A 461,373-nucleotide genomic window follows, 5' to 3' on the forward strand; every position below is an offset into this window, starting at 1 on the left:
GCCACCCTCGGACAACCCGGCCAGCGTCTGATTCCACTGGTTCTCTACGGAAAACACGCCCGGTGTTGCTTCCAGCCGATCCAGCGCCTGGCGCCAGGTGCGGGCCACGTCGGCAATGTAGGCAGGGCTGCGTTGGCGCCCTTCTATCTTCACCGCGCTGATGCCCAGCTCTTTGAGCTCAGGCAGCAGGTCCAGGGTATTGAGGCTGACCGGCTCTTCAATGGCGTGATAGACACTGCCTTCCACCTCGAAGCGGCCCTTGCACAGGGTCGGGTAACCGGCAGACTCGCCCTGGCCATAACGGTCGATCAAGACATCGTTCAGGCGGGATTCGAGACCTTGCGGGGTTTCCTGCCAGCGCACAGCTTTGGCGGGCGAGCAGGCGCCTCGTGTGTTGGGAGACTCATCGGTGAGATAGGAAGACAGATAACAACGGCCCTCCGCCATGATGCACAGACTGCCGAAAGCGAACACTTCCAGCTCCACCGGGCTGTGTTTGGCCACGCCCCTCACCTGGTCAATGGAAAGCACCCGTGGCAGAACCGCGCGGCGGATATCGAAGTTGTCTTTATAAAAAGAGAGAGCTTCGTGGCTGGTAGCCGAGCCCTGTACCGACAAATGGCGAGGGGTGTCCGGATATTTGTTGGCGGCGTATTCCAGCAGGCCCATATCGGCCAGGATGATGGCGTCCACACCCAGGTTCGCGGCGCGGTCGACTGCTCCCTTCCATTGCTCCCAGCCATCGGGCTGCGGATAGGTGTTGATGGCACAGAATACCCGGCTGCCGTTGGAGTGGGCGTATTCAATGCCCTCCCCTGCGCGCTTTTCGTTAAAGTTCAGGCCAGCAAACTGGCGGGCATTGGTGCTGTCGCGAAAGCCGAAGTACACCGCATCGGCGCCGTTATCGACGGCGGTTTTCAGTGCGGGAAGGCTACCGGCGGGGCAGACAAGTTCCATGGTTTTCTCCGCTGAAAGACGTGCCGGCACCATACCCGCCAGGCCACTAAGGCACCTTGACCTTTGTCAGCGGAGCGGGCGATAACCGCCTTCTACCCCAAAAGCAGTACTCTACGCAGTTGCCCGTACAGGACCATTTTTTCTAACCAGGCCATACAGATAGCATTACTTTACAGGCACTTACAAAGCCCAACCTACCCCATCAGCTACCCCGATTCGTGAATACCCTCGGCTGCTACACTTGCCCACAATGGACGAATTAATTCAGTGAAGGGGGCCTTCCATGTCATTCCTTAATAACCTCTCCATGCGGGGCAAGCTCATTACCCTGGTGCTTCCGGCCCTGCTGGTCATCGTTTTCTTTGCCGCTTTCAGCATCAGCCGTAACGCGGATGAGCTGGGCAACATGCGCCAGTTGCAGGCCATGGTGAACCTGGCGGAGCTGGGTGATCCTTTGATTGAGTCCTTGCAGAAGGAACGCGGCCGCTCAGCCGTTTTGCTGTCGAGCGCGACAGGTTCCAGCGGCGAGCAACAGGCAAAGCGCGACCTGGATGCCCAGCGCCAGGATACAGACCGAAGCCTGCGAACCTATCGCGACGGGCTCCGAGCCCTGGTGTCTGACACCGAATTTGATGGCGTGATCCAATCCAGCATTGACCGCCTTGAACAACAGCTGTCCGGCCTTGGCAGGCTTCGCCAGGGCATCGACAACCGCAACATCAATAGTGCCGACTCTGCCAGCCAGTACACCACGATGATTATGGAACTGCTTGACCGGGTTCCCCTGCTGGTACGCCGCTCAACGAACGCCGACCTGAGCCGCCAGATCAACGGATATTTCACTCTGGCTGAGGCTGTAGAAATGGCCGGGCGGGAGCGCGCCAATGGCGCTGCACTGATTCGATCCGGAGACTTTGACCTGCCAACACTCGGGCGGGTATCCGGCATGAGCGGTCAGCAGGATGCTTACCTGAACGCTGCCATCAGCATGCTACCGAGCGATTCAGACCTTCGCAGAGACATCACTCAGCTGGCAAACCTGCCGGTAAGCCGGGAGTTCCAGGCTCAGCGTGAAACCCTGCTCAGCAGCCCGTCTGGCATGTATGCCCTGGACCCCGGCGAGTGGTTCACCGCAGCAACCAGGCGAATTGAAGCTATCAACCGTATCCGCAGCCAGATGCTGGCCCAAGTGGAAGCCGCGGCTACCGAAGCGGTAGGTGAAGCCCGCAAGGCACTTATTGGCGCCTCTACGGTTGCAGGCGGTGCCATCATTATCGTGGTCTTGCTGATGCTGGTGATCATCCACGCCATTCATAACCAGGTCGCCGCGTTGTTGTCAGGCGTTCGCTACGCCATGGACAACAAGGATCTGACCCAGCATATCCCGGTGTCCAGCCAGGACGAAACCGGCACTATTGCCAAGGCCGTCAACGAACTTTTCGGCCGGTTCAGCGAAGCCCTGATGCAGATTGATAAGGCCAGCGTGCAACTGGCCACGGCCACCGAGGAAACCAGCTCCACCGCTGGCCAGAACTCCGGCCAGATCAAGAACCAGCAACAGCAGATTGAGCAGGTTGCTGCCGCAACCGAGGAAATGTCTGCCACCTCGGAGGAAATCTCCCAAAACACCCAACAGGTTGCGGACGCTTCCAACAGTGCCATGGAGAAGAGCCGGACCGGTGAGCAGGTACTGCACTCAAGCGTTAAGCAAATCCGCACCCTGGCGCAATCGGTTCAGGAAGTGAATCAGGTGATCGAAGAACTGGAGGAACGCAGCGGCACCATCAGTGAAGTGGTGGATGTCATACGTAAAGTGGCGGACCAGACCAACCTTCTGGCTCTGAATGCTGCCATCGAGGCGGCACGGGCTGGCGAGCACGGTCGCGGCTTTGCAGTGGTGGCCGATGAGGTACGGACCCTGGCCCAACAAACTCATGAATCGACTACCCAGATTGAAGACATCATTAACGGTTTCAAAAACATTACCGACAGCGCCAGCCGATCCATTGTTGCCAGCCACAAGCTTGCCAACCAGACCAGCGAACAGGCCTCTGAAATGGAGAAAACCTTCGCTGACATCCTGACCGATGTGAACAGCATCTCCGACATGGCCACCCAGATTGCCACTGCGTCGGAACAGCAGGTTGCTGTAACACGGGAGCTGGCCAGCAGCATGGAATCGGTCAGCGAAGCGGCCATTCTGACCCTGACCGGATCACAGGAGATCAATCAGGTGACCCAGGAGCAGGCCAGGCTTGCCCGAAAACTGCAGGATCTGGCCAACGAGTTCAAAGTGGCCAGTTAAGTCTCCAGTTAAAACCAACAAGGGCTGCCATTTGGCAGCCCTTGTTGGTTCTGTTTACAGCAACCCCGGTCAGATAATCCGGGAGAACCGCTGGCTGGCGCCTTCCTTGCGGTAAAGGTCAAAGATCTGGCAAATCGCCCGGATCAGCAAGCGGCCTGCCGGCTGCACCTGCAGCACGCCACCATCATCACCAATCAGTTCGTCCTGAATCATCGGCTTCAGGCGATTCAGTTCATCCGCGAAGTACCGATCAAAGTCTTCGCTCCATTTATCTGCAAACAGTTTGCGATCCAGGCGGAACTGGCAGATCAACTGGCCGATCACCCAGCGGCGAATCCGGTCATCCCGGCTCAGGCCAACGCCACGAACGATCGCCAACTGCCCCGCATCAATGGAGGCTTCCCAGGACGGCAAGTCATGGTTGTTCTGGAAATAGGCGTCGTCAGTCTGGCCGATGGCAGACACACCCAGCGATACCAGGTCGCAATCGGAATGGGTGGTGTAGCCCTGAAAATTCCGGTGCAGCCGGCCTTCGCGCTGGGCCACCGCCAGGCTGTCGTCCGGCTTGGCGAAGTGGTCCATGCCGATGTATTCGTAACCGGCTCCCAGCAGGCGGTTGATGGTGTTGTGCAGAATGGTCAGCTTCTGCTGCGGGCTTGGCAGGGTATCGGCCTGTATCCGGGTTTGCGGGTAGAACCGATCCGGCAGGTGCGCGTAGCTGAACACGGAGAGCCTGTCCGGGGACATTTCGATCACCGATTCCAGGGTTTGTGCAAAGCTTTCCGGGGTCTGGTACGGCAGGCCGTAGATCAGATCCAGGTTAATGGAACGGAAGCCAATGCGACGAGCCTCGTTCAATGCCGCCTCGGTCATGTCCCTGGGCTGAATACGGTTAACCGCCTTTTGCACTTCCGGGTTTACATCCTGAACGCCAAGGCTGATGCGATTGAAACCCAGCTCCCACAGGGTCGACAGGGTATCCTGGTCCACCTCCCGTGGGTCAATCTCGACACTGTAATCCCGCTCATCGCCAGACTGCAGGTTAAACAGTTCAGCGTAACCGGCCATCAGGTGCTGCATCACATCCCTGGGCAGGAACGTCGGCGTGCCGCCGCCCCAATGCAACTGTTGCACCGGGCGATCAGCCCCGAACAGTTTTGACTGGATAGCGGCTTCTTTCAGCACACGCTCCACGTAAGGCATGGCCTTATCGCGCTTTTTGGTGATCACCTTGTTGCAGGCACAGTAGTAGCAAAGGTGCGCGCAGAACGGCAGGTGCGTGTATAAAGAGATAGGGCCACCAGACGCCTTGCTGCGGCCGGCGGCCTTCACCATGTCTTCGATGCCATACTTCTGGGTAAACTCGACCGCCGTGGGATAGGACGTATAGCGGGGACCACTGAGGTCGTAGCGGCGTATCAGTGCCTCATCCCAGATGAAGGCGGGCAGGTTGTTTTCTGCAGCGTTGTTGGAAGCCATAGTTAAAACTCTGTCGTCAGAAAAGGTCGGCAAGCCGGAAAGCGCCCATTATGCCCTATCGGCCCCGAGCATCAGTTGATGCGTATCATCTGGAGTCTATCAGCATAGGCACTGAACCACCCTTGCGCCCATGGCGTATTCAGCCTACCCCTTTGGGATAATGCCAACACCGGAGCCGATGCCATGGCCAACCTGATTCTGATTCTCGGCGACCAGCTGAGCCACCAGCTTTCTGCACTCGAAGACGCAGATAAAGACAACGATCGGGTGGTGATGGCGGAAGTTCACGACGAGGCCAGCTACACCAATCACCACAAGAAAAAGCTGGTGTATATCTTCAGCGCCATGCGCCACTTCGCCGGGGAACTGAAGCAGCAAGGCTGGCAAGTGCATTACCAGCGCTACCATCCGGATAACCCGGAAAAATCCCTGGAAGCGGTCATTTCAAAGCTCGCCGCAGAGCACAAGCCCGAGAGACTGATCACCACCGAGTGCGGTGAATGGCGGCTGCACTCGCAGATCAGCCAGTGGCACGAACACCTGGGTATTCCAGTGGAGATTCGGCCAGACACCCGCTTTGCGTGCCGCAAACAGGAGTTCGCCGACTGGGCCAAGGGTCGCAAACAACTGCGCATGGAATTCTTCTACCGGGAAATGCGCAAGAAAACCGGCCTGCTGATGACGCCTGAAGGCAAACCGGAGGGCGGCCAGTGGAATTTCGATTCCGACAATCGGAAGAAATGGTCCGGCAAACCGCCCGCGCCGGCACCGTTTCGCGTGGAGCCAGATTCGGTTACCCGAGAGGTAATCCAGGTGGTAGAGGAGTACTTTCCCGACCATTTCGGCACCTCAGAGGACTTCCATTTTGCCGTCACGGCGGACCAGGCCCAGGCAGCTCTGGAACACTTTATCGACTTCGCCCTGCCCTGTTTCGGTGACTATCAGGATGCGCTGTCCGACCACGAAGACTGGTTGTTCCATTCCATCCTGTCCCCCTATCTGAACACCGGATTACTGGACCCGACGGACGTTTGCCAGGCGGTGGCACAAGCGTGGTATTCCGGGCGGGCGCCACTGAACGCGGTAGAGGGGTTTATCCGCCAGATCATCGGCTGGCGCGAGTTTGTTCGCGGCATTTACTGGCTTCTGATGCCGGGTTACGCCAAAGAGAACCGGCTGAACAACCAGCGCAGCCTGCCCTGGTTCTACTGGACCGGTGAAACCAAAATGCGCTGTATGCACAAAGCCATTGATGCCACCGCCAGAAACGCCTACGCCCATCACATCCAGCGCCTGATGGTGACCGGCAACTTCGCCCTGCTGGCCGGCATACATCCGGAGGACATCTGTGACTGGTACCTGGCAGTCTACATCGATGCCTTCGACTGGGTAGAACTGCCTAATACACTGGGCATGGTGATGCACGCCGATGGCGGCTATCTGGGCTCCAAACCCTACGCCGCCAGTGGCAAATACATCCAGCGCATGTCGGACCACTGCCAGAACTGCCATTACCGGGTGCAGGATGCCACCGGGGAGAGGGCCTGCCCGTTCAACGCCCTGTACTGGCATTTTATCGACCGCCATCGGGATGACTTTGCCAACAATCCGCGCATGGCCATGATGTATCGGAACTGGGATAAACAGCCAGATGAGCGGCGCCGTGCCATTCTCAGCCGCGGGGAGTGGCTGCTTGCCAACCTGGAGCATCTGTAATCTGACTCAGCTAAACGGCTAAGGGATAATCGGCCGATTGGCTGCTATGCTGTAACATCAGTAAATTGTCAGCAACAAGGACGCTGGAGAGCGGCATGTCTATTAGGCCCCTGACAACAGCACTTTTTCTCGCCTTGATCCCCCTGGGCGTTTTTGCTGATCATGAAACCTTCAGCCTGTATACCTTTGATTCCCCACCCTATCAGCAGGCAAGCGCGTCACCCGGGGGCCAGGAAGTTACCGGCGAAACCGTCGATACCGTCCGATGCGCTATGGTGCATGCCGGCGCCCAGGTGCATGTTCGCTTGATGCCCCAGAATCGCGCCCGCTTTGCTCTCCAACGCCATCTGGTTGACGGCTACTTCGCCGTGGACCCATCACAGGAGCTGGATGAAGCAGCCGTGATCAGTCACCCGGTGGCGCTGGAAAAATGGTACTGGTTTTACCTTGGCACACGCCCTGACCCAGCAACCGCAAAAATAGGCGTTGTCAGCGGCAGCAACGAAGAGGTCTGGCTTAAACAAAATGGCTTTGAGCCCTTTGTCACTGTGAGCTCCACAGAACAGCTGCCCGCCTTGCTTAAACGCCAACGGATTGACATAGCACTAATGGACCAGCGGGTGATGGAGATTCTACAAACCGAAACCCCGGCACTCGGCCAAACCTTGAGCCGGGAGTTCCTCCGCTACGCGCCGCTGCATTTGTATCTGAACCCCAGATTCGTCAGTCAGCATCCGGGATTTCTGGCCCGCTTCAACCAGCAGCTGCCAGAGTGCATGGACCAGCACACACTCTTATCTGACGACGAGTATCAACACATCGCTGTGCAAGCGCGCAGGTTGATCGCCTCGCTCGGTCAGCGTATTAACCTGGCCCAGGCCATTCACCAGGGACCGAGGTTTGACACCTTCACGGAAATTCTGACTCAAGACACCCTCTGGCAGGCGCTGGCACCGGAGCAGGAAACGCCCTTGGCCTCCGAGATTCAGGCTTTGCCCGCCTCACAGGCATTGAAGCAGTGGAAAGTTGAGCAAGACGGGCTGGTCACGGAACTTCTGTTAACGGACAACCGAGGCGCTCTGGTTGCCATGAGCCAGCTGTCCTCCGATTACTGGCAAGGCGACGAACCGAAGTATCAGGAAATAGCTGAAGAAACGGAACATGGCGTGAAGCGGAAATCCGATTTGTGGATATCACCCATTCGCTACGATGCGTCTACCCGCCAGTTCCAGATTACGGTCAGCGTACCCATTCCTCTGCAGGAACCGAACAATGGCCTCGAGGGCATTCTGGCCATTGGCCTCGCCATCGAGAAGGCCTTGCACAACTACGAGCGACTGGCGCGGGCACGCTGGGAGACAATCCCCTTTGAGTTACCCGCAGAGGAGTAACACCCTCAGGCCGGACCCACCTCGCACGCCAGCACCAGCGCCCAGAACTCGGAAAAGTCATTCACCACCACGTCCGGTTTGTCCGGGTGTTTGTGAGTGCCCGGAAAAATCCGGTTCAGCCAGGGCAAGTCCCACTGGGCACCGTTGAAGAACACCGACGTCATACCTGCCCGCTTCGCGGCAATCACATCGGTAGTAGAATCTCCCACGTACCACACACTCGGGTCCGGCGGGTAATCCAGTTTCTGCACCGCCAGCAGCAGCTGGTCCGGATGCGGTTTTCTGAGCGGGGTATCATCGCCGCAAACATCCACATCGAACAGGTGGGTCCAACCGGTGTCTTCCACGGCGGCCAGCTCGTGTTCAAAGAACTCCCTATCCCGGTTGGTGATCACGCCCACCTGCATACCCAGTCGTCGCAGCCCCTCCAATACTTCCCGGACTTTCGGCTCGAAGGCCTTCACCGTGCCGTAGTGATTTCGGTAGTGATGGTTAAACGCCTTGTGGGCAACCTGCTTGGCTTGCTGATCGTCCCCAAACAGCACCTCGAAAATATCGGTGCGGGAGATTTTCCGGTCTGCCTTTACTTTCGGATGCAGTTTGGCGAATTCACGAACGTAAGCCACCAGGCGGGCATCTTCCGGAGTTTTACTGTCTTCCGGCGCCACCATACGGCTCATCAGCCCCAGAGTATGGAAATCCGGCAGCATATCGTCCACCGCGTGGTACATGGCATCCAGGGTGTCCACCAGGGTGGCATGCCAGTCGAACAACACCACCGCCGGGCGAATCAGCTTCACCAACGCCGGGTGCCAGTCCGGCTCAATGCGTGGCTCTGGCCGCTCGGGTGGCGGGAAGGGCTTCGGGCGCACTTCCGCAGGGCTGGCGGCGAACGCCTCAGGCTGTTCCCGCTCCAGCAACGCCAGCAAATCCATCAGGTCTTCAAAACTGTCGAGCACCGCCGCCGGTGCATCCCGGGAGGTAAACCAGCTCGAAATCCGGTCCGGCTCCCAGCAGGCACCGTTATAGAACACGCCGGACACACCGGCACTGTGGGCGGTGAGCATATCCACGTAGCTATCGCCCACATACCAGGCCCGGGCATCGGCCCGCAGCCCCAGCTTCTCCAGGGTTTTGAGAATCACCTGCGGGTCGGGCTTGTATTCGGTCACATCATCCGCGCATACCGTTGCATCGAACAGATGATGCCATCGGCCCTCATCCACCGTTTGAAGTTCCTTGTCCAGAAACTCCCGGTTGCGGTTGGTCGATACCGCCAGCTTGATGCCCATGGCTTTCAGCGCGCACAGGTACTCATAGGCGCCGGGCTGAAAGGGTTTCACCTGGCCAAAATATTTCCGGTAAGCGTTGTTGTAGGCTTTGTGGGCAACCAGCTTGGCCGCTTTGTTATCACCGAAGATGGCGTTGAAGATGTCGGTTCTGGACACCCGCCGCTCCGCAAGAATCCTCGGATGCAGGCGCCGGAAGATACGGATGTAACGCACCAGCCGGGCATCGTCCTGCGTGCGGCATTGCTCCTCAGGCAGCAACTTTTCCACCAGCCCCAGATCTTCCAGCTGCGGCAACATGTCTTCCATGGCGCTGAACATGGCATCGTGGGTGTCTACCAAAGTGCCGTGCCAGTCAAAGATCAGAACCGAGGGGGGTTGAATGCCTTCGTTCAGTGTGGTCATAACAAAACCTTCGCCGTTTCAGTCACGTATATCTGCCCACATTCATTCAGTTAAAACCAAAAGTCGCGAATGCACAAAAAACCACACTTGCCCGAGAAAACCTGCCCGGTGTGCCAGCGCCCTTTCAACTGGCGCAAGAAATGGGCAAAAGACTGGGACCAGGTTCGCTATTGCAGCGAACGGTGCCGCCGTAACCGGAGCCCGCAGCCATGACCACCGTGGTCTGGTTCAAACGGGATTTGCGCACCCGCGATCACGCCCCATTGGTGGCTGCCGCCAATCTGGGGGAGCCGGTTATTGCACTGTACGTGATTGAAGACGACTACTGGCAGCAACCGGATACCAGCGGGCGGCAATGGTGTTTTATCCAGGATTCCCTGGATGACCTCGATAAGCAGCTGCGCAAAGCGGGCAACCAACTGGTGGTCCTGCGAGGGTCCGTCATCGCAGCCCTGAGAGAGCTCAAGGCAAGCCATGCCATTGAGCGTGTGTTTTGCCATCAGGAAACCGGCGGGCAATGGACCTTCGAGCGCGACAAAGCGGTTATCCAGTGGTGCTCCGACAACCAGATAGAGTTCAGGGAGTGGAACCAGTTCGGGGTGGTACGCCGGCTCAAAGACCGGGACATATGGGACAAAGCCTGGACAGAACTGATGCGGCAGCCCGTACTTGAGGCACCTGGCTCCGTGCCGTTTGCCGGCGCCATCCAAGGTGTAGCCTGGCGCGGTATCGAACCCGGCACCACCGCAGCAGACCGGTGCCCGGATCGACAAACCGGCGGCAGCATTCGCGGCGAAGCGTTACTGGCGTCGTTTCTGGAGCGCCGCTGCGTGGGTTACCAGTACAATATTTCCAGCCCCAATACCGCCGTGCGCGCCTGCTCCCGGCTGAGCCCTCATATCGCCTATGGCACGGTCAGCCTCCGAGAAATTTACCAACAGGCCAAGGCTGCCGGCCATCACCGTAATACCCTGCCCCGGAAACAGAAAAGCCTGACCAGCTTTCGCTCGCGGTTGCACTGGCATTGTCATTTTATCCAGAAACTCGAAGACGAACCGGAGCTGGAATTCCGCGCCATGCACCGGGAACTGGAGGGCATGAAAACCGGGCCGAACGATTCCGAACGGCTGCAGCGCTGGCAGCAAGGGCAAACCGGTTGGCCTCTGGTGGATGCCTGCATGCGCAGCCTGCAACACACCGGCTGGCTCAATTTCCGAATGCGGGCGATGCTGATGGCGGTGGCCAGCTATCAACTGTGGCTACACTGGCGTGATCCTGCCCTGCACCTCGCGCGACTGTTTACCGATTTCGAGCCGGGCATTCACTATTCCCAGACCCAGATGCAATCCGGCCTGACCGGTATCAACGCCCTGCGTATCTACAATCCGGTTTTGCAAAGCAAGAAGCTGGACCCGAACGGCGAGTTTATCCGCCGCTGGATTCCGGAGCTGGCCGGGGTTCCCGAAGAAATGATCCATACCCCTTGGTTAATGACACCCGCCCAGAAAGCGAAGTTCGGCGGCAACACTTACATTGCGCCGGTGTGCGATCACGAACAGGCGGCTCGGGCTGCGCGCAAGGCGGTGGGCGACTTCCGGAAACAACACGTCAGCCGGGAAGAGACTGGCCGCGTGCTGCACCGCCACGGCAGCCGCAAGGGGTCGCATCAAACACGGCCGAAATCGGCAAGCCAGCCGCCGCCGGACAACCAGCTATCTCTGTTTGACTGAACGCCAGGCCAGCGCCGCGATAGCCGTCGCCGCCAGAATGGGCCAGAACAGGCTCCAGGCCTCATAAACCATGGTGGCTAGCCAGGCTTTATCCGGCACGGCCCCGGGCCAGGGCAACCACCAGAACAGTACCAGGCTGCCAGCCGTGGCCAGGCCCCAGCCCAGATACATAAACGCAGGATTGCTGCCACCACTGGCAGCTGCCCGCTGCACCCACAAAAAACGCCATACCAGTAGCATGGTGGCCACAGCACCCGCGCTCATCAGCATGGGCAGGTAGGGCGCCATCGCAAACTCGAAGTTGCCCGGCTTGAGCAGGTCCTTCATGGCCAGCTTGCTGGCAGCGCCACTGGTAAACGGCAGCCCCGCAAGGGACAGCCCCGGCAATGCGATCAACAGCCACAACAGCCATTGACCAGCCCGTCCCGCCGGCAACGCCATGGCAGTAGAGAGGAACAAGCTACCTTTGGCCAGGCCATGATGCAGCACGTACAGCGCCATCACCGCAAACAGCGGGCCCGCATACTCGGTATTGGCCAGCGCTGCGCCCACCATCAGTGTCATCAGGCCCATCTGGCTAATGCTGGAATAGGCCAACACGGTTTTCGGGCGCCGCTGGCGCACACCCAGCACAGCACCACCCAGGGAACCGACAGCGCCCAGGATCACCAGCGCATTGCCCCAATCCGGCAAAGACACCTCACCAAACGGCAAAGTGACCAGCCAACCCAACAGGCCGGCTTTGATCATGGCGCCACTGAGCACCGCACTGGCTGGCGTCGGCGCGACCGGGTGCGCCAGGGGCAACCAGAAATGCAGCAGTGGCAGGCCCGCCTTCACCCCGAATCCCGCCAACAACAGGAACATGATCAACCAGCGCCGGTCGGCCTCCGCCACGGCGGCAGGCAGATCGGCCAACAAGCCACTACCGGCCTGTTGTGCGGCCATCAGAAGGCCCGACAGAATGGCCATTTCACCCACCACCGCCATGGCCAGGTAGACGCGCCCCGCGTGGTTGGCCTCTCCCGTTCCCTCGTGCACCACCAGGCCATAACCGGCAAAGGTCATCAGGGCGAAGAAGCTATAGAAGCTGGCAATATCCTGGGCCATCACCAGCCCCAGATTCCCGGCCAGGGTGAGCGCCCAGAACACACAGAAACGCCGCAGGTAATGTACCTTCAGATAGCCGACGGCGAAGACACCGGCCACCAGCCAAAGCGTTGCCGTCAGAACCAGGAATACCTGGCGCAGTTCATCCAGCCCCCACAGGCCGCCTAACAGCAACCCCGGCAGTTCAAGGGACGCACCAGGCCCCAATATCAGGCCTGCCAACAAGGCGGGCAAGGGCAACACGGGCAAACAGTAACGATAAGCCTGCTGCCAATCGGGTCGCAGCGCCAGTAACAATGAGGCCAGCGGCAGGATAATCGCCAACAACAGCAAGAGGTTTGACGCAAACATCACAGCGCCACCTCCCTTGCCACAATCAACTCAGCCCAACTCAGGGGGCTGAACGGCAGGTTGGCGATCAGCCCGGCTACCAGCATAAGAGCGGCAGTAATTAACGGCGGCCATAGCAGCCAGGCGCTGGTTTCAAGGCGTCCCCAACGGCGCTCGTGGGGCCACGGCTCGCACTGTTCGGCAAACCAGAGCCGGTGCAGTATCGGGAGAAAATACGCCGCATTGAGCAGGCTGCTGATCACCAACACCGCTACTACCCAATCCATACCGACCGCGAGTGCACCGCTGCCCATGGTCCATTTGGTAATAAACCCCGCCAACGGTGGGGCACCAATCATGCCAAAGGCGCCCAGGGTAAACGCCACCGAAGTGCCCGGCATGCGTTTGCCTGCGCCGTCCAGTTCATCGATGCGGTGCACTCCGAGAGTTTCAGCGTAATTCCCGGCGCAGAAAAACAGGGTGATTTTCATGATGCCCTGATGCACCAGATGCACCAGGCCACCGGCCACGCCCACGGGCCCGAACAGGCACAACCCCAGCACGATGTAAGACACCTGGCTGACCGTTGAAAACGCCAGCCGACGTTTCAGGTCAACCTGGTACAAGGCACGGGTGGAGCCATAGATAATGGTGAAGGCTGCCACGACCGAAAGCCCGGCCAGCAGCCCCATGTCTTTGGCCGCTTCCAACCCGTAGATCTCAAAGACCACGCGGATAATGCCAAAGGCACCAGCTTTCACCACCGCCACGGCATGCAACAGGGCACTGACCGGTGCCGGCGCTACCATTGCCTGGGGCAGCCAGCCGTGGAATGGTACCAGGGCTGCTTTTACCCCCAGTCCGACAATCATTAGCACGAAAATGATCGTCAGAGGCCCCTGCATGGATGGGTCAACCTCTGAGAAGTAGCCCCCTTCCTGGAACCTGAGATCCCCCACCAGGCCGTGCAGCCAGGCAATGGCAAACAGCAAAACCGCGCCACCGGTCAGGGTGTAGATAATGTAGTTACGCCCGGCCCTCAGCGCTTTGGTCGTGCCGCGGTGGACCACCAGCGGATAGGTGGAGAGGGTAAGCATTTCGTAGAACAGAAAGAAGGTGAACAGGTTGCCCGCCAGGGCAATACCCATGGTACTGGCGACACACAGGCTGAAGAACCCGAAAAACCGGCTCCGGTTCGGGGAATCCTCAAGATAGCCCACAGCATAGATGGTGGTCAGCAACCACAGCAGGGCAGACAACCCGGCAAACAACATCGACAGCGCATCAGCCCGCAGCACGAATTCCACACCAGGTACCATGGTGAACGCGGCCTCGTACTCGCGCCCCTGGGCCACACCCCAGATCATCAACCCAACCAGGGCAATCTTCAGAATGGCGGCTGCCAGGTTAATGATGGTTCTCAGACGATGCCCTTTCTCCGGCAGAGCGAACAGAACCACCGACGCCAGCAACGAAGTCATCAGCGCAAAAACCGGCATTAATACACTCAGGGTCATCGGCTGCCCCCCTCAAACGGCAAGGACATCACCGACAACACCGGCTCCGCCACCAGGCCAAGGCCAAGCGACAGCAACGCAAGAATCATCGGTATCACCTCCAGGCTCCTGGACGGGTGATAGAACTGGTCCGTGTCTGTCGCTTCAATGAACGACGCCCGGTAAACCCGGAAGACATAGGCGGCAGAAAGCAAACCACCCGCCAGCAGAACCCCCAGCCACCACCATTGGCCACTGGCCAGGCTGGCCTGGAGGAGCAACCACTTCGCAGCAAAGCCCCCGGTAGGCGGCAGCCCCATCAACGACACCCCGGCCAGCCCGAAAGAAAACAGCGAGAACGGCAGGAACCGGCTGACACCCGCCAAGGCATCCACCCGGTTGCTGCCTACCGACATGATCAGATTGCCGGCGGCCAGGAACATCGCGGCCTTGGCCAGGGCATGGCTGACCACCTGCAGGGTAATGCCCTGTTGCGCCTGCTGGGATATGGCGTCGGTGACGCCCCAGGTGAGTGGGAACAGCAAAAACAGATAGCCAATCTGCGCCACGGAGGAATAGGCAACCACCTGTTTCAGTTTGGCCTGCCGGAACGCCAGCCAGCTACCCCAGATAACCGCCAAACTACCCAACACGCCTATCAACTGAGCCAGGGCATAGCCACCCAGGTCGCCTCCCAGTTCCAGCCAAAGCCTGGCGGCAATGTAGAACGAGGCTTTGACCACTAACGCAGACAACAGCGCACTGACCGGCGACTTGGCGATGCCATGGGCCGGCGGCAACCAGCCATGCATCGGGAACAGCGCGGTTTTCAGGGCCAGGCCCAGCAGCATCAGAATCAGCGGGAAGGTCAGGCCCGACTGAACATCACCGCTATTCATCAGCTCGGTCACGCCTGCCAGCGACAGCGTGCCAAACTGGCCGTAAATCAGGGCCACACCAAGCAGGTACGCCAGGGAACCCAGCAAAGCCGCCATCAGGTAGCGAATGGCAGCCCTGAGTGCGTCCGCCTGGCCGCCCAACGCCACCAGCCCCACGGCGGCAAGGCTGATCAGCTCCAGCCCCACATACAGATTGAACAGATCGCCGCCCAGCCAGACCGCATTCAGCCCGGCCCACAGAAACCAGAACAGCGGCCAGAAATACCGGTGCCACGGCTTGCCAGGGTCCAGGTAGATGCTCGCGTGCCAGCCGCAAGCGGCCGCGACCAGGGCCGTCAGCAACACAAAGGTTACCGCCAGGCCATCCACCCGCAGCTCAATGCCCAGGGGCGCCTGCCAACCGCCAAGCAGGTAAAGAAACCCGCCGTCGCTGGCCACGGCGGCCCACAAGCCCAGAGACACCAACACCTGCACCAGGATTCCAAGCCAGGTCACCACCCGGCCTTTGCTGAAATCCAGCAACAGGGTCAGCACCGCCCAGGCCAGGGGTGTGAACAACAATCCCGCCATTAACCACAAGGTCATTCGGGAGCACCCTCCCGGTTCACAGCCCGAGCCTTGGGCCTGGCATTTTCCCGGGCCGGCTCAGCCAGCGTAGTCTGGCCTGACAAATGGTAGTACCGGCGGATTAACACCACAGCCAGTGCCGTCGCTGCAATAGCCACCACAATGCCCGTGAGCACCAGGGCCTGGGGCACAGGATCTGGCTGACCATTGCGCTGGGCCAGGCCCACCATGATCAGGAATACGCCGGAACCGATCAGGTTGAACGCCATCAACTTGCGCAGCAGGTGCTGCAGGCGCAAAAACCCGAACAGGCCAATACCACATAAGGCAACGCCAGCGAATGCATACAACAGGGCCGAGGTCATCCGCGCTCACCTTCTTCCGGCTCTTCAGCGCCGTTAACCGGTGCCGACACAAACAGAGCCAGCAATACCATCGCAATGGAGAACGTAAGCACGGTTTCGATGACCAGAATCAAGGGTTTGTTAAAGGCTTCCGGGTACGCCAGGAACGCATCGCCGGCCAGGGCACTGGCCACCGCCACCAGAAGGAATACGGAAAAGCCCAGGGCCAGCCCCAAACGCAACAACACGCCGGGGCGCAGAAACTCCATGGGGATCCCGCCAAGGCGCATCATCACGCCCGATGCCGCCAACACGGCTCCGGCCTGGAACGCTCCCCCGGGGCGGTCGGAACCCGCCCACAACAGGTAGCCGGCAAGTACCAGCATCAGCGGCACAAACCAGCGCTGCAGGGCATACAACAAGGGATCTGAAGTGCGCAGGAGAGGATCTTCCAGGGACGTCGTTTTCGCCATGGAGATACCCGCAATCCCGGCGATGACCAACACGCCGATCTCAAGCAGCGTGTCGTAACTGCGAAAGTTCAACAGCACAGCGGTGATCGGATGCTCTACCCCACTGGCCTCCAGGTTCTCCACCAGCAGTCCGGGCAGGTCGACCGGCGCCTGGGTACCAGAAATGTGCCAGACCGTGATCATCAAGGCACCGGCAAAGGCCAGACACACGGCGGCGAGGACGGTAACGCCAAAAAAACGCATCATCCCGACGCCCCACCCTGGTCATTGCCTTCACCACCGCAACGCCGGTTATAGCCCAAATGCCTGGCCGCATCCAGCAGCAACACGCCGGTCAGGCCGGCACCGATGGCGGCTTCTGCCAGGGCAATGTCCGGCGCCTGAAGGCGAACCCAGGCCAGCGCCATCAGCAGGCCAAAGGCGATAAACATCACCACCGCCCGAAACAGGTTTGCAGACCACAACACCCCGATCGCGGTCGACAACAGCGCCAGCACCAAGATGGAGTCCACCAGCCAGTCAATCATCAGCTGCCTCCTGAACCGCGGAATGCTTCGGGCGCACATGAACGGCGCGGGCGATCAGGTGCGCAGACGTTGCGCTGGCAGCCAGAGCTGCGGCCCAGATCAATACCATTTTTACGCCACCCGCCAGCGACGGCGCCAGTGGCAAAAGCGCCAGTATAATAAAGCCCAACCCGAGGTTGTCCACCTTGGTCAGGGCATGGATACGGGTCAGGGTGTCGGAGAATCGGAACAGGCCGAGGGTGCCCACAGCAAAAAACAGACAACCGAGAACCAACAACACCACCTGAACCGCAAACATGGCTGAATCAATCATGGCGGCCTCCGTCATCACCCAAGGGCTGTTCGATGCGCACCACCCGGGTCACAAACGCCACGATCGCGAGTACCGACAACACCGCCAGTGTCAGCGCCACATCCATCAGTGCGGGCATGGATTGGGCGTAGGACAGCACCAGTAACAGGGCCACACCGGTTGTGCCGAACAGTTGCGACGCCAACATCCGGTCCGCCGGGGCCGGCCCCCTCCAGATGCGGATCAGGGCAATCAACAGGGTCAGCAACAGGAAGGCCGCAACGGCATTGAGTATCAGGGTCACCGTACCGTCCTCCCGATGTCGTTCAGGGAGAGTCCGAAAACCCGCGCCACCTGCCGCTCAGTCTCCCGCACGTCCTGCTCTACTGGCTCTCGGGTATCCAGGCAGTGCAGGGTCAATTGATCGCCCTCAAGCAAAGCGCTCAGGGTACCGGGCATAAGGGACAGGGTGTTGGCCAGCAGCCAGCGAGGGCTGCCCTCGGGCAAGTAAAGGGTCAGGGTGATTTCACCCGGGTGAACCGGCAAGGCGGGTGACAGCAAGCGCCGCGCGACATCCAGCCCGGCCACCACCGAGCGGGTGAGAAAGTAACCGAGAAACGACAGCAGCCCAAGGGGCTGGAGGCGATAGCCGGATGGGGGAAACAGGCGTACCGACAGCCAGGCCACGAGGGCGGTCACCCCCAGGCCAAAACCCAGGGCAGACGTTTCACCGAGCGTTAGCGCCCACCAAACCACCAATAACGCAGCGCCACGAAGCAACAAACTGAGGGCGGGTAACGATGGCGCTGACTGCATAGGGTCTCCTGTCCCGGGGTTCAACAGGGTCTTGGTTCGCTAACTCCCTGTTAAAGTTCCCAAAAGCCTAACACAGTCTGCCCGCCGGCCGGAAAACAAGCCCCGCAGGCAGCGCAGTCACCTGCCCACTACTACCGGCTTACCAGCTGTAGACGCCCCGGTTCAGACCATCGCGAAAAGCACTGATCACCTTGGCTCCACGAAGCGTTGCGCCGGTGTAGCCGTCAATATCATCCACCACCTTCTCTGGCTCATACAACCGGAAAATTGCCTCCATCGGCTCGCCCTCCAGGCGCTCCGTGATCTGCTGATACTGACGCAAAACCGGGTAAAGCTCGGCGGAACTGTCCATCTTCAAATAGTCTTCATCCCGATAGAACAGGTGCCGGTAGGACATTCCCTTAATTCGCCCGCCTTCAAGCCGGAACTGCAGGCTTACCTGAATCAACCCACGGTCGATGAAGTTGCCCCGGTAGGTGCCATCCAGATAATTACCCGGCGCCAAACCCAGCAGCATTCGCCCAAGGCGGTCATCGCCAGTGGCGGGCTGTGTAGCCGAATCTGCGGTTTCAACCGGTGCTGGTGCCGGGGCGCCGCCTTCAAGCACACCTATCCGATAATCCTCCAGCCGGGCAGCGGCCCGAGGGCTGTGGGGCCGGCCGTTGCCCTTATCGAGCCAGGCCGACGTTGCCTCTTTGCCGCACCAGCGGGTGAAGACCTCTTCCTCGGTGGGGTGATTCGGCAGGTACTCGGTGAGGTCGTACACCACACCGTTAATCACCTTCCAACAGCTGCCGGCATGATTGTGTTCCGCCACATCATCGAGCCGGAAAACCGACTCACCATCGGCATTCTCAGCGGTACCACCTGCTGTGGGTTCGGGGTTGCCCTGAACCAGGTTAACCACCACCAATGTCAGAACCACGCTGACAAAGGCAACAAATCCTGTATAGGCAATTCGGTTGCTGGTCATAGGAAATCAAACGCCTCCGTGTGAATGCGATGGGCAGGCACGCCTTCGTGCCTGAGCAGGGTTTGCAGGTGATTGATCATGCCCGGCGGCCCGCACAGGTAGATGTCCCGTTCGGCGAAATCCGGGCAGCGCTCGGCCAGATAATCCCGGGTGATCACGCCGTGTTCGTTCATGTAGTGCGTGTGAACCTCAAAGCCATCACAGGCCTCGGCAATGCGGACCAGCTCGTCCAGGTAATAGGCTCGTTCCGGCCGGTTGGCCAGGTAGAACAAACAGGCATCTGGCCCCTGAGCCACAGTGTTCCCGACCCTGTCCCGGGCGCCAGCAACAAACGGCGTAATGCCGATACCGCCGGCCAACCACAGTTGCTTGCGCGGCTCACCTGGCAGGCCAGTACCCTTCTGCGCCAAAGCCGCATTCTCAAAAAAGGTCCCGTAAGGGCCTTCGATTCGCACCTCTGCCCCCGGCTTGATGTCCAGCAACGCCCGAGTGGCATCGCCGACCGCTTTAATGCCGATTTTTAGTTCATCATCCCCGGAGCCCGAGGCGATGGTGTAAGGGTGTTCTTCCCCATAACCGGCCAACAGCGAGCGGTCCATCGGTGTCAGATACACAAACTGACCAGCCCGCCAGCGAATCCCCTTGCCCTTCGGGCGCAGGCGAAGCTCCACCACATCCCGGGCAAGTTTGTCGATGCCGTCTACCACATAGGGTTTCCTGGCCAGACGGGGTGACAATAACTTACGCCAGGCGATGGCCGCCAAAGCCAGGGCCGAGAGCAACCACCAGACCCAGGCTGTAGCTGAAAGCATCAGGGTATGCACCAACGCCAACACCAGTGCCGGCGCAGACAGCAGATGCAGGCGTTTCCAGTTTTGATAGTGCAGAGTGCCAATGAATCCCAGCGTGGGCGCGATGAAAACCAACATGGTGAGGAAGGCGGCCCAGCCAACCCAGACCTCCCAATGACTCAGGGGCGGGAACAGCGTGGCAACGCTGGCGCCAACAGACGCCGGCAAGATGGCCAACGCCAACAACAACACATGAGCCATCACCAGCATAAAGGCCGAGAACCCCAGCCAGCGGTGAATGGTCCATAGCCGCACCAAGCCACCAAACCAGGGATCTGTACCGGGAATACGGGCCGACAACATACCTGCCAGCAGAAACGCTGACAGGGCAAACACCCCGGCTAGCTCCGCCAGCGAATACAGCCAGCCCTGACTGCCCCAGGGCAACGCCGAAGCAACAACAACGACAGGCAGTAAAAAGAGCCCCAGCAACAACAGATCGCCAGGGTATTTTCTAAGGGTCATAAACGCTCCATGTCAGTGAGCTATTTAACGTCCTCTCTGGCCCTGCGCCTGGTGCTCCAGCATTTGCTCCATCATCATCTGCATATGCTCCAGGCGCTGTTCCATCATTTCCATTCGCTGTTCCGGCTCCATACCCGCGCCACCCGAACGAGGCCCTTTGCCGCCGGACTGACCTTTCGGCTGGTTACCCATGCCCTGACCACCGCCCATCTGGCCCTGGTGCTGCCCCATCATGCCCTGCCCTTGGCCCTGGCCCATGCCCTGCCCCATCATGCCACCACGCATCATCTGCATGTGCTGCTGCATGGACTCCATGTGCTTCTCGCGAATACGCTGGCGCTCCGCATCCGACTTGGCGTTGCGCATTTCCTGCATCATTTCCTGCATCTTAGACATGTTCTGATGCATCTGCTGCATCTGTTCCTGGTTCATCATGCCGCCCCGGGACATTTGCCCGGAGTTGCCCTGGGCGAAAACGAAAAGGGGCGTGGAAACCAGAACGGAACATGCGATTAACCGGGTAAACCTGTTCATGACATTCTCCTTTTCATCACTGTTGTTGAGCGTCTACTACAGTTAAGACCATAAAACTGAATCGAACCTGAAATAGCGGCCAAACCTGCTATCTCTCTCGGCAAGAATTGACTCAGGTCATCTGCGCGCGAGGCCCCTTCGTTTCCAGAGATAAAACAGCACCGGAATCACCAGCAAAGCCAGTAGCATAGCGCTGACCATACCACCCACCATCGGGGCTGCGATGCGACCCATCACTTCCGAGCCCGTCCCGGTTCCGAACATGATGGGCAACAGCCCGATAATGATGGAGCTTCCGGTCATCATGATCGGCCGAACCCGTAACCCGGCACCATGCAGGACGGCATGCCGGAGAGTTTCACGCCTGGGCTCAAGACCTTTTTGCTCACAGTTTTCAAGCATCGACTGGTAGGACTGGTTCAGATAGACCAACATGATCACCCCAATCTCCACGGCAACCCCGGCCAGAGCAATGAACCCCACACCAACGGCCACGGAAAAGTTGTAACCCAACAGGTACATGAACCAGACTGCGCCCACCAGGGCAAACGGCAGCGTGCCCAGGATCATCGCCACCTCGGCAATGCGGCGGAAGCTCATAAACAACAGGATGACAATGATCGCCAGTGTCAGCGGGACCACATAGGTCAGCCTTTCCTTGGCCCGGAGCATGTATTCATATTGGCCGGACCAGGCCACGGAGTAGCCTGCCGGCAGCTGCAGTTCATCATTTACAGCCGCCATGGCCTGTCCTACGTAGCTGCCAACATCAACACCCTCGATGTCCACAAAGGTCCAGCCATTAAGCCGGGCATTCTCACTTTTTATTGCTGGAGGGCCGTCCTCAATCCGAATGTCGGCCACATCCGCCAAGGCAATGCGTTGGCCGGACGGCGTCACGATTGGCAGCTGCCGGAGCTTTTCGGGGGAGTCACGGTAATCCTGAGGATAACGCACATTGATAGGGTATCTTTCCAGCCCCTCGATGGTTTGAGACACGTTAATTCCGCCCACGGCTGAAGCGATCACTTGCTGAACATCGGCTATGTTGAGGCCATACCTCGCCGCCCGTAATCGGTCGATATCAGCCTGAACATAACGGCCACCGGCAACGCGCTCCGAATACACAGATGCCGTACCGGGAACCTCCGAAAGAATGGCTTCCAGTTGCTTGCCCACTGCCTCGATGGTTGCCAGCTCAGGCCCGGCCACCTTGATGCCAACCGGCGTTTTTATCCCGGTCGCCAGCATGTCAATCCGGGTAATGATCGGCATCACCCAGGCATTGGTAACGCCGGGAAATTGGATAAGGGCATTCAATTCCTGCTTCAGTTTTTCGGTGGTCATGCCCTCACGCCACTGGTCGCGTGGCTTGAGTTGAATAAACGTTTCAATCATCGTTAGCGGGGCGGGGTCTGTCGCGGTCTCTGCCCGGCCAACCTTGCCAAAAACCGTTTCCACTTCCGGCAGCGAGGCAATCAACCGGTCGGTCTGTTGCAGCAATTCCCGGGCCTTGCCGATGGAAATCCCTGGGTAGGTGGTTGGCATATACATCAGATCGCCCTCATCGAGAGGCGGGATGAATTCGCTGCCTATCCGAGATGCAGGCCACAACCCCAACGCCAGAATCAGAACCACCGCGACCAGGGTTGTCGACGGATACTTAAGAACGCCCTTCAGCATTGGCAGATAACCCGCCACCAAGAACCGGTTCACCGGGTTCTTGTGTTCCGACAGCACCTTGCCACGGATGAAGTAACCCATGAGCACTGGCACCAGCGTGACCGCCAGAGCGGCACTGGCCGCCATGGCATAGGTTTTGGTGTAGGCCAGCGGCGAGAACATTCGGCCTTCCTGGGCTTCCAGCACGAACACCGGGACAAAGCTGACGGTAATGATCAGTAATGAGAAAAACAGCGCCGGCCCCACTTCGGCCGATGCCTTTGCCACCACCTGCCAGCGGTTTTCACGGGTCAGCGGTGTACGCTCCATGTGTTTGTGCATGTTCTCGATCATCACGATGGCACCGTCAATCATGGTGCCTATGGCAATGGCGATACCACCCAACGACATGATGTTGGCATTGATGCCCTGCCAGTACATTACGATGAAGGCTGTCAGGATGCCGACTGGCAGGCTGACCATCACCACCAGTGACGAACGCACGTGGAACAGGAAGATCACGCACACCAGCCCCACAACGAGAAGTTCTTCCAGTAATTTGTTCCAGAGGTTGGTCACAGCGCGATCGATCAACCCGGAGCGGTCATACACCGTGACCACCTCGACGCCGTCCGGCAGGCTGCTCTGCAAAGACTCCAGTTTGGCTTTCACCCCCCTTATGGTCTCCTGGGCGTTTTCACCAAAACGCATCACAATAACGCCGCCGACCGTTTCGCCCTCGCCATTCAACTCGGCAATGCCCCTGCGCATCTGCGGCCCAACTTCTACGCTGGCCACATCCTTTAACAAAACGGGCGTGCCGTTGTCGTCGAGACCCAGCGGAATCGAGAGCAAATCTTCCCGGGACTGGATATAGCCCGAGGCCCGCACCATGTACTCGGCCTCTGCCATCTCAATCACCGAAGCCCCCACTTCCTGATTGCCGCGTTTTATGGCGGTTTCAATGTGGGACAAGGGAATCCCCAGGGTACGCAGCTTTTCCGGGCTCACCTGCACCTGGTACTGCTTGACCATGCCACCCACCGTGGCCACTTCCGAAACACCGGGTACCGTCTGTAACTCATACTTCAGGAACCAGTCCTGAAGGCTTCGGAGCTGGCTCAGGTCGTGCTGCCCGGTGCGGTCTACCAAGGCGTACAGATACACCCAGCCCACGCCGGTGGCGTCAGGCCCCAGTTGCGGCCGGGCCTGCTCCGGCAGGTTCGGCGCCACCTGCGACAGGTATTCGAGCACCCGTGAGCGGGCCCAGTACATATCGGTGTTTTCGTCAAAGATCACATAAACGTAGGAATCACCGAAGAACGAATAGCCTCGAACGGTTTGAGCACCCGGCACCGAAAGCATGGCGGTGGTCAGCGGGTAGGTAACCTGATCTTCCACCACCTGAGGCGCCTGCCCCGGGTAGCTGGTTTTAATGATGACCTGGACATCCGACAGGTCCGGCAGTGCATCCACTGGCGTGTTCTTCAGGGAGTACAGTCCCAGACCGGTCAGCAGCAGTGCTGCCATGACAACCAGAAAACGGTTACGAACCGACCAGTAAATCAGCGACGTGATCATCAGTGGCCCCCTTCATGCTGCATGCCATGGGCGCTGTGATCCATCTCCGTCGGTCGGGGCGACATACGCAGAAAGTCAGAGGTTTTGCTGGATTCTGAATCGATCAGAAACTGCGCCGAGGTGACCACCGTGTCGCCGGGGCTTACCCCCTGCAGAATTTCCACATACTCCTCACCTACGCGCCCAACATCGACGTTAACCGATTTGAACGCTCCTTTTTCCAGAGCCAGCACCAAACGGTCACTCTGGCCGGTACGGATCACGGATTCCCGGGGCACTAACATTCGCCGGTCACCACGCTCTCCCTGTATGTTCAGCCGGGCGAACATACCCGGGCGCAAGGCACCGTCGGTGTTATCAAAGCGCAGTCTGACCCGGGCCGTGCGGGTTGTTGTGTTGATCTCCGGATAGACGTAATCCACCTGCCCCCGCCACTGCCGGTCCGGCATATAATCCAATGTCATCACCGCCCGATCACCGGGCTTAACTGCGGCAATCTGGCTCTCGAACATCTCGCCCAGAACCCAGACCTCGTCCAGCGAGGCAATGGTCACCACCTGGTCGCCGGGTTTGATGAACATCCCTTCGCGCACATTGAGACTCTCGATAACCCCGGTCGCCGGTGCGTAGACCGTCAGTGTACGGCGCACTTCGCGGGTATCCTTCAGGCTCCGTACCAGGCTGGTTGGAACATTCAGCGCCAATAGACGCTGCTCTGCAGCACGGACCAGATTCTCGTTGCCCCGGTTCAACGCCAGAACCAGTTCCTCCTGAGCGTTAACCAGGGTGGGCGAATACAACGAGTACAAGGCCTTGCCCTGTTCAACCGGCTCCCCCTCCGCCTTCACATACAGCGCCTCAATCCAGCCCTCAACACGGGGATGCACATGGGCCATGGCGTCCTCGTTATACTGGACGTGCCCGACGGTGGTGATGTTTAGTGGCAGGCGCCCCTGGATAACCGTGCCGGTCCTCACACCCAGGTTGTTGGTCACGGCGGGCGATATCCGGACGGTGCCCGCTGGGTCATCCGCGGCTCCGCCGTCCGCATAAACCGGCACAAGGTCCATCCCCATGGGCGACTTGCCCGGTTTGTCCCTTCTGAAATCAGGGTCCATGGGGGCCACCCAGTAAAGCGGCTCCTGGGCCTGTGAATGTGCAGGATCAGCGGTGTGATCCATGCTTGCGCCAGCCGCCAGCCACCAGCTAATGCCGGCACCGGCAAAACCACCCAGCACGAGAAAGCCCAGAGGGCGAATGAAATTGGCCATAGTTGTCAGTCCTGATATCGAGTCGATGAAGAGGGTGAGGCGTTGTCCGCGCCGGCGGTGACGTAATCGAAACTGGCTTGCGACCTGGCGCGCTCGGCCACCATCTGAACCAGCTCGATGCGGGCATTCAGCTCGGCAATACGCGCACGCACGGCTTCGGCAAAATCACCATCGTCAGAGTTGTAAGCACTCAGGGCGGCTTCGGCCTGCTGCTCCATCTGAGGCAGCAGGGTTTCCCGGTAACGTGTAATGCGCTCATCCAGGCGCTCAATGCGCGCCAGTGCACTGCGGGCTGACGCCTGCAACTGGCGCAGCTGCAGCATACGTTCGGTTTTAACGGTCTCTGCCCGGGCCACGGAGGCTTTGAGGTTCCGGTCTTGGCGGTTACTGGTGAATAGTGGGAGATCAACACTGATACCGACGGAGAAAAGGTCGGCCCTGTCCTGGCCATTGGGGGCTCTATCGCGGTATCCGTACTGTGCAGACAGTGACCATTCCGGTTTGTAGGCCTGTCTCGCCAGGTCCACCTCCAGAGTCCGCACCTCAATCAGTTCATCCGTGGCACGAATCATCGGGTGGTCGATCGCCAGTGCGCTATCGACCTTCGGACTGCCGTTCGCAGACAGTGCTGTCAAATACGACGGTATGGCATCGTCAACAGCCAGGAGGTCGGCACGGATTCCAGCTATTTCGTCAACCCATGCTCCCACCCACTCCGCCAGCGCCTCACGGCTGGAACTGAGCTCTGCTGACAGCGCGGTTAGCCGGTCGTCCAGCCGGGTCAGCTCGACGGATGCGCGAATCACGTCCTGCTGCCGGGCGCTCATTGTGGCCGAGCGGTAGCCCGCCTGGGCAACGTCTTCCAACTGCTCGAACAGGCCACGACTGCTCTCGATCAGCTGCACACTTTGCTGGGCGCGCCAGACATCGAGCCACAGGTGGGTGACTGTTTCGGTCACCTTGAGTTCACGATTGTCTCGCTGGCGGGGTTGTATTGACGCCATCTGCAGTACCCTGGCTTTGGCAATCCGGCGGCTGTCCCCCCGGGGAAAGCGCTGGGTAATGCCAACGGTGGTCTGGGTCATTGCCTCTTGCCCGAGATCGAAAGTGTCTGTGGGCAGGTTTGCCAGCCCGAGCGTCAAGCGGGGGTCAGGCAGCGAGCCCTGTGCCACCGCTTCTTCCCTGAGGGCCTGTTCCTGATAAACACTGCCTTGCAGCCAGGGGTCATTCCGTATGGCGATTTCAATGGCCGACGTCAGGCCCAGCTCCTGCTGGGCCGCTGCGGGCAAGGCTGAGATGGCCAGCATCGTGGCCATGCCCAGTTTTGGAAGGTGTCTGAGATAACGCAAAGTGAATTCTCCGCAAAAGCCTGTAATGCGGAGAATGCTAGAGAGGCAACCTGAACTGTGACTGAAAGATTTCTCCTAAATAATGGATTTTTGATCTCGCTCAAAACAATCAGACACGTGCTCTGATCTGGCCATTGAAATTAGGGTATCCGGATTAAGTGACGTATCCGATGTTTTACGATCACCTGCACAAGCTTCGCTCTCTCCGTATTTCCTGGTTGGCAGGAAAAGTTGGGGTGGGTGCCTCAAAACCGCTGCGGCTTCACATCCCGAGAGGGGTTCACGAAAGGCTGATGAAAAATTCGATTTAGCCAGGTCGTGCGAATCCTTGAATGCCTTGGTAACGAATATCATGCCGATGACCTTGCAGCCTGAACGGCCTTTTGCTCTCAATCAGCGGCTAGATGGGCGCAGTGCAGGTCTCTGACGGATCGCGCGGAATGTATTAGGTATCGAATACACCCTCAATCACAATCTGGTTGCGCCGCAAACTAGGCCGCTATAAGATAGTAATCAATTACTATCTTATAGGCTTGTAATGACTCAGAAACGTAATTTGACGGCCGAAGAGCGCCGGGAGCTCACTATAGACGCGGTCATCGACCTGAGCGCGCAGGATGATCCGGCCAACATCACCACCGGCAGCATCGCCAAACATATGTGCGTCACGCAAGGCGCGCTGTTTCGCCATTTTCCCAGCAAGGACGCGATCTGGGAGGCCGTCATCGGCAGGGTGGCCGAACGTGTGATGAAGCGGCTCGATAAAGCCGCTGCCTCGGCGGATAGCCCGTTGGCTGCGCTCGAGGCGATGTTCCATGCCCATGTCACGTTTATCGTCGAGCATCCTGGCGTGCCTCGGCTGATGATGGGGCAGCTGCAGCATGCCCGGCCGACGCCGGCCAGACGTATGGTTCGCTCGCTGCTGTTTCTCTACCGTGAGCGGATCGAGAGATTGTTGAACGAGGCGCAGGAGGCTGGCGAGCTGCGTCGAGATCTGGATATCGAGGCGGCGGCCACCCAGTTCATCGGCACCATTCAGGGGCTGGTCATGCAGTCGCTGATGATCGGCAACATGAACCATTTGGCCGAGCAGGCCCAGGGTGCGTTCCACCTCTACTGTCATGGCATCCAGAAAGCACAAGGGGCGTATCCATGATAGGCCTGAACCAACGCTTGGGGCGTTTTTTGGCGGTAGTCATTGGCCTCGCCATCGGTGCGGCGCTTCTGGTCTTCTTCTTGGTTAATCGGCAGGCTCCCGAGCACAGCGACTCACCACCTGCCCCAAAGGTGGTGGCAGTGATCGAGGCGCAGCCACTGGCGTTTCGCCTCGAGGCACGTGGCCACGGCGTGGCGCGCCCTGCCGAAACCTGGCAAGCCGTTGCAAACGTCTCGGGCCGGGTGGTGGAGCGCCATCCGCATCTGGAGAGCGGCACCCTGCTGCGCGAAGGCACCTTGCTGCTGGCGCTGGACCCGAGTCGCTACGAGCTGGCTATCGCCGAGGCCGAGGCGGAGTTGACTCAGCTCGAGGCAGAGGAGGCCAATACCCGGCGTTTGCTGGATTTGGAACGCCAGGCACTCGATCTCGCCGAGCAGGAACTTTCACGAATCGAGCGGCTGGCGGCCACCGGTGCTGTCTCCACTTCTCAGCGTGATGCTCAACGTCACAGCACTGTGGGGCAGCGCCAGGCGGTGGCCACTCTGGAGAATACCTTGGCCTTGCTGCCAGCCCAGCGCGAGCGGGCATCGGTGCGCCTTGCCCAGGCGCGCCGTGACTTGGCGGATACCCGCTTCGAGGCGCCCTATGACCTGCGCCTCGGTGAGGTAGACGTAGAGCTTCACCAGTTCGTGGGTGCGGGCCAGCGGCTGTTCGAGGCGGATAGCCTGGCGGCTGCCGAGGTGGAGGCACGCCTTCCCTTCAGCATGGTACGACGCCTCCTGGGCCGTGTGGCGCCGGTCGAGCTCGAGCCCGGCACCCTGGATCTGAGTGAGCGCATCGATCTTGACTCGATCGATGCTGAGCTGGAGCTGGTCGGAGCACCCGGGGTTAGCTGGGAAGGTCGGGTGGTGCGCGTGGCCAGCGGCCTCGACCCGGCCACCCGCGCAGTGCGAGTCGTCGTAAGGGTTGAGGAGCCCTGGCGCGATGCGCGGCCCCCTGACCATCCACCACTACAGCGCGACATGTACACCCGAGTGCGCCTGTCGACATCCAGTCCCGTGGCACAACTCTTGGTCCCCGCGTCGGCCCTCCATCAGGGTGAGCTCTACCTTGCTGACGAGCACGATCGCCTGGTCAGGCGCCCGGTGTCCGTAGCCTTCCAACAAGGAGACCTGGCAGTGATCGAGTCGGGCCTCACCCCGGGCGAGCGGGTGATCGTCGATGACCTCCAACCAGCCATCGAGGGTATGGCGCTGGCGCCTCGCCGCGACGTGGCCCTCGAGGCACGTCTGACCGCCCGGGCTCTAGGCGAAGTAACGTCAGGAGAACGGCAATGATTCGCTGGTTTGCCGCTCATCCCACCGCCGCCAATCTGCTGCTGATATTGCTGCTGGCCGCCGGGCTGTTCGCCGCACCCCACCTCAAGCGTGAGACCTTCCCCGATTATCGCCCGATGGAAGTGTCTGTGGAGGTAGTCTATCGCGGCGCCAGCGCTGCTGACGTGGAGGACGCCGTGTGTCGGCGCCTGTACGATGCCGTTAAAGGCGTAGAATTTCTCGATGAGTTCAGCTGTGTGGCTCAGGACAATCTAGCCAGTGCCACGGCAACCATGTCTGTCGGGGGCGATGCCATTCGTTTCCTCAATGAGATCGACACCGAGGTGAACGCCATCACCGAGCTGCCGGCCCGCGCCGACTCCCCTGTAGTGAGGGAGCTTCACCGCAGTGACATGGTGGCGGCAGCGGCGGTGTCTGGCGGCATGCCGATGCACCAGCTCGAGGACTACGCCCTGCGTCTGGAGGAGCGCATCATGACGCTGCCCGGCGTGGCTGAGGTAGCGATCTACGGGAGGTCCCAGCGCCAGTGGCAGGTTGAAGTGCCCCGCGAGGTGCTAGGACAGCACGGTCTCTCGGCACAGGAGCTGGCGCGCCGAGTGGCCGGTCAAAACCTTGACCTTCCCCTGGGAACCCTGGAAACCGCCGATCGCGATATCCTGCTGCGCTTCACCGACCAGCGCCGCTCACTGGCCGAGTTGGCCGGTCTGGTAGTGGTCTCCGACGCTGGGGGCGGCGAGCTGACCTTGGGCGAGCTGGCCACCATCAACGAGACCGGTGAGCACGCTGAAGAGCGAATCCGCTTCAACGGTGAGCCGGCGCTGGTGCTGGAGGTGAGCAAGGCGCTGCGAGACGATGCCCTTACGGTTAAGGAGTCCTTGGACACGCTGCTTGAGGCGGAACGGCGGCGATTCGACGGGGGTATCTCTCTGACGCTGACCCAGGATGCGACCAGTATCGTTCGCGACCGCCTGCAGATGCTGGTGACTAACGGCTTGATGGGGCTGGTGTTGGTGGTGCTGGTGATGAGCCTCTTCTTCCGTCCGCGCCTAGCTCTGTGGGCCGTTCTGGGCCTGCCTGCGGCCTTCATGGGGGCCTTCATCGTCATGGCCCTGACCGGGCTGTCATTGAATATGATCACCTTGGTGGCATTGCTGATGGCTATCGGCATCGTCATGGATGATGCCATCGTGATCACCGACAGCATTGCCGTCCACGCCCTGAAAGGGGCCTCACCGGTGGAAGCGGTGGTAGCGGGCACCCGCCAGGTGTTGCCCGGCGTGCTTTCGTCGTTTCTTACCACGGTCGCGGTGTTCGCCCCGCTCTCCTTCCTCGCCGGTGAGCTGGGCGCGGTGCTTGAAGTGCTGCCGGTGGTGCTGATCGCCGCCCTGGCGGCGAGCCTCGTCGAGGCGTTCTGGATCCTGCCCCACCACCTCAAGGGCAGCGTGGGCCGGCTCGCCAGTGGTCACGACTCACGTTTCCGTGCCGCCTTCGAACGGTATTTCGACAGATTCCGCGAGGCGGTCGGGCGGCTCGCCGATGGGGCAATCCGCTTTCGGCATGCTGTGCTGGGGGCCATTTTTGCCATTATGCTGGGCTCCTTCGGCTTCATGGCCGGGGGGCACGTGGGCAGTGAGGCAATGCCGGATATCGACGGTGATGTGCTGGAGGCTCGTATCCTGATGTCCCAGGGCACACCGCTGGCGCGTACCGAGGCTGTGGCCGAGCGAGTCGAGGCGGCAATCCGTGAGCTCAATGCCCGCTACTCTCAGGACCAGCCGGGGGGAGCATCCCTGGTGGAGGCGATCCAGGTGCGTTTCAACCACAACCCCAGCGCGCGAGAGGCTGGCCCCCATGTGGCCACCGTCATCGTCGACCTGCTGACCGCCGAGCGTCGCCGGGTGACCCTAGACGAGCTGACCGCCGCCTGGCGTGAGGCCATCGGTGAGATCGAGGGGCTTCAGCGATTGATTATCCAGGAGCCCGGCTTCGGCCCCGCTGGGGTGCCGGTGGAGGTGCGCTTGGCGGGAGAGAACCTGGAGGCCATGAAGTCGGCAGCGCTGGAGCTAGGCGTGCATCTCGAGAACTACGCGGCCGTTTACAACGTCATCGACGATCTGCGCTTGGGCAAGCCTCAACTGACCTTCTCTATGGCTGAGGGCGCCCATGGCCTGGGCCTCTCCGCCGAAGAGGTGGCCGGACAGCTGCGCGCGGCGCTGCTGGGGGAGATCGCCGACACCCAGCGCATCGGCGACCAAGAGATCGAGATGCTGATCCGCCTGACAGAAGCTGACAGGAGCTCCCTGGACGACCTGGCCGATCTGACTATCGCCCTGCCGGATGGGCGCCGGGTGCCCCTGGAAGTGGTGGCCAACGCCGAGGAGCGGCGCGACTGGGCGCGCATCACCCGCATCGATGGGCGGCGTACCGTCACCGTGGAGGCTAACGTGGATGCGCGTCAGGCCAGTGGTCAGGCCATCGTCGAGGATCTCGTCGGCAGCGGCTGGCTGAACGAATTCCGCGAGCGTCATCCCGAGGTGGAACTCTCCTTGGAGGGCCAGGTAGCCAGCTCCGCCGAGACCGGCGGCTCCATCGGCCGCGGTCTGCTGATCGGTCTGGTGAGTATCTTCGTGATCCTCTCCTTTCAGTTCCGCAGCTACGTTGAACCCCTGATCGTCATGCTCTCTATACCACTGGCCTTCATCGGCGCCATCTGGGGACATGTGCTGATGGGCTATTACCTTTCCATGCCGTCATTGATCGGTGCGGCATCGCTGGCCGGCATTGTGGTCAACAACGCCATCCTGCTGATCCATTTCATCAAGACCCATCGCGAGAGCGGGCTGGGTGCGGTGGCGGCCGCCGGCCAGGCCAGCCGCGACCGGCTGCGCGCCATCCTGATTTCGTCCACCACCACCATCGCCGGGCTGTTGCCGCTGCTGGCCGAAACCAGCACCCAGGCGGCGGCCATCAAACCGCTGGTGATTTCGGTGGTGTTCGGACTGCTTAGCGCCACCGTACTGGTACTCCTGGTAATTCCGGCGCTCTACGTGCTGCTGGATGACTGGGGGTGGGTTCAGACGACCGGGCCATCAACAGGATAGCTGGCACGTGAAGCCTGCTAATACTTGCTCATCAAAACAGGAGATAACCATGACCTTATGCAAATACAGCACAAAAATCGTTCTGCTGCTCGTCTTGACGGCCCCGTCGGCTTGGCTTATGGCCAGTGGTGATAATGACGATCAACACTCAGCGAGAGAACAGAAAAGCTCCAGTGAGGAACTAGTGCTTCGCTCCATCATGCGCGAACTTGATGAAAACATGCGCGAGGTTGTTGGGGCTATCTCCCGGGAAAACTGGGAACGGGTAGCTGAAATCGCGCCCCTAATTGCCGATCATCCCGAGCCGCCGTTCGGGGAAAAGACACGCATATTGCGCTTTGTCGGAACCGATGCCGCACGCTTCCGGGGATATGACAGGCAGGTGCATGAAACCGCCAGGAATATGGGTGACAAGGCGCGTCAGGCGGATGGCCAAGCAGTAATCGAGGCGTTTTCTCGGGTACAGAACCACTGTCTAGCCTGCCATCAGGAATTTAAGGAAGGGTTCAGAGCCCATTTTTACGGCAAATGAATAGCAGGGTGCTGAGGAATACCTGCAGATGCAGTCTTTGCGCGACTCGATTTTTTCTAGATCTGGAGCATCTGACCGACATGCCTTGGCTAAGTAAAAATTCGTCAACTGCTGAATATAACATGCTGCGACAGGAAACTTTGCCCCGAAATATCACACTTGCCTGACAACGTATTGCACCTCCCTGAGTACCAAGTGCTAAATGCCATAGAAATGGAAGACGGGCTGCACTTTCATATGGATGCGCCAGACCCCATAGCTTGCGAAGAGTGTGGTGCAGAGGGTGAGTTCGTCAGATTCGGCAAGCGAGATGTCGCTTACCGCGACCTCCCAGTCCACGGAAAGCGGGTCATCCTAAACCACTTAATCCGAATACCCTGAAACTACATCAAACCAACGCCGAATCGTTTCATCACGAATGCCAGGGAAACAAAACAGATCATGGTCAGCACGGCACTGGCCGCCAGCGACAACCAGAATCCCAAACGGGGTAACAGGAACGGAAACAACAGAAACATCGGCAAGGTGGGCAGCACATACCAGAAGGTGTACCAGGCATGGTTGGAGATCTTGTCCGCAGGCTGATGCTCAACATACATCCAGACCATCGCCAGCACAGTCACCATGGGCAGCGCCGCAATCAGTGCGCCGAGTTTGTCGCTGCGCTTGGCAACTTCCGAAATCAGTACTACCAGGGCGGCGGTGATGGCGTATTTGGTTATAAGCCATGTCATTGTATTGCTCTCCACAAAAGCCCCGGCAGGCGCGAACCCTTCGGAACATTTTTGACATTTAATTGTTATCCGTTTGGCGAGAAAGGTATCCTCATTCGCTCAAGCAATACAACCACCAAACTTGGGTTATCCCGACGATGCCCATGACCGAGCCAGTGCACTGACGCCCATGATCGCCACCATTCGCCACAGAACACTGTTGCCACTGATGGTTATGCTCATCGCACTGGCTGGCATGACGCTCTCCACCATTGGTGAAGCATCTTCCCATGGTATTGCCGAACTCACAGGGTTGGACGTGACTGATCATGGTGATCATTCCCACAGTCATAGCCTGGAGGATCACGGCGAGAGCTCACACGGCTCTCACCAGCACCACGACTCTGGCAACCACACCCATGAAACGGCAGATCGGCTGACCATTACGCTCACAACTGCACTAGTAGTTTCACACCGGCAACCCCTGTCTTTCGCCGGAGCCTCGCCCCAGAATTTTCGTCATCGCCTTGAACGCCCTCCAAAACCCGCTCTGATTGCCTGATTCTCGCTGCACTGCAGCTGACTGAACGAACACAATTGGAGTCTTTATGTTGTCAACTTTGCTTGGCGGCGTTCGGCGTAGGCGTCATGCCACCGGCGGATACCGTCTGTTATGGATTGTTCTGACCCTCGGGCTATTCGGCATGAGCGCCGATGCACTCGCCCACGCCGTCGCCGAGGGCGATAAAGGTTATATCCAGGAGATCACCGGGGTTAACCTGATAGCCTTCATGTATCTGGGGGCCAAGCACATGGTCACCGGCTATGACCACCTGCTGTTCCTGCTGGGTGTCATCTTCTTCCTCTACCAGATGAAACACATCGCGATCTACGTGAGCCTGTTTGCGGTAGGGCACTCCACCACCATGCTGCTGGGGGTGTATTTCAACATTGGCATCAACAGCTACATCATTGATGCCATTATCGGGCTATCCATCGTGTACAAGGCGCTGGACAACATCGGTGCCTATCAACGGTGGTTTGGTTTTCAGCCGAACACCAAGGCCGCCACGCTAATCTTCGGGTTCTTCCACGGCTTTGGCCTGTCTTCAAAAATCATCGAATACGACATCTCACCGGACGGCCTGGTGCCAAACCTGCTGGCGTTTAACGTCGGGGTGGAAATTGGCCAGCTCATCGCCCTGGCCATGATCCTGATCGCCATCAGCTTCTGGCGTAAAACCGACGGCTTTTTCCGCCACGCCTACACCGCCAATGTGGCCATGATGAGCGCAGGCTTCCTGCTCTTCGGCTATCAGCTCACCGGTTATTTTGTCGCTTAATTCTGGAGATTCGTTATGTACAACACCGATAGACCAAACCGTGAAGAACTACCCTCCACCGCCAAACTGGTTCGATCAACCATCATCGCCGCTATTGTTGCACTGGTGCTGCTGGTGACGGTGGTCATGCCCGCCGAGTATGCGCTGGACCCGACCGGTGCCGGCCGGGTTCTGGGCCTGACCGAGATGGGTGAAATCAAGGAACAGCTGGCCGAAGAAGCGGCCGCCGATGCCGCCGCGCAAAGGGTGGCAGTGCAAACCCAGATAGAAGCACCGGCGCCAGCATCGGTTGAGCCCGCCGCCACTGCCGAAGCAGCTCCGGAAGCCGAACCGGCGCCGGAAGAGCCTGCTCCAGCAACCGCCGACGAATCCGAATGGCAAGATGAGGTTCGTTTTGTGCTGACGCCGGGCCAGGGTACGGAGTTCAAACTCACCATGAATGAGGGCGCCATCGCCCGGTTTTCCTGGGAATCCGAAGGTGGCCCGGTTAACTTTGACACCCATGGCGATGGTGGCGGCCGGTCCATCTCTTACGAAAAGGGCCGGGGCGTTCCGGAGGATGAAGGCGAACTTGAGGCCGCCTTTACCGGCAACCACGGCTGGTTCTTTCGGAACCGCAACAACAACAATGTGACCATGGTACTGCGCACCGGCGGTGATTACGGTGAACTGAAGAAAATGCTGTAGATGGTAAAGTACGCACCACTGCGACAGCCTCAGGGACGAGGCACAAATAAACGATATTGAATAATGTAATCAAGGAAAAGGGCTGATGAGTGAAGTTTCTTTCAGGGAAGCGCTGATAGTCTGGATTAGGATCGGTCTTCTCAGCTTCGGCGGCCCGGCAGGGCAGATCGCGTTAATGCACCGGATTATTGTAGACGAGAAGAAGTGGCTGGATGAGTCTCGATTTCTACACGCCCTGAACTATTGCATGCTGTTACCCGGGCCTGAGGCTCAACAACTTGCCACCTACATCGGTTGGCTAATGCATGGTGTGAGGGGCGGGGTTATTGCAGGCCTGCTGTTTATCATTCCTGGGGCCCTGGCAATTTTCCTTTTGTCCTGGGCGTATGTCACCATCGGTGACCTGACTCTTGTTGAAGGTGTTTTTTTCGGCCTGAAAGCGGCGGTGCTCGCGATTGTTGTTCAGGCCCTGATACGAATCGGCAAACGAGCACTCAAGGGCACTTTGAGGCCGTTCCTCGCCGTTGCCGGTTTTCTGGCTTTGTTTGTTTTCAGCGTACCGTTTCCGATCGTGGTTCTGACGGCGGGCATTGCGGGCTACCTGGTAGCCCGTAGACTTGGGCCGGACAATACGGAGGCCAATCATTCGTTGGTCAGCACAGAAACCGTTGTACGCCCCGGCACCCGGCGTGCAGCCCTAACCTGCCTGGTACTTTGGGCACTGACCGTGTTTGGGTTGCTGGCCGCCCTGGGCTACGGCCATGTGTATTCGCAGATTGCCGTGTTTTTCTCAAAGATGGCAACAGTCACCTTTGGCGGCGCCTACGCGGTGCTGTCTTACGTGGCCCAGCAAGGGGTTGAGAACTATCAGTGGCTACAGCCCGGTGAAATGCTGGAGGGCCTCGGCCTGGCGGAGACAACGCCAGGGCCCCTTATTCTGGTCACACAGTTCGTTGGATTTCTCGCAGCCTACCGCGATGCTGCCGGCGAGTCTGCGCTCCTCTTCGCCTCTATTGGCGCCCTGCTGACCACATGGGTGACGTTTCTGCCCTGCTTTCTGTGGATCTTTGCCGGTGCGCCCTACGTGGAGAAACTACGCGCAAACCAAGCCATTTCTTCCGCCCTTGGGGCCGTCACTGCCGTCGTCGTTGGAGTGATTGCCAACCTGGCACTTTGGTTTGCGATCAGCGCACTGTTCGCCGAGCAATTCCTCTTCTCGGAGTATGGTGTCAACATGCAACTGCCCCATCTTGCCAGCGTAGATGTGCCGATGCTGACACTCTCAGCCGTGGCGTTTCTCTGTGCGTTCCAGTTCAAAATGGGGGTTATCCCCCTGGTGAGCACATTGGCCAGCCTTGGGGCCGTCTGGATGCTGATGGCGGGCTAACCCAAGCTCGCTGCTGACAACGACAGCGGACGCCCCGGTGCAGCCTCCGGACGGAACCTGTTCAAAGGAATCCATAACGATGTGACTGTGCAGCGTCATCGTAAACGCATCGCCTTTATGATCACGAGGACAGAGAACAGAAATAAGCGAACACAAAGTCCCTATGTACTTCCGATAGGTCAGTTCAAGCCCCTTACTTCGTATTGTTCGGCGACACAGCCTATTTAACAATAAAATAATTATATCCGCATACCCCTCGCACAACCCAATCAATTTTCGGCCGTTGACAAATATCAAAAATATATTTTTTATATTTCAGCTTCATTTCAGAAACTAATGATTAACTGCATTCACCAACCAAACAGGAGGTGTAATTAGTCGACCCTGCAAAACGCCGTTTTCAGATCGCCAGCAATTCACCGGTCTTCGTTGATTCATCCGGCAACGCCAAAATTGACCATAAAATAGCCAGCATCAGTCGTAAATACCGCTCATTTTTATAAGGCCAAAGAAGCTCGGCGAGCTTCCTCAGAACTTTCCTCAGGTTCAGGCCCACGCCGCACAATACCGCGTGTATCTTGTCGCCCGTAAACCCTCTGAGGAAGTTCCGGAACATCAGGCCGTCACTTTTCAGGTGTCCGATGATCGGTTCGATACTGTTTCGCCGGTGTTGCTGATCGGGGTGGGCCTTGCCGCGTCCTCTCCGTTTGCCGGTGATATGAATTTTGGAGAGGAATGTGCCCTCGCTACCACGGTAGCCACAGTCAGCCAGCAGATGCTCCGGCATCTTGCTGGTGTGCAGAAGCACTCGTTTGAGCGGCGTATCGACGGTATGCCCATCGTAGGGGTTGCCAGCCAGTGCCTGGCAATCCAACACGAAGCCCTCTTTGGCGGTGGTCACCACGCTGACCTTGGAACCGAACTCATAGCGGGTGCGAGCCTTGCCTTTAGCGATACACACCACCTCCGGTTCGTGCAGGCTGTATAACCGGGGTTTGACGGTGCGGTCGCCGTACTGATTCAGCAATCGCAGTGCCTGGTGGAGCTTGTGGTTCAGACGCTCGGAACGTTGTTCTATCGTGCGCTGATCAACAATGGCCTCACAGACCTTACCCAGATTCCGGTGCATCTGGCGCAGTACCTTGTGCATCCGCTTGAACTGCCGGGCATGAGCGTAGCGGCCCACCTGCCAGACCATGCCGGGTAATCCCTTGCAGAAGGTCTGGCGGAATTTGATGCCTTCATCCTTTGCCAGAGCCACCAGTTGGCGATGGCAACGACCCGCCAGGCGGGCGTCGCTGGGATAGGCAATCGCCTTGGGCATGACGGTGGTATCGATGACGGCAACCTTGAGGCTTTCCGGGGCGATGACGCCGGTATCCTGGCCCAGGGCGATGCTCATTTTCAGAAGCTCACAAGCGCCGTTTTCGCCGATGCGATGGCGGAACCGCATCATGGTGGTTTCGTCCATGGGCAGTCGGTGCTGGAAGATCACCTCGCCGCAGAAGTGTTGCCAGTAGGGGTTCTCTACCCAGCGATCCAGCACATCACGATCGGACAGCGCGTACATGTGCTTGAGCAACTGTAAGCCCACGTGTAACCGGATGGGCAGCCCTGGACGCCCGGCTTGCACCGCATACAACTGGCCGAAGTGCTGTTCGCAGGCAGACCAGTCGATACGCTTTCCCAGCTGCACCAACTCGTGTCGGGTATTGAGGATGCCTTCGAGGTAGGTTTCCAACAGATCTCGCTGTGGTGCCTGGCGCTTATCCCGTGGAATCATGGCGTTTTCTTCCGGTTTTTGGGCGAAACGGAGAGATTTATGGTGGAAATTATACCCTGAAATCAGGCCAACTTATTGCCTTGATTCAGGTTTTTACTTTTGCAGGGCCGACTCAATAGGTTAGGAATATCGAGATTCTTTGTTTTTTATTAAAATTCAGGGTCATTTCAGAAACCGATGTTTCAATAGAGCCATCAAACAACCCGGAGGTGTAATAATGAAAACGTTATTTGTATTTGCAGCAGCCGTCACGATTTCAACATCCGTACTTGCAGGCAACATGTCAGACAATAAGAACATGAAGGCCATGCACAGCCAAATAATGAACACCGAGTCCGTTGAAAAGATTCTTCAGAATGACGATATGCGGCGTTTGCACAGGGACATGACGCTTTATGCCATTTCCGAGGTAGGTATGGAGGCTCGCCTGCAAATGATGACGAAAGAGGGTCGCGCCTATCATAAGGCATTGGAGAAAAAGCAAAAAAATACCGCAGGGTAAACCATGCGGCAAAGTCAGCTCGCGGAGACGCAGGCACCGCCTGACTCGAATGCTGAGCAGCCGGCGTTCTAACGCCAGCAAGTAAACCATACCAACCTGAACCTGACTTGAATTACCGAGTCAGCTTATAGAAAGAGAGATCAACATTATGAAAAAACTAATTATCGTTACTGCAATCATGGCTGCATTTTCAACCATGGCCACGGCCGGCGGCTTGGCCGATCGCTTCAATGAAGAACGCAGTTACCCTAACAAAACCAGTTACCCTAACAAAACAGAGCATACTAAAAGCATGCACATGCACCGTATGCATGAGAAACAAAACCATGGGATGGTAAAAAAATCTCAGGCAAACCAGGATGAATCACGCGAAGTTAATTACGGAAAAGAACAATCAGAGAGAGCGCCTATTAACCATAATCATCACTAAATCGGTGCAGCGAACATCATGTTAAAACATAGCCGGTCATCTTACGAAAAGATCATCGGCTATTTATCATATAATTCCTAACTATATGTTCAGAAAAACCATTGTAACTCCATTAGCCCGGATTTCTCATAGGTCCCCGGCAAGTCTCGCAGACTGTGCAGGTTACCGCCATTATCGCTCATTTGCGGCCGCGAATGATTAATAACTGATCAATTTCTGTTGTCCGGACACACGGCCCCCTTTCCCCCATTGAGTCGGGCCGGGGGAGCCCGGGCTTCTATCCCGGAACCAGTTGACGTACCAGGTCAGAGAGTTCGTCTTTGTAAGGATAGGCATCGCTCATCAACACCCGTATGCGCCGAGTGTTGCGAATGATGACCGCGCCCACCTTGATCAGCTTCAGCCGCAGGTTACTGGCGCTCATTCTCTCGAAGGGTGTCTTCTTCAGGTGGGCCCGTAATCGTTCGAACAACGTGTAGGCAAAGCCCGACAGAAGCAGCCGCCACTGATTGGTCCACCACCGCGTGCTGGAGGTGCGATCTGCGAACAGACACAACTGCTGATCCTTGATCCGGTTTTCCATGTCACCCCGGGCACAGTATTGCTCGTAGTAGAGTTTAACGCCGTCGTCGTAACGGGAGCTGATAATGAACCTGGGGTTGGCACCCAGTTCGCCCTCCTCCAGACGCGCGATCACCCAGCGGGGGTGTTTCCAGGTTCGGGCCTGGTACTGGAACCGGTAGGTGGCGCAGACTTTTTCACCCAGTTCGTTGTGAGCCTTGCGAACCAGCATCGAGGCTACATCTACCTCCTTGAGCAGCCGGCTGTTCTTGCTGATGCCGACCAGATAGTCCACGTTGTTCCGGTCGCACCAGCTCAGCAATCGGGGACGGTAAAAGCCGCTGTCACCCCTGAACACGATGCGGGTATCCGGCCAGTACTGCCGAATGAACTTCACCAGCAAGGCCAGAATGGCCCAGCTGTGGCGGCTGTCGCTTCGGTTGCTGGTGCGCAGGTAGCTCACCAGCAGATGACGACCGCAGAACACGTACAGTGGGAAGTAACAATGGTGATCGTAGTAGGCGTTAAAGAACTTGCCGGGCTGGTCGCCATGCACTGGAATATCAGTGCCATCGAAGTCCAGCACAATTTCCTTGGGTGGAGTCTCGTGCTGTTCAATGAAGTGATGCCACAGCAGTTCGTGGGCCTTGACCACGGCCTGCCGGTCTACGCGCTGTTCCATGCGGCACAAGGTCGATTTGCCCGCCAGAATGGCCTCTTCACCGGTCGCGGTCTGAAGTGCCTGATCAGCGCGTAGCGCCTCGTGATCGTTCAGGTCTTCGTACCCCGCGGCCACGCCAAAGACCCGTTGCCGGATCATGGTCTGAAGCTTGTGGCGAACCAGTACCGGATTACGGGCATCGTTCAGAACCGTAGCCAGGCGCTGAGTGAGCTGGTGTTGATTGTCGACTTCGCGAAGCAGGAGCAGGCCGGCATCGGAGGTGATATGGCCACCGGAGAAATCGGCTTCAATTTGACGGCGAGACAGTGGCGAGAAGGTCAGTTTTTCAGGTACCATTTTGGATAGCGGTTGTTGGTGTTGATTGATGGTGTAAGGTCCTGAAATTTTAACACTTTCAGCCGCTTTCTTTTATCCCCTCATGAGAAATTCGGGTTAGCCCGACCGGCTCTAATCTCCCATATTCGCTGTCGTTGTCGCCTCCGAACCATTGGGCTCCTGCCGTGAGATAAATTTCCCGTTTGAATGGCAGCGTCCATGTGGACCGGGGGTAAAGTACCCAACTGGCATCATCGGCATTGCGGATGACCACCACGCGATACTGCCAGAACGGATTGATATCCTGCCATGCCAGCAGCCCGATATAATGGCGCCCGGTATACAGTGGGCGGGTGGAAACCAGCCTCAAAAGGTCCAGGTTTCCGGGCCGTGCGGGCTGACCGTTGTAGAAATACTCCAATGCCAGGTTAAAGCCGTTGCGATACGCCCAGTTCAGATCTGCCACGCCCTGCCAGTAACCATCGCCAGTATCTGCTTCGCTCCAGACGAGTTCAGTACGCCAACCGGTGCCGGCCACTGAGCTACTGCCGCTGACACCCGCTTTGGTCGTGCCTGCAAAATCGCCGATCATCACACTGGCATCGACCCCGGCAACAAAACGCTTGGCCCTCGCCGCCGTGCTGCCCTCTTTATCACCGTGTTGCGGGGCATGAACAGCGCTGATTCGGCCAGTTGCCCCCCAGGGGCTGTCCCATAACACGGCGTCCACGCCAATTCGTTCATCAGGTTCCAGATTGAGGGGGCTGACAGGATTGAGAATGTCCATGGGGTTCCAGATCAGGGCGGTGGACCAGTTCACCTGTTGGCGCCCAAATCGGAAATTCCCGGCTGGCGAGCGCCACTGTATGGTGCCACGGTAGAGTTGATGACGCGCCAACACATCCCCTGACTCATAGACGTCGCCCTGAAGATCCCAGTAGCGTGGATCGGGAACCTCTCTGAGCAGGGCGAATTCCGGGCTGTCCAGAAAACTGCCTGTCACCAGCTCCAGGTCGTAGGCCGCATCCAGAACCCAGTCTTCATATCGATAGCGGGGCTCCAGACGCAGGCGGGTAAGGTTCGAGAAGTAACGATCCTCATCAACCAGCGAGCGCGACCCGGCACTGAGATTCTTGAGCGATCCGGAATGGCTGAAATCAGCCGCAGCGTTCGAAGCCAGCATCAGCCAGGCCAGGCCCACCGCCACCAGTGGAGTGCGATCAACCATGCCGAATGGCCTCAACCGGGTCCAGTCGTGAGGCCCGCCACGCCGGGTACAGCGCTACCAGCACGGAGCACAGGAACAACAGCAGGCTGGGAAGCCAGACATGATCGAAAATCAACACCGGATAGATGCGGTCGGTGATACCGGGGATGGCTTCCAGAGAGCGACTGACCGAGGACAGATCAATACCGGTCTGGCCAAGCCAGAACACAAGCAGGCCGCCAACCACCGTTCCTGCCACCATACCCAACACCGCAAGAAAGAATGCCTCAAACAGAATCGTCAGCTGTAATTGTCCGCCTCTCGTACCCAATGCCAGCATGACGCCCAGTTCCGGGGTACGCTCCATCACCGACATCACCATGGTGTTCATGACGCCAATCGCGACCACCACAAAGACCACCGACAGAATGAGATAGAAATCCACCTTGCTCATCTCAACCATCTGCACAACCACAGGCAGCAAGGTTTCCCAGTCCTGGGCCACCAGCCCGTGGTTGGTCAGAGGCGACGACTGGTTCAGGGTCTGTGCCAGGGCCACACTGTCTGAGCGATCTGACAGCCTCAGCACGATCCGTGAAACTTCGTCTTCCTGCAGTCCACCCAGGCTTCGGGCAGTATTGATATCGATGAATGCATACTCTGTGTCGAACAGGTCACTGCCGGTGCGGTAGATGCCGCGAATGGTCTGGGCGCTGGAGGCAAGATCTCCACCAGCCAGCCCAGGACCTCCACATTGCGTTCCTGCAGCTGCTTCCGCAGGCTTCCAACCACCGCTTCGAACTGGTCAGAGTCCTCTACGCGGGCCGCAATCTCGGTAAACCGACCTTCAAAGGCATACAGCGTCTGGGCGGATGCCAGGGACACCTGGGCCACGAAGCCATCAATACGTTTGATGCCGGTTTCGAAAACACCCACCACCTCGAACCGGTCTGCGCCAATGGAGCCGTCCGCTGCCTGAACCACCAGCACCAGCTCATCTCCCGGGGAGGTACTCAGGGCACTGGCGGCGTCCACGCCCATAACGATCTCATTGTCCCCCTCCAGATAGCGCCCGTGGATGATCGACCGATCAAGCCGGGTTACCTGCGGCTCTGTTGTGCTGTCGACCCCCATCACCTGCAAGGCCCGTGACTGGTCGGCATGGCTGGCCAGCGCATTGCCCGTCACCCTGGGCGTGGTCGCTGCGACACCGGTTACGGAGGACATTTCCTCAGCAAGGTTCCAATGCTCGGCAACGGCAATGTTCATTTCCCGGTCGTCGTGAAATCCGCGCTGGTGCACTTTCAGGTCGCCGGTTACATAACCGGTCATGTTGTTGATCATCTGGGCATTGATGCCATCGATAAAAGCCCAGAGAAACACCAGACCTCCGGCGCGCTCGCTCCATCACCATCGGATCGTGGGTGGAAAACACAAAGGTAATACCGTGCTCCGAGTTCAGACCCCGCATCAGGTCCAGCAGGGCCGCACCGGTCGCGGAGTCGAGATTGGCGGTTGGCTCATCGGCCAGGACAATCGCAGGCTTGCTCACGATGGCCCTGGCCACCGCAACACGTTGTTGTTGGCCGCCGGAGAGTTCATGGGGCAGACGCTGTTCCATCCCCTGCAGCCCGACCTCCGCGAGAATGCGCCGGGCCTCTGCCCGTCGTTCCCGAAACGGAACGCCGCGAAGCATCAGCACGTACTCCACATTCTCCTGAGCCGACAGCACACCGATGAGGTTGTACTCCTGGAATACAAAGCCAATTTTCCAAAGTCGCAGAATGGTGCGTTGCTTGCGACTGAGCCCGGTGATTTCCTCACCCGCCACCTGAATGCGCCCCGTATCCGGTTCGTCCAGGGCCCCGATCTGGTTCAGTAGGGTAGTCTTGCCCGAACCCGACGGCCCCACCAGCGTTGTGAACTCACCGGGCTCGATCGCCACGGATACATCGTTCAGCGCCTTGACGGCGATGGAATCCTGCTGATAAATCCGCGACACATGCTGGACATTGACGATGCTAATAGCGGAGCCTCATTCCGGGTTGCGCAGGCGACGCAATGAGAAAAGCGCCTCGTCTACAGGAATATCGAATTCAATGGATTCAATGTGGATGATCGTTCGGGACACGGGAATAGCGTCCGCGCGGATCTCGAATTCAAGCTGGCTCCAGACCACCGGCGCGTCGGGCCGTGGTGTTGAGACGACCCGGTACACCGGCACCTCGCCTGAATCATCGACCCCGGCAACCTCATGGGTGTAGTCGTCGACAAAGGAGCTATCCTTGACCAGATCATCATTGCTGAAGTTGGACCCCATCCATGGCTGCAGCATCATTGACGGCGGGATCTTGATGGTGCGATCAACTTTGGGAAGGTAATTCCACATGGCATCGCCGATTCTCAGCGAGCCAACGCCAGCCTCTTTTTTCGGTGAGTGAATCCGGATCAAGGTGTGATCGGGCCGATTCATCCAGGCTTCCAACTGCAGCTCCCGAGTCCAGTAGTCACTCTCGATACGCATGGTGGAGCGGCCGTGACTACTGTCTGACCAAAGCAACTGCTCCATGCGTTCAATTAAAGAAACCGCCGAAGGCGTGCTCGCCAGAAGAGGGGCAGAAAACAAAACAATTAGAAGAAAGCAGGAAAGCCTGTAATGAATCACAGATCGTCCATCCGTCCTATTTGCCGGGCCAGGCGCATAGACTCGTTCGTTTCCATCTCCAGTAGTCCTTCCAGCAACTCTCGAGCTTCCGGGATTTCCGCTTTACCCAAAAGATTCTTGTACAGATTCATGACTTGCTCATGGAAATCCATAACCTCGCGGTAGATTCCCTGGAAATCCAGTTTGGCGTATGGCTCGTCGCAGGTGCGGTGTGTTTCTATCGGATTGTGTCTGAGGTAGTCATAGACCCGTGTTTCCAGTGTGTTACTGGCACTCTGACCCTCAAACTCTTCGACGATCCGTGCAAGTTCCGATTCGTGAGATGCAAGATACTCCAGTAACGCTCCTGCCCTTTCCTCCTCATGCTGCGTGGCGCAGTGCCCGAGACACTGGGCCAGATGCGTGTGCAGGTCTCGGGTCCACTCGATCAACTCACCAAAGCTTTTGATATCCATGATGGCTTACTCTCCTTAAGTTGAACGCACGTCGTTGCGATGCCAATTCAGCGCCCTGGCCATGAAGCTAAATCCGTTGTCGAAAATCCCGGAAACTTGGGATAAACCGTGGTGTTTTAGCCGCATAGTCGCGCCACGCCTCCCCAAACTCTTTCTCGATATCTTTCTCCTCATGAATGGACAAACGTGAGTACATCCATAGGAGTACCGGAAACATTGCCAGGGTAAGCAGCGTCGGCCATTGCAGGAGAAAGCCAAACATGATCAGTGCAAACCCGACATATTGCGGATGACGAACCCAGGCATAAAGCCCACTGGTGGCGAGTTTGCTCTCTTTCTGAGCGGTGTACAGTGTGCGCCAACCGGCCGCGATCAGATAAAATCCACCCGCAATGAAAGCGGTACTCAGCAAATGGAATGGCCCGAAGTGGGGAGAACCCTGCCACCCAAACAACATTTCCAGTAAATGCCCGCTGTCATGGGAAAACCAGTCAACATCTGGGTAGCTGCTTTGTAACCAGCCCGCAAGGAAGTAAATAGTTAACGGGAAACCGTACATTTCAGTAAACAACGCGACCAGAAACGCACTAAAGGCACCAAACGAGCGCCAGTCGCGCTTAGTTTTAGGCTTGAAAAAGCTGAACGCAAAAAAGATAAAAACAGCAGAGTTCAGGACGACGAGACTCCAGAGCCCGTAGTCAGTTGCTTCATTGCTCATGGTGATCTTCCTTTTTCGGACCATGTTGATGTCCGGAATGGCCTCCGTGCATAAATATATGCATTAGCGGGCACAGCAGGAGAATCAACCACGGCAGTGCGCCGAGAATATGAACCTTGTGCTCGCCCCAAAGGAGAACCAGAGCAATCACACCGAAGAAAGAAAGCGTAATCCAATATCGACGGCTAAATTCCATAACGAATTCTCCTGAAGCTGTGACAAGCAATTTTTACTTACCAGCTCCTAAACCCAAGTGATAAGTCTAGGTAATCACAGAAGTCTGAATTCAAACTGAACACTTCAGCCAGCTTGGAAAAAGAGTTGATCTCAATCAATTCCTGGACGAACTTCGCGCACCCTCCCGCCTTCGCCCGGTGCTTTCATGACGATAATCAGACCAATAATTGTGATACTAATGCCGGTGATTTCCACAACAGTGAAGGTTTCCCCAAACCACAGTAGCCCGATAACAACACCTATGGCCGGCGTAAGAAAGGTAAACGAATTGAGACTGTTCAAAGGAGCGCTTGCCAGCAGGGCATACCACAACACGACCATCAGTGCCGTAGCGGGAATGGACAGCATTAAAGCAGCGGTGGCAAACGACCAGGTCCAGTTAATGTCCATGCCTTCGCCCAGGATGACAGAAGCAAAACCCAGAAAAACTGAACCAATTACAAGCTGAATGCCCATTGACCAGTAGATATCATCGCTGCCGGCCTGGTATTTAAGCAGTACGTTTCCAATGGCAGTACCAACGGCGCCACCAAGAATATAAACCGATCCTGTGAATCTGGAGTTACTTACTTCCATGTCAGGCGCTGCGAGCACCACAACACCGATAAAGCCAATGAGTAATCCGGCAAACAGACGCCCGCTCACAACTTCCCTGATGAAAAAATAGGACAACACAGCTGCAAAAAGTGGTTGTGCGTTTGCCAAAACGGTTGCAAGCCCGGGGCCCAATTCTCCGGCTCCGAGAAACATCCCGCCAAGCCCCATACCCGTGTAACTGAAGCCGATAGCCGTCAACAAAAAAAACCGTCGGGGGGAGTATCGGACGCGACCGCCCCTTGCAAGGGCGATCAGAACCAGGCAGATACCCGCCAGCAATGCCCGTAACGCCGCAAAAAGCAAGGGTGGCGCGTCTGGAAGACCCACCACGATAAAGGGAAAGCAGATTGCCCATAACACCGTGACAAGCAACATGCCGACAATTGATCGTATCGACATCAACTGACCCGACGCCAACCACGGTTCACCATGTTAGCGGCGCACTTTATCGTAACGCCGACGCAGCAACATCGAATTACCAATGACGGACAGCGAGCTGGCGGTCATTGCCACCACACCGATCATCGGGTGCAACAGCCCCGCCGCGGCGATAGGAATAGCCGCAGCGTTGTATCCACTGGCCCATAGGAGGTTCTCAACGATCTTTTTGAAGGTCGCACGTGACAGCACCATGGCGTCAACAACACCAGATAATTCGCCACGGACCAGGGTAACGTCAGCAGCTTCGATAGCCACATCCGCACCAGCGCCTATGGCAATGCCTACGTTAGCCTGTTTGAGTGCCGGGGCGTCGTTAATGCCATCACCCACCATGGCAACATGATTGCCGTACTTTTCCTGCAGTTCCCGAATGGCATCCACCTTGCCTTCCGGCAACACCCCGGCGCGAACCTCGTCAATGCCCACTTCACGGGCAACGGCGTTGGCTGCACGCTCGTTGTCACCAGTAATCATCACAACATACAGTCCTTGCTCGTGCATGGCCCGAATGGCGGCCACCGATTCGTCCTTGAGCGTGTCGGCTACCGCGACAATGCCGCAGGCCTGACCGTCGCGGGCGACAATGACGGCGGTTCTGCCCTTGCCCTCCAGGTCCTGAAGCGCCTGGTCCAGGGCGTCCAGCCCTTGCACACCGCTTTCTTCCAATAGCAGACGGTTACCGATCAGCACCGTCTGACCCGCCACGGTTCCGGACACGCCCCGGGCACCGGTGGACCGGAAGTCAGATACATCACCGGGCTTTACGCCCCGCTCCCGGGCGCCGTCGACGATCGCTCGGGCGATGGGGTGTTCAGAGGCATTCTCTACCGCAGCCGCAAGCTCCAGCAGTTCGGTTTCCGTTATCCCCGAGGCGACGACGGTTTCCGTGAGTTTTGGCTCTCCCCGGGTAATTGTTCCGGTTTTATCCAACACCATGACCTTGATGTCCTTGAAGGTCTGGATAGCCTCTCCCGAGCGAATCAGGATGCCGCGCTCGGCACCAATACCTGACCCCACCATCAGGGCCGTTGGCGTTGCCAGTCCCAGGGCGCACGGGCAGGCAATCACCAACACCGCAATAGCCGCCAGGATAGCCAGCACCGGCGTGGCCGCCGTCGGGTCCACCCACGGCAGGAAAGCGGCGCCCCATTCAAGGATTGGTCGGAGTGTATCGCCTGCAAACAGCCAGACCACAAGACTGCCCAGGGCAATAACAAGAACCAGCGGCACGAAGCGACCGGTCATGCGGTCAGCAAACTCCTGGATTGGCACCCTGGAGCCCTGAGCCTCGTCGATCAGTTTCACCACCTGGGCCAGGAAGGTATCACCACCAACACGGGTAGCCTTGACTCTCAGGCGACCTTCCTTGTTGATGGTGGCACCAATAACCGTGTCTCCCGTGCTTTTGTATACCGGGACAGACTCGCCAGTGGCAATGGATTCATCCAGATGACTCTCACCATCCACCACTTCACCATCAGTGGGCACCTTGTCACCGGGCCGGACAATCATGATGTCGCCTGGAGCCAAATCCTTCACGGGAATTTCGACCTCTTCCCCTTCCCGTTCCACGCGCGCGGTCTTAGCGCCGAGGGTGAGCAATTTCCGGATGGCCTCCGAGGCCTTGCCCTTGGCTTTTGCTTCCAGGTACCGACCAAGCACATGGAAGGTCATGATGGTGGCAGCCATCTCGATGAAGGAGGTCATCGGATAGACAAAGCCCACCAGGCCAATGATGAACGGTGGCAGGCTGCCCATGGATATCAGCACATCCATGTTGAAGGTGCCGTTCTTCAGGGAGCGCCAGGACGCCTTATGGGTAGCGGCACCGCCGAAGAGAAACACCACGGGGAATGCCAGCACGACGACAATCGCCAGATAGCCCGGGATGGGCTGCCAGAACATATGCGGCATCATCAGCAGCATGATCAGCGTGGTCGGTACCGCAGCAATCCAGAGCCTTCGCAAGGCAAGCTTGAGGTAAGCCTCCTCGACGGCTGAGTCTTCTTCCTGGTTGGTGTCTCCCTCCAGCGCAACAGCGGCAACGTCGTATCCGGCGCCCTCGATCAGCTTCTTCAGCTCCTGCTCTGCAGGACCCGCCGGGCCGACCACCACGCTTACGGTGTGGTTGGCGATATTGGTTGAAATGGTCTGCACGCCGTCGTGTCGCCCAAGTGTGCTTTTGATGATGCCTGCGCAGTGATCAGACCCCATCCCCGGAACAGTCACCTTGAACGTTCTGGTGCCAACCTCTCTGACGGAAGCCACATCGTAGCCAGCCCCCTCCACTGCCTTTCTTACAGCATCTCCGTCAGGGCCCGACGCAAGGGAGCGTACACTCACCCTGTGCCTGGCTATGTTGGTTTGAACATTACTGACTCCGTCCAGGCGACTGATCGTCTTGTTGATAATACCGGCGCAGTGGTCTGACCCCATTCCCGGCACAATCAGCTCAAGGTCCCTTTGCCTTTGCGGTGCCTGTGTTTTCATACTGTTCATCAAGATCTCCCGTCATTGTTTCTGTTGCTTGGCCAGTCACTGAACGCAATGAAATAAAGTAATACGAGATTGACGATGGGAATCAGTATCAGGATGCCCATCCAGCCCGGATATCCCGTGCGCTGGCAAATGCGCCAGGCCGGAATGACAACAACGATGGCAATCACCAGCATCCACAGCCAATGCCCTGCCCACATGGTGTGGCCAAACATATTATCTTCCATCATGGTCCTGCCCTCCTCGTTGTATCCTGGTTATTAGTGGTTATGTTCATGAGGCTTCTCATGTCCCGATTGCCGGGAATTCTCAGACTTTTTCAGGAAGATCTGCTCGACTACCGCGATTGCAATCATGGTGACAACTGCCACGCCGATAACGAACGGATCGGTATTCAGTTTGACCCAGACAAAGCCTCCAAGGACGAGCAAATCCAGCAAAATGGCGATAGCTGGCACCCACGCTTTGGCCTGCACATCTTCGCGCAAATAGCGAAGTACGCCCCAATGGATGGCTATGTCCATGATCAGATAGAACACAATGCCCAGCGCCGCGATGCGGGAGAGGTCAAAGAATGCGGTCAGAATCAGCCCCAGAGCTACAGTGTAGACCAGTGTGTGCTTCTGGATGCTACCCGGCATGCCGAAATGCCGGTGAGGAACCAGTTTCATTTCCGTCAGCATCGCGAGCATCCGGGATACCGCGAAAATGCTGGCCAGAATACCTCCGGCGGTAGCCATCATGGCAATGGCAACGGTGAACCAGACAGCGTATTCCCCCAGTGCCGGGCGCGCGGCAGCGGCAAGGGAGTAGTCTCGCGTTTCGATAATTTCAGCCAATGACAGGTTGCTGGCGACAGCAAATCCGACCAGCGTGTAAATCACCACGCAGGCCGCAATGGAAATAACAATGGCGCGCCCCACGTTTCGCTTCGGGTCTTTAACTTCCGAGCCACTGTTGGTGATGGTGGTGAAACCCTTGAAAGCCAGAATCCCGAGCGCGGTAGCTCCCAGAAAATTACCAGCAGCTCCAGCGTCGCCCGGGCTCGAGAAATCGACCGAAATGCTGTCGGCAATCCACAAACCAACCAACCCAAAAATCAATATGCCGCCGATTTTCAGGACCCCGATAAAGGAAGCCACGCCCTGAATCATCCGGTTGCCCTGAAGATTGACAAGAAATGCCACCAGAATCAGTGATACCCCCAAAATGGGAACCATTCCCCCGCTTTCATCGCCTCCGAAAAGCTGCATGGTGTAGGAGCCAAACGTGCGCGCGAGAAAGCTCTGGGCAATCACCATGGAAAAATACATCAGCAAGGCATTAAACGCGGTTGGCAGCCGATTGCCGTAGGCCTTGTGCAAGTACATGCCAATACCGCCCGCAGACGGCCAGGTATTGGAGATTTTAATATAGGAGTAGGCGCTGAAGCTGACAATCACCGCCGCTGCAAGGAACGCGAGCGGGAACAGAGCACCCGTCATTTGTGCCATTTGCCCGGTCAATGCAAAAATACCGGCGCCAATCATGACACCGGTACCCAGCATGACCGTACCCGCCAGCGTGAGGCTGCCTTTTTTGTAGCGAGTGACTCTGTCCTGTTCCTTGCTCATTTAACCTCCGGTCACTTTTTCATCGGTGGCATTTTCGAACAGCAGACAGGTACATGCTTGGCATTGGCCCGGACGTTTTCATCTGTAAAACGATATCCAGCCAGTTTCCGGCGAGTCCACCACCCGGGCTTCAGGCCGCCGCCATGAGCCCCAATCAACTCAATCAACTCGTCAGTAGAGTAATGTGTGCCATCATAGGTGACATGCAACTGGTTGCCGGATTTGCGCTCGGCAAAATCGACGCCGGGGTTATTGTTGAGCTCTTGGATGAGCTCTTCCCACTGCCGCTCGCCAAGGCCTTGTACTGTCAGTTTCCTGTGCATCAGAAACTGTTCTTGACTGGTTGCTTTGTGTGTTTTTGTCATCGGGCTGCACCTCTACACCAGGTTAATTCCTTTTATCACAGCACCCCAACCTGAACTAAAACTGAAAAGAGACGAAGGATTTCGATGGAACTGACATACATCAAATAGTAGATGGAAAACGGGCTCCAGGAATTCCCGGAGCCCGTTAAAACGGTGATCAGAAGGCCAGTCTCGCCCCAACGACTGCAAACCAGTCCTCGGTACCCCCGCCGCTGGCGCGGGCGAGATCGGCTGTGTCGCCGTATTTGCGCTCATGGACCACGCCCACATAAGGTGAGAAAGAGCGGTCGATCAGGTCGTAACTCAGCCTCAAGCCCATCTCGGTGGAGTTTATACCCTTACCCACGCCAATCTCCCGGTCTTCCGAGAACGCCAGCAAGGTTTCGAAGGTGGCAGAGACAATCCAGTAATTAGTGATCAGCAGCTCGTACTCAGCCTCAAAATCCACCGAGGCGTCGCCCTCTTCACTGACATACAGGTTGGTATCGATCTCGAACCAGTACGGTGCCAGACCGGTCAGCCCGATCACACCGTAGACCCGGTCCGGGCCTTCCGGTGTATCGATGCGAATACCTGCCTTGGCATCCCAGAACTCACTGATCGGAGTCTGGGCCAGAAACTGGTTTTCCAGGGTTTCCCACGCGTTGTGGGCTTCCTCCCACTCCCCCGTGAACTGCCACCGGAATTTCAGCTCGTCACTGCCGTACCAGGCATCGGATTCAATCACCGCCAGCTTTTCATCGGAGTCGCTGTAGCGGTACTCGAATTTTTCGGCACTGACACCCCAGAACGCGTTAACGCTGTTCGCATCAATCGCCTCGTCTGCCAACACGACGGCAGGACCCATCAGTGTCAAAGCAGAAATCCGGGCGAGCCATGGGTTACACGTTCTCATGCGTCACCTCCCTTGCCCCGTGCTTCGCCAGAGGCGATTTCTTCATCCGGGCCGCCCTCAACCACAATCTTGCGGAACATACCGGCCGCCGCGTGATAGGACAGATGGCAATGGAACGCCCACTCACCCGGTGCATCCACCTCAGTTTCCATATACACCGTGGTCGCCGGCGCCACACTGATCACGTGCTTGATCGGATTCCACTTGCCTGCCCCGACATCCAGGATCGACCACATGCCGTGCAAGTGCATCGGGTGTGTCATCATGGTTTCGTTCACAAACTTGAACCGGACCCGCTCTCCGTATTGCAGCACGACCGGGTCGGCGTCTTCGTATTTCACGCCATTGATGCTCCACTCGAAGCGCTCCATATTTCCGGTCAGGCGCATTTCAATTTCGCGGGTCGGCTCACGCTCCTCATAGAGCGGGCTTTGAGCCCGCAGATCGGAGTAAGACAGGAACTTACCGCCATTGCTGGCCGTTGGCAGCAAGCCACTGCCGCTTGCGTAGAAGGGGTCTTCCGGCATGCCAGCACCGTGGGCCGAATGATCCATGCCACCCTGACTCATGGAGTCGTGGTTCATGGACCCGTGATCCATGCTCCCGTGATTCATGTTGCCGTGGTTCATGTTGCCATGATTCATGCTGCTGTGATCCATCGCCCCATCGCTCATATTGCCATGGTCCATACCGCCATGATTCATCGAGCCGTGGTCCATATCGCCATGGTCCATGTGGCCAGGCATGTCTGCCATGGTCAGCATCGGCGCTTTGCGCAGTTCCGGCACTTCAGCCACCATGCCCTCGCGGGGTGCCAGCGTGCCACGGGCATAGCCGGAGCGGCCCATGGACTCGGCGAAGATGGTATAGGCCTGCTCATCACGGATGTGCACAATCACATCGTAGGTTTCTGCCACACCAATCCGGAACTCGTCCACATTCACCGGCTGGACGTTATTACCATCGGCCTGGACCACCGTCATCTTCAAGCCCGGAATGCGGATGTCAAAGTAGGTCATGGCAGAGGAATTGATAAACCTCAGGCGCACCCGTTCACCGGGCTTGAACAGCCCCGTCCAGTTCTGTTCCGGCCCCTTACCATTGATCAGGCCGGTGAAGCCCTGCACTTCGTCAATATCCGCTTTCATCATGCGCATCTGCCCCCACATCATTCGATCACGCAGGGTTGCCATAAAGCCTTGCTCACGGGATTCGGTAAAGAAATCCATCACCGTTTGCTGTTGGCGATTGTAGTAGTCAGGCGACGACTTCAGGTTCCGCATAATGCGATCACCGGAATGCGGGTGTTTATCGGTCAGTTGCACCACGTACTCGCGGTCATATCGGAACGGCTCCCGACCTTCGGGCTCTATGATGATGGCCCCGTAGGCGCCATTCGGTTCCTGGAAACCGGAGTGGCTGTGGTACCAGTAGGTGCCCGCCTGCACCACCGGGAATCGGTAGGTAAAGGTTTCACCCGGCTTGATGCCGGGAAAGCTGATGCCAGGCACACCGTCCTGTTCAAACGGCAGGATCAGGCCGTGCCAGTGTATCGAGGTAGTCTCTTTCAGGTTGTTGGTGACGTTGATCACCACGTCCTCGCCCTCCTTGAACCGGAGGGTCGGGCCCGGCGAGCTGCCGTTGTAGCCAATGCCTTCCTTAACGAAGTCGCCGGTATCAATTTTGACCCGGTCAACCGTCAGGTCATACTCCCCTGCCATACCGATGGCTGGCAAAACCAGCGCCAGGGCGACCGCTATCAGACGTCTCGTCATATCTCTACTCCTGTTACTGTTGGAACCTTACATCACCGTACATGCCTGCCTGGTAATGGCCGGGCACGTTGCAGGCGAACTCCAGGGTGGTGTCACCGGAAAAACGCCAGATCAGTTCACCGCTCTGGCCCGATTCCAGCAGTACGCTGTTCGGATCGTCATGCTTCATGGTGTGTCCGCCCCCCATATCCATTTCCATCATCTGGTGGTTGATGGTTCCACCCTGGATAACCCCGTGCTCCACCATCATGACCATTTCTTGCTGATGGGCTTCGTGCATATCGGCCGTTCCGATATTGAACTCGTGAACCAGCTGGCCGTGATTTTCCACCACGAAACGCACCACCTCGCCTTTCTGAATGTCGATGGTTTCCGGCTCGTAGTAGTTGTCGTACATGGCTACTGTAACGGTGCGGGTGGCTTCCGAGGCGTTCGCCGGTTCACCAATGGCAGCGCCGGAACCGTGTCCATGGCCGTGTCCATGGCCGTGGGTGCCGGCGCCGAAGGCAGTAGCAGAGAGCGACAAGGCGGCCGCCGCAGTGATGAACTTTGTTATTCTCATCTGAATGTCTCCTGTATTGTGACGGGTGTGAAATGCAGGCCGGGAGCGCGCAACATTCCAGTGCAGTGTGAACAGGCGATACCATGGCCCACCAACCTGAATTCTTTCTGAAAAAGCCGATTAATTGCTGTTCAGGCTGAATTCAGGCTACTGCGGCATAGTGCTTTGGGGTACAACAGGAACCGCTGCAAACGAGGCAAGTGAGATGAGATTATTGCTGGTAGAGGATGACCGCTTATTGGCTGATGGCCTTTCACGTCAGCTTGAAAAATCAGGCTTCAGTGTCGATATCGCAAGTACAGCGAAAGAGGCTGGCATTCTCGGCTCGCAGGAGAGCTATCGCGTGTGTGTGCTGGATCTCGGCCTGCCAGATGGCAATGGTTTGACGGTGCTCAAACAATGGCGCGCTCACCACATCGATTTTCCAGTGCTGATTCTGACCGCCAGAGGCGATTGGCAAGATAAGGTTGACGGCCTTAAAGCAGGTGCCGATGACTACCTGGCCAAACCATTCCAGACGGAAGAACTGGTCGCTCGCCTTAATGCAATCATCCGGCGCGGCGATGGGCGCGTGTCCTCTACCGTTAGAGCGGGCCGGTTTGAGCTGGATGAAAACCGTCAGAGCCTGAAAATGCAGGATGGCACCGAACACTCGCTCACGGGTACCGAGTTCCGCCTGCTCCGATGCCTGATGAACCGCCCGGGGCATGTCTTTTCCAAAGACCAGCTCATGGAACAACTCTACAGCCTTAACGACAACCCGAGTGACAACGTCATCGAAGCCTACATCCGCCGATTGAGGAAACTGGTGGGCGCTGAAACCATTGCGACCCGGCGGGGCCAGGGATATCTGTTCAATGATGCCGATCACTAAACCCCTGTCCGTCAGGACCACCCTGCTGACGCTCCTGTTGCCATCAGGCATTGTGTTGATGGCACTGGCATGGATAGTCCATGGCTTGCTGTTGGACCGCATGTCGCGGGATTTCGTGGAGGGCAGATTGCACGACGAAGTTGCCTTCCTGGAGCTACAGGTGCGACAGTCCGGCGGCCAACTGGACACCCTCCAAACCGGGGACTATTTCGAAGAGGTGTTCCACCATGCGTTCGCGCTTCATTCCCCCACCATAACCACGATTTCTCCGGAATCCTGGCGCCCTTTACTGGAGCCTCTGCTGGAGACCGAGCAGCAAGGGAGCATCCGGGTTCAGAGCTCCGGGGCGGCAGGTGCTCCATCAGACATACTTGCTTATCGCCGACAGATTACGGTTGATGGTGTGCCCTATGTCATCATCGTGTCAGAAGACATGGACGCGCTCAGGTCCAGCCAGGCGGAGTTACACGCCTGGACGGCCATCGTATCGATTCTGCTCATTCTGTTACTGGTTGCCGTCATCTGGGTTGGTATCGCGCTTGCCCTGAGGCCAGTGGCCTCGCTGCAGTCTGCGCTGACACAATTGCAGGGTGGCACCATTTCACGCATTGATGTTCGGGCGCCAGAAGAATTCCGGCCCCTGGTAAACCAACTGAACCAGCTGTTAGATTCGCTGGATCAGCGCCTGGAGCGCTCCCGGGACGCCCTGGCCAACCTCTCCCACAGTGTCAAAACCCCCATTGCTGCGGTCCGCCAAATACTTGAGGACGACAGCCGCCCCCTGGATACGGCCTTAAGGGACGAAATGGCGCGCCGGCTCAGCCACATCGACAAGCAGCTTGAGACCGAGATGCGCCGGAGTCAGTTTGCCGGGCCGCAGGTCGGAAAAAGTGCATTACCCGTCAAGCAGGCCAGGGATTTGTTGTGGATGCTGGGCCGCTTGCACCCCGAAAAATCGTTCGAGCTGACGACGGATTTAACAGACGAACACCGTTGGCCCGTTGAAGAGCATGACCTGAATGAAGTGTTCGGCAACCTGCTCGACAATGCCGGCAAATGGGCAACTCACAGCATAGAGCTGTCACTCGGTGAGTCAGCGAACACCGTGAGGATGGTTGTGACGGATGATGGCCCGGGGGTCGCTGCAGCAAACCTGGATCACCTTGGCAGCCGGGGGCTCAGGCTGGATGAGCAAACACCCGGCCATGGCCTGGGGCTGGCCATTGTCCGGGATATCGTACAGCGCTATGGTGGCCGTATAAACTTCAGCGATGGCGCAAAAGGTGGCCTGCGCGTTGAGGTTGATCTGCCGCGTAAATCCTAGGGGGCTGAAATTGAAAATAGGTGAGCTATCAAAGACAGCAGGCCTGCCGGTAGAAACCATCCGCTACTATGAAAAGATCGGCCTGATGCCAGCGCCTGAGCGCAACGCCAGCGGCTATCGCCAGTACCGGTCTGACCACCGTGACCGCCTGTTGTTCATCAAACGCTGCCGCAATCTGGACATGACCCAGGACGAAATCCGGGAACTGATCCAGCTTACTAACGAGCCCGAGGCGGACTGCGGCGAGGTAGATGCCTTGCTTGCACGACACCTGAACCATGTACGGGAGCGTCTCGCGGAACTGACCCGGTTGGAGAAGACGCTGGAGCGATTACAAAAGGCCTGCTCCCGGGGGAGAAGCGTCAGCGAATGCGGGATTCTGGATGGTCTGAACTCAGAGATCGGCCAACTTGAAGATAACCACTCTGCTAACCACGTTCCCGGCACCCATGGAAAATAATCTCCGCTGAAGCGTTGACCCTGTAGCAACTTCAGGGTTTTCAATAGAGACAACCTGATTCAAAGGAGGTCTCTGATGGCATGCAGCTGTTCCGCACCGGAACCCCAAGGCCCGGCTCCGGGCTTTCGCAAAGCGCTCTGGATTGCCCTGTGGGTGAATCTCGCCATGTTCTTCGTGGAAGGTCTGGCAAGCCTTCAGTCTGGCTCCGTGGCACTCATGGCGGATGCCATCGACTTCTTCGGCGACAGCGCCAACTATCTGCTTTCCCTGACCGTTCTCAGCATGGGCATGCTCTGGCGTGGGCGGGCAGCTTTGGTCAAAGGATTAACCATGGCCACCTTTGGGCTAGTAGTCTGGGGCCGTGCCATCTGGGTGCTCCAGAGCGGCGCGACACCAGAGCCACTGACCATGGGGCTTGTCGGGTTACTGGCCCTGGCGGCCAACGTGGGTGTGGCGGTTATGCTGTTCAAGTTCCGGGAAGGCGACTCTGATATGCGCTCAGTCTGGCTCTGCAGCCGCAACGATGCCATCGGCAACCTGGCGGTGATGGGCGCAGCGCTGGGGGTGTTTGGCACCGGCTCCGCGTGGCCGGACTTGGTCGTGGCGGGCATCATGGGCACCCTGGCCCTGACCGCCGGTATCAGCGTGGTTCGGCATGCCCGGTCTGACATCGCCAATGCCCGGGCCGCGAACCGGCTGGTCGCCCAAGAAAACTGAGTCGATCAGTAGGCCTGGAAGTCGGTCAGCCGATAGGAAAATTCATCATCAGCGATGAACGGGCTGTAGTCGACTTCCAGCGATGCCGGAAAGCCATAGTGCGGGTCATATTCCACCAACAGTTTGTCGGCACTGCCCCGGGCCTGCTCTACGAGGTCCAGCAAACCTTCGATGGTGAGCCTGCGCTCATCCAGAATGTCCGGGTGGTTGAGGGGTTGCTCCAGCCCCTCAATGTCGATCACCTTGCCCTCCCTGACCGTCACGCGCATCGGTTGCAGCAGGTCTGGCGGGCAGAAACAGGTTTGTTCGATTGTAACCTCGTAGCCCATCACTCCCCGGGACTGCCAGAGCGCTTTTGCTTCCTCAATGCTGCCTGCAGGGCTGACGTCTTTGCCCGCACCCGCACACCCCCCCAGCAGCACGGCCAGTGTCACTGCGACAACCATCGGTTTCATGCCATCCTCCCACGCGGGCGCCATTTCAGAGCGCCGGCTGCTGCGGCCAGAACCAGCCAGCCAAGCCCCACACTACCGCCACCGCTGCCGCCGCCGGAATCCACTGAGGCGTTATTACCTGTCTGGTCCGGGTCGGCGCGCACGATTGTGCCGCCGTCGCCCGTTTGCTCACCGCCGCTATCCAGCTCTGATTCGGTGGCTGGTTCCACGGTAAATCGGCTCTCCAGCCGGTTATTCTCCGGGCGCACATCCAGCACCTCGCCGTTCAGGCTGATGAGGGCGACCCGCTGGGAAATCACCAGCTCCTCACCGGTGCCGGACACGCCCTGAATAACCAAAGCCATGTCGCTGATGCCGGGAATAATGTCTTTGCATCGATACGTGCTTCCGTCCGTTTCACAGGCCGCGCCATCAATACTCACCAACTCAAACGCCGCGCCTTCGCCCGCGATCTCGCCAGAGACTTCCAGCCAGTCCGCGGATTGGGAGGCTTGCTCGTAGGCCACCTCAAAGTAGGTAACAAAGTTCTCGGAGGCGGCCAAAGCCTCAGGATTCGATTCGCTCTCCGCCATGGATGCATCGGCCGGGAAATTGAAGCACGGCTCAAGCGAAGACCTGCTATTGATGGTGGAGATGAAACTGGATTCGGAGCAGGAGGAAAAGGTGCTTGCGGATGGTCTGGCGAAGGGATTCATAATAAAGCTATCACCACAGCTGTTGCCTTCGCCATCATGACCAGAACCCAGATTATGACCAAGCTCATGGGCGACAACGACGGCGGTGGTGACATTGGAATCGGTATACCGGGAAACCCCGGTTCTCGGCCCTGGTCCGCCACAAAAAGAACCAAGGTAAGCTACACCAGCGGTGTTGCCATCAAAGCCCCTGCCCGTAATCAGGTGAAACAATGCCTGCCGGCTCTGCTGAAAAGGCAGGCTGCCCGCCCCAACCTTGGCACTGACATCGTTCAACAAATCGATGGCGTTGGTTGAGGTGGTGAATACCTCCGATTCCAGAAACGTCATACTCAGGGTATCCAGCCCAATTCCCAGTTGCTCGAAATAGAACCCCTCTACCATGTTCAGAATGCTGAGCGCGCGGTCCTGGTAATCGCCCGGGAACCGGTCCTGAAACTGCCGATCAAATGCCACTTCCAGCTCCAGCAGCAGGCAGGCGCCCGCCACCCGGTTTTCACACAGGCTTTCGTAACTGGCAGACACCGCCTGCGCCATCATCGGCGACATGATCGAGTCCGGGCGGAATCACCGCCAACCGCGTGCATTCGCCCGAAGACATAGGCCAGTCCCTCCCAGCCACCGTCGAGGCGTGAGACCCGAACCCAGCTTTGCGGGTCTTCCGCCACCTGCCCCCGGTAGTGATGCCCTTTGGTCTGCTGCGCCAGAGCCGAGGCCAGCCGTTCGTTGCTGGTCAAGGCAACGTCGTAGCTCTGGCCATCAATCCACAACTGCAGTGAATCGGTTGATTCTGCATTGGCCGGCAAGGCCATCAGCAGGAGCACCATGGTGGTCATCAAACGGAACTTACGTATCACGGGGAGGATCCCTTTCTGTTCAGGCATCAAGGTTTCGCGCAAACTAGAGACAGTAGGCCCAACTGGCCAGCCAGTTACCGTAACAGTCTGTATCTATGAGGAGTGTGTCCCGCTTGGGGTATCGAACAGTTAACAAGCCCGCACTGGCACTGATGGCCCTGCTGGCCATTCTGTTCCTTGTGCCGGCCAGCAGCCTTGAGTGGCAGCCAGACGTGGCTCATTCCCGCGAATGGTTGCGACTGGTCACCGGCCATCTGGTTCACCTGAACGGCTGGCACCGGGCACTCAACCTTGCCGGGCTTGCCGTGGTGCTGGCGCTCTACCCACGATTTCTGCCACTGGCAACCCTGGCGACCGCCCTGTTCTGGCTGACCCTTTTTATCTCCCTCGGGCTACTGGCACTGCTGCCGGAGCTGCCCGGCTATCGGGGCTTTTCCGGCTGCCTGCACGGGCTGGCTGCGATCCTTGCTATCCGTGGATTCAGGGAAGATCGGGTGTTCTCGGTCAGCATTCTTGTCTTGCTGGCCGGCAAACTGGTGATAGAGTCCGCCGGCCTGGGCCTGGCCGACACCGCCAACCTCATCGGGGGGCCGGTGGTCTGGCAGGCTCATGCCCTGGGTTTCGCTGGCGGGATAGTATTCGCTGGGCTTAGCCTGCTTACGCCCCGAACACCAAGGCAATCATCACCGGAATAAAACCGAGCGCAAACAGCGTACTGAGCAGGGTCGTACCGGCCGCCTGTCTTGGGGCTGCATCCAGTAAAGTCGCAATCACTACCGTGTTGGCGGCAATCGGAGTGATGGAAATCAGGAAAATGGCCTGATGCACCGCCAGGTCGTAAATGCCCAGCACCTGGGCATCCAGCCACCAGAAGGCCAGCGCCAGCGCCGGCCAGCTGACAAACTTGCCAAAGAAGGCAAGGCCGGTGAACACAGGATTACCGGCCAGTCCCCGAAAGCTCAGTATGCCCATGCCGATAATCATCATGCCCAGAATGCTGTAGGCACCGCGCAGATTATCGAACAACGGCACAAATGCCCCCGGAATGGACACCCCTGACAGGTTCAGCGCCACCGCCGCTGCAAACGCATACACCGATGGCAGTCTTGCCACCCTCACCAGTGCATCACGAATGCTGTATTTCCCCCGTGCGGCGAGATAGAAACCGACCGAGTTCTCGAACAGAGTGGTCCCCAGCATGCAAACGATATAGAGGGCCAGTCCCTGCTCTCCAAACAACAGCAAAGCCACAGGAATACCGAAGTAACCCGTGTTGCCGGTACCCACCGATAACGGGATAACGGATGCACTGCCGTCGGTCAGTAGTTTGCGGGCAATGGCCAGGTGAATCAGGGCAATCACGGTGCAGAAACCGAATACCAGGGCGGGCAACAGAATGACCTGAGGCGTCAGCGGTGCAGCCATGACTCCTGAGAACACTACCGAGGGCGTCACGATGTAAAGCATGATCCCGGCGATATGTTTTCCACTGGCCTCCAGGTAGCGCCCGGCAACCCAGCCCAGAGCAACGGTGACATACAGGGGAAGGAGTTTTACAAACAAAGCCAACGCGGCCGCCATGGCGCCTCCAAAAGTCGATCTTTTACCTCAAGCGCAGCAGTCTAACACCTACCCATGAAGAGGTAACTCCCCGGCGCAATGGAGAAATCGGCGATCTTCTTTGATAATCATCAATAGCATTACCAATACATCTTTATATCCTAGCAGGGCAGTCAGGTATTCCAACAAACAAGGAGTGAGACCAATGGCCGAGCGCTTTACCAAAAGCATGGCCAGGAACATCTATCTGGGAGGAAGTGCATTCTTCGTCCTGTTGTTCCTGGCCCTGACTTTTGACACACAGGTCCGGGCAATGCCCGAGCGGGATAACCGCGATCAGCTCACCGAAGAGGTGGTGCGCGGTAAACACATCTGGGAGAACAACAACTGCGTGGGTTGTCACTCCATCATGGGCGAAGGTGCCTATTTTGCTCCGGAACTGGCCAACGTGTTTGACCGCCGTGGCGCGGGAGACACCGAGGTCTTCAAGTCCTACATGCGGGCGTGGATGAACGCCATGCCTACCAACATCCCGGGCCGCCGCCAGATGCCGAACTTCAATCTGAGCGATGAAGACATCGATGCGTTGTCTGCCTTCCTGGAGTGGACATCCAAGATCGACGACAACAACTGGCCACCCAACATCGAAGGCTGAGGGAACAAGCATGAAATACGAATCGCAAAGGGTGTCCATGCCCTACTTCATCTTTGCCCTGATCCTGTTTGTCGGCCAGATTGTGTTCGGCCTGGTTCTGGGGCTTCAGTACGTCGTCGGTGATTTCCTGTTTCCGGAAATCCCCTTCAACGTGGCCAGGATGGTTCATACCAACCTGCTGATTGTCTGGCTGTTGTTCGGCTTTATGGGCGCCACCTACTACATGGTGCCGGAAGAAGCACAAACCGAGCTGCACAGCCCGTTGCTTGCCTGGATTCTGTTCTGGGTGTTTGCCGCTGCCGGCACCCTGACCATTCTCGGCTACCTATTCGTGGACTATGCCCGCCTCGCTGAGCTGACCTTCAACGAATACTTCCCGACCATGGGGAGGGAGTTTCTGGAGCAGCCAACAATCACCAAGATAGGCCTGCTGGTGGTCATCCTTGGCTTCCTTTACAACGTCATCATGACGGCTCTCAAGGGCCGCAAAACCGTGGTCAATATCATCCTGATCACGGGGCTGATTGGCCTGGCCGTACTGTGGCTGTTCGCGTTCTACAACCCCAGCAACCTGGCCACCGACAAGTACTTCTGGTGGTTTGTCATTCACCTGTGGGTAGAGGGTGTGTGGGAACTGATCATGGGCGCCATCCTGGCCTATGTACTGATCAAACTGACCGGTGTAGACCGTGAAGTGATCGAGAAGTGGCTGTACGTCATCGTTGCCATGGCGCTGATTACCGGCATCATCGGCACCGGCCACCACTTCTTCTGGATCGGGCCGCCGGAGTACTGGCTGTGGCTGGGTTCAGTGTTCTCTGCACTGGAACCACTGCCGTTCTTCATGATGGTGGTGTTCGCCTTCAACATGATCAACCGTCGGCGCCGCAATCACCCGAACAAGGCCGCCATGCTCTGGGCCATGGGCACCACCGTGATGGCATTCCTGGGCGCGGGCGTATGGGGCTTCCTGCATACCCTGGCCCCAGTGAACTACTACACCCATGGCAGCCAGATTACCGCCGCCCACGGCCACATGGCCTTCTACGGCGCCTACGTGATGATCGTACTGACCATCATCTCCTACGCGGTACCCATCATGCGCGGCCGCCCTTACGGCAACAGCAACACGGCGCAGGTGGTGGAAATGTGGGGTTTCTGGCTGATGACCATCTCCATGGTATTCATCACCCTGTTCCTGACCGCCGCAGGCGTACTGCAGGTGTGGCTGCAACGCATCCCCGATAGCGGTGCTGCGCTGTCCTTCATGGCCGGCCAGGATCAGATTGCCCTGTTCTACTGGATGCGATTCGTCGCTGGCGCCTTCTTTATGGCGGGCCTGGTCGTGTACCTCGGCAGCTTCTTCATCAAGGGCCAGGCAAGCCCGGAAGAGGAAGTACGCGGTCCTGCGACGGCTGACGCCTGACCAAGGCTGATCGCCGGGGCCTTCGGGCCCCGGCAAATCCTCCGAACCCCTGGACAACCCAAGTGCATGCGCAAACCGTCAATCCCAAAGACACTCTGCAGCAGAAGCGGCTGATCACCCGCACCGCCTTTTTCCTGCTGTTCCTGCTTGCGCCTGCCCTGAACATTTTCCGATACGACCTGACCGAAACCCGGTTTATTCTGCTGGGATTTCCCCTGTCGTTTAACCTGAATCTTGATTGGGTGGCCCAAAGCACCCCGGCCGAAGTGGCTGGCCAGATCCTGTTCTGGTTTGTGCTGCCCATACTGACCCTGGTCCCCCTGGTACTCTGGATATCCCTGAAATGGGGGCGAATTTACTGCGGCTGGCTTTGCCCGCATTTCTCGGTGGTTGAAATCATCAACAAAAGGATGACAAGAATTACCGGCCGCCCGACCCTCTGGGAAGCTCTGAAAAAAGGCAACACCGGCAAAGCCCTGCACTGGGCGGGCCTGACTCTGGTGTGCGCCGCCATCGGCTTTTCCTGGGCCTTGGCCCTGCTGTCTTACCTGTTACCGCCGATCCCTCTGTACCTGGACCTGATAACCGGCCAACTGAGCCTGTACCCGGCCATCTTCCTGGCGGTTGCCACCGCCATCTTCACTTTTGATTTTCTCTTCGCCCGGCACCTGTTCTGCAAATACGGCTGTGCTTTCGGGTTGATTCAAAGCATTGCCTGGATGGCCAACGGCAAAGGGCGGGTGGTGACTTTCGATACCGAAAGGGCCGCCGCCTGCCGGGATTGCACCAAGGCCTGCGATGAAGCCTGCCCCATGCGCCTGCCTACCCGCAGCCACAAGCGGGCCAAGTTCTCCTGCACTCAGTGCCTGCAATGTGTGAGCGCCTGCCGTGAGGTGCAAAAAGACAACCCGCAAGGTTCCCTGCTGACCTGGGAGCCCGGAACCCCTGGCAAACAAACCGTACTGATTCCGGTACGCCAGATACATTCCCCTCCGCGCCAATCCCGCGCCTGATTCAGGAGTCGATATGGAAGAGTGGGTCGGATTAAAGTGGCACGAATACGTAACTCGCCAGGCCATGGGCGAGTTCCCCGAACACATCGTGCACCTGAAAGACGAAGCACGCACCCTGGGCGTGCTGTTCCGCGCCATGGGCGGCGACCCGGCCCTGAGCCTGGTGACGGCCGAGCCCCGGCATTTCCAGATTCGCCGGCGGTTCGTGCAGAAACTGGCCGGCACCCACCGCAAGTTTGAACTGGCCTGGCGGGATGAAGAAAGCCTGCGCCTGCCGGAACAGCTGGCCCTGTTTCCATCCCGAAAGATCAATCGGGAACTGTACCTGTGGCTTGCCGCCCTGGCCTCACTCGGAGAAATCCATCACCACAGCTGGCTGCAGGGCAACCAGGCCATGGTTCAACAATTACTTGGCCAGTGGCCGGGGCTGGAACCCATGTACCAGCGGCTGGTTCGCCACACCCTGCAATGGCGGCCGCACCCGGACACCCTGCGCGGCAACGAAGCAGAGCGTGAAAATGCCATTCGCCAGGCACTGATTCATCCCGGCAGCGTGACCGACCTGCCCGATGCCCTCACCGACCCTTGGCCGGTGGTGCTCTGGTTATACCCGATACTGGGGCGCGGCAAACTGAAAGGCCAGATCATTGGTGACGACAACACCCAGTCCAAATCCGGCGGTATGGCGAAGAAACGCAAGCGCCGCCGGGCCGAACGGGTGGATGCCTTTGATAAAGACCAGGGCATCATGCTGTTCCGGCTTGAAAGTCTGTTCTCCTGGTCCGAGTTCATACCCGTAGACCGTGCCGGGGATGACAGCGAGGAAGACGATGCGGAGTCCGTGGCCGATGACATGGACATGATCTCCATTTCCATGGACCGCCGTGAGGCGTCTTCGGCCATCAAATTTGACCTGGACCTGCCCTCGGAAGAAAACGACGATCTGTTCCTTGGTCCGGGCATCCACCTGCCCGAGTGGGACTGGCGCCGTCAGGGTTTCCGGGAAAAATTCTGCTGCCTGCAGCCCATGCTAAGCAGAGAAGCGGTGCCCTCACCCCTGCCGGAGCGTCTGAAAAACCCGGCGCAAACCCTGCGTCGGCAGTTCAGCGCCCTGAAACCCCTGCGCCAATGGGAACGACGGCAACGGGAAGGCGAAGAACTCGATCTGGATGCCTGCCTGGAGCGAGTGGTCCAGCAACGGCGCGGCGCCGGCGACATGGACCAGAAGCTGTTCCGCCAGTGCAAACAGAACCAGCGCGACCTGGCTTGCCTGGTGCTGGCCGACATCTCGCTGTCGACCGACACCTACATCAACAACAATCAACGGGTGATCGACATCGCCCGGGATGGCCTGCAATTACTCAGTGAAGCCCTCACCGCCAGCCGTGATCCTTTTGCACTGTTTGCGTTCTCCTCACGGCGACGGGACCACATCCGCTTCCATCACATCAAAAGCTTTGATGAACCCTACAACGACACCAGCCGGGGCCGCATACAGGCCCTGGAGCCGGGTTATTACACCCGAATGGGTGCCGCTATCCGCCAGTCCACCAAACTGCTGCAGGCAAGACCAGAACACCAGAAGATCCTGCTGTTGCTGACCGACGGTAAACCCAACGACCTGGACCTGTACGAAGGCCGATATGGCGTGGAAGACACCCGAATGGCCGTACAGGAAGCCCATAAGGCCGGCCTGACCCCGTTCTGCGTGACCATTGACGAAGAAGCCAATGAATATCTGCCCTATGTATTCGGCAGCACCAACTACGTGGTCATCAAAGACCCGACCCAACTGCCCGCACAGCTGCCCAAGCTGTACCTGAACCTGACCCGATAACGGAGCATGTGATGGCTCGCAATCAGGCCGCCCGATCACCGCACCTACCCGGCGACCTCGCCGTGTGGTTCTTCATCTTCGCGGAACTGGCCGTGTTCGGCATTCTGTTCATCGGCTACGGCGTCGCCCGCAGCCTCGACCCGGCCACCTTCGCCGCCGGCAAAGAAGCCCTGCACCCCTGGACCGGCCTGATCAACACCATCGGCCTGATCACCGCCAGCTACCTGGTTGCCCTGGCCGTTCACCGCCTGCGAGACCGAAAACCCGGCGTAGCCGGGCTGCTGTGGGCCGGCATCGCCGCCTCCTGCATCTACACCTTCGGCAAACTCTGGGAATACGCCGACCTTTACAGCAACGGCTACAACCTGGGCACCGACACCTTCTTCATGTTCTATTTCTTCCTCACCTTCTTCCACTTCATGCACGTGGTTCTGGGCCAGATCGTCCTGGTGGTATTGGCGGTAAAAGTGAAAAAAGGCGAGTACAACGGCGATGACATGAATGGCATGGAATCCGGCGCCTCCTACTGGCATATGGTCGATTTGGTGTGGCTGGTGCTGTTCCCGATGCTCTACGTTCTGGCCTGAGGAGGCTGATATGTTAGCGATTTATATCGCCCTGATGATCTGCACCATGGCTCCGGTTGTGGCCATGCAGGCTGGCGCGGATATGTCTGTTCTGGTTTGGCTGGTGTTCGGACTGGTGATTGTGAAAGCAGTACTGCTGGTAGATCACTTCATGGAAATGAAGCATGCCCCCTGGGGCTGGAGAATGGCGGCTCAGGGCTGGGCGGTTGTCGTAGTTTCAGTTCTGGCAGGCATTCATCTAACAAGCTAGTGTCCCGTTCAGTTAATTCACTCACACATATTGATTATAATGGGCCCATCGATTAGCAAGAATGCGGTTCTTCCCACTAGTTTTTGTTTTTCCCTTTGACAGCATACCATTATTTTATTAGCTTTATTCTCCATTAATAATGAGTCGATTAAACACGGAGGTTTAATGCCCATTTCTCATAGCCAGACAGAGTTAAAACTCGCTGTCGCCCGCTTTCTTGAACTTTCCTACTCTACCGATGGCACCACAACCGCTCGCTTGATGCGAGAAGCGGGGCCAGTGAAACTCTCCGTTGATCACCATGGTAGGGCGTCACTCGATGGGCGCGCTGGAAAAGTCACATTCTCCGCGCAAGAAGGGCTCAGAGAGCTAGGGATGGAACTGCGTATGGCAGATGTGTCTATGCATGTTGACGACCAGGGGTTGATTCAGTTTACTGCTTCATTTCGCTTCTTAAGAGCGGCGAGCGCAACTACAAGCGGCAGCATTGATGTTGAAAAGTTGATCACAAGTTGTTCGGGCCTTATTTGCACGGCAGCAAAAGCATTAGTAGGTGCAAAACAGTCGAGAGATCGTCAATTATTGGAAGCTTTGCAATGAGAAGACCCCTAACAATCTCCAGCATCCTCATCACTATTCTTTTCACAAGTGGATGCGCCTCGAACCCAGCTGAACAAGAGAATGCATGGAAAGTTTATGAGCGTTTCCGGATGGCGCTGGAAGAAAATGGCATAGAGGCAGATTATTCCACTTTTTTCACTGATCATGCCTATCAGGATATTAGAGAAGCAAATGAAAAGGATCGTCCTTACGTCAAAGAAATGCTTGCGTACCCTCGTTATTTTGCATCCACTATTGAGTACTTTGAAAAAAATGCTGCCTCCGGCACGTGCCTGACCATAAATGGGATAACCCTTCACGGTGACGCTGGAAGCCTCTCAATTGAATTTCTTAAAGAAGATGGGCAGTTGAAAATGAACGATGCAAATCTGCTCTATGTTGACTCGGAGGCGAGCTTTATTGGCCAGGCAAAATGTCCGGACGAGACACGAGCCTGACTTAAATTCCATTGCCATAAAAACCCTTTTCCTCTGAACCCGAACTTACAGCAGCCGCCGCGGAAAAGTAGGCGGCTTATTGCCTATGGCCTGAGCCAGGGAAATCATGCCCCACAGCACAAACGACGTGTGCAGCACCACTGCCCAGACGATCGCGTATGTCCAGAACAAACCAGTATTGCCATAAACAAGCCAGCAAACAGCAACACCTGAACTGATCAACACGGCGCCGAGTATGGACATATAGACCCCAGCCTTGCTGTGGGCCCGCCGCAAAGCGTGGGCTTCGCCGGACTTCATGGCGATCGTCAGCAAAACGATAAAGCCGATGACCGGCAACGCCAGCAGGTTCAGCAAATACCAGATAACCGGAGCAATCGCCCCGGGCGATTCAGTCTTCGGACTGCCCGAATACGGCATACACCACCTCCATCAGTGCATTCACAGTGACCGCATCATCCGACAGCGGTTCGATCATCCCGGCCCGGCAGGCCTCGATGTGGGGCATACCGGAAGCGACCAGGTATGCGGTGTGGATCAGCAGGCGGGTAGACGCCGCTTCTTCCAGGTCATGGTCTTTCAGCTTGCGCAGCGAGGTTGCCAGCCCTACCAGCTGCTTCGCAAGGTCGGCATCGCAGCCGGACTCCTCCTGCACGATGGTCTGCTCCACATCCGGCGTCGGGTAATTGAAGCTCATAGACACAAAGCGCTGCCGGGTACTCGGTTTCATGCCTTTCAGCAAACTCTGGTAACCCGGGTTGTAGGACACCACCAGCATAAAGCCCGGAGCGGCTTTCAGCAGCTCGCCGGTGCGTTCGATGGGCAGTTCCCGGCGGTCGTCCGCCAGCGGGTGCAGTACCACGGTGGTGTCTTTTCGTGCTTCCACTACTTCATCAAGGTAGCAGATTCCGCCTTCCCGCACCGCCCGGGTCAGGGGGCCGTCTTGCCAGTAAGTGCCGTCCGGGCCGATCAGGTGGCGGCCAACCAGGTCAGAGGCGGTAAGGTCGTCGTGGCAGGCCACGGTATAGACCGGGCGGCCAAGCTTCTCCGCCATGTAACGGACAAAGCGGGTTTTACCACAGCCGGTGGGGCCTTTGATCAGTACCGGCAGGCCGTTGTCGGCAGCGGCGGTGAACAGTTCGACTTCGTTGCCGGCGGGTTGGTAGAAGGTCATGTACAGGTTCCTTTTATTGCAGGGAATCAGGTGGGGCAAAGCCGTGCACCCATTCCGGGAAAAGATTGAATATCTGGCGATCGTCGCTGCGCTTCAGTTCAAGCAATGCCCTCAGGCACGGCTGTAATCCGGGGTTCGTGGTGTCGGTACCGGCATACCAGCCAGCACCTGAAACGGGTTTTCCCTTCCAGGTAATGGCCAGGCCCTGGGGTTCCAGGAACGGCGTAACCAACCCGAGTTCCGAGACCGCCGCATGGGTGTTGTTGTGCAGCAACAAACCCAGGGCAGAGCTGAAATCACCTGCTTCATATCGCTGCCCCGGTTTCGGCGTTATACCCTCGGCAGCCAGGGCCTTGAGTGCAAGCTGCCCGGAGAGCGGATCAGTTCCTGCCACCAGCGAGACATCCCGCCCTTCCAGCTCCCCCAGTGTTCTCACACCGGCGGTTTTCCGGGTTACCCAGACCGGAACCGGATCCTGGCCATCGGCGTTGACGGCCCGGAGCCTGAGCCTGCCTTCCCAGCCATCCTGCCGGTACACCAGGTCACTCTCAACCTGAGCCTCACCCTCAACGGCTTGATTGAACACCAGCTCTGCCTTGCAGTTCTGTTTGTCGAGATAACGCTGCAGCCGGTAACTGGCCACGGTGACAGACCTGGATTCCGTTTCTACTTCAAGTCGCACCGGCCCGGAAAACTGGCCGGCGCTGACGGTACTGGTCCAGAGCATAAACAGCCAACCGCCAGCGGCCACCCTCATCTCACAAGCCCAACTGATGCGCCCGGTTGGTAAAGAAGATGCCGGACGGCTTCTGTGCCGGCAGGGTAGCCACTTCTTCCAGAGTACGGGTGTTATAGACGGTCACCCGGTCGCTGTCCCGGGAGGATACCCACACTTCCTCACCGCGCGGGGTGAATTCCATGTGCAGCACGGACTTGCCGGGCTCCAGGGTACGGATGATTTCCCGGGTCCGGGAATCAATCACCTGCACCACATCGTTCTGTGGGTGGGCAAAGCTGACCCAGATCCGGCGGTTGTCCGGGCTGGCCATCACAAATACTGGCTGGCCCTGCACCGGAATGCGTTGCACCATGCTCCAGTCATCCATTGTCGCCACCAGCACTTCATGGCGACCAACCGCCGGCACAAACGCGTGGCCATCGGCGATGGCCCAGCCTTCCAGGTGGGGCATCTTGTACACCGGCAGGCGCTGTTCGCCCTTGCCATAATCCGGCAGAATGCTTCGCACGCCCTGCTCCGGTGCCCAAAGGTCCATCATGGACAAGCCGTCTTCACCAAACAGGCCGGCAATGTAGTAACGGCCATCGGGAGTGATCAAAGCATCGTAGGGTTGTTTGCCCGCCGGGTGGCGGGAGACGACCGGCGGCTGCGAAACCATATCCACCGTCCAGATTTCGCCGGCTTCAAACAAGCTGAAAACAAACTGATTGCCCGGTGCGTCCACCAACCCTACGGTTTTGGACTGGTCCTGCTCACCGCTGGCGTTGGTATAGGTTGCCGGCAGCATCAGCACGTTTTCCAGGGTGCGGCTATCAAAAATGTTCACGCCGCCAGGTTCGTAATTAGACACCGCCACATAACGGCCATCCTGGGAAATGGCGCCGCCGATGCTGTTGCCAGACTGAATCACCCGGTTGACGATGCTCTGGGTCAGCAGGTCAACCTTGGTGAGCCCACCATCACGACCGAACACATAGCCATAGCGGGCATCACGGGAATACACCACCGAGGCATGGGACAAATCACCCAAACCCTCAACCCGGCCGAGAATTTCGTACTCGGAATGGTCAATGACCAGAACGGAGCCTGTGGCCCGTTCAATGATCAGGCCCAGGTCACCAGTGCCCCGCAGATTGTCCGCCGGTGCGGTGGCCACAGACTGGCAACCGGTCAGCACGGCCAACATCAGCAGCGGGAGCGTTAAACGAAACAATGCTTTCATGGCAGTTCCTTGGTTAGTGACGAAGGGGCGGTTTCGCGCTTCGTCAGTCACTCAGTAAAGCACCTGACTTCAGCTGCTGGCTTATCCAGTCAATCTCATCGTCCGTCAACAGGGCTTTCCAGGGCGGCATTGCCGTGCCGGGCACCCCTTCGCGGATGATGGCGGCAATCGCAGCTTCCGGCAGCTGGCTCAGATCTTCCGGCCGTAACGGAGGGCCCAGGCCTCCGCGCATGGTCAGGCCGTGGCAGGATCCGCAATCCTGAATGACAAAGTTGGTCAACTCCTCCTCGCTGGCGGGCTGCGCGACAGCAACCGGAAGCGCCAACCAGAGCAGCACGGCAACCGGCACTTTCCTCACCCCCGAGGGCCACAAGCTGTTCATCTCGACATCTCCTGTAACCAGGCCTTCATGCTGCGGATACGCCTCATTCATAACCTTGATATTGATTAAACTTTTAACTCACTGCCAGAGATCTTTGGGCATACCCACCTAGGGGTACTCTCTTGAAAAGATGCAAACCCGTGACATTAATCAATGTTCAGAAACAGCAACAAGAGAAACCTAGTAAGCACTCTTGAATACCAAGGAGAGAACCTGATGAGAGTGACCGACATGATGATCAAACCCCTGGCTCTTGCGGTGGCCATTACGTCTATGGGCGTGATGACCGTGCAGGCACAGCCACACAAGAACGTTGATGAAGCCTCCGTAGCCTACGAGGGCACCCCAAGCTCAATCGATGCCGCGTCTGCCAAAGTCGTCCGCACCCCTGGCGCGCCTGACCTGACCGACGAAGAGTTCGCCCGCGCCAAGCAGATTTACTTCGAGCGCTGCGCCGGTTGTCACGGTGTGTTGCGCAAAGGTGCCACGGGCAAGCCGCTGACCACCGACATCACCCAGGAACGGGGCATGGATTACCTGAAAGCCCTGATCAGCTATGGCTCCCCAGCCGGCATGCCGAACTGGCTCACCTCCGGTGACTTCGACGAAGAAACCGTCGAGCTGATGGCCAAGTACATCATGCACGAGCCACCCCAGCCTCCCGAGTTCGGCCTGGCCGACATGAAGGCCACCTGGGAAGTGGTGATCCCGCCCGAGAAACGCCCCACCAAGCAGATGAACAAACTGAACCTGGAAAACCTGTTCAGCGTGACCCTGCGTGATGCCGGCGAGATTGCCCTGATTGACGGCGACACCCATGAAATCGCCAAGATCATCAAGACCGGTTATGCGGTACACATTTCCCGTATGGGTGCTTCAGGCCGCTACCTGTTCGTGATCGGCCGTGACGCCCTGGTGAATATGATCGACCTGTGGATGAAAGAGCCGGAAACCGTCGCCAAGATCAAGGTGGGCATGGAAGCACGCTCGGTTGAAACCTCCAAGTTCAAGGGCTGGGAAGACAAGTACGCGATTGCAGGCACCTACTGGCCGCCACAGTTCGTGATCATGGACGGCGACACCCTTGAGCCCAAGAAGATCGTGGGCACCCGGGGCATGACCGTGGGCGATCAGGAGTACCATCCGGAACCCCGTGTTGCCGCCATCGTAGCCTCCCACGCGCACCCGGAATTCATTGTTAACGTCAAAGAAACCGGCAAGATCATGCTGGCCAACTATGAAGACCTGGACAACATGACCATCACCACCATTGATGCAGCTAAATATCTGCACGATGGCGGATGGGACGCCAGCATGCGTTACTTCATGACCGCCGCCAACAACTCCGACAAGATTGCTGTTGTCGATGCAGAAGATCGCACACTGGCTGCCATTGTCGATGTGGGCAAGATCCCCCACCCGGGCCGTGGTGCCAACTTTGTGGATCCGGATCACGGCCCTGTCTGGGCGACGTCTCACCTGGGTGACCCGACCATTCAGTTGATCGGCACTGACCCGAAAAACCATCCAGACAAAGCCTGGAAAGTGGTTCGCACGGTCAACGGCCAGGGCGGTGGTTCCCTGTTCGTAAAAACCCATCCCAAGTCCAAGAACCTCTGGGTAGATACCGCCCTGCACCCGCTGGAAAGCATCAGCCAGAGCGTGGCGGTGTTCGACATCAACAACTTTGATGCCGGCTACGAAGTGCTGCCCATTGCCGAATGGGCAAATCTGGGTGAAGGACCAAAGCGGGTGGTTCAGCCTGAGTACAACGTGAAGGGTGACGAGGTGTGGTTCTCTGTCTGGAATACCCAAGACAAGAAATCCGCCATCGTGGTGGTCGATGACAAGACCCGCAAGCTGAAGAAAGTCATAGACGACGAACGCCTGGTTACACCAACCGGCAAGTTCAACGTCTACAACACCCAGCACGACGTGTACTGATCCCGGCCCCGGCCCGGAGGAGCTATCTGATGAGACTGGATATGGTAGACAGACAACTGATCGACAGGTACCAGCGTGACCTGCCCGTCAGTGAACGCCCCTACGAGGACATGGCCCGGGAACTGGGCCTGACCGAAGAAGAGGTTATCGAAAGACTGTCTGCCCTGCAGGAACAGCAGGTGCTCAGCCGGGTTGGACCGGTGTTTGAGCACAGCCAGGCGGGCGCCAGCCTGCTGGCTGCCGTGGCGGCACCCGATGAACAGATAGATCTGGTGGCCGCCCGGATCAACCGTGCCCCGGGGGTAAACCACAACTATGCCCGGGAGCACACCTACAATCTCTGGTTCGTGATGACAGCACCCAATGACGACATTCTGGAAGAGCGTCTGGACGAACTGGAACACCATTTGAAGCTACCCATGCTAAGACTTCCAATGGTTGAGGGTTATCACATTGATCTTGGCTTCGATATCGACTGGGAGGCGCTGCCATGAACCTGCCCGCCACCCGCCAGGATCAGAACTACCTGTTTGACACCCAGTCCATCAGCGCCTGGGGTTTACTGCGGCTCCGGGAGCAACTCGAAAACGGCCTGCCACTGACCCCAAGGCCTTATCTGGCCCTGGCAGAGCGTACCGGCCTGACCGAACAACAGGTCATGCAAGCGGTCAGCCAATGGCAGCAGCAGGGGCTGATCAAACGCCTTGGCCTTGTGGTGAAACACCGCACCCTGGGGTACCGCGCCAATGCCATGGCCGTCTGGAATGTACCAGACGAACGGGTATCCGAACTGGGCAAAGCCCTGGCCGCCTCACCGATCGTTACCCTGTGCTATCAGCGCCCACGGCGCCTGCCAGACTGGCCCTACAACCTGTTCTGCATGATTCACGGCATTGACCGAAACCGTGTTCAGAGCCAGCTCGAACAGCTTGTTCTCGAGCACGGGCTGGAAGGCATCCCCCATGCCGTGCTGTTCAGCAACAAAGCCTACCTCCAGCGCGGAGGACGCTATGTCAGCGACCGCTGAGCAACGCAGCCGTATCGAAGCCCCGGATTTCACACCGGTCGAGCGGGCAATCATCAACCGCCTGCAAACAGGGCTGCCGTTAACCAGAACGCCCTATAAAGACGTGGCCGAGGAAATCGGCATGACCGAACAGGACTTGCTGGACCACCTCAAGGCTCTGCTCGCCAACGGCACCCTGACCCGCTTTGGCCCCATGTTCCACGCCGGCGAAATGGGGGGCGGCCTGACCCTCGCCGCCATGCGCATTCCCGAGCACGACTTTGAGCGAGTAGCGGAGCAGGTAAACCGCTTCGACGAAGTGGCCCACAACTACCGCCGGGAGCATCAGCTGAATATGTGGTTTGTACTGGCCACCGAAACTCCGGAAGCGATTGCCGACATCATCAGCCAGATTGAAGACCTCACCGGCTACCCGGTTTACAACATGCCCAAGGAGCAGGAATTCCATGTCCACCTCCACTTCCCGATCTGATCACCAACTCTGTGACCGGGATCGGGAACTGATCCTGGCCACCCAGGGCGGGCTGCCTCTGGTGCCCGACCCCTGGGCCGAACTCGGGCACCAGCTCGCTATGCCCGCCGACGAAGTGCTTGCCCGATTCCAGCGTATGCGGGAAACCGGAATTATTCGCCGGGTGGCAGCTGTGCCAGACCATTACAAACTCGGATACCGTTTCAACGGCATGACCGTATGGGATGTCCGCGACGAGGCCATCACTGAACTCGGTGAGAAAGTGGGCGAGTTGCCGTTTGTCAGCCACTGCTACCGGCGCCCCAGGCACCTGCCTTACTGGAGCTATAACCTGTTTGCCATGGTTCACGGCACCAGCCGGGATGAAGTGGAAAACAAGGCACAGCAGATTCGGGAACTACTCGGGGCAAGCGGTTCGAGCCACACCATTCTCTACAGCTCCGCCATCCTGAAAAAAACCGGATTGCGGCTGAGGAAATAGGGAGCAACACCATGTTTCGCATGACCCGCTACATCAAGAGTCTGATGAACCCGGCACCGGTGCGCACACTGCCCAAGCCCAGTGGCCCGGTGGTGATCTGGAACCTGATCCGCCGCTGTAACCTCACCTGCAAACACTGCTATTCGATCTCCGCAGACATCGACTTCAAGGGCGAACTCAGCACCCGGGAAGTCTACGCCGTGATGGACGACCTTAAAGCGTTTGGGGTACCCGTGCTGATTCTCTCTGGCGGTGAGCCCCTGATGCGCCCGGATATTTTCGACATCTCCCACCGCGCAAAGGACATGGGGTTCTATGTAGGCTTGTCCACCAACGGCACCCTGATTACGGAAGACAACATTGGCAAGATCAAAGACGTGGGTTTCGACTATGTGGGCATCAGCATCGATGGTCTGGAGGCCACCCACGACGAATTCCGCCAGAAAAAGGGTGCCTTCGGGGAATCCATGAACGCCGTGGCCCTGTGCAAGCAGGTTGGCATCAAGGTAGGCCTGCGCTTCACTCTGACCCAGGACAACTACCCGGAACTGCCGGCCATGCTGGAGATACTCGACGAGCACCAGATCGACAAATTCTACCTGTCGCACCTGAACTACTCCGGCCGCGGCGGCCGCAACAAGAAGCGCGACGCCTGGTACGACATGACCCGCGACGCCATGAACCTGCTGTTCAACCACTGCCACGACGAACTCAAGCGCGGCATTGAGCGGGAGTACGTCACCGGCAACAACGACGCCGACGGCCCCTTCCTGATCGAATGGGCCAAGGAACACTACCCGGACCAGGTGGCTGCCCTCACCCAGCGGCTGACCAACTGGGGTGGCAACTCCTCCGGCGTGAACATTTCCAACATCGACAACCTGGGCGTGGTACACCCGGACACCTTCTGGTGGGACCACAACCTGGGCAACGTGCGCCAGACCCCGTTCTCAAAGATCTGGTCTGAAACCACCGACCCGCTGATGCAGGGCTTCCGCCAGCACCCGCGCCCGTTGAAAGGCCGCTGCGCAGACTGCAAATACCTGAACATCTGCAACGGTAACACCCGGGTACGGGCCTATAACGTGTCCGGCGACTTCTGGGAGGAAGACCCCGGCTGCTACCTCACCAATGACGAAATTGGTGTGATTGGAGACCTGCCACGAAGAGTGGCCGCCCCGATTGTCGAAATCCCGGTTCACAACCTGTAAGGAACACGCCATGAACACACATCCACGGAAAAAATGCCTGGTGGAATTCCAGCTGGCGGAACAACCCTTGCGGGCGGGCGAAGTGGCCATTGTCGGCGCCGGCCCCGGTGATCCGGGACTGCTGACCCTGCGGGCCCTGATGCTGATCCAACAGGCAGATGCCATCGTTTACGACCGGCTGGTCTCACCCCAGATCATGGAACTGGTCAACCCCCGGGCCGAACGTATCCATGTGGGCAAGGCCAGTGGTTGCCACTACGTGCCCCAGGAAGAAACCAACGAATTGTTGGTGCAGTTGGCCATGAAGCAGCGCCGGGTAGTTCGCCTGAAAGGCGGCGACCCCTACATCTTTGGCCGCGGGGGCGAAGAGGCCGAGTTCCTGGTGGAAAACGACATAGACTTCCAGGTTGTGCCCGGCATTACCTCTGCCGCGGGTTGTGCCTCCTACTGTGGCATCCCCCTGACCCACCGGGACTATTCCCAAAGCGTGACTTTTGTCACCGGCCACCGCAAGGCCGACCAGAGCCTGGAGCTCAACTGGCAGGTACTGGCTGCGCCGGGCCAAACCCGGGTGTTCTACATGGGATTGCACAACGCCCCCACCATTGTCCGGGAACTGACCGCCCACGGACTGTCCGGGCAGTGCCCGGTGGCCCTGGTAGAACGGGGAACCACGCCGCTTCAGCACATGACCGTCACCAACCTGGACAACCTTGTGGAGACCATTGCCCGGGAAGACTTCCAACCACCCACGCTGATTATCGTAGGGGAAGTGGTACAGCTGGCGGAAAAACTGGCCCGCCCGGCACAAGCCGGCTGGAACAGCGCCCTGACCGGCCCGGCGGCAACCGCCGCCCGCCGGCCGGCCTGAACACGTCATTCTGAACAAACTGAACCGGGAGCAGTCGCTGGTGAACCTCAAGAAAACCCACACTCAACTCAGCAAGGCACTCTTGCTCGCCACTACCTTGGTGACTGGCATGGCGACGGCCAGCGATGCCGTAGACACAGACACCCTGTACCTGCAGCACTGCGCCGCCTGCCACGGCACCGACCGCCTCGGCGGCATGGGCCCGGCGCTGTTGCCGGATAATTTGTCCCGGCTCAGAAAAGCTGACGCCGAGAACGTCATTCGCAAAGGTCGGCCCGCCACCCAGATGATGGGCTATGAAACCGTCCTGAACGACCAGCAGATCACCGCTCTGACCGAGTTCATGTACCAGGCGCCGACACACCCGCTGAAATGGGGCGAAACCGAGATCCGAGCCAGCCGGGAGGTTGTCCACCCCGAAGGCGTCCTGCCCGACGACCCGGTATTCGAAGCCGACCTGATGAACCTGTTCCTGGTGGTAGAAATCGGCGACCACCACGTCACCCTGCTGGATGGCGACAGCATGGAACCGATTCACCGCTTCCCCAGCCGCTTCGCCCTGCACGGCGGCCCCAAATACAGCCCGGATGGCCGCTACGTGTACTTTGGTTCACGGGATGGTTGGATCACCAAATACGACATCTACAACCTGAAAGTGGTAGCGGAAGCCCGCGCCGGCATCAACATGCGCAACATCGCCGTCTCGGCTGACGGTAACTACCTGATGGCCGCCAACTACCTTCCTCACACCCTGGTACTGTTTGATGCCGTCAATCTGGACATGCTGGATCTCATCCCCGTCGACAACGACGCCGGTGAAACCTCCCGGGTCAGCGCCGTCTACACCGCGCCACCACGCAGCAGCTTCATCGCCGCCCTGAAAGACATTCCGGAAGCGTGGGAAATCACCGTTGAAAACCGCAAGGCCAAAGTCCGCCGGATGGCCACCGACACTCTGCTGGATGACTTCTTCTTCGACCCCGGCTACCAGCACCTCATTGGCGCCGCCCGCGACGGCAAGCACGGCGTAGTTATCGACCTGGACACTGGCAACACCACCGCCGAACTGCCACTACCGGGCATGCCCCACCTGGGCTCCGGCATCACCTGGGAACACGAAGGCCGCCGCGTAATGGCCACCCCCCACTTCCGGGCCGGCGCCATCTCCATCATCGACATGGACACCTGGGACGTGATCAAAACCCTGGACACCGAAGGCCCCGGCTTCTTCATGCGCAGCCATGAAAACTCCCGCTACGCCTGGGCCGACGTATTCTTCGGCCCCAACGCCGACAAGGTCCACATCATCGACAAACAAACCCTGGAAATCGTCAAAACCCTGCAACCGGAACCCGGCAAAGTCGCCGCCCACGTGGAATTCGACCGCCATGGTGAAAAGCTTCTGCTAAGCATCTGGGACGACGACGGCGCCATCATTGTTTACGACGCCGACACGCTGGAGGAAGAGAAGCGCATTCCCATGAAGAAGCCCTCCGGCAAGTACAACGTGTGGAACAAGATTAATTACGAGGAAGGCACCAGCCATTAATGGATAGTTTTTTGCGACAGTCTCAAAGCTCGAATGCACGCACGTAGGAAGATTGAGGGGAGGCCTCACAAAACTGTGCGGAGCCATGGATGGCGGAGCCCAAGCGTCACAAGGATGTGCCGAAGGAGCGTGTTTTGGGAGGCCTCCCCTCAATCTTCCGATGTTTGGGCCGGACTCCGGAGACGCACCACCTGTGGCTTGCTCCACATCTGACAGCTTATCGATTCAGTCAAATATCCTTAATGATTTAAGTCATTTTGGATGTTTGTTTTATGGTAGGATAATTGACCTACGCCAATGTCGCGAAGGTTAGATTATGAACAGCAGTTTCAGGCCATCCATGGCCTCAGCACCCTGCTTGCTGGGGGATGAAACCAACGAGATAATCCGCTACGACGCAGCCCCCGCGGAAGTGGCCTTGTTAAATGGCCTGAGCCATGCGTTCGGGATCTGCCTGAATGAAAAACAGGACACCCCCGAAGCCCTGTTCCTCAGCGACCTGGCCCGCCTGTTCCACCAGGAACGCATCGACGCCGAAACACCACTGGAAAAACACGACCGCCCCTGGGCCAACGTTTACCTCATCCAGTACGGCATCCTCCGACTGTTCAGGGAATCCCCGACCGGCAAGGTGGCCATCCACCACTTCTTCACCGAGGGTGACCTGATCTGGCCGGTGTTCGGGCGCAGCCGCACCGTGCGCAACACCCTGTGCCTGACCAGCGTACTGCCCGCCACCGTTTGGGTTGCCGATTTCGCGGCTTTCCGGTCAGCTATTCAGAGCCACGGCGACGGATTGTGGGCCAGATTTGCCCTGGTGCTCACTGAGGAAATGGCAGAGCTCACCAGCATGCGGGAATATCGCAAACACACTATGTCTGCCAAAGAGCGCTACGCGCTGCTGGTGGATGAGTACCCGGAGTTGATCAAGCGGGTGCCAGACAACCAGCTTGCCTCATGGCTTGGTGTTGTACCCGCCACTTTCTCCCGACTCAAAACCGCAGCGAAGTCTTGAACCGGCCAATTTGAGACATCACGCACAAAATCGCCCAATGACCGCCATGCCAAGGGCCTGAGACCCGTCAACGCGCAAATTATGCCATTCTGACGCGGCCCTTTGCTGATCAGGCCAATAAACCTCTCCGCCACATACGTAACATCCTGTTCCGTTCCGTAAACAAATACGAAAAGTCGTAACATGGGGTGTTGCACAATGAAGTTGCAGTCAAGTCGTCTGCCGGTTGCTTCGATGAAAGGAGTACTGGCAAGTTCCATTGCCATCATGCTGGCCGGGTGCCTGAGCACAGGAGGTGAAGCCACCTCTAACGATGCCACAGGCGCCGGCAACGGTTCCGAAGGTCAGGATGGGCGCGCGTTTTCCACAGTGAACGTGGCCTTCGACCCAGCCAACCAGGTTCTGCCGTTTCCCACCAACCTGCTGTTCGAGGCCGACGCTTCCGCTGCGAAAGACGGCACCATCAACGCGCCGGTATCCGACCCGGAAGCCTCCTCTGCCGCACTGGTTCAAGGACTGAACGAGCTGGATGGCTTCTCCACCATTGCTCCCTGGCGCGTCGCCTTTACCGGTGATGTGGATGCGGCCAGCTTGCAGGCAGGCAATACAGTTCGCGTGTTCCGGATGACCACGGCCGCCAACACCTACCCGGAGCGGGTTCAACCCACCGCCGTCGACCGTGAGCTGGCACCCGATACGGAGTACCGTGTGCAGTACAACGCGGAAGCCCGGGAGTTATTGATCATACCCACCCGCGCCCTGGACAAAGGCACCAGCTATACCGCCGTCATTACCAAAGGCGTGCTGGACCCTGACGGCGCGTTGGTTGGCAGCCCGTTGCAATGGTCCATCGCCAAGGGCACCAACCTGTTGGACCAGTGCGACAGCCCGGACCGTTCCGACCCAGCCCTGTTGCAGTGCACCACCAACCCGGCCATCGCACCGTTGGTGGAGGACAGCCGTTTCGGCCTGAGCCGGGATGATCTGTTGCTGGGCTGGGGTGTGACTACGCAGCAGCAGGATGACACCTTCCTTGAGCTGGCTAAGGCGATCAGGAACGACGAGTTTCCAGCCCCCATTGACGGTGACGTGAAGTGTGAAACCGCTATCTGCTTTTTGACCATCGGCTCGCTCCTCGGCCAGGATGTGGCCAAAGCGCCTGGCGACAAGGCCATTATCTACCCGGGCACCATCACGCTCCCGTCGTTTATCGAAACACCCGGGAATCCCGACATCTGGGGAGAGACTCCTTCAACAGACGAGGCCGTGCTGTCTGCAAAGTGGTCCTGTGCAGCCGGCAGCTGTAACAGCGATGAGGCCCGTGGTCTTGTGGCAGGCGGAAGCACACAATTGCCACAGGTTAAAGCCTGGCATACGGTTCCCGCGGTACTTGCCGTGCCCGACCCTGAGGCTTCCGGTGTACCGGACCGCCCCGAAAACGGCTATCCGCTGGTCATCTTCCAGCACGCAATTCAACAGGACCGGACTAACGCCCTGGCCATTGCCTCTGAGCTTGCCCAAAAGGGTTTTGCGGTGATTGCCATCGACATGCCCCTGCATGGCCTGGTGCGCAACCAGTTGCCGGCTGATGACAGCCGCCTGGCACTGCATGCGGCAAACCTGAACTCGCAGTTGGATGACTCAACACTGAGCGCCGCAAAAGACATCATTCCGCTCAAGGTGGAGCGCACCTATTACCTGGACCTGACAGGCGGAGAAGGCGACGGCCCGGATGGCATCATTGATGGCTCCGGCTCCCACTTCCTGAACCCGTCCCAGCCGCTTACCCAGCGCGACACCCTGCGTCAGGGCGCGATTGATCTGGTGACACTGACTCACTACATCCGCACCAAGAAGATGAGCCAGTGCGGCATGAGTGATGCCCTGTTCAAAGACTCCGGCTTGCTTAAGCGCTGTGTAGCCAGCAACTTTCGGCTGAACCTGTTCGAACACGTCAATTTCAACGAACTCCACTTCCTCGGCCATTCCGTAGGCAACATCGTTGCCGCACCGTTTCTGGCCCAGGACCCGGACATTCGCTCCGTTGCCATGTTGACCCCCACCGGCGGCATCATGGAAACCCTGGCTGCCTCTGACACCATCGGGCCACAGCTTGCTGCAGGCCTTGCAGAATCCGGCGTGTTTCCGGGCACAGAGGATTACTTCCGGTTCTTTGCCGTAGTGCAGGCCGCCATTGATTCGGTGGACCCGCTCAACCACGCCCAGGCCATCGCCAACCCGGCGGACGCCAACGGTAATCCCCAGGCCCGCCCGGTGTACCTGTCACAAGTGGTCGGTAACGATGGCAGTGATGCCAGCCCGTCTGATCTGGTATTACCGCCTTCCGTGGGCCAGAACGCACCGCTTGCCGGCAGCACCCCGCTGGCCAACGCCATGGGGCTTGAATTTGTCAGCCAGAGCAATCTGGACAACGGCATAGTTACCCCTTCAACCCGAGCCGACGGCACTACGCCGCAGGGCCTGCAAATTGCCGTGCCTTTCCGCTTCGGCGCCCACTCCTCGCCGCTGCGGCCAGACACCCTGGTAGACGACCCGCGCAGCGATGATCCCGACGCCACCGTGGCGCTGCCAAACGGCGAAGAGGTCCACTTTGAAATGCAGATGCAGGTGGCGGACTTCTTCAACACCCCGTCTGAACTCACCGTTATCGAAGAATTTATCGACGTTCGCCTCTGATCAGTTAACAGGACACGCATTATGTTTTCTGCAAACACTCCGCTGCGGGCCTTGTTGCCCGCAGCCATCATGGCTGCTTCATCGGCCGCACACGGCGCTGGTCTGGAACTGACCCAGCACGGCACCAAGGAAACAGGCCATGGCTTTGCCGGCACTGCGGCCCTGCTGGAAGACGCTTCGGTGGTTGCCCACAACCCGGCAGGCCTGCTGCGCTTGAGCGGCACCCAGACCAGTCTGGGCGTCAGCGCCATCTACGCTGACCTGAACTACAACGTGCGCGTGCAGCGGGAAAAAATCGAGCTGCCCTACGGCCTTGATCCAACACCGGTGAGTGGCCCGGGCAACGCCACCAGTAAGGAAGTGTCCATCGCGCCACACCTTTACCTCGCCCACAGGATCAGCGACGACGCCGCCGTCGGTGTTGGCATCTATGCTCCGTTTGCCTCGGGCAGTGACTTCCCCACAGGTTGGGCTGGCCGTTATCACTCAGAGGAAACCTCCCAGACTACAGTGAACATCAATCCGGTGTTCGCGTTCCGCGCTACCGACACGGTGACGGTTGGTTTTGGTGGTTTCATCCAGATGTACGACGCAAAACTCACCAACCAGATTGATACCGGTTATCTGGTAGCGGAAGCCCTGGTGGATCGGGTTCGGGAACAGGAAGGCGAAGCCGCGGCCCGCGCCACGGCGGAAGATGCCGTCGCCCGCATTGGCTCCCAGTTCGATATCGAGAACGACATTGAAATCGACAGCATGGCCTTCGGCCTGAGCTTCGGCCTGTTGTGGGAGATGAACGACCGGACACGCTTCGGCCTGAACTACCGCAGCCGCACGGAGCATGTCGCCACAGGGCAAGCCAAGCGCAAGGAAGTGTCTGATCCTGCGTTCCGGGAACGCCTGGTACAGACAGTTCAGGGCTTTGCCAACATCACCGAGGAAGATGCCCGGGATGCGGTAGCCTCGGCCTTTGATGAGCGCGGCGCTCTGGGTGGCGACCTGGAATCCACCATCACCCTACCCGATGTACTGACGCTGAGCGCCTTCCATCAGTGGACAGACCGCATAGCGGTGATGGGCAGCGTCACCTACACCAACTGGAGTGTGTATGACGAACTGCGTTTATCGTACGCAGACACCTCGGCCCGGGGTGGCTCAGACATTACCGAAAGCGGTGACGATGTGCGCCGGCGAGATCTGGTTCAGCCACTGGAATTTGAGGACAGTTACCGTTTCGGCGTTGGTGCCAGCTATGCATGGGATGACCGGTTAACCCTCCGGACCGGCGCCAGCTTTGACCAGAGCCCGCTGCGCAACTCGGATTTCCGCACCCCGCGGGGGCCGGATAACGACCGCTACATCGTCGGCCTGGGGGCCAGCTACCAATGGTGGGACAACCTGTCGGTTGATGTGGCCTATTCGTGGATTCAGATCAAGGAAGGTGACGTGACCGCTGTTGAGAACCCCGCTGGCAGCAACCATCGGGCTATCGGCACCAGTGAGGGCACGCTGCACAACCTGGCGGCCCAGTTGAACTACCGGTTCTGATCTCGCCGCAAAAAAACCGCCGGAAACAACAAGGGCAGAGGTCACCCCCTGCCCTTGTTCGCGTTTAACGAATCACAAATCCGTTAATCAGCCATGCAGCTTTACTGCCAGCTCCGCCACATGCTTGCCCTGATAGCGGGCAATGTTGAGTTCTTTTTCACTAGGCTGGCGTGAACCATTACCACCAGCAATGGTGGAGGCGCCATAGGGCGTGCCGCCATTGACTTCGGAGATATCGAAAAAGTCGGGAATGCCGTAACCAAGAGGCACGATCACCATGCCGTGGTGCGCCAGCGTGGTCCAGAAGGAGCTGATCGTGTGCTCCTGCCCGCCACCGGTGCCGGTTGAGGTAAACACACTCGCCACTTTTCCGTGCAACTTGCCTTCGGCCCACAAGCCGCCGGTCTGGTCCAGGAAGGTGCGCATCTGACCGGCCATATTACCGAACCGGGTCGGCGTGCCGAAAATGATGGCGTCATAATCCGCCAGCTCGGCCGGGGTGGCCACCGGGGCTGCCTGATCGGCCTTGCCGCCGGCGTTCAGGAACGCCTGGTCTGCCATGGTTTCCGGTACACGCTTGACCACTACATCGGCACCCTGAACGCCCTTGGCACCTTCGGCCACGGTGTTGGCCATGGTTTCGATATGACCGTACATGGAATAGTAAAGAACAAGAACTTTTGCCATCAGAACAATCCCCTTGGTTGTTTCAAACTTGGTGTAAGCATAACCGCCCGGCGCAAAAGACGAAAACGGAAGATTTCCGGCAGGTTATTCAGTTTTTCTGAACATGGTCACAGGATGTTCATGGCATTTGTTTGCGTACACTTGTACGCTGAGCTGCATTATACTTTCCGTTCGTACAGACAACCGCAGATGAATATCCCTATGAACCAGGCCCAGACCACGGCAGAATCCCTCCATAACCGCATTGAGGAGTGGATTAACAGCGCTACCCACAGCCTTGGCGCTGTTCTAAGCGTTATCGGCACTGTCGCCCTGATAGTGGGCGCCAGCCAGATGGGGGATGTCTGGAAGATTGTCAGCTTCAGCGTGTTCGGGGCCTCCCTGATTCTGCTGTATATGGCCTCTGCGCTTTACCACGGCACCCGCCATCCGAAGCTGAAAACCGCATTCAAAACCCTGGATCACTGCGCTATCTTTCTGTTAATCGCCGGCACCTACACACCTTTTTTGCTGGTCAATCTGCGCGGCGCCACCGGCTGGACTTTATTTGCAGTCATCTGGTCCCTGGCGCTGACCGGGGTGGTGCTGAAAGTAATCTTCAAGAACCGATTCAAGTTGGCCAGGGTGGGCATCTACGTGGCCATGGGCTGGCTGATCATCTTCGCCTCATCCGATCTGGTCGCCAACCTGAGCGAAACCGCCCTCTACCTGACCATCGCCGGGGGCATTGTCTATACCGCCGGCGTGGCGTTCTATCTGGCCGACCGCATTCCCTACATGCATGCCATCTGGCACCTGTTTGTTATCGGCGGCAGCGCCTGTCATTTCAGTGCCATCTATTTCGGTGTTCTACCTCATACAGTCTGAGTTGATCCGGCTGCGGTGGCGCCGTCTGTCAGAATGCCCAGACCAGTGCCATCAGAATTCCCCAGGCCAAAACAGATGCCGCCATGATCGTGTAAGTCGCCGACATGGTGACCACATCATTGTCGCCACGATGGCACAACGAGCGCACGCCCTGATAGACCAAGGCACAGGACAAGAACAATCCAGCCATCACCGCCACAACGCTGACCGCCAACACTGGCACCAGTAGTGCCAGTGAAGACAACCACAGAGGCAAAGGCGCTATGGCCGCCAACAGATAGGCATCCTGATACTCGATATCAAGCTTGTGGCCATGAAGAACCGACCGGATCAACCACCCCATCACGAAAAAGGTGAGCAACTCCGCCAAAAACAGAATCGTTGTAATAAAGCGCCACTCTTTATCAGCAAATCCGTTGATGAAGCTGTCGCCGTAATGGGTACCGGCGTAGTACAGCAACACCGGAGGCAAAAACGACATCGGAACAACAATTACCCACGCCAGAAAAGGCACAGACAGGTCCATTCGTTTCAAATCCTGCCAAACTCCGTTACCGGAGAATGGCAAACTCAGAAGCTGGGTTATGTTCATGGCACCCCTCATGTCCTGAACGATTTTAATAACAGTTAATACCCCAATCATCGCCGGGCATAGTCAGACTCATGACCTGGATCATCTTCCGGAAGTGCCAACCAGGGTTAAGCTACCGGCACAACCGTTCTCCAATGCCCATTAGACGCACACCGCATGAATGCTTCTCAAAGACACAAGCTGATGCATGCTTTCTGGCTTTGATTGCCGGTTATACCCTCGGCCCGCAACCCTGGAGAATACTCGCGCCGCTGTTTGGCCTCTGGCTGGCAGCCCGGTTCAGCTGGCTGCTATTGATGACATTTATGGGGGGCCGAATCATCGCGCCGGCGGTGGCTGGGCCCTGGCTTTTTCCGGTTTGGCTTATCAGTTACTGGTGCTATTCCAACGCAGTAAACACAAGGCAAACCACACCTGACAAGGCCTGGAAATGATTGGCTACCTCTACTGCACCAATTGCCCCCGGGCCTACCACCGATGAAGTACTACCACCCCAACTTTCTGTTTTTAATGAATTTATAGAAGACCCAAACATCATCAACAAAGGGGCAATTTTCGAAGCACTCGCACGGCAGATTTTCCCTGACATTTATCAAGAATGGTTCCACGCCTTCGTTTGCACAATAGGCGCATCGCCCGTAAACCACGACGACCGTGGCTCCGGCATGTTGTCACCAAGGAGCAAACACCATGGCAAAAACCAACGCAGACATTGAACACTGGGATGTCGAGAATGAGGAATTCTGGGAACGGGAAGGCAAGAAAGTTGCGTCCCGCAACCTGTGGATATCCATACCCAGCCTATTGATGGGCTTCGCCATCTGGCTGATGTGGGGCATGATTACCACCCAGATGGCCAACCTGGGCTTTTCATTCTCTACGGATCAGCTTTTCCAGTTAACGGCAGTGGCCGGCCTTGCAGGGGCTACCCTACGCATTCCCGCCTCGTTCATGATCAAGATCGCCGGCGGCCGTAACACCATCTTCCTGACCACCGCCCTGCTTATGATTCCGGCTTTCGGTACCGGTGTCGCCCTGATGAATCCGGACACTCCGTTCATCGTATTCCAGGCACTGGCACTGCTGTCCGGTATCGGTGGTGGTAACTTTGCCTGTTCCATGAGCAACATCAGCTCGTTCTACCCGAGGAGCAAGCAAGGTTATGGCCTGGGCATGAATGCCGGCCTGGGTAACTTCGGCGTAACCACCATGCAAATCCTGATTCCGCTGGTGATGACAGTTGGCGTCTTCGGTGCCCTCGCCGGCGGGCCGCTGGAACTTCAAAGCGCCAGCGGTACCCTGATCGGCCGGATTGAGGCAGGTACCGAAACCTGGATTCAGAACGCAGGCTTCATCTGGCTGGTCTTCCTGATCCCACTCGCCTTTGCCGGCTGGTTTGGCATGAACAACCTGAAAGTTGTCACTCCGAATCCAGGCTCCCCCATTTCCGCGTTCGGCAAGATTCTCGGGCTGTATGGCGTTGGTATCCTGGCGTCCATCGTTGGCGTCTGGGCGCTGTCGATCATGAGCATGTGGGTTGCCTTGCCCCTGACCATCGTTCTCACTGTGGTGCTTCTGCGCCTGATTCCGGGTGACATCAAGCCCAACATCAAAAACCAGTTCGCCATCTTCAGCAACAAGCACACCTGGTCCATGACGGTGCTGTATATCCTGACGTTCGGCTCATTCATCGGTTTCTCCGCCGCCTTGCCGCTGTCTATCAGCATTATTTTCGGCAACATGATGGAAGTGGCCGCCGACGGCACGGTTACCCGGGTAAGCAATCCCGACGGTCCGAGTGCTCTTACCTGGGCGTGGATGGGCCCCTTTGTTGGCGCCCTGATTCGCCCGGTTGGCGGCTGGATTTCTGACAAGATGGGCGGTTCCATTGTTACCCAGATCATCTCCATAATCATGGTGGTCGCGTCCGTTGCTACCGGCTATGTGATGATGCTGGCTTACAACTCAACGGATCCCAACGCTTACTTCCCACTGTTCCTGGGGCTGTTCATTCTACTGTTTGCCGCCTCCGGCATCGGTAACGGTTCGACCTTCCGCAGCATTGGCTTTATCTTCAATCAGCAGCAGAAGGGCCCGGTTCTGGGCTGGACCTCAGCAGTTGCCGCCTACGGTGCGTTCATCGCTCCGATTGTGATGGGTCAGCAAATCAAGGCCGGCACACCCGAGGTCGCCATGTACGGATTCGCCGTGTTCTATGCTGTATGCCTGGTGGTTAACTGGTGGTTCTACCTGCGCAAGAACGCCTACATCAAAAACCCGTAATTGCACCAACCAACGCGTTAGACCTCTGTTTGCCGGCCCCACAAGGGCCGGCTTTTTTGGTGCACCCGGCACGGGCGCACCAAAAAAGCCCGCCAGGATTTCTCCGTGGCGGGCTTGGATTGCTCGAGCTTTAAGGCATTACTTCGCCCCAAGCAGTGCCGCTCTCTGGCGCTCTTCCTCTTCAATCTGGAGATCCACAGAAGATACATGGTACTCATCAGAAAACGCGCTCTCAGGCTCCTTCAGCCAGAGGATACACAGCACCCAGCTGATGAACGCCCCGGCAGAGATAATGAAGAAGAACTGAGACGGTGTTACGAAGGTGAAGATGGTGAGGTAGACCACCGCCCCGACGTTACCGTAGGCCCCGGCCATACCGGAAATCTGCCCGGTCAGGCGGCGCTTGATGGACGGGATGATGCCAAAGGTGGCGCCTTCTGCACCCTGCACGAAAAACGAGGTGAATACGGTGATTCCCACGGCGATGATCAGCGGCCAGTTGGAGTTGAGCAACCCCATCAAGGCAAAGCCCAGACCAATACCAAACATATAGCTGAGCATGACAAACCGGCGGTTGCCCATACGGTCAGACACCAGACCACCCATCGGGCGCGCCAGCAGGTTAACGAAGGCAAAGGAAGCCGCGATCAGACCCGCCGCAGTGGCACTCAGGCTCCAGGTTTCCTCGAAGAACATCGGTAGCATGGAGACCACCGCCAGCTCGGCACCAAAGTTGGCGAAATAGGTGCTGTTCAGGGCAGCCACGCTGCTGAACGGGTATTTGTCGTCTTCCGGAACACCTTTCTTCAGGATCGGAATGTTCACCCGCAGAATCTGGATAATCTGATAGCAAACAATAGCGAAGATCACCGCGTAGCAGATAGCGGCACCCATGGGGCTCAAGTAGCCCAGGTTCTGGATACGCCACACCAGGATGGCCAGCACGCCGATCAGCGGAATAGTCCAGAGGATCAGTTTAACCAGGTCTCCCCAGCTACTGACTTCCATGGCAGACGCCTTGCGGGGCTTGCGGTGCACCGTGCCTTCCGGGCCATCGGTAATGGCAAACCAGTACCAGATGCCGTAACCGGCCATCACAATGGCACTCTGGGCAATTGCCCAGCGCCAGCCATCATCGCCACCGTACATGGTGATGGCGATGGTCGGCAGAGACATCGCCGCAGCCGCAGAACCGAAGTTACCCCAGCCGGCGTAGAAGCCTTCGGCAAAGCCGATGTCCTTTGGCTTGAACCACATGGCGGTCATGTGGATACCCACCACAAAGCTGGCACCGATAGAGCTCAGTACCAGACGACTGATCAGCAGCTGGGCCATGGTATTACCGAAGGCAAACACCAGGGCGGGGATGGCCATCAACACCATCAGCACCGAGAACACGCGGCGCGGCCCAAACCGGTCCAGAGCCATGCCGACGATGATTCGAGCAGGAATCGTCAACGCGACGTTACAGATGGCGAACAGGCGTAGATCGTCTTTGGTCAACCAGTCGACGCTTTTGAGCATACTGGATGCCAGGGGCGCCATGTTGAACCAGACGTAAAAGGTAATGAAGAACGCAATCCAGGTCAGGTGCAGGGCCCTGATCTCCGGATTGCGGACGCGGAAAACGTCAGCGACTTTCATTTTGAGCCTCCGGGGCTAGCAACAAGGGGGAACAGAAACCCGGCCATTTCAGCGGCTGGGAAGAATCAGGAGCGGGCACTGGACACGGCGGGCCAGAAACGAGCTGACGCTGCCGAAGGTCATGTAGTCCAGTTCGTCCACGAAATAGGTCAGGGAACGGGCGATAAAGCCGCCATCAGGCTCATGGCTGTGGCGGGCCAGTACCAGCATGTCGGGCCGTACTTTTTTCTCGGCTGCGAACAGCAGCATCTTGCGGGCATCGCCATCCAGCAGCATGGTCTCCGCTTCCACGCCCTGGCTCTGGCACACTTCCAGCGCCTCCTTGAGGTGGCCCTTGAGCTCACTCACCTCTTCCTGGAACAGGTCTTCGTTACTGGATGTGATATCCCGGGGATTTTCTGCCACCGCCACCAGAATCAGCCTGGGCGACAGTGCGCGAAACATGGTGATGGTCTGGGCCAGGGCCAGCCTGGCGTTTCTGGAACCATCGTAGGCAATCATGATGTTCATGGGGTTCTCCGAGGCATTTGCCGCCGGCGGCACCCGGCAGGACTTTGACTTTCCTCAGCATTACCCCACAGCGCGCGGGCCCCATAATTGACGTACATCAAGAGGCTCTGCGGGTACCCCACCAGAGAAACCCCGCAGCTATCCCCTTCCGCGTTATCGCCCCAGAACCCCTACCACCACTGCACCCAGCAGGAGGTACCTCCAATGCACCAGAAGCCAAACCAACATATTTGATATGGTTTACCTGAAGCCATTCACCCTGTTCGAGAGCGGCCATGACCACCACTCCGACACCCAAAGACCAGTACCGGGCGCTGGGTTTATCCACCTTTGCGTTCACCCTCTGCTTTGCGGTCTGGACCATCTTTTCCATCATTGGCATCCGTATCAGCGAAGAGCTGGGCCTGACCGACACCCAGCTTGGCCTGTTGATGGCCACCCCGATTCTGACCGGCTCTATCAGCCGCCTGTTTCTGGGCATCTGGACAGACCGTTACGGTGGACGCTGGGTATTCGGCATCTTGATGCTGACGACGGCAGCCTGTGTTTACCTGCTGACCTTTGCCACCACCTACCCCATGATGCTGCTTGGTGCCCTGGGCGTTGGCCTGGCCGGCGGCGCGTTTATCGTGGGGGTCGCCTACACCGCTGCCTGGTTCGAGCCCGCCAGACAGGGCACGGCACTGGGTATTTTTGGTGCGGGCAATGTGGGGTCGGCGGTCACCAATTTTGGTGCGCCTTTTTTACTGGTTGCCTTCGGCTGGGAAAAAACCGCCCAGATCTACGCCCTGGTACTGGCGCTGATGGGGGTGTTTTTTATTGTGTTCGCAAAAACGGACCCGCTGGCCCAGGCACGGGCCAAGGCCGAGCAAAAATCCTTTGCCGAGCAGATGGCACCACTGAGAGAGCTCAGGGTCTGGCGTTTCGCGCTCTACTACTTCTTTGTGTTTGGCGCCTTTGTCGCGCTTGCGCTCTGGCTGCCCCACTACCTGATTGGGGTTTATGGGCTAAACATCCAGACCGCCGGCATGATTGCTGCCATGTACACGGTGCCCGCCTCCCTGTTCCGCATCCTCGGCGGCTGGCTATCTGACCGCTACGGCGCCCGCAGGGTGATGTACTGGACCTTCACGGCCTCAGCGATATGCACCTTCCTGCTCAGCTACCCGCCAACGGAGTACGTTATCCACGGCATTGAGGGCGACATCCGCTTCAGTTTCGAAATCACTCTTGTGGTGTTCGTGGTGCTGACCTTCGTGCTCGGGTTCTTTATGTCCCTGGGCAAGGCGGCCGTGTATAAACACATCCCGGTGTACTACCCTATGCATGTTGGCGCGGTAGGCGGTGTGGTCGGTATGATTGGCGGGATCGGCGGCTTCCTGTTGCCACTGGCGTTCGGTGTGCTGAACGACATGACCGGCATCTGGCAAAGCAGTTTCATGCTGATGTTCATCATTGTCGCCACTGCCCTGGCCTGGATGCACTATGCGATTCGCAAGGCGGAACGGGCCGAGTGGGCGGCCCATGAAGAACGCACAGACCTTCCGGAACTGGCCTCGCCGCAACTGTTCTACCCACTCAGCCGGCAGCACCAGGAAACACCACTGGTGAAGCCGCCACAGCAGTCCTGACAACGAGAGACCTTGCCCATGGCCAAGTGGCTGGTAAAAACAGAACCTTCAGAATGCAGTATTGACGACTTTGCCGACAAGCCCGGCGGCAGCATTCCGTGGGACGGCGTGCGTAACTACCAGGCGCGCAATTTCATGGCACAGATGGCAGAAGGTGATGCGGTGTTTATCTATCACTCCAGCTGCAAGCACATTGGCATTGCCGGCATCGTCACCGTCACCCGCAGCGCCTACCCGGACCCCAGTCAGTTTGATCCGGAATCGCCCTATCACGACAGCAAAAGCACGCCGGAAAAACCCCGCTGGCAGGCGGTGGATATGGCCTTTGAGCGTAAACTACCGCGCCTGATCCCCCTTGATGAGCTGAAATCACTTCCGGGGCTGGACAACCTGCCACTGGTCAAAAAAGGCAGCAGGCTGTCGGTGATGCCGGTCAGTGATGAAGAGTGGCAGATCATTCTGAAACAGGCTGGATAGCCATTGCTGATCCAGCCTGTGCACCACCTCATTCGTCGTGGGGAATCGGGTCAGGGCTCCGGTCCCAGCCGACCAATGCCAGAGTAGCCACTACACCCAGCAACAAGCCTTGCCAGGGCTCAAAGAACGCCAGCGCCGCGCCAATCAAAACGACGGTGCCCCGTGACGCATTATCCCGGGGGATCGACATAGCGATGTAAGCACAGGCAAAGCCGGTGAGCACCAGAGTCAGGGACAACGCCACGCCCAGCAGGGGCTTGAGCCCGGTCAGCAATGGCAGCAGGAAGTAAATGAACGGCAGCCCCATCAGGTAATAGGATGCCAGCCCACTGTGCAGGCTGTTCATGGACTTGGGCCCCTGCTTCCAGCGCTGGACCACGATAACGTGCACGCCGGTCCACACCGCGCCCTGAGTCGGGAAGAACGGCGCCACAATGCCCATGATGGCGTTGCGAATCGACAGGGAAAAGTGGGTACGGTTCAGGTTAATGTCTATGTGCTCGTCCTTGCGGACTTTCAGACCTTCCCGCAGCACTTCATTACCGGTAACCAGGTCACCGAACAGGATGATATAGGCAATCAGGGCCAGCGGAATACTCTGGATAATCATCTCTCGTGACGGCCAGCCATTGACCAGTGGCGATGCCTTGGCCAACGCCTCTCCCAATGGCGGCACCACAAAGCCCCACTGGATATCAAAGCTCACCTCACCCACCAGCGGCCCGATAATCGCGGCTGCCAGAAAGCCCGGCAACAGCCCCAGTGCACCCAGGATGAAGAAGAACCGGCTTCGTGCCTTCAGTTTTTGCATCGGCACCGAGAAGGTAAAAATCAGGCAAATGGCACAAGCCAGGCCAGTCGCAATCGGCTGTTCCAGCAGGAAACGCTCGGCGTCGTCCACGAACACCCGCTTGAGGGCGGCGATGGAGGCGCCCAGAATAATGCCCGCTTTCAGGGTGTCAGGTAGCCAGATAATGAATCGCCGCCCCAAGCCGGTAATGCCCAGCATCAGAACCAGAGCGGCAAACACCAGGCTCAGGGCGGTCATGGCCTGGAACCGGCTGACAGGGTCGTCGTAGCCACCGATCACAAATGCAAGAATTAACGGCAAGGCAGGCGTAATCCAACCGCCCGCGTAGGGTTCGCCGAAAACAATGACTGCCGAAGCTATCAAGGAAGCATGAATCATGGAAAGCGCAACCGCCTCCTCAAAACTCAAACCGAAAAAGGCTGTCATCACAGGTATCAAAGCCAGGCCGGTCGCCGCAGAGACAAAGAGCCCCTGCAGAAACTCCGACCAGCATAACCGGGTATGGTAGAACGGCACGCGGAAGGTAAACGGGCCCCAGCGCCAGCCGGCTAACTCAGGTCTTTCTGCCATGGGAAGTCACTCTCTTGTATTTGTTGTGAGTCACCTGATTATGGAAACCCTTTCCTCATAGCACGAATGAATAATTCTGATCATGTGAAATAAGCACTGTTTATAAAATGCATGCATCCCTCACAGGCCAATGCTGATCAACATTCAGGCTACCCAATACCCTCTGAGCGCTTTAGAATCCGGCTCCTCGCGAACTTTCTGGAGTCTCTTTCTGCCATGTCCTCCGAACTAAGCCCTGTTTCCGGTTTTGAACAACTGCGCCGCATTGAGTCCAGCAAACTCTTTCAGGGCGCGGTGATTGCCATCATCATTCTTTCGGCACTGACTATCGGTGCCAAAACCTACGATGTCCCACCACTGGTAGAGCGAAGCCTGAGCGTTCTGGACAACGCCATCACTCTGTTCTTCCTGGTGGAGATCCTGTTCCGCTTTGGCGTCTGTCAGAACAAGAAACGCTTCCTGTTCGATGGCTGGAACCTGTTTGATACCCTGGTGGTGATCGGCAGCCTGATTCCGCTGGATAACGCCGAAGCGGTGCTGCTGGGCCGCCTGCTGCGAGTGTTCCGGGTGCTGCGACTGGTTTCAGTGGTGCCTGAGCTGCGCTTTTTGATCAATTCTTTGCTCAAAGCCATCCCCCGCATGGGCTACATCGCCCTGCTGATGTTCATCATCTTTTACATCTATGCGGCCATGGGCTCCATGTTCTTTGCCGATATTGACGAGTTCCTGTGGGGGGATGTGTCTATTGCCATGCTGACTTTGTTCCGGGTCGCCACGTTTGAAGACTGGACTGACGTGATGTACGACACCATGGAGGTCTACCCGTTAAGCTGGATTTACTACCTCACCTTTATATTCCTGACGGCGTTTGTGTTTCTGAACATGATGATCGGGGCAATACTGGAGGTGATGGGCGAAGAGCAGAACGCCAAGGAAGCCGAGAAAGCCCACGACGAGCGGGACGAGATCGCCCGCCAGCTCCAGGCCGTTCAACAACAGCTACAGGAACTGACCAGGCAGATCAGCGAGAGGAAATAAGGCGTTTTAGCCGAAGAACGGCTTGGCCATGGCCAGGTGAAGAATTGCGAGCACCTGGGCCAGGGCCAGGATAGAGGCGACAATTCGCACCGGCTTGGCCACGGTGGTTTTCAAGGCAAACACGCCGGCAATAATGTAACCGACCAGCAGCACAATCTTGGCAATCAGCCAGCCCGGCATCGCCTGAATGTAGCCGACCACGAACAACAGGGAAATGGCGGACACCAGCAAAATGGTGTCGTTGATGTGCGGAATGAAGCGCATCGGGGTTTGCCGCCAGCCCGGTCGACCCGCCGCATCAAGGACCAACCGCAGAGCAAACAGGAGAATCGTCAGGTAGGCGGTGGCCATATGCAGCATCTTCAGCAATACGTAGGCACTCATAGAACATTCCTTTCCTAATCAAAATGATGCTCGCATTGTACGCAAAATACCCCCAAGCAGGTATGGTTTCTCAATCCCATCACCTTTAACATATACTGCATATACATGTATTTGGGAGATTAGTTATGCAGTCCATTCCAGCCTCTCCTGAGCGCGCCTCAGCCAGCGTCAGCCAGCTCTTCAGTTACCCATTCCGGATTTTCTTTCTGTCTATGACCGTACTGGCTATTGTCGCCATCCCCCTTTGGGTGCTGGAGGTGTCCGGCACGGTGCGGCTGCCCCTGGCTATGCCGGGCCTGTTCTGGCATCAGCATGAGATGCTGTTCGGTTTCCTGTCTGCGGCTATCGCTGGCTTTCTGCTGACGGCAGTGTGTGTCTGGACCCAAACCGAACGCACCCATGGCTCCCTGCTGGTGGGTCTCTGGGGCGTCTGGCTGGCTGGCCGCTTGCTTCTGGCCTTTGGCGGCAACCTGCCGGAATGGCTGGTACAGGGCGTTAACCTCTCCTTTCTGCCGCTGGTGATGATCGATGCCGGCTGGCGCGTCTGGAAAGCCCGGCAGAAACGGCAGGTGATGATACTGGTGGTACTGGGGCTGCTCTGGCTGATGCAGATCGGCTTCGTAACCCGGCTGGATATGGCCTTCAGCTATGGCGCACTGATCATGGCCATGGCCCTGATCAGCATCATTGGCGGGCGCATCACACCAGCCTTTTCCGCCGGCTGGCTGCGCCAGAGAGGAGGCAACGCCGAGGCCGTCAAAATGATTCCGGCCCTGGATATGGCGGCGGTGTTCTCCATGATCCTGTTGATGGTTTCGCTGGTTACCGGGTGGCAAACGGTAACCGCCATACTGGCGGTGGTGGCTGCCGTGCTGATGCTGGTTCGCCTGGCAAACTGGAAAGGCTGGCTGGTGCGCAGTGAACCCTTGTTGTGGATACTGCACCTGTCCATTCTTTGGGTACCGGTGGCCTTGCTGTTACTCGCCGGTTCTTTGCTGGCAGGCTGGCCAAGCAATGCCTGGACCCACGCGGCAGGAACCGGCGCTGTTGGCTGCCTGATTCTGGGGGTAATCGCCCGGGTATCCCTCGGCCACACCGGCCGCCCATTGGTTCTGCCCAAGGGTATGGTGCTGGCTTTTGTGGCGGTTCAACTGGCGGCGGTTATTCGGGTTGTCACCGCCTTTGACGTCATCCCCTGGCACCCAGGCATAGGCACCAGCACAGCCCTGTGGGTGATCGCCTACCTCATTTTCCTGGTCCGCTACACCGGCGTACTGGCCAGCCCCAGAGCCGATGGCCGGGAGGGGTAAATAGATTCAAACCGGGCTCGCGCCCGGCGGAAACGGTCCGCCGGGAAATGTATGCTGATGCCTTCCAGGGCGGCCATCAGCATTTCCATATGGGCATCCCACCCGGCACAGGCAATAGGAACCAGCTCATCATCTGGCAGCAGCAGGGTCAACGTCAGCCGTGTGCCGCCCTCCTCAGGCTCAAGGCGCCACTCCAGCGGCCGCTCCGGCGCATCCCCGGCGCTCCAGGAGTATGCCAGTAAACGGTTTGGTTCACAGGCAGTAATCTTGCAGTCAATGGGCGTGCCACTGTTACCGAAATCCAGCTGCACCCGGCCACCGCGCCTTGCTTCCAACATGCCTGGCGCCAGCCACTGGGCCAGGCAGACAGAATCCGTCAGCATCCTCCACACTGCTTCCGGTGAGTGGTCAAGAGCCCGCACAAGCGTGGCAGCAATCCGGCCGTTCATCGGTGTTAACTGGCCATCAATGGTTTCCTGATCCATCCTGTCACCCCCTTTACAAGCCCGGTTTTCTGTAACCAGGCTGTCAACTGAAAGCAAAGCCCATAGGCGCGACCAAAGTAGCAAGCCGCCCGTGCGAGCACCTTGATGACTATCAAAACAGGATTTTTGCGAACTAATTGTGAACCAAGGGGAACTTCACGCCGGCTATCATCCACTAAAGGTCAATAGCTCTTCTGGCGATAGGCGCTAAAGTAGAGGAAATGATTCTGCAACAGAGACACAGGCAATATGTATCCTGATCACTTTGAGAAAGAAGACCTGATCCGCTGTGGTCATGGCGAACTGTTCCCTGGCGATATGCGCCTCCCCATCGATGAAATGCTGATGGTAGACCGCATTACCCACATTGCGGCAGACGACGGTGAATTCGGCAAAGGTAGCCTGGTTGCTGAACTGGACATCAATCCGGACCTCTGGTTTTTCAAAGTGCATTTTCAGGGTGACCCGGTGATGCCTGGCTGCCTGGGCCTGGACGCCATGTGGCAACTGGTAGGGTTCTTTCTGGCCTGGACCGGTGGCGAAGGCAAAGGCCGCGCCCTGGGTGCCGGCGAAGTGAAATTCTTTGGCCAGGTGTTGCCGACCAACAAAAAGGTTACTTACCGCCTGGACATCAAACGCCTCATCCGCCGTAAGCTGACTATGGCAATTGCGGATGCCCGTATGGAAGTCGACGGCCGGGAAATCTACACCGCCAAAGACCTTCGGGTTGGCCTGTTCACATCTACTGATGACTTTTAGGAGTTAGCACGATGCGTCGCGTTGTTGTAACCGGCATGGGGATTGTCTCCAGCCTCGGAACCAACCAGAAAGAAGTAGCCCAGTCCCTTCGGGAATCCCGCTCCGGCATCGCCTTCAGCGAGGAAGCCAGAGACAATGGTCTGCGAAGCCACGTTGCGGGCAAGATCGACCTGAACCTGTCGGAACTGATTGACCGCAAGATCTGGCGTTTCATGTCGCCGGCGGCTGGCTACTGCTACCTGTCAGCAAAAGAAGCCATCGAACAGGCAGGCCTGACCGAAGAACAGATTCGTGCCAACAGCACCGGTGCGGTATTTGGTACTGGCGGCGCCTCCACCGTGGAGCTTCTGGACGCCATCGACACCCATCGCGACAAAGGCATTCGCCGGGTAGGCCCTTATCGGGTGCCCCGCACCATGGGTAGCGCGATCAACGCATCCATTACCACCGCGTTCGGTATTACCGGCATCAACTACGGCGTCACCTCTGCCTGCGCCACCAGTGCCCACTGCATTGGCCACGCGGCAGACCAGATCGCCCTGGGCCGCCAGGAAGTGATGCTCGCTGGTGGTGGTGAGGACATTCACTGGACTCTGAGCCTGATGTTCGACGCCATGGGCGCGCTATCCACCAAGTACAACGACACACCGGAACAGGCCTCCCGCACCTACGATGCGGACCGCGACGGCTTCGTTATTTCCGGCGGTGGCGGTGCCTTGGTACTGGAATCCCTGGAGCACGCAGAAGCCCGCGGCGCGACAATTCTCGCGGAACTGGTTGGCTTTGGTGCCACCTCAGACGGCGCCGACATGGTCGCCCCGAGCGGCGAAGGTGCAGTTCGCTGCATGAAGCAGGCCATGGCGCAGGCTGGCGGTGAGATCAAATACATCAATACCCACGGCACCAGCACCCCGGCCGGTGACATCACCGAGCTGAAAGCTCTGAAGGACACCTTTGGCGACAAGATCCCGCCACTGAGTTCCACCAAGCCCCTGTGCGGCCATGCTCTGGGTGCCGCTGGCGTGCACGAAGCCATCTACACCCTGATCATGCAAAGGGAAGGTTTTATTGCCCCGTCTGCCAACATCCAGAACCTGGACGAAGGCGCCGAAGGCTACCCCATCGTTCGGGAACGCCAGGACAACCAGAACCTGGATCTGGTGATGAGCAACAGCTTCGGCTTCGGCGGCACCAACGCCACCCTGATTTTCAAGAAAGTCTGATCAGGACAGCCTGAGCGAGCGATATTCAGCCGGCGGAGTGCCCACCCAGCGCTTGAAAGCCCGGCTGAATGCGCTGAGTTCCGAAAAACCAAGCTGTTCGGCAATCTCCACCAGCGGCTTGGTTTTATCCTTCATATAGGTGATGGCCTGTTCGCGGCGCACCTGCTCCAGCAGCGACGCAAACGTCAGCCCCTCTTGCCGCAGCTTCTTGTGCAACGTGTAGCGGCTCATATTCAGCTGCCCTGCCACCGTCTCCACACCCACCTTGCCACGCGCCAACTGAAGCCGGATCAGGACACTGACCCGATTACTCAACGAACGCTTTGAAACCTCAGGCCCCAGAGGCTCCGATGCCATGCCAATTCCCCCTGCCATTCTGTTTTAATCCACTGTGAAAGTTTGTCAGCGTACACATGTTAGCCGAGATCAATCAATACGACCTTTGAGCAAGATCAATGGCGATGCACTCAGTTTAGGGCAAAATCCACATTTTTCATGATGCCCTTCCTGCAACCACTGATTACCAGAACCACCCGGAGCCCCCATGACCACCCCGGAACTGCTCGCGCCCGCCGGCACCCCCGAACACCTTGAAACCGCCTTCGCCTATGGCGCCGATGCCGTCTATGCCGGCCAACCACGGTACTCGCTGAGAGTAAGGAACAACAGTTTCAAAGACATTGCAGCCCTTGGCGCGGGCATTGAACGGGCTCACGAACTGGGCAAACAGTTCTACCTGGTCTCCAACATTGCCCCCCATAACGACAAGGTGCGCAGCTACCTGCGAGACCTGGCGCCAGTGCTGGAGCATAAGCCCGACGCCCTGATCATGTCCGACCCGGGCCTGATCATGCTGGTGCGGGAACACTGGCCGGACCAACCGATCCATCTTTCAGTCCAGGCCAACGCCGTCAACTGGGCCACCGTCGAATTCTGGCGCCGCCAGGGCATCAACCGGGTGATCCTGTCCCGGGAACTGGCCCTGAACGAAATCCGCGAGATCCGTGAAAAAGTCCCCGAAATGGAACTCGAAGTCTTCGTACACGGCGCGTTATGCATGGCCTACTCCGGCCGCTGCCTGCTGTCCGGCTACATGAACCACCGCGACGCCAACCAGGGCGCCTGCACCAACGCCTGCCGCTGGAACTACAAACCGGTACAACATAGCCACGACCAAACCGGCGACCTGATCGCCACCTCCGCCGCCGTGGAAACCTTCGAGCCGAAAGAACTCCTCCTGGAAGAACCCAACCGCCCAGGCGGCTTCATCCCCGCCTACGAGGATGAACACGGCACCTACATCATGAATTCCAAAGACCTCCGCGCCGTCCAGCACGTCGCCGAACTGGTCAACATGGGCGTCCACTCCCTGAAAATCGAAGGCCGAACCAAAAGCACCTACTACGTTGCCCGCACCACCCAGGTCTACCGCCAGGCCATCAACGACGCCCTCGCCGGCAAACCCTTCGACATGCACATGATGAACGAACTCGAAGCCCTCTCGAACCGCGGCTACACCGAAGGCTTCCTCCGCCGCCACGTACCCCAGGAATACCAGACCTACGAACAGGGCTCCTCCTACCTCGGCACCCAGCAGGTCGTAGGCACCATTACCGATGCGGATGACCGATGGCTCACCATCGACGTCAAAAACAAATTCGCGCCCGGCGACCAACTCGAACTCATCACCCCATCCGGCAACCTGCGCTTCAGCGTCAACACCATGGAAAACCGCCACGGCGAAGCCATGGACTACGCCCCGGGCAGCGGTCACATCGTTAAAATCCCCAGGCCAGATAACTTGCCGGAGAAGCTGGACTTCACTTACCTGACCAAGATTTTCCCTGATAGCCCAGCGAGTTAAAGAGGAGCTTAGTGGCGGTCCGCGCAATGTCGCCGGAGCTGGGCGGGTACGCCTTCCCAAAACCTTGCGGAGCCAGGGATGGCGGAGCAGAGCGTACACGGACGTATCCACAGCGTGTTTTGGGAAGGCGTACCCGCCCGGCGACCAAACCAATCCTGAAAGCTACAAAAGCCCAGACTCCAGGCCAGAAAACAAACCAAAGTCTATCAAGGCAATAACCGCCCCCTTAGTGCCCCGAGGGCCGATTAAGGTATAATCCCTACACAACCGATTTAATACCTGACTAAAATACTCTGGTATTGTATAATCGCTCGCCAGAAGCAACGGGAAACCGGCCCAAATGCCCTCTCCCGTCATCCAAAAACCGATTGCAGGGCGTACTCAAGGACACGAGCGACCATTGCAACGCCAGCAAACAGATGACATCCGCCGACACCACCCAGCCAAAGGTATGCTCGGCGAAACACAGGGCACCATGCCCAAGATGAGAGAATTACGGAGCGACGATCATGGCGACCACCGATAAAGAGGTGAAAGAGCTGATCAAACGGGAATACGAGCACGGATTCGTCACTGAAATTGAATCCGACACCTTCGAACCCGGCCTCAATGAAGATGTAATCCGCCGCCTGTCTGAAATCAAACAGGAACCGGAATTCATGCTCGAATGGCGCCTGAAAGCCTACCGTCGCTGGCTCGAAATGGACGAGCCCGAATGGGCCCACGTTGACTTTCCGAAGGTCGACTACAACGCCATCTCCTACTACTCGGCGCCCAAGAAGAAAGAAGACATGCCCCAGAGCCTGGACGACGTTGATCCGGAGCTACTGCGCACCTACGAAAAACTGGGTATCCCCCTGCACGAACGGGCCAAACTGGCCGGCGTTGCGGTTGATGCCGTCTTCGATTCCGTCTCGGTAGCCACCACCTTCAAAGAACCGCTGGAAAAAGCCGGCGTGATCTTCTGCCCCATTTCCGAGGCAGTACAGAAGTACCCGGAACTGGTGAAGAAATACCTGGGCAGCGTTGTCCCGGCCGGCGACAACTACTTCGCCGCCCTCAACTCCGCCGTGTTCTCCGATGGCTCCTTCGTGTACATCCCGAAGGGCGTTCGCTGCCCCATGGAACTGTCTACCTACTTCCGCATCAACGCGGCCAACACCGGCCAGTTCGAGCGCACCCTGATCATCGCCGAAGAAGGCAGCTACGTGAGCTACCTGGAAGGCTGCACCGCCCCCATGCGGGATGAGAACCAGCTGCACGCAGCGGTGGTAGAACTGGTCGCCCTGGACGACGCCCAGATTAAATACTCCACCGTACAGAACTGGTATCCGGGCGACGAGAACGGCAAAGGCGGCATCTACAACTTCGTCACCAAGCGCGGCGCCTGCATCGGCAAAAACTCCAAGATCTCCTGGACCCAGGTAGAAACCGGCTCCGCCATCACCTGGAAATACCCGAGCTGCGTACTGCGTGGTGAGAACAGCGTAGGCGAGTTCTACTCCGTCGCCCTCACCCACAACTACCAGCAGGCCGACACCGGCACCAAGATGATCCACCTGGGCAAAAACACCCGGAGCACCATCATCTCCAAAGGCATCTCCGCCGGCCGCAGCTCCAACGCCTACCGCGGCCTGGTGAAGTTTGGTCCAGGTGCAGAAGGCGCACGCAACTTTACCCAGTGTGACTCGCTGCTGATCGGCGACCGCTGCGGCGCCCACACCTTCCCGTACATCGAAAGCAAGAACAAATCGGCCATCGTGGAGCACGAAGCCACCACCTCCAAGGTCAGCGACGAGCAGATGTTCCTGTGCCGTCAGCGCGGTATCGACCCGGAGCAGGCAGTGTCCATGATCGTGAACGGCTTCTGTAAGGAAGTGTTCAAGGAGTTGCCGATGGAGTTCGCCGTGGAAGCCGGCAAGCTTCTGGAAGTCAGCCTTGAAGGCTCCGTTGGTTAACGAGACGGCATACACACAAGTATCACGGAAGCCGTCAGGGTGTCCCTTCCGGGATCGTCAAAATCAGGGATGATTTTGTCGAGCGTACAGGGACGTATTCACAGCGTATCCCGGAAGGGACACCCTGATGGCTGACTCCCCCAGAATTTGGGGCGGACAAAGAATTCAGACGGTTAAAAAGAGAGAAGCGTACAAATGCTGAGCATCAAAAACCTGCACGCCTCCGTTGAGGGCAAAGAAATCCTCAAGGGCATCAACCTGGAGATCAAAGCCGGGGAAGTTCACGCCATTATGGGCCCGAACGGTTCCGGTAAGAGTACCCTGTCACAGGTTCTGGCAGGCAACGACGCATTTGAAGTTACCAGCGGCGAAGTCACCCTCAACGGCGACAACCTTCTGGACCTGGAAACCGAAGAGCGCGCCCGCGAAGGCATCTTCCTGGCCTTCCAGTACCCGGTGGAAATCCCCGGCGTCAGCAACCTTCAGTTCCTGCGCACCGCCGTGAACGCCATGCGCAAGCACAAGGGCGAAGAAGAAATGAACGCCGCCGAGTTCATGAAATTGGCCAAGGAAGTCTCCAAACAGGTAGACCTTGACCCGGCGTTCCTGAAGCGCGGCGTGAATGAAGGCTTCTCCGGCGGCGAGAAAAAGCGTAACGAAATCATGCAGGCCCTGCTGCTGCAGCCTAAGCTGGCGATTCTGGACGAGACCGACTCCGGCCTGGACATCGACGCGCTGAAAGTGGTGTCCGATGGCGTTAACGCCCTGCGCTCCGAAGATCGCGCCATTTTGATGGTGACCCACTACCAGCGCCTGCTGAACCACATTGTGCCCGACTACGTGCACGTGCTGGCCGGCGGCAAGATCATCAAGTCCGGCGGCCGTGAGCTGGCCCTGGAACTGGAAGAGAAAGGTTACGGCTGGCTGGGCATCAAAGACGAAGACACCAGCAACTGATCAGGAGGTCGCGGAATGAAATCAGTACCCACGCTTTCCAGCGCCTTCCTGCACCCGGCCGGGCAATCTTTGCCGGAGCCGTTGCTGGCGCTGCGTAAACAACGGGCCAGCGCACTGGTGGACATGCCACTGCCGACCCGAAAAACCGAGAACTGGAAGTATTCCAGCAAGTACCTGAAGCTGGCCGACGATATGGCCATCTCGTTGCCCGCTGAAGGCAAAGGCGGCAACAGCCTGGCGGTACCGGGTTACAAGGTTGTTTTCAACAACGGTGTGATGATCCCGGAAGCCAGTGAATACCCAGACCTGAACGGCATTATCATCCAGAGCTTCAGTGACCTGGATGAAGACGATGCCAAGGCGGTGTCACTGCAACTGGGCAGCACGCTGGACCACGATCAGGCACAGTTCGCCCGCGTGAACGGCGCCCGCTTTGAGGACGGCCTGTTTATTCGCCTGGCGCCAGGTGCCGTGCTCGACCAGCCGCTGTTTGTGATCCACGAAACCACTGCCGATGCCAGTGGTTCGGCCTATCCGCGCATATACGTGGAAGCCGGTGCCAACAGCCAGATGACGCTGGTGGAGGAATACATTTCCAGTGGTGACGCAAGTGCCCTGGTTAACACCGTTACCGAATTCAACCTGGCTGATGGCGCCAACATCACCAGCATTCGCCTGAACATGGAAGGCGAAAGCGTTCAGCACATTGGCGCCACCGGTGTTCTGCAGCAGCGCAGCTCCCGTTTCGAAAGCCACTGCGTGGGCTTCGGCGGCCCGTTGCGTCGGCACGACCTGCAGGTTCGCCTGGAAGGTGAAGGGGCCGAAACCAAGCTTAACGGTGTGGTGGTTACCCAAGGCAAACAGCATTACGACAACCACACCTCCATCGACCACGTGGCCGCCCACTGCAACAGCGAAGAGACCTATCGCAACATTGCTGCGGACCAATCCCACGCTATCTTCAACGGCCGGATTCATATCCACCAGGACGCCCAGAAGTCCAACGCGGATATGAACAACAAAAACCTGCTGCTGTCTAACGGTGCAGAGATCGATACAAAGCCGGAACTGGAGATCTATGCGGACGACGTCAAGTGCGCACACGGCGCCACCATTGGCCAGCTGGATGAAACCTCGGTGTTCTATCTGGTATCCCGCGGCATTGGCCGCCGGCAGGCCAACGTGTTGTTGACCATGGCGTTTATCAATGAGCTGGTGCAGCAGATTCCGGTGGAAGCCGTGCGCGAAACTGCCCAGGCGCGGCTCAACGATTTCTTTGAGCAAACCTTTCAGGAGGCCTGAGGGCATGACTGACCTGTCCGTGGTAAAGAACACCAACTCCCCGGCGTTTGATGTAGAAGCCATCCGCCGAGACTTCCCGATCCTGGCACAGGAAATCAACGGGAAGCCGCTGGTGTATCTGGACAACGGCGCTTCGGCCCAGAAGCCGCAAGCCGTGCTCGATGCCATGGACCGCTATTACCGCAAGATGCATTCCAACGTGCATCGGGGCGCCCACACCCTGGGCGACCGGGCAACAGCTGCCTTTGAAGGCGCCCGGAAAGTGGTGCGTCATTTCCTGAACGCCCCCAGCACCAAAGAAATCATCTGGACCCGGGGCACCACGGAGGCCATCAACCTGGTGGCCAACGGCCTGGCTCCGCGCCTGAAAGCCGGCGATGAGATCCTGGTCAGTCATATGGAACACCACGCCAACATCGTGCCGTGGCAGATGATCGCCGAGCGCACCGGCGCCAAAGTGGTACCTGTGCAGGTGACCCCCGAAGGTGAGCTCGACCTGGATTCGTTCAACAGCCTGCTGAACGAGCGTACCTGCGTGCTGGCCCTTACCCACGTATCCAACGTGCTGGGCACGGTAAACCCGGTGGCGCCACTGATCGAACAGGCGAAGAAACAGGGCGTGATCACCCTGATTGACGGCGCCCAGGCCGTGCCCCACTTCAAGCCGGATGTGCAGGCGCTGGGTTGCGATTTCTACGTGTTTTCGTCCCACAAACTGTTCGGCCCCACCGGCATCGGTGTGCTGTATGGCCGTGCAGAACTGCTGGAAGAAATGCCTCCTTACCAGGGTGGAGGCGAGATGATTGAGCGGGTGTCGTTCGAGCGCACAACCTGGAACGTTCTGCCCTACAAGTTTGAAGCTGGCACCCCGGCAATTGCCGAAGCCGTCGGCCTTGCGGCCGCGATAGACTACCTGGACAGGCTGGACCGCCAGGCCATGGAAGCGGCAGAAAATGCCCTACTTATCCGTGCCAACGAACTGGTTGAGACGGTTCCGGGCATGGAGATTATCGGCACCGCGAGGCAGAAAGTACCGGTCATGTCCTTCAAGATTGCCGGCCTGCACCCAAGCGACATCGGCACCCTGCTGGACCAGCAAGGCATTGCCATCCGCACCGGCCACCATTGCGCCATGCCATTGATGGATTTCTACGGAGTACCCGGTACAGCCCGGGCTTCGTTTGCGTTCTACAATACGCTGGAAGAGGTCGAGAAACTGTTTACCGGCCTGCAAAAGATCCAGCGCCTGTTTGCCTGAGGAGGTGGAAACATGACAGCCGAAGTCTTCACCCCAAGCGATGTGAACGTGACCATGACCCCAACGGCGGTCAAACACGTTCGCAAACAACTGGATAAAAAGCCGGAAGCCAAGGGCATTCGCCTGGCCATCAAAAAGAGTGGCTGCTCCGGCTTCAAGTATGAAACCCAGTGGGTAGAAACCCCGGAATCCGATGACCGTATTTTTACCATCGACGGTGTGGATGTGTTCGTAAAGCAGGAACACCTGCCACTGGTGAATGGTATTGAAATCGATTTTGTTACTGAGGGCGTTAATTCCCTGTTCCGCTTCCGCAACCCCAACGCTACCGCGGAGTGTGGGTGTGGTGAGAGTTTTACGGTGGCATAAACAGAGGTCTTACAGAGCATGCAAGAACGGGAAGTTGTTCTAACCAAGCGCGAAGTGGAAGCCCGGCTGGTGCCTTCCGGTACGGAAATCATGATTCCGTCGGACACCTTCGTGACCATCACCCAGTCCCTTGGCGGCACCTTTACCGTCGCGGTGAACGGTAACCTCGCCCGTATTGAAGGCCACGACGCAGACGCCCTGGGCAAACAGCCCCTGGAAAGCAGCTTTGACACCCCGGAAGACGGCACCATCAACGAAAACCAGGTGTGGGAAGCCCTGCGCAACTGCTACGACCCGGAAATCCCGGTCAACGTGGTGGATCTGGGCCTGATCTATGAGTGCAAGATCGAAAACGGCACTGAACACGGCAATCACGTTTATATCCGGATGACCCTCACCGCCGCGGGCTGTGGCATGGGCCCGGTCATCACCAACGATGTGCAAACCAAGGTGGAGCATGTCCCCAACGTCGACAAGGTAACGGTTGAGCTGACCTTTGATCCGCCCTGGAACAACGATATGCTCACCGACGAAGCCAAACTCGAACTGGGAATGCTATGACCGCCAGCAAGGAACAATTTCTCGACAACCCTCTGGGGGTAAAAACCACCCTGGAAGACGTTCTGGACGCCTTTGAGTTTCTGGACGACTGGGAAGAGCGCTACGCCTACATCGTGGACCTGGGCAAACAGTTGCCGGCGTTCCCGGATGACGAGCGGACAGAAGAGAATTACGTGCATGGCTGCCAGAGTCAGGTGTGGCTGGTTCACCATCACGATGAGGACAGCGGCAAACTGTTCCTGCTGATCGACTCAGACGCCATCATCGTGCGCGGTCTGGCGGCCATTATACTGGTAGCCCTGAACGGCAAGACACCGCGAGAATTGTTGGCCACCGACATCGACGAACTGTTTGAACAACTGGACCTGTTCCGCCATATCTCCCCGACACGGGGTAACGGCCTGCGGGCTATGGTCGGGAAGATCCGGGACATCGCGGCGGCCGAAGCCGCCTGATCTCACCAGATTATCGCCATATCGTCCCTCTGGATATTCACCTGGCCACCGGTCACCGGCAGGCGACCGGTGCTGAAATCCGGGTGGACGTTATCCAGAGTAATGGACACCTTCGCATCCGTCAGCTCCGGTGTACCATCCAGTGAATCGAAATAGCGCTGACTACGGTAGATATTGAGCTCGTCGCCCGGCCGCAATCCGGCTGTCGCACCGGAAGCCAGGGTCACACGATTGCTCTCCACACGGGTCACCCGGGCCATGAACGGTTGACACGCCAGCGCATTGTTCACGGCTGTCGCCATGTCATCAATCACGCCTGACACCGCCTGCCCCCACTCCGATTTTTCAAAGCCGGCCGAAGCAAAGCCACCGGTGCCCGTGCCTTTCGGATCCCAGCGGGCAGAGGTTTCAAAGCGCTGACGAAACACTGGCGAACCGCTGAAGCCATCGAACACCATCACTTCTGCTTCAAAGCGGCGACTGGTATCCACCAGGCCAATGCCACGCTGCATGCGATTGACGATGGAACTGCCCCAGGCATTAGGGTCAGCCACACCGATATCCCTGATGACGCCAGACACCACAAACTGCGCGCCGAGCTCCCGGGCCAGTTGGACCACATTGGTCAGATGATTCGCCGCCAGATTCTGGCGCGAGGTCGGGGCGTCTGGCAAATCGCTGAAAAGTTGCAACGAGGTAGAGCCCAACACCTGCATTCTGCCCTGAGACTGCAAGCGGGCAATCAGTGCCTGCGGCAATTTCTCGCCGGCATCATCGAGCCCCGGGTTTCCTCCCTGCTGCGGCCGGACAATCGGAAATCCGGTCACTGCAACTCGCTTGCGCAGCCCGGAGGCTTCCCCGGCCTTACAGCTTTCGGTACCGGAAGCATCCGCCATCTCGGCCCGTACCACCACCCGCAAAAGGTTGCCGCTACGGTATTCATCCACGATGGTGGCGTTACGTAACTGGGCGGTGGCCGAAAGCCGGGTTCGGGACTGTGTCAGCTCACCGTTTTCAAGGGTATCCTGGGTGCTTACGCTGGCTTCGTACTGCAAAGCGAGATCACGCATGGCCGCCTGCCGGGCCTCGGCGCGGGCCTGGTCCAGATTGTTCTCCCGGATATTGGCATGGCCCACCCCCTCAAGCACAGCAGCACTGACCACGCCCGAGCAGGCCCACAGCAACAATAGAGCAATGGCTTTCATACGTCTCCCGCCTTCCGCCAGGGCATTAGCGGATTAATCCAGATAATAGAGTGACTGGGTGCGCCGGGTTTCCACATCCCCTACCCGGTCGTTCTGGCGCGGCATGGGGATCATACATTGATCCCGAACCTGATCATCCACCACCCGTGAAACGCACTCGCGAAACCTTGGTTCCAGCTTGAGCTCCATCACTGTCTCAATCACACCATCGCTATGCTCGTTCACCGCCACCATCCGTGCACCGCGTATATAACTGTCTACATAGGTGCGGAAGTTGTCATTGTTAACGACAAAATCATTCACCGTGGAGCTGCCGTAAATCACCGTACCGTATACCCGCTCAGCAAGGTTCCGATAGGCATCCAGTTGCGAAGCGCGCCGGGCCATCAACCGCTTTCGAGGATTTACGCGGTCTTCACGGACATCCTGGTAGGTGCCAAAACCACTGACCCGAACCGTGATGGGTTCAAATTCGGTACGGGTATCCTGCGACCTGTTCTGATAGCTGCCCACCGGCGCGCAGGCTGCCAATGTAAAAACCAGAACAGGCACGAGAGTCCATCGCAGTGTCATTATCTTGTCTCCGGAAAACACTTTTGCAGTACCCATGAAAAAATCACGCCAGCATCAGCAAACCAATGATGTTACGAACTTTTTACTGGATGACGATCTTTACCATACCGGCCAGCGGCAAATGTATGCCTCTGTTTACAGTTCGGGAACAAACCGTTACCGGTTGTGGGCTGAGTCTCGCGAAAAACTCATCTAACCTTTCAGGAACTTAATAGTTTGTCCCTGCAAAAAACAACTCAGGACTGTTCATGAAAACAAACCGCCTTTGCAAATTGTCCCTGGCCATCAGCCTTTCCATTGCCACCACCTCTGCCCTTGCGAGCCCGCAGGCTCCCATTTCGGCCCGCTCGTTCGCCATGGGTGGAACCGGCGTCGCCGTAGCACATCCCTCTGCTGCCCCCTTGGCAAACCCGGCCATGATGGCGGCGCCACAGCATGACTGGGCGGATGATTTCGGCCTGATGCTGCCTTCGGTCAATGCACGATTTGCGGATGAAGAAGAAGTTGTTGATCAGATTGATGATATTCAGGATGTGATTGATGAGTTCCAGGGACTGAACAGAACCTCTAACCCCGAAGAAGCACGTCGTCTCGCAGGTGATCTTCGGGAGCGTTTGAACAACTTTGATCGCGACACTGTTCGGGTCGATGCTGGCCTGGGCATTGCCTTTGCTATTCCCACGAATTCCATTTCAGTAGGCTTTGTGGCAGATGGCGCCATCAGGGCGACCGTCAGGGGCAAACTGGATCCAGATGATGATGCGTTCCTGAGGGAGCTCGAAACCGCTACTGCACTGGAGCTTGCCACTGCAGACCTGGACAGGGATCTGAAATCCAGGGGCCGCATTCTGGCGTCGGCAGTTGCTGAGGTCGGCATCAGCCTGGCCACAACCTTTGAGTTGAACAATGGCGAGCAATTCCAGTTCGGCGTCACCCCAAAATATGTCGAGCTTCGCACTTTCCAATACACCGAAACCGTCTCAGGTTTTGAAGACGATGACTTCGATAGTGACGAATTCGAAACTGAAAAAAGCGGCTTCAACCTGGACATCGGTGCCGCCTATGCCTTCGGTGAGAACCGCGAGTGGAATGCCGGTGTGGTGGTCAAAAACCTGATTCCGATGGAGCTGGACTCCGCACAGGCACGCCCGCTACTTGGCGAAGAGAAACGCACCCTCGAACTCAACCCCATGGTTACCGCCGCCATCGCCCACAAGAGCGACTACCACGTAGTCACCGCCGAACTGGACCTGACCAAGAAAAAAGCCTTCGGCTTTGAAGACGACACCCAATGGCTGGCTGTCGGTGCTGAATTCGACGCCTGGCGCTACGCCCAACTGCGCGCGGGTATCCGCCACAACCTGGCCAGCAACAGCGACAACGACGGTATTGAAGAAGATACCCAATTCACCGCAGGTCTGGGCCTGAATGTTCTCGGCGCGCGTCTGGATATTGGCGCCCTGTACAGCAGCGCTGATGTGGGTGCCGCGATCGAGCTTGGCACCGCCTTCTGATATCGCCATAGTCTCAAGTGCCCGGCCTGCCTCCGCAAGCCGGGCTTTTTTGTGACCAAAACTTTCTTTGCACCTGAAATTCACTGGCCGGGTTTGCCTACGGCAGACTGTGGCCGGATAATCTATTGATCTGCAACCAACTCACATAGCGAAGGAAACCCCAGCTCCATGCAAACCTATCTGGTAGGCGGCGCCGTTCGGGACAAACTGCTCGGCCTTGAGGTAAAGGACCGCGACTGGGTGGTGGTGGGCAGCACACCGGATGATATGCGAGCGAAAGGTTTCAAGCAGGTAGGGGCCGATTTTCCGGTATTCCTGCATCCGAAAACCGGTGAGGAATACGCCCTGGCCCGCACCGAACGCAAGCAGGGGCGGGGCTACCATGGGTTTACCGTATACAGCGCTCCGGATGTCACCCTGGAACAGGATCTGAAGCGCCGGGACCTGACCATCAATGCCATGGCAGAAACCGAAGATGGCGCGTTGGTCGATCCATTTCACGGTCACAGCGACCTTGAACAGCGAAAACTCCGCCATGTTTCTGAAGCCTTCGCCGAAGACCCCCTGCGCATTCTGAGAACCGCACGGTTTGCCGCGCGCCTGCAACCCATGGGCTTTACCGTATGCCACGAAACCAGGGCCCTGATGCAACAGATGGTCCGTGAGGGCGAGCTGGGGGATCTTGTCCCGGAGCGCGTGTGGCAGGAGGTTCAACGAGCACTGCATGAGCAAGCGCCCGGTGTCTTTTTCGATGTACTCAAAGACGTTGGCGCACTGGAGGTTCTGATTCCAGAGCTCGCCAGCCCGGACATTCTCCAGCACGGGCTTCAGGCCCTGCATTGCGTGCACAGGAAAAACGGCAACACGTCGCAGCGCTTCGCCGCATTACTGTGCGCCGTGCCGGAAGCCGCCGCTGTCGCTCGCGCAAAAGCCATGAAAAGCCCGAACGACTGCAAAGACATGGCGCACCTGGTCTGCCTTTACATGGAGCACCTGTGCGATCAGGGCCCGAAGGCCCTTGCGCCGGAGCAAGCTCTGGCGTTGTTGGAGAAAGCCGACCTCTGGCGCCGCCCGGAGCGTTTTATCCATTTGCAGGAAACCCTAGCCTGCACTGCAAACCCCGGCCAGTCAGACAGCCTTGACCGGCTCAACCTGGCCGCGCGATACGCCTCAGAGGTCAATCCGCAAGACCTGATCAAGCAGGGCCACAAAGGAAAAGCTCTGGGCGATGCAATCCGCAACGAGCGGCTGGCACGTATCAAACAGGCATTAACTACCTGAACGGAGGATTTGTGTATGGCTGCTCCCGTTGCCCTGATTACCGGCGCCGCCCACCGTCTCGGCGCCCGCACTGCAGAAGTGCTGCATGCCCGGGGCTGGAACGTAGTCATCCACTATCGTTCGAGGGCGGACCAAGCGGCCGAACTGGTGGACAAACTGAACCGGGAACGGTCTGACTCAGCCACCTCGATACAGGCAGACCTGACAGACATGGAACAGGTTGTCAGCCTGGCCAAAACCGCCTGCCAACATTGGGAGCGCCTGGATGGCCTGGTCAACAACGCCTCAGTCTTCTATCCCAGAACCACCGAAGACTCAGGTGAAGACGACTGGAACGCCATCATGGGCGCCAACCTGAAAGCGCCATTCTTTTTGCTCAAACACTGCCTGCCTGAGTTGAAGAAGAACAATGGGGCTGTGATAAATCTGATCGACATCTACAGTGAGAAACCGCTGAACGATCACCCCCTGTACTGCGCCAGCAAAGCGGGCTTGGCCGCCCTCACCCGATCCTGGGCCAAAGATCATGCCCCAGAAATCAGGGTAAACGGTGTATCGCCTGGCGCTATACTCTGGCCAGAGGGCGATGCCGCGATTGATCCAACTTATCAGCAGGCCATTCTGGACAAAACACCCCTGGCCCGTACCGGCAACCCCGACGACATTGCCGGTGCCATCGCCTACCTGCTATGCGATGCCCCCTTTGTGACCGGTCAGATTCTCTCCGTCGACGGCGGTCGCAGTCTGAATATGTAAATCACTCCCGGCAGGCTGAATCAACCCATACCTTGGTTGTTTTGGCCGAGCCAGGCTTTCCCGCTACAATGCTTGCCATCTTGTATTCACACGCCGGCAGGCATCGTCCTGATCCTGCCCTTTGCAACGGAGAATTCCCATGCGTGATGTCGTGATTGTTGCCGCAAAACGTACTGCTGTTGGCAGCTTCGGTGGCGGTTTGTCCAGCCTGCGGGCCGACCAACTCGGTTCCGCCGTGATCAAGGCGCTGATGGAAGAAACCGGCGTGGCCGGCGAGCAGATCAATGAAGTAATCCTGGGCCAGGTACTGACTGCCGGTTGCGGTCAGAACCCTGCCCGCCAGGCAGCCATCAATGCCGGCCTGCCAAACTCCACACCAGCGATCACCATCAATAAGGTATGTGGTTCCGGCCTGAAAGCGGTTCATATGGCGGTGCAAGCCATTCAGTGCGGTGATGCCGAGATGATTGTCGCTGGTGGCCAGGAAAGCATGAGCCAGGCGCCACACGTTCTGCCCAACAGCCGTAATGGCCAGCGCATGGGCAACTGGAGCATGGTCGACACCATGGTGAACGATGGCCTGTGGGATGCCTTCAACGATTATCACATGGGCATCACCGCCGAAAACATCGTGGAGAAGTACGGTATCAGCCGGGACGAGCAGGACGAATTCGCCGCAGCCTCCCAGCAAAAAGCCGTAGCGGCCCAGAACGCCGGCTATTTTGACGGCCAGATTGTTCCGATCACCATTCCCCAGCGCAAAGGCGACCCGCTGGTGATCAGTAAGGACGAATGCCCCCGCGACGGCGTGACCGGAGACAGCCTTGGCAAACTGCGCCCGGCGTTCAAGAAAGACGGTTCCGTGACCGCGGGCAACGCTTCATCCCTGAACGACGGTGCCGCCGCCGTGATGGTGTGCAGTGCCGAGAAAGCCAAAGAACTGGGGCTGACCCCGCTGGCCACCATCAAGGCCCACGCCAATGCTGGTGTTGACCCCACCATCATGGGTACCGGCCCGATTCCCGCCAGCCAGCGCTGCCTTGAGCGTGCTGGCTGGACGGCCGCAGAGCTGGACCTGATCGAAGCCAACGAAGCCTTCGCGGCCCAGGCCATCTCGGTCAACCGGGACATGGGCTGGGATACCAGCAAGGTCAACGTTAATGGCGGCGCCATTGCCATTGGCCACCCGATCGGCGCTTCCGGCTGCCGTATTCTGGTTACCCTGCTGCACGAAATGGCACGCCGCGACGCCAAGAAAGGCCTGGCGACTTTGTGCATCGGTGGCGGCATGGGCGTTGCCCTGGCAGTGGAACGCTAAGCCCGGTGCTGCACGTTGTACTCTATGAGCCGGAGATACCGCCCAATACCGGCAATATCATCCGGCTCTGCGCCAACACCGGCTGTCAGCTACACCTGATTGAACCGCTGGGGTTTTCCCTGGAGGACAAACAGATGCGCAGGGCCGGGCTGGATTACAGCGAGTACGCCACCGTGAAGATCCACCCGGATTACGCCAGCTTTCTGGAAACCGAGCAGCCTGCGCGACTGTTCGGGCTCACCACGAAAGGCAGCCGTCATTATCACGAGGCCGCTTTCCAGGATGGCGACTACCTGATGTTCGGGCCAGAAACCCGAGGGCTGCCGGCAGACGTTCGGGAAGCCTTGCCAGAACAGAATCGGCTGCGGGTACCCATGCGCCCGGAGAGCCGAAGCCTGAACCTGTCCAATACCGCCGCCCTGGTGGTTTACGAGGCCTGGCGGCAGACCGGATTCAACGGCGCAGTCTGAGCACTCCCGCTGGCAAGGGGAATGACCAGCGGATAGCCCTCAGGGAGTTGAATAACCCGAGTCCGATAGCCGTAAACCGCTTTCAATAGTGACGGCGTCAGGACCTCACTGGAGCCCCCTTCATGAAAGCAGCGGCCAGACTTCATGACCACCATTCGGTCTGCAAACTGAGCCGCAAGATTGAGGTCGTGGACGATGGCCAGCACGGCCACCCCGTGCTCCCTGGCCATTGCGCCTACCAGCTCCAACACCATCTGTTGGTGCGCGGGGTCCAGCGCCGACGTACACTCGTCCAGCAATAACAGTCGATCCTGTCGGGTATCCCATATCTGCCCCAGCACTCTTGCCAGCTGCAACCTCTGCTGTTCCCCGCCGGACAATCCCGGCACCAGTCGATGCCGCAAATGCTTGATCTCCAGGGCTTCCATCAGGATTTCTGCCACGGAATCCGCGCATCGGCGGGTTGCGGCCGGACGACCAAGGGCCACCACTTCCTCCACCGTTAGTGGGAAGTTAACCTCAACACTCTGAGGCATAATCGCCCGATGGCGTGCCAGCTCACCCGGGCACCAGCCACCAAGTTCGCGGCCTGCAAGTCGGATCCGGCCCCGGTACGGCAATTCTCCAGCCAGTGCTTTCATAAGCGTTGACTTACCCGCACCATTCGGCCCCAGCAGCATCAATACTTCACCAGCAGACACCGTCAGATTGATATCGCTGACAATCTCCGTTCCCGCTAGAGATACACTCAAGTTCTGAATTTCCAGGACCATCACATCACCTTTCTCCGCATGAGCAAACCCAGAAAAAACGGACCTCCGATCAGAGACATCATCAGCCCGATGGGCAACTCGGCGGGTGCAACAACAACTCGCGCGATGGCATCAGCCGCAACCAACAGGGTTCCCCCCATCAGCGCACTGACTGGCAACACCACTCGATGACTCGCTCCCAGCAGCTGCCTTACCAGGTGCGGCACAACCAATCCGACAAAGCCGATCAGTCCGCTTACGGCCACGGCTGCGCCAACACCTAGCCCGACAACCAGTATCGCAACCTTCTTAACGGTGGCTGTTCGATACCCCAAGTGGCCCACTACCGATTCGCCCAACAAAAACGCGTCCAGCGGTCTGGCCAGCCAGGGTGCTGCCATTAAAGCCAGGATCATGAAAGGTGCGCCCAAAACAAGATCGTCCCAGGCAGCGTGGCCAAGGCTCCCCATTGTCCAGAACGTCAGGGATCGTAATTCCTCATCGCTTGCGTAGAACGTCAGCAAACCGGTTGCTGCGCCCGCCACTGCGTTGATGGCAATACCCGCCAATAGAAGCGTTGCCACAGCGGTCTGGCCAGCACGACTGGCAATCCGCCAGGCCAGAATGACGGTGCCACTGCCGCCGGCAAACGCAGCCAGAGGTAACGCCCACTGTCCCGCCAGGGTCACCCAACCACCAAGGGCCGTCCCGCCAAGAACGATAACGGCAATGGCTGCCAGTGACGCACCAGCAGAGACACCAATCAGGCCAGGATCTGCCAGGGGGTTTCGGAAAAGCCCCTGTAGGATCGCGCCGGAAACCCCCAATACAGCTCCAACCAGAAAGCCGAGCAGAAACCGGGGTAACCGGACTTCCAACACAACCATAGCCGCTACCGGATCCGAAGCTTCCCGGCCAGCAACCACCTTGAGAATATCCATCAGTGCAAGGTCGTAGGCACCATTACCTATCGATGCCAGGGCCGCAACCGCCAGGAGAGCTCCCAGCAAAAAGAGCGCCGGCGCCAACGGCAAACGACCGGAATGGTCACGGATCATTGGCGGCTATTTCCCTTTGGCCGGGCAAGGCATCGTTAAGCGCCGCCATAGCTTCCGGCAAGCGAGGGCCGAAGCCGAGCAGGAACATACTGTCGGCCACCAGCCGATGCCCGGACTGCCATGCTTCAAGGCGCTCAACCTCTGGCCACCCCGCAATGTCGAACTGGCCCGGAGTGGATTCCGCAATCACCACCGCATCGGGGCGGGAAGCAAGAATCGCCTCCCGGTTGGCCGGTTTGTACCCTTTAATACCCTGGGCAGCATTTTCGGCCCCGATCAGTTCAACCAGCGCATTCGCTGCAGTATCCGACCCGGCCAACATAACCGAGTGGTTGCCCGCAGCGAGGATGAACAGAATTCTGGGCTGGTAATCACGGTTTCCGGTGTTCTGTTGAATCCGGCGGATATCCGCCTCTACGCCAGCCACCAGAGCCCGCGCTTCCTCGGTTGCCCCGAGCAGCTCGCCAACAGACAATATGCGCTCCAGCGCTGCCTCCGCGGTCCACCGCGACGGCAGTTGCGCAACCCGAACCCCGGCGCGCGCGAGGCGCTCAAGATTCCTGGCGGGCGCAGCCTGCTCTGAGGTAATCAGCATATCCGGCTTCAGTGCCAGAACGCCCTCGAAAGGCAAAGCGCGCAGATAACCAACCTTGGGCAACTCAGCCGTTTGCTCCGGATAACCGCTGGTGGTATCCACTCCAACCAGGCGCGACTCCTGCCCAAGGCGATAGACGATTTCGGTGATGGCTCCGTCTGCAGTCACCAGACGGCTCGGTTCGGCAAACACCGAGCCCGATGCCAGCGACAATCCAATCAGAATGAACAGGAGCCACCGCAGCCTCATGACAAAGCCTCAAGCGTTGCGACCTGTTCACGCCAGAGTTCGGATTCCGGAATGCCGGGTTTACGTTCACCAAAAACCGTCAGAACCAGTTCTCCGTCTCCATTGAAAGCTTCCACAGAGGTGATCAGGCCATCGGTGGACGGACGTCGTACCAACCACCAGCGTTTGATACCGTCGGTGTTAGCGTGCAGATTGAAGCCCGGATCCAGTACGTTCATCCAGGGGCCAGTGCGGCGAACATTTGTGACACCCCCGGTAAAGATCTGGACAATCCCGGGATTGCCGACAAAGAACATCGCCGGGCATTGGTTGTCTCTCAGCAATCCCAGCAACCGATCCAGCACATTCTGATCCCCTGACTGGAGCTCCGTGGCCCACTCACCACGCACCAGCTCGAGCGCTGTCAGGCGGTCAGCACCGGCACGCTTTAACAGGGCTCCAAAATGATGGACATCCTTGAGTTTCTCCCAGCCGGTGCGCAGCGCATCAACATCCACGGTTTCCGGGGACGAACGCTTCAATGTCTCTCGCCGGCCTACCGGTTTAAAGGCTTCCTGGCGGGCTGCTGTAAAGCGTTCAACCATTTTTTCCCAGGCATCAGCATCGGTCGTGTCCACTCGATAAATCTTGTGAATGGCCGTGCCGTACTGGTCGAAAAACTGAAGGCTCTCCCGTAGCCCAGACCGCACCTGCTCCAGTACCCGGTAGCCCCAGGCCCAGTGTTTGAAAAACACCCGTATGTCAATCTCTCCAACCGCCAGCCCCATAGCTCCAGAGCCGCCGACCGTGAAGTCTCTGAAGCAACCGGTAACTTCATGAACTACCTCGTTGTTGCGGGCAAGAATCATCACCGGTCCGACCTGCTCCAGGGCCCCAAGGATCTGACTAAACTCATTTACCAGTGGAACGACGGCATCACGCTCCCGGAGCCGTACAAGCTCCATTTCGCTGACCCCAAGCCGGTCTGCGACCTGGCGGATCCTGAGATTTGGCTCCTGTTGTCTTATGGCTTCCCATCGTGCCGGCAGGTTGTCCGGCACACCTACTGAATCGGTTATTGCCTGTTGCATGACTTACTCCTCGGCTTGCTGAAGTTCCACCGGCAACCAACGCACCGTAGGCTGTCCGCTGGTTCCGTTCTGGTCGTAGTATCCGACGATCTGCAACGCCCAGACCGTGGACTCAGGATCATCAGCCTCAGCCTTGATCAGGAAGGTTCGGAAGTTGGGCCAGATCTTGTGTTGGTTGGTCAGGTTGTAGGCGTACCAGGTGTTATCCGTGAATACCCCGCCGGTTGAGTCCGTGTTGTAGAGCTGGGGTACACCTGGATCGCTGTCATTGGCGGCAAGTTCGCTCCAGGTCATCGGGTCGGAGGCCCCGCCTTTCCCGGCGCCAGACACACCGCTGTTGGATTTCAGGTACCAGTCCCGACCAGAGAAGCCGACCTGGACATCCCAGTTGTCGCTGGTATCACAATCAACAACGGCGTCTGAGTCAAAATCGAAGCATACGTCGCCGCCGTCATAGCCTGCAGGGGGCGTGAAAGTGACTGGTGTGGCACTGAATTGCGACGCGCCAGAGGCCTGCACGTCAAACTCCAGTGTGAAATCTTCAATACCTTGTCCTTCGCGGGTCGGGAAATTGAAGTCGACAACCCGCATTCGGGCATAGCTATTTCCCTCGGCAGAACGCACCAGATAACCAACATCGTCTGCCTCGCTGATCACGCCCGTGGCGAAATCGTATTGAGACCAGGTATCTGAGGCCCCAAATGCACTGGCAAAGGCATCCTCCTGCCAGCTAGCCGGCTCTTCAAGAATGCCCAGCAAGTGCTCCTGCTCTGAGTTGGCGGTGGCGTTGATGAACACATTCGCGATGGGGTCGCCATTACCATCGTAAAAATCGTCCTGGGCAATAGCCAGAGCGCCGACAACGCTTCCGCTTCCGGAAGCACCGCTGTTCACCTTGAAGCTCAAACGGTTGGCGGCAATGTGCCAGTCGCCACCGTCTTCCACCATCGCTCCGGTTTCCAGATTGAGGTAGACGGTCTCCGTTGCCGCGGGCAGCAACTGCTCGGAAAAATTGCTGACATTATCTGTATCGTCCTCCGCGATGGAGTTGTCACTACCTCCACCGCAGGCCGTCAGAGCCAGGGTGGCCAGCACAACGGCCAGAGGCCTGTTATCGAAAATTTCCATGGATGTCTCCTTCATATGTTTTTCGGGTGTTCGGGCATCATTGGCCAAAGGAAACCGTCAGCCCGGCGTAGAGGAAACGCCCGGCAACCGGTCTGAAATCTTCACTGGTATTGGAAAAATCACGCTGTTCGCCGGTGATGTTCTCGGCACCGGCGAACAATCGAAGCTGGTCGGAGAACCGGTAGTTCAGCTTCAGGTCGGCCGTTGTATACCCCGGGGACTCGGTTCCCGAGGCCGCATTCACGAACTCTTCACTCTGGTACCGAAGCCTCGCACTCCAGGACAGTCCGGGCAGCCAAAACGGACCATCCAGCCCGAGGCGCGCCTGATGCCTTGGGCGGTGATTAAGCTCATCGCCTGTTGCCACGTCTTCGGTTCTGGTCAGGGTATAGCCGGCGGTGAGTCGCCAGTGCTCGGAGGGCTCCCAGCCAGCCGTGGTCTCGAATCCCCAGGTCCTTGCCTCGGCAAGGTTTTCATAGGAGAAAACCTGAACTCCGTCGTTCCGCGCCTCGGTAGCCTCGGCATCCGGCGAGGTCTGGATCAGTTGCTCGATATCATTAAAGAAGGCGTTCGCTTCCAGCCATGCAGACCTGTTCCAGGACAGGCCTCCTCCAAACTGGTAGCTGACGGATTGCTCCGGCTCCAGATCAGGAGTCCCCTGCACGATGTAGCCAAGCTGGCTGTGGTCAAAAGTGAAGTGTCTCTCCTTGAGATTCGGCACCCGATATCCGGCGCCAACGCCACCTCGGAGGAAGCCGGTCAGGGAATCGGTCCGGATCAGGTCGTAGCGTGCATTGATCTTCGGGGCGGTGTGGGTTCCGAAATCGGAGTCATTCTGGAAACGGACGCCGGGCACCAACTCAAGATTCGCGGTGGGCATCCAGGTGTCCTGAACCCAGACCTCCTGGCTCTCACGCTCTCGGCGAGGCTCAGCACCCAGCTCGGAAGCGCCGTCCTTGGTCTGCTTGAGGGTTTCGCGGTTAACATCGACACCAGCCTGCAAGTGATGACTGAGCCCCACCGGCTTGCCCAAATGGGCCGAAAAACGGGACAGAGTAGATTCGGCACGACGGTCATCAAAGACACTGCTGGCCGTGTATTTCAAGGTATCGTCGTTGAGGGTCTCATGGACAGCGGCCCAACCGGCACGCAGATCTGAATCGCGACCATGGTCGCCAGCCAGGGTATAGCGGGTGCGAGTGGCCGTTTCATCCTTACCCTGATTGATAACAAAAGGCGGGTTGCGTTCGGTAAACCGTGCCCCGGACTCCTCTTCGAATCGGGCGACCGCAGCGCTCAGCCGGTGGTTGCTGTTTGGAGACCAGTCGGTGCGGAAGCTGAGATCGGTTCGGTCGTATTCATCGCCCGGTCGGGCCCAGGTCTCTGGCTGCGGGTCGATGCCATCGGAATGCTGGTGTGATGCGGATAACCGAAGGGCCAGCTGTTCATTGCCACCCTGAACCGAGGCTCGGGCCGAATAGCGCGCGGGGTCGGCGTCACTCCCAGAAGGGTTCTGATCGCCATAGGTACCGGCGTCGGCGGTGAAATGACCGGAGAACCCGGACACCGGCGGACGGGTGATGATGTTAACCACCCCACCGATACCGGCACTGCCGTATTGAGCAGACACAGCTCCCTTGACTACTTCGACACGCTCGATATCAAGGACTGCCAACTGACTGACATCAACGGATGAACCCGTCGTCGCCGTCATCGGCATACCATCGATCAGCACCAGAACCCGGTCAGCCTCAACTCCCTGCAACCAAACCTCATACCCGGGTTTCCCGTGAACCTCCCGCAGCTGAACCCCGGGCACGTTCTCCAGCGCTTCTTTCATGCTCCGGGCGTGAGTTCTCTCAAGCTCCTTCGCGGTGACGACCTCGGTGCGCACAGGAGTGTCCAGCAACTGACGCTCCGTTCTTGTTCCAGTGACAACCAGCTCATCCAGGTAAAAGGCCTCGGCAACCGTGTTACCGGAACCTCCCAAAAGCAAAAGGAACAGCGACCACCGCTGGAGATCAGCTTTCGAATTCAACATATCACTCACCAATAATCGTAATGCGAACGATTATTGTTTTGTTTACATAAAAGATCAACCCTCCAATTGATGAATATCAAGCGCACACAAAAAAACCGGCCTCAGCCGGTTTTTTAAATCTCTTCAGAAAACCAAACGATTAGTGAGTCTGCTCTTCCTTGGCTTCGCCTGCCGCCTCTTCCTGCTTGCGCTTCAGCGCCTGGGCATAGATGGCGTCAAAGTTCACCGGCGCCAGCATAAGGGCCGGGAAGCTGCCCTTGTTGACGATGCCGTCGATGGCTTCGCGGGCGTAGGGGAACAGAATCGTCGGGCAGTACGCGCCCAGCATCTGACCCAGCTGCGGGCCTTCAATACCAGACACCATGAATACGCCGGCCTGCTGGATTTCAACGATGTAGGCAACTTTCTCGCCCACCTTGGCAGTAACGGTCAGCGACAGAACAACTTCATACTGATTATCACTGATCTTGTTATGGGCGGTATTCAGATCCAGGTTCACCTGCGGCTTCCACTGCTCCTGAAACACCAGGGGAGCATTCGGGGACTCAAAAGACAGGTCCTTCACATAAATGCGCTGAAGGGCAAACTGGGGTTGGTTCTGGTTTTCGGTGCCTGCGGCTTGCTGATTCTCAGCCATGATCAGTCCTTTCGTTCTGGTAAAAAGGGCAACAGCCCGTTGTTATGGTCACGTGAGCCGAAACAGTCTACTGCGTGGTCCCGGCAGGTAATGTGAAACAGTGCGACAGATCGGCAATCAGATCAAGCCCTGTTACTTTTTCACCAGCGGCAGATTGCTGGCTCTCCAATCGGTGATACCTCCATTCAGGCGCACCACATTGGCGTAGCCCTCAGCATTCAGCTGCTTGACCGCCATGGCCGAATGCTGGCCCATTTTGTCCGCCACAATAATCTGCTTGTCTTTGAACTTGCTTAACTCATTGGCGCGGCTCTTGAGGCTGTTCAACGGGATATTGATGGAGCCGGTAATGCGACCTTCGCCAAATTCCTTGCGATCCCGGATATCCACCACTACCGCCTCATCCTTGTTGATCAAAGTAACGGCACCCTGAGCCGAAATTTTGGTGCCACCCCGCCGGGATTCCAACACCAGAATGGCCACCAGGAATGCCACGAACAGTGATACCAGAATGTAATGATTGACTACGAATTCAAACAAGCGGTCCATGAAACTACCCTGAAAATTTGATTTGGCGGGATTATACACACCCGTAACGACTCAAAGAAGGCAAGCGTCTTCGCCGGCAGGCTGCAAGCCCCGAGCCTCAAACCATAGTGCCAATGCATGATACCGATGTGCGCCCTTACGTGGCCTGCGCAAATGAAAACGGTTACAATCTGACCCACTTCAAATCCGTTACTTTCGCAATCAACCGGACGAAATGATGACCGAGACGCGCAAGCCCACTGCACTGATTATTCTCGACGGCTGGGGCCACCGGGACCCGGCTGAAGACAATGCCATTTCCAACGCCCAGACTCCGTTCTGGGACAAGCTCTGGCAGAATCAGCCCAAGACCCTGATCAACACCTCAGGGATGTTTGTGGGCCTGCCCCAGGGCCAGATGGGCAACTCCGAAGTAGGCCACATGAACCTGGGTGCCGGCCGAGTGGTCTATCAAAGCCTGACGCGTATCGACAAAGACCTTGAAGACGGCAAGTTCCAGAGCAACGACGCCCTGTGCAACGCCATTGATAAAGCCGTAGCCAATGGCAAGGCCGTTCACATCATGGGCCTGTTGTCCCCCGGCGGCGTACACAGCCACGAGGACCATATGCTGGCTGCCGCAGAGGTTGCCGCGGCCCGTGGTGCCAAAGAGGTGTACATTCATGCGTTCCTGGACGGCCGCGACATGCCCCCGCGCAGTGCTCGCCCGTCCCTGGAAAAAGCCGCAACCAAAATGAAAGCCCTGGGCGTTGGCCGGGTGGCGACTATCGTGGGCCGCTACTTTGCCATGGACCGCGACAACCGCTGGGATCGGGTGGAAGCCGCTTACAACGCCATGACGTTGGGCGAGGCGGAATTCACGTTTGAAGATCCGCTCACCGCGCTGGATCAAGCCTATGAGCGGGGCGAAAACGACGAGTTCGTAAAAGCCACTCACATTCGCGCCGAAGGCCAGCCGGAAGGCACCATCAACGACGGCGATTCGGTACTGTTCATGAACTTCCGGGCCGACCGCGCACGGGAAATGACCCGCACCTTCGTGGAACAGGACTTCGACGGCTTTGACCGCCGAAAGCACCCGGCACTGGCCGACTTTGTCATGCTGACCGAGTACGCGGCAGACATCAAAACCTCCTGCGCCTACCCGCCGGAGCAGCTGAGCAACGGCCTGAGTGAATATATGGCCGCGCTTGGCAAGACCCAGTTGCGCATCGCTGAAACCGAAAAGTACGCCCACGTCACCTTCTTCTTTAACGGCGGCCTGGAAACCCCGTTTGAAGGCGAAGACCGCATTCTGGTGCCGTCCCCGAAAGTCGCCACCTACGACCTGCAGCCGGAAATGAGCGCACCGGAAGTCACCGACAAGCTGGTCGAAGCCATCAAGAGCGGCAAGTACGACCTGATCGTATGCAACTACGCCAACGGCGACATGGTTGGCCATACCGGCAAACTGGACGCCGCCATCAAAGCCGCTGAGTGCCTGGACCAGTGCGTGCAGCGGGTGGTGGAAGCTTTGGACGAGGTGGGCGGTGAAGCGCTGATTACCGCCGACCACGGCAACTGTGAGCAGATGACCGACCCGAACTCAGGCCAGCTGCACACCTCCCACACCATCGGCCCGGTGCCGCTGGTTTATACCGGCCACCGCAAGGTCACTCTCAAGGATGACGGCAGCCTGTGCGATATTGCACCGACCTTGCTCGCCCTGATGGGCGACGAAAAGCCAAAGGAAATGTCCGGGCACAGCCTGGTCGATTTCAGCTGATCCGGCTGCCGGAATACGTGTTCACGCGGCTCGCCATACTGGTAGTGGCCCTCATGCTGGGGGTCACGCCACTGCACGCCCAGCAGGAGGTCACGCCGGCCCAGGTCGAAGCGCTTAAAAAGCGTATCGCCACTATCGACAAATGGCTGGTCAGCGCCGAGAAGAACCGGTCCGACCTTGAAAAGCAGCTGGTTGCCACCGAACGCAGAATCAGCGACCTGACCCGTGAGCGACGCGAACTTCGGACCCGCGCGGATGAACAACAGCAACGGCTTGGCGAACTGCAGAAACAGGAAAACGACCTTGCCGAAACCCTCGAACAGCAAAGGGACAGCCTGAAGAAGCAAATACGTGCTGCCTGGATGGAAGGCGATGCACCAGCTCTGAAAGTGCTCCTTAACGAAATCGAGCCGGGCATGATCGCCCGCACCCTGACCTACTACGAATATCTCAGCAAAGATACCGTTGAACGGCTTGAAGCCTTCCTGGCCAGTCTTCAGGAACTCAAAGCCGCCCGCGCGGCTGTCCAGGCCAGCCGGGTGGAATTGGCGAAAACCGAAAGCAACCTTGAACAGCGCCAGAAGCAACTGGCGGACACCCGCAAGGAGCGCGAGCAAACCCTGGCGGCCCTGAATGCCGACATCCGCACCCGCCGCGGCGAGCGGGATGATCTGGAGGCAGACCGCAAACGTCTGGAGCGGCTGCTGGAAGAGGTTCAGGAAGCCATTGCCAGCATCCCCGCCCCCAACGAGTCGCGCCCCTTTAAATCGTTGCGCAACCGCCTGCCATGGCCGGTCCAGGGCCGGGTTGTGAGTAACTACGGTGCAACCTACGCCGACGGCAAGCTTCGCCGTAATGGCCTCATCATGAACACCTCGGAAGAAGCCGAGGTCAAAGCCGTGCACTACGGCCGCGTCGTTTTCGCCAACTGGCTTCGCGGTTTTGGTCTGATGACCATCATCGACCACGGCGACGGATATATGACATTGTATGGTCATAGCAGCAGCCTGTTCACCGCCCCCGGGGACTGGGTAGGTGCTGGCGAAACCATTGCCCTGGCCGGGCGCACCGGAGGCACAGAAGATCCGGCGGTGTATTTTGAAGTGCGCCAGAACGGCAAACCGGTCAACCCCCGCAGCTGGCTTGGCAAACCCTGAACCAAAGGGCTGACAAACACCGCGCCGGGCGCCATACTGTCGGGAGCCTAGCTGGTCCAACTTGCGGAAACACAACAGGATATGTGAATGAAACGGGTTAGAAGTACTCTCCAGATCTCACCACTACGCGCCATCGCACTTGCGACCTGTTGTCTGGCCGCCCCCGGACTGGCCCTGGCACAAGACCAGGAAGCCCAGACCCAGCAGATTCTGGAAGGCATCCAGAACGGCGAGCGGGTACAGATTCAGCTCCCTGACCCGGAAGAACAACTGCCCCTGGATGACCTGAGGAAGTTCACCGAAGTCTTCAGCCGCATTAAAGCCGCCTACGTGGAAGAAGTGTCAGACCGCAAACTCCTCGAAAGCGCCATCAAAGGCATGCTGTCTGATCTGGACCCCCACTCCACCTACCTTGCACCCAAGGATTACGAGGAACTGGAAGAAAGCACCTCCGGTGAGTTTGGCGGTCTGGGCATTGAAGTGGGTATGGAAAACGGCTTTGTAAAAGTCATTGCACCCATTGACGACACCCCCGCTCACAAAGCCGGCGTACTGGCAGGTGACCTGATCATCAAACTGGACGAAAAGCCGGTCAAAGGCATGTCGCTTGAGGAAGCCGTGAAACTCATGCGCGGCAAACCGGGCACGGTACTGACCCTGACCATCATGCGGGAAGGCGAGAGCGCCCCGATCGAGATCGACGTTACCCGCGATGTCATCAAGGTAACCAGCGTTAAATCCCGGATGATTGAAAACGGTTACGGCTATGTGCGGATTACCCAGTTCCAGGCCGAAACAGGACGGCAGTTCCGCCAGGCCCTGACCAAACTGGAAGAAGAATATGGCGGCGACCTGGATGGCCTGATTATCGACGTTCGCAACAATCCCGGCGGCGTATTGCAGGCAGCCGTCGAAACCGCAGACGCCTTGCTGGATGAAGGGCTGATTGTTTACACCGAGGGGCGCATCCAGAGCTCGCGGCTTCGCTTCAGCGCCAAAGCCGGCGACATTATGGAAGGCACCCCCATCGTTGTTCTGATCAACGGTGGCTCGGCCTCCGCCTCCGAGATCCTGGCCGGTGCGCTGCAGGACCACGGCCGGGCAGTAGTCATGGGCACCAAATCTTTTGGTAAAGGTAGTGTGCAAACTGTCATTCCGCTGGATGAGACCCACGCCATCAAGATGACCACCGCCCGCTACTACACACCGGAAGGCCGCTCGATCCAGGCCACCGGCATCAAGCCAGACATCGAAGTTCGCCCCGCCGAGCTGACCGAACTTGACGGACGTCCCTTCTTTACCGAGGCAGACCTGAGCGGCCACCTGCAAGGTCAGGATGAGGAACAGGAACGCCTGGAACGGCAACAGCAAGCCGAAACTCCGGCTTCTGCAGCTGAGCGCGATTACCAGCTGCGTTCCGCGCTGAACCTACTGAAAGGTATGAACATTCTCAACCGGCGGGATCAGGGCAAAAATCAGTGAGGCTATTGAAAACCGTTATTCTGCTGGCCGGCTTGATGGTCGGGCCGGCAGTCTTTGCCGCGAGCCCCGGGGGAGATCAGTATCCCCCGACGATTGCTATTATCATCGATGATATGGGCCATAACCTGTACGAAGGGCAGCGGCTGGCGCAGATGGAACAGCCGCTGACACTGGCCTTCCTGCCCTTCCGCAAACACACTACCTCTCTCGCCAAGCTCGCCTATCAGCAGAACAAGGAAATCATGCTGCATGCGCCGATGGCCAACACCCGGCACTTTGGGCTGGGGCCCGGGGGGCTGACACCGGATATGGACGAAGCGACCCTCACCAAAACTCTGAGGCGCTCGCTGCAGTCCATTCCCCATGTCAGCGGGGTGAACAACCACATGGGCAGCCTGCTTACCCAGCAATTGCAGCCTATGGACTGGGTGATGAAGGAGCTTTACCGATACCCGGTGTATTTTGTTGACAGCCGTACCATCGCCAACTCAATCGCAGGGCAAGTGGCACAGGCCTACCAGATTCCCAGCCTGACCCGGGACGTATTCCTGGACCACGAACAAACCGAAGAGTTTGTGGACCAGCAGTTCCAGCTTCTGATCAAAACCGCCAAAGAAAAAGGCACGGCCATCGGCATCGGCCACCCTCACAAAGTGACTGTGGATTATCTGGAGAAGCACTTGCCGAAACTGGATGAACAGGGCATAGCCGTCGCGACCGTGAGCGGCATCTGGGCCATGCGTAATGGCAACCGGGAGATGTTTGCGGAAGGCGAGAAGCAGGCCATTCGGCCTGCCTACGCTAAAGGGGATTAATCCCGAACTTCGATACCCTGTGCCTTCATAAAGGCCTTGGCCTCGGGAATGGTGTGCTGGCCGAAGTGGAAGATGGAGGCTGCCAGTACCGCATCGGCACCACCCTGAGTAACACCATCCGCCAGATGCTGCAGCTCACCCACACCACCTGAGGCAATCACCGGCACCGCCACGGCATCACTGATGGCTCGTGTCAGCCCCAGATCAAAACCGATCTTGGTGCCGTCGCGGTCCATGCTGGTCAGCAGCAGTTCACCCGCCCCCAGATCCACCATCTTTTTGGCCCATTCAACGGCATCCAGGCCGGTGGGCTTACGGCCACCATGGGTAAAAATTTCCCAGCGTGGCTCCTCGCCTTCTGCACTCACTCGCTTGGCGTCAATGGCAACCACAATGCACTGGCGACCGAAACGTTCGGCAGCTTCCTTCACGAATTCCGGATTGAATACCGCCGCAGTGTTGATAGACACCTTGTCGGCACCGGCATTCAGCAGCTTGCGGATGTCGTCTACAGTGCGCACACCGCCGCCCACGGTCAGCGGGATAAACACTTCTGCCGCCATGCGCTCTACGGTTTCGTAGGTGGTGTCGCGGCTTTCACTGCTGGCGGTGATGTCCAGGAAGGTGATTTCGTCCGCGCCCTGTTCGTTGTAGCGTCGGGCCACTTCAACAGGATCGCCGGCATCGCGGATATCGACAAAGTTGACGCCTTTAACCACGCGGCCTTTGTCGACGTCCAGGCAGGGGATGATGCGTTTTGCCAGTGCCATGATCTGTCCTCAGTTTTTCAGGCTGTCGCAGTAGGCTTGCGCTTCGGCCACATCCAGGGTGCCTTCGTAGATGGCACGGCCGGTGATGGCGCCGATCACGCCTTTGTCAGCCACGGTGGCCAGACGCTTGAGGTCGTCCATGTTGGTGACGCCGCCGGAGGCAATAACCGGGATACCGCCCTCTTCCGCCAGTTTGGCAGTGGCTTCCACATTCACGCCCTGCATCATGCCGTCGCGGGCGATGTCGGTATAAACAATGGAGGATACGCCGTCGTTGGCGAAGCGCTTGGCGAGGTCTACCGCCATGACTTCGGAGACTTCAGCCCAGCCGTCGGTGGCTACGCGGCCGTCTTTTGCGTCCAGGCCGACGATGATGTGGCCGGGGAATTCTTTGCACATTTCGGTGACGAATTCGGGCTCTTTAACGGCCTTGGTGCCGATGATGACCCACTGCACGCCGGCCTTGAGGTAGGCTTCGATGGTTTCGGCGGAGCGGATACCGCCGCCGATCTGGATGGGCAGGTTCGGGTACTTTACCGCAATGGCTTTGACAATTTCGCCGTTGACCGGTTCGCCGGCGAAGGCGCCATTGAGGTCGACCAGGTGCAGGCGGCGGGCGCCGGCGTTGACCCATTTGGTGGCCATGTCGACGGGGTCGTCACCGAATACGGTGGAGTCTTCCATGCGGCCCTGGCGCAGTCTTACGCATTTGCCGTCTTTTAGATCGATAGCGGGGATGATTAGCATTTTGTTCTTCCTAATTAGAAAGCTGGGCAAGGAGTTTGGCGCTCGCACTCTGGAGCAGGGAGGCCTTTCAGGGACACGCTGTGAATACATCCCTGTACGCTTGACTGCAGCATCCCTGCTGCAGACAGTCCCTGAAAGGCCTCCCTGCCCCAGAGCGCTACTATGTGCTTGCCTGCTTACTTTCCAGTCCAGTTCGTGAAGTTTTCCAGCAACTGCAGGCCTGCCCGGGCGCTTTTTTCCGGGTGGAACTGCGCTGCAAATATGTTGTCCTTTGCCACCGCTGCCGCCAGGTCAACGCCATAGCGGGTGCGGCCGGCCATGTCGGCGTTGCCTTCGGCTTCGGCATAGTAACTGTGCACAAAGTAGAAGCGGTCGCCGTCCGGGATGTTGTGCCAGAGCGGGTGGTCTACGGTGTGGTACACCTGGTTCCAGCCCATGTGGGGCACTTTCAGGCGTTCGCCGTTTTCGGTGAGGTTGTCACCGAAGTAGCGGACTTCGGACGGGAACAGGCCGATGCCTTCCACGCCGCCGTTTTCTTCGCTGCGGGCCATCAAGGCCTGCATGCCGACGCAGATGCCGAGGAACGGGCGGTCCTGGGAGACTTCTTTGACGAGTTCAACCACGCCCAAACGGTGCATTTCGGCCATGCAGTCGCGGATGGCGCCAACGCCGGGCAGGATCACCCGGTCGGCTTCGCGGATTTTGGCGGCATCGTCTGTAACCAGCACGGTGCAGTCCGGGGCCACGTGCTCTACGGCTTTGCGGGCGGAATGCAGGTTGCCCATGCCGTAGTCGATGATGGCGACGGTCTTCATGGTGTGTCTGTTCCTTTCGATGACCGGTTACAGGGCGCCTTTGGTGGACGGGGTGATGCCCGCCATGCGCTCGTCCATTTCAATCGCCATGCGCAGTGCGCGGCCGAAGGCTTTGAACACGGTTTCGATCTGGTGGTGGGTGTTCTTGCCCTTCAGGTTGTCGATGTGCAGGGTCACCATGGAGTGGTTGACGAAGCCCTGGAAGAACTCTGCAAACAGGTCGACATCAAACCCGCCCACGCTGGCGCGGGTGTAGGGTACGTCCATGAGCAAACCGGGGCGGCCGGAGAGGTCGATGACCACGCGGGACAGGGCTTCGTCCAGGGGCACGTAGGCGTGGCCGTAACGGCGGATGCCTTTTTTGTCGCCCACGGCCTGTTTGAAAGCCTGGCCCAGGGTGATGCCGATGTCTTCCACGGTGTGGTGGTCGTCGATGTGCAGGTCGCCCTTGCAGGTGATGTCCAGGTCTACCAGGCCGTGGCGGGCAATCTGGTCCATCATGTGCTCAAGGAAGGGCACGCCGGTGTCAAAGCAGGCTTTGCCGGTGCCATCGAGGTTGATCTCGACAGAGATCTGGGTTTCAAGGGTATTTCGCTCTACCCGAGCCTTGCGTTCAGCCATGGAGACTCCGTCTAGAAAACAGGCTTGCTACTGTAAACATTCGATTCGCAGATTATACCTGTTAACACAGCCGGAGTCCCGCAACCGCATCAATCGCACTGATAGCTCAGAACGCGTTCTTCAGGTTGTTCATATAGGTGTCTACAAGGCTGTTGAACTCGTGCTTGATGACCGGGCTGATGGCCAGCTTGAGCAGGCTGGGCAGGGGTACTGTCAGTTGGGCGCTGGTCTGGAAACGTACCTTGGTTGAGTTGTCGCCGTTGGCAGTGAGTGTCCAGGCACCGCTGACCACGCCGTTACCTTCGCCTTTTACCGGCTCCCAGGTGATCTTTCCGTTGTCTTTGTCTGCGTGATAAGTGCAGGCATACACAGACTGGATGGCGTGCTTGTCGACACCCACTTTTTCCATTTCCCAGCGGTAGGCGTTACCACCGAGGTCAATCAGTTTGTCTACTTTCGGGAAGTGGCTGGCAGATTTGGGGACGTCTGCCAACAGATCGAATACTTCGTTATAGCCTGCCGGAATCTCCAGGTCCCGGTTCAGCTCAATCGATACGGTAATGGCCACAGCCGACTCCTTCTTGTGCTTATTTATCTGCCGGGCGTTCGCGCCGGCCTCGGAAAAGAGGGTATTTTGAACCAAGACTAACGCATTGTCATATTCCTGCACTGTTAATTTACTAACCCTGCGTTATCCTTTGGGTTATTCATCCGTAATAGTCAGGTACCACACCCTGCCGGGAAGACAAGGAACTCGTACCATGAAAGTTATTCGCTATGCGCTTTATGCCGTGATCGCCCTGATTGTGCTGGCGGTCGCCGCTGTTGCCATTGCCGTTGCCGTGATCAATCCGAATGATTACAAACCCCAGATTGAGGCTGCGGTTGAGAAACACACCAACCTGGATCTAATTCTGGAAGGCGACATTGGCTGGTCTTTTATTCCTCTGGGCCTTGAGCTGAATGATGTCGAGGCAACTCTCGAAGGCGAGCGGCTGGTTGCGCTGGAGCGACTGGTTGCCCAGATCGATTTCTGGTCGCTGATTGCCATGGCGCCGCGGGTGAATACCTTCCTGCTGGATGGCCTGGATGCGCGGCTGGTGGTGAACGAACAGGGCGAGGGTAACTGGACGCGAATCATGCCCGAAGGTGTACCAGCCGAGGCGCCTGAAGCGGCGGCAGCTGAGCCAGCGGAAACCACAGAAGAGCCTGGCACTGGCGAAATGCTCGATTTCAACGTCGAGAACGTCGAAATCACCAACGCCCGGATTCACTACAACGACCTGGGCACCGGCCAGTCTGTGACCCTGGAAGATTTCACGGTTTCCGCCAGCAACATCACCCTGGGCTCCGAATTCCCCCTCGATATTCGCTTCAAGGTCGAAACCGCCCAACCGCAATTTGCCGTTGATGGCAGTATCAGTGCCCGTGTGAACGCCAATCAGGCCCTGAACGAATTTGCGGTATCCGGCCTCAAGGCCATCTTTGACATGAACGGCGAACCGTTCGGCGGCAAATCCGTGAAGGCGGAAGTGGCCGGCTCGCTGCAGGCTAACCTGGAGGAAGAAACCGCCTCTCTGAACGATTTCACTGCCAGCCTGGCTAACCTGAAGCTGAGCACCAACCTGAATATCAGGGGTTTCGGCGATCAGCCAGCACTGAATGGCCGCCTGGACATTGCCAGCTTCTCGCTCAAGCAACTCATGAGCAATCTGGGCCAGCCGGCAATAGAAACCGAAGATCCGGATGTGCTCAAGGCCATCGCACTGTCCACCAACCTGGGCGGCCAGCCAGGCACCGTTGCCCTGAGCGACCTGAAAATCAAGCTGGATGACACCACCTTCAACGGCGGCGGCAGCTACAACCTGAACAACGGCGGGCTTACCTTCAACCTGCAGGGCGACAAGATCAACGCCGACCGTTACCTGCCACCGGCTGCCGATGAAGATGAAGCGGCACCGCAGCAAACCGCCGAAGCGGGCCCGGAAGGCGACCTTCTGCCACTGGAAACCCTTCGTGACCTGCTGCTGGATATCGATTTTGGCCTGGGCGAGCTGATCATCAGCAACCTGACCATCAACGAGATCAAGGCCAGCACCACCGCCAAAGACGGCCTGCTGCAAGTGGATGAGTTCAGCGGCAAACTCTATGACGGCAGCTTCGGCGCCAACGTCACCATCGATGCCCGCACAGACAATCCGAAATGGCGGGTTCGTTCTGATGTGACCAATGTAAAAACCTTGCCGTTGCTTACCGACCTTGCCGAGGTAGACATGCTGTCCGGCGCGGCCAACCTGAAAGTGGCTGTCGACACCAACGGCAACCGCGTCTCTACCCTGCGCAACAACGCCAAGGGCGAGATCAGCTTTAATCTGGCCGAGGGCATGCTGCGCAACATGAACCTGACACGCATGGCCTGCCAGGGCATTGCTCTGGCCAACCAGGAAACCCTGGGCACCACCGACTGGGGCACCCACACACCCTTCAACGATATGCGCGGCACCCTGAAAATTGATGGCAACACCCTGAACAACACCGACCTGGTTGCCGCACTCGCCGGTATGCGCCTGGAAGGCGACGGCACGGTAGACATGGAGCAGAGCCAGCTGGATTACGAACTGGGACTCAGAATTGTCGGCGAGATTCACCGTGACAATGCCTGCCGGGTTACCGAATACGTTCAGAACGTGGTGATTCCGGTTGAATGTCGCGGCAATTTCGTTGAGAACCCCGCAGGCCTGTGCTCATTCGACGGATCACGTTTCCGTGACACCCTGAAAGACATCGCCGCCAATGCGGCCCGCGCAAAGGTTCGGGAAGAGACAGATCGCGCCAAACAGCGGGCCGAAGAGAAGGCTCGCGAGGAAATCGACAAGCGCCTGGGCGAAGATGGCGAGCGTGTGCGGGATGCTGTTCGGGGGCTGTTCAACCGATGAGCGACCGGTTCGCCGACCAGCTACTGGCGTGGTACGACCAACACGGCAGGCACAACCTGCCGTGGCACCATAACCGCAACGCCTACCGGGTGTGGGTCTCTGAGATCATGCTTCAACAGACCCAGGTCGCCACCGTGATTCCCTACTTCGAAGCCTTCATGGCGAGCTTTCCGGACGTGCATGCCCTGGCCGCCGCGCCGGAAGACGATGTACTCAGCCACTGGTCCGGCCTGGGCTACTATGCCCGCGCCCGCAATCTGCACAAAGCCGCCAAACAGGTGGTTGAGGAGTTCAGCGGCGAGTTCCCCTGCAACCAGGAGCAACTCGAATCCCTCACCGGCATTGGCCGCTCAACTGCCGCCGCCATCATTGCCCAGGCCTTCGGGAAACGAGCCGCAATCCTGGATGGCAATGTAAAACGGGTCCTCGCCCGCTATCACGCCGTACCCGGCTGGCCGGGACAAACTCAGGTGCTCAACGCGCTTTGGGAACACGCAGAAACACACACGCCCCAAGATCGCGCCCGGGACTACACCCAGGCCATCATGGACCTGGGCGCCATGGTGTGCACCCGCAGCAAACCCGCCTGCGACTCCTGCCCGATCAGTGATGGCTGTGCAGCCAGGACGCGCAATGAGGTAAAGCTTTACCCAGGCTCAAAGCCGAAAAAAGCCAAACCGGAAAAAACCACCTGGATGCTGATTTTGGAAGACGGCGAAGGCCGCATCCTGCTGGAGCGCCGGCCACCCAGCGGCATCTGGGGCGGTCTGTGGAGCCTGCCGGAGCTGGACCCGGCCTACGGCTCAGAAGAGCTGCAGGACGCCTGTGAGAAAGAATTGGGCATCACCTGCCAGGACCCGGACCTGATCAGCGGCTTTCGGCATACGTTCAGCCATTACCACCTGCACATCCAACCCGCGCGACTGCCAGTCATAGACGTATCCGGCATCGCCGATTCCGACAGGCACCGCTGGCTGCATCGTGATGAAGCATTGTCTCTGGGCTTGCCTGCCCCTATTCGCACCCTGCTGACAGAACCGGAGCAAGCCGCCCTGCTCTGACCCCAGCAATTGCCGATGCTCAAGTCACACCCGGAACTGATCTGTTATCATTCGCCAAACTGAACATCAACACAGGAGCCGCCATGAGCCGCACCGTATTCTGCCGCAAATACCAGAAAGAAATGGAAGGCCTGGCCATGCCCCCCATGCCCGGCCCCAAAGGCCAGGAGATCTATGACAACGTATCCAGGCAGGCCTGGGAAGAATGGCAGAACCAGCAGACCATGCTGATCAACGAAAAGCACCTGAGCATGATGGACCCGAACAACCGGAAATACCTTCAGGCACAGATGGAACGCTTCTTCAACAACGAGCCATTCGACAAGGCCGAGGGCTACGTTCCACCGGAAAAATAGCCAAACTGATCAAGGCCTGAACAACCGGAAAAGATTCTGAAAATTTTTGCCGGGCGGCCTTGACTACCCAACCCTAAACCGGTTTAATAGCGCCCCGTTGCAGCACATAGCTCAACACGCCCGGATAGCTCAGTTGGTAGAGCAGGGGATTGAAAATCCCCGTGTCGGTGGTTCGATTCCGCCTCCGGGCACCATTAAGAATTCAGACAGAACCCGCCTTGTGCGGGTTTTGTTGTTTTAGGTGTCCACCCCTTTCTAGAACTCTCCTCTCTCATGCCGTTCCGCGATATCTTTGAAGACATCCAGCAAGCCTTGCTCAAACAACCACGGATCGCCCATTTTGAACATCTGGCACCAGTTGTCATCGGGACCAAACGATGTGTGCTCGAAACGGTTCAGATTGTCCAGCGAGTACCCCGCTATCCCTTTTAGCAGGCTACCGTATTGAGCTCCTCGGGTTACACCCAGCATTTCACCGTCAACTTCTTCCTCGATAGTAATAGCACCTCGGGGAACAGCATTCGGGTGATCCGGTTCGAGAAAAAAGCGCTTAAGCGTCTCTACAAACCATCTAGCAGCGCCCATCGGGAATTCATACTGCGCGGTTGCGAATTCGCCCGGGTCATCATCACCTAGTTTAACCCACACTTTCTGGCCAAATATTAGATGACGTTCCACAGCAAAAACATGCCAGGGCGCTGTGTCGTCCTCCGGATTCATGACCTTGGCGACACGATAATAGCCTTCGGGAGGGTTTTCAGGGTCAATAATCGGCCACTCGGGCAGTTTCGGGTATGCCATTCTTAAGCTCCAAAATTAATCGGTTCAAGGTCCACCAGCTCCACCCACTGCGTGCCGCCTTCCATTCCCGTCATCTGCCGGAAGGTTTTGGGGTTCTTATGTAAACTGAATGCTTCCACAACGCCATACACCGACTGTTCCGTGGTCGAGTTGGTCGTTTTGGTCAGGCCATTACCAGTAAAGTGCTCATTAGCGCCTGTACTGTTCTGAATACTTATTCGAGTATTAAATTTCTTTATCCCGTCCTGGCCAAGCCCCGCCTTTCTCAAATACGCCTTACGTATTTGCGGGTTGGCCCAAGCGGGTGGAGGCATGTTACTGATTAACGATTCATACTCCCCCGCATAGTCAGGCGTCATAACCTCCTTCGTCAAAGCAGGATTTTCAACTTTTCCCGGCAACTTATCCTCAACAAACTTCGTGAGATTTCCGTATGTGGGAACAATCGTCTCAGCATCCGCATACCTAACCGCGTCTGCCTGATCGATGATGGCCAACTTATACCTGGCATCCGGCTTGTAGTTCACACCCATTGCTTCAGTGATCAATTTGGGGTCCGTATCCAGGTGCGCTATCTGATCAAAACTCGTTGACCAGATCTGCACACCGGCCGGACCTTCCTTACCTAATGTTCCGTTGTGGGGGCCATTTCGATGCACATGGGGCTCTTCTACCAAGCGGACAATGAACTTCTCGTCTGCAAACCCCTCTTGAGCGATGTGATGCAATTGTGCCTGCGTGTACTTGGGCGAAGGAGCCTTGCCATTGGCAATGATGGAATTCCGCGCATCTCCTAAAAGCTTCTTTGCCTCGTTGAAGGATCTGGGCCGAACTTTCCCGGGTCTAGTGCTTAGCTGGACGGGGTCGGGGGCCACGCCCTTTGGACGTGGTGATGCTTCAGCCTCAAAACGATTCTTCCTGTTCAGGTCGAAATCGCGCCATATCTTGCGCAACCCCTGAAGCTTTAGCGCCTCGGCAAATCGCCCGAATGCCGGCCCGAGCCCCGCCAGAATCCGAGCATGGCGGATACGGCTGGACGCCTGCGCTGCGTTACCCGCTCCCAATGTGGTTGCCGCCAGCAATCCGGCCAATACCAGTTCAAACGCTATCGCTCCGCCAATGTAGGCATACTCGGTATGGTGCTGAATGGCTGCATAATCAGCTGCAAAGTCTTTCAGAGCAGCGCTGAGCTGAGCATCCGTCATCACCAGGCTGGCCAACTCATAAGCTTTTGCTATGTCTTCCCGGCTGATGTCAGAGGGCGAGAACCCAATCGCTCGCACCCATCGTTCCCGGCGTTTGTCGTCATAGAGACTGTTGAAGGTTTCGTACCAGCTGCTGGCTCCGTTATCCTGGTTTGCAGACCATGCCGATTTAAGCCCGTCCATCAGTGTCTTGGTTGGATTAGCCAGATCACTGACGCCAACCACAAAATCAAACAGGCCGATCCCCGCATCATAAGCGCCCTGAAACACCGCTCCGGTGTTCACCAGAGCCTTTTCATAGTGAGGCATCTGCTGATAGACCGTTTCCCGGGCTTCGTAGTCCTTCCTTTCCTGCTCCAGCAGTCGCTGGAGGCCCGCTATGATTGTCTTGCGTTCTTGCCGGACCACATCGTCCATGGCGCTTGAGCCCAGTCTGACAGTGGCAAACCGGCCATTCAGACCCTCCACCGAAGCGGCACCCTGATGGTCCAGAACTCCGGTGACGCCTTCCAAATCCGTGCCTACCTCAAACGGCAGGTTCGCTACACCAGTGCCGTCCGGCCAGCGATACTCAATGGTCAGGCTATAGGGGCCTTTACCTGGTACGGGCTCCGCAACCGGCTCTGGTGCAAGCTGATAGTTTTGGGCGGCAGGCGCATGTAAGGAATCTGATCGAACTCCTGGCCCGGCACTACCGCCGGTGGGCCATCGGTCTCGTAAACGGCTTGCCAGAGACGCCGGCAAATCAGAGCGGAGGTGCTCAGGGCTGGCTGTGCGTTTGGTGAAGATACCAAAGGCTGCGCTATCCAGGCGGCCTAGAACCAGTTGGCCACTTTGCAAGGCATCCAGTATTGCCTGGCGCTCACTGCTGGATGATTGCTCAAGGGCGCGATAGCCCCCATCCGGAGGTGGCTCTATGTGAGCGCCCTGGTAACCGCGTGAAAAATAATCCTGTGCGATGGACACCGCGTCGGAAGGGTGTAGTAACGACGGCAAAATCCTCTCGGTGAAGCCGTAGCCACCAGCAACGTATAACTGATAGGACACTGTTCCGTTTCCTTGTCCGTTGATCTATCCCTGCGCTCTCCTGAGCGATACGGAACATACCCCTAGCGCCTCAAGAAATGCAAGCGCCATGCGTGATCAACCACACAAACCTTCTGTAACCTAACGTTATGGGCTAACCTAAAGCCACAAAACCACGCAAAACCAGATGGTTGCAATCAGGAAGTAACGGCGGCGAGCGCATGGACAAGAAAAAGCTCACAGAGCGGGACATCTGCACCAAGTACATCAACCCTGCCCTGCAGAACGCAGGCTGGGACATGCACAGCCAGGTGCGGGAAGAGGTCTCGTTTACGGCTGGCCGCATCATCGTGCGTGGCAGGCTGCACACCCGAGGCAAACGTCGCCGGGCGGATTACGTTCTCAGCTACAAGAAGAACATGCCCATTGCCATCATCGAGGCCAAGGACAACAACCACAGCCTGGGCGATGGGATGCAGCAGGCTCTGGCTTACAGCGATGCCCTGGACGCGCCCTTCGTATTCAGCAGTAACGGCGACGGCTTTCTGTTCCACGACCGCACCGGGCTCTTTGGCCAGACCGAAACCACCCTCAGGCTGGATGAGTTCCCCTCCCCGGAAACCCTCTGGGAGCTCTACTGCCGGCACAAAGGCATCCACCAGAGCGCCCGACAAACGGTCGAGCAGCCCTACTACGATGACGGCAGTGGCCGAACGCCCCGCTATTACCAAACCGTCGCCATTAACCGCACCGTAGAAGCTGTGGCCCGCGGGCAGAACCGTATTCTGCTAGTAATGGCCACCGGCACCGGCAAGACCTTCACCGCCTTCCAGATAATCTGGCGGCTCTGGAAGTCCAAACAGAAGAAACGCATCCTGTTCCTGGCCGACCGCAACATTCTGGTAGACCAGACCAAGAACAATGACTTCAAGCCCTTCGGCCAGGCCATGACCAAAGTCACCAACCGAACGGTAGACCCGTCCTACGAGATTTACCTGTCGCTGTACCAGGCCGTTACCGGCAGCGAGGACGAGCAGAACATCTACAAACAGTTCTCTCCGGATTTCTTCGACCTCGTGGTTATCGACGAGTGCCACCGGGGCAGCGCGTCTGTGGACTCCGCCTGGCGGCAGATTCTGGACTACTTCTCCGCGGCCACCCATGTTGGCCTGACTGCCACCCCCAAGGAAACCAGGGAAGTCTCCAACATCGACTACTTCGGCGAGCCGGTTTACACCTACTCCCTGAAGCAAGGCATCGAAGACGGCTTCCTGGCACCCTATAAAGTCGTGCGCATCGACCTGGACCGCGACCTGCAAGGCTGGCGCCCCAGTAAAGGCCAGACTGACAAGCACGGCGAACTCATCGACGACCGCATCTACAACCAGAAGGACTTCGACCGCACGCTGGTTTTGGAAAAACGAACGCAAGTCGTGGCACAGAAGGTCACGGAGTTTCTGGAACAAACCGACCCCTACCAGAAAACCATCGTCTTCTGCGAAGACATCGACCATGCTGAACGCATGCGCCAAGCCCTGGTAAACCTGAACCCGGCGCGGGTGAAGGAGAACCGCAAATACGTGATGCGCATTACCGGTGACGAGCAGGAAGGCAAAGCCGAGCTGGACAACTTCATCAACCCGGAAGAGCGCTACCCAGTGATTGCCACCACCAGCAAACTGATGACCACCGGCGTGGATGCGCAAACCTGCAAGCTCATCGTGCTGGACCAACGCATCCAGTCCATGACCGAGTTCAAGCAGATTATCGGCCGGGGCACCCGCATTAACGACGACTACAACAAGCACTGGTTCACCATCCTGGACTTCAAAAAGGCCACCGAGCTGTTCGCAGACCCGGCGTTCGACGGCGACCCGGTGAAAGTCTATGAGCCCAAAGCCGGCGAATCAGTCGTACCAGACGACGAACAGGAAACGCTGGAACCCGATGCCACTGAACTGCCGTTAAGTGAGGAAGCCGAAGGTTACGAAATCGAGCCCGGCGAAACTTGGCACCGCGATGACAGCAAGCCGACGTGGCCCACTGAAGATGAAGAGAAGTCCAAGCGAGTAAAGTACGTGGTGGGCGATGTGGAAGTCAGCGTGATCGCCGAGCGCGTCCAATATCTGGGCCCAGACGGAAAACTCATCACCGAAAGCCTGAAAAACTTCACCCGCAAGAAAGTGAAAGAACAGTACGCCACCCTCACCGACTTCCTCAAAGGCTGGAACCAGGCCAAGCGCAAACAGGCCATCATCGAAGAACTGGCCGAGCAAGGCGTGATCTGGGACGACCTCATCAAGGATGTCCGCAAGAAACTGGGCGCCGAGCCAGACCCGTTTGATGTTATCTGCCACATCGTCTACGACCAGCCGCCCCTGAGCCGCAAAGAGCGGGCCGAACAGGTGCGTAAGCAGAACTACTTCAGCAAGTACGAAGGTGCCAGCAAGCAGGTGCTGGACGCTCTGCTGGACAAGTACACAGACGACGGCATCGAACCCATCGAGGATGTTAAAATCCTCACCCTCGCGCCGTTCAGCCAGATTGGCTCACTGATGGAACTGGTGGATGCCTTTGGCGGCAAGCCCGGCTACACCGAAGCCGTGAGAGATCTGGAAGACGAATTGTACCGGCAAACACCCTGATCTGATTTTTGTTTATCGCCATTCCGTTTACTCAGGAACTGAACACCTATGTCTATCAGCACCACCATCAAATCCATCCAGGACATCATGCGCAAAGACGTGGGCGTAGACGGCGACGCCCAGCGTATCGGCCAGTTGGTCTGGATGCTGTTCCTGAAAATCTTCGACGACCGGGAACAGGAATGGGAACTGATATACGACGACTACAAATCGCCAATTCCGGAAAAGCTACGCTGGCGCAACTGGGCCGCCGACCCGGAGGGCATGACCGGCGACGAGCTCAAAGACTTCATCGACAATACCTTGTTCCCGGGCCTGCAGAACCTGGAGCCGGCCGGTGACGACTACCGCGGCGTGGTTATCCGCAATGTGTTCGAGGATGCTTACAACTACATGAAGTCCGGCCAGCTCATGCGCCAGGTCATCAACAAGCTGCAGGACGGCATCAACTTCAACAAATCCGCCGAGCGCCACGAGCTCGGCGACATGTACGAGCAAATCCTCAAAGACCTGCAAAGCGCCGGCAACGCCGGTGAGTTCTACACCCCACGGGCGGTGACCGAGTTCATGGTTAACCGGGTAGACCCGAAGCTGGACGAGAAAGTGATGGACCCGGCCTGCGGCACCGGCGGCTTCCTCACCTGCACCATCGAGCACAAGCGCAAGCACTACGTCAGCACCCCGCAGGACGAACAAACCCTGCAGAAGAGCATCCACGGTGTTGAGAAAAAGCCTCTGCCACACCTGCTGGCCACCACCAACCTGATACTGCACGGCATCGAAGTGCCGGACCAGATCAAGCACGACAACACCCTTGCCCGCCCGCTTATCAGCTGGGGCCCGAAAGAACGGGTAGACGTAATTGTGGCCAACCCGCCTTTTGGTGGCATGGAAGAAGACGGCATTGAAACCAACTTTCCCAGCGCCTTCCGCACCCGGGAAACCGCCGACCTGTTCATGACCCTGTTCATCCACCTGCTACGGGACGGTGGCCGCGCTGCGGTGGTACTGCCAGACGGCTTCCTGTTCGGCGAGGGCATGAAAACCCGCCTCAAGGAAAAGCTGCTGGAAGAGTGCAACCTGCACACCATCGTGCGCCTGCCCAACGGCGTGTTTAACCCCTACACCGGCATCAAGACCAACCTGCTGTTTTTCACCAAGGGTAAGCCCACCGAAACCGTGTGGTACTACGAACACCCCTATCCGGAAGGCTACAAGAGCTACAGCAAAACCAAGCCCATGAAGTTCTCCGAGTTCCAGACCGAAATCGACTGGTGGGGCACCGAGGCGGACGGCTTCGCCAGCCGAAAGAAAACCGAGCAGGCCTGGAAAGTGTCCATCGACGACATCAAGGCCCGCAACTATAACCTGGACATCAAGAACCCCCACGAAGGGGAACAGGTCAGCCACGACCCGGACGAACTGCTGGCCAAGTACGAACAGCAACAGGCCGAAATTCAGGAAATCCGCCACCAGCTGCGGGACATCTTGGCCGATGCGCTTTCTCACAATGCCAGTGAGAACGCGGACGGGGGTGCGGCGTGAGTGCACGGGAGCTGATTACCGAACATCTGGATTTGTGGACCGGGGCTGTTACGAAAAAGTCCAGCAGTGGCCGGGGGAGTAATGGCAAGGTTAAGCTGACTGGGGTTAAGAGGCTTAGAGAGTTGATTCTGGAGTTGGCTGTTAGAGGCAGGCTCGTTCATCAAGACGAAAACGAAGAACCCGCTGCATTGCTTGCTGAGAAAATTGCCACCGAAAAGGCTGCGCTAATGCAGGCAGGTGCAATTAAGAAATCACCCAAGCTACCGGAGATATCGCCCGATGAAATTCCATTCGATATTCCTAACGGATGGCACTGGATTCGTCTTGGGGAACTCGTGAAGAAAATAGGTTCAGGGGCCACGCCAAGAGGGGGTAAAAACGCCTATGTTCAATCAGGCATCCCCTTTCTGCGTTCGCAGAACATCTGGAATGACGGCCTTAACCTTCAGGATGTCGCATACATTCCGCCTGAAACCCATGAGCGCATGGCGAATACACATGTGTTTCCGAATGACATCCTCTTGAATATAACTGGAGCCTCACTTGGCCGTTGCACAGTTGTGCCGACCGAGATAGAAATGGCCAATGTCAGTCAGCATGTCACGATTATCCGCACAATCGATCCATTAAACCGGTCGTACCTGCATTACCTGATTTTGTCACCCTATGTTCAATCCCTAGTTTGGGGACGGCAGGTTGGCATGGCGAGAGAGGGGCTGAGCAAAAAAGTTCTTGAGCAGTTCGAGATACCGCTACCTCCGCTGGAAGAACAACACCGCATCGTCCAAAAAGTCGATGAGCTCATGGCCCTCTGTGACCGGCTGGAACAGCAAACCAGCGACCAGCTTGAAGCCCACGAAACCCTCGTGGACACCTTACTCGGCACCCTCACTCAATCCGAAAACGCCACCGAACTGGCCGACAACTGGGCCCGCCTCGCCGCCCACTTCGACACCCTGTTCACCACCGAACAGAGCATCGACAAGCTCAAGCAGACCATCCTGCAGCTGGCGGTGATGGGGCGATTGGTGGAGCCGGATGCGGGGGATGAGCCGGCAGCGGAAGTTGTCAAAAGGGCGCATGAGAAAAAAGCTCAATTGCTTTCCGATAAGCTCATAAAAAAGCAAAAGGAGCTTCCTGATATAACGGAGCCGGAAAAGCCATTTTCTATCCCACCTCTGTGGGCATTTGCCCGGCTTGATGATATTTGTACGGAAGTTACCTCTGGCTCTACGCCACCAAAATCAGAATTCAGCGAAACCTCTGGGATTCCCTACTTGAAGGTTTATAACATTCGTTCGCAGCGCGTGGATTTCGATTACAAACCTCAATTTGTGACTGAAAATTACCATAGGACCACCCTAAAGCGCTCCCAGCTTTTGCCAGGTGATGTGGTCATGAACATTGTAGGCCCACCGCTAGGAAAGACTGCCATCATCCCCAACGACCACCCTGAGTGGAATTGCAATCAAGCTATAGTGAGATTTCGCCCGATAGAAATCGAGCTTAACCAATTCATTCACCTATATTTAAAGGCTGGGATGTTCTTAAAAACGATAGAGCTCATCGGAACCGCGGGCCAGGATAATATCTCCGTAACCAAGAGCCGAAGCATAGTTATCCCGCTACCCCCGAAGGCGGAGCAACACCGCATCGTCCAAAAAGTCGATGAACTTATGGCCCTGTGCGACCAACTCAAGGAACGCCTGAACCAGGCCAGCGAAACCCGCAATCAGCTGGCCGAAGCCGTGGTGCAAGGAGCCCTGAACTAATGGTGTACAACAGGCCATGGAAGTCCTTTCCCGAGCAACTGGAACTGCTCAAATCCCGGGGCATGGTGGTCACCGACGAAGCCGCCGCCTTGGATTACCTGCAGCGCGTGGGTTACTACCGCCTCAGCGCTTACTGGTATCCGTTTCGCAAGTTCGAGGTGGTGCTGGACAGCAACACCGGAAAGCTGGCTACCAAGGCTGTGAACGAGTTCCAGCCGGGCACCCAGTTCGTAGACGCAGTACACCTGTACCTGTTCGACAAGCAGCTCCGGCTAAAAGCCATGGACGCGCTTGAACGCATTGAAGTTGCACTCCGTGTAGACATCGCGCACCTGCTCGGCAAGCGTTCAGTGTTTGCCCACCTGGACCCTGACCAACTCCACCCCTCTTTCATCCGCAAAAAGCTCAGGAATGGGCAGACACGCTTCGAGCAGTGGAAAGAAAAGTGCCAGAACCTGCAGCGCCGCTCAAAGGAAGACTTCGTTAAACACTACCGGGCGAAGCATGGTGAGCCTTTCCCGATATGGGTAGCGGTGGAAACCTGGGACTTTGGGGCAGTGTCCCAATTCTTTGCCATGATGCGAGTGAAAGACCAGCTGGTACTGGCCAACCGCTACGACGTTACCGACTGGCACACCTTTCAGACCTGGCTGCGCTCGCTGAACTACCTGCGTAACCTGTGCGCGCACCACAGCCGACTCTGGAACCGTAACGTAGCAGACCAACCCAGTTTGGCGGGGACAGACAACATAGACTGGTGCCGGAGTTTCGTGGGCCGAAACGACCTAGTAGCCAAGCCATTCCTGCTGTTGGCCATTTGCCGCCACATGGTCACAACCATTTGTCCGGACACCAGATGGCATGAACGACTGGCAAACCATCTGCAAACGTTCCCTGAGCAATACTCGCAAAGGACACTATCGATGATGGATATAGGGCTACCGGAGGACTGGCAAAGCTGGTGGTAACACGGGAAGGCAGAAAATAAGAACCCCCGCGTAAGTTCCTGTCGGAACCAAGAGGCAGGGGCCGTGTTGTCCAGAATAATAGGCCCGTTACAGTATATTTGCAACCCTGCCGGGTCTGTAGGCACGAAAAAAAGAAGGGTATACGGATTTAATGGTTGATGGGGCACCTTCACCCCATCAATCTGATACCACCCTCAGATGGTTGATAGATCGACTCCGTAGTTGAGTTCCTCTGCGAAGTCCGGCAGTCCGTAACCGATGGTTTTCTTGTAGAAAGGAGAGACCTTCGCAGTCGGTGCCTTCTTCTTGTGCTTCGTGGTGTAGAGCATTCGTGCCCGCATCACCTCGAAGGAGTAACCGCGCCCTTCACGGTTCTTGTCCTTGGCCAGTCGGTTGATGGACTCCGTGTAAGCGTTGGTGACGGGCATGTCCGTCTCGAAGTAGGTCATGGTCTCTTCGCGCCAGTTTCCCACTGCCCTGACCAGATCGCTCCAGACTTCCTTTTGGCCCTTCGGGATGGTGGCTATCCACTCGTCCAGGGCGGCTTCTGCCTGGAGCCGTGTGGTGGCGTCCCAGATGCCGTAGAAGCGCTCCTTGTGCTCGTAGGCGGCCAGCAGTTGCGGGAACGCGCCTGTCCAGGTCTCCATGATGAGGCGCTCCCGGTCTGAGACTTCGTGAGCGCGTTTCAGCAGGATTTTCCGGTCTCCCTTGAGAGTCCGGCTCTGGGACGGTTTCAGCTCCTTTCTGAGGCCCTTGCGAACTCTCTCTAGGGCATCGTTGGCCATGCGCACCACATGGAACTTATCGACCACGATACGGGCCTGGGGCAGCACAGCCTTGACCGCTGCCCGGTAGGGGTTCCACATGTCCATGCTGACGATCTCGACCTTCTGCCGGTCTTTCAGCTTCATCAGGTAGTTGGTCACCACGTCCTGGCGGCGGGTGGCCAGCAGGTCGAGCAGGGTTCGCTCCTCAATGTTGGTCAGAATGCAGCGGTAGCGCTTGTTCAGGTATAGCTCGTCAATGCCCTGGATGCGGGGCGTCTCGAAGCGGTGCCAGCGCCCCAGGAACTCGGCGCGGGCGTTGAAGATGTCGCGCACCGTCTTCTCGTCCAGGCCGGTCTGTGCCGCCTGATCGGCAGGACAACGGTTACCGTGTCTATACCGAGAAGCATGGTGAGGGGCTGGCCTTCATCCGTCGCTGCAGAATCCTGGGCCTGTCACTGGCTGAGATTCACGAACTACAGAGCTATCAGGACGACCCTCATCAGCCTTGTACCGCCGTCAACGCCTTGCTCGATGATCACATCTCTCATGTGCGGTCGCAGATAACCGCTCTGCAAGCGCTTGAGAAACAACTCGTTTCACTGAGAGCGAGTTGCAACGATGACCGGGAAGTTGAGGCGTGTGGGGTTCTTGCTGGAATTAGCGAAGGAAACATGCACCAGCAGTAGGTGAAGCATCAACCAGATAATCCGATGAGATGCCGGTCTGTCTCACTCTCATGCAAAGGTAAGATCAACCATTTAATCCGCTTACCCATTATTGGAAGGGGGTGATCAGTTCGCCAGACTGGCTCAAGAGCTCAATCAGGCCCAGCTGCGCCAGCTTTTCCAGTTCAATACCGGTTTTCAGGCTCTCCGCGCGCTGGCCCAGCGCCTGGAGATACTCAGAGGTGGAGAGGTCGCCGACCTGCCACTGCTTCTCAAGCAAATCGGCACTTCGCTGTACACGCCCCTGGGACAGTTCTTTCCATCGACGGAGTTGCTTGTCGTATCGCTTCCAGGAAGCGCGAGCGCCCGCCAGGTCGTATTGTTGTTTCCGGTAGAGCGCCTGAAACCGCGCTTCGGCCTCCAGAGCCCGTCGATTCGCAGCCCGGATTTCAGCGCTGTAGTTATTACGGACGTTCAGAGGGATCGAGAATGTGAGGCCAACCACGTTCTCGCCGCCGTCACGCCCTCCGCTCAGCCCTACTGTCGGCGATGCTGTCGCTTTGCGTCTGGCAACCTCTGCCTCACTTTTCAACACCTGCCACTTGGCTCGAGCGGCTGCAATTGACGGGTGTGCCAACAGATCAGCCTCACCAATCTGGGACTCCAGCGCTGGCCATATATACTCGGGGATTCCCCCATCCTGAGGCCTCCAGTCCGGCAGACGTTCTCTAACCTGAGTTTCTGCCCGATCAACTGCGGCCTTTGCCTGGGCGACTTCGCTCAACTGACGGGATAGATTTAGAAACAGAAGCTCTGCGTCGGCACGCCCCAGATCACCTGCCTGCTGGCGCTGTTCAACCTGGTCCAGCAAGGCATCCAGGCGCTGCTGTTGGGATTCAGCAATTTCCTCAAACAGCGTAGTAGCGCGCCACTCGACAAGCGCAAACAATGATTCAGACGTTTGTGTCAGAACTGCTTCGCTCAAGCCAGCTTGCGCAGACAGCCTGATCAGCTTTGCCTTCTCCTTTAATGCACCCTGCTGATCAGACCAATCGATCGTTTGTGACAGCCCTGCCTCAAAGTTGTTTTCACTGCCCGTTCTGTCTGCTCCCACAGACAGCTCCGGGTTATACAGCGGTTGTTCACTTGCCTCAGCGTCCGCATTCCGCGCTGCCGCCTGCTCTGTCGCTGCCAGTACCTCCGGGTGCTTGCTTATCTGGCCAGTGAGCCAACTCGCCCAATTAACAGTCTCCGCTTGACCTAACAGAGGAATGGACAATAGTACTGAACACAGCAACGCCCGAGGCGAGTGCTTGCTTGCCTTCATCATCGTTCTCCCGAAGCGATTAGTAGCCAAAAATTATGGGCGTAAGAAGCCCGTGGCGAGGTAGGAAGTGATCGAAATGTTAAGTGCAAACTTTGAAATGAGTTTGAATTTGCAGCTTATTTTAGAAAAATCGCCTAGGGCCTGCGCGACAGAAGCTTTTGACCTGCCATGTTTTGAACCGGTTCATCGCCCGACTGGCCAGCAGGTCAACCGGGGCGCCAGGATGGCTCACGGCATCACCCTCAGACCGAGTAATCAGGGAGAGGTTGTTTACCGTTTTCAGCCTGGCGACACCTCGCAAGAGCCAACCTGGACAACGCTAATAACCGGCTTTTCAGATCCTGATTCCTTCGTTACTGTTACAATCCATAGCGGACGAGCGAAACTTTCCCACCACGAAAAACGGCGCTTACAAATGAAAATTCTGATTGTTGAGGACAATGCGGTACTTGCCAAAAGAATATCGGACTGGCTTGCGCAGGCGCACTACACAGTCGATATCGCCAAAACCGGCAAAGAAGCGGACTCGTTGATTGAAACAAGCTCCTACCAGGCCGTTATTCTCGATATCGGACTGCCCGATGAAAATGGACTGTCTTTAATGCAAAGATGGAGAAAAAACGGGAAAAAAGAGGCCATCCTTATTCTGACCGCACGCTCCAACTGGACTGAGAGAGTAGAAGGGTTGAACGCGGGTGCCGACGATTACCTTCCCAAACCGTTTGAGTTTGATGAACTGAAAGCCCGGCTCAGTGCGATTATCCGCAGAAAGGACGGCAGAACGACAGACCAGATCAGCGTCGACGGATTTCATCTCAACGCCACCTACCGAACGCTTACCACGCCCGACCAGAAAGAGTTCAGACTGACAGCTACGGAATTCCGCCTTTTGCAGTGTTTCCTCCGTTCACCGGACCGGGTGTTTTCCCAGGACGACCTGGTTGAAACCCTCTACAACATAGAAAGATGCCCCACCAGAAATGTTGTTCAGGTCTATATAGCCAGGCTCAGAAAAATAATAGGGGGAAATAAAATCAAGACTTTGCGTGGCCAGGGCTACTTTTTCGAAAAAGATCCCACTGGCTGAACGCCCGAACGAACCAGGTCAACATATGCCAGCTCCAAAGAGTATCCGAAGAACAGCCATTCAGTATGGGGCTGTTTTCAGCCTCGTATATTTCACCTTGATATTTTTTTCACATGCCTACGTGATAAAACAACTATCGGACGAGTCCAGGAAGCAACACCTGAGTAAAGAGCTGGAAAACTTTCAGGCAATCATTGAAGCCGAGGCCCCGACAACTGACGACATCAGGAACATGATCCATCAGTTTGAAATGCTTCTGGGGCATGCCATCGTCATCGAAACGGCTAGCGGAAGCGTCCTGGCGAGCCCGAACTTTGACCAGAGCCAACTGCAGGGCGCTGCAGAGAAGCCCGAGGGTTTCATCCACATAGCGCAGGGTGCGAACACGCTTTTCGGGCTCAAACGCATTTTCTCCGCCAGTGAAAAACTGGCCTCAATCACCGTTCTTGAAACCGAGGGGGCGCTCTCTGAACGACCGCTGAAGGCTCACCTGACATTGCTCGGCGCCTCGGCCGTTCTTCTCGCGATACTGCTGGCCCTGATTGGAACCACTACACATCTGACGTTAAAGCCCATCAGTAAGATAAAAGAGGACCTGAGACGGCTCCAATCCGGGAAACAAAGTCGCCTGAACCCTCACGTACCGGAAGAGTTTCGTCCGCTGATCCGCCAGCTCAATGATTTGCTTGAGCTGTCAAACCGTCGTCTGGACCGCCACCGCCGCCTGAATTCTGATCTCTCTCACCTGGTCAAAACCTCTATCTCTGCCAATCTTGCCATTTTGTCGGACATCGACACCTTGCCTCCGTCCCGGGAGGATATTGTGTTTATGACCTCTAACTTGCGGGAGCTTGACAAATCCCTGAACTACAGGATGAGCAAGGCAGACATATCAGGCAGACAGATGGGACGAACGTGCATGCCGGTTGAAATCACGGCAAGTGTCATCACCGTCATGGAAAAAATATTCCCTGATACGGTTTTCCGCCTCCACACCACCTTACCCGAAAACTTCAATTGGCCTATGGAGCGGCAGGATCTTTCAGAGCTACTTGGCAATTTACTCGAAAATGGCGGGAAGTGGTGCCAGACAACCGTCGACGTTACAATCGCCCGCACGTCATCAGGACTCTCCATAGAAGTAGCGGACGATGGCCCCGGAATTTCTCCTGAGGCGGCAGCCACTGTCATGAACAGGGGTACCAGGCTGGATGAAACGGTCGCCGGTTTTGGGCTCGGATTGTCCATCGTGTCCGAGATTGTCGAAGACAACCTCGGACAGATGAACATGGGTACCTCAAAAAACGGAGGAGCCAGCATTGTCATTCTACTGCCACTTCCGGATTAGAAAACCTCCAGAAAGGCAACCGTCGATGACGCAGCGCGGCTTCTCCCATTTTTTACCGTTGGATATCACTCACCTTGGCTCTTGAAAAGCGACCGAACAGAACCGGCAAAACAAAGAGTGTCAGGAAAGTTGCAGTCACGAGACCACCAACAATCACGCTGGCCAGTGGCTTCTGGATTTCCGCTCCCACGCCCGTCGACAACAGCATCGGTATCAAGCCGAGCGCCGAGGTTATTGCTGTCATCAAGACAGGACGTAAACGGGAGACGGCACCTTCAAACACCGCGGTATCCACGTTCAACCCATCCTGTATTCGCTGATTGATGCTTTCGACCATAACGACCCCGTTAAGCACCGCCACACCAAACAGTGTGATAAATCCAACGGAACTGGGCACTGAAAGATACTGGCCGGAGACCCAGAGCGAAAAGACACCACCAATTACGGCAAGCGGCACGTTGACCAGAATCAACAGCGCTTGACCAACCGAACTGAAAGCGAAGTAGAGCAACAGCGCAATCAGCCCCAGAGATACAGGTACCACAATGGTCAATCGTTTCTGAGCTCGCTGCTGGTTTTCGAACTGACCACCAATATCCACCGAATAGCCGGGGGGAAGGTTCACTTCTGACGCGATGGTATCCTGAATATCGACAACCACACTGCCCATGTCACGACCCTGCACATTGGACTGAATGACCACACGGCGCTGAACGTCGTCGCGGCGCACCTGGGGCGGGCCGGACTCAATAGACACATCGGCCACATCACCGAGTCTCACCCAGGCTCCGGAAGGCGCCTGCAACCTGAGATCAGCAATGGCATCCCGGTCTTCCCGGAAACGTTTGGCCAGGCGCACATAGATATCGTACCGCTCATTTCCGTTGATGATCTGGCCCGCGGCGGCACCACCCAGTCCGTCCCGGACGACACTCATCACATCAGACACGGCGAGTCCGTACCGGGAAAGTGCCTGACGGTCTGGCTGAACCACCAACTGCGCTTCACCGGCAATCTGCTCCATGGCCACGTCCCGGGTCCCCTGAACAGTTCGGACCGCCGCTTCGATCTGTTGGCCTTTCTCGGCCAGCACCTTGAGATCCGGGCCAAAGAGTTTGATGGCCAACTGCGCGCGGACACCAGACAACAATTCGTCAACCCGAGTTGCAATAGGCTGAGAAAAGTTAAACAGTAGCCCCGGGTGCTGTTCGAGCTTCGCCTCAAACAGGGCCTGCAATTCATAGCGATTACTGGCGCTGGTCCACTCGGCTGTTGGCTTGAGGCCAATGTAGATTTCGATGTTGTTGACGGGCTCCGGATCGCCGCCTATTTCCGGTCGGCCCGCCCGGGACAGCGCGTAGGTCACCTCTGGAAACTCCATCAGCATGGCCTCCAGTTTCGGCGCCACTTCAAGCGCGGTATCAAGGCTTGATGAGGGGGCTAGCGTTACCCGGAGGTTAATGGTCCCCTCTTCCAATTCGGGGACAAACTCAGTACCGAGTCGCGGCACGACCAAGGCCGCCAGCACAACAAGGACAGCTGCTGCACCGACAACAGAGCGGGTGTGTTTCAACGACCAGTCAAGGCCCTTGCGATAAAGCTTTTCGAGGGGCTTTAAAATGAAACTTTCCCGCTCCCGAATACCCTTGCGAAACATAAACGATGCCAAGGCCGGCACAACCACCAGAGCAACGATCACAGCGGACACGATGGCCAACATTATGCTGATCGCCATTGGCTGAAAAAGCTTGGCTTCCACACCTTCAAAGCTGAATAAAGGCATGAAAACGACCAGGATAATCGCCGTCGCGAAAAAAATTGGTCGCGCCACTTCCCGGCCTGCCTCCTGCAGTCGAAGCGCAATGCCATGGTCATCGTGTGACGCGTCCAATGGGTCAGGGTCGTTTTTCACCAATTCATCCCGACGGGCGTCATGCTCAGCATCAGGATGGGTCAGATGCTTGAACATGTTCTCAACCATAACAACAGAGCCATCCACCAGCATGCCGATTGCCACAGCAATACCGCCCAGAGACATCAGGTTGGCCGAGAGACCGAACCAGGCCATGATCATCAGGGCAATCCCGATGGAAATCGGTATTGAAAGCAGCACCAGCGTTGTTGCCCGCAGATTCATCAGGAACAGGGCAAGCACGATCGCAATAAACACAAAAGCCAACAGAAGCGCATTGGTCACCGTCTCTACGGCCTTGGTCACCAGATCCGCCTGGTTGTAATAGGGCTCAAAACGAACCCCACTCGGAAGCGCCTGATTTATGCGATCAATGCGGGCCTCGATGCCGTCGATGGTGGCTTTTGTGTTGGCCCCCATTCGTTTGAGTACAATGCCAGAAACCACTTCACCCAGTTGTTCAACCTGACCGGCTTCATCCTTCCGGGTCATGGTTACCGCACCCTGGCGAATTTCAGTGCCCAGCGCTACCTCGGCGACATCGTTCACTGTCACTGTAATGCCATCACTGGTTTTAACGGGCACCTGACGGATCTGCTCGAGCCCCTGCTCGCCATTACCCAGCCAGCCCATACCGCGAATAACCAACTGCTCCTGCCCGCGGCCCATATACCAGCCCCCAACATTGGAGTTGTTGTTCTCCAGGGCTTCCATGACATCGTTCTGTGATAAGTCATAGGACAGCATTCGCGCCGGGTTCAGGTTAACCTGGTACTGGCGGACCTCTCCGCCAAACGACAGGATTTCCGTAACCCCTTCAGCCGGTATCAGCAACAGTTTGACCAGCCAGTCGTGCAAGCTGCGCAATTCCATTGCGTCGTACCCCGAATCCGGGTCCGCTATCAGCAAGTACTGGTAGACCTGGCCAAGACCGGACGTATTCGGCCCCATTTCAGGCACCCCGACCCCGTCCGGAATCAGCTCCCGCGCGGCCTGCAACCGCTCGAAAACCAGTTGGCGCGCGAAATAGATATCCGTGCCCTCTTTAAAGACCACGGTGACACCAGACAACCCGGTTTTGGAGATGGACCGAACCTCCTCAACATCCGGCAACGCATACATCACCGCTTCAATGGGATAGGTGATCAGCTGCTCGACTTCCTCAGCCGCAAGTCCGGGCGCCTCTGTATTAACAGCGACCTGGACGTTTGTAACGTCGGGGAAAGCATCAAGATTCAGTTTTGGTATCTGAAACGCGGCCGTGGCGATAAGCACTGCAAGCGCAATAAGAACCAACAGGCGGTTCTGAACCGCCCAGTCGACAACTCGGTTGAACATAATGGCTCCCGGAATCAGTGGTTGTGCGGATCAAAGCCGCCTTTGGCAATCTCAGAGGCCACAAAAAATGCGCCCCGCAAAACGACTCGTTGGCCCGCAGCCAGGCCGGAAACCTCACGGAGCCCGCCAATTGAGCGGCCCAGTTCCACTTCCACGGGTTCATACTCGCCTTCGGCCTCTTCCACATAGACCGTCCAGTCGCCGTCCGCGCCACGCATTAATGCAGTCTCCGGCACGGCAAGCACCGGCTCGCTGGTCTTAAAACGAAAATACACATCTGCGAACATTCCTGGATGAAAACGATCTTCAGGATTGTCCAGCTCCAGCCTGACAATCCGCGTGCGGGTCACAGGATCAATGGTGTGGGCTTCCTGGGACACCGTTGCCACGCCCACACGACCCGCTGCCCTGACTTCGGCTTCCGCGCCCTTCTCTAGAACAATGTCGGAGCTTGCTGGCAGATGGGCTTCTACCCAAAGCTCACTCTCATCAGCAAGAGTCACCAGCGGCTGGCCAGCCTCAACTCTTTGTCCTTGCTCAAACTCATCGGTCAGTACTGCACCATCCACGCGAGCCCTGAGCATGTATTCACCGAGACTATCCACCCCGCTGGCCTTCAACGCACCAATGTCATCATCGTTCAGCCCGTAAGCAAGCAGAGTCGCCCTTGCTGCTTCAATGTTGGCTTTCGCTGTATTGAACCGCTGATCGCCAACCACGGAACGACCCAGCCCGCTGATTCGCTTCCATTCAGGAAAAGCTTTCCTGTAATCCGCCTGCGCCTGTGCCACCGTCTCACTGAACAGGGTTACCAGCGGCTGGCCCTTGGTTACGTGCTCACCCAGTTCCACGTGACGCCGCAGCACCACTGAGGCAACCCGGGGGGACACGTGATAGCTGGTATAGCCGTTGGTCAGCAGCTCACCGGGAGCGTAGATTTCATAGTCAACGTGCTTGCTTTCGAGGGTTGCTACTTCAATGCCGGCGAGCTCTTTCTGTTTGGCATTGATGCTTGCGGTAGTTGCTTCTTCATGGCCACCGTTCTCGTCTTCGTGGCCGTGCCCCCCTTCCTCTTCATGATCACCTTCCTCCTCATGCTCACCTTCCTCCTCATGCTCACCTTCTTCACCATGATCTTCCTTATACTCGCCCTCCTCACCGGTGACTTCCTGATGATCGTCGCCACTGGCAGCATGATCATGACCGGCTTCCTGATGAGCATCTTCCTCTGCCTGTACAAAAGAAAGTGGGGCTGTAAGCAACGTCAATGCGAATACAGAAATCAGAGTTTTTTTCATAATGAATATCCAGTTTCCAGACTAGTATTGGAAGAGGGTGATCAGTTCGCCAGACTGACTCAAGAGCTCAATCAGACCCAGTTGCGCCAGCTTTTCCAGTTCAATACCGGTTTTCAGGCTCTCCGCGCGCTGGCCCAGCGCCTGGAGATACTCGGAGGTGGAGAGGTCGCCGACCTGCCACTGCTTCTCAAGCAAATCAGCACTTCGCTGTACACGCCCCTGGGAGAGTTCTGTCCATCGACGAAGTTGGGTGTCGTATCGCTTCCAGGCAGCTCGGGCGCCCGCCAGATCATACTGCTGCTTCCGATAAAGTGCCTGAAACCGAGCTTCGGCCTCTAATGATCGTCGGTTGGCAGCTTGGATTTCGGCACGGTAGTTATTACGGACATTCAGAGGGATCGAGAACGTCAGGCCAACCAGGTTCTCACCGCCATCACGCCCTCCGCTCAGCCCGACCGTGGGAGATGCCGCCGCTCTGCGACTGACCACCTCGGCTTCGCTCCGCAACACCTGCCACCTCGCGCGGGCAGCAGCAATTGACGGATGATCCAGCAAATTGTCGTTATCGACCCTGGAAGCAAGAGCCGGCCAAATGTGCCCGGGGATCCCCCCATCCTGAGGCCGCCAATCCGGCAGAAGCTCTCTGACCCGGGCTTGCGCCTGATCAACCGCAGCCTTTGCCTGGGCGAGTTCACTGAGCTGCTGAGAAAGGCTTAAAAAAAGCAGCTCTGCATCGGTACTCCCCAGGTCGCCCGCCTGCTGGCGTTGCTCAACCTGCTCCAGCAAGGCATCCAGACGGTGTTGCTGGGATTCCGCAATTTCTTCGGCACGCGTCGCCGCGCGCCACTCGACAAGCGCAAACAGCGACTCGGACGTTTGTGCCAAAACCGCCTCGTTCAAATCAGCTTCAGCGGAAAGCCTGATCAGCTTTGCCTTGTCCTTTAGCGCACCCTGTTGATCAGACCAATCGATCGTTTGTGATAGCCCTGCCTCAAAGTTGTTTTCACTGCCCGTTCTGTCTGCTCCAACAGACAGCTCCGGGTTATACAGCGGTTGTTCGCTTGCCTCAGCATCCGCATCCCGGGCTGCCGCCTGCTCTGTCGCCGCCATGACATCCGGATGCTTGCTTATCTGGCCAGTGAGCCAATTTGTCCAATTCACAGTCTCCGCTTGACCGAACAGAGGAATAGACAATAGTACTGAACACAGCAACGCCCTGGGCGAGTGCTTGCTTGCCTTCATCGACTTTCTCCCGAAGGGGTTGTTAGCCACAATTCATGGGGGCGAGACGCCCATGACAAGGTAGGTGGAGATAGTAAGTGAAAAGGTTGAAACGAACTTGAATTCGAAGCGTCATCCATTGTTATTTGTCAGAGTCCTGGGACTTAAGCGGCGAACTCTTAGCTTGACCAAGAATAGGGCCGCAACACGCAGCGCGCCAAAACCTGTCACAGGCCCGAACCGATGCCCTGTTTCGATGCATCATTTGTAAACAAACTGCAATCTTTACCAAATAGACTTTCCATTGATTCTTCAATACCCACAAGCAAACTGAAAGGAAAAAACCACTATGAGCAGGAAATATTTGGGCTTGGCTTTGGCGATTTCTGCAGCTTCCGCCGCACAGGCCGGAACTGTTACGACCAGCGGCAAAGACCTTGTGATCGATACCGACAGCGGTATCAAAGTGAAAGTGTCGGATAACTCTGCGTCTTTTCAGCTCGGCGGGCGCCTTCAATGGGATTACGACGCCACGCAGTCTGACGCCAACGGTGTTGACACTACCAATTTCGACGCGCGCCGGGCACGCCTCTACGCCAAGGGCCACTTTGGCGACTGGGCGTACAAAACCCAGTTCAACGTGGCTGAGAGTGATGATGGCAACGCCGGCGGGACCGCTGAGGACCTGTACATTCGCTACCTGGGATTTGGCTCGACGGCAACCGTGACTATTGCCTGAATCCGTGAGTTCAACCGGCTGAAACTGTATCCAAAGCCTGCAATAACAAGGCCTTGGGCGATATAATAGCACCTGACATCCATTCACCCAGTCAGTGCATTTTGCTCATGCGTACTTTCACTCTCCAGCAATCCCGAACCGAAGTCTATACACCCCACGGCGGACTGGCCCTGGTGGGCCACTGCCTGAACCGGCACACGTCGCTTATCAAAACCGCTCGCACGGTCGCCAAGCGCCACGGTATTCCGAACATTGAGCTGATCCGCACCTACCTGGGCCTGATCACGCTGGGCAAGAGCGACTTCGAGGCGGCCGAGCCGGTACGAACAGATCCGTTCTTCAAATCGGCCATGGGCATCAAGCAGTCGCCATCTTCAGCCCGTTTGCGCCAGCGATTTGATGAAGATGCCCAAGCCCTGACGCCATTGCTGGAGGATGCCAGCGTTGAATTTCTTCAGTCCGTCGAAGCGCCGGTGTCACCACTGGCGATGGGCCATGTTGCCCTGGATATGGATGTCTTTCCCATGGACAACAGCCAGACCCATAAAGAGGGTGTCAGCTACACCTACAAGGGTTACGACGGCTATGCACCCATTGCCGCGTATCTGGGCCAGGAAGGCTGGTGCCTGGGTTGCGAGCTACGCCCTGGCAGCCAGCACGCCAATAATGGTTTTCTGGATACCCTCAAACGGGTTTTGCCCCGGGCCCGGTCACTGACGGACAAGCCCATCCTGCTGCGTCTGGACAGTGCACACGATGCCCGTGACAATCGCGACTTCCTGCGCGAGCAGGACCAGATCGACTTCCTGATCAAGTGGAACCCTCGCAAGCAGGACCCCCTGGCCTGGGCGGACAAGGCTCAGGCCCAGAAGGCCTGGACACTGGAGCGCGACGGCAAGATGGAAGCGGTTCTGTCAGAAGACCTTCCGGACGAACCCGGTCTGCGCCGCATCGTGAAGGTCACTGTTCGCACCAGTGATGCCGCTGGCCAGTTGTACCTGGAGCCGGAGGTCAGCCTCGAAGGCTGGATTACTTCCTTACCAGTCGACGAGGTCAGTGACCAACAAGTCATGGCGCTGTATAGCGACCACGCCACCAGCGAACAGTTTCACAGTGAGTTCAAGACCGACCTGGACCTGGAGCGCCTGCCCTCCGGCAAGTTCGACACCAACAACCTGGTCATGGCCTTCGCAACGATGGGGTACAACGTGCTGCGCTGGATGGGCCTGAGACTGACCGCCCCAGATGCGCCAGTGCGCCATCCGGCCAAGCGCCGCCGCCTGAGAACGGTGATGCAGGAACTGATGACCATGGCCTGCCGCCTGGTGCACAGCGGCCGGCAGTGGATTCTGCGCTTTGGTCGGCACTGTCCGGGCTTTGCCGTTTACCGCGACCTCTATGGAAGCCTTGCCGCCTCCGGTTAAGCAAGTCCGACAACAGCCGCTACCTTAAAGCCACCCGGAAAACCAGCCCGGGGCAACCCGCTATTGCCTGACGACCAGAAGTTGATCAAAACGCGCCCAAATTTGGCCGCTGATCGACGTCAGACTGCACGTTCCGGCATTATCAACCTGCTTTTGACCAAGTGATGGCTCCTGTTAGCGCCGATGGCGCTTTGCGGAGTATACTGGCCTGCAAAGTCACTGATTCAGGTATTGGTAAGCAGAAAGAGCCATTCGGCCTGGAACAATTAGCGAGTTCAAAAGACATCTCGGCCCTTGAGCGATCCGCCATGACCGAGCGTTATACCCCCGGTCGCAGCGGCGGCATCCAGCTCAGTGGCAAAGGCGACAACTGGACCTACGGTATCGGCTACTTCGAGGCAGACGGCAATGGCGACGACGACTTCAATAACACGGCAGTAACCGCACGGGGCACGGTTGCACCGATTCAAACGAACAATATGGTTGTTCATCTTGGTGCGGGTTATACCACGCGTGATGCCGACACTCAGGCCGGTGAGGTCGATACGTTTAATCTGGAGCTCGCCGGCGCTTCCGGGCCCTTCCATGCCCAGGCCGAATATTTCGATTCCGAGGAAGGCCAGGTGGATGTTGATGGCTATTACGTACAGCTTGGCTGGATCATCACTGGCGAAAGCCGTCCTTACAAAGCCGGAGTATTCAAGCGGGTAAAACCGGCATCACCCAAAGGGGCCTGGGAAGTTGTTGCCCGCTTTGAGGATGGTGACGGAAAATACAGTGATGTGGGGCTGACCACGACCGACGGTAAGCAAACAACACTGGGCGTTAACTATTACGCCAACAAGAATGTTCGACTTGGAATGAGCTACATGGATGGCGAAGAAGCCAATGGCGCTAGCGGAGATGAAGTTCGCGCAAGGTTCCAGTACGCATTCTAATCCTTGATCGAGCGCATGTTTAACTTGACGCCAGTAAGTGAGAATCGTTGTAAAAAATAATCTGAAAATTCAGGCTGGATTCAGACTACCCTGCTAGACTTGTTTGCGAGTAAATGAGTTACTCAGGTTTTTAGGGCAGATTTTTCTGTCCTTTTTTTATGGTTTTCTCACCAAGGTGCGCACCAGCCTGGCACCACGGAACTGCTGCCCTAACACGGAGCTGCTGCCCGGAGTGGGTGCCATTGACACCGACCTAGACCCGGAAATCAACGTGAACTACGAACTGGGTGCCCGTTTGCGCTATGGCGCGCTCAACGTCGAAGCCATCGGTTTCTACAGCCACTACAGCGATACTGGCTGCTCAGGTAACCGCAGATATCTGTATCACAACGAAAAGAACTCATAGACCTTCGTCTAAATAAAATGCAAATTCATTTGAATTGTTACCGATTGCTAACTAACCTCATCGTCGGGTCCAATAATAATAGAACTCGGAGACAACAAATGAAAAGATCAACACTGAGAACTTCCATCCAGGCAGCAACCTCCCTGCTGGTTTTGGGCATGGCGAGTCCAGCTAGTGCCATGAAGATTATGGGCGATGCCGACCATATGAGCGATCTGAAGGGCTACGAAATAGAATTGTACGGTTACGCCCGTCTTAACGCCAGCTACGACATTGACGAGGACATTGCGGAACCAACTCGGGCGGGCGACTTCAGCAAGATTAATACTGGAGCAGACGAAATCAACGAGGCCACTGGCTATTTCGGCGCTGACGCGACGCAAAGCAGGCTCGGCGTGAAAGCGACGCTTCCCCAGGGAGTCAAGATAGTCGTTGAGGGCGGCTTTCGGTACGGCAACCTCCGGCTTCGTCACGCGTATGGCGAGTACGAGGGTGTGATGGCGGGCCAAAACTGGTCAAACTATAACAGCTTTGTCGGCTTCATCCCGACACTCGAGTTTGACGGCATGCCAGGCAACGCAGGTAGCCAGTTCCGGACAGCTCAGTTGCGTTATACCAGCGGTCCATTGTCCGTCTCCCTCGAACAGCCCTTTAATTTCGCAAGCCTCATCGCTACCGATCCAGACATTGAGCAGAAAACGAGTCTGCCAATTGTAACCGCACGCCTGGAGGATAGCGCTGGTGCCGTTTCTTACTCAACTGCCGCATTTTTGCGCCAAATTGATTACGATACTGGCACACAGGACGATAGTGAAATCGCTTACGGCGCTTTTGGCGCGCTCACCTTCGCAGCCACGGACACAGTGACACTGTATGGCGTTTTCAACTACGTAAACGGTGGCGACATCTACCTGTACCGGTCCGGTGAAAATTATGCCGTAGAGTACGGCTATGTCGATAGCTCAGGCAGCATTGAGTTGATCAGCGGGTACAGTGCCTCAGCTGGCGCGTCCTTTGACCTTGGCGGTGGCCGCTCAATAAACACGGGCGTCGGCATGGTGGAGGTAGATTGGGATGACGCGCTGCGCGATCTTCCCGGTTCAGCCGGTATTGGTAACAAACAGGAAACCAACACCATGGCGATGATTAACTACCAGTGGTCTCCTGTGAAAGCAGTGACCATGGGTATTGAATACAGCTACTTCGCGGTTGACGAGGTTGATGGTGACGATGGGGATGCGAGCCGGTTGCTGTTTGCCGCTCAGTACAACTTTTAAACTGTCGTAACGACAGCCGAAAGACTAGTCTTCGGCGCTTTGACTCTGAACATTTTAGGGTTGGGGCGCCGAAGGTTTTCACGGTAAAGATTTTTTCGGTATTGACTATTTGGTCATAGATTCAGACCTTTCCGCCAAAGAGAGTGCTTAAACAACTCTCGTTCAAGCGAAAAGTCCAGTTTGGCAATCATGAGGCCACACAGCCTGACACGTTGACGGCTCTGTGCACGTGAATTATCGGGGGAATAAAAGTGTCCAACTTCAGCAAAGCAAGGCTGTGCTCGGCGATTCTTATCGCGAACGCCGCAATGGGTTATAGCGTATCAGTCCAGGCAGCAAAATTTGTTTTCACGGTGACATGAATAACCGGTTCCAGGCCTACAGCAATCAGCGCGACTGGTTTAATGGGTCCGGCCTGACGGGTAAAGAAAACACACTGAAAGACGACGGTGAAACCGAAAATTTCGGCGAACTTAAGTATCGTTTCTGGTTTGAAGCGGCAACGGATAACGATGAAGTCAAGGGTGTTTACGCCACGGAAATTGGTGGCATTCGCTACGGCGAGGGCTCAGGTGGCGACTTCTCAGGCGACGGCGTCAACGTAGAGACCCGCTGGGCATACGTTGACTTCGCTGTACCTTCCAACAGCGACCACCGAATCAAGATGGGCTTGCAACCGGTATCCGTTGACAAGCACTTGTGGAATGAAACGGCAACGGGTGTGATGGCCCAGGGCCCACTGTCCCACATGTGGAATTATCAGCTTTTGTGGGGACGGGGTGATTCGTCTAACGAAAACACCGCGGAATCTGCTGATGACGGCTTTGACGGTGCGGACAACTTCGCCATCAATATTGACGGCGCAATGAGTCCTAACCTTAAGCTCGGTGGCTTCTTGCTGTACCAGACTAATGATCAGATCTCAGAAGGTCAGGGAAACATCAACAGCATTGGCTACGAGCTCAAAGCGATTGCTGACAATTCCAGGTACGACGTGTCAAACGTTGGCGGAACCTTTGACTACAGAAGCCTGTCCTCTGGCGGCAACCTGTTTGTTAAAGGCACGGCCATTTACCAGACGGGCACGATAGAGGGCGTAACCTTCACCCCTCTTTCAGGCGTGAATTCAGATAATAACTGCAGCACTTTGGTGTAACCAGGTAGAGATGGGAGGGCCGTTGCCGGTACCCTCACGGACTTTACCGACCAAAGTGAAGCAGTGATGAAGTACCGACAACTGACCCAGACACAACGATATCAGATTTCGGCCTTGCGTGTGGCCGGCAAAAGCCAACGACAGATCGCCGGAATAATCGGTTGCCACAGCAGCACCGTTAGCCGTGAGTTAAGGCGAAACAGCACCTCGGGCTATGACCCCGAGCACGCGCAGCAACAGTCGAACGCCAGGCGCAGCCGAGCCTTTAAATGGCACAAAAGATTGCAGTGGCTGACAGAGTGGGTCAGCACACGATTAAAGCAACACTGGAGCCCTGAACAGATCGCCGGCTTCATGAATCGCATGAAGACGCCGGTTCGTGTCAGTCACCAGTGGATCTATGATCTGATCCATCGTGACCGGCTCAGCGGCGGCAATCTCTGGCGCTATTGCCGGCACAGAAACAGCCGCGGTCGTAGGCGCAATGCCAAGGATGCAGGCTTAGGCAAAATACCCAATCGCACGGGCATTGAACATCGCCCGGAAGAAGTTGAAAGCCGCGGCGCGCTGGGGCACTGGGAAGGCGACACAGTTCTTCAGGGCCACAAGCAATCTGGTGTAGTAACTCTGGTTGAGCGTCGGAGCGGCTACTTGCTTGCAGGTCGTCTACCCGAGTTCACGGCCAAACAGACAGCGCGAACCGTGATTCGTCTTCTGCAGCCGATTCGGGGCGCGGCTCAAACTTTGACCTTGGATAACGGCAGTGAGTTTTCAGAGCATGAACACATGGCCAAAGCGCTGAACTTGGACGCCTATTTTTGGGTTCATCGCGCTTTACCGGGAAATGCTGCTTTTATCTTCAGAAAGAAGTAGTCGTTATCCCGGTAGCCGTAGGCCACCCGCTTGATCACCTTGATCTTGTTGTTCATTCCCTCCAACACACTGGTGTTCAACCGGTAGACCGCGCTGGCGATAATGCCGTCGACGTAGCCCTTGAGGCGCCTGGCAAACTGCTGCACGGGGGCCAGCCCACTACTCATAGCCAGATTTAGCCAGTCTTGCCAGCGTTGTCTGGCATCGGCCTCTGAGGGAGCGTACCAGAGCTCTTTGAGCTGGTCTTTCAGGACGTAGACAGTCATCAGGGGCTGGTTGGCTTGCAGCAGTTCTTCGAGCTTCAGAGCCTGCTCGTCCTTGAGGTTGCCTCGGTTTCTGAGCAACAGCCAGCGACTTCGTTTCACTACTTTGCGAGCCGGCTTGTCGTGTCGAAGCTGATTGGCCTGATCGACCCGGACACGGTCAATCACTTCCCGTCCGAACTTTGCTACAACGTGGAACAGGTCATAGACCACCCGTGCTTGTGGGCAGTGGTGCTGAACTTCCAGGTCCATGGCGGTATTCATATCCATCGCCACGGCTTCGATCTGGCCACAGGTTTCCGGCCCCAGCCATTCAAAGAAGGGGCGTACCGCTGCTCGACTGCGGCCTTCTCCAACCCAGAGGACTTGTTGAGTATCCGCATCAATCGCCACGGTGGCGTAGCGGTGTCCCTTGAACAAGGCGAACTCATCCATGATCAGTCGACGAATCCGGCGTTTATCTGGCTCAGTCACTTCTCGTTTGAGGCGCCGATGGTCGATGGCCTTGACCGTATGCCAATGCAACCCTAGCAGCGTTGCCACATGTTGGATCGGCATCAGTCGTACCAGGGATTCAATCCAACTGACCATGCCTGCCGTCAGACGCTGTCGCCCTGGTAACCAGCGAATCTGTTCAAGCTTGGGGCCACAGGTCGTACAACGAACTCGGCGAACTGGCACGTCCAGCCAGACGCGGTATTGGAACAGGTCGCGTTCTCGGACTCGTCGGGTGCTGATGTCATGGATGGCAAGCGTGTGCTGATTACAACCACTGCAGCATGGCAAGTAATCGTCGGCAGGTTGCAGTCGGATGAGCAGAGATTGAGCGTCAATCTGGGCATACGATTCTATCGTGAATCCTTCCCAGAACAGGGCAAGAGGATTAGCATTCATAGGGACGGCGGTGAGTCGGTCAGGTTTGTTGTTTTGGCGAACTCAAAACTAACCGGTTTGACCGCCGTCTCCTACTTTTTCACGCTAACCCGCGATGAACCTATTTTTGTGATCCGTATTGCTCGGGTCAGCGAGGCACCAATGAGAACACGAATGGTTTGCTACGCCAGTACTACCCGAAAGGGACGAACTTCGCCAAGCTGTCCCAAACTCATATCAATCGAGTGGTTGAGCAGCTGAATAACCGACCCAGGAAACGGCTGGGTTACCGGACACCGGCAGAGGTGTTCTGGGGTGAATATTCCGGGGCACTATAAATGAGCGGTGCTGCGGGAGCCTGTAAATAAATCTGTGTAACTGCCCATCCCATTACAGGTGACCGTCCAGACGGTCACCGAATTCGATAATAAAGCGATTCAATGCCGGCTTCCAATCACGGATCGGCATCGTCCATTTCTTTGAGGCCTGCTGGATCGCCAGGAAGGCCACTTTCAGTGCCGAGTCATCGCTGGGGAACAGCTTACGGCGCTTGGTGGCTTTGCGGATGACGCTGTTCAGCGACTCAATGGCATTGGTGGTGTAGATCACTTTTCGGATGGCCGGAGGATACTCGAAGATGGTGATCAGGTTGTCCCAATGGCTGTGCCAGGATCGGGAGATCTGTGGGTACTGACCGTCCCAGCGTTCTCCGAAGGCCTCCAACGCCTGCCGGGCTTCGTGTTCCGAGGCAGACTGGTAGATCTGCTTCAGATCGGCCGTCACGGCCTTATAGTCCTTCCAGGACACGTAGCGCAGCGAGTTGCGAACCATGTGCACGATGCACAGCTGCACCTTGGTCTGAGGGTACTCAGCAGCAATAGCATCCGGGAAGCCCTTGAGGCCGTCCACGCAGGCGATCAGGATGTCCTCCAGACCACGGTTCTTCAGTTCCGTCAGTACCGACAACCAGAACTTCGCGCCTTCGGTCTCGGCCAGCCAGAGGCCTAGCAGCTCCTTCTGGCCTTCCATGTTGATGCCCAGGGCCAGGTATAGGGACTTGTTGATCACCCTCTTGTCCTGACGAATTTTCAGCACGATGCAGTCCAGATAGACGATGGGATAGATCGGATCCAGCGGACGGTTCTGCCACTCCTGAACCTGCTCGATCACCCGCTCCGTCACCTTGGACACCAGAGTGGCCGAGATGTCGGCGTCATACATCTCCTTGAAGGCGTCCACGATATCCCGGGTGCTCAGGCCCTTGGCGTATAGCGCCAGGATCTGGTCATCCATCTGGGTCAGGCGGGACTGGCCCTTGCGGACGAACTGAGGTTCGAAAGAGCCATCACGGTCACGGGGAGCCTCTATCGGCACATCTCCGTGCTGGCCCTTCAGGCGCTTGGCGGTATAGCCATTTCGACTGTTGCCGGTGCCACGGCCTTCAGGCGCATGCTTCTCGTATCCGAGATGCTCGTCCAGTTCGGCATTGAGGGCGGTCTCGACCGTCAGTTTGACCAGTTGCTGAGTGAGGGCTCCGAGATCTTTTTCAGACTTGATGTCCTTGGCCAGCTCGGCGGCCATAGCTTTGAGTTTTTCTTGGTCCACTTGTGTACCCACGATGGTATCCTTTTGAAAAGATTACTCAGTCGTGAGCAGTTACACAATTTGGTTTACAGCCTCCCGCCATGCGTTCAAAGCGTTTTCAGCCAAGCAGTTACTGGCCCAGATAGCTCCGGTACATCCACACCGTTTTTTCCTGCTGAGAAATATAATCGCTCATCAGGGCTGCGGTGCCCTCGTCGTCGGCATCGCCGGCCAGGCTCAGCAGTTCACGCTGCTTGGCGATCAACTTGCCGAAGCTTTCTACGATATTGCCTACCGCTTCTTTACCGTCGGCAACGTCTTTGCGCTCTGGCACGTCAGATGTCTCAATGTAGGTGCTGTAGGCGTGTGAAGGCCGGTGACCCAAGGTCAGTACCCGCTCTGCGATCTCATCGATTTTCAGCAGCAGGTCGTCATACAACTCCTCAAACTTGGCGTGCAGTTCGAAGAAATTGTCACCCTTGATGTTCCAGTGGTAACCGCGCACGTTCATGTAGAAAATCTGGTAGTTGGCCAACAGCCCGTTCAGGGAATCTGCAAGCTTCTGAGTCTTGTCTGTATCAAGACCGATGAAATTCTTACCCATATTGAACCTCCTGATTCGCGTTAGGGTTTTTACTTCCTATGACACCCAGCTTAGGCCCGAGCGCCTGATGACTGAAGTTTAGTTGTTTAATCCCGGTGATAGCATGAGATTATATTGAAAAATCAAAAATAATAGTTCTCAGCTATCAAAGAGGATCGCACAATCTATTTGGAAATAGTTCTCGTTTATCCTTAAATGGATATAACGACCCGAATGATGCGGAGCTGATCATGAGCGCACTGAAAGACTTTGTTCACAATCACGGTGCAAAAGGTGACCAGTCACTACTGAAAACAATCACCTTTGCCATCACCCACTTTATCGTGGCGTTCTCCGTTGCTTACCTGCTGACCGGCGATATCTTGATCGGTAGCTTGATAGCGATGGTCGAACCTGCCATCAACACTGTAGCCTACTTCTTCCACGAGAAGATATGGGCCCGGCACCAGCGAAATGCAACCGTCGAAGGCCCCAGCTTACGGCACAATACCGCACCGGGTTGCTGATTCAGGTCAAGTCAGCTGCGCCCTGATTGCAGTCCGGGTCCGTAGGCCGGGTCAAACCCCTGGCCCACAATCCATGCAGCCTTCGGCTGGCGCGGGGCCAATCTTGAGATTGCGGTTCAGGTCTTTCAGCGCCGTGCGCAGGCCCTCTTCAATCACCGGGTGGTAAAAGGGCATTTCCAGCATCTCACTGACTGTCAGTCGCTGCTGCGCCGACCAGGCCAGCAGGTGAGCAATGTGCTCTGCCGCCGGCCCGAACATTTCCGCACCCATGAACAAGCCGCTGCCATGCTCCCCGTATACTCTCAACAGGCCACGGTCTTTGCCAATCACCTTGCTGCGGCCCTGATCTTCAAAACACACCTCACCCACGGCAAAACAGCCCTGGCACTTCTCATCAACCTGATGGATAGTCAGCCCGACCGAGGCAATTTGCGGGTCGGCAAACACCACCGCCAGCGGCGTTTTGCGTAATCCGGCCTGCACATCCGGCCAGGCGGCTGCGTTGTCTCCCGCTATGCGACCCTCATCGGCGGCCTCATGCAGCAAGGGCCGATGGTTGTTCACATCACCGGCAATGAAAATGTGACTGTCGCCGCAGCGCAGAGTGTGGTCGTCAAAATCCGGCATGCCCCGGTCATCCAGCTCAATCCCGGCATTCTGGATATCCAGGTTATCGACGTTCGGGCGCCGACCGGTGGCGGCCAGCAGGTAATCAAAGCATTCCTTATGTTCTATGCCATCCTCCACCCAGGTAACCTCAACCCCTTGTTCTGTGCGCTCCACCTTTTTGGTGTCGGCTTTCGGGCTGAGGGCAAATTCCTCGCGGAACGTGTTCAGGGCATAGTCACGAATCTTTTCATCCCGCAGGCCACCAATGCCGCCGCTGACGCCGAACAACCGGACACGCACACCCAAACGGCTCAACGCCTGGCCCAGCTCAAGACCAATGATGCCAGGACCAAAGACAGCAACCGAACCGGGCAGATCCTGCCAGTCGAACACATCGTCATTCACGATAAGGCGGTCTTTAGCCTCTTTTAAAGCGCCTGGAATATTGGCCCTCGACCCGGTGGCAATGATGATGCGCCCCGCCGTAACTTCGGTGTGATCCCCCACCGCCAGTCGATGGCTATCCACAAAGCGGGCATGCCCCATCAGGCGGTGTTCAGCAGGCAGAGACTCCATGGAACGAACAACCGGCGCGACAAACCGGTCCCGCTCGGCACGAACCCGTTCCATCACTCGTCGGCCGTCGACTCTGACCTCCCCGGCCAGCACCCCAAAGCGATCCGCCGTGGCAACATCGTGGGCCCGCTCGGCGGCCGCAATCAGCAACTTGCTGGGCATGCAACCAACCCTTGCACAGGTGGTGCCGTATTGCTCACCCTCGATCAGCACCACGCTGTCGGTCACTTTGCGCACTCGCTGATAGGCGACCATGCCGGCGGTACCCGCGCCGATAATCGCTACATCCACTTCTCGCTTGTCCATCATGCCTCCCGGCGATCAAAAAACCCGATATTTCGGCCAGTTAAACTGCAAGTATAGAAACCTTACCGGTACCTGACAGGTGAAACCGGGAAAAAATCCGCTTATGCTTGCGAGTCACGAGCAAGCTGCTTAGTAACCTACACACGCTTTCCGGAGATCTCAGGTGCACAATTACTGGCTGGAATTCCTAACCGTCGCACTGGTCCACCTGCTGGCAGTGGCCAGTCCGGGCCCGGACTTTGCCATCATGCTAAGGCAGGCGCTGACCCAGTCACGCCGTAATGCCTTGCTCAGTGCCGGCGGCATAGGCCTGGGTATCTTGCTGCATGTGGGGTATTCGTTGCTGGGCATCGGGCTGATCATTCAGCAGTCGATTATGCTGTTCACCGTACTGAAAGTGGTCGGGGCACTGTATCTGCTCTGGATTGCCTGGCATTGCCTGCGGGCAAAACCGGGAGGTGTTCACGTCGAGGCAAAGGGCAGCAAAGTCCAGACCGGCTGGGGTGCATTTCGGTTGGGGTTTCTGACCAACGCCCTGAATCCCAAGGCCACACTGTTTTTTGTGTCTCTGTTTTCAGTGGTGATCAACCCCGGCACTCCCCTGTTGCTGCAGGCCGGCTACGGCCTCTACATGGCGCTCGCAACCGGGCTCTGGTTTGCCATGGTAGCCGTGTTCTTCACTCAGCCCCGCGTCCGCCGGGGATTCAGCCGGTTCGGACACTGGCTGGACAGGCTGATGGGGGGCATTCTGGTGCTGCTGGCCGGGCAACTACTGCTGTCTACAGTGACCGGATCAGAGCCTCTGTCTGTTCCCACGACAGGCACGGATCGGTGATCGAGCAGCCATAGATCAGATCGTCACCGTCATCCTGGCGGCCGAAGGTCAGGAAGCTTTCCAGCATCAAGCCCTTGATGTGCGTATTGCCCGCGCGCTTCTGGGCCATGACCTCACGGGCAATGTCCAGTTGCCGCTCCGCCTGCTTGCAGGCGTTATCGTGACTGCAATCCACCATCACCGCGGTCGACACACCAGCCTTCTGCAATTCCGCCACGGCCCTGGCAATACTCCCGGCGTCGTAATTGGTCACGCCCCGGCCACCACGCAGCACCAGGTGAGTATCCGGATTGCCCGCCGTCGTGACCATCACCGGCGCCCCGGCGTGGGAAATACCCAAGTGATGATGCGGGTAAGAGGCAGACTGCATGGCGTGGGTGGCCACCGCTACCCCGCCATCGGTGCCGTTTTTGAACCCGGTTGGCATGGGCAAACCGCTGACCATTTCCCGATGAATCTGGGATTCGGTGGTGCGGGCACCGATGGCGGTCCAGCTCACCAGGTCACCCAGGTAATCCATCATGAACGGGCTCAGGGCTTCCGTCGCCAGCGGCAAACCCAGCTCAGAGAGCGCCAGCAACAGCTTGCGGGAACGTTCCAGGCCCTGCTTCAGGTCGCCCTGGCCGGTGCGCTCGGGATCGTATAAAAGGCCTTTCCAACCCACCGTGGTGCGTGGTTTTTCCAGGTAGGCGCGCATTACTATCAGGAAGCGATCACTCACCTCGTCCGTCAGGGTTTTCAGACGGGTAGCGTAATCCAGGGCGGCCTGTTCATCGTGAATCGAACACGGACCCATCACAATCAGGGTTCGGTCGTCCTGACCGTGCAGTACGGCGCGGATCTGCTCACGGTAACTGGCGATGGCCCGAACCAGGTGCTCACCGGCAGGAAACTGCTGGCGCAACTCGCCCGCGGTGGGCAGTGTGGCTTCCTGTCGGTGCTGGCAGGCACTTGCGATTTGCTCGCCCAGCGTTTCGGATTTCAGCGGCATGTTCATGTCTGTGTTCCCGTTTCCCTGTGTCAGAATCAAAAAAGCCCCGGCTGGGCTACCAGTCGGGGCTTTTTTGAGTCCGGTGGCAGCCTGGGTTGCTTGCCGGGCTGCCTTCCTCGTTAAATTCGGTCGATGAAGATCTTACGGGCGGCCCGGGCTCTGGCTAAAATAAAAGCCATAACCAAACCACCAAAAATACACAGCAGAACCTGCGGCCTTCAGTTTCTCACCGAAAGCTTTCAAAACATTCAATTGACAGGCTGCGTGTGTGGTCTTCATGCTTTTCACTATAACCCCGCGGTTTTCAGATTGGCAACCCGCAATCCGGAATATTTTTGGCGGGTATGTGTAACGGCTCCGGAGGCCCCGATGACTGAACGCACGACCCACTCCATCACAACCAGCCTGTTGGCACTGGTGTTTGCCCTGTTTTCAACCCTTGCCCTCGCCCAGGAGTCTCGCGTTTACCAGCTCAACAACCGCACCCCAGATCAGCGATCTTGGGAGAAGAGTACTGGATGATGTTGTTGGCGCGCTCAGAACCACCCACAATCTCGTTGATGTCACCGCGCAGGTCACCAAACTGGTCAATCTTGCCCTGAGAAACCTTGAAAGGGGTATCGAATTTACCCGCTTTCAGCATACCCAGCTGGCTGTGCTTGAAACCACCGAAGATATTGCGCTGGCTGAAGGGACCGCTACCCTCATCAACACTGATCTGATATTCAGCTTGGTAAATAGCGACCACATCGTTAATGTCCAGATCCAGCTCGCCCTTCACACCAAGGCGTGATGCGTTGCTTTCCAGTTCCCACTGATCCTCAGCGCCATTGTCCTGATGCTCATAAGAAACGTTCACTTTACCGTAAACAGTCGGGCCCTTGTCAGCCATCGCCACAGACGGCGCGACAACCATGGAACCGATAGCCAGTGCCAGCAATTGCTTTTTATTTCCTCTCATCTGTTGCCAATCGAGACATCGCCTTAACCAATAAAAATGGCAGAAGGCGAAGTTTGCTTCCGATATAAGCCTACAACTATAAGTAGCCCAAAAGTAAAAAGGTGCCAATACCGATATCTAAATGTACTCATAAGTTATTCCTGAATCCGTGAGACTGGCCCCCTGAAGCGCTTCTAACCCACTGACCTGCATGGCAATATAGCGGATATCGCCATTCACCCAGACAGTGCCATGCCCAACGTCAAGTTCCGCGCCAGTCGCCGCACCCTCACCAGCCATTCCGGGTTGTCGATCATCGGGCAGTGCCTCGAGATCGCCGGCGTCGACAGCATCGACGGCCGCTTCCCCACCACGCTGGGCATGCGCACCAGCGACGTGGTCAAGAGCTACCTGGGCCTGCTGTGTCTGGGCATGAGCGACTATGACGCCATCGAAAACTTCCGCCGCGACAAGCCCTTCCAACAACTGCTGACCCTGCAGAAGGTGCCGAGCACGGCGACGCTGCGACAGCGGCTTGAGAAACTCGCCGCCAACAACCTGCAGGCGCGCACCGCCATCTGGTCCACGACCCTGCTGTCACTGGTCGAGGCACCGATCACCGCCGAGACGACGCACGTCTGCCTGGACATCGACACCTTCGTCATGGACAACAGCAACTCGAAGAAGGAAGGCGTCTCGCGGACCTACCAGAAGGTCGACGGCTACACCCCGATCGCCGCGTATCTGGGCAACGAAGGGTGGTGCTTGGGCCTGGAACTGCGTCCCGGCAAGCAGCACACCATGAAGGAGAGCAACGCCTTCCTGGAGCGGGTGCTGCCCCGCGCCCAAGGCCTGACCGAGCGACCGATCCTGCTGCGTGAGGACAGCGGCTTCGACAGCCAGGCGCACCTGGCGCTTCTCGAACAGCAGCGGCAGGCCTTTGCCGAGGAGGGCCGCCGGCTGGACTACCTCGTCAAATGGAACCCGCGTGGCTCGGCCACGGCCGATCAGGACACCTGGCTGGCCGTGGCGGCGGACTACTGGGAAGAGCTGCGCCCTGGCAAACGCCAGGCGCTGTGGACGCAGACGGTCTCGATCCACGACGACAACAAGATCGAATACGTCGTCAAGCGCGTGATGCGCCTGGTGGAGCGCACCGCCGATCACGATGGCCAGTTGCTGCTCGAACCAGAGGTTGAGTTGGAAGGCTGGTGGACCAGCCTGGACGAGGCGCCGGAGGCGGTGATCAAGCGCTATCAGGCGCATGCCACCCACGAGCAGTTCCATAGCGAGATCAAGACCGATCTTGACCTGGAGCGGCTACCGTCGGGCAAGTTCGCCACCAACGATCTGATCCTGCATCTCGCCCAACTGGCCTACAACATCCTGCGATTGATGGGGCAACTGGGCATGACCGGCGAGCTAAGCCCGGTCCGCCATCCCGCCAAGCGGCGCCGGCTGCGGACGGTGTTGCAGGAATTGGTGCATCGTGCGGCTCTCGTGATTCACAAGGCGCGGCAGATCATCCTCGACTTCGGGCAGGACATCGGGCGCATGACGGTGTTGAACACCCTGCGGAGCCGGCTGCGTTACCCACGAGGGTCGCCATGCTGACTGTCTGCCAGAGAGCATCCCCAGACAGTGCGCGACGGGCGATCGCCGGTCGCCAGGTTGGCCGTGCGCGGCAGGGGCGTAAGCGGAGAAAACCGGGTGATCAGGACCGATCGACGTGGGCATTTCCGACGACATCGGGCTCGCACCTCCACGATATTCGAGTCAAATTCTCAAAAATCTCACGCAGACGATGATAGGGGGAATGTCGGCTGCGGCATCACGGATTCAGGTTATTTTTTCCGACATTTTCAGCCCTGCTTCAGGTTGGCACGCTATAACACCTACTCATGTCTTTGAAGATTCATACGACGCCATGCGCCTTGTTCGCCAAACAGGGAAAATGAACGATGTAAGAAGGCTCAACCGAATCAGTTTTAGCGCCTCCGCGATGAAGTAACAATATCCATTCAACCCTGAAAAACATAAGGATACGGTATGCAAAAGAAGAAGAGTTCGCTCCCTATCATTCACGCTTCCTTAGCAACGCTGTTGATGTCGCTAGCAATCCCGGCACTGGCCCATGAAGGCCTCGCAAACACTTTACCGAGGGATGGCGTCACCATTCAGGATTCCCCAGCAGAGATTGGCATCGAGTTTGGTGGCTTGATGCGCATCACCCAGTTTGAAGTGAAAGGCCCGGACGGCCCCGTTCCTCTTGATGGTCTGCCAGGCAGTGAACAGGTCGATCGCTACTTCGTAAAGCCCAGTGACACTCTTTCGGCTGGGGATTACCAGGTGCGCTGGCGTGGCCTATCGGATGACGGGCACATGATGTCTGACGGTTTTAACTTCTCGGTCGAGCCCTGACCCGTGGCCTGGTGGTTCTCCGTAAATAGCCTCGATGTCTGGACCGTCGCGATGATTCTCGTGGCGGCTGGGGTTTACCTTAGTGCCCTAGTCGCGACGGGGGCCGTGTTGTTTCGTCTAGCGTTTCCCCGACTCCCTGATCACGACCGGAGGCGCGTCGCCCGCATGGGCGTCTTTGCTGCCTGGGCGGGGGTCATTCTGATTCTGTTCCAGTGGCCTTTAGAAGCTGGTTACCTTGGGGGCGGCAATATATCTGCTGCAACCAACCCAATGCTGCTCGGAATCGTGTTTGAGGGTGCGTCCGGGGGCCGGCTAATGCTGGCGGTAGCTGGCTTGCTGCTGGTTCAGGCGATTCAGCTTAATAACTTAGCGCTCTCGAAAACAGCCAACAGCGTGAGCCTAGTAGGCGTTTTATTGGTGATGCTGGCATTCGTGCAGGTGGGGCATACAGTAAACACCCCACGCCTCGTTCTGGCTGGTTTGCTGAGCGTTCACCTGATGGCGGCAGCATTTTGGGTGGCCTCGCTTTGGCCGCTGTTCCATTTAGTAGGACGGGGTCACAACCAGGACAATACCGCCCACATTCTGACCCGTTTCGGGAAAATCGCCATGGGCGGAGTTGGCGTGTTGGTACTGGCGGGTGTTACTTTGGCCACGCTGCTAACGGGCGGTCTCAAGCCACTACTCACCACGGCATACGGACAGTTCTTGATCGGCAAGGTATTGATTGTCGCGGTGCTGCTGTTATTTGCTGCCGCGAACAAGTGGCGGCTTGTGCCGGCCTTTGAGAGCGGCGACGCAACAGCCCCACGACGGTTACAGCGAAGTATTGCGCTGGAGATGGTGCTGGTCGCGGTTATCCTGCTGATCACGGCGGTGCTGACAAGGGTGACATCGCCGAATGGGTGATCGACAGGACAACTGCCTTGGGAAGTTAAGAACCCAGCTTACTAGCTTTAAACGGGTATACGGATTTAATGGTTGATGGGGCACCTTCACCCCATCAATCTGATACCACCCTCAGATGGTTGATAGATCGACTCCGTAGTTGAGTTCCTCTGCGAAGTCCGGCAGTCCGTAACCGATGGTTTTCTTGTAGAAAGGAGAGACCTTCGCAGTCGGTGCCTTCTTCTTGTGCTTCGTGGTGTAGAGCATTCGTGCCCGCATCACCTCGAAGGAGTAACCGCGCCCTTCACGGTTCTTGTCCTTGGCCAGTCGGTTGATGGACTCCGTGTAAGCGTTGGTGACGGGCATGTCCGTCTCGAAGTAGGTCATGGTCTCTTCGCGCCAGTTTCCCACTGCCCGGTAGGGGTTCCACATGTCCATGCTGACGATCTCGACCTTCTGCCGGTCTTTCAGCTTCATCAGGTAGTTGGTCACCACGTCCTGGCGGCGGGTGGCCAGCAGGTCGAGCAGGGTTCGCTCCTCAATGTTGGTCAGAATGCAGCGGTAGCGCTTGTTCAGGCCGGTCTGTGCCGCCACAAAGGTGTAGGGGTGGTTGAAGGATTCCTTCTCCACGTACTCATGCAGCCGCAGTGTCATACGGAATCCGTCTACCATCTCCGGTAGCTGGGGCCTGAATGTTGTCTTGCAGGCCCGGCAGGTGTATCGGCGGCGGACCACCCAGAGAGTGACCCGCTTGCCGTGGATGGGCAGATCACGATAGGGAACGTCACGCTTGCCGAACCGTACGAACTCACCCTGCACGCCGCATTCCTCGCAGGCGATGGGATCGGGCACGTCCACCTGGAAGTGCATTTCGTCGTCGGTTGATTTGCAGCCCAGTACTTGGTATTGCGGAGGTGAAGGATGTTGTCGGGAAGTTCGGTCATGGTGTTGTATAGGCGTAGGTGTCAGTCAGATCCATCCGGCTCGGCATTGGTGTTTGCTTTTTTACCCAACAAGCTGCTGGAAACGAAAAGTAAGGCACCGAGGACAATTGCAATATCAGCCAGGTTGAAGGCCGGCCAATGCCAGTCTCGCCAATAGAAATCAAAGGAATCCACAACATAGCCGCGAAAGACCCGGTCAATCAGGTTGCCCATGGCGCCACCGAGGATAAGACTGTAAGCGATGGCTTCTCCTTTATGACGATTTTCAAGGATCAGCTTGATCAGAAAAATCGAGACCACTACCGCGATTCCGATAAAAAAGTAGCGCTGCCAGCAGGCCCGATATGGACAATAGGGCATACGGCGAGAGCTTTTTGCCAATAATGAGCATTATTTAACCCTTCAACGCCAGAATGCGTCTGGCACCGTTAAGTACAATGACCCCCGCGATGGTGCCGATAATCAGATCCGGATAATTGGACCCGGTCCACGCGACCAGGGCGCCGGCGGTGATGACCCCCAGGTTGATCACCACGTCGTTGGCCGAAAATATCCAGCTAGCCTTCATATGAGCTCCGCCCCCTCGATGTTTGGATACCATCAGCAGACAGGCGGTATTGGCAATCAATGCGACGAATGCGATGGCTATCATCACCAGCGATTCAGGCTCACTACCGAATACAAAGCGCCTCACCACCTCTACGAGTACGCCAACAGCCAAAACCAGTTGGACCACACCAGCAACGTGCGCAACACGGACCTGCCTTTTCACGCTATGCCCAACCGCATAAAGAGCGAGTCCGTACACTGCCGCATCAGCAAAATTGTCCAGGGACTCTGCAATGAGGCCAGTTGACTGAGCCATCAGACCGGCAGTCATTTCCACCACGAACAGAAGTGCATTGATGCCGAGCAACCAGCGCAGGGTCCCGGATTCTTGCTTAGCAGAAGCTGCCGAAAACTCGGCGGCCTTGATGGTCTCCGGATTTGCAGCGACGGTTTCCTGAAGCGAGGCGCCTAGCCCCAAGGTCTTCAGTTTCGAGGTGACGGGCTCGACCTCGCCGTCATGCACGACCTTCAGCCGGCGGTTCGACAAGTCGAAGGACAGCGCCCGAATCTCCTCAAAGCCGTTCAGGGCTAGGCGAATCATTCGTTCTTCTGATGGACAGTCCATCTTCGGCACGGCATAAACACTGACCCATCTCCCTGGCGCCTCGGAGGAGGCCTGTATATCGGTATCCGCTGCGGACGTTGCATCACCGCCACAGGCGCCACCACAGGATTTGCTCATGATACGACTCCACTTGAACAATGTTGTGGTACCATTTAAAACTATAAAGCTACTATAAGGTCAATAGAGTAAAGAATCCGTTGGGGAGGAGGCTGATGCGCATTGGTCAGTTGGCGCAGTTGGTAGGGGTCGAAACACAGACGATCCGCTTCTATGAACAGCAGGGCTTGTTGCCGCCGCCTGGTCGGCAGGACAACGGTTACCGTGTCTATACCGAGAAGCATGGTGAGGGGCTGGCCTTCATCCGTCGCTGCAGAATCCTGGGCCTGTCACTGGCTGAGATTCACGAACTACAGAGCTATCAGGACGACCCTCATCAGCCTTGTACCGCCGTCAACGCCTTGCTCGATGATCACATCTCTCATGTGCGGTCGCAGATAACCGCTCTGCAAGCGCTTGAGAAACAACTCGTTTCACTGAGAGCGAGTTGCAACGATGACCGGGAAGTTGAGGCGTGTGGGGTTCTTGCTGGAATTAGCGAAGGAAACATGCACCAGCAGTAGGTGAAGCATCAACCAGATAATCCGATGAGATGCCGGTCTGTCTCACTCTCATGCAAAGGTAAGATCAACCATTTAATCCGCTTACCCAAAAATTCTCTGACTAAAAATGCCCGTGCAGTCATCACTGGCGCCGGCAGCGGCATCGGCAAAGCGCTGGCATTGGAACTCGCCCGGCGCGGGAGCCTTGTGGTGTGCTCTGACATCAATCTGGACGCCGCGGAACAAACCGCCAGCGAAGTCCGCCGACAAGGTTGCTCGCATGGCGCTGGATGGCCTGGATAACAAACAGCTTTACGTTATGCCACAGGTCGATGCCCGCATGATCTGGCGAATCAAACGTCTGCTGCCGAATTCCTATGCGGCGATTACTGGGCTTATTAATCGCCGGATGACGTCCAAATTCGTCTGATGACAGGCCTTAACACTCCCCACAAGCCAGGAGACTGACATGGCAAAGATTGATCTCGATAACATGCTGGAAAAGATCAAAAACACTCAGTGGAGCCTGTCATCACCTATCACCCGACCGCCTGACCACCGCTTACGAGATTGCCTGATGAAGAACAACCAACCGCTTGCTCAACAGCAGCCGCCCGCCGACGCATTGATTATCGGCGCCGGCTTTGCCGGCCTGGACGAGTTTGAGGGCAAGAAGATACACAGCGCCGCCTGGGATCATGATTACGACCTCAAGGGCAAACGCATCGCGGTGATCGGCACGGGTGCCAGCGCCGTACAGATCGTACCGGAGCTGGCCAAATGCGCCGGCAAGCTGACGGTATTCCAGCGCACTCCGCCGTGGATCATGCCACGGCCGGACTTCACCACACCGGACTGGAACAAGACGCTGTTCCGCAAAGCGCCCGTGAGTCAGACCGCCGTCCGCAAGGCACTCTATCTGGCCCATGAGTCCATGGCCTTGGCGGTCATCTGGAACTCGCCGCTGACCCGTTTTGCCGAGCGCCTTGGGCGGTGGCACTTGCGCAAACAGATACCGGACCTCTGGCTACGCCGGCAACTGACCCCGGACTATCGCCTGCTGGCAGAAGAGGCCGCGAGCGAGACCGTTTAAGGCCGCCCGGCAGCCTCCTGAGCCCGGGCACCCGGATACAACCAGGCAATCAGCAAACTGACCAGGCTGGATGCCAGCAAGGCGCCAAGGAACGGTGCCAGTGTTGGAATACTGTCCGGAAAGCTCGCCGCCAGAGCCCCTGCGGTGAAGCTGCCCTGGCTCACCCAGCCAGGAAGCACGGCACCGAGCAGCCCGGCCAGGCCACCAGCCACCGCTGCCAGCGGCGACATACGGCGCCACAATCCCAGCAGCACCGGCACCACAATCGCCGCACACAGCAAGTCTGCAATCAGAAACAGCCGAAGCACTGAGAAGCCCTGAAGCGCCACCCAGATCACCGGCACCATCAGTATCACCGTCGCCCAGCGGGCAGCACGCACTGACAGGCCACGTCGTCCGGAACTGGCCACCGCCATGGAAGCAATAGCGTTCTGCAAGGTATCGACACTGGAGGCCACCAGCGTCACCGCCAGAACCAGCGCTGGCAGAGCAAGCCAGGCCGGTGCGGAGGAGAGTAATGCGAAGAATGGAATGGGAGGCTCGCCCAGCGGTAATGCATGCATGGCCGCCAGCATCCCCAGACCACCAATGGCCATCACCACCAGAAACGTGCTGACGCCACCCAACACCGCGCCGCGCCCAAGGGCACTATCCGTTTCAGCTGCCCACACCCGCTGCCAATAGCCCTGGTGAAACAGGTTGGCGGCGGTCACCGCAATCACCAGAGTGAGCGCCACAGACAGCGCGCTGCCAACAGGCACAGAAGGCATGACCGCCTCCGCTGGCATGGAGGGCAACCAGTACCAGGCAACACCACCCACAAGCAGCAACAGGGCCAACAACAACCAGGCCTGCCAACGGTCAGTGGCCAAACTCGCCCTCAAACCACCGACAGAGGTATAGATCAGTGTGACCAGCGCCACGCCGAGAACCACCAATGCGGGCGGCACATCAGAAAGCAGCGCGGCAATGGCGCCGATAGCGGTGAGTTCGGCCGCCAGGAAACAGGCCATGTAGGCGACCGAAACCATCGACACCCAGCGCCTGACACCGGCGCCGTAACAAGCCTCGGCAAACTCGCCGATGCTCCGGCCTGCTGGTAGCCGCTTGCGGATGGCAGGGCCATAGAACCCCAGCACCAGAAACGGCAACGCGGAGCCGACCGCATAACCCGCCAGCGCCACAGGCCCCACAAACGCACCAATTTCCGGTGGTGCAAAAAGAATCCACGCCCCCATGCCCGAAGCCAGGAACGATAGCCCGATGGCCTGTGCACTCTGAGAGTTTCGAGCGGTGACATAGTCATCCAGCAGACCGTCCGCCCGTCGTGCGCGTAGACCAAGAACCGCAAAACCAAGGAGTGCCGCGCTGAGCACGGCAACCGTTAGATAGAACAAGTCGCACTTCCTCCGCCGGTATTAACCGGATCAGGTTCCGGGGTCGGCACTTGGCCCACTCACTGGCGCATGGCTTTGAGCGCATCCGCCCACTTGGCCAGCTCGGCCAGCATACTGCCCCCCGAACTGGTGTGGTGGTCTGCCGGCTGGAATCTGCGATTATCATCCAGCAGTTCCCAGGGCATCTGCACCATCACGCTCTCAACCATGGGCATCATCTTCACCGTCGTAACCAGTTGTTTGGCCATCTGCGCAGAACGCAGGCCGCCGGAAACACCGCCGTAACTGACAAAGGCACAAGGCTTGTAATTCCACTCGTTGTAAACGTAGTTAATCGCATTCATGAACGACGGCGGCGGGCAGAAGTTGTATTCGGGAATCACAAACACGTAGGCGTCTGCCTTGGCGACGCTCTCAGACCAGGCCTTGGTGTGGTCGTGCTGGTACTTCTGCTGGCGGGGGTGGTTAGGTTCGTCATAAACCGGCAGGTTAAACTCCGCCAGGTCAACCAGTTCGCTGGCAAAACTGCCCTGCTCGTTCGCAAAACCGTTAAACCATTCGGCGATGGATGGGCCAACACGGCCAGGGCGGGTGCTGCAGATGATGGTTTGTAGCTTGAGTGGCATACCGGATTTCCTTCTTCAGTCATTGTTCAGTTTTGCTGATAAGCCGGGACAGAAACCTGTCCAAATCCCTCACCTCCTCCAGACAAAGGCTATGCTCCATACCATAGCAGTAATACTCCGGCTCATACCCAAGATTCTGCAGCTTTTGCTGCGCCGCCAGCCCCAGGTGCTCTGCCACAATCGGATCAAATCGGCCGTGCCCGATAAAGATCGGCAGCTTCCGATTGGCCTCACTTAATTGAATGGAGTCTACAGTGGCAAAGTAAGTGGACAAGGCAAACAGGCCGCCCAGCCGCTCCGGGTAACTCAACGCCAGCTCATAGGCCACCGCGCCACCCTGGGAGAAACCACCCAGAATGATGTTCTCGCTGGTGATGCCCCGCTCCCGTTCCTGCTGGATAAGCTCAGCCACCATCCCGGCAGAAGCGCGCAGTTGCGTAGTATCCACCTTACGGTCCACATCCATGGCCAGAATGTCGTACCAGGCGGGCATAACCATGCCGCCGTTGATGGTTACTGGCAGCTCAGGTGCGTGCGGAAAGATAAAGCGAACGGGCTGCTCCCGGGAGAAACGAAACTCCGGAACAACGGGTTCGAAATCATGGCCGCTGGCGCCGAGGCCATGCAGCCAGATGATGGTGATTTGGGGGTTCTCGCCGGTATCGATTTGCAAGGTATTCAGGGCTGTCATCGGGCCTCCGGAAGTCAGGTGAAGACCGGCGACTTTAACACTTTCCCGGTCAGCGGGCCCAAAGATCCTTCCGGACACTCACCCACAGCTTACGAAACTCTGCGGCGGCTGGGCTATTTGGCGCCAGCAGTTCCAGCGGTTGCCCCTCCTCTCCCATCCGCTCAACCACACTGGCATAAGGAACGGCCGCATTCACCGGCGTACCAAGCAGCTCGGTAGCCTGCTCCAGTATTTCCCTGTGCAGATTCTTGCGCCTGTCCACCATCGAGAAAAACGGCCGCAGTTTCTTGTTACCCAACTTCTTGTCTTTCACAAACTCCCGTAACTGGTTCCAGCTGTTGAGTGACAACCAGGTAGGCACCACCGGCACATAGACTTTGTCGGCCATTTCAAGAACCTGTTCAGTCAGGCGCGAGAGCGTGGGCGGGCAGTCCAGAACCACCAGACTGGTGTCTTCAGACAACGGCGCCAACAGGCCTTTCAGGACGTTGTGTCCTTCGTCGTGTTCAAGCTTGATATCGAAGTTACGGAAGCTGCTATGGGCGGGGATAAAGTCTAGATTGGGGTATACGTCCTCATGGATGAAGCGGGCGATGGGAGATTTGCCTTCCAGCAGTTTGGAGAGTTTGCGGCCTTTGACCACTTCTGCACCCGCCAGGTAAAAACTGGCAGCCCCTTGCGGGTCGAGATCCCAAAGCAATGTGCGGATGTTCTCGCGGCTGGCCAGGTAGGCCATATTGACGGCCGCTGCGGTTTTACCCACGCCACCTTTGGGGCTGTAGAAGGCAATAATTCTCATGACGGGGGCTCCTGCCGTGTCTGGTGTCAGAAAACACTACAGGATAACAGCCACCCGCCAGGCTTCTATGAAGCTTTTATGACAGAACAACAGCTGGAACGGGGGTGTCGCGAGTATGAAGGGCTTTCGTAAAACCACGCTCACGCGGCTTTGCGGAAGCCCTCCATCCGCACAGTTTTGTCCCGATTGCGCTTGTACTTGGTTTTGTCTTCAACCACGCGCATCTGGTACTTTGGTGTTCTCAGTTCCCGTTGCACAGCGCTGTGCTGTGTGGCTTTCGCCTGTTTCTTCGCCATTTCGGTTTCTCCTCGTTTGGCTAGGTTTTTACGGTGCGTATTATACCACTTTCCTGAATTTCACGAGCGTAAGCAATGACACTCACTGTGTGGCTCACATTTCTGGTCGCAGCCCTTCTGATCAGCGTTTCTCCCGGTGCCGGCGCGGTTAATTCCATGAGCAGCGGTCTGCGCTATGGCGTGCGCAAATCCCTGCCCACCATCGCCGGCCAGCAGTTCGGTTATGGCGTGCAGATTGTGCTGGTGGGCGCAGGCCTGGGCGCCATTGTGGCGTCATCCAATACCGCCCTGATGGTCATCAAATGGATCGGTGTGGCGTACCTGATCTGGCTGGGCATCCAGAAATGGCGTGAAGAACCGGTGCAGGCATCCCGCGCAGACCTGTCCGGCTTCAGCCCGCGCCAGCAGTTCTGGAATGGCGCACTGGTGAACCTCACCAACCCGAAAGCCACGATCTTTCTGATCGCTCTGTTCCCGCAATTCCTGGTGGCCGGCACGCCCCATGGTCAGCAGCTGGCTACCATGGGCACCACACTGATTATTGTCGATATCCTGGTGATGGTGGGCTACGCCCTGCTGGCCAGCCAGTTGTTCCGGTTCATGACAACGCCCATGCGACAACGGCAAATGAACCGGTTATTCGGCGGGCTATTTGTGACGGCGGCCGTGGCACTGGCGAGCTTCAAGCGTGCCTGACCTTCTCTGTCAATAGTCCGGGAGAAAGCAACCACTCACTAACTCCCGGATACTGTTCCAGGTCCAACACAAACTCCTGCCCCCGTGCCGCACTTTTCAGGCGACAGTATTCCGGGGAGCCATCCGGGCGCCAGCGCTCGGGTTTTTGGTGATAGCTCAGCGGCACGCTATCGGCTCCTGGCATAAAAGCCGCCGGCAACCGCCAGTCGGTCACGTTTGCCGCTCCTGCCGCCGTCAATCGGTGCCGCTCGTCCAGGAATGACACCACCCCAGCAGCGGGCAACTCCCCGCTCAGGCCGGGAATCTGCAGTCTGTCGCCACTGACATACAGGCAGTTGTGAGCGGATCGTTTGCCGTGCAGATGCGGGTGGTACGCCGCCCATTCCGGCACGGGCGCCGCCTCGTAAACTGGCCAGACCTCCCCCACCTGCAACCAGCCCCATATGGCGTGAAACGGCCGGCTTTGCGGCACAAAGCGCCAGCGCCGGCGATACCGCTCCACCTGCCGGAACAAAGCAAAGAACAGAAACAGATCGCCGGGCCCCACACCGTGGTTGGCCAGATGAGCCTGGGCCGAGCCGTGCTGACCGAGTATCGGGCGCCAGCCTGGCAGCCGGGGATAGGCATCCTCGATCAGATCCGGGTCCAGGTGGGCGCCTGTTCGAGAGAAGCCAGAGCGGCCGGTTAGCTGGGATACCAGGGGGCCAATGCTTTGGCCATCGTGCTGAATCTGGCTATACCGGATAGGCGACTGATCATCCGGAATCGGAAGCGCCAGAACACGTCCGTCCGGAAACACGGGGTTCGGGCAACCACCGGCAGAACTGTCAAAGCCTTTGCGGCTCAGGATAAGTTTCATAACCCAACATTATCTACGAAAGCATGGTCGCCCGACCATGCTGTCAGCAAAGATAGTCTCGGGAGCTGACCGTCAGGCTGACTGTTCTGCGGCCTTTTCCCGGGCTACCGCTGCCGGCGCTCCCAAAGACAACAAAACGGCCCCCACCGAACAGGCCAGCATGCTCAGGGTAATAGGCAGCAAAGCCTCGCCACCAAAGGCCGATGACAAGGCACTGATCGCACCGGCCAGAGTGAACTGGGACGCCCCCAGCATGGCCGCGGCCGTACCCCCCATGTGGGGAAAGAATTCAAGGGCGTTGGCCATATTGTTCGGCACAATCCCACCCTGGCAACCTACCGCCGCGATAATAAATCCGGCTACCGCCCACAAGGGCCCATCCAGCAACACCACCGACACCAGACCCACCAGCATCACGAACTGGATGATGACCTGCACCCTTAACAGCACCACGGAAGAAAAGGTGCGCAGCAGCGGACGGTTAATCAGGTTGAGCGCTGCCATCACTCCGATATTGGCGGCAAACAGAACGGAGAACGTGCTGTTCGACAGCCCGAACCACTCCTGATAGATAAACGAAGAATGGGTGATAAACAGCATCATGCTGCTGAAACACATCACCTGGATACCGACAAAACGCATGGTGGTGCGATGCTTGAGCACCAGCATATAGTTGGTCACCAGGGTTTTGACCGGTGTGGTTGCCCGTGGCCGGGGTTTGAGCCGGGGAAACAGGGCCAGTTGCAGGACCACGGCCAGGAAGAACGCGTAGGCCGCCAGGAATACGTAGATCCAGTGCCAGTCACCCAGCGCAAGCATCAGGGCGCCAAGAGACGGAGCCGCCGCAGGGGCAATAAACATGATCAGCCCGATCAATCCGAACAGTCTGGCTGCTTCCTGGCCACCCACCTGATCTCTCACAATCGCGGGTACCGACACCGCACAGAATGCACCGCCAATACCCTGGACCACCCGCCAGGCAATCATGCTGGAAAGGTTATCCGCCAGTGCGACCATCAGGCTGGCCAGGGCAAACACCGCCAGTCCGATAAACAGGATGTTGCGGCGGCCATAACGGTCAGACAACGGCCCGCCCACCAATTGGGCCATGCCCAGAGTTGCCACATAGGCGCTCAGCGTAAGGCCCACATCGGCATGGGGAATAGCAAAATTCCGGGCAATTTCCGGAAACGCGGGCAGGTAGGCATCCAGGGCCAGGGGCCCAAGTGCGACGGTCATACCAAGTAGAAGTGCAAGCTGAAAATGCGACAAGATCTACCTCCAGAGACAAGGTAGATAGCTAACAATAATATCGGTCGCCTGACAATCAGCGCTTTCCGAAAGCCAACTAATTCAGTACACACTCACGGCTATAGGTCTGGCTCAGTTCCCGGCGCCGCTGCCGCAGACTGTTGCCCCGATCGTTGCCGTAACCGGCGCGAAGTCTCGCCTGCAAACGGTCCAGTTGCTTGCGGTACTGCTCGCACTGCCGAGTACGGGCTTCCTCCGCCTGTTGAGATTTGGCGTAACGATTCTTGCTGTCAGGCGAAAGCAGCCGGTCCAGCTCTTTGCGGTTGCGGGTTACCCGGTCAGACTGCCGGATATTCTCTGCCATCGGCATGGTGGTGGGCGGTCGCACCTGCACCCGATGGTGCTCGTCCAGCATCGGCGGCGTATCGGAAAAGTGAATGGAGCCGTTGGCATCGGTCCAGCGATAGATTTCCGCCTGAGCCGGCAGCGAGAGGAAAAGACATAGGCAAAACGGCAGGGCCTTGATCCTTGGCATGGGTTCACATCCTGTGAAGTTGTTGGTGCTCGAGTGTGCCGGTGCCAGGCAGAAACCTGGCACCGGTTCAGACTATAACCGATGCAGAGCGGTTTTGCAGGAACCGTGTCACCGGTCCAGCAGCTCGATCCAATGCTGAACGGGCACGTCTGAGCGGGACTCCAGATGCAGCTGGCAACCGATATTGGCGGTCACAATCCGCACCGGATCATCCATGGTCAACGCTTCCAGCTTGTTACTCAGCAGTTTCTGGCTCATCTCCGGCTGGGTGATCGAATAGGTTCCCGCCGAACCACAGCACAGGTGCTTGTCTTTCGTGGCGGCCAGGTCAATGCCGGCACGGGTCAGCACCTGCTCCACCACGCCGTTCTGCTTCATGGCGTGCTGCAGGGTACACGGGCAATGGAAGGCCACTTTGCCCGCCTGGGCACTGGCTTTCAGGGGCTCCAGATCCTCCTTCAGCATAAAGGCGCCCAGATCGGTGCACAGTTCGCTCACTTTCCGGGCCTTGTTGGCGTAGACCGGGTCGTCCCTGAGCAGATGGCCGTAATCCTGTACCATGGCTCCGCAGCCAGACGCCGTCATCACGATGGCTTCCGCCCCCGCCTCAATGGCCGGCCACCAGGCATCGATATTCCGGCGCATCTGCTCCAGGCCGCGCTCGTGCTCCGAGAGGTGGTAATTGACCGCGCCACAACAGCCAGCCTGGGGCGCTTCCACCAGGGTAATGCCGAGTTTATCCAGTACCCGGGCTGTCGCCGCATTGGTGTTGGGGGCCGCCGAAGGCTGCACGCATCCGGCAAGCCCCAGCACAATGCGGTTGTGGTTTGAAGCTGGCCAGGGGCTGGCCTGCCGGCGCGGCGGCACCTTGGTGCGGAGCTTTTCCGGCAGCATCGGCCGGAATGCCTGCCCGGCCCTCAGCAGCAAGCCGAACAACCGGCGATGGGGTAACACCCGGGTGAGCGCCCAGCGCAGCCATTTTTCTTTCGGCTTGCGGGGCAGCTCCTCTTCCAGCAAGCCACGACTGATATCCACCAGACGACCATACTGGACACCTGAGGGGCACGTCGTCTCGCAGCTGCGGCAGGTCAGGCAGCGGTCCAGGTGCTCCCGGGTCTTCTCTGTCACTTCCCCGCCTTCCAGAAACATCTTCATCAGATAGATCCGGCCACGGGGGCCGTCTCGCTCGTCGTTCAGTTCCTGATAGGTGGGGCAGGTTGCGGTGCAAAAACCGCAGTGCACACAGGCCCGGAGGATCTCTTCCGCCTCCTGGCCTTCGGATGTATTGGCAAATTGCTGAACCAGATTCGTTTGCATGATTACAACCAACTATAAAGGCGGCCGGGATTAAACAGGCCGTCGGGGTCAAACGAGTTTTTTACGCGGCGCTGGATGGTTTTCAGCGCTTCTGGTGGCGATTGCATCACCTCACCCTGGCGGTCGCCGCCGCGGAACAGGCTGACCTGGCCACCCGCTGACCGCGCCAGCTTTTCCATGTCGGCAAGCGAGGCGTCACCCCGATACCAGCGCTGGCCACCCACCCAGTCCATCAGCCAGGGGCCGGGCAGATCAGCGGCGGGCGCAGTTGATCCCACTGAAAAGCGCCAGAGGGGTGCCTCGGCATCGGAGAAGAACCCATGCTGCATATCCCGGATCTGCTGCCAGAAGCGGTCACCGTCGTCGAATACATCGCCAGACCATTTCTCGGCGGTGGCCTCTACAGCCGAACGTGCGCCAGACAAACGCAGGTACACCTTGCCATCCACCCAGCAGGCGCCGGTGATGGGCTTAGGCTCGCCGGCCCGGCGGTTCATGTAGTCGATCACCTCATCCATGGCCATATCCTGAACCAGGGTGACGGACGCCGCCGGTTTCGGCATCACTTTCAGGCTGATCTCGGTGATTAAGCCCAGGGTGCCCATTGCGCCAGCCTGCAACCGGGACACATCATAACCGGCCACGTTTTTCATCACCTGGCCACCAAAACGGAGGTGTTCACCCTTGCCGTTCAGCAGCCGAATGCCCAGCACCTGATCCCTCACCGATCCTGTCCAGGGGCGGGCGGGGCCAGACAGGTTACAGGCAAGCGTGCCGCCAATGGTGGATGACTCAGTGAAACGAGGCGGTTCAAAGTGCAGACATTGGCCTTCTGCCGCCAGCGCTTCTTCAATATCTTTAAGGGGTGTGCCGGCCCGCACCGTCAGCACCAGCTCAACCGGGTGATACTCCACAATGCCCGTGTGGCCGGCCAGGCTCAGGGTGTCGGCGTCTGCGCTTGGCTCACGGCCCATGAACGCCTTGCTGCCACCGCCAACAATATTCAGCTTGTTTCCGTTCTGCCGGGCCTGAAGCACCTGCTCCTGCAGTTGTTGAATCTGATCAGCCATGGCTGGCACCCGCCTGTTCGTGGTTGTGTTGCTTATGTTCGATAGAGCGATATTCCTGGCAGAACCGCAGCGTCGGCACGCCCTTGCCCGGATTCAGGATGCCGGTGGGGTCGAAGGCGGCTTTTACATCGTGGAACTGCTGCAATTCTTCGTCGTTGAACTGCACGGCCATCTGGCGGATTTTCTCCACACCCACGCCATGTTCGCCGGTTATGCAGCCGCCCACTTCCACACACAGAGACAGGATGGCGCTGCCGAAAGCCTCGGCACTCTCGAACTCACCGGGCACATTGGCATCAAACAGAATCAACGGGTGCAAGTTGCCGTCGCCAGCGTGGAACACATTGGCCACCCGCAGGCCAAACCGCTCGGACATGCTCTCCATTTCCAGAAGCACCTTGGCCAGGTGTCGGCGCGGAATGGTGCCGTCCATGCAGTAGTAGTCCGGTGAGATTCGGCCAACCGCCGGGAATGCCGATTTACGGCCTTTCCACAACAGCGCACGCTCAGCCTCGCTGGAGGACGTGCGGATAGACGTGGCGCCCAGTTTCCGGAACACCGCTTCTGCCTCGGCAATGTGTTCGTGCACTTCCTCTTCGGTGCCATCCACCTCGCACAGCAGCAAGGCCTTGGCGTCTCTCGGGTAGCCCGCCTGGCAAAAATCATCGGCGGCAATAATGGCGTGGCCATCCATCATTTCCAGACCACCGGGAATGATGCCATGGGCTATGACACCACCGACCGCATCGCCAGCTTTCTCAACACTGTCGAAACCGGCCATGATCACCTGCGCCACTTCCGGCTTGGGTAACAGTTTGACCTTCACCTCCGTGACCACACCCAGAAGCCCTTCGGAGCCGGTCAGCAGTGCCAGCAAGTCCATACCACAGCTGTCGAGCCCGTCGCTGCCCACCGTTACCCGGTCACCTTCTGCGGTGACGATTTCGACACTCAGCAGGTTATGGACGGTCAGCCCGTACTTCAGGCAGTGCACGCCGCCAGAGTTCTCCGCCACATTACCGCCAATGGTGCAGGCAATCTGGGATGACGGGTCCGGCCCGTAATACAGGCCGAACTGGGCGGCCTCTTCGCTGATGGCCAGGTTCCGCACGCCCGGCTGCAGCCGGGCCGTCCGGGCCAGCGGGTCAACTTCCAGAATCCGGTTGAACTTGGCCAGCGACAGCACCACGCCTTCTTTATGGGGCATGGCCCCTGCGCACAAACCTGTACCGGCACCGCGGGCCACCACGGGCACGCCGTGTTCGTGGCAGATTCGCATGACCCGCTGCACCTGTTCTACGGTCTCGGGCAGCACCACCAGCATGGGCATTTCCCGGTACATGGCCAAGCCATCGCACTCATAGGGCTTGAGGGTTTCGTCATCGGTAATGACAAACTCCGGGTCGATAAAGGCCCGGAGCTGTTCCGCCAACTCCGTTTTAGTTAACCCCGGTTTGCTGGCATGTGATGTGGTTGTCATAACGTTCTCTGATTGTTATTGGCGCTGTTGTTCAAAGTAGTCGATACCCGCCTGGGCACAATCCATGTCCTGTTGCGGGGTGCCTGAACTCACACCAATCCCGCCAACCACCTCGCCATTCGCCAGCACTGGCAAGCCCCCGCCCACCGTGCTTAAACGGCCACCCACTTCGGTATGAATACCGAAGGCCAGATTGCCCGGCACGTTGGCCGCGTTGTATTCGTGGGTGGCTTTGCGCGCGGCGGCGGCCGTAAAGGCTTTGTCCTGGGCGATAATGACACTGGTGGTTTTGCCGCCATCCATGCGTTCAAACGCCACCAGATTGCCGGATTCATCTACTACCGCAATGCACATGGGAACACCGATGTCGCGGGCCTTTTCGCTGGCGCCTTTGATCAGGAGCCGGGCATCTTCAAGATCCAGGCGATGGATGGTTAACATGGCTTCAACCTCGCTGACGTACAATTTCAGGTTCTACAAACCTCAGAATACTCGCCATCAGCGCAGAGATCGTCTATCGTTTTAGCAACTGGTCCTACCAGTTTGTTAAATCCCGAAACATGGAATAATTCGTAACCTCCCGCCATTCATGAAGTTTGGCGGTACAGGCAGTCTCAGTAAAAACGGATCCGTACAACCCGAAACTGGTCAGACCAGCAATAAGATCATGGGCATATCCAAAGAAATTTCCTATAAGCTTGAGCACCTGATTCTGGAAGGCGGCCTGGCGCCAGGGCAGAAGATCCCCTCGGAACGGCAGCTATCAACCAAACTTGGGGTTTCCCGATCTGTGGTGCGCGAGGCTCTGCACGAATTACAGGCCCGGGGTGTCATTGAAACCCGCCACGGAAAGGGCTCGTTTGTTGCCAGCATCGTGCCGGAGTCCGGCGTACAGGGCGCGAACAGCCCGTTGATGTACCTCTATCAGGGCCATACCCGCACACTCTATGACCTGCTGGAAGTGCGGGAGCAGCTGGAAGGCCAGGCCGCTTTTCTGGCGGCACAGCGGGCCACCAATCTGGACCGGCACCGGCTGACCCGGGCATTCCGCGCGCTGGAAAGCACAGACCCGCTGAGCAACGCCCGACCGGACCACGGCTTTCACCATGCCATTGTGGAGGCCTCCCACAACCCGATCCTGGTGCACATTCTGAGCGGCTTGAAAAACATGATGCTGCTGACCGTTCAGGCCTCGGTGTCTAACCTTAACCCCAAAGAAGACATGCGCCGGAAAATCATGGGCCAGCACCGGCAGCTCTACGAGGCCATCATGGCCGGTAAACCTGACCAGGCACGCAAAGTGGCCACCGCCCACGTTCGTTTTGTGCGGCAAACCATGAAGGAAATGGAAAAGGAAGGAGACGAATTGCTGCGCATCCCCGCCCCGGAAGATCTCGCGGATCTGCTGAACGATTCAGGCTCACCGTGAGGTGTAAAATTGTTTGCAATGATCATTGATTAGGCCAGAATGACCTACAGGCAAGTGCTTCGATTTTCACCAAAATCCAACAAAGCGGTATTGATTTCCACGCCAACAGTCCGTAAAACGTGCGCCTTTGTATGACAGCCCCAGGAGTCACCCCATGGCGGAATCAGCGCCTCTGATTTGCAGGGACATCCACAAGACCTTTGACAAACTCGAAGTCCTCAAGGGCGTTTCTCTGGAAACCCGCAAAGGCGACGTGGTCTCGCTGATCGGCAGTTCAGGCTCTGGCAAGAGTACCTTCCTGCGCTGCATCAACCTGCTCGAAACGCCTACCTCTGGCGACATTATCGTGCACGGTGACCCAATCAGGTTCAAAAACAACCGCAAGGGCGAGCGCATTCCGGCCGACAATCGCCAGGTGGAACTGATCCGCGCGCGGCTGTCCATGGTTTTCCAAAGCTTCAACCTGTGGTGCCACATGACGGTGCTGGAGAACATCATTGAAGCACCGGTAAATGTTCTCAAGATCCCCAAGAAAGAAGCCATTGAGCGGGCCGAGGCCTACCTTAACAAGGTGGGCATCTACGAACGCAAAGATTACTACCCGGCCCAGATGTCCGGCGGCCAGCAGCAGCGCGCAGCCATCGCCCGTGCCTTGGCCATGGAGCCGGAAGTGATGCTGTTTGATGAGCCCACTTCTGCTCTCGATCCAGAGTTGGTGGGCGAGGTACTGAAGGTTATGCAGAGTCTGGCCGAGGAAGGCCGCACCATGATCGTGGTCACCCACGAGATGGCGTTTGCAAGGGATGTGTCCACTCAGGTCCTGTTCTTGCATCAGGGCGTTATTGAGGAGCAGGGTTCGCCGGACAAGGTCTTTGACCACCCGGATTCCGAACGCATGAAGCAGTTTCTTGCTCCCAAGTTCTGAACTCCGGTGCTATCTTGAAACCGGAGACGGAATAGAAACTTCCATAAAGAATAAAGCCATAACGGCAACTTACTGGAGAAGTGACACATGAAAAAACTGATTGTTGCAGCAAGCTGTGCTCTGGCTATGATCGCCGGCACCGCTCAGGCTCAGGACCGGAACCTGCGCATTGCATTTGATATCCCCTACGAGCCGTTCGAATACCGCGACGAGAACGGCGAGCTGACCGGTTTCGAAGTGGAACTGGCTACCGCCATGTGTGAAGAACTGAACGCCAACTGTGAATTTGTCATCCAGGCGTGGGACGGCATGATCCCGGGCCTGCTGGCTCGCAAGTTCGACCTGATCATGTCATCCATGTCAATCACCCCTGAGCGCGCCGAGCGTGTACTGTTCTCCGAGCCGTACTACATCACTCCAGGCGGCTGGTTCGGCCCTGACTCCTTCAACACCGACGTAACCGACATGGACGCCATGAAGGGCAAAAACATCGGTGTGCAGCGTGGCACCACCATGGACACCTACGTAACCGAGAACATGGGCGGCGTGGTTTCCATCAAGCGTTACACCACCGCTGAAGACATGGTTCTGGACCTGGAAGGCAATCGTCTGGACGCGGTCTTTGTTGACTACCCAGTGGGTGAGCAGACCATCCTTAACCGCGAAGGCTACAAGGAGGTTGGCGAACCGGTAAAACTCGGTGACGGTGTGGGCGTTGCCATGCGCAAGCGTGACACCCAGCTGGCCGAAGATATCAACGCTGCACTCAAGAAGCTGAAAGAAGATGGTACTTATGATGCCATCATGGAGAAGTACTTCAGCTACGACATCAAGATTTAAACTGACCCCGGGAGCAGCCTGTTGGCTGCTCCCCGCTTTCCGGAATTCCCCATGCTTGATCTGAAAGGCTACGGCCCGGCCCTCGCCGAGGGGGCGGTGGTCACCATTGAGCTGGCCTTCCTCTCGCTCGCTCTCGCCCTCACCCTGGGGTTGCTTGGCGCCTCTGCCAAACTCTCTGGCAACCGGGTACTGACCGGCGTGGCAACCGCTTACACCACCCTGATTCGCGGCGTGCCCGATCTAGTGATGATGCTGTTGTTCTACTACGGCGGCCAGGTGGCGGTGAACGCGCTATCCGATTATTTATGGGAAACCCGGCAAATCGACTTTTTCTTCCAGTTCGATCCGTTCATCTCTGGCGTGGTGACCATCGGGCTGATCTTTGGCGCCTATATGACGGAAACCTTCCGGGGCGCTTTTCTGGCGGTAGACACCGGCCAGATCGAGGCCGCCAAGGCCTACGGCTTTTCCCGCTGGCACACCTTCCGGCGGGTGATGATTCCGCAGATGCTGCGCCATGCCCTGCCTGGTATCGGCAATAACTGGCAGGTGCTGTTGAAGACCACCGCTCTGGTGTCGATCATCGGCCTGACCGATATGGTGCGGGTGGCGGAAGAAGCCGCCAAGGCCGAGCGCATGCCGTTCCACTTCTTTATTCCGGTGGCGGCGGTTTACCTGGCGCTGACGGCAGGCTCTGAGTTGTTCATCAAGTGGCTCGACAAGCGGGCCAATGTCGGCGTGGTTCGGGGGAATTGAGGATGCCTGATTTCATTGCCGAATGGTTGAACACGAACGATATCTTCAATGCCATGACCATGATGGAATACTGGGATGGCATGGTGACCACCGTGCAGCTGGTGTTTCTGTCGCTGGTGATTGGCCTGGTGGTTGCGGTTCCCCTGGCGATTCTGCGTACGGTGCGCAATCCGTTTGTGTCTGGTCCAATCTGGCTGTACACCTATTTGTTCCGGGGCACGCCGCTGCTGATTCAGCTATACATTATCTATTACGGGGTGGCGCAGATTCCGGGCATCCATGAGACCTTCTGGTGGACGATTTTCCGAGAGCCTTTCTACCCTGCCCTGTTGGCCTTTACGCTGAATACGGCGGCCTATACCACGGAGATTATCCGGGGAGCGATTGTGGCGACGCCCAATGGCGAGATTGAGGCGGCCAAGGCCTATGGCATGAACTGGCTGTTGCGGATGCGGCGGATTATTCTGCCCAATGCGGCGCGGCGGGCGGTGCAGGCGTACTCAAATGAGGTGATTTTTATGCTTCATGCGAGTGCGATTGCCAGTGTGGTGACGATTGTGGATTTGACGGGGGCGGCGCGGAACATTTATTCGCGGTTTTATGCTCCTTTTGAGGCGTTTATTTTTGTGGCGCTTTGCTACATGGCTTTGACGTTTATGCTGGTGTTCGTTTTCCGCAAACTGGAAAACCATCTTTTGCGGCATCAGAGGCCTATAAACTCCTGAGTTCTGGCTTTTGGTGCCGGGCCCCGCTAGCGGCGTTTATATTGAATTTTGGTGCATGGCCAGCCGGCGGAGCAGGCTTTCCGGGAAACGCTACAAGCACGTCCGTGTGCGCTTCGTTCCGGCCATCCATGGCCTCCAAGATTCCCGGAAAGCCTGCTCCGCCGTCTGACTCCAAACTCATTCAGGGGATTCACGCCTTTCCTTGCGGGGAGTCTATGAGCGCTTCAAATCATCTTTTTGACTTCCACCCCGACTGGCTGGCCCATACGCTGGCCAGCGCGTCTTCCGATTTACCCGAAACCAAACACCAACTCCCAGACGGCACGCAGGTTTCCCGTAAGGCCAATGGTGTTTTGTGGCTGACACCGCCAGCGGGGCGGGAGAATCCGAACAAGGAGGCGTTGATTATCTCGGCCGGGGTGCACGGTAATGAGACGGCGCCGATTGAGGTGTTGAACGGGTTGGTGTCGGAATTGTTTGCCGGGCAGTGGCAGTTGGCTTGTCCGGCGTTGCTGATGTTGGGGAATCCGGTGGCGATGTTGGCCGGGGAGCGGTTTGTGGATGTGAACATGAACCGGCTGTTTAACGGGGCTCACAGTAAGCCGGAATATAAGGGCCTGCCGGAGGCAGCGCGGGCGCGGTTTCTGGAGGAGATGTGTCGGCAGTTTGCGATGGCGCATCAGGGGCTGGCGTTGAGTCATTATGATTTGCACACGGCGATTCGGCCGTCGAAGCGGGAGCGGTTTGCGTTGTATCCGTTTGTGGAGGGTCGGTCGGTACCGGCGGCACAGTGTGAGTTTCTGCTGGAGGCGGAGGTGGAGACGCTGTTGTTGCAGCACCGGGAGTCGACGGTGTTTTCGTCGTTCACGGCCAGCCTGCTGAACGCTGAGAGTTTTACCGTGGAGCTAGGCAAGGTGGAGCCGTTTGGCAAGAATGATTTGCGGCGGTTCAGGGGGATCGAGCGGGGGCTTCGGCGGCGGTTTTGTGGCCAGCCGGCGCCTGCGGTTCAGGCGCCGTTTGATCATCTGACGGTGTTTGAGGTGGTGCACGAGATTCTGAATACCGGGCCGGCGTTCCGGTTTCATGTGCCGGATGATGTGGCGAATTTTACCGAATACCAGCCGGGCACGGTGATCTGGGAAGACGACGAAACCCGTTATCAGGTGGGCACGGCGCCGGAGGCCATTGTGTTCCCGAACCGGGCGGTGCCGGTTGGCCAGCGGGTGGGTTTGATGATTCGGGCTAAGGGAAGTTTTGGGGCCAGGTAGTTCGTTACCCGGCCCCGGTCAGGCTCAGGCCGGGGCGTTTTCCGGTTCGGCCACTGGCAGTTTGATCAGTTTGGTGCACACAGACGGGATCACCAGCAGGGTCAGTACCGTTGAGGCCAGCAGGCCAGAGATAATGGCCCAGGCCATGGGCGGCCACAGGGTGGAGCTGGAGAATGCCAGGGGCAGCAATCCGGCAACCGTAGTGGCCGTGGTTAACAGGATCGGCCGGGTTCGGCGTTCAACGGCGGTACGAACGGCATCGCGGATGGCCCTGCCCCGCTCCAGTTCCCGGTCCATCACATCAAGCAGCACGATGGCGTTGTTCACCACAATTCCCACCAGCGCAATCACTCCCAGCAGCGACTGAAACCCGAACGGCGAGCCGGATAACACAAGCCCGGGGAATATGCCCACCGTCGCCAGCGGCACGGTCAGCAGAATCACCCCCACCCGCCGGAATGAGTTGAACTGCAGCAGCAGGAAGAACAACAGCAACAACATGCCGATGGGCGCGGCTTTCAACAGTGCTGTGTTGGCGTCGTTGGAGCCTTCGGCATCGCCCCCCATTTCCAGCCGCGTGCCGGCGGGCAACGGCTGATTCTCAAGAGCCGCATTCAAGCCATCCAGGGCTTGGCTGAAGCTGTAGCCGTCTTCCAGGTTGGCACTCACGGTGTTCACCCGAACGCCGTTGCGCAGGTATCTGGCAGCCGGCTCCCAGGTGGTTTCCACGGTGGCGACAGCGGATAACGGTACGGCATCGCCCCGGTCGTTGTAGGTGTTGACGGACAACAGCCGGGACAGCGACAGGGAGGTACCCTCGCGGGAACGCAGGATCATGGGAATCGGGTCATCTTCCTGGCGATAACGCTCAGCCACCGCACCGAAGCTCTGGCCGTAGAGGCTCTGGGCGACATCCGCCCGGCTCAGGCCATAACGGGCGGCGGTGGCGTCGTCCACGTTGATGGCAATGCTGGGCACACCGATATCCAGGTCGTTACGCACGTCCACGGTACCTTCAATACGCCTCAGCGCGGAGAACACCTGCTCCGTCGCCCGGGTGCGGGTGGCGTCGTCGGCATGGTAAACCCGGACTTCCACCGGTGCGGTCCGGGGCGGCCCCTGGCCGAGGATGCCCGCAGAGATATCCACCTCTGGCATGGACACCGCTACTTCATTCCTGACCCAATGGATCAGATCGGTGGTATTGGCAAGGGTGGGTGTGCGCACCACCAGGCGGGCCCGATTAGGGGACTGGGGCGAGCGCTGGAGGTTGTAGTAGAAAGCCGGGCCAGCGAAGCCGACAAAGCGATGAACTTCCAAGGTTTCTGGCTGGGTGCGAATAGCCCGCTCCAGGCGTTCGGCGACTTCCGCCGTGCGGGCCTGGTCGGTGCCCTCCGGCATGTACAGCTCCACGATCACCCGGGGCCGGTCCGCATTGGGGAAGAACTGTTGCGCCATGAACGGGGTCATGGAAAGACTGATGGTGACCAGCCCTGCGCCGAGGATGATCAGGCGCCCGGGATACCGGAACACCAGCCTGCCCAGAAAGCGCGCCAACCCGATCAGGCGATCACCCTGCACGTTTCTGCGGGGTTTGAGGAAACGGGCCGCCAGCAGGGGCACCGCTGAAATGGCCAGAAGGTAACTGACCGACAGGGTGAGCATGATCATCACCGGCACACCCCGGGTGAAATCCGCCGCGCCGCCCTTGGCCATCAGCAGGGGTGCAAAGGCTGCCAGTGTGGTACCAGTGGACGCACCGAGCGGGCCGGCCAGCTCGCCAACCGCTTGTTTCAGGGCATCAAGGCGACGCATGCCCTCGTCCAGATGACCCTGAATGTTCTCAACAATGACAATCGCATTGTCGATCAGGATACCCAGGGAAATCACCATGCCGATCACCGCAATCTGGTGCAGCACTCCGCCGCCCAGGTCGTACAGGCCCACGCTGATCAGCGCCACCATCGGCAGTATCGAGGCCACCAGCAGGCCCATGCGAATGCCCATACCGGTGAACACCACGGCAACGATAATCAAAACCGACAACACCAGGCTCCAGGCCAGGTTCACCAGGCGTTCGGCAACCTTGTCTGGCTGGAAGAACATCTCCCGGATTTCATAGGGTTCGAAATCGCCCCGAACCTGCTCCACCCGCTCGCGGATACGCTCGCCAAAGCGAATCGCGTCGGTACTGCCCTCTTCCATGATGATGGACAGCAGCACCACTCGCTCACCATCAAACCAGGTTTCCGGTTGCCGGGGTTCCGCCGGGCCTCGCCACACTTCGGCAGCGGCGGCCAGAGGCACCTGGGAGCCGTCCGGCAGTTCGATAGGGGTTGCGCGAATATCATCTATGTCAGCGAATTCGGTGTTGGGCAACACAGACAGTCGCTTGCCGTCCACCACCACAAAGCCGCCGGGAATGGTCTGGTTGCGCTGGGCCAGGGTGTCCAGCACCCGTTTCGGAGAAATGCCCAGGCGGAACAGTGCGGCGTCGTCCAGGGCCAGGGTGATCTGTTCGTCGGCATCCCCCTCAAGCTCGATGCGGGATATACCGGGAATATCCGACAGGTTCTGTTTCAGGCGTTCGGCCACTTTCGAAAGTTCGGTTACCGAGGGCGAGCCACCCACGGCAATCACCACGGCGGGAATATCAATCAGCCGATCATCCAGGGTCATCTGGCCAACATCGTCCGGAAAGTCCTGCCGGGCCCGCTCCATGGCCTGTCGCACACGGTCCCAGGCGGGGTCGGTATCGTAGATATGGTCCCGGAGTTTGAGGCGGGAAAGCGCCACGCCGGTGCGGGCGGTACCGAAGCTGAAATCCAGTTCCTCCACCTGACGCAGTTCATCGGTCAGTGGCCGCAATACCAGGCGCTCAACCGCCTCGGCACTGGCACCGGGATAACTGACGGTAATCATGCCGGCACGATAGGGAAACGAGGGGTCTTCCTGCCGGGGCATGGTGCTGTAGGCCGCAATACCCAACAGGCAAAGCATGGTCACCACCATGCCCAGCAAGCGTTGATAGTTCAGCAGTTGGCGGGCCATCAGCGGATCTCCACCCGGTCACCATCTACCAGCCGGGTAGTGCCGGCGTATACTACCTGGTCACCCGCCTGCAATTCGCCCGGGTGCACCATCACCCGCTCACCAATCACCCGGTCGATTTTAACCGGCACCTGCCGCGCAATGGCGTCGTCCACCCGGAACACACTGGTGCCCGAGTCATTTCGCACCACCGCCAGCAAAGGCACGGTTATGGCGGAGGCCCGCACCGGTGTGATACCCACCTCGACCGGTTCGCCGGAACCCAGGGACTGGGGCGGCAGGCTCACCAAAACCGGGTGCAGCTCACCGCGAATGGAACTACCCTGGGCAATCTCAATCACGGTGCCGGTTTCCGCGTCCCGGTTGCGATTCTGTACAGACCAGACCGGCAACTCCTGCCCCACGCGTACGTGGCTGAGCAGATGGGCAGGCACACGCACCTCCACTTCCCGCCCCAGCGGTGACGACAATCGAATCACCGGCTGGCCGGCAGACACAAATTCATCACGCTCCACCAGCAAGGCTTCCACCTGACCGGCAAACGGCGCTTTCAATACGCTTTCTTCCAGCAAGCGGGTGGCTTCCGCCAGTGAGGCTTCCGCTGTGGCCATACTGGCTCTCAGGGAATCCCGACGGGCGGCGATCTGTTCCAGGTTCTGTTCCGACACCACACCACGCTGGTGCAGCCGGCTGGAACGCTCCCATTCCCGCTGGGCCTGATCAAACTGGGTTTTCAGCTCTTCCAATCGTGCAGCGGCAGAATCACGGGCCGGTTCCAGGGCGGGATTGTAGAGGCGTGCCAACACATCCCCCGGCTTCACATTCTGCCCCAACTCTACCGGGCGCTCCCGGAGGGTGCCGCTGAGCTGGAACGTGAGGGTGGCCCGCTGGGCAGCCCGGACAATGCCGGAGAACCGTAAGGGGATTTCTTCCACCTGTCCGCCGGTCACCTCCGCCACGCGTACAGACACCGCAGCCTCCGAGGGGGCATCGGCAGTGCCACCACGGCAACCAGAGAGAACCAGAACCACCAGCGCCAGGCTGGCAAAGGAGAATGGCGCACCGCGCTTGATGAGAGACATGATATTCAGCCCCTTTCCCTGAAAAGATTGATTGTTGGCCTCCATTCCTTCGGAAACCGCCGTTTGTTTTCCGACATCATGTCATTCTTTGACAAATTGTCAATAATCGGTTTCCATTCACTTTCAGGTATCATGCAGCCATCGCACAGGAAGCCGGGAACACCATGAACGAACCCCTGAAGTCACGACGGGAACGGGAAAAACAGGCAAGGTACGACGCCATTCTGAATGCCGCTGAGCTGGTGTTCTCCGAGAAGGGTTATGAGCGCACGTCCATGGACGACATTGCACGCACGGCAAGTCTGAGCCGGGCACTGCTGTACGTCTATTTCAAGGACAAAGCGGCCATTCAGCGCGGGATCATGCTGCGGGCAGGCCAAAGCCTGGTGACGCGTTTCGAAAACGCGCTTGGTTCAGCCGAGACAGGTCTGGCGCAGATCCGCGCCATGGGGGAGGCTTACTATCGCTTTTACCTGGAAGAACCGGATTATTTCTCGGCGCTCACCAAGGCGTCTACCGCCATCGCCGATGCCGACGAAGAGCAGACCCGGGAAATGCTCTGCTCCAAGAACGAGCTGATGCAGTTGATGACGGCCGCTATTCACACCGGCCTGGAAGACGGCACCATGAGCCGGGAGCGCATCAGCTCACCGGCACAAACGGCCCTGTACCTGCGGGGCGCCCTGCACGGCGTGATCATGCTTTGCCAATCAGAAGCCACTCAGGCCGGCAGCTTTCCCGCCGATGCCCTGATTCGCCACACCATGGATATGCTGACCCGCTCCATCGCCAGCCAGTAGCGACGCTCGCTACAACTGGAAATCGTAAATAGAACCCAGCCCCAGAATACCGGTGAGTTCGTCCAGGGCCTTGCGGACTTCCTCCAGCAGCATCGGGTCTGCCAGGTCCTGTTGGTCGAGCTCACTCCGGTAATGGGCATTCACCCAGGCTACCAGCCGGTCATAAAGCGCATCGGTCAGAATTACGCCCCGGTTGATGGCGTGTAGCTCCTCATCGTTCAACACCACCCGCAAACGCAGGCAGGCGGGCCCACCTCCGTTTCTCATGGACTGCTTCACATCGAACACTTCGACGCTGGTGATGGGGCTATCGCCTTTGACCAGCTGATCCAGGTAACGGCTTACCGATGGCACTTCCCGGCACTCACCGGGTACCGCCAGCAACATGCCGTCCGGGGTATTCAGCAGCTGGCTGTTGAACAGGTACGAGGCTACCGCGTCTTCGATGGGCACCTCATTGGCAGACACCCGAACGGCCTCAAGCGCAGCCCCAGTCAGCCGTTCGCTCAGTTCCGCCAGCACCCGGTCTTCCTCCAGAAACGCCAGTTCGTGGTAGAACAGGCAGTTGCCGTTGCCCACCGCAATCACATCGTTGTGGAACACGCCGGCATCAATGGCGGCAGGGTTCTGCTGTGCAAACACCGCGTGGCGGTCGCTCAGCCCATGCAGCCGGGCGATGGCCCTGGAGGCTTCCAGGGTTTGCCGGGCCGGGTATTTGACCGGCGCCGGGGCCTGCTCGTTGAAGGCTATCTGGCCATACACAAACAATTCCACACCGGGTTCACCATAACGACTGCACAACCGGGTATGGTTGGCCGCACCCTCATCCCCGAAGTGGCTGACCGAGGGCAAGGCCGGATGGTGGGCAAAGTAGCTTTCGTCAGTAAAAATGGCTTTCAGGGCGCGGCCGGTCACCCGGTGCTCGATGGACCGGTGAAACTTGGCACTTAGATTCGCCGGAGTGAAATGTACCCGATGGTCTTTGGTATCGGCACTGGGGGACACCGTCGCCGCATTGGCGGTCCACATGGCAGATGCGGACGACACCGCGGCCAGAATGGAGGGGTCTGTACTCGCGGCCTGCTCCAGCACCTGCCGGTCATTACCGGTAAACCCGAGGGCGCGCAGTGTTGGCAGGTGTGGCCGCTCATGGGGCGGCAAGACGCCCTGAACGTAGCCCCGGTCAGCCAACTGCTTCATCTTGGCCAACCCTTGCAAGGCGGCCTCTCTGGGATTGGCCACCGAGTTCACGTTGGATTTCGACGCCACATTCCCCCAGGACAACCCTGCGTAGTTATGGGTGGGGCCCACCAGCCCGTCAAAATTCGCTTCAACCGCGTGTTTCACCATAGCAGGCTTCCTGTCAGTCAAATGTCAGGCCGGGCGCCAGGGTATCTGGCATTTCACTCTTGCCAGCCTCCAGCGAGGCCATGGGCCAGGCGCAGTAGTCCGCCGCGTAATAGGCACTGGCGCGATGGTTGCCGCTGGCGCCCACACCACCAAACGGTGCCGCACTGCTGGCCCCGGTCAGCGGCCGGTTCCAGTTCACAATGCCCGCGCGCACCTCTTCCACCAGCCGGTTATACAGCTTGCGGTCGTCACTCAGAATGCCCGCCGACAACCCGAAACGGGTGTTGTTGGCCAGCTCCAGGGCATCGTCAAAACTCTTGTAGCGGTATACCGTCAGCAGCGGGCCAAAGAATTCCTGATCCTTCAGCTCCACCTCCGTGGCATCGACAATACCTGGTGACAACAAGCCTGTGCCCGGCTTCAGCTGCTTCATCTCAAGCAGGGAACTGGCGCCTTTCTCCAGCATATCGGCCTGGGCCTGCAGCAGCATTTCGGCCGCCTGGGCCGAGATGACCGAGCCCATGAACGGCTGGGGCTCCGCATCAAAATCGCCCACCTGAATACGGGAGGCAACGTCTACAAGCCGGGCCAGGAACTCATCCCCTTTCTTGCCTTTGGGAACCAGCAGACGGCGTGCACAGGTGCAGCGCTGGCCCGCCGACAAAAACGCAGACTGGATGGTGTGATGAACTGCACCGTCTACATCCGCCACGTTCTGCACAATCAGCGGGTTGTTTCCGCCCATTTCCAGCGCCAGGATTCTCTCCGGCTGGCCGCCAAACTGTTCGTGCAGCAGATGACCAACATTGGAGCTGCCGGTGAAGAACAGACCGTCGATCATCGGGTGGCGGGCCAGGCATATGCCGGTATCAGCCCCGCCCTGGACCAGGTTAATGACGCCATCCGGCAGGCCTGCCTTTTCCCAGAAACGCACGGTCATTTCGGCAACGCCCGGTGTCAGCTCACTGGGCTTGAACACCACGGTGTTGCCCGCCAGCAGGGCCGGCACAATATGGCCGTTCGGCAAATGGCCAGGAAAGTTGTAAGGGCCGAACACCGCCACCACGCCATGGGGCCGATGCCGCAGCACCGCATGTCCTCCGGCCACATCCGACTCTGAGTGCCCGGTACGTTCGTTGTAAGCCCGGATGGAAATGGGCACCTTGCCAATCATGGCCGCCACCTCGGTGCGGGATTCCCACAGCGGCTTGCCGGTCTCCAGGCCAATCTGATGGGCCAGGGCCTCTTTGTTGGCTTCCAACTGCTGGGCAAACGCCTCCACCACCGCCTGGCGCTCGGCAAAACTCTTCCGCCGCCAGGCTGCAAATGCAGCCCGGGCCTCGCGAACGGCGGCGTCTACATCTTCCAGGTTAGCGCCGTTGCCGTCCCAGACAGTCTCACCCGTGACCGGCTGTAACGATTCAAATGGCTGCCCGTGGCCCTGAATCCACAGCCCGTCTATAAAAAGATTGCCTGACAGGTTTGCCATTGTTCCTCACCTCCAATTAGGGAATTTGTCAGCGGCTTCAGCGCTAATCCTGACCATGCCGGTTACGATAATGGCGCACCCGGTCGAGAATTTTCTCGTCCTCACTTTCCTGGCCCTTTAGTGTATGAATGGGTGACAAAGCGCTTTCCTTCAAGGGCGCAAGGCGAACCGGATCTCCGGACTCGATCAGCAGGGCTTCCGCCACGTCGCGGGGAATACTCACGGTATCCGGCCCGATGCAGTCCATGGGCAGGGTGGTTACCCTGAAGTCCCGGAACGACCGGTTTGAAATCATCACGCGCTGTTCCGGTGGCACGTCCAGGTTCATGGGTTTATTGACCACCATGGCGTGGCGATTGATGGATTCCCGCACGGTTCGGATGTTGTTCACGAACGCCTCCACCGCCGGCCCGCCATCAAAAATATCCACCATGCCGTTAAAGTTGAAACCTTCTGCCTGCAACATTTTCAATGCCGGCCGGGTATTATCATGCACCATGCCGATGACCGCCCGCGCCTCTTCCGGCAGCATCGGCAGGTAAATCGGGTACTTGGGCATCAGCTCGGCAATAAAGGACTTGTTGCCAAGGCCAGAGAGCATGTCCGCCTGGCTGAATTCCATGTCAAAGAACTTGCTGCCAAGGGCATCCCAAAGCGGGCTGCGACCGTCTTTATCAGACACGCCACGCATCTCGGCAAAGACTTTTTCCGAGAAGTGCTTGCGGAAGTCATCGAGGAACATGAACCGGCAGCGGGATAACAACAAGCCGTTACCTCCTCCCTGATAACCTCCGGCCAGCAACAGCGAACAGATTTCGGTGGTGTCCGTCATATCGTTGGACAGGTGCAAGGTGGGGGTGCGTACATGCACGCCCAGCTCCCGCGAGGCATTCACCGTAACGCTTAGCCGGTAATTGTAGAACACCTCTTCCAGCCCCACGCGGGCTTCGATGCCGCTGATGCCAACCGTTTTTCGGCTTTGGGTCTCTTCCAGGGCAAACAGGTACAGCCCGGCTTCCGGGGCACAACGCTGGTTAAAGGATTCCCGGGTGCGCTCGATCTTGCGTTGCAGCAGTTCCCGGTCTGCCGGCAGGGTGGTCAGCCCTTTGCCGGCGTTCTGGGCCATGCCATAAAGATCATCAAGATCGTTTTCCTGCAACGGGCGAATCAAAAGCATGTTACGCCCTCCCCTGAGCCGGATTGATCATAATGGCGAGATCCTTACCCGGTCGCCGGCGCTCCGGTCCAATGCATGCCAGGTGCTGACCGGTACCTTTACGTCGTCCGCCAGGGTCTCAGACACCTGAGTCAGCAGGCAGCGGAAGTCTTGCCCTTCTCCCGCTGAAATCAGGCAGGTTTCCCCATCCAGACCCTCACTGCCATGAAGCGTTTTCGGTTGGCTGGTCACAACGGTTTTCAGTGTGTCGGTTCGGGCTTCCAGCACCGGGCCGCCATCGAAGATATCCACGTAGCAACCGGGCAGGAAACCTTCCCGTTGCAACAGGTCGAAATTGGGCCGGGTAAGCGGGTGCGGCTCACCCAATGCCTCTTGCGCGGCTTCGCTGAGTAAGGTCACGTATATTGGGTTCGGGGGCATGAGTTCGGCAATGAAGGTTTTGCTAAGCTGGCCGGAGTGCTGGTCGGCGGTTTCGAAATCCATGTTAAAAAAGTGCCGGCCCAGGCTGTCCCAGAAGGGTACTTCGCCGCTTTCATGCTGTATGCCCTGGATTTCCACCACGGTGCGGTTGGTGAACCATTCCCGGTGGCTGGCGATGAACATCATGCGGGCGCGGGAGAGCAGTTCAAAGGCCGGGGTGTTTCGCAGTTCCGGTTTGAGGGTGAAGGCGCACAGCAGGGTGAGGTCAGTGAGGGCATGGCTGGGGTAAAGCACTTCCACGCGCCGGGAGACGTTGAGTTCGTGGGAGGCGTGTATAAGGTAATCGCGGCGGTAGTTGTAGAACGGTTGGCCGTTGCCTGCCCGGGTGTCTATGCCGGCGGTGCCGGCGAGTTGGCCGGTGTCTGTGTCTTCCAGTACGAAGAGGAGGCGGCGTGGGGTGTCGGTTTGGTTGGCGAAGCTGGCCTGGGACTGTTGGAGTTTTTTGGTCAGGGCGGCTTGGGTATTGGGCAGGGTGGACGACAGGCGGCCACTCTGGGCGTTGGTCAGGTCCAGAATCTGTTGCAGGTCATCCAGTTTGGCTGGTCTGACTCGCCACATGGTCATTACTCCCGGGGTCTGATCGCGACGATTGAGTTTGCCGACCGGGCGCGAACCGGGTAGTCCTTCCGGGAAACGCTACAAGCACATCCCTGTGCGCTTCTTTCAGGCCATCCTTGGCCTTCAAGATTCCCGGAAGGACTACCCGGCCCGCACCCTGCCATTCGCTATGCCGTCCAGTTATGTTACGCCGTCAGTTTCTTTACTGCCGCCTCAAACCGTTCCAGCGCTTCATCAATGTCCGATTCCGGAATGATCAACGAAGGCGCCAAACGAACCACGTTCGCGCCGGCGACCAATACCATCACGCCCTCATCCAGGCCGGCGTTGAGGAAGTCTTTGGCTTTGCCCTGCCACTTCTCGGTCAGTACACATCCCAAGAGTAGACCAGCGCCGCGTACTTCGGAAAACACGCCGTAGCGTTCGCCGATGTCCATCATGCCTTTGCGCAGTTTGTCGGAGCGGGCTTTGACGCCTTTTAGGATTTCCGGCTGGCTGGCGGTGTCGATCACTTTCTGCGCCACGGCGCAGGCCAGGGCGTTGCCGCCGTAGGTGCTGCCGTGGGTGCCTACACCGAGGCTTTTGGCGGCTTCGGCGGTGGTGAGCATGGCGGCTACCGGGAAGCCACCGCCCAGGCCTTTGGCGCTGGTGAGGATGTCGGGCACTACGTTGTACATCTCATACGCGTAGAGGTGGCCGGTTCTGCCGACGCCGCTTTGTACTTCGTCGAACACCAGCAGGGCGTTGTTGTCGTCGCAGAGCTGGCGCAGGCCTTTGAGGAATTCAGGGTCTGCGGGCATTACGCCGCCTTCGCCCTGGATGGGCTCAACCACGATGGCGCAGGTTTTTTCTTTGGAGACCAGCGCTTTCACCGAATCCAGGTTATTGAATTCGGCGTGGTGGATACCTCCCGGGGCCGGTTCGAAGCCTTCCAGGTATTTCGGCTGGCCACCGACGCTGACGGTGAACAGGGTGCGGCCGTGGAAGGAGTTGGTGAAGGAGATGATTTCGTTTTTCTCCGGGCCGTAGTGTTCCCAGGCGTAGCGACGGGCCAGTTTGAAGGCGGCTTCGTTGGCTTCGGCGCCGGAGTTGGCGAAGAACACCCGTTCTGCGAAGGTCTGGTCGCACAGGGTTTTGGCCAGGCGCAACGCGGGTTCGTTGGTCATGACGTTGGACAGGTGCCAGATTTTTTCGGCCTGTTCCTGCAACACGCCCACCAGGCCCGGGTGGCAATGGCCGAGGCTGGTGACGGCAATGCCGCCCTGCAGGTCCACAAACTCTCGCCCTTCCTGGTCCCACACGCGGGAGCCCTCGCCTCGCACCGGGATGATGTTACCGGGGGCGTAGTTGGGCACCATTACTTCATCAAACAGTTCGCGGGAGACAGGTTCTCTGTTCATGGATCTCTCTCAGTGACTCATTGCTAAGTGACAGGGTGAATGCCCCCATAATACGCCACTCACGGCATAAGAACAGCCGGTTGCGTCAAAGGTGGTAGTTCGATGATTCGATACGGCTTTTTGTCACGGCCCAGCAGGGCTTTGACCAGCAGTTTGTAGGAGTCGAGATCAAAGGTAACGGGGTCAGACCCCGGTTCAAAGTCGTCCAGTTCCGCCTCGCTGTTCAGGGTGGCGATGTGCACCCAGTTGTAGACAACCAGAATATCGGTGCGGTCGGTGTCGCGGTTATCTTCCACCAGGGCGACGGGGCCGGGCCAGGGCCAGGTTTTCAGGCGCAGGCTGTGGAAGGCGATCTGCATTCTCAGGTTGTATCGGGTGCTGTCTTCTGCGCCCTCGCAGGCGCCTTTGCATCTACCCAGGCTGCGTTGGAAGCATGGGCCGGCAGCGGCGGGTTCCAACCCGAGCAGTTTGCCGCACAGGTCGTTCTTGCCGGCAATGCCGCGAATGGCGCCCAGCGCATCGCGCTTGCTGCGGAACAATCCGAAGTAATCCCCGAGCTTGTCCGGCACCACTTTTCGCACCAGTTCGGCCTGCAGATAGCCTTCTTTATTGGTTGTCAGTGCGATGCTGACCAGGTTCTTGGCAGCTCGGGAGCGGCGGTTGTAGAGCGGGTTCAGGCTTTTGATCTGTTTCAGTTCCAGCAACAGGGCGCCCAGCTCACCGGCGGTTTCGGTGTACTCCACCCGGCGCAGGCTTTCTGACATGCGCAATCCCCGGGGAGACTGGTGATCGCCGGAAAAATGCGACGCCACCCGCTGGGCAATGTTGGTGCTTTTGCCCACGTACAGCAGCGCATCATTGTCACCATAAAACCGATAAACACCCGGCCCCTGCGGCAACTCCGCGAAGATCTCTGGCGGCACGTTAGAAGGCGTACTCTGGCGTTGCAGCTGTCTCTGGATGGCCTGGCTCACTGTGTCAGTGTCATGCTCAACCAGAGTGTGCTCGAAGAACGCCAGCATGGCGGAAACGTCGCCCATGGCCCGATGGCGCTCCACCTGCGGCAGGTTGTGGCGGTTGATCAGGGCATCCATATTGTGGCGGCTGTGTTCCGGGTAAAGTGCCCGGGATAGCCTGACCGTGCACAACACCCGGGCGCTGAATGCTCGCCCCAGCTTACGGAACTCAGACTTAATGAAGCCGTAATCAAAACGAGCGTTGTGAGCCACAAAGATCGTGCCGGCCAACTGTTCTTCCAGCTCATCGGCAATCTCTGAGAATAACGGAGCGTCCGCCACCAGCTCGTTGCTGATACCGGTCAGGCGCTCGATAAAGCCGGAGATCCGCGTTTCCGGGTTCAGCAGGGTTTGCCATTCCCCCACCACGTCACCGGCCCGCCAGAACCGGATACCGATCTCGGTAATCCTGTCTCGCTGCGGATTGCCACCGGTGGTTTCGATATCAAGGAAAGCAAATGTTTCGTTACTGAGAAGCGCAGGTTTCTTTGTCATCTGGGGTATTACGACCATTAGGCAGGGCCGGATGCCAGCATTGCCGCACCAACGAGTTATAGACATTCGTCTAAATATCCAACAATTATGTTTGAAATGTCACAGATTCGTAACTACCTTGTTTTTGGGTCCAACAACAATAAACGTGTGGAGACAACAACGATGCAAAGCAATAAGTTAAGAATGGCAATCCGTGCAACGGCAGCGGTGGCTGCTTTTGGCGTGGCAGGCCAGGGCAAGCGCCCTGAATCTGAGCGTAGGTGATGATGTCGAAGCCAGCCTCTACGGCTATGCACGACTCAACATGAGCTACGATTTCAACGACAACCGAGCAGTTTCAACCCGCGCAGGCTCATTTTCACCTGCCAATGAAGATATCGAAGGGCACTTTGGTGCAGATGCACAGCAGAGCAGACTGGGTGTCAGAGTTAAACATTCCTCCGGTGTAGCAATTACCGTTGAAGGCGACTTCCGCGGTGCTGGAGACGCTGCAGGTAGCCTCAGATTGCGTAATGCTTTTGGTGAATATAACGGCCTCATGGCTGGTCGGAACTGGTCAAACTTCACCAGCTTCGTCGGCAACACACCAGTGCTGGATTTTGATGGCTTGGCGGGCACTGCCGGCAGCCAAGACCGCACAGAGCAAGTTCGTTACACCACGGGCAATCTTTCATTCTCAATAGAAGATCCGAGCTCTCAAGAAATAGAGGATGGTGACACTCGAACCTCAGCGCCAGCGCTAACCGCAAGGATTGAAGACTCGGCTGGCGGCCTGTCATACTCTGCAGCCGGTTTGGTAAGCCAAGTGACGGCTGATGACGGAACGAATGATGACAGCGCTATCGGCTTTGCGGTGTTTGGCGCCGCCAAATTTGCACTGAGCGACATGATTACCGTGCAAGGCGCTATCAATTACACTGATGGTGCCAGTGGTTACCTCTGGCGTTCAGGTAGTAACTACTTCGGTAGCAGTGCCTACATGGACGGCAACTCCATTGAGACTATTAAAGGTTATGGTGGCTCTGTAGGCGTGAGCCTGGCACTTGGAGGCGGGCGTAGCATCAACCTTGGCTACGGCATGACCACCCTAGACCTAGACGACGCTGTGGCCAACTCAAGCCTTACAGCTGCAGCTGCAGAGACAAACCAGAACGTTATGCTCAACTATATGTGGACCCCCGTACGAAACGTGATGATGGGCATTGAGTATGCGTATCTGGATCAAGAAACAGTGGGTGGCGATAGTTCTGACGCCAACAGACTGTTGTTCGCTGCGCAGTACAACTTCTAACCCTTCCTGTTAGAAGTTAACTCAGAATTACCCCGGCTTCGGCCGGGGTTTTTCGTTCCAGGTTGGTGCAGTTTGCACCGCCATGCATCACTGCCCTCACTCGCCCCGAATTGCGCTTCACACCAACCCTGAAAACTCAACAAGTTAGCCGTTTCCGCACCCTTGGCACGACTGATGCTAAGTTCTGATTGCAAAGCCGGCCTCCGCAACGCTGTCCGGCCTCTACTGTCGCAACCCCATGAGGTGACACCATGAAAATAGCCCAAGACCAGTCTGTTCTGTTCGAGCTTACCCAGCCTTCTGAAGCCATTGCCATGCAGGATCTGCACGACTATTTCGATTGGATGTTCTTTGCTAATTGATCAAACCAGCAGCAGGCCAGCGGCCAAGGCCCTGACCTGCTGCTGAGGAACTCTATTAGCCAGCCCGTAATCGGGTTCGCACACCCCGGGTGGTCATCACACCCAGCACTTCCATTAACGACAGTATCCCCCTGTCATGCTGTTTCGGTGCCTTGCCACGGGCAATGCGGCCGATCTGCCGTGTGTACCAGCTCACTTCCATCAGGGCCATGTCGTCGATCAGGCGGATACCGGTTTTAATGGGTTTCACGGCGCTGGTGACCTGATTGCCGGCCATAATCCTATTCGGCAGATCCGGCTCAACCACTAATGGCCGGGCCAGGCCCACCAGGTCCGTCGCGCCGGAGGCGATGGCCTGGGCCATGCCGGTTTCGGTACGGAAGCCACCGGTCACCATCAACGGCACGTCAGTCAGCTCACGCACTTTCTCTGCGAACTCCAGGAAGTAAGCCTCCCGCGCCAGGGTGCTGGCTTTTACCTCGCCGTCTTCCGCACCCTTGGCCATAGCCGGGTTCTCGTAGTTACCGCCGGAGATCTCCACCAGATCAATCCCCTCCGCGACGAGTGCCTTGATCACCGCCAGCGATTCGTCCTCGGTAAAACCGCCGCGCTGGAAGTCTGCGGAGTTCAGTTTGATGCCGATATTGAACGATTCACCGCAGGCTTTCCGGATAGCCCGGTACACCGCCAGCAAAAAGCGGCGGCGTTTCTCGGCAGAGCCACCCCACTCGTCTGTGCGCTGGTTGTGATGGGGCGACAGGAACTGGCTCACCAGGTAGCCGTGGGCGCCGTGAATCTGCACACCGTCGAATCCGGCTTTCTGGGCAACGGCAGCACTGCGGGCAAAGCGCTGGATGATGTCTTCTATTTCCGGGCCAGTCAGGGCGCGGGGTGTGGCAAACATGCTGCGGAGTTCTTTTTTGAACGGAATCGCGCTGGGCGAGACCGGGTCTTTGTTCAGCATTTTGGGGCTTTGCTTGCCGGGATGGTTCAGCTGCATCCAGATCTGCTTGCCACCCTGCTGCCCGGCCTTGGCCCAGGCGGTCAGAAGCTCGAGATCGCTTTCATCCTCGATAACCACGTTCTGTGGCTCCCCGATGTGCCGGCGGTCGATCATCACGTTGCCTGTAATCGACAGCCCGGTGCCACCTTCAGCCCACGCTCGATACAGGGTTGCCAGCTCTTTGGTAGGGTGGTTATCAATGGTGCCCAGGGTCTCGCTCATGGCGGACTTGGCAAAGCGGTTGGGGATGACGGAGCCGTTTCGCAGCTTAAGCGGGGTGGAAAGCAGTTTCGCGGGATTCATGGGAGCCTCATGTCATTGTTCTGGATGTTCATGGGGCCGATAGTGGATGGCTCGCACCTCGCAGACATTGGCCGAGGAGACACACTTTCAGCGGAATAGCGGGACCAGGCCTTACCGGCAATGGCCCCGTTTAGGGTGTGCTACCGCGCTCAGAAAAAGGCCTGGATGCCAGTCTGGGCCCGGCCCAGAATCAGTGCGTGTACGTCGTGGGTGCCCTCATAGGTGTTCACCACTTCCAGGTTCACCAGGTGGCGCGCAACACCGAATTCGTCACTGATGCCATTGCCACCGAGCATGTCGCGAGCCAGGCGAGCTACCTCGAGTGCCTTGCCGCAGGAGTTGCGCTTCATGATGGAGGTTATCTCCACCGCCGCCGTGCCTTCATCTTTCATCCGGCCCAGGCGCAGGCTGCCCTGCAGGGCCAGGGTGATGTCCGTTTGCATGTCGGCCAGTTTTTTCTGGATCAGCTGGTTGGCGGCCAGCGGCCGGCCGAACTGGTGGCGGTCCAGCACATACCGGCGGGCGGTGTGCCAGCAGTCTTCTGCAGCACCGAGGGCACCCCAGGAAATGCCGTAGCGGGCGGAGTCCAGGCAGGTGAACGGGCCTTTGAGGCCTCGCACATCGGGGAAGGCGTTTTCTTCCGGCACGAAGACGTTATCCATCACGATTTCACCGGTGATCGACGCCCGCAGGCCCACCTTGCCGTGAATGACCGGGGCGCTCAGGCCCTGCCAGCCCTTCTCCAGCACAAAGCCCCGAATCTTGTCGTCATCGTCCTTGGCCCAGACCACAAACACATCCGCGATCGGGCTGTTGGTGATCCACATCTTGCTGCCGGTCAGGCGGTAGCCGCCGTCTACTTTGCGGGCACGGGTAATCATGGCGCCGGGGTCTGAACCATAGTCCGGCTCGGTCAGGCCGAAGCAGCCAATCCATTCACCGGAGGCCAGCCTGGGCAGGTATTTCTGGCGGGTTTCTTCGTTACCGAATTCGTAGATGGGCACCATCACCAGTGAGGACTGCACACTCATCATGGAGCGATAACCAGAATCCACACGCTCGATCTCACGGGCGATCAAACCATAACTCACATAATTGAGGCCACTGCCGCCGTATTGCTCCGGCAGGGTGGCACCCAGCAGGCCGTTCTCGCCCATTTCGCGAAAGATAGCAGGATCGGTGTGTTCGTTACGGAAAGCCTCCACCACACGGGGGCGGAGTTTCTTGTCAGCGAACTGCCGGGCGCTGTCGCGCACCATGCGTTCGTCTTCGGAGAGCTGCTGGTCGAGCAGCAGGGGGTCTTCCCAGTTGAAGCTTGGTTTGTTGGCCATGACGGTTTCCCTGAACCAGAAAACCATCATCCTGCCAGTTTCTGCCGCCTCCGTCATCGCTAACGGAGGCGACAGCAGGCATGCATTACAACAGCAGGGTACGAATATCCCCCAACAGCTGCGCCAGCAGGTTGGTAAATCGGGCTGCGTCCGCCCCGTTCACCGCCCGGTGGTCGTAAGACAACGACAGCGGCAGCATCAGCCGTGGCTGGAATGCCTTGCCGTCCCACACCGGTTTCATGGATGCCTTGGAGACACCCAGGATGGCCACTTCCGGTGTGTTCACGATGGGCGTGAACGCGGTGCCGCCAATGCCACCCAGGCTGGTGATGGTAAAACAGGCGCCCTGCATTTCTGCCGGCTTCAGCTGCTTGTCCCTCGCCTTCTGGGCCAGTTCGGCGCTCTCGGCGGCCAGTTCCCACAGGCCTTTCTGGTCAACGTCCCGGATCACCGGCACCATCAGGCCGTGGGGTGTGTCAACCGCAATACCGATGTGGATGTACTTCTTGCGCACCACCTCTTTGCGTTCCATGTCCAGGGACACGTTGAACTGAGGCAGTTCCGCCAACGCAGCGGCGCAGGCCTTGAGCAGGAAAGGCAGCGGGGTCATTTTCACGCCACGCTTTTCGCCGGCCGCTTTCTGGGCCTTGCGGAAGTCTTCCATTTCGGTGATGTCGGCATCGTCAAACTGGGTGACGTGGGGTACGTTCAACCAGCTGCGCTGCATGTTGGTGGCGGTAGCCGCCATCATGCGGGACATGCCTTCGCGCTCCACGTCACCAAACTGGCTGAAGTCCGGCAGTTTCACGCCCGGGATGCCCGAGCCGACTGCCACGCCGCCGCCCTGCTGGGCCTGCTGCAGCTGGCTCTTCACATAGGCGTGCACGTCGTCCTTCAGGATGCGGCTTTTCGGGCCGGAACCTTTCACCCGGGTGAGGTCTGCACCCAGCTCTCGGGCCAGCTTGCGCACGGCGGGGCCGGCATGCACCTTGGTGCCCGGCGCCGGTGGCTCGTAGGTGGAACCCTGGGGCTGGGGCGCGGCTTCCTGTTTGTCGGCTTTTACTTCGGGCTTGCTGCCCTGGCTGTCGGCCTTGGCGCTTTCACCGGAATCTGACGTTTCTTCCTCGTCGCCACCATCCTCTTCGATGGTCATTTCCAACAGGTCAACGCCTTCAGAAAGCTTGTCACCTTCCTTCACCAGAATCTTGCCGATCTTGCCGGCATAGGGCGACGGAATTTCCATGGTGGCCTTGTCGGACTCCACGGTGACCAGCGGATCATCCTCGCCAACGGTGTCGCCTTCCGCCACGTTGATTTCAATCACCGGCACGTCATCAAAACCATCCAGCGACGGAACCTTCACCACTTCGGTGCGGGAGCCGCCGGATTTTTTCCTGGGCGCCGGTTTGCTGTCTTCGGATTTGGTCTCGGTTTTACTTTCTGCCTTCGGCTCGGGCTCGTCGGATTTGTCGCTGCCGTCGTCGTCAGAGCCGCCGGCACCACCTTCCATGATGCCGATCACATCGCCTTCCTTGACCTTGTCACCCACCTTCACGGTGATTTTGGTGATCTTGCCGGCGGCGGGCGCCGGCAGTTCCACGGAGGCTTTGTCGGATTCTACGGTCAGAATCGGATCTTCTTCTTCAACGGAGTCCCCTGCACTGACGATGATTTCGATGACCTCGACTTCATCAGCACCGCCGAGATCGGGAACCTTGATTTCCTGTTCACTCATGGCGGTCTCCTTAGCTCAGCACCGGGTTCGTTTTGTTGCGATCGATTCCGTACTTCCGCATGGCTTCGAGAACCTGTTCAAGCTTGACCTCACCATCTTTGGCCAGGGCAGACAGGGCGGTGACGGTGATGTAGTAGCGATCCACCTCAAAGAAGCTACGCAGCTTCTCGCGGGTGTCGCTGCGGCCGAAACCGTCTGTGCCCAGGGTCATAAAGGTTTTCGGGATAAAGGCCCGCAACTGCTCGGAGTGCAGTTTGATGTAGTCGGTGGCAGACACGACCGGCCCCTGGGCTTTCTCCAGGCACTGAGTAACATAGGCCTGGCGCGGCTTGTCGTCCGGGTGCAGGTGGTTCCAGCGCTCTACGTGCTGACCGTCACGGGCCAGTTCGTTAAAGCTGGTCACGCTCCACACATCGGAGGCGACGCCCCAGTCGTCCTTCAGCATCTGGGCGGCTTCGCGCACTTCGTTCATGATCGCGCCGGCACCCAGTAGCTGAACCCTCGGGCTCTTCTTACGGCCCTTGGTTTCCACCGATTCATACTTGTACATGCCTTTGATAATGCCGTCTTCGCAGTCTTTCGGCATGGCAGGCTGTTCGTAGTTTTCGTTTTCGATGGTCAGGTAGTAGAAGACGTTTTTGTTGTCTTCGAACATTTCTTTCATACCGTGGCGAATCACCACGGCCATTTCGTAACCGTAGGCCGGGTCGTAGGCCTTGCAGTTCGGAATGGTGTTGGCCAGTACGTGGCTGTGGCCATCCTGGTGCTGCAGGCCTTCACCGTTCAGGGTGGTACGGCCGGCGGTACCGCCAATCAGGAAGCCGCGGGCCTGCATGTCGCCGGAGGCCCAGGCCAGGTCGCCCACACGCTGGAAGCCGAACATGGAATAGAAAACATAGAACGGAATCAGCGGGTAGCTGTTGGTGCTGTAGGACGTGGCAGCGGCCATCCAGGTAGCCATGGCACCGGCTTCGTTGATGCCCTCCTGCATGATCTGGCCTTTCTTGTCTTCCCGGTAGTACATGATCTGGTCACGATCCTGGGGAACGTACTTCTGGCCTTCGGAGGTGTAGATACCGAGTTGACGGAACATGCCTTCCATACCAAAGGTACGGGCTTCGTCCGGCACAATGGGCACCACGCGTTTGCCGATGCGCTTGTCTTTCACCAGGGCGCTCAGAATGCGTACAAACGCCATGGTGGTGGAGATGGCACGGCCATCAGAGCCTTCCAGCACCTGCTTGAAGATATCCAGGTCGGGAATCTGCAGGGGCTGGCAGTCCTTGTTGCGCTTCGGATAGAAGCCACCGAGGTCTTGGCGGCGCTTTTTCATATACACCAGTTCCGGGCTGTCTGGCGCCGGGCGGTAGTAAGGCACCTCTTCCAGCTCGTCGTCTTTCAGGGGCACGCCGAAACGGTCCCGGAACTCCTTCAGGGTGTCGATGTCCAGCTTCTTCAGGGAGTGCGCGGTGTTCTGGGCTTCGCCCGCCGCGCCAAAGCCGTAGCCTTTGATGGTGTGAGCCAGAATGACCGTCGGCTTGCCGTTGGCCTGGTTCACCGCCTTGTGGTAAGCGGCATAGACTTTGTAGGGATCATGGCCGCCACGGTTGAGTTTGCTGATCTCTTCATCAGACATGTCCTCAACCAGCTTCGCCAGCTCCGGGTAACGACCGAAGAATTCCTTTCGGGTGTAAGCCGGGCCCTTGAAGCTGAAGTTCTGCAGGTCACCGTCGCAGATTTCATCCATGGCACGCTGCATGGCGCCGTTTTCGTCTTTGGCGTAGAGCGGGTCCCAATGCCGACCCCATACGACTTTGATCACGTTCCAGCCAGCACCACGGAACACGCCTTCGAGTTCCTGGATGATCTTGCCGTTACCACGCACCGGGCCGTCCAGGCGCTGCAGGTTACAGTTAACCACGAAGATCAGGTTATCCAGGTTCTCGCGGCCGGCCTTGGAAATGGAGCCAAGGGTTTCCGGCTCGTCGCACTCGCCGTCACCGATGAACGCCCAAACCTTGCGGTTGTCCATATCGGTCAGCTCACGGCTGTGCAGGTACTTCATCACGTGGGCCTGGTAGATGGCCTGAATCGGCCCCAAGCCCATGGAAACCGTGGGGAACTGCCAGTAATCCGGCATCAGCCAAGGGTGCGGGTAGGAGGACAGGCCTTCGCCGTCTACCTCTTCGCGATACTTGTCGAGCTGTTCTTCGCTAAAGCGGCCTTCCAGGAAGGAGCGCGCATAGATACCCGGCGCTGCATGGCCCTGGAAGTACACCAGATCAGATTCCCGCTTGTCGTCGCCACCGTGGAAGAAATAGTTGAAGCCCACGTCATACAATGTGGCGGCAGAAGAGAAGGTGGAAATGTGGCCACCCAGATCGCCCGGGCGCTTGTTGGCCCGCACCACCATGGCCATGGCGTTCCAGCGGATCAGTGAACGGATGCGCCGCTCCATGAACAGGTCGCCCGGCATCTGCGCCTGCTTGGCCACCGGAATGCTGTTGCGGAATGGCGTGGTGATGGAATATGGCAGCGCGGTACCATCGCGGCTGGCGCGCTCAGACAGGCGCTCCAGAATGTATTTGGCCCGATCAACGCCTTCGTTCTCGATCAGAGATTCCAGCGCATCAAGCCATTCACTGGTTTCAATGGGATCATCATCCTGGTACATCAAACCCTCCCCTTGGACTCAAAAGGTGCCTCGTGGGCCACGATCAGCAGCCTGTCACGGTGCAAACTTGAAATGCTGCGATAACCTGCAGTTTTATTGTGGATACATCAGCTTGCGAGAAATGCTTAATAGCGCGTTTGACCTCTCTCAAGCATAGAACAGCTTTCACATTTTTCCTGCCGCGCAGGCCGGCTGCGGGCGGAGCTTTTGGCCCCGAACTTCCCGACACCGGCGGCACTGAGCGCGCCGCACGCCAAAACTTTCGTACTTTTACTACAAAATAAGCCAGAAAAACAAACAAACAGCCGTTTGAAATGCTAAAACAGCCGCTTTATTTAGATTAGTTACGCAATAATGTCCGGTTTCGATGACTTTCACAACCAGGCATCAGACCAATGTATGAGCGCATTGGTACTTACGAATTGCATCGCCATGCTAAACACCTGAACCTTAAACAAATCTGAGATTTTCGGACTATTTCGCCTTAAATTAGCGACATTCGGCGAACTTAGACGATGAACTCAACCCACAAGCACTGAATTATTAATTAGACCTGAAAATGAATTTCGATTTATGTATACTTGCCTGCCCGTTTTTTAACCAGTGAAGGAGGTTGCTAACCCTCCTTTTATCTTTGGCACCTAATCAGAGGGCGATCTATGAACTCCATCGTCACCTTTCCGAACCGTATCCCGGTTCAGGAATTCGAGGAACGCCGGTTCAAGGTTTTTACCGACCGCCAGCTCGATAAAATTGAGGCGATCCAGAATCTCCCCGAAGAGACCCTGTTCGAAATGAAAGTGGTGGCCAGCGTGCTGCCATTCCGGGTCAACGAATATGTGATCAACGAACTGATCAACTGGGACAAGGTACCGAACGACCCCATCTATCAGCTCGTATTCCCTCAAAAGGGTATGCTCAAGGACGAACATTACGAACAGATGGCGAAGCTGCACCGCGAGGGTGCCGACAAGAAGGACATTCAGGCTGTGGCCAAGGAAATTCGGGACGAACTGAACCCACACCCGGCGGGCCAGATGGAAATGAACATGCCGGAGCTGGACGGCGAAGTGCTGGACGGCGTGCAGCACAAGTACCGCGAAACCGTGCTGTTCTTCCCGTCCCAGGGCCAAACCTGCCACAGCTACTGCACCTTCTGCTTCCGCTGGGCGCAGTTTGTGGGCGACAAAGACCTGAAAATGGCCAGCACTGATGCCGAGAAGCTGCACGGCTACCTGCAGGAGCACACCGAAGTGACCGACCTGCTGGTCACCGGTGGCGACCCCATGGTGATGAAGACCAAGAACCTGGTGCAGTACCTGGAACCCCTGCTGCAGCCGGAGTTCGATCACATCCAGACCATCCGCATTGGCACCAAGGCCCTCACCTTCTGGCCGTACCGTTTCGTGACCGACAAGGATGCCGACGAGCTGATCGAACTGTTCGCCAAACTGGTTGATGGCGGCAAGCACGTGGCCATCATGGCCCACTACAACCACTGGCAGGAAATCACCACCGACATCGCGGAAGAAGCCATCCGCCGCATCCGCGCCACCGGTGCCGAGATCCGCGCCCAGGGCCCGCTGATCAAACACGTGAATGACAACGCCGATGACTGGGCCAAGCTTTGGAAGAAAGAAGTGAAGCTGGGCATCATCCCCTACTACATGTTTGTAGAGCGGGACACCGGCGCCAAGAACTACTTCGAAGTGCCCCTGGCCGAGGCCTACCACATCTACCGCGAAGCCATGAAGCAGGTCAGCGGCCTGGCCCGCACCGCCCGCGGCCCCAGCATGAGCGCCGGCCCCGGCAAGGTGGAAGTTCAGGGCATTACCGAAATCAAAGGCGAAAAGGTGTTCGTACTGCGCTTCCTGCAGGGCCGCAACCCGGACTGGGTGCAGCGCCCGTTCTTCGCCAAGTACAGCGAAACCGCCACCTGGCTGCATGAGCTGGAGCCCGCCTTCGGGGAGGAGAAGTTCTTCTTTGAGGATGAGTTTGAAGCGATGAAGCAGGGTAAGGCGTAGCCCCCTGGCAACAGGCCCGCTGCGGCGGGCTTGTTCATCTCCCCTTCTTCGGCACAAACCCCGCCGGCTTATCCCGAATCCACTCCACAAACGCCTTCACCTCCTCCAGTTTCAGCAGCTGTTCCCGCGTATTGAAGTACAACCCCAACTCATGCTCCGAACGCGCCCGATGAATCGCATTATGGCAGGGCCGGCACACCCACAAGGTGCGGGTGATCAGCTCCTCTTTACTGAACAGCTTCTGAAACCGCTTTTGGCGGTGCAGGTGTTTGGGTATAAGGTGGTGGCGGGTGAGTTTGGGTACCGCACGTTCGCAGAGTTCACAGTTGTCAGGCTGGGGCGGGAGTTTTAGCATGTTACTCGGTTCGCTGCGGTAAAACGGTTACGCTGCCTTGCGCTTATCTAAACCAGAATACGTTGTTTGGGGGATTCGGGATGTATCAATGGTTCAAGCCATGGCGAATGCTGGCCCTGCTGGCCGCTTTGCTGTTTACGTCCGGCCTCCAGGCGGGCGAACTGGTGCGCATCGCGGCGGCTTCGGATTTGCGCTATGCCCTGGACGACATCATTGAGCTGTATCGCGAAGCCAACCCGGCCGCCAATGTGCAGGTGGTGTATGGTTCCTCCGGCAAGATGACCACGCAGATCATTAACGGTGCGCCCTACGACATTTTCTTTTCGGCCGACATTGCGTTTCCCAAGCGGCTTGAGCAGGAGGGGCTGACGGCTACCCCGCCAGCGGTCTACGCCATTGGCCGGATTGTGCTCTGGAGCAACACCCTGGACGCCGGCAGCCTGACCCTCAACGACCTGACTTCGGATTCCATTACCCGAATCGCCATCGCCCAGCCGGCCCACGCACCTTACGGGCTGCGCGCCAGGGAAGCCATGCAGGCGGCCGGCGTATGGGAGGCCGTGCAACCCAAGCTGGTGTTTGGTGAGAACATTGCCCACGCGGCGCAGATGGCCGCGTCCGGTGCCGCTCAGGTGGGTGTGATTGCACTGTCTCTGGCGAAGTTTCCGGAACTGGCCACCCACAGCCACTACCTGATCGACGACAACCTGCACAACCCGCTGACCCAGGGCTATGTGGTTACCCGGCGTGGCGGCGACAAGCCAGAGGCCATGCACTTTGCCGATTTCATGGCCACGGAGCAGGCACACTCTATAATGGAGCAATACGGATTTGTGATGCCCTGACCGGCGCACGGCCAATCGGCATCTTCACCTGAAAGGACCCCAATGTTTCAACTCGGCCCCGCAGAGTGGCAGGCCATTGAAGTCACCTTCAAGCTCTGCCTTTACACCACCATCATTCTGTTATTGCTGGCCACACCTTTGTCCTGGTGGCTGGCGCAGGGGCGCACCCAATTCCGTACCGTGGTGCAGGCCATTGTGGCGCTGCCACTGGTGCTGCCGCCCACCGTGCTGGGGTTCTACCTGCTGATCACTCTTGGGCCCCGGGGCGTAGTGGGCCAAACCCTCCAGGACTTGGGTTTTCAGCACCTGGCGTTTTCGTTTGAGGGGATTCTGATTGCCTCGGTTATCTATTCCATGCCCTTTGCCGTGCAACCGCTGACTGAAACCTTTCGCAACCTGGGCCGGCGCCCGGTCGAGGTGGCCAGCAGCCTGGGCGCCGGCGCCTGGGACCGGCTCCGAACGGTGATCTTCCCTCTCAGCCGGGGCGGTTTTGTGGTAGCCGCCACGCTGACCTTCGCCCACACCCTGGGAGAGTTCGGCGTTATTTTGATGCTCGGTGGCAGCATTCCGGGTGAAACCAAGGTGCTATCGGTTTTGATCTACGATCACGCCGAGGCCATGAACTACGATGCCGCCCACAGCCTGTCGCTGATGTTATTGATCTTCGCCTTTGTCACCTTGTTTGTGGTGTACAGCATTAACCGCCGGTTCGAGGTCGCCAAGCTATGACCCTGTACCTGCAGGCACACCTTCGCCACGGCAAGGAGTTTGAGCTCAAGGTTAACCATGAGCTACCGCTGGAGGGTGTCACCGCGCTGTTTGGCCGCTCCGGTTGCGGCAAAACCACCCTGCTGCGCATTATCGCCGGCCTGGAACGGCCAAAGGGTGCGGTGGTGCGCTTTGGCGGGCAGCACTGGCAACGGGGCCGGCAGTTTCTACCCCTGCACAAGCGCAGGATTGGCCTGGTGTTTCAGGAGCACAGCCTGCTCCCTCACCTGTCTGCCCGTGAGAATCTGCTGTATGGCTACCAGCGCACACCGGCGGAACAACGTCGGCTTCACCCGGACGAAGTGACCGCCATGCTGGGTATTGAGCACCTGCTGGACCGGCGGATTGATCAACTCTCCGGGGGCCAGCGCCAGCGATTTTCCCTTGGCCGTGCGTTGTTGATCAGCCCCCAGTTGCTGCTACTGGACGAACCCATGGCGGCGCTGGATACCCAGACCAAACGGGAAATCATGCCGTTTCTGTCACGCATGGCGGCGGAATCCGGGGTGCCGATTATCATGGTCAGCCATTCCCCGGATGAGGTCACCCGGCTGGCAGACCGGGTGGTGTTCATGCAGAACGGCCAGATTCAAAACGTGGAAACCTTGCGAGAGGCCCTGGCCCGGCCAGACTCACCGTTGTTCGATGATGCGGGAGCCGCTTCTGTTCTGGAAGGTACTCTGGGTGAGGCGGGAGAAGACAACGCCCGGCCTTTTGGCCCGCCGGAGGCTCGCCTGTGGTTAACAAGTTCTGCGCCGGCAGCCGGGACGAACAGAACCCGGATTAGCATTCTTGCCCGGGACGTCAGTTTGTCTCTGGTAGACCCTCAACACATCAGCATTCAGAACCACCTGCCGGTGACCATCGAACGCATAGACCCGCCCAGGGACAACCGTTGCGTGGTGGCCTGCCGAACGGCGGACGGTCAATTGCTGTTGGCGGAAATCACCGCCCGGGCGGTCCAGCAACTGGGGCTGGCAACGGGCAAGCAGGTGTACGCGCTGATCAAATCGGTGGCGTTGCTGGCCTGACCTTGACAGCCAGGCCAGCCATCCTTTGTCAGTGCATCAGGGTGTAGAGTTTACGGCGGTAGGTACGCACATCCGGATTGTTGTTCCCCAGCTTCTCGAACAGTTCCACCAGCGTAGTCTTGGCGATACCGTCTTTGTAGGTGCTGTCTGACTGCATCAGGCGAATCAGCAGATCCATGGCTTCGGCGTTTTTGTCCTGCAGTACCTTGTGCAGGGACAATTGGTGCAGGGCTTCCGGGTCTTTCGGATTGGCTTCCAGCTTTGCCTCCAGTTCCGACTGCGCCGGCAGTTCACCGGACTGCTTCAAAAACTTCACCCTGGCCGCCAGCTGTTTGGCCTTGTGCTGCAGCTTCTCTTCCGGCGGCAGGCTGTTGAGCACCTGCTCGGCGGTGTCGAGATCGCCCTGCTCGGCTTTCAGCTGGGCCAGGTCGATCAGCACATCCAGGTTTTCCGGGTCTTTCTGGTTCATCTCGGTGAGGATGGCCAGGGCACCGTCTACATCACCGGCTTCCCACAGGGCGTGGGCTTTCTCGTAGGGGTCTTCAGACGGCGCGTCGATGTGCTTTTCCAGCACCTTGCGGATCTCACTTTCCGGCAGGGCACCGTTAAAACCATCCACCGCCTGGCCATTCTTCACCAGAATCACCGTGGGCAGGCTGCGCACACCCAGGGAAGCCGTCAGCTCCTGCTGTTCGTCTGCATTCACCTTGGCCAGCTGGAAATTCCCCTGATACTCCTCCGCCAGCTTCTGCAGAATCGGCATCAGCTGCTTACAAGGCGCGCACCATTCGGCCCATACGTCCACCAGGATTGGGGTGGTGGCGGAGGCTTCCATTACTTTCTGCTGAAAGTTGTCGGCGGTGGCGTCGAAGATGTACGGCGAAGCGGTCATACAGTTACCCGAAGCTGAAATGAATTTGATACGTCCGGTATTGGGGCGAGGAGCACAAAATCAAGTCACCAGCTTCATTTCCAGTGCAGATCCGGCTTCCTTCGAGCCTGCGCGCAGTCCCGCAGATAAAGATTGATCAGGCTCTGATAAGGCACGCCCAATTCTTCGGCCAATGCCTTGAAGTATCCCAGCGCATCTTCGTCCACCCGAATCGTGATCTGCTTTTTCAACGCCTTGGCGTAGGGGTTTCTTTTCGCCTCTGAAAAGTCGTATTCGTCTCTCATGGATCTCTTCCCCAAAAACTACATTGTAATTACATTACCCTAAGCTTGAAAATCTCGCCAATGCCGTCACATAGGTCTTTAACCACTCAGCCTTGAGAGCAGCACGGTATGAATGACGAGAACCGCACAGACTCCCTGGAAGAATTTGAAGAAGATGTGACCGAGTACATCGGCAAAGACGAGAACAGCAAAAGCCTGGTCTTGCCTCAACAGGCCAGGCCGCGGCGTATGTATGTGTTGCCAGTGTCGAACCGGCCGTTCTTTCCGGCCCAGGTGCAGCCCGTGGTGGTGAACCAGGACCCCTGGCAGGAAACCCTGAAGCGGGTGGGTGAAACCGACCACAAGGTTCTGGGCATCTGCTTTGTGGAAGATCCGGAGTCCGACACCGGCATTCCCGCCAGCGATGACCTCGAGACGATGGGGTGTGCGGTGAAGGTTCACCACGCCCAGAGCGAAGGTGGCAAGGTGCAGTTTATTGCCCAGGGCATGCAGCGGTTCAGGATTGTTCAGTGGCTGCGCCGCCGCCCACCCTACCTGGTGGAAGTGGAATACCCGGAAGAGCCAGAGGAGCCGGCCGATGAACTGAAGGCTTACACCCTGGCCATCATCGCTGCCATCAAGGAATTGCTGCGCACCAACCCTCTGTATGGTGAGGAAGTGAAGCAGTACCTGTCCCGCTTTGGCCCGGAAGACAGTTCACCCCTGGCGGATTTCGGCGCCTCCATGACCAGCGCCCCGGGTCGCGAATTGCAGGATGTGCTGGATACCGTACCCCTGCTCCGGCGCATGGAGAAGGTTCTTTTACTGATGCGCAAGGAGCAGGAAGTGGCCCGCCTGCAATCCGAGATCAACGAAGAAGTGAACGAGAAGGTGCAGAAGCACCAGCGGGAATTCTTCCTGCGGGAGCAGCTGAAGGTCATCCAGCGGGAGCTGGGCATCGCCAAGGACGATAAGACCGCGGACGTGGAGCGTTTTGAAGAGCGCATGGCCAAGCTGAATCCACCGGAGGCGGTGCAAGAGCGGTTCAAGGATGAAATCCAGAAACTGCAGGTACTGGAACAGGGCTCCCCGGAATACGGCGTTACCCGCAATTATCTGGACTGGATTACCCAGGTGCCCTGGGGTGTGCATTCCGAAGACCATTTTGACCTGGCCGAAGCCCGCCGCATTTTGGACCGAGACCACGATGGTCTGGACGATGTTAAGGATCGCATCATTGAGTTCCTGGCCGAAGGCACCTTCAAGGGTGAAGTGAGTGGTTCCATACTGTTGTTGGTAGGCCCGCCGGGCGTAGGCAAAACCTCCATTGGCCATTCGGTGGCAGACGCCCTGGGCCGGGAGTTTTACCGGTTCAGTGTAGGCGGCATGCGCGATGAAGCCGAGATCAAGGGCCACCGCCGCACCTACATCGGCGCCATGCCCGGCAAGTTCGTTCAGGCCCTGAAAGACAGCAAGGTGGCCAACCCGGTCATCATGCTGGATGAGATCGACAAGATCGGCAGTTCCTATCAAGGCGACCCGGCCTCTGCCCTGCTGGAAACACTGGACCCGGAACAGAACAGGGAATTCCTGGACCATTACCTGGACGTGCGCATGGACCTGTCCAAGGTGCTGTTCGTGTGCGCCGCCAACCAGTTGGACACCATTCCCCGGCCCCTGCTGGACCGGATGGATGTGATTCGCTTGTCTGGCTACATCGGCGAAGAGAAGCTGGCCATCGCCAAGCACCACTTGCTGCCACGCCTGCTGAAACGGGCCGGGCTGCTGAAAAAACAGCTGAACATTACCGATGCGGCGATCCGCCAGGTGATTGAAGGTTACGCCCGGGAAGCCGGTGTGCGGAACCTGGAAAAACTGCTGCACAAGATTATCCGCAAGGGCATTGTGAGGCTGCTGGAAAACCCGGATGAGCCAGTGAAAGTAGGGGTGTCTGATCTGGTGAGTTACCTGGGACAACCGGCGTTCAAGAAAGAGAAATCTCTGAAAGGCACCGGCGTGGTCACCGGCCTGGCCTGGACCGCCATGGGCGGCGCCACACTGAGTATCGAAGCCTCCCGCATTCACACCAGCCAACGGGGCTTCAAGCTCACGGGGCAACTGGGGGATGTCATGAAGGAATCGGCAGAGATTGCTTACAGCTTTGTGTCTTCCAACCTGAAGCGCTTCAAGGGCGACCCGACCTTCTTCGATAAATCCTTCGTGCACCTGCACGTACCAGAAGGCGCCACCCCGAAAGACGGGCCCAGCGCCGGCGTCACCATGGCCACCGCCCTGCTCTCCATCGCCCGCAAGGAAGCCCCACAGCAAAACATTGCCATGACCGGAGAGCTGACACTAACCGGGCAGGTGTTGCCGGTGGGTGGCATTCGGGAGAAGGTGATTGCGGCGCGGCGGCAGAAGATCAATAACCTGATACTGCCGGAGGCAAACCGCGGGGATTATGAGGAATTGCCGGAGTATCTGAAGGAAGGGATATCGGTGAATTTCGCCAAGCACTACAACGATGTGTTTCAGGTGTGTTTTGGGAATAAGCCGAGGCAGGGCTCTAGTGTGCATTAGGTTTTGAAGGGTCTGTCCCCAAAGGGGACTGACCCACTTTTGCCCGTCCATGCCGCCAAACCAGAACCCATTGGTTCCAAGATGGGTCAGTCCTAGGGGTCTGTCCCCAAAGGGGACTGACCCACTTTTGCCCGTCTAAAGCACCCAACTAGAACCCATGGGTCCAAGATGGGTCAGTCCCCATTCGGGGACAGACCCTTAGGACAAGCCCCAGTCAGGCTTTTTCCTTCCAGCCATCATCCTTGAGCACAGAGCCAACGGTCAGCACCGGCGACGCATCAATGTCGTCGGCATCCATCATGTTCGCTACTCGCTGCAATGAGGCCAGGATCATGGTCTGCTCCCATTCGGCCAGGCTCTGGAACTTGGCGATGAAGTCTTCCTGCAGCGGGTTGGGGGCGCGGGCGAGTATCTCGGCGCCTTCTTCGGTCAGGTGCGCGTGCACTTTTCGCTTGTCTTGCGTGCTGCGCACCCGGTACACCAGTTTACGCAGCTCCAGGCGGTCCAGGATGGTGGTTACGGTGGCCTGACTAAGACTGACATTTTCGGCGATGGTGCCAATGGTCACCTCCCCGAGGTCCCGGATAGTGCGCATGATCAACAGCTGTGGCCCTGTCAGCCCGGCGTGCTTGCTCAACCGCTTGGAATGAAGATCGGTCGCCCGGATAACCCGCCGAAGCGCCACCAACACCTGCTCGTAATTGTTCACACCACTGCTCCAGAATGTACCCATTATTTATGCCTCTAAATATTAGAGGTCTTTGCACTGGCAATTGCAAGTGGGCATTATCACCTAGCTTGCGTCCTATATTGCTCAGCATGCCGCGCACCAGGTATGCGGCATTTTTTCTGGTGGCCATTATGCTATGGTCATCAGCTTGCCACTCACCCAGAAACGGATAACGGTTGATGATCAGGTTTTTCCTCACACTCGTTTTTGCTATCACTTTCGCCAGCGCCTCCATGGCCCAACAGCAACCGGCTGAGTCGGCCCAGCAAGTGACGGACGAAGACGTTGATGAGCGAATCGGTGAATTGGAAAGCCCCCTGTACAATCCATTCGTGGAGCGCTATCTGCTGGATGAGGTGAAAGCATTGCGGCAGGAGATGCAGAACACCCGGGCCGAGTTAATTGAAAAAGTGGTCGACAAGGAATTGTCAGTGGCCGACAAGACCATGTCCTACGCCACCGATACCGTCACCTACTTCTTTTACCTGATTGCCGGCGCCACCTCTATCCTGGTTGTGATTGGCTGGAACTCGATCCGCGACATGCGCAACCAGCTCACCAGCCTGGCCGAGAAACGGGTAAACGAACTGGTGGTGGAGTACGAGAAGCGCCTGAAATCCATTGAAGAGCAGTTGCAGCAGAAATCCGAGATCATTCACCAGAACCAGGCAGAGATTGAACGCACTAACGAGGTGCACGCGCTCTGGTTGAAGGCAAGCCAGGAGACCTCCCAGCAAAACAAGATCTCCGCCTACGACCAGATTCTGGACCTGCGCCCTGATGATGTGGAAGCCCTGAGCTACAAAGCCGACGCCGTTCTGGAAATGCGTGAACCCCTCTGGGCCATTAGCTTGTGCCAGCGGGCCCTGAAACTGGCGCCGGATAACGGCCACGCCCATTACCAACTGGCCTGCGCCTACGCGGAGATTGGCCGCTGGGAAGATGCCGTCAGCACTCTGGAGAAAGCCATCGACATCTCCGAAGCCTACCGGGACGATGCCTCCGTCGACCCCAGTTTCGAGCCACTGCACGATCACGAAAGTTACAGGACGCTGGTCTTCACCGATCAGGACGACAGCACGGACGCATAACATCGCAGAGAACGGCACAGAGCTTGCTGATTCCACCCTGGAAAGCGACGCTGTGTTCCAGAGCAAACCCTGGCCCGATCTGCTTGACAAGCAGCTGGCTGTGGTGTTTGTTTAAGTCTCTGAGAACATAACAATAACCCTGAACAAACAGGAACATCACGATGAAAATGTCCGTTAAGAAACTCGCTACCGCTGTAGGCGCTTCTGTTGCCCTGATGGCCGCCGGCCAGGCCGGCGCTGAAATCCGAATTGGTATTGCCGGCCCGATGACCGGCCCCGTTGCCCAGTATGGTGATATGCAGTTTTCTGGCGCCCGCATGGCCATTGAACGCATCAATGCTGCCGGCGGCGTTATGGGCGAACAACTGGTGGGCGTGGAGGTAGATGACGTGTGCGACCCCAAGCAGGCCGTCACCGTTGCCAACCGCCTGGTCAACCAGGGTGTTCAATACGTGGTGGGTCACCTGTGTTCCAGCTCCACCCAGCCGGCGTCTGATATTTATGAAGACGAAGGCATCCTGATGATAACCCCGGCATCAACCAGCCCGGAAATTACCCAGCGTGGTTATGAGCTGGTATTCCGCACCATCGGCCTGGACAGCATGCAGGGCCCGGTCGCCGGTGAGTACATCGTCAGCCAGAACCCGAATAAGGTCGCTGTCATCCACGACAAACAGCAGTACGGTGAAGGCATTGCCACGGCGGTGCGTGACACCCTGCGCAATGCCGGCGTGGAAGTGGCCATGTTTGAAGGCATCACCGCCGGTGACAAAGACTTCTCGTCACTGGTTACCAAAATCAAACAGGCCAACGTGGATTTCGTCTACTACGGCGGCTACCACCCGGAGCTTGGCTTGATCCTTCGCCAGGCACGCCAGGCGGACGTGAACGCGAAGTTCATGGGGCCTGAAGGCGTTGGCAACAAAGACATCAACACCATTGCAGGCGAAGCCGCCGAAGGCCTGCTGGTTACCCTGCCACCCAGCTTTGACGAGAAAGAAGAGAACCAGGATCTGGTAGCCGCCTTCGCTGACAAGGGTGAAGACCCATCCGGCCCATTTGTTCTCACCTCCTATACAGCTGTTCAGCTGGTTGCCGATGGCATCGAGCAGGCTGGTACCAAAGATCCGTTTGAAGTAGCCAAGGCCCTGCGCGCCGGCACTTTCGAAACGCCCATCGGTACCGTTCAGTACAACCAGGCGGGCGATATGGAGTCCTTCGAGTTTGTCGTCTACGAATGGCACTCCGACGGCAGCAAGACTCCGGTCAACTGAGCCAACATCGTTTACAGACGGTCATTATGAGAACACCTTCTCGCCGTAACCCGGGGGAAGGTGTTTTTCTGGGCTTCTGCTGACCCGCTTTGCGACCAGACGGCCAACCCGTCAAAGGGACAAGGAGTGCGGGCAGCAGGCATTCGGAGTTCCACACAGATGCAAGACCTCCTTTATTTCTCGCAGCAGCTCATCAACGGGCTGACGATCGGCAGCACCTATGCCCTGATCGCCATCGGCTATACGATGGTTTACGGCATCATCGGCATGATCAACTTCGCCCATGGTGAGATCTACATGATCGGTGCCTACACCGCGCTGATCGCCATTACCGGCCTCGCCACCCTGGGCATTGCCTGGTTACCGCTGGTGCTGATCGTCGCGCTGATCTGCGCCATGATTGTTTCAAGCTCCATGGGCTGGGCTGTGGAACGGGTTGCCTATCGGCCAGTACGCGGCCGGCACCGGCTGATTCCACTGATCTCCGCCATCGGCATGTCTATCTTCCTGCAGAACTACGTGCACCTGGCGCAGGGTTCCCGCAACATTGGCTTCCCGGCGCTGATTGATGGCAGCTTCCGTTTTGGTACGGGCGAAGGCTTCCAGCTGTCGATTTCCTACATGCAGATCACCATCTTCATCACAACCCTGGTCTGCATGACCATCCTTTCGCTATTTATCGCCCGTTCGCGCATCGGCCGCGCCTGCCGGGCCGTGTCCCAGGATCTGGGCATGGCCAACCTGCTGGGTATTGATACCAACCGCATCATCTCCGCCACCTTCGTGATTGGCGCCGCGCTGGCCGCGGTGGCCGGCCTGCTGTTGGGCATGTACTACGGCTCGGTGGACCCCTTGTTCGGTTTTATCGCCGGCCTGAAAGCCTTTACTGCGGCGGTGCTCGGCGGCATCGGCAGCATCCCCGGCGCCATGCTGGGCGGGCTGATTCTGGGCGTTGCCGAAAGCATGACCTCCGGCTATCTGAGCGGGGAGTACAAAGACGTGGTGTCGTTCAGCCTGCTGATTCTGATTCTGCTGTTCAAACCCACCGGACTGCTGGGCAAACCGGAGGTTGAGAAGATCTGATGGCAGCACACAACTTCAAGCACGCTCTGTTCTGCGCGGTGGTCACCATGGTCATCGCCTTCCCCATCCTGGGCCTTAACCTGGTTGCCCGGGGCACCCGGGTCGGCCTGGAAGGCGCCGATGCCAGCACCATTATCTCGGTGTTCGTAGCCGCCGCCATTGTGTTTTTCTTCCAGCTGTATCGCGACACCATCATGGGAAATCTCGGCAAACTGCCGGCACTGAACCCACTGGCAGGCCGTGAACCCATGCCCCAGGCCAAGCGGGTAAAACTGGAGTCCTGGGCGCTGACCGGCATCATTGTGCTGGCCCTGTTCTGGCCGTTCTTCGTGTCCAGGGGCTCGGTGGATCTGGCAACTCTGGTGCTGATCTACGTCATGCTGGCGCTGGGCTTGAACGTGGTGGTTGGTCTTGCCGGCCTGCTCGATCTTGGCTACGTCGCCTTCTATGCCGTGGGCGCCTATACCTTTGCCCTGCTGTCCCAGTACATGGGCATTTCGTTCTGGATGGCCCTGCCCATCGGTGCCCTGCTCGCCGCCCTGTTCGGCCTGGTACTGGGTTTTCCCGTACTGCGATTGCGGGGCGATTACCTGGCCATCGTGACCCTTGGTTTCGGGGAGATTATCCGGATTCTGCTGAATAACTGGACCTCCATTACCGGCGGCCCCAACGGCATCGGCGGCATTCCCGAACCCACCTTGTTCGGAATGGAGTTTGGCCGGCGCGTTAAGGAAGAAGGCAATACCTCGTTCCACGAAACCTTTGGTATTGCCTACAGCGGCGAGCACAAAGTGATTTTCCTGTACCTGATAGCCCTGGTACTGGCGGTGATCACCGCTCTGGTGATTCGCCGACTGATGCGCATGCCAGTGGGCCGGGCCTGGGAAGCCCTGCGGGAAGATGAAATTGCCGCCCGCTCACTGGGCCTGAGCCGCACCGCGGTGAAGCTTTCAGCGTTCACCATCGGCGCGTTCTTTGCCGGCTTTGCCGGCACCGTGTTTGCCTCCAAGCAGGGCTTTATCAGCCCGGAGTCGTTCGTGTTCCTTGAATCCGCCATCATTCTGGCCATTGTTGTGCTCGGCGGCATGGGCTCGCAAATCGGCGTCATACTCGCCGCCATTGCGGTCACCATACTGCCGGAGCTCGCCCGTGAGTTTGCCGACTACCGCATGCTGGTGTTCGGTGCAGCCATGGTGTTGATGATGGTGTGGCGACCACAGGGCCTGATGCCCATGCGGCGGATTCACATTGAACTGAAACGGCAGGAGTGACAGACATGCTGGATGTAAAAAATCTGTCCATGCGCTTCGGCGGCCTGCTGGCCGTCGATCAGGTGAGCCTGGATGTGCAGGAACACGAAATCGTTTCCATCATCGGGCCAAACGGTGCCGGCAAAACCACGGTATTTAACTGCATCAGCGGGTTCTACAAGCCCAGTGGTGGCAAGATCTTGTTCAAAGGCAAAGAGGTGCAAGGCAAGCCCGACTACAAAATCTCGCGGCTGGGCATGGTGCGGACCTTTCAGCACGTTCGCTTGTTCAACAAAATGACCGTGGTGGAAAACCTGCTGGTGGCCCAGCATCGGCATCTGAACACCAACCTGCTGTCCGGACTGATTAAAACCCCCAACTACCGTTCACGGGAGCAGAAATCCCTGGACCGGGCGGCCTACTGGCTGGAGCGGGTGGGTCTGCTTGATCTTGCCAACCGGGATGCCGGCAATCTGGCCTACGGCCAGCAACGGCGCCTGGAGATTGCCCGCTGCATGGTGACCGAGCCCAAACTGCTGATGCTGGATGAACCGGCCGCCGGCCTGAACCCGGCAGAAACCAAAGACCTCAACCAGCTGATTGTCAGCCTGAAGTCCGACTACAACGTGTCGGTACTGCTGATCGAGCACGACATGAGCCTGGTGATGGACATTTCCGACCGGATAACCGTCATCAACCAAGGCCGCCCCCTGGCCAGCGGCACCCCGGCAGAAGTCCGCCAGAACGACGATGTGATCAAAGCCTATCTGGGCGAGGCCTGAGGAAACACTATGCTGGTACTGGAAAATGTTCATACCCACTATGGCAAGATCGAGGCCTTGCACGGGGTGTCTGTGGAAGTTAACAAGGGCGAAATTGTCTCCCTCATCGGAGCCAATGGCGCCGGTAAAACCACCCTGCTGATGACGGTGTGCGGCAGCCCGCAGGCCAGTGCCGGGCGGGTGATCCTGGAAGGCCGGGATATTACCAATGAAGCCACCTCCAACATCATGCGCTCCGGCATTGCCATCGTGCCGGAAGGCCGCCGGGTATTCTCGGGGCTGACGGTGGAAGAGAACCTGGCCATGGGTGGGTTCTTCAACACCAAGGCCGAGATCCGTAAAAGCCAGGATCACGTGTACGAGCTGTTCCCCCGCCTGAAGGAGCGGGAACACCAGCGGGCCGGCACTATGTCTGGCGGCGAGCAACAAATGCTCGCCATCGGCCGGGCACTGATGAGCAAACCCCGGATGATCATCCTGGATGAGCCGTCACTGGGCCTGGCGCCGATCATCATCAAACAGATATTCGAGATCATCGGCCACCTTCGGGAGGAAGGCATCACCGTGTTCCTGGTGGAACAGAACGCCCATCAGGCCCTGAACCTGGCCGACCGGGGTTATGTGCTGGAAACCGGGCGCATCCGGCTGCACGACACCGGCAAGAACCTGCTGGCCAATCCGGAAGTGCGGGAGGCGTACCTTGGGAGCGGCTAAATTCTCTTTCAATGGGCTGAAACAAAACATTTTTACTTGATTACATTACTTAGGTATGTAAAATTTGGTAGCTCTTTTATGAGGGATTTGAAATGAAAAAGGTCACTGCAGTAGTAGCTTCGTTGGCGCTTATCTCTGGTTGCAGCACTGTTATCAAAGGTAACAATCAAGCTGTGACGTTCCAAAGTGAGCCATCAGGGGCAGCCATTTTTATTGACGGCGAAAGAATCGGCAACACACCAATGACTGTTAGATTGCCCAAAAACAAAAAAGATACCGTAATGATATCTAAAGATGGATACCACAGCGTCAGCAGGGATCTAACAAAGCAGTATGACTCAGTAACCCTCTTAAACGTTTTCTGGGACCTGAGCACTACAGACATGATTACCGGCGCCGCTTTTGAATACGAGCCGAATGCATACTTTTTTGAGCTTCAATCTAAATAGCACTAAAAGAATATCAAGTTGCGTATAAAAGCATACCGATTATTCTTCATTCTGGCGTCCACAGTCATATTGTGCGGCGCCAGTCTCGAAAAGGCCCCCAACAGTCAATTCTATAAGTGGAAAACCTTTATTTATTTAAACTTCCAAGCGATGAAAGCTGACCCAGAAAAATCCGATGAAAGCAGAGCGCTAAAAGACCTTCTTTGCATCAAGAAATTAGTAGGCTGCGAGAACTTTTCAGAAAAAATAATTAAAAGTCAAACACCCGGCGAATTGATAAAGGAGCTTAGTGGATTAACCTCAATAAACCATAATCGATAACTATGAAGATAATATTAATAGTCGTCTTTTGTTTTTTATCCCTCCCGTCCACGTTACTCGCAGCCAAATTAAACCTTGATACAATTACAGAGAGCCAGGCCCAAGAAATAGCGAGCTTACTTTATCTAGGTCCAAACCAAGACTCTAAACCCAATTCGTTCTATCTGTCCGAAACTGCCGTATTGGATATAGAGCTTCAAGCTCTGTTCGAGCAAAACAGCACAGATTCTAGGTGCAAATTTCCAGCAAGATACTATTGGCTGTCATTGCAAGAAAATCTTACGGGGAACTTCTCGGTAGAGCATTGCTTTAATAATACAATAGCCAATCCATTCGCAGAGTCAGGCGTTGCGACTACTGTGATTTTTGCAGATGCCAGTAATCGCTCGCCAATGTCATATTTTGGCCATATTTTGCTTGGATTTAGCTTTAACAGGGGCGCTCCATACTTCGATCATGTAGTCACATTCACTGCTGATACCGGTGATAGCAAGTCCCCAATAGACACTATAACAAAGGGTGTTAATGGAGGCTTTGAGGGGCGATTTTCGGAACAGGTCTTTCATCCTATAATTGAACAATACACTAACATCGAAAATCGCTCACTTACTATTTTTGACCTTAACATTGAACATGAAAAGTCTATTCTTTTGTATCTACACACAAAAGAACTCCAAAAAACAACATACCCATACAAATTCTTTTCTTATAACTGCTCATCTGAAATCCTAAGAGCAATCCAAGCCGTTAAAATATTAGAAGACAACCAAGAGCACTTAAGAATTTACCCTATCGACATATTAAATCGGCTAGACAAAAAGGGCATTACCAACAAAAATAACGCTACAACAATGCTTGCACTCAGCAAAAAGGATCCTACACCAGAGAATAAAAAACTTTTCAGATCGGTCATAACTTCGAATACTCAACCCATTTTCACTACCCCAAGGAAGATCAGTACCGGTGTTCAGAAATTTAGTGGAAAATATTATTCAGGTATCGGATTTAAACTTGGGTACAAAGGAATCGACTCGCCATTCTCCACCACACTCAACGATAGAAATACATTCAACTTCTTAGATATTGAAGCTGTTGATATAAATGGGTCCCCAAAAATAAAAAAAATAAATATCATTGAGCTAGAGTCCTTAAATGCAAAATATATTTCCGAGAATACATCGATTGCCTGGTCTTACAAAACAGTCATAGATAGGCACTCAAATCAAGAAAATGAACTGTCAGATTCATCGTCAATCGGTGTTGGTATAGCTCATACAACCCCAAGAATTACTATCTCGTACTTGCCAGAAGTTGCGATTTCGATTCGAGAGAACTTTGCTACTCCCCGAATCAAAGCTGAAGCCTTTCTCTACTCTCAGCCTTTCTTCTTTGGCATAAAGCATAAAACTCGTAGTTTTATTAATTCAAAGCTAACTAAACAGACTGAAATCGTGGCAGCTATTCAACCCCTCAGTAACGTCCAGATCACCGCTCGACACGAGCTGGATTCCGACTCAAACTCTATACACTTAGAGTATTTTTTCTAAAAAAATCTTAGGTGCTCCTTCACAACCAAAATAATGTAACTACACTTGCTAGAAGGGTAGGCTGAGAACAGCCTTGCTCGAAAAGACCGCAAGGAGAGAAAAAATGAAAAGAATCGTTTTAGGAGCCCTGCTAATATCAGCGTCTTCCATGGTGTTCGCCCAACCTGGCTGTGGTGTTGGCGCTATGATTTGGAAAGGACAGTCTGGCGTAATTCCTCACGTGTTAGGGGCAACCACCAACGGCATGGCTTCCCAAACTGTGAGTATGACGTTCGGGATTGTGGGCTGTAACACGAACCAGAGCGTACAATCGATGGCAATGCTGATTGATTCTCGCGGTTCAGCCGTAGCTGCAGATATTTCAAAGGGCAGCGGAGAGAATCTGGAGGCAATGGCCGTTACTCTCGGTATCACACCCGATGAACGCCCAGCCTTCTATCATCTTTTACAATCTAATTTTGAAATAATTTTCCCCTCTCCAGAAGCAACAACAGGGCAAGCTGTTGACGCAATCGTAAGCCTCATGGAGCAGGATAAATCCCTACGGAAGTATGTAGTAGCTTGATAAATTAATAACTCAGACTGACTGGCGCCACGGATGGCGCCCTCCTGCACCCAATCGCAATCCGGACTCTGATCTCCCCTATGGGTAACATCTTGCGCCTCCGTCAGGCCGCTCTGTGGCTTGCATGCTCACTCTCGGCCCAGGCAGCCGTTGCCATCACACCTGATGAACTGCAACTTCACCCGGTATGGTTGACCCTTGGTCACTACCAGCCTGACCGATTTGGCGCCGGCTACACCAGTCAGGCGGACGACTCTGCGTTTTTTCTGAGCGAGAACGGCAAAACCTCACCCAGGGAAGAACTGGAAGCAACGCTTGCCGCTATTCAGGAGCCAGGTGAAGGCAACGATCACGCCCGATGCCGCTTTCCGGCCCGGGATGCCTGGCTTCGGGAACAGCTCGACCTGCCCGCTGATCCTGTCGTTTGCCCCGCTTATGACGAGTGGGCGACCGAACTGAACACCGAGAAGGTCACACTGGTGTTCGCCGCCTCGTATCTGAACAGCCCATCGTCCATGTTCGGCCACACATTCCTTCGACTGGACCCACCCCAGGAGGATGAAGAAGCCGACCTGCTGCTGGCCAATACTATTTCTTACGCGGCGGACGCAGCTGAACACGACAGCGAGCTGCTATTTGCCTATCGGGGAATTTTCGGCGGCTATCCCGGAATTACCTCCATCCGCCCCTATTACGAAATGATCCGGCTGTACAACGACATTGAACACAGGGACTTATGGGAATACACCCTGAACCTGACCCAGCCGGAAGTAGACACCATGCTGGCCCACACCTGGGAGATTCAGGACAAAAACTTCGATTACTACTTCTTTGACGAGAACTGCGCCTATCGCTTGCTGGCACTGATTGATGCCGCGCGCCCGGGCACCAACCTGCTGGGAGAAGTAAGCACTCACGCAATCCCATCCGACACGGTACGCTGGGTTCGGGATGCAGGCCTTGTCGAAAGCATTCATTACCGGCCTTCGGCCGCCACAGCTGTTAGCCACAGCCTCGATACCCTGCCCCGTGACCATCAAACCCTGGCCGCAGCCATCGCCAATGGTTACGTGCAGGTGAATGGCCCTGAGATGCAACAGCTCTCGACACAGGAAAGAGCCTGGGTACTGGACGCCACCTACGATTACGTGCGCTATCAAAGCGAAGCCCGTGGCTGGCCAAGGGAGTTTTCCGCCCCCTTGTCGCATCAGCTACTGATCTCACGCAGCCGGATAGACGATGCGCAGGAGATACCTCCGGTACCGGAGCCTGCGGTTCGTGACGACCAGGGCCACGACACTTTCCGGGTCAGCCTCGGCAGTGGCCAGCTTGACCACGCCGAATTCACCCAACTGACCCTGCGCCCCGCCTACCATGACGTGCTGGACCCGCCGGAAGGCTACCGGTCTGGTGCCCAATTACAGTTCCTGCGGCTGGACGCCCGGCTCTATCACGACAATGACGAACTTCAGGTGGAACAGATCGTAGGTGTGGAGATCCGGTCCCTGAGCCCTCGCAACCAGTTCTTCTCTCCCATTTCCTGGCAGGTAGGCTTCGGCGGGCGGCGCACAGACACCGGCACACAGCGAGTGCTCACGCCCTACCTGGAGGGCGGTGCCGGTGGGAGCTGGAGCCTGAACCACAATACCCAGGCCTTCGCCGTGGCCACTGCTGACCTGGAGATCGACGATGACATCCGCCGCGGCTACGACTTCGCCCCGGGCGCTGATCTTGGCGTGCTGCATCAGAACAGCCGGTTCAGCCTTTTAGCCGGCGCCAAGACCAAAGCCTGGATCATCAGCAGCCAACACCGGCAGGACCAGCTGTACGTTAAAGGCAATCTGCACATCGGCCGGGAATTCAGCCTGTTTGCCGAATTCACCCGGGAAGATCACTTCGACAGGTACCAAAGCATATGGCAGGCTGGCATTCACGCGTATTTCTGACGCTCTCCAGGCTGGACAAGCGGCCGGCAACACTCATCCTGCTGGCCTTGCTCGCCCTGCTGCAAACCGGCTGCAGCAGCGTGTTCTTCTACCCGGACAAGGTAACCTACATCACCCCGGACCGCCTGAACCTGGAGTATGAAGACATCTACCTGGACACCGCCGATGGTGAAACCCTCCACGGCTGGTGGCTGCCCGCCCTCACAGAAGAACCCGCCAAAGGCACGGTCTATTACCTGCACGGCAACGCCCAGAACGTCAGCGCCCACATCCTCAACGTCGCCTGGTTGCCGGAGCAAGGCTACAACGTATTTGCCATAGACTACCGGGGCTACGGCCAATCCACCGGCGCCCCAGACATAGAGGGCGCCCTGCACGACACCGAAACCGGCCTGCGCTGGCTCGCAGAACGCCACCCCGAAAACGACCACCCCCTGTTCCTCCTCGGCCAAAGCCTCGGCGGCGGCCTCGGCATTGCCCTCGCCAGTGAATGGGTGCAACGCGGCGAACAACCCCAACTCAGCGGCGTAATCCTCGACGGCACCTTCTCCGGCTTCCGCCTGATCGCCCGCGAAAAACTCGGAGAATTCTGGCTCACCTGGCCATTCCAGATCCCCCTGAGCTGGAGCATCACCAACGACTACGAAGGTGTAGACCGCATCGCCAACATCGCCCCGGTCCCCGTCAAAATCATCCACAGCGCCCGCGACGGCATCATCCCGCTCCACCACGGCATACGCCTTTATGAAGCCGCAGAACAGCCCAAACACTTCCTGAGGACCGATACGCCCCACGGCGCGACGTTTATTCTGCCAGCGTATCGGGAGGCGGTATTGGAGTTCATGGAAGGGGTTTTTTAGGCCCAGAAACGAGAAAACCCGCCAAAAGGCGGGTTTTCTCAATACTGACTAACTGAAAAATCAGTCAGCGAAGTCAGTCGGCTGCTCGCCTTCCTTAACTTCCTTCATGGACAGCTTGACGCGACCACGGTTGTCCACATCCAGAACCTTGACCAGAACTTCCTGACCTTCGCTCAGCTCGTCAGTGACGTTCTCGATACGGCGCTCGGAGATCTGGGAAATGTGCACCAGACCATCCTTGCCGGGCAGGATGTTAACAAAGGCACCGAAGTCCACAATCCGCTCAACGCGGCCCTTGTAGATAGCACCCACTTCGATCTCGGCAGTGATTTCTTTCACGCGATTCACGGCAGCCTGTGCGGCCGCAGCGTTGTCGGCGTAGATCTTCACGTTGCCGTCGTCGTCCAGGTCGATGGAAGCGCCGGTCTCGTCGCAAATACCACGAATGGTCGCGCCACCCTTACCGATAACATCACGGATCTTGTCCGGATGGATCTTGATGGTAGTGATGCTCGGCGCACGCTCAGACAGCTCGGCGCGGGGCTCGGCGATCACTTTGTTCATCTCGCCCAGGATGTGCAGACGCGCAGCGTTGGCCTGCTCCAGGGCGATTTCCATGATTTCGTCGGTAATACCCTGGATTTTGATATCCATCTGCAGGGCAGTAACGCCCTCTTTGGTACCGGCAACCTTGAAGTCCATATCGCCCAGGTGGTCTTCGTCACCCAGGATGTCAGTCAGGACCGCGAACTTGTCGCCTTCCTTGACCAGACCCATGGCGATACCGGCCACCGGCGCCTTCAGGGGCACACCAGCGTCCATCAGGGCCAGGGAAGAACCACACACGGAAGCCATGGAGCTGGAACCGTTGGATTCGGTGATCTCAGACACCGCACGGATGGCATACGGGAATTCTTCGATGGTCGGCATAACCGCGGCTACACCACGCTTGGCCAGGCGACCGTGACCGATTTCACGACGGCCCGGGGAGCCCATACGGCCCGCTTCACCTACGGAGTACGGAGGGAAGTTGTAGTGGAACAGGAACGGGTCTTTGCGCTCGCCTTCCAGGGCATCGATGATCTGCACGTCACGGGTGGTACCCAGCGTGGCGGTGACGATGGCCTGGGTCTCGCCACGGGTGAACAGGGCAGAACCGTGCACGGACGGCAGCACACCAACTTCCACCTTGATCGGGCGAACGGTCTTGTTGTCACGGCCATCGATACGCGGCTTGCCTTCGATAACCTGCAGACGAACCACAGACTTCTCAACCTTGCCGAAGTACTTCTTCACTTCCTCTTCGGACGGCTGGCCTTCTTCTTCACTGGCCAGTTTTTCAACGGCAGCGGATTTGATCTCGCCCAGACGCTCATAGCGAGCCATCTTGTCGCGGATTGCGTAGGCTTCTTCGATGGCACCACCGAACTCGGCCTTGATGGCGTTCAGCAGCTCGGTGTTTTCAGCTTCAGGCTGCCACTCCCAGCGCGGCTTGCCGTGTTCAGCGGCAAATTCCTTGATGGCGGTAATGGCCGCCTGCATTTCCTGATGGCCGAACAGTACGCCGCCCAGCATCTGGTCTTCGGTCAGGCCTTTGGCCTCGGATTCAACCATCAGTACGGCGTCTTCGGTACCGGCAACCACCATATCCAGATCAGAGCTGGCCAGCTCTTCAAAGGTGGGGTTCAGGACGTAGCCTTTCTCGTTGGTGTAACCCACACGGGCAGCACCAATCGGGCCGTCGAACGGGATACCGGAGATGGCCAAGGCTGCAGAGGCAGCGATCATGGCAGCGATGTCCGGATCATGGTTCTTGCTGGCCGACATAACTGTCAGCACAACCTGCACTTCGTTCATGTAGCCGTTCGGGAACAGCGGGCGGATCGGACGGTCGATCAGGCGGGAAGTCAGGGTCTCTTTCTCGGACGGACGACCTTCACGCTTGAAGAAACCACCCGGGATTTTGCCGGCGGCGTAGGTTTTTTCCTGGTAGTTCACGGTCAGGGGGAAGAAACCCTGGCCCGGCTTGGGCTCCTTGGCGCCAACCACAGTGCCCAGAACGGCAGTGTCGCCGGTGCTTACCAGTACCGCGCCGGTTGCCTGACGGGCAATACGACCGGTTTCCAGGGTGAAGGTTTCCCCACCCATTTCAAAGGTTTTAATACGTGGTTGCAGATCCACAATAAACTCCTGCTTTTTCAGTTAGTAACTCTGGGTTCAACTGCAGCAGTCTGATCTGTGAACCAAAAGGCAACCCGTCTGAAAGCTAACAGGCTGTTGCAAAACCCCGGTTGGGACTGCGGCTTCCCGACAGCACCCGGGCTTTCAACAACCTGCTATCAATATCGGCTTTCCATTAGACAGAGAAAACCCTTCGGCTCCACGGACAAATCAACTGCAGCAAAAATAAAGGGAGAAAAGCGCGGTAAAGGCCGGGACAAGCCCGGCCTTTACCTTCAGGTCGAAACCCGGCTTAGCGACGCAGACCCAGACGCTGGATGAGTTCCAGGTAACGGTCGGCGTTTTTACGCTTCAGGTAGTCCAGCAGCTTACGACGCTGGTTTACCATCCGGATCAGGCCGCGGCGGGAATGGTGATCCTGCTTGTTGGCCTTGAAGTGATCCTGCAGCTTGTTGATGTTGGCGCTCAGCAGAGCTACCTGAACCTCAGGGGAACCGGTATCGCCATCACCTTGCTGAAAATCCTTAACGATCTGAGCTTTCTCACTGGCAGACAGTGCCATATTACACCTCATAGGTTGCGATGCTGTTAAATCCGGCCGAACCGCGCATCTCTACAGCCCGGCTAATCAGCGGCGGTGTTACCCGCCGCTGTTCTTTACCAGACGGCGTGGCACCAGTTTGGTGTCATCGCCTTCCGGCATAGCTTCTGCCAATCCCACGAAGTTACGATCGCCGTAAACACGCACGAAGCCTTCAAGGGACTGACCCGGTATTCTAACCGGTTGTCCGTTCAATATCGATACCAGTGCCGAGCCTGACAGCCGGTGCTCGGGAAACATCGTCAGCGCGCTTTCCGGCGGCAGCAGCAAGCCGTCCAGGCTCTCACCCCGCTCGCGCATGGCTTCCAGGTCTTTGACATCGTGAGCATTTTCCAGCGTGTAGCCAGAGGCCAGGGTACGCCGAAGTGCACTGACGTGGGCACCGCACCCAAGTACCGCACCAATATCTTCAACCAGTGAGCGTATATACGTACCCTTTGTACAGGTCACCGCCAGGTCAAGCTCCTGCTCGCGAACCGCCAACAGGGTCAACTCATAGATGGTAACAGGACGCGCCGGGCGCTCGATCTCAATGCCTTCACGGGCATACTCGTAAAGTGGCCGGCCTTTGTGCTTCAGCGCGGAATACATCGACGGTACCTGCTGGATATCGCCCCGAAACTGCTCCAGTACCGCTTCCACCTGAGCTTCAGTCAACGCTGGCACCGGCTTTTCTTCAACCACTGCGCCTTCGCTATCACCGGTTTCTGTCCGTATGCCCAACCGAGCGGTAGTGACATAAGCCTTGTCACTGTCGAGCATGGTCTGGGAAAACTTGGTTGCTTCGCCAAAACACAGGGGCAAAACACCAGTAGCAAGCGGGTCAAGCGCACCTGTGTGGCCCGCCTTTGCGGCGCCATACAGGCGTTTTACCTGCTGAAGAATCCCGTTGGAGGTGACACCCTGGGGCTTGTCGATCACCAGGATGCCATTTACGTCACGGCCTTTACGTCTTCGGCTCAAGCATCACGCTCCGGATTATCTGAAACCGGATCGTCGTTATCATCGCGAGGAACAGCAGGCTGATCCCCCACGGCTTCACGAATCAGACGGTCCATCTTGCGACTCTGGTTAAGCAGGCTGTCGAAGTGAAAACGCAGGTGGGGTACCACCCGCAGCTTCATCGCCCGCCCGACCTGGCCTCGCAGGAACCCCGAGGCCTTGTTGAGCACCGCCAGGGAATCCTGAACTTCCGGAGATTGCTCGGTAAGCTCTTCGGTCGACAACAGGGAAACGTAAATATCGGCATAGCCCAGATCGCGGCTGACCTTGACGGCATTCACCGTAACCATACCAACGCGAGGGTCTTTGACCTCGCGCTGGATGAGCTGGGCCAGTTCACGCTGCATCTGATCGCCGATACGATCTATGCGACTGTATTCCCGTGCCATCAGGCCCCCGTTGATTCGAGCTGACGCTCAACGCGAACGCGATCGAACACCTCGATCTGATCGCCCACTTTCACGTCGTAGCCTTTAACACCGATACCACACTCCATACCGTTGCGGACTTCCGGTACGTCATCCTTGAAGCGACGCAGGGATTCCAGCTCGCCCTCGAAGATAACCACGTTGTCACGCAGTACGCGGATCGGCTTGTTACGGTATACGGTACCCTCGGTCACCATACAGCCGGCCACCTGGCCAAACTTCGGTGAACGGAACACGTCCCGTACATCGGCGATACCCACGATGTCTTCCCGGAATTCTGGCTTGAGCATACCAGTCAGGGCCGACTTAACATCATCAATCAGGTTATAGATGATGCTGTAGTAGCGCAGATCCAGACCTTCCTGCTCGACCAGGCGCTTGGAAGCGGTATCCGCACGCACGTTGAAACCGAAGATAACGGCGTTGGTAGCCATGGCCAGGCTCACGTCTGTCTCGGCAATCCCGCCGACACCAGATGAGACAATCTTGACCTGAACTTCCTCGTTACCCAGGTCCTGCAGGGCCTTGGTGATGGCCTCCAGGGAACCACGAACGTCGGTCTTGAGAACAACGTTAAGGGTTTTGACTTCGTCTTTACCCATGTTCTCAAACATATTCTCCAGCTTGGCGGCCTGCTGGCGCTGCAGGCGCTGCTCGCGCTCGCGGGTCTGGCGGAATTCGGCCAGTTCTTTGGCTTTCTTCTCATCAGCCACGGCGAAGAACTCATCACCCGCATCCGGCGTGCCGTTCAGGCCAAGAATCTCGACCGGAATGGACGGGCCCGCTTCCTTGACCTGCTTGCCGGCTTCGTCGGTCATCGCCCGAACCTTGCCGTAGAATGAGCCAGCCACCACCATGTCGCCCTGGCGCAGGGTGCCGTTCTGAACCAGAACGGTCGCAACAGAACCGCGACCACGCTCCAGGCTGGACTCAACAACCACACCACGGGCGGAGGCATCCGGTGACGCTTCAAGTTCCAGAATCTCGGCCTGCAGCAAGACAGCTTCCAGCAGATCATCAATACCAAGACCGGTATGGGCCGACACAGGCACAAACTGCACGTCGCCGCCCCAGTCTTCCGGAATCACATCCAGAGCAGACAGTTCGTTTTTGATGCGGTCCGGGTCGGCTTCTTCCTTGTCCATCTTGTTGATGGCGACCACCAGGGGCACACCGGCAGAGCGTGCATGCTGAACCGCTTCCTTGGTTTGCGGCATAACACCGTCATCCGCGGCCACAACCAGGATTACGATATCCGTACACTGGGCACCGCGTGCACGCATGGCGGTAAAGGCTGCGTGGCCCGGGGTATCCAGGAAAGACACCATACCGTGATCCGTTTCTACGTGGTAAGCACCGATGTGCTGGGTGATACCACCGGATTCTCCAGCCGCAACCTTGGTGCGACGAATATAATCCAGCAGGGATGTCTTACCATGGTCAACGTGACCCATCACGCTCACTACCGGGGCGCGCTTGATCTTTTCTTTGCCTTCGTGCAGCTCGGTAATCTCGCTCAGCACTTCTTCTTCAAAGGCATCTTCGCTGACTGCCTTGGGCTTGTGGCCCAGCTCTTCAGTCACCAGAACCGCAGTTTCCTGATCGAGCGCCTGATTGATGGTGGCCATTACGCCCATTCCCATCAGGGTTTTAATGACATCAGCGGCTTTGACAGCCATGCGCTGGGCAAGATCACCGACGGTGATGGTTTCCGGAATCTGTACTTCTCTAACCATGGGCTTGGTTGGCCTCTCGAAAGCATGACGCTTTTCTTTCGGTTTCTTTTTAGCCCGCAGCTGCTTGCGAGGAACGGTTTCTTCCTCGTCTTCAGAAATCACCAGAGGTTCTTCAACCGGACGGCTGCGAGGGCCGCGATGGCCAGCCTGCTTCTTCTTCGGCTTGCCTTCTTCGATATCGTCGCCGCGCTCGCGTACCTTTTCTTTCTTTTTCTTTGGCTTGCGATCCCGACCTTCGTCTTCAGGCGGAGGCATGGGAATGTCCTCCGGCGCTGTTTCCAGTTCGGGTTCGGACTTTTCTTCCTGAACAGGCTCGGCCGCTGCCGGCTCCGATGGAGCGGCGGTTTCTGCCGGCTGTTCTTGCGGCTGCTCTGCAGCCACTTTTGGTGCTTCATCGACCACCGGGGATTCAGCCGCAGGCTGTTCCGCTACCTCTTCCGGCTTCGGTGCTTCAACCTCTGGTTCCGGCTGCAGTTCCGCACGTTTGATATAGGTGCGGCGCTTGCGCACTTCCACGTTCACGGTTTTTGCCTTACCGGCCTTCAACGTGGTGGTGGTTTTCCGCTTAAGGGTAATCTTGTTCGGCTCTGCCTGAGCTTCACCGTGGGTCTTTCTCAGATAGGTCAGCAACTGCTGCTTCTCATCACTGGTGACAGCGTCGTTCTCACTGCGGGCTTTCAGGCCCGCTTCCACGATCTGCTTCAGCAAACGATCCACGGGAGCGCCTACATCTGCGGCCAGTTGTTTTACCGTTACATCAGCCATACTGGTCCTCCTCTCCCGAATCAGGCCTGGTCTTCAAACCAGGGGGCACGCGCGGTCATGATCAGCTGACCAGCACGCTCTTCATCCATACCTTCAATTTCGAGCAGTTCGTCAATTGACTGCTCAGCCAGATCTTCCATCGTACGCACGCCCATACCAGCGAGTTTGAACGCCAGTGAACGGTCCATGCCTTCCATGTTGAGAAGATCTTCGGCGGGCTCTGCGCCCTCCAGGGCTTCTTCACTCGCCAGCGCCTGGTTCAACAGGACGTCTTTGGCACGACGGCGCAGCTCTGTGACGGTTTCCTCGTCAAAGCCATCGATGGCCAGCATTTCTTCCATCGGCACGTACGCCACTTCCTCAATCGAGGTAAAGCCTTCGTCGATCAGGACACCGGCAAATTCCTCGTCAACGTCCAGGTGCGCGGTAAAGTGCTCAACCAGGCGAGAGTATTCCTGCTCCTGGCGCTCGCCGGCTTCTTCCTCGGTCATCACGTTCAGGGTCCAGCCGGTCAGCTCGGTGGCCAGACGAACGTTCTGGCCGTTACGGCCGATGGCCTGGGCCAGATTGTCTTCGGCGACGGCAACGTCCATGGTGTGGCGGTCTTCATCCATCACGATGGAGGCAACCTCGGCCGGCGCCATGGCGTTGATGACCAACTGGGCCGGGTTGTCGTCCCACAGCACAATATCAACACGCTCGCCGCCCAGTTCGTTGGACACGGCCTGGACCCGAGAGCCCCGCATGCCCACGCAGGCACCCACGGGATCAATACGGCGATCGTTGGTCTTCACGGCAATCTTGGCACGGGAGCCGGGATCACGGGCTGCACCACGGATCTCAATCAGGTCCTCAGCAATCTCCGGCACTTCAATGCGGAACAGCTCAATCAGCATCTGCGCGTCGGTACGGCTCAGGATCAGCTGCGGGCCCCGATGATCGGTGCGAATCTCCAGCAACAGGGAACGCACGCGGTCGCCCATGCGGAAGGTTTCCCGGGGAATCAGATGCTCACGGGGCAGAAGTGCTTCGGCATTGCCACCCAGATCCACAATAACGTTGTCCCGTGTCACCTTCTTGACCGTTCCGGACACCAGCTCGCCAACGCGGTCGCGGTAGCTGTCGACGATCTTCATGCGCTCAGCTTCGCGGACCTTCTGGAAAATAATCTGCTTGGCTGCCTGGGCACCGATACGTCCAAAGGCGACTGATTCCACTTTCTCTTCGTGGATGTCACCCGGCTTCAGATCTGGACTGATTTCTTCGGCTTCCTGGAAGGTAAGCTCTGTACCCAGCGCTGGAACGGCGTCGTTGTCCACCACCAACCAGCGGCGGAAGGTCTCGTACTCTCCGGTGCGGCGGTCAATGGCAACCCGGATGTCCGCTTCTTCATCTTCATAACGCTTCTTGGCAGCGGTCGCGAGCGCCAGCTCGATCGCCTCGAAAATCACGTCTTTCTCGACACCTTTCTCGTTCGAGACGGATTCTACTACCAGCAAGATCTCTTTACTCATTGGATTGCCCTGCCCTCAATATAATCGATGCATCCACAGTCTTGTTCGAATGGGTCATTCAAAAACCGGTACGATGTTGGCTTTCTCAATACTGTCAAAAGGCAACAGGTATTCGTGGTCATCAACAACCACGATGACTTCATCGCCCTCTATACCTTTGATCAGGCCTGTAAATTTGCGCCGGCCTTCAAACGCCATGCGCAGCTTGATCTGAACCTGATGGCCAACGAATTCCTGATACTGCTCGAGACGAAACAGTGGCCGGTCCATACCCGGCGACGACACCTCCAGGGTGTATTCACTCTGGATGGGGTCTTCCACATCCATCACGCCGCTTATCTGACGGCTGACTTTCTCGCAGTCTTCAATGCTGATGCCATTTTCCGCATCATCAATAAACACCCGAAGCATGGACTGATAGCCCCGGGAACGGTATTCGATACCCCAGAATTCATACCCGAGCCCTTCCACTACCGGGCGCAGAATGTCTTCCAGTTGTTTAAGCTTGGCTGACAAGTGTCGCCGCCTCCGTATTCAGATTTTCGGACTACAAAAACAAAAAAAGGGCTGTTGATCAGCCCTTTTTATGCACCAGGGCCCTTTGCGCCAGGCCCCTTAATCAAAAAGCCCCTATTAATGGGGCCTTTTGTTGCAAGAATTCGCAGAAAGCTAACCCAACTCTGCCCTCTGCCGACAGACACCTGGCCTGCCTGGACGCTACAACGCCGTTGCAAGGTCCAATATCCGCCGGAGTATAGAGACGCCGTGCAGACTGGTCAAGGACTGACCAAAAAAAACGGCCTGGAACTTCCAAGCCGTCTTACTCAAATATGGTGCCCGGGGCCGGACTCGAACCGGCACAGCTTTCGCTACCACCCCCTCAAGATGGCGTGTCTACCAGTTTCACCACCCGGGCAACATTCTTTACTCGAGGTCAGGGAGCTGAGACTCCCCACCCTCGCTTTCGCTACCTGCAGATTCTTCGATACCCGGCGCAGCTTCAGCTGGCGCCTGACGGGATTCCTGAACTGTCGGAATACCGGCCTCACCTGCCACTTCAGCACGCTGCTTGGCGAAGATTGCCAGCGAAAAACTTGTCACAAAAAACACAACCGCCATAAACGTGGTCAGACGGGTCAGAAAGCTGCCACTACCCTGACTACCGAACACGGTCTGGGAGGCACCGCCACCGAAAGCAGCACCGGCATCTGCACCCTTACCCTGCTGGATAAGGACCAGACCCACCAGAGCCACGGCGATCACGACGTGAACAACGACTACCAGTGTTTCCATCCAATCCATACAGACTCTCGTAAACGTTTTGGCTTACGCACCCACCGGAAACGCACGGCAGATACTTACAAAATCTTCAGCCTTAAGGGAAGCACCACCTATAAGACCGCCATCAATATCGGGCTCTGCAAACAGAGCGGCCGCATTATCCGCTTTTACACTGCCGCCGTAAAGTACTGAAATCGTCTCAGACGGCGCACCCATCTCTGCAAGCACCCGGCGAATATCCGCGTGCATGGCCTGGGCATCTTCTGCAGTCGCCGTCTTTCCAGTGCCTATCGCCCATACCGGCTCGTAGGCAACCACAATTCTCGACCACTGCTCACCAGCCACCGACGCCAGACCTTGCTGAACCTGGCTGGCCACTACCCGCTCAGCCGAACCGGCATCGCGTTCTTCCAGAGTCTCACCAACGCAGAGTACTGCCGTCAGCCCGGATGCCAGAACACGCTCGATCTTCCTGGCAACCACTTCGTCGGACTCACCAAACAACTGGCGACGCTCGGAATGACCAACCAGGGCGTACTGACACCCCAGATCTTTCGCCATATCAGAGGACACTTCACCAGTGTAGGCACCTGACTGCCACTGACTGACGTTCTGCACGCCAGCAACCAATTCAGAGCCACAAAGCGCAACCACAGAGTCAACATAAAGGGCAGGAGGTATGATAACCACCTCTACCCTGGCATCAAGACTGGCAACCTGCTCGCGGACCTGACCGACCAGCTGCTGCACCAGGTCTTTCGACCCGTTCATCTTCCAGTTTCCAGCTACGATCTTGCGACGCATACCAAATCTCAATCGTCCCGACCTGAGGGAGGGCGAACTATACAGCAGACATTTGTCTCGCACAACCCGCCCTATTCCACAAAATCAGGGTGTTGAACGCTCCACGACGAGGGCCAGCTGCTCGGCAACCCGGGCAATGTCATCGGCATTCTGACCTTCTGCCATCACCCGAATCAGGGGCTCCGTTCCCGACGCCCGCAACAGGATTCTGCCGGCCTCGCCCAGGTCAGCCTCTGCCCTGCGCATCGCCTCAACGATGTCTGACCGGCTGAGCGGATCAAATCGCTGGGCCACCCGCACATTCACCATCGTCTGGGGCAACTTGGCCATACCCTGACGCAGCTCTCCCAGGGTCTTGCCAGACCGGCGAACCGCCAACAGCACCTGCAACGCAGAGACAATACCGTCGCCGGTACTGGTGCAGTCACGAATCACCATATGGCCGGAGCCTTCTCCGCCAATAATCCAGTTGTTGGCCAGCAGCCGCTCCATCACATAACGGTCACCCACATTGGCACGCTCGAATTCGATGCCAATCTCGCGCAGCGCCAGCTCAACCCCCAGATTGGTCATCAGGGTTCCAACCACGCCACCGTTCAACCGACCTTCAGCATGACGCTGGGAGGCCAGAATAAACAGCAATTCGTCTCCATCCACCTCGGAGCCGTCCCGGTCGACCATCAGCACACGGTCACCATCGCCATCGAAAGCAATGCCCAGATCAGCCTGCTTCTCAGCAACGGTTTGTTTCAGAGCATCCAGGTGGGTCGACCCCACGTTGAGATTGATATTCAGCCCGTCCGGTTCTGCGCCAATCACCGAAACCCTGGCTCCGAGCTCTTTAAACACCTTGGGGGCAACGTGGTATGTGGCGCCATGGGCACAGTCGAGCACGATATGCAGTCCATCGAGGGTAAACTCATTGGGCACCGTACTCTTGCAGAACTCCACGTACCGGCCCGGAGCGTCGTCGACACGGCTTGCCTTGCCCAGCTCATTGGGCTCGCACACCTGAATCGGCTGCTCGAGCCAGCGCTCGATCTCAGCCTCCAGGGCGTCATCGAGCTTGGTGCCGTTAGCCGAGAAGAACTTGATGCCGTTGTCGTGGTGCGGGTTATGAGAGGCACTGATCACAATGCCTGCAGATGCCCGAAACGTTCGGGTCAGGTAGGCAATGGCCGGCGTCGGCATCGGGCCAAGCAACTTCACGTCCACCCCCGCAGCAGACAATCCCGCCTCAAGTGCGGATTCAAACATGTAACCTGACAAGCGGGTATCCTTTCCAATCAGCACGCTGTTTCGCTGGCCCTGCCTCTTGAATGCCTGGCCTGCTGCCCACCCAAGGTGCAACATAAACTCCGGGGTAATCGGACTTTCGCCCACTCTCCCCCGGATTCCGTCGGTTCCAAAATACTTGCGCTGGGACATCAGATTGCCTCCTTAACTGCCGTCACGACCTTGACGGCGTCCACCGTCTCCCGCACATCATGCACCCTGAGGATGCTTGCGCCTTTCATGGCGGATATTGTCGCGGCAGCGAGGCTTGCCGGCAACCTTTCGTTGACGTCTCGGCCGGTAATCGCTCCGAGCATGGATTTCCGGGACACCCCGATCAACAACGGATGCCCCAGCAAATGCAACTGCTCCAGAGTCGCCAACAACTGGATGTTGTGCTCAACGGTTTTCCCGAAGCCAAATCCCGGGTCCAGGATGATGTTTTCCGGCCGCACGCCGGCTTTTTCTACCACCCGCATCCGTTCGGTCAGAAACGAACTCACGTCGCGCCGGACGTTATGGTATCGGGGATTATCCTGCATGGTGTCCGGCTCACCCTGGATGTGCATGATGCAGACGGGCACGCCGGCTTTGGCCGCCACTTCCGGTGCACCCTCTCGCTGGAGCGCCCGCACATCGTTGATCAAACCGGCACCGAGACTGACCACTTCCGCCATCACCACGGGGTTGCTGGTATCCACTGAAATCACCGTATCCAGCTCTCGGGCAATGGCCTCCACCACAGGGCAAACCCGGTCCAGCTCTTCCTGGGTTGACACTGGTGCGGCGCCGGGCCGGGTTGATTCACCGCCAACATCAATAAACGAGGCGCCGTCTTCGACCATGGTCCTGGCGCGAACGAGCGCGGCATCGGCGGTATTGAAACGACCACCATCAGAAAAGGAATCGGGCGTGACATTGAGAATCCCCATCACCTGGCAGCGGGACAGGTCTACCGAACGGCCAGCAAAATTCATTTTCATAGCAGGTATTCCGAAGTTCTCTGTTCAGGGGTAACAAAAACAAACGCCGCCCGGAGGCCGGGCGGCGCTGTATTTGACTAGGCCTTGCGCGTGCGATCAGTGCTCGCCGGCGGGCCTGCCTACTCCGGGCTGACGCCCGTCATCCGATGACCGGGGCTCCGGAGCGGGCTCTTCAGCCTTCACTCCGCCGGTGGGACCGCTATCTCCCCAGTTTTTCGGGGGCCGCGGCTCTTTGCCTGCCATGATGTCATCGATCTGGTAGCGATCAATGGTCTCGTACTTCATCAGGGCCTCAGCCATCAGGTCCAGTTTGTCACGGTTCTCAATCAGGATCTGCTTGGCCGTGGCATAACACTCATCAATGATATTTCGAACTTCCTCATCAATCCGCTGGGCGGTCTCCGGAGAGTGATGGGAGTGCGACTGGCCGGCAGAACGACCCAGGAACGGCTCTTCGCTGTCGGTATCGTACTGCAGGGGACCCAACTTTTCCGACAACCCCCACTTGGTGACCATGTTGCGGGCCAGGCTGGTGGCACGCTCGATGTCGTTGGAGGCACCAGTCGTCACACCGTCAAAGCCAAGCGTCAGCTCTTCGGCAATCCGGCCACCGAACAGACTGCAGATTGAGCTGGTCAGGTAGCGCTTGGAGTGACTGTATTTGTCCTCTTCCGGCAAGAACATGGTCACACCCAAGGCGCGCCCCCGGGGAATGATACTGACCTTGTAGACAGGATCATGTTCAGGCACGAGGCGACCAACAATGGCATGGCCAGACTCATGGTACGCGGTGTTCCGCTTTTCTTTCTCGCTCATCACCATGGATTTGCGCTCGGCGCCCATCATGATCTTGTCTTTCGCCAGCTCCAGCTCTTCCATGGAAACCAGACGCTGGTTACGACGCGCCGCGAACAGGGCAGCCTCGTTTACCAGGTTAGCGAGGTCAGCACCGGAGAAGCCAGGCGTACCGCGAGCGATAACCGCCGGATCAATACCGTCGGCCAGGGGCACTTTCTTCATGTGCACCTTAAGAATCTGCTCTCGACCAAGAATGTCTGGCAGGCTCACCACCACCTGGCGGTCAAAGCGACCCGGACGCAGCAGCGCAGGGTCCAGAACGTCCGGACGGTTGGTAGCAGCGATCACGATGACGCCTTCGTTGCCTTCAAAGCCGTCCATCTCAACCAACAGCTGGTTCAGGGTCTGTTCACGCTCGTCATGGCCACCGCCCATGCCGGCGCCACGATGGCGACCGACCGCATCAATCTCATCGATAAAAATGATACAGGGGCTTTGCTTCTTGGCCTGCTCGAACATGTCACGAACACGGGAAGCACCCACGCCCACGAACATCTCTACGAAGTCAGAACCGGAGATGGAGAAAAACGGCACTTTCGCTTCACCGGCAATGGCTTTTGCCAGCAGCGTCTTACCAGTACCCGGCGGCCCCACCATCAACACGCCTTTCGGGATTCGGCCACCCAGACGCTGGAATTTGCTCGGGTCACGCAGGAAGTCGACCAGCTCTTTAACGTCTTCCTTCGCTTCATCAACACCGGCGACGTCGCCAAAGGTGGTTTTGATCTGGTCTTCACTGAGCAGGCGCGCCTTGCTCTTGCCAAAGGACATGGGGCCTTTGCCGCCGCCACCGCCCTGCATCTGGCGCATGAAGAACACAAACAACGCAATAATGATCAGAATCGGGAACGCGGCCACCAGCAACTGCGTCCACAGGCTCTGGCGCTCAGGCTCCTTGCCGATCACTTCGACGTTATTGGCGAGCAGATCATCCATCAGCTTGTTGTCAGAGACCTGCGGGCGAATGGTCTGGAACTGGGACCCGTCACCGCGGACACCCTGCACCTGAAGACCATCAATGGTCACTTGCCGGACCTGGCCCTGCTGGACCATCTCCACAAACTGGGAATAGTTGACTTGTTGGCCGGTGGTGGTGGGAGAGAAATTCTGAAACACCATCAACAGCACGGCGGCTATGATTAGCCAGAGAACCAGATTTTTTGCCATATCGTTCAAGGATCATCACCTGTGAATTGCGGGGCTGCAGCCATGTGGCCATCAACCCTTTTCCGACACCTTACACCAATTGTACGCCTGTCCACCAGAAACGGCCCATCCGTATCGACCACAGACCCGCTGACTGCCCCGGCAAAAACACAACCTGAGGACTGTAACCAGCACCACTGGAGATTTCGCGAAACCTTTTGACCCTGACCGTACAGGAAGGTTCCAGCCGACAACCGGGAGCGCGTTAAGGCCCGTCATCCCGCACGACACCGCGCCAGTGGGCGCGACTGTAGGTGATTACGACCATTTGTGGCGGGAATCTATCTGTTACAATTGCGAAATTATACGACGTCGTCAGCCGTTTCGCCGCTGACCTTTTGTTAATTGCACCGATAAAGAGATTACATCATGAGTCTTTCACCGGAACAGCGCCGGGAATACCGGGCGATTGCCCACAATCTGAAGCCCGTCATTATTGTTGGCGATAAAGGCCTGTCTGAGGGCTTGCAGGATGAGCTTGAGCGCGCCCTGAACGATCATGAGCTGATCAAGATCAAGGTGGCCAGCACTGATCGCGAAGCGCGCCAGGAAGCGATTCAGGCGTTGTGCGAGAGCTCCGGGGCGGAGCTGGTGCAGACGATTGGTAAGATTGCTGTGATTCTGCGGCGGGCTAAGAAGCCTAATCCGAAGTTGTCGAATTTGTTACGGAATAAGTAGTTTTTCGCCAGGGTTGATGTAAAAAGCCGCGCTGGATAGTGCGGCTTTTTTTGTTTGGCTTGGGAGATCGGCGGGGTAAAAGGGGGTCAGTCCCCGTTCGGGGACAGACCCGTAGGACAGCCCCGTTGGACAGACCCTTTGACCCTAGACGTACTCTACTTCGGAGATTTCGTATTCTACGGTGCCGGAGGGGATGCGGATGGCGACTACGTCGCCTTCGTTCTTGCCTATCAGCGCACGGGCAATCGGTGAGGATACAGAAAGCTTGCCGGCCTTGATGTCGGCCTCGTCTTCACCGACGATCTGGTATTTAACCTCTTCGTCGGTATCCATGTTCACCAGGTGTACCGTGGTGCCGAAGATCACCTTGCCGGTGTTCTCCATGGTGGTCACATCGATCACCTGGGCTACCGACAGCTTGCCTTCGATTTCCTGAATCCGGCCTTCGATGAAGCTTTGCTGCTCACGAGCGGCATGGTACTCGGCGTTTTCCTTGAGATCACCGTGCTCCCGGGCATCGGCGATTGCCTGAATTACCCGGGGACGATCTTCGGACTTCAGCTTTTTCAGCTCCTCGCGCAGGCGGGCTTCGCCCGCCTTGGTCATGGGTACTCTGTCAGCCATAGTCTTACTTTCCTGCGTGTAGATCCTGGAGGCGACGTACTGTGCGCTCCGGGCCAAATTTGATGGCCCGACAGAAGGCTTCGCCGCCTGCCAGTGTGGTTGTGTAGGTTACCTTGGTCTGCAGGGCGGACTGGCGAATCTGGGCCGAGTCGGAAATCGCCTTGCGACCTTCAGTGGTATTGATAATCAGCTGAACCTGACCATTCTTGATGGCGTCAACAATATGCGGGCGACCCTCGCGAACCTTGTTTACCCGCTCCACGGCAACACCTTCGGCTTCCAGCGCCTTGGCGGTGCCGGTGGTGGCAATCACCTTGAACCCGGCCTCAACCAGGTCACGGGCCACCTTCGCCGCACCGGGCTTGTCGACATCCCGCACAGACATGAACGCGGTACCCTGGGCAGGCAGGCGCTCACCGATGGCCAGAGCCGCCTTGGCAAAAGCTTCGTCGAAGCTGTCGCCCAGCCCCATCACCTCACCGGTGGACTTCATTTCCGGCCCAAGGATCGGGTCTACCGCCGGGAACTTGTTGAACGGGAATACCGATTCTTTTACCGCATAGTAAGTCGGCACGATTTCCTGGGTGAAGTTCAGTTCTTTCAGGGTCTTGCCGGACATTACCCGGGCCGCCACTGCCGCCAGGGACACACCAATGGCCTTGGAGACAAAGGGCACGGTACGGGAGGCGCGGGGGTTGACCTCAATCACGTAGATTTCGCTATCCTGCCACGCCAGCTGCACGTTCATCAGGCCGATAACGTCCAGCTCGATGGCCATCTTCCTAACCGCTTCGCGCATTTCATCCTGCACCTCTTTAGGCAGGCTGTATGGCGGCAGCGAACAGGCGGAGTCACCGGAGTGAACACCGGCCTGCTCAATGTGCTGCATGATGCCACCAATGACCACATCTGTGCCGTCGCAGATAGCATCAATGTCTACTTCAACGGCGGCATTCAGGAAGTGGTCCAGCAACACCGGGCTGTCATTGGACACCAGCACCGCGTTACGCATGTAACGCACCAGCTCGGTTTCGTCATAGACGATTTCCATCGCCCGACCACCCAGTACGTAGGACGGACGCACCACCAGCGGGTAGCCGATTTCGCGGGCCGCCAGGATGCCTTCCTCGTGACTGCGTACGGTGGCGTTTTCCGGCTGTTTCAGCCCAAGGCGCTGGATCATCTGCTGGAAACGTTCACGGTCTTCGGCACGGTCAATGGCATCCGGGCTGGTGCCGATAATGGGCACACCGGCCGCCTCAAGACCACGAGCCAGTTTCAGCGGGGTCTGGCCGCCGTATTGCACGATCACGCCCTTGGGTTTCTCAACGTGGATGATTTCCAGCACGTCTTCCAGGGTGATCGGCTCAAAATACAACCGGTCGGAGGTGTCGTAATCGGTGGACACGGTCTCCGGGTTACAGTTGATCATGATGGTTTCATAGCCGTCTTCACGCATGGCCAGGGCCGCGTGCACACAGCAGTAATCGAACTCGATGCCCTGGCCGATCCGGTTCGGGCCACCACCGATCACCACGATTTTCTCGCGATCACTGGCATCTGCCTCGCACTCTTCCTCATAGGTGGAGTACATGTAGGCGGTGTCTGAGGCAAACTCGGCGGCGCAGGTGTCTACGCGCTTGTACACCGGGCGGATGCCCAGATCGTGACGCAGTTTGCGCAGGCTCACCTCGGAAATGCCCAGCAGTTTGGCCAGGCGGGCGTCGGAGAAGCCCTTGCGCTTGAGGCGGAACAGGGTGGCCTGATCAATGTCGGCCTTGCCGGCAGACTTCAGGGCTTGCTCTTCCCGGATAATGTCCTCAATCTGCACCAGATACCAGGGGTCGACCTTAGTGTGCTGGAACACTTCTTCCACGGTCATGCCGGCACGGAATGCGTCACCGATGTACCAAACGCGGTCGGCACCCGGCACGTTCAGTTCCCGGGTCAGGGTTTCCCGGGAATTCTCGGAATCCAAGTCGTCCAGCTTCTCATCAAAGCCTTCAGAACCCACTTCCAGGCCGCGTAGCGCTTTCTGCATGGACTCCTGGAAGGTGCGGCCAATGGCCATAACTTCGCCAACAGACTTCATCTGGGTGGTCAGGCGAGCGTCGGCCTGGGGGAACTTCTCAAAGGTAAAGCGCGGGATTTTGGTGACGACATAATCGATGCTCGGCTCGAACGAGGCCGGGGTCACACCACCGGTGATTTCGTTCTGCAGCTCATCGAGGGTATAGCCAATCGCCAGCTTGGCCGCCACTTTGGCAATCGGGAAGCCGGTGGCCTTGGAGGCCAGGGCCGAGGAACGGGACACCCGCGGGTTCATCTCGATCACCACCATGCGGCCGGTGTCCGGGTTGATGCCGAACTGCACGTTGGAACCGCCGGTTTCGACACCGATTTCACGCAGTACCGCCAGCGAGGCGTTCCGCATGATCTGGTATTCCTTGTCAGTGAGGGTCTGGGCCGGTGCCACGGTGATGGAGTCACCGGTATGCACGCCCATGGCATCGAAGTTTTCGATGGAGCAGACGATGATGCAGTTGTCGTTCCTGTCGCGAACAACTTCCATCTCGTACTCTTTCCAACCGATCAGGGACTCGTCAATCAGCAGCTCGTTGGTCGGGGACAAGTCGAGGCCACGGGTACAGATTTCCTCGAATTCATCCTTGTTGTAGGCAATACCGCCGCCTGAGCCACCCATGGTGAAGGACGGGCGGATGATACACGGAAAGCCGATGTCTTCGGACGCCGCCCAGGCTTCGGCCATGGAGTGAACGATGGTTGCGCGCGGGCATTCCAGGCCGATTTTTCTCATGGCCTTGTCGAAACGGTCGCGATCTTCGGCTTTGTCGATGGTGTCGGCATTAGCACCGATCATTTCGACGCCATGCTTCTCCAATACACCATGCTTTTCCAGGTCCAGGGCGCAGTTCAGCGCGGTCTGGCCACCCATGGTGGGCAGCAGGGCGTCCGGTTTTTCTTTCTCGATGATCTTTTCGACCGTCTTCCAGGTGATGGGCTCGATGTAGGTGGCATCGGCCATGGCCGGGTCGGTCATGATGGTGGCCGGGTTGGAGTTCACCAGGATAACCCGGTAACCCTCTTCGCGCAGCGCCTTACAGGCCTGGGCCCCGGAGTAATCGAATTCGCACGCCTGCCCGATCACGATGGGACCTGCGCCCAGGATCAGGATGCTTTGGATGTCTGTACGTTTTGGCATGTCTCGGTAAACCTGTCAGCAACTTTTGAATTCTTTCAGCGCGTACGATGCGCCAGTGAGCTATCTATGATGGCCTTGCCCTCAGGCAGATCGCGCTTCCATCAGCTGGATAAACTCGTCGAACAGGGGCGCCACATCATGGGGGCCCGGGCTGGCTTCCGGGTGACCCTGGAAGCTGTAGGCCGGCTTGTCTGTGCGGCGAATACCCTGCAGAGTGCCGTCAAACAGCGACTTGTGGGTGGCCTCCACATTAGCCGGCAGGGTTGCTTCGTCTACCGCAAACCCATGGTTCTGGCTGGTAATCATCACGGTGCCCCTGGCAATGTCCTGCACCGGGTGGTTGGCACCGTGGTGGCCGTGCCCCATTTTCATGGTCTTGGCACCACTGGCCAGGGCCAGCAACTGGTGGCCCAGGCAGATGCCGAACACCGGAATTTCGGTTTCCAGCACGTCCTGAATGGCTTTGATAGCGTAGTCGCACGGCTCCGGGTCGCCGGGGCCGTTGGACAGGAAGATGCCGTCCGGATTCATGGCCAGCACTTCCGAGGCCGGAGTTTGCGCAGGCACAACGGTGATGTCGCAGCCACGGGCGGCGAGCATGCGCAGGATGTTGAACTTCACACCGTAGTCCCAGGCAACGACCTTGAATTTGGCGGCGGCCTGGTCACCGTAACCGTCTGAGATATCCCACTCGGTCTGGCTCCACTGATAGGATTTCTCGCTGGTGACTTCTTTAGCCAGATCCATGCCCTTGAGGCCTGGGAAGGCTTTCGCCAGTTCCAGGGCGCGCTCGGCGGTGGCGTTCTCGCCAGCGATGATGGCACCGTTCTGGGAGCCTTTGTCGCGCAGGATGCGGGTCAGGCGGCGGGTGTCGATGTCAGCAATGCCAACAATGTTGTTGCTTCGCAGGTACTCGCCCAGGCTCTGCTGGTTGCGCCAGCTGCTGGCGACCAGGGGCAGATCGCGGATGATCAGGCCGGATGCGTGGATGCGGTCGGATTCTACGTCTTCTTCGTTTACACCGGTGTTGCCAATGTGGGGATACGTCAGGGTGACGATCTGGCGCGAGTAGGACGGGTCAGTCAGGATTTCCTGGTAGCCGGTCATGGCAGTGTTGAACACTACCTCGCCGCTGGTTTCTCCGTCTGCGCCGATGGCGGTGCCGTAGAAGAGGCTTCCGTCTGCGAGTGCAAGGATTGCTGGTGTGCTCAAGGCTTGTATCCTCATCGAGTGGCGTAAGTTCGTCACGAACAGGAACGCAAGCGCAAATTCAGGTTGCAAAAAAGCGAGACAAGGTAAAAACCCGGTCCCGCTTTCTTATAAACTTTTCAAAGGTACGCTTGGTGCAGTCAAATCGCCTTATTGTAAGCTGTTTTGGCGTTTTCTGTCCACGTTGAATTCTTGCCGGGAGTAAGGCGGTTGTCCGGCAGAAGGGCTGGATCACCTTCCCGAAAAACGCTACGAGCACATCCCTGTGCGCTTCGCTCCGGCCATCCATGGCCTCCGAGATTTTCGGGAAGGTGATCCAGCCCTCCTACCTCCGAGTCCGCTGCTCAGAACCCTCTCGCCCGGGGTCAACTGTTCAAGAGCACATTCAGCCCTTCAGATTCAAGACATCCTGCATGTCATACAGTCCAGCGGCCTTCCCTTCCAGCCAGAGCGCAGCTCGCATCGCTCCCTTGGCAAAGGTCATCCGGCTGCTGGCCTTGTGGGTGATTTCGATGCGCTCGCCTTCGGTGGCGAACAGAACGGTGTGGTCGCCCACCACGTCGCCGGCACGGATGGTTTCGAAGCCGATTTCCTTGCGGGTGCGTTCGCCGGTGAAACCTTCGCGGCCGTAGACGGCGCATTCTTTCAGGTCACGGCCCAGGGCGTCGGCTACCACTTCGCCCATGCGCAGGGCGGTGCCTGAGGGGGCGTCTTTTTTGTGGCGGTGATGGGCCTCGATGATTTCTACGTCGTAGTCGTCACCCAAAGTAGCCGCTGCGGTGCGCAGGAGGTTGAGGACGACGTTGACGCCAACGCTCATGTTGGGGGCGAAGACCACAGGGGTGGATTCTGCCGCCAAGGCCAACTGTTCTTTTTCGGCGTCGGTCATGCCGGTGGTGCCGATGACGATCATTTTGCCGTTGGCGCTGCAGAACTTTGCATTTTCCAGGGTGAGGTCCGGGAAGGTGAAGTCCACCAGTACGTCGAAGTCGTTTTTGACGTCGTCGAGGCTGCCGGCCATTTTGATGCCGGTTTTGCCGATGCCAGTCATTTCGCCGGCGTCGGCGCCAATCAGGCTGCTGCCTGGCTCGACGATGGCAGCACCGAGTTCGAGGCCTTCGGTGCCGTCTACGGCTTCGATCAGTACTTTGCCCATGCGCCCGGCGGCGCCGATGATTGCTACCCGCATCTGTTCTGCCCTCAGAATTTCATTTCGTCGAAGAAGCTTTTCACACCCTCAAACCAGGAGGTTTTCTTCGGAGCATGATGGGTGCCGTTGTTGCCGCTCAGGGTTTCCTGGAACTCTTCCAGCAGCTCTTTCTGGCGCTTGGTAAGGTTGACCGGTGTTTCCACCATCACGCGGCACAGCAAATCGCCGGCAGGGCCACCGCGAACGGGACTCACTCCCTTGTTGCGCAGGCGGAAGAGTTTGCCGGTCTGGGTTTCCGGTGGAATCTTGAGTTTGACCCGGCCATCCAGGGTCGGCACTTCCAGTTCACCACCCAGGGCTGCGTCCACGATGCTGATAGGCACTTCGCAGTATAGATTACGGCCATCACGGGTAAAGATGGAGTGCTCGCGCACGGCAATCTGCACATACAGGTCGCCTGGCGGCCCACCATCAACGCCCATTTCGCCCTCACCTGAAAGGCGAATGCGATCGCCGGTATCCACACCGGGTGGCACTTTCACAGACAGGGTTTTTTCCTGCCTCACGCGGCCCTGGCCGTGGCACACTTTACAGGGATTCTTGATAACCTGACCGGAGCCCCGGCAGGTCGGGCATGCCTGCTGCACGGTGAAGAAACCCTGCTGCATGCGAACCTGCCCCATACCCTGGCAGGTACCACAGGTTTCAGGACGGGAGCCTTTTTCAGCACCACTGCCATCGCAGGCTTCACACTCTTTGTGGCCAGGAATATTGATCTTGACGGTTTTGCCTTTGACGGCTTCTTCCAGATCGATTTCCAGGGTGTAGCGCAGGTCTGAACCACGAGTATTGCGGCCCCGACCACCGCCACCGAAGATGTCACCAAATACATCGCCAAAGATATCGGAGAAGCTGGCACCACCGCCGCCAAAGCCACCGCCGGCCTGGCCATCCACGCCGGCATGACCAAACTGGTCGTAGGCCGCACGCTTGCTGCCATCGGCAAGAATTTCGTAGGCTTCGCTGGCCTCCTTGAACTTGTTCTCGGCGTCTTTGTCGTCCGGGTTACGGTCCGGATGGTATTTCATCGCAAGCTTTCGGTAAGCCCGCTTTATGTCCTTCTCGTCCGCGTCCCGGGAGACCCCGAGTACTTCGTAATAATCGCGCTTGGCCATGCTTAAAACCCTGTTGCTATAACGCGGAAAACGCGGGGCTTACCCCCGCGTTTTCCAACTACCTGATGTACTTAGGATTTACTTCTTGTCGTCGTCTTTGACTTCTTCGAACTCGGCGTCCACCGCATCGTCAGCCGCCTGGGACTGGGCACCTTCCTGCCCGCCAGCCTGCTGCGCCTGGTCTGCCTGATCCGCGTACATCTTCTGTGCAAGCTCGGAAGACACTTCGGTCAGTTTCTGAGTCTTGGTTTCGATGGCTTCCTTGTCAGAGCCGGTCAGGGCTTCTTCCAGATCCTTGATGGCCGCCTCGATAGACTCCTTTTCACTGTCAGAAACCTTGTCGCCGGCTTCGGTCAGGGTCTTGCGCACGGCGTGAACCATGGCATCACCCTGGTTGCGAACCTGAACCAGCTCTTCGAACTTGCGATCTTCCTCGGCGTTGGCCTCGGCATCGCGAACCATCTTCTCGATCTCGTCGTCGTTCAGACCAGACGAGGCCTTGATAACGATGGACTGTTCTTTACCGGTGGCCTTGTCTTTGGCAGACACGTTCAGGATACCGTTGGCATCGATATCGAAGGTGACTTCGATCTGCGGCACACCGCGCGGCGCCGGCGGAATATCCGCCAGGTCAAAGCGGCCCAGCGACTTGTTCTGGGAAGCCTGCTTACGCTCACCTTGAACCACGTGAATGGTTACGGCCGTCTGGTTGTCATCCGCTGTTGAGAACGTCTGCGACTTCTTGGTCGGGATGGTGGTGTTCTTGTCGATCAGCGGCGTTGCCACGCCACCCATGGTTTCAATACCCAGAGTCAGCGGGGTTACGTCCAGCAGCAGCACGTCTTTTACGTCACCGGAAAGAACAGCCGCCTGGATGGCAGCACCCATGGCCACGGCTTCGTCCGGGTTCACGTCTTTACGGGCTTCTTTGCCGAAGAACTCTTTTACCTTTTCCTGCACCAGCGGCATACGGGTCTGACCACCCACCAGGATAACTTCGTCGATTTCAGACGCCTTCATGCCGGCGTCCTGCAGTGCGACTTTACAGGGCTCCAGGCTGCGCTGAACCAGATCTTCCACCAGGCTTTCCAGCTTGGCGCGGGTCAGCTTCACGTTCATGTGCTTGGGCCCAGACGCGTCTGCAGTGATGTACGGCAGGTTCACGTCTGTCTGCTGGCTGCTGGACAGCTCGATCTTCGCTTTCTCACCGGCTTCCTTCAGGCGCTGCATGGCCAGGGAATCGCCGCGCAGGTCGATGCCACTGTCTTTCTTGAACTGGTCTGCCAGGTACTCGATGACCTTCAGGTCGAAGTCTTCACCACCCAGGAAGGTGTCACCGTTGGTGGCCAGAACCTCGAACTGATGCTCACCGTCGACATCCGCAATTTCAATAATGGAGAGGTCGAAAGTACCACCACCCAGATCGTATACAGCAACTGTGCGGTCACCGCTCTTCTTGTCCAGGCCATAGGCCAGGGCAGCCGCGGTCGGCTCGTTGATGATACGCTTCACTTCCAGACCGGCGATCTTACCCGCGTCTTTGGTGGCCTGGCGCTGACTGTCATTGAAGTAAGCCGGCACGGTGATAACTGCTTCCGTTACCTTCTCGCCCAGGTAGTCTTCTGCAGTCTTCTTCATTTTCTTCAGAACTTCTGCAGAGATCTGGGGCGGTGCCATCTTCTGGCCCTTCACTTCAACCCAGGCGTCGCCGTTGTCGGCCTTGGAGATCTTGTAAGGCACCATCTTGATGTCTTTCTGAACCACATCGTCCTCAAAACGACGACCGATCAGACGCTTGATGGCGTAAAGGGTGTTATGGGGGTTGGTGACCGCCTGGCGCTTGGCGGACTGACCAACCAGGGTCTCGTTATCGTCGGTGTACGCGATAATGGAGGGAGTTGTACGATCACCCTCAGCATTTTCAATAACCTTTACCTTGTCGCCATCCATGATGGCCACACAGGAGTTGGTGGTTCCCAGGTCGATACCAATAATCTTGCTCATCGAATCACTCCAAATCTTTCTGAATGCTGTCCCAGGGAGGTTTGCCCTGACTGTCGCTGTTTAATCGCTATATTGGCGCTTTAATCGGCTTTTCAAGCCTGCTCGTCGATTTTTGGTGCATCTTCGGCCTTGGCCACAACCACCATGGCGGGACGAACCACGCGACCGTTCAGCAGGTAGCCCTTCTGCACCACGGCAACCACACTGTTCGGCTCGGCATCTGGCGCGGGCACCATAGACATCGCCTCGTGCTGTTGCGGATCGAACGGTTCACCCACCGGGTTCACCTGTTCAACGTTGAATTTCTTGAGGCCGTTCATGAACAGGCCCAAAGTCATTTCCACGCCTTCGCGAATGGAGCCAACCAGCTCACCGGCGTTTTCATGTCCTTCAGTGCTTTCCACTGCCTTTTCAAGGCTGTCCGCCACCGGAAGAAGCTCTTTCACAAACTTTTCCAGAGCGAACTTGTGGGCCTTTTCCACATCAATTTCGGCTCGACGACGCACATTCTGCATCTCAGCCTGGGCCCTCAGCGCCTGGTCCTGGTATTCCTGCAACTGCGCCTTCAGCAATTCCAGTTCGGAACCTTCTTCAGCACCGGCGGTTTCTGCTTCGCCCTGCTCTTCTGTGGCGTTTACTGCCTCGTTCAGCTCGTCTACTTGTTCGTTGCGCTTATCGTCAGCACTCATGACAACTCCTGATGACTTTCCCTGGGCCCGAGGGCCTGCGGCTAAATGAGCCCCGCCTTGCACAGGCAGGAAAATACGACTTTGCGAACGGATATGGGGCCCGCCCCTCAGGTTTCAACCTCAAACGATGCATTCTTTCAGATTTTCACGATTCGATTGTTTGCAATCAGGAAAAAGGCTGTATATATTCACAGCAACTGTATAGATCAACAGTGTCCAGACAATTTTCAGAGAGTCTCCAATTCTGAGCGGAGGTTATCGGCATGCTCACACAACTTATGGTCTCCAACTACGCCATCGCCGAACGGGTCGACCTGCATTTCAGCAAAGGCATGACGGCCCTGACCGGTGAAACCGGCGCAGGTAAATCCATTGTTCTGGATGCTCTCAGCCTGGCCATGGGCGGCCGAGCAGATGCCGGAGCCGTGCGCCACGGCGCCAAACGAGCCGATATCACCGCCAGCTTCGACATCTCACGTATTCCGATTGCCCGACAATGGCTGGAAGAACACGAACTGGATGACAAAGACGACTGCATCCTGCGCCGGACCATCAGCAAGGATGGTCGTTCAAAAGCCTTTATTAATGGCCAGCCCTGCCCACTCTCCCAGCTCAAGGACCTTGGCGGCCTGCTGATGGATATTCACAGCCAGCACCAACATCAGTCACTGCTGCAAAAAGACACTCATCGGAAGCTGCTGGACGAATTCTCCGGCGCCGAAGACCTGGCAGAGCAAACCCGGGATGCCTGGAAAGCCTGGCATAGAACCAGTCAGAAGCTGGAACAGCGGCGCCAGAACGCCGACGAGGCAGAGGCAAAACTGCAACTGCTCCGGTACCAGGTGGAAGAGCTGGACCGGCTTGCCCTGGGCGATGGCGAACAGGAAGCGCTTGAACAGGAACAAGCGCAGCTGAGCCAGGCCGATGCGGTACTGCATAGCAGCCATCAGGCTGCCCTGCTGTGCACTGAGGACGAAACCAGTGCCGCCGACCTGGTGCGTCAGGCACTCCAGCAACTGGAGCAACTCCCAGTGGATGTTCCGGCACTGGCTGACACCATCCAGATGCTGACCGAAGCACAGATCCAGATTTCAGAAGCCGGGGACAACCTTCGGCACTTTGTTGAAGACTACGAAGCAGACCCCGCACGGCTGGCCGAGGTCGAGGAACGCCTGAGCGCCATTTATCAGATGGCTCGAAAGCACCGCATCACACCGGAGGAATTGCCGGAACTGCACCAACGCCTGTCGAACGAACTGGAAGAACTGGACGGCGGCGAAGGCAGCCTCGAGCAGCTTGAGGCAGAGCAGCAAGCCCTGCGCAAACGGTTTGATGAACTGGCCGGGCAATTAACGGCCAAGCGGGAGCAGGCAGCGGCGGAACTGGATCAGCGAATTGCTCAGGAGCTTGCACAGCTGAGCATGCCGGCCGTCCAGTTTGTTACCAAACTGGGCCGCAACAGCAATGACGAACCGGCCCCCCACGGTATGGAAGATGTCGAGTTCCTGGTCAGCGCCAACCCGGGGCAACCCGCACGCCCACTGGCCAAGGTGGCCTCCGGGGGCGAACTGTCTCGGATCAGCCTTGCCATTCAGGTAGTGGTCGCCCAGACCTCAACCACCCCCACCCTCGTGTTTGACGAAGTGGACGTGGGTATTGGTGGCGGCACAGCAGAGGTGGTCGGGCGTTTGCTCCGGTCTCTGGGCAGCAACGGCCAGGTGCTGTGTGTCACTCACTTGCCCCAGGTTGCAGCTCAGTGCCACCAGCACCTGTTCGTCAGCAAATTCACCGAACAGGACGCAACCTATTCACGCATTGAAACGCTGGATGACCAGGGAAGAATCAGCGAAGTGGCAAGAATGCTGGGCGGCGTAGACATGACAGAGCACACCATTGCCCACGCCCGGGAGATGTTCGTTAAGGGTCAGGCGACCCATCACTGAATCCCCCTCTCGATTCGGAGAGCTGTTGGGGCCGGCGCTTGCTGGCCCCTTTTTTTTGACTTATTTCTTGGAAGAGCCCAAAGGCTTAACGTAGAGGATCAGGCTGTGATCAACGATCTCATAGCCGTGCTCCCTGGCGATCTTCTGCTGGCGCTCTTCGATGATATCATCCACAAACTCGATCACTTCTCCGGTTTGCGTGCATACCATGTGGTCATGGTGATCATCGCCCGCCATTTCGAAGACGGCGTGGCCACCCTCAAAGTTATGGCGCAACACCAGGCCTGCGGCCTCGAACTGAGTCAGCACCCGGTAGACGGTTGCCAGCCCCACGTCATCTCCCTGATCCAGCAGCTTCTTGTAAACATCCTCGGCACTCAAATGGTGCTCTTCGGCGTTCTCCAGAATATTGAAGATTTTGACTCTCGGGAGAGTAACCTTCAAACCGACCTTTCGTAATTCGGCGTTTTCAGATGACATGTTACTATTCACTCTTTGGTGTGCCTTACGGCTTCCGGTATGATGAAGCCGCCGTTCAACGGACTACCCGTTTCACACCTGCTTGATGCAGGCGATTTCAAGATAGAGGATTTCCCCCGGCGATGCAAAAGCTCACCGCTATCGTTCTTATTAGCATTTTATCCTTGTCCGGTTGCGCATTCCCTGGCGTTTACAAAATCAACGTGCAACAGGGGAATATCGTGACCGAAGACGACCTCAAGAGCCTCTCGCAAGGCATGGCCCGCAGTCAGGTTCATGCGGTTCTCGGGTCGCCGCTGATGCTCAATCCGGTGGACCCCTCGCGCGAGTACTATGTGTACACCTTCCAGCGCCGGGGTGGGGATATCCTGGAGCAGCGCATAATCGTCTATTACGAAGGCGACGAGTTCAGCCATTACGACGCACGACTGCTGGAAGAAACGCCCGCTTACTGATTGTTCAGGCTTTCTTTTTGGCCCGGTTCAGCCGGGCCTGCTTGGGATCTATCTTTAGCGGTCGGTATAGTTCAACCCGGTCTCCCTCGCGCAGCTCATGGCCCGCGGGGTCTTTAATGACTTTGCCAAACACGCCCATATCCGTTGCGTCCGGATCGATTTCCGGGAAAATATCCGTTATTCCAGACAGTTTCACGGCCTCGATGGCCGTGGTTCCCTCAGGCACTTCAATCGCCACAATTTGCTGCTTGTCTGGCCGGGCATACGCTACCTCTACCTGCATCAAACCGTCCCTCCCTGATAAATCTGGTCTGCCCGACGGCAAAACGCATCCACCATGGTATTGGCAGCCTGATTGAACACCGGACCAAAAGTCATTCGGGACAGTGAGCCCGAAAACTCAAACTCCAGGGTCAGGATCACCTTACAGGCCTGCTCGTTGAGCGCCTTGAAGTGCCACCGCCCCCGCAGATTTTTCAGCGGTCCATCCACCAGGCTCATCTCGATCGCCTCGGGCATCAACAGCTGATTACGCGTGGTCAGGCGATGGCGCACACCGCCCTTGGCAATCTCCAGTGACGCCATGATCTCTGCATCCGTCTGTTCGTGCACCTCTGCCCCGGCGCACCAGGGCAGAAACTCGGGATACCGTGCAATATCATTGACCAGATGGAACATGCGCTCTGCGGAGTGCATGACCAATGCCGTCTTATCAATCTGATGCGCCATGAAAACCGGGATTCCTGCGTTTTTACAACAAAAGAGCCGACTGGCCCGCGAAGGCCAACTACACACTATGATAAAGGATATCGTCCCCGTTGGGGGCGTTTTCCGCCGGCTGGCTTTCTGCGCCCTGACCAGACGCGTTACCTTCTGGCCCCGGGCCCTCACTTTGCGGGCTTGCAGGCAAACCGTCACCGTCATCGTTTGCCGTCGCAGGCATCGGTTGTTCCGGCGCGCCATCTTGTGCGCACCAAATGGCGGCGCTGCCGTTATCACACAGGTTTGACAACGAGAATACTGTGTATTGTATGCCAATCCAGGCCACCAGAACCGGCAGAACAAGGCGCATGACCCAATACCAGATCTTGCGAATAGCCACCGGGGTGTTACCAAGAATCCTTGCGGCATAGCGCCGGGTCAGGCACCAACCGGCAAAGGTGGCAATCAGCAAGGCCACCAGCGGAATCAGGATGCCGCCCGTCGTCAGCTCCAGCCATCGAAACAGGGTGGCACCAGCAAACCGGTAGTCCTCCCAGAGATTGAAGGAGAATAGCGAACCCAGGCCGGCAGCCCACACGGCAACACCGGCAATAACCGCAGACCACCCTCGGGGTGCGCCAGTCCACTCACGAAACCAGCCCACCACAGGCTCCAACAGCGATATGGCGGTCGCCCACACGATCATGAGCACCAGCAGGAACACCGCCGCAATGATCAACTGACTGTGGGGCAACTGGGCCAGCGTGACCGGCAGGGAGACAAACAACAGCCCGAAGCCTCGCTCACCATCAAGACTGGCACCATCCAGCGCCACCGAGAACATCATCAGCCCCGCCAGGATGGCCACCAGAGTGTCCATCAACACCACCGCCAGCAATGACCGCTTCAACCGGGTATGTGACGTGCTGTAAGCGCCGAAGATCGCCCACACCCCCATCCCAAGGCCAAGGGTATAGAAAGCGTGAAAAAAGGCCGCCTTGACGCTATTGAAACCAACGTCGTCTGGCCGCAGCGCCAGGATGTGTTCAATACCCGAATCCAGCCGCCCATGACTGGCCGACAAGGCAAATAACCCCAGCATCAGCAGCAACGCTGCGGGCACCAGAAATCGCAGCGATCGCTCCAACCCCTTCACAACGCCCTGGGCAGATACCCACACCACGAGAACCATGAAGAACGCGTGCCAGGCCATAAACTCCCGATGCCCACCCGGCCTGGACACCAGATCCGTCAGGATACCGGTCGCCGCCTCGGGCGTCGCTGCCCTGAAACTGTCTGTCGCTCCAAAGAAGACATAGGCCAGCACGATGCCACCGAACACCGCAGTGAATGACAACACCAGGAACGCGGCAAGCACACTCAACGGGCCCGCCAGGCGCCACAGCGGTGAACAGCCTGCGTCTTTCACCATGCCGTCCATCGCCAGCACGATGCCATGGCGTGAGTGCCGCCCAAGAACCGCCTCGGTCACCATCAGAGGCAGGGTTACCAGGAGCAGGCAGGCGAGATACAGGAAAATGAACAACCCGCCACCGTGCATACTGGCCAGGTATGGAAACTGCCACAGATTGGCCAGGCCCACGGTTGCGCCCACCGAGGCCCAGAAAAACGTGGATTTTCGGGTAAATGACCCGATGGACGTGTGATACTTGCTCGCCATGGCGATCCCTGACAGTCAAATGCGCCCCATTGTAGCCGAAGGCGGCATCCCGGAACGACTGGATCTACAAGCCCGGCGGTGAAATCGTGACCCGTCTGGCAGTCCTGGGCTACAATGCCCGATTTACCGGCCAACAGTCACCCGGCCGGGACACACATTCTTCCGATCCCGGACAGGATTCATGAGCAAGAAGAAAGCAAACGGACCAACCAGCAACACCATTGCCCTGAACAAGAAGGCAAAGCACGAATATCATATTGAAGAACGCTTTGAGGCCGGCCTTGCCCTGCTGGGCTGGGAAGTGAAGTCGCTGCGGGCCGGCAAGGCTCAGCTGGTAGACGCCTACGTACTTCTGAAAAATGGTGAAGCCTGGCTGTTGGGCGCGCATATCACGCCGCTCAACACCGCCTCCACCCATGTGATCGCCGACCCCACCCGTACCCGCAAACTGCTGCTGCACGCGAAGGAGATTGCCAAGATTATCGGCCAGGTCAATCAGGCCGGGCATACCTGCATACCGCTCGCCCTGTACTGGAAAGGCAATAAAGTGAAATGCGAAATTGCCCTGGTGAAAGGCAAGAAGCTGTTCGACAAGCGTGCCACCGAAAAAGAGCGTGACTGGAACCGCCAGAAACAGAGAATCATGCGCGAGGCCAACACCTGAGCCTCGCTCGCACTGTCGCTTTTACCGCCTCTTTCCCGGCCTCGGAATCCCTCCTATACTCAGGTGTTCACACCTGCTCCGACCCCACAGGCAGTACCTGGAGCCCCTGTTAGTTGGCAAACAGCAAAGGGAGGGCTTATGTCATCTGAACGGACGGCAATGACGTCAGTCGACCGATCCTGGCTGCGTATGGACACCCCGGAGAACCCCATGATGATCTCCGCGGTGCTGATGTTCGAGCAACCAATTCCGATCAAACGGCTAAAACGCACACTCGAAGAACGATTTCTGAGATTCAGGCGCTTTCGCCAACGGGTGGTTGAGAAGGGCGACAAATGCTACTGGGAAGACGATCCCAACTTTGATCTCGACAACCACCTGCACCGCATTGCACTGCCAGGACAAGCCAGCAAGAAAGAGTTGCAGGAACTGGCCAGCGACTTCAACAGCACGGCGCTCGACTTTCGCCGGCCACTCTGGCAAATCCACTACATCGATAACTTCAACGGCGGCTGCGCCCTGCTGATCCGCATTCACCACTGCATTGCCGATGGCATTTCACTGGTTCGGGTTCTGCTATCGCTCACCGACCGGACACCAGAACCCAAACTGGAGCGCATCGCCAAGAAAGTCACCATTCCCAAACCCCAGGGCAACGCTGCCACCCGGTTTTTGCACCGTTTGGTGGACAGCAGCCAGGCTGGCTGGCAACAGGCGCAACTGTTCCTGGATTCCGTTCGGCAAGAGCCCAATTACCCCCTGAAACTGGCGCGGACCGCCGGCGGCATCGCCATGGACCTGGCGAAACTCGGGCTGGCCCCGTTTGAGCCGAAAACCAGCCTGAAAAGCCAGTTGGTAGGCCGAAAGAAAGTGGCCTGGGCGGAGCCCCTGGCCCTGGATGACGTAAAACACTGCGCCAGGACCCTGGGTGGAACGGTCAACGACGTATTGCTATGCGCCGCCACCGGCGCCCTGAGCCGGCACTTTACCGAACACAAGCAAACCATACCCGATTGCGGTATTCGCGTTGCGGTGCCGTTCAACCTTCGGCCCCTGGACCAACCCATAGAATCATTGGGCAATCAGTTTGGCCTGGTTCTGGTATGCCTGCCTGTGGAAGTGCATGACCCACTAATGTGTTTCCGCCAGGTGCAGGAAAATATGAATCGGCTCAAACAGTCCTATCAAGCCCAGGTAACCTACAGCCTGCTGGACCTGTTTGGCCGGGGCCCGGATATTCTTGAGCGCCGGGCCCTGGACTTGCTCAGTAACAAGGCCTCTGCAGTACTGACCAACGTGCCCGGCCCACGGCATCCGGTTTACCTGGCCGGCAGCAAACTGGTGCAACCCATGTTCTGGGTGCCCCAGAGCGGCAACATCGGCATTGGCATGAGCATATTCAGCTACGCCGACACCGTGCAGTTCGGCATCACCGTCGACAAGGGCATCCAGGCCGACCCGCAAGCAGTAATGACCTACTTCCGGGACAGCTTCCAGCACCTGTACGACGCGGCCATGTCTCACGCCCATGGCCTGCACATTGCACAGGCCTCGTGAACAGGATAAGTACAAATAGTGACAAACAAGCCTTGAAGTCCGGCAAACCGGACACATATACTGATCATAAGGGGACGACATGGCTTCGACGCTGGTGGCGAACCCTTGGGTGCATGTCGAGATGGCAGCCAATCTCGTTAATCCAAAGCTGCAACGCAATAGTCGCAAACGACGAAAACTACGCACTAGCAGCGTAAGCTGCTAGTCGTCCTGACCGGGTCGCCCGTAGCCCGGAAGCAACATCTCAGGACGTCATCGCTTACGGGATGCTCCTTTATCCAGAGCTCACTGGCTAAAGGCTAAGATTTAAAGAGCTCGCCTCTCGCACCCTGGCCTTCGGGTCGCAAGAGGTTAAATTAATAGAAGGACACTAAACATGTAGATCTCAAGGCCTAGTGCTGGCGGACGCGGGTTCAATTCCCGCCGTCTCCACCAACTTCCAAGAGAAAAGCCCCGGACCTCCGGGGCTTTTTTCGTTTCTGACCTTCCGTTTTTTCTTCAGTTGTCATCTGGCGCTTGACCGATTGAGGGTTACCGCTTCTTCCGAGCCTTCAGAAGCTGCGTATTCCAGACCAAGGTTGCCACTGATTCCAGACGAAGTCTGCCACCCATTCCACGCGAAAGCTGCCACTAATTCCACGGCAAAGCTGCCACCCCAGCAGACTGCCTGAAGCTCCATCAAAATCGTCCGGCGCGGGATAACTTAACGGTACTCTGACCCTTTTCATCCGGAGATGGGCCAGATGCCAGCGAAGAGGTTATCCATGCGTAAAATCAAAGAAGTCCTTCGCCTCAAGTGGGAGCGAGGGCTGAGCAACCGCCAGATTGCGGCGTCCTGTGGCGTTAGCCGCCCCACCGTAAGCGACTACCTGCGCCGCACGGTTGAGGCCGGTCTGAGCTGGCCGTTGCCAGCGGATCTGGATGAGGCCCACCTGGAGCGGTTGCTGTTCCCGCCGCCACCGGACCTGCCAGCACAGGCCAGAGGTATACCCGACTGGCAACACATCCGTGACGAACTCACGGGCAAGAACGTCACCCTGTTCCTGCTCTGGCAGGAGTACCGGCAAGCCAACCCGGACGGTTATCAGTACAGCTGGTTCTGCGAGCACTACCGGGCCTGGCGGGGCAAGCTGGACCTGGTGATGCGCCAGGACCATCGGGCCGGTGAGAGGCTATTCGTGGACTATGCCGGCCAGACCGTCCCCGTCATTGACCGCACCACCGGAGAGATCCACGAGGCACAAGTCTTTGTCGCGGTGATGGGTGCATCCAATTACACCTACGCCGAAGCCACTTGGAGCCAGACATTGCCGGACTGGGTCGGCTCCCACATCCGGACCTTCGAGTTCCTGGGCGGAGTGCCGGAACTGGTGGTTCCGGACAACCTCCGCTCCGGCGTCAGCAAGGCCCATCGCTACGAGCCGGATCTCAACCCAACCTATCAGGACATGGCCGCCCATTATGGCGTGGCCGTTGTCCCGACAAGAGTTCGCAAGCCCCGTGACAAGGCCAAGGTGGAAGGCGGTGTATTGATCGTCGAGCGCTGGATCCTGGCGGCGTTGCGCCATCGCCAGCACTTCTCCCTGGGGCAACTCAACGCCACCATCCGTGAACTGCTGGAGCGGCTCAACAGCCGCCCCTTCCGCAAGTTGCCCGGCTGCCGGCGCGACCACTTCGAACAGCTGGATAAACCGGTTCTACAGCCGTTGCCGGCAGAACCGTATGTCTACGCAGAGTGGAAGAAGGCTCGGGTGCATATCGACTACCACGTAGCCATCGACGGTCACTATTACTCAGTGCCCTACACCCTGATCAAGAAAGAGGTGGAGGTTCGCATCACCCACAACACCATCGAATGCTTTTACCGGGGCAACCGGATCGCCAGCCACCGGCGCTCAGACCAGAAGGGACGGCACACCACCATCGCCGCGCACATGCCCGAATCCCATCGCCAGGCTGGCGAGTGGTCGCCGGAACGGCTCATCGCCTGGGCGGCCAAGACCGGACCGGCGACGGAGAAGCTTATCCGCACCGCTCTGGGTGCCCGCAAACACCCTCAGCAGGCGTACCGCTCCTGTCTGGGCATTCTCCGGTTGGGGCAGAGCTACGGCGAGTCGCGGCTGGAGGCCGCCTGCCAGCGAGCCCTGATGCTGGGAAGCTGCCGCTACAAGAGCATTGAATCCATCCTCAAACACCGTCTGGATCAGCAGCCTCTGGAAGAGCAACAGGAACTGGCCTTGCCCGATACCCACGACAACATCCGTGGCCCCGCCTACTACCACTGAAGGATCTCTGACATGCTGAAACATCCCACACTGGACAAGCTCCACGCCCTCAAACTGACCGGCATGGCCGCCGCCCTGGCGGATCAGTCGGCCACCCCCGACATCACCGATCTGAGCTTCGAGGAACGCCTCGGGCTGCTGGTCGACCGGGAAATGACCGAGCGAGATAACCGGCGCATGACCAGCCGGTTGCGCCGGGCTAAGCTGCGGCACAATGCCATCCTCGAAGACCTGGATTACCGCTATTCACGCGGCCTAGATAAAGGACTGGTCCAGTCGCTGGCCGGTTGCCAATGGGTGAAGGAACACCTGAATGTGCTCATCACCGGTCCCACCGGGGTCGGGAAAACCTGGCTGGCCTGTGCTCTGGCACATAAGGCCTGCCGGGAGGGTTACACCGCCCAGTACGTCCGCCTGACCCGACTGCTACGGGAGCTGACCATTGCCAAAGGCGATGGCCAATACTCAAAACTCCTGACGAATCTGGCCAAGGTCGACGTGCTGATCCTGGATGACTGGGGGCTGATGAAACTGAGCGCCGAGAATCGGCGAGACTTGCTGGAGGTGCTGGAAGATCGACATGGCCGGCGCTCCACCATCGCCACTAGCCAATTACCCATCGAGGAATGGCATGGCGTAATCGGTGACGCCACTCTGGCAGACGCCATTCTGGACCGGCTCGTTCACAACGCTTACAAGATCAATCTCCGGGGCGAGTCCATGCGAAAACAGCAGGCAAAGTTGACGGCCACCAAGACTTCGGAGTAAGAAGAGAAACCCCGCGTCGCTACGCTCCGATGGGTGGCAGCCTTGCTCCGGTCCGGGTGGCAGGCTTCACATGGAATGGGTGGCAACCTTCAGCGGTTTACGCAGAAGCCCCGGTCAACCTTGCCTAACCCCGCCAACTGACGTAAAACAACCCTATATCGAGTGGTTAGCAAGCAATACACCCCCGGTATTGCCCGTTACACTCCGGAACAATCCAAGGCACGAACCGACACAGCCTGTCGCTCCGTGCCTTTACGCTTTATCAGAGAACGAAAGCAGTAACTTCTCATAGGGAACAACCGAGCAATGAACAACACGGAACAGCAATTCCTCAAAGCCCTGGACGACAAACTCTGGAAAGCCGCCGACAAGCTCCGCGCCAACCTGGATGCCGCCAACTACAAGCATGTGGTACTGGGCCTGATCTTCCTGAAGTACGTCTCCGATGCCTTCGAGGAGCGTCAGGAAGAATTGCTGGAACGGTTCAAGGATCAGAACGACGACATCTACTACCTGCCGCCGGAAGACTACGACGGCCACGAGGACTACCAGCAAGCCCTGCTGGAAGAACTGGAAATACTGGATTACTACCGCGAAGCCAACGTGTTCTGGGTACCCAAGCCCGCTCGCTGGAGCACCCTGAAAGAGAAAGCCGTGCTGCCCGTGGGCACTGTGCTCTGGCAAGACGACGCCGGTAACGATGTGAAGCTGCGCTCCGTGTCTTGGCTGATCGACAACGCCCTGGAAGAAATCGAGAAGAGCAACGCCAAGCTCAAAGGCATCCTCAACCGAATCAGCCAGTACCAGCTGGACAACGATAAACTGCTGGGCCTGATCAACACCTTCTCCGACACCTCTTTCACCCGGCCGGTGTTCGAGGGCGAGAAGCTGAACCTGCACAGCAAAGACATCCTCGGCCATGTGTACGAATACTTCCTGGGACAGTTCGCCCTGGCAGAAGGCAAGCAGGGCGGCCAGTATTACACCCCCAAGAGCATCGTCACCCTGATTGTCGAAATGCTGCAGCCCTACTCCGGGCGGGTATACGACCCCGCCATGGGCTCCGGCGGTTTCTTTGTCTCCAGCGACAAGTTCATTGAAGAACACGCCAGCGAGCAGCACTACGACGCCAACGAGCAGAAGAAGCACATCTCCGTTTACGGCCAGGAGTCTAACCCCACCACCTGGCGCCTGGCCGCCATGAACATGGCCATCCGGGGCATCGACTTCAACTTCGGCAAGAAGAACGCCGACACCTTCCTGGACGACCAGCACCCGGACCTGCGCGCCGACTTCGTGATGGCCAACCCGCCGTTCAACATCAAAGACTGGTGGAGCGAATCCCTGGCCGACGACGTGCGCTGGAAGTACGGTACCCCGCCCAAAGGCAACGCCAACTTCGGCTGGATGCAGCACATGCTCCACCACCTGGCGCCCACCGGTAGTATGGCACTGCTGCTGGCCAACGGCTCCATGAGCTCCAACACCAACAACGAAGGTGAAATCCGCAAGCGCCTGGTGGAGGAAGACCTGGTGGAATGCATGGTGGCCCTGCCCGGCCAGCTGTTCACCAACACCCAGATCCCGGCCTGTATCTGGTTCCTGACCCGGACAAAGCCAACGGCATGGTGCGCAACGAGAAAAAGCGCGACCGCCGGGAAGAGTTCCTGTTTATCGATGCCCGCAACCTGGGCTTTATGCGGGATCGGGTGCTGCGGGACTTCACCAATGAGGACATCGCCAAGGTCGCCGACACCTTCCATGCCTGGCAGCGCGGCGAGGGTTATGATGATGTCGCCGGCTTCTGCAAATCCGCCAGCCTGGATGAGATCAAGAAGCATGACTTTGTGCTGACGCCGGGGCGCTATGTGGGTGCTCAGGAGCAGGAAGACGATGGAGAGCCCTTTGCAGTGAAGATGGCGCGATTGACCGGACAGTTACGGGAGCAGTTTGCAGAGAGTGACCGGCTGGAGGCTGAGATCAAGCGGAATCTTGGGGGGCTGGGGTATGAACTCTGAGCGTCCTCTGCAAATGAGGCCATCGCTATGAGTCGCTACGACATTACCGGCAGCGAGGGCGAGTACCAGCCGGGCTCCGACAACAAAGTGTTGCGTAATCTTCCCGGCATTACCGACCCGGAAGAAATGAACATAGCAGAGACAGACCTGCTTGAAGAACTCTACCTACAGGTATTCGACAATTTCCCGGAAGAGCTCACCTTCGAGACGCTCTGCCAGTGGCATCGTGCCTGGCTGGGTAATGTGTATAGCTGGGCAGGCCAGAGTCGTACCGTTGATATGTCCAAGCCGAACATCCGGTTTGCGTCACCGGTCCAGATTCCAAAGCTGGCAGAGACATTTGAAGCGCGCTATCTCTCCCGTTTTTACGAGCTTCCCGAGATGAGCGACGAAGAACTGGTCGCTTTCCTCGCCGAAGTGCATGTGGAGTTCATCCTGATTCACCCTTTTCGGGAGGGCAACGGGCGGATATCGCGATTACTACTGGATGTAATGGCCACCAAGGCCGGTGCCGAGCCGCTCGACTACAGCCTTTGGGATGAACACAAGGACTTCTACTTTAAAGCCATTCAGGCGGGGCGAGACGGAGATTATCAATACGTTGAACGCCTGATCCGGGACGTTCTGGAGGCACAGCAGTGAGCCTTTTTATCGTGAATCAGGAGGCCAACGCTAACTTTCTGGTGCGGCGCGCGCGGGATTTCAAACGCTTCTCGATAACCTCGGTACGCTCACCGGTTTCGATGGCGCTTGAGCTGGCGACAGCTCGCACGATGCTAGCGCGGGAAACCGATACCTTGCCCGAGTTTTTTTTACGAACCATGGGACGACTCCGGAACAAAATGACTGGTGAAATTATAACACTCGGAGGACGTACCGTCCTGTCAGTCTTCACACAGGCTTTTCACTCGCCAATGAATACAAGTGCCGGCTTATACAGTGAGCCAAAGCCCTTATCTAGTAAGCGTGCGGCTTTATCTAGTAAGTCCGACTCACTACCTAGTATCCAGCATCTGAAATCCAGCTCCCGAATGCAGCGGGGGCTAGCTTCAAAGAACTGTAGGTTGGAGCCCGAAATCAAGCTAATTCTTGGGGAAATTGTGGCATGAATTCTGACTGGGCAACTATCCCACTTGGTGATGTATTAACTTTACAACGTGGCCATGATCTTCCAGCCCAGAACAGGCGTGCCGGAGTTATTCCCATACTGGGCTCCTCCGGCATTACCGGCTATCACAATGAAGCAAAGGCGGCCGGCCCGGGCGTCACCGTCGGGCGCAGTGGTAACTCGATGGGGGATATAAGCTACTCAGATAAAGATTTCTGGCCGTTGAACACAGCTCTATATGTCACCGATTTTAAAGGCAACGACCCGAAGTTTATTTATTACCTGTTAAAAACCATAGACTTTGACCAATTCAATTCTGGCAGTGCCCAAAAGTCGCTAAATCGAAATTGTAGTGGTTCAATGATTCCGGACACCAACGTAGGTGGTAAAATCGCCACCATAAACGAGGTGTCTGATGACCAGAAAGCGACGTTCTTTTTCTCCTGAGTTCAAACAGGAAGCAGCCAGCCTGGTGCTGGATCAAGGTTACACGATTCCGCAGGCCAGTGTGTCCCTGGGAGTCGGTGAAAGTGCCGTTCGGCGTTGGGTTCAACAACTCACGGAGGAGCGTAAAGGTGTCACCCCGAAGGGTAAGGCCTTAACCCCGGAGCAGCGCCGAATTCAAGAGCTGGAAGCCCGCTGCAATCGCCTGGAGCGAGAGAAGGAAATATTAAAAAAGGCTACAGCTCTCTTGATGTCGGACGAGATGAATCGTACGCGCTGATAGACCGGTTGGGAGAGCAGGAGTCAATTGAACTGGTCTGTGAAGCGTTTGAAATCAGCCGTTCTAGCTATTACGAGTACCGTCAACGGCGGAACCGTGTGGATGTGGAGCGCTTGGCCCTGAAGGCTCAGGTGAACCGCCTGTTTACCAAGAGCCGCAGTTCTGCCGGCAGCCGCACAATCAAAGGCTTGCTCCGCGAGGAAGGCGTTGTCGTCGGTCGCTTCAAAGTTCGACGACTGATGAGCGAGCTGGGGCTGATCTGTAAACAGCCAGGCCCTCATGCCTACAAACAGGCCACCGTTGAGCGACCGGATATCCCGAATCATCTGGATCGTGAGTTTACGGTAGAGCAACCCGACCAGGTCTGGTGTGGCGACATCACCTACATCTGGAGCGGCCAGCGATGGAGTTATCTGGCGGTGGTGCTGGATCTATACGCTCGCCGGGTTGTTGGCTGGGCCATGTCGTCCAGTCCGGATGCGGACCTGGTTGTAAAAGCTCTGGATCACGCCTGGGAACAGCGTGGTCGTCCAGAGACAGTCATGCTCCACTCGGATCAGGGAAGTCAGTACGCCAGTCGAAAGTTCCGTCAGAGGCTCTGGCGCTATCGAATGACACAAAGCATGAGCCGGCGCGGCAACTGCTGGGACAATGCACCGATGGAAAGGCTATTCCGGAGCCTGAAATCGGAATGGATACCGGCCCTGGGTTACCGAAATCTGCCTGATGCTCAAAAGGATGTTGGGAGCTACTTGATGGACTACTACAACCGGCAGCGGCCTCACGTATTCAACGGTGGCATTTCGCCCGTTGCGGCTGAGGAAAACCTTAAAATACTGTCCGGGATTAGTTGACCACTACAAAATGCCGTTTATCCCTTCGAGGTTAAGATCCCCAAAAGCCAAGCCGAGCAAAAGCGCATCAGTTCAGCACTCTCGTCCCTTGAAGATAAAGTGGCGATCAACCACCAAATCAACCAAACCCTCGAGCAAGTGGCTCAGGCCATCTTCAAAAGCTGGTTTGTCGATTTCGAGCCGGTCAAAGCCAAGATCGCCGCACTGGAAACCGGCGGCAGCAAGGAAGATGCCCTGCTCGCCGCCATGCAGGCCATTTCCGGCAAAGACGAAGCGGAGCTAACCCGCCTCCAGGCCGAACAACCCGAGCAATACACAGAGCTCCGCGCCACCGCCGAGCTGTTTCCGGCTGCTATGCAGGATAGTTAGTTGGGGGAGATTCCGGGGGGGTGGGGGGCACGGCCATTTGGTGACCTCCTAGAAAAAACTATCGGAGGTGATTGGGGCAAGGAGGAACCCGACGAGAAGCACACAGAAATGGTGAAGATACTCCGCGGCACCGACCTACCAAATGTTTATGCCGGCGATGACGGGAAGGTGCCCACGCGCTACGTGGAACCGAAGAAACTCAAGACACGCAGCCTCAAACCAGGTGACATAGTCATAGAAGTTTCCGGAGGAAGTAAAGGACAACCGACAGGCAGGTCGCTGCTTTTGACCTCCCGTCTTCTGGAGCGACTGGGCACTTGCGAACCTGCCAGTTTCTGTAGGCTATTTCGCCCCAAGGATCAAGAGACAGGGCTTCTTCTCGGCCTACATCTTCAGCATATATATTCAGAAGGCAAAACTTGGCTTTACCAGAACCAAAGCACTGGTATCAGTAACTTTCAAACTAAGATATTCCTCGAGCATGAGTTGGTCGCTACGCCGCCAGCAGAGTTGATGCACGGTTTCTACAAACGTGTCATCCCGCTAATCATCAGGATTCACGGTGATGAGAACGCAGTTCTTGCCGAACTTAGAGACTCTTTGCTCCCCAAACTCTTATCCGGCGAACTCTCCGTTCCCAGTAACTTGGGTAAAACTGCGAGTGAATCGCTGACAGCAGAGCAGGAGGCAACTTGATGGAGCTTTGGTTAACCCGAGCAGGATCTCACGGCGAGTTTGAGCAGAAGTTCTTGGACGAGGGCCGAATCTATCTGACCTGGGATGAACTTAGTGAGGATCTGTCGAAACTGGATAACCGGCAGTCCCTCCTGGAACTCCTTGAGCAGAATTACTCGAATGAAAAGCTGAAGCGATTACAGAACCACAGCAGCCAAATCTGGCCGTTCGTCAAAACGATGCAAGCCGATGACTGGGTGGTGCTCCCCTCCAAAAAACAGCCTGTGGTGTATGTCGGGAGGATAACGGGGGATTACGTTCATAACGCCAAAGGCCCGGACCCCTTCTTCCACTGGCGATCCGTCGAGTGGTTTGGGCAGGAGATCCCCCGCTCTCACTTTGGGCAAGACCTGCTCTACAGCTTCGGCGCGTTCATGACTATCTGCCGCATCAGGCGCAACAACGCATTGCTACGCCTGCAGGCCATGCACAAGTCTGGCTGGCAGGCTGAGAACACCAAGTCAGTGATCCAGCACAGCGGCCAGTCTACTAACCACGATGCCGATGATGTGTCCGGTGATGACGGATTCGATTTCAATCTGGCAGACTTGGCCAAGCAACAGGTAGTCAGCCTGATTGAGCAGAAGTTCAAGGGCCATGAGTTAACTCGATTAGTCGGCGCCATACTCAAAGCACAGGGCTACACCATTTGGCAGAGCCCCGAAGGTGCGGACGGGGGTGCAGATATTCTGGCCTCCAACGGCATGATGGGGTTCGGCAGCCAAACCATTTGCGTGGAGGTGAAGTCCGGCACTGGAACGGTGGACAGGCCCACGGTGGACAAGCTCTTGGGAGCCATGTCGAAGTTCAACGCCGACCATGGTCTGTTTGTCGCTTGGGGCGGGTTCAAACAGAATGTGCAGAAGGACATGGCTAGCAGCTTCTTCCGTCTGCGGTTATGGTCTCAGGATGACTTGCTGGATGAGCTGTTCGCGGTATACGACAAGCTGGACGATGAGCTGAAGGCCCAGCTGCCGCTGAAGCGAGTCTGGACGGTGGTTGCGGCCGATGACTGATGCCCGGATGACTGTCGAGGGAAATGATGAGCAGTATGCACAAACTGCATATTGCTGAATCAGGCAAGCGATGAACTACTAAAGAATCCTTAGGAGTTCAGTTGTTGCAAATTTAGCAACAACTGCCGGAACAAAGAAGCGGGAACTCTCCGGTATTTCCGGAACGTTCGATCAGCGACCAAACGCGCAGATTCGAAACCGGCAACCGCCGAGGATCTCTCGGTAGTTGCGCCACTTGCCCATTATCAGGCTTCCAGCCCAGGACAAGCGATTTTCTGTCATCCAGAATCCGAAAGAGCACAGGTTCCATTCTGGAACCCGTGGCTAGAGGAAATCCGCAAACTCCCGAAGCTTCGAGACCGTTTGGGGTAACTGCTGCTTTTGCAGCGTTGCCAGAAAGGTATCGACACTGAGTGGCGGATTCTTCAGCGCTGAACGCTGAGCCTGAAAAGCTCGGCAACACACCGTTGGCGCCATATCGATCTGATACAGAATGAAGTCATCCGGGTGAATCACTTCGATGTCGTAAGGGCGGAGTGAATCCTCCGGAAAGTCCTTCAGATTGAACGTCACGATGGCGTTGGCGTTACAACGGATGGCAGCAGCCAGCACGTGACGATCGTCCAGGTCCGGCAGGCGTAGCCCTTCGATCAGCGGCTCGTAACCGTACACTTTTGCATCGCGCACGTGCAGATCCATCAGTTCCCTCGCCCGCAACAAGCTCTCGGGCGAATGCTTCTTTGCCCTCAACAGCGCGTTGATCCACTCATCGTGTATGTGATCTGTCCAATGCGCTTTGAACAAGTCCGTTAATGCCAGCCGCATCAGCGCATCCCGCAAGGGGGCGGGATAGAGTACGCAGGCATCGTAGACGACGGTGAACTTGCTCATTGCCTGTCAGTACCCCATTCCCTCGTCCTGTGACAGTTGCGCCAACTCGTCCAGTGTTGCATGCCTCTGGCGATCAACCTGTTCCTTGTAGCTCAGTACATCCTGCAGTTTAACACGCCGATGGGCGCCCACCTTACGGAAGGGTATATCACCAGACTCCAACAGACTTACCAGGAAGGGGCGGCTCACATTCAGCAGGTTGGCCGCATCCTGTGTGCTGATTTCCTGGTGATAGGGGATCAGGCTAATGGCATTGCCCTGAGACACTTCCGCCAGAACATCTAGCAGAATTTGCAGCACATGCCCGGGCAGCACCAGTTCGTCAGATTCGCCATTGCAGCCGCGAAGCGAGAGCTGCACACGATCCACATCGGCGTATTTGGACAAGGTGCGACTGGAGACTTTGGCCTGTTCCACCTCTGCTGCCGTAGGCAAATGCACAATTTTTTGAGCAGGCATCGCATCTCTCCCCTGATATAAAAACGATTACCGAGCGCAATCATAGTATGTCGCTTAAACGAAATAAACGAAATAGACGAAATAGACGATTGCGCTATAACAACATGCAGACTCTGGCTGTTTAGCCAGCTATCGACCATACTCTGGCCAAGTCTGTTGAAATTGCGTGTGTTTTTTTGGCGGTAAGCTTTGAATAAACCCGGTTAAGTAAGGAAGTACGGAGTGACTGAGGATCAGCTGGAACAACAATGCCTGGAATGGTTTGCCGAAGGCGGCTGGGAGATCGCCCACGCGCCTGACCTGGCACCGGAGGGCGAAGCCCCGGAACGGGCCGATTACCGGCAGGTATTGTTGCTGGCGGATCTTGAGGCGGCTATTCGTCGCATCAACCCTCACCTGCCCCAGAACGCCGTTGAGCAAGCTGTGGCCGTTGTCCGCAAACCCGAAAGCCTGGATGTGGTGATCAGCAACCGGGCCTTCCACCGTCTGCTGCTGGACGGCGTACCGGTGGAGTACAAGCGCGACGACAAGGTAGTTCACGATCAGGCCTTTCTGGTGGACTTCGGCGACCTAACCGCCAACCGGTTCCGGGCTATCAACCAGTTCACCCTTGAAGGCTCCAAGCAACTGCGCCGGCCGGATGTGATCTGCTTTATCAACGGTTTGCCGCTGGCCGTGCTGGAGCTGAAGAGCCCCGGCGCCGAGAACGTGAACATCTGGGATGCCTACAACCAGATCCAGACTTACAAAGACGAATGCTCCGATCTGTTCGCCTACAACGAAGCGGCCATCATCAGCGACGGCTATCTGGCCCGTGTGGGTTCCCTAACCGCCAGCCAGGAACGCTACATGCCCTGGCGCACCATCAAGCATGAGGACGACAAACCCCTGCTGGAGTGGCAGCTGGAAACCATGGTGCGGGGCTTCTTCGACCGGGAGCTGTTTCTGGATTACATCCGCTATTTCGTGATCTTCGAGACGGATTCCGACAAGCTGATCAAGAAGATCGCCGGTTATCACCAGTTCCATGCGGTGCGTGAGGCGGTTCGCGCAACCGTGATTGCAGCTCGGGATATGAGCGGCGATGGTATCAGCGAGAAGCGGGCTACCTACGGCGACGAGGTTTTGCCCGGCAGCAAGAAAGCTGGGGTGGTGTGGCACACCCAGGGCTCTGGCAAAAGCATTTCTATGTGCTGTTACGCCGGAAAGCTGCTGCAACAGCCAGAGATGAACAACCCCACGCTGATTGTGGTCACCGACCGTAACGATCTGGACGGCCAGCTATTCGCCACCTTCAGCGCCGCCCGGGAGTTGCTGAAGCAAGAGCCCGTGCAAGCCGATGACCGGGATACCCTGCGCCGCTTGCTTTCGGAGCGGGAATCCGGCGGCATCATCTTCACGACGGTACAGAAGTTCGCGCTGCTGAACGACGAATCCGGCCACCCGATTCTGAACGACCGCCACAACATCGTGGTGATCTCAGACGAAGCCCACCGCAGCCAGTACGGCCTGAAAGCCACCCTCAAGAAAGACGGCACCTACAAGTTCGGCTATGCACGCCACATGCGCGATGCCTTGCCCAATGCCTCCTTCATCGGCTTTACCGGCACCCCCATTGAAAGCGAAGACAAAGACACCCGGGCCGTGTTCGGCGATTACGTGTCCATCTACGACATCCAGGATGCGGTAGACGATGGTGCGACCGTGCCCATCTTCTACGAATCCCGCCTGGCCAAGCTGGACATCAACCGCGAACAGATCGAGGAACTGTCTGACCAGGTGGAGGAAGTGGTTGAGGACGATGAAGACGTTGGCAGCCGCGAGAAAACCAAGGGCGAGTGGAGCCGGCTGGAGAAGCTGGTTGGTGCCGGCCCGCGCCTGAAGCAGGTAGCGGAAGACCTGGTAAACCATTTTGAAACCCGTTCCAGCACCATCGACGGCAAGGCCATGATTGTGGCCATGAGCCGGGAAATTGCGGTTCATCTGTATAACGAGATTGTCGCCCTGCGCCCGGAGTGGCATGACGACGACCCGGAGAAAGGCGCAATCAAGGTGGTGATGACCGGTTCCGCCTCTGACCGGGCCCTGCTGCAACCGCACATCCACAACAAGCAGACCAAGAAGCGGTTCGAGAAGCGCTTCAAAGACATCAACGACCCGCTCAAGCTGGTGATAGTGCGGGATATGTGGCTGACCGGCTTCGACGCACCCTGCTGCCACACCATGTACGTGGACAAGCCCATGAAGGGCCACAACCTGATGCAGGCAATTGCCCGGGTAAACCGGGTGTTCAAAGACAAACCCGGCGGGCTGGTGGTGGATTACATCGGTATCGCCAACGAGCTTAAACAGGCCCTGAAAACCTACACCGACGCCAAGGGCAAGGGCTCACCTACCCACAGCGCCGAAGAAGCCTACGCTATCCTGCTGGAGAAGCTGGACATTATCCACGGCATGTTTGCCCCCGGGCCCAAGGGCAAGGGTTTCAGCTATAGCGGTTTTGAAACCGAACCCCACAAGTTTCTGGTGCCCACCGCCAACTACGTCCTCAGCCTGGAAGACGGCAAGAAGCGCTTCCTGGATACCGTGCTGGCCATGAACAAGGCCTTCTCCCTGTGTGCCACCCTGGACGAAGCCCAGACGCTGCAGAAGGAGGTGGCGTTCCTGTCGCAGGTGAAGACGGCCATCACCAAGTTCACCAGTGTGGACAAGAAACTGACCGAGGAAGAGAAGAACACCGCCCTGAAGCAAATACTGGACAACGCGCTGGTGGCCGAAGGGGTAACGGACGTCTTCGCCCTGTGCGGCCTGGACAAGCCCAACATCGGCTTGCTCTCTGATGAGTTCCTGGAAGACGTGCGGCAGATGCCCTACAAGAACTTCGCCGTGGAACTGCTGGAGAAGCTGCTCAAGGACGACATCAAAGCCAAGACCCGCAACAACGTGGTGCAGGAGAAGAAGTACGCCGATCGCCTGCAGGAGACGCTGCGCAAGTACAACAACCGGGGCATAGAGACAGCCCAGGTTATCGAAGAGCTGATCGCCATGGCCAAGCAGTTCCAGGCTGAAATGGAGCGGGAAGCTGCGCTGGGCCTGAATCCAGATGAAATCGCTTTCTACGATGCGCTCGCAAGCAACGAAAGCGCCGTGCGGGAGCTGGGTGACGAAATCCTGAAAAAGATCGCCGTGGAGATCACCGACAAGCTGCGCAAATCCACCACCGTGGACTGGCAGGTGCGGGAAAGCGTGCGGGCCAAGCTGCGGATTCTGGTGCGGCGGACGTTGCAGCGGTACAAGTACCCGCCCGATAAGGCGCCGGCGGCTATTGAACTGATCATGGAGCAGGCGGAAGCCCTGTCTAACCACTGGACGAAGTAATGAATTACTACACCGAGGCCTTCGACGAGCAGCCAGATTGACGCAGGGCAAGAAAAAATCCGATGATCGGGAGAGATCGCTCCAGCGGCAAACACCCGTTAATCACCTAGAGGATCTGGGGCTTTTTCGTTTTCATACCCCCGCCCCTTGCCAACCCTTCACCAATCCGTCATGCAATCCTCACTCATTCCCGCTATGGTCGTGTCATTCCAAGCCACACAACTAACGCTATGAACCGGCCCAACGACCCAGACAACCTGCAGGAACTCATCGCCCGTATCCGCGACCACACACGCGAGATGGACGAGGTGTCCGTGGGTGACTTGCTGTCAGCTGCAGGCGAGCGTTCTTTTGGTCCGGTGGTGCTGGTTGCCGGACTTATCACACTGGCGCCGTTGATTGGCGATATTCCGGGTGTTCCCACGCTGCTGGGGCTTCTGGTACTGCTAACGCTGGGGCAGTTGCTGTTTCAGCGGGAGAGCATCTGGATTCCAACGCGGCTTTCAGAACGGCGGATATCACGGGACAAACTGTTCAAGGGGCTGGACTGGATGGATAGGCCCGCACGCAAGCTGGATGACTGGACTCGCCGGCGGCTGACCTTTCTGGTGCGCGGCCCAGGGCAGCTGGCCATGGCAGCGGTGTGCATGTTGGTATCCCTGGCCATGCCGCTAATGGAATTCATCCCGTTCAGTGCCAATGGCGCCGGGCTGGCGCTGATGGCGTTCGGGCTGGCGATTGTTGCCCGGGACGGCCTTCTCGCTCTGCTGGCACTGGCCTTCACTGGCGGTACCGCCTGGTTTGTGCTGACCAACCTGCCCGGTTGAGACGTCCTCCGCCGGCACTCTGTCGTGATCACCGGCCTGTCACCAATTGATACAATTACCCTCACCTGCCCGTGTTGGGAAAACTGCTACTATAGAGACAGGTTATCGTTCGGCGCTCCAACTCGGGAGCATTTTTGTCTGTAAGGATGCATGCATGTCCAGCAAAGCGAAGCAGTCCCAGAAACTCCTGCTGTTCCGCCTTTTCGGATCGCGCCTTTTTGGTCTGGGTACGCTCAAGATTCGGGAAATCCTGCCCTTTCAACGGCTGACCAAGTTGCCCCATAGTCATCACGCGGTTATTGGCACTGCTACGTTCCGGGGTTCAGCGGTTCCTGTTATTGATATGTCGGCTGCGGTTGGTTATCCGGCGCTGACAAAAGAAGAGCAGGCCAAGGGCTCCATCATCGTGACCGACATTCAGCGCCAGGAGATCGGTTTTCTGGTGCGCAGCGTTCAGCAGATTATCGAAACCGACTGGAAGAGTGTGATGCCGCCACCCAAGGCGCTGGGCACCAATGCCTTCATCACGGGCCTGCTGGATGTGGAAGGCGACATCATTCAGCTGCTGGATGTGGAGCTGCTGCTGGCGAAGGTGTACCCGGAGTCTCTGGACGCCGGCGAGGTGGTGCTGTCAGATGTTCAGAGTGAAACCCTGCGGTCCCTGAACATTCTGCTGGTGGATGATTCACAGGTGGCCCGCAAGCAGCTCAGCGATGTGCTGGACAGCAAAGACATTACCTACCATGTGACCACCAACGGTGACGATGCCCTGCAGGTGCTGCTCAGTCAGCACGAGCGCGGCACGCCGATTGACATCCTGGTCAGCGATATCGAGATGCCGGGGCTGGATGGCTACGAACTGACGTTCAATGTTCGCGACAATAACGCCCTGAAGCAGCCATACATCATTCTGCACACATCCCTGAACAGCGAGATGAGCCTGAGCTATGCCAACCAGGTGGGCGCCAACGAGGCGCTCACCAAGTTTGATGCCGAGGAACTGATGGAGGCAATGCTAAGAGGGGCCGAGCAAGCCAGTTAAGGCCGAATGTCTTCGATGAAGGCTTCGGCGTCGGCCCGCATTTCGGCAAGTTTTTCGTTCAGCTCTTCCTGATACCGGTTGAGCGTTTCCCGGCTGAGCCGGCTGAAGCGCTCAGCGGTTTCCGCAATGGTGCGGCTGGCGTTGGCCAAGGCCTCGAGGGTGGGCTCGCTCAATTCGTCTGCCTGGCGCCCGAGGTCCTGTGCGGTCTGCTCCATGATAGCCTGGTCTTCAGCGGATTCAGGCCGATCATCCTTGAGTGCCTCGTCAAGCGAACGCTCAAGGGCGCGCATGGATGCCTGCAGTTGCCGGGCAAAATCCTCCATCGCGCTCTCAGCCCTTCGGCTCATCTCATCAGAGTAGGTTTCCAGGTCTCTGGCCAACTGCTCCATTTTGTCTTCAAGCTCGCTGCTTGAAGAGGAAAAGTTCGCACTGAGCCTCTGCCCCAGCCGGCTCAACTCACCCATGATGTTACTGAACGGGGACGGGTTCAGTATGGCCTCCCCTGTGCGCTGATAGTCAACCAGCCACTGGTCCTGCTCCCGCACCAGATAGGTGGTCAGTTCCAAACGTTCTCCGCCGGAGCGTTCTTCCGCCGGTAGGCGGGTAACGATCGTTGCTTCACGCTCATGAATAACAACCCGGCCAAAGGAGGGAACGGCATTGGCCCAGCTTCGCTGGTAGCCGTCAACGTCACGGGGGTCGTCCAGGGTGGAGAATCTCACCACGTCACCTGCGTCGTTGTCGGCCATGGCCTGCCAAAAGGCCGCGGCCACTTCCTGGGGCGTTTCAGGCTTGCTGCAGCCGGTTATCGCCAGCACAACGAGCGCCATCACAAATCCACGAACACCAAGACGAATCATTCATCAGCACCTTGCATACAATACTTTCTCGCATCATACACGCGTCACAGCCGACAGGTCAGTTCCGCCAGTTCCTCATCAAACACCCGGCGGTTCTCACTGTAATCCACCAGCACTCTGCGCCGAAGACACGGGCCGCCCCTCAAAATGCATGACAATCTCATTGTCCCGGGCAGCCCAGGCCACCATTTGCAGCAGGTAGTCCGGATCGTTATAAGCCCACATGGACAAGGCCCGGGCAGACTGGCAGGTGGGGTTGTTACCCTGCCCTACCCCCAGTGGCTGGCCCAGCATGTTCAACGCCCCTGAATCAGCCAGGCGGAGGGATTAGGCTGATAGCCATAGGCAAACTGCCGCTTCCACGGCATTCAGGCTCCAGCCCAGCAGGGCAACATACCCTTGGTCGGGATTATAGTTTTGTTCAGTCACAGCGTTCTCCTCGTCAGGGTTGGCCTTTCAGCCTGAGGGTATAAATCGGCGCCGATTAACCCAGCTTCAAAGTCGAGAGCGTGCGCTCTCGAACCCGGTTGAGCAGCTGTTCATCGTTCACCAGAGATTGTCCGTAGGAAGGCACCAGCTCCTTCATCCGCTCCTGCCACTGGTCCGTCTTCAACTTCTCCGGGAAGCAACGTTCAATCACGTTCAGCATTGCGTTAGCCGCTGTCGATGCGCCAGGAGACGCGCCCAGCAGGGCCGCCAGCGAACCATCCTTTGCTGCCACGATCTCGGTACCAAACTCCAGCTTGCCGCCCCCTTCCGGGGTTTGCTTGATGATCTGTACCCGCTGGCCAGCCATCTGCAGCTTCCAGTCGTCTTCCCGGGCATCCGGGAAAAAATTGCGCAAAGATTCAACCCGGTCGCCATGGGACTGGAACACCTCACCAATGAGGTAACGCGTCAAATCCATATTGCTTTTGCTCACCGAGAGCATCGGTCTAAGATTGGTGGCGCGAACGGAACCGAACAGATCAAACACCGAACCCTGCTTCAGGAAGCGGGTGGTAAAACCAGCGAACGGTCCGAACAGAAGTGCAGGTTCACCGTTGATGATCCGGGTATCCAGGTGCGGAACGGACATCGGCGGCGCGCCAATGGGCGCTTTACCGTATACCTTGGAATCATGTTGCTCAACAATGTCCGGCTTCTGGCACACCAGCCACTGGCCACTGACCGGGAAGCCGCCGTAACCGCGGGCTTCATCAATGCCGGATTTCTGCAACAGCGGCAGCGCGCCGCCACCGGCACCCAGGAACACAAAGCCGGCCTCCAGTTTGGTCAGCTCGCCGGTCTTCTGGTTCTTCACCCGCAACTTCCAGCGGCCATTGTCCCGCTGATCGATGTAATGCACCGGGCTGCTGAGCATCAACTCAAAGTTGGGCTGGGTTTCCAGCCATTCTACCATGCTGCGGGTGAGCGAACCGAAATCCACATCCGAACCGTGCTTGATACGGGTTGCCGCCACACGCTGCATCGGGTCGCGATGCTTGACCACCAGCGGCATCCACTCGGACAGGTCGTCTGGGCTCTCGGTATATTCCATCTCGCGAAACAGATGGTGTTCTTTCAGGCGCTCGTAACGACGCTTTAGGAAAGCGACGTCTTTCTCGCCCCAGACAAAGCTCTGGTGTGGCGTGCGGTTAATAAAAGTAGAAGGCTCCGGCAGAATGCCCTGCTCTACCAGGTACGACCAGAACTGCAGTGACACCTCAAACTGGGCATTGATTTGCAGCGCTCTGGCAATTTCAACGTCGCCATCTTCGGTTTCGGGGGTGTAGTTGAGTTCGCAGTAGCCGGCGTGCCCGGTACCTGCGTTATTCCATCCGTCTGTGCTTTCATGGGCAACGTGGTCTAAACGCTCCACCATGACGATATCCAGTGACGGGTCCAGCTGCCTGAGCATCATGCCGAGGGTTGCGCTCATGACGCCCCCACCGACCAGCACTACGTCTGCCTGTCTAACGGCCATTGGTTTTCACCCTAGCTAGTGTTGAGCCTGTTGCCACTCCACGATCAGCGAAAGCGGCCTGTCGGAAGCCAGCGGGGCGCGAGGTAGACGGCGCTGCTGTATGCCTCCGGCCTGAAATTGGGCGCATTATCCCGATTTTTGCCGGAATAATAAATTGCGATTGTCAATCGATGTGTGTCGGGCTAACTATTATGGTTTGCCACGATTTTCGCGCGTTTTGTTAACAATATCAGCGCCACTTTAGTCTGATACCCCTTTCCTGATAGTGCGGATCAGTGCCAGTAACAAAAAGTTCGTTGCCAACAGGGCTGACCTGAATCCACCACTTGCGGTATCTTGTGCGCCACCTACCCCGCCGGCCGCCCGGTGCGGAGTTACACCACATTCTGATTGAGGTCTGTTCTATGTTGATGGCAATCGGTGCCATTCTTGCCGGTCTTGTCTTGCTGGTCTGGAGTGCTGATAAATTTGTTGAGGGCGCTGCCGCCACCGCCAAGCATCTGGGCATGCCGTCTTTGCTGATCGGCATGGTGATTATCGGCTTCGGCACCTCGGCACCGGAACTGGCGGTATCTGCCATGGCAGCCGCAGACGGCAATCCCGGGCTGGCACTGGGCAACGGTTACGGCTCCAACATTACCAACATTGCCCTGATCGTCGGTCTGACAGCACTCATTGCACCCATCGCCATGCACTCCCAGGTTATTCGCAAGGAGCTGCCGCTTCTGGTGGTGTTAACCCTGATCGCCGGGGCGCAATTAATTGATGGTGAATTAACAAGACTGGATGGCTGGGTGTTACTGGGCGTTTTTGCAGCGGTGATGGGCTGGTCGATCTATCAGGGCATCAAAAACAAAGACGACCCGCTGGGCAGCGCGGCCGATGCCGAGCTGATCGAACATCCCATGCCGCTAAAGCACGCCATCATCTGGCTGATCATCGGGCTGGTTCTGCTTATTGCCAGTTCCAGATTGCTCGTTTGGGGAGCCGTCACCGTGGCCCAGGCTCTTGGCGTAAGCGATCTGATCATCGGGCTGACCATTGTGGCCATTGGCACGTCGCTACCGGAACTGGCCTCGGCCATCGCAGCGGTGCGCAAGAATGAGCACGATCTGATTCTGGGCAACATCCTTGGTTCGGGCATCTTCAACACCCTGGCCGTGGTTGGCCTGGCCGCTGCCATTCAGCCCTTGTCTGTGGATCCGGAAGTGCTTTACCGGGACTGGACTCTGATGCTGGCACTCACCGTTGGCCTGCTGTTGATGGGCTTCGGCCTGACGGGCTGGCGCAAGCTGGTCTCGCGGGTGGATGGCGCATTACTGGTAACGGTTTACTTTGCGTACACCGGCTACCTTTTCTACACCGTGGTGGCCGCCAGCTCAGGTGGCTGACACAGGCAGGGCCCGGTTACTCAGGCTCTCCGTCACCCAACAATTGTTCCAGGCTCTGGCGTACATCTGACATGATCTGCGCCAGATCTTCCTTGCTTTTCCCCGCTGTATCAATGGGTGTCCCAACCCGCACGTCTACCGGCTGACCAAGATTGATCTGCAAGCTCCGGGCAGGTAGCACCTGGTGTATACCGCGAATGGCTACCGGCACAATCACCGCCTCAGTGTCCAGTGCCAGGTGAAAACAGCCTTTCTTGAACGGCAACAGTGTGCCATCGGAGGAGCGGGTGCCCTCTGGAGCCGCCCAGAGCACAATACCGTTTTCCATCATCTGCTTTGCCCGCTCCAGGTCCCGGACGGCGCGGATACGATTAGACCGATCGATCGAGGGAAACTCCGCTGCCGCCATCGCCTGCCCCAGCAGGGGAATCCGGAAAAGTTCCTTCTTTGCCAGCATCCGGATGGAGCCTGGCAAAGACACAAAACTCACCGGAATATCGTAGTGACTGGCATGGGTACTCATGATGATGTAGCGACGCCCGTCATTGAAGTCCGGAACCTCGCCCCGCACCGTCAGGCTTGCCCGAACCAGCTTCAACAACGCGGCAGACCACTCCCGGCAGTATTTGTCGACAATCGGCCGATTCAAACGACCAAACAACGCCCTCAGTAGCACCAGCGAGGAGTAGATGGCGGTAAGCCCTACCGAGCCCAATACAACAGCGGCACGTCTTAGCAGCGTCGCAGACTCCGTCAGGGGGCTCAAGTTCAATCGTTTCATGCACACGTCCTTTCCGCTATGGTCCGGGCCGCGATAGGTCCGGATCAATAGGAAGGGATTATAGCGGTTCGGTCGCCTCCTGAATAACAGCCAAAAGGAGAACAAGGAATGCCAACGGTTGTCACCCCTGCTCCTCAAACACCATAGCAATGGAATTCAGGCAGTAGCGCTGACCGGTCGGGGCTGGCCCGTCCGGAAATACATGGCCCAGATGGCTGTCGCACCGCGGACAACGCACTTCAGTTCGAGTCATGCCCAGGCTGTTGTCCTGAATGTAGCGGATGTGCTCGGGATCGAACGGCTGAAAAAAGCTGGGCCAGCCGGTTCCGGAATCAAATTTGGCGTCCGAGCTGAACAACGGGAGATCACACAGCCGGCACAGGTAAACCCCGGCTTTCTTGTTATCCAGCAAGGTGCCACAGAACGGGTGCTCGGTGCCGTGATCCAGCAGTACCCGTTTTTCCTCAGCGGTCAATCCCGCTGCCCTTTCCTCAACCTCTGCTTTCGTCAGAGGGGTCAGGTCATAGCCTTTTGCCGATACCGTCATTGGGAAACTCCTCAGGCCAGATCAGGATCATCGTCACTGAATTCAGGTTTCAGGTGGTCTGGCCAGGTGCTGACCAGCTTAGCCATCTTGGGTGCTGCCACCGCCAGAATGTATGGCTGCCTGGGATTACGAGCCGCAAAATTCTGATGGTATGCCTCCGCAGGGTAGAACGCGGTGAGCGGCTCCAGCCGGGTAACAATCGGATCGGAATACACGCCGGCGGCATCAAGCTGGCGAATGTAGGCCTCGGTCACCTGCCTCTGATCATCCGTTTCGTAGAACACCGCTGAGCGATACTGGCTCCCAATATCGTTACCCTGGCGGTTCAGTTGGGTGGGGTCGTGAGCCACCGAAAAGAACACTCTTAGCAACTCGCCAAAGCTGACCTTCGCCGGGTCGTAGTGAACATCCACCACCTCCGCATGGCCGGTGGTCCCGCTGCAGACAGCCTCATAGTTGGCCGCTTCGGCCGCACCACCGGCGTATCCGGATTCCACACGGATGACACCGTCAATCGCCACCAAAACCGCTTCAACACACCAGAAACAACCTCCAGCCAGAACCACCCGGGATTCACCCGCGGGCTCGTGCAGGTCTTTCTCAGGTGCCGGAAACCGGCTACGAGGCACGGTCAGTCCTGGAATGTTGCATGCGTCACTCATCAGATTGCTCCAGTGGGTTCGGTTTATTCGATTGTGGCGGTTCTGGTTCGGAATTCCAAACGGGGAGTTCACGCTTTTATACGTACGGGTGTTACAAAAAGACCGCTCCGAGCAGCGCACTGGCGGGTGCCAGCAGCCATACCGGCACCCGAACGATGACCAGTGCCAGCCAGAACACCAATGCCAGAGCGAAATAGCCGGCACCGTGAATGGCCGACGTCCAGACCGGGTCGTACAGCGCTGCAAGGAGCAAGCCCACCACCCCGGCGTTGACGCCCGCCAGTGCCGCTCGTGCTTTCTCGTGCTCACGTAACCACTGCCATAACGGTAGACCGGCGAACACCAACAGGGTTCCAGGCAGAAACACCGCAACCACTGCAATCAGAACGCCCGCGATGCCGCCCTCGGCACCCCCGAGAAACGCAGAGAAACTGAACAGTGGCCCCGGCACCGCCTGCGCGACACCGTAGCCAGCCAGGAAGGTATCGGCCGACATATTACCGGAGACCACAAAGCCCTCCTGGAGCCATGGCAACACCACGTGACCGCCGCCAAATACCAGGGCGCCGGCGCGATAAAGCTCCGCACCGATCCAGGCCAGGGATCCCGTTACCTGGGGAACAAAGGACAGTGCCAGCAACACCAAAAACAGCAGGGCAAACATTCCCGGCTTTCGCGATTGCAACGGCACCTGCAAGGATTCTTGCTTATTTTGCGAGGGCAATCCCAATGCCGCTCCTGCAACGGCTGCCAACGCCAGAACCAGTACCTGCATCCACACGGCACCAGCCAACAGCAGAACAACCGCCACCAACATGGCAATGACGATGCGAGGCCGATCAGGGCACAGCGACTGCCCCATCTGCCAGACCGCCTGTGCCACCACCGCCACCACAAAAAGCTTGAGGCCGCTGACCCAGCCACCCTCACCCAGGTCCGGCCAGAGCGTAAGCCCGAAGGCAAACAGCGCCATGACCAGTACCGAGGGCAAGGTAAAACCCACCCAGGCCGCCAAGGCACCGCCATAATGCCCACGCAGGAAACCGATGGTCAGCCCGACCTGGCTGGACGCGGGGCCCGGTAACAGCTGGCAAAGCGCCACTACCTCACCGTAGGCGCTGTCTGACAGCCACTTCCGGCGCTTGACAAACTCATCATGGAAATACGCCAGGTGAGCTGCCGGGCCACCAAAAGACGTCAGCCCCAGCCGCAGAAAGATCAGGAATACCTGCCAGCTGCCTAATCGCACCGGCTTGTCGGATTCAGTCATTACTCGTTGTCTCTCCTGGATTTGCGGTGCATCAGTAAAACATGAACATTGTGTCTATCCGGTTGCACTACCCCGCTGACCATCCATAATGAGTGAAGGAATCAAACATAAGATTCCGCTCGGCATCAGGACGATTCACATGACCGCAAGGGTTCGCGCACCAGAAGATCAGAACGAACTTCTCCAGTACCGACTCAGCCTTCGGCTTGGCCCGGTGCATGCCCGCCAGCGACTGGGCATCGAACAGGAAGCCGAGGCCCGGGTGTTCGGGCGCGATCGTCGCTCGTTCCACCTTGAGAATGTCGCCAACGCGCCAAGGCTGATTCGGTTTTGCCTGCAAGCCATTGGCTTGTTTGGCCGGGCCCGGGAGAACAGCCGCAAGCTGACCACTGCCCGGAACACCTTTACCCTGCCCGATTTGCCCGAGGCGTTCGAGGGGTTTCGCATCCTGCACCTGACCGACCTTCACGTTGATATGGATGAACAGAACCTGAATGCAGTGATCGATCAGATCACGCCTCTGGACTATGACCTGTGTGTATTGACCGGCGATTACCGGAAGCTCACCTGGGGGCCGATTGACGCAGCCCTTGAGGGCATGGCCCGCCTGCGCCAGGCCATCCGGGGCGATGCCTACGCGGTACTGGGCAACCACGACAGCGTGCGCATGGTACCTGCCCTCGAAGACATGGGCTACCGGCTGCTGATGAACGAAATGGCACCCATTGCCCGCGGAGCAAGCAAGCTCTACCTGTCCGGCGTGGACGATGCCCATTACTACAAGGTTCACAACCTGCACCGGGCCGGCGATGATATTCCTCCCGGCGGCATCAGCCTGCTGCTGAGCCACACGCCCGAGATCTGGCGGGAAGCTGCCCATGCCGGATACGACGTGTTTCTGTGCGGACACACCCACGGCGGGCAACTTTGCCTGCCCGGGGGCGTTCCGGTCACCCTCGACTCCGACTGCCCTCGCCGGCTTGGCCGCGGTTTCTGGCAGGTTAACGGCATGCAAGGCTACACTTCGCCAGGCGCTGGCACATCTGTGCTGAATGTCCGCCTGAACTGCCCGCCGGAGGTTACCTTGCACACCTTGTCCCGGGGGCCGGGATAACTTACTCAATGGGGCTGTTTGCGGATACCCAGACGATAAAGCACCGGAGAGAACAGCATATTGCTCAGCGCAAACAGCAGCGCCACGGCAACCGCTTCCCACAATGGCAAGGACAACCAGTGCCACGCCATGGCCATGGGTAGCAAGGCCTCGGGCAACTGGTCCAGCCATAATGCCCGGGCACTGGACGCTAGCCCCATCCGGCGTTTGATAAAACTGCTGACAAGGTCCCCCAGCAGGGCTAGCAAACCGAACAACGCGCCAAACAACCAGCCCAGCCCAACCCAGGCCGAAAACAGCAGACAAGACACCGTGCCCGCGACCAACCCTCGCCAGGTCTTGCTGGGGCCTAGCACCGGGCGACCGTCCCGCCAAACCCGACCGCCATCCACAGTCCGGTTGCCGGTCTGATGCAACAGCCTGGCCACGACCACCGGCGAGCCATTGGCCAGAACCAGCATGACAAACAGCTCCAGGGACAGCAGCAAGAATGACTCCTCCGGTCTTGCCCGCTCAGGTCAACCCGCCACGGGTGAGCTTGAGCGGATCCATCAGTTTTTCCAGGTGTTGACGGCTGAGACCGCTGCGCTCCTCGGCCACATCAATCACCGGCCGACCGGTGCGGTAGGCTTCCTTGGCGATATCCGCCGCCAGGGTGTAGCCAATCTCTGGATTCAACGCCGTCACCAGTACCGGATTACGCCCGACACCGGCATTCAGATTATCGGCGTTCACCGTAAAGCCTTTCATCGCTTTGTCCGCGAGGATAGCGGAGGCCCCGGTTAACAGACCGATCATGTCCAGCAGGTTGCCCCCCACCAGAGGCAGCATCACATTGAGCTGAAAGTTTCCGGACTGGCCGGCAATGGCCACCGCATTGTCCAGCCCCATCACCTGGGCGCCCACCATGGCGACCGACTCCGGAATAACCGGGTTCACCTTGCCCGGCATGATGCTACTGCCAGGCTGCAATGCCGGCAGGCTGATTTCTGCCAGCCCGTGAATCGGACCGCTGTTCATCCAGCGCAGATCGTTGGCAATTTTGGTGAGCACCACCGCCACACCCCGCAGTTGGCCTGACAGGGCGACAGGCGCATCCACAGCACTTTGACCAACAAACTTGTGCTCCATGGAACGGAACGGGTAGCCAGTGTTGCTGCGCAGGAACTTGATGAACTGACCAGAGAATTCAGACGCCGCATTCACACCGGTGCCCACTGCGGTGCCGCCCTGGGGCACATCCGCCAGTTCATCCATTGCCTGCTCAAGACGTTTCTCAGCCAGGGCCAGCTGCTCCCGCCATGTCCGTAATTCCTGCCCCAGGGTCACCGGCATGGCGTCCATCAGGTGAGTACGACCGGTTTTGACCTGGGCATTCAGTTCCGCTTCCCGCTCGTAAATGACACCCCGAAGGTGCGACAGGGCCGGCAGCAGTTGCTCTTTTACGGCTAATAGCGAACTGACGTGGATAGCCGTTGGTATCACATCGTTGGAGCTCTGGCTCATATTGACGTGATCATTAGGGTGGACATCGACACCCTGATTCCGGGCAATGGCCGCAATCACTTCGTTCACATTCATGTTGGTGCTGGTGCCGGAGCCGGTCTGATACCGATCCACCGGAAACTGGTCCGCGTGTTCGCCCTGGATCAGTTGATCACAGGCTTCGGCAATAGCGTCCCGCAAACGGGCATCCAGCAACCCCAAAGACGCGTTGGCCTGGGCTGCCGCCCACTTGATTTGCGCCACCGCCACAATGAACCGGGCCGGCATCGGCTGACCACTGACCGGAAAGTTATCGATGGCCCGTTGGGTTTGCGCGCCCCACAGGGCATTCGCGGGCACCTTCACGTCACCCAGGCTGTCTTTTTCCGTTCTGAACTCACTCATTGCGTCCTCCCTTTTTGCTTGCCAGGCGGGACACTAAGCCCCTCGGTCCTGCGATCTTAGCCTGACATGGTCGCAAATGCCGGTTACTTGCTCAAAATTGAGAATCAGTGTGTGGACGGTGTTGGTGTAGGTGTCATGCAGATGAAATTTGTAACGCCGCTGTTTCTCACCCTGCAGGAAGGCATCGTATTCGCGGACAAGCTCCCGCACGTCGCCGCCCTCATCCTGGCTCCAGGTCGCATTGAATGGGCCAAGCACAGCTCCGCCGGCCAGGCAAACGGTGACTTCATGGTTGGTAAGGGAATGCTCGGTGTGGCTCATGACGGTCTCCTGAATCAAGGACTGGTTCAGGAATAAGTGTAGTCGTAAAGCGCAAGCGCGTGGGGTCAGGTTGACTGCGCGGCAAGACTCGCCAGCAGCGCCCGTAAGCGGTTGGGCTTCACCGGTTTGTTAAGGATGGGCAGGTACTGGGCCCTAAGCAGCGTGCGCACTTCATCACTGCGATCAGCAGTGATGATGGCTGCCGGAACATCATGGTCAAGTGCACGGCGAACGGCGTAGACAGCCTCACAACCGGTTGCGTTATTGTCCAGGTGGAAATCCGCCAGAATCACGTCGGGGAGCAGGCCCTCGCTCAGCATGTCCAGGGCACTGGATTCGCCGTCGGCGGGAAACACCTCACAACCCCAACCTTCGAGCAACGCTGCCATGCTTTCAAGCACCGCCGGCTCGTTGTCGATCACCAACACCGCCAGTCCGTCAAAGTTTCCATGGATGGCACCGCCGGCTGGAGCCTGGCTGCGCGAGGCCTCAATTACCCGGTGCTCAAGCGGGATCGACACCTCAAATCTCGAACCTCGGCCGGGCCGTGAGGTCACCCGGATTCCGTAACCCAGAACCCGTACCATGCGCTCCACAATGGCCAGTCCCAATCCGACGCCCTGGCGACCGCCGGTGCCCTGGGGCAGTAGCTGGTGGAATTCGGTGAAAATATCCTGCAGCTTGTGGGATTCGATCCCCACGCCGGTGTCCCAGATTTCAATGGCCAGCCGATCCCGACGTTGCCTGACAGACAGCATCACGCCGCCCTCACGGGTATAGCGGAAGGCATTACTCAACAGGTTACGGACAATCCGTGCCAGCATTCGGGGGTCGGTCCGAAGTGATACCGGTGGCACCCGGAGCCGGAACTGCAATCCGGCATTGGCAGCCACCGCCTCAAACTCTTCGCCCAATCCTTTCAGCATGGCAGCCAGATTGAGACAGGTCAGATCCGGCTTCATGGCCTGCTGGTCAAGTTTGGAAATATCCAACAGATCGGCCAACAAATCCTCGGCACCTTCCAGGGCCCTGTGCACCTGATGCACCATCCGGTTTTCCGCCTCAGGTAACTGGCTGTCCTGCAGGGCCGAAATCATCAGCCTGGCAGCATTCAGGGGTTGCAGCAGGTCATGACTGGCAGCCGCAAGATACTTGTCTTTACTGCGATTGGCTTCTTTGGCAGCGTTCACCGCCACTTTCAACTCCTGCTCAACCTTTTCCCGCTCTTCAATCTGATAACGCAGGTCCACATTGACGTTTTGCAGCGCCTCGGTGCGTTCCTCCACGCGTTTTTCCAGTTCGGCATTCAGCTGCTCCAGTTTCTGCCGGGCCTGCACCCGCTCGGTAATGTCGGCAACGAAGGTTTCCACCACTTCCGGCCCAAGATCCGGCCGGCGGAGCATGGTTAGTGCGACATACACGGGGGTCTGGTCTGCTCGCCGAAGACGGGTCTCGCGGGCGCTCAGGCTGCCATGGTCGAGCAGTTCCTGGCGAAGCTGATCGAACTCTGCGGCGCTGCAGAACAGCTGCTCCCTGAGTCGAATCACTTTTTTCTGCAATTGCTCCGGGTTGTCATAGCCGCAGATTCGGGCCATGGCGGGATTGCAGGCCAGAAAACCACCACGCAGGTTGGCCTGGAAGATACCGTGCAGAGCGTTCTCAAACAGCCATTTGTAGCGGTTGCGCTCCTGCTCCAGTTCCTCCAGGCGCTCCTGCAACGCGGGGTAATAGCTTTTTCGGGCAGACTGGCTGCTGAGCCCCAAAAGATCGCCGATGTTGTAACCGGTGCTGGTTGAGTCAGAGGGCTTCTTCATAGACCACCTGAACATCCCGAAGTGACGACTTCCTTGGGTTGGTCAGTATGCAGGGGTCCTTCAATGCATAGCCGGAAAGGTAGGGAATGTCAGAGGTGGTGACGCCGAGCTCCTTGAGCCGCGCCTCAAGGCCAACGGTCTTCTTGAGTTCAATAATGCGGGTCATCAACCGTGCCTTGACCTGTGCCCCGTTCAAACCCCGGGTATCAATCGCCATGGCCTCGGCAACCCGGCGGAACCGGTCCTCGGCGGAGGGGAAATTGTAGGCCACCACATGCTCCAGTAGCAGTGCATTGCAGAGGCCGTGGGGCAGATCCAGGAAACCGCCCAGGCTGTGGGACATCGCATGGACAGCCCCCAGAATGGCATTGGAGAAGGCCAGCCCCGCCTGCATGGACGCCAGCATGATCTGCTCTCGCAACACCGGGTTTGACGGGTTTGCCACCAGCGCTTCCAGATTGCCGTTGATCAGTCGTATCGCTTCCAGAGCATGGGTATCGGTCAAAGGCCCGCTGCCGGTAGAAACAAACGCCTCGATGGCGTGCACCAGGGCATCCACCCCGGTACAGGCGGTGAGGTAGGCGTCCATGGTTTCGGTTACTTCCGGGTCGATCAACGAGACATCCGGCACCACCGCTTTGCTGATGATGGAAAACTTGAAGCGCCGGTTGGGGTCCGAAATGATGGCAAACTGCGAGACGTCCGCTGACGTTCCGGCGGTGGTGGGAATCAGGATCAGGGGTGGCGAAGGATTACGGATGGTATCCACACCCTCAAATTCCAGGATGCTGCGGCCATGGCTGGCCACAATGCCGATACCCTTGGCGCAATCCATGGGGCTGCCGCCGCCGATCGCCACGATGACATCGCATTCGCTGGCCCGGTAGAGTTCGGCGCCGGCCATCACCTCGTCTACTTTGGGATTGGGCGACACCGCTGTAAACGTGGTACAGCGCAACCCCGCCTCAACCAGCAGGGTTTCAACTTCTGCAACCCATCCGGCGGCGACAACACCAGGATCAGACACCAGGAACACATGGCGGGCACCAAAATTACTGGCAAAGTTAGCCACCGACCGGCGGGACCCGGCACCGAAGACAATCTCGGGAGAGACAAACTTGCGCAGCGCGGAAATATCGTAGCTCATGACGCTCAGGGACAACCGTTTTGTTGTTATAGGAATAGTTGAGAGTTTAACTCAGTTTGTGCGCTGGTTCATTGTCCTTTTGGCGTATCTTAGGGTTGTCTGGGACCAGGCTTCCATAAAACCGGTACAGCGATTCGAGCATGTGCGCCTGATTTTCTGCCCTCTGAAACCCGTGGCCTTCATCCTCATACCAGTGCAATTCCACCGGTTGGCCCCGGTCCTGAAGCGCGGCCACCATCCGCCGGGTCTGCTCAGGCACCACGACGGCATCTTTCCCACCCTGAAAAAAAATAGCAGGGCAGCTTATTTGGTCAGCCTGCAGGGCCGGAGTACGTGCCTGCCAGCGGGCACGATTGGACTGCGGATTCCCCAGCAGCCAGTCCAGGCAACCGGATTCAAACCGATGGGTTGCAGCACGAAGCCGCAATGGATCGGTCACGCCAAACAGGCTGCCAACGGCTTTGAAGCGGTCAGTCTGCACCGCCGCCATCAGTGCAGTAAAACCCCCGGAGCTTCGGCCCTGAATGAACACGTTGTCGGCGCAGACCAGCCCTTGTGCCGCCAGGTAATCGGCGCAGCGCACCATGTCCCGTGCATCCGCTTCGCCCCACCGGCCGGCCAGACGAAGGCGGAAATCCCGGCCAGCACCGGTGCTGCCGGTGTAATTCACCTCCGCAACGGCAAAGCCCCGCTGACACCAGAACTGAACCTGGTGGTTGTAGACCGCATAGGCGGCTGACGTTGGCCCACCGTGGGCGATCAGGATGACCGGTGGTGCCGCGGCGGATGCGGATATGGGAGGATATAGAAACCCTTGAACGGGGAGAGTGTCGGGCGCTTCCGCATCCACTACAAAAGCGACGGGGGCCACCGGCGCCATGATTGAGCGATCCGGCACTTGTCCGCCAGCCAGGATGGTTGCCGAGCCGGAGTCCGCACACACCTTCAGAACCGCATCGTGCCGGTCGGCAGCCCGCCCTATGCACACAAGGCCATCGGCTGACGGACTCAGATCCCGGAAATCCGTCCAGCCCTCAGCCACTCTCTGACACTGGCCGGCCCGCTCCAGCCAAAGTTCACCGATACCCTGACGGTATTGCACTCTGGCCCAACCACCCTCACGCAACGGGCAACTATGCCGCTCACCCAGTTGCCAGGGCGCGTTGGTATGATCGAGCATGGGCGCCGTGCTTTTCAGCCACTGGTCGCGGCCATCCCGGCGCGTTACCCGCCAGGGCTGCCACCAGCCCTCATGGTCGGATATGACCCACAGATGCTCACCGACAAACTGCGGTTGCTGAACCGAACCAGAAACCGGCGGGGACTGCCCTGACGCACCTGCAACATCACCGTCAGCCGTGACCGTTGCCTGCCAGAGCGTTGACTGCAACCAGGGCATATCCGGCAGTTGCCAGCTGCACCAAGCCACGCGGGAACCGTCCTGGCTGACCGCCGGCGCGCCGTAGAAGTCCAGCCCCTGGTGCAACACCCGGACGTGCCCAGTGGCCTCCAGGGCCATCAACGCCTGCTGTTCATGCCGTTCACGCACCGCCAACACCCGGTCATGTTGCGGGTCTGCCACCAGGCCTCCCCAGGTAGCGTCAACCTCCGGCACCAATAAGGTTCGTCTACCTGTCACTCGGTTGAGCTGCCAGACCCGCTGATCCTCCGTTACCCAGACCACTCGCCCCGGTAGTACCGCATAAGCACCACCACCGTAGCCGTTGAGGCGACTTCGGATACTGCCCGGGCCGGTGTTGACCCGACAGATACCGGAGTGATCGGCTTGCCAGAGGGCAACAGAGCCGGTTTCAGGATGGGAGGCAAGCCAGAAAATGGTGTCGTCGCACACTCTCAGCTGCGCATACTGGGAAAAACCGGCGCAGGCAGCGTGCGCCGAAATCGGCTCAGCCACGGTAGAGTAACTTGGAATTCCGGGCATTGCGGTAGACAAGGTCACCCAGCCCCGCTGTAGCGTGATCCGCAGCGGTGCGGGCGGCCAGAATTCGATCGTGATGGGGCGATTTGGAGCAGACCGGGTCGGCGTTATCGGCATTACCGGTCAGCAGATAAGCCTGGCACCGACAGCCGCCAAAATCCTTGTCTTTTTCATCACAGGATCGACAGGGTTCGGGCATCCAGCTGTCACCACGGTAATGGTTGAAGCCGGGGCTGTGATACCAGATGTCGTTCAGGGACTTGGTTTGCACGTTGGGAAAATCGATGGGTAACAGGCGGGCGCTGTGGCAAGGCAAGGCGGTGCCATCGGGTGCCACGGTCAGGAACAGGTTGCCCCAGCCATTCATGCAGGCCTTCGGGCGCTCCTCGTAGTAGTCCGGGGTTACGAAGATCACCTTCATGGGGCGACCACGAGTACGGAGATCGTGCCGGTAGTCATTTACCTCCTGTTCTGCCTGGACCAGTTGGGCTTTGGAGGGCATCAACCCTTCCCGATTTTTGAATGCCCAGCCATAGTACTGGCAGGTGGCCAACTCCACGTAATCGGCATCCAGGTTTTCACACAGGGCCAGAATGTCGTTCATCTGGTGAATGTTATGGCGGTGGATCACAAAGTTGAGCACCATCGGGTAGCCGGCCGCCTTGACCGCCCGGGCCATGGCCAGCTTCTGCTCGAAGGCTTTGCGGGAACCGGCCACGGCGTTGTTGAGTTCCGGGTCTGAGGCCTGAAAGCTGACCTGAATGTGGTCCAGCCCCGCCTCGGCAAACGCCTGCACTTTTGCTTCAGTCAGCCCGATGCCGGAGGTAATCAGATTGGTGTAATACCCCAGATCCCGGGCCCCGGCAATCAGCTCCGGCAGGTCCTGGCGCACCAGCGGCTCGCCGCCGGAGAAGCCCAGTTGGGCCGCCCCCATGGCTCGCCCCTGGCGCAACACATCCAGCCATTGCTCCGTGGACAGTTCCTGTTGCTGGCTGGCGTAGTCCAACGGGTTGGAGCAATAGGGGCATTGCAGCGGGCAGCGATAGGTGAGCTCCGCCAGCAACCACAGCGGCGGCCCTACCCGTGCTTCTGCGGCCGCCGTCATGACCACTCAATCCACTGTTGCTGAACCGCGTCTGCCAGAAACGCTTCCACATCGGCCGCCAGCGGACCTGCATCCGGGAACTGCTGTTCCAGGGACTGGATAATATCGTGTACCGGGCGAACGCCATCCACTTCCGCCAGGATGGCACCGGCGCTGCCGTTGAGCTTGACCATACCCTCCGGGTACAGCAACACATGGCTTTGTTGCACCGGCTCCCACTGGAACCGGAAACCACGGCGGAGCCTGGGTGTTTTCTCCAGAGTCATGGTATCGCTCCTTACAGGCCCCGATGCCAGACCGGCTGATCGGTGACCGTATGGTATGGCGGTGTCTGGTGAACGTAAGCCATGGTCAGGGCATCCAGCAACGACCAGAGAATGTCCAGCTTGAATTGCAGAATCTCGAACGCCCTTTGTTGCTGAGCCTCGGTGACAAAATGGTCCAGGGTAATGGCCAGGCCGTGCTCCACGTCCCGTCTGGCCTCCGATAGACGTTTACGGAAATAGCGGTAGCCATTCTCTTCAATCCACGGGTAATGCTGTGGCCAGCTGTCGAGCCGCGACTGGTGGATTTCCGGCGCAAAAAGCTCGGTCAGTGACGAGCAGGCGGCTTCTTGCCAGGTTGCCCGGCGCGCAAAGTTGAAATAGGCATCCACAGCAAACCGGACACCGGGGAGTACGTGGCGTTCGTCGATCACCTCTTCCCGGCTCAGCCCCACGGCTTCGGCGAGCGTCAACCAGGCCTCGATACCGCCCACATCCCCTTCGTGACCATCGTGGTCCAGAATGCGCTGCAGCCACAACCGCCGAACCCCAGCATCCGGGCAGTTCGACATGATGGCGGCATCCTTCTGTGGAATCCGCACCTGGTAGTAGTATCGGTTGGCGACCCACCCACGGATCTGTTCCGGCGTACACCGGCCGCTGTACATGGCTCGATGATAAGGGTGGTGAATATGGTAGTAGGCGCCTTTATCTCTGAGGGCCTGTTCGAAATCCTGCCGGTTCATGGCGGTGTTGGCTTTGGCGTTCATAGTTGCCCCGTCAGTTCAAAATGCATTCCGTCCCGGGCGACTTCGATGCCATGGGCCGTGAGCTCTGCCCGTTCCGGCGAGTCTTCGTCGAGAATCGGATTGGTGTTGTTGATGTGGATCAGCACCTTGCGCTGGGCCGGCATGCTGTCCAGTAACTCGATCATGCCACCGGCGCCGGACTGGGCGAGATGCCCCATGGCCTGGCCGGTTTTGGTGCCCACTTCCTGACGGATCATCTCGTCGTCGTGCCAGACGGTGCCATCTACCAGAAGCAAATCCGCCCGCTGCATCCAGCCGCGAATGCGGGCATCGGGTTGCCCCAGGCCGGGCGCATAGAGCACGGTCTGCCCGGTGCGGGTATCTCGAATGAAAAGACCGATGTTGTCACCCGGATGGGGATTATCCCGGCGCGGGGAGTATGGCGGGGCGTTACTGAGCAAGGGAATGGCCGTCAATTCAAGGGAGGGCGCGCAGGGCAGACTGAATGGTTGCTGCTCATCGGCCGGAATCTCGCGCCAGTTAAGCCCGCCATTCCAGTGGCTAAGCATTGTGAACAACGGAAACCCGGAACTCAGGTCGTCGTGCACCTGGCGAGTACACCAGACATCCATCGGTAACCCCTCACGCAGAGACAGAAGCCCCGTGGTGTGGTCAACCTGGCTATCCATCAAGACAACCGCGGCGATGCCCGTATCCCGGAGCGCCCGCGCCGGCTGCATGGCAGGAAAAGCAGCGAGTTGAGCACGAATATCCGGAGAGGCATTGAACAGAATCCAGCGTTCGCCATCCTCAGAGATGGCAATCGACGACTGGGTGCGGGCATGAGCATTCAGCGTTCCGGCGCGGAAGCCGGCACAGTTTCGACAGTTGCAGTTCCATTGAGGGAACCCGCCGCCAGCGGCCGACCCCAGAATGTGCAGGTGCATCAGCAGATCTCCCGAGCGGGAACGACCAGCCAAAGGGCTGGCCGGCCAGGGCTCACCGGTTGGCGAAGTACATGGTTACTTCAAAACCGATCCGCAGGTCTTCATAAGCTGGCTTGGTCCACATGATGCTCACCTCTTGTCGTGATTATTAGTGCGTTGCATGGTGGTGCGAACGGGCGTTTGCCAGATGCACACAATCATCGTAATCACAGACGCTGGCACCCCATATGGTACTTTGGAACTGTTTTCCGCCGGCTGAAAGTAGCAATCGTTTGCCCCCGAGGTTGAATTGAGCCCAACCCCCAGCGGCCTAGCATGGGAGAAGGACAATAATAACTTCAGGAGACCACCATGGCCGGGCGCTTTCTGCTCTCGTTACTGCTTTGTTGTCTGGCTGCAACGCCCTTGCGGGCAGAACTTTCCGACGACACCCGGCAGATCATCCAGGGTCTGTTTCCCTCGGCCACCGTTATCGAAGAGCAACTGGCGGATTTCCCGGTGTATCCGGTTTACCAGCTCCAGGAACTGCTGGGTTACGCCTACGTTTCAACAGACTTCAGCAAACTTCCGGGCTTTGCCGGCAAGCCGATTACCATGATGATTGGCCTGGATACACGGGGCCGGTTCACCGGCGTGCGGGTACTGCATCACCACGAGCCGGTATTCCTTCATGGCCTGGGGGAAGAATCGCTCTACGAATTTGTCGATCAGTACGAGGGGCGCGCACTGACGGAGCAGATTGTGGTGAGTTCCTCGGGCCGTTCGGGCCGGACTTCCTCCGGCAATGTGGTGTACTTTGATGGCGTCAGCAAGGCCACGGTGTCGGTTCTGATCATCAACGATTCGGTGCTCTCCTCGGCCTTGCAGGTGGCCCGCAACAAGCTCGAGGGCTTCGCCCAGGCTGCACCCACCCGGGCGCGCCAAGACCTGTTCGAACCGCTCACCTGGGAGCAACTGCTGGAGCGGGGTTACGTCACCCGCATCGAGGTAACGGCCGCGGATGTGGAACAGCAATTGGGCCGACCGCTGTCGGACTATCCTGGCAACCTTGAGCCCGATCCTGGCGAGGCTTTCTCGGAACTCTACCTGGCTTATATGAACTCCCCCATGGTCGGTCGCAACCTGCTGGGCGACGATCGATACCAGGCCTTCAGGGAGCGCCTTGGCGACAACGGCAAGGTGATGTTGGTGATGTCTCGGGGCCGTTACCCCCACATTGGCGCGGACTTTGTGCCGGGCAGCACTCCGGACCGGTTTGGCCTGAGCCAGAATCAGCTGTCTGTCGAGATGCGAGACCTGAACTGGCTGGAAACCGGCCAGAGCTTCGCCGCTGCCGGTGTGCCGGAGATGACGGCGGTTAACCTGTTCCGGGTCGGTGGCAACGCCGGTTTTAACCCCGGGGTCGAATCCACACTGACTCTCAATACCGTGTTGGCCCGCAACCATCTGGTGGTGGACACCGCCCGTTTCGAGCTGCCCGTTGCTTTCCCGGAGGAACTGTTTGAGACGGTAGACATTGCCGCCGGGCCGGAGCAGTCACGGGCGCCCATGTGGGTCGGGCTTTGGAAGGAGCGCTGGTGGCAAATTACCTTGTTGGTGCTGAGCCTCACGGTGCTAACGATTTTCTTCGCCCGCCAGAAAACCCTGACCCGACACCCGAAGCTGGTTCACCGGTTTCGCTGGGGCTTCCTGTTCTTCACCCTGTTCTTTATCGGCTTCTACGCCCAGGGCCAGTTGTCGGTGGTGAATATCTACACCTTGCTGCTGGCCATCAGGGATGGTTTCAGCCTGAACATGTTCCTGCTGGACCCGGTGATTTTCATCCTATGGACGTACACGTTCGTCACCCTGTTCATCTGGGGCCGGGGGGTGTTCTGCGGTTGGCTGTGCCCGTTTGGCGTGCTGCAGGAGATGGCCGCCTGGCTGGGCCAGAAACTCCGTTTCCGGCAAATCAAGGTACCGGAGCGCTGGCACCGGAAGCTCATCCTGATCAAATACCCGGTGCTGCTGGCCATCGTTATTGCATCGTTTTATTCGCTGACGCTGGCGGAACAGCTGTCTGAAATGGAACCCTTCAAAACCAGCATTACATTGTTCTTCGTGCGTTACTGGCCGTTTGTGGTTTACGCCGTGGCCCTGCTGGCGGTGGGCATGTTTATCCACAAATTCTACTGCCGCTACCTGTGCCCCCTGGGGGCCGGCCTGGCGGTGCTTGGCAAATTCCGGATCTTCAGCTGGCTGGAGCGGGTTGACCGTTGCGGCCAGCCCTGCCAGCACTGCAAGAATGCCTGTGGCATCAATGCCATTCGCAAGGATGGCCGGATTGATTACGACGAGTGTATCCAGTGCCTGGAGTGCGTGGTGATTCTCCGCGACCAGAATCAGTGCGTGGATGCTATTGTCCGCAACAAGCAGCAACAAAAGCAGGCACGGATTCTGGCCACGGACGCCGCCGGGGCCTGATTCAGCCAGCTACGGGGATAACGATACGGCCGCGGATCTTGCCGTCCATGAGACGGCTGGCCGCATCAATGGCATCATCGAAGGCGACTTCGGTGATCATGCTGTCGAGCAGCTCCGGGGACAGGTCTTCGGCCAGTCGTTTCCACGCGTATAGGCGGTCTGCTTTCGGGGCCATCACACTGTCGATACCACACAGAGTCACGCCACGCAGAATGAACGGGGCGACGGTGGACGGGAAATCCATACCGGCGGCCAGGCCGCAGGCGGCGACCACACCGTGGTATTTCATGCCGGCACAGACATTGGCCAGCACCTGGCCGCCAGCCACATCCACCGCGCCAGCCCAGGTTTCGCGGGCCAGAGGCTTACCCGGCTCGCTCAGTTCAGCGCGATCCAGTATCTGTTTTGCGCCCAGTGACTTCAGATAGGCTTCCTCTTCCTTCCTGCCGGTCACGGCAGTCACGGAGTAACCCAGCTTGGCCAGAATGGCGACCGCCACACTGCCAACACCACCGGTGGCGCCGGTCACCAGAATGTCGCCAGACTCCGGCTTCACGCCGTGCTTCTCCAGGGCGATGACACACAGCATGGCGGTGTAACCGGCCGTACCAATGGCCATGGCCTGACGAGCCGTGAACGGAGCCTGTAAGGTAATCAGCCAGTCGCCGGACAACCGGGCTTTCTGGGCCAGGCCGCCCCAGTGTTTCTCGCCCACACCCCAGCCGTTCAGGACCACTTCGTCTCCGGCCTTGAAGTCGGGATTGGACGATTCCGTCACCACACCGGCCAGATCGATGCCCGGCACCATCGGATAGGTCTTGGCAATGGGCGCACGACCGGTAATGGCCAGAGCGTCCTTGTAGTTCAGGGTGCTGTATGCCACATCCACAGTCACATCGCCTTCCGGTAACTGCGCTTCGTCTATGGACTTCAGGGACACCTGCTGGTCGCCCCGGCTGCCTTCGATCAGAATACCTTTGAACATATGCCCTCCTCGAATCAGGTGCCAAGGTAAACGCCGGAGCACCGGCACTCAGCCTCAGCCAGAAAACAATTTACGAAGTCGCCCTCACTGTAGCGTAAACGGCTGTAAAAATAGAGGAATAAAAAAGGCCCTGGGAAGGGCCTAAGGAGAGTGTAGAAAGATCCCGCGCTCCGCGAAGGAGCTACCTGACAAATGCCAGGCCAACAATGTGCACCGTCCCTGTGCGGTCACACGAAACGGGGCCCGTGTGGATGGGCCCCAACTGCCACTTGCAGATCAGAAGAACCCGAGCGGGTTGGTGTCATAGCTGGTCAACATGCACTTGGTCTGCTGGTAATGCTCCAGCGCCATCTTGTGGGTTTCACGGCCAACACCGGACTTCTTGTAACCACCGAACGCGGCATGGGCCGGGTAAGCGTGGTAACAGTTCATCCATACCCGACCGGCCTGAATGTTGCGGCCCATCCGGTAAGCAAGATTAGTGTCGCGGGTCCAGACGCCGGCACCCAGGCCAAACTCGGTGTCGTTGGCGATGGCCAAGGCTTCTTCCTCAGTCTTGAAGGTGGTGACACCCACCACCGGGCCGAAGATTTCTTCCTGGAACACACGCATCTTGTTGTCGCCCTTGAACAGGGTCGGCTGGATGTAGAAGCCGTTGTTGAATTCACCTTCCAGATGCTCACGGTCACCACCGGTCAGCACAACCGCGCCTTCCTGACGGCCAATCTCCATGTACGACATGATCTTGTCGAACTGTTCCTTGGACGCCTGGGCACCCACCTGAACGTCGGTATCCAGCGGGTTGCCACGCTTGATGGCCTTGGTGCGCTCAACCACTTTCTGCATAAATTCTTCGAACATGTCTTCCTGAACCAGCGCCCGTGACGGGCAGGTGCAGACTTCGCCCTGGTTGAAGAACGCCAGCACCAGACCTTCCACGCACTTGTCGATGAACTCCGGCTCAGCCTTCATCACGTCAGAGAAGTAAATGTTCGGTGACTTGCCACCCAGCTCAACAGTAGACGGGATAATGTTTTCAGCCGCGCACTTGAGGATGTGGGAGCCCACCGGGGTGGAGCCAGTAAAGGCGATCTTGGCAATGCGCTTGCTGGTGGCCAGAGCCTGGCCGGCTTCAATACCGTAGCCGTTAACAATGTTGAGCACGCCCGGCGGCAGCAGGTCGCCGATGATTTCCATCAGTACCAGAATGCTGGCAGGGGTCTGCTCGGCGGGCTTCAGCACCGTGCAGTTACCGGCCGCCAGGCACGGGCCCAGCTTCCAGGCCGCCATCAGCAGCGGGAAGTTCCAGGGGATAATCTGGCCAACCACACCCAGCGGCTCGTGGAAATGATAAGCCACGGTGTTGTGGTCGATTTCGCCCATATGGCCTTCCTGGGCACGCAGGCAGCCGGCGAAGTAACGGAAGTGGTCCGCCGCCAGGGGAATATCGGCGTTCAGGGTTTCGCGAACGGCCTTGCCGTTGTCCCAGGTTTCCGCCACCGCGAGCTTCTCGAGATTGGCTTCAATGCGGTCAGCAATTTTCAGCAGGATGTTGGAACGCTCGGTGGGAGACGTCTTGCCCCAGGCCGGCGCTGCTTTGTGGGCGGCGTCCAGCGCCAGCTCGATGTCTTCAGCGGTCGAGCGCGGGATCTCACAGAAAGCCTCGCCAGTGACCGGCGTTATGTTCTCAAAATACTGGCCCTTAACCGGCGCTACCCATTCACCGCCAATGTAGTTCTCATAGCGGGATTTAAAAGAAACAACGGAGCCGTCCTTTCCTGGTTGTGCGTAGATCATGATATCGACCTCTTTGTTGTGTTTGTCGCATGGCAACGCGGCCTTTCGCGTTTACTCATTCAATGTAGACCCCATGCCGGATTCCGTGAATGCGTCGTTGGGGGCGAAAAACTCGTTCCTTGGTAGTAGGTGACCCCGCACCAAAACAGGGCAGATGCACGATAGCGATTCACGCCGCTTCTGAACGCAAGCAAAACAACCAATAAAAACGGACAGTTAGGTTTTGGCACAAACTCTGCAATGATCTTTTCACGCAACGAGAAGTCGGTGATTGAAGCCACCATCGAAGCGCAACAATCTGACCAATGGTCAACTAGGGTTCCGGTCTGTACGCCATCAAAACAGATGCCTGGTCCGAGAGTTGACGACCTTTTCCAAGGTTACACGGCGGGACAAAAGCCCGGGAGAATCGTTCAGTGACTGACGTCTCTCGTTTTTTGACACCCGACCCAGAAGGAAAAGGTTATGCTCGAAACAGCAGCCCCCCTCTACGATGATCTGATTCCCGGCGGATCCCACTGGTCATTCATCATGCGCCGAGGCCATGTGCTACGGCTGATTGACGAAACCGGCGGCGCCAACGTCGGCATGTTGATGTACAACCCCGAGAATCCCCTCGAGCGTTACAACATGCCCGACACCCTGAAGAACCAGCACACCTTCCTGCTCACCAAAGGCCATGTTCTGCTCTCGGACATGGGCCGGGTGTTCGCCTCCATCATCCGTGATGACCTGGGCTGGCACGACACCGTGGCCGGCACCTGTCATGCCGACCTGGTGGAACAGCGCTGGGGCAGGAAGACCTATCAGGAAGCCCACAACCACTACCATCGCAACGGCGTCACCAGCTTCCTCAACGAACTGGCCAAGTATGGCCTGGGCAAGAAAGACCTGACCGCCAACCTGAACTGGTTCAGCAAGGTAAAAACCGATGACGACGGCAACATGGCCTTTGCCGAGAACCACTCCCACGCCGGTGCCACCATCGATCTGCGCTTTGAGATGGATACCCTGGTGGTTTTGCACACCTGCCCGCACCCGATGAACCCTGCCACGGAGTATCCACGCAACCCGGTGCGCTATCAGCTGTTTAAAGCGGCTCCGGTGACGGATGCCGACCTGTGCAAGACCTCGTCGCCGGAGGCCACCCGCGCCTTCGCCAACAACGCTCTTTACCACCTGTTCCAGTAACGGAGGCCGGACATGATCAAGCAAAGTGCATTGACCCGAGACAACGCCGCCTTCCGCGAAACCGTCCCGGCAGGTGAGTATTTTCTGAAAGTGATAAAAGCTGGCGAAACCATCCGGATTCTCGATCTGGAAGGCAACCAGGCCGCAGACACCTTGTTCTACAACGCCCACAACCCCACCGAGCGCTACAGCGCCGTGGACACCATCCGCGAGCAGGGCAACGTTTACCTGACCGCCGGCTCGAAGCTGATGTCCTCTGAAAACAACGTGATGCTGGAAATCACCGCCGACACCTGCGGCCGTCACGACACCCTGGGCGGTGCCTGCGCGGCAGAGAGCAACACCACCCGTTATGCCCTTGAGAAGAAATGCATGCACGCCTGTCGCGACAGCTGGCTGGTGGCGGTCACCGAGCACGAGGAACTGGGCATGAGCAAGCGGGACATCACCCACAACATCAATTTTTTCATGAACGTACCGGTGACCGCCGACGGTGGCCTGACCTTTGCCGACGGCATTTCCGACGCCGGCAAATACATCGAACTGGAAGCCCGGATGGACGTGCTGGTGATGATCTCCAACTGCCCTCAGCTCAACAATCCCTGCAACGGCTGGAACCCGACGCCGATCGAGGTGCTGGTATGGAGCTGAACCGAACATTCAACAAGGTTCTGATTGCCAACCGGGGCGCCATCGCCTGCCGAGTGATCCGCACTCTGCGGGACATGGGCATGACCTCGGTGGCGGTCTACGCCGAGGCGGATGCGGATTCGCTGCACGTGCGCCAGGCCGATGAGGCCTATTCCCTGGGCGAGGGTCCCGCGGCAGCCACCTACCTGGATCAGGACAAACTGTTTTCGATCATCCGCGAGAGCGGAGCTGGAGCCATCCACCCCGGTTACGGTTTCCTCAGCGAGAACGCCGATTTTGCCCGGCGCTGCGATGCCGAGGGCGTGGTGTTTCTTGGCCCGACACCCGAGCAGATGGAACAGTTCGGCCTCAAACACACTGCCCGGGCGCTGGCCGAGAGCGCCGGCGTACCGCTGCTGCCCGGTACCGGACTGCTGACTGACCTGGAGGATGCCCTGCAGGCCGCCGAGACCATCGGCTACCCGGTCATGCTGAAAAGCACCGCTGGCGGGGGTGGCATCGGTATGTCCCGCTGCTATGGGCCGGAAGACCTGAGCAAAAGTTTCGAGTCGGTGCAGCGTCTGAGCCAGAACAATTTCAGCAACAGCGGCGTGTTCCTGGAGAAGTTTGTGGAACACGCCCGCCATGTTGAAGTGCAGCTGTTCGGTGACGGAGAGGGCCAGGTGCTGGCCCTGGGCGAGCGGGACTGTTCGGCCCAGCGACGCAACCAGAAAGTGATTGAGGAAGCCCCGGCACCAGGGCTGACCGACAATGTCCGCCTCCGCATGCACGCCACCGCCCGCCAGCTGGGCGAAAGCATCGGCTACCGTAGTGCCGGCACCGTCGAGTTTATCTACGACCCGGACACCACCGAGTTCTATTTCCTGGAAGTGAATACCCGCTTACAGGTGGAACACGGTGTTACCGAGCAAGTGTTTGGTGTTGACCTGGTGCGCTGGATGGTGGAACTGGGTGCCGGCACCCTGCCCGACCTGGCGACACTGGCCAGCGACCTGTCGCCGACCGGCCACGCCATTCAGGCCCGAATCTACGCCGAAGACCCCAACAAGGATTTCCAGCCCGGTGCAGGCCTGCTTACCAACGTAGCCTGGTCTGACGAAGATGGCCTGCGCATCGACACCTGGATTCAGCCAGGTACAGAAGTGTCGCCGCTTTACGACCCCATGCTCGCCAAAGTGATCGTACACGAGCCAGATCGCGAATCGGCCCGCCAGGCACTGATGCGCGCCCTGGACGATAGCCAGCTGTACGGCATTGAGACCAACCTGAAGTACGTTCGCCAGGTGCTGGACGATCCGCGCTTTGCCGAAGGCCGCCTGTTCACCCGCACCCTCAACGAATTCGAATACCGCCCAGCCACGGTGGATGTGCTCAGCGGTGGCACCCTGACCACCATTCAGGATTACCCCGGCCGCATCGGCTACTGGGAAATCGGCGTGCCGCCGTCCGGCCCGTTTGACAGCTATTCGTTCCGCCTCGGTAACCGCCTGCTGGGCAACCCGGAAGGAGCCCCCGGGCTTGAAGTTACCCTCAAGGGCCCCGTGCTTACCTTCAATCGTGCCACCCAGATTGCCCTCACGGGGGCGCCGATGGACGCCACGCTCAACGATGAGCCGGTTGAGTTCTGGCAGGTGATTGATGTGCCCGCCGGCGCCACTCTGAAACTGGGTGCCACCACCGCCGACGGCGCACGGGCCTATGTTCTATTCCGCGGCGGGCTGGATTGCCCGCAATACCTGACCTCCTGCAGTACCTTTACCCTGGGTCAGTTTGGAGGCCACTGCGGCCGGGCACTGCGGGCTGGCGATGTGTTGGCACTGGCAGACGCTGAACCCACCAGCCCGATCACCCTGCCCGCCGACCTGAAACCGACCATTGGCAAGACCTGGAAGCTGCACGTTACCTTTGGCCCCCACGGAGCTCCAGACTATTTCACCGGTCAGGACATCGACACCTTCTTCGCCAGCGAGTGGGAAATTCACTACAACTCCAGCCGCACCGGGGTGCGCCTGATTGGCCCGAAACCGGAATGGGCGCGCAGCGACGGCGGCGAGGCCGGCATGCACCCCTCCAACATTCACGATAACGCCTACGCCGTAGGCACCGTGGATTTCACCGGTGATATGCCGGTGATTCTGGGGCCCGATGGCCCGAGCCTGGGCGGCTTCGTCTGCCCGGCAACGGTGATCAGCGCCGACCTCTGGAAATTGGGCCAGCTCAAAGCCGGCGACAAGGTGCAGTTTGTGCCGGTGAGCCAGGATCAGGCGGTAGCCCTGCGAGAAGCCCTGGACGAATCGGTCGTCACACTGACTGCCGCCACCGCCCGCATCACCCCCATCAAACCAATCACTCCGATTCTGGACTCGCTGAGCACCAACGAACACGAAACCGGCGTGGTTTACCGGGCCGCCGGCGACAACTATGTGCTGGTGGAATACGGCCCGATGGAACTGGACATCCGCCTACGGTTCCGAGCCCACGCGTTGATGCTCTGGCTGCGCGAACAGAATCACGACGCCATTCTGGAACTGACCCCCGGCATCCGTTCCCTGCAGGTGCATTACGACAGCCAGACACTGAACCAGCGCACACTGCTGGACCTGCTCATCCGCGCCGAAAAGGAGCTGGAAAAACAACCGGAGTGGGACGTGCCGGCGCGAATTGTGCACCTGCCCCTTTCCTGGGATGACGAGGCCTGCCAGACGGCCATCGCCAAGTACATGCAGTCAGTTCGCAAGGATGCGCCCTGGTGCCCGAGCAACCTGGAATTCATTCGCCGCATCAATGGCCTGGACAGCATCGACGAGGTCAAGAAGACCGTATTCGACGCCAGCTACCTGGTGATGGGCCTGGGCGACGTTTACCTGGGTGCGCCGGTGGCCACGCCCCTTGATCCGCGCCATCGACTGGTGACCACCAAGTACAACCCGGCCCGTACCTGGACCGCAGAGAACTCCGTCGGTATCGGCGGGGCCTACCTGTGCATCTACGGCATGGAAGGCCCCGGCGGCTACCAGTTTGTCGGCCGCACCCTACAGATGTGGAACCGATACCGCACCACAGACTTTTTCGAGGAAGGCAAACCCTGGCTGCTCCGCTTTTTTGACCAGGTGCGTTTCTACGAGGTCAGTGCCGAGGAACTTCAGCAAATCCGGAAAGACTTCCCCAACGGGGATTATCCGATCCGGGTCGAGCACACCCGCTTCAACCTGAAGGACTACGAGCAGTTCCTCGCAGACAACCACGACGAGATCCAGACCTTCACCGATCAGCGCAAACAGGCCTTTGACGAGGAACTGCAACGCTGGATCGAATCCGGCCAGATCAACTTCAGCTCCGAGGCGCCCATCGAGGAAACCGGGGAAGACGACATCGCCAATCTGCCAGTTGGCCATCACGCCGTGGAGAGCCACATCGCGGGCAATGTCTGGGAGTGTCTGGTCAAACCGGGAGACATGATTGCGGCACAACGCCCAGTGGCGGTGGTGGAGTCCATGAAGATGGAGATTGAACTGCTGAGCCCGATTGCCGGCAAGGTCATTGAAGTGCGGCGAGAGCCGGGCCAGGCGGTCGCCCCGGGAACCCCCGTGGTGATCGTGGAAGAAATCACCGAGTAATCAGGAAACGTGACAAACCGACATAATTTCGAACCCGAAAACACGGGCATGACCCGAGGAGAGACACCATGAAAACACGTACTTTCACAAAACGTCTTGCGGCCGGTCTGATGACCGCCTCCCTGTCTATGGGTGCCCTGGCCCAGGAAAAGGATTCCTTCAGCATCGCCTGGACCATCTACGCCGGCTGGGTGCCCTGGCAGTACGCCGAAGACTTCGGAATCATGAAGAAGTGGGCAGACAAGTACGATATCGAGGTGGATATCGTGCAGGTGAACGACTACATCGAGTCCATCAACCAGTTCACCGCCGGTCAGTTTGATGCCGTGGTAGCCACCAGTATGGATGGCCTGTCGATTCCTGCCGCGTCGGGCATCGATACCACCGCACTGATTGTGGGCGACTATTCCAACGCCAATGACGGCCTGGTGTCCAAAGACGCCAAAAGCATCGAGGATTTGAAGGGCGAAACGGTGCACCTGGTGGAGTTGTCGGTGTCCCATTACCTGCTGGTGCGGGCTCTGGATACAGTCGGGCTGGAAGAGCGTGACATCCGGGTGGTGAATATCTCGGATGCCGATCTGGTGTCGGCCTTCCAGACCAACGATGTGCGCCATGTGGCTACCTGGAACCCGCTGCTGACCGAGGTGGCCAATTATCCCGGCGCCACGCCGTTATTCGATTCCAGCCAGATTCCGGGGCACATCAAGGATCTGACGTTGGTAAACACCAAGACCCTGGAGGATAACCCGAAGCTGGGCAAGGCGATGGTAGGTGCCTGGTATGAGACTATGAGCATTCTGGCGTCTGACTCTGAGCAAGGTCAGGAGGCACGGGCGTTTCTGGGCGAGATTTCCGGGACCGATCAGGCCGGTTACGAGGCGCAACTGGCGGGTATGAAGATGTTCTGGAAGCCGGAGAATTCGGTTGAGTTTATTCGCAGCGACGAGGCCCGGGAGGCGATGGATAGCGTTCGTGAGTTCTCGTTTGATAAGGGCTTGCTGGGCCAGGGGGCGATGAGTCCGGATTTTGTCGGCATCGAGTTTCCGGATGGTTCGATTATGGGCGATTCCAGCAATGTGAAGTTGCGGTTTAACGACAGCTACATGCAGATGGCGGCGGATGGCGAGATCTGAATCCGTCATTGCTTGCCTTAAAAGGCAGCCGAGGGCACGATTACTCGTGCCCTTTTTTGTTGGCTTTCGAGTAGGGTTGGTGTCGGTTGGGCTCTCCAAAACACGCTCCTTCGGCACATCCATGTGACGCTTGGGCTCCGCCATCCCTGGCTCCGCACAGTTTTGGAGAGCCCAACCGACACCACCCCTAAACTTCCGAGTAAGCCGGAGAGAAAAACCACACATGCGTCGTACCAAGGAAGATGCGGAGAAAACCCGCCAAACCGTTCTCGAAGCCGCACTCACCCTGTTCAGCCGGGACGGTTACTCCCTGACAACCCTGAGCCGTATCGCCAAGGAAGCCGGTTGCAGTCGCGGGCCGATTTACTGGCATTTTCAGAACAAGGACGACCTGTACGAGGCGGTGCTGGGCTATTCCCAGGAACCGCTCGAGGTGCTGGTTGCCGAGTGTGCGGCGATGCGGGATACGCCGATTGAGGCAATGGACCGGTTTATCGAGCAATGGCTGAGCCTGTTGGCCAACAACCGGCAGTATCGGCAGTCGTTTGAGATTCTGTTGAACAAGACCGAGCTGACCGATGCCATGAGCCGCACGCTTAAACGTGAGCGGGCGTTGACCAAGTCGATTGTCGGGTTGTTTCAGGATCTGGTCGGGCGGGCCATTGAGGATGGGATGATCTCGACGCAAGAGGCCCCAAAGGATCTGGGGTTGCTGTGTTACACCTATCTGATGGGGATTACCCAGACCTGGCTGTTCGCGCCCAAGTTGTTCTCCCTGAAAAAAGAAATGCCGTTTTTCCAACGGCAGTTCTGGACGCTACTGGGAAGGAAATCTCAGTAAAGCATTGTGAGATTGGCGCTGCAGCAGCAGGCAGCACCGGCGTAGCGATGGTGAGTGGGTAGCCTGTCAGGGACTGTCGAAAACAGGGATGTTTTCGTCAAGCGTACACGGACGTATTCACAGCGTGTCCCTGACAGGCTACCCACTTGCCAGCGCGGGCGCCTGTCTCAAACCATGAGGTGGTATTCAGAACATCTTCAGGTAACGCTTCACCTCCCACTCAGACACGTGGTTCTGGTAGCTCACCCACTCCCCTTTCTTGTAGTCGACAAAGCTCTTGAACATCGCCCCACCAAATACTTCTTTGGCCAAAGGATCTGCTTCGAAAGCTTCCACCGCCTCACCCAGATTCCGGGGCAGGTACTCGATGCCCTGTTCGGCAATTTCGGCATCACTGTAGTTGTACATGTTTTCGTGGTGCGGCGCGCCGGCGTCCAGGCCTTCTCGGATGCCTTCCAGGCCGGCGGCGAGGATCAGGGCGCTGCCCAGGTAAGGGTTGCAGGCAATGTCCGCTGCGCGGCATTCAATACGACCACCCACGCCTGGAATCCGGACCATGTTGGTGCGGTTGTTGGAGCCGTAGCACATGAACACCGGCGCCCAGGTGGAGCCAGACATACTGCCCTGGCGCACCAGACGTTTGTAACTGTTAACCGTGGGGGCAATCACGGCGCTGATGGCGGCTCCGTGTTTCAGCACGCCGGCGATGAAGTGATAGGCAATCTTGCTGATGCCGCAGCTGTGCAGGTCGTCACCGTTTGGCTCGAACAGGTTCTCGCCGGTTTTGATGTCCGCCAGCGACATGTTGTAGTGGGCACCGCTGCCGGTGCGGTCGGCAAACGGCTTGGGCATGAAGCTGGCGAAGGCGCCGTGTTTGCGGGCGATTTCGTTGGCCATCATGCGGAAGAATACTAGGCGGTCTGCCATGGTCAGGCCGTCGGCGTATTTGAAGTCGGTCTCGAACTGGCCATTGGCGTCTTCATGGTCGAAGGAATACACGTCCCAGCCCAACTCGTTCATGGCCTCCACCAGTTCGTCCATGATGGTGAAGTTGTCCATCAGGGTGCGCGGGTCGTAACAGGGTTTGCCCAGGGTGTCGCGGTCGCTGAGCGGGGCGAAACCACCATCTTCAGTGTCCTTGAACAGGAAAAACTCGGTTTCGATACCCAGATTGAAGCGGTAGCCCATGTCGGCCGCCTCCTCCAGCTGCCGGCGGAAGATGTTGCGGGAGCAGGCTTCAAACGGTTTGCCGTTCAGGTACAGGTTGCCGGGAAACCACGCCAGCTGGCGGTTCCAGGGGCAGATGGCGACGCCACTGGCGTCTGGCATGGCGGCCACTTCGTCGTCGGAGATGTCCTGGGGCACGCCGTCCAGGGCGGCGCCGGTATACAGCTCCGAGCCTTCCATCATCTGGCCGAGGTGGGCCACCGGCACGAACTTGCCCTTGGTAATGCCATGGATATCCACGTAACTGGCGATGGCGTATTTCACGCCGGCGTCGGTGAGTTGCTGCTGCAGGGCCCGGGTGTTGGTCAGGTCAGTCATCTTGATTCCTCTTTTGCCCGTTAACACGAGCGTTTGTTGAGTGTTCTGGCACGTTTCTTTCTACATTTTCACCATTCAACATACATGCCAGCGTGTATATATAGATCTGGAAAGGTTGTATTCGAGACCTGGCAACAACACCAGACAGGGAACCAAAATGACTGAAAACCAATGGGTTAAAGAAGAGTTTGAGGCTGGCGATCTGCCGCTTTCCGGTGGCGACACTCTGTATTCAGCCCGCCTGCACTACCATCAGATCGGCCAACTGAATGCACCAAGAGACAACCTGATCCTGTTGCCCACGTACTATGGTGGTGCAGCTGAGGGCAATCATCCCTGGGTGGCGCCAGGCAGCCCCCTTGATCCCGGCGAATACTGCATTGTGATCCCCGCCCTGCTCGGTGCCGGTGAATCATCTTCCCCCTCCAACACGCCAGGGCTGCAGGCCGGCGCCGGCTTCCCGGCCATCAGCCTGTACGACAATGTAATGCTGCAGAAACGCCTGGTAGATGAGGTGTTCGGCGGCGCCAGCCTGGCCCTGGTGATGGGCTGGTCCATGGGGGGCATGCAGGCACTGCAATGGGGTTGCCTGTTTCCGGAGCAGGTCCGCGCCGTGCTTGCCACCTGCTGTACCGCCCGCTGTTACCCGCACAACCGGGTATTTCTGGAGGGCGTAAAAGCCGCGCTGACGTGCGATCAGAGGTTTCAGGAGGGCCATTATCAACAGCCGCCAGAACGAGGTCTCCGGGCCTTTGGCCGGGTCTATGCCGGCTGGGCATATTCCCAGGCTTTTTTTCGCCACGAGCGCTGGCGTGAGTTGGGGTTCGAATCCATTGAAGCATTGCTGCACTGCTGGGAGGAGGACCACTTGGCGCAAGATGCCAATAACCTGCTGTCGGTTCTCAACACCTGGCAGCAGGGCGACATCAGCGATAACCCGGTGTTTCAGGGCGATTACAGATTGGCACTTGGTGCCCTGACCATGCCGACACAACTCATGCCGAGCAGCACCGACCTATACTTCACACAGGAAGATGCTACGCAGGATGCCCGGCAGATGCCCGGGGCCGGGCTTGAGGTACTCGATTCCGAGTGGGGCCACATTGCCGGTGGCGCGGGGCGTGAAACCAGAAGCCAGCAGGTGATTCTAGCGGCCGCCTCGGGCTTGCTCTCAAGCCAGGCACCGTAGTGGTGCGCCATGTGTCGCCACGCACCGGGACAGCGCAGCTTGGCTGCTCTAACCGCGCCGGATCACAACGGGGGCAAGGCATTTCCGGATCTGGCATGCCATCTGCAAAGGTAAGACAGGGAACGCAAGCTTGCATGATGCACGAGCAACCGTTTCTACAACCCAGTCCGTTCACAGCAACACCGCAACACGTGCGGCGACACAACGAAGACCAATGGGTGACTAGGGTTCCGGTCCTGGCTGTTTTCAGCAACAGCCAGGATGGCTGGTCCGAGAGTTACCGACCTCTGGGAGGTTACACGGCGGGACAAAAGCCCGGGAGACCGAATCGCAAGGGGTGCCAACCCGCGATCACCTTGCCGTGCTGTGTGACCAGAGGAGACTAATTATGCGATTGATCAACCACCACCCCGGGCGTTTTTCAGCCATCCTGCTGGGATTACTGCCGTTTTTGTTGATCATGCTGATCTACAGCCTGGCCTCCCAGCAGCGCCTGGCCGACAACCCCAACGATAAGCTCCTGCCCGGCCTTGAACAGATGACGGCCGCAGTTGACCGCATGGCCTTTCAAGAGGATCGGCGCAGTGGCAATTACCTGATGTGGGAGGATACCGCCGCCAGCCTTAAACGGCTGGGCATGGGTGTGGGCATTGCTGCGTCACTGGCGCTGGTGGTGGGCTTGTTGAACGGCATTCTACCGCTGGTGCGGGCCAACCTTGCGCCGCTGGTTTCAGCACTGTCCATGGTGCCACCGCTGGCGATACTGCCCATCCTGTTTATCGTGTTTGGCCTCGGCGAGCTGTCCAAAGTGATGCTGATTGTCATCGGCACAGCGCCGGTCATGATGCGGGATGTCGCACAAAGAGTCCGGGAACTGCCGGGCGAACAGCTGATCAAGATCCAGACCCTGGGTGCCAATTCCTGGCAGGTGATCACCCGCATGGCCCTGCCCCAGACACTGCCCCGCCTGATCGATTCGGTTCGGCTCAGCCTGGGGCCTGCCTGGCTGTTCCTGATTGCAGCTGAAGCCATCGCTTCAACCGAAGGCCTTGGTTATCGGATCTTCCTGGTGCGGCGCTACCTGGCCATGGATGTCATCCTGCCCTACGTTATCTGGATCACCATCCTTGCCATCGTCATCGACCAACTACTGCGCCTTGCCAATCGCAAATTATTCCCGTGGTACAACGCCGGAGGCCACTGATGAGCTTTATTACTGTCAACAATCTCTGGAAAGAGTACGGTGACCAGGTGGTTCTGGAGAACCTCAACCTGTCCGTCAAACAGGGTGAATTCTGCACGCTGGTGGGGGCTTCCGGATGCGGAAAATCCACTTTCCTGAAAATGCTGCTGGGGCAGGAAACCCAGACCCGTGGCGAACTGCTGCTTGATGGTGCCGCCTTTCCAGCCGAACCCGATCGTAACCGTGGCATTGTATTTCAGCGCTACTCGGTTTTCCCCCATCTGACCGTTCGACAGAACGTACTGATGGGACTGGAACTGGAGCAGAAGCCGTTACTCGGCAAGCTGTTCGGCAGCGCCCGCAAGGAAGCATTGGCGCGGGTAGACGCCATGCTGGAGTCGGTCGGCCTGAGCCCGTCGGCCAACAAGTGGCCCCATGAGCTTTCCGGTGGTATGCAACAGCGCCTGGCCATTGCCCAGTCCCTGATCATGAGGCCCCGCGTGCTTCTGCTGGACGAACCTTTTGGCGCACTGGACCCTGGCATTCGCAGCGACATGCATAACCTGCTGCTTAAACTATGGCAGGAAACGGGCACCACCATCTTCATGGTGACCCACGATCTCAAGGAAGGCTTCTATTTGGGCACTCGGTTACTGGTCTTCGACAAAACCCGACACGACCCACATAGCCCCAGCGCCTATGGCGCCACCATCACCTATGACTTGCCGATCGGCAAAACCGACCGGGCGGTACTTGAGGATATTGACCACTCTGTGGCAAGAACCGCGCGCTATCAGGCGGCCTGAATCAAAAAGGGCTGCCCGGAGGCAGCCCAAAGGTCGATCGACAACTTACTTGGCAGCCACCCGGTCTTTCGGCAGCTTGAAGGTCCAGACCATACCGCCCTGGTTGAAGTCTTTGACCACCCTGGCCACTTCACCGCCCCACAGCGGCACCGCACCACCCCAACCGGAGGCAACGGAGACGAATTGCTCGCCGTCCATTTCCCAGGTTACCGGGGTACCAACCACGCCGGAGCCGGTGTTGAACTTCCAGAGTTCTTTGCCGGTTTTGGCGTCAAAGGCCTTCAGGAAACCTTCCGGTGTGCCGGTGAACACCAGACCGCCAGCGGTCGTCATTACGCCACCCCAGAGCGGAGCCGGGTTATTCTGGCGCCAGACTTCTTTGCCGGTTTTCGGGTCCATGGCCCGCAGAACGCCGATAAAGTCGTCGTTAGCCGGCTTGATGGTGAAACCTGCACCCAGATAGGCAGCGCCTTTCTTGTAGGACACCGGCTCGTTCCAGATGTCCATGGACCACTCGTTGGAGGGCACATAGAACAGTTCGGTATCCGGGCTGTAAGCCATCGGCATCCAGTTCTTGCCGCCCAGGAAGGCCGGGAAGGCGACAACGGTTTCACCCTTCTCCCCATCCAGGTCCGCCGGGTTACCCGGGCGACCGCCTTCTTTCAGGATCGGGCGACCGGTTTTCGGGTCCAGGCCGGTTGCCCAACTGATGGTGTCGACAAACGGGAAACCGCGAATGAACGAGCCATCTTCACGGTTGAGCACGTAGAAGAAACCATTACGGTCCGCCGTGGCAGCAGCTTTGATGGTTTTTCCTTTTTCTTTCAGATCAAAGGAAATCAGCTCATTGACACCATCGTAATCCCAGCCATCATTCGGGGTAGTCTGGAAATGCCACTTGATGCTGCCGTCGTTCGGATCGATCGCAACCCGGGACGCGGAGTACAGGTTATCCCCAGGGCGCAGGTGCGAATTCCAGGGCGCCGGGTTACCAGTACCGAAGAACAGGGTATCGGTTTCCGGATCGTAGGTGCCGCCCAGCCAGGTTGCCGCGCCGCCGGTCTTCCACATGTCACCAGGCCAGGTCTTGCCGGCCTCGCCACCGGAAATACCGTTCTCGATCTTCTTGCCGTCCTTGTAGACATAGCCCATGTGGCCTTCAACCGTCGGGCGGGTCCACACCAGGTCACCGGTGTTGGCGTCGTAGGCTTCTACCTTGCCCACAATACCGAATTCACCACCAGACACGCCGGTAATCAACTTGCCGTTGACCACGATGGGTGCGGCTGTGATGGCGTAGCCCTCCTGATAATCGGCAACCTTTTTAATCCAGACCACCTTACCGGTGTCTTTATTGAGCGCGACCAGCTTGGCATCCAGAGTACCGAAGTAAACCTTGTCACCATAAATGGCAGCGCCCCGGTTGATCACGTCACAGCAGGGCATAATGCCATCGGGCAGGCGGGCGTCGTACTGCCACAATTCCTGACCTGTCCGGGCGTCTACTGCCCACATGCGGGAGTAGGAACCGGTCACGTACATCACGCCGTCTTTGATCAGCGGCTGCGATTCCTGGCCACGCTGCTTCTCTCCACCGAAGGAGAACGCCCACGCTGGCTGGAGATATTTAACGTTTTTGGTGTTCAGGGTTTTCATAGGGCTGTAGCGCTGACCCTGATAGCCCATGCCGTAGGTAACGACACTGTCGATGCTTTGATGGTCGTTCAGCAGGTCTTGGTCGGTGACCGCGTGGGCCCCGAAGGAAACAGCTAATGCCAGGGCACTGGCCGCAAAGGTCTTGCCGATCGCGATTGATCTCATGGTTGCGTTCTCCAATTCTCTTGTTTTCAGATTCGATGGCGAACCGGGAACTTTTCCCGCCTCTCTACCCATTCTTGTTGGCCTCCGCATTTGCAACAATTAACCCCACGCACAGGTTTTCTCATCACTTGGTAGTAAGACTCCGCCAGAAACGAAAAAGCCCGCACTGGGGCGGGCTGGATTCGGTCCACAAAGGCTACTCGGCTTCTTCCGGCCCGAGAATCGCGTCATAGTATCCAGGGCGGCTAAAGGAGAGCCCATGCCGCTGATACAGCTGGGCCACTTCGCCATTGCGGATCATTCGGTCCACCGCGCCTTCAACGGCGTATCCCAGGGCACGATAGGTGTGCCGTATGGCGATGCCGACATCCCAAACCGGTTTACTGATACCAGGAAAGCCGTTGCTGGCCTTTTTGAAGGGACGGTCCGGATAAGACTTCAGACTGTGTTCCAGCTCCGCGCGCATGCCCATGACGGCGCTGACCTCACCGCTTGCCATCGCCTCGAACGCCTTGGCGACGCTCATGTAGTGATGCACCTGATCACGCATGCGACCGCCAAACGAAGAGGTCATGTAAGTAGCCGGCAGGGTGTCGATCTCCACACCGATCGGGTGGTACTGGAATTTGGCGACGGTATTGATTTCATCCAGCTTGTCGGCATCGAACACAATCTGCCAACGCTCCTGCTGATAAGGCGCCACAAACACCACCTGCTCATTGATCATCTCGCCGGTTGAGTCGCGCATGTACTTGAACACACTGTCGTAGGGCACTCGCATCATGATGTCGGCCACACGTGTTTTGGACAGGTAATGGCCTTTCCAGATGTGGTTGCGAAGATCGTCCCCCAGGTTTTCATCCGGAATGATCCAGTAGGGCCGGAATTCCACACCCAGTGCCTCGGCGATCTGACGACCGAGATCCGCATCCACGCCTTTCACCTCACCATTTTCCTCGTAGGAGTAGGGCGGAAAGTCCTTATACATGCCGACGTTCAGAAAACCCGAATCCTGGATAATATCCAGGGTGCGATCCGGAATGAGCAGGCGCGGCTGTTGGCCATGCGCCACCGCCGCCAGCATCGCAAACACCACAAGCAATACACGAAACGCAGCTTTCATCACTCACCCTCCTGACGAGAAATCGTTTCCAAACCGGATTATTCCGGCTTGGGCAGCGACTCAACGTAGGTGCGAATGGCCCAGATCGCGGTTTGATCCAGATTGTCCTTGAAGGAGGGCATACCGCGGCCGGTGCCGTTGGTGACTCGGCCAATGAAGTATTCGTCGTCCCACTCTTCCAGTTCACGCAGGTCCGGCGTCAGGCCACCAGACATGGCCTCGATACCGTGGCACACAGCGCAGTTACCGGCATAGCCACTGCGACCGATTTTGATGGCTTCTTCGTTGAGTGAGCCGTGTTCGTTGCCCTCACGGAACGGATTTTCAGCTCGTAGCTCCTTGCCCAGGTCAGGCAAGGCACCGGTATCAACCGGTTGCGGTGTCACATCCCCGTGAGACCAGGCGGAGGAAGCGCCAACAGACAAAGTGGCAGCGAGCAGGGTTCGAGTGAAAACGTGTGTCAGCATGGTTAGACCACCTCTTGTTTTGAATCACGATGGCTGGCGCTGTTTTTGTGTGACGTCAACCAGCAGCTTTCCACAAGTATGGTGAGGCCGCGCTAGCGATAGAATGCCACTTTCGCTTTCAGACACTAGTTCCTTAGTAGTAAACGCTGAGAGTCAACGCCAAAGCATGAGTTTCCGCATTGCCCATGGAGAACGCCCGGTTTTTCATGATGATGGCCATACCCTGGGAACTTTTCCCGATTCCTGTTGGTTTCATCCCATTGATCCGATGCTTTTTTCCGTCGCCACAACATCCCCCTAAGCCAATACTCGTGGCGTCGATGCCTTGAGCAAGACGATGGGTACAACAAAAAACAAGGGGAAAGACAATGAACATCAAAACACGCAAGCGCCCGCTACTACGGGGGATAGGACTGGCTCTGGTACTCGGATCAGCGGTAGGTCTCACCAGTCATGCAAATGCCGGAAACGTAACCTGGGAAGATATCGCCAATGATGCGCAAACAACCGAGAACGTGCTGGGCTATGGCATAGGTCCCAAGGCCCAACGATACAGCCCGATGACCACCATCAACCGGGACAACGTGGAGCGACTGGTTCCGGCCTGGTCATTTTCGTTCGGCGATGAAAAACAACGAGGGCAGGAATCCCAGGCACTGGTTCATGACGGTGTTATCTATGTCACCGGCTCCTACTCTCGCCTGTGGGCCCTGGATGCAAAAACCGGAAAACGGCTATGGGAATACAGTCACCGGCTGCCAGAAGGCATTCGCCCCTGTTGCGATGTGGTCAACCGTGGCGCTGCCATTTTTGGTGATAAAGTCTTCTTCGGTACTCTGGATGCGGGCATTGTTGCCCTGAACAAGGATACCGGTAAGGTCGTCTGGCGAAAGAAATTCGGTGACCACGAAGCCGGCTACACCATGACCGGCGCACCCACGCTCGCGAAGGATCAGAAGACCGGTAAAGTTTTGCTGATTCACGGATCCTCAGGTGATGAATTTGGCGTTGTAGGCAAGCTGTTTGCCCGAGACCCGGATACCGGCGACGAAATCTGGATGCGCCCGTTCGTCGAGGGCCATTATGGCCGTCTCAACGGTAAAAAAAGCACGCCAACCGGTGATCCTCGCGCGCCCAGTTGGCCCGACGACTCCTCCCGTGACACCGGCAAGGTTGAAGCCTGGAGTCATGGCGGCGGAGCCCCCTGGCAAAGCGCCAGCTTCGACGCAGAGACCAACACCATCATCATCGGTGCCGGCAATCCCGCACCCTGGAACACCTGGGCCCGCACATCACCGGGTGGCAATCCTCAGGATTATGACAACCTCTATACGTCAGGACAGGTTGGCGTAGACCCCACAACAGGTGAGGTGAAGTGGTTCTATCAACACACACCGAACGATGCCTGGGATTTTTCCGGTAATAACGAGCTTGTGCTGTTTGAGTACACAGATGACGGGCGTGAGGTAAAAGCCACCGCGCACGCTGACCGCAATGGCTTTTTCTACGTGGTCGACCGCACGAACGGCAAGCTCGAGAAAGCGTTCCCATTTGTTGACAATATTACCTGGGCCAGCCACATCGACCTGGAGACAGGCCGCCCCGTGGAAAGAAAAGGCCAGCGCCCACCACCCGTCCCGAAGGGTGAAACCCGTGGCGAATCCATCGAAGTCTCTCCGCCCTTCCTGGGTGGCAAAAACTGGAATCCTATGGCTTACAGTCAGGACACCGGGCTGTTCTACATACCCGCCAACCACTGGAAAGAAGATTACTGGACCGAAGAAGTTACCTACAAGAAAGGGGCTGCCTATCTGGGACAAGGCTTTCGAATCAAGCGTATGTATGACGACCACGTAGGCATCCTTCGAGCCATGAACCCGCTCACCGGCGAGATCGAATGGGAACACAAAGAGCGGTTGCCACTTTGGGCCGGCGTTCTGACCACCAAAGGCGGCCTTGTGTTCACAGGCACTGGAGACGGCTACCTGAAGGCATTCGATGCCAAGACCGGTGAGGAACTTTGGAAATTCCAGACCGGCTCGGGAATCATCTCTTCGCCGATCACCTGGGAGATGGACGGCGAGCAATATATAGGCATCGCCTCCGGCTACGGCGGTGCAGTTCCGCTTTGGGGCGGCGATATGGCCGAACTGACCAAACCTGTCTCCCAGGGCGGTTCGTTCTGGGTATTCAAGATGCCCTCCTGGGCACAGGCCTCCCGCTAACGTTCCTCCGGACTGGGCCTGGCAGTTCGCCGGGCCCTTTTTTCTGCCTATGATTCAGAGGTGAAATCATGAAACCTGTTATTACCGCCTCATTGTTACTGTTCACCGCATCGGCACTGGCCAGTGACTATATGGCCGATATGGATCAAATCCCCGTCATCAACGGCTGCAAGCTGGAACGCAAAGCTAGTTGCGCCGGCGCTGACCTGCAGGGGGCGGATCTGTCCAATATGGACCTTCACTCAGCCAACTTGCGCGGTGCCAACCTGTCTGGCGCAAATATCAGCCATACCAGCCTCCGAGGTGCCAACCTTGACGGGGCGAATCTCGACAATGTTACCGGCTATCGACTCCAGGCCTACCGGGCCAGCATGAGGGGCGCGTCACTGAAGAATGCCCAGTTACAGGGTATGCAGGGCGAGTATCTGTTCGCCCAGGGAGCAGACTTCAGTGAGGCAGACCTGACCGGAGCCAACTTCGACTTCTCGCGTTTTTCCGGTGCCACTCTGGTGAACGCCACTATGCCCTTCAGCAGCTTCGAGATCTCCTGGATGCCAAAGGCAAATCTGGAGGGCGCCAACCTGAGGGGAGCAAACCTTCAGGAAGCGAAGCTGGGGCTGGCCAACCTGGCTGATGCCGACCTGACCGGAACCCGCATTCACTACGCCACGTTCGAGGGAACCCATATGGAGGGCTGCACAGCCTGCCCCTTTGACTGGTGACCCAGGGCGGGCTCAGACCCGCCTTGCTTCCTCCAGCTGACCATAGCGAACAAGGCCAGCATCCACTGCCAGATGGATCAGCTCCACTGACGAGGCAACCTGAAGCTTGCTCTTCAGGCCCGCCAAGTGGTTAGACACGGTCTTGTTGCTGACGCACAATCGCCCAGCGATACCTGAAACACTCTCACCCCGGGCATACATCAGAAGAACCTCCATTTCCCTTTGGGTCATATCCCTGAGCCGATGGTCTACCGGCCGCTCCTGGTTCATTGCCAGACGGGTCGCAATCGGATGCTCGATGTAGGGCTGGCCAGCAGCGACCCGTTTCACCGCTTCAGCCAACTCCTCCGGGGCGCAGCTTTTTGAGACAAACCCCAAACCACCAATATCCAGAGCCTGCCTGACCATGGGCAGCTCATCGTGCATGGTGAAGAAAAGAATGGCCGCCCCACGCCAGCGCTGGCGCAGTCGGCGCCCAACCTCCAAACCAGAGATATCGGGAAGCCCCATATCGAGCAGCACCACATTTGGCCGCAACCCTCCATAGCAAGCGACCGCATCCTCGCCGTTGTCGACTTCGGTGATCGCCACCGCGGGCAGCATTGAACGCAGGAGATTCGCAATCCCCTGGCGAACGACCTGATGATCATCCACAATCATGAGCTTCACACGATGCTCCCCGGGATTGGGCACAGCCGGGTAAGCGGGACGGCAAGCCGGATTCGGGTGCCCTCGCCCATTCGACTGAAGAACTTTACTTCACCACCCAGGCATCTGGCACGCTCACGCATGGACCGCACACCCAGGCCGGCGTTGTCGGGCAGACAATCGTTTCCGACGCCATCATCACGTACCTCAATGCTCAGTTCCGTGGCGTTAAGGGCTACCGCCAATGTCGCGCAGGACGCATTGGCGTGACGGGATACGTTGTTCAAGGCCTCCTGGAGAAACCGGTACAGGTGTGTCTGCTGCTCACCGGTGAATTCTGGCAGGCGATCGTCCATCGCAAGGCGACACTCCAGGCCACTAAGCTGTTGCCATTGTTCGGTCAGATGCCGGATTGCGCTGCCCAGCCCCAACTGCTCCATCACCAGCGGATGCAAATCCTGGAGCAGGTGACGGAAATGCGTCTGGATGGTCTCACAGTTTTCCGCCAGGTCACTGGCCTGTTTCTTCTGCCGATCATTCAGGCCGGGATCGTAGAGCAGGCTTCGCGCCTGGGCACGAATACCTGTCAGGTATTGCCCCAGGTCGTCGTGGAGTACACGGGCGATATGTTCGCGCTCCCGGTCCTGCAACCGAAGCAGTTCGTTGAGCAGACGACTGACGGTCTGCTGTTCCGACTGAAGCGCCTCGGCCATGGAATTGAAACGGCAAATCAGAGAGTCCAGCTCTTGTTCTTGCTGACGCGGTAGTCGGGAAGTGAGTTGACCCGCCGAGATTGCCCCCATGGCTTCAGAGAGGCTGGCGAGGGTACGCATGCCGCGCCTGACCATAACAAACAGCGCGAGGAAGCACAGGCAGGTACCAATCGCGTAGGCACCGGAAACCAGCAGGAACCCTTCCCAGATTTCCTCAACCTCATCGGCGGGATCAACCTGCCAGCCATTAACCACTGGCCGGTGGAATTCTCTGGCAATCAGTGCTGAGAACCAGGCAGGCACATCCCTGCTTACTCCAGAACCTGTATCACCCGCCGGCGTCAGGTGACGCATGCCGCTAACGACAGATTCCGGGAGACTGTCAGGGCTTTCCAAACTCTGCGCAAGGCCGGCAACACCGTCAAGTTCCCGCTGGACATCATGGCGGGCCTGCTGGATGTAAAACAGCGCTCCGAGCAGATAGATGAGCAGAAAAACCGCCAGCATCAATAGAGATATCTTCCGATATACCGTCATTGTTTTTATCCATTGCGGGTAAACAGCCTGTCCACTCTCATGCTAAACCCGCCAGCTTTAACCGGAATAGTTCTTTAGTACTGGCACTTTCCTACTTTCTGAATATTTCACCGGCATTGCCCCTTCTCTAAGCTGGAATCACAACAACAAACCGGAGAATCCAATGTCTTTGCTATCCAGGACAGCGGCAGCCACCCTGCTCACCATGCTCAGCGCAGCTCCTCTTTACGCGGAGGCGCTCGACGTTCGCATCGGCTACCTGCAGTGGGTGCCAGACAAAGGCCCCGTGTTATCCAATATTATTCCAGAGCCCGAGGATGCGGGCCTGCGAGGAGCCGAGCTGGGACTGGCTGACAACCAGACCACTGGCCGATTCCTCGGGCAGAACTATGAACTGGAAACTGAATTAACGGGTTCCCATGAGGAAATCCTGGCGGCGTTTGAAGCCATGCATGACAAGGGTACCCGGCTGTTTGTCATCAATGCGCCAGCGCAAACCGTCCAGGCCATCATGGGCCGGGCAGGTAACAACACACTGGTCTTCAATGCCGGCGCCAAAGACGATGCGCTTCGCACCGCCGAATGCCACGTTAACCTGCTTCACACCGTGCCCAGCTACGCCATGCTGACCGATTCACTGGGCCAGTGGCTGAATATGCGGCGCTGGACCGACCTGTTCCTGATTACCGGCCCGACCGAGGAGGACAAGGCCTGGGCCGATGCGTTTCGCCGGTCTGCCAAGCGCTTTGGTCTGAAGATTGTCCAGGACAAGCCCTGGACTTTCGACGCCGACCTGCGCCGCACTGCGGCCAAGGAACTGCCAGCCTTTACCCAGGCCCGCGCCTACGATGCCGTCGTTGTGGCCGATGTGCGCGGTGATTTCGGCGAATACGTTCCGTTCAACACCTGGCTGCCCAGACCCGTGGTCGGCACCCAGGGCATGGTGCCGGTCACCTGGCACCGGGTGGTCGAAGCCTGGGGTGCCGCGCAGCTTCAGAACCGGTTCCGGGCCTTGGCCGAGCGCGACATGAACGGCGACGACTACGCTGCCTGGGCCGCTGTCCGTTCGATCGGTACCGCGGTAACCGACCTGAAGGTGGCCGACGCCAACGAGATTCGCGACTTTCTGTTTACCGACAAGTTCCAGCTGGCCGCCTTCAAGGGGCGCAGCCTGAGCTTTCGGGACTGGAACGGGCAGCTGCGCCAGCCAATCCCGCTGGTCCATCCCAGAAGCCTGGTCGCACAGGCCCCCTTTGACGGCTTTTTGCACCCAAATACCGAAATGGACACCCTCGGGTTCGACAAACCCGAGAGTCAGTGTCGCATCAACGGCTGACCCTGAGCGGCGCCAAACTGAAAACAAGAAGGAGCAACACCATGAAATCATTGTTTAAACACGCTGCTCTAGCGGCCATGATCGGCCTGTCTGGGCCAGCCATGGCCAGCCTGGCTTATGTTTCCAACGAGAAAGACAACACCCTGTCGGTGATCGATACAGAAACCCACCAGGTGATTGATACCATCGAGGTGGGGGCCCGCCCGAGAGGCATTCTGCTGTCCAAGGACTTTACCAAGCTCTATATCTGCGCCAGTGACGACGACACGGTGCAGGTGCTGGACCTGGCCACCCGGAAGATCATCGACACCCTGCCCTCCGGCGAGGACCCAGAGCAGTTTGCCCTGCATCCGAACAACCGGCATCTATACATTGCCAATGAGGACGATGCCATCGTGACGGTGGTAGACGTACAAACCAAGGACGTGCTGGCGCAGATTGATGTGGGCATCGAACCAGAGGGTATGGCGGTCAGCCCGGACGGTAAATGGGCGGTCAACACCAGTGAAACCACCAGCATGTTGCACTGGATCAACACCGAGACCTTTGAGATCGAGAAGAACGTGGTCGTTGGCCAGCGCCCCCGCCATGTGGAGTTCACCAAAGACAGCAAGATTGCCTGGGCCTCCGCAGAAATTGGCGGCACCGTGCACATCTTTGATGTCGACACCATTGAAGAAATCAAACAACTTGAGTTCAAGATCCGCGGCGTACCGCAGGATCGCGTACAGCCGGTTGGCATTCAACTGACCTCTGACGGCAAGTACGCGTTTGTGGCCCTGGGGCCGTCCAACCACGTCGCCGTGGTGGATGCCCAGACCTACGAGGTTCTGGACTATCTGCTGGTAGGTTCCCGGGTATGGCAACTGGCACTGGATAAGGATGAGAAGTTCCTTTACACCACCAACGGTGTCTCTGGTGATGTCTCTGTGATTGATGTGGACCAGCTCAAGGTCATCAAATCCATCAAGGTGGGCCGCTACCCCTGGGGTGTGGTAATCGATCCGACTTCATGACCATCGAAGCCCGGGACATCAGCTTCCGCTACGGAGGCAAAGCGGTTCTGAAGGAGGTCAGCTTCGCGCTGACCTCTGGCCGTTTCCATGCACTTCTGGGCCCAAACGGGGCAGGCAAATCCACCCTTTTCGGTGTGCTCACCCGACTACTGGCCTTGCAGCAGGGCGATGTCTTGCTGGGCGGCCAGTCACTCAGAAAACAGCCCGCAGAGGCGATGCGGGAGATCGGTGTGGTGTTCCAGCAGAATGCCCTGGACCTGGACCTGACCGTGCGCCAGAACCTGCACTACCACGCCGCCCTGCATGGCCTGTCCCGCAAAGAAGCCCGAGCCCGTGGTGACCGTGAGCTGGCCCGGTTCAAGCTACTCGACCGGGCCGACGACGCGGTTCGTCAGCTCAATGGGGGGCACCGCCGGCGGGTGGAAATTGCGCGCGCACTGCTTCATCAACCCTCCCTGTTACTTCTGGATGAGCCCACCGTAGGCCTCGATGTCGCCAGCCGGCGGGCGCTCAACGAACACGTGCGGACCCTGTGCGAGCAAGACGGACTGACCGTACTCTGGGCCACGCACCTGATTGAAGAGGTTCAGGAGCAAGATAAAGTGATGATCCTGCACCAGGGCCGCTTGCTGGCAAACGGCACGGGACAGGTGATCTGCGAGGAGCAAGGCGCACAGAATCTGGCAGACACGTTCCACAAACTGACCGGAGCCGGCTGATATGAAAGCCATTGATTACTGGCACTGTTTCCTGGGCATTCAGACCCGGGAGTGGCTCAGGTTCTGGCAACAGCGCACCCGCTTTGCCAGTGCGCTGGTGCGGCCCCTACTCTGGCTGGTGGTATTTGCCGCCGGGTTCCGGGCGGTTCTGGGCATTTCCATTATTCCCCCCTACCAGACCTACATCACCTATGAAACCTATATCGTGCCCGGGCTGTGCGGCATGATTATCCTGTTCAACAGTATGCAGGGGGCCCTGTCGATGGTGTATGACCGGGAACTGGGCAGCATGCGGGTGCTGTTGATGAGCCCCCTGCCCAGGCCGTTTCTGCTGATTACCAAACTGCTGGCCATGGGTTTTGTGTCAGTGGCCCAGGTTTATGTTTTTCTGCTGATCGCATGGCTGGTTGGCGTAGAACCACCCCGCTGGGGGTATCTGGCAGTTCTGCCGACGTTGATCCTCACCAGCCTGATGCTGGGCGCACTGGGATTGCTGATTGCCACCTGGATAAAACAACTGGAGAACTTCGCGGGGGTGATGAACTTTGTCATCTTCCCTATGTTCTTTATGTCTTCCGCCCTGTATCCGTTGTGGCGCATGAACGAAGCCAGCCCGTGGCTTTACTGGATCTGCCAGTTCAATCCGTTTACCCACGCAGTCGAAGCGATCCGGTTTTCACTCTATCTGGAATGGAACCCTCTGGCCGTCGGCATAACCGCCGGCGTGACCATCGTACTTTCGCTTTTCGCTACCGCGGGTTTTCGCCCCCAGCGGACGAAAATCCTGGGGAGCAAGCCCGCCTGATCCGGCCGAGTGTCAGGAGCCCACTCTATCCAGCCTCCTCAGCTGCTCTAACAACTCGCGAACGGCTCCCGACTCCACCACCCGGTCGTCCCATTGCAACCTTGCTGGCTTACCGTCGAGGTACCAGAGCCGGTTTGCCAGTAACTCTGCATCACCGCTGTCGTGGGTCACACAGATCATGGCCATATCCGGGTTTGCGTCCAATATGCCGGCGATCAGCTGTTTCAGATCTCCCGCCATGATCGGGTCGAGCGAGGCAAAGGGCTCGTCCAGCAGTAGAAGGTCCGGCTTGACCGCCAGGCAGCGGGCCAACGCAGCACGGCGCGCCATCCCCAGTGAAAGCTGATCCGGCAGGTAATGGCCATAACCGGCCAAACCAACCTGTCGCAACAGGTGCTCAGCCTCCTCATCGCTCGCGCCCACCAGCCGGAGGTTGGCTTTCAGGCTTCGCCAGGGCAACAGCCGATGCTCCTGAAACAGGTACCCGACTCGCAGTGTTTCACGACCAACCACCGCACCGGCCGGCATTGAGTGATCCAGGCCGGCGATGGCATTGATCAGCGTGGTCTTACCGATGCCGGACGGCCCCAGCAAGCAGATGCGGTCGCCACGCTTGATGGTGGCAAACACTTCGCCCAGCACGGGCTGTGCATAGTCCCGACCGCGTATTCTCAGCTCAAGCATGGGCCTGCTCCGGCTGTCGCCAGCGATTGGCCCGTCTTTCCACAGGCTGTAACAGCCCCAGTTCGATCAATTGCACAACGGCGATAAACGCCAGGCTGTAGGCCAGAATGGCTGCAACGTCGAACACCTGGAACGCCAGGTGCAGCTGAAAACCGACACCGCTGGAACGCCCCAGCAGTTCAACCACCAGAACGATTTTCCAGATCAGCGACAGCCCTCCCCGGGTGGCCGCCATCAGATAAGGAAAGAGCTGCGGCACCCATACCTCACGGAGCCGCTGCCAGCGGGTAAACCTGTACACGGTAGCCATCTGTTCCAGCCGGTAGTCCAGGCTGCGTGCACCTTCTCGTACTGTGACGGCAACGTTCGGGATCTTGTTGATAACAACCGCCATCACCGCGGCCGCCTCCACCAGCCCGAACCAGACATACATCAGTATGATGGTGACCAGCGCAGGCAGGTTCAGAAGCAGCACCAACATGGGATCAAACAGTGCGTTGGCGGTGCGCGACCGGCCCATCACAATGCCGATACACGTACCCAGCAGCATCGCCAGGGTAAACGCCACCGCGACCCGTGCCAGCGTGGCGCCCAGATGGAACCAGAGCTGACCGCCCCGCGCTTCCTTCATCAAGGTTTCCAGCACCTGCAATGGTCCGGGTAGCAACGGGGATTCCAGGTGCCAGGCAAACAGCCCCCAGAACACAATAAACAGGGGCAGTACCAACCAGTAGCTCCAGACCGGCGGGCGACCTGCCTGGCTGCTCACGGCGGGCTCCGGTAGAACAGGGTTTCGGGCATCAGGGCCTCGGCATCAGCGCCTGTGAGTACCAGCAGCCGCTGGAGATCGCCACGGCGCTGTTCGGTCAGCAGCGCCGGGGTGCCCGCCACAAAGCCATCCCGCAGGGCTTCGAACACAGCCTCTGTGGACTGCCCCATCAGAGGCCGTAACCGCTGCCAGTGCGAAGGTTCACCGGCCAGCTCGGCTTTTGCCTGTTGCAGCGAACGGGCAAAGCGTTCAATCAACCCGGCATGCTGTTGCGCCCATTCTGAGGGAAAGACATAACCCAGTACCGGCAGGTTCGGGTCCAGGTCCAGAGCCCTGAGCAGGTCCGCCATCCCGAAAGCCGAACGCCAGCCGCCCTCGCCTCTGAGCCGGGCAGAGAAGTGCCAATAGGTGACGATGGCATCAACCTGCTCACGCTTTAGCGCCTGGTTCAGTAGTGGCGGGGCGGCAAACTGCACCCGGGCATCTCGAGCCAGATCGATACCCTGTCGCTCTGCCACCTTGGTCAGCAGCACCCAGCCCTTGCTGTCCGGCCCGCCGGCTACGCCGATGCGTTTGCCTGCCAGGTCAGCCACCGAGCGAATCGCAGACGTCTCCGGCACGACGATATCCCCGATCTGGCTTGAGAACGGCACATACAGGTAGGGGGTGCCAGCTTGGAATCGCGACTGCGCCCAGAGCAAATCAGCCACCGCGCCATGCACGGAACCACTGGTGACTGCCAGCCGTGACGCTGGCAAATTCGCCACCAGTTTCAGGTCAAGCCGGTAGCCGTTCTTCTGGTCCAGTTTTCTGTGTTGCAGATGATCCAGTTCCCAGTGCGCGGTACCGAACTGAAGCACGCTGACGCTGAGAACGGGCAACCCCGCCGGCTCCCGCGAATAGCCGTTGTCCGGTGTTACCAGCAAAACCGCGGCAAACACCAGGCTGAGCACGCGAAAGCCCCGTGAGAACCACCCCTTGAGGCCCGGGTGTACGGCTTGAGTTATTCTTGTGTGATGCTTCATACCATCACGATACGAAGCCCTCAGCCCTTCAAGAATAGTACTTTGGTGCCTGTTTTTTGGTGCGATGGTCGCATTCAACCCAAGGCCAATATGGCGTGTAATGAAACCATCACAATAATAAACAGAAGGTGATCGCACCCATGCAGACACCTTCTGCACAGGAGGCCGCCATGTTAACCGAGCTTGATGCCGCACTCTCGTCGGAAAAACGCTATGATGAATCCGACACCACTCCCGAAGACGACAATAAACAGGCAGAAACATCCATGGAGCCGGCGTATAAGATTCTGATTGCCGACGACCACCCCCTGTTCCGGGAAGCGATCAGCAGTGTGATCGCCTCAGGATTCCAGGGCAGTGAGATTATCGAAACCGATGATCTGGACAGCGCGCTGGAAATCACCCGCGAAAACGACGACCTGGACCTCATCCTGCTGGATCTGAATATGCCAGGCATGCACGGCCTCAACGGCCTGATTACCCTGCGCAACGAGGCCCCGACTATCCCGGTGGTCATCGTTTCTGCCGAAGAAGACAAACAGGTGGTTCTGCAGGCGATCACTTACGGCGCGGTGGGCTTCATCACCAAATCCTCACCCCGGGCCCAGATGACCGAAGCCATTCAGCAGATCCTGAATGGCAATGTATACCTGCCCTCCGATATCATTCGCACCGGCAAGGAAAGCAACAGCCGCAGAGCCCGGCACGAAGACAACCCCATTTCTCCGGAACTGCTCAACTCCCTGACCCGTCGCCAGTTACTTGTGCTGGAAAGAATGTCCAAAGGCGAGTCCAACAAGCAGATCGCCTACAACCTGAACATTGCAGAAACCACCGTAAAAGCCCACGTTTCGGCCATTCTGAGGAAGCTCGGTGTGCACAACCGGGTGCAGGCCATTCTGTCGGCCAGTGATGTGGATTTCAGCCAGTACCTGAAGCGTTGACCAGTCTTGAGGGGCTCAGCCCCTCAAGACATGATTGAGCACCGATCTTAATTTCAGCGGCTTGACCGGCTTGTTCATCAGCAAATACCCCAGCTCGCGGATGTGCTGTTTCAGCTCGTTGGTGTAATTGGCCGTGATCATCAATACCGGCGCCGGCTGACTGCGCCGGCCATTGATCTGGGCAACCGCATCCACACCGTTCTCATCGTTATCCAGATGGTAATCCGCCAGGATCAGGTCCACCGGTGCGCTGGCGATATCCACTTTGGCGTCCAGATCAGGCACAGAGACAGCGGTCACCACCCTGCAATCCCAACCCTCCAGCAGGGTTTTCATCCCCTCACAGATGGCCAGATCGTTGTCGATAACCCACACCCTGGCGCCGGACATGCCGTGATCCACTTCGACCTTCTGGATGTCCGTGGTCGCCGCCGGCGAGGGCTGCAACTGCCCCAGCGGCACCCGCACGCTGAACACCGAGCCTTTGCCCTCAGTCGACGCCACAGACACTTCATGCCCAAGCATGCGGGATATCTTGTCGACGATCGCCAGCCCCAGGCCCAGCCCCTTGTCGGCCTGAGAGCCACTGGGGCGAATACGTTTGAATTCCTGGAAGATCTCGGTCAGCTTGTCCTCGGGAATACCCGGGCCGGTGTCCCAAACCTGCAGTAACACGTGATCATGCCGGCGGCGAACACCGAGCAGGATGCGCCCCTGACCGGTGTAACGGATCGCGTTGGTCAGGAAGTTTCTCAGGATTCTGGCCAACAGCTGGGAGTCAGACTGCACCACCGCCGACGATGGCACGAAATCCAGCCGCAGCCCCTCTGCCAAAGCCATCTGACGGAATTCCCGGGCGATGTTGTTGAGCAGATCCCGCAGATCAAAGGCGGTCACGTCCGGTTTGATCACCCCAGCGTCCAGTTTGGAAATGTCCACCAGCGTGCCCAGCAGGTTCTCGACGTCATCCAGCGAGGTGCTGACCGAGCGCACCAGGCCCTCGGCCCTGGGGCCGAAGCTTTGCTCCTGCAAGGCGCTGGTGAACAGACGGGCAGCATTGAGCGGCTGCAGCAGATCGTGACTGACGGCGGCCAGAAACTTGGTTTTCGACAGATTGGCCCGCTCAGCCTCCAGTTTGGCCTCCCTGAGGCGCGCCTCAACCGCTGCACGCTCCGAGATCTCCTGACGAAGCTGGGCGTTGAGGCCGGTCAGTGCCGCTGTGCGCTCCCGTACCCGCTTCTCCAGGTTGTCATAGGCCTGCTCCAACGCCAGCGCGGTTTTTCGGCGATCGGTAATATCACGAATCAGCACGAAGAAGCCGACCACTTCGCCATTGTCATCAACGTTGGGCACATACGATCTGAGCATGTACCGCTGCTCACCCCGAACACCGGTTTCGTCAAACTCGAATGTCACGCTGTGGCCGTCCATGACCTCCAGAATCTGGGGTAGCAGCCGCTGGTAAAATTCAGGCTCGTGCACCTCGTCCAGGCGCATACCCAGGGGCGACTGCCCGGGCTGGCCATACCAGGCCTGGTAAACCTTGTTGCAGAACTGCACGGTCAGATCAGCGCCCACGTATGCAATCAATGCCGGCACATGGTCTGTCACCACGCGAATCCAACGCTCGCTTTCTTCCAGCGCCTTGATACGGCGCGCCATTTCACTGTTCTTGACGTCAGTGATGTCGGAATACAGCACCACAAGCCCGCCTTCCCGCGTGGGCCTTTCGGTCATCTGCACCCAGCGGCCGTTGGACAGCAGGAACACCGTGCCCTCGGCATCCTCGTGACTGTGCTCCTCGACGACCAGCCCGGAGCTCAGCGCTTTCGATTTCACCTTGTCTATCGGGGTGCCCGCTGCCGGCACCGGCACACCGGCATGGCGCCAGTAACTCCGGAAACGACTGTTGGTCTGAATCAGGCAGTGGTTGTGGTCGAACAATACGAATCCATCAGCAATGCTTTCAATAGCATCGTTCAGGCGCTGGCGCGAGGTCTCCGCCTCTTCCCGGGCACGCATCAGGGCTTTGTTACTGGCCTTGAGTTCTTCCATGGTCAGGTTCAGGGCTTCCGTGCGCTCACGGACCTGCTCGGCCAGTATCACCGAGTGCTCGAACGCCGCGTAGGGCTCCGGCTTGTGGGCAGAGCCAGACTCCACCCGAACAATCAGCGCGTCCCGGATGTCACGCAGGCGCCGGTTTTCAGCTTCCAGTTCCGCAATGCGTTGGTCCTTGGCAGACTCGCCGGAAGATTCGGGGAGATCAGGTACTGAACTCAGGCTGGCCAATGACCACCCCCGTAAAGGTCTGATTAATGTGCATACCGTTGAACTGCTCCCCGTAGGTGTTGAACCCCACCACACGGTGCGCTTTGAGAAATTCGGAAACCGCGTCACTTTGTCCGGTCAGCTCGGCTTCGAGCCGGCGTAAAAAGCAGTCGCACCCCAGTGTTACCAGCGGTGTGCCGACCACCCGCTCGGAGGCTTCAATCTGGGTTCGTACACTGTCCAGGAGCGAACCCGGCGCCATGGCGGTCATGACAATGCCAGTCTCCACTGCGCAATAGAACGTGAGACTGCGATCAGGATTGACTCTCTGGATAGAGCGAACGAAATAGTTCCCTCCCACTCGAACGCCCAGGGGCCGCAGGGCAAACACCTTGCGGTCCAGTTCATCCAGCGATACGCCCACCGCCCGAGCATAGACCTCAGCTGCCGGCTCCGCGTTCAACTCGTATACAGTCCGGCTTTGCGGACAGGCCCGGGTAACCACCAGTTTTTCATCCAGCGGTTCCATGTGGTGGGTCGAGAACACCCGGAAATCCAGCGGGGTATTGACCAGCATGACGGTGGCCGCCCCGCAGTGAAATTCACCATCGTAATAAACGTGGGTATCGGCCAGGCGCTCGTCGTCCCCCGCAGATCCACCAAACTGAGGGATTGTGCCTAAAGCCGCATTGAGAGTCGCCAGTACCAGTTCTTCCCGGCTGGAAAGACCATCCAGCAAGGTAATGGCAAAGGTATTGCCCTTGACCGGCGCCAGGTTGGCATCCCGGCAGGTGGTCAGCATCTGGTCAATGACACCCTGGGCGTCCTGGAGGGTGAATCGATCCAGCTGCCGAATCAAAGCACAATCGATGGCGAAGTAACGGGCATCAAACCCGATGGCGCTGATGCAGCCCCGGTCGTATCCCTGCTCGGTAATCTCACCGGCCGAGGTGCAACCGTAGACACGCACACCAGAGAAGGCTTTTTGCAGAGCGGGACCCAGTTTCTGCAGGTCATACTCAACAGAGCAGAAGAACAGCACGCAACCCAGGTTGTCGTGCACAAGCCGCTTGGCAAGCTCTGCGGCGGCCAGCTCGGGCTCGCGGACGCTGGAACTGGCGACTCGCACTGCGGGTAACTGACTGACTGGCTTCATCGGTAGCCTGCTCGGAATACGGGAATCTGATACCGATTCTACGCCTCCTGAACCACCAGCCAATGCGACTTCAGTGCACTTTGTCGGCGCGCCAAATCTTCCGTAAGCCATTGATTATCTTCCCCTTGAATCAATGTCCGGTGACGCAGCCAGGTTTTGGCAAGAGCAAACCGGCACTTTAGTCTGAGACGGCCATCGCAGGCGCACCGGCTTCCTGCCGGCTACCTGCAAGGCCATAGACAGGAGCGAAGCTCCTCAGAACATCACAACGGCACCCAGTGCCAGAGTGTTGGCGTCTGCGGTTTTCACACCGGTAGACTTGGTTTCCTGCTCGAACATATTGTATTCGGCCACCAGCTTGAAGTTACTGTTAACGTCGTGGAACACGGCTACAGACATATTCTCGGTCTCGAAATTGCCCTGATCGGAATCGGTTTCACCGTAAGACAGCACAAAGCGGTTCGCCCCCAGGGTGTAGGAAGCCTGAACCAGGTAGCCATCGGCGTCTTCTTCAGAGGCCAGAGCCCCATCCGTAATCAGAACCGGCACATCGCCTTTGGAAGTGAAGCCTGAAGCCGTCAGGGACAGACCGGCCACAGCCGCTTTCACACCATAGCCAACGCCCTGACTGTCGATCTTGGTAGTGGCGTTTTCGGAGCTCTGATGACGACCGTTCACCCAACCCGTCAAGGCCACGCCGTTCAGGTCAGCGCTGTAGGTGACTTCCGCCTCAAAACGCGGGGCAGACTGCTCAGACTGGGCGCCCGGCGTGGTGTTGGCAGGCTCAAAAATACCCGCTGCAACGTTCAGGCCGCCCATGTCCGGTGTGCGATAGGTGATCTGGGCTGACGGATTTGGGTAAGGGTAGCCGGTGCGGATATTGCCGAAAGACACGCCTGTGGCTGCACCCGGAGAACCAAAACCCATCAGGATCTCATCCAGGAAGATATTGGAACGGGCGTACAGGCCGAAATCTTTACCAATCAGGACCTGACCAAAAGCGCCATCCACGGTTGCATACAATTGACGCACATCGATTGCGGTGTCGGTCGGCGACTGCAGGCTGTCGTTGATCGTGCTCCAGAACGATGAACGGCCACCCAGTGTCAGGTCGCCCATCTCCTTACTGAAATTGAAGCCGATGGTGTTCGGCAAAAAACCCATCTTGACGTCGGAATTGCGCACGTCAGCAACTTTGTCATCACGGTTCACGTAAAACGCATTGAAGTAGCCATCCACCGAAAAGCTGGTGCCGTCCTCGTTGTACAGTTCAATGGCTGCATTGGCTCCGGCACTGGCTCCCATGGCCGCCATCATGGCAATGGCCAACCCTGACTTTCTGAAGTTGTTGTTTTTCATACATCCCCCGGTTGTTTTTTGGAAATCTGGGATAAGAGGACCGGTTATCCGATCGCTCCAGGCGAGGTCTGACGCCTGATTTCCATGGTCGGTGATGCAACAACAGGGGGGAATGCTTCCAGCGAGCAGGTTTTCTGCTCATTTGGGAGGCATTTGAAACGAAACTTTGGAAGTACGACTACGTGGAAAGACCACCCGGGAACTGGTCCAGTTCAGACAAGCAGTCATCAAGAAACTCATGGGGGTTGGCCAGAATGGCCTCATCCGCCACCACACCAAACTGCACCTGACCGGCGTAGCTGACGATACTCACACCCAACCCGATATCGCCGGCCTGGGGCACCCAGAACATCTGCTCGGTGATGGCACAACCGGCCAGGTAACGGGTCTCCGGCGTACCAGGCACATTGGACACCACCGCAGAGGCCTTGCGGAAAAACAGGTCAGCCAGTGGTTTGCGCCCCACCTCCGGCAACAGCGCGGCGCTGGCCGTCAGCCCCCAGGCGATCCCCGGCTGCCAGCTCTTCTTGAGCTTGCGGGTTTCATGCTTGATGCGGAACAGCCGCTCCAGGGCACTGGCACCATCCACCGGCATGGGCACGAACACCGTGCCAAAGCAGTTGCCGGGCTCGCCGTCCTCCGGCCGAACCCCCTCCGGCATCCGGGACCGGATATCCACGGGCACGGCCGCATGCATGACCGCATCGTCCAACTGTTCTGGTGACATCCCCAGCCGTGGGCGCACAGCCGCCGCCACACAGGCCAGTAACACATCGTTGATCGTAGTATGGGTGGCCGATGCGACTGCACGAAAACGGTCAAGCGCCACCGGTTCAGACCACCGACAGCTACGCCGGCCCAGCAATGGCCGCCGCAACTCAGAGGGCGTATCGGCCGGTTCCACCAGAAACTCGCTGAGCTCATGCACCATCCGGGCACTGGCCTCCAGTGCCCGCCCGGCGTGCCCCGCCCCTTTGGTGGGGCCATCATCCGGTATCGCGCCGGAAACCTGGCCTGCCTGGGCAGCCATATTTCCCAACCATTGCCTGGCGTAGGTTGTCCACCGTTCCAGCTGCGGCAACTCGGCGGCGCCATAGATGGCCGGATACTGCCGGGGCGACGGCGGGCATAGTGTTGAGAAAATGCCCAGCAGGGACAGCCCGTCGGCGTAACAATGATGCAGGCGCAGCAGCAAGGCCGCACCACCCTGGGCGTTGGGCGCCAGCCAGAACTTCCAGCCCGGGCGATACCGCGGCAGCGGCTCGTTCAGCCGCGCCGACACCCAGTCCTGCAACTGATGCTGATCAAACCGGTCTATCACCACATCAAGGTGATGGGAAACGGAAAAAGTGGGGTCTTTCTGCCAGTACCAGGCCGGCGCCTTCCAGACCGGGCGGCAGAGAAAACGCTCCCAGGCGGTCCAGTACACCTCCAGAAATTCCCGGAACCGGCCGGCCGTCAAGCCGTCAACCCGGAGCATAATGGTAATGGTCATGGGGTTTTCCGGCCGTTCCAAAGCCAGCCAGGCCGAATCCGAAGACAGCATGAGATGCGATTGCTCCTGGTTCAAACCTGATAGTCCCCGATGAATAACGTGCCCGATAAGTAAAAAGCCAATCCCGCATTGTGCCAGAGTCCTTTACGGGGCTCCATCACCGTGCGTCGCCCACAGCGTTACAAAAAATTACCTGCAAGTAACCCTTCGGCTCTATACTGGTTATATGTAATGATGCAATGGTTATAGAGAATGACCACGATGCTGCGCGATTGGCTACAGATCTCCGGAAATCCCGGCGGTAGTGCCACTAACTCGCCCAGCCAAACGCGGTACAAATGAGAGACCGGCACAACCAAAACCAATAACAGTCCATTGCAATGCCGGGGGAGATGAATCATGAAAGCCAGTCATGTTCGCAAACTGATCAAGCCTATCGAGAGCGCCTATTCAGAGATGTTCTCAGGCCGGGTTTACCGTGTTGGTAAAGGCGCCGTATCGGTGCGGAATCATAGCGGCGCTGCGGAACATACCGTCATCGGCGTCCACGGCTTTCTGGAAAATCACTGTTACTTCACCCAGGCCTATGACGGCCCGACCACCGAACTGATTCTTCTCACCTGCAGCAACTACCATATTCCGGTAAACGGTGTCACGCCGGAGAACCCGGGCTGGGAAGTGCCCATCAAGCACCTGGAAGGTACCATTGAGTATGATGCCTGTATTCTGAATCAGGCACTGCAAAACCTGCCCAGCACCCGCAATATCCGGATCCACGGCCACTCCAGGGGTGGTGCGGTGATTCTTGAAGCCATCAAGCAGTGGCCAGAGCTGTACGAGGATGTCGAAATTGTGCTGGAAGCGCCAGTGCTGCCCCAGGGCAAACTGCACGCCCTGGTGACCACCCTGCTGGAGCCGGTCAGCCACGGCATGTGGCCCTGGCTGATCCGTCTGATCAACAGCGCGCCGCAATCCGCCTATGGCCAGACATTCTTTGGCAAGATGAACCCGAGAAAACGGCAGCTGCTGAACAAATTGTTCTATGCCACCAAGGATCATCTGACCATCGTGCGCAACATTGAAAATATCATGGAGTGGATGGTCCGCACAGACACCTCGGTGTACCAGCATGTGCGCCATGGCACGTTCCTGATACCTGCGACGGATCGCATCCTGGATCGCAATGCCATGCTGGCCAGTGCCCGTACCAGCCCGACCAACATGCGCATCATCGAAACCGAAGCCCCCAGCCACTTCATCACACTGGACAGCAAGGAATGGGTGCCCGGTCTGGAAACTCTGCCTGTTGCCGCCGAGGGCTGAACCTTAACAGGTGCAGCCCGGTTTCCGCTTCGCTAAACTGAGCGCCTTTTTCTGAGGCCATGCCTCTTGTCGCCGGTTTTATTGGAGCCCCTGCATGTATCGTGAGCGCCTGGTCACAACGGACGTGAATTCAGAAAACGCCCACCGGCTTAAACGCCTGCTACTGGAATACCACGACTTTCGCCAGCTCAAGTCAGCCCACCCCCTGCTGGAAGACACCCGCCGCATCGCCGACTGGCAAGCGGAACGGCTGAAAGCCACGCACCAGGACCTTTACCAGAACCCCGGCTATCACACTGGCCTGGAATTCTTGCTGACAGACCTTTACGCCCCTGCTGGCATGACCCAACGGGACGATAACATCGACCGGGTCTTCCCGAAGATGGTGAAGTGGCTACCAGACCATCTCTTGGGCACCTTCGCCGGGCTGGTTGAACTGAACCTGGTCACCCAGAGCCTGGATCTTGAACTGGCACAATGGTTTGACCGGCACAACCTGAGTACCGCCTCAATCACCACCAGCGACTATTGCGACGCTTATCGGGCCAGCGGCCAGTTGAGCATCCGCAGCCGGCAACTGGAACTGGTGGCCGACACTGGCCAGCAGTTGGACCGCTACGTGCGCAACCGCACCCTGGGCTGGCTGCTGTCGATGAGCCGGGGGCCGGCGGAAATGGCCGAGCTGGGCGATCTGCACAGTTTCCTGCACCGGGGCTACAGCGCATTCCGGAAGATGGAGGATGTCGACGTGCTGATTGAACGGCTGATCGGCCGGGAAAAACAGGTGATGGAGAACATACTGGCGAGCCACCCGGAACCCTTCTCGGTACCGGGCAACCTTTAACCGGGCTCAGGCTGTGAGAATCTGGTCCAGTTGCGAGTGAATTTCCTGCTCGATACGGGATTTGAACGGGCGCAGCATCAGCCCCAGTTCCAGGCGGATGTGCAAATCACTGTCAGAGAGATCCAGGTGGCCTTTCACCCCACTGCGCTTGAACGTGAGCAGGTCGCCCTCCCACTGGTAATTGACGTCGAACTGCTTCGACAGATCTTTCGCCAGGGTTTCTGCCGCTTCACGGGCGTGGGCTTTGTCCAGGGAGTGGGCGCGATGAATATCAATGACAGACATGGATCAGTTTTCTCGGTTGTTTGGAGACAGATTTACAGTGTAAGTCGGCAATAAACTTGTAGCCAACCCCTCAAAGGTTAGAATACCAACCTGAGATTCTGACAGGACCAACACCCATGAGCGAGCAGCAAACACCGGGCACCCCCGGCAACGGCCAGGACGACGTAACCCACTTCGGGTTCCGCAATGTACCGAAGAGCCAGAAAGCCAGCCAGGTAGCCCAGGTTTTCCATAGTGTGGCCGGCAAGTACGACCTCATGAACGACCTGATGTCGATGGGAATCCACCGCCTGTGGAAGCGCTTCACCATCGAGCTGAGCGGTGTTCGCCCAGGCCACCAGGTGCTCGATATTGCCGGTGGCACCGGCGACCTGACCATGAAATTTTCTGACCTTGTCGGCCCCACCGGCAAGGTGGTCCTGGCCGACATCAACGCCTCCATGTTGCAGGTAGGCCGCAGCCGGCTGACAGACCGGGGCTACGCTGGCAACATCGAGTACGTGCAGGCCGATGCCGAGCACCTGCCATTCCCGGACAACAGCTTCCAGGCCGTGTCCATCGCCTTTGGCCTGCGCAACGTCACCGACAAGGACCAGGCCCTGCGGGACATGGCCCGGGTCCTGAAACCCGGCGGCAAGCTGATGGTGCTGGAATTCTCCAAGCCCACCAACCCACTGCTGAGCAAGGCCTACGACACCTACTCCTTCACCGCCCTGCCGTTGATGGGCCAGCTGATTGCCGGCGACAGTGAAAGCTACAAATACCTGGCCGAATCCATCCGTATGCACCCGGACCAGGACACCCTGAAAGGTATGATGGAACAGGCCGGTCTGGTGAACTGCAAGTACTACAACATGACCGGCGGCATTGTCGCCCTGCACGTGGGAATCAAACCCTGATGTTCCCCGGCCCGACCCTTCTGTCCGCTGCCAGCGCCATTGTAGAGATCGCGCTGAACCGGGCACTGGAACTGGACACAGCGGGCCGGCAGGCCCTGCTGGACGCCCTGACCGGGCCGGCACAATTCAACATCAGCGCACCGGTCCCGTTGACCTGGACCCTGGAGCGTGTGGGCGAACGGGTTCAGGTGCGCAGTCAGCCCGCCGATGCCCCCGAGTTGGTCATTACCGGCCGCCCCATGGCCTTTGTTGCCCTCGCCCTGGGCGATGATCAGGTGTTTGCGGACGATCGGCTGGGCGTGCAGGGCAATACCGCCCTGGCCCACCAACTGCAACGTGCCCTGAACCAGCTGGAGCCTGACTGGGAAGCGGCCATGGCCCGACACCTTGGCGACCTTCCGGCACATTTTCTGGGCAAGCGCATCCGCAGCGCGGTGCAATGGAGCCGGCAAGCTGCGAATGCCATGAACGCCAATCTGGAAGAGTACCTGCACGAAGAGAGTCGGGCCCTGCCCGGCCGCAGAGAGCTGGAGGCCACATTCCAGGACATTGACCAGCTCAACCTGCGCACTGAACGCCTGGAAGCCCGGCTGACACAGCTGGAAAGTTCCGGTAGCGACAACGATACGGAGACCCTGTGACCCGCCTGCAACGCCTGTTCCGAATTGCCTGGGTATTCTGCCGCTACAGGCTGGACACGTTTCTGCCCCTGGCGGAACTGCCCACACCGCTGAAGATTTTCTTCCTGCTGGCGCCCTGGCACCTGTTCCCCCAGCCGAAACTGAGCCGGGGCGACCGGCTGCGACTGGCGTTGGAAGAGCTCGGCCCGGTGTTCGTCAAATTCGGCCAGATTCTCTCCACCCGGCGGGACCTGCTGCCCGACGACATGGCCGAATCCCTGAAACAACTGCAGGATCGGGTGCCGCCGTTCCCCAGCGACCAGGCCCGGGGCATTATCGAGAAATCCCTGGGCGCGCCGGTGTCGGAGCTGTTCGCCGAGTTCAGCCCGGACCCGATGGCCTCGGCCTCCGTGGCCCAGGTACACGCCGCCACCCTGCCCAATGGCCAGAGAGTGGTGGTCAAGGTGCTGCGCCCGGGTATCGACAAGGTGATCCGCCAGGACCTTGGCCTGATGTACCTGATGGCCGGCCTGCTGGAAAAATACTGGTCTGAAGGCAAACGCCTGCACCCGGTAGACGTAGTGGCCGATTACGACGCCACCATCCACGATGAGCTGGACCTGCAACGCGAAGCCGCCAATGCCAGCCAGTTGCGCCGCAACTTCGACAACTCACCGCTGATCTACATCCCGTTCATCGACTGGGACTACACCAGCAAATCCGTGCTGGTGATGGAGCGCATTCACGGCATCCCCATTGCCGACGTAGACAGCCTGAAAGCGGCCGGCGTCAATATGAAAGTGCTGGCCGAAAAAGGCGTGGAGATCTTCTTCACCCAGGTGTTCCGGGACAGCTTCTTTCACGCCGACATGCACCCGGGCAACATCTTTGTCGACGTCTCCAACCCGGCTGACCCGAAGTACATCGCCATCGATTTCGGCATTGTGGGCACCCTGGCGCCAGACGACCAGAGCTACCTGGCCCGTAACCTGCTGGCCTTCTTCCGCCGGGATTACCGCCAGGTGGCCCAGCTGCACATACAGTCCGGCTGGGTGCCGCCGGACACCCGGGTGAATGAATTCGAGGCGGCCATCCGTACCGTGTGCGAGCCAATCTTCGAACGGCCACTGAAAGACATCTCCTTCGGCCACTTCCTTCTGCGGTTGTTCCAGACGGCCCGCCGTTTCAATATGGAAGTGCAGCCACAGCTGGTACTGCTGCAGAAAACCCTGCTGAACGTCGAGGGCCTGGGCCGCCAGCTGTACCCGGATCTGGACCTGTGGAGCACCGCCCAGCCGTTCCTGGAGAGGTGGATGCGCCAGCGCATCGGCCCTGCCGGGCTGATCAAATCGCTGCAAACGCACCTGCCGGCGTGGCTTGAACAGTCGCCGGAGATGCCGCAACTGGTTCATGATGCGCTATTACAGCTTCGAAGCAGCGGCCCCACGGAAGAACAGAATCGCGCTACGCTTGAGTTAATGAAAGAGCAGCAACTGCGCAGTGACCGCCGGTGGCGCCGGGGTTTCATTGCCGCCGCACTCGCCGCCGCAGCCCTGGCGGGCACTCAGGAGCAGGCCACGCAGCTGGCGGCCGATGCGCCACTTTGGAGCTGGGCCTTGCTTGCCCTTGCCGGCGCGGTCATGCTCCGGGGCAGCCGTTAAACGAATGGATTTATCAGGATTCACAAAAATGCAAGATTCCCCCGCTAACGTCGTACAGCCTGACTGGCTCAACGAGATTCGCTGGACAGAAGACGGCCTGGTACCGGCCATCGCCCAGGACGCCGACAACGGCGACATCCTGATGATGGCGTGGATGAATGCCGAGTCACTGAAGCTGACCGTTGAGGAAGGCCAGGCGGTGTACTGGTCCCGATCCCGTGGCAAACTCTGGCGTAAGGGCGAAAGCTCCGGACACCAGCAGGTACTCCGGGATATCCGGCTCGACTGCGATGCCGACGTCATTTTGCTGAAAGTGGAACAAAAAGGCGGCATTGCCTGCCATACTGGTCGGCGAAGCTGTTTTTACCGGACCCTGAAAGACGGCCAATGGGTCAGCGCCGAGCCGGTGCTGAAAGACCCGAACGCCATCTACGGCAGTGATTGAGGAGCAGAGACCGTGAGTGATGTACTGGAACGCCTGGCCCAGGTCCTGGAAGCCCGCAAGGAAGCCGACCCGGAAACCTCCTACGTGGCCAGCCTGCACGCCAAGGGGCTGAACAAGATTCTGGAGAAGGTGGGCGAAGAGTGCACCGAAACACTGCTGGCCGCCAAAGACGCCGAACAGTCCGGGGACACCCGGGATGTGGTTTACGAAACGGCCGACCTGTGGTTTCACAGCATGGTGATGCTCTCCCGGCTTGGGCTCGGACCAAAAGATGTGATTGATGAGCTGGCCAGTCGTTTCGATCTGTCAGGCCTAGAAGAGAAAGCGTCGCGGAACTCGTAAAGAGGTACCCCTAACGGGGATTTCCGGGAACGGTCGCCGTTGGCGTACAATGTCATGGAACAGCAACAATTGAACGAGGAACCCTCATGGGTATCAGCATCTGGCAACTTTTAATCGTACTCGGCATCGTCATCCTGTTGTTCGGAACCAAGAAACTGCGCAACATCGGCAGTGATCTGGGCGGCGCGATTCGTGGCTTCAAGAAATCCATGAGCGACGAAGAGGAAAAATCCGCCGATCAGAGCACGCTGGAAGGCCAGCAGGCTGAGAAAACTGAGGCCCCGGCCGAAGAGAAGCCCCGGGAAAAGCAAAGCTGAGTACCGCCTGAATGTTCGATATTGGCTTCATTGAGCTACTGATCTGCGGCATCATCGCGCTGCTTGTGCTTGGGCCTGAGCGCCTGCCTACCGCTGCCCGGGCCGCGGGCCGGTGGATTGGCGGCGCGCGGCGCATGGTGGGCCAGTTCACCTCGGAACTGGATCGCCAGCTCAAGGCAGAAGAGCTGCGGGAAGAGCTCCGCAAGGCCGGTGACGTCGGCCTGGACGACATGGAGAAAACCGTCCGCGGAGCCCTTGATGAAGCCAAGAAATACGAACACATGATCCTGCCAGACAGCGAGACCCGCAAACCCCGGCCCGCACCGGCAACCCGCAGGCTCGCCGGCGAGGAAAGCACAAATCAGTCCACCGCCGAGACTCCGCAAGGCGACAACGCCGATCAGGAAGCCAGCGGCGAGGCCAGCAACGCGACACCAGAGCGGCCATCGGATAATCGTTCATGAGCGACCCAGGCAGTAACCCGATACCTCCTGAACAACAGGAGATGCCCCTGATCGAGCACCTGCTCGAATTGCGCAACCGGCTCCTGAAAATGGTGCTGGCCGTGATTGTGTGTTTTGCCTTTATCTACCCGTTCGCCAACGACCTTTACCTCTGGCTGTCGTTACCACTGCGCGAGCTGCTACCGGTGGGCCAGACCATGATCGCCACCGACATCACCTCGCCTTTCTTTGCGCCCCTGAAACTGGCTCTGGTGCTGGCAGTCTTTGCCGCCATCCCGGTGATCCTGTATCAGCTCTGGAGCTTCGTAGCGCCGGGCCTGTACGCCCATGAAAAGCGCCTGGCATTTCCCCTGCTGTTTACCTCCGTCATCCTGTTCTATGCGGGCGCGGCCTTTGCCTATTACGTGGTATTCCCTCTGGTCTTCGGATTCTTTACCGCCATTGGGCCCGAGGGCATTGTCGAGCTGCCTGACATCAGCAGTTACCTGAACTTCGTTCTGAAAATGTTCTTTGCCTTCGGGGTGGCCTTCGAGATTCCCATTGCCACTGTGCTGCTGATCCTCACAGGTGCCACTACGCCCCAGGATCTGGCCGCAAAACGCCCCTACGTGGTGGTGGCCTGCTTTATCATCGGCATGCTGCTGACCCCGCCCGACATTATTTCCCAGACCCTGCTGGCGGTGCCCATGTGGATTCTGTTCGAGTTTGGCATCCTGTTCGGGCGCCTGGCATACCGCCGGGTAGATGACGCCTCTGAGGGCGAGTCCGACTCCGCATGAACCTGGCGCTGCTGTTCGACGAAGACTTCACCGGCACAGACCGGGTGCTGCTCCGCGGTCGCCGCCTTGAACACCTGAGGACCGTACTCAAAGCCAGTACCGGCCACCAGATTCCGGTCGGCCGCGCCAACGGCGCCATGGGCACCGGTGAAATCCTGACCCTGACAGACACCGAAGCGGAGCTGAAGGTCACGCTAAGTCAGCACCCACCACAGCCTCTGCCACTGACCCTGATCCTGGCCATGCCACGGCCGAAGATGTTCCGCCGCGTGCTGCAGACCTGCGCGTCCTTGGGGGTGAAGGATATCTGGCTGATTAACAGTTACAAGGTGGAAAAAAGCTTCTGGCAAACTCCGTGGCTGTCAGACGACAACCTGAGGGAAAACCTGACACTGGGCCTTGAGCAGGCTAAAGATACGGTGATGCCACAGGTGCATATCCGCAAGCTGTTCAAACCCTTTGTGGAAGACGAACTACCGGCCCTGCTGGCAAATAAAATCGCACTGGTGGCGCATCCCGGCACCACCGCACCCTGCCCGGTTCACCTGAACGAGCCGGCAGCCCTGTGCATTGGGCCGGAAGGCGGTTTTACCGATTACGAAGTGGGCAAACTGGAAGAGGCCGGATGCCAGGGTGTGCATCTGGGGGCCCGCATTCTGCGGGTGGAAACGGCCGCGCCAGTGTTGATCAGCCGGCTGTTTGACGCCTGCGGCTGAGCTACCCGCAAAGCCGTCTCTTATTCCGTGATACCCATGGCTTCTGCCGCCACCCGATTCTTCAGCATGGGCAACTGGTTGAGCCAACGCATACCGGTATTCCGTAACCAGCGAACCGGCAGCTCGTCCCGGGCAAACAGCTGCTTGAAGCCTTCCATCGCCGCCATCATGGTAAGATTCTCCCCTTTCCGGCGACGCTGGTAGCGGGCCAGCACCAGGGCATCGTCCGGGGACAGGTTGCGGGCCTTGGCCCGGGCCAGCTCTTCCAGCAGGGCCCTCACATCCCCATAACCCAGGTTGGCACCCTGGCCCGCCAGCGGGTGAATGGTGTGGGCGGCGTCCCCAACCAGTGCCAGGCCGTCGGTAACATAGTCCTTGGCGTGGCGCTGGCGCAGCGGGAAGGCAAAACGCCCGGAAACCTCCAGTACCTCACCCAGTTGCTGCTCAATGGCAACGCCTAACGCCTGCCGAAACGCCTCGGTGTCCAGCGCCATCAGGCGTTTGGCTTCCAGCGTATCCTGGGACCAGACAATCGAGCAGAAATGGTCATCGCCGGCTTCGTTCAGTAGCGGCAAAAAGGCCAGCGGCCCGGTTGGCGAAAAGCGCTGCCAAGCAGTATAGCGGTGCGACTGGCGGGTGCGGACCGTGCACACAATCGCCTGCTGGTCGTAATCCCATTCCCGCGTCGCCAGGCCGCTCCATTGCCGCAAGCGAGACAAGGCGCCGTCGGCTCCGACCACAAGGCGGGCATTCAGGCGCCGACCGTCGTCCAGCTCGACACCGTCACGGCCATGCCAGGCCTTCACCCGGACGCCATCAAACAGTGTTACATCACTGTCAGCGAGTTCTTCAAACAGCGCGCGCACGATGTTCCGGTTCTCAACAATGGTGCCCAGTGAACTGGCGTGCAGCTCCGCTGCATCAAAATGGATACGCCCGGTGCCGTCACCATCCCACACCGTCATCTGGCGATAGCCACAGTGGCGACTGCCCTGCACCCGCCGCCAGGCACCCAGCTCATCCAGCAGGCGCTGGCTGGCCAGGGAGATAGCGCTGACTCTGGGCTCAAAGTCGTTCACGTCGGTTGCCGTGGCCGCCGGTGCAACCAGCTCTGCTGCCGTGGCACCTTCAATCAACCCGACCTGCCAGCCCTGGCGGGACAGCCCCAGGGCCAGTGCTGAGCCAATCATGCCTCCACCCACAATCAGGATATCCATCTGCGAATTGCCGGAATCACTGGTCATTGCGGGCAGGCTCCTTCGAACAATCGGTACGGGAAACAACGGGTTTACGGCCACCGGTGCCCATGGCTTTGCGGGCAAACCAGCGCTTGGCACCGGGCACCAGATCCAGGCCTACCAGGCCCGCGTCCCGGGCGGCCGCCAGAGGTGGCAATGATTGCCCGAACACACGAATCAGGGAATCCGAAAATTGCACGGTTTGCTGCCAGTCCTGCCGGTGCAGGCGCTGGTACTCTCCCAGAATCGACAGATCGCCCAAAGGCGTGCCTTCGTCCACCGCCCGCCGGAACTGCTCCACCAGGGTCATCAGCCCACGCAGGGCCAGGTTAAACCCCTGCCCGGCGACCGGGTGCAGCGCGTGGGCCGCGTTACCCACCAGGGCAACGCCCGGGCGCACGGCTTCATCCACCGTGGTCAGTTTCAACGGGTAGTGATGACACTCACCTATCCGGGTAAAGCGCCCCAGGCGCCAGCCAAAACGCTCCTGCAAGGCCTGGCATCGCTGGTCATCGGACAGCGCCAGTACCTGCTCCAGCGCACTGTCGGTGAGCGTCCACACCAGGGCGGACTGGTTTTCCGCCGTATCCGGCGAGCCATGGGGCAACAACGCCATGGGGCCCGCCTCGGTGAAGCGTTCGAAAGCGGTAAACCCGTGTGCGTCACTGGTGGAGACGTTGGCAATCAGGGCATTCTGACCGTAGTCCTCGGTGCGGGTCACAAACCCCAGCTGTTCCCGCAGGCCAGAGCGGCCGCCATCAGCCACCACCAGGCACTGCCCGGTCAGACTGTAATGTTCGTCACCCTTGCGAATCTCGACGCAAACACCACCAGGCATCGGCGTCATACCGGTGACTTCCGCCGGCGCCTGCCAGCTCACGGGGGTGTCCAGCAGCGCCCGCATCAGGCTCAGGCCCATCCAGCGGTTATCGGCCACATAGCCCAGGGCTGCCTGACCGTGATCTCGCGCATGCAAACGGGTTGCGCCGAATCGCCCCCGGTCCGACACGTGGATGTGGTGGATTGGCGTGGCATGTTCCGCCAGTACCTCCCACAGCCCAAGATTGTCGAAGATCAGCCGTGAGCCCCAGGCCAACGCCGTGGAGCGTGCGTCGTAACTGGGCTGGTAGTCTTCGGGCAAGGCATCTGGCGACAGTGGAAAGGTTTCCACTACCGTTACCCGTAACTCCGGCACCACGCGCGCCAGCGCCAGCGCCAGGGTGGCCCCGGCCAGGCCGCCACCGGCAATGATCAGATCGGTATCGGTGCGGGTGTCTGTCACAGTGTCAGTCCGCCATCAGCGCTTCAATCTCGGCAATGGTCTTCGGAACATCGCCAGTCAGAACCCGGCAACCTTCTTTGGTGACCACCACATCGTCTTCAATGCGAATACCAATGCCGCGCCATTTGGCGTCTACATTGGCGTTGTCCGGCGCGATGTAGAGCCCGGGCTCCACCGTCAACGCCATGCCCGGCTCCAGTTCACGCCAGGCATCACCCACCTTGTAGTCGCCCACATCGTGCACATCCAGGCCCAGCCAATGACCGGTCCGATGCATAAAGAAGGGCTTGTAGGCCTCACTGGCGATGGCGTCATCGAGTGAACCAGAGAGCAGCCCCAGGTCAATCAAGCCCTGGGTAAGCACCTTCAGTGCCGCTTCGTGGGGATGGTTCCAGTGGTTACCGGGCCGCACAGCATCAATCGCTGCGTACTGGGCCGCCAGCACCACTTCGTACAGGGCTTTCTGTTCCGGGCTGAACCGGCCGCTGACCGGGAAAGTACGGGTGATATCGGAGGCGTAACAGTCCAGCTCGCACCCGGCATCGATCAACACCAGGTCTCCGTCTTTCAGGGGCGCGCTGTTCTCGATGTAATGCAGGATGCAACCGTTGGCACCGCCACCCACGATGGAAGGATACGCCGTCGAGCGGGCACCGTGTTCCATGAAGGTATGAATCAGTTCGGCTTCCAGGTTGTACTCGTAACCGCCCTGGCGCGCCCGTTTCATGGCACGGCAATGAGCCTCGGCACTGATCTGACCAGCCTTGGCCATCACCTTCACTTCTGCCGCGCTCTTGTACAGACGCATGTCGTGCAGCAGGTGTTCCAGGGCCACGAACTCTCCGGGAGGATGGGCGCCTGCGCGCACTTTGCTGCGGATAACCTTGACCCAGTCCATCACCCGGTTATCAAAGGCGTGGTCCTTGCCCAGCGGGTAATAGACCCGGCTGCGGCCTTCAATCATTCCGGGCAGGATGTCGTCGATGTCGGAAATCGGAAAGGCATCGTCCATACCGAAGCGCTCAATGGCGCCCTCCGGCCCCACCAGGAAACCATCCCACAGTTCTTTCTCCGGGTTCCGCTCTTTGCAAAACAGCACGGTTTCACCGTGCTCACGGCCGGGAATCAGAGCCAGCACTGCTTCGGGCTCACCGAAGCCAGTCAGATACTGGAAATCGCTGTCCTGGCGGAACGGATGCAACACATCCCGGTTTCTGACCCGTTCCGGGGCCGCCGGCAAAATAGCGATGCTGTCTGGTGCCATACGGTCCATCAACTTGCGCCGACGCTCAGCAAACTCTTTAACGGAAATCATTGAGGTCATGATGTCTCCAGGTCAATGCAGGGTCGGGGTGTTGGCCGGTTTTTCCGGTTCGTTAAACTCGGTAAATACCGCCAGGGCACCCAGCCGGATGTATTCGGTTATCTCCAGCAACTGCTGCTCGCTTTCTTCATCCGATTCTTCATCTTCCGACAACTGGCTGATAGCCACCATGTCTTCAATCAGCTCGCGAATCTCGTCCGGAGCCTGCCCCAGGGATGCTCCGGCCGCCAGTGCCATGCCTTCCAGGAAACCCCGAACCCAGGCCACCAGTGCCTCAAGGCGCTGATCAATGGCGTAATCGTCATCCGGCAGCAACGGGTGAAAACTGAGGTCTGACGACTGCAACTGCGCCAGCGCCGTCTGGTAGGCGCCGTTCATAAAGGGCGCCAGATCCCCGGACTCTTCCACGGCCTGGATGCCAAGCCCCATCTGTTCACAAACCATGGCCAGCCATTCGTCTTCCTGAATACGGGAACCGGCCGCCAATCGACCACACAATGCACCGTGCAGCTCAGAGGGGTGGCTGAACGCCTTGTGTGTGGTGTAAACGTTGGCCCAGCGTTCAAATTCAGCGGCGCGGGCAGCACCTGTGCTATCGGTGTCAGACATGAAACCCTGTGTTCCTGTGTCAGGGGAGCCTGGCCGTTCTACCAGCCGGGTTCCGTATACATTTGAGCAAGCCTCTATCCTAGCATTCCGGCAGACAAGTGGCACTTCCGGGTACCGGCAGGCTTGCTTTTGCACTGGCAAAAATCAAAAATGTTATAACGTATCAAAGCTGCGAGAGGTACCAACCATGTTTTACCCACGCGCATCCGCACGTTCTGCAACCCTGCTGCTATCACTCAGCCTGGCCGCATGGCCGGTTCTAGCCTCCGAAAACCCGGGCGCACACCAGCATGGGCACGCCGATCTGCAAATGGCGATTGATAACGAGCGCGTAGATCTGCTGCTTCTGTCACCCGCCTACAACCTGATCGGCTTCGAGCACAAGCCCCGCACTGATGAACAGCAACAACGGGTGAACGACACCGAACAATGGGCCAGTGAAACTGCCATGATCAATACCGTGGCCGGCAACTGCACCCTGGTCTCCAGCGCCATGCACGTGGGCTGGGGTGAAGCGAAAGGCGACGGCCACAAGCATGACCATGGTCACAGCCATAGCCATAGTCACAATCATGACCACGACCATGACCACGACTCCGGTCACGCAGACATCGAAATTACCCAGACGCTCAACTGCCCGAATCTATCGGAGTCCGCTCAGTTCGAAACCGGCCTGATGGCCCGCTTCCCTGAACTCCAACACCTGAACGTGCAGTGGGTCGGCCCACTGGGACAAGGCGCCACACGTCTGTCACCGGGTAACATCCAGTTCCGGCTGACCCGGTAGTAGCCCGGCGAACTACTCGCTGTAGGGTTTGACCGACGTCGCTACCAGCGAGTAGGAGGACGTACCGAGATCATTCTCGGTACGTTCGATGACCAATTCGCCTTCTATCCACACCGGGTCATACAAAGCCCGGAGCGTGAATCCTTCTTCATATTTGACGTGAATAATCTGGTTCGGTGGTGGCGGAGGCACATGAATGCAGGCGCCGTAGTAGGGGACCAGGAAGAACTCGAGGATACGCATGTCGTTGGTGACTTTCAGGGGCACGACAAAACCCGGAATCCGGCCTTCAACGTTACCCATCTCCGGAACAACCCGGCCGGTCATGATTTCATCCGGCAACAGGGCGGGGCCGTCTCCTTCGTGTTCAATTTCCGGCATACTCTCCAGCAACGCCAGATCCTCGGCCGGCATCAGTTCCAGCCAGTCGATCTCCCGCGGCTCTGCCAGGGCAATGGATGAAACCATCAACAGTATCATCGGTCCAAGCCGCGCAAGCAGGTTCCGGGTTTGCAAGGTATCGAACATGTACAACCACTCCCCATGGGGTCAACCGTGTAACGGACGCCATCATACAACGGCAAAGACAATACGGATATGAGCACCGAGACAGCAAGAAACCAATCCGGTTCCAGTATACCGGAACCTGCAATCGTGACACGCCAACTGGCCTTTCGATGGCCCGGCCAGACAACCGCCACGGCCTTTCCCGATATCCGGCTTGCCCAGGGAGAGCATCTGTTCCTGCATGGCCCCAGCGGCACCGGCAAGAGTACTCTGCTGGGATTACTGGCGGGTATGCTGGCCCCGGAGTCGGGCACTATCGAACTTCTGGGACAGCCGATGTCCAGCCTGAAGGCCGGCGCTCGCGACCGGTTCCGGGCAAATCACATGGGCGTGATCTTCCAGCAGTTCAACCTGGTGCCTTACCTGAGCGCGTTGGCCAACGTGACCTTGCCCTGCCGCCTGTCTGCGGTACGCCGCACCCGCACCAGCCCAGACCCTGAGACATCGGCAGCGGACCTGCTCAGGCAGCTGGCGATCCCGGATGACCACTGGCACAAAGGCGTGACCGAACTCTCCGTTGGCCAGCAACAGCGGGTGGCGGCTGCCCGGGCACTGATTGGCGCGCCGGAAGTCATCCTGGCTGATGAGCCAACCTCGGCACTGGATGCCGACAACCGGGACCGTTTTCTGGACCTGCTACTGGCGTTGGCTGAACAGCGGCGCAGCTCGGTTGTCTTTGTCAGCCATGACCGCGCACTGGCCAGCCACTTCCATCACCAACAAGCTTTGGGAGCGACCCCATGAGCAAAGTCACACTTGCCCTCTCCCTAGCTACCGCCAGCCTCTGGTATCGCCGCCGGGTGCTCGCTCTGGTCTGCCTGACACTGACCCTGAGCGTGTCTCTGCTGCTGGGCATCCAGTACCTGCGCACCGAAATCCGCCAGTCTTTCACCAGCACCATCAGCGGAACTGACCTGATTGTCGGCGCCCGGAGTGGCCAGCTTAACCTGCTGCTGTACACGGTGTTTCATATTGGTGATGCCACCAACAACATCCGCTGGTCCAGCTTCCAGAAACTGGAGCAGGATCGCCGCATTGATTGGGCCATCCCCATTTCACTGGGGGACAGCTATCGTGGTTATCGGGTGGTCGCCACCAACGACCAGTTTCTGGCCCGGCTCCAGTTCGGCAACAACCAGTCTCTGGAACTGGCCCAAGGCGAGTGGTTTGACGACCTGTTCGACGTGGTCCTCGGCGCCGGTGTTGCCAGGCAACTCGACCATCACCTCAACGATGAGATCGTGTTGTCTCACGGGGGCGGTCGCACCAGCTTCTCCAATCACACCGACCTGCCCTTCAGGATATCCGGCGTACTTGCCCCAACCGGCACACCAGTGGACCAGGCGGTGTATATTAGCCTGGAGGCCATGGAAGCGATTCATGTAGGCTGGGAATCCGGTGTTGCCATCCCTGGCCGGGGGCTGTCTCCGGACCGAGCCAGAGCCCGGGACTTTACGCCCGACTCCATCACCGCGGCCTTTGTCGGCCTGAGTCAGCCGATTCTCACGTTCCAGGTACAGCGAGAGCTAAACCAGTCCCGCGATGAGCCGTTGTCGGCCATTCTTCCCGGTGTCGCGCTGAGCGAGCTCTGGCGGATGATGGGGCAGTTTGAGAAAGCCCTTCTCGGCATCAGCGCCTTCGTGGTTGTTACCAGCCTGGTCGGCCTGGTGGCCGTCCTGTTGACCCTGCAGGCCCAGCGCCAACGCGAAGTGGCGGTTTTAAGGGCCACAGGCGCATCCCCGGCGCTGATCGCATCACTTTACAGTTTCGAGTGTGTGGTATTGGCCCTCACCGCCTGCCTGCTCGCCCTGATTGTCGGGGCTGGCGCGATTGCCGGCCTGAGCCCCTGGCTGCTGGAGCAGTTCGGCATTCAGATCAGCCTGCGCCCGCTGAAACAGGACGAGTGGCTATTGCTGGCAGCTGTTCCTGTGTCGGCCCTGCTGGTATCACTGGTGCCGGCCACCAGCACCTGGCGAAAGAGCCGGAAACAGGGCTTTGGTGCCGCGAATACAGAATGAACCTGCGCCGAAGGTGAACGCCATCACGGCAATGCGCGCCATGACAATGCGTTAAATTGACCGGTTTGGCGTCGGCACTTATAGTTACTCACACTTACATCACCGTTGTTGGGCACGTCATGGAACAGTCCGAAGTACAGGCATTAGCGGACAAGCTGGACAAGCTGATTGAACGCTGCGAAAAGCTGGAGAAGGATAACGCCCTGTTGCGCGAGCTGCAGGACGACTGGAATCGGGAACGAGCCCAGCTAATGCACAAGAACGATCTTGCCAAAAACAAGATTGAAGCCATGATAGGCCGCCTGAGGGCGCTGGAGCACCACTGATGTCAAAGTCATCAACCACCGTTGAAGTCAGAATACTCGACAAGGAATACCTGGTGGCTTGCCCGCAGGAAGAGCAAGAGGCCTTGCTTCGTGCGGCCCGGCATCTGGACAACAAAATGCGGGAAATCCGCTCCAGCGGCAAAGTGTTCGGAACCGAGCGCATTGCCGTGATGGCCGCCCTGAACATTACTCACGAACTACTGGAGCGCGACACCATGTCTCACGCAACCAGCACTTTGCTCAGAGCCATGGATAACCGGCTGGACGAAGCCCTCGGAGAATCCTCCGGAAACTGATTCCAGAAAGATTCCGGGAAATGGGGTTGCAATCGGCCCCGACCCTGCCCGTATAATGGGATCAACTTCCTGGGCTGTTCGCTGGTCGGGTACGTCCTCGAGCCGATGCGCACTACCCAGGTGGCCACTTCAGGGCATTGTGAGCACGTCCCCCAAGGGGGAAAGCCTAATATGTCACAGCGGCCACCGACCTTGAACTTTGGGTTCAAGGGCTACATCCGATAACGGCAGCCCGGGAAGCTTTATTTTGAGTCAGTTTCACTCCCCCCAACCGTTTGAATCCCATCCGGACACCCTGTCCAGGACGGAGCTCCGCAGGCACCTCAGGCAAAAACGCCGAGCCTTATCCTTCGAACAGCAACAGCAAGCCTCGGAACGACTGGCACTGAACCTTCTGAAGCACCCTGACCTTTACCGTGCCAGGCATATTGGCATCTATCTGCCCAATGATGGCGAGATCGACCCAAGCCTTTTCATCGATCTGGGCCGGCTCAAACGCATCCGATTTTACCTGCCGATTCTGCATCCGGTGTATCCGGGTAAACTGGTGTTCAGTCCGTACTTTGACGGGGTTGAACTGACCGCCAATCGGTTCGGCATTCCGGAGCCGGCGTTTCCACGCTCAAGGCGCAGGCCGGCGTGGGCATTGGATGCGGTGCTGTTTCCGTTAGTCGGTTTTGATGAGCAGGGAGGGAGGCTCGGCATGGGCGGTGGCTTCTATGACCGCACGTTCGCCTTCAGCCGGATAAGGCCGGCCATGGCGCCAAAACTGATAGGGCTGGCCTACGACTTTCAGAAAGTCCGTGAATTACCGATAGAACCCTGGGATGTGCCCCTGCACGGCGTGGTTACGGACCAGCGCTGTTACCGGTTCAGACCTTGATTGACGGGCTGGATAAACCCTACTGCTGGCACAGCTGCCCGGTCGGCACGTTTGTCTTCTGAGGCCTGGATGGAGGTAAAGCCGGTAATGACAAGGCCGACAGCAAAGATGAGCACGATGGCGCGGATGATGTCAGGCTTGTTACCCATTACGTATTTCCCGTTTTTTCTTTGAGTTAATTAGTTGGAAAATCAGCTAGCTATTCTCGGGTCCGAGAATTAGACGAAAGACTAACACGTAACTTCAATTTTACAATTTTTGACTCGTTACAGTTATGTAAGGGTTTTTGCGCCGGTATGCGAGGCCGGAGAATGACGCCCGAAACCGGGCTCCCTGATCTCACGTGGATCACCGAATCAGTGGGTGGATGGGCTTTCCGAAACACGCTCCTTCGGCACATCCATGTGACGCTTGGGCTCCGCCATCCATGGCTCCGCACAGTTTCGTAAAGCCCATCCACCCCCTGATTCTGCTTGGGTGATTTTGCCCGGTTTCTATTTCTGACTTCCGTTACCCGCGCCGAGGAACAACCGGTAGGCTTCGTTGTCGGTCATGTTTTCGTAGCGGAAACCCACCTTCTCCAGCATCTTTTCGAAATCCGGAATCTCATCCTCATTCACCTGTGCTCCCAGCAGCACGCGGCTGTAGGCGGCGCCGTGGTTGCGGTAGTGGAACAGGGAGATGTTCCAGCGGGTGCCGAGGGACATCAGGAATTTCAGCAGGGCGCCCGGGCGTTCGGGGAATTCGAACTGGTACACCACTTCGTTATCCACTGACGGAGCATGGCCGCCGACCATGTGGCGGATGTGTTGTTTGGCCAGGTCGCTGTCGGTGAGGTCGATCACAGAGTAGCCGTTTTCGCGGAGTTCCTGCACCAGGTCTTCCCGGCCGTGGCCGCCGGCCTGGATCTGGATACCGACGAAGATGGTGGCGTCGTCAGAGTCCGAATAGCGGTAGTTGAATTCGGTGATGCTGCGCTTGTGCAAGGCGTTGATAAAGGTCTTGAAGGCACCCGGGCGTTCCGGGATGGTGACCGCCAGGATGGCCTCGCGCTTCTCACCGATTTCGGTGCGCTCTGAAATGTAACGCAAACGGTCGAAATTCATGTTGGCGCCGCTGAGCGTGGCGATCAGGTTTTCGTTTTCGATCTGCTCACGCTCGATGTATTTCTTGATGCCGGCAACACCTAAAGCCCCGGCGGGCTCGGCGATGGAGCGGGTGTCTTCGAACACATCCTTAATGGCTGCGCAGATTTCGTCGGTAGAGACGGTGATCACCTCATCCACGTAATCCTTGCAGATTTCCCAGGGGTATTTGCCAATCTGCTTGACCGCCACACCGTCAGCAAAGATGCCCACTTCGTCCAGCACTACCCGCTTGCCAGCTTTCATGGCCGCTTGCAGGCAGTTGGAGTCTTCCGGCTCCACCCCGATCACCTTGATTTCCGGGCGCAGGTATTTGATGTAGGCGGCCATCCCGGCAATCAGGCCACCGCCGCCCACGCAGATAAAGATGGCGTGGATGGGCTGGCTGAACTGCCACATGATTTCCATGGCGACGGTGCCCTGGCCGGCAATCACATCCGGGTCGTCGTAGGGCGGGATGTAGGTGTAGCCATGTTTCTTGATCAGTTCCTGGGCATGGGCCGCGGCTTCATCAAAAGCATCGCCTTTGAGCACTACCCGGGCACCGTGGTCCCTCACCGAGCGCACTTTGATCTCCGGGGTGGTCTGGGGCATCACGATCACTGCCTTGATACCCAGCTTCTTGGCCGCCAACGCCACGCCCTGGGCATGGTTGCCAGCGGAGGCACAAATCACCCCTTTGGCTTTCTGCTCTTCAGAGAGCTGGGCAATCCGGTTGTAGGCGCCGCGAATCTTGAAGGAAAACACCGGCTGAAGGTCTTCACGCTTGAGCAGAATATTGTTGCCAAAGCGCTTGGAGAGGCTACGGGCTTCAGTCAGGGGTGTTTCAATGGCGACGTCATAGACCCGCGCATCGAGAATCTTCTTGATGTAGCGTTGCGGCATGATGGTTCCGGTTGCTGGTGGTGATTGGCTTGGAAAAACCTACAGTGTAGAAACTTTGCACGGCAGCCGTCTATAAGCAGAGACACTGGGCGCGTATAATGCGTGAAAAATCATCTTTTTTCTCCCGGAGCCCACCATGACGCAGGACGAACTCAAACAAGCCGTTGCCAAAGCAGCCGTGGACTACATTGCCCCGAAACTGGAACGCAGCAGCATTGTCGGCGTGGGCACTGGCAGCACCGCCAACTTTTTTATCGACTTCCTGGCCCAGTACAAAGATGAATTCGACGGCGCCGTGGCAAGCTCCGAAGCCACCGCAGAACGCCTTAAAAAGCACGGTATTGAAGTCTATGACCTGAACAGCGTCAGTGAGATGGAGTTTTATGTCGACGGTGCCGACGAAACCAACGCCAACCTGGAGCTGATCAAAGGCGGCGGCGCCGCGCTGACCCGGGAAAAAATCGTAGCGGCGGTAGCCAAAACCTTCATTTGCATCGCTGATGGCTCGAAAATGGTGGACATCCTTGGCGACTTCCCGCTGCCGGTGGAAGTCATCCCCATGGCACGCAGCCATGTTGGCCGGGAAATCGTCAAGCTGGGCGGTGATCCCGTGTACCGTGACGGTGTTACCACAGACAACGGCAACATCATCATCGACGTCCACAACCTGGATATCTCCCGCCCGATCCAGATAGAAGAAAAACTGAACAACATCGTGGGCGTGGTCACCAACGGCCTGTTCGCCCGCCGCCCGGCGGACCTGTTGTTGCTGGGCACCAGCGAGGGCGTGAAGCGTATCTCCCGTAACGGCGCCTGACAGGCCACGGACTACCTGCGAAAGCTGGCCAATCGGGCCAGTTTTTTTGTACCCAGAGAAATGCAAACCAAGCGCTTGCTTGGTGACGGAGATTGCGCGACACTCGTCCCATCGAATAACAAGTACACCGGGAGCGAATCCGTGTCTGACTACTTCAACGAAACTCACGAACAGGTGCGCCAGACCGCGCGCAAATTCATCGAAACCCACGTACGCCCTTACATAGACGACTGGGAAGAAGCCGGCGAATTCCCCCGGGAAATCTACCAGCTCGCAGGCGACGCAGGGCTTCTGGGCATTGGCTTCCCTGAGGCTCTGGGCGGCATCGCTGAAGGCGACATTTTTATGAAAGTGGCGGTTTCCGAGGAACTGATGCGTTCCACCTCCGGTGGCTTTGTGGCCAGCATCGGCTCCCTGGATATTGGCCTGCCGCCGGTGGCCAAGTGGGCGAAGCAGGAAATTCGGGAACAAATCGCACCGCCGGTACTACGCGGCGAGAAAATTGCTGCGCTCGCCGTTACCGAACCCGGTGGCGGCTCCGACGTGGCGAACCTGAAGACCCGTGCGGTAAAAGATGGTGATCACTACATCGTCAACGGCAGCAAAACGTTCATCACCAGCGGTATCCGCGCCGATCACTACACGGTGGCTGTGCGCACCGGGGGCGAAGGCCACGCTGGCATCAGCCTGCTGCTGATCGACCGCGACACACCGGGCTTCTCCACCGGCAAGAAACTCAAGAAAATGGGCTGGTGGGCCAGCGACACCGCCGAGCTTTTCTTCGAAGACTGCCGGGTACCGGCAGACCGCCTGATCGGCGCCGAAAACGCCGGCTTTATCGCCATTATGAGCAATTTCCTGGCCGAACGCCTGAGCCTGTCCGTCATGGCCTACATGACCGCCCAACTGGCCTACGAGGCGGCCCTGGATTACACCAAACAACGCCAGGCCTTCGGCCGCAACATCGCCGGCTTCCAGGTCACCCGCCACAAGCTGGTGGACATGGCGACGCAGATCGACATCGCTCGGGAATACACCTACCGCTGCGCCGCGCTGATGCAGACCGGCAAGAACCCGATCAAACAGGTGGCCATGGCCAAGAATTTCTCGGTGGATGTGTGCGAAAAGGTTACCCGCGAAGCGGTACAGCTGTTCGGTGGCATGGGCTATATGCGGGAATCCGTGGTAGAGCGGCTGTATCGGGATGCCAAGCTTCTGTCTATTGGCGGCGGCACCACGGAAATCATGAAGGAGCTGATTGCCAAACAGATCAGGCTTTAATCGTCGGAGTTAGGGGCGTACCAGGAAGCTTTCCAAAACACGCTCCTTCGGCACGTCCATGTGGCGCTTGGGCTCCGCCATCCATGGCTCCGCACAGTTTTGGAAAGCTCCCTGGTACGCCCCTTGCTGAACTTAGTGCGAGCTACCAACCACATTCGCAGAGACTTTGGGCGTCGGTGAGGTGGGCCTTCCCAAAACGCTTGAGGGCCGGAAGCGCCCGCAAAGGTTCGGACGACCATCAGGCAGCACTTGCCGAAAACGTGGAGCGCCATGGATGGCGCGACCGAGCCCTACAGGGATGTATTCACGGGCGTTTTTCGGAAAGTGCTGCCTGATGGTTGTATGCACCACAGTCAACGACCAAGGTTTAGTTTCGAATGGCAAGAGACTTCCGTATAATTGCGCCCACTTTTTGAACGCAGTTAAACGCACCTCAACGTAGCAGGAAGGATCGCACATGCAATTCGACAACATCCCCGCTGGCAAGAACCCGCCAGAAGACATCTACGTAGCCATCGAGATCCCGGCTAACAGCTCCCCGGTCAAGTACGAGCTGGACAAAGACATGGGCGCCCTGCTGGTTGACCGGTTCATGGCCACCCCCATGTTCTACCCGGCCAACTACGGTTTCATCCCCCACACCCTGGCTGATGACGGCGATCCCATCGATGTGCTGGTTGTTACCCCTTACCCCATTCAGGCCGGCTGCGTTATTCGCTGTCGCCCGGTAGGCGTGCTGAACATGGAAGACGAGGCCGGTGGTGATGCCAAGCTGGTTGCGGTACCCCACGACAAGCTGACCACCACCTACCACGATGTCAAAGAGATCGACGACCTGCCGGAGCTGCTGCGCAACCAGATCCGTCACTTCTTCGAGAACTACAAGACACTGGAACCCGGCAAGTGGGTGAAGGTACAGGGCTGGGGCAACGCCGCCGAAGCCAAAAAAGCCATTGAAGATGCGGTTAACGCCTACAAAGGCTGATCGCACTTCGGGTAAAAAAAGCCGGGCAGTCATCACGACTGCCCGGCTTTTTTGTGCGCGAGATCCGGACTCTTAGCCCCTGGACAGCAGATCCCGCATATCACTGATGGCCGCGTTCGCCCGCGACAGATAGGCCGCCATGGTGAGTGAGTGATTCGCCAGCACCCCGAAGCCGCTGCCGTTCAGAATCACCGGGCTCCACATGGGCTGTTGCGTGCCCTCAAGCTCAATAATGATCTGCTTCACGCTGGCCATGGCATTCTTGTCCTGCAACACCTTGCGGAAATCCACCTCAATGGCCTTGAAGATGTGCAGCAATGCCCAGGCGCTGCCCCGGGCCTCATAGAAAACGTCATCAATCTTGGTCCAGGGCGTTTTCACGTCATCACCACCGGTGTCTTCCGCCAGCGGATCATCCGGGTTCAGGTTAGCCAGGGCTTCCGAAACCGAGGCTTTCCCAACACTCTCGCTGAGCGTTCGTGACAGGCTGCCCAACCGGGTTTCAAGGTCGGCCAGCCAGTTATTGAGGTTGTCAGCACGGGCAAAGAACTGGGCGTTAGGCTGCTCCGGGTGAGACAGCCGGTCCAGGTACCGTTTCAGCGCATTGATGCCCCGGCGGTACTCCCGCTCCGTGGAGGGAATGGCCCAGCTACCGCTGTCAAAATGAAACTGCGGCTCGGCGATGATCAGGTCCGCGTCTTCAGCAGACTGGCTCTGGGAGCGGCTGATGTCCTTACGCATAGCTCTGGACAGATCCCGCAACTGCACCAGCACACCAAACTCCCAGTTGGGCATGTTGTCCATCCACAACCCGGGTGGGAAGATATCGTTGGAAATGTAGCCACCGGGTTTGTCCAGCAAGGTTTCGGCAATCTTGATCATCGTGGCCGTGGTGGCAAAACCGGTCACCGGCTCCCGGCCCATGTCACTGGCGAGGGCACGGGTGTGCTCTCGCACAGAAAAGGTATCTGGCTCACTGCTCCAGTACATACCAAGAATGGTGGTTACAAGCAGATATACCAACAGGATCGCCAGAACAAACTTGCCAATGACACCGTTGCCTCCGGTGTAATCCTGCATATCGTCTTTCTTGTCCCTGAAGTACTGTGTGATTTTGCCCGGCATAAGGCTGCAAGTCTCCCGTCAGTTGTCAATCAGCGGCAAATGGCCTGCCAAGATGGTATCCCATGGCTCCATCAATACCCAGTTTACAGAGTACCGAGTATTCTGCTGCCGTTTCCACTCCTGTCGCAAAAACCTTCACGCCCCGGCTGCGCGCAATGGCCAGCACGGACTCCAGCCAGAAACGATTTTCATCATGGCTGTCCAGGTTATGGATGAAGCTGTTATCGATACGCATGGCCCGGAACGGCAGATTCTTCAGGTAGCTGAACGGCACGCCCCCCACCCCGAAACGATCCACCAGAACCGGCACCCCGAGCCGGACGAGCTCTCGAACCAGTGTGCTGACATCCTTGCGGTGATGGTGAATGGTCTGCTCGGCCACACCAACCCAAAGACGACTAACCAGAGGCCCTGCCTGCCCAAGACTCGCCAGCAAATCACTCCGGAACTCCGGGTCAGCAACAGACGCACTCCCCAGGGATACCGCCAGGCGCTCCCCTGGATGGCTCGCCAGGCGCTCCAGAACCCGCTCGATCAGCAGCCGGTCAATGTCCTTGATTAGCCCAAGGCGCTCGGCCACAGGTACAAACAAACCTGCCTTGAGAACCCCTTCAGGACTGTTGATACGGGAAAACACCTGATAGTGAACCACCGACTGTTCACCGCCCTGCACCATGGGCTGTAACCACAGCGACAAACTGCGGTCACGTATCGCCTGGCTGATGATCACCCGCCAGGTTTCCATGTTGTGGTGGTTCTCCAGGCCGGTTTCGGACAGCCAGCAGCAGGATTCATCCCGCTGCTGGGCCGCCACCAAGGCCTCATCGGCAGCTGCCAGCAGGTCCCGGCTACCCAGCCCTTCGGCCGTCACAGCAAGCCCCGCATGCACGATGGTATCCATCGGTGCGGCATGATCCGCATAAAGCCCGTCAAGTTCCGCCACCAGTTCTTCCGCCCATACCCGGACATCTGCCGCGGATGCGCCGGGCAGGAAAACCGCGAATTCGGCCCCGGTCCTGCGCCCGGCGAAAGATTCAGTGTGCCGTTTAACAAAGCGCTGCAGACAGCCTGCAATCTGCTTCAGGAGCAGGTCGCCCTCGCTGCGGCCATAGGCCCTGTTGTAGTCAACGAAAAAGCCGAGCTGGATCATAATCAACACGCCCGGGGCAGCCTTTTCCTCGGATTCAAGTTCAGCCCGCAGTCGCTGATCAAAGGCACTCCGACTGGCCAGGCCGGTCACGGGATCTTCGTTGTTCACCTTGCGCAAATGCTGGATCAGCTTGCCTTGCCCCTCAAACAACTGGCCGAGGTCATCCGCCATCTGATTCATGGCTTCGGTAACCTGGTTCAGTTCCCGGGTTGACTTGATGTCGACCCGTTTCCGAAAATCCCGCTGCCCCAAAGCCCTGGCCTGAGCTTCCAACGCTTTCAGCGGGCTGAGTATTCGCCCCAGCAACAGGTGCAGGACGACCAAACCGGCACCGCCGATGGCCAGCACGCCCACCAACAGGCCCACGGTAATGCGCCAGAGGTCGTCGTAAGCCCGGCCCGGATGACTGACCACACGAACCTTGCCCAGACGGCTCCAGCCACGCACGACTTCGGCCTCAGCCATTGGCCGCGGCAGGGAGGTCAAACGGATAAACCAGCCAGGAGCGGCAGTACCCTGAAGCGGCTTTCTTCTGCCCGCAATCAGGCTGTCACTGTGATCAAGGTATTCCACGGACAAGTACCGGCCGCTGTCGAACACGGCATCAATCAGCGACGCAGCGGCCACCGGATCTGAGCCATCAATGGCATTCGACAAGGATAAGCCCGTGGCCGTGGCGCCGTCCCGGGCATGATCACCGAGCTGATCGGCTACGTAGCCCCGAAAATAGCCGAAACTGGTGATGAACGCCGCCGTGAGAATGAGCACCAGCAAGCCACCGGTAAACACCAGTAATAGCCCCTGAAGCGTAATCACGCCGTGCTGCTGATCTCTCTTTCCAAGCATCCCCGCCATAGCTGCTGGGGCTCCGGTCCGATAATTGGTTTGATGAGTGTCTGTGACCTGTACCGCAGAGTTGACAAACATTTACATAGCGCAACCTACGCCGACAACATTAAACACTATAGACTCTGCAAAAGGACTAAGGTTAAAAAGTTAGTCCTGCCGGATCGGACCATCAAAAAATGAAAACAGACAGGCCGGAGCACAATGAACGACGAAAGCCAGAAAGAAAAACTCAGGCAGCATTTCGCCCGCCGTGTGACCACCCAGGCCAGGGTGGTTCTGGATACCTGGCAGAAGATTCGCGAAGACAGGGATCAAGCCGCGGTTTACCGCGATGAGCTGGTCTCGGCAACGGACAAGCTGGTCCGCTATGCCAAACGGTTCGAAATGGAGAGCCATGCCGCCGCTGCGGAGCACATCCTGGGACTGCTTGAGCACTGGCACCAGAGCTCCCCCCTTGAGGATGACCAGGCACGACAACTGGAAGATGCCACCGAGACTCTGCGCCATTGCACCCAACGCCGTACCGACCAGGAAACCTCCGACACGCCCCAGCAATACCGACGCACACCGGTTTACATTGCGCTGTCCAACGGTGAAATGGCCGCCCGCCTGATCCGCCAGCTGGAATTTTTCGGGTTCCGGGCCTCCGCGTTCAGCAGTGCCTCTGACCTGATTGAAGCCTGCGCCCTGAGCAAGCCGGAAACCATCCTCATGGATGTCAACTTTGGCGGCGACACCAACAGTGGTATTGCCACTGTGGAGCAGCTACAGGAGCAGCACGACACGCCCATACCGATCATCTTCATGAGCGATGAAGACGGCAGCATTGAAACCCGCCTGCGAGCATCCCGGTGTGGCGGCGAGGAGTTTTTCTACCCGGCGGTGGACCCCGGGCAGCTGATCGAAAAGATCGAAACCTACACCCACGGCAATACGGTCGAGCCCTACAAGGTGCTGGTTCTGGATGACTCCCGGGCCCAGGCCAAATACATGGAAACGGTGCTGAAGAAGGCGGGCATGACCGCCCACATCATCACCGATCCGATGCAGATTATTCACGCCCTGGAAGAGTTTTCGCCGGAAATCATCATTCTGGACATGTACATGCCCGGCTGCACTGGTATGGAGATCGCCCGGGTGATCCGTCAGCAGGATCGCTTCCACAGTGTTCCCATCATTTACCTGTCCGCGGAAGAAGACGTCAGCAAGCAGCTGCACGCCATGAGCCTGGGGGGCGACGACTTCCTGACCAAGCCCATCGATCCCAAGCACCTGATTGCCACCCTGCACAACCGTGGCCGCCGGGCCCGGTCATTACTGGCACTGATGATTCGCGACAGCCTCACCGGACTGTATAACCACACCCATACCCTGCATCTGCTGGAGCAGGAAATCGTGCGGGCCCGGCAGAAAGACCAACCCCTGTGTTTCGCCATGCTCGACATCGATTACTTCAAAAAGGTAAACGACACCTTTGGCCATCCCATTGGCGACCGGGTGCTGCGAAGCCTGTCGATGTTCCTCAAACAGCGACTGCGAAAATCCGATCACATCGGTCGTTATGGTGGTGAGGAATTTGCGATCATTCTGCCCAACACACGGCCCGGTGACGCCCGCAACGTGTTGAATGAAATCCGCGAGCGCTTCTCCGAGCTGGTACAGCCGGCCGGCGACCGGGAATTTAACGTCACCTTCAGTTGCGGCATCTCCGCCTGGCAGGGTGACAGCGCCCAGTCCCTGTGCGAGCGCGCAGACCGGGCGCTTTACACGTCCAAGGAGCATGGGCGCAACTGCGTTACCACTGCAGAGGACTAAATCCCGGACATCAGGCAGCGGGCTCCACAGTCAGAAATACCGCTGTCTGATTCAGCAGCTGATAGGCCACTTCACCGAAGGTAATCGGCCCCGTCAGCTCGGCGGTAGTCCGACCTTCCAGCTCCGAGTATAGGTAGTTGAGGATACAGTTACAGCCAAACACCAGATTACCGGCATGGTCAGGCATGGCGGCGAGGAACGCGGTCGGGTAGTCTTCCACCGGCCGCGCGAAACGATAACTCTCCCCCTCGAAGACCGGTGCATAAAGGTTTACCACGCCGGCCTGCTCGTCGACGGACTGAATGCTTACGTTGACCATTGCGCCACAGTAGTCCGCCACCAACGGCAGCTGCTGCTGACCGCTTTCGCGTAACACAAGATCGGCGAAGTTGTGAGGCTGGCCATCCACACGGCACCGACCTACCGCACGACTCGTTGCCTCGAACGTCAGCTCAGGGCCGGTGCCTGCTTCAAACAGATTGACGATATGAACAACCGCGGAGAGGCTGTCATCCAGAGGCACATGGAGCACCACCGCCCGGTCACTGAAACACTCCCCGCTCCGACCATCAAAAACAACCGCTTTACCCTGAGCCAGCTCATCGAGATGCACACCAGAGACCCAGCCTACAATCGGTTTCAGGTACATGTCGGGAAACTCCGGCGCATGGTGCGCATAGGCTTCCAACACCTTACTACCGGCAGGCAAAATTATGATCGAATAGCCATTCTCAGGGGCATCTTCCAGAACATTGCGCAGCGTGATTTCGTCGTAGTGGTGCACGCTGGCGTCCCCGTCACCGAGATCTTGCACAAACAGCCTGTCGCGGCAACACTGGCCACCATCGCCAGTCATGAAGTATGGCGTGCTCCCTCCTACCCAGGTACCCCGAGGCAGAGTGGCCAATAACGCCTCATCACCAGCAATGGCCAAAGCCCTTCCCGCCTTGATCAGCTCGGCTGCCTCCGTTGGGGTCATCATCCCCGCCTGCGTGGTTTTGCTCACGAGTCTATCCCCTCAGCGCTCTCTCGAAATGTCGCCAACTGGGCGATTTCATGACCAAGCTGTTTTTCGTGCTTGATAAAAAATCGTCTGAGCGTGTTCACCCTGAGAATCTTCGCATCGTGACTGGTCAGGCCCGAAAACTCCTGCCGACTCCGGGCCAGCAGTAGCTTGAGACTCAGAAGGCGAATATCCATCGGTGTGTCAGAGGCCAATAAATTGAACCATACGGGATCACCGGTCGGCGGAATAACCTGCCGGGCAGCACCCGGCGAAGCACTTTCAGCCAAAGCACCTTCAAAGCCATGATCGGTACCATGCACGCCTTCGCTTATGGCATGGCGTATTTGCCAGGCAAGGTAAACGTCAATGTCGAGCAACCTGCACACTTGTCGATACCCCAGCCCGGCATTCAGACACTCAATCACCTTCTGGGCCAGACCATGCGTATAGTCATCACCCGCAGGGCCAAGAAACGGTACCGCCTCTGGCGACTCTGTGCCCTGCTCCGGCAAACTGGCATGAATGTAGGTTTTCAAAGGGCCCACGTTGGCATGCCGCCAGCACGATTTTGGCTGTACAAATGCCGGCCGACCAAACCAGGACTTTCCGGTTCTGAGGTAGGCATGAAGCTCCCGACGCTGCGCATCCACTTTGATGCGGTCCACAACCCACGGTTCTTTCAATTCAAGTAACTGACGGCAGATCTCGGTGTCTCGCACGATACCTCCCTGGAAATCCCTATGCCTTGAAACACCCAGTCTGGCAGCATACTCCCGGGCCAGACAGCCAACTATCGCATCAATCGGCCGGGACTTAAGACCCAAGCCTACTGGGCACAAAAAGTACTGAACCTGAACGTATCGCTCAGACATCACCTCGTGCCCGCCGGTTTGTCGGCGCTGCATGAAACCAATGTCGAATACCGACACGGCCCACCTTCATCGACAATGATTGTCATCAACGAAATGTCATCGCGTACACGGCGATTGCTGTGTAACCTTTTTAAGACCAATGTACGACAGGCAAGATTGTCAAAAAGTGTTGATCTGAGGCTAACAAGTACGCACCATTGAGGTAACGTGCCGTTATCTTCGGCGATCCTGTAAAACACCAAGGCAGACAGAACCATGTCGACCATACTTGTGCTCCATGGCCCCAACCTCAACATGCTCGGCACCCGGGAGCCCGAGGTCTATGGCTATGAAACACTGGCCGATATTGACGACCGCTTGCACCAGAAAGCGGCCAAGCAAGGTCACCACCTGCTGCATTTGCAATCCAATGCAGAGTACGAATTGATTGAACGGGTACATGAGGCCCGGGGTGAGGGCGTGGATTTTATCATTATCAATCCTGCCGCCTTTACCCATACCAGTGTCGCCCTGCGGGACGCCATGCTGGCCTCCGGCATACCGTTTATAGAAGTGCATTTATCAAATGTGCATGCGCGGGAACCTTTCCGCCATCACTCCTATTTTTCAGATATCGCCGAAGGGGTTATCTGCGGGCTGGGCAGCCAGGGCTACGACCTTGCCCTGCAGGCTGCACTGCAACGAATTCACCGATAGACCAGAGACAACGGGACTGGAACAGTTATGGATATTCGTAAAATCAAGAAACTGATTGAACTGCTCGAGGAGTCAGACGTCGAGGAGCTGGAGATTCACGAGGGTGACGATTCAGTTCGTATATCGCGCCGTCGGGAACAGGCCTCCGGTGGCCATTACGTGAGCCACTACTCAGCACCCGCGCCCCAGGCTCCGGCACCGACCCCAGCACCCGAGGCAGCGCCGGCTGAACAAACCTCTGCGCCAGCTGCCATCAATGGCCATGCAGTGAAATCTCCGATGGTGGGCACCTTCTACCGCTCACCGTCCCCGAGCGCTGCAGCGTTTGTCGAAGTTGGCCAGAAGGTAAACGTTGGTGATGTCATCTGCATTGTGGAAGCCATGAAGATGATGAACCAGATCGAGGCTGACAAGGCCGGCACCATCACCGAAATCCTGGTCGAGAATGGCCAGCCGGTGGAGTTTGACCAGCCCCTGGTCGTCATTTCCTGAATTCGGTGATTGTTAACCATGGCCATGTTAGAAAAAGTTCTGATCGCAAACCGCGGTGAAATCGCCCTGCGAATCCTCCGCGCCTGCAAAGAGCTGGGCATCAAGACGGTAGCCGTGCACTCACAGGTCGATCGCGACCTTATGCACGTTCGTCTCGCCGACGAAACCGTCTGCATCGGTCCCAACAGCGCGACGGAAAGCTACCTGAACATCCCGACCATCATCAGCGCTGCAGAAGTAACGGACTCCGTAGGCATTCACCCGGGTTACGGCTTCCTGGCTGAAAACGCCGACTTTGCTGAGCAGGTCGAGAAAAGCGGCTTTCGCTTTATCGGACCAAGAGCGGAAACCATCCGCCTGATGGGCAACAAGGTATCCGCCATTGAAGCCATGAAGAAGGCCGGCGTACCCACCGTGCCCGGCTCTGACGGTCCGCTGACGGACGACGACGAGCGCACCCTCCAGGTGGCTCGCCAGATCGGCTACCCGGTAATGATCAAGGCCGCTTCCGGTGGTGGTGGTCGTGGCATGCAGGTGGTGCATTCCGAGGCTGCATTGCTGAAGGCAGTACAAATCACCCAGAGCGAAGCCAAGAACGCTTTTGGCGATCCGACCGTCTACCTGGAAAAATTCCTCGAAACACCACGCCATGTGGAGATTCAGGTACTGGCGGACATGCACGGCAACGTGATCCATTTGGGCGACCGGGACTGCTCCATGCAGCGCCGGAACCAGAAAGTCATCGAGGAAGCCCCGGCCCCGAATGTTGACCCGGTATCCCGGGAACGCACGCTCAAGGCCTGCGTCGACGCCTGTAAGGAAATCGGCTACGTGGGTGCCGGCACCTTTGAGTTCCTGTACCAGGACGGCGAGTTCTATTTCATCGAGATGAACACCCGGGTACAGGTTGAGCACCCGGTCTCCGAGATGGTGACCGGTGTTGATATCGTCCGTGAGCAGCTGCGCATTGCCAGCGGACTGCCGCTGCAATACAGCCAGGACGAAATCCACATCTCTGGCCACGCCATCGAATGCCGGATCAACGCCGAAGACCCGCAAACCTTCGTGCCCAGCCCCGGCAAGGTCAAACATTTCCATGCTCCCGGTGGCAATGGCATTCGTGTCGACTCCCATCTGTACAGCGGCTACACGGTACCGCCGTACTACGATTCCCTGGTGGCCAAACTGATCACCTGGGGCGACGACCGGGAGATTGCCCGCCGGCGCATGAAGAACGCGCTGGACGAAATGCTGGTCGAGGGCATCAAGACCAACCAACCCCTGCATCGAAAACTGGTACGCGATGGTGGCTTTAAACAGGTAGACTTCACCATCCACTACCTTGAGAAACTGATGCGGGATTAACCATGCCCTGGATACAACTCCAGATTCCAGCTGATCCGGACACCGCGGATCAGCTGGAAGACCTGTTAATGGAAATGGGCGCAGACGCCGTTTCCATGGAAGACGCAGCCGACCAGCCCCTGTACGAGCCCGACCCGGGCACCACACCCCTTTGGAGCCAGACCACGGTTACCGGCCTGTTCCAGTCTGACCGCAACACCGAGCAACTCCTGGCGGATATCCGCGACGCCTGGCATCAGAAAACCCAGCAGTCCCTGCCCGAAATCGACGTTACCCTGGTAGAAGACAAAGACTGGGAACGGGCCTGGATGGACGATTTCCATCCCCTGCAGTTTGGTAAGCGCCTGTGGATTGTCCCCAGCTGGCACGAGGCGCCAGACCCGGACGCGGCCAACCTGCTGCTGGACCCGGGCCTGGCCTTCGGCACCGGCACCCACCCGACCACTGCCCTGTGCCTGGAATGGCTCGACGGCCAGGATGTCGCGGGCAAACAAGTTACGGACTACGGCTGCGGTTCCGGCATCCTGGGCCTGGCCGCACTGCTACTCGGCGCGGACCATGTGATTGGCGTGGATACTGATCCGCAGGCGCTGGAAGCCAGCCGGGACAATGCCCGTCGGAACGGCGTGGAAGACAACCGCCTGGATCTCTACCTGCCCGGCAAGGATCCGGACACCCGAGCCGACATCATGCTGGCCAACATCCTGGCCCAACCGCTCATCGGCCTGGCTCCGAGACTGGCGGAACTGACCAGGCCCGGCGGGGATCTGGTATTGTCCGGCATCCTGTTCAATCAGGCCCGGGAGGTGATGGACGCCTACGAGCCCTGGTTCACCATGGACGAGCCGGAACAGAAAGAAGACTGGATACGCCTCACAGGACGGCGCAAGGACGGATGACGAGCCCGGGCTTTACGACTAAACTGCCTCCTTTGTAGTGACCGATGTAGTGATAGATCAATGATCGAGAATCGATCTATCCGCGATCAAGCTTTCAGGAACGAAGCATGACCCAAAGCAGCCTGCAGACTCAGTGCCCTAATTGCGAAACCCGTTTCCGGGTGACTGACGAACAACTCAGTATCGCCGGGGGAAAAGTCCGTTGTGGCAGCTGCCTGAAAGTTTTCAACGCCATTGAGCACCAGGTCGTCAAATCCACCGGCAGCGCTGCACCAGCCGCCACAGGTGGCAAAGCAGCAGGGGAAACCCCTCCTCCGCCCGCAGACACCCACGCAGGGCACGATGAAGAAGACTTTATCTTTGCCGACAACCCGGAAGAAGATGCCACAGAAGGTCGCTATGCCGGCAGCAAGCTGACGTTTTCCGATGACGAACTGAGCGACAGTTTCCGCTCATTTGATGAACCGGAAGAGTCCGGCTACCACGATGACGACCTGACCCCGGAAAAGCAGGACGTTGACGAAAGCTGGGCGGAAGCCATGCTGGCGGACGATCAACCGGCATGGGCGCCGGAAGCACCGGCCGAACCTGAACCACAAACACCAGAACCGGAAAACAAACCTGAGCCGGATCTGCAGCTGACACCCCAGGATTCGCCATCATCCGGGGCACCTGACGCCGCCGACAGCCAAGAAACACCCGAGCCGCCAGCGCCAGGCAAAAGCAAGTCAGCCAGTCCTGCAACCGCTCCCGAAGAGCTTACGCTGGCGGCAACCGATGACGACCGGCCTGCGGCCCCGAAAGAACCGGCACGCAAGGCTGATCAGGCGCCCGACACCCTGTATCGGGACCTGCGCCGCGACCCGGTATCGATTGGCCAGGGCCGCAGTCGCCTGAGAACCGCCCTGTGGACGCTCGTCGTTGTAGCCTTACTGGGCGCGCTGGTTGCCCAGGTAACCTGGTTCCAGTTTGATCGGCTGTCTGCCATTCCCCAGCTCCGGCCATTCTACGAGAAAGGCTGTGAACTGGCGGGCTGCCAGCTGAAACCGCTGATCAACGTAGAAGCCATCCAAAGCAGGAAACTGGTAGTCCGGACCGACCCGGACAACCGCACCCAGCTGATTGTCGACGCCGTCATCATTAACCGGGCCACCTTCGAACAGCCGTTCCCGGCCATCGCCCTGACCTTTTCCAACCTTAACGGCGATGTGGTTGCGCAAAGCACCTTTACCCCGGCGGAATATCTTGCCGGTGAAGCGGAATCTCTCGGCGCCATGCCCTCTGAGACCCCGGTACGGATTGCGATCAGTATCCGCGATCCGGGCCGCGACGCGGTCAATTACAACCTGAGCTTTCGGCCCTGGACACCCTGATGAGGGGCCGGGGCGACAGTTGACAGCGCAAAAGTCAACCAAAAAGCACGAAAAATAATCAATTTTTTCAGCACTTTTCCCCTTCAATCAGCCCCCCTCCGGCGGTATCATTACCGCCCTTCGGAGACTGAAGCGGTCATAATTTAACCAGCCGCTTCTGGCCGAATCTTGCTTAAATCGCTGTGACACGGACTCAGATCATGCTGCCGACGGCAAAAATCGGGCCGTATACCCTGCCCAACCCATTGATAGTTGCACCCATGGCCGGTGTAACCGATCGACCCTTCCGGCAGCTTTGCCGGCGGATGGGAGCGGGCCTGGCAGTATCAGAAATGGTCATAGCAGACAGCAAACTCTGGCATACGCGGAAATCCCAGACTCGCCTGAACCATCAGGGCGAACCGGAACCCCGGTCTGTTCAGATTGCCGGTGGCGATCCGGACATGCTGGCCGATGCGGCGCGGCAGAATGCCGCCTTCGGGGCCCAGATTATTGATATCAACATGGGCTGCCCTGCCAAGAAGGTCTGCAACAAGGCGGCAGGCTCCGCCCTGATGAAAGACGAAAAGCTGGTCAGGGCCATTCTGGAAGCAGTGGCCAGCGCCGTGGACATTCCGGTCACGTTGAAAATGCGCACCGGTTGGGATCAGGACAACCGGAACGCGCCGGTGATTGCAAGAATGGCCGAAGACGCAGGCATCCAGGCCATCGCGGTTCACGGTCGCACCCGTGCAGATAAATACAACGGCGACGCGGAATACGACACCATCGCAGAGGTGAAGGCCAGCGTCGGCATTCCAGTCTTTGCCAACGGCGACATCACCACGCCAGAGAAAGCCCGGCAAGTGCTGACGCACACCGGCGCAGATGGTTTGCTGATCGGCCGTGGTGCACAGGGGCGGCCCTGGATCTTCCGGGAGATCCTGCACTACCTGGAAACCGGTGAACACCTGCCAGAACCACCCCTGAATGAGGTGGAGCAGATCCTGTCAGAGCACCTGGCAGAGCTGCACGGCTTTTATGGCGAGAAAATGGGCGTGCGAATCGCCAGAAAACACGTGGGCTGGTACCTGCAGTCCCACGACCAGAGCAAACAGTTCCGCAAACGCTTCAACGCCATCGACGATGCGCTGGAGCAGAAAGACAGCATCGAACAGTATTTTTCAGGCTTACGAAATGGAGAGGTATTCGCAGCATGACCGCTGAGACTTTGGCAAACGACACCCTGAGCACACCGGCAAACGATGATCTGCATCAGTTGCATACGGTAAACAACAGCGGCAACACCGTCACCCTGCGTGACAGCGTGGAAGTGGCCCTGAAGAACTACTTCGCGCAGCTGGATGGCGCGCCGGTTTCCGACGTCTACCAGCTGGTGTTGTCGGAAGTGGAAGCCCCGCTGCTGGAGCAGGTGATGAAATACACCCGCAACAACCAGACCAAGGCTTCGACCATGCTCGGTCTCAATCGCGGCACCCTGCGCAAGAAACTCAAGCAGTACGGTCTGCTATAATCAGACTTGTCCCTGAAGGGCCTCCCGGATGCGTTCGCGAGGCCCTTGTTCTTTATATCCAGGCTATCCCCGGCTTATCTGAACAGCGAAGAAAGTGACCCATGGCAAACCAGGCTAACACCCCCGTCCGTCGCGCCCTGATCAGCGTGAGTGATAAAACCGGCATCGTCGATTTTGGCCGTGCCCTGACTGAACGCGGCGTTGAGCTGCTCTCCACTGGCGGCACATTCCGCCTGCTCAAGGAAAACAACGTACCGGTCACTGAAGTGTCCGACTACACCGGTTTCCCGGAAATGATGGACGGCCGGGTAAAAACCCTGCACCCGAAGATCCACGGTGGCATTTTGGGCCGTCGCGGTACCGATGATGCCATCATGGGCGAGCACGGCATTAACCCCATCGACATGGTGGTGGTGAACCTGTACCCGTTTGAAGACACCGTGGCCAATCCGGATTGCGATCTGGCCACCGCCATTGAGAACATCGACATCGGCGGCCCCACCATGGTCCGTGCTGCGGCCAAGAACCACAACGATGTCGCCATCGTAGTCAACGCTTCCGACTACAGCCGGGTGCTGAAAGAGCTCGACAGCAACGATGGCCTGCTCAGCTACAACACACGCTTCGACCTGGCGGTAAAGGCCTTCGAACACACCGCCGGTTACGACGGTGCCATCGCCAACTACCTGGGTGGCCGCACCCCGGACAACGACAACGCCGACTTCCCCCGCACCTTCAACGCCCAGTTCGTGAAGGTCCAGGATATGCGCTACGGTGAAAACCCGCACCAGCGTGCCGCTTTCTATGCCGAACGCAACCCGAAGGAAGCCTGCATCGCCACGGCCAAGCAGCTGCAGGGCAAGGAACTGAGCTACAACAACGTGGCCGACACCGACGCCGCCCTGGAATGCGTGAAGCCCTTCGCCGATCCGGCCTGCGTGATCGTCAAGCACGCCAACCCCTGTGGCGTGGCCATCGGTACCGATATTCTGCAGGCCTATGACCTGGCCTTTGCTACCGACCCCACCTCGGCGTTCGGCGGCATCATCGCCTTTAACCGGGAACTGGACGCGGCCACTGCCAAGGCCATTGTGGACCGCCAATTCGTGGAAGTCATCATCGCCCCGAGCGTGGCGCCGGAAGCGGTTGAGATTGTCGCTGCCAAAAAGAACGTACGCCTGCTGGCCTGTGGTGAGTTCGACGGCGAGCGCGCCCAGACCATGGACTACAAGCGCGTAACCGGCGGCCTGCTGGTGCAGGACCGTGACCTGGGCATGGTCGCCATGGAAGACGTGAAAGTGGTCACCGAGCGCCAGCCCAGCGAAGAAGAGCTGAACGACCTGCTGTTCGCCTGGGAAGTGGCCAAGTACGTGAAATCCAACGCCATCGTCTACGCCAAGGCCGGCCGTACCATCGGCGTGGGCGCGGGCCAGATGAGCCGCGTGTACAGCGCCAAGATCGCCGGCATCAAGGCCGCCGACGAAAACCTGAAAGTGAAGGGTTCGGTGATGGCCTCGGATGCCTTCTTCCCGTTCCGCGATGGCATTGATGCCGCCGCCGAAGCCGGTATTACCGCCGTGATCCAGCCCGGCGGCTCCATGCGCGACCAGGAAGTGATTGACGCTGCCAACGAACACGGCATCGCGATGGTCTTCACCGGCATGCGCCATTTCCGTCACTGATCAAAGAATTCAGGAGCAACACATGAACATTCTGGTTATTGGCAGTGGCGGGCGCGAACACGCCCTGGCCTGGAAAGCCGCGCAATCCCCCCTGGCAGACAAAGTCTTCGTAGCGCCCGGTAACGCCGGCACCGCCCGGGAACCGAACCTGGACAACGTCGACCTGGACGTGATGGACCTGGACGGCTTGGCCAACTTCGCCGAGCAGAACAATGTGGGCCTGACCATCGTCGGCCCGGAAGCCCCGCTGGTGGCCGGCGTGGTGGACAAGTTTGAAGCACGGGGCCTGCGCATTTTCGGGCCGAGCGCCGGCGCGGCCCAGTTGGAAGGCTCCAAGGCCTTCACCAAGGACTTCCTGGCCCGCCAGAAGATCCCGACCGCCGACTACGCCAACTTCACTGACGTCGATGAGGCCCTCGCCTACGTGCGGGAAAAAGGCGCACCGATTGTGGTCAAAGCCGACGGCCTGGCCGCCGGTAAAGGCGTGATTGTCGCCATGACCCTGGCCGAAGCCGAAGATGCCATCCGCGACATGCTCGCAGGCAACGCCTTTGGCGATGCCGGCAGCCGCGTAGTGGTGGAAGAATTCCTGGACGGCGAAGAAGCCTCTTTCATCGTGATGGTCGACGGCAAGAACGTGCTGGCCATGGCCACCTCCCAGGATCACAAGCGGGTGGGCGACGGCGACACCGGCCCCAACACCGGCGGCATGGGTGCCTACTCTCCGGCCCCGGTGGTTACAGCTGATGTACACCAGCGCATCATGGACAAGGTGATCTACCCCACCGTCAACGGCATGGCCGCTGAAGGTCACCCTTACAAGGGTTTCCTGTACGCCGGTCTGATGATCGACACCAATGGCGCTCCCAAGGTGATCGAGTTCAACTGCCGGTTCGGTGACCCGGAAACCCAGCCGATCATGCTGCGCATGAAGTCGGACCTGGTGGAACTGTGCCAGGCCGCCGTGGATGGCAAACTGGACCAGTGCGATTCCGAGTGGGACGACCGCGCCTCTGTAGGCATTGTGCTGGCGGCCGGCGGTTATCCTGCCGACTACAGCAAGGGAGACGTGATCTCTGGCCTGCCGGAAGGTGAAACCGAAGGCGAGAAAGTCTTCCACGCCGGTACCAAGCTGAGTGGTGACGATGTGGTGACTGCCGGTGGCCGGGTGCTGTGCGCCACCGCTTTGGGCAACACGGTGACCGAAGCCCAGCAGCGTGCTTACCAGCTGGCGAAGACCATCAGCTGGAACGGCATGTTCTACCGGAACGACATTGCCTACCGGGCCATTGCCCGGGAACAGTAGAGCTGCCTGCTAGCGAATCACAACCCGGCCCCGCGCCGGGTTTTTTTATGGTCGAAAGCCAATAGGAACCCCAAATCTACATCATAATAATTACTTGTTGTTAACGCTTATCATTTGTATAATTGCAACACTTATTCAATAACACCTGCACAGGATGCGATTATGCAACAACGTTTTAACCGCCGTTTTATCGTAGCCGCCATCATGGCCGCCTCCCTTCCTGCCGTGGCCCAGGAGCACACACTGAAGGAGCTGGTAATCATCGGGGACGAGACCTCAGCCGCCAGCCTGCCGGGCTCAGCCCATGTGGTAACAAACGAAGACCTGGAAACCATGAAGTACACCGACGTGCACCGAGTGGTAAAGGAAGTGCCTGGCGTTTATCTGCTTGAAGAGGAAGGCTACGGCCTGCGTCCTAACATCGGCATTCGCGGCTCCGGTTCCGGGCGGTCCGGCAAGGTTACCATGATGGAAGACGGCGTGCTGATGGCACCTGCGCCCTACTCTGGGCCAGCCGCCTACTACTTCCCGTCCTTCGGCCGCATCAACGGCGTTGAAGTGCTGAAAGGCCCGGACCTGCTCCGTTACGGCCCGGCCACCGTTGGTGGCGCCATTAACCTGCGTTCCACGCCGATTCCGACCACGACCGGCGGCCGGGTAACGGCGGAAATTGCCGAAGATAACGGCAAACGTATCCATGCCTGGTATGGCGCCAACAGCGAACAGGCCGGATGGCTGATCGAAACTCACCAGCATGAAAGTGACGGCTTCAAGGACATCCGCCAGTCAGACCGCGAAGCCGGCTTCGACAAGCAGGATTATGTCGCCAAGCTCCGCCTGAACACACGCCCGGACGCCGACATCTACCATCAGCTCGACCTGAAAGTGGATTACAGCGAAGAGCTGAGCCTGGAAACCTACCTCGGCCTGACCGACGCGGACTTCAATGCCAACCCGGACCAGCGCTACTTCGCCTCTGAACGGGACAACATGGACACCCAGCGCACCGGTTTCATGGCCCGGCACCTGGTGGATTTCAACAACGATGTAACCCTGACCACCACGGCCTACCGCAACGAATTCAAACGCAACTGGTACAAAGCGGCGGGGCTGAACTCCCTGATCAATGCAGCCAATGGCGGTGACGCCCTGGCCCAGCAACGGCTCCGCGGTGAGGCGGATCTCGCCGGCATCAAGATCAAGAACAACGCCCGTGAATATGAATCCCAGGGTATCGACTTTGTGGCGGACTGGGGCCTTAACCTGAGCGGAATGCGTCACGACCTGACCTTTGGCCTGCGCTACCACGAAGACGAGGTGGATCGCCTGCAGCCGGAAGATACCTTCGACCAGGTCATCGTGAACGGCCGTCCGGTTCTGCAGTATGTCTCAACCACGTCCGGAAATGGCATCAGTGGCAGCAACAACGCCATTGAAAAAGCCGAGGCCTGGAGCACCTACATTGCAGACCGCGTTACCGTAAACGATCGACTGACCGTTACCGGCCTGCTCAGGTACGAGGATATCGAAACCAGCCGTGTACGCTATCAGCAAGAGGCCCGCACCGATGTACAGGACCGTGCCTCAAACAGCACTGGTGAACTTCTGCCAGGCCTGGGCGCAACCTACAAACTGGATGGCGGCGTCACACTTCTGGCCGGTGTTCATCGGGGTATGGCTCCGGCTGGAGCCGGCAGCACCGATGTTGAGCCCGAACTCAGCACCAACTACGAGCTCGGCGCCCGGATTCAGCGCGGCGCTGGCCGCTACGAGCTGATCGGCTTCTACAGTGACTATGAAAACACGGTCCAGAACTGCTCCGTCGCTACCCCTTGCGCTGGCGGCCAGGACACCGGTTCGGTCAGTCAGGGTGAAGCCCGCATTCAGGGTATTGAAGCCCTGGCAGGCTACGAGTTCGCTCTGACCAACGGCCTGTCTGTTCCGGTTGAAGCCACCTGGACCTACACCGATGCCGAGGTCACCAAAGACAGCGATTCCGGTAACGTTCTGAAGGGCGACAACCTTGTTTACCTGCCAGAGAACGTCCTGAACCTGCGCACCGGGCTGCGCGCCGGGGACCAGTGGGACGCCTACCTGAACGTGTCATACGTCGACGAGATGTGTATCGACAACACCTGCGACCGCAGTGGCACCGACAACACCTTCAGGAAGACCGAATCGCTCACCGTAGTTGATCTTTCCGGCAGCTACCGCGTTGCCGAAGGCGCCCGCGTCTTTGCCAAACTCGATAACGTGTTCGATACCCAGAAAATCATCGCTCGCTCACCCGATGGCGCCCGGCCAAACCTGCCGCGCACCGCATCTGTGGGCGTTACCGTTGATTTCTGATCGACGTCTCCACACAAAAGGCTGACGGACCAGCCTGACTCAGGAAAACTTCAGCCCGGCCATTGACCGGGCTTTTTTCTGGGTTAGTGTAAGCGTTCACAACGAACACAATGACAAGGAGTTCTCCGTGCCGCGCTCTGCTCTTAACCTCGCCCTATTACTTGCAACCACACTGCTGATCAGCGCCTGCTCGAAACAGAGCATCTACGACAGCGCCATTGGCTGGGAGCGTTCCAGCGCCGGCCTTGAGACAGCGGAAGTGTCGATTGGCGAGTTGGACATTGCCTATCTGCGCAGCAAAGAGGCTGTAGAAGGTGACACCTTGGTGCTGATACACGGGTTCGGCGCTAATAAGGATAACTGGACGCGGCTGGCGAAGGAGTTCAAGGGCGAGTTCAATGTCTACGCCATCGACCTGCCCGGCCATGGCGACAGCAGCAAACCCCTGGACATCGGCTACCGGTTTGAAGACCAGGTGAACTACCTGAATCAGGTCCTGGCCGAACTGGGCGTTAAGCAGTTCCATATGATGGGTAACTCCATGGGCGGCGCGATCACCGCGCTCTACGCCGCCACCCATCCGGAGCAGATCCAGACCGCAGTGCTGTTCGATCCCGCCGGTATCTTTGAGTATGAAAGCGAACTGGTAGATCGGGTGCTGGATGGTGACAACCCGCTGATCCCGAAAAAAGAAGGCGATTTCGATCGTCTGCTGGACTTCGCCCTGGAAAAGCGCCCGTTTGTACCCTGGCCTATTTTTGATGTGATGGAAGAAAAAGCCATCGCCAACCGGGAAGTGAACGAGGTTATCTTTGCCGCCATTCGCGACACCGGATTTGAGCCAGACTTCCGCGACGCCATTACCCGGATCGAAGCTCCGGTACTGGTGGTCTGGGGTAAGCTGGACCGGGTAATCGACTACCGCAACGCCGATGTGTTTGTGGAAGCCATCCCCAATGCCCGAAAAGTGCTTCTGGACGATATTGGCCATGCGCCCATGGTTGAAACACCTGCGGAATCTGCTCAGCTATTCCGGGACTTTCTGGCAGAAAGCGTCAAATAGCGCAGGTACGGAACCCGGTATACACATCACCGCGAAACGGCAGGTAAGCCTGCCGGTAAGTGCCTCGAATCAGGTTGGATGACGTGGCACAGCTGCCACCCTTGGTGACCTTATGGGTGGCAAACTGCAAGGTGGACATAAACGGGTACATGTCCACCTTGAAACCGTCATAGGGCAGGAAGTCGTTGGTGGTCCATTCCCACACCGAGCCAATCATCTGCCGGCAACCCGACCGGCTGTCCCCGGCGGGATAATCCCACACCGGATTCCGGGCCATGGTGCGGCTGTCCAAATCCGCCCTTGAACTGTCCGGGGCGTCATTGCCCCAGGGATAACGGCGGAACGGTTCCCCGGGCTTGTTGCCCAGCGCTGCCACTTCCCATTCATACTCCGTCGGCAACCGACGCCCCGCCCACTTGCAGTACGCCTCCGCTTCCCAATAGGTCACATGGGTAACCGGCGCATCCGGCTCCAGGGCCAGCCACTGGTCGAACACCCGCTCTTGCCACTGGCCGTCATGCCAGCGCCAGTACAACGGGTGCCGGGGTACATGCATCAGGGGTTCCTTTACACCGTATACCAGGCTGACATCCTGCTCAGACTCCAGCCATTTCCGGCCACCGAACGACCACAACTCCGGCCGCTGGTAGCCGCAATCGTCCACAAACGCCTGAAACTCCCGATTGCTCACCAGCGTACGACTGATGGCAAACGCCGGTAGTTCAATCTCGAAGCGGGGTTTCTCGGCATCAAAGGCAAAGTCTTCGGTGGCGAACTGCTCCGACTCGCCAGGCATACCAATTACCCAGCGCCCGGCAGGGATTTCCGCATCCCCGGCGATCGCCTCGCCCGGGGATGGCCGGTCACCCTTGAAATCCACAGGCGCCGGATACCCCACCGTCTGCCGGCACCAGATCAGCGACTCGATGTGCATATTCTGGTGGTAAATCGCGTAGCGGTAGAGATACAGCTCCCGCTCGGTCAACTCACGGCTCTTGATGCGCTCTGCAACCCGATCGTAAATGGCATTGAAGTACGTGAGCGTTTCCTCACGGCCGGGAAACAAATCCCGGCGCCAGCGATCTTTGTGGTCAACATGGAAGGAATCCCATAGGTCATCCATAGCTGGATCATAACTGGGCGAGCCATCCAGCAGGTTGAACACGAAGACCTCGTAGAAGAACGCAGAATGCCCCATTTCCCAGAGCGGAGGGTTTACACCTGGATGGTAGGGAACATCGAGTTGCTGCTCCGGCAGCGTGCAGATCAGTTGCTCCGTGCGTGATCTGGCTAACTCTAACTCTTCCAGCAGCTGAATCTTATTGTCTTCGACAACCATAAGCCCTAACTCCAGAGCGTTTCACTCCCATAGTCTGGGAATCAGTGATGGGGAGATGCTTTCTGAAACCTTGCGGAGCCAGGGATGGCGGAGCAGAGCGTACACGGATGTATTCACAGCGTGTTTCAGAAAGCATCTCCCCATCACTGGTTCCTTCACCCAAACAGGATAACAAAGAAAAAACCGCCGAGGTCGGAAACCCACGGCGGTTCAGTCGCTATCAATACGATAGGCGCAGAAAATCAGGCCACCTCAGGCAGCCTTCTTGCGGTTACGCCGCCAGTCGGCCAGATCTTCGATCAGCTTGTAGAACAGCGGCACGAAGAACAGCGCCAGGGTACTGGCCGCCAGCATACCGCCCACCACTACGGTACCGATTTCCTGACGGGAAACCGCACCCGCACCGGTACTGAAGGCCAGCGGCATGGAGCCCACGATGAACGTCAGTGCCGTCATCATAATGGCCCGGAAACGCTGGCGTGCAGCCGTGCTGGCAGCATCAAAGGAACTCATGCCACTTTTCCGGTTCTGAGCGGCAAATTCCACGATCAGAATGGCGTTTTTCGCCGCCAGGCCAATCAGCACCAACAAACCCACCTGGAAGTAGATATCGTTGGGGAAACCACGGAGTAACGATGCCAGAGCAGCACCAAAGACACCGAACGGCACAGCGGTCGCTACCGCCACCGGCAAGCCCCAGCGTTCGTACTGGGCGGCCAGGATCAGGAATACCAGCAGCAGGCCCATGCCGAAGGCAAGCGTGCCGGAGTCCGCAGAATCCTGCAGCTGATAGGCTTCACCGGTCCAGCCCAGCAGGGTGTTACGATCAAACTGTTCCGACGCCACCGCCTGCAGGGCCGCCAGGGCGTCACCGGTGGTGAAGCCCGGCGACGGGTCTGCCAGCAGTTTGGCGGCCGGATACACGTTGAACCTGTTCAGGATATCGGGGCCGCTGACCCGCTCCAGTTCCACCAGGGAACTCAGCGGAATCATCTCGCCATAGTTGGAGCGCACAAACACCCGGCGCAGGTCGTCCGGATGGCTACGGAACTCACCCTCAGACTGAAGATTTACCTGCCAGTTGCGGCCCTGCAGGGTGAAGTCGTTCACGTACAGGCCACCAAAGGTGCTCTGCATGGTGGTGAAGATCTGGTCAATCGGAACCCCGGCAGCCTGGGCCTTTTCCCGATCCACGTTGGCCTTGTAACGGGGAATGCCGGTATCCAGGGTCACCCGCACATTCTGCAGTTCCGGCCGGGCATTGGCGGCCTGGGTGAACTGGTCTGCCATGGCCTTGATCTCAGCCGGGGTGCGGCCACCACGGGCCTGTATATAGCCTTCCACACCACCGGTGGTGGACAAGCCCTGAATCGGAGGCGGGGTAAAGGCAATCACGAATGCTTCCGGCATCCCAAAGCCAATGCCCATGATCTTGTTGGCGATGTCGGCCGCCTTCTGACCCTCGCCTTCCCGCTCTGCCCAGTCTTCCAGTGTCACGAAGGCCACACCACTGTTGGTCCGCAGGGCGCTGGAGATGATGTCGAAACCGGCAAAGGACACCACGTCTTTCACTTCCGGCAGTTGCATCATCTGCTCAACCAGCTGGTCGCGAGTGTCCGCCGTCCGGCTCAGGGCCGAGGTGGGGGGCAGCGAATAGGCCGCCAACACGAACCCCTGGTCTTCCTGGGGCACCAGGCCAGAGGGCATTTTGTTCAGCAGGAAAGCGGTGCCGCCAAGCATCGCTGCAAACAGCAGCACGCCAATCACCGCATGGCGCAGCAACCAGTCCACCACGGCAGAGAAGCCGTTAGTGAGTTTGTCGAAGCCGGCGTCAAACCAGCGGAATACGGCCAACTGTTTGCCTTCGTGGCCGAGCAACAAAGCACACATCGCCGGTGTCAGGGTCAGCGCCACGATACCGGATATCACCACCGACACCGCGATGGTTATCGCAAACTGCCGGTAAAGCTCACCGCTGAGCCCGCCCAGGAAGGCCACCGGGGCAAACACCGCCACCAATACCAGAGTGGATGACACCACCGCGCCAGACACCTGCTGAATGGTGAGAACCGCCGCATTGTAGGAAGACAAGCCCTGCTCCTTCATCAGGCGCTCGGCGTTTTCCATGATGATGATGGCGTTATCCACCACTACCCCGATCGCCAGTATCAAGCCGAACAGGGTCAGCAAGTTGACCGAGAACCCCAGTGCCTGCATGCCGGCAAAGGTACCAATCAGGGACACCGGGATGGCAATCAGCGGTATCAGGGTGGCGTTGAAATGCTGCAGGAACAGGAAGGTCACCAGCACCACCAGCAACACCGCCACAATGAAGGTGGAGATCACCTCCTGGATCGAGATATCAATGAACCGGGTGGTGTCGTAGGGCACGTTGTATTCCAGGCCCTCCGGGAAGCGGTCTGCAATTTCTTCCATGGCCGCGTTCACGGCATCGGCAGCGTCCAAAGCATTGGCGCCGGGCTGAAGGTACACCCCCATGGGCACGGTGGCACCACCATTGTACACCGCTGCGAAGTCGTAGTTCTGGGCGCCCAGCTCGATTCTGGCGACGTCTTTCAGGCGCAGGGAGGCACCCTGATCATCACTGCGCAGGATCACCTCACCGAACTCTTCAGGGCTGGTAAGCCGGCCCGGGGCCGACACGCTGAAGGTAAACGCCTGCCCTTCGGGCGCTGGTTCCGCCCCGATCCGACCCGCAGCAAACTGGGCGTTCTGGGCGCGCAAGGCAATGGCTACATCGTTGGGAGTCAGCTCGTACTGGGCAAGTTTGTCCGGCCTCAGCCACACCCGCATGGAATAATCCTGGGCCCCGAACAGGGAGGCATCGCCAATACCGGGCAACCGCACTAACTCATCCAGCACGTTCAGCAAGGCATAGTTGGAGATCTCCACCACATTCATGGTGTTATCCGGAGAAGACAGGGTAATCACCTGCAGGATGGAGGTGGAACGGGCTTCCACTTTCAACCCCTGGTTACGGACGGACTGTGGCAGGCGAGCCAGCGCCTGCTGTACCCGGTTGTTGACGTTGATGGTGGCCTGGTCAGGATCGGTGCCAATCTCGAACGAGACCGTCACCCGGAAGCTGCCGGAGTCTGTGGCACTGGATTCCAGGTAGATCATGTTGTCCACGCCGTTGATTTCCTGCTCCAGCGGCGCCACCACTGAATCCGAAATCACGTCCGCGCTGGCACCCGGGAAACGGCCGTCCACCACCACCTGGGGCGGAACTACGTTTGGATACTGTTCTACGGGCAGCCCGATTAGCGCCAGAAGACCACCAAGCGTGATGATGATGGAAACGACCGATGCGAAGATCGGCCGGTCGATGAAGGTCCGCAGCATCAGTCTGAGCCTCCCTCATCATCGGTATTGGTGACGTTTACCGTTGCGCCATCACGCAGGTTAACCAGGCCGCTGACGATGTAACGATCACCTTCTTCCAGGCCGCTGAGAATGATCTGGCGACCGCTACTCACCGGGCCAAGCTCTACCCGACGTGCCTTTGCGGTGCTCTCATCGTCAACCACATAGACCACCGGCCCGTTCGGCCCCTGAGTCACCGCTCTTTCCGGAATTGCGATGGCATCTTCGAAGCTCTGCAACTCAACCCGAACCCGTACAAACTGGCCGGGCACGATCACATTCTCCGGGTTACCAAAGACCGCGCGGGCCGATACTGTACCGGTACGCGGGTCCAGCGTGGAGGCGGTAAAGTCGATCTGCCCATCCAGCTCATATTCCTGGCCGTCGGCCAGTATCAGACGGGCGGCCACTTCCTGATCGCCGGCACCGCGCATCCCCTCGCGGGCAGCCCGGCGAATGTTGGCGTCGTTCTCAGGCAGGGCAAAGCGCACATGGATCGGGTCCAGCTGGACAATCGTGGTCAGCAGGGTACCGGAGCTGATCAGACTGCCTTCGGGAAAATCTTCCAGGCTGGTGACACCGCTGACCGGCGCGGTTACCGAGGTATAACCAAGGTCCAGCTCCGCCTGGGCGACGCCGGCATTGGCCACCGCCAGATTGGCCTGGGCCAGCTCCAGTGCGGACTGGGCAGCATCCCGGTCCCGTTCACTCACCGCGTTGCGCTGGAACAGCGACGATATACGGTTCCATTCACGCTCGGCTTGGCGCAGGTCAGCCTCTGCCACCTGGCGCTGGGCCTGTGCCCTTTGCAACGCCGCTTCCGCAGGCTTGCGATCGATCCGGAACAGCGGGTCGCCTTCCTGCACCATCTGCCCTTCTTCGTACAGGCGCTCCTCAAGGATGCCCTGAATACGGGCCCGTACTTCCACCTCTCGGGCCCCCCTTGCTCGGCCGGCATAATCCTGGCGAACACTCACATCTTCCGCTTCGGCTCGCTCCACCACCACGGCTGCTGGCGGCATTCCACCATCCTGCGGGTTACCGGCTTCGTCGTTACTGCAAGCACTCAAAATAAACAGAGAAGACAAACCTGCAACCAAAAGCCCGTTTCGGGCCATTGGCCGGTGAACGTTATCAATGCGCATGGCGCGGTCTCCTGAAAACCGGTTAAAAGACATAAGGCAAGCCGGGGTGGGATAGCGAGCCCGGGATAATACACAAAGTTAATAGGGCGCTAAAATACATCCATCCATGTATGTATGTAAACTAATTTCCTTTATACTCCGTTTTTTTCCGATCAGATGACAGTGACTGACCATGGCCCGCAAAACAAAAGCCGAAGCCGAAGCCACCCGGGAAGCCATTCTCGATGCGGCGGAATGCGTCTTTATGGACAAGGGCGTTGCCAAAACCTCGCTGGAAGAAATCGCCCGCAAGGCCGGCGTTACCCGAGGCGCGGTGTACTGGCATTTCCGCAACAAGGCGGACATCCTGGACGCCATGCTTGAGCGAGTGCGAGCGCCTCTGGGTGAGATGATGGATGAGACTGCGGAAGCGGATCAGGGGCTTGAGAGCCTGAAAAACCTGTGCATTGTCGCACTTCGCAAACTGGCCCAGGACACCCGCTACTTTCGCGTTTACATGATCCTGTTCCATCGTAATGAATCTGACCAGGCCATCGCCAAACACCGGGAGCTGGCCCGGGAAGCCACAGAGTTTGTCACGGAAATCCTGGAACGCCCGGAAAACCGGATAAAGCTGCACCCGGAACTAACGCCCGCCCAGGCCGCCTACTTGCTGCATACACAGATGCTGGGACTGTTTTTTGACTGGCTGGCCGATCCGGAGCAGTGGCCGCTCGCGGAAGTAGCCCCTACGTTTGTTGAGAGCTATTTTCGAGGGGTTCTGGCCTCAAGTTGATCAGCCCCAGACCCAGAGGATCATCGGTACCGCGACAACGGTCACCAACACCGACAACGGTAAGCCAAGGCGCCAGTAATCCCCGAAACGATAACCCGCTGGCTCCATCACCAGGGCATTGGACTGATGCCCGATGGGGGTAAGGAAGGCACAGGAAGCCCCTACCGCGACCGCCATCAGCACGGCATCCGAAGCCAACCCGAGCTGGCTGGATACCCCGAGGGCAATCGGGGCAACCAGAATGGCAGCCGCCGCGTTATTAACCACGTTCGACAACAACATGGTGCCCACCAGTATGATGCTCAACGCCACCCAAGCAGCCTGCCCTTGGGCAACCGTCAGGATTTGCTCCGCTATCAACGCAGCACCACCCGTGGTTTCAAGGGCCTGCCCTACCGGAATCATTGCGGCGAGCAGCACGATCACCGGCCAGTCGATGGCGCGGTAGGCATCGCCGGCATCCATCAACTGCACCAGCACCATGGCCACGGCACAGGCCACCAGCGCCACGGGCGGTGTCAGCAGGCCAGAGAGGATGATCGCGATGGCGGCGAGGAACACCCCGCCGGCCAGCCAGAGATTTTTCTCCCGGCCGAGGGTCAAGCCCCGCTCCGCCAGCGGCAGGCAACCCAGGGTTTGCAGTGTCGATAACAAATTGTCTTCATAGCCCTGCACCAGCAGGATATCTCCGGAACGGAATCGGATTTCTGCCAGGCGCCGCTTTAATCGATGCCCCTGCCGGGCAATGGCCACCACGTTCAAACCGTAGCGTTCTCTCAGGTTCAGTCGGTTGGCGGAACGCCCGATTAAACGCGACGATGGTGAAATCACGGCTTCCGTCAGTCGAACGTCCCCGGCTGCCACCTGCTCTTCGGTGCCCTCTCGGGATGTCATTGGCTCCGACTCTTTCCCTTCTTCATCCTCGTCGTTCACCGCATTGGCAAGTGCCAGCCCGGTTTGCTCGACAAACTCCTGCAGACTCTCGGTGTCGGCTTCCACCAACAGCACATCGCCGCACTTCAGCACGTTGAAGGTTGATGGTGCTGGCGAGACCTCCTCTCCCCGAATCAATGCCAGTACCACCAGGCTCTTCTCGGTGCCGCCCGAGGTAAGCAGGTTGTGCAGTGTGCCACCCGCAAAGGGCGACTCTTCTGGCACCTTCAGTTCAGTAACATACTCACCAACGCTGAACAGTTTGTCGCCACCAGCCGGGTCGTCGCGCTTGGGTGTCAGACGCCAGCCAATCACACCGATGAACACGATGCCGACAGCGGTAATGGCCAGCCCAACAGGCGCAAAATCAAACAGGCCGAAAGAGCCCGCTTCGCGATAACTGGCAATAATGATATTGGGGGGTGTACCAATCAGGGTAATGGTGCCTCCTAGCAAAGAGCCGAAGGCAAGTGGCATCAGCAGCAAAGACGGAGAGCGCCCGGACTGCCGCGACATCCAGATCGCCACGGGCATCAACAGCGCAAGCGCACCCACGTTATTGATAAAGCCGGAACACAAGGCCACCACCAGAGTCAGGGTGATGACCTGCAGAACGGCGTTACGTCCAACCTTACCAAGCAATCGGGCGACTGCATCCACAACGCCACCGTTTACCAGCCCCTGGCTGATCACCAATACAGCGGCTACGGTAATCACCGCGGGGTGACCAAATCCCGCGAACAACTGGTCGGGGGCAACCAGGCCGGAGACAGCAACCGCCAGCAAGGCGAGCATGGCTACGATATCGAAGCGCAGGCGGTTCCAGATAAACAGGGCAAGGGTTGTGCCCAGAATCAGAAACACCGTCCATTGATCAGATAGCATGGAGCCACCCCACTCTTCGGCCAGACATGTCAGCTTTCCTTACAGAGCTACCGTCAGTGCGCCCCACACCCATCTCCAACTATCTGTATTTTAATCGCCCTAAAAAACTGGTGCAGAATCTGCTTGCCTGGCTTTCAGGGATTCCGCCTGCAGTATAAAGACGCATCAGCAGGTCACAGGGCCGTGGTCGACTATAGCAGTTTCCGCATTCGCTCCCCCAAGATTCCCTCGAAAAGCAGTCGGTTGTTCAGTCACTTTGCTGGAGCAAGGTTATGGAACAGAAACGACCGCTCGTCTGGTTGTCGGCGGATTCAGGCCAGAACCCGGCGCCAATGTCGCTCGCTTGCCAGTGGGCGATCGTGCCGATTGATATCAACACCCAACCCCTGGCCAACTTACCGCATTGGCGGGGGCCGGCGGTGGGCGTGTGTGTTATCGCCGACCTCGAGCTTGCCGGATTACCGTTGTTCGGACCCTGGCTGGAAGCTTTACCGGTATCATCCTGGCTCGCCCTGGTTCGGCGTGAGCAACTGCAACACCCAGCAGTACGCCAAATGATTCGGGAATTCTGCCAGGATTACCACACCCTTCCCATCGCGCCCTACCGCCTGTCAGATAGTCTTGGCCACATGTGGGGCATGGCGAAACTGACCGAGGCACTGGCCAGCTCTGACCATACCAGTAATTATCACCAGTACGCGCTCGAAGGCCCCTCCGGCGCCATTCGCATGGCCCGCAGTCTGATTCGCAAGTTCTCCACCACCAATGAGCCGCTGCTGATTTACGGCGCAAGCGGCACCGGCAAAGAGGCGGCAGCGCACTTCGCCTACGAGCATTCCGATCGCCGCACGCAGGCCCTGGTCAATGTAAACTGCGCCGCACTGCCCGCTTCATTAACCCAGAGCGAGCTGTTCGGACACGAACGGGGGGCCTTCACTCACGCCCTGAACAAGCGCATGGGGCGGATCGCTGCAGCCGATGGAGGCACCCTGGTACTCACCGGTGCCGATGAACTAAGCCTGGAACAGCAATCAGCGATCCTGCGATTCCTTCAGGACGGTATCATTGAGCCCGTCGGCTCCAGTCACCCGATAAAGGTCAACGTCCGCATCATCGCAACCTGCAGCGTACCGTTGGAAAAGAGGGTGGAACAGGGGCTGTTTCGATCCGATGTGTTCTACCGGCTGGGCAATCTGAGCGTGACATTGCCTACCTTGAAAGAACGCCTCGAGGACATTCCATTCCTGGCCCGCCGAGCGCTGGATGCCTGCGATGGAAGCCAATATCAGATCGGAACCGACACCCTGGTCGCTCTGGCTCGCCATAGCTGGCCGGGCAACCTCCGAGAATTGCAGAATCGAATCCGCCAGGCGGTGCTGATGACTAAGTCACTGCACATTACGCCCGAAGACCTGGGGCTGGAGCCAACCGGCGCCCCTGCCCAACCAGACCGGTTCACCCTTGAGGCGTTCCGAGCCAGGGCTGAGGAGCAGGCCATCTCCACCAGCCTGTCGCTTACCCACCAGAACGTTTCCGCCGCCGCTCGCCTACTGAAGATTTCCCGGGTGTCGTTTTACCGGCTACTCGAAAAGCACAACCTGCAGCTCCCTTCCAGCATCAACCTGAACCCCGGCAGAGGGCAAGGAGACCGAACATGAAACCACTGACCCCGATAGCGTTAGCCGCAGCCCTGGCAACCACAGCCAACGCCGCGCCACCTGAACCAGACGCAAGGCCCAGAACAACCGCGGATGCCGCCCGACAACAGGCCGTTCAGGATACCGCAACGGACATCGCCTCGATCACTGCAGATCGGGGTATAGTGACCCGGCCCGGCCGCTTCACCATCGAACCCTCATTCTCCCACGCCCACAGTAACGCCACTCGGGTTGCGGTGGAGGGCTACACCATCATTCCCGCGTTGCTGATTGGCCTGATCAACATCTCCGAGATTCAGCGGGACATTTTCGTCAGCGCCGTGTCTTTGAAGTATGGGTTCACCAGCCGGTTTGAGGGCAGCGTTCGGGTGCCATACCTGAGCATCCGGGAGGATCTTCGGGAAAGGGAGATTTTCCAGGGTACGCCGGTAGACACCCTGCGAGAATCGTCCGGTGAAGGCCTTGGCGATGTTGAACTGGCCGTGCGTTACCAGCTCAACGACGGCCTCGATGGCTGGCCCTATCTGATCGGAGTTTTCCGGGCCAAGGCCCCGACCGGCGACGGCCCTTACGACGTCAAACAACGGGTGCTCACCGACAACAGCGGCAACCCCATGGGCATCGAACTGGCAGAACGGCCGACAGGATCCGGCTTCTGGTCGGTCGAACCTGGCCTCTCCTTCATTTACCCGACCGACCCGGCTGTGCTATTTGGCAACCTCAGTTACGTCTGGACCATCAAGGAGGAACAGGGCTTTGAAAATGGCGGCACCGTAGACCCGGGCGACGTGGTCCGCTTCGGATTCGGTATGGGCTTTGCGTTTAACGAACGGACGTCTTTCAGCCTCGGCTACGACCACTCGGTGATTCGTAAAACCACCTTTGAACACAACAACGATCTGTTCGCCGCCAATTTCGATCGTATTCAGGTGGGTTCACTGTCCTTCGGCCTGTCTCATCGGTTATCACCGGCAACCACCCTGAGCCTGACAGTCGCCGTTGGCGTTACCGATAACGCACCTAACAGTGAGATCACACTGAAACTGCCGATCAACCTGTAACCGGCAATCAGGGCAGGATCAGAGGCAGGCCGGAGTCTCTGGGCAGGCGATAGGCGCCACCCAGGTTGTTCAGTTCAATATTCAGCTGCCGGGTGTTCTGAATGACCGTGCTGTTGAGGCTGTTCTGGATCACGGTCATCCACCCCCCATTACCCGCAGCGCCGGACACCAGCTCCAGCCCCTGCAAGCCGGGGACGTTCGCGGACAGCACCGTTTCCATCTGGCTACTCCAAGCATTGGACACCGGGCGATTCAGGTCGGGAATCTGCAGTCTGTTGACCACCAGGGTATCCCCATTGACCGCCACCACCTGCTCTAGGCCAATGGCAATCTCCAGATTATCCAGCACAAATCCGCCCCGCAATTCGGCCAGTTCGTTGTCGCTGAGTGGAGGTGCTGACACCCGCATGTCGGACCAGGCGAGCGGTGCCACCAGCAGAAAAACCATGGATAGACCGGTACCCTTTGTCATGATCTCACCACTCCTGTGCGCTGGGCCAATAGGGCAAGGTATGGCCAACACCCGGCCCCTTGAGACCTTTGAACAGCGGTGCCCGGGCCAGTCCAGGCCATTGGCCGTCTGCCAGGAAGCTGGACCGCCCCTGGTCCAGATGGCTACGAATCACGAACGCTGAGCCATCCCAGCTTTGCTCAAATTCAGCCCAACTATAGGCCTTCAAACCCCGGGCGGGGTCTGCTACCAATACCTCGCTCTCACTGATGCCCCGGATAACCACAAAATGCCGGTAGCCCCCCAGGGTCACAAGGGCAATCACCGGCACCCGCACTTGCTCCCGCAGTCCACTCAGAGGCAGCCGGAATCCGTCGGCCTGATACCCCTCCGATTCCAGGTAGCGCTTCATATCGAGCATGGAAAAACCTTCTCGCCGAACCTTGTCTTCATCGGCGACGGCCAGCATCCCGACGAACACCTCCTGTTCATTGACCGGATGGTCATAGTGAAACGACAACAAGGTGGCCAGCGCTGCAGAGCCACAACTGAAATCGTACTGTTGCCGGAAGACATCCTGGTATCGCTGGTCCAGAAAACTGCTGACACTGACCTGTACATCGCCCCCGGGGCCGGGAACCAACACGGTTCCGGCAAAAGCCGTAGGCCACAGCAGGGTCGCCAGAACACCCGTCACCAGCTGTCGTAATCCCGCCATGGCCCGCCTCCGGTTTCAATGGTTGATGAGTATGTTGATCTGGGTACTGTCCTGGATGACGACCTGATTACCACTGTTCTGAATCACCGTGGCAACGCCGTTCATATTGTCGAAGGCGTGGTCGCTGATCCGGTTGTCGCCGGTAATCACCGGGCCGGACAGTACGTTGCCACTGACCAGACCATTCTGCTGGGTTTCATTCAGCTGCCATTGCATGGAGATGCCCTGGCGACCGCTGGCGGAATCCAGCTGTTCGGCACTCAGTGGTTCTACATCGGGCCAGTCACCCGCGTTCGCCGTTATGGCAAACAGGCTGCCCAGTACCAGTAAAAGCGTGACGCACCTTGTCATGACACATCTCCCGACAACACAGGGCTGCCCGGTTCAACACCCGGAGCAGCCCTGATTGCCTCAGTTGGTGCCACCACCCGCGTTGAGGTTGGACATCACACTGACGTTGGCCTGAGTCACGCTGCCCACGCCCGCGTTCTGGGCGAAGGCTCCGACACCAGTGAAGTTAGCGGAGCCACCGGAAATCTCATTGGAGGCCCGGGTATCCACATAGGAGCTTTCACCGTTAGCACTGCCGTAGGTGACGTTGGTCCCCGATACAGAGCCATTGAGCTCGGCATCGTTCATGAACACTTCCAGGGACAGATTCAGCGTGGTGGTGCTGTTATCTGAATTGTCGCTGCTGTCGGTGTTGTAGGAATCAGTGGCGTTGGTGGAGTTATCGGAACTGTCACTGTTGCCACTGTCAGCAATTTTGAACGAATCGCTGATGTTGGTGCTGTTGTCGGAATTGTCAGAGTTATCGGAGTTATCCGAATTGTCTGAATGATCCGAGTTATCGGTGTTACCGCTGTCGGCGATCTTGAAGGAATCGCTCACGTTGGTGCTGTTGTCCGAGTTGTCGCTGTTATCCGAGTTATCGGAGTTGTCTGACATGTCGTTACCACTGTCCGCGACTTTGAACGAGTCGCTGACAGTGGTGCTGTTGTCCGAGTTATCGGAGTTATCTGACATGTCGTTGCCGCTGTCTGCGATCTTGAACGAATCGCTGACATTGGTGCTGTTATCCGAATTGTCGGAGTTGTCTGAGTTATCAGACGCATCGGTATTGCCGCTATCGGCAATTTTGAAGGCGTCGGCAACATTGGTGCTGTTGTCCGAATTATCCGAGTTATCGGAATTATTGGAGTTATCCGAATTGTTCGAATTATCGGAGTTGTTTGAATTATCCGACATGTTATTGCCACTGTCGGCAATCTTGAACGAGTCAGACACATCGGTGCTGTTGTCTGAATTGTTCGAGTTATCGGAGTTGTCGGTGGAGTTGTCGTTACCGGAATCCGTGTTTCCGGAATAGTTGGTGTTGGCAGAGGAATTGTCATTGGCGTTGTTGTTGGGGTCGCCGTCTCCTCCCTGTTGTGCCATAGCGTAACCGGAGATACCCATGCTCATGGCGATGGCAGCTGCTAGCAGACTTTTCTTGGTATTCATGATGTCATTTCCTTTGAGTTTGTTGGCTTTGAGGAATCCGACCCAACCCGCCAGCAACCGGGTAAGCCAAGGTCCAGACCCGCTCATGTATTGGAGCGATTACCGTGCCAATCTTACCAAGTAGCTGTTATCTATCTGACTTATATAGATTTTCAGGAGCGATGCTGCTCGGCACCAGAGCGAACACCATGACGACCTGTTCCATTACTGAAACAGCAGGTTTTAACGACACTTGGACAAACAAAAAAGAAAGGCGGGGAATCAGGCAGATAGCCAAAATCAGACGTGTTAAAAAAAACAAAACCCCGCAAAGCAAAAGCCTTGCGGGGTCTCTGGTAGCTGGCAGGCACCGCGTGCCTGCCGGACAACCGGAACCGGTCGATTAACCGAACTGGTTCATGGTGTTGTCTTTACCACCGGCCTTCAGAGCCGCTTCACCAGCGAAGAACTCTTTGTGGTCATCACCGATGTTGGAACCGGCCATGTCCTGGTGCTTCACAGTGGCGATGCCCTGACGGATTTCCTTGCGCTGAACACCTTCAACGTAGGCCAGCATGCCTTCGTCACCGAAGTAGCCCTTGGCCAGGTTGTCGGTAGACAGAGCCGCAGTGTGGTACGTCGGCAGGGTGATCAGGTGGTGGAACACACCCGCTTCACGGGACGCATCACGCTGGAAGTTACGGCACCACTCGTCAGCCAGCTGGCCCAGCTCAGTGTTGTCGTACTCGGCGCTCATCAGCTTGGCGCGGTCGTAAGCAGATACATCCTTGCCTTCTTCCTTCATGGCATCGAATACCTGCTGACGGAAGTTCAGGGTCCAGTTGAAGGACGGGCTGTTGTTGTAAACCAGCTTGGCGTCGGGCACTACTTCCTTGATGCGGTTAACCATGGCAGCGATCTGACCAACGTGCGGCTTCTCGGTTTCGATCCACAGCATGTCTGCGCCGTTCTGCAGGCTGGTGATACAGTCCAGAACAACACGGTCTTCGCCGGAGCCAGGCTTGAAGCAGAACAGGCCAGAGGCCAGACGCTTCGGCTTCAGCAGCTTGCCGTTGGACTTGATCACAACGTCGCCGTTCTCGATCTGGGAAGCGTCTTCGATGTACTCGCCGTCCAGGAAGCTGTTGTACTGGTCACCCAGGTCACCCGGCTCGTTGGTAACAGCGATCTGCTTGGTCAGGCCAGCACCCAGGGAGTCAGTACGGGCAACGATCACGCCGTCGTCCACACCCAGTTCCAGGAACGCCAGACGAACCGCGTTGATCTTGGACAGGAAGTCGGCGTGGGGAACGGTTACTTTACCGTCCTGGTGGCCACACTGCTTCTCGTCAGATACCTGGTTCTCGATCTGGATACAGCAAGCACCGGCTTCGATCATCTGCTTAGCCAGCAGGTAGGTCGCTTCTGCGTTACCGAAACCAGCATCGATGTCGGCAATGATCGGCACAACGTGAGTTTCGTGGTTGTCGATCTGCTTGATCAGCTCGGCCGCCTTGGCGGTGTCGCCGGCGTTCTCAGCTTCTTCCAGGGCACGGAACAGGTGGTTCAGTTCCCATGCGTCAGCCTGGCGCAGGAAGGTGTACAGCTCTTCGATCAGGCCAGAAACCGCAGTCTTCTCGTGCATGGACTGGTCAGGCAGCGGGCCGAACTCGGAACGCAGGGCAGCAACCATCCAGCCAGACAGGTACAGGTAACGACGCTTGGTGGTACCGAAGTGCTTCTTGATGGAGATCAGCTTCTGCTGGCCGATGAAACCGTGCCAGCAACCCAGAGACTGGGTGTACTGGGAAGAATCGGCGTCGTAAGCAGCCATGTCTTCGCGCATGATCTTGGCGGTGTACTTGGCGATGTCCAGACCAGTCTTGAATTTGTTCTGGGCGCGCATGCGGGCAGCGTGCTTCGGGTTGATAGCATTCCAGGTCGGGTTCTGCTTCAGGATGGAAGCAATCTGGTCGACGTCTTGTGCGTAGGGCATGGTCTCTATCCTTTCTACGTTAGTGTTCAAAAGGGTCGGAAACGCTGCTGCCAGCAGCCTCCGGAGCCAACCGCCTGCTCATACAACCCGGCAGGGGATGACGTTGGGCGTAACTTTAGTGCTTTCCGATTTATAATTGAAATTTATATGGTGTATTTTCGGCATTTTTCTGGTGAATACCAAAAATGGATAAGCCGGTAGACCAGAGCCGTTCTTGAGCCCGGTCATTTTGGCCACGCTATAACATGCTATGATTCAGCCACTTGATTAATATCACGCCCCGGCGACGACGGGTAACAGAGGTATCCGGTGTTCTACATCCGCGCTTTCGGCCACTCGCTGCTGCACGCACTGAAGAATCTGTTTCCGATTATTGCGGTGGTTGTGTTCTTCCAGTTGGTCGTACTTCAGCAGATGCCGGACAATACACTCAGCATGGCCATTGGCCTGCTGATTGTTGCTGCCGGTGTCGCCCTGTTCCTTCAGGGCCTTGAGCTGTCTATTTTCCCGGTGGGCAAAAGCCTGTCCAACCAGTTTGCCAAGCGGGGGTCGGTACCTATCCTGCTCTCGTTTGGTTTCGCCATGGGTTTCTCCGCCGTGGTGGCAGAGCCCGCCCTGATTGCCGTAGCCCAACAGGCCCAGGAGATCAGCGAAGGCAAGATTGACGCTCTCACCCTCCGGCTTCTGGTCGCCACGTCGGTTGGCGTGGTGATCGCCCTCGGCGTGTTCCGGACCATCTTCGGCTACCCGCTGCACTGGTTCATGATCATCGGTTACATCACCGTGGTCATCGTCACCTGGTTCGCTCCGGAAGAAATTGTCGGGCTGGCCTACGACTCCGGTGGAGTCACCACCAACATTGTTACCGTGCCCCTTATTGCTGCCCTGGGCATCGGCCTGGCCGCTTCCATTCGGGGCCGCAATCCGCTCACCGATGGCTTTGGCCTGGTGGCCCTGGCGGTCATGGTGCCCATGATTACCGTGCAACTCTACGGCATCGTGGTTTACAGCGGCGGCGTATCCGACGAAGCGGGCCCCATGCTCCTGCAGGACGAAGGCGAAGCCATCTCCGGCGCCCTGAAAATGCTGTTGGAGCTGGCGGAGATGTTCCGGGACGTGCTGCCCATCATCCTAACCATTCTGTTCTTCCAGTACATCGTCCTGCGCCGGGGCTTGTCCAATCCGCCGAAGATCCTGTTCGGATTTTTGTTGGTTATTCTGGGCCTGTATGCCTTTGTCGTCGGCCTCAAGATGGGCCTGTTCCCGATTGGCACCAGCATGGCGGAGCAGCTGATTGAGCTCGAGAGGTTCGGCTTCATCTATCTGTTCGCCTTTATGATCGGATTTGCCACCACCATGGCCGAGCCGGCCCTGCTCGCTGTGGGCAAGCAGGCCGAAGAGGCCGCCTCCGGGCGGATCAACGGTAATGCCATTCGCATTCTGGTTGCCCTGGGCGTGGCCGTTGGCATCAGCATCGGGGTGCACCGGATCATTGTTGGCGGCTCCATGCATTACTACATTATGGGTGGCTACACGGTAGTCATCATCCTGACCGCCCTGGCCCCGAAATATATCGTGGCCCTGGCCTACGATCTGGGCGGGGTGACCACCTCCGAGGTGACCGTGCCCCTGGTGACCGCCCTCGGCATTGGCCTGGCCACCAATATCGAGGGCCGGAGTGTGTTGATTGATGGCTTCGGCCTGATTGCTTTCGCTTCTATCTTTCCTATTGTTACGGTGATGCTCTACGCCATTGTCATGCAATGGCTGACAGACCGCAGAGAGGTGCGACCATGAAATTTTCCGTTCTCGTAGCCATTGTTCCGGAAGACCAGGAACAGGAATGCATAGATGCCGCCCGCGATCTGGGCGCCGGCGGCATTACCGTGCTTTCCGGCCGGGGCATCAGCAACACGGCCAAGAAGACCTTCTTTGGCCTGACCTACGACGGCAGCCAGAGTGTGCTGGTGATGGTTCTGGAAAAGGGCCTGTCCTTGCAGATACTCAAATCCATTCAAAAACTTTTGATGCCGGCGGAAAACGATTCCCAGGGACTGGTATTCACCCTGCCGCTGGAACACCTGGGCGGCATTGATATGTCCCAGTTCCAGAAGTTTGAACAGCATCTGAAAGAAAATATCTAAGGAGCACCGGAGATGAAACTGGTCAAAGAGGTCATGGTTACCGACGTGGTTTGTGTTTCCCCCTTCGCCAAGCTGCGGGAAGCCCTGAGCCTGATGAAGAAGCATAACGTGAAATCCCTGGTGGTCGAGAAACAGCACCCAAATGATGCCTACGGCCTGATTACCTACACCAATGTGCTCAAGACCGTTGTTGCCGAAGAAGGTGACATTGACCTGCTGAACGTTTATGACGCCTGCGCCAAGCCGGCAATCTCGGTCGGGAAAAGTCTCGCTGTTCGCCAGGTCGCTAGCCTGATGACCGAACACCGGGTGAAACGCATCCTGGTACTGGAAGACAATGACCTGCTCGGCTTTGTCACCATGGACGACATTATGGCGGTGTTGCTTGAACAGGTTGAATAGCCTCTGAAACAAGTCACTGGAGAGCACCATGGAATTCAAGTTGCTGATGGTTTTTGTCGATGAGGACAAAACCGATAAGGTACTGGACGCCTCCCGGGAAGCAGGAGCAACCGGAGCTACCATTATTACCAATGCCCGAGGCCAGGGCCTGAAGAAAACCCTGGGTATTTTCGGACTGGAAATACTGGACCCGAGAGATGTACTGCTGATTCTCGTAGAAAGCCGCCGGGTTGACCCTGTGCTGGCGGCTGTCCGCAATGCCGGCAAACTGGATGAAAGCCTTAGTACCGGCATCGCGCTGGTCATCGATATTGAGCAGGCGGTGGGTTTGAGCGATCACGTCAAGTCACTGGCCCAAAAAGTCCCCCCCGGTCCGGACCACAAAGTCGGTGCCACCTGAACCCGTTCAGCTGGTTCCCAACACCACGATCCGGTCTTGTGGCTGCAGCTCCAGGAACTGTTTTCGTGGCGGATTCAGCTGAAGGTGCCGCCCCAATTCATTAGCCTTTGCACGATAAACGCCCAGGGCAACATCACCGCTGGCGGCGACAATTTTTTCCAGCAGCTGAAAATCCGCGCTCGCCGGCAACGGGTAATCGTGGGGATCGCGAAACTGAATCTCGGCACCACCCACAGTAAACAACTCATCCAACACTACCCGGAGTTCGCGACGCAGGGCTACCTGAGCCAGAACGTGGCTCAGGATCATCGGGCTGATCAGCATCTCACTCTGGTGGCCATAGAGCAGCTGGCGGTTGTTGGGATCACTCAACTCCATGATTACCTGCGGGCGCCGGGGCGACTCGGCCAGAATCTCTTCCAGCTGCAGGTAACCAACCATGGCCCTGGCATCGGCCTCTTCCCCGGAACCAAGGCGGTCACTGCTCAGCAGAATGACCGTATCATAGCTGGCCGGGCTCAGTTTTCTCAGATCGTCTTCCACCATATAGTCAGCTTCAAGCAACTGACCATCGATGGCTTCCAGATCAACACCATAGCGCGCAATTTCTCGCTGGCGTTCTCTTAACGGGGTGGCAGACACCATATCCAGCTTGAAATTGCGCCCTTTATAACTGCTAATCTCAGCGACCAGGCTCGAAACCCGACGGTTCCAGCCTAAAACAAGTACCCTGTGAACCCCCGAACCGTCAGTCAAGTGGGGGCGTGCGGTTCCCCTTTTAATAACGGGCAGTGGTTCAGCTTTTGGGTCTGCCGCCGTATGCTCGTAATCACTGGCCAACAGCACCACACGATCTTCACAGCGAATCATCGTGTCTGATGATGCCAGCAAGTTGACCGTCCAGCCGCTGCCGGCGGGCTGCAACAAGCCAAGGACAATGGCATTCGGGCGCCGGGCAGCCAGTTCGCCCAGGCTCAACCCTTCGGCGGTTTCACCGCCCCGGACAAAAATTTCACTGCCTTCTCCCGCGGTTAGCAGTTCGTTATAGACCTCAGAAAGATGGGGATGCAGTACGTTCTGCACCATCAACCTGCTGATGGTGACATCGCCGGCCACCACCTCTACCGCCCCCGGATAGGCACGTTCAATCACCGACAGTTTGCGCATGTCCTGTATCTCAGCCACGACAAACGGAAGGGGGGCGTTCAGATGACGAGCCTGCGCAGCGATGGACAACAGCGCCTTGACGGTTTCTACGTCTGACGTCACCAGACTTCCGGCATCGTGAACCTGGCTTGGCACAATCACCGCAGCGGCATCCAGACAGGCTACCCGGTGCAAGGCGTCCGGCTGGATGGCCGAGCCACTGCGAAGAATCACCTCCCGGGCCCGGCGCCCAACACCGGGCTCATTCCCCAGCTCGTGAGCCTGCTCTGCACTGGCTTCTTCGGCCAGAACTACCAACCGTAACTTCTGTGTGTCGTGCTTCTCCAGAAAACGCTGCATCCGACCGGTAGAGCTGAACAGCTCAGCCACCAGTGGCGGCGTTTGAGCTGTCCAGCCAAGCACTACAAAGTGGTTCTTCAGGGTGACTGGTGTCAGGCCCCGCTCCAGCTCTTCCATCTTCGCAATCAACCAGCGGGTCAGGATGGCCACCAGGGTACCCATAAACACCACGTAACCGAGCACGGTCAGCAATGTGGAGACCACCCGTTGCCAGGTACCCACATCGTCGCCCAGATAACCCGGGTCGGTCAGCCTCAGAAACGCCCACCAGACAGCCGAGCCCGGGTCGTCGAACTCTCCCCCCTGGGGCACCACAAGCATCCCGCCGATCAGCGAAATAAGCCCAATAAAGAAGCCGACAACCAGTAACTGGAATCCAGCCCCTTTGACAAGTTGGCGCTCGACAATGAACTTCAGACGGTCAACAACCCGGAATGGCAACATGGGGGTCCTTTTTTGCGAATCATCAGTGTTGGACATAGGATAGAACAAAGCCTGTCAGGAAGGTGACCTCAATCCATGACAACAACTTCAACCCGAAGCCCTGCCTCCCGTCGGATGATCCTGGCACTGGCAATCACCCTCTCCGGCACCGCAAGCGCCAGCAATGCTCATATCCCGCAACCCTGGAGGTCCGATGCAGTGGTACTGGGCCGGGATGAAGCCTATGACACCGAGCGCTTCCTTCACGAGCTGACGTTTGATCACCGTCAGGCGTTACCGACCGCCATGGACAACGGCGTCCGTGGTACCGGCGGCAGTGTCAGCAGCCGCCGGCTGTATTTCGACTTCCGCTACCGCCAGGATTTCGGGTTTCGCGATGATCAGAACGGCTTTCTGCTCGATATCCAGCGGGCGGAGGATCTGGACGGTCCCTATCAGCGGCAGTTGGTAGGCTTCCGCCAGAGCATTGGCAAGCGCACAGAAGTGTGGCTGCAAGGCGATGTGTTCTCCGACAAAGCGGAATCGGACATTTATCTTAGCGCGCGCCATCACCTCGACAGCCAGAGCTGGCTGCACGCCTCTGTGATACTACCGGATTACTACTTCAACGAAAAAACCGATACCGCCGACCGATTCAGCAAAAAGCCGCAGTCCTATTTTCTGCAGTGGCATCACCAAGGATCCTCTGCCGTGGAGGGTACGACAGTATCGCTAAACCTGTCCCCCGATTCCCGGTTCATCAGCCAGCGCCAGGAACTGGCCGTCAGCAACGAAACCCAGCGCGGGGCCATCAGCCACCGTCAGCAAACCGGAGACTGGCTGATCGGGTTGCACCTGGAAGGTGAGCGCACACGGCGAGATTACACGCTACAGCGGAGCGATGAAAACAGGGCCACCGGATTCGAGCGGGATCACCTGAAGGCCCGGGGCTCCGCCACCCTGGTGCCGCACCGCCTCTCCCCCACGGTTGGAGTGGCCTGGCTGCAACTGGACGAAACCGGATATTTCGGCCGAGAGCTGAACGATGAGGGACGTATTCGGCGCCGGGAACCCACGGTCTTTGCCGAGATCACCCTGAGCGCCAGCCAGAACACCAGCATCAGCCCGGGCATTTATCTGAGTGCGCCCGAGATCCGGCAAACGTTTGAACAGGAGGAGGAACAACGCCGGCACACCGGCTTTACCGGCAAGCTGGCCGTGCCTCTTGAAACCCGACTGAGCGCCAGCAACCAGGCCGTATTAACCCTGAACCCCACCTTCTACCTGCACAAATTCGGGTTTGGCGGCGGCAACCTGCAGTTGCACTGGCCGCTGTAAGCGGATCAGACCATCTGCGGGGCACTGCGGCGGGCACTGAGGGTTTCAAGAGCCGAGGCCAGCGATGGATAAAAACTGCTGACGCCGGGTTCCGGCTTCAGCCCTGCCCGAGCCAAGGCCCGGAGGGGCTGAAACTGAAGGTCAGCGATCATGATTTCGGTGCCGTTTTTCCGGCACTGGTCAATCAGTTTGTTCAACGCCGCCAGGCCGCCGGCATCCAGCACGGTCACGCCATCCATATACAACACAAAGCCGCGGGTTTCCCGGGACAAATCCGCCAGCTCACCAAAAACCCGGTCAGCGGCAGCAAAGAACAGCGGGCCGTTGATCTTGAATACCCGCCAGCCTTTCGGCAGCCCGGCCTGCACTACCCGTTTGTTATCGCTGATGTCTGTCACCTTGGTCATCTGAGCCATTTCACGCATGAACAGCACGGCCGCCAGTAACACACCGGTAGTAATGGCAATGACCATGTCCAACGCGACGGTCAGACCAAAACAGGTCAAAAACACCAGCACATCGCTGCGCGGTGCGGTTTTCAGCAAATGCACGGCCTTGGGGGCCTCGCTCATGTTCCAGGCTACCATGATCAGCAGCGCAGCCATGGCCGGCATGGGCAGGTAAGCCAGAATGCCCGCCAGTGACACCAGCGCCAGCAACACCACCAGGGCATGCACCATGGCGGCCACCGGTGACTGGGCCCCGGCCCGATAGTTGGCAGCTGAGCGGGCAATGGCGGCGGTGGCGGTAATACCGCCGAAAAACGGCACCACAATGTTGCCGATGCCCTGCCCCATCAGTTCGCTGTTGGCGCTGTGGCGCTTGCCAGTCATGCCATCCAGCACCACAGCACACAGCAAGGATTCAATGGCCCCGAGCATGGCAATGGCAAAGGCCGCCGGCAGCAACTCGCGCACCATATTCCAGGACAGGCCTACCGGCTCGCCCTGGGCATTCAGTTGCTGCCAGGGCCAGGCAAATTCGGGAAGGAAGGGGGGAATGCCGGCTCCGGTACTGCCATCGGGCAACAGGTAACTGAACCGGGAACCGATGGTTTCTATCGCAGCCCCATTGGCATTGAACCAGATCGCCAGCAGGCTGCCGATAATCACCGCAGGCAAATGCGGCGGCACCGGCGTTTTCAGCCTGGGCCAGAGCAACATAACCGCCAGGGTAATGGCGGCGATCAGCGTGCTCATGGAATCCAGCGCCGGTAACTGCTGGGCCAGCACCGCCAGCTTGTCCCAGTAATACTCCGGCATGGTCTCTACCGACAGGCCGAAAAAGTCTTTCACCTGCAGGGTGGCGATCACCACCGCAATACCGCCGGTGAACCCCAGGGTGACGGATTCCGGGATATACTCGATAAAACGGCCCAGGCGCATCACCGCCATAATCACCAGCAACACCCCGGACATCAGCGTGGCCAGCAGCAGGCCACCCAGGCCGTAGCTTTGGGCAATGGGGTACAGAATAACCACGAACGCCGCCGTGGGGCCGGAGATGCTGTACCGGCTGCCGCCAAACAGGGCGATCACAAAGCCGGCGATAAAAGCGGTATACAGGCCATACTGGGGGGCAACGCCACTGGCAATGGCCAGCGCCATGGCCAGGGGGATGGCAATAATACCGACAGTGACGCCGGCCATCAGGTCTTTCAGGAAGCGGCCGCCGGTGTAACGCTCATCCACACAGGCTTCACGGAAGGCGTGGGCAATCCTCAGAGAAAACAGATGAGCGCGGTGCGACATGAGGCACTTCCCGGTTGCGGCGATAGCTTAGTCATTATATGCTCATGACGATTACATTCAATGTTAACCTGATTAACATAAATGAGCGCCATGACAATGCCCAAAGAAAACCGCACCGCCCGACTGACACTGCTGATCGACCCCGAGAAAAAGGCCGCCTTCGAGAAACTGTGCAAAGCAGAGGATGTCACTCCGTCACAGAAAGTCCGCCAGTTTATCCGCGAATACGTCGAGCAGAGACTGGGCGAAGACTGGCGGGAACGGCGCACCGACAAACCTGACTGAGCATTGCCCATGGCCGCACCCAAACGCTTTCGTACCCCTGTTCTGGCGTTCAGCCTGGCGCTGACAACCGGTTGTGCCCAGCTGCCCAAACCGTCCGGCACAGAGCCAGCGCAACCACAAACCCTGTATGACAGCGTACTGTTCGACAGCCAATCAAGCCAGCCGGTCACTATCGACAGTCTGGCCCGCGCACTGGCCAGCACCGATGTGGTGGTGATTGGCGAATATCATGGCCACCAGGCCTCACACCTTCTGCAGGCCCGGTTACAGCAACGGCTTTACCAACAGCGTCCGCGCCAGGTGCTGACCCTGGAGCAGTTCAACCTGGATTATCAGCCGGCGCTGGACAGTTATCTGGCGGGCATCACCGGCGAAACCGAAATGATCGAAGACGCCAATGCCTGGGACAACTACCGGGCTTCTTACCGGCCGCTGGTGGAATTTGCCCGGCGCCATGATCTTCCCGTTGTTGCCGCCAATGCCCCTGCCGATGTGGTCCGCTGTGTGGGCCGCACCGGCCCGGGCTATCTCGAACGTTTGCCCACCGACCAGCGGCAAACGCTGCCTGAGCAGCCGTTCCGGGACACCCCCGCCTACCGGGAAAAGTTTGTCGAGGCCATCAGCGGCAGCCACGGCCAGGGCGATCCCTCCATGGCCGAGCGCATGGATAACACCTACAACGCCCAACTACTGCGCGACAACACCATGGCCATGCGCATCCTGCAAGCCCATCAACAACACCCGGACCACCAGGTAGTGCACCTGACAGGCACCTTCCACAGTGAGCAGGGGCTGGGCACCGTGGCGTTGCTCAAACAACAGGCGCCGGAGCTTTCTGTGGTGGTGATCAGCCCGGTGTTCTGGCCAGACGAGGAACGACAAGCACCGTTGGCCGGCAACCTCGACAAGGGCGATTACCTGTATCTGATCCAACCTCTGCCGCCGGAATTCCGGGACACGGATCGGCAGCAGAACGCCATGCGGGAACGTTTTAGCAGTGGACCAGAGATCCAGTGCATCACAGAATAGGCACGTTGATTCACACAAGGGACTGAACCATGAAAGTTGTTGTTGCCATTATCCTGGGCATAAGCCTTATTCTCTCTGCATCGTTGTTGAAAGAAGGGCTCACCGGCCTGAAAACGTCGGACCGATACGTCACCGTCAAAGGCGTGGCCGAGCGGGAGGTGCAGGCCGATCTGGCACTCTGGCCGATCCGTTTTGTAGCCACGGGTAACACCCTGGAACAAGCCCAGGAAAGAGCACGCAGTAGCCGCGAAGCCATCTATGCGTTTCTGGAGTTACAGGCGATCGACAAAAATGCCGTTGAGCTGCAACGGCTGGATGTCACCGACACCCGCGCCAACCCCTATCAGGGCGAGGGCGAACAGAAGTTCATCATCAACCAGACCTTAATGGTGCGCAGCACCCAGATAGACCGCATTCGCCAGGCGGCCCAAAACGTCAGTGAACTGGTGGATTCCGGCGTACTGCTAACCACCGACTACGGCCCCGGCGGCCCCACTTACCTGTTCAGTGGCCTGAACGACATCAAGCCGGCGATGATCGCCGAAGCCACCGCCTCCGCGCGGGAAGCTGCCCAGCAGTTCGCCCGGGATGCCAACGCCAGTGTTGGCGGTTTGCGCCGGGCCAATCAGGGGGTGTTCCAGATTCTGGCCCGGGACCAGGCACCGGGGATTTCTGAGCAACAGCAGCCGGTGAAAACTGTGCGGGTGGTGTCCACCGTCGACTATTACCTGGAGTAATACCCGGCTACTGGGTTTGCACCATCTCGTCCGTCACCTGATAGTCACCGGCCAGCCAGCGCAGGATCTCGTTGGCGGCCGGGTGATCAAAAGCATCGTAGGTGTGGATCAGTGCCTGCCTCTTTTCGTCACTGATCCGCTCCAGCCCGGCATCCTGCAGCACCAGCAGATCGGTTTGAAGCTGATTGGCAAGGTCTACCCCCAACAGTTCCCGGGCGGCATGATGAAACGCCTGGCCATACTGATAGTTCGGCCCCTGCCGGTAAGATTCCGCGAGGGTGAGCGCGGGTATCGCCGTCAACGCCGGCTGTAATGCCGGATTGATGGCGTGGCCGGCCAGATGTGCTGCATTGTTCGCGGGGCGGCCGGTAAAGGCCCGCAGGTGCAGATGCCGGGACATCCGGTCACCATCATTCACCGGGTAGTTATCCCACAGCACCGGTTTGCGGCCCAGGCGATCGCCCACCCGCTTCAGGTGACCCGGTGAAATCTCCCGGGAACAGACTTCCTCTCCGGTCCAGAACACCCGCACGTCTTTTGGCAATTCCGCGCCCAGGGTTTCCAGGTAATCCGCGGGGCGCTCACCAAATACCCGGTCGAGCACCGGATCGTCGGAATAGTAGGTGGGGCACATGCTAATGGTGGTGGCCTTGGTGTTATCCCGAATCCAGCGGACAATCTCGGCCTGGGTGCGGGCCAGCTCCGGCACTTCAGAGCGCATGTCATCAAACAGGATGGCCAACTCCTGAATCCCCACCCGGTCTAGCATCCGGAGCTTGGCTGCCAGCGCTTCCCGGGCGGCGTCATCAAACCGGTTGAAAATCTCGAACGGGCTCAGGCCTACCCCGAAACGTACCCCCTCACGGCGGCACAAACGGGCAAAAGCCTCCAGCTCGGCCGCCTGGTCTGCCGGATGGGATTCCTGCCAGCGACGGCGCAGGTAGGAGTCCGCCTTCGGGGCGTACAGGTAGAAGCTGTAACCATGTGCGGCCAGCGAGGTCATCAGTCGCCCCCGCTCTGCCCAACTCCACATTGGGCCATAGAAACCTTCAATAACACCCAGCTCTACTGTCATGACCTGCTCGCTCCCTGATTACTGCATTCACTCATCGTATCCTCAAGTGTACTCCGGATCGGGCGAATCACCATGAACGAAACGTCAGTGGCCGGAAAGGCAATCGTATACTCTGGCGATTGGCGCAGGATTCGGACGGTACTCTGGGCCTGGGTGCTGGTCAGTTATGCCGGCGTTATCTGGTGGAAGGCCATTCCGGATGCCCTGGACTTTCTGCTCAAAGACCTTCTGTTCGTGCGCTACGCGCCACTGTTTATCAGCGGTATGCTGATTTACCAGATCTACCGTGACCGGCGCTTACCCGCCATCGACACTGTACTGCTGGTCCTGAGCATCGGCCATTGTCTGGTCGCCTACAAAGCGCCGTTCAATATCTTCGTGCTGGCCTGCTACGGCATTTTCGCGCTGGCGGTCGCAGGCTACCTGAATGTCCTGTCACGCCCAAGCCTGCTCTGGCTGGGAAGCATTTCCTATACGCTGTACCTGGTTCATCAGAACATTGGCTATGGGCTGATCAACCTGGCCTATCAGGCGGGCCTTCCGGGACAACTGGGGGTGGTGCTGGCACTGGCGGTGGCGATTGCCCTGGCCGCCGTCCTGCACTACGGCATCGAGAAGCCAGCCCTGGCTTATTACCGGCAATGGCGCGCCAACCGCGTGACACCGGCCACCCTAACGGTCAGTGCGACGGAGCGCCCTCAAGAATGATTTCGACGCGGCGATCAGCCGGGCCCGATCAGGAAAACCGCTGACAGAACTCCCAAAGCAAGTGCCGGCATGGACCAGACATGGAACGCCAACCACAAGCCCTGCACCCGAGCCAGCCGCAAGGCGATCAGGTTGGCCAGCGACCCGATAGCCAGGCCGAACCCGCCCACGGACACACCCCAGGCTAACGCTTGCCAATCATCGGTGAACGGCGCGAGAAAAATCGCCGCAGGAACGTTCGACATCACCTGGGACATCAGGACAGAGGCAGTCAGCACCCCTCCGGGCATGGCCAGCAACCACTCCACAAAAGCATGAGCCGCTGGCAAGGTGGCCAACAACCCGAGGTTCACAAACATCAGCAGGAACACTAACAGCAGCAACCAGTCGACACCCCGCAGGACCGACCGGTATACCAGCCCATACAACACCAATATCACCAGCGCGGCGGCGATTACGCCACCCGCCTCAGCCGCCAGAATGAACGCCGGGTACAAGAGGCCAGACACCAACAACAGCCTTGGTTTAGCCAGCCTGGCCACCAGGCTGACGCAGACAGGCCTCGATGGAAACGCCAGGGCTGTCGCCAACCCCAGCGACAACGACAACAAAAGCACCAGCGGCAGCATCGCGCTGACAAATTCGATGAACCCCAACTCCCAGGTTTGCCAGATAAACAGGTTCTGGGGGTTACCGATGGGGGTCAGTGCCGAGCCCACATTCACCGCCAGGGCCTGGAAGATCACCAGCCGGCCCAGAGGAATTTTGACAACCGACGACAGTGCTACGGTCAGCGGCACCACAATGAACAGGGTAACGTCGTTGGTGACCACCGCCGACAACACCATTGAAAAGCCCACCAACGCCAGAGCCAGGGCACGTTCGGTGCGGAATCGCGCTACCAGCCAGACCCCGGCAAGCGCCAGGGCTCCGCTGTCTTCCAGCCCTCGACTCAGTACCAGGAACCCGGTCAACGCTGCCAGAGTTTGCCAATGAACCAGTTCAACCAACTCATTCAGCTCTGGCGAGGTGAACCACAACAAGGGCAAAAGCGACAGCACCAACGCCAATAACAGGTAATCTTCCGTCAGCCGGGTCAGCAAAAAACGAAAAGGTTCTGAAGGATTCATCAAGCTCCTGATCCCGATCAAAAGACCGCCAACATGGAAGGTGGAAAATATCGTCTAGACTTACAGAAAATTGTTGAACCACTTCATTTTGAAGGGAGTTTACCTGTATGGAAATCAAAACCTTTGCCGACCTGATCGACTGGACCCGGCAACTGCACGCCCATTTGGGCCGCTGCCTGCACGAATCTGCCGCCTTGAATAAAGATGAGCGAGCCAGTGCCCTGCTTGATTACATAAGTCGTCACGAGCAACTACTGGCAAAAGCCGTGGAAGAATATGAAAAGCAGGCCGATTCGAAAGCCATGAACACCCGCCTTTACGACTATGGCGTGCACAAACCTATCGAGAATGAACGCACCTGCGACACGCACTACAACGATCTGGATTTTGCCGGCATTGCCCGTGAGATTTTCGATTTCCACGACCAGGTAATGAACCTGTATGACAACCTGATCGGTAAAGCCGAGATTCCCGAGGCCAAATCCCTGTTAGAAGACCTGAAATCCCTTGAGGAACACGAGGCCATGCGCATGGCCAGCCAGATCGGCCGCATGCAGGATGTGTGAGCTTCTCAACACCCGACGACCTTAGACCTATGTCGTACAAAGCCTATTTTTTGCGATAGAACGACTGCGGTAGTTGCTAATCTGAACTAGACTGTCTGGACGGTGGTGTCCTACCGGGAACCGGGTCCATCGAAAACGACAAATACAATAAAACCAGAGGATAGAAGAGCAATGAAGATCCGTTCTGTTCTTTCCGCGGCTGTGCTGGCTGTGGCAACTACCTTTGCCGCCACTCAGGCGCTCGCACAAGACAAATTCACCCTCAAAATGGCCGAAACCTGGGGCCCTAACTTCCCGATTTTTGGCGACACCACCAAACGCTTTGCTGAAACCGTTGAAAAAATGTCCAACGGCAGGCTGACCGTCCGTATTGATTCCGCCAACAAGCACAAGGCGCCACTGGGCGTGTTTGACATGGTCAAGGCCGGCCAGTATGACCTGGGCCATTCGGCGTCCTATTACTGGAAGGGCAAAGTACCCGAAACCCTGTTTTTCACCAGCATGCCTTTTGGCATGAATGCCATGGAGCAGTATGCCTGGTTCTATCACGGCGGTGGTATGGAGCTGATGCAGGAAGTGTATGAGCCCCACAACATGCTGTCGTTCCCCGGCGGTAACACCGGCGTTCAGATGGGCGGCTGGTTCCGCAAGGAAATCAAATCCCTGGACGACCTGAAAGGCCTGAAAATGCGCATTCCGGGCTTCGCTGGTGAGGTGTTTGCGGAGGTTGGCGTTAACCCCACCAACATTGCCCCGGGCGAGCTGTATACAGCCCTTGAGCGCAACACCATTGATGCCGTTGAATGGGTAGGTCCGGCACTGGATCTGCGTCTTGGCTTCCAGCAGATCGCCGATTACTACTACACCGGCTGGCACGAACCGGCCACCGAGCTGCAGTTCCTGGTCAACAAGCGTGTATGGGAACGCCTGCCGGCGGATCTGCAGGAGATCATGCGAGTTGCCATGCGCACCGCGTCCTACGACATGCTGGTTCACTCCCAGCACGCCAACGCCGAAGCCTGGGCCAACATCAAAGAGCAGTATCCGAACGTTCAGATCAAGCAGTTCCCGGAAGACATCTTCCAGGCCATGTACGACGCCAACAAAAAACTGCTGAAGGAAGCTGCCGAGCGCAACGACCTGTCTGCACGGATTGTTGAATCCCAGGAGAACTACCTGCGCCAGAGCCGAGCCTACACAGACATTTCTGAACGGGCGTACCTGAATACCATGGCCGAAGTCGAGTAAACTGAGGTTCAGAAGTAACAGAGCCGGGATCGCTCAACGCAGTGATCCCGGTTTTTTCGTTTCACAGACACGCATCCGCTTTGCGGAGGAAGAAGTTCCATGCACTGGATAATCAAACTCGACAAGAGCCTGGCATGGCTCTCGAAACTGTGCGGCGTGATTGCCTGCCTGGCCATGATCCTGATGGCCGTGAACGTGTTTTACGACGTGGTGTCCCGTTACGTCTTCAACGATGTGTCCATCGCCATGCAGGAAATGGAATGGCACCTTTACTCCGTGGTTTTCCTGCTGGGAATTCCTTACGCACTGCGCACAGACGGCCACGTTCGGGTGGACGTGTTCTATACCCGCTGGAGTAACAAGACCAAAGCCTGGGTAAACATTCTCGGCGCCCTGATTTTTGTCATTCCCTTTGCTTATCTGATCGGCACCTACGGTTACAGCTTCGCCGTCGACGCGTACCAGATGGGCGAAGGCAGTGGTGACCCGGGCGGGCTGCCCCACCGCTGGGTGATCAAAGCGGTGATACCACTGAGTGCTGTATTCATGGCCACCGCCGGCCTGAATATGGTGACCTACGCCATCCGGGTACTGTCGGGCGAGAAAGAATACGTGGGCGAGCATAGCGCGGGGGGCCTGGCATGATCGGCATGATTATGTTCGGCGTGGCCCTGATCATGCTGATGTTCGGTTTCCCCGTGGCCTTTACGTTTGGTGGTGTGGCCCTGGTGTTCGGCATCTATGCCGAGGGCATGGACCTGTTTGCCTTCATGCCGTACCGCATCATGAGTGTGATGCAGAATACGGTACTGATGGCGGTGCCCTTGTTCATATTTATGGGGGTAGTACTGCAACGCACCAAATTGGCTGAGCAACTGCTCACCTCCATGGGTCGTCTGTTTGGCGGTTTGCCGGGTGGCTTGGCTATTTCCACCATTCTTGTGGGCGCGCTGCTGGCCGCTTCGACCGGCGTGGTTGGCGCCAGCGTTGTGGCCATGGGCCTGATATCACTCCCGGTCATGCTCGCGCACAAATACGACAAACGGCTGGCAACCGGCACCATTTGCGCTTCTGGCACTCTGGGCCAGATAGTTCCCCCCTCCATCATTCTGATCATTCTGGGTGATGTACTTGGGCTGCCGGTTGGCGACCTGTTCCGGGCTGCCGTGGGACCTGGCGTGCTTCTTATCGGCCTGTACATCGTTTACATACTTATCCTTACCCGGTTAAAGCCGCAGACCGCACCTGCAATGCCCAAGGATGATGACGGCGTAAGCCGGGGTAAGGAAATCCGGGATGCCCTGCTGGCCATCATTCCGCCACTGGCATTGATCATCGTGGTGCTTGGTTCCATCTTCACCGGCATTGCCACCCCCACCGAATCCTCCGCGCTGGGCGGTATCGGCGCGGTGGTACTGGCGCTGATCTACCGTCAGTTCTCGTTCAAGATGGTCTGGGATGCGGCGAAGGACACGGTCAGCGTTACTGCGATGGTCTTCGCCATTCTGATTGGAGCCACGGCCTTCTCCATGGTGTTCAGTTACACCGGCGGCGACTATCTGCTGGAGGAATGGCTGCTAATGCTGCCGGGCGAGCAGTGGGGCTTCATCATTCTGGCCATGCTGGTCATCCTGATTCTTGGTTTCTTCATCGACTTCGTGGAGATTTCCTTCATCATCGTGCCCATCCTGGCGCCGGTAGCCGAAGCCCTGGGCATTAACATGCTCTGGTTTGCCATTCTGGTGGCCATGAACCTGCAAACCAGTTTCCTGACACCACCCTTCGGGTTCTCACTATTCTACCTTAAGGGGGTGGCACCACCGAATGTCCGAACGATCGATATCTACAAAGGCATTGTGCCATTCATACTGATCCAGATTCTGGTGCTGGCGCTGATCGTCATCTTCCCGGAATGGTTCGGCATGAGCTCCACTTACTGACCTTTTCAGGCAGGGTCGGGTAAGCAACCCGCCCCTGCCTCCTGTCCTTTTTGCAGCCAAACCTGACAAACCCTGATCATTTTCTATACTAAGCAAGAAACGCGACTCTCAGTGATGCATTCGGGAAAACGCCGGAGAATTAACGCGAAGGGAGAGAAGTTTCATGGCACAGGGCACAGCTCCAAAGACGGACTATTCTGACAGCAACACCAAAGCGCATGTTCTTAGCCTGCCATTGGAAAACAGTCAGGCTGATCGGGAACCACACAGCTATGAACGCTGGCTGATCGCCAAGTTGATGCGAATGGCCGGCTCACCCGCCATACGCTTCCAGCTATGGAATGGCGAGGTCATCGAGCCAGAGCAAGGCCCGGCCCGCTTCACCTTGCATCTTAAGGATCACAAGGCACTCTACTCCCTCGTTGCCAACCCCAACCTGGCCTTCGGCGACCTCTACAGTGCTGGCCGCCTGGAGGTGGACGGCGAGCTGCCGGACCTTATGGAAACCCTCTACCGTTCTGTGCATGCCGCCCGGCAGAAATGGCCAAAATGGCTGGACGCGCTGTGGCGGAATCATAACCCCAGGGCAACCGGCATTTCCGAGGCCAAGGAAAACATTCACCACCACTACGACCTGGGCAACGAGTTTTACCAACTCTGGCTGGACAACGCAGAAATGCAGTACACCTGTGCCTATTACGAGCACCCCGGTAACACACTGGAGCAGGCACAACTGGCCAAACTGGAGCATGTGTGCCGAAAGCTGCGCCTGACGCCCGGCATGACGGTGGTGGAAGCCGGCTGTGGCTGGGGCGGCCTGGCCCGTTATATGGCGCGCAACTACGGCGTGAAAGTTCACTCCTACAACATATCCCGTGAACAACTGGCATACGCCCAGGCCGAATCTGAACGCCAAGGGCTCGATGGTCTTATTACCTATGTGGAGGACGACTACCGCAACATCACCGGCCAGTACGACGCATTCGTCTCGGTTGGCATGCTGGAGCACGTTGGCAAGGAAAACTACCGAGCCCTGTCGGAGCTGATCAAGCGCAGCCTGAACCCCAACGGCATAGCTCTGCTCCACAGTATCGGGCGCAACCGGCCCATGCTGATGAATGCCTGGATAGAGAAGCGGATCTTTCCCGGCGCCTACCCTCCCAGTATCGGCGAGTTTATGGAAATCTGTGAGCACGGCGACTTCTCGGTGCTGGATGTGGAGAACCTGCGGCTGCACTATGCCCAGACCCTGAGCCACTGGGCGGAGCGCTTCGAGGCCAATGCCGAGCGCGTTACCGAGATGTACGACGAACACTTCACCCGCGCCTGGCGACTTTATCTGGCGGGCTCGATTGCGGCATTCCGGGCCGGGTCGCTGCAGCTGTTCCAGGTGGTGTTCACCCATGGTGATAACAATCAGTTGCCCCAGAGCCGGCAGGACCTGTATGCCTTCCCAGCAACACCGGAGGGCAGCTGATGGAATACTACGACGCGATTATCGTAGGTGCCGGCCCCGCCGGTTCCACCCTGGCACGCAGTTTGGAGGAGGCCGGGAAGAATGTGCTGGTCATCGACAAAGCCAGGTTCCCCCGGGACAAAACCTGCGCCGGCTGGGTAACGCCTGCCGTTATGGAAAGCCTTGAAATCGACCCAACGGATTACGCCAATGGCCGAACCCTTCAGCCCATTCGTCGTTTCCGCATCGGCATGATGGGGCAGCCTGCCGTCGAGAATGACCACCATAGCATTGTTAGTTATGGCATACGCCGCTGTGAATTCGACGCTTTTCTGCTCGACCGTGTGAACGCTCCGAAACAACTGGCGACACCGGTCAAATCCATCGTCCGGAACAATGGCAACTGGGTGATCAACGAGCAGTGGCAGGCCCCACTTCTGATCGGCGCCGGGGGGCACTTCTGCCCGGTTGCCAGACTGCTGGGCAACGGCCCGGGCAAACACGAAACGGTAGTCGCCGCCAAGGAAGTGGAATTTGAGATGACACAGGAACAGGCCGATGCCTGTGAAGCCCGGGGGGATGCCCCGGAGCTCTGGTTCTGCCGGGACCTCAAAGGTTATGCCTGGGTATTCCGCAAAGGTAATTTCCTGAACATTGGCCTGGGGCGGGAAGACAACCACCGGCTAACGGATCACCTGGAGGCATTCGTAGACGATATGAAGCACGACGGGCGAATCCCCGCAGACCTGCCGGGGCGATTCAAAGGCCATGCCTACCTGTTGTACGCCCATGCCGATCGGCCACTGGTAGACGACGGCGTATTGCTGATCGGAGATGCAGCGGGCCTGGCTTACACTCAGAGCGGTGAGGGTATCCGCCCTGCCATTGAATCCGCCTTGATGGCGGCCGAGGTGATTCTTAACGCCACAGATTTTTCTGCCGCCGCGCTACAGCGCTACGGTGAGCGCATTGCGGAACGCTTTGGCAACCGTGCCAGTGAGCAGGCAGCTGGCTGGCAACTGCCGGAATGGCTGAAGCAGCCCGTCGCCAGCACGTTAATGCGCTCGCACTGGTTTACCCGAAAGGTAGTGACCGAAAAATGGTTCCTGCATCAGGATGTGCCGCCACTTAAAGCCGCCGGCTGAAACGCAAAAAGCCGGGCCCTTGCGGGGCCCGGCGAAGTGACGCGACATGAAAAGGGTATTACATGGAGAACTTGTGATCGAAGCCGATACCGAAGGTGGTGTCTTTGTCTTCGCTCAGGTCTTCCTCTACCTCGGTCAGGACCGCATACACCTTGCTGTTTTTGCCAACCTTGTAATCAGCACCCAGCGCCCACAAGCTGCGCTCTTCGTCTGTCAGATCACCCTCGGTCAGACCATACTGGGCCTTCAGCTTCAGATTGCCGGTCTTAAACGCACCGCTAACCAGGTAGCTGGTGTCTTCCATGTTGTTGTTGGCGCCTTCAGCCAACTGGTACAGGAAACCGGCTTCAAATGCGCTGGTGTTGACGCCCGCCACAAAACGAAGGATATCGTTCTGCGGATCCTGTGCACCGCCGTCAGAATCCACAAAACGGCGGGGAGTGCTGCTACCACGGGTACGAGTAGTCGTTTCAGAATCGTAGGCAATCGCACCGTAGAAGATGTCTTTCTGGAACGTCAGTGAGGCGGAAATCGCATCTGCTGGGCCGTCATTGGCATCCGGGTTAGCAACGTTATCAAACTCTTCGCCCGGAATAAACGCAACATTCAGGGTCAGCATGTCTGCCAGTTTCGGGGTGCTGTACTGAATGATGTTGGTTGCACGCAGCTGGCCGGCCATCAGGAAATCGATGTCGCCCAGGGTATCGTTGAACTGGTCAACGCTCATCTCGGCGCGCTTGAGCGGGGTGTCAAAGTTACCGGCGATCAGTGTGCCCGCGTTGGCGTGTTTGAAACCACCAAAAATGTTGCGCTGGCTGAAAGGTGTTCCGCCATCATCAACGTTGATCTGGTATTCCGCCTGGTAAACAGCAACCACGTCTTCAATGTTCAGGTCCAGTTCACCTTTTACGCCAAGACGGGAATTGTTGCTCTGCAAACGCCAGGCATCGTTAGAGAAAGAGGCGCGATCACGATCCTGGTTCTCATAGGAAACATTCACTTTACCGTAAACAGTCGGGCCCTTGTCTGCCATCGCCACAGACGGCGCGACAACCATGGAACCGATAGCCAGTGCCAGCAATTGCTTTTTCATTACGTTCTTCTCCATCAGTGATCATTCTTGATCGGTGTTGAATTTCGTGATGTCACTATGGCGATGGTTTATGAACGATTTGTTAACTATATATGTCAGTTGTGTGAAACCTGACTTTCAGCAAAGGGTTGCGATGCAATCGAGTAGGAGGGGGAGTTGCCTCCCCCGTCCTCTCACACCACCGGGCATACGGTTCCGTACCACGGCGGTTCACGGTTGGCTCTGAAGCCGAACCATCGTATCCAGCAAGCTTACCAGAGACAGGCCATTGAACACCTTCTTGGGCAGCGCCGCGTTCATGTGAGACGCGCCACTGTTCCACCAGGGACCACGGCCATTCGTTGCGCTCATCCAAGCCCGTTGCTCCGTCAGACCGAGCCGCATCAGATTGCGCGCCCGGGTGTGGGCCCGCTTCCATTGCTGCCATAGAATCAGGCGAAGTCGCCGCCGTAGCCAGCCATCCAGTGCCTCCACCGAGCGTTTCGAGACCGTTAGGCGATAGTAATTCGCCCAGCCTCGGAGAACCGGGTTCAACTTCTGGATAGTTGTCGTCAGCGACTGCCCGCGAGATCGCTTAAGCAGCGGACGCAGCTTGGTCATGAAGGCCTTCAGGCTCTTCGGTGCAACTCTCAACCTTACCTGCCCTTGATGCCAGCTTACGCTGTACCCCAGAAAGCTTCGGCGCCAGGGGCGGTCCACCGCACTCTTGTCTGTGTTCACTTTCAGGCGCAGCCGCGCTTCCAGGAAGTGGGTGATACTGGTCATGACCCTTTCGCCGGCTCTTTTGCTGCTCACGTAGATGTTGCAGTCGTCCGCATATCGGCAGAACCGGTGGCCCCGGCGCTCCAGCTCCCGGTCCAGCTCGGTCAGGAGCACATTGGAGAGCAAGGGCGAGAGGGGCCACCTTGCGGCGTGCCTTCCCGTCTCGGGCTGACCAGTCCACCTTCGAGCATGCCGGCTTGCAGGTAACGTCGGATCAGGGTGAGTATCCGTCGGTCGGTGATGCGACGAGCCAGCAGGCCCATCAGCACATCGTGGTTGACCCGGTCAAAGAACTGGGCCAGATCCAGATCGACCACCCAGCGGTGGCCGTCATTGATGTGCCGTTGCATCGCCTTGACCGCCTGGTGGGCACTTCGACCAGGGCGGAACCCATAGCTGTGATCCGAGAAGGTCGTCTCCAGCGTTGGGCTTAGCGTTTGGTGAAGCGCCTGTTGGATCAGGCGATCCTGCACCGTCGGTATACCCAGTATCCGTTCGCCGCCTTGCGGCTTGGGGATGCTGACCCGGCGGACCGGTTGAGGATGGTAATTTCCGGCCAACAGTCGCTCACGCAGCGTTGGCCAGTGCTGTTGCAGGTGGCGCTTAAGGGCGGTTACCGGCATCTGATCGACACCGGCGGCTCCCTTGTTGGACACCACCCGCTGATACGCTCGCATCAGGTTCGGGCGCTCAAGCACCTGTTCCATCAGCGCATTCGGCTCCGCGTTCGTCCACGAGTGAGCCCCCGCGTCTGCCTCGACACGGACTTCAGTACCTGCCGGGTTCCGCCCGACCCCTTCCTGAATGCCCTGACCCATCCGGGTCGCTTCTGTCTTCATAAGCACTTCACGAGAACTCACCGCCTACTGGCGGCCAACCATGTTCAGTCCTTCAGTACGCGGTGACGCACCTACTATGACCTCGGCTGAGTTCTGGCTCCCCATCCCCACCCCTCGCGGGGTAAGTAGCACAAAGGCAGAGAACCAGACTTCCCAGGGTAAGACGCGTGACCTTCACACTTATGCCCGCCGCATTTACGTCCACACCTTCCGTGCAAGTATCGGGCTTTGACGATATTGGCCGCCTTGCCCGGTGTGACCGCCTCGTATGCGATTCCTGTTCGTCGGGCCAGTGCTTTGCCTGCGGCTTCCTTCAGATTCCACCTCGCGGTGGACACCCTTGCCGTCCGGCTAGTGGTTCCCCTTGCCGGGCCCACAGGGGACTTGCACCCCCAAGTCATCCGGCCAGCACCACCTGTACCGGAACAGCGCCCGTCAAGGCGCTACGCGCCATGCCTGGCGCACCAAAGACAAACCCCGCCTCACGGCGGGGTTGTTTTAACAGACTGCTTTGGCGGATTACTCGGCGTATTGCAGGACCACCTTATACACAGCAGTTGTGCCACTCACTTCATTACCGGTAAGCAAGAGCACGTCGCCATTTGGTGACTGGTTCGCGGGTATCACAGTGATGTCCTCAATCCCCAGGTCACCGGCGATAGCCAGGTTGGTTTCCGGGTCCAACACCCATTCCTCTCGGGTGTTGAGGTAGTCCACAATCGACGGCGACTGCGGATTGGTGATGTCAAACACCATGACACCACCCATACGCTCAAGACCAAGGAAAGCAAACGTACGATCACCAAAGGTGGCTGATGTTACCGCTTCCGGCTCTGGCCCCTTGTTATCCGAGCGGTTCAGGAACGAATCGCCAGCACTGTGGTTCGAGTTGAAGAACTCCGCGCAGGGGATATCTCGCTGCGACCCGGCAAGGCAGGCATCACTGGCCAGATACTGCTCAACCATGTCGCCGGAATCCCACACCAGATCACCATCAGCGGACCAGATCGCCATGGAACGGCCACCGAATGCGTATACCTCGTCATACATCAGCCGGTCACCTGCAGGGTCCTCAACACCGGAGGTATTGAACATCACAGGGTCACCGTTTTCATCGGTGCGGTAGCCCATGGTCCAGGTCACCGTGAGTCGGCCCAACTGTTCATCTTCCCGGCAGCCGCCCGGCTCACCGGCACTGGCTCCGCAGTAGTCGAACACCTCGGGATTCAACAGTGCGCCTTTGGCCAGGGCATAGAGCTGTGGCGGCATGTCATCACCCAGGCGGCGCTCAAAACCGTTCTTGTGGAACAAGTGCTTGAATCGTATTTCCTCGACAAAGCCCTGATTGGCATCACCACCAAAGGCAGGGTCTTCCGAATCTTCAGGCCCCCAATAGGCTGGGTTATCCTCACCCCAGGCTCGGGCATCGCCCTCGTTGGCGGTCAGGATGTATGTCTCGCCGTTGTTACTGAAGCTGGCGATGGCATCCGGATGGTACATACCGAGAATCCCCGGCCAGGGTTTGATGTCGATGGCATTGTTGCTATCGCTGGCATCCAGACCCTGACCTTCAGCACCATGATCCTTGTAGCCCAGCGGCAGGATCTCAGTGATGGTGGCCGAGGCGATGTCCACTTTCGCGAGTGCGTTGTTCTCCTGCAACGCCACCCATGCAGTGGTGCTGTCGGCGCTCACGGTGATGTACTCCGGCTCCATATCCTGGGCAACACTGGCACCCGGCCCGAATACCCGAACACCATCCGCCACCAGCTGCGCTCTCTGACTCTTGAAGGCGGTAAAGTCTGCCGTCCTGACCTGCAGGTTGTCAGGGTCAGTCACATCAATGACTGAAACAGAGCCTTCCGGATCAATCTGGTAGTCGTCACTAGGCTCGCCCTCATTGGCTACCAGAAGGTATTTGCCATCAGGAGTGAACGTCAGCATATCCGGCTGAGCACCAACCTCTGCAAAGCCGCGCAGGGACAGTGTCGCAGCATCGTATATGGCAGCGAATCCCGGTTCAGTCTTCGGTGAAGACTCGATCGCGACGGCAACGAGTCCGTTACGGACCGCGACACTGTTAACAACCGCATCATCAGCAATGTCACCAACCGTCAGGGTATCAATCAGCGTTGGTGTTGATGGATCACTCATATCCAACACGTTCAATGACCCTTCCTGGGCGTTCACGACAAACGCTCTGCGGCTGTCGGCGTCATACCCGGTGATTTCTGCAGCGCTTTCACCAAACACACCGGAGCTATATCGCCCTACGAATTCGAGAGTCAGGCCGGTGACTGCAGGGGGTGCCTCTACTGGCGGAGTGTTGTCGTTATCGGATGACAGGCAGCCGCTCAACAAGACAGCCGAGACACTGATAGCCAGCAGTGATGGTTTGAAAATGGTTTTTGGGTTTTGCACGGAACGCTCCTTTGCTTTGTTAGAAAACTAACTCGGTAGCAAAGAAACCTATTTCACCGCTGTTACAGGATCGGGAAGGAAATAAGACAGGGCAATGACATATTAATGAAAGGCACGTGGCGGCCTGATACCACCACGTGCCCTTACGGACGTATTATGACAATCTACTGACCAAGGTAACTCCGGTACATCCACACCGTTTTTTCCTGCTGGGAGATATAATCACTCATCAGGGCAACGGTGCCTTCGTCTTGAGCCTCGCCGGCCAGATTGAGCAGATCACGCTGCTTGGCGATCAATTTCCCGAAGCTCTCTACGATGTTGCCCACAGCTTCTTTGCCATCAGACACATCCTTTCGCTCGGGCACATCGGATTTCTCAATGTAGGTACTGTAAGCGTGCGCCGGGCGGTGGCCCAGGGTCAGAACACGCTCGGCGATCTCATCAATCTTCAGCAAAAGATCGTCATAGAGCTCTTCAAACTTGGCGTGCAGCTCAAAGAAATTGTCGCCCTTGATGTTCCAGTGATAGCCACGAACGTTCATGTAAAAGATCTGGTAGTTGGACAGCAACTCATTAAGCGAGTCTGCCAGTTTCTGGGTCTTTTCCGTGTCCAGACCAATAAAGTTCTTACCCATATTGAACCTCCTGATTCGCGTTGGGGTTTATCTGCCGACCACTCTACTCAGTCGTCGGCCATAGCTGAAGTTTAGTTCTTCAATACTTGCAATAGCATAAGATTATATTAAAAACCAGAAATCCATAGGGCGATGCTATCGGCGACAATCACAAGATCTATTTGGAAATAATTCTCGTTTGGTCTTCAATACGTTCATAGACCATACGAAAACGGAGTTGATCATGAGCGCACTGAAACTGTTCGTTCACAACCACAGCGCCAACGGTGACCAGTCACTGTTAAAAACTATCACCTTTGCAATCACACACTTCGTGGTGGCGTTCTCCGTAGCCTATCTCCTGACCGGCGACATTTTGATCGGCAGCCTGATCGCCATGGTTGAGCCGACCATCAACACCGTTGCCTACTTCTTCCATGAGAAAATATGGGCACGGTATCAGCGGAATGCAACCGCCAGGCCTTTGATCGTACGGCACAACACACCCTGAAACGGCTGATTCAGATCAATTACGGATATAACAGAAGCGGGCCGGCTCAGACGCCGGGCCCGCAATCCATACAACCCTCAGCGGGTTCCGGCCCCAGCCTGAGGTTTCTGTTGAGACACCGGGTGGTAGAAAGGCATTTCCAGCATTTCACTGACTGTCATGCGCTTCTGGGCACACCAGGCCAACAGGTGGGCAATGTGCTCCGCCGCCGGCCCGAACATTTCCGCGCCCATGAACAAACCGCTGCCATGCTCACCATACACACGCAGTAAACCACGATTCCTGCCAATCACTTTGCTACGGCCCTGGTCCTCAAAGCTGACCTCCCCGACTGCAAAGCAGCCCTGGCACTTCTCGTCCACCTGATGAATGGTCAGCCCGACCGAGGCAATCTGTGGGTCTGAGAACACCACGGCCAACGGCGTCTTGCGCAAGCCGGTGCGTACATCGGGCCAGGCCGCGGCGTTATCCCCGGCGATACGGCCTTCATCTGCCGCTTCATGCAGTAAGGGCCGGTGGTTATTCACATCACCCGCAATAAAAATATGGCTGTCGCCACAGCGCAGTGTGAAGGGATCAAACTCCGGCATGCCCCGGTCGTCCAACTCAATGCCGGCATTCTGGATATCCAGGTTATCCACATTGGGGCGACGACCTGTGGCCGCCAGCAGGTAGCCAAAGGTTTCCTGATGCTCCTCGCCATTCTCAAGCCAGGTGATGTGAACGCCTTCACCCGTGCGCTCGACCCGACGAGTCTCCGCCTTCAGGCTCAATGCCAGTTCTTCACCAAACACGCCCTTCGCATAGTCACGGATTTTCTCGTCCCGCAGGCCGCCAATACCACCGCTGACCCCAAACAGCCGAACCCGCACGCCCAGCCGGCTCAGTGCCTGGCCCAATTCCAGGCCGATGACACCAGGGCCGAATACCGCTACAGATTCCGGCAGGTCCTGCCAGTCAAACACATCGTCGTTAACGATTAACCGGTCCTTGGCTTCTTTCAGGATGCCCGGCACGTTAGGTCGGGAGCCGGTGGCAATGATGATGCGATCGGCGTGCACCTCGGTATGCTCGCCAACCACCAGCCGGTGGCTGTCGACAAACCGGGCATGGCCCATCAATCGGTGTTCCTCCGGCAGTTTTTCCATGGACCGAACCACCGGTGCCACAAACTTGTCCCGCTCTGCCCGCACCCGCTCCATCACCAGCCGGCCATCAATCCGTACATCACCCGCCAGCACACCGAACTCATCGGCGGTTTTCAGGTCGTGGGCTCTTTCAGCAGCGGCAATCAACAGTTTGCTGGGCATGCAGCCCACCCGCGCGCAGGTGGTGCCGTACCGTTCTCCCTCGATCAAAACCACATTGTCGGTGGCTTTACGAACCCGCTGGTACGCCACCATACCGGCAGTCCCGGCACCGATAATGGCCACATCCACTTCACGTTTGTTCATTTTGCCTCCCGGTAAGCTAGAATTCGGCAGTTAAACTGAAAGTATAGAAACCTTATCATTGCCTGACAGGTGAAACCGGCAAAAAATCCTCAGCAGTTTGCAGGTTTACCTTCAGTACGTTCGTCTGGCAATGACAATACCCGGAGATCTCAGGTGCAGAATTACTGGCTGGAATTTATGACCGTGGCACTGGTTCACTTACTTGCGGTGGCAAGCCCGGGCCCGGATTTCGCGATCGTTTTGCGCCAGGCGCTCACCCAGTCCCGACGTAATGCCTTGCTGAGCGCCGCCGGCATTGGCATTGGTATCTTGCTGCATGTGGGTTATTCGTTGTTGGGCATTGGTTTCATTATTCAGCAGTCGGTGATGCTGTTCACCGTACTGAAGGTGGTGGGTGCCCTGTACCTGTTGTGGATTGCCTGGCATTGCCTGCGAGCAAAACCCGGCGGCATTCATGTGGATGCCAGGGGTAGCAACGAGCAAACCGGTTGGGCGGCGTTCCGGCTCGGCTTCCTGACCAACGTGCTGAACCCCAAGGCCACACTGTTTTTCGTATCTCTATTCTCGGTCATCATTAACCCCGGCACCCCGGTGCTGCTGCAGGCGGGCTACGGCCTTTATATGGCTTTTGCCACCGGCCTCTGGTTTGCCCTGGTCGCGATATTCTTTACCCACCCCCGTGTCCGCCGGGGCTTTAACCGGTTCGGACACTGGCTCGACCGGGCCATGGGGGGCATCCTGGTATTGTTGGCCGGGCAGCTGTTGCTGTCTACAGTGAGCGGATCAGAGCCTCCGTCTGCTCCCAGCCCAGGCACGGATCGGTAATCGAGCAGCCGTAGATCAGCTCTTCACCGTCATCCTGCCGGCCGAATTCCAGGAAGCTCTCCAGCATCAGGCCCTTGATGTGCCGGTTGCCGCTGCGTTTCTGGGCCAGTACCTCACGGGCAATGTCGACTTGCCGCTCGGCCTGTTTGCAGGCGTTGTCGTGGCTGCAGTCCACCATCACTGCCGTCGACACGCCGGCTTTCTCCAGTTCTGCCACCGCCTTGGCAATACTCAGTTCATCGTAGTTGGTTACGCCCCGGCCACCGCGCAGCACCAGGTGGGTGTCCGGGTTGCCGGCGGTGGAGATCATCACCGGCGCGCCGCTGTGGGAGATGCCCATATGGTGGTGCGGGTGCGAGGCAGACTTCATGGCATGGCTGGCCACGGTAATGCCGCCATCGGTGCCGTTTTTGAAGCCCGTGGGCATGGGCAGGCCGCTGACCATTTCCCGGTGGATCTGGGATTCGGTGGTGCGGGCACCGATGGCGGTCCAGCTCACCAGGTCACCCAGGTAATCCATCATGAACGGGCTCAGGGCTTCCGTCGCCAGCGGCAAACCCAGCTCAGAGAGCGCCAGCAACAGCTTGCGGGAACGTTCCAGGCCCTGCTTCAGGTCGCCCTGGCCGGTGCGCTCGGGATCGTATAAAAGGCCTTTCCAACCCACCGTGGTGCGTGGTTTTTCCAGGTAGGCGCGCATTACTATCAGGAAGCGATCACTCACCTCGTCCGTCAGGGTTTTCAGACGGGTAGCGTAATCCAGGGCGGCCTGTTCATCGTGAATCGAACACGGACCCATCACAATCAGGGTTCGGTCGTCCTGACCGTGCAGTACGGCGCGGATCTGCTCACGGTAACTGGCGATGGCCCGAACCAGGTGCTCACCGGCAGGAAACTGCTGGCGCAACTCGCCCGCGGTGGGCAGTGTGGCTTCCTGTCGGTGCTGGCAGGCACTTGCGATTTGCTCGCCCAGCGTTTCGGATTTCAGCGGCATGTTCATGTCTGTGTTCCCGTTTCCCTGTGTCAGAATCAAAAAAGCCCCGGCTGGGCTACCAGTCGGGGCTTTTTTGAGTCCGGTGGCAGCCTGGGTTGCTTGCCGGGCTGCCTTCCTCGTTAAATTCGGTCGATGAAGATCTTACGGGCGGCCCGGGCTCTGGCTAAAATAAAAGCCATAACCAAACCACCAAAAATACACAGCAGAACCTGCGGCCTTCAGTTTCTCACCGAAAGCTTTCAAAACATTCAATTGACAGGCTGCGTGTGTGGTCTTCATGCTTTTCACTATAACCCCGCGGTTTTCAGATTGGCAACCCGCAATCCGGAATATTTTTGGCGGGTATGTGTAACGGCTCCGGAGGCCCCGATGACTGAACGCACGACCCACTCCATCACAACCAGCCTGTTGGCACTGGTGTTTGCCCTGTTTTCAACCCTTGCCCTCGCCCAGGAGTCTCGCGTTTACCAGCTCAACAACCGCACCTCTGCTGACGTTGCCAACCAGATTAAAGAACTCTATCAGCAGGCTCCCGTCTCAGTCTCCGCCCGGGGACAGCAACTGGTGGTTCGTGGTGAGCCGGGATTGCTGGATGAGATTGGCATGTTGATTGACTCCATCGACGTACCACCCGTGCAGATGCGTATCAGCGTTCGCTACCGGCAGGACATCGGCGGCAAGCAGTCCGGCGGTGGCGTGACGATTTCCGACAACCGGGCCGGCGCCAATGTCGAACGCCGCACCATAAGCACCAATTCCAGCACTGAACGGCAACTGGTGGTCCAGGATGGCCAGTCCGCCCACATCACCTCCGGCAATGTGCGCACCATACCGTTTGCGGTCCAGGGCGGGCGCAACCCGGCGGCGATACTCGAACAGGTAGAAACCCGCAGCGGCTTTATCGTGACACCCCAGGCCATATCCGACCAGACGGTAGAGCTGAATATCGTCTCGTTTGAGGAAGATCCGGCCAGTATCCAGGGCTATGAAACCGAAGCCTTGATGACCATTCGACGGGTTGAACCCGGTCAGTGGGTGTCCCTGGGTGGCACCAGCACGTCCCAGAATCATCGTCAGGATGGCATTACTTACCGGGTAACCGGCAACCGCTCTGAAAACCAGTCGGTGGACGTGAAAGTGGACATTCTGCCCTGATTACGCTGCCCGTTTACCGAGCAGCAGGTCCCGGGCCTCGTTGAGCTTGGCCGCCAGGTAATCGTTACCACCCCGGTCCGGGTGTACCTTGAGCATCAGCCGCCGGTGGGCCGCGGTCACTTCCTCCCGGCTGCAGCCGGGCTTTAAACCGAGGATGTCACAAGCTTCCTGTTCGGTCATCGGGCCCTGAGTCGCCACATTGGCTCGGGCACCTGACGCTCCACCCGGAGCTGGCCCTTCGTTATCACCCATCGCCCGGCGAACCAGGGGGGCAAACTTCAACAGCGCCGGCAGCTTGCGCAGCAACGGAATGATCGCGGCAACCGCTGCCGTCAACACATGGACCCGCCCGGTCAGCACCATAAACAACAACAGGGCGCCGCCCACCACCAGAACCGCTTTCCAGATGGCGGCTTTCTGGCCTTCCGGTGACAGGGCACCCCATTTTTTCAAGATGACAAACACGGCGGCCGCCAGGGCCAGGCCGAGAATTAGCTGCATTACATCCTCTCACCCGTTCACATCGTGACAGGAGCATAACAGATACACTCCCGTGCCATTATGTATGCGAAACTGCGATTTTACATCCGTAAAGCACAAGATCCGGCCAGACGGCGTCATCGTAGTTTCATAGCAGTAGATATACTGAGATTTAGAGGCAAACTGGTGACAAACCGAAGTGCTTTTTGTAGCATCCTATTGGTTATCGTTAAGCCGACGCATTCTCAACAAGCGTCCGCCTGTCGCCGCCCCCTGATGCGCAAGGAAAGCTGTCAGCCTTCCCATCCCGGCGACGTTATCCGTTTAAAGAAACCTAGCCCAGGAACAGACCTATGCGTACCGCATCCCGTTTTGTCATCGTCATCATTTTTCTGGGTGTCGTCCTCGGCGGCATCTTCGGTTACAAGTTCTATGAATTCGGCCAGATGCAGGAGATGTTCTCCCAGCCACAGCCCCCAGCCATCATTTCCGTGACCGACGCCACCACGGAAAACTGGCAGCCGAGTATCAAGGCCGTGGGCAGTGTGAACGCCATTAACGGTATCGAGGTGGCCAACGAGGTGCCGGGGGTCATTGAGTCCATTAACTTTGAATCCGGCGATACCGTGCAGAAAGGTGACGTACTGATTCGCCTGGATGCCGCCATCGACGAGGCGGCGCTACGTACCCGCCGGGCAGAAGCCCAACTGGCTGGGCAGGAGTTCAAGCGGGTTTCTGATCTGCTGCCCAAACGCGCGGTATCACAATCACAGTTCGATGAGGCCAAAGCCAACTACGACGCCGCAAGGGCGCGGGTAAACGAAGCCGAGGCACAACTGGGCAAAAAGGTGATCCGGGCACCGTTTGACGGCACCCTCGGTATCCGCATGGTCGACCAGGGTCAGTACATCCCTACAGGTACGCCGATTGTCGAGATCAATATGCTGAACCCGATCTACGTGGATTACACGCTGTCCGAGAAGTACCTGCCTGAGGTTGACCGGGGTTACCCGGTAACGGTCACGGTGGCCGCGGTGCCGGATGAGGCATTCAGTGGTGAAGTCAGTGCCATCAACACATCGGTCAACCCGGAGACTCGTACGGTTCGCATCCGCGCCACCCTCAACAACGAAGATGGCAAATTGCGCCCGGGAATGTTCGCAACGATTCAAACAGGCCAGCCCAGGGACAACGAAGTGGTCACGGTCCCCAGGACCGCCATCTCCTATAACACTTACGGCAACTTTGTGTTCGCCGTGAAGGAGAATGATGACGGCGAACTGGTCGTTGAGCGCCGTACCGTCACCACGGGCGAGGTCCGGAACGAACGGGCTGCAGTTCTTTCAGGCCTTGAACCCGGCGAGACCGTGGTCTCGAAGGGTCTGCTGCGGTTGCGGGCAGGCCAGCGGGTAGAAATCCAGGACGAGTCCGGGCAGGAGGCGTCTGAGTAATGAAATTCACCGACATTTTTGTCCACCGGCCGGTGCTGGCCACCGTGGTCAGCCTGCTGATTCTGCTGATCGGTGCCCGGGCAGCCATGGAAATGGAAGTCCGCCAGTACCCGAAACTGGAAAGCACCACGGTAACGGTCACAACCGCTTACCCTGGGGCCAGTTCTGACCTGATCAAGGGCTTTATCACCACGCCCCTGCAACAGGCCATTGCTGAGGCCAGCGGCATCGACTATCTGACCTCTACCAGTTCCCAGGGCGTGTCAACGATTCAGGCCAAGATGGTTCTGAATTACGATGCCAACGACGCCCTCGCTGAAATTCAGGCCAAGGTTGCCAGCCAGCGCAACGTGCTGCCCGGCGATGCAGAAGACCCGGTGATCACCTCCACCACCGGTGACGACACGGCCCTGATGTATATTGCTTTCTACAGTACCGAGCTGGAAGTCCCCCAGATTACCGATTACCTGACCCGCGTGGTTCAGCCCAAGCTGCAGGCGCTGTCTGGCGTTGGCAAGGCCCAGCTGCTGGGGCGTACTTTCGCCCTGCGAGTGTGGCTGGACCCGGAGCGGCTGGCCGCGGTGGATCTGACTCCGGTCGAAGTGGCAGACAAGCTGCGAGCCAACAACTATCAGGCCGCTGTCGGCACTACCCGGGGCCAGTACACCGAGATTGCCCTGACCAGTGATACCGACATTGCCGATCCGGAAGCCTTCCGTAACCTGGTGGTCAAGCAGCAAAACGGCACCCTGATTCGGTTGCGGGACATTGCCGAGGTGGAGCTTGGCTCTCAAACCTACAATCAGCTGGCGCTTTATAAGGGCGAGCCCGCAACCTATGTCGCCATCGAACTGGCGCCGGGGGCCAACCCGCTGACCGTCGCCGGCCTGGTGAAAGACGAGTTACCGGACATCGAAAGCCAGCTACCCAGCGGCCTGAATGTGCGCCTGGCCTACGATGCCTCCGACTTCATTGAAGATTCCATCAACGAAGTCATCCGTACCCTGCTGGAAGCCATGCTGATTGTCCTGGTGGTGGTGTTCCTTTGCCTCGGCTCGATTCGAGCGGCCATCGTGCCGTCTGTGGCAGTGCCGCTGTCGCTGATTGGCGGCGCGTTTATCATGCTGATCTTCGGTTTCTCCCTGAACCTGCTGACCCTGCTCTCCATGGTGCTTGCCATCGGTCTGGTGGTGGACGATGCCATTATCATGGTGGAGAACGTGCACCGACACATTGAGCAGGGCGAATCACGGTTTGACGCTGCCCTCAATGGCGCCCGTGAAATGGCCACACCCATCATTGCCATGACCACCACGCTGGTGGCGGTGTATGCGCCAATCGGGTTTATGGGCGGCCTGGTGGGCTCGCTGTTTACTGAGTTTGCCTTCACCCTGGCGGGTACGGTTGTGATCTCCGGCATTGTTGCCCTGACACTCTCACCCATGCTCTCCGGCAAGGTGCTGAAACCCCATGGCAATCCCGGGCGCTTCGAGGTGCTGGTTGAAAAAACCTTCAATGGCCTCGCCAATGCCTACAAAGCTGCTCTTACCTCGTTGATGCAGACCAAGTCGGTGGTGGTGTTCTTCGCCGTCGTGGTATTGGGTTCTATCTATTTTATGGTGATGATGAGCCAGAATGAGCTGGCACCCACCGAGGACCAGGGCATTCTGTTTTACCAGGGGCTGGGGCCGCAGACCTCGACGCTGGAGTATCTGTTTGATCATGGCCAGGAGGTTCAGGAGCGGATGTCCGGCGTGCCCGGCTACAACGAGGATTTCATGATTCTTGGTATCACCAGCCCGAACGCCGTGTTTGGTGGTTTCAAGCTGGCACCGTGGAGTGAGCGGGAGATCAGCCAGTTCGAGGTACAGCCCCTGCTGGATTCCGAACTCAAAAAAGTAACCGGATTGCAGACGGCGGTGTTCCCGTTACCGGCCCTGCCTGGTTCGGGTGGCGGCCTGCCGTTCCAGTTTGTAGTGACCACCGGAGGCACCTACGAACAGTTGAATGAAGTCGCCGACGAGCTTCTTGGCAAAGCCATGCAAAGTGGCAACTTCATGTTCCTGCAGAAGTCCATCAACTTCGACAAGCCCGTTACCCGCATCAACGTAGACCGGGACCGGGTGGCAGACCTGGGCCTGTCCATGCGTGATGTCGGCCAGTCGCTCGCCAGTATGCTCAGCGGCGGATACATCAACCGCTTCAATATGGAAGGCCGCTCCTATCAGGTGATTCCGCAGGTGGGTAATGACTTCCGTGCCAGCCGTGAAGCACTGGACGACTATTACATCCGCGCCGGCAATGGCCAACTGGTGCCCCTATCCAGTGTGGTCAGCTTCAGTGAAGAGGTGGAGCCTTCCAACCGGACCCAGTTCAACCAGTTGAACTCGCTGACTCTCGAGGGCGTTATCATGCCCGGCGTGGCGGCTGGCTCCGCCATGGACTTTATGGAACAGGCCGCAGCCGAGGTATTCCCGCAAGGCTTCAGCTTTGACTATACCGGCGAGTCGAGGCAGCTGGCCACCCAGGGCAGCGCTCTGATGGTAACCTTCTTCCTGTCGTTGCTGGTTATCTACCTGGTACTGGCGGCACAGTTCGAAAGCTGGCGCGATCCGTTCATCATCCTGGTGTCGGTGCCCATGTCCGTCGCCGGTGCCATGGCGTTTATCGTGCTCGGCTTTGCCTCCATGAACATCTACACCCAGGTGGGCCTGATTACCTTGATTGGTGTGGTGTCGAAGAACGGCATCCTGATCGTGGAGTTCGCCAACCTGCTGCAGAAAGAGAAAGGCCTGAACAAGGTGGATGCGGTGATTGAGGCTGCGGCCATTCGTCTGCGCCCGATCATCATGACCTCCCTGGCACTGATCTTCGCCATGGTGCCGCTGCTGATTGCGGTGGGCCCGGGGGCCGAGAGTCGGTTTGCGATTGGCCTGACCATCAGTGCAGGACTGGGTATCGGCACGTTGTTTACCGTATTCGTACTGCCGGCCTTCTACATTCTGCTGGCGCGAGACCATCATGGAACTGCGGCCGATGAGTATACGGAAGCTGACAACAACGACGGGGCTCCGACCACATCCAGCAGCCATTAAACGCTGACTGATGTTAACACATAGCCCGCACCGGTCATCCGCTGCGGGCTATGTGGCGTCAGGTCATGGCAAAGTCGGCGGGTTCCATCACTGGCTCAACCAGCAGCCGCCGTCGCCACTGCACAGTTTCACTGGGTAGCTCGCCGAAGTGTTCCCGATACAGCGCGGCGAAGCGGCCCAGATGGGTAAAGCCCTCGTCAGCGGCATACCAGGAGATGTGTGGCACGTCGCACTGGCAATCCACCAGGCGTTTACGCACGCGTATCAGACGACAGCGCTGATAGAAGCGATAAGGGGTCATGCCGGTTTCCCGCTTCATCAGGTAATACAGGTTACGTTCGCTGGCCCCGGAATGGTTGGCCAGCTCCTGCAGATCAAAATCCCAGTCCCGTTCGCTACGAATTTTCTCAATCACCCTCGCCAGCCTCCGGTCCAGTACTGGCAGCTCTTCGGGCAGTTCTACCCTGCCCGTTGCCAGTTGCCGTTCCAGGCGTTCAAACAGAGCGAGTGTCTCCCGGCTGGCATCCTGATGATCCTGAAAATAGTCCGCCTTCATTAGAAAACGATGGATATGACCAGCCAACGCCACGTCCAGGCCTGGCCGGGGCCATACTGGAACCAGCTCACTCACCGGATACACCAGTACCAGCCGACTGTTCTTACTGATTCTCAAGCTAAATGTTTGGCCAGCGGGAATCATGATCAACGGAAAGGCGGATACACCAGGGCCACCTTCCGACGATATCTGCGCCGACCCGTGAATGGTGGCTACCAGAGGCCTCTGAGGCATACAGCAGTCGGCAAGCAGCATATCCTGAGCGACATCAAGTACACAGACCAAACCAGCCTCTACATCAAGGGCTGACAACGAACCCACCAATCCCTGAGGACGAGTCAGGCCACAGGTTATTCCCCGGCACCCGAGCAGTTCTGTCATGGCGGCCAGCCACTCTCCACAACCTGCACCGCTCAATCGCAGGTAGGCTTCCAATTCCGGTTTGGCATTCAGAGTTCGCATATAGCTCAAAAAGGCAATTAATGAGCCTGCCGTTTTAAAGTAGCTGCGGACAAAGCCCTAGCCAAATCTTGCAAAATGCGCAAAAGCTGAACAAAAGTTATGTTTTTATTGATAGTTGTCAAAACTGCAGAAGCAGTCAGGCCAATGACAGGTCGGCCAGAGGCGTTGGCCTTGCCAACAGAAAGCCTTGACCACGATGGCAGTTCAGTTCCCGCAGCCTGCGGCGCTGCTCTTCCGTTTCAATACCTTCGGCAACGACCTCCAGATCCAGCGCCTCGGCTATGGCCAGAATGGCTGACACGATGCGCGAGTCGCGACCATCCGGCCCGAGACGCTGGACAAACTGACGGTCGATCTTCAGAACCTTGACCGGCAAGGCATGCAAGTAAGCCAGAGATGAGTAGCCGGTACCAAAGTCATCAATGGCGACCATGATGCCCCGGTCCACAAACGACTGGAGCTTGGCGAGGCAGCGGCGCGACAGATTCATCAGGTTGGTTTCGGTAATCTCGATTTCCGGGCACCACCCCCGGGCCTCCAGGCTTGAGAACAGCGGCTCCAGCAGCGGCTCCAGCCGCCCGTCCGAAATCTGCCGGGCGGAAATATTAATCGCTAGCCGACGCCCACTACCCCAACCGACTTCACATTGCTGAAGGTCCGCCATGATGTGCCGTACGAGTTGTTCCGTAAGCTCATGTATGTGGCCACGCTGCTCTGCCACCGGGACAAAATCCGCCGGCGATACTGCGCCGAGTTCAGGGTGGTGCCAGCGCAACAGGGCCTCCAGCCCCACCATGGAGCCGCTTGCCAGGTCGTACTGGGGCTGGTACACCACGGAGAACTCCTCCGGAGCGACCTTGAGCGAAGCAATCAATGCTTCAGACAAGCGCTGATGGAACTGCCCCTCTTCACCGTCCACGGCGCTGTAGATTCGATAACAGGCGCGGCCTGAGAACTTGGCCGCGTGCATTGCACGATCAGCATTTTGCAGCAGAGCCGAAGCCGTTTTCCCATGCTTTGGAAACACCGCAGCCCCCACAGAGGCCGACAGGAAATGCTCCCGGTGCTCCACCAGCATTGGCGCCTGGAATATCCCGCTCATGCGCTGGCAAACCACGGGTAACTCAGACTCATCCTCCAGCTCAACAATGGCTGCGAACTCGTCTCCGGATAGCCGGGCAACTACATCCCCATCTCGAAGCACACTCTTCACGCAGGCCGCCGCCTGCTGAAGCACTCGATCACCACAGTCGTGGCCATGCAGATCATTGACTGCTTTGAAGAAATCCAGATCGATGTAGACTACGGCGAAACAGCCGTTGCCTGCCTTGCGTTGTCCGACCCTTGCTTTCAGAAACTCCTGGAACAGCGAGCGATTTGGCAGCTCGGTGAGCGGATCATAGTAAGCCAGAGACGCCAGACGCTCGTTACTGGCAGTCAGCTCACCAACATCCATGAAAACGCCGGCAAACAGCCTCTGTCCCTGGTAGTCTACCGGGTAGATATTGAGCCACTGCGGATAGTTCTCGCCATTTTTGCGCCGGTTCCAGATCAGTCCCTCCCAGCATCCGGTCTGATTCAGGCTGCGCCACATGGTCTGATAGAACTCGTGCGAATGCAGCCCGGAGCTCAGCACCGATGGCTTCTGCCCCACGACTTCTTCTGCCAGATAGCCGGTCACCGCCTGGAACATGAGGTTGACGTAGGCAATCCGGGCATCTGGCGTAGCCAGCATGATAGCTCTGGGGTGGTTGTCCACCAACGCCTTGAAATCCTGTTCTCTCAACGCCTGCATCGTCTTGTTTCCTTCCACGCCGAGCCTGCGGTAACGACAGGCTTTCAACCCAGCATAGATTTAAACTGTCGCAAACCTATCCACATCCTGCAAAAACGCCCTACCTTTGACCAAAGGAGGAGAAAAATGTGACTCGTATTTGGCGATTTGCAATATTGGGATACCCCGCACACGGCGACAGGTCGATAGTGTTCCAGCGAGTTCGATAAAAAGATCCCAGGAGCGACCCATGCGCAGAAACGAACCGGTTACCGACGAACAGCAATTTCCCGAGGCGGCGCAATAGGGTAGTCTGGCGATCTGTCGGCTGGTGAAACCAGCCCAACCCACAAAAGCTCAGGATCGCCAGCACCTTGACCCTCGGAAATCTTTTCTGGCTGTTTGTCGCCGGTTTTGCCATCTGGTACTGGTGGAAAGCCAAGGACATCAAAGACTTCGTGCTACAGGCCGCACACCGTTACTGTAAGACCATGGATGTGCTGTTACTGGATGATGCCGTTTACCTGCGCGGACTCTGGTTCAAACGCGACCGCAACGGAAAACTCCGGGTATGGCGCCGCTTCCTGTTTGATTTCACCACCACTGGCGAAGAACGCTATACCGGGCGCATCATCATGCTCGGCCGACAGATTGAGCACATGGAACTGGAACCCCACCGGTTCTGAGCCCAGCACACGTACACCCTTTCACCTCACCCAAATGGGCGATTACGCCAGACCCGACCGCCGGGCAATACTCCTCGTTGCATTACGACAACCAACAAAAACAACAGGAGTCTTTTATGCGAATTGCCATGCCTTTCCGGCTGATGGCCGCGGCCCTCATGCTGGTCTTCTCAATGGTGAGCCACGCCAGTTACACCCAGACCCGCCACCCGATTGTGCTGGTTCACGGTGTGACCGGTTTCAACACCATCGGTGGTCTGGTCAACTATTTCCATACCATCCCCTGGAACCTTGAGCGCAGTGGCGCAAAGGTCTACACCGCCAGTGTTTCGTTTGTGAATAGCAGTGAACAGCGCGGACAACAGCTGGCCAACTACGTAAACAGTCTTGGTCACTCCAAGGTCAACCTGATGGCCCACAGCCAGGGCGCGCCCACCTCCCGGGTAACCGCCTCCCTGATTCCCCACCGCATTGCCTCTGTTACCTCCATCAATGGTGTTAACAAGGGGTCGAAAGTCGCCGATGTCATCCGGGGCATACTGCCTCCCGGCAGCTACGTGGAAGGTGGGGTGGACGCCATCGCCAATGCTCTCGGCGGACTGATCAACGCTCTGTCCGGTTCCAACAACCCGCAGGATGGCGTGGCCGCGCTGGAAACCCTCACCACCCCGGGCACCACCAGCTTGAACAACGCCCTGGGCTGGAAAGGGGTTAACCGAAATGCCTGCGCTGGCACCGATGAGGACGTCTGGATCAACGGCAACCGGGTGAAGTTCTTCTCCTGGACCGGGCGCGGCATCTGGACCAACGTGTTCGACATCACCGATCCGTTCCTGGGAGTAACCTCTCTCGCCTTCGGCAGTGAGCCTAGTGATGGCCTGGTGGGCGTTTGCTCCACCATGATGGGCAATGTGATCGGCACCCACTACGACATGAACCATGTCGATGCCATCAACCACCTGCTGGGTGCACGCTCACTCTGGACCAATCCGGTCAGCCTGTACCGCAGCCACGCCAACCGTTTGAAGAACCGCGGATTGTGAGAACAGTATGACGAACAAACCCATCGCATTGCGTCGATGGGTGCTTCCCGGGGCGCTGCTGGCCGTTGTGGCCGGCAGTGGCCTCTGGTGGGCACTGACGCCGCAAGCAGATACGGGCACCGCCAACACAACACCTCAGCAGGCAACTGAAAAGGCCGCTCAGCAGTCTGGTTCAACCAGCCTTGCCCCGACGGCCATTGTCGCCCCCAGCGCACCGGTTGCTGAAACCCGAACCCCGGAGTCCCTGGGTCCCAACCCGTTTGCGCCCTCACTGCAGGGTACCGATATAGACGGCGTTCTGCAGGCGGACGACAACGGTCAGCTGATCGTGAATCTGGAGGTCAGGGATTTCTTCGATTATTTCCTGAGCACCGCCGGCGAGGTATCACCGGAAACCGCCATCGGCCAGATTCAGCAAATGGCCCGCCAACACCTGCCAGAACCCGCCGCACAGCAAGCCCTGGCCCTGCTGGATCAATATCTGGCTTACAAACAGGCTTCTCTGGAAGTCATGCAAACCGAACTGGACCCGGCCCGCCAGCATGAACCGGCCTATCAGCTTTCTGCTCTGGGTAATGCCCTGGCTCAGCTGAAGGGTCTGCGGCAACAAACCTTCGCACCCGACGCTCATCAAGCCTTCTTCGGCATGGAAGAAGCCTACAGCGAATATACCCTGGCCACGCTTGCCATTCAGCAGCGGGCCGACCTGACCGATCAGGGCAAACAGGCCCTGGTGGAATGGCACCGCAACCAGCTGCCAGGCACCCTGAAATCCACCGAACAACGGCTGGAAGCCAGCGCACAACAGCACCAGGAACGGGTTCTCGCGGTGGAGTCGGCCACCTCCCCGGAAGCGGCGGGACAACGACTCACCGAGCTGGGGCTTGATCGCCAGAGCGTTGACGGCGTGGTCAGTTACCTCCAGCAACAGGAAGCCTTCCAGGCTCGGTTCGAAAGCTTCCGGAAGGACCTGCAAAGCAGCGTTGCCGGCGGTCTCGTGGACGCCGAACAACAGCAACATCAGGAACAATTGTTACAGCAACACTTCCAGGATGAACAGGAACAGACCTGGGCAAGACTGAAGCTGCTGGATCAAAGCTGATCATAATGTGCGGAAGCGCCTGAACTCGGCGCTGCCGCGTATTACAATCGGGCGAAGACGCAGTAGGACCCGATATGAACGCTGAACAAATCCAACAACAGCAAGCGCTGGGCTTCAGGTCTCTGAACTTTACCCCCAGGCTGGAGCCCGTTTACCGGGAATCCAGGTCAGCCATGATTCGGCAACGGGCAAGGCCCGTGTCGATTGCCGGCCTGGCCCTGTACCTGGTCTATGCGATCGTAGACATTCTCACCCTGCCTCCGGAGCTGGCCAGTATAACCGCCGGGGTTCGCCTGGCCGTGGTCTGCCCGATAATCATCCTGGTGCTCATCCTCGCCTATCAGGACAAGCCTTCAGACCAGACGTTCGAGAAACTGTATACCGCCGCCTACCTTGTTGGTGGTGTCGGCGTGATCGCCATCATCCTGGCGGCCCGAAAACAGGACTATCCGCTGCCCTATGAGGGCATGATCCTGATGCTCATGTTTGGCTATTTCGCCATGGGCCTTCCTTTCAAAACTGCCGCTGTGGCCTCCAGCCTGCTGGTCATCGCCTATCTGAGCACAGAGGCCTTTGCCGGCACGCCCACCCCCGCCGTCCTGAGCAATGGCTTCTTTCTGTTGACCGCAAACGCCATCGGCATGATTGGCTCCTGGGTCAGTGAATACCGGCATCGCGCGCACTTTCTGGACCGCCAGCTATTGGACCTGATGCACCAGGCTACTGAAGCTGAAAGCCGGCGGAAGACCGAACTGATTACCGCCGCCAGCCACGATCTGCGCCAGCCATTGAATGCTATTTACATCACCCTGGAAAATCTGAAACCAGGCGAACAGGATGGCCATCAGAGCTCGGTCATTGCTCAAGTCAAAGATATGGTGGCCCAGCTACGCCGCCTGCTCGGAACCGTGCTCGACAGCGCTCGCCTGAGTGAAGGAATGATCCAACCAGAAATAGTGCCGGTCAGCCTCGAAGCCATGGTTCAGGAACTACACGACCTGATGAACGAGACGCTCGGCCAACACAATATCACTCTGACCATTGAACCACAGCCTGCCGGTTATCCCGTTCTGGCTGACCCGGGCCTGTTGCTGCGTATACTGCAGAACCTGGTGATCAATGCGGCCGACCATAGCGGTGGCAATACCATCACCGTCAGCAGCCAATGCCAGGACCACAGGGTAAGGCTACAGGTAGCCGACAACGGCAAAGGGGTGGCGCCAGAGCTGGGGGAGCAGTTGTTCCAGCCCTACGTTCGTGGCACCAGCCCGGCGCCCTGCCCGGGGCTTGGTTTGGGGCTGACCATCGTCCGGGAATTCACCGGCCTGATGAATGGCCGGTGCGGTGTCGACTCCCGGCCTAAACAGGGTAGCGTGTTCTGGGTTGAGCTACCGGCCACTACAACCAGCCAAGCGCCCGGGCCTTGTTAACGCACTCTGTCCGGTTGTGAACACCGAGCTGGGTGAAGATCGCCTTCAGGTGGGTTTTCACGGTGTGTTCAGTCAGGTCCAGGCTTTGGCAGATGCGTTTGTTGGGGAAACCCTGAGCCAGCAGGGCCAATACCTCCCGCTGCCTTGGCGTCAGGGGAAGGTCGTCAGTAGCGAAAGCCGTCAGGCCACCGGGGAAGTAGCTCTGCCCCTGTCCCACTGCTCGCATCATTCGCACCAGTGATGCCCTGCTTGCGGATTTGGCAAGAAAACCTTTGGCACCGGCGGCCCTGGCGGCCCGCACCGTCCCTTCGTCATCGCTGCTGGAAATAATGACAATGGGCGGTTTGGCACTCTGACCAGACAGCCGGGCGAACAGAGATAGCCCCACCTCACCGTTGAGGGCGACATCCAGCAGCACCAGATCAATGTTGTCATCGTGCCTGAGGGCATCGGCAGCTTGTTCAACCGACGAGACAATTTTCACCTGCGCTGCCAGCATCTCCTGCTGAATCAGACCCGCCAGTCCTTGAGCAAACAGCGCATGGTCGTCCACCAACAGCACCCTCCCGAAGAGTGATACTGCCGATGCCGGGGCGGATTCGGCACCCCGACCAAGCGTTGTCGCAATCATTCACAGTCTCCCGCACTGTTTATTTTTGTTTCCGGGGATACGCCACTATAAGCCAGCCAGACCAATCACTCAGCGGCCTGCTTAACACTTTATTACATAGGTGCCTGTTCTTATCCGCTCACTGCAACCGACTGAAACACAAATGTCATAATTCTGAAGCATGCTTCCCCTTATTCAACCATCTGTTATAAATAGGTTTTTCAACTAATGGCGAAACCACCAAGGAAGTTTTTCACTCTCTGCCTGTTCGTTCTCGCGGCGGTCATGCTGTCTCCGGCATCCGCCCATGAGCTTGAAATTCACGGGTCGAACACCGTTGGCGCCACACTGGCCCCCATGTTGGTCTCCGGGTATCTACAGCAGCTGGGCGACGACAACCCCAGCAGCCGGCCCACTGGTGAGGAAAATGAACAGATCCTCAGTGCCAACGCCGGCGGCCGCAATCTCAGTGTTCTGGTGGCGGCGCATGGCTCGAGCACCGGCTTTCGAACCCTCGCCAGCGGCCGGGCCGGCATCTGGGCATCGTCCCGACCGGTGAAGCCATCCGAGGCCGACCAAGTGCGCGCGCAAGCCGATCTCACCGCGCTGGAAAGCGAGCATGTGATCGCCATTGATGGCCTCGCCATCCTGGTGCACCCATCCAATCCGATCAATCAACTCAGCATCGACACCATTGGCCAGATCTTTGCCGGTGAGATTCGCAACTGGTCAGAGCTCGGAGGCAGTAACCGGGCTATCACCCTGTACGCGCGGGACGACCGCTCCGGCACCTGGGACACCTTCAAATCCCTCGTGCTTGGCAAGAAATACCCGCTGGATCCTTCGGCAATGCGTTACGAATCCAATGATCAGCTCTCTGATGATGTGTCCCGAGACCCGGGTGGAATCGGTTTCTCAGGCCTGGCCTCGGTACGCAACAGCAAGCTGTTGGCAGTTTCCGACGGCAACGCACCGGCCCTGAAACCGAACCAACTGACCGTCGCCAGTGAGGACTACCCGTTGTCCAGGCGGCTGTTCATGTACACCATGGGTGATCGCACGCCGGAATTGGCCGCTCAGTTGATCGAGTTTGCCCTGGGCACCAACGGCCAGGCCCTGGTGGCCGAATCCGGGTTTATTTCCCAGAACCCGATTGCGGTGAAGCCGGACTTCGATGCCTCCGTGCCGCTCACCTTCCGTCGCCTGACCGAGAACTACCAACGGCTGACCGTAAACTTCCGGTTTGCCGAGGGCCACACCAAACTGGACAACAAGGCACAACGGGACCTGATGCGAGTGAAGCATTATCTCGAAGCGCAAGGACGCTCAGCGGAAGACCTGTTGCTGATCGGCTTCGCCGACACCCAGAGCCATGAACTGAGGGCCCAGATGATCTCCGAACTGCGGGCGCTCTCTGTACGCAAGGCGTTAAACGAGGCAGGCCTGCCCCGGGTCGCCTACACTGGTTATGGACACTATATGCCGGTGGGCGGCACCGGCAATCAACGTAACGGCCGAGTGGAAGTCTGGATCAAAGACCGATAGCACCGGATAGACAGGGGGTTCGACGAAAGTTTCGCCCAAGCCTTCGGCAATCCCCTATCCGCACTGGTATCACAGATATGTTTGGGTTTCCTATACTGCCGTTGTCACCACCAACCAACAGACCGGGACAATGGACATCAAAAAAGACCACCGCTTCGCCATCAACCTGAACGTTCGGGGCATTCAGCCCTCTTCCACCCTGCGGATCAACGAGCTGAGCAACCAGCTACGTTCCGAGGGCAAGGACATCATCAAACTTGGCTTGGGCCAGTCGCCATTCCCGGTGCCCGAGCGCGTGGTTGATGCCCTCAAAGAGCACGCCCACGAGAAAGATTACCTGCCGGTGAAAGGCCTCAAGGGCCTGCGCGAGGCCATTGCCGGTTACATTAACCGGGCCGAGCGCATGCGTTGCACCTGGGAAGACGTGCTGATTGGCCCGGGCTCGAAAGAGCTGCTGTTTATTCTGCAGCTGGCCTACTACGGTGACCTGCTGATTCCGCGCCCGAGCTGGGTATCCTATGCGCCTCAGGCGCGAATCATCGGCCGCTCGGTACACTGGCTGCCCACCCACGCGGAAAACAACTGGCAGCTGACGGCGGAAGAACTGGACATCATCTGCCGGGACGACCCGTCGCGCCCGCGTATCCTGATCCTGAATTACCCGTCCAACCCTACCGGTTGCACCTACACCGACGACCAGTTGCTGGCCATCGCCAACGTGGCGCGCAAGTACAACCTGATACTGTTATCGGATGAGATCTACGGTGAAGTGCACTTTGAGGGCAAGCATAAATCCATCGCCCGTTATTACCCGGAAGGCACCATCATCAGCACCGGCATGAGCAAGTGGCTGGGTGCCGGCGGCTGGCGCCTTGGTGCCTTCATCTTCCCGCCGGAACTGCGCCCGCTACAGGATGCCATGGCCATCATTGCCAGTGAGACCTTCACCTCCACCGCAGCGCCCATCCAGCATGCCGCCATCACCGCCTTTGACGGTGGCGAAGACATCGACGAGTACCTGAAACAGTCCCGTCGGGTGCTGAAAGTGGTGGGTGAATACGTTTACACCCGTTTGAGCGCCATGGGTGCCGTGGTGCAAAAGCCGGAGGGGGCCTTCTACCTGTTCCCGGATTTCTCCAGCTTCAGCGACAGACTGGCCCGGAGGGATATCAAGACCGCCCAGGCGTTCTGCACCGCTCTGCTGGAGGACACCGGCGTGGCCATCCTGCCCTCCAGTGACTTCGGCTTTGTGCCGGACCACCTGGGCGCGCGCCTCGCGTTCGTCGACTTCGACGGCACCCAGGCCCTCGCCCTGGCCGGTGGCGACTATGCTGAGCAGGCGCTGGGTGACGATTTCGTCAAACAGGCCTGCCCGCGCATTGTGCTGGCCATGGACAAGATGGAGAAGTGGCTGAGCAGCCTGTAAAGCCGCGCCGTGCTAAACTGGCACCCTCACGTTGTTCAACTGGGGGTGCCATGTCTGATTCCGTTTCTCTGCGCGAAATCACCGATTTTGCCGAAGCCCTGGCCAGGGAGGCCGGCGAGCTGATCCGCCACGAGCGCCAGGAAAACACCCTGCGCACCGACTACAAGCAGCAAACGGAACTGGTTACCCACGCTGATGTGATGGCCGACGAATTCATCACCGGCGCCATCCGCGAACGCTTTCCCAATCACCGCATCCTGTCTGAAGAAACCATGCCGGACCTGTCCCAGGCAGAAGAGCTGGACACGCCGCTGTGGATCATCGACCCCATCGACGGCACGGTAAACTACGCCTACGGTCACCCGCAGGTGGCGGTGTCCATTGCCTATGCGGAGCGCGGCCAGGTTCAGGTGGGTGTGGTGCACGCGCCTTTTCCGGGCGAAACCTTTCGGGCCACCAAGGGCGAAGGCGCTACGTTAAACGGCCAGCCCATTCGCCACAGCGGCGCAACGGAACCCCGGCAAAGCCTGTTTGCCACGGGCTTCCCCTACACCAAGGACAATCTGGAACCGCTGGTGCGCCGACTGGATGCCATGATTCACCAATGCCGGGACCTGCGCCGCATTGGCTCGGCGGCCCTGGACATCTGCTGGGTGGCCTGTGGCCGTCTGGATATCTACTACGAGAACGTCAGCCCCTGGGACTTCGCCGCCGCCCGCCTAATTGCCTGGGAAGCCGGCGCCACCGTCGGCCACTTCGGCGACGTGCCCGATGGCTACCCGGCCGATCTCTGGGGCCGCGACATCCTGATCTCTGCACCGGCGGTATGGGAACCCGTGCGGTCCATACTCCGTTCTGCTTCGGGTTATGACTGAGGCCGTTTTTTTTGTTTCTGCCGGTTTGGGTTGGGAGTTTAGATCTGCCTAGCCTGCGATTTTGCGCGGTTAGGCACTGGCTGGAGGCCCTTTCCCGAAAACGCTACGAGCACATCCATGTGCGCTTCGCTCCGGCCATCCCTGGCCTCCGAGATTTCGGGAAAGGGCCTCCAGCCAGTGCCTTTCGAACTTCACGGGAATCGCATTAACAGCGCCACTTTTCTCTGTAAACCAGCGATAAATCCAGTTCGGTTTCAGTGAATTGGGTATATCACCGAAATCCGATCGTTGTGGGCGGGGTTTGCCTTCGCAGAATCTCGAAGGCCAGGGATGGCCGGAGCGAAGCGCACATGGGTGAGGCAAGCGTTTATGAAGCGAAGCTTCATGCGCAGCCGAACGACAGCAATCTGTGATTGCTGGCTGGACCCGCTTGCGGGTGCTCGTAGCGTTTTCGGGAAAGGGCCCCCAGCCAATGCCTAACCACCAAACAGATCAGGCTAGGGGTAGACGAACACCAAGCCTCAACCCCAAACAGCTTCGGAAACCAAGCTCCAAGCCTCGTCGAAATCAGCCGAAGGCAAACGGGAGAATGAGGAACGAACGAACCGCTGGATGCGGCCTTCGAGGAACACCATCACAAAATCTGCACCGCGAGCCGCGCTGGTTCGAGGCCGCAGGCTCTGGCGGATTTCGCCCTCTTTCAGGGTCTGACGGAACTGGGTTTCCAGGCGCTCGAAGAACTGGGACGCGCGTTTGCGCAGTGTCTCGTCTTCGCCCATCAGGGCATCGCCGGTAAGCACGCAACACAAACCCGGGTTACGCTCTGCGAACACCAGCACCAGATGCACCAGCTGCTGAAGGCGAACCCGCACATCTTCCTGCTCCTGCAACACCACCTGGCAGCGGGAGAACACCGCCTCCTCGGCAAATTCGATCAGGGCCTCGAACATTTTGCGTTTGCTGGGAAAGTGCCGGTACAAGGCCGCTTCGGTAACGCCCACGGTTTTGGCCAGGCCGGCGGTGGTGATCCGGGCCCCCGGGTCATTTTGCAGCAATTCAACAAGGGCCTGCAGGATGGTCTCCCGCCGGCTGGGTTTCTGAGTGGTCATATCAGTACTACAGCGCTCTGTTTTTTTGGCCACCGACAACACGGACCTGCTCGGACACTGGGATTATCTTTCTACCCGTGTCAGTCCGTGCCGTCCGTGGCTAACGTTTTATATTCTTTTAGAAAAACGTGCCGTCGATCGGCGACGACGCACTGGCGTAAAGCTTCTTCGGCATACGTCCAGCAAGGTAGGCCTCGCGGCCGGCTTCGATGGCCAGGCGCATGGCGTTGGCCATTTTGATCGGGTCTTTGGCCTGGGCGATGGCGGTGTTCATCAGTACGCCGTCGCAGCCCAGCTCCATCGCGATGGTGGCATCCGAGGCAGTGCCAACGCCCGCGTCGACCAGTACCGGCACCTTGGCGTTCTCGACGATCAGTCGGATGTTGTAGCGGTTCTGGATGCCAAGGCCGGAGCCGATAGGCGCACCCAGGGGCATGATGGCCACGCAGCCCATTTCTTCCAGGCGCATGGCCAGCAGCGGGTCGTCGGAGCAGTACACCATCACCTTGAAACCGTCTTTGATAAGCTCTTCGGCGGCGGTCAGGGTTTCCGGCATGTTGGGGTACAGGGTTTTGTGTTCACCCAGCACTTCCAGTTTCACCAGGTCGTGGCCGTCCAGCAGCTCCCGGGCCAGCTTGCAGGTGCGTACCGCGTCTTTGGCGGTGTAGCAGCCGGCTGTGTTGGGCAGGATGGTGTAGGTGCTCGGGGAAATGACATCCAGCAGGTTCGGCTCGTCCGGGTTCTGGCCGAGGTTGGTACGGCGCACCGCCACGGTCACAATCTCGGCACCACTGGCTTCGATGGCGTGGCCGGTTTCCATCAGGTCGTGATACTTGCCAGTGCCCACCAGCAAGCGGGACTGGTACACCTTGCCTGCAATTTCCAGGGGTTTGTCTTCGGGGAGCTGGATTTCCGGGGTATCTGTCATAACCTACCTGAGTTCAGTGAAAAGAGGGGGCGCGTTCAGCTGAACGCAAACTTAACCGCCGCCGATGGCGTGCACCACTTCCACCCGGTCGCCATCGCTCAGGGTGAAACTCGGGTGCTGACTGCGGGGCACAATATCTTCGTTGACCTCAACCGCGACCCGTTTTCCGGCCAGCGTGAGATGCTCAATCAAGGTCGCAATGGTTGCTCCACCGGGGAGTTCCATGTGCTCACCATTTACCTGAACCTGCATGGTTCGGATCACCTCCGTTACTTTTTCAGGGCCGCAGCAACCAGCAGGGCCCAACCAATCATGAAGCAGACACCGCCAATGGGCGTAACCGGCCCGAGCCAGTGATGGCCGGATAACACCAGCAGATACAGGCTGCCGCTGAACAGCACAATGCCTGCGAGCCAGAAGCCGCAAGCAATACCCAGCAGTCGCCGGGACAAGCCCAGGGCCGGCATCATGCTCGCCGCCACCAGTATCAAGGCGTGATACATCTGGTAACTGACGGCGGTCTGGAACACTTCCAGGCCCCGCTCGCTCACCACTTGGCGCAAACCGTGGGCTCCGAAGGCACCCGCCATCACCGCCAACAGGCCGCCCACAGCACCCATCACCAGAGCCCAGCGAATCACCGCTTCTGAGGGTTTAAGCGCAGTCACAGTGAATCAGCTCCCCGGAATCCAGGTTCATCAGCGTCAAGGCGCCGCCCCAGACACAGCCGGTATCCAGGCCGATAAACCGGTCGCTGCCGGTGTTGCCTTCCAGCGCAGCCCAGTGGCCGAAGATCACCTTTACGTCATCTTGCCGGGGGTAGGTAAACCAGGGTGCGAAGCCCGGCGGTGCATTATCCGCCGACTCCTTGGTGGCCAGCTCCAGGCTGCCGTCTTCAGCGATAAAGCGCATCCGGGTGAAGTAGTTGGTGATCGCCCGCCAACGGTCCATACCGGTGAGGGTATCACACCAGCGCTCCGGCTGATTGCCATACATTTGGCTGAAATAGTCCTGCGCCTGGTCGCCCCGGATCACCGCTTCTACTTCCCTGGCGCAGGCCACTGCCTGGTCCACGCTCCAGATATGAGGCAGCCCGGCATGGGCCATAACCAGGTTACGTTTCTCGTCGTGCACGCACAGATATTGTTGACGCAGCCAATGGATCAAACGGTCATGGTCCGGGGCATCCAGGATATCGTGCAGGGTGTCTTTGCGCTTCGGGCTGTGGCCCCCCAGGGCAACCGCCAGCAAGTGCAAATCGTGATTCCCCAACACCACCACGGCAGCGTCGCCCAGGCTTTCAATGTAACGCAGGGTTTCCAGTGAGGCGGGCCCGCGATTAATCAGGTCGCCCGCCACCCAGAGCCGGTCCCGGGAGGGCGAAAAATCCACTTTCGCCAGAACATCCCGCAACCGTTCATAGCAACCCTGAATATCGCCAATGGCGTAGTCAGTCATTACTTACCTCATCTACCTCGACGTTAAGCGGGCCGGAGTCCGCCAGCAGGTCGGCAATCTTGACGTAGTCGGCCAGGCTCAGGTTTTCCGGCCGCAGGCCGTCGTTGATGCCCACAGACTGCAACTGTTCCACCGTCACCAGGGCCGCCAGTGCCTTGCGCAGGGTTTTCCGGCGCGCGTTGAAGGCGGTGCGCACCACGGCCTGAAGGGTCTTGAGGTTCTTGGCCGGGTGCGGCAATTCTTTGTGAGGCACCAGCCGGACGATGGCGGAATCCACTTTCGGAGCCGGCCGGAAAGCCCCCGGGCCCACTTCAAACAGCGGCTGCACCTTGCAGAAGTACTGGGCCATGATACCCAGTCGGCCATAATTATTGTCGCCCGGCGTGGCCGCCAGCCGCTGCACCACTTCTTTCTGCAACATGAAGTGCATGTCCCGAACCACCCCGGACTGCGCCAGCAGGTGGAAGATCAGCGGCGTTGAGATGTTATAGGGTAAGTTGCCGACGATTCGAAGTGGGCGACCATCGACCACCAGCTGGCTGAAATCGAAACTCAGGGCATCGGCTTCGTGAATCCGGAACTCGGGATAATTGAAGAACTTGGTGCGCAGCACCGGAATCAGGTCCCGGTCCAGCTCCACCACCTGCAGGCGCGGATTAACCGCCAGAATCTCTTCGGTGATCGCACCGAGACCAGGACCAATCTCGACGATGGCATCGTCCGGTTTCGGATTGATCGACCGGACAATCTTCTCGATCACGCCCGGATCATGAAGGAAGTTCTGGCCGAAACGTTTACGGGCCTTGTGGCCCGGATGGTTACTCATGATGACTCTCCGGCAATAGCCGCCCGGCGGCAGCGGGCCATGTGTTCGCCTACGCGAATGGCGGTGTGCAGGCTGCCGGCGTCGGCCTTGCCGGTGCCGGCCAGGTCCAGGGCGGTGCCGTGGTCTACCGAGGTGCGGACAATGGGCAGGCCCAGGGTGATGTTAACGGCCCGGCCAAAGCCCTGGAATTTCAGTACCGGCAGGCCCTGGTCATGGTACATGGCCAGCACGGCATCAGCGTTATCCAGCCAGTGTGGGGTGAACAGGGTATCGGCCGGCAGCGGGCCGGTCAGTTTAATACCTTCGGCCCGGAGTTTATCCAGGGTCGGCTCGATCACCTCGATTTCTTCCCGGCCCAGATGGCCACCCTCGCCGGCGTGTGGGTTCAGCCCAGCCACCAGGATCCGTGGTTTTTCAATGCCAAAGAAGGTTTTCAGGTCGGCGTTGAGAATGCGCGTTACCTGGGTCAACCGTTCGGGGGTGATGGCCGCAGATACGTCCTTCAGGGGTAAGTGGGTGGTTACCAGCGCCACCCGCAATTCCTCAGTAGCCAGCATCATCACCACCCGTTCAACACCGCAGAGTTCCTGCAGAAACTCGGTGTGGCCGCTGAACGCGATTCCGGCTTCGTTGATCACGCCTTTGTGAACCGGCGCGGTCACCATACCGTCAAAATCGCCGTTCAGGCAGCCCCTGGCGGCGGTGGTCAGGGTATCGAGCACATACTGACTGTTGCCGGCGTGTAACCGGCCCGCGACTGTAGACGCGCAGCCTTCCACATGGCACACCGACACATGGCCAGCCCGGGTGTCCGGCGTCTGGCCCGGGTGCCAGTCGTGTAACTCTACGACCAGACCAAGCTGCCGGGCACGGTCTGCCAGCAGCGTTTTGCAAGCCACCACCACGATACCAGCCTGGCGCGGTTCAAGCGCCAGTTGCAGGCACAGTTCCGGCCCGATGCCCGCTGGCTCGCCGGCGGTCAAAGCCAGAATCACCGGTGTCGTCATGACGCGTTGTTTTCCTCACTGGCCGGGTTCAGATCGGCGTAGTCCCCTTTGAACTCGACAAAGGCTTCATCGCGAATTTCCCTGAGCCAGTTCTGAAGTTCGGTTTCGAACTTGCGCTGGTAGATAGCTTGCCGGGCCTGGGACTCCCGGTTTTCAGCAGTCACGTCCTGTTGCCGGCGCTCTTCTACCTGAAGAATGTGCCAGCCAAACTGGGACCGCACCGGCCCGTAAATCTCGCCCACATCGGCCTCCATCATGGCCTGCTCGAAAGCCGGAACCATCTGGCCGGGGCTGACCCAACCCAGGTTGCCGCCATCAGAGCCGGACACCGGGTCATCCGACAACTCCCGGGCCAGGGCCGCAAAGTTCGCGCCGTCCTGCAATTGCTGGTAGATATCGCGAATGCGGTTTTCAGCCTGGGTTTCGGTTACCGCTTGGGAGGGACGAATCAGGATATGACGCACCCGGTGCTGCTGGATCACCGTCAGCTGTTCGCCACCACGCTTGTCCATCACCGTCACCAGGTGAAAACCGCTGTTGTTCTCAAGCACCTCTGAGGGCACGCCTACTTCCATGTTCGGCACCACCGGCGCAACCAGGGACGGCAACTGGCTCTCTGTACGCCAGCCCATATCGCCGCCTTCAAGGGCGTTTCCGGCATCCGATTCGGCAACCGCCACTTCCCGGAAGTCGCGACCATCGATGATCTGCTGGCGCAGGTTTTCCGCTTTTGCGCGAGCCTGCTCAACGGAATCCTCGTTACCGGGGTCATCTACCTGGATAAAGATATAAGCCAGGCGGTATTCCTCAGCATCCGGCCCCCGGCCGGCCTGGGCCTGCAGGTAATTCTCAACCTCCCGGTCAGTGATACGGACCCGGTTGCCAACCCGGCGCTGCTGCACCCGGCCAGACAACATTTCATTACGGATCTGTTCCCGGGCCTGCTGGTAGGTAACGCCCTCTTCCGCCAGTTGCTCTTCAAACTGCTCCAGGCTCAAGCCGTTACTACGGGCAATATTAGCCAGGGTCTCGTTCAGCTCGTTATCGCTGATGCGCATCCCCATCTGGTCCGCCATCTGCAACTGAAGAGACTCGGAAATCAGCTGTTCCAATACCCGCTCTTCCAGCAGTTGCCGGGGCGGCAGGCCGGTGCCCTGGGCGCTGAGACGGCCAACAATGGTATTCACCCGCGCATCCAGTTCGGTCTGGAGGATGACATCGTCATCCACAATGGCAACCACCCGGTCCAGCACTTGTCGCTCGGCGTGGGCAGAAACCGACACAGCCAGCATGGCCATGGTCAGCAGCAGTGTCAGTCCGTGGCGTAACGTCGCCTTCATAATCACCTCTTGATGTGTACATTCCCAGCCAGGCCTTCGGAACAGGCTGGCTGATGACATTGGTTCGTTTTAACGGCGCGGAGTTCCAAAACGGCGGCGCTCGCGTTCGTCATAGCCGTAGATGGCATCAGAAATATTGTCGGAAGCGCCACCACTACCCCCGAGCCCTTTCAGTTCAATGCGGAACAGCACACGGTTGTCCAGCTGTTCATCGTCCGTCAGGTAGTTCTGGTGAACCACCTGAACACTCCAGCAGCAGTTGTTATATTCAATACCCGCCAGGGTACCAACCGTCCGGTCCAGGCCGGAATCATAAACCCAGCGGCCGATCCCGCTGACGCGGTTGGTCACTGGGAAAACAACACCAACATCACTCTGTTCCAGCTCGTCTGGTCGGCTGTAGGTGTGGCCCAGGGTGGCCAGGTAACGATAATCCTGTGAGTGGTAGATTAGCTGGCTTCGGCCTTCTTCAGTTTGCTGGGTGTCGGGGTCCCACAGGCCGGCACTGCGAATCTCCAGATTCTCCAGCGGATTCAATACCAGCTCACCGGCCAGCGGTGAGCTGCTTCTGTCGGAGGCTCCCTGGCCGAACAGATCCACTTCCCGATCATCGAAATAGCGCACCTGCCCGATGCTGACCCTGGCACGCTCCGCCCCGGTCACCAAGTCATTGAACCGGCTGGTCAGGGCGACGGTCAACTGGTTGGCGTCACCCACCCGGTCACCGCCGGTGAAGCGATCCCGCTCAAACAACTGGTCGAAGCGGAAACTCTTGAGCCCGGTATCAAAGTCCGGGATGTGATTCTGGTCAGCATCGGCATCGGCCCAGGCGTAATAAAGCCGGGGCTCCAGGGTCTGGTTGTACGGCACATCGAACAGGCTGGAGCGGCGATCGAAATACAGCCCGTTATCCCACTCAAACACCGGCACCGTTCGGTCAAAGCTGCCGCTGCCCTGAGTGTAATCTTCCAGGTCATAGCGGGTGTAATCCAGACTGACCGACGGCCGGGTGAAACCCCAGAGCCTGCGCACAGGCAGGGCCAGTTCCGGAATGGCCCGAACCCGCTGGCCGTTGGCCCGGTCCAGGCCGGTCAGATTCTCGTTGTCGCGATAGAACCAGGTGTACTGGCTCTCGAGATTGGCCTCGACGTGCCCGAATTCGCCGGTTCCGGCGTAAAGAATCTCCGGCAACTGGGCGTAGGGCTTGTCGACATCGGCGATCCGGTCCCGGATGGTCTGGTAACCGTTCAGGTAGGCATCGAAATACTGGTTATTGCCGGAATAACGCACACCCCCGCGACGTTGCAGGTGCGTTGCCTGATCGATTTCCAGGGAGCGGTTGAGGTCACTGAGGTAGTCCTGGTCAGAGACCACCGAGTAGTCCCCGTAACCGGTCCAACCCCCGCCAAACCGGGCCCGGGTGGTGAAATCCAGTGCCCAGCGATCGCCACCCTCGCCTGGATTGTCAGCCTTGAAGGCGGAATCGTTGTCGATATAACCCAGTTGCAGGACCGATTCACCAAAGCGACTCAGGTAACGCCCTTCTACTTCGGTAAACAGCCCACGACCATGAATGTACTGGGGTGTCAGGGTGGCATCGTAATGAGGTGCAAGGTTCAGGTAATACGGTAAGGCCAGATAGCCGCCACTGCCGGCGCTGGAGGAACCGAACTGGGGGTACAGGAAACCGGTCTTGCGGCGGTCATCAATGGGAAAGGTGATGTAGGGCCAGTAGAACACCGGGGTATCCAACACTTCCAGGCGAACGTGGCGGGCGGTGCCAAATCCTTCCTCCTGATCCAGGGCAATATCGGAAGCAACAATAGACCAGTCGTTCTGATGAGGCCCGCAGGTGGTCAGCATGCCATCGGTGATCAGCACCTGGTGCTCCCCCACCCGGGACAACGACGATGCCCGGCCCCGCATCTCGGCGTCATGCAGCAGGAAGGTGGCGGTGTTGATGTCCAGTTGCCCGGACTCCACCGAGTAACGGGCGCTGTCGCCGGTCAGTAAAAACCCGTCGCCACGGCTGACCAGCGGACCGACAAGGTCCAGCTCCCCCGTTTGCTGGTTATAACGGGCTTCAGAACCTGTAGCCTGGAATTCACCCTGGCGCAGGCGCACATCGCCCTGCAGGAACAACTCGGAATTCAGCTCATAGCGGGCGTTCAGGGCGCTGGCCTCCAGCGGTGCCCCGCCGGTCTCCGCTCCGGACAGCAAGGGCATCTGGCCGCCAGCCGACGACGATGGCAGGTATCCGCCTTCACAAAATACCGGTAATCGATCCCTCACCTCGGG

At 58.1% G+C, this 461,373-nt stretch carries 424 protein-coding genes, 2 tRNA genes, 2 other RNA genes, 11 pseudogenes and 2 riboswitches (2 of these 441 running past the window's edge); of the genes and pseudogenes, 221 read left to right on the forward strand and 218 right to left on the reverse strand.

Features of this window, described 5'->3' with window-relative positions; translation table 11 throughout:
* Window positions 1-957: the 5' portion of a ubiquinone anaerobic biosynthesis protein UbiU gene (gene ubiU / locus RVM24_RS12115; RefSeq protein WP_431474069.1), read on the reverse strand. It extends 39 nt beyond the left edge of the window; 957 of the gene's 996 nt are visible here — the first part of the coding sequence; its start codon is at window positions 955-957; its stop codon lies off the left edge, out of view.
* A gap of 283 nt (window positions 958-1,240) precedes the next feature.
* Between ubiU and RVM24_RS12120 the strand changes: the two genes are divergently transcribed.
* Entirely contained in the window at window positions 1,241-3,262 is a 2,022-nt protein-coding gene (locus RVM24_RS12120; protein ID WP_431474070.1) for a methyl-accepting chemotaxis protein, read from the forward strand.
* Window positions 3,263-3,331: 69 nt separating this feature from the next.
* On the opposite strand, the gene hemN is transcribed toward RVM24_RS12120, so the two are convergent.
* Entirely contained in the window at window positions 3,332-4,741 is a 1,410-nt protein-coding gene (hemN, locus tag RVM24_RS12125; RefSeq protein ID WP_431474071.1) for an oxygen-independent coproporphyrinogen III oxidase, read from the reverse strand.
* Between the two features lie 183 nt (window positions 4,742-4,924).
* Between hemN and RVM24_RS12130 the strand changes: the two genes are divergently transcribed.
* Together RVM24_RS12130 and RVM24_RS12135 are read left to right on the forward strand one after the other, a co-directional pair.
* Window positions 4,925-6,457, forward strand: coding sequence for a cryptochrome/photolyase family protein (locus RVM24_RS12130; RefSeq protein WP_431474072.1), 1,533 nt, complete (start codon window positions 4,925-4,927; stop codon window positions 6,455-6,457).
* 95 nt (window positions 6,458-6,552) lie between these two features.
* A complete protein-coding gene (locus tag RVM24_RS12135; RefSeq protein ID WP_230713866.1) occupies window positions 6,553-7,848 on the forward strand; it encodes a transporter substrate-binding domain-containing protein in 1,296 nt (431 codons plus the stop codon).
* Between the two features lie 5 nt (window positions 7,849-7,853).
* Here RVM24_RS12135 and RVM24_RS12140 read toward each other — a convergent pair whose 3' ends face one another.
* Window positions 7,854-9,542, reverse strand: coding sequence for an HAD family hydrolase (locus RVM24_RS12140; RefSeq protein ID WP_230713868.1), 1,689 nt, complete (start codon window positions 9,540-9,542; stop codon window positions 7,854-7,856).
* 69 nt (window positions 9,543-9,611) lie between these two features.
* Here RVM24_RS12140 and RVM24_RS12145 point away from each other — a divergent pair, with 69 nt between their 5' ends.
* Both RVM24_RS12145 and RVM24_RS12150 read left to right on the forward strand, forming a co-directional pair.
* Complete coding sequence (locus tag RVM24_RS12145) at window positions 9,612-9,755, forward strand: DUF2256 domain-containing protein (protein WP_072676429.1); 144 nt, start codon at window positions 9,612-9,614, stop codon at window positions 9,753-9,755.
* The gene (locus tag RVM24_RS12150) at window positions 9,752-11,272 is read left to right on the forward strand and encodes an FAD-binding domain-containing protein (protein WP_431474073.1); all 1,521 of its coding nucleotides are present in this window, start codon (window positions 9,752-9,754) and stop codon (window positions 11,270-11,272) included. The genes RVM24_RS12145 and RVM24_RS12150 overlap by 4 nt, the downstream gene beginning before the upstream one ends.
* Here RVM24_RS12150 and RVM24_RS12155 read toward each other — a convergent pair.
* The 15 genes from RVM24_RS12155 to RVM24_RS12225 all read right to left on the reverse strand — a co-directional run bounded on the left by RVM24_RS12155 (window position 11,255) and on the right by RVM24_RS12225 (window position 26,812).
* Complete coding sequence (locus RVM24_RS12155; protein WP_431474074.1) at window positions 11,255-12,733, reverse strand: complex I subunit 5 family protein; 1,479 nt, start codon at window positions 12,731-12,733, stop codon at window positions 11,255-11,257. The two genes, RVM24_RS12150 and RVM24_RS12155, sit on opposite strands and share 18 nt — an antisense overlap.
* Entirely contained in the window at window positions 12,733-14,229 is a 1,497-nt protein-coding gene (locus RVM24_RS12160) for a complex I subunit 5 family protein (protein WP_374787715.1), read from the reverse strand. Before RVM24_RS12160 ends, RVM24_RS12155 begins: the two co-directional genes overlap by 1 nt.
* Window positions 14,226-15,692 (reverse strand): complex I subunit 5 family protein, encoded by a 1,467-nt coding sequence (locus RVM24_RS12165; protein ID WP_197463868.1) that lies wholly within the window; start codon window positions 15,690-15,692, stop codon window positions 14,226-14,228. Before RVM24_RS12165 ends, RVM24_RS12160 begins: the two co-directional genes overlap by 4 nt.
* Entirely contained in the window at window positions 15,689-16,039 is a 351-nt protein-coding gene (locus RVM24_RS12170) for a cation:proton antiporter subunit C (protein WP_082780619.1), read from the reverse strand. The genes RVM24_RS12165 and RVM24_RS12170 overlap by 4 nt, the downstream gene beginning before the upstream one ends.
* Complete coding sequence (locus tag RVM24_RS12175; protein ID WP_061333238.1) at window positions 16,036-16,737, reverse strand: MnhB domain-containing protein; 702 nt, start codon at window positions 16,735-16,737, stop codon at window positions 16,036-16,038. The genes RVM24_RS12170 and RVM24_RS12175 overlap by 4 nt, the downstream gene beginning before the upstream one ends.
* Entirely contained in the window at window positions 16,734-17,018 is a 285-nt protein-coding gene (locus RVM24_RS12180; protein WP_072676423.1) for a Na(+)/H(+) antiporter subunit B, read from the reverse strand. The genes RVM24_RS12175 and RVM24_RS12180 overlap by 4 nt, the downstream gene beginning before the upstream one ends.
* Window positions 17,011-17,331 (reverse strand): cation:proton antiporter, encoded by a 321-nt coding sequence (locus tag RVM24_RS12185; protein WP_227510249.1) that lies wholly within the window; start codon window positions 17,329-17,331, stop codon window positions 17,011-17,013. Before RVM24_RS12185 ends, RVM24_RS12180 begins: the two co-directional genes overlap by 8 nt.
* Entirely contained in the window at window positions 17,324-17,614 is a 291-nt protein-coding gene (locus RVM24_RS12190; RefSeq protein ID WP_061333239.1) for a monovalent cation/H+ antiporter complex subunit F, read from the reverse strand. Before RVM24_RS12190 ends, RVM24_RS12185 begins: the two co-directional genes overlap by 8 nt.
* Window positions 17,611-18,126, reverse strand: coding sequence for a Na+/H+ antiporter subunit E (locus RVM24_RS12195; protein ID WP_061333240.1), 516 nt, complete (start codon window positions 18,124-18,126; stop codon window positions 17,611-17,613). Before RVM24_RS12195 ends, RVM24_RS12190 begins: the two co-directional genes overlap by 4 nt.
* Window positions 18,127-18,265: 139 nt before the next feature.
* Window positions 18,266-19,099, reverse strand: coding sequence for a cytochrome b5-like heme/steroid binding domain-containing protein (locus RVM24_RS12200; RefSeq protein WP_230713880.1), 834 nt, complete (start codon window positions 19,097-19,099; stop codon window positions 18,266-18,268).
* Window positions 19,096-20,415: a ferredoxin reductase family protein gene (locus RVM24_RS12205; RefSeq protein WP_374787717.1), complete on the reverse strand. Its 1,320-nt coding sequence runs from the start codon at window positions 20,413-20,415 to the stop codon at window positions 19,096-19,098. The genes RVM24_RS12200 and RVM24_RS12205 overlap by 4 nt, the downstream gene beginning before the upstream one ends.
* Before the next feature lie 24 nt (window positions 20,416-20,439).
* Complete coding sequence (locus tag RVM24_RS12210; protein ID WP_374787718.1) at window positions 20,440-20,949, reverse strand: hypothetical protein; 510 nt, start codon at window positions 20,947-20,949, stop codon at window positions 20,440-20,442.
* Between the two features lie 117 nt (window positions 20,950-21,066).
* Window positions 21,067-24,192, reverse strand: coding sequence for an efflux RND transporter permease subunit (locus tag RVM24_RS12215; protein ID WP_374787719.1), 3,126 nt, complete (start codon window positions 24,190-24,192; stop codon window positions 21,067-21,069).
* Window positions 24,192-25,463, reverse strand: a complete 1,272-nt coding sequence (locus RVM24_RS12220) for an efflux RND transporter periplasmic adaptor subunit (protein WP_152438960.1) — start codon at window positions 25,461-25,463, stop codon at window positions 24,192-24,194. Before RVM24_RS12220 ends, RVM24_RS12215 begins: the two co-directional genes overlap by 1 nt.
* A gap of 5 nt (window positions 25,464-25,468) precedes the next feature.
* A complete protein-coding gene (locus RVM24_RS12225; RefSeq protein ID WP_228715435.1) occupies window positions 25,469-26,812 on the reverse strand; it encodes a TolC family protein in 1,344 nt (447 codons plus the stop codon).
* 538 nt (window positions 26,813-27,350) lie between these two features.
* Here RVM24_RS12225 and RVM24_RS12230 point away from each other — a divergent pair.
* The 5 genes and pseudogenes from RVM24_RS12230 to RVM24_RS12250 form a co-directional block, all read left to right on the forward strand.
* Window positions 27,351-27,968 (forward strand): TetR/AcrR family transcriptional regulator, encoded by a 618-nt coding sequence (locus tag RVM24_RS12230; protein ID WP_286921611.1) that lies wholly within the window; start codon window positions 27,351-27,353, stop codon window positions 27,966-27,968.
* Window positions 27,965-29,305, forward strand: coding sequence for an efflux RND transporter periplasmic adaptor subunit (locus tag RVM24_RS12235; protein WP_286921612.1), 1,341 nt, complete (start codon window positions 27,965-27,967; stop codon window positions 29,303-29,305). The genes RVM24_RS12230 and RVM24_RS12235 overlap by 4 nt, the downstream gene beginning before the upstream one ends.
* Window positions 29,302-32,406: an efflux RND transporter permease subunit gene (locus tag RVM24_RS12240; RefSeq protein WP_286921613.1), complete on the forward strand. Its 3,105-nt coding sequence runs from the start codon at window positions 29,302-29,304 to the stop codon at window positions 32,404-32,406. The genes RVM24_RS12235 and RVM24_RS12240 overlap by 4 nt, the downstream gene beginning before the upstream one ends.
* Before the next feature lie 49 nt (window positions 32,407-32,455).
* Window positions 32,456-32,938, forward strand: coding sequence for a cytochrome c (locus RVM24_RS12245; RefSeq protein ID WP_286921614.1), 483 nt, complete (start codon window positions 32,456-32,458; stop codon window positions 32,936-32,938).
* 150 nt (window positions 32,939-33,088) lie between these two features.
* Window positions 33,089-33,295 (forward strand): annotated as a pseudogene (locus tag RVM24_RS12250) (transposase family protein); the annotation flags it as partial.
* Window positions 33,296-33,321: 26 nt separating this feature from the next.
* Here RVM24_RS12250 and RVM24_RS12255 read toward each other — a convergent pair.
* Window positions 33,322-33,672 carry a DUF3147 family protein gene (locus RVM24_RS12255; protein WP_374815175.1) on the reverse strand — a complete coding sequence of 117 codons (351 nt, stop codon included), beginning with the start codon at window positions 33,670-33,672 and terminating at the stop codon, window positions 33,322-33,324.
* A 121-nt stretch (window positions 33,673-33,793) separates the two neighbouring features.
* On the opposite strand from RVM24_RS12255, the gene RVM24_RS12260 reads away from it, so the two are divergent.
* The 4 genes from RVM24_RS12260 (at window position 33,794) to chrA (RVM24_RS12275) (ending at window position 37,068) form a co-directional block, all read left to right on the forward strand.
* Window positions 33,794-34,213, forward strand: a complete 420-nt coding sequence (locus RVM24_RS12260) for a hypothetical protein (RefSeq protein WP_431474075.1) — start codon at window positions 33,794-33,796, stop codon at window positions 34,211-34,213.
* Window positions 34,214-34,259: 46 nt separating this feature from the next.
* Window positions 34,260-34,994, forward strand: a complete 735-nt coding sequence (locus RVM24_RS12265) for a HupE/UreJ family protein (protein ID WP_374815178.1) — start codon at window positions 34,260-34,262, stop codon at window positions 34,992-34,994.
* Between the two features lie 15 nt (window positions 34,995-35,009).
* Complete coding sequence (locus tag RVM24_RS12270; protein WP_374815180.1) at window positions 35,010-35,681, forward strand: hypothetical protein; 672 nt, start codon at window positions 35,010-35,012, stop codon at window positions 35,679-35,681.
* Window positions 35,682-35,766: 85 nt separating this feature from the next.
* A complete protein-coding gene (gene chrA / locus RVM24_RS12275) occupies window positions 35,767-37,068 on the forward strand; it encodes a chromate efflux transporter (RefSeq protein ID WP_319635440.1) in 1,302 nt (433 codons plus the stop codon).
* A 400-nt stretch (window positions 37,069-37,468) separates the two neighbouring features.
* On the opposite strand, the gene RVM24_RS12280 is transcribed toward chrA (RVM24_RS12275), so the two are convergent.
* Window positions 37,469-38,851: an IS5-like element ISHsp1 family transposase gene (locus tag RVM24_RS12280; protein ID WP_431474076.1), complete on the reverse strand. Its 1,383-nt coding sequence runs from the start codon at window positions 38,849-38,851 to the stop codon at window positions 37,469-37,471.
* A 217-nt stretch (window positions 38,852-39,068) separates the two neighbouring features.
* On the opposite strand from RVM24_RS12280, the gene RVM24_RS12285 reads away from it, so the two are divergent.
* Window positions 39,069-39,353, forward strand: a complete 285-nt coding sequence (locus RVM24_RS12285) for a hypothetical protein (RefSeq protein WP_058091923.1) — start codon at window positions 39,069-39,071, stop codon at window positions 39,351-39,353.
* Between the two features lie 148 nt (window positions 39,354-39,501).
* Window positions 39,502-39,783 (forward strand): hypothetical protein, encoded by a 282-nt coding sequence (locus RVM24_RS12290; RefSeq protein ID WP_058091922.1) that lies wholly within the window; start codon window positions 39,502-39,504, stop codon window positions 39,781-39,783.
* Window positions 39,784-40,060: 277 nt separating this feature from the next.
* On the opposite strand, the gene RVM24_RS12295 is transcribed toward RVM24_RS12290, so the two are convergent.
* The 17 genes from RVM24_RS12295 to RVM24_RS12375 all read right to left on the reverse strand — a co-directional run bounded on the left by RVM24_RS12295 (window position 40,061) and on the right by RVM24_RS12375 (window position 55,367).
* On the reverse strand, window positions 40,061-41,362 hold the full coding sequence (locus RVM24_RS12295) for an IS1380 family transposase (RefSeq protein ID WP_431474077.1): 1,302 nt from the start codon (window positions 41,360-41,362) through the stop codon (window positions 40,061-40,063).
* Between the two features lie 58 nt (window positions 41,363-41,420).
* Window positions 41,421-42,569, reverse strand: coding sequence for a hypothetical protein (locus tag RVM24_RS12300; RefSeq protein ID WP_431474078.1), 1,149 nt, complete (start codon window positions 42,567-42,569; stop codon window positions 41,421-41,423).
* Window positions 42,562-43,137: an ABC transporter permease gene (locus tag RVM24_RS12305; RefSeq protein WP_058091920.1), complete on the reverse strand. Its 576-nt coding sequence runs from the start codon at window positions 43,135-43,137 to the stop codon at window positions 42,562-42,564. Before RVM24_RS12305 ends, RVM24_RS12300 begins: the two co-directional genes overlap by 8 nt.
* The gene (locus RVM24_RS12310; protein ID WP_431475404.1) at window positions 43,131-43,892 is read right to left on the reverse strand and encodes an ABC transporter permease; all 762 of its coding nucleotides are present in this window, start codon (window positions 43,890-43,892) and stop codon (window positions 43,131-43,133) included. The genes RVM24_RS12305 and RVM24_RS12310 overlap by 7 nt, the downstream gene beginning before the upstream one ends.
* Entirely contained in the window at window positions 43,780-44,550 is a 771-nt protein-coding gene (locus RVM24_RS12315; protein WP_431474079.1) for an ABC transporter ATP-binding protein, read from the reverse strand. The genes RVM24_RS12310 and RVM24_RS12315 overlap by 113 nt, the downstream gene beginning before the upstream one ends.
* 33 nt (window positions 44,551-44,583) lie before the next feature.
* Entirely contained in the window at window positions 44,584-45,072 is a 489-nt protein-coding gene (locus RVM24_RS12320; protein WP_227510252.1) for an outer membrane lipoprotein-sorting protein, read from the reverse strand.
* Window positions 45,073-45,209: 137 nt separating this feature from the next.
* Complete coding sequence (locus RVM24_RS12325; RefSeq protein ID WP_342631095.1) at window positions 45,210-45,668, reverse strand: ATPase; 459 nt, start codon at window positions 45,666-45,668, stop codon at window positions 45,210-45,212.
* Window positions 45,669-45,735: 67 nt separating this feature from the next.
* Window positions 45,736-46,386 carry an isoprenylcysteine carboxylmethyltransferase family protein gene (locus tag RVM24_RS12330; RefSeq protein WP_061333256.1) on the reverse strand — a complete coding sequence of 217 codons (651 nt, stop codon included), beginning with the start codon at window positions 46,384-46,386 and terminating at the stop codon, window positions 45,736-45,738.
* A complete protein-coding gene (locus RVM24_RS12335; protein WP_058091913.1) occupies window positions 46,376-46,582 on the reverse strand; it encodes a DUF2933 domain-containing protein in 207 nt (68 codons plus the stop codon). The genes RVM24_RS12330 and RVM24_RS12335 overlap by 11 nt, the downstream gene beginning before the upstream one ends.
* Window positions 46,583-46,713: 131 nt before the next feature.
* Window positions 46,714-47,619 (reverse strand): DMT family transporter, encoded by a 906-nt coding sequence (locus RVM24_RS12340; RefSeq protein ID WP_138435411.1) that lies wholly within the window; start codon window positions 47,617-47,619, stop codon window positions 46,714-46,716.
* Window positions 47,620-47,652: 33 nt separating this feature from the next.
* Entirely contained in the window at window positions 47,653-50,160 is a 2,508-nt protein-coding gene (locus tag RVM24_RS12345) for a heavy metal translocating P-type ATPase (RefSeq protein WP_431474080.1), read from the reverse strand.
* Window positions 50,160-50,387: a hypothetical protein gene (locus tag RVM24_RS12350; RefSeq protein ID WP_072676409.1), complete on the reverse strand. Its 228-nt coding sequence runs from the start codon at window positions 50,385-50,387 to the stop codon at window positions 50,160-50,162. The genes RVM24_RS12345 and RVM24_RS12350 overlap by 1 nt, the downstream gene beginning before the upstream one ends.
* A gap of 30 nt (window positions 50,388-50,417) precedes the next feature.
* Window positions 50,418-51,770, reverse strand: coding sequence for an APC family permease (locus RVM24_RS12355; protein ID WP_152438968.1), 1,353 nt, complete (start codon window positions 51,768-51,770; stop codon window positions 50,418-50,420).
* A gap of 11 nt (window positions 51,771-51,781) precedes the next feature.
* Window positions 51,782-52,135, reverse strand: coding sequence for a hypothetical protein (locus RVM24_RS12360; RefSeq protein ID WP_058091910.1), 354 nt, complete (start codon window positions 52,133-52,135; stop codon window positions 51,782-51,784).
* Between the two features lie 157 nt (window positions 52,136-52,292).
* A complete protein-coding gene (locus tag RVM24_RS12365) occupies window positions 52,293-53,030 on the reverse strand; it encodes a copper resistance protein B (protein WP_431474081.1) in 738 nt (245 codons plus the stop codon).
* Window positions 53,027-54,805, reverse strand: a complete 1,779-nt coding sequence (locus tag RVM24_RS12370; protein ID WP_138435414.1) for a copper resistance system multicopper oxidase — start codon at window positions 54,803-54,805, stop codon at window positions 53,027-53,029. Before RVM24_RS12370 ends, RVM24_RS12365 begins: the two co-directional genes overlap by 4 nt.
* Window positions 54,806-54,818: 13 nt before the next feature.
* Complete coding sequence (locus RVM24_RS12375) at window positions 54,819-55,367, reverse strand: cupredoxin domain-containing protein (RefSeq protein ID WP_431474082.1); 549 nt, start codon at window positions 55,365-55,367, stop codon at window positions 54,819-54,821.
* A 205-nt stretch (window positions 55,368-55,572) separates the two neighbouring features.
* Here RVM24_RS12375 and RVM24_RS12380 point away from each other — a divergent pair, with 205 nt between their 5' ends.
* The 4 genes from RVM24_RS12380 to RVM24_RS12395 all read left to right on the forward strand — a co-directional run bounded on the left by RVM24_RS12380 (window position 55,573) and on the right by RVM24_RS12395 (window position 58,742).
* On the forward strand, window positions 55,573-56,241 hold the full coding sequence (locus tag RVM24_RS12380; protein ID WP_106694694.1) for a response regulator transcription factor: 669 nt from the start codon (window positions 55,573-55,575) through the stop codon (window positions 56,239-56,241).
* On the forward strand, window positions 56,225-57,565 hold the full coding sequence (locus RVM24_RS12385; protein WP_431474083.1) for an ATP-binding protein: 1,341 nt from the start codon (window positions 56,225-56,227) through the stop codon (window positions 57,563-57,565). The genes RVM24_RS12380 and RVM24_RS12385 overlap by 17 nt, the downstream gene beginning before the upstream one ends.
* Window positions 57,566-57,575: 10 nt before the next feature.
* Window positions 57,576-58,025: a Cd(II)/Pb(II)-responsive transcriptional regulator gene (gene cadR / locus RVM24_RS12390; RefSeq protein WP_431474084.1), complete on the forward strand. Its 450-nt coding sequence runs from the start codon at window positions 57,576-57,578 to the stop codon at window positions 58,023-58,025.
* A 75-nt stretch (window positions 58,026-58,100) separates the two neighbouring features.
* Entirely contained in the window at window positions 58,101-58,742 is a 642-nt protein-coding gene (locus RVM24_RS12395; protein WP_431474085.1) for a cation transporter, read from the forward strand.
* A gap of 5 nt (window positions 58,743-58,747) precedes the next feature.
* Here the strand turns inward: RVM24_RS12395 and RVM24_RS12400 are convergent, their stop codons facing one another.
* Genes RVM24_RS12400 through RVM24_RS12410 form a run of 3 tightly spaced genes read right to left on the reverse strand, consistent with a single transcriptional unit; the run spans window position 58,748 to window position 60,749 of the window.
* The gene (locus RVM24_RS12400; RefSeq protein WP_431474086.1) at window positions 58,748-59,197 is read right to left on the reverse strand and encodes a DUF6174 domain-containing protein; all 450 of its coding nucleotides are present in this window, start codon (window positions 59,195-59,197) and stop codon (window positions 58,748-58,750) included.
* The gene (locus RVM24_RS12405) at window positions 59,194-60,441 is read right to left on the reverse strand and encodes a M12 family metallo-peptidase (RefSeq protein ID WP_431474087.1); all 1,248 of its coding nucleotides are present in this window, start codon (window positions 60,439-60,441) and stop codon (window positions 59,194-59,196) included. Before RVM24_RS12405 ends, RVM24_RS12400 begins: the two co-directional genes overlap by 4 nt.
* Window positions 60,429-60,749 carry a hypothetical protein gene (locus tag RVM24_RS12410; protein WP_431474088.1) on the reverse strand — a complete coding sequence of 107 codons (321 nt, stop codon included), beginning with the start codon at window positions 60,747-60,749 and terminating at the stop codon, window positions 60,429-60,431. Before RVM24_RS12410 ends, RVM24_RS12405 begins: the two co-directional genes overlap by 13 nt.
* A gap of 113 nt (window positions 60,750-60,862) precedes the next feature.
* Between RVM24_RS12410 and rrtA the strand changes: the two genes are divergently transcribed.
* The gene (gene rrtA, locus RVM24_RS12415; RefSeq protein WP_431474089.1) at window positions 60,863-61,444 is read left to right on the forward strand and encodes a rhombosortase; all 582 of its coding nucleotides are present in this window, start codon (window positions 60,863-60,865) and stop codon (window positions 61,442-61,444) included.
* Here rrtA and RVM24_RS12420 read toward each other — a convergent pair.
* Window positions 61,407-62,330, reverse strand: a complete 924-nt coding sequence (locus RVM24_RS12420; RefSeq protein ID WP_431474090.1) for an AEC family transporter — start codon at window positions 62,328-62,330, stop codon at window positions 61,407-61,409. The two genes, rrtA and RVM24_RS12420, sit on opposite strands and share 38 nt — an antisense overlap.
* Before the next feature lie 184 nt (window positions 62,331-62,514).
* Between RVM24_RS12420 and RVM24_RS12425 the strand changes: the two genes are divergently transcribed.
* The 8 genes from RVM24_RS12425 (at window position 62,515) to RVM24_RS12460 (ending at window position 69,135) form a co-directional block, all read left to right on the forward strand.
* Window positions 62,515-62,964: a c-type cytochrome gene (locus RVM24_RS12425; protein WP_072676399.1), complete on the forward strand. Its 450-nt coding sequence runs from the start codon at window positions 62,515-62,517 to the stop codon at window positions 62,962-62,964.
* A 10-nt stretch (window positions 62,965-62,974) separates the two neighbouring features.
* Window positions 62,975-64,390 carry a cbb3-type cytochrome c oxidase subunit I gene (locus tag RVM24_RS12430; protein ID WP_431474091.1) on the forward strand — a complete coding sequence of 472 codons (1,416 nt, stop codon included), beginning with the start codon at window positions 62,975-62,977 and terminating at the stop codon, window positions 64,388-64,390.
* 62 nt (window positions 64,391-64,452) lie between these two features.
* The gene (locus RVM24_RS12435) at window positions 64,453-65,403 is read left to right on the forward strand and encodes a 4Fe-4S binding protein (protein ID WP_431474092.1); all 951 of its coding nucleotides are present in this window, start codon (window positions 64,453-64,455) and stop codon (window positions 65,401-65,403) included.
* 13 nt (window positions 65,404-65,416) lie between these two features.
* Entirely contained in the window at window positions 65,417-67,240 is a 1,824-nt protein-coding gene (locus RVM24_RS12440) for a nitric oxide reductase activation protein NorD (protein WP_431474093.1), read from the forward strand.
* Between the two features lie 11 nt (window positions 67,241-67,251).
* Window positions 67,252-67,827 (forward strand): cytochrome c oxidase subunit 3, encoded by a 576-nt coding sequence (locus RVM24_RS12445; protein WP_431474094.1) that lies wholly within the window; start codon window positions 67,252-67,254, stop codon window positions 67,825-67,827.
* Window positions 67,828-67,837: 10 nt separating this feature from the next.
* Complete coding sequence (locus RVM24_RS12450; RefSeq protein WP_431474095.1) at window positions 67,838-68,077, forward strand: cytochrome C oxidase subunit IV family protein; 240 nt, start codon at window positions 67,838-67,840, stop codon at window positions 68,075-68,077.
* A gap of 165 nt (window positions 68,078-68,242) precedes the next feature.
* On the forward strand, window positions 68,243-68,677 hold the full coding sequence (locus RVM24_RS12455) for a hypothetical protein (protein WP_431474096.1): 435 nt from the start codon (window positions 68,243-68,245) through the stop codon (window positions 68,675-68,677).
* Entirely contained in the window at window positions 68,674-69,135 is a 462-nt protein-coding gene (locus RVM24_RS12460) for a hypothetical protein (protein ID WP_431474097.1), read from the forward strand. The genes RVM24_RS12455 and RVM24_RS12460 overlap by 4 nt, the downstream gene beginning before the upstream one ends.
* A gap of 45 nt (window positions 69,136-69,180) precedes the next feature.
* Here RVM24_RS12460 and RVM24_RS12465 read toward each other — a convergent pair whose 3' ends face one another.
* From RVM24_RS12465 to RVM24_RS12485, 5 genes are read right to left on the reverse strand one after another with little or no spacing between them, the layout of a single operon-like run.
* Window positions 69,181-69,555, reverse strand: coding sequence for a hypothetical protein (locus RVM24_RS12465; RefSeq protein ID WP_222533911.1), 375 nt, complete (start codon window positions 69,553-69,555; stop codon window positions 69,181-69,183).
* Window positions 69,527-70,309, reverse strand: coding sequence for a CbbQ/NirQ/NorQ/GpvN family protein (locus RVM24_RS12470; RefSeq protein ID WP_431474098.1), 783 nt, complete (start codon window positions 70,307-70,309; stop codon window positions 69,527-69,529). Before RVM24_RS12470 ends, RVM24_RS12465 begins: the two co-directional genes overlap by 29 nt.
* A gap of 13 nt (window positions 70,310-70,322) precedes the next feature.
* The gene (locus RVM24_RS12475) at window positions 70,323-71,036 is read right to left on the reverse strand and encodes a PhnD/SsuA/transferrin family substrate-binding protein (RefSeq protein WP_431474099.1); all 714 of its coding nucleotides are present in this window, start codon (window positions 71,034-71,036) and stop codon (window positions 70,323-70,325) included.
* A gap of 31 nt (window positions 71,037-71,067) precedes the next feature.
* The gene (locus RVM24_RS12480) at window positions 71,068-72,270 is read right to left on the reverse strand and encodes a cytochrome D1 domain-containing protein (protein ID WP_431474100.1); all 1,203 of its coding nucleotides are present in this window, start codon (window positions 72,268-72,270) and stop codon (window positions 71,068-71,070) included.
* 43 nt (window positions 72,271-72,313) lie between these two features.
* Window positions 72,314-72,652: a c-type cytochrome gene (locus RVM24_RS12485; RefSeq protein ID WP_420194500.1), complete on the reverse strand. Its 339-nt coding sequence runs from the start codon at window positions 72,650-72,652 to the stop codon at window positions 72,314-72,316.
* 216 nt (window positions 72,653-72,868) lie between these two features.
* Between RVM24_RS12485 and RVM24_RS12490 the strand changes: the two genes are divergently transcribed.
* The 11 genes from RVM24_RS12490 to RVM24_RS12540 all read left to right on the forward strand — a co-directional run bounded on the left by RVM24_RS12490 (window position 72,869) and on the right by RVM24_RS12540 (window position 85,467).
* Window positions 72,869-74,596: a cytochrome D1 domain-containing protein gene (locus RVM24_RS12490; protein ID WP_431474101.1), complete on the forward strand. Its 1,728-nt coding sequence runs from the start codon at window positions 72,869-72,871 to the stop codon at window positions 74,594-74,596.
* Between the two features lie 29 nt (window positions 74,597-74,625).
* Window positions 74,626-75,090, forward strand: coding sequence for an AsnC family transcriptional regulator (locus RVM24_RS12495; protein WP_431474102.1), 465 nt, complete (start codon window positions 74,626-74,628; stop codon window positions 75,088-75,090).
* A complete protein-coding gene (ahbB, locus tag RVM24_RS12500; RefSeq protein ID WP_431474103.1) occupies window positions 75,087-75,623 on the forward strand; it encodes a siroheme decarboxylase subunit beta in 537 nt (178 codons plus the stop codon). The genes RVM24_RS12495 and ahbB (RVM24_RS12500) overlap by 4 nt, the downstream gene beginning before the upstream one ends.
* Complete coding sequence (locus tag RVM24_RS12505) at window positions 75,607-76,095, forward strand: Lrp/AsnC family transcriptional regulator (protein WP_431474104.1); 489 nt, start codon at window positions 75,607-75,609, stop codon at window positions 76,093-76,095. The genes ahbB (RVM24_RS12500) and RVM24_RS12505 overlap by 17 nt, the downstream gene beginning before the upstream one ends.
* Window positions 76,070-76,576, forward strand: a complete 507-nt coding sequence (gene ahbB / locus RVM24_RS12510) for a siroheme decarboxylase subunit beta (protein ID WP_431474105.1) — start codon at window positions 76,070-76,072, stop codon at window positions 76,574-76,576. Before RVM24_RS12505 ends, ahbB (RVM24_RS12510) begins: the two co-directional genes overlap by 26 nt.
* A gap of 11 nt (window positions 76,577-76,587) precedes the next feature.
* Window positions 76,588-77,787 carry a heme d1 biosynthesis radical SAM protein NirJ gene (gene nirJ, locus RVM24_RS12515; RefSeq protein ID WP_431474106.1) on the forward strand — a complete coding sequence of 400 codons (1,200 nt, stop codon included), beginning with the start codon at window positions 76,588-76,590 and terminating at the stop codon, window positions 77,785-77,787.
* 10 nt (window positions 77,788-77,797) lie between these two features.
* Window positions 77,798-78,658, forward strand: a complete 861-nt coding sequence (gene cobA, locus RVM24_RS12520; RefSeq protein WP_431474107.1) for a uroporphyrinogen-III C-methyltransferase — start codon at window positions 77,798-77,800, stop codon at window positions 78,656-78,658.
* Between the two features lie 109 nt (window positions 78,659-78,767).
* Window positions 78,768-80,207: a cytochrome D1 domain-containing protein gene (locus RVM24_RS12525; protein WP_431475405.1), complete on the forward strand. Its 1,440-nt coding sequence runs from the start codon at window positions 78,768-78,770 to the stop codon at window positions 80,205-80,207.
* Between the two features lie 316 nt (window positions 80,208-80,523).
* Window positions 80,524-81,222, forward strand: a complete 699-nt coding sequence (locus RVM24_RS12530) for a Crp/Fnr family transcriptional regulator (RefSeq protein ID WP_431474108.1) — start codon at window positions 80,524-80,526, stop codon at window positions 81,220-81,222.
* Between the two features lie 198 nt (window positions 81,223-81,420).
* Window positions 81,421-83,919, forward strand: a complete 2,499-nt coding sequence (locus tag RVM24_RS12535) for a hypothetical protein (RefSeq protein ID WP_431474109.1) — start codon at window positions 81,421-81,423, stop codon at window positions 83,917-83,919.
* Window positions 83,920-83,940: 21 nt separating this feature from the next.
* Window positions 83,941-85,467: an OmpP1/FadL family transporter gene (locus RVM24_RS12540; protein WP_431474110.1), complete on the forward strand. Its 1,527-nt coding sequence runs from the start codon at window positions 83,941-83,943 to the stop codon at window positions 85,465-85,467.
* An 87-nt stretch (window positions 85,468-85,554) separates the two neighbouring features.
* Here the strand turns inward: RVM24_RS12540 and wrbA are convergent, their stop codons facing one another.
* Window positions 85,555-86,154 (reverse strand): NAD(P)H:quinone oxidoreductase, encoded by a 600-nt coding sequence (gene wrbA / locus RVM24_RS12545; protein WP_431474111.1) that lies wholly within the window; start codon window positions 86,152-86,154, stop codon window positions 85,555-85,557.
* Between the two features lie 189 nt (window positions 86,155-86,343).
* Here wrbA and trhA point away from each other — a divergent pair, with 189 nt between their 5' ends.
* The gene (gene trhA / locus RVM24_RS12550; RefSeq protein ID WP_431474112.1) at window positions 86,344-87,021 is read left to right on the forward strand and encodes a PAQR family membrane homeostasis protein TrhA; all 678 of its coding nucleotides are present in this window, start codon (window positions 86,344-86,346) and stop codon (window positions 87,019-87,021) included.
* Between the two features lie 28 nt (window positions 87,022-87,049).
* On the opposite strand, the gene RVM24_RS12555 is transcribed toward trhA, so the two are convergent.
* Complete coding sequence (locus RVM24_RS12555) at window positions 87,050-87,613, reverse strand: YIP1 family protein (RefSeq protein ID WP_431474113.1); 564 nt, start codon at window positions 87,611-87,613, stop codon at window positions 87,050-87,052.
* Window positions 87,614-88,303: 690 nt separating this feature from the next.
* Here RVM24_RS12555 and RVM24_RS12560 point away from each other — a divergent pair.
* Complete coding sequence (locus RVM24_RS12560) at window positions 88,304-89,896, forward strand: antiporter (protein ID WP_431474114.1); 1,593 nt, start codon at window positions 88,304-88,306, stop codon at window positions 89,894-89,896.
* A gap of 138 nt (window positions 89,897-90,034) precedes the next feature.
* Here the strand turns inward: RVM24_RS12560 and RVM24_RS12565 are convergent, their stop codons facing one another.
* Both RVM24_RS12565 and RVM24_RS12570 read right to left on the reverse strand, forming a co-directional pair.
* Complete coding sequence (locus RVM24_RS12565; RefSeq protein ID WP_072676378.1) at window positions 90,035-91,540, reverse strand: MFS transporter; 1,506 nt, start codon at window positions 91,538-91,540, stop codon at window positions 90,035-90,037.
* A gap of 48 nt (window positions 91,541-91,588) precedes the next feature.
* Complete coding sequence (locus RVM24_RS12570; RefSeq protein WP_072676377.1) at window positions 91,589-92,050, reverse strand: universal stress protein; 462 nt, start codon at window positions 92,048-92,050, stop codon at window positions 91,589-91,591.
* Between the two features lie 275 nt (window positions 92,051-92,325).
* On the opposite strand from RVM24_RS12570, the gene RVM24_RS12575 reads away from it, so the two are divergent.
* Both RVM24_RS12575 and RVM24_RS12580 read left to right on the forward strand, forming a co-directional pair.
* Entirely contained in the window at window positions 92,326-93,681 is a 1,356-nt protein-coding gene (locus tag RVM24_RS12575) for an MFS transporter (RefSeq protein WP_431474115.1), read from the forward strand.
* Between the two features lie 18 nt (window positions 93,682-93,699).
* Window positions 93,700-94,158, forward strand: a complete 459-nt coding sequence (locus RVM24_RS12580; RefSeq protein ID WP_431474116.1) for an EVE domain-containing protein — start codon at window positions 93,700-93,702, stop codon at window positions 94,156-94,158.
* Window positions 94,159-94,186: 28 nt separating this feature from the next.
* Here the strand turns inward: RVM24_RS12580 and RVM24_RS12585 are convergent, their stop codons facing one another.
* A complete protein-coding gene (locus tag RVM24_RS12585; protein ID WP_061332959.1) occupies window positions 94,187-95,539 on the reverse strand; it encodes a hypothetical protein in 1,353 nt (450 codons plus the stop codon).
* Between the two features lie 216 nt (window positions 95,540-95,755).
* Between RVM24_RS12585 and RVM24_RS12590 the strand changes: the two genes are divergently transcribed.
* Window positions 95,756-96,577 carry an ion transporter gene (locus tag RVM24_RS12590; RefSeq protein WP_106694665.1) on the forward strand — a complete coding sequence of 274 codons (822 nt, stop codon included), beginning with the start codon at window positions 95,756-95,758 and terminating at the stop codon, window positions 96,575-96,577.
* Window positions 96,578-96,583: 6 nt separating this feature from the next.
* On the opposite strand, the gene RVM24_RS12595 is transcribed toward RVM24_RS12590, so the two are convergent.
* A complete protein-coding gene (locus RVM24_RS12595) occupies window positions 96,584-96,961 on the reverse strand; it encodes a SirB2 family protein (protein ID WP_431474117.1) in 378 nt (125 codons plus the stop codon).
* Between the two features lie 125 nt (window positions 96,962-97,086).
* On the opposite strand from RVM24_RS12595, the gene RVM24_RS12600 reads away from it, so the two are divergent.
* Complete coding sequence (locus RVM24_RS12600) at window positions 97,087-98,271, forward strand: NnrS family protein (RefSeq protein ID WP_431474118.1); 1,185 nt, start codon at window positions 97,087-97,089, stop codon at window positions 98,269-98,271.
* Here the strand turns inward: RVM24_RS12600 and RVM24_RS12605 are convergent.
* Window positions 98,223-98,756: an SRPBCC family protein gene (locus tag RVM24_RS12605; protein WP_431474119.1), complete on the reverse strand. Its 534-nt coding sequence runs from the start codon at window positions 98,754-98,756 to the stop codon at window positions 98,223-98,225. The two genes, RVM24_RS12600 and RVM24_RS12605, sit on opposite strands and share 49 nt — an antisense overlap.
* A gap of 249 nt (window positions 98,757-99,005) precedes the next feature.
* Between RVM24_RS12605 and fabA the strand changes: the two genes are divergently transcribed.
* Window positions 99,006-99,515: a bifunctional 3-hydroxydecanoyl-ACP dehydratase/trans-2-decenoyl-ACP isomerase gene (gene fabA, locus RVM24_RS12610; RefSeq protein ID WP_072676371.1), complete on the forward strand. Its 510-nt coding sequence runs from the start codon at window positions 99,006-99,008 to the stop codon at window positions 99,513-99,515.
* An 11-nt stretch (window positions 99,516-99,526) separates the two neighbouring features.
* Complete coding sequence (gene fabB, locus RVM24_RS12615; protein ID WP_431474120.1) at window positions 99,527-100,738, forward strand: beta-ketoacyl-ACP synthase I; 1,212 nt, start codon at window positions 99,527-99,529, stop codon at window positions 100,736-100,738.
* Here fabB and RVM24_RS12620 read toward each other — a convergent pair whose 3' ends face one another.
* Entirely contained in the window at window positions 100,739-101,095 is a 357-nt protein-coding gene (locus tag RVM24_RS12620) for a helix-turn-helix domain-containing protein (protein WP_431474121.1), read from the reverse strand.
* A gap of 187 nt (window positions 101,096-101,282) precedes the next feature.
* Between RVM24_RS12620 and yegQ the strand changes: the two genes are divergently transcribed.
* The 8 genes from yegQ to RVM24_RS12660 all read left to right on the forward strand — a co-directional run bounded on the left by yegQ (window position 101,283) and on the right by RVM24_RS12660 (window position 109,462).
* The gene (gene yegQ / locus RVM24_RS12625; RefSeq protein ID WP_431474122.1) at window positions 101,283-102,602 is read left to right on the forward strand and encodes a tRNA 5-hydroxyuridine modification protein YegQ; all 1,320 of its coding nucleotides are present in this window, start codon (window positions 101,283-101,285) and stop codon (window positions 102,600-102,602) included.
* A 509-nt stretch (window positions 102,603-103,111) separates the two neighbouring features.
* The gene (sufB, locus tag RVM24_RS12630) at window positions 103,112-104,560 is read left to right on the forward strand and encodes a Fe-S cluster assembly protein SufB (RefSeq protein ID WP_431474123.1); all 1,449 of its coding nucleotides are present in this window, start codon (window positions 103,112-103,114) and stop codon (window positions 104,558-104,560) included.
* Window positions 104,561-104,755: 195 nt separating this feature from the next.
* Window positions 104,756-105,517 carry a Fe-S cluster assembly ATPase SufC gene (sufC, locus tag RVM24_RS12635; protein WP_058090509.1) on the forward strand — a complete coding sequence of 254 codons (762 nt, stop codon included), beginning with the start codon at window positions 104,756-104,758 and terminating at the stop codon, window positions 105,515-105,517.
* 15 nt (window positions 105,518-105,532) lie between these two features.
* The gene (gene sufD / locus RVM24_RS12640) at window positions 105,533-106,819 is read left to right on the forward strand and encodes a Fe-S cluster assembly protein SufD (RefSeq protein WP_431474124.1); all 1,287 of its coding nucleotides are present in this window, start codon (window positions 105,533-105,535) and stop codon (window positions 106,817-106,819) included.
* A gap of 4 nt (window positions 106,820-106,823) precedes the next feature.
* Entirely contained in the window at window positions 106,824-108,077 is a 1,254-nt protein-coding gene (locus RVM24_RS12645) for a cysteine desulfurase (protein WP_431474125.1), read from the forward strand.
* 12 nt (window positions 108,078-108,089) lie between these two features.
* Complete coding sequence (locus tag RVM24_RS12650) at window positions 108,090-108,446, forward strand: HesB/IscA family protein (RefSeq protein ID WP_011786597.1); 357 nt, start codon at window positions 108,090-108,092, stop codon at window positions 108,444-108,446.
* Between the two features lie 18 nt (window positions 108,447-108,464).
* A complete protein-coding gene (sufT, locus tag RVM24_RS12655) occupies window positions 108,465-109,007 on the forward strand; it encodes a putative Fe-S cluster assembly protein SufT (RefSeq protein WP_058090505.1) in 543 nt (180 codons plus the stop codon).
* Window positions 109,004-109,462, forward strand: coding sequence for a SufE family protein (locus RVM24_RS12660; protein WP_058090504.1), 459 nt, complete (start codon window positions 109,004-109,006; stop codon window positions 109,460-109,462). Before sufT ends, RVM24_RS12660 begins: the two co-directional genes overlap by 4 nt.
* Window positions 109,463-109,464: 2 nt before the next feature.
* Here the strand turns inward: RVM24_RS12660 and RVM24_RS12665 are convergent, their stop codons facing one another.
* Both RVM24_RS12665 and RVM24_RS12670 read right to left on the reverse strand, forming a co-directional pair.
* Window positions 109,465-110,667: a flagellar assembly protein T N-terminal domain-containing protein gene (locus tag RVM24_RS12665; protein WP_230715812.1), complete on the reverse strand. Its 1,203-nt coding sequence runs from the start codon at window positions 110,665-110,667 to the stop codon at window positions 109,465-109,467.
* A gap of 33 nt (window positions 110,668-110,700) precedes the next feature.
* Window positions 110,701-111,240, reverse strand: coding sequence for an LPP20 family lipoprotein (locus tag RVM24_RS12670; RefSeq protein WP_431474126.1), 540 nt, complete (start codon window positions 111,238-111,240; stop codon window positions 110,701-110,703).
* Window positions 111,241-111,274: 34 nt separating this feature from the next.
* Between RVM24_RS12670 and RVM24_RS12675 the strand changes: the two genes are divergently transcribed.
* From RVM24_RS12675 to trmL, 6 genes are all read left to right on the forward strand, one after another.
* Window positions 111,275-111,436 (forward strand): hypothetical protein, encoded by a 162-nt coding sequence (locus RVM24_RS12675; protein ID WP_374813614.1) that lies wholly within the window; start codon window positions 111,275-111,277, stop codon window positions 111,434-111,436.
* Window positions 111,437-111,488: 52 nt separating this feature from the next.
* Window positions 111,489-112,754: a conjugal transfer protein TraF gene (gene traF / locus RVM24_RS12680; RefSeq protein WP_431474127.1), complete on the forward strand. Its 1,266-nt coding sequence runs from the start codon at window positions 111,489-111,491 to the stop codon at window positions 112,752-112,754.
* A 168-nt stretch (window positions 112,755-112,922) separates the two neighbouring features.
* A complete protein-coding gene (locus RVM24_RS12685; protein ID WP_431474128.1) occupies window positions 112,923-114,035 on the forward strand; it encodes a multifunctional CCA tRNA nucleotidyl transferase/2'3'-cyclic phosphodiesterase/2'nucleotidase/phosphatase in 1,113 nt (370 codons plus the stop codon).
* Between the two features lie 15 nt (window positions 114,036-114,050).
* Window positions 114,051-114,791 (forward strand): pteridine reductase, encoded by a 741-nt coding sequence (locus RVM24_RS12690; protein WP_431474129.1) that lies wholly within the window; start codon window positions 114,051-114,053, stop codon window positions 114,789-114,791.
* Window positions 114,792-114,930: 139 nt separating this feature from the next.
* Complete coding sequence (locus tag RVM24_RS12695; RefSeq protein ID WP_058090498.1) at window positions 114,931-116,109, forward strand: acetyl-CoA C-acetyltransferase; 1,179 nt, start codon at window positions 114,931-114,933, stop codon at window positions 116,107-116,109.
* 5 nt (window positions 116,110-116,114) lie between these two features.
* Window positions 116,115-116,579 (forward strand): tRNA (uridine(34)/cytosine(34)/5-carboxymethylaminomethyluridine(34)-2'-O)-methyltransferase TrmL, encoded by a 465-nt coding sequence (gene trmL / locus RVM24_RS12700; protein WP_061332976.1) that lies wholly within the window; start codon window positions 116,115-116,117, stop codon window positions 116,577-116,579.
* Here the strand turns inward: trmL and RVM24_RS12705 are convergent.
* The 8 genes from RVM24_RS12705 to RVM24_RS12740 form a co-directional block, all read right to left on the reverse strand.
* A complete protein-coding gene (locus RVM24_RS12705) occupies window positions 116,537-117,352 on the reverse strand; it encodes a heme ABC transporter ATP-binding protein (protein WP_061332977.1) in 816 nt (271 codons plus the stop codon). The genes trmL and RVM24_RS12705 overlap by 43 nt on opposite strands.
* Window positions 117,352-118,389 carry a FecCD family ABC transporter permease gene (locus RVM24_RS12710; RefSeq protein ID WP_431474130.1) on the reverse strand — a complete coding sequence of 346 codons (1,038 nt, stop codon included), beginning with the start codon at window positions 118,387-118,389 and terminating at the stop codon, window positions 117,352-117,354. The genes RVM24_RS12705 and RVM24_RS12710 overlap by 1 nt, the downstream gene beginning before the upstream one ends.
* Window positions 118,379-119,233, reverse strand: a complete 855-nt coding sequence (locus RVM24_RS12715; protein WP_068351437.1) for a heme/hemin ABC transporter substrate-binding protein — start codon at window positions 119,231-119,233, stop codon at window positions 118,379-118,381. The genes RVM24_RS12710 and RVM24_RS12715 overlap by 11 nt, the downstream gene beginning before the upstream one ends.
* Window positions 119,230-120,303 (reverse strand): hemin-degrading factor, encoded by a 1,074-nt coding sequence (locus RVM24_RS12720; protein ID WP_431474131.1) that lies wholly within the window; start codon window positions 120,301-120,303, stop codon window positions 119,230-119,232. The genes RVM24_RS12715 and RVM24_RS12720 overlap by 4 nt, the downstream gene beginning before the upstream one ends.
* A 3-nt stretch (window positions 120,304-120,306) precedes the next feature.
* Window positions 120,307-121,431, reverse strand: a complete 1,125-nt coding sequence (locus RVM24_RS12725; protein WP_431474132.1) for an HmuY family protein — start codon at window positions 121,429-121,431, stop codon at window positions 120,307-120,309.
* 37 nt (window positions 121,432-121,468) lie between these two features.
* Window positions 121,469-123,472 carry a TonB-dependent receptor plug domain-containing protein gene (locus RVM24_RS12730; protein ID WP_431474133.1) on the reverse strand — a complete coding sequence of 668 codons (2,004 nt, stop codon included), beginning with the start codon at window positions 123,470-123,472 and terminating at the stop codon, window positions 121,469-121,471.
* A gap of 139 nt (window positions 123,473-123,611) precedes the next feature.
* Complete coding sequence (secB, locus tag RVM24_RS12735; RefSeq protein WP_058090491.1) at window positions 123,612-124,109, reverse strand: protein-export chaperone SecB; 498 nt, start codon at window positions 124,107-124,109, stop codon at window positions 123,612-123,614.
* A gap of 132 nt (window positions 124,110-124,241) precedes the next feature.
* Window positions 124,242-124,658 carry a rhodanese-like domain-containing protein gene (locus RVM24_RS12740; RefSeq protein ID WP_106694646.1) on the reverse strand — a complete coding sequence of 139 codons (417 nt, stop codon included), beginning with the start codon at window positions 124,656-124,658 and terminating at the stop codon, window positions 124,242-124,244.
* A gap of 217 nt (window positions 124,659-124,875) precedes the next feature.
* On the opposite strand from RVM24_RS12740, the gene gpmI reads away from it, so the two are divergent.
* The 4 genes from gpmI to RVM24_RS12760 all read left to right on the forward strand — a co-directional run bounded on the left by gpmI (window position 124,876) and on the right by RVM24_RS12760 (window position 129,877).
* Complete coding sequence (gene gpmI, locus RVM24_RS12745) at window positions 124,876-126,423, forward strand: 2,3-bisphosphoglycerate-independent phosphoglycerate mutase (RefSeq protein ID WP_431474134.1); 1,548 nt, start codon at window positions 124,876-124,878, stop codon at window positions 126,421-126,423.
* 53 nt (window positions 126,424-126,476) lie between these two features.
* Window positions 126,477-127,580 carry a murein hydrolase activator EnvC family protein gene (locus tag RVM24_RS12750; RefSeq protein WP_431475406.1) on the forward strand — a complete coding sequence of 368 codons (1,104 nt, stop codon included), beginning with the start codon at window positions 126,477-126,479 and terminating at the stop codon, window positions 127,578-127,580.
* 87 nt (window positions 127,581-127,667) lie between these two features.
* Window positions 127,668-129,062 (forward strand): S41 family peptidase, encoded by a 1,395-nt coding sequence (locus tag RVM24_RS12755; RefSeq protein ID WP_431474135.1) that lies wholly within the window; start codon window positions 127,668-127,670, stop codon window positions 129,060-129,062.
* A 35-nt stretch (window positions 129,063-129,097) separates the two neighbouring features.
* Window positions 129,098-129,877 (forward strand): divergent polysaccharide deacetylase family protein, encoded by a 780-nt coding sequence (locus RVM24_RS12760; protein WP_152439683.1) that lies wholly within the window; start codon window positions 129,098-129,100, stop codon window positions 129,875-129,877.
* Here RVM24_RS12760 and hisF read toward each other — a convergent pair.
* From hisF to RVM24_RS12785, 5 genes are all read right to left on the reverse strand, one after another.
* Entirely contained in the window at window positions 129,874-130,647 is a 774-nt protein-coding gene (gene hisF, locus RVM24_RS12765) for an imidazole glycerol phosphate synthase subunit HisF (RefSeq protein WP_072676352.1), read from the reverse strand. The two genes, RVM24_RS12760 and hisF, sit on opposite strands and share 4 nt — an antisense overlap.
* Before the next feature lie 9 nt (window positions 130,648-130,656).
* On the reverse strand, window positions 130,657-131,394 hold the full coding sequence (hisA, locus tag RVM24_RS12770; RefSeq protein WP_152439019.1) for a 1-(5-phosphoribosyl)-5-[(5-phosphoribosylamino)methylideneamino]imidazole-4-carboxamide isomerase: 738 nt from the start codon (window positions 131,392-131,394) through the stop codon (window positions 130,657-130,659).
* Between the two features lie 176 nt (window positions 131,395-131,570).
* Window positions 131,571-132,209, reverse strand: coding sequence for an imidazole glycerol phosphate synthase subunit HisH (gene hisH / locus RVM24_RS12775; protein WP_138435463.1), 639 nt, complete (start codon window positions 132,207-132,209; stop codon window positions 131,571-131,573).
* 27 nt (window positions 132,210-132,236) lie between these two features.
* Complete coding sequence (hisB, locus tag RVM24_RS12780; protein WP_058090483.1) at window positions 132,237-132,830, reverse strand: imidazoleglycerol-phosphate dehydratase HisB; 594 nt, start codon at window positions 132,828-132,830, stop codon at window positions 132,237-132,239.
* Window positions 132,831-132,936: 106 nt separating this feature from the next.
* Entirely contained in the window at window positions 132,937-133,398 is a 462-nt protein-coding gene (locus RVM24_RS12785; RefSeq protein ID WP_431474136.1) for an SRPBCC family protein, read from the reverse strand.
* Between the two features lie 193 nt (window positions 133,399-133,591).
* On the opposite strand from RVM24_RS12785, the gene RVM24_RS12790 reads away from it, so the two are divergent.
* From RVM24_RS12790 to RVM24_RS12805, 4 genes are all read left to right on the forward strand, one after another.
* Window positions 133,592-135,766, forward strand: coding sequence for an AsmA family protein (locus RVM24_RS12790; RefSeq protein ID WP_431474137.1), 2,175 nt, complete (start codon window positions 133,592-133,594; stop codon window positions 135,764-135,766).
* On the forward strand, window positions 135,763-136,827 hold the full coding sequence (mutY, locus tag RVM24_RS12795; RefSeq protein WP_431474138.1) for an A/G-specific adenine glycosylase: 1,065 nt from the start codon (window positions 135,763-135,765) through the stop codon (window positions 136,825-136,827). The genes RVM24_RS12790 and mutY overlap by 4 nt, the downstream gene beginning before the upstream one ends.
* A gap of 83 nt (window positions 136,828-136,910) precedes the next feature.
* On the forward strand, window positions 136,911-137,183 hold the full coding sequence (locus tag RVM24_RS12800; protein WP_061332992.1) for an oxidative damage protection protein: 273 nt from the start codon (window positions 136,911-136,913) through the stop codon (window positions 137,181-137,183).
* Between the two features lie 118 nt (window positions 137,184-137,301).
* Window positions 137,302-137,377 (forward strand) — tRNA-Phe (locus RVM24_RS12805).
* A 61-nt stretch (window positions 137,378-137,438) separates the two neighbouring features.
* On the opposite strand, the gene RVM24_RS12810 is transcribed toward RVM24_RS12805, so the two are convergent.
* Both RVM24_RS12810 and RVM24_RS12815 read right to left on the reverse strand, forming a co-directional pair.
* Entirely contained in the window at window positions 137,439-137,984 is a 546-nt protein-coding gene (locus RVM24_RS12810; RefSeq protein WP_058090479.1) for a hypothetical protein, read from the reverse strand.
* 2 nt (window positions 137,985-137,986) lie between these two features.
* Window positions 137,987-140,236 (reverse strand): hypothetical protein, encoded by a 2,250-nt coding sequence (locus RVM24_RS12815; protein ID WP_431474139.1) that lies wholly within the window; start codon window positions 140,234-140,236, stop codon window positions 137,987-137,989.
* 200 nt (window positions 140,237-140,436) lie between these two features.
* Between RVM24_RS12815 and hsdR the strand changes: the two genes are divergently transcribed.
* The 4 genes from hsdR to RVM24_RS12835 are packed head-to-tail and all read left to right on the forward strand — an operon-like array spanning window position 140,437 to window position 147,145.
* A complete protein-coding gene (gene hsdR, locus RVM24_RS12820; RefSeq protein ID WP_431474140.1) occupies window positions 140,437-142,860 on the forward strand; it encodes an EcoAI/FtnUII family type I restriction enzme subunit R in 2,424 nt (807 codons plus the stop codon).
* Window positions 142,861-142,908: 48 nt separating this feature from the next.
* Window positions 142,909-144,405 carry an N-6 DNA methylase gene (locus RVM24_RS12825; protein ID WP_431474141.1) on the forward strand — a complete coding sequence of 499 codons (1,497 nt, stop codon included), beginning with the start codon at window positions 142,909-142,911 and terminating at the stop codon, window positions 144,403-144,405.
* Window positions 144,402-146,177 carry a restriction endonuclease subunit S gene (locus RVM24_RS12830; protein WP_431474142.1) on the forward strand — a complete coding sequence of 592 codons (1,776 nt, stop codon included), beginning with the start codon at window positions 144,402-144,404 and terminating at the stop codon, window positions 146,175-146,177. The genes RVM24_RS12825 and RVM24_RS12830 overlap by 4 nt, the downstream gene beginning before the upstream one ends.
* Window positions 146,177-147,145, forward strand: a complete 969-nt coding sequence (locus RVM24_RS12835) for an Abi family protein (protein WP_431474143.1) — start codon at window positions 146,177-146,179, stop codon at window positions 147,143-147,145. Before RVM24_RS12830 ends, RVM24_RS12835 begins: the two co-directional genes overlap by 1 nt.
* Before the next feature lie 194 nt (window positions 147,146-147,339).
* Here the strand turns inward: RVM24_RS12835 and RVM24_RS12840 are convergent.
* Window positions 147,340-148,275, reverse strand: a pseudogene (locus RVM24_RS12840) (ISL3-like element ISPst2 family transposase); the annotation flags it as partial.
* Here RVM24_RS12840 and cadR (RVM24_RS12845) point away from each other — a divergent pair.
* Window positions 148,254-148,598: pseudogene (gene cadR / locus RVM24_RS12845) on the forward strand (Cd(II)/Pb(II)-responsive transcriptional regulator); the annotation flags it as partial. The pseudogenes RVM24_RS12840 and cadR (RVM24_RS12845) sit on opposite strands and share 22 nt — an antisense overlap.
* Before the next feature lie 88 nt (window positions 148,599-148,686).
* Here the strand turns inward: cadR (RVM24_RS12845) and RVM24_RS12850 are convergent.
* Window positions 148,687-149,907 carry a TolC family protein gene (locus tag RVM24_RS12850; RefSeq protein ID WP_431474144.1) on the reverse strand — a complete coding sequence of 407 codons (1,221 nt, stop codon included), beginning with the start codon at window positions 149,905-149,907 and terminating at the stop codon, window positions 148,687-148,689.
* A gap of 73 nt (window positions 149,908-149,980) precedes the next feature.
* Here RVM24_RS12850 and RVM24_RS12855 point away from each other — a divergent pair, with 73 nt between their 5' ends.
* On the forward strand, window positions 149,981-150,991 hold the full coding sequence (locus RVM24_RS12855; RefSeq protein WP_431474145.1) for a response regulator transcription factor: 1,011 nt from the start codon (window positions 149,981-149,983) through the stop codon (window positions 150,989-150,991).
* Complete coding sequence (locus RVM24_RS12860) at window positions 150,951-152,339, forward strand: ATP-binding protein (protein ID WP_431474146.1); 1,389 nt, start codon at window positions 150,951-150,953, stop codon at window positions 152,337-152,339. Before RVM24_RS12855 ends, RVM24_RS12860 begins: the two co-directional genes overlap by 41 nt.
* A gap of 52 nt (window positions 152,340-152,391) precedes the next feature.
* Here the strand turns inward: RVM24_RS12860 and RVM24_RS12865 are convergent, their stop codons facing one another.
* Genes RVM24_RS12865 through RVM24_RS12875 form a run of 3 tightly spaced genes read right to left on the reverse strand, consistent with a single transcriptional unit; the run spans window position 152,392 to window position 158,048 of the window.
* On the reverse strand, window positions 152,392-155,589 hold the full coding sequence (locus RVM24_RS12865) for an efflux RND transporter permease subunit (protein ID WP_431474147.1): 3,198 nt from the start codon (window positions 155,587-155,589) through the stop codon (window positions 152,392-152,394).
* 14 nt (window positions 155,590-155,603) lie between these two features.
* On the reverse strand, window positions 155,604-156,887 hold the full coding sequence (locus RVM24_RS12870; RefSeq protein ID WP_239286573.1) for an efflux RND transporter periplasmic adaptor subunit: 1,284 nt from the start codon (window positions 156,885-156,887) through the stop codon (window positions 155,604-155,606).
* 21 nt (window positions 156,888-156,908) lie between these two features.
* Window positions 156,909-158,048: a TolC family protein gene (locus tag RVM24_RS12875; RefSeq protein WP_227513165.1), complete on the reverse strand. Its 1,140-nt coding sequence runs from the start codon at window positions 158,046-158,048 to the stop codon at window positions 156,909-156,911.
* Window positions 158,049-158,457: 409 nt separating this feature from the next.
* Here RVM24_RS12875 and RVM24_RS12880 point away from each other — a divergent pair, with 409 nt between their 5' ends.
* From RVM24_RS12880 to RVM24_RS12910, 7 genes and pseudogenes are all read left to right on the forward strand, one after another.
* Window positions 158,458-158,847, forward strand: a complete 390-nt coding sequence (locus RVM24_RS12880) for a porin (protein ID WP_431474148.1) — start codon at window positions 158,458-158,460, stop codon at window positions 158,845-158,847.
* Window positions 158,848-158,954: 107 nt separating this feature from the next.
* Complete coding sequence (locus RVM24_RS12885) at window positions 158,955-160,271, forward strand: IS1380 family transposase (RefSeq protein ID WP_152438849.1); 1,317 nt, start codon at window positions 158,955-158,957, stop codon at window positions 160,269-160,271.
* Window positions 160,272-160,435: 164 nt separating this feature from the next.
* A complete protein-coding gene (locus RVM24_RS12890; RefSeq protein ID WP_431474149.1) occupies window positions 160,436-161,209 on the forward strand; it encodes an OprO/OprP family phosphate-selective porin in 774 nt (257 codons plus the stop codon).
* A 232-nt stretch (window positions 161,210-161,441) separates the two neighbouring features.
* Window positions 161,442-161,615 (forward strand): TonB-dependent receptor, encoded by a 174-nt coding sequence (locus RVM24_RS12895; RefSeq protein ID WP_197061332.1) that lies wholly within the window; start codon window positions 161,442-161,444, stop codon window positions 161,613-161,615.
* 98 nt (window positions 161,616-161,713) lie between these two features.
* Window positions 161,714-162,892, forward strand: a complete 1,179-nt coding sequence (locus RVM24_RS12900; RefSeq protein WP_431474150.1) for a hypothetical protein — start codon at window positions 161,714-161,716, stop codon at window positions 162,890-162,892.
* Between the two features lie 358 nt (window positions 162,893-163,250).
* Entirely contained in the window at window positions 163,251-164,048 is a 798-nt protein-coding gene (locus RVM24_RS12905; RefSeq protein ID WP_431474151.1) for a hypothetical protein, read from the forward strand.
* 66 nt (window positions 164,049-164,114) lie between these two features.
* A pseudogene (locus tag RVM24_RS12910) lies at window positions 164,115-164,867 on the forward strand (IS30 family transposase); the annotation flags it as partial.
* Between the two features lie 5 nt (window positions 164,868-164,872).
* Here RVM24_RS12910 and RVM24_RS12915 read toward each other — a convergent pair.
* The gene (locus RVM24_RS12915) at window positions 164,873-166,078 is read right to left on the reverse strand and encodes an ISL3 family transposase (RefSeq protein ID WP_011785425.1); all 1,206 of its coding nucleotides are present in this window, start codon (window positions 166,076-166,078) and stop codon (window positions 164,873-164,875) included.
* A 101-nt stretch (window positions 166,079-166,179) separates the two neighbouring features.
* On the opposite strand from RVM24_RS12915, the pseudogene RVM24_RS12920 reads away from it, so the two are divergent.
* Window positions 166,180-166,395 (forward strand): annotated as a pseudogene (locus RVM24_RS12920) (IS30 family transposase); the annotation flags it as partial.
* A 52-nt stretch (window positions 166,396-166,447) separates the two neighbouring features.
* Here RVM24_RS12920 and RVM24_RS12925 read toward each other — a convergent pair.
* Both RVM24_RS12925 and RVM24_RS12930 read right to left on the reverse strand, forming a co-directional pair.
* Window positions 166,448-167,662, reverse strand: coding sequence for an IS256 family transposase (locus RVM24_RS12925; protein WP_431475389.1), 1,215 nt, complete (start codon window positions 167,660-167,662; stop codon window positions 166,448-166,450).
* Between the two features lie 109 nt (window positions 167,663-167,771).
* Window positions 167,772-168,245, reverse strand: a complete 474-nt coding sequence (locus tag RVM24_RS12930) for a Dps family protein (RefSeq protein WP_058092595.1) — start codon at window positions 168,243-168,245, stop codon at window positions 167,772-167,774.
* 230 nt (window positions 168,246-168,475) lie between these two features.
* Between RVM24_RS12930 and RVM24_RS12935 the strand changes: the two genes are divergently transcribed.
* A complete protein-coding gene (locus RVM24_RS12935) occupies window positions 168,476-168,751 on the forward strand; it encodes a DUF2061 domain-containing protein (RefSeq protein WP_058092596.1) in 276 nt (91 codons plus the stop codon).
* A gap of 51 nt (window positions 168,752-168,802) precedes the next feature.
* Here the strand turns inward: RVM24_RS12935 and RVM24_RS12940 are convergent, their stop codons facing one another.
* Window positions 168,803-170,242 (reverse strand): dihydrolipoyl dehydrogenase, encoded by a 1,440-nt coding sequence (locus RVM24_RS12940; RefSeq protein WP_058092597.1) that lies wholly within the window; start codon window positions 170,240-170,242, stop codon window positions 168,803-168,805.
* Window positions 170,243-170,405: 163 nt separating this feature from the next.
* Between RVM24_RS12940 and RVM24_RS12945 the strand changes: the two genes are divergently transcribed.
* The gene (locus RVM24_RS12945; RefSeq protein WP_058092598.1) at window positions 170,406-171,077 is read left to right on the forward strand and encodes a LysE family translocator; all 672 of its coding nucleotides are present in this window, start codon (window positions 170,406-170,408) and stop codon (window positions 171,075-171,077) included.
* Here RVM24_RS12945 and RVM24_RS12950 read toward each other — a convergent pair.
* Together RVM24_RS12950 and RVM24_RS12955 are read right to left on the reverse strand one after the other, a co-directional pair.
* On the reverse strand, window positions 171,022-172,074 hold the full coding sequence (locus RVM24_RS12950; protein WP_058092599.1) for a 3-deoxy-7-phosphoheptulonate synthase: 1,053 nt from the start codon (window positions 172,072-172,074) through the stop codon (window positions 171,022-171,024). The genes RVM24_RS12945 and RVM24_RS12950 overlap by 56 nt on opposite strands.
* A gap of 466 nt (window positions 172,075-172,540) precedes the next feature.
* Window positions 172,541-173,029, reverse strand: coding sequence for a porin (locus RVM24_RS12955; protein ID WP_431474152.1), 489 nt, complete (start codon window positions 173,027-173,029; stop codon window positions 172,541-172,543).
* Window positions 173,030-173,260: 231 nt separating this feature from the next.
* Between RVM24_RS12955 and RVM24_RS12960 the strand changes: the two genes are divergently transcribed.
* From RVM24_RS12960 to RVM24_RS12975, 4 genes are all read left to right on the forward strand, one after another.
* Window positions 173,261-174,622 carry an IS1380 family transposase gene (locus tag RVM24_RS12960; protein ID WP_058092419.1) on the forward strand — a complete coding sequence of 454 codons (1,362 nt, stop codon included), beginning with the start codon at window positions 173,261-173,263 and terminating at the stop codon, window positions 174,620-174,622.
* Between the two features lie 115 nt (window positions 174,623-174,737).
* Complete coding sequence (locus tag RVM24_RS12965) at window positions 174,738-175,019, forward strand: hypothetical protein (protein ID WP_058092418.1); 282 nt, start codon at window positions 174,738-174,740, stop codon at window positions 175,017-175,019.
* A 38-nt stretch (window positions 175,020-175,057) separates the two neighbouring features.
* Entirely contained in the window at window positions 175,058-175,429 is a 372-nt protein-coding gene (locus RVM24_RS12970) for a copper resistance CopC family protein (protein WP_058092417.1), read from the forward strand.
* Window positions 175,430-175,594: 165 nt separating this feature from the next.
* Window positions 175,595-176,338 carry a copper resistance D family protein gene (locus RVM24_RS12975; protein WP_197492726.1) on the forward strand — a complete coding sequence of 248 codons (744 nt, stop codon included), beginning with the start codon at window positions 175,595-175,597 and terminating at the stop codon, window positions 176,336-176,338.
* 111 nt (window positions 176,339-176,449) lie between these two features.
* Here the strand turns inward: RVM24_RS12975 and RVM24_RS12980 are convergent.
* From RVM24_RS12980 to RVM24_RS12990, 3 genes and pseudogenes are all read right to left on the reverse strand, one after another.
* A pseudogene (locus tag RVM24_RS12980) lies at window positions 176,450-177,261 on the reverse strand (transposase).
* A 21-nt stretch (window positions 177,262-177,282) separates the two neighbouring features.
* A pseudogene (gene lspA / locus RVM24_RS12985) lies at window positions 177,283-177,652 on the reverse strand (signal peptidase II).
* Between the two features lie 3 nt (window positions 177,653-177,655).
* Window positions 177,656-178,552, reverse strand: coding sequence for a cation transporter (locus RVM24_RS12990; RefSeq protein WP_072676343.1), 897 nt, complete (start codon window positions 178,550-178,552; stop codon window positions 177,656-177,658).
* 95 nt (window positions 178,553-178,647) lie between these two features.
* Here RVM24_RS12990 and cadR (RVM24_RS12995) point away from each other — a divergent pair, with 95 nt between their 5' ends.
* The 4 genes from cadR (RVM24_RS12995) to RVM24_RS13010 are packed head-to-tail and all read left to right on the forward strand — an operon-like array spanning window position 178,648 to window position 180,127.
* Window positions 178,648-179,055 (forward strand): Cd(II)/Pb(II)-responsive transcriptional regulator, encoded by a 408-nt coding sequence (gene cadR, locus RVM24_RS12995; protein ID WP_431474153.1) that lies wholly within the window; start codon window positions 178,648-178,650, stop codon window positions 179,053-179,055.
* A gap of 24 nt (window positions 179,056-179,079) precedes the next feature.
* Complete coding sequence (locus tag RVM24_RS13000; RefSeq protein ID WP_431475407.1) at window positions 179,080-179,337, forward strand: SDR family NAD(P)-dependent oxidoreductase; 258 nt, start codon at window positions 179,080-179,082, stop codon at window positions 179,335-179,337.
* The gene (locus tag RVM24_RS13005) at window positions 179,315-179,464 is read left to right on the forward strand and encodes a hypothetical protein (protein ID WP_178338744.1); all 150 of its coding nucleotides are present in this window, start codon (window positions 179,315-179,317) and stop codon (window positions 179,462-179,464) included. The genes RVM24_RS13000 and RVM24_RS13005 overlap by 23 nt, the downstream gene beginning before the upstream one ends.
* A 39-nt stretch (window positions 179,465-179,503) precedes the next feature.
* Window positions 179,504-180,127 (forward strand): hypothetical protein, encoded by a 624-nt coding sequence (locus RVM24_RS13010; protein ID WP_431474154.1) that lies wholly within the window; start codon window positions 179,504-179,506, stop codon window positions 180,125-180,127.
* Here RVM24_RS13010 and RVM24_RS13015 read toward each other — a convergent pair.
* The 5 genes from RVM24_RS13015 to RVM24_RS13035 all read right to left on the reverse strand — a co-directional run bounded on the left by RVM24_RS13015 (window position 180,124) and on the right by RVM24_RS13035 (window position 183,936).
* Window positions 180,124-181,524: a sodium:solute symporter gene (locus RVM24_RS13015; protein ID WP_431474155.1), complete on the reverse strand. Its 1,401-nt coding sequence runs from the start codon at window positions 181,522-181,524 to the stop codon at window positions 180,124-180,126. The genes RVM24_RS13010 and RVM24_RS13015 overlap by 4 nt on opposite strands.
* 59 nt (window positions 181,525-181,583) lie before the next feature.
* Entirely contained in the window at window positions 181,584-182,150 is a 567-nt protein-coding gene (locus RVM24_RS13020) for an NADPH-dependent FMN reductase (RefSeq protein ID WP_431474156.1), read from the reverse strand.
* A 19-nt stretch (window positions 182,151-182,169) separates the two neighbouring features.
* A complete protein-coding gene (locus tag RVM24_RS13025) occupies window positions 182,170-182,841 on the reverse strand; it encodes an alpha/beta hydrolase (RefSeq protein WP_431474157.1) in 672 nt (223 codons plus the stop codon).
* A 49-nt stretch (window positions 182,842-182,890) separates the two neighbouring features.
* Window positions 182,891-183,640 (reverse strand): ParA family protein, encoded by a 750-nt coding sequence (locus RVM24_RS13030; RefSeq protein ID WP_431474158.1) that lies wholly within the window; start codon window positions 183,638-183,640, stop codon window positions 182,891-182,893.
* Between the two features lie 140 nt (window positions 183,641-183,780).
* On the reverse strand, window positions 183,781-183,936 hold the full coding sequence (locus RVM24_RS13035) for a hypothetical protein (protein WP_431474159.1): 156 nt from the start codon (window positions 183,934-183,936) through the stop codon (window positions 183,781-183,783).
* 75 nt (window positions 183,937-184,011) lie between these two features.
* Between RVM24_RS13035 and rhtB the strand changes: the two genes are divergently transcribed.
* Window positions 184,012-184,632 (forward strand): homoserine/homoserine lactone efflux protein, encoded by a 621-nt coding sequence (gene rhtB / locus RVM24_RS13040; protein ID WP_431474160.1) that lies wholly within the window; start codon window positions 184,012-184,014, stop codon window positions 184,630-184,632.
* Here the strand turns inward: rhtB and RVM24_RS13045 are convergent.
* The 7 genes from RVM24_RS13045 to RVM24_RS13075 form a co-directional block, all read right to left on the reverse strand.
* Window positions 184,619-185,491 (reverse strand): hypothetical protein, encoded by an 873-nt coding sequence (locus tag RVM24_RS13045; protein ID WP_431474161.1) that lies wholly within the window; start codon window positions 185,489-185,491, stop codon window positions 184,619-184,621. The genes rhtB and RVM24_RS13045 overlap by 14 nt on opposite strands.
* Before the next feature lie 72 nt (window positions 185,492-185,563).
* The gene (locus RVM24_RS13050) at window positions 185,564-186,763 is read right to left on the reverse strand and encodes a multidrug effflux MFS transporter (RefSeq protein WP_431474162.1); all 1,200 of its coding nucleotides are present in this window, start codon (window positions 186,761-186,763) and stop codon (window positions 185,564-185,566) included.
* Between the two features lie 76 nt (window positions 186,764-186,839).
* On the reverse strand, window positions 186,840-187,277 hold the full coding sequence (locus RVM24_RS13055) for a DUF4124 domain-containing protein (protein WP_431474163.1): 438 nt from the start codon (window positions 187,275-187,277) through the stop codon (window positions 186,840-186,842).
* Window positions 187,278-187,385: 108 nt separating this feature from the next.
* The gene (gene glcF, locus RVM24_RS13060; RefSeq protein WP_431474164.1) at window positions 187,386-188,594 is read right to left on the reverse strand and encodes a glycolate oxidase subunit GlcF; all 1,209 of its coding nucleotides are present in this window, start codon (window positions 188,592-188,594) and stop codon (window positions 187,386-187,388) included.
* Window positions 188,595-188,596: 2 nt separating this feature from the next.
* On the reverse strand, window positions 188,597-189,664 hold the full coding sequence (gene glcE, locus RVM24_RS13065; protein WP_431474165.1) for a glycolate oxidase subunit GlcE: 1,068 nt from the start codon (window positions 189,662-189,664) through the stop codon (window positions 188,597-188,599).
* Complete coding sequence (locus RVM24_RS13070; protein ID WP_431474166.1) at window positions 189,657-191,144, reverse strand: FAD-linked oxidase C-terminal domain-containing protein; 1,488 nt, start codon at window positions 191,142-191,144, stop codon at window positions 189,657-189,659. The genes glcE and RVM24_RS13070 overlap by 8 nt, the downstream gene beginning before the upstream one ends.
* 15 nt (window positions 191,145-191,159) lie before the next feature.
* Window positions 191,160-191,585 (reverse strand): GlcG/HbpS family heme-binding protein, encoded by a 426-nt coding sequence (locus tag RVM24_RS13075; protein WP_431474167.1) that lies wholly within the window; start codon window positions 191,583-191,585, stop codon window positions 191,160-191,162.
* Between the two features lie 226 nt (window positions 191,586-191,811).
* Between RVM24_RS13075 and RVM24_RS13080 the strand changes: the two genes are divergently transcribed.
* The 6 genes from RVM24_RS13080 (at window position 191,812) to RVM24_RS13105 (ending at window position 197,087) form a co-directional block, all read left to right on the forward strand.
* Complete coding sequence (locus RVM24_RS13080; protein WP_072678128.1) at window positions 191,812-192,573, forward strand: FCD domain-containing protein; 762 nt, start codon at window positions 191,812-191,814, stop codon at window positions 192,571-192,573.
* Between the two features lie 154 nt (window positions 192,574-192,727).
* Window positions 192,728-193,498: an ABC transporter ATP-binding protein gene (locus tag RVM24_RS13085; protein ID WP_230715589.1), complete on the forward strand. Its 771-nt coding sequence runs from the start codon at window positions 192,728-192,730 to the stop codon at window positions 193,496-193,498.
* 87 nt (window positions 193,499-193,585) lie between these two features.
* Window positions 193,586-194,338, forward strand: coding sequence for a transporter substrate-binding domain-containing protein (locus RVM24_RS13090; protein WP_230715591.1), 753 nt, complete (start codon window positions 193,586-193,588; stop codon window positions 194,336-194,338).
* A 51-nt stretch (window positions 194,339-194,389) separates the two neighbouring features.
* Window positions 194,390-195,094 carry an ABC transporter permease gene (locus RVM24_RS13095; RefSeq protein WP_072676328.1) on the forward strand — a complete coding sequence of 235 codons (705 nt, stop codon included), beginning with the start codon at window positions 194,390-194,392 and terminating at the stop codon, window positions 195,092-195,094.
* A gap of 2 nt (window positions 195,095-195,096) precedes the next feature.
* Window positions 195,097-195,819, forward strand: coding sequence for an ABC transporter permease (locus RVM24_RS13100; protein WP_061330597.1), 723 nt, complete (start codon window positions 195,097-195,099; stop codon window positions 195,817-195,819).
* Between the two features lie 215 nt (window positions 195,820-196,034).
* Window positions 196,035-197,087, forward strand: a complete 1,053-nt coding sequence (locus tag RVM24_RS13105; RefSeq protein WP_286921455.1) for a succinylglutamate desuccinylase — start codon at window positions 196,035-196,037, stop codon at window positions 197,085-197,087.
* 24 nt (window positions 197,088-197,111) lie between these two features.
* Here the strand turns inward: RVM24_RS13105 and RVM24_RS13110 are convergent, their stop codons facing one another.
* Both RVM24_RS13110 and RVM24_RS13115 read right to left on the reverse strand, forming a co-directional pair.
* A complete protein-coding gene (locus RVM24_RS13110; RefSeq protein WP_286921456.1) occupies window positions 197,112-200,138 on the reverse strand; it encodes an efflux RND transporter permease subunit in 3,027 nt (1,008 codons plus the stop codon).
* The gene (locus RVM24_RS13115; protein WP_286921457.1) at window positions 200,138-201,220 is read right to left on the reverse strand and encodes an efflux RND transporter periplasmic adaptor subunit; all 1,083 of its coding nucleotides are present in this window, start codon (window positions 201,218-201,220) and stop codon (window positions 200,138-200,140) included. The genes RVM24_RS13110 and RVM24_RS13115 overlap by 1 nt, the downstream gene beginning before the upstream one ends.
* A 164-nt stretch (window positions 201,221-201,384) precedes the next feature.
* Between RVM24_RS13115 and RVM24_RS13120 the strand changes: the two genes are divergently transcribed.
* The gene (locus RVM24_RS13120) at window positions 201,385-202,020 is read left to right on the forward strand and encodes a TetR/AcrR family transcriptional regulator (RefSeq protein ID WP_058090451.1); all 636 of its coding nucleotides are present in this window, start codon (window positions 201,385-201,387) and stop codon (window positions 202,018-202,020) included.
* A gap of 9 nt (window positions 202,021-202,029) precedes the next feature.
* Here the strand turns inward: RVM24_RS13120 and astB are convergent, their stop codons facing one another.
* The 6 genes from astB to RVM24_RS13150 form a co-directional block, all read right to left on the reverse strand.
* Window positions 202,030-203,370, reverse strand: coding sequence for an N-succinylarginine dihydrolase (gene astB / locus RVM24_RS13125; RefSeq protein WP_431474168.1), 1,341 nt, complete (start codon window positions 203,368-203,370; stop codon window positions 202,030-202,032).
* A 13-nt stretch (window positions 203,371-203,383) separates the two neighbouring features.
* Window positions 203,384-204,859 carry a succinylglutamate-semialdehyde dehydrogenase gene (gene astD / locus RVM24_RS13130; RefSeq protein WP_431474169.1) on the reverse strand — a complete coding sequence of 492 codons (1,476 nt, stop codon included), beginning with the start codon at window positions 204,857-204,859 and terminating at the stop codon, window positions 203,384-203,386.
* Window positions 204,860-204,902: 43 nt separating this feature from the next.
* Window positions 204,903-206,036 (reverse strand): arginine N-succinyltransferase, encoded by a 1,134-nt coding sequence (gene astA, locus RVM24_RS13135; protein WP_374813682.1) that lies wholly within the window; start codon window positions 206,034-206,036, stop codon window positions 204,903-204,905.
* A gap of 27 nt (window positions 206,037-206,063) precedes the next feature.
* Window positions 206,064-207,074: an arginine N-succinyltransferase gene (locus RVM24_RS13140; protein WP_431474170.1), complete on the reverse strand. Its 1,011-nt coding sequence runs from the start codon at window positions 207,072-207,074 to the stop codon at window positions 206,064-206,066.
* 185 nt (window positions 207,075-207,259) lie between these two features.
* Entirely contained in the window at window positions 207,260-208,474 is a 1,215-nt protein-coding gene (locus RVM24_RS13145) for an aspartate aminotransferase family protein (protein ID WP_431474171.1), read from the reverse strand.
* Window positions 208,475-208,533: 59 nt separating this feature from the next.
* A complete protein-coding gene (locus tag RVM24_RS13150; protein ID WP_431474172.1) occupies window positions 208,534-209,985 on the reverse strand; it encodes an exonuclease domain-containing protein in 1,452 nt (483 codons plus the stop codon).
* Window positions 209,986-210,202: 217 nt separating this feature from the next.
* Here RVM24_RS13150 and RVM24_RS13155 point away from each other — a divergent pair, with 217 nt between their 5' ends.
* Complete coding sequence (locus tag RVM24_RS13155) at window positions 210,203-211,276, forward strand: DcaP family trimeric outer membrane transporter (RefSeq protein ID WP_431474173.1); 1,074 nt, start codon at window positions 210,203-210,205, stop codon at window positions 211,274-211,276.
* 417 nt (window positions 211,277-211,693) lie between these two features.
* Here RVM24_RS13155 and RVM24_RS13160 read toward each other — a convergent pair whose 3' ends face one another.
* The 4 genes from RVM24_RS13160 to aceE all read right to left on the reverse strand — a co-directional run bounded on the left by RVM24_RS13160 (window position 211,694) and on the right by aceE (window position 218,684).
* Window positions 211,694-212,944 (reverse strand): NADH:flavin oxidoreductase/NADH oxidase family protein, encoded by a 1,251-nt coding sequence (locus RVM24_RS13160; RefSeq protein WP_431474174.1) that lies wholly within the window; start codon window positions 212,942-212,944, stop codon window positions 211,694-211,696.
* A gap of 149 nt (window positions 212,945-213,093) precedes the next feature.
* On the reverse strand, window positions 213,094-214,275 hold the full coding sequence (locus RVM24_RS13165) for an acyl-CoA dehydrogenase (RefSeq protein WP_431474175.1): 1,182 nt from the start codon (window positions 214,273-214,275) through the stop codon (window positions 213,094-213,096).
* Window positions 214,276-214,360: 85 nt separating this feature from the next.
* Window positions 214,361-216,010 carry a dihydrolipoyllysine-residue acetyltransferase gene (gene aceF / locus RVM24_RS13170; RefSeq protein ID WP_431474176.1) on the reverse strand — a complete coding sequence of 550 codons (1,650 nt, stop codon included), beginning with the start codon at window positions 216,008-216,010 and terminating at the stop codon, window positions 214,361-214,363.
* 10 nt (window positions 216,011-216,020) lie between these two features.
* Window positions 216,021-218,684, reverse strand: a complete 2,664-nt coding sequence (aceE, locus tag RVM24_RS13175) for a pyruvate dehydrogenase (acetyl-transferring), homodimeric type (protein WP_431474177.1) — start codon at window positions 218,682-218,684, stop codon at window positions 216,021-216,023.
* Window positions 218,685-219,343: 659 nt separating this feature from the next.
* Here aceE and RVM24_RS13180 point away from each other — a divergent pair.
* Window positions 219,344-220,708 carry a KamA family radical SAM protein gene (locus RVM24_RS13180; RefSeq protein ID WP_230715453.1) on the forward strand — a complete coding sequence of 455 codons (1,365 nt, stop codon included), beginning with the start codon at window positions 219,344-219,346 and terminating at the stop codon, window positions 220,706-220,708.
* 34 nt (window positions 220,709-220,742) lie between these two features.
* Here the strand turns inward: RVM24_RS13180 and RVM24_RS13185 are convergent, their stop codons facing one another.
* Window positions 220,743-221,063, reverse strand: a complete 321-nt coding sequence (locus RVM24_RS13185) for a hypothetical protein (protein ID WP_230715455.1) — start codon at window positions 221,061-221,063, stop codon at window positions 220,743-220,745.
* Window positions 221,064-221,143: 80 nt separating this feature from the next.
* Here RVM24_RS13185 and modA point away from each other — a divergent pair, with 80 nt between their 5' ends.
* From modA to modC, 3 genes are read left to right on the forward strand one after another with little or no spacing between them, the layout of a single operon-like run.
* On the forward strand, window positions 221,144-221,908 hold the full coding sequence (gene modA / locus RVM24_RS13190) for a molybdate ABC transporter substrate-binding protein (protein WP_230715457.1): 765 nt from the start codon (window positions 221,144-221,146) through the stop codon (window positions 221,906-221,908).
* A gap of 42 nt (window positions 221,909-221,950) precedes the next feature.
* Entirely contained in the window at window positions 221,951-222,637 is a 687-nt protein-coding gene (modB, locus tag RVM24_RS13195) for a molybdate ABC transporter permease subunit (RefSeq protein ID WP_230715460.1), read from the forward strand.
* Window positions 222,634-223,707 carry a molybdenum ABC transporter ATP-binding protein gene (modC, locus tag RVM24_RS13200; RefSeq protein ID WP_230715463.1) on the forward strand — a complete coding sequence of 358 codons (1,074 nt, stop codon included), beginning with the start codon at window positions 222,634-222,636 and terminating at the stop codon, window positions 223,705-223,707. The genes modB and modC overlap by 4 nt, the downstream gene beginning before the upstream one ends.
* A 28-nt stretch (window positions 223,708-223,735) precedes the next feature.
* Here modC and trxA read toward each other — a convergent pair whose 3' ends face one another.
* Both trxA and RVM24_RS13210 read right to left on the reverse strand, forming a co-directional pair.
* On the reverse strand, window positions 223,736-224,599 hold the full coding sequence (gene trxA, locus RVM24_RS13205; RefSeq protein ID WP_072676310.1) for a thioredoxin: 864 nt from the start codon (window positions 224,597-224,599) through the stop codon (window positions 223,736-223,738).
* Between the two features lie 74 nt (window positions 224,600-224,673).
* Entirely contained in the window at window positions 224,674-224,883 is a 210-nt protein-coding gene (locus tag RVM24_RS13210; protein ID WP_061330619.1) for a BrnA antitoxin family protein, read from the reverse strand.
* A 108-nt stretch (window positions 224,884-224,991) separates the two neighbouring features.
* On the opposite strand from RVM24_RS13210, the gene lon reads away from it, so the two are divergent.
* Window positions 224,992-227,442 carry an endopeptidase La gene (lon, locus tag RVM24_RS13215; protein ID WP_431474178.1) on the forward strand — a complete coding sequence of 817 codons (2,451 nt, stop codon included), beginning with the start codon at window positions 224,992-224,994 and terminating at the stop codon, window positions 227,440-227,442.
* A gap of 214 nt (window positions 227,443-227,656) precedes the next feature.
* Here lon and RVM24_RS13220 read toward each other — a convergent pair whose 3' ends face one another.
* Window positions 227,657-228,151: a MarR family winged helix-turn-helix transcriptional regulator gene (locus RVM24_RS13220; RefSeq protein ID WP_106694135.1), complete on the reverse strand. Its 495-nt coding sequence runs from the start codon at window positions 228,149-228,151 to the stop codon at window positions 227,657-227,659.
* 200 nt (window positions 228,152-228,351) lie between these two features.
* On the opposite strand from RVM24_RS13220, the gene RVM24_RS13225 reads away from it, so the two are divergent.
* The 11 genes from RVM24_RS13225 to RVM24_RS13275 all read left to right on the forward strand — a co-directional run bounded on the left by RVM24_RS13225 (window position 228,352) and on the right by RVM24_RS13275 (window position 240,054).
* Complete coding sequence (locus RVM24_RS13225) at window positions 228,352-229,263, forward strand: TPR end-of-group domain-containing protein (RefSeq protein WP_431474179.1); 912 nt, start codon at window positions 228,352-228,354, stop codon at window positions 229,261-229,263.
* Window positions 229,264-229,424: 161 nt separating this feature from the next.
* Window positions 229,425-230,537 (forward strand): branched-chain amino acid ABC transporter substrate-binding protein, encoded by a 1,113-nt coding sequence (locus RVM24_RS13230; RefSeq protein WP_330165893.1) that lies wholly within the window; start codon window positions 229,425-229,427, stop codon window positions 230,535-230,537.
* Between the two features lie 159 nt (window positions 230,538-230,696).
* Complete coding sequence (gene livH / locus RVM24_RS13235) at window positions 230,697-231,620, forward strand: high-affinity branched-chain amino acid ABC transporter permease LivH (RefSeq protein WP_230715466.1); 924 nt, start codon at window positions 230,697-230,699, stop codon at window positions 231,618-231,620.
* Window positions 231,620-232,891, forward strand: coding sequence for a high-affinity branched-chain amino acid ABC transporter permease LivM (locus RVM24_RS13240; RefSeq protein ID WP_058092563.1), 1,272 nt, complete (start codon window positions 231,620-231,622; stop codon window positions 232,889-232,891). Before livH ends, RVM24_RS13240 begins: the two co-directional genes overlap by 1 nt.
* Before the next feature lie 5 nt (window positions 232,892-232,896).
* Window positions 232,897-233,652, forward strand: coding sequence for a high-affinity branched-chain amino acid ABC transporter ATP-binding protein LivG (gene livG / locus RVM24_RS13245; protein WP_431474180.1), 756 nt, complete (start codon window positions 232,897-232,899; stop codon window positions 233,650-233,652).
* A 9-nt stretch (window positions 233,653-233,661) separates the two neighbouring features.
* On the forward strand, window positions 233,662-234,366 hold the full coding sequence (locus tag RVM24_RS13250) for an ABC transporter ATP-binding protein (RefSeq protein WP_431474181.1): 705 nt from the start codon (window positions 233,662-233,664) through the stop codon (window positions 234,364-234,366).
* 92 nt (window positions 234,367-234,458) lie between these two features.
* A complete protein-coding gene (locus RVM24_RS13255) occupies window positions 234,459-234,815 on the forward strand; it encodes a PEGA domain-containing protein (RefSeq protein ID WP_058092560.1) in 357 nt (118 codons plus the stop codon).
* 323 nt (window positions 234,816-235,138) lie between these two features.
* Window positions 235,139-236,683, forward strand: coding sequence for a DUF4105 domain-containing protein (locus RVM24_RS13260; RefSeq protein WP_431474182.1), 1,545 nt, complete (start codon window positions 235,139-235,141; stop codon window positions 236,681-236,683).
* A gap of 103 nt (window positions 236,684-236,786) precedes the next feature.
* Window positions 236,787-237,248, forward strand: coding sequence for a DUF3015 family protein (locus RVM24_RS13265; RefSeq protein WP_058092557.1), 462 nt, complete (start codon window positions 236,787-236,789; stop codon window positions 237,246-237,248).
* A gap of 80 nt (window positions 237,249-237,328) precedes the next feature.
* A complete protein-coding gene (locus RVM24_RS13270) occupies window positions 237,329-239,194 on the forward strand; it encodes a DUF4105 domain-containing protein (RefSeq protein WP_431474183.1) in 1,866 nt (621 codons plus the stop codon).
* A complete protein-coding gene (locus tag RVM24_RS13275) occupies window positions 239,164-240,054 on the forward strand; it encodes an alpha/beta hydrolase (RefSeq protein ID WP_431474184.1) in 891 nt (296 codons plus the stop codon). The genes RVM24_RS13270 and RVM24_RS13275 overlap by 31 nt, the downstream gene beginning before the upstream one ends.
* 60 nt (window positions 240,055-240,114) lie before the next feature.
* Here the strand turns inward: RVM24_RS13275 and pnp are convergent, their stop codons facing one another.
* The 13 genes from pnp to ftsH all read right to left on the reverse strand — a co-directional run bounded on the left by pnp (window position 240,115) and on the right by ftsH (window position 254,658).
* Complete coding sequence (gene pnp / locus RVM24_RS13280; RefSeq protein ID WP_431475408.1) at window positions 240,115-242,229, reverse strand: polyribonucleotide nucleotidyltransferase; 2,115 nt, start codon at window positions 242,227-242,229, stop codon at window positions 240,115-240,117.
* A gap of 298 nt (window positions 242,230-242,527) precedes the next feature.
* Window positions 242,528-242,797, reverse strand: coding sequence for a 30S ribosomal protein S15 (rpsO, locus tag RVM24_RS13285; RefSeq protein ID WP_011786757.1), 270 nt, complete (start codon window positions 242,795-242,797; stop codon window positions 242,528-242,530).
* Between the two features lie 78 nt (window positions 242,798-242,875).
* Complete coding sequence (truB, locus tag RVM24_RS13290; protein WP_152439075.1) at window positions 242,876-243,799, reverse strand: tRNA pseudouridine(55) synthase TruB; 924 nt, start codon at window positions 243,797-243,799, stop codon at window positions 242,876-242,878.
* Window positions 243,796-244,227 (reverse strand): 30S ribosome-binding factor RbfA, encoded by a 432-nt coding sequence (gene rbfA / locus RVM24_RS13295; protein ID WP_061330634.1) that lies wholly within the window; start codon window positions 244,225-244,227, stop codon window positions 243,796-243,798. The genes truB and rbfA overlap by 4 nt, the downstream gene beginning before the upstream one ends.
* Window positions 244,227-246,767 carry a translation initiation factor IF-2 gene (infB, locus tag RVM24_RS13300; RefSeq protein WP_431474185.1) on the reverse strand — a complete coding sequence of 847 codons (2,541 nt, stop codon included), beginning with the start codon at window positions 246,765-246,767 and terminating at the stop codon, window positions 244,227-244,229. The genes rbfA and infB overlap by 1 nt, the downstream gene beginning before the upstream one ends.
* A gap of 20 nt (window positions 246,768-246,787) precedes the next feature.
* A complete protein-coding gene (gene nusA, locus RVM24_RS13305; RefSeq protein WP_152439077.1) occupies window positions 246,788-248,281 on the reverse strand; it encodes a transcription termination factor NusA in 1,494 nt (497 codons plus the stop codon).
* Window positions 248,282-248,335: 54 nt separating this feature from the next.
* Complete coding sequence (gene rimP, locus RVM24_RS13310) at window positions 248,336-248,797, reverse strand: ribosome maturation factor RimP (RefSeq protein ID WP_058092549.1); 462 nt, start codon at window positions 248,795-248,797, stop codon at window positions 248,336-248,338.
* A 315-nt stretch (window positions 248,798-249,112) separates the two neighbouring features.
* Window positions 249,113-249,197: transfer RNA gene (locus RVM24_RS13315), tRNA-Leu, on the reverse strand.
* 8 nt (window positions 249,198-249,205) lie between these two features.
* Window positions 249,206-249,583 (reverse strand): preprotein translocase subunit SecG, encoded by a 378-nt coding sequence (secG, locus tag RVM24_RS13320; RefSeq protein ID WP_061330637.1) that lies wholly within the window; start codon window positions 249,581-249,583, stop codon window positions 249,206-249,208.
* A 24-nt stretch (window positions 249,584-249,607) separates the two neighbouring features.
* Entirely contained in the window at window positions 249,608-250,366 is a 759-nt protein-coding gene (gene tpiA / locus RVM24_RS13325; protein WP_431474186.1) for a triose-phosphate isomerase, read from the reverse strand.
* Between the two features lie 84 nt (window positions 250,367-250,450).
* Entirely contained in the window at window positions 250,451-251,794 is a 1,344-nt protein-coding gene (gene glmM, locus RVM24_RS13330; RefSeq protein WP_152439080.1) for a phosphoglucosamine mutase, read from the reverse strand.
* Window positions 251,794-252,624, reverse strand: coding sequence for a dihydropteroate synthase (gene folP, locus RVM24_RS13335; RefSeq protein WP_152439081.1), 831 nt, complete (start codon window positions 252,622-252,624; stop codon window positions 251,794-251,796). The genes glmM and folP overlap by 1 nt, the downstream gene beginning before the upstream one ends.
* 96 nt (window positions 252,625-252,720) lie before the next feature.
* Entirely contained in the window at window positions 252,721-254,658 is a 1,938-nt protein-coding gene (gene ftsH / locus RVM24_RS13340; RefSeq protein ID WP_171039986.1) for an ATP-dependent zinc metalloprotease FtsH, read from the reverse strand.
* Window positions 254,659-255,057: 399 nt separating this feature from the next.
* Between ftsH and yhbY the strand changes: the two genes are divergently transcribed.
* Window positions 255,058-255,366 carry a ribosome assembly RNA-binding protein YhbY gene (gene yhbY, locus RVM24_RS13345; protein WP_058092544.1) on the forward strand — a complete coding sequence of 103 codons (309 nt, stop codon included), beginning with the start codon at window positions 255,058-255,060 and terminating at the stop codon, window positions 255,364-255,366.
* 144 nt (window positions 255,367-255,510) lie between these two features.
* On the opposite strand, the gene greA is transcribed toward yhbY, so the two are convergent.
* From greA to grpE, 7 genes are all read right to left on the reverse strand, one after another.
* On the reverse strand, window positions 255,511-255,990 hold the full coding sequence (gene greA, locus RVM24_RS13350; protein WP_082780474.1) for a transcription elongation factor GreA: 480 nt from the start codon (window positions 255,988-255,990) through the stop codon (window positions 255,511-255,513).
* A gap of 4 nt (window positions 255,991-255,994) precedes the next feature.
* The gene (gene carB, locus RVM24_RS13355) at window positions 255,995-259,213 is read right to left on the reverse strand and encodes a carbamoyl-phosphate synthase large subunit (RefSeq protein WP_431474187.1); all 3,219 of its coding nucleotides are present in this window, start codon (window positions 259,211-259,213) and stop codon (window positions 255,995-255,997) included.
* Window positions 259,214-259,294: 81 nt separating this feature from the next.
* The gene (gene carA, locus RVM24_RS13360; RefSeq protein ID WP_431474188.1) at window positions 259,295-260,425 is read right to left on the reverse strand and encodes a glutamine-hydrolyzing carbamoyl-phosphate synthase small subunit; all 1,131 of its coding nucleotides are present in this window, start codon (window positions 260,423-260,425) and stop codon (window positions 259,295-259,297) included.
* 382 nt (window positions 260,426-260,807) lie between these two features.
* Window positions 260,808-261,611, reverse strand: coding sequence for a 4-hydroxy-tetrahydrodipicolinate reductase (dapB, locus tag RVM24_RS13365; RefSeq protein WP_058092541.1), 804 nt, complete (start codon window positions 261,609-261,611; stop codon window positions 260,808-260,810).
* An 11-nt stretch (window positions 261,612-261,622) separates the two neighbouring features.
* Complete coding sequence (gene dnaJ / locus RVM24_RS13370; RefSeq protein ID WP_058092540.1) at window positions 261,623-262,747, reverse strand: molecular chaperone DnaJ; 1,125 nt, start codon at window positions 262,745-262,747, stop codon at window positions 261,623-261,625.
* Window positions 262,748-262,825: 78 nt separating this feature from the next.
* Window positions 262,826-264,751: a molecular chaperone DnaK gene (dnaK, locus tag RVM24_RS13375; protein WP_431474189.1), complete on the reverse strand. Its 1,926-nt coding sequence runs from the start codon at window positions 264,749-264,751 to the stop codon at window positions 262,826-262,828.
* Between the two features lie 92 nt (window positions 264,752-264,843).
* A complete protein-coding gene (grpE, locus tag RVM24_RS13380) occupies window positions 264,844-265,440 on the reverse strand; it encodes a nucleotide exchange factor GrpE (protein WP_061330645.1) in 597 nt (198 codons plus the stop codon).
* Window positions 265,441-265,703: 263 nt separating this feature from the next.
* Here grpE and recN point away from each other — a divergent pair, with 263 nt between their 5' ends.
* A complete protein-coding gene (gene recN / locus RVM24_RS13385; RefSeq protein ID WP_072676285.1) occupies window positions 265,704-267,383 on the forward strand; it encodes a DNA repair protein RecN in 1,680 nt (559 codons plus the stop codon).
* A 60-nt stretch (window positions 267,384-267,443) separates the two neighbouring features.
* Here the strand turns inward: recN and fur are convergent, their stop codons facing one another.
* Window positions 267,444-267,863: a ferric iron uptake transcriptional regulator gene (gene fur / locus RVM24_RS13390; RefSeq protein WP_286920591.1), complete on the reverse strand. Its 420-nt coding sequence runs from the start codon at window positions 267,861-267,863 to the stop codon at window positions 267,444-267,446.
* A 122-nt stretch (window positions 267,864-267,985) separates the two neighbouring features.
* On the opposite strand from fur, the gene RVM24_RS13395 reads away from it, so the two are divergent.
* Window positions 267,986-268,318 carry an outer membrane protein assembly factor BamE gene (locus tag RVM24_RS13395; protein ID WP_286920592.1) on the forward strand — a complete coding sequence of 111 codons (333 nt, stop codon included), beginning with the start codon at window positions 267,986-267,988 and terminating at the stop codon, window positions 268,316-268,318.
* 4 nt (window positions 268,319-268,322) lie between these two features.
* On the opposite strand, the gene RVM24_RS13400 is transcribed toward RVM24_RS13395, so the two are convergent.
* Genes RVM24_RS13400 through RVM24_RS13410 form a run of 3 tightly spaced genes read right to left on the reverse strand, consistent with a single transcriptional unit; the run spans window position 268,323 to window position 270,701 of the window.
* Complete coding sequence (locus RVM24_RS13400; RefSeq protein WP_058092534.1) at window positions 268,323-268,601, reverse strand: RnfH family protein; 279 nt, start codon at window positions 268,599-268,601, stop codon at window positions 268,323-268,325.
* Window positions 268,601-269,047, reverse strand: coding sequence for a type II toxin-antitoxin system RatA family toxin (locus tag RVM24_RS13405; protein ID WP_058092533.1), 447 nt, complete (start codon window positions 269,045-269,047; stop codon window positions 268,601-268,603). Before RVM24_RS13405 ends, RVM24_RS13400 begins: the two co-directional genes overlap by 1 nt.
* Window positions 269,048-269,105: 58 nt before the next feature.
* Window positions 269,106-270,701 carry a sodium-dependent transporter gene (locus tag RVM24_RS13410; protein WP_286920593.1) on the reverse strand — a complete coding sequence of 532 codons (1,596 nt, stop codon included), beginning with the start codon at window positions 270,699-270,701 and terminating at the stop codon, window positions 269,106-269,108.
* Between the two features lie 181 nt (window positions 270,702-270,882).
* On the opposite strand from RVM24_RS13410, the gene smpB reads away from it, so the two are divergent.
* The 9 genes and pseudogenes from smpB (at window position 270,883) to RVM24_RS13455 (ending at window position 278,635) form a co-directional block, all read left to right on the forward strand.
* Window positions 270,883-271,365: an SsrA-binding protein SmpB gene (gene smpB / locus RVM24_RS13415; RefSeq protein ID WP_058092531.1), complete on the forward strand. Its 483-nt coding sequence runs from the start codon at window positions 270,883-270,885 to the stop codon at window positions 271,363-271,365.
* A gap of 138 nt (window positions 271,366-271,503) precedes the next feature.
* Window positions 271,504-272,922 (forward strand): wax ester/triacylglycerol synthase family O-acyltransferase, encoded by a 1,419-nt coding sequence (locus RVM24_RS13420; protein WP_420194573.1) that lies wholly within the window; start codon window positions 271,504-271,506, stop codon window positions 272,920-272,922.
* A 70-nt stretch (window positions 272,923-272,992) separates the two neighbouring features.
* Window positions 272,993-273,357: a transfer-messenger RNA gene (ssrA, locus tag RVM24_RS13425) on the forward strand.
* Window positions 273,358-273,665: 308 nt separating this feature from the next.
* Window positions 273,666-275,207 (forward strand): IS21 family transposase, encoded by a 1,542-nt coding sequence (gene istA / locus RVM24_RS13430; protein WP_431474190.1) that lies wholly within the window; start codon window positions 273,666-273,668, stop codon window positions 275,205-275,207.
* A gap of 12 nt (window positions 275,208-275,219) precedes the next feature.
* Window positions 275,220-275,975 carry an IS21-like element ISSpu5 family helper ATPase IstB gene (istB, locus tag RVM24_RS13435; protein ID WP_431474191.1) on the forward strand — a complete coding sequence of 252 codons (756 nt, stop codon included), beginning with the start codon at window positions 275,220-275,222 and terminating at the stop codon, window positions 275,973-275,975.
* 306 nt (window positions 275,976-276,281) lie between these two features.
* Window positions 276,282-277,523 (forward strand): annotated as a pseudogene (locus tag RVM24_RS13440) (type I restriction-modification system subunit M); the annotation flags it as partial.
* A 149-nt stretch (window positions 277,524-277,672) separates the two neighbouring features.
* Window positions 277,673-277,810: pseudogene (locus tag RVM24_RS13445) on the forward strand (N-6 DNA methylase); the annotation flags it as partial.
* A gap of 12 nt (window positions 277,811-277,822) precedes the next feature.
* Complete coding sequence (locus RVM24_RS13450; RefSeq protein WP_431475426.1) at window positions 277,823-277,993, forward strand: hypothetical protein; 171 nt, start codon at window positions 277,823-277,825, stop codon at window positions 277,991-277,993.
* Between the two features lie 27 nt (window positions 277,994-278,020).
* A complete protein-coding gene (locus RVM24_RS13455) occupies window positions 278,021-278,635 on the forward strand; it encodes a Fic/DOC family protein (protein ID WP_431474192.1) in 615 nt (204 codons plus the stop codon).
* 16 nt (window positions 278,636-278,651) lie between these two features.
* Here RVM24_RS13455 and RVM24_RS13460 read toward each other — a convergent pair whose 3' ends face one another.
* Entirely contained in the window at window positions 278,652-278,816 is a 165-nt protein-coding gene (locus RVM24_RS13460; RefSeq protein WP_431474193.1) for a hypothetical protein, read from the reverse strand.
* 282 nt (window positions 278,817-279,098) lie between these two features.
* Between RVM24_RS13460 and RVM24_RS13465 the strand changes: the two genes are divergently transcribed.
* From RVM24_RS13465 to RVM24_RS13485, 5 genes are all read left to right on the forward strand, one after another.
* Entirely contained in the window at window positions 279,099-279,548 is a 450-nt protein-coding gene (locus RVM24_RS13465) for a restriction endonuclease subunit S (RefSeq protein ID WP_431474194.1), read from the forward strand.
* Window positions 279,517-280,679, forward strand: a protein-coding gene (locus RVM24_RS13470; RefSeq protein ID WP_431474195.1) for an IS3 family transposase whose coding sequence is annotated in 2 segments (ribosomal slippage) — window positions 279,517-279,772 and window positions 279,772-280,679 — 1,164 coding nt in all. Because the reading frame shifts where the segments join, the coding sequence is not laid out codon by codon here. The genes RVM24_RS13465 and RVM24_RS13470 overlap by 32 nt, the downstream gene beginning before the upstream one ends.
* Before the next feature lie 99 nt (window positions 280,680-280,778).
* Window positions 280,779-281,048, forward strand: coding sequence for a hypothetical protein (locus tag RVM24_RS13475; protein ID WP_431474196.1), 270 nt, complete (start codon window positions 280,779-280,781; stop codon window positions 281,046-281,048).
* The gene (locus RVM24_RS13480) at window positions 281,049-281,744 is read left to right on the forward strand and encodes a restriction endonuclease subunit S (RefSeq protein ID WP_431474197.1); all 696 of its coding nucleotides are present in this window, start codon (window positions 281,049-281,051) and stop codon (window positions 281,742-281,744) included.
* The gene (locus RVM24_RS13485; RefSeq protein WP_431474198.1) at window positions 281,744-282,799 is read left to right on the forward strand and encodes a restriction endonuclease; all 1,056 of its coding nucleotides are present in this window, start codon (window positions 281,744-281,746) and stop codon (window positions 282,797-282,799) included. Before RVM24_RS13480 ends, RVM24_RS13485 begins: the two co-directional genes overlap by 1 nt.
* 324 nt (window positions 282,800-283,123) lie before the next feature.
* Here RVM24_RS13485 and RVM24_RS13490 read toward each other — a convergent pair whose 3' ends face one another.
* Window positions 283,124-283,690: a PIN domain-containing protein gene (locus RVM24_RS13490; protein ID WP_431474199.1), complete on the reverse strand. Its 567-nt coding sequence runs from the start codon at window positions 283,688-283,690 to the stop codon at window positions 283,124-283,126.
* Between the two features lie 6 nt (window positions 283,691-283,696).
* Window positions 283,697-284,149 carry a helix-turn-helix domain-containing protein gene (locus tag RVM24_RS13495; protein WP_431474200.1) on the reverse strand — a complete coding sequence of 151 codons (453 nt, stop codon included), beginning with the start codon at window positions 284,147-284,149 and terminating at the stop codon, window positions 283,697-283,699.
* A 222-nt stretch (window positions 284,150-284,371) separates the two neighbouring features.
* Here RVM24_RS13495 and RVM24_RS13500 point away from each other — a divergent pair, with 222 nt between their 5' ends.
* The 3 genes from RVM24_RS13500 to RVM24_RS13510 all read left to right on the forward strand — a co-directional run bounded on the left by RVM24_RS13500 (window position 284,372) and on the right by RVM24_RS13510 (window position 289,396).
* Window positions 284,372-287,527, forward strand: coding sequence for a type I restriction endonuclease subunit R (locus RVM24_RS13500; protein ID WP_431474201.1), 3,156 nt, complete (start codon window positions 284,372-284,374; stop codon window positions 287,525-287,527).
* A gap of 230 nt (window positions 287,528-287,757) precedes the next feature.
* Window positions 287,758-288,354: an exopolysaccharide biosynthesis protein gene (locus tag RVM24_RS13505; protein ID WP_431474202.1), complete on the forward strand. Its 597-nt coding sequence runs from the start codon at window positions 287,758-287,760 to the stop codon at window positions 288,352-288,354.
* Between the two features lie 154 nt (window positions 288,355-288,508).
* The gene (locus RVM24_RS13510) at window positions 288,509-289,396 is read left to right on the forward strand and encodes a chemotaxis protein (RefSeq protein ID WP_286251889.1); all 888 of its coding nucleotides are present in this window, start codon (window positions 288,509-288,511) and stop codon (window positions 289,394-289,396) included.
* On the opposite strand, the gene RVM24_RS13515 is transcribed toward RVM24_RS13510, so the two are convergent.
* From RVM24_RS13515 to mqo, 3 genes are all read right to left on the reverse strand, one after another.
* Complete coding sequence (locus tag RVM24_RS13515) at window positions 289,393-290,256, reverse strand: hypothetical protein (protein ID WP_431474203.1); 864 nt, start codon at window positions 290,254-290,256, stop codon at window positions 289,393-289,395. The two genes, RVM24_RS13510 and RVM24_RS13515, sit on opposite strands and share 4 nt — an antisense overlap.
* A gap of 96 nt (window positions 290,257-290,352) precedes the next feature.
* Window positions 290,353-290,550: a hypothetical protein gene (locus RVM24_RS13520; RefSeq protein WP_431474204.1), complete on the reverse strand. Its 198-nt coding sequence runs from the start codon at window positions 290,548-290,550 to the stop codon at window positions 290,353-290,355.
* 190 nt (window positions 290,551-290,740) lie between these two features.
* Window positions 290,741-292,222 carry a malate dehydrogenase (quinone) gene (mqo, locus tag RVM24_RS13525; RefSeq protein WP_431474205.1) on the reverse strand — a complete coding sequence of 494 codons (1,482 nt, stop codon included), beginning with the start codon at window positions 292,220-292,222 and terminating at the stop codon, window positions 290,741-290,743.
* Between the two features lie 404 nt (window positions 292,223-292,626).
* Here mqo and RVM24_RS13530 point away from each other — a divergent pair, with 404 nt between their 5' ends.
* Window positions 292,627-293,613: a calcium/sodium antiporter gene (locus tag RVM24_RS13530; protein WP_431474206.1), complete on the forward strand. Its 987-nt coding sequence runs from the start codon at window positions 292,627-292,629 to the stop codon at window positions 293,611-293,613.
* Window positions 293,614-293,629: 16 nt separating this feature from the next.
* Here the strand turns inward: RVM24_RS13530 and RVM24_RS13535 are convergent, their stop codons facing one another.
* The 4 genes from RVM24_RS13535 to chrA (RVM24_RS13550) all read right to left on the reverse strand — a co-directional run bounded on the left by RVM24_RS13535 (window position 293,630) and on the right by chrA (RVM24_RS13550) (window position 296,873).
* Window positions 293,630-294,394: a lysophospholipid acyltransferase family protein gene (locus RVM24_RS13535; RefSeq protein ID WP_431474207.1), complete on the reverse strand. Its 765-nt coding sequence runs from the start codon at window positions 294,392-294,394 to the stop codon at window positions 293,630-293,632.
* Between the two features lie 121 nt (window positions 294,395-294,515).
* Complete coding sequence (gene msrB / locus RVM24_RS13540; protein ID WP_431474208.1) at window positions 294,516-294,941, reverse strand: peptide-methionine (R)-S-oxide reductase MsrB; 426 nt, start codon at window positions 294,939-294,941, stop codon at window positions 294,516-294,518.
* Window positions 294,942-294,952: 11 nt separating this feature from the next.
* Window positions 294,953-295,603, reverse strand: a complete 651-nt coding sequence (msrA, locus tag RVM24_RS13545) for a peptide-methionine (S)-S-oxide reductase MsrA (RefSeq protein ID WP_420194580.1) — start codon at window positions 295,601-295,603, stop codon at window positions 294,953-294,955.
* A 91-nt stretch (window positions 295,604-295,694) separates the two neighbouring features.
* Entirely contained in the window at window positions 295,695-296,873 is a 1,179-nt protein-coding gene (gene chrA / locus RVM24_RS13550) for a chromate efflux transporter (protein WP_106693824.1), read from the reverse strand.
* Between the two features lie 139 nt (window positions 296,874-297,012).
* On the opposite strand from chrA (RVM24_RS13550), the gene RVM24_RS13555 reads away from it, so the two are divergent.
* Window positions 297,013-297,987 (forward strand): metallophosphoesterase, encoded by a 975-nt coding sequence (locus tag RVM24_RS13555; RefSeq protein WP_152439106.1) that lies wholly within the window; start codon window positions 297,013-297,015, stop codon window positions 297,985-297,987.
* A 5-nt stretch (window positions 297,988-297,992) separates the two neighbouring features.
* On the opposite strand, the gene RVM24_RS13560 is transcribed toward RVM24_RS13555, so the two are convergent.
* The 11 genes from RVM24_RS13560 to pqqA all read right to left on the reverse strand — a co-directional run bounded on the left by RVM24_RS13560 (window position 297,993) and on the right by pqqA (window position 308,286).
* Window positions 297,993-298,475, reverse strand: a complete 483-nt coding sequence (locus RVM24_RS13560) for a CDP-archaeol synthase (protein WP_431474209.1) — start codon at window positions 298,473-298,475, stop codon at window positions 297,993-297,995.
* Between the two features lie 25 nt (window positions 298,476-298,500).
* A complete protein-coding gene (locus RVM24_RS13565; RefSeq protein WP_286251911.1) occupies window positions 298,501-299,877 on the reverse strand; it encodes a class II fumarate hydratase in 1,377 nt (458 codons plus the stop codon).
* A 33-nt stretch (window positions 299,878-299,910) separates the two neighbouring features.
* Complete coding sequence (locus RVM24_RS13570) at window positions 299,911-300,198, reverse strand: hypothetical protein (protein WP_061330666.1); 288 nt, start codon at window positions 300,196-300,198, stop codon at window positions 299,911-299,913.
* 65 nt (window positions 300,199-300,263) lie between these two features.
* Complete coding sequence (locus RVM24_RS13575) at window positions 300,264-302,012, reverse strand: NahK/ErcS family hybrid sensor histidine kinase/response regulator (RefSeq protein ID WP_431474210.1); 1,749 nt, start codon at window positions 302,010-302,012, stop codon at window positions 300,264-300,266.
* A complete protein-coding gene (ercA, locus tag RVM24_RS13580) occupies window positions 301,996-303,159 on the reverse strand; it encodes an alcohol dehydrogenase-like regulatory protein ErcA (protein WP_106693829.1) in 1,164 nt (387 codons plus the stop codon). Before ercA ends, RVM24_RS13575 begins: the two co-directional genes overlap by 17 nt.
* 46 nt (window positions 303,160-303,205) lie before the next feature.
* On the reverse strand, window positions 303,206-305,074 hold the full coding sequence (locus tag RVM24_RS13585) for an alpha/beta hydrolase family protein (RefSeq protein ID WP_431474211.1): 1,869 nt from the start codon (window positions 305,072-305,074) through the stop codon (window positions 303,206-303,208).
* A complete protein-coding gene (gene pqqE / locus RVM24_RS13590) occupies window positions 305,067-306,203 on the reverse strand; it encodes a pyrroloquinoline quinone biosynthesis protein PqqE (protein ID WP_420194585.1) in 1,137 nt (378 codons plus the stop codon). The genes RVM24_RS13585 and pqqE overlap by 8 nt, the downstream gene beginning before the upstream one ends.
* Complete coding sequence (gene pqqD, locus RVM24_RS13595) at window positions 306,200-306,469, reverse strand: pyrroloquinoline quinone biosynthesis peptide chaperone PqqD (RefSeq protein ID WP_152439111.1); 270 nt, start codon at window positions 306,467-306,469, stop codon at window positions 306,200-306,202. Before pqqD ends, pqqE begins: the two co-directional genes overlap by 4 nt.
* Before the next feature lie 11 nt (window positions 306,470-306,480).
* Window positions 306,481-307,236, reverse strand: coding sequence for a pyrroloquinoline-quinone synthase PqqC (gene pqqC / locus RVM24_RS13600; RefSeq protein ID WP_061330671.1), 756 nt, complete (start codon window positions 307,234-307,236; stop codon window positions 306,481-306,483).
* A complete protein-coding gene (gene pqqB / locus RVM24_RS13605; RefSeq protein WP_374813870.1) occupies window positions 307,233-308,162 on the reverse strand; it encodes a pyrroloquinoline quinone biosynthesis protein PqqB in 930 nt (309 codons plus the stop codon). Before pqqB ends, pqqC begins: the two co-directional genes overlap by 4 nt.
* 52 nt (window positions 308,163-308,214) lie before the next feature.
* Window positions 308,215-308,286, reverse strand: coding sequence for a pyrroloquinoline quinone precursor peptide PqqA (gene pqqA, locus RVM24_RS13610; RefSeq protein WP_007153157.1), 72 nt, complete (start codon window positions 308,284-308,286; stop codon window positions 308,215-308,217).
* A 227-nt stretch (window positions 308,287-308,513) separates the two neighbouring features.
* Between pqqA and RVM24_RS13615 the strand changes: the two genes are divergently transcribed.
* On the forward strand, window positions 308,514-310,625 hold the full coding sequence (locus tag RVM24_RS13615; RefSeq protein WP_431474212.1) for a 4Fe-4S binding protein: 2,112 nt from the start codon (window positions 308,514-308,516) through the stop codon (window positions 310,623-310,625).
* A 1-nt stretch (window position 310,626) separates the two neighbouring features.
* On the opposite strand, the gene RVM24_RS13620 is transcribed toward RVM24_RS13615, so the two are convergent.
* Together RVM24_RS13620 and exaC are read right to left on the reverse strand one after the other, a co-directional pair.
* Entirely contained in the window at window positions 310,627-311,610 is a 984-nt protein-coding gene (locus RVM24_RS13620) for an MDR family oxidoreductase (RefSeq protein WP_431474213.1), read from the reverse strand.
* A 276-nt stretch (window positions 311,611-311,886) separates the two neighbouring features.
* The gene (gene exaC / locus RVM24_RS13625) at window positions 311,887-313,407 is read right to left on the reverse strand and encodes an acetaldehyde dehydrogenase ExaC (RefSeq protein ID WP_044389289.1); all 1,521 of its coding nucleotides are present in this window, start codon (window positions 313,405-313,407) and stop codon (window positions 311,887-311,889) included.
* Window positions 313,408-313,709: 302 nt separating this feature from the next.
* Window positions 313,710-313,816, forward strand: a riboswitch (guanidine-I (ykkC/yxkD leader).
* Between the two features lie 56 nt (window positions 313,817-313,872).
* Here exaC and RVM24_RS13630 point away from each other — a divergent pair.
* The 5 genes from RVM24_RS13630 to RVM24_RS13650 all read left to right on the forward strand — a co-directional run bounded on the left by RVM24_RS13630 (window position 313,873) and on the right by RVM24_RS13650 (window position 320,843).
* Window positions 313,873-314,598 (forward strand): urea amidolyase associated protein UAAP1, encoded by a 726-nt coding sequence (locus RVM24_RS13630; protein WP_420194589.1) that lies wholly within the window; start codon window positions 313,873-313,875, stop codon window positions 314,596-314,598.
* 12 nt (window positions 314,599-314,610) lie between these two features.
* Entirely contained in the window at window positions 314,611-315,249 is a 639-nt protein-coding gene (locus tag RVM24_RS13635; protein ID WP_431474214.1) for an urea amidolyase associated protein UAAP2, read from the forward strand.
* Window positions 315,240-318,866 carry an urea carboxylase gene (gene uca / locus RVM24_RS13640; RefSeq protein WP_431474215.1) on the forward strand — a complete coding sequence of 1,209 codons (3,627 nt, stop codon included), beginning with the start codon at window positions 315,240-315,242 and terminating at the stop codon, window positions 318,864-318,866. The genes RVM24_RS13635 and uca overlap by 10 nt, the downstream gene beginning before the upstream one ends.
* 68 nt (window positions 318,867-318,934) lie before the next feature.
* A complete protein-coding gene (locus tag RVM24_RS13645; protein ID WP_286922131.1) occupies window positions 318,935-320,002 on the forward strand; it encodes a putative urea ABC transporter substrate-binding protein in 1,068 nt (355 codons plus the stop codon).
* A gap of 223 nt (window positions 320,003-320,225) precedes the next feature.
* Window positions 320,226-320,843: a TetR family transcriptional regulator gene (locus tag RVM24_RS13650; RefSeq protein WP_431474216.1), complete on the forward strand. Its 618-nt coding sequence runs from the start codon at window positions 320,226-320,228 to the stop codon at window positions 320,841-320,843.
* 186 nt (window positions 320,844-321,029) lie between these two features.
* On the opposite strand, the gene glnT is transcribed toward RVM24_RS13650, so the two are convergent.
* Window positions 321,030-322,388, reverse strand: a complete 1,359-nt coding sequence (gene glnT / locus RVM24_RS13655) for a type III glutamate--ammonia ligase (protein WP_431474217.1) — start codon at window positions 322,386-322,388, stop codon at window positions 321,030-321,032.
* A 157-nt stretch (window positions 322,389-322,545) separates the two neighbouring features.
* Between glnT and RVM24_RS13660 the strand changes: the two genes are divergently transcribed.
* The 3 genes from RVM24_RS13660 to RVM24_RS13670 all read left to right on the forward strand — a co-directional run bounded on the left by RVM24_RS13660 (window position 322,546) and on the right by RVM24_RS13670 (window position 325,566).
* Window positions 322,546-323,577, forward strand: a complete 1,032-nt coding sequence (locus RVM24_RS13660; RefSeq protein WP_286922133.1) for an alpha/beta fold hydrolase — start codon at window positions 322,546-322,548, stop codon at window positions 323,575-323,577.
* 211 nt (window positions 323,578-323,788) lie between these two features.
* A riboswitch (guanidine-I (ykkC/yxkD leader) is annotated at window positions 323,789-323,901 on the forward strand.
* Window positions 323,902-323,965: 64 nt separating this feature from the next.
* Entirely contained in the window at window positions 323,966-324,781 is an 816-nt protein-coding gene (locus RVM24_RS13665; protein WP_431474218.1) for an ABC transporter permease, read from the forward strand.
* Window positions 324,781-325,566 (forward strand): ABC transporter ATP-binding protein, encoded by a 786-nt coding sequence (locus tag RVM24_RS13670; RefSeq protein WP_286922135.1) that lies wholly within the window; start codon window positions 324,781-324,783, stop codon window positions 325,564-325,566. Before RVM24_RS13665 ends, RVM24_RS13670 begins: the two co-directional genes overlap by 1 nt.
* 45 nt (window positions 325,567-325,611) lie before the next feature.
* Here the strand turns inward: RVM24_RS13670 and RVM24_RS13675 are convergent, their stop codons facing one another.
* From RVM24_RS13675 to RVM24_RS13690, 4 genes are all read right to left on the reverse strand, one after another.
* Window positions 325,612-327,387 (reverse strand): PQQ-dependent methanol/ethanol family dehydrogenase, encoded by a 1,776-nt coding sequence (locus RVM24_RS13675; RefSeq protein WP_106693843.1) that lies wholly within the window; start codon window positions 327,385-327,387, stop codon window positions 325,612-325,614.
* Window positions 327,388-327,583: 196 nt separating this feature from the next.
* Window positions 327,584-328,510 carry a substrate-binding periplasmic protein gene (locus tag RVM24_RS13680; protein WP_431474219.1) on the reverse strand — a complete coding sequence of 309 codons (927 nt, stop codon included), beginning with the start codon at window positions 328,508-328,510 and terminating at the stop codon, window positions 327,584-327,586.
* Between the two features lie 38 nt (window positions 328,511-328,548).
* The gene (pedF, locus tag RVM24_RS13685) at window positions 328,549-328,977 is read right to left on the reverse strand and encodes a cytochrome c-550 PedF (RefSeq protein WP_286251924.1); all 429 of its coding nucleotides are present in this window, start codon (window positions 328,975-328,977) and stop codon (window positions 328,549-328,551) included.
* Window positions 328,978-329,110: 133 nt separating this feature from the next.
* A complete protein-coding gene (locus RVM24_RS13690) occupies window positions 329,111-329,233 on the reverse strand; it encodes a hypothetical protein (RefSeq protein WP_267283736.1) in 123 nt (40 codons plus the stop codon).
* A 112-nt stretch (window positions 329,234-329,345) separates the two neighbouring features.
* On the opposite strand from RVM24_RS13690, the gene RVM24_RS13695 reads away from it, so the two are divergent.
* Complete coding sequence (locus tag RVM24_RS13695; RefSeq protein WP_431474220.1) at window positions 329,346-331,202, forward strand: methanol/ethanol family PQQ-dependent dehydrogenase; 1,857 nt, start codon at window positions 329,346-329,348, stop codon at window positions 331,200-331,202.
* Between the two features lie 68 nt (window positions 331,203-331,270).
* Window positions 331,271-331,924, forward strand: coding sequence for a pentapeptide repeat-containing protein (locus tag RVM24_RS13700; RefSeq protein ID WP_106693847.1), 654 nt, complete (start codon window positions 331,271-331,273; stop codon window positions 331,922-331,924).
* Between the two features lie 12 nt (window positions 331,925-331,936).
* Here the strand turns inward: RVM24_RS13700 and RVM24_RS13705 are convergent, their stop codons facing one another.
* Both RVM24_RS13705 and RVM24_RS13710 read right to left on the reverse strand, forming a co-directional pair.
* Window positions 331,937-332,593, reverse strand: a complete 657-nt coding sequence (locus RVM24_RS13705) for a response regulator (RefSeq protein ID WP_106693848.1) — start codon at window positions 332,591-332,593, stop codon at window positions 331,937-331,939.
* Window positions 332,590-333,822 (reverse strand): sensor histidine kinase, encoded by a 1,233-nt coding sequence (locus RVM24_RS13710; RefSeq protein ID WP_106693849.1) that lies wholly within the window; start codon window positions 333,820-333,822, stop codon window positions 332,590-332,592. Before RVM24_RS13710 ends, RVM24_RS13705 begins: the two co-directional genes overlap by 4 nt.
* A 163-nt stretch (window positions 333,823-333,985) precedes the next feature.
* Between RVM24_RS13710 and RVM24_RS13715 the strand changes: the two genes are divergently transcribed.
* From RVM24_RS13715 to RVM24_RS13730, 4 genes are read left to right on the forward strand one after another with little or no spacing between them, the layout of a single operon-like run.
* Complete coding sequence (locus tag RVM24_RS13715) at window positions 333,986-335,158, forward strand: ABC transporter substrate-binding protein (RefSeq protein ID WP_431474221.1); 1,173 nt, start codon at window positions 333,986-333,988, stop codon at window positions 335,156-335,158.
* 41 nt (window positions 335,159-335,199) lie between these two features.
* Window positions 335,200-336,174 carry a YVTN family beta-propeller repeat protein gene (locus tag RVM24_RS13720; protein WP_431474222.1) on the forward strand — a complete coding sequence of 325 codons (975 nt, stop codon included), beginning with the start codon at window positions 335,200-335,202 and terminating at the stop codon, window positions 336,172-336,174.
* The gene (locus RVM24_RS13725) at window positions 336,171-336,893 is read left to right on the forward strand and encodes an ABC transporter ATP-binding protein (RefSeq protein WP_431474223.1); all 723 of its coding nucleotides are present in this window, start codon (window positions 336,171-336,173) and stop codon (window positions 336,891-336,893) included. The genes RVM24_RS13720 and RVM24_RS13725 overlap by 4 nt, the downstream gene beginning before the upstream one ends.
* A gap of 1 nt (window position 336,894) precedes the next feature.
* Window positions 336,895-337,698 (forward strand): ABC transporter permease, encoded by an 804-nt coding sequence (locus RVM24_RS13730; RefSeq protein WP_286922144.1) that lies wholly within the window; start codon window positions 336,895-336,897, stop codon window positions 337,696-337,698.
* A 12-nt stretch (window positions 337,699-337,710) separates the two neighbouring features.
* Here RVM24_RS13730 and RVM24_RS13735 read toward each other — a convergent pair whose 3' ends face one another.
* Genes RVM24_RS13735 through RVM24_RS13745 form a run of 3 tightly spaced genes read right to left on the reverse strand, consistent with a single transcriptional unit; the run spans window position 337,711 to window position 340,176 of the window.
* Complete coding sequence (locus RVM24_RS13735; RefSeq protein WP_152439136.1) at window positions 337,711-338,382, reverse strand: ATP-binding cassette domain-containing protein; 672 nt, start codon at window positions 338,380-338,382, stop codon at window positions 337,711-337,713.
* Window positions 338,375-339,151 (reverse strand): ABC transporter permease, encoded by a 777-nt coding sequence (locus RVM24_RS13740; RefSeq protein WP_354446010.1) that lies wholly within the window; start codon window positions 339,149-339,151, stop codon window positions 338,375-338,377. Before RVM24_RS13740 ends, RVM24_RS13735 begins: the two co-directional genes overlap by 8 nt.
* Entirely contained in the window at window positions 339,148-340,176 is a 1,029-nt protein-coding gene (locus tag RVM24_RS13745; RefSeq protein WP_431474224.1) for an ABC transporter substrate-binding protein, read from the reverse strand. Before RVM24_RS13745 ends, RVM24_RS13740 begins: the two co-directional genes overlap by 4 nt.
* 266 nt (window positions 340,177-340,442) lie before the next feature.
* Here RVM24_RS13745 and RVM24_RS13750 point away from each other — a divergent pair, with 266 nt between their 5' ends.
* A complete protein-coding gene (locus RVM24_RS13750) occupies window positions 340,443-341,120 on the forward strand; it encodes a response regulator (protein WP_106694070.1) in 678 nt (225 codons plus the stop codon).
* Window positions 341,121-341,135: 15 nt separating this feature from the next.
* Here the strand turns inward: RVM24_RS13750 and RVM24_RS13755 are convergent, their stop codons facing one another.
* From RVM24_RS13755 to RVM24_RS13770, 4 genes are all read right to left on the reverse strand, one after another.
* Entirely contained in the window at window positions 341,136-343,400 is a 2,265-nt protein-coding gene (locus RVM24_RS13755) for a NahK/ErcS family hybrid sensor histidine kinase/response regulator (protein WP_431475409.1), read from the reverse strand.
* The gene (gene nosP, locus RVM24_RS13760; RefSeq protein WP_342631211.1) at window positions 343,384-344,544 is read right to left on the reverse strand and encodes a nitric oxide-sensing protein NosP; all 1,161 of its coding nucleotides are present in this window, start codon (window positions 344,542-344,544) and stop codon (window positions 343,384-343,386) included. Before nosP ends, RVM24_RS13755 begins: the two co-directional genes overlap by 17 nt.
* Window positions 344,545-344,799: 255 nt before the next feature.
* Complete coding sequence (locus RVM24_RS13765; protein WP_152439141.1) at window positions 344,800-345,903, reverse strand: porin; 1,104 nt, start codon at window positions 345,901-345,903, stop codon at window positions 344,800-344,802.
* 178 nt (window positions 345,904-346,081) lie between these two features.
* The gene (locus tag RVM24_RS13770; RefSeq protein ID WP_431474225.1) at window positions 346,082-347,449 is read right to left on the reverse strand and encodes a WS/DGAT domain-containing protein; all 1,368 of its coding nucleotides are present in this window, start codon (window positions 347,447-347,449) and stop codon (window positions 346,082-346,084) included.
* Window positions 347,450-347,797: 348 nt separating this feature from the next.
* Between RVM24_RS13770 and RVM24_RS13775 the strand changes: the two genes are divergently transcribed.
* Window positions 347,798-348,721, forward strand: a complete 924-nt coding sequence (locus RVM24_RS13775; protein WP_152439143.1) for an alpha/beta hydrolase — start codon at window positions 347,798-347,800, stop codon at window positions 348,719-348,721.
* A gap of 94 nt (window positions 348,722-348,815) precedes the next feature.
* On the forward strand, window positions 348,816-349,565 hold the full coding sequence (locus tag RVM24_RS13780) for an FFLEELY motif protein (RefSeq protein WP_152439144.1): 750 nt from the start codon (window positions 348,816-348,818) through the stop codon (window positions 349,563-349,565).
* Window positions 349,566-349,571: 6 nt separating this feature from the next.
* Here the strand turns inward: RVM24_RS13780 and RVM24_RS13785 are convergent, their stop codons facing one another.
* A complete protein-coding gene (locus RVM24_RS13785; RefSeq protein WP_061330695.1) occupies window positions 349,572-349,850 on the reverse strand; it encodes a polyhydroxyalkanoic acid system family protein in 279 nt (92 codons plus the stop codon).
* 116 nt (window positions 349,851-349,966) lie between these two features.
* On the opposite strand from RVM24_RS13785, the gene ubiE reads away from it, so the two are divergent.
* The 9 genes from ubiE (at window position 349,967) to RVM24_RS13830 (ending at window position 356,093) form a co-directional block, all read left to right on the forward strand.
* Complete coding sequence (ubiE, locus tag RVM24_RS13790; protein ID WP_374786906.1) at window positions 349,967-350,749, forward strand: bifunctional demethylmenaquinone methyltransferase/2-methoxy-6-polyprenyl-1,4-benzoquinol methylase UbiE; 783 nt, start codon at window positions 349,967-349,969, stop codon at window positions 350,747-350,749.
* A complete protein-coding gene (locus RVM24_RS13795) occupies window positions 350,749-351,390 on the forward strand; it encodes a ubiquinone biosynthesis accessory factor UbiJ (protein WP_431474226.1) in 642 nt (213 codons plus the stop codon). Before ubiE ends, RVM24_RS13795 begins: the two co-directional genes overlap by 1 nt.
* Window positions 351,387-353,030, forward strand: coding sequence for a ubiquinone biosynthesis regulatory protein kinase UbiB (gene ubiB, locus RVM24_RS13800; protein WP_431474227.1), 1,644 nt, complete (start codon window positions 351,387-351,389; stop codon window positions 353,028-353,030). Before RVM24_RS13795 ends, ubiB begins: the two co-directional genes overlap by 4 nt.
* 28 nt (window positions 353,031-353,058) lie before the next feature.
* On the forward strand, window positions 353,059-353,475 hold the full coding sequence (gene hisI, locus RVM24_RS13805) for a phosphoribosyl-AMP cyclohydrolase (RefSeq protein ID WP_058092481.1): 417 nt from the start codon (window positions 353,059-353,061) through the stop codon (window positions 353,473-353,475).
* A 12-nt stretch (window positions 353,476-353,487) separates the two neighbouring features.
* The gene (locus tag RVM24_RS13810) at window positions 353,488-353,817 is read left to right on the forward strand and encodes a phosphoribosyl-ATP diphosphatase (protein WP_431474228.1); all 330 of its coding nucleotides are present in this window, start codon (window positions 353,488-353,490) and stop codon (window positions 353,815-353,817) included.
* A gap of 86 nt (window positions 353,818-353,903) precedes the next feature.
* Window positions 353,904-354,134, forward strand: coding sequence for a Sec-independent protein translocase subunit TatA (tatA, locus tag RVM24_RS13815; RefSeq protein ID WP_058092479.1), 231 nt, complete (start codon window positions 353,904-353,906; stop codon window positions 354,132-354,134).
* 11 nt (window positions 354,135-354,145) lie between these two features.
* On the forward strand, window positions 354,146-354,598 hold the full coding sequence (gene tatB, locus RVM24_RS13820) for a Sec-independent protein translocase protein TatB (RefSeq protein WP_152439147.1): 453 nt from the start codon (window positions 354,146-354,148) through the stop codon (window positions 354,596-354,598).
* A complete protein-coding gene (gene tatC, locus RVM24_RS13825) occupies window positions 354,595-355,377 on the forward strand; it encodes a twin-arginine translocase subunit TatC (RefSeq protein WP_072676241.1) in 783 nt (260 codons plus the stop codon). The genes tatB and tatC overlap by 4 nt, the downstream gene beginning before the upstream one ends.
* Complete coding sequence (locus tag RVM24_RS13830; protein ID WP_431474229.1) at window positions 355,374-356,093, forward strand: 16S rRNA (uracil(1498)-N(3))-methyltransferase; 720 nt, start codon at window positions 355,374-355,376, stop codon at window positions 356,091-356,093. The genes tatC and RVM24_RS13830 overlap by 4 nt, the downstream gene beginning before the upstream one ends.
* A 20-nt stretch (window positions 356,094-356,113) precedes the next feature.
* Here the strand turns inward: RVM24_RS13830 and RVM24_RS13835 are convergent, their stop codons facing one another.
* Genes RVM24_RS13835 through RVM24_RS13850 form a run of 4 tightly spaced genes read right to left on the reverse strand, consistent with a single transcriptional unit; the run spans window position 356,114 to window position 360,546 of the window.
* On the reverse strand, window positions 356,114-357,337 hold the full coding sequence (locus RVM24_RS13835; RefSeq protein WP_431474230.1) for an FAD-dependent monooxygenase: 1,224 nt from the start codon (window positions 357,335-357,337) through the stop codon (window positions 356,114-356,116).
* Window positions 357,327-358,613, reverse strand: coding sequence for a 2-octaprenyl-6-methoxyphenyl hydroxylase (ubiH, locus tag RVM24_RS13840; RefSeq protein WP_431474231.1), 1,287 nt, complete (start codon window positions 358,611-358,613; stop codon window positions 357,327-357,329). The genes RVM24_RS13835 and ubiH overlap by 11 nt, the downstream gene beginning before the upstream one ends.
* Window positions 358,614-358,617: 4 nt before the next feature.
* Window positions 358,618-359,937, reverse strand: a complete 1,320-nt coding sequence (gene pepP, locus RVM24_RS13845) for a Xaa-Pro aminopeptidase (RefSeq protein ID WP_431474232.1) — start codon at window positions 359,935-359,937, stop codon at window positions 358,618-358,620.
* A gap of 12 nt (window positions 359,938-359,949) precedes the next feature.
* Window positions 359,950-360,546, reverse strand: a complete 597-nt coding sequence (locus RVM24_RS13850; protein WP_431474233.1) for a UPF0149 family protein — start codon at window positions 360,544-360,546, stop codon at window positions 359,950-359,952.
* Between the two features lie 187 nt (window positions 360,547-360,733).
* Between RVM24_RS13850 and RVM24_RS13855 the strand changes: the two genes are divergently transcribed.
* The gene (locus RVM24_RS13855; protein ID WP_431474234.1) at window positions 360,734-361,333 is read left to right on the forward strand and encodes a ZrgA family zinc uptake protein; all 600 of its coding nucleotides are present in this window, start codon (window positions 360,734-360,736) and stop codon (window positions 361,331-361,333) included.
* A gap of 12 nt (window positions 361,334-361,345) precedes the next feature.
* Here RVM24_RS13855 and RVM24_RS13860 read toward each other — a convergent pair whose 3' ends face one another.
* On the reverse strand, window positions 361,346-361,861 hold the full coding sequence (locus RVM24_RS13860) for a DUF3299 domain-containing protein (RefSeq protein WP_152439154.1): 516 nt from the start codon (window positions 361,859-361,861) through the stop codon (window positions 361,346-361,348).
* 126 nt (window positions 361,862-361,987) lie between these two features.
* On the opposite strand from RVM24_RS13860, the gene RVM24_RS13865 reads away from it, so the two are divergent.
* The 6 genes from RVM24_RS13865 to RVM24_RS13890 all read left to right on the forward strand — a co-directional run bounded on the left by RVM24_RS13865 (window position 361,988) and on the right by RVM24_RS13890 (window position 365,423).
* The gene (locus RVM24_RS13865) at window positions 361,988-362,644 is read left to right on the forward strand and encodes an ATP-binding cassette domain-containing protein (RefSeq protein ID WP_431474235.1); all 657 of its coding nucleotides are present in this window, start codon (window positions 361,988-361,990) and stop codon (window positions 362,642-362,644) included.
* Window positions 362,641-363,918, forward strand: coding sequence for an ABC transporter permease (locus RVM24_RS13870; protein ID WP_431474236.1), 1,278 nt, complete (start codon window positions 362,641-362,643; stop codon window positions 363,916-363,918). Before RVM24_RS13865 ends, RVM24_RS13870 begins: the two co-directional genes overlap by 4 nt.
* A gap of 119 nt (window positions 363,919-364,037) precedes the next feature.
* Entirely contained in the window at window positions 364,038-364,244 is a 207-nt protein-coding gene (locus tag RVM24_RS13875; RefSeq protein ID WP_061330711.1) for a TIGR02449 family protein, read from the forward strand.
* Window positions 364,244-364,540 carry a cell division protein ZapA gene (locus RVM24_RS13880; RefSeq protein ID WP_286921326.1) on the forward strand — a complete coding sequence of 99 codons (297 nt, stop codon included), beginning with the start codon at window positions 364,244-364,246 and terminating at the stop codon, window positions 364,538-364,540. The genes RVM24_RS13875 and RVM24_RS13880 overlap by 1 nt, the downstream gene beginning before the upstream one ends.
* Window positions 364,541-364,603: 63 nt before the next feature.
* A non-coding RNA gene (gene ssrS, locus RVM24_RS13885) (6S RNA) lies at window positions 364,604-364,783 on the forward strand.
* A gap of 4 nt (window positions 364,784-364,787) precedes the next feature.
* On the forward strand, window positions 364,788-365,423 hold the full coding sequence (locus tag RVM24_RS13890; protein WP_431474237.1) for a 5-formyltetrahydrofolate cyclo-ligase: 636 nt from the start codon (window positions 364,788-364,790) through the stop codon (window positions 365,421-365,423).
* On the opposite strand, the gene RVM24_RS13895 is transcribed toward RVM24_RS13890, so the two are convergent.
* Both RVM24_RS13895 and ilvA read right to left on the reverse strand, forming a co-directional pair.
* Window positions 365,405-365,572, reverse strand: a complete 168-nt coding sequence (locus RVM24_RS13895; protein ID WP_342631225.1) for a hypothetical protein — start codon at window positions 365,570-365,572, stop codon at window positions 365,405-365,407. The genes RVM24_RS13890 and RVM24_RS13895 overlap by 19 nt on opposite strands.
* A gap of 345 nt (window positions 365,573-365,917) precedes the next feature.
* Window positions 365,918-367,453 (reverse strand): threonine ammonia-lyase, biosynthetic, encoded by a 1,536-nt coding sequence (gene ilvA / locus RVM24_RS13900; protein WP_431474238.1) that lies wholly within the window; start codon window positions 367,451-367,453, stop codon window positions 365,918-365,920.
* A 136-nt stretch (window positions 367,454-367,589) separates the two neighbouring features.
* Between ilvA and rpiA the strand changes: the two genes are divergently transcribed.
* From rpiA to ppa, 3 genes are all read left to right on the forward strand, one after another.
* Entirely contained in the window at window positions 367,590-368,270 is a 681-nt protein-coding gene (gene rpiA / locus RVM24_RS13905) for a ribose-5-phosphate isomerase RpiA (RefSeq protein WP_431474239.1), read from the forward strand.
* A 141-nt stretch (window positions 368,271-368,411) separates the two neighbouring features.
* Entirely contained in the window at window positions 368,412-369,551 is a 1,140-nt protein-coding gene (locus tag RVM24_RS13910) for an acyl-CoA dehydrogenase family protein (RefSeq protein ID WP_431474240.1), read from the forward strand.
* 457 nt (window positions 369,552-370,008) lie between these two features.
* Window positions 370,009-370,536 (forward strand): inorganic diphosphatase, encoded by a 528-nt coding sequence (gene ppa / locus RVM24_RS13915; RefSeq protein ID WP_072676227.1) that lies wholly within the window; start codon window positions 370,009-370,011, stop codon window positions 370,534-370,536.
* Window positions 370,537-370,608: 72 nt separating this feature from the next.
* Here the strand turns inward: ppa and RVM24_RS13920 are convergent, their stop codons facing one another.
* Complete coding sequence (locus RVM24_RS13920; RefSeq protein WP_061330718.1) at window positions 370,609-371,661, reverse strand: DUF2333 family protein; 1,053 nt, start codon at window positions 371,659-371,661, stop codon at window positions 370,609-370,611.
* Between the two features lie 25 nt (window positions 371,662-371,686).
* Window positions 371,687-373,666, reverse strand: coding sequence for an EAL domain-containing protein (locus RVM24_RS13925; protein WP_061330719.1), 1,980 nt, complete (start codon window positions 373,664-373,666; stop codon window positions 371,687-371,689).
* 195 nt (window positions 373,667-373,861) lie between these two features.
* Here RVM24_RS13925 and RVM24_RS13930 point away from each other — a divergent pair, with 195 nt between their 5' ends.
* A complete protein-coding gene (locus RVM24_RS13930) occupies window positions 373,862-375,475 on the forward strand; it encodes a diguanylate cyclase (protein ID WP_152439170.1) in 1,614 nt (537 codons plus the stop codon).
* Between the two features lie 10 nt (window positions 375,476-375,485).
* On the opposite strand, the gene RVM24_RS13935 is transcribed toward RVM24_RS13930, so the two are convergent.
* Window positions 375,486-376,481 (reverse strand): DUF6976 family protein, encoded by a 996-nt coding sequence (locus RVM24_RS13935; protein ID WP_431474241.1) that lies wholly within the window; start codon window positions 376,479-376,481, stop codon window positions 375,486-375,488.
* Window positions 376,478-377,410: a hypothetical protein gene (locus tag RVM24_RS13940; protein WP_374813793.1), complete on the reverse strand. Its 933-nt coding sequence runs from the start codon at window positions 377,408-377,410 to the stop codon at window positions 376,478-376,480. The genes RVM24_RS13935 and RVM24_RS13940 overlap by 4 nt, the downstream gene beginning before the upstream one ends.
* Before the next feature lie 198 nt (window positions 377,411-377,608).
* Here RVM24_RS13940 and aroQ point away from each other — a divergent pair, with 198 nt between their 5' ends.
* The 11 genes from aroQ (at window position 377,609) to RVM24_RS13995 (ending at window position 390,091) form a co-directional block, all read left to right on the forward strand.
* A complete protein-coding gene (gene aroQ, locus RVM24_RS13945) occupies window positions 377,609-378,049 on the forward strand; it encodes a type II 3-dehydroquinate dehydratase (RefSeq protein WP_374813791.1) in 441 nt (146 codons plus the stop codon).
* 27 nt (window positions 378,050-378,076) lie between these two features.
* Window positions 378,077-378,541 carry an acetyl-CoA carboxylase biotin carboxyl carrier protein gene (accB, locus tag RVM24_RS13950; protein WP_106693879.1) on the forward strand — a complete coding sequence of 155 codons (465 nt, stop codon included), beginning with the start codon at window positions 378,077-378,079 and terminating at the stop codon, window positions 378,539-378,541.
* An 18-nt stretch (window positions 378,542-378,559) separates the two neighbouring features.
* Window positions 378,560-379,906, forward strand: a complete 1,347-nt coding sequence (gene accC / locus RVM24_RS13955) for an acetyl-CoA carboxylase biotin carboxylase subunit (protein WP_058092456.1) — start codon at window positions 378,560-378,562, stop codon at window positions 379,904-379,906.
* A 2-nt stretch (window positions 379,907-379,908) separates the two neighbouring features.
* On the forward strand, window positions 379,909-380,805 hold the full coding sequence (gene prmA / locus RVM24_RS13960; protein ID WP_431474242.1) for a 50S ribosomal protein L11 methyltransferase: 897 nt from the start codon (window positions 379,909-379,911) through the stop codon (window positions 380,803-380,805).
* 107 nt (window positions 380,806-380,912) lie between these two features.
* Entirely contained in the window at window positions 380,913-382,178 is a 1,266-nt protein-coding gene (locus tag RVM24_RS13965; RefSeq protein ID WP_431474243.1) for a DUF3426 domain-containing protein, read from the forward strand.
* A gap of 200 nt (window positions 382,179-382,378) precedes the next feature.
* Complete coding sequence (gene dusB, locus RVM24_RS13970; protein ID WP_138435836.1) at window positions 382,379-383,377, forward strand: tRNA dihydrouridine synthase DusB; 999 nt, start codon at window positions 382,379-382,381, stop codon at window positions 383,375-383,377.
* Complete coding sequence (gene fis, locus RVM24_RS13975) at window positions 383,374-383,691, forward strand: DNA-binding transcriptional regulator Fis (RefSeq protein ID WP_058092452.1); 318 nt, start codon at window positions 383,374-383,376, stop codon at window positions 383,689-383,691. Before dusB ends, fis begins: the two co-directional genes overlap by 4 nt.
* A gap of 101 nt (window positions 383,692-383,792) precedes the next feature.
* Window positions 383,793-385,373 (forward strand): bifunctional phosphoribosylaminoimidazolecarboxamide formyltransferase/IMP cyclohydrolase, encoded by a 1,581-nt coding sequence (purH, locus tag RVM24_RS13980; protein WP_431474244.1) that lies wholly within the window; start codon window positions 383,793-383,795, stop codon window positions 385,371-385,373.
* A gap of 22 nt (window positions 385,374-385,395) precedes the next feature.
* Entirely contained in the window at window positions 385,396-386,679 is a 1,284-nt protein-coding gene (gene purD / locus RVM24_RS13985) for a phosphoribosylamine--glycine ligase (RefSeq protein WP_431474245.1), read from the forward strand.
* A 162-nt stretch (window positions 386,680-386,841) separates the two neighbouring features.
* Window positions 386,842-389,028 (forward strand): TonB-dependent receptor family protein, encoded by a 2,187-nt coding sequence (locus RVM24_RS13990; protein ID WP_431474246.1) that lies wholly within the window; start codon window positions 386,842-386,844, stop codon window positions 389,026-389,028.
* Window positions 389,029-389,155: 127 nt separating this feature from the next.
* Window positions 389,156-390,091 carry an alpha/beta fold hydrolase gene (locus tag RVM24_RS13995; RefSeq protein WP_431474247.1) on the forward strand — a complete coding sequence of 312 codons (936 nt, stop codon included), beginning with the start codon at window positions 389,156-389,158 and terminating at the stop codon, window positions 390,089-390,091.
* Here RVM24_RS13995 and senA read toward each other — a convergent pair.
* The 3 genes from senA to RVM24_RS14010 form a co-directional block, all read right to left on the reverse strand.
* Window positions 390,084-391,430: a selenoneine synthase SenA gene (gene senA / locus RVM24_RS14000; RefSeq protein WP_431474248.1), complete on the reverse strand. Its 1,347-nt coding sequence runs from the start codon at window positions 391,428-391,430 to the stop codon at window positions 390,084-390,086. The two genes, RVM24_RS13995 and senA, sit on opposite strands and share 8 nt — an antisense overlap.
* Window positions 391,431-391,682: 252 nt before the next feature.
* Window positions 391,683-394,796, reverse strand: a complete 3,114-nt coding sequence (locus RVM24_RS14005) for an efflux RND transporter permease subunit (protein WP_431474249.1) — start codon at window positions 394,794-394,796, stop codon at window positions 391,683-391,685.
* Window positions 394,796-395,962 (reverse strand): efflux RND transporter periplasmic adaptor subunit, encoded by a 1,167-nt coding sequence (locus RVM24_RS14010; RefSeq protein WP_431474250.1) that lies wholly within the window; start codon window positions 395,960-395,962, stop codon window positions 394,796-394,798. The genes RVM24_RS14005 and RVM24_RS14010 overlap by 1 nt, the downstream gene beginning before the upstream one ends.
* Before the next feature lie 172 nt (window positions 395,963-396,134).
* Here RVM24_RS14010 and RVM24_RS14015 point away from each other — a divergent pair, with 172 nt between their 5' ends.
* Window positions 396,135-396,737, forward strand: coding sequence for a TetR family transcriptional regulator (locus tag RVM24_RS14015; protein WP_319634699.1), 603 nt, complete (start codon window positions 396,135-396,137; stop codon window positions 396,735-396,737).
* Here RVM24_RS14015 and RVM24_RS14020 read toward each other — a convergent pair whose 3' ends face one another.
* Complete coding sequence (locus tag RVM24_RS14020; protein ID WP_431474251.1) at window positions 396,738-398,555, reverse strand: SLC13 family permease; 1,818 nt, start codon at window positions 398,553-398,555, stop codon at window positions 396,738-396,740. It lies immediately after the preceding gene.
* A gap of 272 nt (window positions 398,556-398,827) precedes the next feature.
* On the opposite strand from RVM24_RS14020, the gene RVM24_RS14025 reads away from it, so the two are divergent.
* Together RVM24_RS14025 and RVM24_RS14030 are read left to right on the forward strand one after the other, a co-directional pair.
* A complete protein-coding gene (locus tag RVM24_RS14025) occupies window positions 398,828-400,213 on the forward strand; it encodes a sigma 54-interacting transcriptional regulator (protein WP_431474252.1) in 1,386 nt (461 codons plus the stop codon).
* Window positions 400,210-401,274: a transporter gene (locus RVM24_RS14030; protein ID WP_431474253.1), complete on the forward strand. Its 1,065-nt coding sequence runs from the start codon at window positions 400,210-400,212 to the stop codon at window positions 401,272-401,274. Before RVM24_RS14025 ends, RVM24_RS14030 begins: the two co-directional genes overlap by 4 nt.
* 7 nt (window positions 401,275-401,281) lie before the next feature.
* On the opposite strand, the gene RVM24_RS14035 is transcribed toward RVM24_RS14030, so the two are convergent.
* The 5 genes from RVM24_RS14035 to RVM24_RS14055 form a co-directional block, all read right to left on the reverse strand.
* A complete protein-coding gene (locus RVM24_RS14035; protein ID WP_058092441.1) occupies window positions 401,282-401,746 on the reverse strand; it encodes a hypothetical protein in 465 nt (154 codons plus the stop codon).
* 4 nt (window positions 401,747-401,750) lie between these two features.
* Window positions 401,751-402,443 carry a C39 family peptidase gene (locus tag RVM24_RS14040; protein ID WP_431474254.1) on the reverse strand — a complete coding sequence of 231 codons (693 nt, stop codon included), beginning with the start codon at window positions 402,441-402,443 and terminating at the stop codon, window positions 401,751-401,753.
* 15 nt (window positions 402,444-402,458) lie between these two features.
* On the reverse strand, window positions 402,459-402,794 hold the full coding sequence (locus RVM24_RS14045; RefSeq protein WP_058092439.1) for a hypothetical protein: 336 nt from the start codon (window positions 402,792-402,794) through the stop codon (window positions 402,459-402,461).
* 60 nt (window positions 402,795-402,854) lie between these two features.
* Window positions 402,855-403,946, reverse strand: coding sequence for a hypothetical protein (locus RVM24_RS14050; RefSeq protein ID WP_431474255.1), 1,092 nt, complete (start codon window positions 403,944-403,946; stop codon window positions 402,855-402,857).
* Window positions 403,947-404,328: 382 nt separating this feature from the next.
* On the reverse strand, window positions 404,329-405,921 hold the full coding sequence (locus RVM24_RS14055) for an isocitrate lyase (protein WP_061330737.1): 1,593 nt from the start codon (window positions 405,919-405,921) through the stop codon (window positions 404,329-404,331).
* 309 nt (window positions 405,922-406,230) lie between these two features.
* Between RVM24_RS14055 and RVM24_RS14060 the strand changes: the two genes are divergently transcribed.
* From RVM24_RS14060 to RVM24_RS14075, 4 genes are read left to right on the forward strand one after another with little or no spacing between them, the layout of a single operon-like run.
* The gene (locus RVM24_RS14060) at window positions 406,231-407,718 is read left to right on the forward strand and encodes a DUF1538 domain-containing protein (protein ID WP_058092436.1); all 1,488 of its coding nucleotides are present in this window, start codon (window positions 406,231-406,233) and stop codon (window positions 407,716-407,718) included.
* The gene (locus RVM24_RS14065) at window positions 407,715-408,065 is read left to right on the forward strand and encodes a hypothetical protein (protein ID WP_058092435.1); all 351 of its coding nucleotides are present in this window, start codon (window positions 407,715-407,717) and stop codon (window positions 408,063-408,065) included. Before RVM24_RS14060 ends, RVM24_RS14065 begins: the two co-directional genes overlap by 4 nt.
* A 12-nt stretch (window positions 408,066-408,077) precedes the next feature.
* Entirely contained in the window at window positions 408,078-408,467 is a 390-nt protein-coding gene (locus RVM24_RS14070) for a CBS domain-containing protein (protein ID WP_058092434.1), read from the forward strand.
* Window positions 408,468-408,495: 28 nt separating this feature from the next.
* On the forward strand, window positions 408,496-408,867 hold the full coding sequence (locus RVM24_RS14075; RefSeq protein WP_061330738.1) for a P-II family nitrogen regulator: 372 nt from the start codon (window positions 408,496-408,498) through the stop codon (window positions 408,865-408,867).
* A gap of 6 nt (window positions 408,868-408,873) precedes the next feature.
* Here the strand turns inward: RVM24_RS14075 and RVM24_RS14080 are convergent, their stop codons facing one another.
* Window positions 408,874-410,817 carry a CASTOR/POLLUX-related putative ion channel gene (locus RVM24_RS14080; RefSeq protein ID WP_431474256.1) on the reverse strand — a complete coding sequence of 648 codons (1,944 nt, stop codon included), beginning with the start codon at window positions 410,815-410,817 and terminating at the stop codon, window positions 408,874-408,876.
* A gap of 75 nt (window positions 410,818-410,892) precedes the next feature.
* Here RVM24_RS14080 and RVM24_RS14085 point away from each other — a divergent pair, with 75 nt between their 5' ends.
* The gene (locus RVM24_RS14085) at window positions 410,893-412,134 is read left to right on the forward strand and encodes a hypothetical protein (RefSeq protein WP_431474257.1); all 1,242 of its coding nucleotides are present in this window, start codon (window positions 410,893-410,895) and stop codon (window positions 412,132-412,134) included.
* Window positions 412,135-412,139: 5 nt separating this feature from the next.
* Here RVM24_RS14085 and dauA read toward each other — a convergent pair whose 3' ends face one another.
* Entirely contained in the window at window positions 412,140-413,885 is a 1,746-nt protein-coding gene (dauA, locus tag RVM24_RS14090; RefSeq protein ID WP_431474258.1) for a C4-dicarboxylic acid transporter DauA, read from the reverse strand.
* A 90-nt stretch (window positions 413,886-413,975) separates the two neighbouring features.
* Here dauA and RVM24_RS14095 point away from each other — a divergent pair, with 90 nt between their 5' ends.
* Genes RVM24_RS14095 through RVM24_RS14105 form a run of 3 tightly spaced genes read left to right on the forward strand, consistent with a single transcriptional unit; the run spans window position 413,976 to window position 415,936 of the window.
* Window positions 413,976-414,170, forward strand: a complete 195-nt coding sequence (locus RVM24_RS14095) for a CopG family transcriptional regulator (RefSeq protein ID WP_431474259.1) — start codon at window positions 413,976-413,978, stop codon at window positions 414,168-414,170.
* Between the two features lie 9 nt (window positions 414,171-414,179).
* Window positions 414,180-415,199 (forward strand): ChaN family lipoprotein, encoded by a 1,020-nt coding sequence (locus tag RVM24_RS14100; protein ID WP_431474260.1) that lies wholly within the window; start codon window positions 414,180-414,182, stop codon window positions 415,197-415,199.
* A gap of 29 nt (window positions 415,200-415,228) precedes the next feature.
* Entirely contained in the window at window positions 415,229-415,936 is a 708-nt protein-coding gene (locus RVM24_RS14105; RefSeq protein ID WP_058092427.1) for an SIMPL domain-containing protein, read from the forward strand.
* A gap of 7 nt (window positions 415,937-415,943) precedes the next feature.
* On the opposite strand, the gene RVM24_RS14110 is transcribed toward RVM24_RS14105, so the two are convergent.
* Window positions 415,944-417,011: a beta-N-acetylglucosaminidase domain-containing protein gene (locus RVM24_RS14110; RefSeq protein WP_431474261.1), complete on the reverse strand. Its 1,068-nt coding sequence runs from the start codon at window positions 417,009-417,011 to the stop codon at window positions 415,944-415,946.
* A 72-nt stretch (window positions 417,012-417,083) separates the two neighbouring features.
* On the opposite strand from RVM24_RS14110, the gene RVM24_RS14115 reads away from it, so the two are divergent.
* Complete coding sequence (locus tag RVM24_RS14115; RefSeq protein ID WP_431474262.1) at window positions 417,084-417,719, forward strand: acyltransferase family protein; 636 nt, start codon at window positions 417,084-417,086, stop codon at window positions 417,717-417,719.
* Between the two features lie 14 nt (window positions 417,720-417,733).
* Here the strand turns inward: RVM24_RS14115 and RVM24_RS14120 are convergent, their stop codons facing one another.
* Window positions 417,734-418,849, reverse strand: a complete 1,116-nt coding sequence (locus RVM24_RS14120) for an SLC13 family permease (protein ID WP_431474263.1) — start codon at window positions 418,847-418,849, stop codon at window positions 417,734-417,736.
* Between the two features lie 107 nt (window positions 418,850-418,956).
* On the opposite strand from RVM24_RS14120, the gene RVM24_RS14125 reads away from it, so the two are divergent.
* The 6 genes from RVM24_RS14125 (at window position 418,957) to RVM24_RS14150 (ending at window position 425,204) form a co-directional block, all read left to right on the forward strand.
* Window positions 418,957-419,415: an ATPase gene (locus RVM24_RS14125; RefSeq protein WP_431474264.1), complete on the forward strand. Its 459-nt coding sequence runs from the start codon at window positions 418,957-418,959 to the stop codon at window positions 419,413-419,415.
* A gap of 171 nt (window positions 419,416-419,586) precedes the next feature.
* Window positions 419,587-420,663 (forward strand): TRAP transporter substrate-binding protein, encoded by a 1,077-nt coding sequence (locus RVM24_RS14130; RefSeq protein ID WP_431474265.1) that lies wholly within the window; start codon window positions 419,587-419,589, stop codon window positions 420,661-420,663.
* A 99-nt stretch (window positions 420,664-420,762) separates the two neighbouring features.
* The gene (locus tag RVM24_RS14135; RefSeq protein ID WP_058092423.1) at window positions 420,763-421,308 is read left to right on the forward strand and encodes a TRAP transporter small permease subunit; all 546 of its coding nucleotides are present in this window, start codon (window positions 420,763-420,765) and stop codon (window positions 421,306-421,308) included.
* Window positions 421,305-422,603, forward strand: a complete 1,299-nt coding sequence (locus RVM24_RS14140; protein WP_058092422.1) for a TRAP transporter large permease — start codon at window positions 421,305-421,307, stop codon at window positions 422,601-422,603. Before RVM24_RS14135 ends, RVM24_RS14140 begins: the two co-directional genes overlap by 4 nt.
* A 163-nt stretch (window positions 422,604-422,766) precedes the next feature.
* Window positions 422,767-424,080, forward strand: a complete 1,314-nt coding sequence (locus tag RVM24_RS14145) for a class I SAM-dependent methyltransferase (protein WP_431474266.1) — start codon at window positions 422,767-422,769, stop codon at window positions 424,078-424,080.
* The gene (locus RVM24_RS14150) at window positions 424,080-425,204 is read left to right on the forward strand and encodes an NAD(P)/FAD-dependent oxidoreductase (RefSeq protein ID WP_374813767.1); all 1,125 of its coding nucleotides are present in this window, start codon (window positions 424,080-424,082) and stop codon (window positions 425,202-425,204) included. Before RVM24_RS14145 ends, RVM24_RS14150 begins: the two co-directional genes overlap by 1 nt.
* A 58-nt stretch (window positions 425,205-425,262) precedes the next feature.
* Here the strand turns inward: RVM24_RS14150 and RVM24_RS14155 are convergent, their stop codons facing one another.
* From RVM24_RS14155 to RVM24_RS14170, 4 genes and pseudogenes are all read right to left on the reverse strand, one after another.
* A complete protein-coding gene (locus tag RVM24_RS14155) occupies window positions 425,263-426,297 on the reverse strand; it encodes a porin (protein ID WP_152439201.1) in 1,035 nt (344 codons plus the stop codon).
* Window positions 426,298-426,507: 210 nt separating this feature from the next.
* Window positions 426,508-427,877: pseudogene (gene ltrA, locus RVM24_RS14160) on the reverse strand (group II intron reverse transcriptase/maturase).
* Between the two features lie 540 nt (window positions 427,878-428,417).
* Complete coding sequence (locus RVM24_RS14165) at window positions 428,418-430,319, reverse strand: choice-of-anchor I family protein (protein ID WP_431474267.1); 1,902 nt, start codon at window positions 430,317-430,319, stop codon at window positions 428,418-428,420.
* Window positions 430,320-430,483: 164 nt separating this feature from the next.
* On the reverse strand, window positions 430,484-430,957 hold the full coding sequence (locus RVM24_RS14170; protein WP_072676187.1) for a Dps family protein: 474 nt from the start codon (window positions 430,955-430,957) through the stop codon (window positions 430,484-430,486).
* 223 nt (window positions 430,958-431,180) lie between these two features.
* Here RVM24_RS14170 and RVM24_RS14175 point away from each other — a divergent pair, with 223 nt between their 5' ends.
* A complete protein-coding gene (locus RVM24_RS14175; protein WP_197463799.1) occupies window positions 431,181-431,447 on the forward strand; it encodes a DUF2061 domain-containing protein in 267 nt (88 codons plus the stop codon).
* 46 nt (window positions 431,448-431,493) lie between these two features.
* On the opposite strand, the pseudogene RVM24_RS14180 reads toward RVM24_RS14175, so the two are convergent.
* Window positions 431,494-432,901: pseudogene (locus RVM24_RS14180) on the reverse strand (dihydrolipoyl dehydrogenase).
* Window positions 432,902-433,054: 153 nt separating this feature from the next.
* On the opposite strand from RVM24_RS14180, the gene RVM24_RS14185 reads away from it, so the two are divergent.
* Entirely contained in the window at window positions 433,055-433,726 is a 672-nt protein-coding gene (locus tag RVM24_RS14185; protein WP_319635215.1) for a LysE family translocator, read from the forward strand.
* Here the strand turns inward: RVM24_RS14185 and RVM24_RS14190 are convergent.
* On the reverse strand, window positions 433,671-434,723 hold the full coding sequence (locus tag RVM24_RS14190; RefSeq protein ID WP_431474268.1) for a 3-deoxy-7-phosphoheptulonate synthase: 1,053 nt from the start codon (window positions 434,721-434,723) through the stop codon (window positions 433,671-433,673). The two genes, RVM24_RS14185 and RVM24_RS14190, sit on opposite strands and share 56 nt — an antisense overlap.
* A 363-nt stretch (window positions 434,724-435,086) precedes the next feature.
* On the opposite strand from RVM24_RS14190, the gene RVM24_RS14195 reads away from it, so the two are divergent.
* Entirely contained in the window at window positions 435,087-435,872 is a 786-nt protein-coding gene (locus RVM24_RS14195; protein WP_058092600.1) for a secretin N-terminal domain-containing protein, read from the forward strand.
* Here the strand turns inward: RVM24_RS14195 and RVM24_RS14200 are convergent, their stop codons facing one another.
* Complete coding sequence (locus tag RVM24_RS14200) at window positions 435,873-436,373, reverse strand: DnaJ domain-containing protein (protein ID WP_061330758.1); 501 nt, start codon at window positions 436,371-436,373, stop codon at window positions 435,873-435,875.
* Between the two features lie 332 nt (window positions 436,374-436,705).
* On the opposite strand from RVM24_RS14200, the gene RVM24_RS14205 reads away from it, so the two are divergent.
* Both RVM24_RS14205 and RVM24_RS14210 read left to right on the forward strand, forming a co-directional pair.
* Window positions 436,706-437,803, forward strand: coding sequence for an efflux RND transporter periplasmic adaptor subunit (locus RVM24_RS14205; protein WP_061330759.1), 1,098 nt, complete (start codon window positions 436,706-436,708; stop codon window positions 437,801-437,803).
* Window positions 437,803-440,898, forward strand: coding sequence for an efflux RND transporter permease subunit (locus RVM24_RS14210; protein WP_061330760.1), 3,096 nt, complete (start codon window positions 437,803-437,805; stop codon window positions 440,896-440,898). The genes RVM24_RS14205 and RVM24_RS14210 overlap by 1 nt, the downstream gene beginning before the upstream one ends.
* Before the next feature lie 58 nt (window positions 440,899-440,956).
* Here RVM24_RS14210 and RVM24_RS14215 read toward each other — a convergent pair whose 3' ends face one another.
* Window positions 440,957-441,916 carry an AraC family transcriptional regulator gene (locus tag RVM24_RS14215; protein ID WP_061330761.1) on the reverse strand — a complete coding sequence of 320 codons (960 nt, stop codon included), beginning with the start codon at window positions 441,914-441,916 and terminating at the stop codon, window positions 440,957-440,959.
* A 136-nt stretch (window positions 441,917-442,052) separates the two neighbouring features.
* On the reverse strand, window positions 442,053-443,711 hold the full coding sequence (locus tag RVM24_RS14220) for a putative bifunctional diguanylate cyclase/phosphodiesterase (protein ID WP_374787424.1): 1,659 nt from the start codon (window positions 443,709-443,711) through the stop codon (window positions 442,053-442,055).
* A gap of 353 nt (window positions 443,712-444,064) precedes the next feature.
* Here RVM24_RS14220 and RVM24_RS14225 point away from each other — a divergent pair, with 353 nt between their 5' ends.
* From RVM24_RS14225 to RVM24_RS14240, 4 genes are all read left to right on the forward strand, one after another.
* A complete protein-coding gene (locus RVM24_RS14225) occupies window positions 444,065-444,376 on the forward strand; it encodes a DUF3301 domain-containing protein (RefSeq protein WP_058091449.1) in 312 nt (103 codons plus the stop codon).
* A gap of 116 nt (window positions 444,377-444,492) precedes the next feature.
* On the forward strand, window positions 444,493-445,419 hold the full coding sequence (locus RVM24_RS14230; protein ID WP_061330763.1) for an esterase/lipase family protein: 927 nt from the start codon (window positions 444,493-444,495) through the stop codon (window positions 445,417-445,419).
* 7 nt (window positions 445,420-445,426) lie between these two features.
* Window positions 445,427-446,521 carry a lipase secretion chaperone gene (locus RVM24_RS14235; protein ID WP_061330764.1) on the forward strand — a complete coding sequence of 365 codons (1,095 nt, stop codon included), beginning with the start codon at window positions 445,427-445,429 and terminating at the stop codon, window positions 446,519-446,521.
* Between the two features lie 74 nt (window positions 446,522-446,595).
* Window positions 446,596-447,951 carry a sensor histidine kinase gene (locus RVM24_RS14240; protein WP_061330765.1) on the forward strand — a complete coding sequence of 452 codons (1,356 nt, stop codon included), beginning with the start codon at window positions 446,596-446,598 and terminating at the stop codon, window positions 447,949-447,951.
* Here the strand turns inward: RVM24_RS14240 and RVM24_RS14245 are convergent.
* Window positions 447,920-448,582, reverse strand: a complete 663-nt coding sequence (locus RVM24_RS14245) for a response regulator transcription factor (protein WP_061330766.1) — start codon at window positions 448,580-448,582, stop codon at window positions 447,920-447,922. The genes RVM24_RS14240 and RVM24_RS14245 overlap by 32 nt on opposite strands.
* A 207-nt stretch (window positions 448,583-448,789) precedes the next feature.
* Between RVM24_RS14245 and RVM24_RS14250 the strand changes: the two genes are divergently transcribed.
* The 3 genes from RVM24_RS14250 to RVM24_RS14260 all read left to right on the forward strand — a co-directional run bounded on the left by RVM24_RS14250 (window position 448,790) and on the right by RVM24_RS14260 (window position 452,407).
* The gene (locus RVM24_RS14250; protein ID WP_227510036.1) at window positions 448,790-450,106 is read left to right on the forward strand and encodes a substrate-binding domain-containing protein; all 1,317 of its coding nucleotides are present in this window, start codon (window positions 448,790-448,792) and stop codon (window positions 450,104-450,106) included.
* 130 nt (window positions 450,107-450,236) lie between these two features.
* Window positions 450,237-451,532: a pyridoxal phosphate-dependent aminotransferase gene (locus tag RVM24_RS14255; protein ID WP_061330767.1), complete on the forward strand. Its 1,296-nt coding sequence runs from the start codon at window positions 450,237-450,239 to the stop codon at window positions 451,530-451,532.
* Between the two features lie 50 nt (window positions 451,533-451,582).
* Complete coding sequence (locus tag RVM24_RS14260) at window positions 451,583-452,407, forward strand: inositol monophosphatase family protein (protein ID WP_061330768.1); 825 nt, start codon at window positions 451,583-451,585, stop codon at window positions 452,405-452,407.
* Window positions 452,408-452,928: 521 nt separating this feature from the next.
* Here the strand turns inward: RVM24_RS14260 and slmA are convergent.
* The 9 genes from slmA to RVM24_RS14305 all read right to left on the reverse strand — a co-directional run.
* Entirely contained in the window at window positions 452,929-453,516 is a 588-nt protein-coding gene (slmA, locus tag RVM24_RS14265; protein WP_061330769.1) for a nucleoid occlusion factor SlmA, read from the reverse strand.
* 118 nt (window positions 453,517-453,634) lie between these two features.
* Complete coding sequence (locus RVM24_RS14270; protein ID WP_058091455.1) at window positions 453,635-454,444, reverse strand: thiazole synthase; 810 nt, start codon at window positions 454,442-454,444, stop codon at window positions 453,635-453,637.
* A gap of 51 nt (window positions 454,445-454,495) precedes the next feature.
* The gene (gene thiS / locus RVM24_RS14275) at window positions 454,496-454,696 is read right to left on the reverse strand and encodes a sulfur carrier protein ThiS (protein ID WP_058091456.1); all 201 of its coding nucleotides are present in this window, start codon (window positions 454,694-454,696) and stop codon (window positions 454,496-454,498) included.
* Between the two features lie 17 nt (window positions 454,697-454,713).
* Window positions 454,714-455,064, reverse strand: a complete 351-nt coding sequence (locus tag RVM24_RS14280; RefSeq protein WP_061330942.1) for a DUF423 domain-containing protein — start codon at window positions 455,062-455,064, stop codon at window positions 454,714-454,716.
* Window positions 455,065-455,098: 34 nt separating this feature from the next.
* The gene (locus tag RVM24_RS14285) at window positions 455,099-455,902 is read right to left on the reverse strand and encodes a symmetrical bis(5'-nucleosyl)-tetraphosphatase (protein ID WP_061330770.1); all 804 of its coding nucleotides are present in this window, start codon (window positions 455,900-455,902) and stop codon (window positions 455,099-455,101) included.
* Complete coding sequence (gene rsmA / locus RVM24_RS14290) at window positions 455,895-456,728, reverse strand: 16S rRNA (adenine(1518)-N(6)/adenine(1519)-N(6))-dimethyltransferase RsmA (RefSeq protein WP_061330771.1); 834 nt, start codon at window positions 456,726-456,728, stop codon at window positions 455,895-455,897. The genes RVM24_RS14285 and rsmA overlap by 8 nt, the downstream gene beginning before the upstream one ends.
* Window positions 456,725-457,735 (reverse strand): 4-hydroxythreonine-4-phosphate dehydrogenase PdxA, encoded by a 1,011-nt coding sequence (pdxA, locus tag RVM24_RS14295; protein WP_106693928.1) that lies wholly within the window; start codon window positions 457,733-457,735, stop codon window positions 456,725-456,727. Before pdxA ends, rsmA begins: the two co-directional genes overlap by 4 nt.
* On the reverse strand, window positions 457,732-459,075 hold the full coding sequence (locus RVM24_RS14300; RefSeq protein WP_061330773.1) for a peptidylprolyl isomerase: 1,344 nt from the start codon (window positions 459,073-459,075) through the stop codon (window positions 457,732-457,734). The genes pdxA and RVM24_RS14300 overlap by 4 nt, the downstream gene beginning before the upstream one ends.
* 69 nt (window positions 459,076-459,144) lie before the next feature.
* On the reverse strand, window positions 459,145-461,373 hold the 3' portion of the coding sequence (locus RVM24_RS14305; protein ID WP_431475410.1) for an LPS-assembly protein LptD. The gene runs 93 nt beyond the window's last position; only the last 2,229 of its 2,322 coding nucleotides appear in the window; its start codon lies off the right edge, out of view; the stop codon is at window positions 459,145-459,147.

The sequence above is a fragment of the Marinobacter sp. KM021 genome (genome assembly GCF_050707965.1).
Classification (GTDB): domain Bacteria; phylum Pseudomonadota; class Gammaproteobacteria; order Pseudomonadales; family Oleiphilaceae; genus Marinobacter; species Marinobacter shengliensis.

Bases quoted from the DNA above. Each gene is read 5' to 3' on its own strand.
- RVM24_RS12120 (WP_431474070.1), top strand. From the start codon at position 1,241: ATGTCATTCCTTAATAACCTCTCCATGCGGGGCAAGCTCATTACCCTG.
- hemN (WP_431474071.1), bottom strand. From the start codon at position 4,741: ATGGCTTCCAACAACGCTGCAGAAAACAACCTGCCCGCCTTCATCTGG.
- RVM24_RS12130 (WP_431474072.1), top strand. From the start codon at position 4,925: ATGGCCAACCTGATTCTGATTCTCGGCGACCAGCTGAGCCACCAGCTT.
- RVM24_RS12135 (WP_230713866.1), top strand. From the start codon at position 6,553: ATGTCTATTAGGCCCCTGACAACAGCACTTTTTCTCGCCTTGATCCCC.
- RVM24_RS12140 (WP_230713868.1), bottom strand. From the start codon at position 9,542: ATGACCACACTGAACGAAGGCATTCAACCCCCCTCGGTTCTGATCTTT.
- RVM24_RS12145 (WP_072676429.1), top strand. From the start codon at position 9,612: ATGCACAAAAAACCACACTTGCCCGAGAAAACCTGCCCGGTGTGCCAG.
- RVM24_RS12150 (WP_431474073.1), top strand. From the start codon at position 9,752: ATGACCACCGTGGTCTGGTTCAAACGGGATTTGCGCACCCGCGATCAC.
- RVM24_RS12155 (WP_431474074.1), bottom strand. From the start codon at position 12,733: ATGTTTGCGTCAAACCTCTTGCTGTTGTTGGCGATTATCCTGCCGCTG.
- RVM24_RS12160 (WP_374787715.1), bottom strand. From the start codon at position 14,229: ATGACCCTGAGTGTATTAATGCCGGTTTTTGCGCTGATGACTTCGTTG.
- RVM24_RS12165 (WP_197463868.1), bottom strand. From the start codon at position 15,692: ATGACCTTGTGGTTAATGGCGGGATTGTTGTTCACACCCCTGGCCTGG.
- RVM24_RS12170 (WP_082780619.1), bottom strand. From the start codon at position 16,039: ATGACCTCGGCCCTGTTGTATGCATTCGCTGGCGTTGCCTTATGTGGT.
- RVM24_RS12175 (WP_061333238.1), bottom strand. From the start codon at position 16,737: ATGATGCGTTTTTTTGGCGTTACCGTCCTCGCCGCCGTGTGTCTGGCC.
- RVM24_RS12180 (WP_072676423.1), bottom strand. From the start codon at position 17,018: ATGATTGACTGGCTGGTGGACTCCATCTTGGTGCTGGCGCTGTTGTCG.
- RVM24_RS12185 (WP_227510249.1), bottom strand. From the start codon at position 17,331: ATGATTGATTCAGCCATGTTTGCGGTTCAGGTGGTGTTGTTGGTTCTC.
- RVM24_RS12195 (WP_061333240.1), bottom strand. From the start codon at position 18,126: ATGCAGTCAGCGCCATCGTTACCCGCCCTCAGTTTGTTGCTTCGTGGC.
- RVM24_RS12200 (WP_230713880.1), bottom strand. From the start codon at position 19,099: ATGACCAGCAACCGAATTGCCTATACAGGATTTGTTGCCTTTGTCAGC.
- RVM24_RS12205 (WP_374787717.1), bottom strand. From the start codon at position 20,415: ATGACCCTTAGAAAATACCCTGGCGATCTGTTGTTGCTGGGGCTCTTT.
- RVM24_RS12210 (WP_374787718.1), bottom strand. From the start codon at position 20,949: ATGAACAGGTTTACCCGGTTAATCGCATGTTCCGTTCTGGTTTCCACG.
- RVM24_RS12215 (WP_374787719.1), bottom strand. From the start codon at position 24,192: ATGATCACGTCGCTGATTTACTGGTCGGTTCGTAACCGTTTTCTGGTT.
- RVM24_RS12220 (WP_152438960.1), bottom strand. From the start codon at position 25,463: ATGGCCAATTTCATTCGCCCTCTGGGCTTTCTCGTGCTGGGTGGTTTT.
- RVM24_RS12230 (WP_286921611.1), top strand. From the start codon at position 27,351: ATGACTCAGAAACGTAATTTGACGGCCGAAGAGCGCCGGGAGCTCACT.
- RVM24_RS12235 (WP_286921612.1), top strand. From the start codon at position 27,965: ATGATAGGCCTGAACCAACGCTTGGGGCGTTTTTTGGCGGTAGTCATT.
- RVM24_RS12240 (WP_286921613.1), top strand. From the start codon at position 29,302: ATGATTCGCTGGTTTGCCGCTCATCCCACCGCCGCCAATCTGCTGCTG.
- RVM24_RS12245 (WP_286921614.1), top strand. From the start codon at position 32,456: ATGACCTTATGCAAATACAGCACAAAAATCGTTCTGCTGCTCGTCTTG.
- RVM24_RS12255 (WP_374815175.1), bottom strand. From the start codon at position 33,672: ATGACATGGCTTATAACCAAATACGCCATCACCGCCGCCCTGGTAGTA.
- RVM24_RS12265 (WP_374815178.1), top strand. From the start codon at position 34,260: ATGTTGTCAACTTTGCTTGGCGGCGTTCGGCGTAGGCGTCATGCCACC.
- RVM24_RS12270 (WP_374815180.1), top strand. From the start codon at position 35,010: ATGTACAACACCGATAGACCAAACCGTGAAGAACTACCCTCCACCGCC.
- chrA (WP_319635440.1), top strand. From the start codon at position 35,767: ATGAGTGAAGTTTCTTTCAGGGAAGCGCTGATAGTCTGGATTAGGATC.
- RVM24_RS12280 (WP_431474076.1), bottom strand. From the start codon at position 38,851: ATGATTCCACGGGATAAGCGCCAGGCACCACAGCGAGATCTGTTGGAA.
- RVM24_RS12285 (WP_058091923.1), top strand. From the start codon at position 39,069: ATGAAAACGTTATTTGTATTTGCAGCAGCCGTCACGATTTCAACATCC.
- RVM24_RS12290 (WP_058091922.1), top strand. From the start codon at position 39,502: ATGAAAAAACTAATTATCGTTACTGCAATCATGGCTGCATTTTCAACC.
- RVM24_RS12295 (WP_431474077.1), bottom strand. From the start codon at position 41,362: ATGGTACCTGAAAAACTGACCTTCTCGCCACTGTCTCGCCGTCAAATT.
- RVM24_RS12300 (WP_431474078.1), bottom strand. From the start codon at position 42,569: ATGGTTGATCGCACTCCACTGGTGGCGGTGGGCCTGGCCTGGCTGATG.
- RVM24_RS12310 (WP_431475404.1), bottom strand. From the start codon at position 43,892: ATGATCAACAACATGACCGGTTATGTAACCGGCGACCTGAAAGTGCAC.
- RVM24_RS12320 (WP_227510252.1), bottom strand. From the start codon at position 45,072: ATGCGTATCGAGAGTGACTACTGGACTCGGGAGCTGCAGTTGGAAGCC.
- RVM24_RS12325 (WP_342631095.1), bottom strand. From the start codon at position 45,668: ATGGATATCAAAAGCTTTGGTGAGTTGATCGAGTGGACCCGAGACCTG.
- RVM24_RS12330 (WP_061333256.1), bottom strand. From the start codon at position 46,386: ATGAGCAATGAAGCAACTGACTACGGGCTCTGGAGTCTCGTCGTCCTG.
- RVM24_RS12335 (WP_058091913.1), bottom strand. From the start codon at position 46,582: ATGGAATTTAGCCGTCGATATTGGATTACGCTTTCTTTCTTCGGTGTG.
- RVM24_RS12340 (WP_138435411.1), bottom strand. From the start codon at position 47,619: ATGTCGATACGATCAATTGTCGGCATGTTGCTTGTCACGGTGTTATGG.
- RVM24_RS12345 (WP_431474080.1), bottom strand. From the start codon at position 50,160: ATGAACAGTATGAAAACACAGGCACCGCAAAGGCAAAGGGACCTTGAG.
- RVM24_RS12350 (WP_072676409.1), bottom strand. From the start codon at position 50,387: ATGATGGAAGATAATATGTTTGGCCACACCATGTGGGCAGGGCATTGG.
- RVM24_RS12355 (WP_152438968.1), bottom strand. From the start codon at position 51,770: ATGAGCAAGGAACAGGACAGAGTCACTCGCTACAAAAAAGGCAGCCTC.
- RVM24_RS12360 (WP_058091910.1), bottom strand. From the start codon at position 52,135: ATGACAAAAACACACAAAGCAACCAGTCAAGAACAGTTTCTGATGCAC.
- RVM24_RS12365 (WP_431474081.1), bottom strand. From the start codon at position 53,030: ATGAGAACGTGTAACCCATGGCTCGCCCGGATTTCTGCTTTGACACTG.
- RVM24_RS12370 (WP_138435414.1), bottom strand. From the start codon at position 54,805: ATGACGAGACGTCTGATAGCGGTCGCCCTGGCGCTGGTTTTGCCAGCC.
- RVM24_RS12375 (WP_431474082.1), bottom strand. From the start codon at position 55,367: ATGAGAATAACAAAGTTCATCACTGCGGCGGCCGCCTTGTCGCTCTCT.
- RVM24_RS12380 (WP_106694694.1), top strand. From the start codon at position 55,573: ATGAGATTATTGCTGGTAGAGGATGACCGCTTATTGGCTGATGGCCTT.
- RVM24_RS12385 (WP_431474083.1), top strand. From the start codon at position 56,225: ATGATGCCGATCACTAAACCCCTGTCCGTCAGGACCACCCTGCTGACG.
- RVM24_RS12395 (WP_431474085.1), top strand. From the start codon at position 58,101: ATGGCATGCAGCTGTTCCGCACCGGAACCCCAAGGCCCGGCTCCGGGC.
- RVM24_RS12400 (WP_431474086.1), bottom strand. From the start codon at position 59,197: ATGAAACCGATGGTTGTCGCAGTGACACTGGCCGTGCTGCTGGGGGGG.
- RVM24_RS12405 (WP_431474087.1), bottom strand. From the start codon at position 60,441: ATGTCGCCGATGATGGCGCAGGCGGTGTCTGCCAGTTACGAAAGCCTG.
- RVM24_RS12420 (WP_431474090.1), bottom strand. From the start codon at position 62,330: ATGGCGGCCGCGTTGGCTTTGTTTGTAAAACTCCTTCCCCTGTATGTC.
- RVM24_RS12425 (WP_072676399.1), top strand. From the start codon at position 62,515: ATGGCCGAGCGCTTTACCAAAAGCATGGCCAGGAACATCTATCTGGGA.
- RVM24_RS12430 (WP_431474091.1), top strand. From the start codon at position 62,975: ATGAAATACGAATCGCAAAGGGTGTCCATGCCCTACTTCATCTTTGCC.
- RVM24_RS12440 (WP_431474093.1), top strand. From the start codon at position 65,417: ATGGAAGAGTGGGTCGGATTAAAGTGGCACGAATACGTAACTCGCCAG.
- RVM24_RS12445 (WP_431474094.1), top strand. From the start codon at position 67,252: ATGGCTCGCAATCAGGCCGCCCGATCACCGCACCTACCCGGCGACCTC.
- RVM24_RS12450 (WP_431474095.1), top strand. From the start codon at position 67,838: ATGTTAGCGATTTATATCGCCCTGATGATCTGCACCATGGCTCCGGTT.
- RVM24_RS12455 (WP_431474096.1), top strand. From the start codon at position 68,243: ATGCCCATTTCTCATAGCCAGACAGAGTTAAAACTCGCTGTCGCCCGC.
- RVM24_RS12460 (WP_431474097.1), top strand. From the start codon at position 68,674: ATGAGAAGACCCCTAACAATCTCCAGCATCCTCATCACTATTCTTTTC.
- RVM24_RS12465 (WP_222533911.1), bottom strand. From the start codon at position 69,555: ATGCCGTATTCGGGCAGTCCGAAGACTGAATCGCCCGGGGCGATTGCT.
- RVM24_RS12470 (WP_431474098.1), bottom strand. From the start codon at position 70,309: ATGACCTTCTACCAACCCGCCGGCAACGAAGTCGAACTGTTCACCGCC.
- RVM24_RS12475 (WP_431474099.1), bottom strand. From the start codon at position 71,036: ATGCTCTGGACCAGTACCGTCAGCGCCGGCCAGTTTTCCGGGCCGGTG.
- RVM24_RS12480 (WP_431474100.1), bottom strand. From the start codon at position 72,270: ATGAAAGCATTGTTTCGTTTAACGCTCCCGCTGCTGATGTTGGCCGTG.
- RVM24_RS12485 (WP_420194500.1), bottom strand. From the start codon at position 72,652: ATGAACAGCTTGTGGCCCTCGGGGGTGAGGAAAGTGCCGGTTGCCGTG.
- RVM24_RS12490 (WP_431474101.1), top strand. From the start codon at position 72,869: ATGAGAGTGACCGACATGATGATCAAACCCCTGGCTCTTGCGGTGGCC.
- RVM24_RS12495 (WP_431474102.1), top strand. From the start codon at position 74,626: ATGAGACTGGATATGGTAGACAGACAACTGATCGACAGGTACCAGCGT.
- ahbB (WP_431474103.1), top strand. From the start codon at position 75,087: ATGAACCTGCCCGCCACCCGCCAGGATCAGAACTACCTGTTTGACACC.
- RVM24_RS12505 (WP_431474104.1), top strand. From the start codon at position 75,607: ATGTCAGCGACCGCTGAGCAACGCAGCCGTATCGAAGCCCCGGATTTC.
- ahbB (WP_431474105.1), top strand. From the start codon at position 76,070: ATGTCCACCTCCACTTCCCGATCTGATCACCAACTCTGTGACCGGGAT.
- nirJ (WP_431474106.1), top strand. From the start codon at position 76,588: ATGTTTCGCATGACCCGCTACATCAAGAGTCTGATGAACCCGGCACCG.
- cobA (WP_431474107.1), top strand. From the start codon at position 77,798: ATGAACACACATCCACGGAAAAAATGCCTGGTGGAATTCCAGCTGGCG.
- RVM24_RS12525 (WP_431475405.1), top strand. From the start codon at position 78,768: ATGGCGACGGCCAGCGATGCCGTAGACACAGACACCCTGTACCTGCAG.
- RVM24_RS12530 (WP_431474108.1), top strand. From the start codon at position 80,524: ATGAACAGCAGTTTCAGGCCATCCATGGCCTCAGCACCCTGCTTGCTG.
- RVM24_RS12535 (WP_431474109.1), top strand. From the start codon at position 81,421: ATGAAGTTGCAGTCAAGTCGTCTGCCGGTTGCTTCGATGAAAGGAGTA.
- RVM24_RS12540 (WP_431474110.1), top strand. From the start codon at position 83,941: ATGTTTTCTGCAAACACTCCGCTGCGGGCCTTGTTGCCCGCAGCCATC.
- wrbA (WP_431474111.1), bottom strand. From the start codon at position 86,154: ATGGCAAAAGTTCTTGTTCTTTACTATTCCATGTACGGTCATATCGAA.
- trhA (WP_431474112.1), top strand. From the start codon at position 86,344: ATGAATATCCCTATGAACCAGGCCCAGACCACGGCAGAATCCCTCCAT.
- RVM24_RS12555 (WP_431474113.1), bottom strand. From the start codon at position 87,613: ATGAACATAACCCAGCTTCTGAGTTTGCCATTCTCCGGTAACGGAGTT.
- RVM24_RS12560 (WP_431474114.1), top strand. From the start codon at position 88,304: ATGGCAAAAACCAACGCAGACATTGAACACTGGGATGTCGAGAATGAG.
- RVM24_RS12565 (WP_072676378.1), bottom strand. From the start codon at position 91,540: ATGAAAGTCGCTGACGTTTTCCGCGTCCGCAATCCGGAGATCAGGGCC.
- RVM24_RS12570 (WP_072676377.1), bottom strand. From the start codon at position 92,050: ATGAACATCATGATTGCCTACGATGGTTCCAGAAACGCCAGGCTGGCC.
- RVM24_RS12575 (WP_431474115.1), top strand. From the start codon at position 92,326: ATGACCACCACTCCGACACCCAAAGACCAGTACCGGGCGCTGGGTTTA.
- RVM24_RS12580 (WP_431474116.1), top strand. From the start codon at position 93,700: ATGGCCAAGTGGCTGGTAAAAACAGAACCTTCAGAATGCAGTATTGAC.
- RVM24_RS12585 (WP_061332959.1), bottom strand. From the start codon at position 95,539: ATGGCAGAAAGACCTGAGTTAGCCGGCTGGCGCTGGGGCCCGTTTACC.
- RVM24_RS12590 (WP_106694665.1), top strand. From the start codon at position 95,756: ATGTCCTCCGAACTAAGCCCTGTTTCCGGTTTTGAACAACTGCGCCGC.
- RVM24_RS12595 (WP_431474117.1), bottom strand. From the start codon at position 96,961: ATGAGTGCCTACGTATTGCTGAAGATGCTGCATATGGCCACCGCCTAC.
- RVM24_RS12600 (WP_431474118.1), top strand. From the start codon at position 97,087: ATGCAGTCCATTCCAGCCTCTCCTGAGCGCGCCTCAGCCAGCGTCAGC.
- RVM24_RS12605 (WP_431474119.1), bottom strand. From the start codon at position 98,756: ATGGATCAGGAAACCATTGATGGCCAGTTAACACCGATGAACGGCCGG.
- fabA (WP_072676371.1), top strand. From the start codon at position 99,006: ATGTATCCTGATCACTTTGAGAAAGAAGACCTGATCCGCTGTGGTCAT.
- fabB (WP_431474120.1), top strand. From the start codon at position 99,527: ATGCGTCGCGTTGTTGTAACCGGCATGGGGATTGTCTCCAGCCTCGGA.
- RVM24_RS12620 (WP_431474121.1), bottom strand. From the start codon at position 101,095: ATGGCATCGGAGCCTCTGGGGCCTGAGGTTTCAAAGCGTTCGTTGAGT.
- yegQ (WP_431474122.1), top strand. From the start codon at position 101,283: ATGACCACCCCGGAACTGCTCGCGCCCGCCGGCACCCCCGAACACCTT.
- sufB (WP_431474123.1), top strand. From the start codon at position 103,112: ATGGCGACCACCGATAAAGAGGTGAAAGAGCTGATCAAACGGGAATAC.
- sufC (WP_058090509.1), top strand. From the start codon at position 104,756: ATGCTGAGCATCAAAAACCTGCACGCCTCCGTTGAGGGCAAAGAAATC.
- sufD (WP_431474124.1), top strand. From the start codon at position 105,533: ATGAAATCAGTACCCACGCTTTCCAGCGCCTTCCTGCACCCGGCCGGG.
- RVM24_RS12645 (WP_431474125.1), top strand. From the start codon at position 106,824: ATGACTGACCTGTCCGTGGTAAAGAACACCAACTCCCCGGCGTTTGAT.
- RVM24_RS12650 (WP_011786597.1), top strand. From the start codon at position 108,090: ATGACAGCCGAAGTCTTCACCCCAAGCGATGTGAACGTGACCATGACC.
- sufT (WP_058090505.1), top strand. From the start codon at position 108,465: ATGCAAGAACGGGAAGTTGTTCTAACCAAGCGCGAAGTGGAAGCCCGG.
- RVM24_RS12660 (WP_058090504.1), top strand. From the start codon at position 109,004: ATGACCGCCAGCAAGGAACAATTTCTCGACAACCCTCTGGGGGTAAAA.
- RVM24_RS12665 (WP_230715812.1), bottom strand. From the start codon at position 110,667: ATGAAAGCCATTGCTCTATTGTTGCTGTGGGCCTGCTCGGGCGTGGTC.
- RVM24_RS12670 (WP_431474126.1), bottom strand. From the start codon at position 111,240: ATGACACTGCGATGGACTCTCGTGCCTGTTCTGGTTTTTACATTGGCA.
- RVM24_RS12675 (WP_374813614.1), top strand. From the start codon at position 111,275: ATGAAAAAATCACGCCAGCATCAGCAAACCAATGATGTTACGAACTTT.
- traF (WP_431474127.1), top strand. From the start codon at position 111,489: ATGAAAACAAACCGCCTTTGCAAATTGTCCCTGGCCATCAGCCTTTCC.
- RVM24_RS12685 (WP_431474128.1), top strand. From the start codon at position 112,923: ATGCAAACCTATCTGGTAGGCGGCGCCGTTCGGGACAAACTGCTCGGC.
- RVM24_RS12690 (WP_431474129.1), top strand. From the start codon at position 114,051: ATGGCTGCTCCCGTTGCCCTGATTACCGGCGCCGCCCACCGTCTCGGC.
- RVM24_RS12695 (WP_058090498.1), top strand. From the start codon at position 114,931: ATGCGTGATGTCGTGATTGTTGCCGCAAAACGTACTGCTGTTGGCAGC.
- RVM24_RS12705 (WP_061332977.1), bottom strand. From the start codon at position 117,352: ATGGTCCTGGAAATTCAGAACTTGAGTGTATCTCTAGCGGGAACGGAG.
- RVM24_RS12710 (WP_431474130.1), bottom strand. From the start codon at position 118,389: ATGATCCGTGACCATTCCGGTCGTTTGCCGTTGGCGCCGGCGCTCTTT.
- RVM24_RS12715 (WP_068351437.1), bottom strand. From the start codon at position 119,233: ATGAGGCTGCGGTGGCTCCTGTTCATTCTGATTGGATTGTCGCTGGCA.
- RVM24_RS12720 (WP_431474131.1), bottom strand. From the start codon at position 120,303: ATGCAACAGGCAATAACCGATTCAGTAGGTGTGCCGGACAACCTGCCG.
- RVM24_RS12725 (WP_431474132.1), bottom strand. From the start codon at position 121,431: ATGGAAATTTTCGATAACAGGCCTCTGGCCGTTGTGCTGGCCACCCTG.
- RVM24_RS12730 (WP_431474133.1), bottom strand. From the start codon at position 123,472: ATGTTGAATTCGAAAGCTGATCTCCAGCGGTGGTCGCTGTTCCTTTTG.
- secB (WP_058090491.1), bottom strand. From the start codon at position 124,109: ATGGCTGAGAATCAGCAAGCCGCAGGCACCGAAAACCAGAACCAACCC.
- RVM24_RS12740 (WP_106694646.1), bottom strand. From the start codon at position 124,658: ATGGACCGCTTGTTTGAATTCGTAGTCAATCATTACATTCTGGTATCA.
- gpmI (WP_431474134.1), top strand. From the start codon at position 124,876: ATGACCGAGACGCGCAAGCCCACTGCACTGATTATTCTCGACGGCTGG.
- RVM24_RS12750 (WP_431475406.1), top strand. From the start codon at position 126,477: ATGCTGGGGGTCACGCCACTGCACGCCCAGCAGGAGGTCACGCCGGCC.
- RVM24_RS12755 (WP_431474135.1), top strand. From the start codon at position 127,668: ATGAAACGGGTTAGAAGTACTCTCCAGATCTCACCACTACGCGCCATC.
- RVM24_RS12760 (WP_152439683.1), top strand. From the start codon at position 129,098: ATGGTCGGGCCGGCAGTCTTTGCCGCGAGCCCCGGGGGAGATCAGTAT.
- hisF (WP_072676352.1), bottom strand. From the start codon at position 130,647: ATGGCACTGGCAAAACGCATCATCCCCTGCCTGGACGTCGACAAAGGC.
- hisA (WP_152439019.1), bottom strand. From the start codon at position 131,394: ATGCTAATCATCCCCGCTATCGATCTAAAAGACGGCAAATGCGTAAGA.
- hisH (WP_138435463.1), bottom strand. From the start codon at position 132,209: ATGAAGACCGTCGCCATCATCGACTACGGCATGGGCAACCTGCATTCC.
- hisB (WP_058090483.1), bottom strand. From the start codon at position 132,830: ATGGCTGAACGCAAGGCTCGGGTAGAGCGAAATACCCTTGAAACCCAG.
- RVM24_RS12790 (WP_431474137.1), top strand. From the start codon at position 133,592: ATGAAAGTTATTCGCTATGCGCTTTATGCCGTGATCGCCCTGATTGTG.
- mutY (WP_431474138.1), top strand. From the start codon at position 135,763: ATGAGCGACCGGTTCGCCGACCAGCTACTGGCGTGGTACGACCAACAC.
- RVM24_RS12800 (WP_061332992.1), top strand. From the start codon at position 136,911: ATGAGCCGCACCGTATTCTGCCGCAAATACCAGAAAGAAATGGAAGGC.
- RVM24_RS12810 (WP_058090479.1), bottom strand. From the start codon at position 137,984: ATGGCATACCCGAAACTGCCCGAGTGGCCGATTATTGACCCTGAAAAC.
- hsdR (WP_431474140.1), top strand. From the start codon at position 140,437: ATGGACAAGAAAAAGCTCACAGAGCGGGACATCTGCACCAAGTACATC.
- RVM24_RS12825 (WP_431474141.1), top strand. From the start codon at position 142,909: ATGTCTATCAGCACCACCATCAAATCCATCCAGGACATCATGCGCAAA.
- RVM24_RS12835 (WP_431474143.1), top strand. From the start codon at position 146,177: ATGGTGTACAACAGGCCATGGAAGTCCTTTCCCGAGCAACTGGAACTG.
- RVM24_RS12850 (WP_431474144.1), bottom strand. From the start codon at position 149,907: ATGATGAAGGCAAGCAAGCACTCGCCTCGGGCGTTGCTGTGTTCAGTA.
- RVM24_RS12855 (WP_431474145.1), top strand. From the start codon at position 149,981: ATGTTAAGTGCAAACTTTGAAATGAGTTTGAATTTGCAGCTTATTTTA.
- RVM24_RS12865 (WP_431474147.1), bottom strand. From the start codon at position 155,589: ATGTTCAACCGAGTTGTCGACTGGGCGGTTCAGAACCGCCTGTTGGTT.
- RVM24_RS12870 (WP_239286573.1), bottom strand. From the start codon at position 156,887: ATGAAAAAAACTCTGATTTCTGTATTCGCATTGACGTTGCTTACAGCC.
- RVM24_RS12880 (WP_431474148.1), top strand. From the start codon at position 158,458: ATGAGCAGGAAATATTTGGGCTTGGCTTTGGCGATTTCTGCAGCTTCC.
- RVM24_RS12885 (WP_152438849.1), top strand. From the start codon at position 158,955: ATGCGTACTTTCACTCTCCAGCAATCCCGAACCGAAGTCTATACACCC.
- RVM24_RS12890 (WP_431474149.1), top strand. From the start codon at position 160,436: ATGGCTCCTGTTAGCGCCGATGGCGCTTTGCGGAGTATACTGGCCTGC.
- RVM24_RS12900 (WP_431474150.1), top strand. From the start codon at position 161,714: ATGAAAAGATCAACACTGAGAACTTCCATCCAGGCAGCAACCTCCCTG.
- RVM24_RS12905 (WP_431474151.1), top strand. From the start codon at position 163,251: ATGAATAACCGGTTCCAGGCCTACAGCAATCAGCGCGACTGGTTTAAT.
- RVM24_RS12915 (WP_011785425.1), bottom strand. From the start codon at position 166,078: ATGAATGCTAATCCTCTTGCCCTGTTCTGGGAAGGATTCACGATAGAA.
- RVM24_RS12930 (WP_058092595.1), bottom strand. From the start codon at position 168,245: ATGGGTAAGAATTTCATCGGTCTTGATACAGACAAGACTCAGAAGCTT.
- RVM24_RS12935 (WP_058092596.1), top strand. From the start codon at position 168,476: ATGAGCGCACTGAAAGACTTTGTTCACAATCACGGTGCAAAAGGTGAC.
- RVM24_RS12940 (WP_058092597.1), bottom strand. From the start codon at position 170,242: ATGGACAAGCGAGAAGTGGATGTAGCGATTATCGGCGCGGGTACCGCC.
- RVM24_RS12950 (WP_058092599.1), bottom strand. From the start codon at position 172,074: ATGAACATGCCGCTGAAATCCGAAACGCTGGGCGAGCAAATCGCAAGT.
- RVM24_RS12955 (WP_431474152.1), bottom strand. From the start codon at position 173,029: ATGAGAGGAAATAAAAAGCAATTGCTGGCACTGGCTATCGGTTCCATG.
- RVM24_RS12960 (WP_058092419.1), top strand. From the start codon at position 173,261: ATGCCCAACGTCAAGTTCCGCGCCAGTCGCCGCACCCTCACCAGCCAT.
- RVM24_RS12970 (WP_058092417.1), top strand. From the start codon at position 175,058: ATGCAAAAGAAGAAGAGTTCGCTCCCTATCATTCACGCTTCCTTAGCA.
- RVM24_RS12975 (WP_197492726.1), top strand. From the start codon at position 175,595: ATGGGCGTCTTTGCTGCCTGGGCGGGGGTCATTCTGATTCTGTTCCAG.
- RVM24_RS12990 (WP_072676343.1), bottom strand. From the start codon at position 178,552: ATGAGCAAATCCTGTGGTGGCGCCTGTGGCGGTGATGCAACGTCCGCA.
- cadR (WP_431474153.1), top strand. From the start codon at position 178,648: ATGCGCATTGGTCAGTTGGCGCAGTTGGTAGGGGTCGAAACACAGACG.
- RVM24_RS13000 (WP_431475407.1), top strand. From the start codon at position 179,080: ATGAGATGCCGGTCTGTCTCACTCTCATGCAAAGGTAAGATCAACCAT.
- RVM24_RS13005 (WP_178338744.1), top strand. From the start codon at position 179,315: ATGGCGCTGGATGGCCTGGATAACAAACAGCTTTACGTTATGCCACAG.
- RVM24_RS13010 (WP_431474154.1), top strand. From the start codon at position 179,504: ATGGCAAAGATTGATCTCGATAACATGCTGGAAAAGATCAAAAACACT.
- RVM24_RS13020 (WP_431474156.1), bottom strand. From the start codon at position 182,150: ATGCCACTCAAGCTACAAACCATCATCTGCAGCACCCGCCCTGGCCGT.
- RVM24_RS13025 (WP_431474157.1), bottom strand. From the start codon at position 182,841: ATGACAGCCCTGAATACCTTGCAAATCGATACCGGCGAGAACCCCCAA.
- RVM24_RS13030 (WP_431474158.1), bottom strand. From the start codon at position 183,640: ATGAGAATTATTGCCTTCTACAGCCCCAAAGGTGGCGTGGGTAAAACC.
- RVM24_RS13035 (WP_431474159.1), bottom strand. From the start codon at position 183,936: ATGGCGAAGAAACAGGCGAAAGCCACACAGCACAGCGCTGTGCAACGG.
- rhtB (WP_431474160.1), top strand. From the start codon at position 184,012: ATGACACTCACTGTGTGGCTCACATTTCTGGTCGCAGCCCTTCTGATC.
- RVM24_RS13045 (WP_431474161.1), bottom strand. From the start codon at position 185,491: ATGAAACTTATCCTGAGCCGCAAAGGCTTTGACAGTTCTGCCGGTGGT.
- RVM24_RS13055 (WP_431474163.1), bottom strand. From the start codon at position 187,277: ATGCCAAGGATCAAGGCCCTGCCGTTTTGCCTATGTCTTTTCCTCTCG.
- glcF (WP_431474164.1), bottom strand. From the start codon at position 188,594: ATGCAAACGAATCTGGTTCAGCAATTTGCCAATACATCCGAAGGCCAG.
- glcE (WP_431474165.1), bottom strand. From the start codon at position 189,664: ATGGCTGATCAGATTCAACAACTGCAGGAGCAGGTGCTTCAGGCCCGG.
- RVM24_RS13070 (WP_431474166.1), bottom strand. From the start codon at position 191,144: ATGACAACCACATCACATGCCAGCAAACCGGGGTTAACTAAAACGGAG.
- RVM24_RS13075 (WP_431474167.1), bottom strand. From the start codon at position 191,585: ATGTTAACCATCCATCGCCTGGATCTTGAAGATGCCCGGCTCCTGATC.
- RVM24_RS13080 (WP_072678128.1), top strand. From the start codon at position 191,812: ATGGGCATATCCAAAGAAATTTCCTATAAGCTTGAGCACCTGATTCTG.
- RVM24_RS13085 (WP_230715589.1), top strand. From the start codon at position 192,728: ATGGCGGAATCAGCGCCTCTGATTTGCAGGGACATCCACAAGACCTTT.
- RVM24_RS13090 (WP_230715591.1), top strand. From the start codon at position 193,586: ATGAAAAAACTGATTGTTGCAGCAAGCTGTGCTCTGGCTATGATCGCC.
- RVM24_RS13095 (WP_072676328.1), top strand. From the start codon at position 194,390: ATGCTTGATCTGAAAGGCTACGGCCCGGCCCTCGCCGAGGGGGCGGTG.
- RVM24_RS13100 (WP_061330597.1), top strand. From the start codon at position 195,097: ATGCCTGATTTCATTGCCGAATGGTTGAACACGAACGATATCTTCAAT.
- RVM24_RS13105 (WP_286921455.1), top strand. From the start codon at position 196,035: ATGAGCGCTTCAAATCATCTTTTTGACTTCCACCCCGACTGGCTGGCC.
- RVM24_RS13110 (WP_286921456.1), bottom strand. From the start codon at position 200,138: ATGGCCCGCCAACTGCTGAACTATCAACGCTTGCTGGGCATGGTGGTG.
- RVM24_RS13115 (WP_286921457.1), bottom strand. From the start codon at position 201,220: ATGTCTCTCATCAAGCGCGGTGCGCCATTCTCCTTTGCCAGCCTGGCG.
- RVM24_RS13120 (WP_058090451.1), top strand. From the start codon at position 201,385: ATGAACGAACCCCTGAAGTCACGACGGGAACGGGAAAAACAGGCAAGG.
- astB (WP_431474168.1), bottom strand. From the start codon at position 203,370: ATGGTGAAACACGCGGTTGAAGCGAATTTTGACGGGCTGGTGGGCCCC.
- astD (WP_431474169.1), bottom strand. From the start codon at position 204,859: ATGGCAAACCTGTCAGGCAATCTTTTTATAGACGGGCTGTGGATTCAG.
- astA (WP_374813682.1), bottom strand. From the start codon at position 206,036: ATGCTTTTGATTCGCCCGTTGCAGGAAAACGATCTTGATGATCTTTAT.
- RVM24_RS13140 (WP_431474170.1), bottom strand. From the start codon at position 207,074: ATGTGGCGAGTCAGACCAGCCAAACTGGATGACCTGCAACAGATTCTG.
- RVM24_RS13145 (WP_431474171.1), bottom strand. From the start codon at position 208,474: ATGAACAGAGAACCTGTCTCCCGCGAACTGTTTGATGAAGTAATGGTG.
- RVM24_RS13150 (WP_431474172.1), bottom strand. From the start codon at position 209,985: ATGACAAAGAAACCTGCGCTTCTCAGTAACGAAACATTTGCTTTCCTT.
- RVM24_RS13160 (WP_431474174.1), bottom strand. From the start codon at position 212,944: ATGAATCCCGCGAAACTGCTTTCCACCCCGCTTAAGCTGCGAAACGGC.
- RVM24_RS13165 (WP_431474175.1), bottom strand. From the start codon at position 214,275: ATGGCCAACAAACCAAGCTTCAACTGGGAAGACCCCCTGCTGCTCGAC.
- aceF (WP_431474176.1), bottom strand. From the start codon at position 216,010: ATGAGTGAACAGGAAATCAAGGTTCCCGATCTCGGCGGTGCTGATGAA.
- aceE (WP_431474177.1), bottom strand. From the start codon at position 218,684: ATGTACCAGGATGATGATCCCATTGAAACCAGTGAATGGCTTGATGCG.
- RVM24_RS13180 (WP_230715453.1), top strand. From the start codon at position 219,344: ATGAACTCCATCGTCACCTTTCCGAACCGTATCCCGGTTCAGGAATTC.
- RVM24_RS13185 (WP_230715455.1), bottom strand. From the start codon at position 221,063: ATGCTAAAACTCCCGCCCCAGCCTGACAACTGTGAACTCTGCGAACGT.
- modA (WP_230715457.1), top strand. From the start codon at position 221,144: ATGTATCAATGGTTCAAGCCATGGCGAATGCTGGCCCTGCTGGCCGCT.
- modB (WP_230715460.1), top strand. From the start codon at position 221,951: ATGTTTCAACTCGGCCCCGCAGAGTGGCAGGCCATTGAAGTCACCTTC.
- modC (WP_230715463.1), top strand. From the start codon at position 222,634: ATGACCCTGTACCTGCAGGCACACCTTCGCCACGGCAAGGAGTTTGAG.
- trxA (WP_072676310.1), bottom strand. From the start codon at position 224,599: ATGACCGCTTCGCCGTACATCTTCGACGCCACCGCCGACAACTTTCAG.
- RVM24_RS13210 (WP_061330619.1), bottom strand. From the start codon at position 224,883: ATGAGAGACGAATACGACTTTTCAGAGGCGAAAAGAAACCCCTACGCC.
- lon (WP_431474178.1), top strand. From the start codon at position 224,992: ATGAATGACGAGAACCGCACAGACTCCCTGGAAGAATTTGAAGAAGAT.
- RVM24_RS13225 (WP_431474179.1), top strand. From the start codon at position 228,352: ATGATCAGGTTTTTCCTCACACTCGTTTTTGCTATCACTTTCGCCAGC.
- RVM24_RS13230 (WP_330165893.1), top strand. From the start codon at position 229,425: ATGAAAATGTCCGTTAAGAAACTCGCTACCGCTGTAGGCGCTTCTGTT.
- livH (WP_230715466.1), top strand. From the start codon at position 230,697: ATGCAAGACCTCCTTTATTTCTCGCAGCAGCTCATCAACGGGCTGACG.
- RVM24_RS13240 (WP_058092563.1), top strand. From the start codon at position 231,620: ATGGCAGCACACAACTTCAAGCACGCTCTGTTCTGCGCGGTGGTCACC.
- livG (WP_431474180.1), top strand. From the start codon at position 232,897: ATGCTGGATGTAAAAAATCTGTCCATGCGCTTCGGCGGCCTGCTGGCC.
- RVM24_RS13250 (WP_431474181.1), top strand. From the start codon at position 233,662: ATGCTGGTACTGGAAAATGTTCATACCCACTATGGCAAGATCGAGGCC.
- RVM24_RS13255 (WP_058092560.1), top strand. From the start codon at position 234,459: ATGAAAAAGGTCACTGCAGTAGTAGCTTCGTTGGCGCTTATCTCTGGT.
- RVM24_RS13260 (WP_431474182.1), top strand. From the start codon at position 235,139: ATGAAGATAATATTAATAGTCGTCTTTTGTTTTTTATCCCTCCCGTCC.
- RVM24_RS13265 (WP_058092557.1), top strand. From the start codon at position 236,787: ATGAAAAGAATCGTTTTAGGAGCCCTGCTAATATCAGCGTCTTCCATG.
- RVM24_RS13270 (WP_431474183.1), top strand. From the start codon at position 237,329: ATGGGTAACATCTTGCGCCTCCGTCAGGCCGCTCTGTGGCTTGCATGC.
- RVM24_RS13275 (WP_431474184.1), top strand. From the start codon at position 239,164: ATGGCAGGCTGGCATTCACGCGTATTTCTGACGCTCTCCAGGCTGGAC.
- rpsO (WP_011786757.1), bottom strand. From the start codon at position 242,797: ATGGCACTGTCTGCCAGTGAGAAAGCTCAGATCGTTAAGGATTTTCAG.
- rbfA (WP_061330634.1), bottom strand. From the start codon at position 244,227: ATGGCACGGGAATACAGTCGCATAGATCGTATCGGCGATCAGATGCAG.
- infB (WP_431474185.1), bottom strand. From the start codon at position 246,767: ATGGCTGATGTAACGGTAAAACAACTGGCCGCAGATGTAGGCGCTCCC.
- nusA (WP_152439077.1), bottom strand. From the start codon at position 248,281: ATGAGTAAAGAGATCTTGCTGGTAGTAGAATCCGTCTCGAACGAGAAA.
- secG (WP_061330637.1), bottom strand. From the start codon at position 249,583: ATGGATTGGATGGAAACACTGGTAGTCGTTGTTCACGTCGTGATCGCC.
- tpiA (WP_431474186.1), bottom strand. From the start codon at position 250,366: ATGCGTCGCAAGATCGTAGCTGGAAACTGGAAGATGAACGGGTCGAAA.
- glmM (WP_152439080.1), bottom strand. From the start codon at position 251,794: ATGTCCCAGCGCAAGTATTTTGGAACCGACGGAATCCGGGGGAGAGTG.
- folP (WP_152439081.1), bottom strand. From the start codon at position 252,624: ATGAAAATGAATTTTGCTGGCCGTTCGGTAGACCTGTCCCGCTGCCAG.
- yhbY (WP_058092544.1), top strand. From the start codon at position 255,058: ATGAGTCTTTCACCGGAACAGCGCCGGGAATACCGGGCGATTGCCCAC.
- greA (WP_082780474.1), bottom strand. From the start codon at position 255,990: ATGGCTGACAGAGTACCCATGACCAAGGCGGGCGAAGCCCGCCTGCGC.
- carB (WP_431474187.1), bottom strand. From the start codon at position 259,213: ATGCCAAAACGTACAGACATCCAAAGCATCCTGATCCTGGGCGCAGGT.
- dapB (WP_058092541.1), bottom strand. From the start codon at position 261,611: ATGCGGGTAGCAATCATCGGCGCCGCCGGGCGCATGGGCAAAGTACTG.
- dnaJ (WP_058092540.1), bottom strand. From the start codon at position 262,747: ATGGCCAAGCGCGATTATTACGAAGTACTCGGGGTCTCCCGGGACGCG.
- dnaK (WP_431474189.1), bottom strand. From the start codon at position 264,751: ATGAGCAAGATTATTGGTATCGACCTGGGAACCACCAACTCCTGTGTG.
- grpE (WP_061330645.1), bottom strand. From the start codon at position 265,440: ATGAGTGCTGACGATAAGCGCAACGAACAAGTAGACGAGCTGAACGAG.
- recN (WP_072676285.1), top strand. From the start codon at position 265,704: ATGCTCACACAACTTATGGTCTCCAACTACGCCATCGCCGAACGGGTC.
- fur (WP_286920591.1), bottom strand. From the start codon at position 267,863: ATGTCATCTGAAAACGCCGAATTACGAAAGGTCGGTTTGAAGGTTACT.
- RVM24_RS13395 (WP_286920592.1), top strand. From the start codon at position 267,986: ATGCAAAAGCTCACCGCTATCGTTCTTATTAGCATTTTATCCTTGTCC.
- RVM24_RS13400 (WP_058092534.1), bottom strand. From the start codon at position 268,601: ATGCAGGTAGAGGTAGCGTATGCCCGGCCAGACAAGCAGCAAATTGTG.
- RVM24_RS13405 (WP_058092533.1), bottom strand. From the start codon at position 269,047: ATGGCGCATCAGATTGATAAGACGGCATTGGTCATGCACTCCGCAGAG.
- RVM24_RS13410 (WP_286920593.1), bottom strand. From the start codon at position 270,701: ATGGCGAGCAAGTATCACACGTCCATCGGGTCATTTACCCGAAAATCC.
- smpB (WP_058092531.1), top strand. From the start codon at position 270,883: ATGAGCAAGAAGAAAGCAAACGGACCAACCAGCAACACCATTGCCCTG.
- RVM24_RS13420 (WP_420194573.1), top strand. From the start codon at position 271,504: ATGTCATCTGAACGGACGGCAATGACGTCAGTCGACCGATCCTGGCTG.
- istA (WP_431474190.1), top strand. From the start codon at position 273,666: ATGCCAGCGAAGAGGTTATCCATGCGTAAAATCAAAGAAGTCCTTCGC.
- istB (WP_431474191.1), top strand. From the start codon at position 275,220: ATGCTGAAACATCCCACACTGGACAAGCTCCACGCCCTCAAACTGACC.
- RVM24_RS13455 (WP_431474192.1), top strand. From the start codon at position 278,021: ATGAGTCGCTACGACATTACCGGCAGCGAGGGCGAGTACCAGCCGGGC.
- RVM24_RS13460 (WP_431474193.1), bottom strand. From the start codon at position 278,816: ATGGTTCGTAAAAAAAACTCGGGCAAGGTATCGGTTTCCCGCGCTAGC.
- RVM24_RS13465 (WP_431474194.1), top strand. From the start codon at position 279,099: ATGAATTCTGACTGGGCAACTATCCCACTTGGTGATGTATTAACTTTA.
- RVM24_RS13485 (WP_431474198.1), top strand. From the start codon at position 281,744: ATGGAGCTTTGGTTAACCCGAGCAGGATCTCACGGCGAGTTTGAGCAG.
- RVM24_RS13490 (WP_431474199.1), bottom strand. From the start codon at position 283,690: ATGAGCAAGTTCACCGTCGTCTACGATGCCTGCGTACTCTATCCCGCC.
- RVM24_RS13495 (WP_431474200.1), bottom strand. From the start codon at position 284,149: ATGCCTGCTCAAAAAATTGTGCATTTGCCTACGGCAGCAGAGGTGGAA.
- RVM24_RS13505 (WP_431474202.1), top strand. From the start codon at position 287,758: ATGAACCGGCCCAACGACCCAGACAACCTGCAGGAACTCATCGCCCGT.
- RVM24_RS13510 (WP_286251889.1), top strand. From the start codon at position 288,509: ATGTCCAGCAAAGCGAAGCAGTCCCAGAAACTCCTGCTGTTCCGCCTT.
- RVM24_RS13515 (WP_431474203.1), bottom strand. From the start codon at position 290,256: ATGATTCGTCTTGGTGTTCGTGGATTTGTGATGGCGCTCGTTGTGCTG.
- RVM24_RS13520 (WP_431474204.1), bottom strand. From the start codon at position 290,550: ATGCTGGGCCAGCCACTGGGGGTAGGGCAGGGTAACAACCCCACCTGC.
- mqo (WP_431474205.1), bottom strand. From the start codon at position 292,222: ATGGCCGTTAGACAGGCAGACGTAGTGCTGGTCGGTGGGGGCGTCATG.
- RVM24_RS13530 (WP_431474206.1), top strand. From the start codon at position 292,627: ATGTTGATGGCAATCGGTGCCATTCTTGCCGGTCTTGTCTTGCTGGTC.
- RVM24_RS13535 (WP_431474207.1), bottom strand. From the start codon at position 294,394: ATGAAACGATTGAACTTGAGCCCCCTGACGGAGTCTGCGACGCTGCTA.
- msrB (WP_431474208.1), bottom strand. From the start codon at position 294,941: ATGACGGTATCGGCAAAAGGCTATGACCTGACCCCTCTGACGAAAGCA.
- msrA (WP_420194580.1), bottom strand. From the start codon at position 295,603: ATGAGTGACGCATGCAACATTCCAGGACTGACCGTGCCTCGTAGCCGG.
- chrA (WP_106693824.1), bottom strand. From the start codon at position 296,873: ATGACTGAATCCGACAAGCCGGTGCGATTAGGCAGCTGGCAGGTATTC.
- RVM24_RS13555 (WP_152439106.1), top strand. From the start codon at position 297,013: ATGACCGCAAGGGTTCGCGCACCAGAAGATCAGAACGAACTTCTCCAG.
- RVM24_RS13565 (WP_286251911.1), bottom strand. From the start codon at position 299,877: ATGAGTGAGTTCAGAACGGAAAAAGACAGCCTGGGTGACGTGAAGGTG.
- RVM24_RS13570 (WP_061330666.1), bottom strand. From the start codon at position 300,198: ATGAGCCACACCGAGCATTCCCTTACCAACCATGAAGTCACCGTTTGC.
- RVM24_RS13575 (WP_431474210.1), bottom strand. From the start codon at position 302,012: ATGAAGAAGCCCTCTGACTCAACCAGCACCGGTTACAACATCGGCGAT.
- ercA (WP_106693829.1), bottom strand. From the start codon at position 303,159: ATGAGCTACGATATTTCCGCGCTGCGCAAGTTTGTCTCTCCCGAGATT.
- pqqE (WP_420194585.1), bottom strand. From the start codon at position 306,203: ATGACGGCGGCCGCAGAAGCACGGGTAGGGCCGCCGCTGTGGTTGCTG.
- pqqD (WP_152439111.1), bottom strand. From the start codon at position 306,469: ATGACTCTGGAGAAAACACCCAGGCTCCGCCGTGGTTTCCGGTTCCAG.
- pqqC (WP_061330671.1), bottom strand. From the start codon at position 307,236: ATGAACGCCAAAGCCAACACCGCCATGAACCGGCAGGATTTCGAACAG.
- pqqB (WP_374813870.1), bottom strand. From the start codon at position 308,162: ATGCACCTGCACATTCTGGGGTCGGCCGCTGGCGGCGGGTTCCCTCAA.
- RVM24_RS13615 (WP_431474212.1), top strand. From the start codon at position 308,514: ATGGCCGGGCGCTTTCTGCTCTCGTTACTGCTTTGTTGTCTGGCTGCA.
- RVM24_RS13620 (WP_431474213.1), bottom strand. From the start codon at position 311,610: ATGTTCAAAGGTATTCTGATCGAAGGCAGCCGGGGCGACCAGCAGGTG.
- exaC (WP_044389289.1), bottom strand. From the start codon at position 313,407: ATGATCTACGCACAACCAGGAAAGGACGGCTCCGTTGTTTCTTTTAAA.
- RVM24_RS13630 (WP_420194589.1), top strand. From the start codon at position 313,873: ATGCTCGAAACAGCAGCCCCCCTCTACGATGATCTGATTCCCGGCGGA.
- RVM24_RS13635 (WP_431474214.1), top strand. From the start codon at position 314,611: ATGATCAAGCAAAGTGCATTGACCCGAGACAACGCCGCCTTCCGCGAA.
- uca (WP_431474215.1), top strand. From the start codon at position 315,240: ATGGAGCTGAACCGAACATTCAACAAGGTTCTGATTGCCAACCGGGGC.
- RVM24_RS13645 (WP_286922131.1), top strand. From the start codon at position 318,935: ATGAAAACACGTACTTTCACAAAACGTCTTGCGGCCGGTCTGATGACC.
- RVM24_RS13650 (WP_431474216.1), top strand. From the start codon at position 320,226: ATGCGTCGTACCAAGGAAGATGCGGAGAAAACCCGCCAAACCGTTCTC.
- glnT (WP_431474217.1), bottom strand. From the start codon at position 322,388: ATGACTGACCTGACCAACACCCGGGCCCTGCAGCAGCAACTCACCGAC.
- RVM24_RS13660 (WP_286922133.1), top strand. From the start codon at position 322,546: ATGACTGAAAACCAATGGGTTAAAGAAGAGTTTGAGGCTGGCGATCTG.
- RVM24_RS13665 (WP_431474218.1), top strand. From the start codon at position 323,966: ATGCGATTGATCAACCACCACCCCGGGCGTTTTTCAGCCATCCTGCTG.
- RVM24_RS13670 (WP_286922135.1), top strand. From the start codon at position 324,781: ATGAGCTTTATTACTGTCAACAATCTCTGGAAAGAGTACGGTGACCAG.
- RVM24_RS13675 (WP_106693843.1), bottom strand. From the start codon at position 327,387: ATGAGATCAATCGCGATCGGCAAGACCTTTGCGGCCAGTGCCCTGGCA.
- RVM24_RS13680 (WP_431474219.1), bottom strand. From the start codon at position 328,510: ATGAAAGCTGCGTTTCGTGTATTGCTTGTGGTGTTTGCGATGCTGGCG.
- pedF (WP_286251924.1), bottom strand. From the start codon at position 328,977: ATGCTGACACACGTTTTCACTCGAACCCTGCTCGCTGCCACTTTGTCT.
- RVM24_RS13690 (WP_267283736.1), bottom strand. From the start codon at position 329,233: ATGAAACCAACAGGAATCGGGAAAAGTTCCCAGGGTATGGCCATCATC.
- RVM24_RS13695 (WP_431474220.1), top strand. From the start codon at position 329,346: ATGAACATCAAAACACGCAAGCGCCCGCTACTACGGGGGATAGGACTG.
- RVM24_RS13700 (WP_106693847.1), top strand. From the start codon at position 331,271: ATGAAACCTGTTATTACCGCCTCATTGTTACTGTTCACCGCATCGGCA.
- RVM24_RS13710 (WP_106693849.1), bottom strand. From the start codon at position 333,822: ATGACGGTATATCGGAAGATATCTCTATTGATGCTGGCGGTTTTTCTG.
- RVM24_RS13715 (WP_431474221.1), top strand. From the start codon at position 333,986: ATGTCTTTGCTATCCAGGACAGCGGCAGCCACCCTGCTCACCATGCTC.
- RVM24_RS13720 (WP_431474222.1), top strand. From the start codon at position 335,200: ATGAAATCATTGTTTAAACACGCTGCTCTAGCGGCCATGATCGGCCTG.
- RVM24_RS13725 (WP_431474223.1), top strand. From the start codon at position 336,171: ATGACCATCGAAGCCCGGGACATCAGCTTCCGCTACGGAGGCAAAGCG.
- RVM24_RS13730 (WP_286922144.1), top strand. From the start codon at position 336,895: ATGAAAGCCATTGATTACTGGCACTGTTTCCTGGGCATTCAGACCCGG.
- RVM24_RS13735 (WP_152439136.1), bottom strand. From the start codon at position 338,382: ATGCTTGAGCTGAGAATACGCGGTCGGGACTATGCACAGCCCGTGCTG.
- RVM24_RS13745 (WP_431474224.1), bottom strand. From the start codon at position 340,176: ATGAAGCATCACACAAGAATAACTCAAGCCGTACACCCGGGCCTCAAG.
- RVM24_RS13750 (WP_106694070.1), top strand. From the start codon at position 340,443: ATGGAGCCGGCGTATAAGATTCTGATTGCCGACGACCACCCCCTGTTC.
- nosP (WP_342631211.1), bottom strand. From the start codon at position 344,544: ATGAAGCCAGTCAGTCAGTTACCCGCAGTGCGAGTCGCCAGTTCCAGC.
- RVM24_RS13765 (WP_152439141.1), bottom strand. From the start codon at position 345,903: ATGAAAAACAACAACTTCAGAAAGTCAGGGTTGGCCATTGCCATGATG.
- RVM24_RS13770 (WP_431474225.1), bottom strand. From the start codon at position 347,449: ATGCTGTCTTCGGATTCGGCCTGGCTGGCTTTGGAACGGCCGGAAAAC.
- RVM24_RS13775 (WP_152439143.1), top strand. From the start codon at position 347,798: ATGAAAGCCAGTCATGTTCGCAAACTGATCAAGCCTATCGAGAGCGCC.
- RVM24_RS13780 (WP_152439144.1), top strand. From the start codon at position 348,816: ATGTATCGTGAGCGCCTGGTCACAACGGACGTGAATTCAGAAAACGCC.
- RVM24_RS13785 (WP_061330695.1), bottom strand. From the start codon at position 349,850: ATGTCTGTCATTGATATTCATCGCGCCCACTCCCTGGACAAAGCCCAC.
- ubiE (WP_374786906.1), top strand. From the start codon at position 349,967: ATGAGCGAGCAGCAAACACCGGGCACCCCCGGCAACGGCCAGGACGAC.
- RVM24_RS13795 (WP_431474226.1), top strand. From the start codon at position 350,749: ATGTTCCCCGGCCCGACCCTTCTGTCCGCTGCCAGCGCCATTGTAGAG.
- hisI (WP_058092481.1), top strand. From the start codon at position 353,059: ATGCAAGATTCCCCCGCTAACGTCGTACAGCCTGACTGGCTCAACGAG.
- tatA (WP_058092479.1), top strand. From the start codon at position 353,904: ATGGGTATCAGCATCTGGCAACTTTTAATCGTACTCGGCATCGTCATC.
- tatB (WP_152439147.1), top strand. From the start codon at position 354,146: ATGTTCGATATTGGCTTCATTGAGCTACTGATCTGCGGCATCATCGCG.
- tatC (WP_072676241.1), top strand. From the start codon at position 354,595: ATGAGCGACCCAGGCAGTAACCCGATACCTCCTGAACAACAGGAGATG.
- RVM24_RS13830 (WP_431474229.1), top strand. From the start codon at position 355,374: ATGAACCTGGCGCTGCTGTTCGACGAAGACTTCACCGGCACAGACCGG.
- RVM24_RS13835 (WP_431474230.1), bottom strand. From the start codon at position 357,337: ATGACCAGTGATTCCGGCAATTCGCAGATGGATATCCTGATTGTGGGT.
- pepP (WP_431474232.1), bottom strand. From the start codon at position 359,937: ATGACCTCAATGATTTCCGTTAAAGAGTTTGCTGAGCGTCGGCGCAAG.
- RVM24_RS13850 (WP_431474233.1), bottom strand. From the start codon at position 360,546: ATGTCTGACACCGATAGCACAGGTGCTGCCCGCGCCGCTGAATTTGAA.
- RVM24_RS13855 (WP_431474234.1), top strand. From the start codon at position 360,734: ATGTTTTACCCACGCGCATCCGCACGTTCTGCAACCCTGCTGCTATCA.
- RVM24_RS13860 (WP_152439154.1), bottom strand. From the start codon at position 361,861: ATGTTCGATACCTTGCAAACCCGGAACCTGCTTGCGCGGCTTGGACCG.
- RVM24_RS13870 (WP_431474236.1), top strand. From the start codon at position 362,641: ATGAGCAAAGTCACACTTGCCCTCTCCCTAGCTACCGCCAGCCTCTGG.
- RVM24_RS13875 (WP_061330711.1), top strand. From the start codon at position 364,038: ATGGAACAGTCCGAAGTACAGGCATTAGCGGACAAGCTGGACAAGCTG.
- RVM24_RS13880 (WP_286921326.1), top strand. From the start codon at position 364,244: ATGTCAAAGTCATCAACCACCGTTGAAGTCAGAATACTCGACAAGGAA.
- RVM24_RS13895 (WP_342631225.1), bottom strand. From the start codon at position 365,572: ATGGGTAACAAGCCTGACATCATCCGCGCCATCGTGCTCATCTTTGCT.
- ilvA (WP_431474238.1), bottom strand. From the start codon at position 367,453: ATGCCGCAACGCTACATCAAGAAGATTCTCGATGCGCGGGTCTATGAC.
- rpiA (WP_431474239.1), top strand. From the start codon at position 367,590: ATGACGCAGGACGAACTCAAACAAGCCGTTGCCAAAGCAGCCGTGGAC.
- ppa (WP_072676227.1), top strand. From the start codon at position 370,009: ATGCAATTCGACAACATCCCCGCTGGCAAGAACCCGCCAGAAGACATC.
- RVM24_RS13920 (WP_061330718.1), bottom strand. From the start codon at position 371,661: ATGCCGGGCAAAATCACACAGTACTTCAGGGACAAGAAAGACGATATG.
- RVM24_RS13925 (WP_061330719.1), bottom strand. From the start codon at position 373,666: ATGGCGGGGATGCTTGGAAAGAGAGATCAGCAGCACGGCGTGATTACG.
- RVM24_RS13930 (WP_152439170.1), top strand. From the start codon at position 373,862: ATGAACGACGAAAGCCAGAAAGAAAAACTCAGGCAGCATTTCGCCCGC.
- aroQ (WP_374813791.1), top strand. From the start codon at position 377,609: ATGTCGACCATACTTGTGCTCCATGGCCCCAACCTCAACATGCTCGGC.
- accB (WP_106693879.1), top strand. From the start codon at position 378,077: ATGGATATTCGTAAAATCAAGAAACTGATTGAACTGCTCGAGGAGTCA.
- accC (WP_058092456.1), top strand. From the start codon at position 378,560: ATGGCCATGTTAGAAAAAGTTCTGATCGCAAACCGCGGTGAAATCGCC.
- prmA (WP_431474242.1), top strand. From the start codon at position 379,909: ATGCCCTGGATACAACTCCAGATTCCAGCTGATCCGGACACCGCGGAT.
- RVM24_RS13965 (WP_431474243.1), top strand. From the start codon at position 380,913: ATGACCCAAAGCAGCCTGCAGACTCAGTGCCCTAATTGCGAAACCCGT.
- dusB (WP_138435836.1), top strand. From the start codon at position 382,379: ATGCTGCCGACGGCAAAAATCGGGCCGTATACCCTGCCCAACCCATTG.
- fis (WP_058092452.1), top strand. From the start codon at position 383,374: ATGACCGCTGAGACTTTGGCAAACGACACCCTGAGCACACCGGCAAAC.
- purH (WP_431474244.1), top strand. From the start codon at position 383,793: ATGGCAAACCAGGCTAACACCCCCGTCCGTCGCGCCCTGATCAGCGTG.
- purD (WP_431474245.1), top strand. From the start codon at position 385,396: ATGAACATTCTGGTTATTGGCAGTGGCGGGCGCGAACACGCCCTGGCC.
- RVM24_RS13990 (WP_431474246.1), top strand. From the start codon at position 386,842: ATGCAACAACGTTTTAACCGCCGTTTTATCGTAGCCGCCATCATGGCC.
- senA (WP_431474248.1), bottom strand. From the start codon at position 391,430: ATGGTTGTCGAAGACAATAAGATTCAGCTGCTGGAAGAGTTAGAGTTA.
- RVM24_RS14005 (WP_431474249.1), bottom strand. From the start codon at position 394,796: ATGCTGCGGACCTTCATCGACCGGCCGATCTTCGCATCGGTCGTTTCC.
- RVM24_RS14010 (WP_431474250.1), bottom strand. From the start codon at position 395,962: ATGCGCATTGATAACGTTCACCGGCCAATGGCCCGAAACGGGCTTTTG.
- RVM24_RS14015 (WP_319634699.1), top strand. From the start codon at position 396,135: ATGGCCCGCAAAACAAAAGCCGAAGCCGAAGCCACCCGGGAAGCCATT.
- RVM24_RS14020 (WP_431474251.1), bottom strand. From the start codon at position 398,555: ATGCTATCTGATCAATGGACGGTGTTTCTGATTCTGGGCACAACCCTT.
- RVM24_RS14025 (WP_431474252.1), top strand. From the start codon at position 398,828: ATGGAACAGAAACGACCGCTCGTCTGGTTGTCGGCGGATTCAGGCCAG.
- RVM24_RS14030 (WP_431474253.1), top strand. From the start codon at position 400,210: ATGAAACCACTGACCCCGATAGCGTTAGCCGCAGCCCTGGCAACCACA.
- RVM24_RS14035 (WP_058092441.1), bottom strand. From the start codon at position 401,746: ATGACAAAGGGTACCGGTCTATCCATGGTTTTTCTGCTGGTGGCACCG.
- RVM24_RS14040 (WP_431474254.1), bottom strand. From the start codon at position 402,443: ATGGCGGGATTACGACAGCTGGTGACGGGTGTTCTGGCGACCCTGCTG.
- RVM24_RS14045 (WP_058092439.1), bottom strand. From the start codon at position 402,794: ATGACAAGGTGCGTCACGCTTTTACTGGTACTGGGCAGCCTGTTTGCC.
- RVM24_RS14050 (WP_431474255.1), bottom strand. From the start codon at position 403,946: ATGAATACCAAGAAAAGTCTGCTAGCAGCTGCCATCGCCATGAGCATG.
- RVM24_RS14055 (WP_061330737.1), bottom strand. From the start codon at position 405,921: ATGCCCTACGCACAAGACGTCGACCAGATTGCTTCCATCCTGAAGCAG.
- RVM24_RS14065 (WP_058092435.1), top strand. From the start codon at position 407,715: ATGAAATTTTCCGTTCTCGTAGCCATTGTTCCGGAAGACCAGGAACAG.
- RVM24_RS14070 (WP_058092434.1), top strand. From the start codon at position 408,078: ATGAAACTGGTCAAAGAGGTCATGGTTACCGACGTGGTTTGTGTTTCC.
- RVM24_RS14075 (WP_061330738.1), top strand. From the start codon at position 408,496: ATGGAATTCAAGTTGCTGATGGTTTTTGTCGATGAGGACAAAACCGAT.
- RVM24_RS14080 (WP_431474256.1), bottom strand. From the start codon at position 410,817: ATGTTGCCATTCCGGGTTGTTGACCGTCTGAAGTTCATTGTCGAGCGC.
- RVM24_RS14085 (WP_431474257.1), top strand. From the start codon at position 410,893: ATGACAACAACTTCAACCCGAAGCCCTGCCTCCCGTCGGATGATCCTG.
- dauA (WP_431474258.1), bottom strand. From the start codon at position 413,885: ATGTCGCACCGCGCTCATCTGTTTTCTCTGAGGATTGCCCACGCCTTC.
- RVM24_RS14095 (WP_431474259.1), top strand. From the start codon at position 413,976: ATGACAATGCCCAAAGAAAACCGCACCGCCCGACTGACACTGCTGATC.
- RVM24_RS14100 (WP_431474260.1), top strand. From the start codon at position 414,180: ATGGCCGCACCCAAACGCTTTCGTACCCCTGTTCTGGCGTTCAGCCTG.
- RVM24_RS14105 (WP_058092427.1), top strand. From the start codon at position 415,229: ATGAAAGTTGTTGTTGCCATTATCCTGGGCATAAGCCTTATTCTCTCT.
- RVM24_RS14110 (WP_431474261.1), bottom strand. From the start codon at position 417,011: ATGACAGTAGAGCTGGGTGTTATTGAAGGTTTCTATGGCCCAATGTGG.
- RVM24_RS14115 (WP_431474262.1), top strand. From the start codon at position 417,084: ATGAACGAAACGTCAGTGGCCGGAAAGGCAATCGTATACTCTGGCGAT.
- RVM24_RS14120 (WP_431474263.1), bottom strand. From the start codon at position 418,849: ATGAATCCTTCAGAACCTTTTCGTTTTTTGCTGACCCGGCTGACGGAA.
- RVM24_RS14125 (WP_431474264.1), top strand. From the start codon at position 418,957: ATGGAAATCAAAACCTTTGCCGACCTGATCGACTGGACCCGGCAACTG.
- RVM24_RS14130 (WP_431474265.1), top strand. From the start codon at position 419,587: ATGAAGATCCGTTCTGTTCTTTCCGCGGCTGTGCTGGCTGTGGCAACT.
- RVM24_RS14135 (WP_058092423.1), top strand. From the start codon at position 420,763: ATGCACTGGATAATCAAACTCGACAAGAGCCTGGCATGGCTCTCGAAA.
- RVM24_RS14140 (WP_058092422.1), top strand. From the start codon at position 421,305: ATGATCGGCATGATTATGTTCGGCGTGGCCCTGATCATGCTGATGTTC.
- RVM24_RS14145 (WP_431474266.1), top strand. From the start codon at position 422,767: ATGGCACAGGGCACAGCTCCAAAGACGGACTATTCTGACAGCAACACC.
- RVM24_RS14150 (WP_374813767.1), top strand. From the start codon at position 424,080: ATGGAATACTACGACGCGATTATCGTAGGTGCCGGCCCCGCCGGTTCC.
- RVM24_RS14155 (WP_152439201.1), bottom strand. From the start codon at position 426,297: ATGAAAAAGCAATTGCTGGCACTGGCTATCGGTTCCATGGTTGTCGCG.
- RVM24_RS14170 (WP_072676187.1), bottom strand. From the start codon at position 430,957: ATGGGTAAGAACTTTATTGGTCTGGACACGGAAAAGACCCAGAAACTG.
- RVM24_RS14175 (WP_197463799.1), top strand. From the start codon at position 431,181: ATGAGCGCACTGAAACTGTTCGTTCACAACCACAGCGCCAACGGTGAC.
- RVM24_RS14190 (WP_431474268.1), bottom strand. From the start codon at position 434,723: ATGAACATGCCGCTGAAATCCGAAACGCTGGGCGAGCAAATCGCAAGT.
- RVM24_RS14195 (WP_058092600.1), top strand. From the start codon at position 435,087: ATGACTGAACGCACGACCCACTCCATCACAACCAGCCTGTTGGCACTG.
- RVM24_RS14200 (WP_061330758.1), bottom strand. From the start codon at position 436,373: ATGCAGCTAATTCTCGGCCTGGCCCTGGCGGCCGCCGTGTTTGTCATC.
- RVM24_RS14205 (WP_061330759.1), top strand. From the start codon at position 436,706: ATGCGTACCGCATCCCGTTTTGTCATCGTCATCATTTTTCTGGGTGTC.
- RVM24_RS14210 (WP_061330760.1), top strand. From the start codon at position 437,803: ATGAAATTCACCGACATTTTTGTCCACCGGCCGGTGCTGGCCACCGTG.
- RVM24_RS14215 (WP_061330761.1), bottom strand. From the start codon at position 441,916: ATGCGAACTCTGAATGCCAAACCGGAATTGGAAGCCTACCTGCGATTG.
- RVM24_RS14220 (WP_374787424.1), bottom strand. From the start codon at position 443,711: ATGCAGGCGTTGAGAGAACAGGATTTCAAGGCGTTGGTGGACAACCAC.
- RVM24_RS14230 (WP_061330763.1), top strand. From the start codon at position 444,493: ATGCGAATTGCCATGCCTTTCCGGCTGATGGCCGCGGCCCTCATGCTG.
- RVM24_RS14235 (WP_061330764.1), top strand. From the start codon at position 445,427: ATGACGAACAAACCCATCGCATTGCGTCGATGGGTGCTTCCCGGGGCG.
- RVM24_RS14240 (WP_061330765.1), top strand. From the start codon at position 446,596: ATGAACGCTGAACAAATCCAACAACAGCAAGCGCTGGGCTTCAGGTCT.
- RVM24_RS14245 (WP_061330766.1), bottom strand. From the start codon at position 448,582: ATGATTGCGACAACGCTTGGTCGGGGTGCCGAATCCGCCCCGGCATCG.
- RVM24_RS14250 (WP_227510036.1), top strand. From the start codon at position 448,790: ATGGCGAAACCACCAAGGAAGTTTTTCACTCTCTGCCTGTTCGTTCTC.
- RVM24_RS14255 (WP_061330767.1), top strand. From the start codon at position 450,237: ATGGACATCAAAAAAGACCACCGCTTCGCCATCAACCTGAACGTTCGG.
- RVM24_RS14260 (WP_061330768.1), top strand. From the start codon at position 451,583: ATGTCTGATTCCGTTTCTCTGCGCGAAATCACCGATTTTGCCGAAGCC.
- slmA (WP_061330769.1), bottom strand. From the start codon at position 453,516: ATGACCACTCAGAAACCCAGCCGGCGGGAGACCATCCTGCAGGCCCTT.
- RVM24_RS14270 (WP_058091455.1), bottom strand. From the start codon at position 454,444: ATGACAGATACCCCGGAAATCCAGCTCCCCGAAGACAAACCCCTGGAA.
- thiS (WP_058091456.1), bottom strand. From the start codon at position 454,696: ATGCAGGTTCAGGTAAATGGTGAGCACATGGAACTCCCCGGTGGAGCA.
- RVM24_RS14280 (WP_061330942.1), bottom strand. From the start codon at position 455,064: ATGGGTGCTGTGGGCGGCCTGTTGGCGGTGATGGCGGGTGCCTTCGGA.
- RVM24_RS14285 (WP_061330770.1), bottom strand. From the start codon at position 455,902: ATGACTGACTACGCCATTGGCGATATTCAGGGTTGCTATGAACGGTTG.
- rsmA (WP_061330771.1), bottom strand. From the start codon at position 456,728: ATGAGTAACCATCCGGGCCACAAGGCCCGTAAACGTTTCGGCCAGAAC.
- pdxA (WP_106693928.1), bottom strand. From the start codon at position 457,735: ATGACGACACCGGTGATTCTGGCTTTGACCGCCGGCGAGCCAGCGGGC.
- RVM24_RS14300 (WP_061330773.1), bottom strand. From the start codon at position 459,075: ATGAAGGCGACGTTACGCCACGGACTGACACTGCTGCTGACCATGGCC.